The sequence below is a fragment of the Streptomyces venezuelae genome (assembly GCF_008642335.1).
Taxonomy (GTDB): Bacteria; Actinomycetota; Actinomycetes; order Streptomycetales; family Streptomycetaceae; genus Streptomyces; species Streptomyces venezuelae_F.
Window position 1 is genome coordinate 676,393 of record NZ_CP029191.1, and the last position, 457,136, is coordinate 1,133,528.

Sequence of the window (457,136 nt, forward strand, 5' to 3'; positions counted from 1 at the left end):
CACGAGGCGGGCGCGGACGTGCGCGTGGTGGCGCGCGGTCCGGGGGTCAGGTTCGACGCGCCGCCGTCGGGACCGCAGTGGCGCCCCGACACTCCTGCGGGCCGCTCCTGGACCATGTACGGCCTCACGCGTCAGCCCGCCGCGTTCCGCCGGCTGCCCGCGGCCGCCCGGCTGCGGCTCGCCGAGCGGGCGTTGCGGCCGGGCGGGGCGTGGTGGCTCAGGGAGCGGTTCGAGGGCAGAGTTCCCGTCCTGGCGGGGCGGGAGATCACGGGGGCGGAGGCGTACGGCGGCGGGATCACCCTGCGGACGACGACGCCCGACGGACGTACGCAGACCGTCGAGTCCGAGCACGTCCTGGCCGCGACGGGCTACCGCGTCCAGCTGGAGTCCCTGGAGTTCCTCTCCCCCGAGCTCCGCGCGGACCTGATACGCGTCGGCGGCTTCCCCCTACTGGACAAGGGGTTCTCCTCCAGCGTGCCCGGCCTGTACTTCACCGGGCCGTCCGCGGTGGCGACGTACGGCCCCGCGATGCGGCTGGTCAGCGGCACGCGGTTCGCGGGGCCTCGGCTCACCAAGTCCGTGGCGGCGTGCTGCGACGAGTGAACCCCGCGGACCGGCGCGGCGGCCTGCGGGCATCGCAGGCTCACCTCGGCACGAGCAGGGCGACCAGCCGCTCGGCCTGTTCGCGCGGGTCGGGCGCACCGGCCCAGCCGCCCGTCATCAGGAGGTGGTGGACGGTCCCGACGAGAGCGAGCGCCGTCGTGCCGGTGTCGGTGCCGTCCGGGACGCGGCCGAGCCTTGCTTCGGCGTCGAGGTAGGCGGTGAGCGCGTTCTGGATCGCGCAGAAACCGGGGGAACCTTCCGCCAACGCCTCGCGGATGTGCTGTGCGGTGGCGTTGCTCGTCATGGCCAGGCCGACGACCCTCGGGTCGAGGGAGTCGAGGAGCCCGAGCGCGACGCCGGTCAGGTTCGCGGCGACGGTGTCCTGACCCGCACGGCCGGGGAGCTCCTGGGCGCGGGCCGCGGTGCGCGCGAACCGGTCGAGCACGAGCTCGGCGACGAAGGCGTCCACGCCTCCGAAGTGCGTGTGCAGTATGCCTTTGGCGCAGCCCGCCTCGCTCGTGACGGCCCGGCTGGTGAGCGCCGCGGCACCCTCGCGCGCGACGATCCGCTCCGCGGCGCCGAACAGCCGCTCGCGAAGATCGGGGATCGCGACTCCGCGCGGTGACATGACGTCCTCCTCGGCATCGACGGCGCCGGTACAACTCGGCGCCCATATCGCCCCGTTGCAAGTATGGGCGATCGCCCATACCGTTTGGGCGGGCGCCCATTCTATCGGTGCGCCCCTATCGCCATGCGTCAGGGGGACGGAGTGCAGAGCATCATCAACACCGAGCAGGCACAGGCGTGGAACGGTTACGAGGGAGAGCACTGGGCCCGCAACCAGGATCGCTGGGACGGGGTGAACGCGGGCTTCAACACCCCGCTCCTGGACGCCGCTTCGGTCGGCGCACACGACCGTGTCCTGGACGTCGGCTGCGGCGCCGGGCAGACGACCCGACTGGCCGCACGCCGGGCCCACAGCGGTCACGCGCTGGGCCTCGACCTGTCGGCGCCGATGCTGGCGGGGGCGCGCCGGGCCGCACGCCAAGAGGGCCTGGACAACGTCTCCTTCACGCAGGGCGACGCCCAGGTCCACCCGTTCGCCCCGGCCTCGTACGACGTCGCGATCAGCCGCTACGGCGTCCTGTTCTTCACCGACCCCGTGGCCGGCTTCGGCAACATCGCCCGCGCGCTGCGCCCCGGCGGCCGCGCGGCGTTCGTCTGCGGCGCGTACCCCGAGGACAACGAGTGGCTCCAGGCCTTCGCCGCGCTGGCCGACCTGCTCCCTCTCGGCGGCTTCGGCGCGCCCGGCGGTCCCGGCATGTTCTCCCTCGCGGACGCCGACAGGACGTGCGACGTGCTGTCGGCCGCGGGGTTCACCGGCGTCGAGGCGAGGCGGGTCGAGACGTACGGAACGTGGGGCTGGGACGCCGCCGACGCCGCGGCCTTCCTCCTCGATTCGGGCCCCGGCCGCCACCTGACGAGCCAGGTCACCCCGGAGACCCGCACCGAGGCCCACGCCCGCCTGACGGAAACCCTGCGCCCGCACGAGACGGACGGAACACTGCGACTCCGCAGCGTGGCGCTCTTGGTGACGGCGGTGAGGGAATGGACACCGCCCCCTGGAAGCGGCGAAGCCGCCCTTCAAGGGCGCGGGGAACTGCGCGGGTAGGGACCACCGACGGTTAGCCGCCCAACAAGCCCCCGCGGCAGGGCCATAGGCGGCTTTCAGAGCCACCGGGACGATCGCTACGATGCGCAGCGATGAGACAGTCGCCCCGGACCCGCGCCACCCGGCACGCCATACGCCGCGTCGCGCCCCCCGCTGCGCTCGTCTTTCTCATCGCCACGCTGTTCATGTGCCTCGGCCCCGTCGCGCCCGACGGGGGTCACAAGGGTACGGGCCACGCCGGCGCCGTCGCCGTCACCCGAGCGCTGTCCTCCGGCTCCCTCGACCACCACGCGGTGGCCGTCGAAGGGTCCGACTGTCCGGACGGCGACCACTGCTGCGCGCCCGCCGCCCACGGCGTCCGGGCGACACCCGCACCGACCGGCCCGTCCCTCTCGGACCTCCACCGGCAAGAGCCCTGCTCCCGGGCGCCGTCAGCGCCCGGCCCTGCGCCGGAACAGCCCTCGAACCGCGGCTCTCCCGACCTCCACATGCTCCAGGTGCAGCGGACCTAGGCGGACCCCGGCAGGACGGCCCGCGGATGCGGCCTGCCCGCCGACACGGCATCCACCGACCAGACTCCGCCACCACCGCCGCGCCCCCGTGCGGCGGGGACAGGGAACCCCCATGGCCAAGGCCAAGCCCGGAAAGCCGAACAGACCCAGCAACTCCAACAGACCCGGTCATACCAACAAGCCCGGCAACGGCAACAAGCCGAGCAAGAAAGCCGTGGCCGCCGAGCGCAGAGCACGCGTGGAGGCGATGCAGCGCGCCGAGCAGGCGCGCGAGCGGCGCAACCGCATCATCACCGTCTCGGTGAGCACGGTGATCGTCGCCGCGCTCATCGGCTTCGGCGCGTACGCCGTCGACCGCGCCGACGACAAGGAGGCACAGAACGCGGCCGCCGCGAAGAAGCCCGTTCGGGGCGAGAAGACGTGGGACGCCAAGAAGCTCGGCCGCAACCACGTCGACAAGGCCGTCGACTACCCCATGACCCCGCCGGTCGGCGGCGACCACAGCCAGGCCTGGATGACCTGTGAGGCCAAGGTCTACAAGAAGCCCATACCGAACGAGAACGCCGTGCACAGCCTCGAACACGGCGCCGTCTGGGTCACGTACAACGACAAGGCCCCCGACGCCGACGTCAAGAAGCTGGGCGACAAGGTCGCCAGGACCTCGTACAGCCTGATGAGCCCGGTCAAGGAGCAGCGGAGCCCCCTCATGCTGTCGGCCTGGGGACACCAGCTGACCGTGGACAGCGCCGCCGACCCGCGGGTCGGGGAGTTCTTCAGCAAGTACGTGCAGGGCCCGCAGACCCCGGAGCCGGGCGCCGCGTGCGCCGGAGGCATCGACTCCGCGTGAACCGGCCCGGCCGGCGCGCGGCGGGAGTGCCGCGCGCCGGCCGGACCGGGGTGGTGTCGTGTCACCTCGCTCTCAGGTCAGACCTGCGCCGGCCGCTCCTCCGGCGAGGGCGCAGGGGTCAGCCGTCCCGCGCGGTGCAGCCCGTACAGAGCGGCCGAGCAGCCGAGACCGAGGAGGAGCAGCGCGAGCCACGGCAGCGCCGACATCCCGGCCTCGCGGGCCGCGTCCAGAGCGACGCCGGTCAGCAGGTTGCCGATCGTGATGCCGACACCGCAGATGGTGTTGTAGAGGCCGTAGTGCGTGGCGACCAGCCGGTCCCCCGCGAGGCGGACGATCGTGTCCATCTCGAAGGGGTACGCGACCATCGTGCCCAGTGCGAGCAGCAGTGCGGCAAGCAGGGGCGGGACGGCGGCGAACAGCCACCGCCCGGCTCCCCCGCCCGGCACCGGCAGGGCCGTCGCCGCGAGGAGCGGCACGAAGGCGACGCCCATGCACAGCAGCCCCCAGGCCAGGGCCCGCCCGGGCGCCAGCCGTTCCTTGCACCAGGCGGTCACCCGGGTCTGGCCGAGGATGGTCGCGAGCCCGGACACCGCGAAGAGCAGCGCGACGGCGACGGTGCCGAAGTCGCCGTCGCCGCCGAGACGTCGTACCTCCAGGGGCAGCGCCAGATAGACCTGGAAGGTGAGGACGTACGAGCCGATCATGGCCGTCGAGAAGAGCAGGAAGGCACGGTTGCGGAGGACACCGCGCCACTGCGCGAGAACGCCTTCGCCCGCGCCGGCCCTCCCCTTCCTCGCCGCGTCGTCGCCCCCGCGCGCGGGCAGTGCGCGGATCTGCACGACGCTCAGCACCGCGAAGATCACCGCCGAGACGAGACAGGTGACCCTGAAGTCGACGCCCGTGAGCAGCATGCCGACGAGCGGGCCCAGCAGGATGCCTGCCTGGTAGAAGACGTTGAACAGCGCGAAGGCCTCGACGCGGCGCTCGCCGGCGTCGGCGGCGAGGTAGGCCCTCACCGCGGGATTGAACAGCGCGCCGGCGAACCCGGTGGCCGCGGAGGCGACCAGCAGCGCGGGCACCGAGTCGACGAGGCCGAGGGTGGCGAATCCGACGGTGCGCAGGACACATCCCGCGACGATCAGCGGCTTGTAGCCGAACCGGTCGGCGAGCGTGCCGCCGACGAGGAACATGCCCTGCTGACTGAAGTTCCGTACACCGAGCACGAGTCCGACGAGCCACCCGGCGAGGCCGAGGGTGCCGGAGAGGTGCTGGGCGAGGTACGGCATCAGCATGTAGAAGCCGAGGTTGATGGTGAACTGATTGGCCAGGAGCAACTGGACGCTCCGGTCGTAGGACCGGACCTGGGTGAGGGTCGCCGTGGTCATCGCGCCTCGCTCTCGGCGCTCAGGGGGTCCCGGACGGTGGTGCAGCGGGTCCAGCGGCCGACCTCCTTCTCGTCGGGAGTGTGGACGACGTCGGGGTCGGCGGCAGGCGCCCCTGCAAGGAGAAGCCCGTGCCGTTCGCAGTACGTGTCGTCGTAGACGGTCTCCAGGTAGCGCTGCGGCCCGTCGGGGAAGACCGCGACGATACGGGCGTCGCGCGGCAGCGTCCGGGCGAGCCAGCCGGCCACCAGCGCGACCGCGCCGACGCTCCAGCCTCCGGTCGCGTAATGCGAGGTCGCCAACTGTCGGCACGCCCAGACGGATTCGGCGGGCGACACCCAGTGGACCTCGCTGAAGTGCTCGTAGGCGACGTTGCGCGGGTAGATGCTCGATCCCAGGCCGCGCATGAGCCTGGGCCGGGCGGGCTGGCCGAAGATGGTCGACCCGACGGTGTCCACGCCGACGAGGCGCAGCCCGGGGTAGAGCTGCCGCAGGACGCGGGAGATGCCGGCGGAGTGGCCGCCGGTGCCGACGCTGCACACCAGGACGTCGATGTGGCCCAGCTGCGCGGCGAGTTCGAGGGCGAGCGGGGTGTAGGCGGCGACGTTGTCGGGGTTGCCGTACTGGTCGGGGCACCAGGAGCCGGGGTGCTCGGCGAGGAGTTCGGCGACGCGGTCGCGGCGGGCCTGCTGCCAGCCTCCGGCCGGGTCCGGTTCGGGCACCGTGTCGACGGTCGCGCCGTGGGCGGCGAGCAACCGCGTCATGGACGGCTCCAGGCCCGGGTCGGTGACCAGGGTGACGGGGTGCCCGTGGACCGTACCGGCCAGTGCCAGACCGAGTCCGAGGGTGCCGCTGGTCGACTCGACGATGCGGCAGCCGGGCTGCAACTCGCCCCTGGCGCGGGCGCGTTCGACCATGTGCAGCCCCGGGCGGTCCTTGATGCCGCCGGGGTTGAACCCCTCCAGCTTGGCCCAGAAGCCGCGGTCGGGCGGCGTGAGGGGGTGGGAGACGCGCAGGACGGGGGTGTTGCCGACGAGACCGGGGAGGGTGGACCCGGCGGGGGCGACGGCCTGGTGGACGGGATGAGCGGAGCGGGCGGCGTGGGCGGGGTGGGCAGGGTCGCCGAAGTGGCCCGGACAGGCGAGATGGGCGGATTCGTGCGCGATCGGAGAATGCATCTCTTCGCTTCTTCTTCGCTCTCGTTGGGGGGGTGAAGGCATGCGGGGACCACGGGCCTCCTATATGCGCCACCTGCACAGCGAGTTGAGGGCGTCCCGGCCGCCGCCTCGCACGGTTCGCGGCGGACGTGACGCCGAGGCGTGCTGACCGCCGAGGGCGGGGACGGCGCTCCCCACGAGCGCGTAGAGCCGGGCGAACGACTGCGCCCCGGCCCCGGATCCGATACCGCCCGGTCCGGGCCCCGCACCGAATTCGTGGCAGTGCCCGGAGGAATCAGGCACGGACAGAGGCAGCGGAGGGGATACGTCGGCCCCCTCGCCTCCCCCGTCACCGCCGATCTCCGCGACCGCGACCACGTGAAGCCCGGACGCCACGGACGACGGCCCCTCCGGGCCTTGATGATGCCCGCCGGAACACAGGAGCAGAACGGCGAGCAGCAGGACGTACAACGAGTTCAGGACGTACAAAGAATTGCGGACGTACAGCCGAGGCAGCACAGACCCTCCGCGCGACAACTGCCCGACCGGGACGCACGCGTACGTGCACGTGCGTACGTACGCGTAGCGCTGACACCTACGGTCGGGACGAGGACAGACCGGTGGCGGAAACCGGCCGGTCTAGACGCGCAGGATCGTCGACTCTGCGGCGTGCGCTATCGGCACCGGGAGGTCGCGCCCGGCGAAGCGCTGCGCGTGCGGAGGCACGGGTGCGTCACCGCGCCACGCGGAGTCCAGCGGCGAGAGGCAGGGAAGATCGACACCGGGCCCCTGCGGGGGTTGCCCCAGGGCGCACTCCTCGACGGTGTGCGCGGGTGGATGCCTGTGCCCCTGTTCCCTGGGCACCTCGGCGACAACGGACGAGCCACGCCCCACGTCGACGGTCGGCCCCGCCGCCACCACACCATTCCCGGCCCCGAGGTGACGACTGGTCGTCTCGGGACTGGCCACATGCGTGAACACCAGTCCGAACAGAACGAGCCCCAGTCCCACGACCCGCCACAGAGCCACCGCCGAGCGGCTCCGACGCGTACCGGAAGAAGACCAGGCCGTCATCACACGGTGATCCTAGCGGGCGGCTCCTGCTTTCCGTGGTGCCTTCCGTGCTGCCTTCCGTGGCGAGCACGGAAGCCGTACCTAACGGTGGGCCGCCAAGCTGTGATCACAGCGAACGGGCCGCCGTCTGATGGCGGCGGCCGGTCAGGGATCGACAGCGCAGGGGTGGATGATGAGCACCGTAGACGTTCACAAGGGGTTCTCGGCCGAGGAGCGGGCCGCGATGAAGGACCACGCCAAGGAGTTGAAGGCGGCGGCCCGTCGCGGTACACGTGCGGACAAGGCCGCGGAGGCCGAGCGGGACGTTCTCGCGCGGATCGCCGAGATGGAGGACTCCGACCGGATCATGGCGGAGCGGGTCCACGCCATCGTCATGGCGAACGCCCCGGCCCTCGCGCCGAAGCTCTGGTACGGCATGCCCGCCTACGCCCTCGACGGGAAGGTCGTCTGCTTCTTCCAGAGCGCGGCCAAGTTCAAGGCCCGTTACGCGACCCTCGGGTTCAGCGATCTGGCCCGGCTGGACGAGGGACCGATGTGGGCGGCCGGCTTCGCGCTGAGCGAGGTGACCCCGGACGTGGAGGCGCGGATCGGTGCCCTCGTCAAGCGGGCGGTGGGGTGAGGGGGAGCCGGGGCGGGCTCAGTTCGGCGGCTGGGCTCGCTGTCCCCGGTGAGCGGTGATCGGCCCGAGGCCGAGGGAGGTGAGCGCCCTTCTCCCCCGGTCCGCGTCCGCGCCGCCCGCGAGCAGCAGCGTCCGCGCCGCCTGGTACGGGCAGCCGGCCGCCTCGAACGCGGACCTGGTCGCGAGGAGGCGCGGCACGTCCTCGTCGAGCAGTGCCTGCGCGCGTTCCACCTGGGCCGCGGCGAGCGCGTTGCCCTCCACGACGGCGCGGGCGGCGTCGATGCGGGCCTGGGCCTCCGGGAGGCCTGCGAGTACCGACGCCTCCGCCCGGAGTGCCGCGTACCAGTGCAGCCAGACCCAGCACACCCACTTCCACACCGCGTCCGGGGGCGGTGCGACGCTCGCCAGGGCGGCGTCCGGGTCCCCGTGGTGGAGCTGGACCATGGCTTCAAAGACGGCACCGTAACCCTTGCGGTGCTGTTCGGCGGTGTCGGCCTGCTCCACGAGGGCCAGCCAGTCCGCCCGCCCCGCCTCGTCGCCGCGCAGGCCGTGGACCATGGCGACCGACGCGGCCGCCGCGCCCAGCGAGAGTGACCGTTGGCGGCCGCTCCGCTCCCACGCCTCGCGGAATCCGACGGCACGGGTGAGCACGTCGTCGGCGTGGCCGGCGAACGCCTCCGTGACCAGGAGCCAGGACGTGGCCTGGTGCCCCGCCTCGGAGAGGAGGGGGTGGCCCGCCAGCTGTCCGCTCCAGCGGCGGGCCCGCGGCAGTTCGCCCACGCCCAGCGCGGTTCCGGCCGCCATGCCCAGCGCGTCCATCACCTCGTGCGTCCCCGCCAGGGTACGCGGCGCCTTCGCCAGGACGTCGATCCGGCGGCGGGCGGCCGCCGCCGCGCCGAAGGACTCGCCGGCCCAGCTCCGGGCACCCGAGAGGGCGTCGAGAGCGGCCGACTCGGCCACGGGGTCGCCGGTCAGTCCGGCCAGCGCGACGGCGCGTTCGGCGTACGCGACCGTCTCCTGCGCGGTGTTCTCGACGCCCCCTTGCAGCGCGCCGAACGCGTCCGCGGTCACGGCCGCCTCGGCCAGCGCGAGCGCCGCGTCGGCCGCGGTGTCGCCCGCGCCGGACATGTCGTGTGCCTGCGCCAGTACGTCCTTGATCTCCGCCTCGAAGGGGATCACCGGGAACGACGTGGAGAAGCGGTAGGCGACGGTGGCGGCCGCCGCCAGGTCGCGGCAGGCCCCGGCGGTGTCACCGGCCCGGCGCGCGGCGTCGGCGGCGCGCCGGTGCAGGCGGAACATGTCATCGCCGAGCCGTCGGCAGCCCGCCACCCCGGCGGCCTGACGCAGCGCCACGGCGGCTCCGGCGTCGTCCGCCGAATCCGCGGCCAGCGCCGCGACCTGCTCGAACCGCTCCTGCGACTCGGCGAGGAGATTGCGGGCGAAGGCCAGCTCGGCCAGGCGCCCGGCGAGCCGACAGGCGTCGGCGCGCAGCTCCGGCCGACCCGGGGCCCAGGCCAGGGCGGCCCGCATGTCCTGCGCCACGGCATCGAAGCGGGCCCGCCACTCGCCGCCGCCGACATCCGCGCCGTCCCGCAGGGCTTCCGCACCGATCAGACACCACGCCAGGTGCCGGGACCGCACAGTGGCCAGCTCACCGGCGCGGACGAGCTGTTCCGTGCCGTACTGACGAATGGTCTCCAACGCCTGGTACCGGGTACCGGTCGCGGAGGGGACCACGGTCAGCAAACTGTGCTCAGCAAGCCGCCCAAGCCCATCGACAACCGCAGCCATGGAGCCGATCCCGACCACGGGGTCGGCCGCGCCGACGGAGCCGGCCCCGGCCACGGGGTCGAGCCCACCCGCAGAGCCGAGCCCGCCTGCAGAGTCGGCCCCGCGTACCGAGCCGAGCCCGCCCGCAGAGCCGAGCCCACCCTCGGAGCCGGCCACGCCCACGTCGTCGACCCCAGCCACGGAACCGACCCCGCCTGCAGAGTCGGCCCCGCCCACAGAGTCGGCCCCGCCCACAGAGTCGGCCCCGCCCACAGAGTCGACCCCGCCCACAGAGTCGACCCCGCCCACAGAGCCGAGCCCGCCCTCGGAGCCGGCCACGCCCACGGAACCGACCCCGCCCGCAGATTCGCCTCCGCCCACGGACCCGACCCCGCCCGCCTCCCCGGCACCACCCCCGGCCACCACACTCACCGCCGCCTCCACCGTGAACGGCGCCACGAACACCGACAGCCGTCGCAACAGCGCCTGGTCCGGTGGGGCGAGAAGGTCATGGCTCCAGTCGAGCACCGCCCGCAACGACCGGTGCCGGTCGTCGGCGCGGGCCCCGCCCGCCAGCATCCGCAGCTGGTCGGAGAGGCCGGCCGTCAGCCCGTCGAGGCCGAGCGTCGGCCACCGCGCCGCCGCCAGCTCGATCGCGAGCGCCATGCCGTCGAGGCGTTCGCACAGGGCCACGACCCCCGCGCTCACCGCCGGTCCCGGCGGCCACCCCACGGCGGCCGCCCGCTCCATGAACAAGGTCACCGCTTCCGACTCGTCGCCGCCCGCCCGCGACAGCGGCGGAACGGAGAAGACCCGCTCGAACGGCACCAGCAACCGGGCCCGGCTCGTCGCGAGGACCCGCAGCCGAGGACAGGCCGGCAACAGCCGCTCCAGGAAAGGGGCGACGCCCTCCCGCACGTGCTCGCAGTTGTCCAGGACCAGCAAGGCCGCACGGCCCGCCAGAGCGGCCGTCAGCGCCTCGGTGATCCCGCGCCCGGGCTGCTCGCCCACGTGCACCGCCGCCGCGACCGCCGCGTCCACCCTGCCGGGGTCGGTGAGCGGGGCCAGGTCGACGAACCACACGCCGTCGGCGAAGTCGTCCGCGACCTCCGCGGCCACCGCGAGGGCGAGCCGCGTCTTGCCCACGCCGCCCGGACCGACCGCGGTCACCTGCCGGTGCGTCCGCAACGCCGCGGCCAGTTCCTCGCGTTCACGTCGACGGCCGACGAACGTCGTCAAGGGCGCGGGCAGTCCGCCGATGCCCGCCCCATCCGGCCCCCCGGCCGCGGCCGCGGCACGGCCCGCCGCCGCTCGGCGGGACAGCGCCCGCCGGTCGGGCACCTCCAACTTGCGCAAGAGAGAGGACACGTGGGACTCGACCGTCCGCACGGAGATGAAGAGCCGCGCGGCGATCTCCGCGTTGCTGAGATGCTCCCCGAGCAGAGCGAGCACGTCGGCTTCCCGAGCCGAGACCACAGAACTGGACATCCGGCCATTATCCGTGAGCGCGTACGAACCCGCCCGTCAGGCCGCGGCAGTTCGCCTCGCGTGGAAGATCCCCCAGCGGAGCAGCCCGCGCCGCGTGATGTCCGCCCACAGCGGCAGGTTGGCGAGCAGACCGTCGACGTACGCCGCGCTGATGACACCGCGCAGTTCCTCGCTGCGATGCCGCACCTCTTCGTGGAGGCGTGCGTAGTGCGTGGCGAGATCCTCCGTACGATCCTCGAAGCGGGGTTCCAGGCCGAGGGCGGAGAGACGGTCCCGGTAGAACGACGGCGTCGCCAGGTTCCGGACGCCGAGACGGGACAGCGCGGGCCGCAGATCCCGCGCCGACGCGTCCTCGGCCGCCATGATGTCCGAGAAGATGAGCGCGCCACCGGGTTTCAGGACGCGTACGGCTTCGCTCAACGCGCCCTCACGGTCCGCCACATGGCACAGGACCTCCAGGGACCAGACCACGTCGAAGCGGTGTGCCTCGTAGGGCAGGCGGTTGAGGGAACCCGAGACGACCTCGATCAGGTCGTCAAGGCCCCGCCGGGCATTCGCCTCGCGGTGGCGTCTGTTGTGCTCCTCGCTGAGGTCGACCGCCTTCACCCGGCAGCCGAAGCGCTCCGCGAGGGCGCGGGCCGAACCGCCGTACCCCGAGCCGAGGTCGAGCACGGCGGCGTCCGGCCCGAGCAGGTCGGCGACCTGCTCCCCGACGTGCCGCACCGTGCGCCGCGAGGCGTCCGCGATGGCCTCACGCTCGTGGGCGTAGAGGCCGATGTGGATGTCCTCACCGCCCCAGACGGCGTCGTAGAAGGCGTCGACGTCGCCCGTCTCGTAGTAGCGGCGGGTCGACGCCTCGAGGTCCGGTCCGCCGTCATCGTCGGGGGTCTCGGTCACGGCACGTGCATACCCCACATTCCCCCCGCCGACGCACCACGAAGTGGCGACGCGGACGTTGACAGTTCGCTTAGTTCTGCGGAGCCACCAAATCTCCGGGCACACCCGCTTTTCGTCGCGCGATCTTTATCGGAGAGCGTCCGCGGCCAGAGCTCAAGCGTCAGCAGGCGATCAAATTCGAAAGCAAACGCCCATTTGCGTCCGGCCAGGTTCCGCCAACGCTCACTGGGGTGCAATTTGAGCCCGCATGGCCATTTCTGACAGGGCTTCGAGGGTTTGAGGAAGCGCATGGGCGCATATGCCCATAACGGTCCGCGGCGGTCGCGCGATGAACGGTCGGACCAGTAAGGTCCGGTCACCGGCCACCGCCGGAAACGACAGAGACCCTGGCGGGCCGTCCAAAGCGAGCCAGGGCCTGTCGATCTTCAGCAATACCTTCGGCGACACCAGTCCTTCGAAATCCGGGAGCCCCCGTATGTCTTCAGACTGCCATCAACCCCAAGGTCAGGGGCCTACTGTGCCTTTGACCTCGGGCTGCGAAGCTATCATGCCGCCTCGCAGAGGATTTGAAACGGCCCGTACCTTCACTGTCACGGCACGCGGTGCCTTCTTCATCGCGCTCGTGGTGTTGCCTCTCATCGCCATCTACGGCGCGGAACACACCGGAATGGTCACGCTGGCGGCGGTCTGCGTGACCGCGGCACAGTCCTCGCATCTCGTCTACCGGCGAGTTCACCGTCACTGACACCTCGTGACGCGTGAAGCCGCGTCGAGCGGGCCGGTCCCGCAGGACCGGGCCGGCCCGCCCATTCCCCTCTCCCGCCCACAGCACGATTCGTTGTGAGACAGGCAGTCAATGCCCCGCTCGCTGCACGAAATCGACGCACTGTGTCCCCCGAAAGAGGCACCCTCGTCATGACAGCCACCCGACGCTGCGCGAACTGCCGGCGCCGCTTCACCCCCAAGGGCGGCCCCGGCCGACCCAAGCTGTACTGCACCGACATCTGTCGCGCGGCGGCCCGCCGCAAAGCCCCTCCCGACGACGCTTCGGCCGACGCGTCGCACCACGAGCTGATAGTCGAGATGGCCGAGACTCTGCGGAGGCAGGCGGACGCTCTGATCGCCTCCGTCCATGAGCAGCAGGGCAGCGGCGCGCTGCTGGCGCACCGCGTGGCCCTGGCACGGCAGTTGGACGACCTGGAAGCCGCGGTGATACGTCGCGGTCGTGCTGCCGACGAGTCCTGGCAAGGCCTGGCCGCCCCGCTCGGGATCAGCAACGAGACGCTGCGCAAGAAGTGGACGGCGCAGGTCCTGGAGCGGCGCCTGGAGCGACGCGTGTCCGGCTCGGCCGGGCCGTCCGCCCGACCGCCCGACGGCCCGGTCTTCCTGCCGCATCAGCGAGGCACCGCCGTCGGGCGATCGGCCGGAGCCCCTGGGGACAGCACGGCCACCCCGTCGCCCCTCACCCGCGACGCCGACCCTCGCACGGCCCGCCAGCTCCTCTCCTCGGCCCTGTCCCACCTCCAGCGCTGTCGGGGCGGATCACTGCGCGAGCTCGCCGACCACGCGGGGATCACCCCCTCCTACGTCTCGCGCGTACTCAGCGGCGAACGACGCCCCCTCTGGCCGGTCACACGCGCCCTCGTCGAGTTCTGCGGTGAGGAGCCCGCCGTGCTGTATCCACTGTGGCGCCTTGCCCACGGTCAACCCGTGGACGTTCGGGTGGTCACCGCCGAGCAGGCAGCCCTGGAGTTCCACCGCTTCATCCGCAGTCTGTACCTCGCCGCCGACCGGCCCGACCCCGGCGTGCTGGTGCACGCCGTCCGGCACACGCTCCGCCTCGCCGACGTGGACCAAGTCCTAGCCGACGTATACGTGCCGGACTGGCCGACCACCGTGCGCCTCGTCAGCGCCCTGCGGGGCCGTCCCACCGACGTCCGCCCGCTGTGGCACGCGGCCCGAACCCTGCCGCCCAGGCCCGTCGGCGACCGCTGCTCTCTCCAGGCCGCGTCCTTCGGCTGACGGCCTCGCACCGACCGCTCCACTCCCCAGGGGGAACCGTTGACCGCCCTGCGCACACCACACCCACCCCGCCCCGCCTTCCCCAACACCCGCGGCACGAACGAGACCGCCCGCCGGCCGACCGGCCTGTGCCACACCTGGCGGCAGACCGGCCACCGCACCCGCCCCCGTTACCAGTTGGCCGTCGAGGCACTCGTGCTCACCACGGCCGACGAGGCGTCCCTGGCGGAGCAGCCGGACGGCCACCGGCGGATCGCCCGCCTGTGCCGCGAGGTGACCTCCGTCGCCGAAGTGTCCGCCCTCCTGCGCCTCCCGCTGGGCACCACCCGTGTCCTCCTCGCCGACCTCACCGAGACCGGCGTCGTCGACATCCAGCCCCTGGCCGCACAGACCACCGACGGCACTCCGGACACGCCCCTGCTGGAGCGCGTGCTCGCCGGACTCCTAGCACTCTGAGCCACCACCCACCACCCATCACCCACATGACAAGCCGCAACAACCCGCGGAGATCTCCCATGGCCAACGAAACCACCAACACCGCGTTCTACCGCTGGCTGGTCGCCAGGTGCCGGAGCGCCGGCTACGACACCGGCCATCTGGAGACGCACACCGAGATCATCATGATCACCTCTGTGGCGCTCAGCGAGGGACTGACTCCCGAAGCCACCGGGCACATCGCCGACGCACTCGGCGTCACGTCCCGGGAACTGACCCGCGCCTACCTCGGCGAGATGCGGCAGAAGCCCATCCCCGAACTCCTCGCCCACCCCGACCTCGCAGCCCTCGACGCCCACCTCAATGAAATCGCCGGCACCGGCTGAGAGTCGCTCCCATCCCGCGGCACCACATCCGGTCGCCATCGTGACCTTCGCTGCCGCAAGGCCGATACTGCCGACAGCAATGCTTCAGCCGCGGTACGACCTTCCCGGGAGGCACCCATGAAGATGCTTGCCAACCGCACCGCCAAGGAAATCCGCACCTGACTCAACCAACTCCGCACCAGCACGCCATTCGCGAGGAGGAGGCCCCGCGCAACCTCGGCACAACGTCCGCGCCGGCACCCTGGTCCCCCGACGCTTCGAACCCTCAGCACCGCCGAAACGCACCAGCTCCATACCGCCGTGTGCGGTACTGACTGCACGCCCTGTTCAACTCGCCCCTTACACCAGACTCCGCAATGGCGAACTGCTCGGCCTACGACGGGAAGACCCCGACCTCGACGCGGACACCGCCGCGATCCGCCGAACCTTGCAGAGCAACGCCGCAGACAGCTCACCGCGCTGCCCACATCCACTTCCGCGACCTCCGCCACCACTTTGCACCGCGCTCGTCCGCTGACGTTGCCGTCAACTGCTGCCGTCAACCCATGCATAAGCCCCGCCAGACAGCGCCTGGCGGGGCTTATGCATTGCTGTCACACAATCTGGACCCAGGGCAAGATCCCTAGCCTTGGCTACAGTGACAGAGCTTGTCGATCACTCAGCCAGGCAGGTGCATTTTCTTCACCTGGAAAGTTTCCGTGCCCGTCAGGCCAAAACAGTTGTAGTGCAGCAAACGGCCTCTCTCCGTAGAAGATCGAAGCCTGCGCCAGGTTAGAGATAGAGACATCTTGTGGAATCGCCCGGAACTGCACATCGAATCCCTCAAGGATATCGCTTGACGTGTCACCGTCTCCATAGGCGATCCCTTCAGCGAGCATGGCTTGGACTGAGGCCAGAACGCCTTCCGAAGTCTCCTCCGGGAGTCCAGCAACGACCACGTCGGGGTGATCAAAGCTGGAACCGAACCCGATGCTGTACGCAAAGGGAGGGCGCTCTGCGGCAGGGTCAAAGACCCAGATCCAGCTCCATCCTTGGGCTGTCACATCGCTATGGATCTTTCGCTGAATCGAGCTGAGGTCCACCCCACCCAGTTCACCACTCACAGGAGCACTTCCTTCAGTTGTCCGACTTTGCCCTGTTGCAGACTCGACACAAGACCTGACCGTTGGACGGGTCACCTGACCCGCCACGGGATTTAGGCTGAATGTGATCAATCTGCCATTCGTTTTCGGGGGGCGTCACTCCACGCTGCGACTTCTTGGGGCGGATTACCTTCACGCCACATATCTCACAAGTTGGAACCCCGTACTTTTCCTCATTCTCATCGACGACCTTACCCTTGCCAGCGGGTGTGAACGGCTTACCCGGCCTACCGCCAGGAGCACCCCCGACGGCACAGTGGGGGTTGATGTTGTGGACGAGTACCGGCGTGGCCCCCGCCACCACATAGTACGTATGCAACTCACCGACAGTGAGGTTGTGAACCGTCGAGTCCTGAGTGGTCCACCGCTTCACGGACGTGATGTCGACGTACGTGCCCGCGCCGGTGAGCAGTGTCCCGCCCGCCTTGAGGTCCGTGGCGTCGATCCATTCGCCCAGCTCCGGGACCCAGAACGGATGCCCGTCCGTGGCCGTGACCGAGGCGGTCTTCGAGCCCTTCTCGCCGTCCACGTCGATCGTGACCCGGACGAGGTGCTTGCGGCCCTTGCCCTTGATCTCCGCGGTGACCGTTTCGACCTTGGTCTTGCCGGTCTTCGGGTCGGTGGCCAGGACCTTGTCGCCGATGTCGACGTCCTCGATGGCCTTGGTCTTTCCATCGGCCATCAGCACCCTGGTTTTGCCCGTGAAGCTGTTCGCGGCCTTCCCGGTCAAGCAGGATTCGGCCGCGTCCGCCGCCTTGTTGCTCTTGCGCCAGTCCTTGAACGTCCCCCACAGCTGCTTGCTCAGCCTGGCGATGCGTTTGCCGAGGGCGTAGGCCTTGTCGAGGCGGTTCCAGTACTTCGCGACCAGTTTGCCGATGGGGCCGCCGCCGACGAGCGAGGTGACGATGTTGGCCGCCGTGGCGCCGCATGCGCCGAGTGCGCCTGTGGTGAAGCAGTCCAGCGCGTCGGTGATGCCGAGTTCGTCCGCCAGGATCTTGCCGAGTTCCTTGGCGATGGCGATGGTGCGCTGTTTGGCGACGTCCGCCTTGGCCCGCTGCTGGCGGGCCTTATAGGCGGCGGGTGATTCCCTGGGGGCCTGAACGCCGTAGTACGTGTAGTAGGTCTTGGTGGGCTTGACGCTCCAGCCACCGTTGCTCTTCATGCTGCACTGCACGCCGTTGTACATGCAGTCGTCGGGCTTCAGACCGTCGGGGTCGGAGAAGCTGACCGGGTTGTTGTAGCTGTAGGCGTAGCCGTTGATCTGTTGCGGGTCGGTGTAGTCGATGATGGGGTCGGCCGAGATGAAGCGGCCCGTGGAGGCGTCGTACTCACGTGCGCCCAGGGTGACCAGGCCCGAGGTGTCGTCGTTCGTGCCGCCGACGAAACCCTTGTCGGTCACCCACTTCGACGGATCCACCGAGTCGGCGTCGCGGCCCGTTCCGAAGGGATCGAGGCGGCGGCGCTGCGTCGCACCCGTGGTCGGGTCCACGGCGAGCTGGGCCGTGCCGTGATGGTCGCCGGCCAGGAACGTGACGCCGCCGGAGTCACGCACCGCCACGGTCTGCCCGCCGAGGGCGTAGTAGCGGGTCGCCTTGACCGCCTTGGTCGACGGGTCGAGCTTCAGTTCCATGTCGGGCAGGTAGAACGTCGTCTCGGTCGGCGACTTGCGCAGCACGCGGCTGCCTGCCGCGTCGTAGACGTAGGACGAGGTGCTGCCGTCGGCATTGGTGACCTTGGTCAGCTTGTTCTGCTTGTCCCAGATAAGGCTCTGGGTGTCACCGCCGAGGACGCGGGTCTCGGTGTTGCCCGTCTTGTCGTACGTGTAGGTGTCCAGGGAGGTGACCGCCGGCTTCGTGCCGGTTGCCGCCGTGTCGGTCGTGACCGACGTCAGCTGGTGCGGGCCCTCGCCGTTTTCTCCGTACTTGTACTTCTTCGACGAGGTCGCCGCCCCGTCGATGCCGTGGTCGGTCTCCGCGGTGCGGTTCCCCGTGGCGTCGTACTCGTAGCTGTGCCAGTAGGGAGCCACTCCGCCGACCGTGCTCGCCGACGGGCCCGAGGCGCAGGCCGCGTCCGTCTTGCCCGTGCCGACCGCGCCGTCCGGCGCCTGGGATGACGTCCAGTCGTCGGTCGTCCGGCGCAGGCTGTCGTGGCGGAAGCACTGGGTGTCGCGGGTCCCGCCCGTCGGGTTGTCGACGACGGAGAGGACGTTGCCGCCCGCGTCGTACGTGTAGTCCGCGTCATAGGCCACCGAGGAGGCGCCCTCGACGACGACTCGGGCGTTGTTGATTTGCTGGGTGCCCTGTTCGTAGCTGTAGTTCAGCCACGTCTTCTTGTCGGACGCCCCGCCTGTCGACAGTTCGAGCTGCTCCAGCTGGTTCGTGGGCGAGTACTTCACCTGAGGGACGTAGGTGCCGCCGCCGAGCGAGGTGTTGAGTGCTTTGGGGCGCTGGAGCGCGTCGTACTGGTACGAGACGGCTTCGGCCGCGAGGCCGCCCGCGGCAGGGAAGTTCTGGCCCTGGACGGTGCCGTCGTCGTTGTACTGGGTCTGGAACTCGTACGTGCCGCCCAGCTCCGGCTCGGCCGTCTTGGACAGGAAGTACTTCGTCGAGGTCGGCTTGTAGTCGTTCTTCTCGTCGAGGACCGGATAGGTCACCGAGGAGTGGACCGCGCCGCTCTTGTAGGTGTAGGTGCCGTACAGAGCCCCCTTGGCGATCGTGTCGTAGGTGGAGACGGACAGCTTCGTGCCCGTGTCCGCCGCGCCCTGCCAGGTCGACTTGGTGCGGCCCAGCTGGTCGTAGACCGTCGTCGTGACGTTGTCACGGGAGTCGGTGACCGTCGTCTGGCGGTCGAGCTCGTCGTAGCCGAACGTCGACCGGCCGGTATCCGGGTCGACGGCCACGGTCTTGCGGCGGCGCTGGTCGTACTCGTACGTCCAGGTGTTGCCGTCGTTGTCCTTGACCTTGTCGAGTTTCCCGTCGGGCGTGTAGCCGTAGGTGGTGGAGACGTAGTCCGCCGACGTGCCCGCCGGCAAGGGCTTGTCGCCCTTGTACTGGCGCAGCTCGACCGTGCGGTCCTCGGAGTCGGTGAGCGTGGTGGTCGCGGTCCGGCCCGGTGGCGGGTCCGTGTGGACACGGTCTCCGCCATAGGTGTACGTGGTGCGGTTCTTCTCCACGCCGGCGACCTTGAAGATTGTCGCCGTGGGGCGGCTGTCGCCGTCGAACTCCGTCACCGTCTGCGCGTCGATGTCCTCGTTGCGCGGTGCGAAGAGCGTGGCGGAGGGCGCGTCCTTCGTCCAGTACGTCTCGTTTGTCTTCACCGTACGGCCGGAGCCGTCGTAGTAGGTGTCCGCGATGAGGCGGCCGCCGTCCTGGCCATCCGTCTGCACTTGGCGCGGGCGCAGCAATCCGTCGAACAGCGTGTACTCGCTGCCGTACGTGGTGCCACCGTTCTCGATCCGCTGGGTGCGGATGTAGTTGGGGCCGGTGGTGCGGATGCCGTACGTGTACTTGATCGACGGGGTGAAGGAGTCCGCCCTGAGGCGGTCGGGCAGCCACACCGAGGTCAGTCGGCCAAGCCCGTCATAGGCCATTTCGGTGCGCTTGCCGTTGATGTCGATCTGCGCGGACGGGGTGCCCCACTGCGGGGCGTACTCCGTCTTGGTGGTCCAGCCCAGCGCGTTCGTCTCGGTCTTGGCGGACGCGAGGCCGTTGGTGTCGGTGTAGTCGATGGTCTTCGGCGTTCCGGCCGCGTCGGTGACCTTCACCGGGCGCCCGAACTGGTCGTACTTGCTCGTGGAGACCGTCTGGTACGTGCCGACCGTGCCGTTGTGCGAGGCGAGCCGCTTGACCGTGGTCGCGTTGCCCAGGCTGGGTGCCGCGCCGAGGGTGGTGGCGTCGTCGTACAGCGTCTGGTCGTCGCTGAGTACGTGTTCGGAGCGGTCCGGCGCCGTGGCGCAGTCGACGCTCACCGTCTCCACCCGGGAGACGTAGGCGTACATGTGCTTGGCCACGTTGTCGGCGTACTCGGTACGGGTGCACCGGTTGTCCGAGACATTGAGCTCACCCAGGTCGTTGGCCCGGGTGACGCGACCGGTCTTGTCGTCGTAGCTGGTGACGGAGGCCGACTGGCGCCAGCCGCCCGCGGCGAGCGCTTCGTAGGTGTCCGTACGCTCGGGCCGCACGAAGCGGGCCTCACGGTCGCCCCACTCTGTGGAGGCACGGGTGGCGGTGACCTTGGTCCAGGGCGTGTTGATCGACTTCGTGACGACCTTGTCGCCGTTGTACGTCGTCGTCTCCAGCTCGAAGCCGGACTTCCAGTCGGAGTCGGTGTGACCCGTTCCTGTGGAGTCCTTCACCGAGGACGCCCGCGTGCCGCCGTCGGGATCCTTGTCCCCGTCGAGGCCCTGGAAGAAGACGTGTTCGGTCTTGGTGTTGGAGGCGCTCTCGGTGCCGTCGGAGGTCGTGACCCGGACCTTGCCGTAGCCCCGCCAGTCGCTCCAGGTCAGGTACTCGGCCTTGGTCAGTGCGTCGCCCTTGGCCTTCCGCCAGCCCGCGTCACCGAGGTAGGTGTAGGAGGTGATCTGGTCGGGGCTGTTGCCCACCAGGTCCTTCTCCACCACGGACGAGACGGCGTACTTGTGGAACCACTCGGTGACGGGTTCCTTGATGCCCGGGGGGTTCCACTTGACGGGGTAACAGCGGACAGTGGACTTGCCGGGAGTTGGGTGATCCGTCGGTGTGCACTGGGTGTCGGCGTAGTTGACCGACAGGACGCCCCCGGATTCACTCTCCACCGCCGACATGCGGAAGCGGATGAAGGGCTGGATGTTGTCCTTGGGGTCGTCAACGCGGTTGGCCAGCTGCTTGCCGTACAGCTTCACCGAGGGGACTGACTCGTCGGCGCCCACCAGACCGGTGTGGTCGATCGACTTCAGCCACAGCGACCTGGAGCCGTCACCGTTGTCGGTGAAGTCGTGGTCCAGCGTCCACGAGTCGACGTCCGCGAAGGTGCTGGCGCCCGTGCGGATCTGGGTGGTGATCTTGTTCAGCTGCTTGCGGGTCCAGAACGTCGGTGAGTTCTGGCCGGTGCACTTGGTGTCGGCCTTGCAGTTGCTGTCCCAGGGAACATCCGGCCAGTCGGCGGCCGTGGAATCCTTCAGCGCGTCTGCCGAGCAGTCCGTCAGGTCGCCCATGCACCGCTCGCCGGTGGTGAAGACGATGCGGGCGGCGGGCTCGGTGTCGTAGACCTTGTCGGCGCGCTGACCGTAGTCGATGCGCTTGAGGTATCCGCCGCGGGTGTAGGCCTTGCCGTTCTCCCCGGTCTTCAGGCCCTGCGTGTAGTGGTTGGTCTCCTTGCCGTAGTAGTACGACATGGCGTTGCCGTGCGGGTCGATGACGTGGTCGAGGTTCCAGCGCCAGGCCTGGAGGCAGTGCGCGTTCGCGAAGGCCGCGTCGTAGCAGGGTTCTTTGGCGTCGTCACCGTAGACCGGGACAGTCCAGGCGGAGTTGGTCGACTCGTCGCCGGCCGCGTACCCCGGGAGCCGGTTCAGACCGAAAAAGTACTGGGTGCCGTCGTTGTCGGTGACTTTCCAGTGCTCCCCGTTGTCGTCACCGTTCGCGGTGCCGGTAAGCCTCTCGACCTTGCTGAAGTCGTCGGAGCTGACGCGCCACTCGCCGGTCTTGTCGTCCTGGATCAGCTCTCCGGACGCACCGCCCGCCAGGGAGATCGTGGCGTTGTAGCCGCCCCAGCACTGGTCGCCGTACGTGTCGCTGTGCCCGTCGTCGGCGCACGGCTTGTAGCGGCGTTCTATGTAGCCCGGCTCGTAGGAGAAGCCCTGGCCGATCCACGAGCCCTGGTTGTTGGTGGTCGCGGTCTGGCCGTCGATGGACTGCGAGCTGTAACCGAGGGAGACCCCGGGTGACAGGGCACCCGGCACAGGCGGGGCGGTGATCGGATATGACCAGTTGAAGGCGCCGGAGGCGTTCGAGACGCTCCACGTCGACGAGGCCTGCAAGGACGTGGCGCCGAAGTCGCCCTGGTCGCCGGAGGCCCCGGCCGCCGCGGCGAACACGGTGACGGCCGAGGCGTTGTCGGCCGCCGCGGGGAGGGTCGCGGTCAGGGTCTGCTTCGCCGTGTCGTTGCCGCTCTCGAGCGGCTTGGGCGTGGCGCAGGCCTTCTTTCGCGGGGTCGTCAGGACGCAGGACGGGTACTGGACCAGGCGCAGCCGCGATCCGTAGCTTCCTCCGTAGGCACCGGCGAAGTCCGCGTAGTCCAGACCCACCTTGACCGGCGCGGACTGCTTGGATCCGTCGGTACGGGCCACCGTCATCAGCGGGGTCTCGGCGCCGGCGGCCGCGGACTTCTCGCGGCCGAGGACCGCCACGCGCACGGAGGCCGGGCCGGCCTCGCCGGTGGTGGCCACCCTGAGGGGCAGCCCGGCGGCCCGTGCGGGTTTCCTGTTCTTGGCCAGGTCGACGTCGTCCGCGGCCGCCTTGGGCCACCGGGGGGTGTCGGCGGACTTCACGGCCGCACGCGCGGCCGGGTTCGCCTTCCCGTACCTCTTGGCCGTGACGTTCTTGCCGTCGACGGGGTCGTCGAGGTTCTTCTGGGTGGCCGGGCGGGTCAGTCCGCCGTCCTTGGCGAGGGCATCAGGGGCGTATTGCGGCAGCAGGCCGACGGCCAGGGCGACGCCGAGCCCGAGCGCCGTACTCCTCGCGGCCGGTATTCGCCACCGTGACCGGAAGGGCGAGCGCATGGCAGCTCCGTAGGGGGAGATGGAGGGATAAAGAGATGTCGACAAAAGAAGGAAGCAAAAGAAAACGGGAAGGGCGCCGCCGCGGCCGTGGCCTCACGACCAGCGCCGCGGAGCGCCCGCCCCATTCAGGCCGTCACGTGACGGTTTCCTCGATGCTGGAACCGGCGGGCAGGATGGCGACCGTGGGCACCGCACTCGCGTCCAGCGCGCCCCGGAACACCCGCAGCTCGTCGACCGCGCCGTCGAAGAAGCCGGACGGCGTGGAACCCGTCAGGACCCGGCCGACCTGAAGGGACGTCTTGGTGAAGTCCCAGGCGTTGTCCCAGGGCACCTGCGCGGCGAGGGTGCCGTTGACGTACAGCAGCGCATCACCGAAGACCGCCGAGTAGACCAGCGTCAGATGATCTCCGTCGCCCTCGGTGCTCGGCGCCACGCCCTTGGCCGTGCCGGTCGATGTCCTCGCGTCGACCGCGTCCTTGTTGGTCACGGCGAGCTGCCAGCGGTTCTCAGCGGCCGCATACCGTACGGTCAGCGCGCTTCCCCTGGCTCCCGCCAGCGACAGGACCGTCTGGTCCTTCGTCGATCCGGCGGCCGCGAGACGTGCACGCGCCGTCAGGGTGAAGCTGTCCTCCGCGGCGAGCAGACCCGCCGTGCGCTTCGCGTGGGCGCCGGTGCCGTTCAGCGTCAGGTGCCCGTCGCCCCAGAGCGGTTCGGCGGGCGGCACGCACTCAGGATCGGCCTCCGGGTCGCAGGACTCGTCCGGCACGTAGATCGCGGCGCCACCGCCCAGTGTCAGGCCGGTGCCTCCCACCTCTTCCGGGGACACTCCGGCGTCGTCTCCATCGACCTGCCAGTAGGCGAGCTGCCTCGCGGAGATGCCGCCCAGCGCTTCGCCCTCGGCCTCCGGCACCACTCGGCTGTAGATCTTGACGTCGGCGATGCTGCCCTTGAAGTGGGAGGTGTAGCCGTCCAGGGAGAGCTTGCGGCCGATCTGCACGCCTCCGGTCGCGTTCCACTGCGTGCGGCGCTTTTGGACGTCCTCCTCGATCAGGTCGCCGTTGACGAACAGGCTGAGGGTGCCCAGTTCATCGTCGTAGACACCGATGAGGTGGGTCCAGCTGCCGGGCACGGCCCGGGCTCCGGAGACCTTCCACGATCCCATGCCCTCCATGTCGGTCATCGGCGTGCGGAACGTCCACGACTGGGTGTCCACGTCGTAGCCGAGGTCGAATCCCGGCGATGCCGTGCCGTCCTGGCTGACCACGGTCACGTCGTCCTTCGGCCGCTCGGGCAGTTTCACCCAGGCGCTCACCGAGAACGTGCCGCTGGTGTCGACCGCGGGCTTGCCCGCGTCGAGGTAGGCCTTGTCCGTCCCGTCGAGCGAGGCCGCTGTGTCCGTCGGGCCCATCGGCCCCTCCGAGCCGAAGGTCACGCCGGAGCCCGCGGTGGCCGCGGGTGCTCCGCTCATGCCGGCCGCCGCCGTGGCGCCCTTGGCGTCACCGAGCGTCCAGCCCGCGGCGGGCGCGCGCCCGTCGCTGACGAGGAAGACGTACGAAGTGGGTGTCTTCCCGGCGTTTCCCGCGCCGTCGATGGCCTTGACCTCCAGGGACATGGGCCCCTCGTCCGGCGGCATCCAGTTCAGCATGGCCGGACCACCCTCGTGGATGGCGTTGACCGTCACCCAACTACTGCCGATGAAGCGGTACTTGTACTGCTTCACATCCGGCGAAGGCGATTCGACGATGAAGAGGCCGTACTCTCCGACGCCCGTGTGCCAGGCGTCGTCGTCCGGGTACTGGAACGACTTGATCTTCGGCGCCTTGGGCGCCGTGGTGTCGTAGATGAACTCGCAGCGAGTTCCGTCGCCCGACGTGCTCCACGGCCCCCACGACTCACCGTCGTGCCCGCGTACCGCCCAACCGACGGCCACGTTCTGCGGGATGGTGTAGTTGTCGTCGTTGTCATCGGAGCTCAGGTTCGTCCCGACCGTGTACGAGAACGACGCGCCGCCCGTCTGACCGGTCTTGGAGGCGTCGACGGTGCTCTGCGCCGCCGTGGTCGAGTAATGGTCGTACGTCTTTCCGCCGACCGTCCAGAACACGTGGAACTCGGCGCGCAGGCTCTCGGAGTTGCTGCCGGTGTCGCCGTGGTCATAGTCCTTCAGGAACGCCTTCAGCTTCGGGGCGTCGGAGACGTAGTGCTCCTCGGCCTTGCCGTACTCGCACGCGCCGCCCGGGGTCATCTTCAGGTCGTCCATCGCGGGTTGCAGCGGCGGACGGTTGTAGGTGACCTCAAGGTGTGCGTTGCCGCAGAAGCGCTTCCAGTACGTGTAGCTTCCCTCGTCCTCCGCCTTCAGACGGAAGGTCGTGGTGTCCCATCCGCTGCTCGCGGCCTTCTGCACGGTGCCACGCACGTCGAAGCGGACGTTCTGGTTGGTGGACGTGCACGAACCGGCCGGATTGGTCGGCGACTTCGTGGTGATGGCGTCCTTCAGCGACGGCTGGTTGCCCCAGTTCGTCTTGGAGCTGATCGCGCTCGCGCCGCCCGAGTTGACCCGGCCGAGCTGCACGCCCTTCGCGGACTCGCTGTACGTGTGCACCATCGTCACCGCGAATTCGGCGGAGACGATGTCCTTGTCCTCGAAGGCACCCGTCGGGAGCGCGAAGAACTGCCGCTTGACGTCGCTGCTGCTGGTGCAGCGGTAGGAGACGTCGGCAGGACAGCGTCCGACCCCCTCGTCGTCCTCGAACTTCCAGAACTCCGAGGAGGAGTAATACGACGACACCATGGTCCAGCCGGTCCGGTTGGCCGTCTTGTAGACCGGGTCGATGTAGACGGGGTAGACGGTGTCCTCGCCCTTGAGCAGGCCGGCGTCGGGCTTCAGAGTCACCGAGTCCGCGTCGGTCTGCACCGCGACGTCGGAGACCTGGGCGCCCTCGGGCGGGGTAACCGCGCTGTCCGGTGCGCCGCCGTCCGCCGGGGAGGCGGGCGGTGCGGGGCTCTTGCCCTGATGGTCGCCCGCGGTGTGGCTGGAATCCCACATCATCGGCTGCGGCGCCTCGAAGACCGTGCCGCCGCTGCCGTCGGCCTCGGCTTCGAGACCGCCGTCGGCTGTCTCCTTGAGTGTGACGGAGTCGGTGTCCAGCGGTAGTTCGAGCTGTGCCAGGTCGGGGAGGGCCGCGGCCTTCGCGTTCTTGACGACCAGGACGTGGGAGAAACCCTCGGCGCCCGCGCTCACCTTGAGGTCGACGCCGTCGAACACGTCGGCGTACGTGGCGGTGGAGCCGGTGATCTTCGGCCGGGGCAGCTTGTGCGGCCAGTCGAGGGACAGCGAGCGGCCGTCCTTGTCGATCTCGGCGAAGGTGGTGTCACCGCCGCCGGAGAACGACATGGACGACAGCGCGGCCTTCGGCGCGTACGTGCCGTTGACCTGCTTGACGAGCGTGGTGTCGATGTCCGCCCACTTGCCGGCCTTACGGGTGCGGACAGGCTGGACGTACTGGGTAGTGGTGAAGGTGCCGTCCGGGTTAGCGACAGTGGTGCTGCGCTCGTCCCGAAGGGCCGCCACCTCCACCTTCCTGCCGGACTTGGCTGCCTCGGCCTGGGCGTCGGAGACGCCCCCGACCGCCAGTGACTTCTTGTCCGTCAGTGACTTCGTGTCCGCGGCGGCCGCCGACTCGGCGGCGCCTCCGAGCCCCAGGGCTCCCGCTCCTCCCGCGCCCATGCCGGAAGCCAGCAGCGCGGTCAGTGTGACGGCGATCGTGGCGGCCCGGTACTTGGGGCGGGCGTCAGTCCCACGACGGTTCATGTCGCTCTGCTTTCTGCTGCCCATGTTGCCGGTCACCCGACCACTCCGAAGGAGGTCCCCGCATCAGGGATGCCGCCCTTGCCCGGCTTGAATATCGTGGTCCCCGTGGTGGTCGAACCGGTGGTGTCCGTCCACGGGACGACGTAGAGGGCGCCCTTCGGGGTGTCCGCTGCCTTGCTGTACGGCACACCCACGTAGAGGTTGTCGGCGCCTGCAGTCAGGCTGATGCCGGTGAAGTCGCGCGCCGCGGCCGTGCCGGGTAGGACACTTCCGCTCGGCGCCCGCGAGATGACCTTGTCGTTCGCGCCGATCGAGGTGTCCATGGGCCGCAGGATGTGCACGGCGCCGGAGTCCTCGGCGTCCTTGGCGTCGCTGCCGGGAGCGCCCACCGCCATACGGATGGTGGCGTCGCTGCTCACAACCGAGGTGTCCGTGTTGGCGATGGCCACACGCTGACCGAAGAAGTCGCCCTTGGCGGGATAGCCTTCGACGCCGTCCGCAGTGGCATCGACCGCCGCCACCTCGGTGTAGGCGCCGGACGGCTTGATCCGCACGACGGTGGCGGCACCGGAGTTGGTCACCTCGCCGACGGCCTCGCCCGGCGTGCCGATCGCCAGCAGGGCGTCCGAATTGTACGTCTGGTCGGCGGGGCGGAAGTTCGTCATGTCGATGGACGTGCCGAACTGATCGTTCGCCTCAGCCGTACCGTCCAGGCCCTCCCCCATCGCACCCTGGTCGAGGCCGACCAGGGCCTTGGGCGAACCGCCCGAGAGGGTGTGGTTGAACACCGTGACCGCCCCGGCGAACATGGCGTCGGCGCCGATGGTCTCGCCCGGAGAACCCACGGCGAAGTAGCGGTTCGTGCCTGTCAACGAGTAGCCGAAGCGGTCGTGGGCCTCGACGACGCCGGGGACGCCCGGGTCGCCCTCGTTCGCGGTCGACGTGTCCTTGCCCTGCATGTAGTGGATGCAGCCCGCGTCCGCGAAGTCCTTGCCGTCTTTGGTGATGTTTTCCCCGGGCGCACCGATGACCAGGTAGGGAGCATCAGCCGACGTGGTGCCTGCCTGGAGGGCGAAGCCGAAGCGGTCGTACTCCTCCGTCACGGTGTCCGGGTCGAACTGGGCCTGGGTGTAACTCTCGATCGGCGAGCCGGTGCCGATGCCGGCGGGGGTGCCGTGGATGACGTAGACGGCACCGGCGTCGTGCAGATCGGCCCCGTCCTTCGTGACGTCCTCGAAGGGCGCGCCTACCACGAGATCGGTACATCCGTCATCATCGGCGTCGTAGGCCGCGCGCGAGGCCCCGAACTGATCCCCCCGCTCCGGGCTCGCGCTCATCCCACTGGTCGCCTGTGAGATCTCGAAGACGCCCTTGCCACCACCGAGCACCACGCGGACGAGACCGGCTCGCACCGCTCCCGCGACGGTCGCGTTCGGATCGGCCACGACGGTGTCCGTGACGCCGTCGCCGTTGAAATCTGTCGCGGTTCCCCCGGTGCACGCGGCAGCCGCTGCGGCCGCGGCCTGTTGCCCCTGAGCGCCCGACCCCCCGGTCGCCACCAAGACTGCGGCCACCATCGCTACCAGCCCGGCCCCGCTCATGCGCCTACGCATGAGTCATCCCCCCCCACCCCTCCATATGTCGTTTTCACTCTGCCGACGCCTGCCGTTGGAAATTCCGATTTCTCTGGCTGTGCGTCGACTGAGCGGGCGTAAGGTAATTGCCTAAACAGCCCTCATGTCAAGCCCATGCCCACTTTATGGCGGATGAACGTTTACAAGTTCTACAAGGGAGCAGATTGGCGTCTTGCTGTGAATTTTCGGGCAAGACAGACAAAAGACAAGGGGCGCACTTGACGGTAAGTCAATCCTGCCTCCATAGTTTCTTCACCACAAACACGCGGATCGCATGAGCAGCCTTCACACGTCTACGCGACAGGCTGGGTACCAAGTGTGCGAATCGGTGTTTTACACGCATGTCCGGCACTCAAGGCACGAGCGAGAGAAAGTCCCATGAAACGGCTCGGCGCAACTGGGCGCTTTCTGGAAAGCCGACCTCTCAACACCCCCGGAAGCGGAAAATCGGTCGGCCATTGGCTCGTTTTTGACGCCGCTCGGCCCGCGCGCAACGATGCCATTTCAGCAATCAAATGAATTAAGCCAAAGTCTCTGCGAAATCCGACATCGATTCGGAACCCGGAACGCCTAGTGGTCCCCGGTTCCTCAGCTGGCGATGAGACAGCGACCAACGAACGCGACGCCACGTCTCTCCTGCTGACCGCGCAATGCCTGCGCCCCCCGGCCGCCGCTGCGCGTAGTCGAGCTAGCCACGCTGACTACCGAACTGTCCCCCCTGCATACCGCCGCCGAAGAGGCCACCGCATCCGACAACGCCCGAAGGTCACCTCGCAGCCCTCCACGACACCCTGCTTCGTCTCGGGTAGCGGCGAACGCAGCGATCCGTTTGGCGGGTCGGCTAGATGTTGCCCCATATTGATCTTCGCTCCGAGCGCAGAACAGCCCGTAGCGATGGTGAGGTACTCAGCCATAGGTTCGTGTGGTGTTGAGCGACCTGGCGTAGTCGGCGAGGGCGCGACAGTCGTAGTCCACCAGCACCCTGGTCTTTTGGTGGCCCCCGTCAGACACCGGCCCCCAGCTGCAAGAGGCCGTTGCCGCTTCGGGGCCCTGATGCGCCTCTGAAGTCCTCGCCCGTGACCTTCGCTGCCGCAAGGCCGATACTGCCGACAGCAATGCTTCAGCCGCGACTCGACCTTTCGAGGAGACGCCCATGAGGATGCTGATCAACGTCGCGGAGACCGTCGTCGCCGATGCGCTGCGCGGGATCGCCGCCGCTCATCCCGAGTTGACCGTCGACGTCGAGAACCGGGTGATCGTACGCAGGGACGCTCCCGTCGAGGGGAAGGTCGCCCTCGTGTCGGGTGGCGGGTCCGGGCACGAGCCGTTGCACAGCGGGTTCGTGGGGCCGGGGATGTTGTCGGCCGCTCTGCCGGGAGAGGTGTTCACGTCGCCCGTGCCCGATCAGATGGTGCGGGCCGCGGCCGCCGTCGACAGTGGCGCGGGCGTGCTCTTCGTCGTGAAGAACTACACGGGTGACGTACTCAACTTCGACATGGCCGCCGAACTCGCCGAGGACGAGGGCATCCAGGTGGCGAAGGTGCTTGTCGACGACGATGTGGCCGTCACCGACAGTCTTTACACCGCGGGGCGGCGCGGCACCGGCGGCACGCTCTTCGTGGAGAAACTCGCCGGGGCCGCCGCCGACGCGGGCATGCCGTTGGAGCGGGTCGAGGCCGTGGCCCGGCGCGTCAACGAGAACACCCGCAGCTTCGGCGTCGCGCTCAGCGCGTGCAGTACGCCCGCCAAGGGCGGCCCCACCTTCGATCTGCCGTCGGGCGAGCTGGAGTTGGGAGTGGGCATCCACGGCGAGCCGGGGCGCGAACGGCGGCCGATGATGACGTCCCGCGAGGTCGCCGACTTCGCCGTGAACGCCGTGCTGGAGGACCTCGCGCCGCACAACCCGGTCCTCCTGCTCGTCAACGGAATGGGTGGCACTCCGCTGCTGGAGCTGTACGGCTTCAGCGCCGAGATCCAGCGTGTCCTCGTCGAGCGCGGCGTCGCCGTGGCGCGCACCCTCGTCGGCAACTACGTCACCTCGCTGGACATGGCGGGCGCCTCGGTGACGCTGTGTCAGGTCGATGAGGAGATGCTCCGGTTGTGGGACGCGCCCGTGCGCACCCCCGCGTTGCGGTGGGGGTGCTGACGCCGTGCTCGACGCCCTCTTCTTCCGCAACTGGCTGACAGCCACAGCCGACGCCGTCGACCGTGAGGCGGAGCGGCTCACGGAACTGGACTCGCCCATCGGCGACGCCGACCACGGCAGCAATCTGCGGCGCGGCTTCCGCGCCGTCGCCGCCGTCCTGGAGAAGGAGACGCCGGACACTCCCGGTGCCGTCCTGATGCTCGCCGGGCGGCAGTTGATCTCGACGGTGGGCGGTGCTTCGGGTCCGTTGTACGGAACGCTCCTGCGCCGTACCGGCAAAGAACTCGGCGACGCCCCCGAGGTCGGCCCGGCACGGTTCGCGGCAGCGCTGCGCACCGGCGTCGACGCGGTGGCCGCGCTCGGCGGTGCCGCGCCCGGCGACAAGACGATGCTGGACGCGCTCGCCCCGGGCATCGACGCACTCGACGACTCCCTCGGGACCTTCGCGGCGGCGCGGGAGGCCGCACTTCAAGGTGCCCTGGCGACCACTCCGTTGCAGGCGCGCAAGGGGCGCGCGAGCTATCTGGGCGAGCGGAGCATCGGGCACCAGGACCCGGGCGCCACGTCCTCGGCACTGCTCTTCGAGGCCCTGGCCGAGACCGCGGACGGTATCGGCGGGGCGTCGCGGGAGGGCAGCCGTGGCTGACGGTCCGCTGGTCGGCATCGTCCTCGTGTCGCACAGCGGGGCCGTCGCCGAGGCGGTCGCCGCCCTCGCCGTCGGGCTCGCGGGCGGCGGCGGCACGGCGCCGGTCGCCGCCGCGGGCGGTGCGGCGGACGGCGGTCTCGGCACCAGCGCGGAGCTGATCTCGGCGGCGGCCGCCCGCGTGGACGGCGGAGCCGGGGTCGCCGTCCTCACCGATCTCGGCAGCGCCGTCCTGACCGTGAAGGCACTGATCGCCGAGGGCGACGAACTCCCGGACCGCACACGCCTGGTGGACGCCCCGTTCGTCGAGGGCGCGGTGGCCGCCGTGGTGTCCGCGTCGGCGGGCGCCGACCTCGCGGCCGTCGAGGCGGCGGCAGCGGACGCGTACACCTATCGGAAGGTGTGAGGGGGGCAACTACCGGAGTTCGGGTGTTAGTTGCTTGCCACCAGTTGTCTGGCCAGTTCGTCGCCCCGTGCCACCGCGGCCCGGTGGCTCTCGATCGGCTGCGCCTTGGGGCCCTTGAAGAGGATGTACGTGACGTCGGGGCCGGCGCCGCCCGTTCGCGGGTCGGGGTCGATGCCGAGCGCGCGGGCCGTGGCGTACGACGCCTCGCCGATGAGGTCCGTGGGGCCGGTGTCGCCGACGACGGCGTAGTGGACCTTGTCCCGGTGGACGACGGCGGCGACGGTGCCGCCCGTGACGCCGTGCTCGGTGTGGTTCCAGCGGCGGCTCGGGCCGGGCACGACCACGTAGGGCAGGTTTTCCGCGTCCAGGTGGCGGCCGTCGGACTGCTGGAAGGCGGTGGCGGGCTGGAAGAGGGGGTCGGTGCGGCGGTTGCAGGCCTTGCCCGGGCGGCCGTCGCAGTCGATGTCCATGTCGGCCTTCCAGAAGACCGCGCCGCGCGTGGCGCAGACGGGGACGTCCGCGCGGGCGCCGTCGTCCGTGCGGAACTTGCCGCGTGAGACCTGCTCGCAGGACCGGGTCGCGGCGAGCAGGTCGGCGGCGCGGACCGTTCCCTCACGGACTGGCACGACCGCTGAACCCGCCGCCCCGGTGCGCGACTTGACGTCCTCTTCGGTCGGTGGCTGTGGCGCCGCGGCGGCATAACAGGCGGGGACGAGCAGGGCGGCTCCGGCGGCGACGGCCAGGGCCGTCTGTTTCTTGCGCACGGGGAAGGGCCTTTCGTTGGGGGACACCAGGCTCGAAAGCCACATATGCCAATTTGTGCACCGCCGTATGCCCCTTCCGCCGATCACGGTCCGTACGGCGGACGCCCCACCCCTTGATGTGCTCTCGTCACCTGTGTCAAATAGGTCCGTACCAATGCGGTACCCATGCCGTCGAGTGGAAGGCAGCAGCACCGTGCGACGGATCCCCCGCCCGTCCGGCCATCCGGCCCCGATGGCCCTGCTCACCGTCATGGCCGCGACCGCCGCCGCCCTCGGCGGGTGCGCGTGGGGCGGCGGCGGTGCCGAGGACACGAACCCCCCGGCGGCGCCCCGCGGCCTCACCGTGCAGGCCGGCAGCTCCACCACCGCCCACGTCATGTGGAACCAGGCCACCGACGACACCGAGGTCACCGCGTACGAGGTGTACCGCGACGCCAAGAGGGTGAAGGAGGTGTCGGGGCAGGAGTCCATGGTGGACGTCGTCGGCCTCGAACCCTCCGCCACGTACCGCTTCACCGTCCGCGCCCGCGACGCCGAGGGCAACCTCAGCGAGGACAGCAAGCAGCTGTCGGTCACGATGCCCGCGGCGGCCGCCGCCGACCGCAAGCCCCCGTCCCGGCCGGGGCGGCTGAAGGGCGAGGCCGAGGGGAGCCGGGCGGCGATGCTCTCCTGGGGCAAGTCGTCGGACGACAAGAAGGTGGCCTCGTACGAGATCTTCCAGGGCGGCTCGAAGGTCCACAGCGTGGGCGGGAACCAGACCGCGACGCTCGTCACCGGTCTGCGGCCCGGCACCGACTACACCTTCACCGTCAAGGCGCGGGACGCCGCCGACAACTTCTCGCCCGCGAGCAGCGCGGTCCGCGTCACGACCGCGGCGGGCAAGGACTCGGGGCGCGGCACCGCGCCGACCGGGTTCCGCGCGGACACGCACCGCGCCGACGGGGCGTACTACATCGACCTGGCGTGGACGCCGCCGCGCACCGGCGGCGCCGTGGCGGAGTACCAGATCCAGCTGGACGGGCGCACCGCCACCTCGCTCGTGTTCGGCGGGACGGTGCCGAGCGACAAGGCCGAGCACAGCTTCTACATCGGCAAGAAGGCCGGGGAGCGGCACCGGGTGCGCATCCGCCCGAAGCTGCCTGACGGGACCTGGGGCGGCTACTCCCCCGAACGGACCGTCACCACGGGCTGAGCACGGCGTTCGCTCAGCAGAGCCGCCGCGCGCCGGCACCAGTCGCGGGACTCGCGTTCGAAGGCGAGCCCGCGCAGGCACGTCAGGTAGGGGCCGACGCGCTCGCCCGTGCGCAGGAACTCGTCCTCGTCGGCGTCGCCCCGCAGCCGCACGAGGAGTTTCTCCAGGACCTCGATCTTCGCGTCGGCGACCGCCGCCCGCTCCGTGAGCTGCTCGATCACGGGCGCGGCGGCCACGCCGTCGACGGCCTGCACCTTGACCAGCAGGTCGTCGCGGATGAAGGACGGCTTGGCGGCCCGTGCGGCGAACCGTTCCATCTCCGCGAGCCCCTCGTCGGTGACCCGGAACAGCCGCTTGTTGGGCCGCCCTTCCTGGACCACCTCGCGCCCGGCGACCAGCCCCTCCGTCTCCAGCTTGGCCAGCTCGGCGTAGAGCTGCTGGGGAAGCGCGTGCCAGAAGTTGGCCACGCCGATGTCGAAACCCTTGGCCAACTGGTATCCGCTGTACTCGCCGTCCAGCAGTGCCGCGAGCACCGCGTGCCGCAGAGCCATCCGTCGGGACCCCTTCCCTTTCGCCGTCCAGCACCCCCATCATAGTCATCAACATGACTAGTCAGATTGATGACTATGAACTTTGGGACCATGGAGGACCTCGTGGACCGGACCACTACGCATCCCACCGCCGCGCGCTTCCGCGCGCTCGTCGAGCAAGGCGATCTCGCCGGACTCGAAGAGCTGTTCACTCCGGACGTCCGGCTCTACAGCCCGGTCAAGTTCACGCCCTTCGAAGGGCGGCCGATGGTGCTCGGTCTCTTCGGCGTGCTGCTGCGCACGTTCGAGGACTTCCGGTACGTGGGTGCGTACGCCGGTGAGGCGCAGACCGGCGTCGACGGAACCGAGGCCGAGTCGAACGTGCTGCTGTTCCGCACCACCGTGAACGGCAAGGAGATCCACGGCATCGACCTATTGCACTTCGACGAGGAGGGGCGGATCAAGGAGTTCACGGTGATGGTGCGCCCGCAGTCGGCGGTCCTTGCGCTCGGGCAGGCGGTCCACGAGGGACTCGTCGCGGCCGGCCTCGCACCCGCCCCGCGGTGAGGCGTCTGCGCCGGACGAAGGATTCCGTCACCTGCCCGGCGGCCGTCCGCATGCGGTCCCCGTCCGCGCCGCGTTGGCTCTTCGTCAGGTAGCACGGGCCGTTCCCCGACTCCGGCGGCGCATGGGTTGTACCGCCTCCCGTGCACCGGAGGGCAGACTCATGCGTACCACTCAGATATGCGTCCGTACCGGCCTGATCGCCACCGCCGCGTCGCTGCCGCTGCTCCTGGCCGCGCCGTCGGCGTCCGCCGCCGGTGACCTCACCGTCACCGCCACCGGCTCCACCGTGCGCGCCACCACCGGCGCGTGCACCGACGGCGGCACGGCCTCGCTGATGAACCCGGCCAATGCCAGCTTCGCCGGAGGCCAACAGGCGGAGCTGGTCAACGGCAGCGCGACATGGCAGAACGTCGGCGCCGGCTCGTACACCGTGCTCGTCTCCTGCAAGGACGGCACGTCGGTCGGGCCGCAGACCGTCACCGTCGGCGCCGCGCCGACGACCTCCTCGACGCACGCGCCCGCGCGCGGCGTCCGCGGCGGGCTCGGTGGCGGTACGGAGGACCGGGGCACGTTGACGCTCGTCGGCGGCGGGACCCTGGTGGCCGCGGCGGCACTCGGCGGCGGCATCTGGTACCTGCGCCGTCGCGCATCGGCCGGCCGTACCTGACGGGCGTCAGGACCACGACCGGCACGGCGCCGCCGACACCACCACCGACTGCCGCCCATCCGCCACCACGGCGGGTGGGCGGCAGCCGCGTGCAGAGGCACCCCCGCACACGCGCCCGCGGCGTCCCTGGGGAGCGGAAGCCGAGCCACCTGATGACGGCCTTCCCACGCGGTGAGACGTTGCGCATCCGGGCCGCGCGCCCGGACCCACACAGCGCTGCGTCCGCGGCACCGGGGAGGGAGAGTCGCCGTGACGAAGGAATACATGGGCGTCGTCTACGCGGAGAGCGAGAAGGAGGCGGAGGAGCTGCTGCTCGCCTTCTGCGACCGCAGATCGAGGGCGTCGACACCTTCGACGACCACGCGGTCAGCATCTTCAAGCAGGTCTGCGCGCAGTACGTCGACGGCGGCGGTCTCAACATGACCTTCGGTCCGAAGCTCTCCAAGGAGCGCTACGACGACCTGTGCGGCCACTGGCGGCGGGTCGGCGGCATCGCGGCGGGCGCCGACGACAAGGTGTTCCGCGGCTTCGACCACCTGCCCGTCGAGGACAAGGAGGAGAAGGGCAAAGGCACCACCGGGGACACGCTGGAGCGCCGCAAGAAGCAGGGCAACTTCTTCTGCACGGTGGTGAACGTCCGCTTCAACATCCACATCAACATCAGCTGAGTTCCCCGATATCAGCCGAGTTCCTCGATCGTCCGCGTCAGCCACTGCGTCCAGAACGTCTCCAGGTCGATCCCCGCGCGCAGCACCACATGGCGCAGCCGGTCCTCGACGGCGTCCTTGCCGGGCGGGAAGTCCCGCCTCTCGATCTCCTCGTACTCGGCCAACTGACGCCGGTGGAGGTCGAGATGGCGGTGCAGGTCCTCCTGGATGCCCTGCGTGCCGACGACCGCGGCGGCGCGCAGGCGCAGCAGGAGGGTGTCACGCAGCGGTTTGGGGTCCTGGCTCGCGGCCGTCCAGCGGGCCAGTTCCTCGCGGCCCGCCGGCAGCACCTCGTACTCCTTCTTCTGCCCGCGCGTCACCCCTTGTCGCGGCAGGGCGCGGATGGCGCCCTCCCGCTCCAGTTTCCCCAGCTCGCGGTAGATCTGCTGGTGCGTCGCCGACCAGAAGTAGCCGATCGACTTGTCGAACCTGCGGGTCAGTTCGAGGCCGGACGAGGGCTTCTCCAGGAGGGCGGTGAGGATCGCGTGCGGCAGTGACATGGGGCAATCCTAGGGACGGCGGCCCCTGGGGGGCCGCCTCACAGCGCGGCGGCCAGCTCCGTGCCCTGCTTGATGGCGCGCTTGGCGTCCAGTTCGGCGGCGACGTCGGCGCCGCCGATGAGGTGCGCGGCGACCCCGGCGGCGACGAGCTCCTCGTACAGGTCGCGGCGCGGCTCCTGGCCGGAGCAGAGCACGACGGTGTCGACGGGGATCACGGACGACTCGCCGTCCACGGTGATGTGCAGGCCCGCGTCGTCGATCAGGTCGTAGCTGACGCCCGCCACCATGGCGACGCCGCGGTGGCGCAGTTCGGTGCGGTGGATCCAGCCCGTGGTCTTGCCGAGGCCCTTGCCGACCTTGGACGTCTTGCGCTGCAGCAGGTGGACGGTGCGCGGCGGCGTGGGCCGCTCGGGCTTCGTCAGGCCGCCGCGCTCGCGGTAGTCCATGTCGACGCCCCACTGCCGGAAGTACGTCGCCGGGTCCAGGCTCGCCCGCTCGCCGCCGTCGGTGAGGAACTCGGCGACGTCGAAGCCGATGCCGCCCGCGCCGATGATCGCGACGCGCTCCCCGACGGGTGCCTCGTCGCGCAGCACGTCGAGGTAGCCGACGACGCTGGGGTGGTCGATGCCGGGGATGTCGGGGGTGCGCGGGGTGACGCCCGCGGCGACGACCACCTCGTCGAAGGCGTCCTGGGCGAGCTCGTCCGCGGTGACGACGGTGTTCAGCCGGACGGTGACGCCGCGCAGGTCGAGCTGGGTGCGGAAGTAGCGCAGGGTCTCGTCGAACTCCTCCTTGCCGGGGATCTTCCTGGCGACGTTGAGCTGGCCGCCGATCCGGTCGGCTGCGTCGAAGAGGGTGACGTCGTGGCCGCGTTCGGCGGCGGAGACGGCGAAGGCGAGGCCGGCGGGGCCCGCGCCGACGACGGCGAGGCGCTTCCTGGTGCGGGTGGGCGAGAGCACGAGCTCGGTCTCGTGGCAGGCGCGCGGGTTCACCAGGCAGGAGGTGATCTGCAGGTTGAAGGTGTGGTCGAGGCAGGCCTGGTTGCAGCCGATGCAGGTGTTGATGGCCTCGGGCCGCTCGTCCTTCGCCTTGTTGACGAAGTCGGGGTCGGCGAGCAGCGGGCGGGCGAGCGACACCATGTCGGCGGCGCCGTCGGCGAGCAACCGCTCGGCGATCTCGGGGGTGTTGATGCGGTTGACGGTCACGAGCGGCACGGAGACCTCGCCCATGAGCTTCTTCGTCACGAAGCTGTACGCGCCGCGCGGCACGGACGTGGCGATGGTGGGGATGCGTGCCTCGTGCCAGCCGATGCCGGTGTTGATGATGGTCGCGCCCGCCGCCTCGATCTCCTTGGCGAGGTGGACGACCTCTTCGAGGGTCGAGCCGCCGGGGACGAGGTCCAGCATGGACAGGCGGTAGATGATGATGAAGTCGGCGCCGACGCGCTCGCGGGTGCGGCGGACGATCTCGACGGGGAAGCGGATGCGGTTCTCGTACGAGCCGCCCCAGCGGTCGGTGCGCTGATTGGTGGGGGCCGCGATGAACTCGTTGATGAGGTAGCCCTCGGAGCCCATGACCTCGACGCCGTCGTAGCCCGCGGACTTGGCGAGCTCGGCGGCGCGCACGAAGTCCTCGACGGTCTGCTCGACCTCGTCGTCGGTGAGCTCGCGGGGCACGAAGGGGCTGATCGGGGCCTGGAGCGCGCTCGGGGCGACCAGCTTGTCGTGGTAGGCGTACCGTCCGAAGTGGAGGATCTGCAGGGCGATCTTCCCGCCCTCGGCGTGTACGGCGGCGGTGATCGCCTCGTGCTCCTTCGCCTCGGCGTCGGTGGTCAGCTTGGCGCCGCCGTCCCACGGCCTGCCGAGCTCGTTCGGGGCGATGCCGCCGGTGACGATGAGGCCGACGCCGCCGCGGGCGCGGGTCGCGTAGAACTCCGCCATCCGCTCGAAGCCGCCCGGCGCCTCTTCGAGGCCCACGTGCATGGAGCCCATGAGGACCCGGTTGGGCAGGGTGGTGAAGCCCAGGTCGAGCGGGTTCAGCAGGTTCGGGTAACGGCTCATGCGGCCCCTCCGTACGCGGTGTCTACGGAGACAGTTGTAGACCAGCCCGAGGCAGTTATGCAACTAGTTGCATAACCCGTTGCCTCGATGTCCGAATCCCGCCAGCCCCGCCCTCGCGCGAGACGCAGACTGAAGACAGGAACCGAACGCTTGAGGAGAGTCCGATGACGGTCTACGCGACGATCGACAGCCCGCTGGGCGAGCTGCTGCTGGTGGGCGAGGAGTCGGCCACCGCGAAGGGCGGCACCGCGCTGGTCTCGCTGTCCGTGCCGGGCCAGAAGGGCGGCGCCGTCGTCCGGGACGGCTGGGTCCGCGACGACGCGGCGTTCGACGCGGTCGCCGCGCAGCTGCGCGCCTACTTCGCCGGGAACCTCACCCACTTCGACGTCGAGTACGCCGCCGGGGCGGGCACCGAGTTCCAGCGCAAGGTCTGGGACGCCCTCGACACGGTCCCCTACGGCACCACGACCACCTACGGACGGCTCGCCGAGCGCCTCGGCCTCTCGCGCGCCGCGGTCCGCGCTCTCGGCACCGCCATCGGCCGCAACCCGCTCCTCGTCGTCCGCCCCTGCCACCGCGTCATCGGCGCCGACGGCTCCCTGACCGGGTACGCGGGCGGCCTGGAGCGCAAGCGGCTGCTGCTCGACCTTGAGGCGGCGTGACCCTCACCGGCCCGCGCCCGCGCCCTCGTCCTCGGCCCCGCCGAGTCCGCTGACTCGCAGCGTGATGTTCAGTCGCCCGGTCAGCCCCAGCTCCGGCGGCGCGGTGCCGGGCAGCACCTTCGGCACCCCGTGATAGGCGAGGCGCGAGGCCCCGCCGAACACGACCAGGTCGCCGCTGCGCAGCTCGACGTCCGTGTAGGGCTTCGTGCGCGTCTCCGTGTTGCCGAAGCGGAAGACACCCGTGTCCCCGAGGCTGAGCGACACCACGGCGGCCGACGACTTCTCGTCGCTGTCGCGGTGCATGCCCATCCGCGCGGTGGCGTCGTAGAAGTTGACGAGGGCGATGTCGTACGGCTCCTCGGTGGCGTGTCCGGCCGCTGCGGCAGCCTGCCGACCCAGCTCCGCGAGCCACGGCGGCATCGGTTTCACCGGTGCGCCGTCCCCGTCGACGACGGTGCGCGCGTACCCGTACGGATACCAGTGCCACCCCAGGCACACCTGTCGCGCCGTCATCGCGCCGCCGCCGGGCGTCCTGACCGTACGCAGCCCGGCGGGCGGCCGGGCCCACTCCCGGCACGCCTGCAGGAGCCGCGGCTGCGCCTCCGGTGCCAGCCAGTCGGGCAGGTGCACCGCCCCCGGGCCGAGGACGGTGCGGGCCCGCGGAAACAGCTCGTTCAGTACGGCCACGTCCAGTCGGCGACCTCGGGCAGGTCGACGCCGTGCTCGCGGATCCAGGCGTGGTGGCGCGTGCGGGCGTCGGCCATCGCCTGGCGCACCGCCGTGGCGCGCACCGCCAGGCCCGGGACGCGGTCGACGACGTCCATGACGAGGCGGAACCGGTCGAGGTTGTTGCGCACGACCATGTCGAAGGGGGTCGTGGTCGTGCCCGCCTCCGTGTAGCCGCGCACGTGCAGGTTGGCGTGGCCGGTGCGGCGGTAGGCCAGCCGGTGGATCAGCCACGGGTAGCCGTGGTACGCAAAGATCACCGGCTTGTCCCGGGTGAAGAGCGCGTCGAACTCGGAGTCCGCCATCCCGTGCGGGTGCTCCTCGCGCGGCATCAGACGGGCGATGTCGACGACGTTGACGACCCGCACGGTGAGCTCGGGCAGGTGCTCGCGCAACAGCGCGGCGGCTGCCAGCACCTCCTGCGTGGGCACATCGCCGGCGCAGGCCAGGACCACGTCCGGGTCGCGCGTGCCCTGCTCCGTGCCCGCCCACTCCCAGACGCCGGCGCCGCGCGCGCAGTGGGCGCGGGCGTCGTCGAGGGAGAGCCAGTCGAAGGTGGGCTGCTTGCCCGCGACGACGACGTTGACGTAGTCGCGGCTGTGCAGGACGTGCTCGGTGACGGACAGCAGGGTGTTGGCGTCCGGCGGCAGATAGACGCGTACGACGTGCGGGCTCTTGTTCAGGACGTGGTCGACGAAGCCCGGGTCCTGGTGCGAGAAGCCGTTGTGGTCCTGCCGCCACACGTGTGAGGTCAGCAGGTAGTTCAGCGACGGCACGGGCGCGCGCCACGGCAGCGCGCGCGAGGTCTTCAGCCACTTGATGTGCTGGTTGACCATCGAGTCGACGATGTGGACGAACGCTTCGTAGCAGGAGAACAGGCCGTGGCGGCCGGTGAGCGTGTACCCCTCGAGCCAGCCCTGGCAGAGGTGCTCGGACAGGACCTCCATGACGCGGCCGTCGCGCGCGAGGTGCTCGTCCGTGTCGAGGGTGCGCTCCTGCCAGATCTTGCCGGTGACGTCGTACAGCGCGCCGAGCCGGTTGGACTCGGTCTCGTCCGGGCCCACGACCCGGAAGTCCCTGCGCTGCGCGGTGTCCGCCATGACCTGCGCGAGGAGGGCGCCCGCGATGCGGGTCGGCTCGTGCAGCGTCGTGCCCGGTTTGTCGACCGTGACGGCGAAGTGTTCGAGCGGCGGGACGGGCAGCTCGCGGGTGAGCCTGCCGCCGTTGGCGTGCGGGGTGGCGCCGAGCCTGCGCTCGCCCTCGGGGACGCAGGACACGACCTGCTCGTTCGGGCGGCCCTCGGCGTCGAAGAGCTCCTCGGGCCGGTACGAGCGCAGCCACTGCTCCAGCTGCCGCAGGTGGTCCGGGTTCTCGCGGACCCCGGACAGCGGCACCTGGTGCGCACGCCACGTGTTCTCGACGGGCTCGCCGTCCACGGCGGCGGGGCCGGTCCAGCCCTTGGGGGTGCGCAGCACGATGACCGGCCAGGGTTCGCGGCCCTGGGCGCCGTCGCCGCTGCGGGCGGCCTCCTGGATGGTCCTGATGCGGTCGAGCGCCCGGTCCATCGCGGCGGCCATCGCCTGGTGCATCTCGTGCGGCTCGTCACCGGCGACGTAGATCGGCTGGTGTCCGTACCCCTTGAGGAGGGCGTCGAGCTCGGCCTCGGGGAGGCGGGCGAGGACGGTCGGGTTGGCGATCTTGTAGCCGTTGAGGTGCAGGATCGGCAGGACCGCGCCGTCGTGCGCGGGGTCGTGGAACTTGTTGCAGTGCCAGGAGGCCGCCAGCGGCCCCGTCTCGGCCTCGCCGTCGCCGATCACGCAGGCGACCAGGAGGTCCGGGTTGTCCAGGGCGGCTCCGTAGGCGTGCGCGAGCGAGTAGCCGAGCTCGCCGCCCTCGTGGATCGAGCCCGGGGTCTCGGGCGCCACGTGGCTGGGCACGCCGCCGGGGAAGGAGAACTGGCGGAACAGCTTCGCCATGCCCTCCGCGTCCCGTGTGATGTCCGGGTACGTCTGCGTGTAACTGCCCTCGAGCCAGGAGTTGGCGAGCACGGCGGGTCCGCCGTGGCCCGGGCCCCACACGCACAGCGCGTCCAGGTCCCGCTCCTGGATGACGCGGTTGAGATGGGTGTGGACGAAGTTGAGACCGGGTGAGGTGCCCCAGTGCCCGAGCAGGCGCGGCTTGATGTGCTCGGGCCGCAGGGGCTCGGTCAGCAGGGCGTTGCCCATCAGGTAGATCTGGCCGACGGCCAGGTAGTTGGCGGCGCGCCAGTGGGCGTCCAGTGCCGCCAGGCGGTCCTTCGCCACGGGTGCCACAAGGTCCTCCTCGCGAGGTTCGGTGCGTACGGCTGCGGTCAGGGGTGTCCCGCGGGTTCCACGGGAACGGCAGGTCAGTCGTGCGGGGCGCCCATGGCTTCTCCGCGTCCAGCACATCAGCCGTGCGGGACGACCGCCACCGGGACCACGACGCTGCCACCGTTCGCGCGTCCGCGGGAGGGCCGAACAGGCCCCGTACGGGGAAGGCTCAGTGCCCGCCCTTGACCGCCCGCAGCAGAACGAACTTCGGGTCGCTCGCGACGACGTCCGCGTTGCCGAAGAGCTTGCGGAGCTTCACGTGGTAGCCGAGGTGGCGGTTGCCGATGACCCACAGCTCGCCGCCCGGACGCAGCGCGGCGCGGGCGCCGGTGAACATGCGGTGGGCGGTGGCGCCGGTCGTGGCCTGGTGGCTGTGGAACGGCGGGTTGTTCAGGACGACGTCGACCGTTCCCTGCGGTACGGCCGAGAGGGCGTCGCCCGCCACGAAGTGGGCCTTGGCTCCGTCGGCGGCGTTGGCGCGGAACGTGGCCTCGGCGGAGGCGACGGCCTGGAACGACTCGTCGATGAAGGTGACCGTGGCGTCGGGGTCGGCGACGGAGGCCGCGGTGCCGAGCACGCCGTTGCCGCAGCCCAGGTCCACGATGTGGGCGCCGCCGCGGGCGCGCGGCAGGTGCTTGAGGAAGAAGCGGGTGCCGATGTCGAGCCGGTCGGCGCAGAAGATGCCCGCGTGGTTGACGACCGTGAGGCCCGCACCCGCTCCGGAGTCGGCGGGCAGGACGTAGCGGCCCGGCCAGGGGCTGGGGGCGGCCGTGCGTGCCGGGTCGGGGGCGCTGAAGACGAGCCGTGCCTTCTGGCGGGCCAGGGAAGTCCTGGTCGGGCCGATGATCCGCTCGAAGAGCTCCAGCGTCGACGTGTGGATCTCGGTGACCATGCCGGTGCCGATGACGGCCGTGCCTTCGTGCAGGGCGGGCGCGAGCCGGTGGAGCTGGTCCTCCAGGAGTGCGAGGCTCTTCGGTACGCGGACGAGAAGCACGTCGACGCGGGCGGGCGGCGCGTCCCTGGTCGTCAACAGGCGTGCCGCGTCCGGTGCGTGGCCCGCGCGCGCGAGGTTGGCGCGGGTCGCCTGCTGTGCGAGGTACGAGTCGGTGATCTGCACCGGCACGCGCGCGTGCCCGGCGAGCGCGGTGGTCAGCGCGCCCCACCGGTCGCCGAGGACGGCCACCGTCCCGGAGAGGTCGACGGTGGCGGGAAACCCGTCGGGCGCCGCGTCCTCGTCGCCCGCCAGCTGCCGCAGCAGATAGGCGTCGGCGGCCGACCAGGCGCGCAGCTGATCGCGGGGGTCCTCCGGGAAGCGGGTGAGGTCGTACGCGCCCCATGACGTGCTCAAACGGTTCATCGTGCCCTCAGGCTAGCGGAGAGCGGGCCGCGGGTTTCCCGGGTCACTGTCCCGCCGGGGCCGGTTCGAACCAGGTGGGCTCGTCCGCGAGGGCCCGCTTGATCCGGGACAGCGAGAACTCGTGCAGCGTGGGCAGCGCGTCCACGTCGAACCACGCGACGTCCAGCGACTCGTCGTCGTTGACCCGCGCCTCGCCGCCGACGGCACGGCAGCGCAGGGTGATGTCCATGTACTGGCACACGTCGCCGTTGTCGTACGTCACGGGTTGGAGGGCCTGGACCAGGACGACGCGTTCGGGGACGCAATGCACGGCCGTCTCCTCGTACACCTCGCGCACCGCGCACTGCGCGGGCTGCTCGCCCGGCTCCGGGATGCCGCCGATCGCCGACCACCTGCCGTTGTCGGAGCGCCGCCCGAGCAACACCCTTCCCTCGTCGTCGAAGACGATGGCGGTGACCCCGGGGAGCCAGAGCAACTGCTGGCCGGCGTCGGCGCGGATGGTGCGGATGAAATCAGGAGTAGCCATGCTCCGACCCTAACGGCGGTACGCCGCAGATCAGTCGGGGGCCAGGGGCGTGGATCCGGGCCCGGCGATCGGCAGTTGCTCCCCCGCTACTTCCCGGGGTTCCGCCGGGCCCGCGCCGCCGACGTGACGGCCCAGCCGAGACCGCCCGCGGCGATCAGGACCAGGATGCCCTCGGGGAGTACGCCGAGACGGGTCGCGGGGGTCCGCGACGAGCGCAGCGGGACCTTCTCGACGAGCGAGTCCGCCGTATACCACGTCGTCTTCGACTTGATCTTCCCGTCCGGCATGATGACGGCGCTGACGCCGCTGGTCACCGGGACCGTGACGGCGCGGCTGTGCTCGACCGCGCGGATCCGGGACATGGCGAGCTGCTGGTAGGTCATCTCGCTGCGGTCGAAGGTGGCGTTGTTGCTGGGCACGGAGATGATCTGCGCGCCGTGGGTGACGGTGTCGCGCACCGCCCAGTCGAAGGCCGCCTCGTAGCAGGTCGCGATGCCCACCTTCGTCCCCGCCATGGTGAAGACGCCGGGGTCGGTGCCGCGGCTGAAGTCCCTGCGCACCTTGTCGACGTCACTGCTGAAGGCGCTGACCAGGGAGCGCAGCGGGATGTACTCGCCGAACGGCTGGATCTGCCGCTTGTCGTAGGTGTCCGTGGGGCCCTTCTCCGGGTCCCAGAGGATCTGTTCGTTGTAGAGCTTGCCGTTCTTGTTCTCGACGACTCCGCCGACGGAGACCGGCGCGCCGATGGCCTTGACGGCGCCCTCGATGGCGAGGCGCGCGTCCGGGTTGGCGAAGGGGTCGATGTCGGAGGAGTTCTCCGGCCACAGGACGAGGTCCGGGCGTGCCACCTTGCCGGCCTTCACCTCGGCAGCGAGGCGTTCGGTCTCGCGCACGTGGTGGTCGAGGACGGCGCGGCGCTGCGCGTTGAAGCCGAGGCCCGCGCGCGGGACGTTGCCCTGGATGGCCGCGACGGTGGCGGTGCCGTCCTCCGCGGCGTCGCTGACGAGCGGGCGCGCCGCGAAGGCACCGAGGAGGGGGACGAGCACGGCGAGCGCCGCGACGGCCACGGGGCCGCGCTGCGGGACACGGGTGGCGCGTACGTCGACGACCCGGCGCACCACTTCGTACAGCCCGAAGCCGCACAGGACGACGGCGAATCCGAGTACGGGGGTGCCGCCGAGCGCGGCGAGCGGCAGGAACACGCCGTCCGCCTGACCGAAGGCGATCTTTCCCCAGGGGAAGCCGCTGAACGGCACGCGCGCGCGTGCCGCTTCTCCGGCGATCCACAGGGCGGCCGCCCACAGCGGATATCCGGGCAGCCGTGAGACGGCGGCGATGCCCGCGCCGACGAGGGCGACGAAGACCGCTTCGACCGCGGCGAGGGCCAGCCACGGTCCTGGCCCGACCTCGACGCCGGTCCATACGAGGAGCGGCAGGAGGAAGCCGAGACCGAAGAGGTAACCGAGGCCCAGGCCCGCCTTCCAGGTGCGGCCGCGCAGACACCAGGCGAGGGCGCCGAAGGCGGGGAGCGCCAGCCACCACAGGGTGCGGGGCGGGAAGCTGACGTAGAGCAGCACTCCGGAGAGGGCCGCCACGGCGGCGGGCACGAACCGGCGCAGGAGACGCGTGGCGCGGGAGGCCTGCGGGGGCTGTGGATCGAGCTGATCCGGCTCGTCTACGGGAGTGGTGGTGGCGGTCACTCGGGGAGTGTACGGCGCGTCACGAGGCCGCCGACAGCGCGGTCCGCGGGGTGCTGGAGGGGCAGCGGCCCGGCCGCCCCGCGACCCGTCCGACGAATCGTTCCTGCACAACTGGTCCCAAAGCGGGGCGTCAGCCGTTAGCGTGTGGCCGAGTCCCCGAGGCCCGTCCGGTCCACGTCACCGTGGAGAAGGTCCGCGCCGGTGGGGGCCCGTCACATACCGGGGGGCGACGGGGTGGGGTCAACGGGTACGGCCGCTTCGGCCTGTCCGGAAGCGGCGCACGAGCGACGGAGCGCGTCCGACGCGACCGGCGGGGCACTGCTCGGCGCGTGTGCTGCCTGGGCGCTGATCACCGCGGGTGCGCACGGGGGCAGTCCCGAAGGGGTGCTCCTCGCGGTGCTCGCCGTGGCGGCGGGGTACGCGGGCGGACGGATCTGCGGGGCGCTGCTCCCGGTCGCCGCGCCGTGCGCGGGCGCGCTCACCGGGCTCGGCCTCGCCGTGGCGGCGCCGCGCCTCACGCTCGCCCCCTCCTCTCCTCTGGGCCACGCGGGCGCTACCGCCGCCCTGCTGATCCTTTCGGCGGGTGCGGCGTGCTGCGCGGCCTGGGCGGCCCGTACCCCTTCCCTCCGCCTGGCGCTGCGGCTGCTCGCCGCGGGCATCGCGGGTGCCGCGGCGGCCCTCGGCTCACCCGTCGGCTGCGTCGGCTCAGTCGTGGTCCTGCTCTGCTCGCTGGCGGCGGCACGGCTGCGCAACCGGGCTCTGGGCATCGTCGGGCTCGCCGCCGCGTCGGTCCTGGTCACCGGCGTCTCCCTGGCCCTGGCCGACGACTCCCTGCCGGAGGGTCTGACGGCCCCGCTGGAGGGCAGCATCGGCCACCACCGTGTGGTGCTGTGGCAGGACGCCCTGAGCCTCGCGGAACGCGAGCCCGCGATGGGGGTGGGTCCGGGCCGCTTCGGCGACGTCAGTCCCGTCGCGGCCGACGCCCTCGTCACGGACGGCAAACCGCACTCGGCACCGCTGCAGCAGGCGTCGGAGCAGGGGATCGTCGGGGCGGCGCTGCTGGCAGCGGTGTTCTGCTGGCTCCTTTACGCCCTGTGGCGCTCCCCCGGCTCGACGCAGGTGGTCCTGTCGGCGGGCGCGGCCCTCACGGCGCTGACGGCCGTAGCGGCGGTGGGCAACGCGCTGAGCGTGACGACGGTGACGACGGGGGCGGGCCTGCTGGCGGGCATGGCAACAGCGCGGCCCCTGCACGCCGGGCACGAGGGGGAGCCCACACACCCCGCCTGAACGCGACACCGGGCGCCCGGCCGTCAGGTCAACCCGACGTGCCCTTGAGGCGGAGGCGGGCCCTGATCGCTCGTACCGCCGACTCCGCGTCGTCGACCGTCACCGTGAACTTGTGGCCGTCGCCCAGGCTGAGCACCAGGCCCTCGCCGCGCCGGACCACCACGGCGGTGCCCTTTTCCGGGCGCCAGCGGTAGCCCCAGCCGCCCCACTGCCGGGGCGTCACGGCGGGGGCGAAGTCCGCGCCGACGACTTGGGAGAGCGGGATGAGGCGGCGCGGCAGGCCCAGGTGGCCGCAGCGCACCTCCAGGTAGTCCTTCTCGACCTTCACGGCCACGTGGACGAAGGCGAGCGTCCCGAAGAGCATCAGGAGCCCGACCGCGATGCACCCGACGACGGACATGACCAGCGGCAGGATGCCCGAGGTCCACATGGAGTCGACCGCGAGCTCGATGCCGAGCGCCAGGCAGGCGGCACCGGCGCACGCCAGGAGCCACTGGGCGCGGTTGGTCGCGCGTCCGGTCCAGACTTCGTGCGGGCTGTCGGATGCGGCCCGCTCTTCGGGGGCTTGGTCCTTCATGCATCCGAGACTACTCAGATTCCGGCGTGAAGCCACCGCGTCACAGAGAGCGACCGCCGGGTCGGAGCACGGCGTCAGAGGGCCGGGCTGGTCTCCGCGAGCATGCGGCCCTCGGCGTACGCGAGCGCCGCGGCGGGCAGCTGCTCCTCACGCCCGCTGAGCAGGACCGTGAGGCCGGGCACCGCGTCCGTGGCGCCGATGTTGGCGCCCGCCCTGCGCAGCGCCTGCGCGGCCACCGCGCCGGCCGAACCGTGCAGGACCAGCTGCGGCTGTCCGGGCTGCTGGACGGCGGCACGAATACGCTCGGCGACCAGCTCGTAATGGGTGCACCCCAGGACAACGGCCCTTACATCCGGGGGCGTGAGGGCCGCCGCGGCGGCGATCGTCTCGTCGATGGCCGCCTCGTCCGCGTACTGCACGGCGTCGGCGAGCCCGGGACACGGCACCTCGGCGACGGCGACGCCGTTCGCGAAGTCCTCGATGAGGCCGCGCTGGTAGGGGCTGCCGGTGGTGGCGGGGGTGGCCCAGATGGCCACGGGTCCGCCGCCCGCCGCCGCGGCCGCGGGCTTGATCGCCGGCACGGTCCCGATGACGGGGAACTCCGACTCGAAGCGGGCCCGCAGGGTGGGCAGCGCGTGCACGGTGGCCGTGTTGCAGGCCACGATCAGCGCGTCGGGCCGGTGCGCGGCGGCGGCCTCGGCGACGCCGACGGCACGCGCGGTGAGGTCCTCCGGCGTGCGCGGCCCCCACGGCATGCCGTCCGGGTCGGAGGAGAGAACGAGATCGGCGTCGGGCCGAAGGCGACGCACAGCGGCCGCCGCGGCGAGCAGTCCGATGCCGGAGTCCATGAGCGCGATCTTCACCCGGTCACCATAGTCGATGGGCCCCACAGGCACCGTCCTGTGGGGCAGACTTCGGCGGATGAGCGCCGTTGCGTGGACCGCCACCGGATCGCTTGCCGCGTGGCTGTGGCTTCTGTTGGGGCAGGGCTTCTTCTGGCGTACCGACGTGCGGCTGCCACCGCGCGGGGAGCCGGACGTGTGGCCCTCGGTCGGTGTCGTCGTCCCCGCGCGGGACGAGGCGGCGGTGCTGGCACGGAGCCTGCCCTCGCTGCTCGCGCAGGACTATCCGGGGCGGGCCGAGGTCTTCCTCGTCGACGACGGGAGTACGGACGGCACGGGCGAGCTGGCACGCGCGCTGGCCGAGCGGCACGGCGGCCTGCCGCTGACCGTCGGCTCGCCCGGCGAGCCGCCCGCGGGCTGGACGGGCAAGCTCTGGGCGGTACGGCACGGCATCGGCCTCGCCCGCGCGCGGGACCCCGAATACCTTCTGCTCACCGACGCGGACATCGCCCACGAGCCGGACAGCCTGCGCCGGTTGGTGGCCGCCGCGGGCAGTGGGGGCTACGACCTCGTGTCGCAGATGGCCAGGCTGCGGGTGGAGAGCCTGTGGGAGCGCCTGGTGGTCCCGGCCTTCGTGTACTTCTTCGCGCAGCTCTATCCGTTCCGGTGGATCGGACGGAAGGGATCGCGGACGGCGGCCGCGGCGGGCGGCTGCGTCCTGCTGCGGACGGACGCCGCCGAGCGCGCCCGCATCCCCGACGCCATCCGGCAGGCGGTGATCGACGACGTGGCGCTGGCGCGCGCGGTGAAGGGCGCGGGCGGCCACATCTGGCTCGGGCTCGCCGACGGCGTGGACAGCGTGCGTCCGTATCCGCGCCTGGCCGACCTGTGGCGCATGGTCTCGCGCAGCGCGTACGCGCAGCTGCGGCACAACGTCCTGCTGCTCGTCGGCACGGTCGCGGGGCTCGCGGTGGTATATCTCGTCCCGCCGGTGGCGCTGGTCGCCGGGCTCGTCACGGGCAGCCCCGCGGCGGCGGTGGCCGGTGGGCTCGCGTGGCTGGTGATGACGGCGACGTATCTGCCGATGCTCCGCTACTACCGCCAGCCGCTCGCCCTCGCGCTTGTGCTGCCCGGCACCGCGTTCCTCTACCTCTTGATGACGGTGGATTCGGCGGTGCAGCACTACAGGGGACGTGGTGCCGCGTGGAAGGGGCGTACGTACACACGCCCCGACCCCACCGCCCCGGAGCCCTCGCCCGAACAGCCCTGAGCGGCTACTTCCTGCCGGGCGTCCAGTTCATGCCCCAGCCGTAGGCGTGGTCCATGGTGCGCTGCGGGCTCACGCCGCGGTCGGGCACCAGGTAGCGGGCCTCGCGCTGGACGACGAGGTCGCCGCCGTTGTTGGTGAGCAGGGCCAGCGCGCACACCGTCGAGGGGACCGTGCACTCGTCGAGGGAGAACTCGACGGGGGCGCCGTGCTGCGGCTGGAGGGTGACCGTGGCGTTGAGGTCGGCGAAGCTCCGCGCGCCTTCGTAGATGGTCACGAAGATGACGATGCGCCGGAAGTCCTTGATGTGGTCCAGGTTGATGGTGAGGTTCTCGCCGGTGGCGACGGCGCCGGTGCGGTCGTCGCCGTCGAGCAGGATGTACGGCGGCTGGTTGAGCGCTCCGAAGGCGTTGCCGAGGGCCTGGACGACACCCTTGCGGCCGTCGGCGAGTTCGTAGAGGGCGCACAGGTCGAGGTCGAGGTCGGCGTGCATGGCGACGGCCCTGCCGAGCTTGGCGCCCCAGCCCTTGAACTGCTTGCGCACCTCCCAGTTGAGGTTCACGCGCATGCCGCCCGAGGTGCCGCCCTGCTTGGTCAGGGAGACGGATGGCGCGTCCTTGGTCAGCGTGACCTTGGTCAGGCGCACGGGCGCGGCGGCGGCCGGCGGGGCCTGAGGGGGCGCGGGGGCGGCGGGCTGCTGGGCGACGGGGGCGGGCGGCGCCACCGGCGCGGGCGGGGGCGCGGGTGCCGGGGCGGGCGGGGCCATGGGTGCCGGGGCGGCGGCCTGCTGCGGCTCGTCCACCGAGATGCCGTAGTCCGTGGCGAGCCCTTCGAGGCCGCTGCCGTAGCCCTGGCCGACCGCGCGGAACTTCCAGGCGCCCTGGCGCCGGTAGAGCTCGCCGAGGACGAAGGCGGTCTCCACGGTGGCGTCCGCGCTGTCGTAGCGCGCGAGTTCGGCGCCGTTCGACGCGTCGAGGACGCGGATGTACAGACCGGGCACCTGGCCGAAAGTGCCACCGTCGGCCGACGCGGCGAGCACGACGGTCTCGATCCCGGGCTCCACGCGCGCGAGGTCGACGCTCAGGACATCGGTGACCCCGGCGCCGGAGGTCGTCTTTCCTTCGTGGCGCACCGCTCCGGAGGAGTGCGCGGGCTGGTTGTAAAAGACGAAGTCCGCGTCCGAGCGCACCTTTCCGGAAGACGACAACAACAGCGCGGAGGCATCGGCGTCGGGCACTCCCGCCCCGGAACCCCACCCCAATTCGATCCGTACCGCGGGTGCCGGTACGGGAACATTCGATCCTTTAGACATTGTCATGTCCGCCCCCATCGCAAGTCGCCGTCCGGCAGGGCCGCCGTTTCCGTTCATGACCAACCTATTACCCGGAGCTCCCGGAGGCCCACGACCGTGCCCCGCGGGCCCCGGGGCCAACCCCAGGTAACCCCTCAGGAGCTCGGCCTTTACACGATCCGAACATCGTTCGGCGACCGATTTTCCCAAGTTCGCTCGCATTGGGGATCCGCAGCCACAGCCGACACGTAAAACAACCCTCTTATCGGTCTCCCCAACCAGCACATCTAGGGCTTAACTTATGGAGCATGACCTCCCCCCGCTCCACCTATGGCGGCGGTTACTACTCCGCGCCGTCCTTCCCGGACACTCCGATCTATGACTCCCTCGTCGCAGAGCGGGGCACTCCTCAGATCGCCCCGATCCGGGTTCCCTCCGCGTACGACACGGGCAGTCACCTGCCCGCGCTGCCGGCCGCACTGCCCGCGTTGCCGGCCGCCCCGTCCCATCCCCAGCAGGGGTACGGCTACCCCCAGGCCCAGCAGCCCGCACCGCTGCAGCAGGCCCCGGCGCCGTACATCCCGCAGCAGACCGGGGGCCCGCGCGGCTACCCGGGCGCCCAGCCCCAGCGGCCGGCCCCCGGCACGGGGTACGAGGCGATGCGCCCCGCGCAGCCACGCCCGGCCCCGTCGTCGTACGAGGATCCGTACAACCGCCCCTACCGCGGGTACTGATCGCCGCCGGGCTCCGGGCGGCCAGGGGGCACGCTCCGCGTGAGGCCGCCGCCGGGCCCGCATGACGCCGGTCGCCGCCGGGTAACCACCCGGCGGCGGCTTTCGTGTGTCCGCGTGCGGTCTCCCCGAATGATCGATGCCCGAAGGGGAACTCGACGCCGGGCCATGGCCGTTGAGATCCTGGGCACGCAGCACGGCGGAGGGACGCGGAAGGGGGTGCGGGCAGTGCGAGCAATCGTCGGCCTCTGGCGGTGGCGGCACAACCCACTGCGCCGCGGCACCGATCTGGCCGAGGCCTGGCTGGCCCTGGCCGCCCTGGTGCTGATCCTCGTCGCCGTCCCGGTCGTCGGAGTCTTCACCACGAGCCTGTCGCGGGACGCCCTGCTCGCCTCGGTGCGCCGGCAGCACGAGGACCGCCACGCGGTCACCGGCACCGTCCTGCGCGAGGTCGGGCACTCCCCGATCGACCCCGACCCCGAGACCTCGTCGGCACGCGACGCGCACAGCCGCGTCCTGGCCCGCTGGAAGGCCCCGGACCGCACGGATCACTACGGAGTGGTGCTCTCCGACCTGAAGTCCCCCGACCCCGGCGACCACTTCCGCATATGGACCGACGAGCACGGCAGGGTCGTCGGCCGCCCGCTGGACGGCGCGACGGCGACGACGCACGCGGTCCTGGCCGGATTCGGCGTCGCCACGGCGAGCGCCGGCCTCATCGAGGGCGCCCGCAGGCTGATCCTCTGGCGCATGGTCCGCGCGCGGCACGCACGCCTCGACCGGGCCTGGGAGAAGGCGGGACCCGACTGGGGCCGGACCGGCACCGGCTCCTGAACCACCCACCACCGCCATCAGGTCAACTCGGCCTGCTCCCGCGCGCTACGGTGGACCGGCCGAACTCCTCGGCCCCTCGCGCGGTGCCACGACAGGCAGTGACACACCCAGCGCCGCGAGGTCCCGCGTACGACAAGGTGGGGGCAGAGCAACTCCATGGCACAGGGCACGGTCCAGGTGACGCACACCGGCACGTCGCGGTGGCGGCGCCGCACCGGCGAGTACGCATCGCTCGCCGCTGCCTTGGAGGCCGCGAGCGACGGGGACATACTGACCGTTGCCGCGGGCACCTACCGCGAGAACCTCGTCGTCCAGCGGGCGGTGACGCTGCGCGGCCCGGAGAGCTCCCCCGGCTCGGTGCGCATCGCGCCCTCCGACGGCGTGCCCCTGACGATCCGCTCCTCCGCGGTCGTCCAGGACCTGCACATCGAGGGCCAGGACTCGTCCGCGCCCGCGCTCCTCGTCGAGGACGGCGCCCCTGAACTCATCGGCATCCGCGTGGTGACGCGCTCGGCGGCCGGCCTCGAAGTGCGCGGCGGGGCGCGGCCGACGGTGCGCCGCTGCACCGTCGACAACCCCGGCGGCATGGGCATCGCGGTGCTCGACGGGGGCGGCGGTGTCTTCGAGGAGTGCGAGATCGTCGCGGCGGGCCAGTCCGGTGTCGCCGTGCGCGGCGGCGCCCATCCCCGTCTGGAGCGGTGCCGGGTGCATCACGCGTCGGGCGCGGGTTTCTCGGTGACCGGGGAGCACACGGGCCTGGAGGCGATCGGCTGCGAGGTGTACGAGGTCAAGGGTTCGGGCGTGCAGGTCACCGGGCGGGCCGCGGCGCATCTGACCGACTGCGACGTGCACCGCACCACCTCGGACGGCGTCACGCTCGACACGGACGCCGTGCTGACGATGGCCGACTGCCGTATCCACGACATCCCGGAGAACGCGATCGACCTGCGCTCGCGTTCCGTGCTCACGCTCACCCGGTCGACGGTGAGCCGGTTCGGGCGCAACGGCCTTTCCGTCTGGGACCCGGGCACGCGCGTGGACGCCAATCAGTGCGAGATCCACGACAGTACGGGCGACTACCCGGCCGTGTGGGTCAGCGACGGCGCGACGGCCGTCCTGGAGTCGTGCCGGGTGCACGACGTGCCGGACGCGCTGTTCGTCCTGGACCGCGGTTCGCGCACCGACGTCGTCGACAGCGACCTCTCACAGGTCCGCAACACCGCCGTGTCGGTGAGCGACGGGGCGACCGCGCAGCTCGACGACTGCCGTATCCGCGAGGCGGCGACGGGCGCCTGGTTCCGCGATCACGGCAGCGGCGGCACCCTCGCCAACTGCACGGTGGACGCTGTCCAGACGGGTGTGATCGTCACCAAGGGCGCGGATCCGACGATCGAGCGCTGCACGGTCACCTCGCCCGCCGAGGCCGGTTTCTACGTGTCGGCGGGCGGCCGCGGCAGCTTCCACGGCTGCCGGGTCAGCAACAGCGGCGGCTACGGCTTCCATGTCATAGACGGCTGCCGTACGACGCTGAAGAAGTGCCGCACGGAGCGGTGCGCCAGAGGCGGCTTCGAGTTCTCGGAGGAGGGCCCGCTCGTCGAGGACTGCGCGAGCGACGAGAGCGGCGGCCCGCGGACTCCCGGGGCACCCGCGCAGTCGGCCCCCGCCGTGCAGACGGCCACCCAGACCGTCGGGCTCCTCGGCACCCTGCCCGCCCAGCAGAGCCCTCGGCCCCCGGAGCCCGCGGCGCCCGCCGCCGAGAAGACCTCCCGCGCCTCCAAGGAAGTCCTCGGCGAACTCGACGCCCTGGTCGGCCTGGACAGCGTCAAGCGCGAGGTGCGCGCCCTCACCGACATGATCGAGGTGGGCCGGCGCAGGCAGCAGGCCGGACTCAAGGCCGCCTCCGTCCGCCGCCACCTGGTCTTCACCGGCTCCCCCGGCACCGGCAAGACGACCGTCGCCCGCCTCTACGGCGAGATCCTCGCCTCGCTCGGCGTCCTGGAGAGCGGCCACCTCGTCGAGGTGTCCCGCGTCGACCTGGTCGGCGAGCACATCGGCTCCACGGCGATCCGCACCCAGGAGGCCTTCGACCGGGCGCGCGGCGGCGTGCTGTTCATCGACGAGGCGTACGCCCTCTCCCCCGAGGACTCCGGGCGCGACTTCGGCCGCGAGGCCATCGACACGCTCGTGAAGCTGATGGAGGACCACCGCGAGGCCGTCGTGGTGATCGTCGCCGGATACACGGCGGAGATGGAGCGGTTCCTCTCCGTCAACCCCGGCGTGGCGTCCCGCTTCTCACGGACCATCACCTTCAGCGACTACGCCCCCGAGGAACTGCTGCGGATCGTGGAACAGCAGTCCGAGGAGCACGAGTACCGGCTCGGCACGGGCACGTCCGAGGCGCTCCTGAAGTACTTCACGGCGCTCCCCAAGGGCCCCGCGTTCGGCAACGGCCGTACGGCGCGTCAGACGTTCGAAGCGATGGTGGAGCGGCACGCGGGCCGGGTCGCGCAGGTCGGCGAGCCGAGCACGGACGACCTCACCCTGCTGTACCCGGAGGATCTGCCGGACCTCGTGTGAAGCCCTCCGCCTCCGGGGCGCCCTGTGCCGCCGCGGAGGGCGTCGGCTCGGGCCTCGGGGGCGGCACGTTCGCCTTGAGGCGGGCCAGGAGCCGTGCGCGTTCCTCGGCGAACGCGGGGTCCGCCTGGTAGTCGCCGTGGCCGAGGATCGGTGCGGGCAGCGGGTGTTCCTCGGTGCGGCCGTAGGCGAGGGGGTCCTTGAGGGCGGCGCGGTCGACCTGCGGGCCGCAGTCGCCGTGCAGCTGTATGGGGCCGCCGATCGGGTCGGTGGTGCGGTACAGATTGCGCCAGCAGTCGACCTCGCGGTGCAGGGAGGTCAGGGCCGCGGGGCCGAAGTGGGCGGGGAACCACCGTCCGTAGAGGCGCTCCAGAGGCGAGCCGTAGGTGAGCAGGGCGACGCGCCTGCGGACGGAGGGGCGCAGCTGCCAGGCGGCCGCCGCAGCGAGGACGCTGCCCTGGGAGTGGCCGGAGAGGACGAGGCGGCCACCCGTGGCGCTGGTGGCGCGCGTCCAACTGGCCATCCGCCAGGTCAGGTCGGGGACCGCGCGCTCGGCATAGCAGGGCGGCGCGAAGGGGTGGGCGGCGCGCGGCCAGAAGGTGCCGACATCCCACAGGATGCCGATGGTGCGGCGGGCCGAGGGGTCCTTGTAGGCGCGGCGGCCCCAGGTGACGAAGAGTATGAAGCCGAAGCCGATCAGCCAGGACCCGAGGGCCTGGGAGGTCTGGGCGGCCCCTTCCACTATGTCGGGCAGGCCGTCCGCGGCCTTCGCCGGCACTTCGTCCGTCACCCAGGCGCCGGTGAGCGCGGCCGCTCCCAGGAGCAGCGTGACGGCGGAGATGATGCCGACGAGCAGGGGCGCGCGGTCGGTGAGGGCGGCACGCGCGCGTGTGCCCGCGATGCGGCGGGTGCGGGTGGAGTCCTTGCGTTCGTCGGGGTAGTCGGCCGCCATCCGTGCCATCTCGCGGCGCTTGCGCTGGACGGTGCGGAACCCGAACCAGCCGCACAGCACCGCGACGACCACGAGGAGCGGCGGGATCACGGAGGCCTGCCAGGTGAGGACCAGCGCGGGCCCGTCGATGGAACCCTTGCTGCCGTCGAGCCAGTCGGAGACGCGCTGCGCCCCGCCGCCGGTCATGACGCCGCCGAGCGCGCAGGACAGCATGGCGACGGCGGGCCCGCCGAAGCCGCGGATCGCGGTCCGGGAGTCGGGCGACGTGCGGTACAGGAGGTGGGCGACGACCGCGAGGCCGAGGATGAGGACGCCCTGGACGAGCGCGATGCCGCCGAACGTCGCGTCGCCCGGCAGCCTGCCCTCCGAGCGCCAGCCGGGGCGCGACCAGCCCGCGTACAGGAGGACGAGAGCGAGCAGGACGAGGGCGCCGAGGGGCAGCCAGCGGACGAGGGTCCTGTCCAGCTGCCGGTCGAGCCGGTTCTCCGTGCGCCCCCTGCGGCACACCACCCACACCACTACCGCGCCGCCCAGGACGAGCGTCGCGTCCAGCGCCCAGCCGAGGGCGTCGAGCAGGCCGGGGCCGCCGGGGCGCCGGTCGTGGCGTGCGGCGGAGGAGCCGACCGCGGCGGCGACGGTGAGCAGTCCGGCCGCCGTGTGGGCGGCGCGCAGCCGGGCCACGAGGCGCCGGCCGTACCAGAACCCGGGCCTGCCGAGCGCGGTGCGGCTCGTCTCCTCCTCCGGGTCGGGCTGCTGGGGCAGAGGCTGCTGGGATTCGTACGCGCTCCACGTGCGGTGGGACAGGTACCAGAGGAGGCCGGTGAGGGCGGCGGGCAGGAGGGCGGCGAGGGCGAGGCGGCGGCCGGGCTGGGACCACCAGCCGCCGTTGCCGGAGCCGTCGGTGGCGAGGAAGCCGAGCCAGTCACGGCCGCCGGAGCACTCGGGGGTGCCCGCGCACTGCCAGGCGGTGAGGTCGAGGGCGAGCTCGCAGGCGGCGGCGACCAGCAGCACGGTGAGGGTGAGGCCGACGAGCCGCACCAGCAGGCCGTAGGTCCGCACGAGGCGTTTGCGGTGGCGGGAGGTGGGCCGCATCCAGTGGGCGAGGTTGACCACCATGAAGGGCAGCAGCAGGAGCCACAGGGCGCGGGAGCCGTTGCCGGAGGTCAGGTTGCACCAGACGTACGCCTCCGGCACCGGTTTGCCGCGGTAGTCGTCGGGGCGGCGTTCCGCGTCGGCGTCCTCGGTGCGGCGGAACACGGCCGCCGTGTCGTCGCCGGAGATCCGCACGGTGCGCGGGTCGCCCAGCATCTCTTCCGGTGTGGTTCCCCCGACTCCGTGGACCAGGAGTTCCAGGGCCGTCTCGTCCTGCGGTGCTCGCTCCACTGTTCCGCTTCCCCCGAGATGCGCGTGGTGAGAGGACAAGGATCCAGGGGCGCGGTCCTCCGCGCACCCCTCGTCACGTAATCTCCCCCTCCCGTGTTCTTCCCCGCCGCCGCCCTGCCTTACCCGGTCGGTGGCACGGGTGTCGGTGGCCCGTGCGAGGATGAGGCAGCGCGCCGGGCGGGCGCGCCGGGGATGCCGAGGCAGAAGGGCCGGACCGGGCGTGAGCGACAATCAGAACCTCCTGGCCGAGCAGCGCCGGGCTCTGATCCTGGACGAGGTGCGCCGCCGCGGCGGGGTCCGGGTCAACGAACTCACCCGCAAGCTCGGCGTGTCCGACATGACGGTCCGCCGTGACCTCGACGCGCTGGCCCGCCAGGGCGTCCTGGAGAAGGTGCACGGCGGCGCGGTCCCGGTGGTGGAGGCGAGCACGCACGAGCCGGGGTTCGAGGCCAAGTCGGGTCTCGAACTGACCGCCAAGGAGGACATCGCGCGGACCGCGGCGTCCCTGGTGGCGCCCGGCACGGCGATCGCCCTCTCCGGGGGTACGACGACGTATGCGCTGGCGCACCACCTGCTTGACGTGCCGGATCTGACGGTGGTCACGAACTCGGTGCGGGTGGCGGACGTCTTCCACTCCGCGCAGCGCACCTCGGGCCAGCGGCAGGGCGCGGCGACGGTCGTGCTGACCGGTGGTGTGCGGACCCCGTCGGACTCGCTGGTCGGTCCGGTCGCGGACCAGGCGATCGGGGCGCTCCACTTCGACGTGCTCTTCCTCGGTGTGCACGGCATATCGCTGGAGGCGGGCCTGTCGACGCCGAACCTCGCCGAGGCGGAGACCAACCGGCGACTGGTGCAGTCGGCGCGGCGCGTGGTGGTCGTCGCCGACCACACCAAGTGGGGGACGGTGGGGCTGAGTTCGTTCGCCTCGCTCTCGCAGGTCGACACGCTGGTGACGGACGCCGGGCTGCCGCCCGAGGCGCACGTGGACATCTCCGAGCACGTGAACCGGGTCGTGGTGACGGGTGAGCGCGCGCCGTCCCTCGAGATCCCGGACGAGAACTCCGAGGCCGACGCAGACATCTGACGGGCCGCCAGCTAGGGTGGCGGCGCCCGGTCAACCGTCACGTTCCGCTGGGGGCAGAGTCCGATGGCACACCGACTGAGCCCCGTGGGGCTCGACTTCGTCGCATCCGCTCCGGTGCGTCTGGTCTTCACGCGCGAGGTGAGCGCGCCTCCGGAAGCGGTGTACGCGGCGCTGGCCCACGACGTGACGGGCTGGCCGCAGTGGTTCACCGCGGTCACCCTGTGCCGGCTGACCGGGGGCGGCACGGGCCGCGAGGTCCGGCTCAAGGGCGGCACGCGCTTCCAGGAGTCGATACTGGCGGCGGACGGCCCCGAGCGTTACGTGTACCGCGTCGACCGGACGAATGCGCCCGGTCTGCGCGCCCTCGTCGAGGAGTGGCAGCTCTCCCCGGTGGACGGCGGCACCGGAACGGGCGCCGGTCCCGGCACCCGCGTGCAGTGGACCTTCGCCATGGACGGCGCGGCGCCCCTGCGCGGCGCCCTGAAGCTCGGCCGGGCGGGGCTCGGCCGGGCGTTCCGGGACGCCGTGACAGCCCTGGACGAGCGGCTCGCCGCGCGGGCGGCGTGACCCGCCCGGAGAGTCACCGTGTCCGCTACTCGGGCCACGCCCCCGTCCCGAGGAGCGTCTCGATGGCCTGTGCGTAGGGCGTGATGTCCAGTCCCTGTTCGGCCAGCCACGCGTCGGAGTAGTACCTGTCCAGATAGCGGTCGCCGGGGTCGCAGATCAGGGTGACGACACTGCCCGTGCGCCCCGCTGCCACCATCTCCGCGACGATCTTCAGCGCGCTCCACAGGCCCGTGCCGGTCGAGCCGCCCGCCTTGCGGCCGATGGCCTTCTCCAGGGCGCGAACCGCGGCGACGGACGCCGCGTCCGGCACCTTCATCATGCGGTCGATCGCGCCGGGCACGAAGCTCGGCTCCATGCGGGGCCTGCCGATGCCCTCGATGCGGGAGCCGCAGTCGCTCGTCGCGTCCGGGTCGTTCTTCGTCCAGCCGTCGAAGAAACAGGAGTTCTCCGGGTCGGCGACGCAGATGCTGGTGTCGTGCTGCATGTAGTGGACGTAGCGCGCGATGGTCGCCGAGGTGCCTCCGGTGCCCGCCGTGGCGACGATCCACGCGGGCTCGGGGTAGCGCTCAAGACGCAGCTGCTGGTAGATCGATTCGGCGATGTTGTTGTTGCCCCGCCAGTCGGTGGCCCGTTCCGCGTAGGTGAACTGGTCCATGTAGTGGCCGCCCGTCTGGACGGCGAGGGCGGCGGACTCCGCGTACATCGTGCGCGGGTCGTCCACGAAGTGGCACCGGCCGCCGTGGAATTCGATGAGACGAATCTTCTCGGCGCTGGTCGTGCGGGGCATCACCGCGATGAAGGGCACCCCGATCAGCTTCGCGAAGTACGCCTCGGAGACGGCCGTGGATCCGCTGGACGCCTCGATGACCGGGCGGTCGGGCCGGATCCAGCCGTTGCACAGGCCGTAGAGGAAGAGCGAGCGGGCGAGGCGGTGCTTGAGGCTGCCGGTGGGGTGGGTCGACTCGTCCTTGAGGTACAGGTCGATGCCCCAGTGTTCGGGCAGCGGGAAGCGCAGCAGGTGGGTGTCGGCCGAACGGTTGGCGTCCGCCTGGACCTTGCGGACGGCTTCTTTGAGCCATGCGCGGTACGTCGCGTCGCTGTGGTCGACGTCGAGCGTCGGCATGGGTTCGTCGGCTCGAAACTGCTGGGGGGTGCTCACGGCGGGGCTCCTTCGCGTCGTGCCGGACGCGATTCGACGCGGCCGTACACCTCGATCTTAAACACCTCCATCACCCTTCTCACCTGCATAAACACACCTTTGAGCACCTCAAAGGAGCAGCCGTGACAGCCTTGGGCAGAGCTTGACGGCGCGCCGTCAACGGGTGTCCCGGAAGCCACGTACGGACGTCCCCGTACGTACTGGTGCTCGACGCTTTGGACGTGCAGACTTCACGGCACGGGGCAGCAGTCCCGAGTCGGAGCGATTCACCCGAAACGCACTAGGGGGCGGAGTGCCATGGCGGAGCCGGAGTTCACGGCCACGGGCGTGCGGATCGGGCGGCGCTTGCGCTCCCTCACCCGTGCCGGTCAGGTCCGCATCGCCGACGGCAGGCTGGAGTTGCTGACCAGTTACGGCACGGAGATCGACAGCGCGCCGCTGCAGGCGGTGCGCACCGGCAAGCCCTGGTTCGCCCCGGACGACCGCGCTCTCGCCGAAGTGAACGGCACCCGCTACCGGCTCACGCTCGCCGACCACGAACCACGCCCCGGCGAAGCGGGTCCGCCGACGGTGCGCAGGTTCATCGAGGCGGTGCGCGACGCCACGGAACACCGGGTCCGACGGAGCTGACCGGACCCTTCGGCACGACGCGCGAGTTGCATGCCCGCACCCCCTGGGTCACTCTGGTCTCACATCACTCTGGGTTTACCGGCGATGACGCTGCGAACCAGCCCCGCCGGCCATACAGCAGGCGGCAGACCACGCGGCCCCTGCTGGATCCGATCGTCGTCTTCTTCCGGACCTCAATTCGGGGAGTCGCAGCCGTGATCAGCCAGCCAAGCAGGCATTGCACGGTAGAGCTCCAAGCCCTGCCGTCGCGGATCGGCCAGGTCCGCAGAATCGTATCTGCGCAGTTGCGCTACTGGCATCTCGATCCCTTGATAGACCAGGCCGCCCTCGGTGTGACGGAGCTTCTCACCAACGTCCACCGGCACGCCGAGCCGGACAAGATGTGCACCGTGGAGATCGAGCTGCTGCTCGACCGTCTCACGGTCTCCGTCCACGACCACGATCCCCGCCTTCCCGAACTCCGTGAATCCGATCCCTTCGCCACCTGTGGCAGGGGGCTCGCGATGGTCGCGGCGGTGAGCGAGAGCTGGGGTGTGCGGCCGCAGGGCGACGCGGGAAAGGTCGTGTGGTTCACGCTCCCCGCGGTGTCCCCGGCGGTGGCCCTCGCTCCGTATCCCGTGTACGGGGCGGCAGAGAAGACTCCCGCCCGGTCGGCCGTTGTCGGCTGACCGGGCGGTGATCGTCCCCACCGTGTGGCGGGGCAGCCATCGGCCGCGAGGTCTCACTCGGTGGCGATGGCGCTCAGCACGTCGAGACGCGCCGCCCGCCGAGCCGGACGCAGGCCCGCCAACGCTCCCGCCGTCAGGCCCACCAGGGCGACCACGACCAGCTGCACCGGCGGTACGGCGAACGCGAAGGCGCTCTCCGTCGTGCTGTCGGACGCCTTGACGAGCACCCACCCGAGGAAGCCGCCGAGCGCGAGCCCGCCCGCCGTGCCGAAGGCGGCGACGAGCACCGACTCCCAGCGGACCATGGCGCGCAGCTGCGCCCTGGTCTGGCCGACCGCGCGCAGCAGACCCAGCTCGCGGGTGCGTTCGTGGATGGCCAGGGTCAGCGTGTTGGCGATGCCGAGCAGCGCGATCAGCACGGCGAGGGCGAGCAGGGCGTAGACGAGGGTGAGCATCATGTCGATGCCGCTCGCGGAGGCCTCCGCGTACTCGGAGCGGGTCTGCACGTCCGGGTTTCCGAAGTCCCGCGCCGTCGCCGCGACCGCGGCCTTGCCTTCGGCGGTGCTCACGCCGTCCTTGAACGTGACGGAGACGACCGTGTCGGAGTCCTGTATGCGGTGCGGTGCCCAGGCCTCGCGGGTGATGACGTAGTCGCCCGCGAGCTCCGACCTGCCGTAGAGCGCGCGGACCGTGAAGGTCTCCTTCTCGCCGTCGGCGAAGGCGAGTTCGGTGCGCGATCCGACCTTGAGGTCCTGCTTCTCCGCCTCCGACCTGGTGATGGCGATGCCCCGGTCGCCGAGAGCGCTCAGCGAACCCTCGACGTCGCCGAGGTCGAAGGACCGGGCGAAGGGCTTCGGGTCGGTGACGGTGAGCGCGCGGCCCTCGCCGTCGACCTCCGCGGCGCCCTTGCCGAGGCCGACGGCGGTCTCGACCTCGGGCTGCTTCGCGAGGGCCGGGGCCAGCTTCGGGCTCAGGCCGCTGCCACCCGCGCCGAAGCCGGGGGTGCTCACCGCGACGTCCCCGGCGAAGGAGCGGTTCACCGTCTGGTCCATCGTGGCCTTCAGCGAGGCGCCGAAGACCGTGAAGAGCGAGACGACGGCGACGCCGATCATCAGCGCACTCGCGGTGGCGGCCGTCCGCTTCGGGCTGCGCAGGGCGTTGCGCCGGGCGAGGCCGCCGGTGACGCCGCGCAGCCGGTCGAGGGGCCCGCCGAGAACGCGTACGGCCCGCGAGGAGGCGACCGGGCCGAGCACCACGAAGGCGACGAGGGCGAGCACCGCTCCCCCGGCGGCGAGCCAGATGGAGGGGCTGACCAGGACGCCGGTGAGGGTGAGGCCCACGGCGGCGAGGGCGAGGCCCGTGCCGACGACGGCACGGCGGCGCGAGGCGCCGGAGTGGTCGACGGCCGTCTCGCGCAGCGCGGCGAGCGGTGCGGTGCGTCCGGCCCGTACGGCGGGCAGCAGCGCGGAGCCCAGGCAGACCAGGACACCGACGGCGAGCGGCAGCAGCATGGAGAGTGCGCTGATCACCAGGTCGCCCTCGGGAAAGGGGAATCCGATCGCCGGGAAGAGCGCCTGGAGTCCGGCGGCGACGCCGATGCCGCCCGCGAGACCCGCCGCCGACGCGATGACGGCGACGGCGCTCGCCTCGACGAGGGTCGACACCGTGACCTGACGGCGCGAGGCGCCGAGCGCGCGCAGGAGCGCGTTCTCGCGGGTGCGCTGGGCGACGACGATGGCGAAGGTGTTGTGGATGCTGAACGTGGCGACCAGCAGGGCCACTCCGGAGAACACCAGCAGGAGCGTGGTGAAGACCGAGAGGAACTGGCCGGAGATGTTCTCGGTGCTCTCCGTGGCCGATGCCTCACCGGTGATGGCCTCAACTCCCTTGGGCAGTACGGGCGTCAGCGCGTCGACGAGCTCCTGCTGACTGACGCCGGGGCCGGCCCGCACCCGGATGGCGGAGGCTTCGCCGGGCCTCGGGGTGAGGTACTTCTCGGCGTCGGCGCGCGTCATGCCCGTGAAGGTGGTCTGCGCCATGCCGTCCTCGCCGCCGAAGGTCGCGAGGCCCACGATGCGCACCCGCACGGGGTCCGGGGTGCGCAGGGTCGTCGTGTCGCCGATCTTCAGGTTACCCGTCTCGGCGGCGCCGCGGTTGACGATGACCTCGCCCGGCCCGGACGGGGCGCGGCCTTCGGCGAGTCGGTACGCGTTCAGCTCACTGTCGTCGATCCAGTTGCCCGCGAGGGTGGGCGGGCCCTGTCCCCCGATGGGTTCGCCGTCCTTGCCGAGGAGCTGGCCCGCGCCCTGGATGTCGGGCGCGGCGGCGGCCACTTGGCCGGTCTTCTCGATCGTCTCGACGAGGTCGGTGTCGACCGGTGCGCGGGTGCCCTGAGTGTCGTCCGGGGTGGTGATGGTGGCGGCGCTGCGGACGACGGCGTCGGTGCCGCTCGTGGCATTGCCGAACATCGTGTCGAAGCCGGCGCGCAGCGTGTCGCCCATGACGAGGGTGCCCGCGAGGAAGGCGACGCCGAGCAGGACGGCGAGGAACGTACCGGCGAAGCGCCGCCTGTGGCCGCGCAGCGAGGAGGCGCTGAGCCGTACGGCGGCGGTCAGGGAGTCCATGGCTGCGGCTCCTTCGTGCCGGGCCGCGCGCCGGGTGAGGAGGGCGGAGCGGCGGAGTGCGTGAGGGCGGGCGCGGCGGGAGCCGGCTGCCGTGCGTCGAACGCCTTCATCCGGTCCAGGACCCGGTCGGCCGTCGGGGACTCCATCCGGTCCACGAGGCGTCCGTCGGCGAGGAAGACGACCTCGTCGGCGTGGGCGGCGGCCACCGGGTCGTGCGTGACCATGACGACGGTGCGGCCCATCTGCCGTACCGCGCGGCCGAGCAGGTTCAGGACCTCCTCGCCGGAGCGCGAGTCGAGGTTGCCGGTCGGTTCGTCGGCGAAGACGACGTCGGGGCGTCCGGCGAACGCCCGTGCCACGGCGACGCGTTGCTGCTGGCCACCGGAGAGTTCGGCGGGCCGGTGGTGGAGCCGGTCGCGGAGGCCGACGACATCGATGAGGGCGTCGGCCCACTCACGGTCGCCGCGAACTCCGGCGAGGTCCAGGGGCAGGGTGATGTTCTCGGCGACGGTCAGCGTCGGCACGAGGTTGAATGCCTGGAAGACGAAGCCGACGCGGTCGCGCCGCAGCAGGGTGAGACGTCGGTCGTCCAGCTTCCCGAGCTCCGTGTCACCGATGTACGCGGCGCCCGAGGTGAGTGTGTCCAGGCCCGCCGCGCAGTGCATCAGGGTGGACTTGCCGGACCCGGACGGGCCCATGATCGCGGTGAAGTGTCCGGCACCGAACTCGACGCTCACCCCGTCCAGGGCCCGTACGGCGGTGTCCCCGCTCCCGTACACCTTCACGGCGGCGGCGACGCGGGCGGCGCCGGTGTCCACAGGCCTCGCGGCCCGTCCGGTGGCGGTGCTCATGCCGGGCCGCCCTTCGAGGTGCGGCCGAACTCCTCGTTGAGGACGGTCAGCCTGCGCCAGTACTCGTCCTCGTCGATCTCGCCGGAGGCGAAGCGGCGGCCGAGCACGGCGATGGGCGAGTTCTCGTCGACGGCGGTGTGCCCGGCGTGCCCCAGGGGCCCGGCGGGTCCGCCCATCCCCCGGAACGGGCCGCGGCGGCCGCGCCACACGGTGCGGCGGAGCAGGGTGAAGGCGCCGACGACGACGGCCGCCCAGATCAGCGGGAAGAACAGGATCCACGGGCCGGGCCCACCGTCCCAGTGCGCCAGGGTCTGCATCTGAACTCATCTCCTCCGAAGCGGTTTCTGCGATGCCTCCAACCTCGCCCCGGGGGTGCCCTCACGTCGTCGTACGGCCAGCGGCACCGCGCGTACCACCGCGGGAGTACACCGGACCGCCGCGGATACGCCCGATCCGATCGCACGGCCACTGGATCTCTGTACCTACTAGTATGTACAGTGGCTTCATGAGCACTCCGGAGCGTCTGATCGAGTCCACCCGCGAGCTGCTGTGGGAGCGGGGGTACGTCGGCACGAGCCCCAAGGCCATCCAGCAGCACGCGGGCGCGGGCCAGGGCAGCATGTACCACCACTTCGCCGGCAAGCCCGACCTCGCGCTCGCCGCGATCCGACGTACCGCCGAGGAGATGCGCGCCACGGCCGAGGCGGTCCTGGGCGGCGACGGACCGGCGTACGCGCGCATCGAGTCGTATCTGCTGCGCGAGCGCGACGTGCTGAGGGGCTGCCCGGTCGGGCGGCTCACGATGGATCCGGACGTCATCGCCAGTGACGAGCTGCGCGCACCCGTCACCGAGACCCTCGACTGGCTGCGCGACCGGATCGCCGGAATCGTCGAAGAGGGGCGCGCCCAGGGCGAGTTCACGGACGCGCTCGTTCCGCAGGACATCGCGTCGACGGTCGTCGCGACGGTGCAGGGCGGCTACGTCCTTGCGCGGTCGTCCGGTTCGCCGGCCGCGTTCGACACGGCGGTGCGGGGACTGCTCGCGCTGCTCGCGGCGGCCCGCACTTCCGCCGCCCGCTCCTGAACCCAGTCGACCTTCGCCCAATAAGGATGCGTACGTTGCACATCACCCGGAACCGGCCCGACACCCTGCGGGGACCCGCCGAGAACTTCACCGGCACCGTCTGGCTCGACGAGATAGCCGCGCCCGACGCCCCGTCCCGCCTGCGCATGTTCACCGTCCACTTCGCCCCCGGCGCCCGCACGGCCTGGCACCGCCACCCGCACGGCCAGGTCCTGCACGTGACCGAGGGCGAGGGGCTCGTGCAGCGCGAGGGCGGCCCGGTCGAGCCGATCAGGGCCGGTGACACGGTGTGGATCGAGCCCGGCGAGTCGCACTGGCACGGCGCGGGACCGCGCACGTTCATGACGCACCTGGCCGTGGTCGAGGCGGCGGCCGACGGCACGACGACCGAGTGGGGCGACCTGGTCGACACCCACGACTGCGCCGCCGCCTGAGCCCGCCGCGGAAGGGAGTACGCGATGCATGCGATGCAGTACGAGATCACCCTGCCCGCCGACTACGACATGGGGGTCATCCGCCACCGGGTCGAGTCGAAGGGCCACCTCCTGGACGACTTTCCCGGTCTCGGTTTCAAGGCGTACCTGATGCGGGAGCGCGGCAAGGACGACTCGCCGGTGAACCAGTACGCACCGTTCTACCTGTGGAACACGGCCGAGGGCATGAACGCGTTCCTCTGGGGGCCCGGATTCCGGGGGCTGAGCGAGGACTTCGGGCGGCCGGTGGTGCAGCACTGGACGACCCTCGCGTACGAGGAGGGGCCCGCGTCGGGAGCCGTGCCGAGGACCGCCGTCCGCCGTCGGCAGCGCATCCCGGAGGCGACGCCCCTGCCGGGACTCGCGGCCGAACTCGCCGCGGAGGCGGGCCGCTCGGCGCGGACCGAGGGAGCGGTGAGCGCGCTGACCGCGGTCGATCCGCGGGCCTGGGAGGCCGTGCACTTCTCGCTCTGGGAGAGTGATGCGCCGCAGGGGGTCGGTGACGTCTTCCAGGTGCTGCACGTCTCGGCGCCGGAGCGGGGCGACCTGCGCCGGGGGCGGCAGTGGTGAGCGGGTCCGAGCGGATGCGGGCGGCTGCCCCGGCGGTTCATCGGGTCCGTACGGTCCTCGGGGATGCCTCACCCGAAGCTCTCGGCGTCTGCGACGCCCATGACCACCTCTTCCTGCGCAGCCCTCGACTCCCGGGCCAGGAGCTGGATTCGCCCTCCGCAGCGGCGGCGGAACTGGCCGCGTTCCGTGAGGCGGGCGGGCAGAGCGTCATCCAGTGGACGCCCCACGGGATGGGCCGCCGCGCCGAACTGCTGCCGGAGCTGTCGAAGGCGTCGGGGGCCCGGGTCGTCGCGGCGACGGGGCTGCATCAAGCGGTCCACTACAGCGCGGAGACGCTGGACCGGCTGCGCGCGGACGGCCTCGCGGCGCTCTTCGTCCGCGAACTCACCGAAGGCATCGGGGAGTCCGGGGTGCGGGCGGGACTCATCAAGGTCGCGGGCGGGTTCCACGGCCTCGACGCGCACGCCCGCTGGACCATGACGGCGGCGGCCGAGGCGCACCACGCCACGGGCGCGCCCATCACCGTCCACCTGGAGCTGGGCACGGGCGCGCTCGACGTGCTCGACCTGCTCTGCGGCGAGTGCGGCGTACCGCCGCACCGCGTCGTCCTCGGCCACCTCAACCGCTCCCCCGACCTCACCGCCCACCTCCAGGCCGCCGAGTCGGGCGCGTATCTGGCCCTGGACGGCCCCTCCCGCGCCCACCACGCCACGGACTGGCGCATGCCGGACGCGGTGCGGGCGCTGGCCGACGCGGGGTTCGGCGACCGCCTGCTCCTGGGCGGCGACACGACGACGTCGGGGGCGCGGTCGGTGCACGGCGGCCCCGGCATGCCGTATCTGCTGCGGCGGGTGCGCCCGCGGCTCGCGACCGCCGTGGGCGATGAGCTGGTGGAGCAGATCCTGACGGTGAACCCGGGGCGGGCTTTCGGGGTGGACTGGGCTTAGGGACGTCGGCTTCAGCAAGGACGCCAGGGACGCCCGGGGACATCGCGTATTGCACTGGGCGTTCCAAAACCTGTACCGTCCTGCACATGGCCCGACCGAGGAGTTTCGACGAGGAGCGGGCCCTGGACGCGGCGATGCATGCCTTCTGGGCGAACGGCTACGAAGCCACCTCGACCCAGGACCTGTGCGAAGCCACCGGCCTGGGCCGCAGCAGCATCTACAACACGTTCACCAGCAAGCACGACCTGTTCCGGCGCGCCCTGACCCGGTACATGGACGGCATGAACGCCGGCCAGCTCCAGATCCTCGAAGACGTCGAGCGACCGGCGGCGGAGCGCGTGCGCGCACTGTTCGACCGGGTCATCGAAGGCGAGTTCCAGCAGCGCAGGGACGGCCACAGCATCGGCTGCCTCACGGTCAACACCACGGTCGAGCTCGCCGGGCGCGACCCGGAGGCCGCCGCACTGCTGGAGCGGGACCTCGCCGCGCGGCTCGCCGCTCTCGGCACCACGATCCGCGCCGGCCAGCAGGACGGCGACATCACGTCCGGACGCGACGCGGACACGCTCGCCCGTTACGTCAACGCCGTCATCGGCGGCATGCGGGTCTCCGCGCAGGGCGGCGCCGACCGGGCGACGCTCCAGGCGATCGCCGACACGGCGATGGACGCGCTCACGGGTCTCTAGCGGCACCGCACTTCCCCGCTTCTTGCACCTCGGCTCATCGCACCCTCTCGCACCCCGTCATGCCCTATTTCTGTACTGATCTATCCAAAACCTGTCCGACAGGAGTACTCCGTCATGCCTCGCGCCGTATACGTACTAGCACTCGGCATCTTCGCCATGGTGACCAGCGAATTCGTGGTCGCGGGACTGATGCAGCAGATGGCGGACGGTCTGGACGCCACGATCCCCGAGATCGGCTATCTCATCACCGCCTTCGCCGCGGCGATGGCACTCGGCGGGCCGCTCCTCACCGTCGCCGTGCTGAGGATGCGTCAGAAGTCGGCTCTGATGCTGCTGTTCGGCGTCTTCCTCGCGGGCAACGTGCTCGCCGCCCTCGCCCCCGACTACCGCACCATGCTGGTGGCCCGCGTCCTCACCGGTATCGCGTCGCAGGCGTTCTTCGGCGCCTCCATCTCGCTGGCCTCCCGGATCACCCGGCCCGAAGTGCGCGGCCGCGCCGTGGCGGTGGCCCTGAACGGGCTGATGCTGGGCACACTCCTCGGGCTGCCGTTCGCCACGGTCGTCGGTGAACACCTGGGCTGGCGCGCCGCGTTCTGGGCGATCACCGCGCTCACCGTACTCGCCGCGGCGGCCACGCTCGTCGGCGTACCGAGCGCGGACGGCGAGAGCGAGGAGCACAGCGGCCTCCGCAAGGAGCTGGGTGCCTTCCGCAGCCCCCGGCTGTGGCTCACCCTCACCACCAGCACGTTCGTGATCGGCGCGACCTTCTCCGCGTTCAGCTACCTCAACCCGATCCTCACCGAGCTCACGGGCTTCTCCACCGGGACGGTCCCGCTGCTGCTCATCGCGTACGGCGCCGCCACCGTCATCGGCAACACCGTCGTCGGCCGGCTCGCCGACCGGCGCGCCCTGCCCGTGCTCGTCGTCGGCCTGGCGCTCAACCTGGCCTTCCTCGTCGGGTTCGCGCTCTTCGCCGGACTGACCGTCCCCGCCGTCGTGTTCATGCTGGGCATCGGTCTCGTGGGCGTCACCATGAACCCGGCGCTGGTGACCCGCGTCCAGCGCGTCGGCAACGCGCGGTCCCTGGTGAACACCGTCCACTCGTCGTTCATCACGCTCGGCATCATCATCGCCACCTCCGTCGGCGGCCCCGCCATCGACACGTTCGGGCTGCGCGCGCCGCTGTGGATCGGCGCCGGGCTGGCCGTGCTCGGCCTGTTCTCCCTCGTACCCGACCTGCGGCGCCGGGCCGCCACGGCCCGCCTGGAGCCGGCCGCGCCGTCAGGGCCTGTGTCATGACCTCGGCTCTCAGACGTCTGACGGCTTCTTCGCACCGAAGAGCCAGGTGTCGAACAGCTCGGACAGGTCCTTGCCCGACTTCTCCTCGCACAGGTCGATGAACTGCCGGGTGTCGGCGTTCCCATGGCGGTAGCGCTTCGTCCAGGTGTGGAGGATGTCGTAGAAGGTGTCGTCGCCGACGGCCTTACGCACCTGGTGCACGACCATGGCGCCCCGGCCGTAGACGGGCGAGTCCGACATGCGTCCCCCGCTGGGCGGCGCGGCGGGCGGGAAGTCCCAGATCCCCTCGCTCTCCGGGTGCGTGCCGTCGTAGAACTCCTCGAAGGTCTTCTGCGCGGGCTTGCCGTCCTGGTCCTCCTGCCAGAGCCACTCCGCGTACGTGGCGAGACCCTCGCTGAGCCACAGGTCCTTCCACGCGCGCGGGGTGACCGAGTTGCCGAACCACTGGTGCGCCATCTCGTGCACCATCAGCGTCTCGTCGGGTGCCTCTTCGAAGTACGGCTTGGTCTGGGTCTCCAGGGCGTAGTCGAGCCCGGGGAGGTGGTCGACGACGGCGCCCGCGGAGGAGAAGGGGTAGGGCCCGAAGTTCTCGGTGGCCCAGTCGAGGATGTCGGGGACCAACTCCTCGACGTCCTCGGCGTCTTCGCTCTCGTCCGGGTCGACGGCGATGTAGAGGGGCACGCCGTCGGAGGTCTTGCCCTTGTGCACCTCGAAGTAGCCGACGGTGACGTTGGCGACGTACGTCGCCATGGGCTCCTTCGTCCGCCAGCGCCGGGTGACGCGGTCGCCCTTGTCCTGCTCCTTCGTCAACTCCCCGTTGCTCACGACGTCGTAGGGGTCGCCGTCCTCGTCCTTGGGGACGGTGACGGCGATGTCGTACGTCGCCTTGTCCGAGGGGTGGTGGTTGCCGGGGAACCACGTCATGGAGCCGGACGGCTGGCCGAGGGCGGTCGAGCCGTCGTCCGTCTCGATCCAGCCCTCCAGGCCGCCGTCCGCGCCCTCGATCGTCTTCGGGGTGCCGTCGTAGGTGACGGTGGTCTTGAAGGTGTCCCCGTCGCCGAGCGCCTCGGCGGGCGTCACCGTCAGTTCGTTCCCCGAGCGGCTGAAGCGGGCCTTGGTCCCGTTCACCGTGGCGGCGCGCACCTTCAGACCTGCCAGGTCGAGGTTGAAGCGGCTGAGACCCTGGGTGGCGCGGGCGGTGATGACCGCGGTGCCCTTGAGACGGTTGGTGTCGGGGACGTAGTCGAGGTCGAGGGCGTAGTGGGAGACGTCGTAACCCCCGTTGCCGAGAGCGGGAGTCAGGGCGTCCTTGACGCCGCTCGCTCCAGGACGGGCCGCCGGGGCGCCGTCGCCGCCGGTGCAGGCGGTGGCCGCGAGGAGCAGCAGCGCCGCGAGGAGCGCGGTCCGTTCCCTCGGCGTGCGTCGCGTCGTCACGAGGTTCCGCTCCCCGCCCGGCGCTTGCGGCGCGCCGTCACCGCTCCCGCGCCGATCGCCGCCACGACGGCGGTCGCACCGGCTCCGGCCGCGATGCCCGCGCCGAAGCCGGGCCCGCTCTCCGCGGCCTCCCCGGACTCGGCCGCCACCTTCACCTTCCCCTTGAGCACGATCGGGGGGTAGTCGCACACGTACTCCTGCTCCCCTTCGCCGACGCAGTCCGCGTCCTTGTGGCGCAGGGTGACCTTCACGTCGTACGTACCCGGCCGGACGTTCTCCTTGATGCGGCCCGCGCCCACCCACGCGCGGCCCGAGTCCCCCAGGACCGTGTCATCGGTCAGCGCGGGGCTGGAGACGTCCACCGCTGTCGGGTGGGGGTTGCCGGGACGTTCCTTCACCGTGATGTCCACGACATCGCCCGCTCCCGCGGGGCCTCCCACGGACACGTAGCCCCGTCCCGGGAACGGCAGGGTGTCGCCGTGGGCCGCACCCGCGGCCCCAAGAAGCAGCAGGGGTACGGCAATTACGACATATCCGCTACGTGCGGACAGAGAAGTGAAGTTGTCCATATGTCCTCCAGTCCGCCATAGTTCTACGATCATGACTCATATTGGCGCGGTCACGCCACAAAGGGTGACCCGCCTCTCGTCTTATGTGGGGGAAAACGACCATGCATGTGCGCAGAGCGCTGGGCGTCGCGGCGGGGGCCGCGGCACTGATCCTGCTGCCGGGCCTGCCGGCGTACGCGGAACCCGGCGATCCGACGCCCCCGGGGGAGACCACAGCGGCGCAGCGGCCCGCCGCCCCTCCGGCCACCGTCCCGCCGACTTCCGTCCCGCCGACTCCCGTCCCGGCCCACGGTGACGAGGACGCGCGCGGGTTCACACCGGCCGACGCCGACGACTACTGGACCCCGGAGCGTATGCGGGAGGCCCGGCCCGTGCAGGAGCAGGAGGACAAGCGGTTCTCCGTCCCGACCCGGATGCCGCGCTCCGCCAGCCGGCCCTTCGAGGGGCTGCCGATCGTCGGCACCTTCTTCTGGAACGACGGCACCAACACCGGCCGCTTCTGCGGCGGCACCGTCGTGAAGAGTCCCGGCAAGAACCTCGTGATGAGCGCCGGGCACTGCTTCGACGACCAGGACGCGCGCAAGAACCTGACGTTCGTCCCGCAGTACGACGACGGCAAGAAGCCGCACGGCGCCTTCACCGTCAAGCCCGGACGCATCTACGTCGACAAGCGGTACCTGGCCAAGGGCCCCGACGCCGCGGCCGACCTCGACTTCAACTTCCTGCAGCTCGAACCGCGCGGCGGCAAGAACGTCGAGGACGTGGTCGGCGGCGCCGAGCTGAAGATCAACGCGGGGTACGACCACTCCCCGGTCCGTCTGATCGGCTACCCGGCCAACCAGAAGCGCCCGCTGGACTGCACGGACAAGACCGTCCGCTACAACAGCACCGACCCGAAGATCCCCGGCAGCTTCCTGCGCATCCAGTGCGACAAGTACTCCGGTGGCGCCTCGGGCGGCCCGTTCCTCATCAAGCAGGGCAACGGCTGGGGGCTCATCGGCGTCATCGGGGGCTGGAAGACCGGTGGCGACAAGGACGACATCTCGTACAGCTCGTACCTCGACGGCGACGCCAAGGCGCTGTACGACGACGCGGTCAACAACCGGCCGCCGGCCGGCCGCGGTGTCCTGGGCAAGGCCGAGACCTGGAAGCACGCCGAGGCCATGGCCGGTGGCTACTTCACCGACGGCAACCCCGGCACGTGGGACTACTCCGACCTCATAGTGCGCTGGTCCGACGGCGAGGTCACCCTGTTCCGCGGCGCGGGCGAGGACGCCGACAACTTCGACAAGGAGATCCGCCTCACCGGCCCCAACGGCACCTGGAAGCACGCGGCCACCATGGCGTCCGGCGACTTCACCGGCGCCGACCGCGACGACCTCATCGTCCGCTGGTCCGACGGCGAACTGACGCTCTACCCGGACGTCGACGAGAAGGGCTTCCACGGCGAGGTCCAGCTCCAGAAGCCCAACGGGCTCTGGAAGAACGCCACTTCCATCACGGGCGGCCGCTACACGAGCGACAACAAGTGGTCCGACGACCTCCTGGTCCGCTGGAGCGACGGCGAAGTCACCCTCTACACCAACGTCAACCGCGACGGCTTCCACGGCGAGAAGAAGCTCGCCGCGCCCAACGGCACCTGGAAGCACGCCTCGACGCTCACCTCGGGCGACTTCACCGGCAACGACCAGCACGACCTGATGGTCCGCTGGACCGACGGCGAGCTGACGCTCTACAAGGACATCGACCAGAACGGTTTCCACGGCGAGACGCAGCTCAAGAAGCCCAACCGCCTCTGGGAGCACGCCACGGTCCTGGCCGCGGGCGACTACACGGAGAACCGCCACCCGGACGACTTCCTGGTGCGCTGGTCCGACGGCGAGGTGTCCATGTACCCGGACGCCGACGAGACGGGCCTGAACCGCGAGATCACCCTGGTGTATCCGCCGGCCTGATGAGCGCGGGGGCCGGCAGGCGTGAGGGCAGCCCAGCGGTCCCCACCGTCTGCTGCTCCTCCTGGACCGTCGTCGCGCCGGTCGCCACCACGCTCCCGCCGACGAGGAGCGCCACGGCCGCCGCGAGGCCGACGACCGCGAGGCGCGGTCGCTTCCACTGCCGCTGCCGCTGCCGTCCGTCTCGTACGGGCGGCAGCGGTCGTTCCGCGGCGGGTGCGGGCGGTCGCGGGGCCGCCACGAGTTCTCGGCGGGCGGCCACCCACCGGCGGGTGTCGTCGACACCGAGCCCGCACGCGGCGAGGTAGGCGACGAGGACGGCCTCGCGGGGCAAGCGGTCCCGGCGGAGCATGGTCGCCGCCGTCGAGTACGGCAGCACCTCGCCCGCCGCGGCGGCCGCCCGCTCCAGCTCCCGGTAGCTGAGGCCCGACCAGGCCTTGAGGCGGCGCAGCTCGGCCATGAAGGCGGCTTCTCCGTCGGGGCTCGCCGGGTGCGGCTGGTGCGGCGGCGCGGGCGGTGACATCGGGGACGTCATGTGGGGTTCCTCCGGTTCGGCGTACTCCGCTGACCTGCACGTACAGAAACTCGCACACTGTCGAACAGCTCATCCGTTGAGCGAGTGGCGCGGCGGCGGTCAGCCTCGGCCTCGTATCTGTCGTCGCTGTGTTGGAGTCCCGCGTGAATCGCTTCGGTTCCCTCGTGCTGTTGCTCGTGCTCACGCCCGCCTTCGCCGGGTGCTCAAATGTCCGTACCGGGGCCGGGGACGGGGACGGGGACAGTGCCGGGAAGGCGGCGAGAGGGGTGTCGGCCTCGTCGGAGCGGGTCGACCCCGCTGTGGACCGCTTCCTCGACCGCGCCCTGCCCAAGGGGCCCGGCATCACCGTGGCCGCCGCCCGCGGCGACGAGCTCGGGCACTGTGCGGGGCGCGGTCTCGCCGACCGCGCGGCGAAGACCCCCGCCACGTGCGACACCGTGTACGACGTCATGTCGATCACGAAGCAGTTCACCGCCGCCGCCGTCCTGAAGCTGGAGATGGCGGGCGAGCTGCGGGTCACCGACCGGATCGACCGGTACCTCGGCCCCGTCCCTGAGGACAAGCGGAACATCACCCTCCACCAGCTCCTCACGCACACGGCCGGCCTGCCCGAGGGCCTCGGCGACGACTACGAGCCGGTGTCGCGCGCGGAGATGCTCGCCGGAGCGATGCAGGCACGGCTGCGCTCGGCGCCCGGCAAGGAGTTCCACTACTCGAACGTCGGCTACAGCCTGCTGGCCGCGGTCGTCGAGAAGGTCTCCGGGCGGAGCTACGAGCGTTTCCTCGCGGAGCACCTGTTCCGGCCCGCCGGAATGACCCGCACCGGCTATGTGCTGCCCGACTGGGACCGCGCGCAGGTCGCCGTCGAGTACGACCGGCACGGGCGGGCGCAGGGGCGGCCGATGGATCACCCGTGGGCGCCCGACGGCCCGAACTGGAATCTGCGCGGCAACGGCGGAATGCTCTCCACCGCCCGGGACATGTTCCGCTGGCACCGCGCCCTCACCGGCGACACCGTCCTCTCCGCGGCCGCGAAGCGGAAGCTGTTCGCCCCGCGGGTGCGGGTGCCGGAGCTGGACGGTTCGTACGGCTACGGATGGGTCGTCGTCGACTCCGACGACGGCCGGGTGGCCTGGCACGACGGGGGCGACGACTGGTCGCTGGCGACGGTCGCGGAGTACCGACGTGAGCGGATCATGGTGTTCTGGGTGAGCAATCACGCGTACCAGAAGGGGAAGTGGAATCTGGAGGACGGCCAGCTGGAACTGTCCCGCGGGGTGGCCGAGCGCGTGCGGCGGTCCGGTTGAGAGTGGCGGCTGTCCGGTTGAGGGTGGCAGCGGCCCGGTTGAGGGTCGCGGCTGTCCGGTCGAGGGTCGCGGCGTCGGGATCGCGAGGGCGCCGCCCTACCCCAACGCCCCCAGCGGATCGTCGAGCACCGGCTGCCAGGCCAACTCAGCCGCGCCCACCAGGCTGTTGTGGTCCAGCGTGCACGCCAGGATCGGTACGCCGCCGCTCCGGCCCCACAGGCTCCGGTCCGCGACGACCGCGCGCAGACGTTCCGGGTCCGCCTCCAGGAGGGCGCGGTGCAGGCCGCCCAGGATGATGCGGTCGGGGTTGAGGATGTTGACGAGGCCCGCGAGTCCGAGGCCGAGCCGGTCGATGAGGGCCTCGGCGGCGGAGCGCACGGAGGGGTCGTCGTAGGCGCCGCGGAGCAGTTCGCGGGCCTGCACGAGCAGCCCCTCGGGGCCCGGCTCGCGGCCCGCCGCCGTCAGGAAGGCCAAGGGGTCCGTCTCGACGTCAAGGCAGCCCCGGCTGCCGCAGTAGCAGGGGCGTCCCTCGGAGTTCACGGTGAGGTGCCCCACCTCCAGGGCGAGGCCCGAACTCCCGGTGTGCAGGCGGCCGTCGAGGACGAGGGCACCGCCCACGCCCCGGTGCCCGGTCGCCACGCACAGCAGGTCCCGCGCGCCGCGGCCCGCGCCGTGGCGGTGCTCGGCGATCGCGGCGAGGTTCACGTCGTTGCCCGCGAAGGCGGGACCTTCGATGCCCGCGTCCCGTACGCACTCCGCGAAGATCTCGCTGACCGGCGCGCCCGCGGGCCACGCCAGGTGCAGCGGGTTGAGGGCGGTGCCCTCCGGCTCGGCGACCGCGGACGGCACGGCGAGACCCGCGCCCACGCACCGCCGCCCGGTCTCGCGCAGCAGCCGCGCGCCCGCGTCGACGACCGCACCGAGGACCTGCGCGGGGTCGGCGTCGACGGTCTCGCAGCCCGGCGCCGTGGCCACGATGCCCCCGCCGAGCCCGACCAGCGCGGCCCTGAACCCGTCGGCGTGCACCTGCGCGGCGAGCGCGACAGGGCCTTCCTCCGCGACGGCGAGCCGGTGCGAGGGCCTGCCCTGCGAGCCAGCGGCCGCGCTCGGCTTCGCGTCGATCCGGATCAGTCCGAGCGCCTCCAGCTCGGCCGCGACCGCGCCCGCCGTGGCGCGGGTGACGCCCAGCTCCGCGGTGAGCACGGCACGGGTGGGGGCGCGCCCGGTGTGGACCAGTTCGAGCGCGGGGCCCAGCGCGCCGCGCCCTCGCTCCAGGCGGGTACGCGTGGTCACTTCCCCCTCGGCACGGGGGTCAGCCTTGCCGTTCATGAGGGCGAGTCTCCCATGATCCGTACACGGGCCCGCCGTTCCCTCGTCATCCGCTCGTTCCTCCCCCGCACCGTCGCGCACTCGTCTTGTCCGCGCCCCTCGCGCACCCCTACCCTGACTTTGTGCCGCTCAGAAACAAAATCGGGACCGCGGCATCGCGGCCCTCCCCCACACCTCCCGACCTCCGCCGCCTCCGCGTCATCCTCACGATCTTCTTCGCCCTGGACGGATTCATCTTCGCCGGATGGGTCGTCCGCATCCCGGCCATCAAGGACCAGACGGGCGCGTCGGCCAGCGATCTGGGGCTCGCGCTGCTCGGGGTCTCCGTCGGCGCGGTGATCACGATGACGCTGACCGGGCGGCTCTGCCGCCGCTTCGGCACCCACCCCGTCACCGTCGCGTGCGGCGTGCTGCTCTCCCTCAGCGTCGCCCTGCCTCCCCTGACGCACTCGGCACCGGCCCTCGGCGCGGTGCTGCTGATCTTCGGAGCGGCGTACGGAGGGATCAACGTCGCCTTCAACAGCGCCGCCGTCGACCTCGTGGCCGCGCTGCGGCGCCCGATCATGCCCAGCTTCCACGCGGCGTTCAGCCTCGGCGGCATGGCCGGCGCGGGGCTCGGCGGAGTGATCGCCGGCTCCCTCTCCCCCACGCGCCACCTGCTCGGCCTCACCGTGATCGGCCTGCTCGTCACGGCCGTGGCCGGACGCGCCCTCCTGCGCATCGAGCCTCCGGCACCCGCGGAGAGCCGGAGCAGCCCGGACGCGAACCGCGACGCCGCCCCGGACAGCGGCCCCCGCCGCCTCGACACCCGCACCCGCCGTCTCGTCCTCGTCTTCGGTCTCATCGCGCTCTGCACCGCCTTCGGCGAGGGCGCGCTCGCCGACTGGGGCGCCCTCCACCTCGAACAGGGCCTGGCCGCCCACCCGGGCCTCGCGGCCGCCGGCTACTCCTGCTTCGCCCTGGCCATGACCCTCGGCCGGCTCAGCGGGACCACCCTGCTCGAACGCCTCGGACAGACCCCGATACTCGTCGCCGGCGGCGCCACGGCCGCCGCCGGCATGCTGCTCGGCGCGCTCGCCCCGACGGTCTGGCTCGCGCTCATCGGCTTCGCCGTCACCGGTCTCGGGCTAGCCAACATCTTCCCCGTCGCCATCGAGCGCGCGGGCGCGCTCGCGGGACCCAACGGTGTCGCCACCGCATCCACCCTCGGCTATGGCGGCATGCTCCTCGGCCCGCCCGCCATCGGCTTCATGGCCGACTGGTTCACCCTGCCGACCGCTCTCACCAGCGTGGCCGTGCTCGCGGGCCTCGCCGCCGTGATCGGCTACACGACGCGCCACCGATGAAGGGCCGTACGCCTGCGCGTCCTGCCACGTACTGCGGAGTCCTGAGAAGGAAGTGACCCGAGCACATCACGCCGGGCGCCACGTCAACCCCTATATCCGGCCATCCGGCCGACCCTTGCCGGAACGCGGCTTCTGTACAGCGGACGCCCGTTTCGCCAGCACGCGCGCGCCCGCCCGCCGTCACCCGACGCAAGCGGATGCCGATCGAGCTTCCAGAACTCATGAGGACCGGCCAATCTCTGAGTAATGCATCGAAAATAATGTTTTACAAGCGGTGTTCCCAGGAATTAAGGTGAGCGCTCAACTAGAGACGGCTTGCTGGTATCTGGGAATTCAAGGTCGGACCCTTTGATTGATCCGTCTGATTGATCCGTACCGTCCGATCGCAAGCCGGTCAGTCAAAACGGGGAGAGTGTAAAGGCATGTACGTGAAATTCCGTGAAGCCGCTCGGCACACCGGATCACGCTGCTGAGCCCTTCTGGGCCTTCACCGCAAGCGACCGCTCGTCCGCATGTCACACCCCGTATGCCTGACATGCTCGACACGCACTTCACGCGCGCCTCAGCGCGTCTCGGTCGCGACGAAAACCACCTGGGTCAGTACCTATGACCGCGTTTCGTCGCGCCCTTTCCATTTTTTAGCCTGTTTCGGCTGTTCTCGCGCCGTGCCGGTCTCCGACCGCCGGCCCATCTCTGCAATGACGCATCCCAAAATTCTGCAAAATTCTACGGATTCCAGGTCAGAGAATGATGACGAACCCCACGGGGCATCAAGAATTATCCCTGCCATACATGCTGCGCGCGGCCGTTTTCGCCCAGCCCGACCGGACCGCCGTCTCCTGCGGCGCGGACAGACTGACTTTCCGGCAGCTCGGCGAGCGGAGCGGCGAGCTGGCGGCACGCCTGCGACATCTCGGTGTCACGGCGGATGAACCAGTCGGCATCTTCCTGCCGCCCTCCGTCGACCTCATGGTGAGCGTCTGGGGAGTGCTGTGCGCGGGCGCCGCCTATGTGCCGCTGTCGCCCGAGTATCCGGACGAACGCGTGCGCTACATGGTCGCGGACTCGCGGACCAGGGTCGTCCTGACGGACGCGCCCCTGTCCGACCGGATGGCGGCCCTGACCCCACCGGATACCCGCATCCTCACCGTCACGGGGGACGACGGCGCCACAGGCGTACTTGATCCGGAGCTCGTCGTACGGGGTGATGACCTCGCGTATGTCATCTACACCTCCGGAAGTACCGGCCGCCCGAAGGGCATCGGGATCGAGCACCGCGGCATCGTCCATCAGATGCGCTGGCTCGCCGATGAGCAGGGGCTCGACCGGACGAGGACGGTGCTGCAGAAGACGCCGCTGAGTTTCGACGCGGCGCAGTGGGAGATCCTCGCCCCGGCCTGCGGCGCGACCGTGGTGATGAGCGAACCGGGGGTCTACGCCGACCCCGGCGGACTCGTCGACCTGATCCTGGCCAACGGCGTGACCACACTCCAAGGCGTGCCGACCCTGCTGCAGGCGCTCGCCGACACGGGCCGACTGGCCGACTGCACGTCGCTCACGCAGGTCTTCAGCGGTGGCGAGGCGCTCACCAGGAGTCTGGCGACCGAACTTCTCGACGCGCTGCCCGGCTGCGAACTGGTCAATCTGTACGGCCCGAGCGAGTGCACCATCAATGCCTCGTCCCACCGTGTGGACCGGCACGCCCTCCGGCAGAGCCCCGAGCACGTGTCCATCGGACGGCCCGTGCGCGGCATGCGCTTCCACATCCTCGACGCCGAACGGCGGCCGGTCCCGTCGGGCGAGTCCGGTGAACTCTACATAGCGGGGCCCCAGTTGGCCCGAGGGTACCTGAACAACCCCGAACTGACCGCGGACCGGTTCGTCCCCGGCAGCGGTGCGGCCGACGCCACCCGCCTCTACCGCACCGGAGACCTGGCCCGCTGGAACGCCGACGGCACGGTGCAGTTCCTCGGCCGCACCGACAGCCAGGTCAAACTGCGCGGCTTCCGGGTCGAGCTGGACGAGATCAAGGTGTCCGTCGAGAGGCACGACTGGGTGAAGTCCGCCACCGTGCTGGTCCGCGACGACGCGCGGACCGGAGCCAACCTCGTCGCCTTCGTCGAACTCGACCCCGACCGGGCCGCGTTGATGGACCAGGGCAACCACGGCGCCCACCACCAGTCCAAGCAGAGCAAACTGCAACTCAAGGCGCAGCTCGGCAACTTGGGCGTACGCGAGGACGAAGGGCTGCCCGTCGTCGGCTTACCGGGGCGGGCCGCCACGGCCGGGCAGCGCCGCACCGTGTTCGCCCGCAAGACGTACCGCTTCTACGAAGGCGGCCCGGTCACCCGCGACGACCTCCTGACCCTGCTCGCCCGCCCGGCCCAACGGGCCGCCGCACCCCGCGACCCGGCCACCCTCACCCGGGACGAACTCGGCTCCCTGCTCCGCTACTTCGGCCAGTTCCCCAGCGGCGAGCGCCTTCTGCCCAAGTACGGCTACGCCTCTCCCGGCTCCCTCTACGCCACCCAGCTGTACCTGGAGCTGTCAGGCATCGCCGGACTGGAGGCGGGTCACTACTACTACCACCCGGTCGACCACCACCTCACACTGATCGCACCGGCTCCCACGCCCGCTGCCACCCGGGCCGCGCCCAGGATGCGGGTCCACTTCGTCGGGCGCCGGTCCGCCATCGAGCCGGTCTACCGGAACAACATCCGAGAGGTCCTCGGGTTCGAAGCGGGCCACATGATCGGCCTGTTCGACCACGTGCTCCCCGAGTACGGGCTGCGCGTCACCGCCCGCGCGGACGAACCCGGCATCAAGGACGTGCTGCGCTGCCCGGACGAGGACCTCTACCTGGCCACGTACGAGATCGAGACGGCCGCGGCGCCCGCCGGGCCCCACCCGGTCGACCTGTACGTGCAGGCGCACCCCGGCCGGATCACCGACCTCGCCGAGGGCCACTACAAGTACCGGGACGGGGATCTGGAGCGGGTCTCCGACGGGCTCATCCGCAAGCAGGACGTCATCGCCATCAACCAGGAGGTCTACGCACGCTCCAGTTTCGGGGTCACGATGATCGGGCGGGCCGCGGCGCCCTGGCAGCGCTACGCCGACCTCGGCCGGGAGCTCCAGCGCCTCCAGCTGAACGGCATCGGCCTCGGTCTCATGTCGTCCGGCTACAGCTCGGAGACCGGGCATCCGCTGGCGTCGGCGCGGCGCATGACAGCGCTCCTCGGCGTGGGCACGGGCGACACGGCGTCCTATTTCGCCGTGGGCGGCCGCATCAGTGAGGAGCAGCGCCTCAGCGAGGGCATGAAGGAGGACTCCGTCCACATGCGGGGTCCCGCCGAGATCCTCAAGGAGAACCTCGCCGAGACCCTGCCGCCGTACATGGTGCCCAACCGGGTCACCGTCCTCGACTCGTTCCCGCTCACCCCCAACGGCAAGATCGACCACCAGGCCCTGCGCGAGCTGGACCGGGCCGCCGTCGACGACGCCGACGCACCGGTCGTACCACCGCGCACGCCCACCGAGGAGGCGGTCGCCGCGCTGTGGCGCGAGGTGCTGCGACAGGAGCGGGTCTCGATCCGGGACGACTTCTTCGCCGTCGGCGGCCATTCGCTGACCGCGGTCAACCTGGTCGGCCGCATCAACCGGGAGCTGGGCAGTTCCCTGCCGCTCCAGGTGCTGTTCGACGCGCCGACCGTCGCCGGTCTCGCCCGGCTCGTCGACCGTACGCCCACCACCGCGCTGTCCCGTCTGGTGCGGCTCGGCGGCGCGGACGACGGACGGCCGGTCTTCTGCTGGCCGGGACTCGGCGGCTATCCCATGAGCCTGCGGCTGCTGGCAGGACGGCTCGGCCTCGCCCGGCCGTTCCTCGGTGTCCAGGCGTACGGCATCAACCCGGGCGAGCGCGCGTACCCGACGTTCGAGGAGATGGTCGCCAAGGACATCGAGCTCATCCGGCAGGCGCAGCCGAAGGGCCCGTACACGCTGTGGGGGTACTCCTTCGGGGCCCGGGTCGCCTTCGCGGTGGCCCGGCAGCTGGAACAGGCCGGGGAGCGCGTCGACGAGGTGATCCTCATGGCGCCCGGCAAGCCACCCGTGGAGGTGCGCGACGGTGCGCCCGCCGAGGCGACGGTCGACTTCACCGACCCCGCGTTCGTGGCGATCCTCTACTCCGTCTTCGCGGGGACCATCCAGCGGTCCGCGATCGCCGAATGTCTGGCGTCGACCCACGACGAGGAGTCCTTCATCGCGTGCCTCTGCGACCGGTTCGAGCAGCTGGACCGCGAGCTGGTGCGCCGGATCGTCGGCGTGGTGCGGCTGACGTTCCTGTTCGAGTACGGCCCCGAGGACATGGCCGGGCACCGGGTCACGGCGCCGGTCACGGTGTTCCGCGCCGCCGGCGACCAGGACTCGTTCATCGACCACGGCCACGGTCACGGCCACCCGCTGACGGCCACGCCTCCCCGGATCCACCGGCTGCGGGCCGACCACTACGCACTGCTGCGCGCGCACGGAGTGGACGAACTCGTCACCGCCCTGCGCGACGCGCGCCTCACCCGAAAGGTCATCCCGGTGCCCCACGTGAACATCAAGCACTTCCCGAACAACCTCGAAGAGGCCCAGATATCGGCGCTCGTGGACGCGATCACGAGCGCGGTCAGGACCGCCTTCTCCGTCGACGAAGGGGTGGTGTCCATCGCCCTGGAGCCCGTGGCCCAGGACGTGTGGAACGAGCGGGTCTACATCCCGGAGATCGTCGAGGATCCCGGCCACCTCATCAAGAGCCCGGACTACTGAGGGGGCTGATCCCATGCGGAAGACCGTCATCAGGGCGCGGGAGGACCTCTCCATGATCGTGGAGCGGGACCCCTCGATCCACACACGCACACAGGCGCTGCTGCACCCCGCGCTGCCGGCCCTGTGGGCACACCGGGCGGCACACGTCCTCTACACCCGTCGACGACGTCAACTCGCCCGTCTCATCGCCTACTTCGCACGAGCGGCGACCGGCGGCGTCGAGATCCATCCGGGTGCGCGGCTCGGCCGCCGCGTGTTCATCGACCACGGCGCCGCCGTCGTCATCGGGGAGACCGCCGAGATCGGCGACGACGTCACGATCTTCCACCAGGTCACGCTGGGCGCGGTGGGCTGGTGGCGGGACGGGCGGCGCGCGCCGGGCGCCCGCCGCCACCCCGTCGTCGGCGACCGGGTGGTGCTCGGCACCAACGCCATCGTCCTCGGCCCCGTCACCGTCGGCGACGACGCCCTGATCGGCGCGGGAGCACTGGTCCTGGGCGATGTGCCGTCCCGGGCCCGCGTGACGGCCCCCGTGGCCGCGGTCGCCGTACCGCTGTCGGCCGCGGAGCGCGCCGAGTCGGAGCAGCTGCTCCGGACCCTGGCCACCGCCGGGTGCTGGTGACGGCCCGCGCACCTCGTACTCATCCACACAGCAACGGACTTCACCCCGGCGACGAGCCGGTACGCCAACGGAGGCACAGAATGATCCACGTCGGAGTCCTGGAGAGCAATCTCTCCGGTTCCGGCTTCGAGGGCCTGCAGATCATCAAGGAACTCGACTGCCGCGTCACCTTCTTCACCCGCGACCTGGAGCGCTACCTCGCGGTCCCGGGCGGACCCGCCTACTTCGACCGCTACGTGGACACCATCGTCCGGTGCGAGACGAACGTCTACGAAGAGCTCCTGCCGCACGTGCACGCCGCCGGGGCCGAGCAGCCCTTCGACGCGTTCCTGACCCTGGCCGAGTACGACGTGGTCGTGGCCGCCGAGGTCGCGGTCCACCTCGGGCTCCCCACCGTCAGCGTCGACGGTGTCGCCACCGCACGCAACAAGGCGCTGATGCGCCGCCGCTGCGCCGACCTCGGCGTGCCCATCCCGGAGTTCCGCACCGTGCGGACGCCCGACGAGGCAGCCGTGGCCGCCGCGGAGGTCGGCCTGCCCTGTGTGGTGAAGCCGGCCGACGAGACGAGCAGTGCGGACGTGCGTCTCGTCGACACGCCGGAGCAGGCCGCCGAACACGTCGCCCTGATCCGCTCCCGCGCACAGAACACCCGCGGCCAGGCCCGCCACGACGAGCTGATGGTCGAGGAGTACATGAGCGGCCCCGAGGTCAGCGTGGAGGTGCTCGCCGACGGCGACCGGTACGAGGTGTTCGGGGTGACCGACAAGTCGGTCGTCGGGCTCGGCCACTTCGTCGAGCTGGCCCACACCTTCCCCTCCCGGCTGCCCGATCCGCTCGTACGCGCCTGCGGCGATCTGGCCGTGGAGGCGTTGCGGGCGGTCGGCTTCGACCTGGGCATGGCCCACGTCGAGGTGAAGCTGACGGCGTCCGGGCCCAAGCTCGTCGAGATCAACCCGCGGCCCGCCGGCGGGAAGATCACCTACCTCGTCGACCGGGCCCTCGGCATCAAGTCCCTGGAGCTGGTGGCGCGGCAGTATCTGGGTCAGCCGCTGCCCGACCCCGTGCTGCCGCCGCGACCGGTCGGAGGTGCCGCGATCCGCTATCTGACCGCGCAGCCCGGCCGGGTGGTGTCGGTCGCCGGGCGGGAGCGCGCCGCCGCGCTGCCCGGTGTCGAGGAAGTCGTCGTCAAGCCGGAACCGGGTTCTGTCGTACGGGAGTTGAGGCGCAACGGCGACCGGTCCGGTCATGTGCTCGCGGTGGCGGAGACCGCCGAGCTGGCGGCGCGCACCGCGGAGGCGGCCGTCCAGGAGATCGGGATCCGCACCGTGCCGGTCTTCCGGCGTCCGGTCGCGGACTCCCTCGTCGACCTCATCGGCGGCACGCCGCTCCTGCGGCTGCCGGTGGACCGGATCGTGGACGGTGCCCCGGCGGACGCCGACGTGCTCGCGAAGCTGGAGCTGTTCAACCCCTGGTCGAGCAGCAAGGACCGGGCCGCCCTCGCGATGCTGCGGGGCGCCGAGAGGCAGGGGCTGCTCGTGCCGGGCTCCGGCACCGTGATCGAGGCGACCTCCGGCAACACCGGTATCTCGCTGGCCGCTCTGGCGGCGGACCGCGGCTACCGCTGCGTCATCGTGCTGCCGGACAACGCGACCCGGGAGCGGCTGGCCATGCTGCGGTCGCTCGGCGCCGAGGTGGTGCGGACCCCGCACTCCGGCGGCTACCGGGCCGCGGTCGAGAAGGCCGAGGAGCTCCACCGGCGGACGCCCGGCTCGTGGTTCTGCCGCCAGCACGACAACCCGGACAACACACGGGCGCACTACGAGACCACGGGCCCCGAGATCTGGAGTGACGTCGGCGGACGCATCGACGTGTTCGTCTGCGGGGTGGGAACCGGCGGTACGCTCAGTGGCGCGGGGCGATATCTCCGCGAGAGTCACCCCGCTGTGCGGATCGTGGCGGTGGAGCCTGCGGGCTCGCCGCTGCTGTCCGGCGGTGAGCCCGGTGCGCACGGCATCCCGGGCTTCAACGGCGGCTTCATCGCGCCGACCACGCAGCAGAGCCTCATCGACGAGGTGATCACGGTGTCCGACGCGGACGCCCTGGACACCACCCGGCGGCTCGCACGCCACGCCGGTCTGCTGGCCGGTGTCTCGGGCGGCGCGGTCGTCCACGCGTCCGGGGTGCTCGCAGCCCGGCCCGAGTACGGGGGCCGGCGCATCGTGACGCTGCTGCCCGACACCGGCGAGCGGTACCTCAGCGTGCTCGCCCATGAGAACACCCCGGGCGGTGCCCGATGACTGCTCCCTTACCCCTGACGAGCTGGCACACCGGCGAGCGGCCGCGCCTGCTGATGGTGATGCCCTACCGGCAGTTCGTGCGCAAGGCGCGGGCCGAAGGATTCTGGGTCGGCGCGATCTGGGACCCGCGGCTCGAGACGCCCGGCTATCTCGACGACGTGCGCGCCGCCGCGGACCTGTTCGTGACGGTGGACTTCACGGACCGCGAGCTGCTGCGGCGCACCCTGCGCGACGTGGCGACGGAACACCGTGCGTCGGTGATCCTCCACCTCGGCAGGGAGGAGACGATGGTGACGGCCCACGAGGTCGCCGAGGAGCTGCGCGCCGAGGTCAATCCGGCGTCGGCGATCCGCTTCCTCTCCGACAAGCACGCGATGCGTGAGCTGCTCGCGCGGCGTGAACTGTCCCCGGTGGTCCACGCGTCGGCGCCCACCAGGAGCGAGGTTCCGGCCGCGGTGGAACGCGTCGGTCTTCCCGCGGTCGTCAAGCCGGTCGCGTCCGCGGGCAGCAGGGGCGTGTTCCTGTGGCGGGAGCCGCGTGACCTGGCGGCCTGGACGGCGCTCGTGGACACGTACGGCTATGCCGGTCCCTTCCTCGTCGAGGAGTATCTGCGCGGTCCCGAGTACAGCGTGGAGACGCTGAGCCAGGACGGCGTGCACCGGGTCGTCGGCATCACGGAGAAGGTGCTCGGGCCGCCGCCGCTGTTCGTGGAGGTCGGGCACGTCCATCCGGCGCCGCTGCCCCCGGAGCGCGCGCAAGCCGTCGCGGAGCTGGCGGTCCGCTTCCTGACCGTGTGCGGGTACCGGTTCGGGCCCGCGCACACCGAGGTGATCTGGACGGAGCGGGGGCCGCGCATCGTCGAGTCGCAGGCCCGGCTCGGCGGCGACCGCATTCCGCGGCTCGTCGAACTGGCCGGCGGACTCGACGTCGAGCGGGCGATCTTCGCGGGTCTTGCGGGCGCACCGCCCGAGGTGCCGGAGCCGACGGCGACGGCGGCCGTGCGGTTCTTCACCTTCCCGCCGGGACGCGTCGACGCGATCCGCGGCCTGGAAGAGCTCCAACGCCGCTCGTACGTCGATGAGTTGACGCTGCGGCTGCGTCCCGGCGACACCATCGACGCGGTACGTGACTCCAAGGCACGCCAAGGGCACGTCATCGTCTCGGGCGCCACGCCCGAGCAGGCCGAGAGCCGCCTCGCGGAGGCCCTCGCCACCCTTGAGGTCGTCGTCGACGGGACGCCGGTCCGCGCGGACGGCCGGACCGCGGAGGCACCGGCCGGAGCCGACGCCCAGGTCGTGTTCGTCGGCTACAACGCGGCGTACCTGCGCGCCATCGACGGGAGTGTTCCCGACGGGTCCGTCGTGGTCCTCGAAGAGCCCGACATCATCCGCAAGCGGGACCTGCGGGACGCGGCGGCGCGCTTCGGCTGCCTCGACCGGATCGTGCCCGCGCACTACCAGCAGTCGGCCGGGGCCCTGGATCTGGCGGCCGACCTGGAGGCACGACGCCCGGTGGCGGCCGTCGTGCCGGGCCTGGAGTACGCGGTGCCCGCGGCGGCCGCGCTTGCCGAGAAGCTCGGGCTGCCGGGCGCGACCGAGCCCGCCGCGCAGGCGCTGCGGGACAAGGTGCGGCTGCGCGAGGTGTGCGACGCGGGCGGCGTCCGCGGTCCGCGCTGGCGCGAGGTGCACGGGCCCGAGGACATCCTCGCCTTCGCGGGCGGAGGGCCCGTCGTCGTCAAGCCGGCCAACCGGCAGGCCAGCGTCGGCGTGCAGCTCCTCGACTCCGTCGACGCGGCCACGGCCGCGGCGGCGTGGGAGCGCACGTCGTCCGCCGCCGAGTACGAGCAGGTGCCCGACCGGCACATGAAGTGGCGCTTCCTGGCCGAAGAGCGCCTGCGCGGGCCCGAGTACAGCGTCGAGGCCCTGGTACGGCAGGGCGAGATCATCTTCCACAACGTCACCGCCAAGACGGTGGTCCCGGGCCCGTACCCGGTGGAGCTCGGCCATCTGCTGCCCGCCCCGCTCGACCGGGACACCCGGGCCGCGTTCGAGGAGGCCATGCGGGCGCTCGTCGCCGCGACCGGCTACCGCACCGGGATCCTGCACGCCGAGTGGATCCTGACCGCGTCCGGTCCGGCGCTGGTGGAGTGCGCGGGGCGCTGCCCCGGCGACTACCTGATCGACCTCAACGACCTGGCGTACGGCACGCGGATCCGGCTGGCCCTCATCGACCTGCTGGCCGGCCGCCCGGTCGCCCTCCCCCGCACCGCGCAACGCGCCTCGGCCATCCGGTTCCTGGCCGCCGGACCCGGCACCGTCACGGCGGTCGAGGGGACGGACGCGGCACGGGCGCTGCCCGGCGTACGGACGGTGGAGATCGACGTCGAGGCCGGGCAGGAGGTCCGGACCTGGGCGTCCTCGTGGGACCGCGCCGGACACGTGATCGCGACAGGGCCCGACGCGGACAGCGCGCGCCGACGCGTCCTCGACGCGGCCGCGGCCATCCACATCACCACGGAGTGAGGAAGCAGATGTCTGTTCTCCGGCAGCGCGTCCGGGGGTGGCCGCGATCCATCCCCGGCGGACGGGTCGGCCTGCGGCTGTCCGTGATGGCGATGATCGACGCCCTCGGCACGGGCGCCTTCCTGGCCGTCTCCGTACCGTTCATCACGCGGTCCGTCGGGCTCTCCGTGGGCGAGCTGAGCCTCGGCCTGACCCTGTCCGCCGCGATCGCCCTGGCCACGGCCGTCCCCATCGGCATCCTCGCCGACCGGATCGGCCCGAAGAAGGTCCTGGTCGGCGTCAGCCTGTGGCGCTGCGGCTGCTTCGTCCTCTACCCATTCGTCCAGAACCTGTGGCAGTTCCTGACGGTGGTGTGTCTGCTCGGTCTGGTCGACAAGGCGGCGGCGCCGATGGAACAGGCCCTGGTGGGGCAGGTGACGGCGACCGACGACCGGGTCAGGGTGGTCGCGGTGCTGCGGTCGCTGCGCAACGTCGGCTTCACCGTCGGCGCTCTCCTCGGCGGGGTCGGGCTGCTGATCGACACCCGGCCCGGCTACGCCGCGATCCTCCTGCTCAACGCCGCCTCGTTCGCCGTACTCGCACTCCTCGCCCACCGGCTTCCGGTGCTCGGCACCCCGGCGAAGAGCCTGCGGCGCCGCTTCTCCGTCGACGCGCTGCGCGACGCACCGTTCCTGTCGTTCACCGGGATCAACGCGGTGCTCACGATGCACATGACGCTGCTGAGCATCGGCATCCCGCTGTGGATCGTCGAGCACACGGAGGCCCCGGCCGCGGTGATCTCACCCCTGGTGGCGGTCAACACCGTGCTCGCTGTGGCGCTGCAGGTGCGCGCGAGCCGCGGCACCGAGACCATCGCCGGTTCCGCGCGGGCGCTGGTGCGGGCGGGCATCGCCCTCGCCGTCTGCTGCCTGCTCCTGATCGCCGCGCCGAAGCCGCCCGTCCTCGTGGCGGTCGGCGTGCTGGTCCTCGCCATGGTCGCGCTGACCGCGGGCGAGCTGTTCCAGTCCGCCGGCGGCTGGGGCGGTTCGTACCTGCTCGCGGCGCCCGGCCAGGAGGGCGTCTATCTGTCGGTCTTCTGGCTCGGCGTGGCCGTCCAGCAGATCGCGGCACCGGTCGTGGTCGGCCTGGTCATCACGGCGGGCAGCGCCGGATGGGCCGTGCTGGCCGCGCTGTTCGCCGTCTGCGGCCTCGCCGCGCCGCTCATCGGCCGGTGGGCGCAGGCCCGCGCCGCCATGAACCCGCAACTCGGTCAACCCGTCAGCACGTGATTCCAGGAGGGATCCATGTCCGTTCCGCTGTACGTCCCCGCAGGTGAAGGCGAATACGTCGACATCCGGGACACGAAGAGGACGTATCTGAAACTCACCACGCCCGACTCCAACGGGGAGTTCGGCTTCTTCGAGCACCACATGGCCCCGGAGGCGAAGGGCGCGGCCCCGCACATCCACAAGCAGTCCACCGAGATGTTCTACGTGGTCAAGGGCGAGATCGAGTTCACCATCGGCGACCGCAAGGTCGTCGGCGAGCCGGGCGCGTTCGCGTACGTCCCCAAGGGCGAGCCGCACGGCTTCACCAACCGGGGCACCGAGGACGCCACCCTGCTGATCATGTTCTACCCGATCTACAACCGTGAGGACTACTTCCGCGGCCTCGGCCGGCTGACGGCCAACGGGCGCAATCCCAGCATGGAGGAGCTGCGGGAACACATGGCGAAGTACGACCAGTTCATGGTCTGAGCGGGAGGAGGGGGCCGGGGCCGGCATCAGTCGGCCCCGGCCCTCCCTTTGCGGAAGCGCCACTGCAACTCGCGTACCTCGTCGGCCAGTTCGGGGAACGGCCCGTCGACCTCTACGCCGGGTACGACGTCCTGGATGGTCAGCGGGCTCAAGGGCGAGGTGACGGGCACGCCCCACTCCGCCTTCCACTCCCGGGCCTGCCGGGACGAACTCGCGTACACGATGCGGCCGAGCCCGACCCAGCCGTGCGCCGCCGCGCACATGGGGCAGTGCTCGCCCGAGGTGTACACGGTCGCCGCGGCGCGTTCCTCCGGGGTGAGGTGGGTCGCCGCCCAGCGGGCGAGGGCGAACTCCGGGTGGGCGGTCGGGTCTCCGGTGGTGGACTCGCGGTTGCGGTCCTCGGCCCTGACCGTGCCGTCCGCGTCGACGATCACGGACCCGAACGGCCAGTCACCGGCCTCCAGCGCCTCGGCCGCCAGCTCGATGCAGCGGCGCAGGTGGGGCAGGTCGCGGTCGTGAGGTGCCACGGGTGCTTCCTCTCTCGGTGGGCGGTCGGGGGCTATGTCCGGTGGGCGGCCACGACCGCCAGCGCCTGCCAGGCCTTCTCCGGCTGGAGAGTCTCGTGCGGATCACCGTGGTACGGGTCCAGCAGCACCGTGTCGGCTCCGGCGAGGCGCAGTTCCTCCATGTCCTCCAGGAGCTGTTCGAGGGAGCCTTCGCCGGCGCGCCGGTCCGGGTCGTCGACCGGTTTTCCGGTGAGCCGCAGCCGGATCCGCGGCGCGAGACCCGGCATGGGCCGGCCGAGCTCGGCGGACATGCCCTTCAGTCGCACCAGCGCATCCCTGAACCAGGGCATCGTGAACCTCAGCGGATGCCAGGGGGCACCGAACCGCAGGGCCCGGCGCATGGCCGCGTCGCTGTTCCCGCCGATCCAGATCGGTAACTGCCCCGAGCGGTAGTCGGCTTCGTTCTCCCAGGCCTCCCGCAGTGTCCGCAGGTGTTCGTCGGTCAGCGCGCCGCGCCGCTCGAAGGGGACGCCGAGCGCCTCGAACTCCTCCCGGGCCCAGCCGACCCCGACGCCCAGGATGAGCCGCCCGCCGCTGAGCTGATGGAGGTTGGCGGCCATGCGGGCGACCAGGAGAGGGTGCCGGTAGGGGGTGATGAGCACGGTCGTGCCCAGGTCTATCCCGGTGGTGATGCCCGCCATCCAGGCGAGGGTGGTGAAGGGTTCGTAGAACGGCGCGGGATACTGCTCGGCCACGTCCGGCGTGACCACCACGTGGTCGGACATCATCAGCAGTTCGAAGCCGAGTCCTTCCACGGTCTCGGCCCAACGGGCGAGGTGTTCCGGGTGCGTCCCCGGCCCGAAGTTGGGGACGTTCACACCTATCCGCATGGGCGTCACCCTAGGAGTCCGCGGTCCCGGTGGCTACGGAGCGTACGCAATCGGTCCCAGATCGCCCGGAGGTTCCGGTTCCAGCGCACCGCATCCGACACAATCGCCCGCATGGAGATTTCCGAGCACATTCACATAGTCGCCGAAGAAGGCCAGTTGCTGGCCCGGGCCGCCGCGGAGGCGGGGACCGACGCCAAGGTGCCGACCTGTCCCGACTGGCAGGTGCGGGATCTGTTGCGGCACGTCGGGATGGTGCACCGCTGGGCCGCCGCGTTCCTCGCCGAGGGGCGCACCTCGTACCGGCTCGGCGGCGAACTCCCCGACCTGGACGGCGACCCCCTCGTGGCGTGGTTCCGCGAGGGCCACGCCGCTCTTGTCGCGACGCTCGAATCGGCCCCGCCCGACGTCGAGTGCTGGACCTTCCTGCCCGCGCCCTCGCCGCTGGCCTTCTGGGCCCGGCGGCAGGCGAACGAGACGACCGTCCACCGGGTGGACGCCGAGTCCGCGCGCGGGGGCACGCCGTCGCCGCTGGACGTCGCCTTCGCCGTGGACGGCATCGAGGAGCTGCTGTTCGGGTTCCACGCCCGCGGGAAGAGCCGGGTGCGCACTGATGTCCCGCGGGTGCTGCGGGTGCGGGCGACGGACGGGCGGACCTGGACCGTACGTCTGTCCGACGGGCCTCCGGTCGCCGAACACGGTGCGACGGCACCCGCCGACTGCGAGGTCTCGGGACCGGCGACGCGGCTCTACCTGGCGCTCTGGAACCGGCTGCCGTTCCCTGAGGTGACGGGCGACACCGCACTGGCGGAGCTGTGGCGGGAGAAGTCCGCGATCGTCATGGGGTGACGCGAGCAGCGGGCGGGGGCCGTCGGCTCGGGGGTGTCAGCTCGTGGAGGTGTCGAGCATCCGCCCGAGGACGGCCCGCTGCAGCGGCCGCACCTCCCGGTGCAGTGCGCGCCCCTTGTCGGTGAGGGATACGCGTACGCCCCGACGGTCCTCGCTGCACATGCCGCGCTCCACGAGACCGTCCTTCTCGAGGCGTCCGATGAGACGGGAGAGCGCGCTCTGGCTCAGGTGGACCTGCGCGGAGATCTCCTGCACACGGAACGTGCACCCGCCGTCGTCCGACGATCCCTCGGCCAGCACGTCGAGGACCTCGAAGTCGCTGGCGCCCAGACCGTGCGGGTGCAGCTCCCGGTCGAGCTCGCAGAGGGTGCGCGCATGCACCGCGAGGATGCCGCGCCACTGATCCACGAGCCCCTGCTCGCGCGCCTCGAGCCCCTGCTCGGCCGTTTTCGCCGCCATGGAACCGCACGTTAGCAGAGTTCCGACCGTTCATTGCACCAGCATTAAATGCATACGCATCCAACGTGGTCAGGTGCGGTCCCGGCCGGCCGAGGCCCTGAGGGCGGCGATCGTGAGCGCCACGACCAGCAGCGAGGCGAGGGCCGCGATCGCCGCGGACAGGGTCGGCAGCGGCGCCGTCACCCGCTCCGGCCGCAGGACGAAGGCGAGCGTCCGCGAGTCGAACCGGTCGTCCACCAGATGGGCGACGGTCAGCGCTCCGGCCACCAAGGTGCCCGCCACGGCCACGAGCGGCGAGCCGCTCAGGCACAGCGCCAGGCCCGCCACGGCGCAGACGACGGAGACGCCCAGCGCCCCGGCGAGGCCGACGGCGGGCGCGCCCGACCAGGTCAGCGGGAAGTGGGCCGCCGCGCAGAGCAGGAGCAGTACGCCCGCCACGCGCCGCAGCCACACCAGCGAGGTCCGGGTGCGCACCTGCGCGGCCGGAGCTTCGGGAGCGGTCGGCGCGGAAGCGGTGCGGGCCGGGGCAGTGGTGGTGTTCCTGGCGTCGGAACCGGCACCGCCCTGAGCGGAGTTGCTGCCCGGAGCGGCGTCCGTGCCGGTGGCCGCGGCACTGTCGACGGACGGCACGCCCGGGGCGCCACCGCTCTGCTCCCGCAGGCTGCCGATCAGCTGCATCAGGTCCTCGACCGACCGGGACGTACCCGCGGCGTGCACCACCTCGGCGCCGCTGTGCGGGTCGTGCGGAGGACGGGACAGGAGGTGGACGAGCCGGCTCACCTCGGGGATGGGGCGTTCCTCGGCGGCGTGCCGGATGGCCTCGTCCATGTGGTCGGCGGGGTGCTCCGGCGGGCCGAGGAGCTCCACCAGCCGGGTGACGTCGTCGACGGAACGGGCCACGGCCGCCAGACGGAGGACGGAGGCGGCGGTCGGCATGCCGTCGGGTGACTGCTCCAGGAGGGTGACCAGGTCGACCACGTCGTCCAGCGGCCTCGACACCACGGCGACGCGTATGAGCTCGTCCACCGCGTCGTCCTCGGCATCGGGCGCCGCGGGTTCCCGGGGCCCGCCCTCGGCGGCCTCGACGGGCCGGTCCCGCTCGGGCGGAGCGCCGTCGGCGACGTCCGCGACCGGTTCCCTCTCCGGGACGGCCTGGTCGGTGGTGTGGCCTGCCGGGTGCTGCCAGGGGGCGGGTTCCACGCGGGTCGGGACGCCGAGCTGCGCGGTGCCCCAATGGACCGACGTGGACACCAGCGGTTCGCCGGTCCCGGACGTTTCCCCTGCGGCGGAGAATGACTCAGCGGCCATGTCGTCTCTCCATTTCAGCGGGACACTTTCGCCCCGCACATGAGCGTGTATCCCGTTGTATGCACGCTTCATGCGGGCCGCCACTGGAGGGGGCCTGTCGGCGGCACGCACGGCATCCGCGCGTGTCCCCGTACGCGACCGGGCCATTGCCCGCGGGGAACGCGCACCGCACACTCGGAGGATGGGGCGAAGGACGCAGGCACAGCGCGACGCGGACACGGTCGAGATCGCCTACGCGCTGTTCGTGGCGGCGTCCCTCGCCGGAGGCACGGTGCTCGCGGTGGCGTCACCCGCGTTCTTCTTCGGTGTGCGGTCGCCCGGCGAGGGCACGCTGGTCCGGGCCGGCGCGATCGCCGGGGCCGTCGTCTTCTTCACGGTCCTGGCGGCCATCCTCCTGCGCCACGGTCGGGCCGCACGGCTGGACGACGAGCCGGATCAGCCCGGCCGACCGGATCAGCCCAGCCAGCCGGGGCGGACGAGGCCCGACTCGTAGGCCAACACGACGAGTTGGGCGCGGTCCCGGGCGTTCAGCTTCACCATGGTCCTGCTGACATGAGTCTTGGCCGTGAGCGGGCTGACGACCAGACGGCGCGCGATCTCCCCGTTGGACAGGCCGATGCCGACCAGGGCCATCACTTCCCGCTCCCGTTCGGTCAGGCCCCCGAGGGTGTCGGCGGCCGCGGGCTCCTTGGAACGCGCGGCGAACTCCGCGATCAGACGGCGCGTCACACCAGGTGACAGCAGAGCGTCCCCTTCGACCACCGCCCTTACGGCTCGCAGCAGTTCGTCCGGCTCCGTGTCCTTGACGAGGAAGCCCGACGCTCCGGAGCGGATCGCCTCGAAAACGTACTCGTCGAGTTCGAACGTGGTCAGCATGACCACCTTCACGTCGCCGAGACCGGGTTCGCCGGTGATCTGGCGGGTGGCGGCGAGCCCGTCGAGGACCGGCATGCGAATGTCCATCAGGACGACGTCGGGGCGCAGTTCCCGCACCATCCGCACCGCCTCGCCGCCGTCCGCGGCCTCCCCGACGACACCGATGTCCTCCTGCGCGTCGAGCAGCGCCTTGAAGCCCGCTCTGACCAACGACTGGTCGTCGGCGAGCAGTACGCGGATCACTGGTCCTCCCGAGGTGTGGTGCGGGCCCGGGCATCCTCACCCGCCGCCCGTGGCAGTACGGCGGTCACGCGGAAGCCGCCGTCCGGGCGCGGGCCCGCCTCGATCGTGCCACCGAGGGCGGCGGCGCGCTCCCGCATTCCGGCGAGTCCGTTGCCGCTGCCGCCCGCGTCGGTGCCGGTGGCGGGCCCGTCGTCGTCGATCCGCAGGGTGAGGGACGACGCTTCGTGGCGCACCAGCACGCGCGCGTGACGCGAACCGGAGTGCCGTACGACGTTGGTCAGCGCTTCCTGGATGATCCGGAACGCGGCGAGGTCCGTGCCGGGCGCGAGCCTCAACGGACCGCCCTCCGTGGCGACTTCGACGGCCAGGCCCGCGCTGCCTGCCTGCTCGACGAGTTCGGGCAGCCGGTCGAGTCCGGGCGCCGGGGCGCGCGGCGCGTCACCGGGGGCACGCAGGGTACCGAGGACCTGCCGGACCTCGCCCAGCGCCTCCTTGCTGGCGGCCTTGATGGTGGTCAGGGCGGTGCGGGCCTGTTCCGGGTCGGAGTCGAGCAGTGCGAGGCCCACGCCCGCCTGCACGTTGATGACGGAGATGCTGTGCGCGAGGACGTCGTGCAGCTCGCGTGCCATCCGCAGCCGCTCCTCGTCCGCCCGGCGCTTCGCGGCCTGCGCGCGCTCAGCCCGTTCCTTCGCCCACTGCTCACGGCGTACGCGCACGAGCTCGGAGACGGCGACGATCGCCACGACCCAGACGGCGGCGGCCAGTTCCTCGCTCCAGGGGCGGGCGCCGTCGTCGCCGGGCGGCAGCCACCGGTACAGCCAGTGGGCGATCAACAGATGTCCCGCCCACAGCCCGCCGACCGCTCCCCAGGCCGCCCGGCGGTGCCCCGCGACGATCGCGGCGAAGCAGCCCACGGCGACGGCGAGGAAGACCGGGCCGTAGGGGAACCCGGCGGCGACGTAGGCGAGGGTGATCGCCGAGGTGGCGTACACGACCGGCACGGGATGCCGGTGCCGGAACAGGAGCACCGCCGTGGCCAGGAACAGCAGAACCCGCGCGAAGGTGCCGAGGTCCTGCCGGTCGGGCTGGCCGTGCTCGGCGAACCGGGAGCCGACCTGCACGAAGACGGTGAGCGCGGCGGTGGTCAGCCAGGGCAGACGACGTGCCGTCCGGGCCCCGGATCCCGTCGGTCCGTCGGCGGTCCCGGAATTCCACCAGGGCGGTCCGTGCCGCCACAGGGGCGGCCCGCCCGGGTTGTTCTCGCGCTGCTCGTCCATGACCGTCACGCTAGACCGGGGCGGGTGGCGCGGGCGTCCGACGGGCGAGGTGATCACGCGTACTCCCCCGGGAGTAGGCGGGGCGCGCCCCGAGGCGCCGGGACCCCTCAGCCCAGGGTGAGCAGGACGATGGCCACGACGGCGCCCACCAGGCCGGTCGTCTGCGCGCGCGTGACTCGCTCGCTCTACCCCGCGACGCCGAGCACGGTCGGCACCGCGGGGTAGAGGGAGGCCAGCACGACGGCGATGGCCAGCATCTGCTGCTGGGCCGCCCACAGATAGAGGATGAGACCGAGGGCCGCTCCCGCGCCGATCAGTACCGCGAGGCCCGACAGCCTGGCGGGCTGACGGAACGCGGCCGGGCCACGCCGGCACTGGCGATGAGCCCGTCCACGGGGACGCGCGAACCGGGTGCCGGTTCGGCCGCCTGAGCGTCTGTCCGTCCGCTGCCTGCCCGTCCGCCGCGGGCTCCTCCCGCGGAGACGAGCCAGAGCGCGGGTACGGTCACGCCGATGCCGAGCCAGGCCAGAGCCGTGGGCCGGTCGCCCAGGAACAGCACGCCGCACAGCACCGACAGCGCCACGCCGGTGACGGCGCTCCCGACACCGGACGCCGCTCCCCAGGCGAAGTCCACGGCCCGGACGGAACCCACGGGCACGGTCGCCGCGAAGGCGCCCCTTCCCCCGGAGTGCCCCGCAGGCCACTCCTGACCCGCGCGACTACTTGGTGGTGTGCGTGGGGTAGACCTGTACGTCGGCGGCGATGCCCTTGATCGCTCCGGCACCCGCGGGCCACTTCAGGGTGACGGTGTGGGTCTCGTTCGGGGGCGTCACCAGGAGATGGGTCGGGGACGCCATGCTCTCGCCGCTGTCGTCGATGTCGTAGGCCAGGTTGAAGACGGCGGCGTCGCCGGGCTTCAGGGTGGTGACGCGGGGCTGGGCCTGCCCGCGCCCGGTGGAGCTGGACGTGCCGTCGGCGTCCTTGATGTCGACGCCGGGGAAGCCGGTCGCGGAGCAGGTCGTGGAGCCCCGGTTGACCATGGTGATGTCGATGCGGCCGGTCTTCTCGTCGGGCGCGGCGTCCTGCGCGTCGATGGCCAGGTCCTTCGTCTTGCAGGACGTGACCTTGGTGCCACCCGACGTGCCTCCGCCGTTCGTGGCGTCGGCGCCGCCCTTGGAGTCCTGCCCGGAGCCCGACGGCCCCTGACCGGCCTCCGAACCGCCGCCCGAGGACGAGGAGGACGAGGACGAGGACGAGTTGGAGGTCGCGGCGCCCTGGGAGGAGGCGTCCGCCCCGGAGTCGTCACCGTTGCAGGCGGTGAGCGAGAGGGCGGCGGCGAGGCCGAGGGCGGCGAAGGCGGCGATGCGGGTGTGCTTCATGCTGTTCCCCCAGAGAGGCATGGCGCAGAGCTGCGATGCGATGCGATGCATTGCGCTGCGCTGCGCTGTGCTGCGTGGCTTGCGGTCGGAACTATTTGTAACTCGCACCGAGTTACAGCCGGTCCCCCACGAAGTCTTCGTTCCGTCACAGGCGCTGCCCGCATCGACGTCCCGCTGCCCGGATGGACCACCGGCCCCTCACCTTCGGGCAGCTCCGCCTCATCCCTGCCGCAGCAGCCCCACCCCGTGCGCCAGCTGCGTCACCGCGTGCGAGAAGAAGGCGGGGCGGTCCTCGACGATGCGGTTGAACTGGCCGAACACCTCGAACCCCACGAGCCCGAAGAGCTGCGCCCACGCGGCGACCATCGCCGTGATCGTCGCGGGCGGCAGGTCGGGCGCGATGTCCGCCGCGAGCCGTTCGCCTTCCGTGCGCAGCCCGGCGGGCAGCGGTTCGTAGGCGACACCCCTGCCCTGGTGGGCGTCGCGCACGATGCCGATGAGCACCAGCCCTACGCGCGACGCGGCCCGCACGGTCGAGTCCGGCGCGCTGTACCCCGGTACGGGCGAGCCGTAGATGAGCGCGTACTCGTGCGGATGCTCCAGCGCCCAGGCGCGTACCGCCTCGCACACCTTCGTCCACCGCCGCACCGGTTCCTGACCGGCCGCCGCCGCGTGCGCGTCCTCGGCGGCGGCGCCGACCGCGTCGTACGCGTCGATGATCAGCGCGGTCAGGAGGTCGTCGCGGCTGGGGAAGTAGCGGTAGAGGGCCGAGGAGACCATGCCGAGCTCGCGGGCGACCGCGCGCAGGGAGAGCTTGGCGGCGCCGTCGGCCGCGAGCTGCTTGCGTGCCTCGTCCTTGATCGCCGCGGTCACTTCTTCGCGGGCGCGGGCGCGGGCTCCTCGGGTGGCATTGGCGTTGGCGTTCGTGCTGCTGCTGCTGCTCATAAGGGCCCAGTGTGCCACGCCTCCAGAGCAGTGCACACAAACGAGAGCAGCGCACGCTAGAAAGAGCAGTGCGCACGAGCGTGAGCACTGCTCTTGCTTCGGGGCACCGATGTCGTGCACACTGCTCTCAAGCGAGAGCAGTGCTCTCGAATTCGGCTCCCCAGGAGGGCACCATGTCCACGACCCCCACGCCGTACTACCTTGAGGGCAGCCGGCTCAACGTCCGCTTCAACAGCGTGATCGGCTGGCTCGCGCGGCACGGGGTCAGCCTGATGGGCAGCGCCGAGCTCTCCGTCCGGGGGCGCAAGAGCGGCAAGATGCAGCGGATCCCCGTCAACCCGTACACGTACGACGGAGACCGGTGCCAGTACCTCGTCTCGGCGCGCGGGCACTCGCAGTGGGTGCGCAACATGCGTGTCGCCGGCGGCGGTGAGCTGCGGGTGGGGCGCAAGGTGCGGGAGTTCACCGCCGTGGAGGTGCCCGACGCCGAGAAGCTGCCGCTGCTGCGCGGCTACCTGGAGAAGTGGGGCTGGGAGGTCAACCAGTACTTCCAGGGTGTGACCGCGAGCTCCTCCGACGAGGAGCTCCTGGCGGCCGCACCGGATCACCCCGTCTTCCGGATCACCGTGCGGAACAAGCGGTAGGTGGACGGGGTGGAAGGAAGAGGGACGACGGCCGCTAGCGGTCGTCCTTCTCGCCCCGCGCCTGCAGCACCCGCCCCACCATCGGATGCGTACGCACCAGCTCGCCCAGCGTCGTCGAGCCGCGCGTGATCCTCGCGAACGCGTTCCACGCGGGCCGGAACCCCGTGATCGCCGTGTGCAGCATGCCGGGGCGGCGCTCGAAGGCCTTGAGCATGCGGCGGCCGACGCTCATCTCCACGCCGAGGCCGGCCTTGATGGCGAAGGCGTAGTTCAGGGCCTGGCGGCGCGCGTCCACCGCGTCGTGCGCCTCGGCGATCCGCACCGCCCACTCCCCCGCGAGCCGCCCCGAGCGCAGCGCGAAGGAGATGCCCTCGCGGGTCCACGGCTCCAGGAGGCCCGCCGCGTCACCGCAGACGAGGACGCGGCCGCGGGAGAGCGGCGAGTCGTCGGCACGGCACCGCGTCAGGTGCCCGGACGAGATGCTTGGCTCGAAGCCCGCGAGGCCGAGCCGGGCGATGAAGTCCTCCAAATACCGCTTGGTGGCCGCTCCTTCGCCACGCGCGGAGATCACACCGACGGTGAGGGTGTCGCCCTTGGGAAACACCCATCCGTAACTGCCCGGCATGGGTCCCCAGTCGATGAGGACCCGGCCTGCCCAGTCCTCTGCGACGGTCTCGGGCACCGGGATCTCGGCCTCCAGACCGAGGTCGACCTGGTCCAGCTTCACGCCGACGTGCGCGCCTATGCGGCTCGCGCTGCCGTCGGCACCGACCACCGCCCGTGCCAGGACCGTCTCGCCGCCCTGCAGCACCACGGCGACGGTGCGCCGGTCGGGCACCTCGGTGCCGTGCTGCTCCACGCGCGCGACGGTGACGCCGGTGCGCAGCTCGGCACCGGCCTTCTGCGCGTGCTCCACGAGCTGCTGGTCGAACTCGGGACGGTTGATCAGCCCGAACAGCATCTGCCGTGAGCGGCGGGTGCGGCTGAACTTGCCGTCGAGGGTGAACGTCACCGCGTGCACCCGGTCGCGCAGCGGCAACTCGAAGCCGGGCGGCAGGGAGTCGCGCGAGGGGCCGATGATGCCGCCGCCACACGTCTTGTACCGAGGGATGTCGGCTTTCTCCAGGAGGAGGACCGTACGTCCCGCGACCGCCGCCGCATAGGCCGCCGAGGCCCCCGCAGGGCCGGCTCCGACCACGACGACGTCCCACACGTGCCGGGTGTCGTCCGCTGAGTTCTCGCTGCTCACGTTGGTCTACCGCTCCTGATCCCGCTGTTGGCCGCGCTTTCCCCCGGCATCCTACGGCGGACCCTCCCCGGTCCCTCCTGTGGGAGGATCACATGTACTCACCCGTACAACGTCGCACCCACGAGGAGCGTGCCCATGTCGCCGAATCCGATCGCCGAGACCGTCGCCTCACTGATGCCGAGGGCGAAGGCGGAGCTCACCGAACTGGTGGCCTTCAAGTCGGTGGCGGACTTCGACCAGTTCCCGAGGAGCGAGAGCGAGGCCGCCGCGAGCTGGGTGGCGGACGCGCTGCGCGCCGAGGGCTTCCAGGACGTGGCGCTGCTCGACACCCCGGACGGCACGCAGTCGGTGTACGGCTTCCTGCCGGGCCCCGAGGGCGCGCCGACGGTCCTGCTGTACGCGCACTACGACGTCCAGCCGCCGCTCGACGAGACCGCGTGGGCGACCCCGCCGTTCGAGCTGACGGAGCGCGACGGCCGGTGGTACGGCCGGGGCAGCGCCGACTGCAAGGGCGGCGTCATCATGCACCTGCTCGCGCTGCGCGCCCTGAAGGCGAACGGCGGCGTGCCGGTGAACGTGAAGGTGATCGCGGAGGGCTCCGAGGAGCAGGGCACGGGCGGCCTGGAGCGGTACGCGGAGGAGCACCCCGACCTGCTGGCGGCCGACACCATCGTCATCGGCGACGCGGGCAACTTCCGCGTCGGTCTGCCGACGGTGACGTCGACGCTGCGCGGCATGACGCTCGTACGTGTCAGTGTCGACACCCTCGAAGGGAACCTGCACTCCGGGCAGTTCGGCGGCGCCGCCCCGGACGCGCTGGCCGCGCTGGTGCGCACGCTCGACTCGCTGCGCGCCGAGGACGGTTCGACGACGGTCGACGGTCTGACGAGCGACGCCGTCTGGGACGGGCTGCAGTACGCGGAGAGCGACTTCCGCAGGGACGCGAAGGTCCTCGACGGTGTGGGGCTCATCGGTGAGGGCACGGTCGCCGACCGCATCTGGGCGCGCCCCGCCGTCACGGTCCTCGGCATCGACTGCCCGCCGGTGGTCGGCGCGACGCCGTCGGTGCAGGCGGCCGCGCGGGCGCTGATCAGCCTGCGGGTGCCGCCGGGCGTGGACGCGGCCGAGGCGACGAAGCTGCTCCAGGCGCACCTGGAGTCGCACACTCCGTGGGGTGCGCGGGTACGGACGGAGCAGATCGGGCAGGGCCAGCCGTTCCGCGCGGACACGACGAGCCCGGCGTACGCGGCGATGGCCGAGGCGATGGGCGAGGCCTACCCCGGCGAGGAGATGCAGTACGCGGGCCAGGGCGGCTCGATCCCGCTCTGCAACACCCTCTCGACGCTCTACCCGCGCGCGGAGATCCTGCTGATCGGCCTGAGCGAGCCGGAGGCGCAGATCCACGCGGTCAACGAGAGCGTGTCGCCGGAGGAGTTGGAGCGGCTCTCGGTGGCCGAGGCGCTGTTCCTCCAGAAGTACGCGGCCAACTGAGCGCGGCGGCCAACTGAGCGCGTCTGAGCGCACCCCGCCGAGCCGGCCTCTGCCGGCGCGGCCAAGGAGCCCCGTCTACGGACGGGGCTCCTTCTCGTGGTCGACGCAGTGCCGCGCGCCCGTGCGGGTGGCTAGCCGGGGAGCGGGATGCCCGCCTCCAGGTAGAGCGTGGCGCCGCGTTCCCGCGCACGGAGCGCCCAGCGCAGTCGTTCGTAGCGCACGGCGGGCAGCAGGTCGGCCGCTTCCTGTTCGGTGACGAAGCGCCAGTCGCGGAGTTCGGGCCCCGGCAGGAGCATGCTGACCGCGCCGCTGTCGAGCCGCCCGCCGTCGAAGAGGAAGCGCATCCCTCCGTAGCCGGGCGGATTCGGCGGTTCCCAGTCGGCGACCAGCAGGGGCGGGGTGCCGGTGAGTTCGATGCCGGTCTCCTCCGCGACTTCGCGCACGCCCGCGCGCGCGGGCGCCTCGCCGGGCTCGACGACACCTCCGGGGAACTCCCAGCCGGCCTTGTACGTGGGGTCGACCAGGAGTACCCGGTCCTGCTCGTCGAAGAGCAGCACCCCGGCGGCGAGGGTCTCGGCGGTGGGCTCCGGTGTCTGCACGATGTCGCAGACGGGCGCGGCGCCGTTGCGGACGGCCTCGGCGATACGTTCGGCGGTCTCGAAGGGCGTGAGGACGCTGGTGTCGACGACGTGGGCGTCGCCGTCGAGCCAGGCGGCGCGGGCCGCGCGGAACGGCTCTACGTGGTCGAAGGCCCACTGCCGCACCCGCAGATCGCCGTCGGGCTCCTGCGGCACGGGACGGCCGGATATCCGCTCGCGCAGGATCGTTTCGTCGGGTGCGAGCAGAACGTGGTGCACGCTGATCCTGCGCGCCGCGAGACCACCGAAGATCTCGTCGCGGTACTCCTGCCGCAGCAGTGTCATCGGCACCACGAGGACGCCGCCGACCTCGGCGTGCATCGCGGCCGCGGTGTCGATGACCAGACGGCGCCAGATCGGCAGGTCCTGATAGTCGTTCACCTCGTCGAGGCGCTTGGGCGGCAGGAGGTGGGGCAGGGTGCCGCCGATGACCTCGGGGTCGAAGAGCGTGCTGTTCGGGATCAGCTCGATCAGTTCCCGTGCGGCGCTCGTCTTCCCCGCGCCGAACGCACCATTGATCCAGACGATCACGGTTCCCCCTCTTCTGTTGGCCCCCTGTGGCTTGCCCGCAACACCCTGCCATGGAAACCCGGCCCTGATGGGAGCGGAGGCCGCCCACGGCCCCAGGTGTCGCTCCCCGCCTCGCCGTCAAGGGGATCGGCGCAACTTCACCCCAAGGTGTGGTGCTGCCCTTCCGTGAATCGTTCCCGCACTGCGGGGCGCATCCACCCCCGCTAGCGTTTTCCCCGGCAGGCCCCCCAGTCCCCGGGCGCCTCTCATAACTGGCACTCCCGTTGCGCCACGCTCCCCCGGAGCATGTCGGCGCCGGCGCTGGGGGGATGGATGCGGCAGCACGAACTGAAGACATTCACGCGCGAGGTCTCCGATCAGCCTCCGCGGGTGTACGGACTCGACCACGCGATAGTGATCGAACTCCACGGGGAGATCGACCTGGTGGCCTACCAGCGCACGGTGGCCCTGATGGACGCCGTGACCGCGGGCCCCGAGCCCGTCGTGGTCATCGACCTGAGCCGGATCACGTTCATCGACTGTTCCGGGCTCTCCCTGCTCATGCGGGCCCACCGGAGGGTGACGGCGCGAGGCGGGCGCCTGTGCATCGTCTGCTCGCACCGGCTGACCCTGCGCATGCTGCGGGTCACGAAGCTCAGCGCGGCCCTGTCACCGGCGCCGACGCTCAGCGCGGCGCTCCTCGACCCGCCCGACCACGAGGCGTCCTGAGGCTCCGCGCCGCCTCGTGGTGGAGCTGGTAGTGCTCGCGCCAACTCGGTGTCGCCGCCCCGCCCATGACGGTCATCACGACGTCATGGGCGAGGGTGTCCGTCACGGGCAGGTGACCGAAGAGGACCCGGTGGTAGGTCGGGGCGCCGAGCATGTCCAGGAGCAGGTCGATGTCGGCGTCGGGCCGGATGTCGCCGCGCTCGACGCCCCGCCGTAGGGCCGCCTCCGTGGTGGCCCTCCTGGGGTGGAAGATCGTCTCGGTGAAGACGCGGTCCAGGGCGGGGTCGTCGGCGAGTTCGGCCATGAGCGCCGGCAGCGTACGCCGCCCGAGGCTCCCTCCGAAGGCACGGCTGAGGCTGTCGATGCCCTGGATCAGGTCGCAGTGCGTGCACCCCGTGTCCGGTGTGGGCGCGGTCCCCATCGTGTCGGCCAGCGCGGCGATGACGAGATGCTGCCTGGACGGCCAGCGGCGCCGGATGGCGGGCTTGGTCGTACCGGCACGCCGGGCCACCGCCTCCATCGTCAGGCTGGGATAGCCCGCCTCCTCCAGCAGCTCCTGAGTCGCCGTCAGGATCGCCTCGTCGAGCCGGGCGTCACGAGGGCGTCCGGCGGGGCGGGACCGCGCGGGGTCGGGGGTTGCCATGGGGGCGAGTATAGGTAGCATGACGTTTCGTTCCGGTCCGGATCGAAACGTAAAGGAGGGGGTTGCCTTGCACGAGCGGGAGCCGAAGACGGCGGGGGCCACGACGGCCGCAAACACCGCGTCTGCCATGGACGCGACGACCGCTGGGGATGCCACGTCTGACGGAGGCGCCATGTCTGTGGGGAGCGCCGCATCCGCTGGGAGCGCCACGTCCGCAGGGGGCGCCGCGTCCGCCGGGGGCGTCATGGACGCCGCGGAGGTCGCCCGCGAAAGTGTCTTTCGCGCTCCCCACGCCGCCTTGACCTGGGGCATCGTGCTCTCGGTCGGCCTGGTCGCCTTCGAGTCGATGGGCGTGGCCACCGTTCTGCCCGAGATCGCGGGCAGGCTCGGCGGCCTCGGCGCGTACGGCTGGGGCCTGTCCGCGCTGATGCTCACCAACCTCATCGGCACCGTCGCCGCGGGCCGCGCCGCCGACCGGCGCGGCCCGGCCCGCCCGCTGGCCCTCGGCCTCGCCGTCTTCGCCGTCGGCTGCGCGCTGGCCGGGTCGGCGCCGAACTGGCCGCTGTTCCTCACCGGACGCTTCCTGCAAGGGCTGGGGGTCGGCGCCGTCATGGCCCTCGCGTACACCGCGATCGCCCTGGCCTATCCGCAGCGGCTGCGTGCCCGGATGTTCGCGCTCGTGTCGGGCGGTTGGACCGTTCCCTCGCTGATCGGTCCGACGATCGCCGCGCTCATCTCCGACCACGTGTCGTGGCGGGGCGTGTTCGTGCTCCTCCTGCCGCTGGTGGCCCTGGCGGCCGCGCTCGCGCTGCCCCCGCTGCGTCGTCTCGGCGGGCCCGGACAGCCGCCCGCGGCGGACGACGGACCGTGGTGGTCCACGCCGGTGGCGCGCAGCGTGCTGCTCGCCGGGGGCACGGGGATCCTGCTGGCCGGCCTGGAACTGCGCCGACCCGTTCTGCTGGCCGTGCTGGTACTGGCCGGTGGCGGCGCGGCCGTCGTGGCGCTGCGCTCGGTCACTCCGGCCGGCACGCTCAGCGCGCGGCGGGGTGTGCCGACGGGGGTCGTCCTGCGTTTCCTGCTCTGCGGCGCGTACTTCGGGAGCGAGGCGTTCCTGCCGCTCGGCCTCGTCGAGCTACGGGGGCTGAGCGCGACGGAGGCGGGGCTCGGCCTTTCGGCGGGCGCGATCACGTGGGTGCTGGGCGCGGCCTGGCAGGGCAGGGCCGACGGCCGCTGGAGCGGGCGATCGCGGGCGGTGCCGATCGGGGCGGGGTTCGCGGTGCTGCTCGTCGGCATCGTGGTGATGGCGCTGGGCGTCCTGGTCGACGCGACACCTTCGTTGACGGCTGTGGCGGGGTGGGCGATCGGCGGCGCGGGAATGGGCGTCGCCTTCAACGCGGCGACCACCGACACCATGGAACAGGCTCCGGCCGACCGGCAGGGCGAGGCGAGCGGGGCGATGCAGCTCGCGCAGACGCTGGCGGTCGCGGTGCTCAGCGGTCTCGGGGGCGCGGCGGTGGCGCTGTCGGACGCGCACGGGGCGTCGGTGTCGGTGGCGCTGACGGCGACGTTCACGCTCACGGCGGTGCTGGCGGCGGCGGGGGGTCTGATGGCGCGGAGGATCAGGGCGGGGAGGGCGTGACTCGCGGCTCTACGACGCCGCCTTCCGCTTCCGTTCGTCGGGCGTGAAACCGCGAAGTGTCCACAGTCCGTACAGGGCCAGCAGCGGTTTGGCAGGCATCCACTCGCCGGGGCGGTAGTCCTCCGCGCGGACCAGCTTCTCCGCGAGGTCGGGGCGCTGCCGCCGCAGGTACGCACGGGCCTTGAGGGCGTGGGCCGGCTGCGAGGCGATCTTGATGCGGTCCACGCCTTCGAGGAGTGGGATGACGTTGGTGATGTTCTCCCAGGTGGTCGTGGACCGGTCTTCGAGGAGCACCGTGCCGTCGAATCCGAGGACCGACTTGGCGTAGTCGGTCATTAGTTGGGCCTCCGTCGCGCCCGTACCGGTCGCACCGCCGCTGAAGATGACGCGGGTGGTCTGCGTGGTGCCGGGGCCGGGGCCGGTGGTGGAGCGGGCGGTGGAGCCGGTGGCGGTGGTCGTGGAACCAGTGGCGGTGATGGAGCGGATCCCGGCACGGACGCGCCAGCGGTTGATCAGGTTCGCCGCCGCCTGCGGGTTCCGGTACCCCAGCACCACCACGGCCTCCGAAGAACCCCCGCCGCCGCTGCCCACGCAACTGCGGGACCAGCGCCAGTTCAGCCACTCACCCCAGCCCACCACAACCCCGGCTCCCACCGCTGCCCCCACCAGTCCTGACCTACGCCGCCGCATGCGGCGACCCTAAAACACTTAAGTACCGCGGCATTCGCGGCACTGCACTGACGCGCAGATTGCCACGGCGCAGGTCGCCTCAGCTCAGCGGGGAGTGATCGTTACCGTCGCATGCTGCTCGCCCGGCCCCGTGGGTCTGGTCCGGAGTCGGGTCGGCTGGGTCGGCAGTCTGCCCTCGGTGAGGGCGAAGCGCGGCAGTGACACCTCGTACGTGTCCGCTATCGCACGCAGGGCACGGCTCTCGTCCGCGCGGTCGGCGGCCGGTCCGGCGGGGTCCGGGAACAGGTGGTCGGGGGCCAGCTCCGCGGGGAGCTCGCCCCATTGGAGGCGGTTGGCCCCGTGGACGGTGAAGCCATGGCGCTCCTCGCCGTCCTCGACGCAGGCGAAGTGGAACAGGCCGTCATGCCGCCAGACGGTGAGCGCGCGGGTGCCGCGCGACAGTTCGGCGCCCGGGTGGGCCGGACGGTCCGGGTCGGAGCCGAGCATGCGGTGCGACTCGAAGGCGAAACTCCAGCTGCCTGCGGCGCCAGGCCGTCCCACGGCACCTATGCGGGCCATGGGCCCACGCCGCTCCCCCTGCCACGCGTACTCGAGCCCGAGGAGTTCCGCCCCGCTCGCCACCGGCTCCAACGGCCCCGTCCCGAACCGCTCCGCCAACTCCTCGGGCCGCACGCCCTCGACCAGGACGAACCGGTACGCGCCGCGGCGGAGCCCGCCCATGCTCTCCTCGTCCGCCAGCCAGGCGAGCCCGTCGCGCACGCTCTCGACCGTGGCGGCGGCAGGCACAGGAACGGGAATCGCCTCCCCCTGCCCGGCCCGAGGGGTGCGCAGCAGCTCCCGGCCCCGCTCCGGTGTGATCACCGGACCGAGCACCGGATCGCCGAGCAGCCCGAACGGAGCGATGTGATCGTCCGAGTACGGTTCCCACCGCGGAACCGCTCCCGCGAGCACCCGCCAGGCGCCGTCCGTGTCGCCCCACCGCGCCAGCTCCCTGGCCTCCTTGACGGCACGTCCGAAGACACCGGGCGACTCGTACTCGTACGTACGCCGCCTGATCCGCTCCAGGACCACCTCGGCCCGCTCCCTGTCCGACGCATAGTCATCGCTCGCAGGACCGAGCACGAAACGGTCGTCCGCCCGCCCCTCGCGCAGATGGCCCCGGACCTTCAGTGGCAGTACCTCACCCGCGTACAACGGGTCGTCCATACGCGGATCGACCGGCACCCAGCCGTGCCCGTCGAGCAGCGCCCGCAGCTGGGAGGCCAGGAGCTGCGCCCGCGGTCTGCCGAGGTCCGCAGCCTCACCGAAGACGGCGAGCGCCTCGTCCAACTCGCCCGCCAGACACCGCAGTCTGGCCTCCTCCACCCGGTCGTCGAGCTCACGCGTCACCCCGTTCTCGAACCCGGGATCGCTGCCGCCCGATCGGTAGAGGTCCTTGTACATCTCCTCCATGAACGCGCGGAACGACTCGTACCGTTCGGGTCCCTCACCGCTCCACCCATGGTGTACGTAGACCGCCCACTCCCCGTCCGCGTCCACCTCTCCCGGGTCGAGCAGCACGTCGGTCATGTCGGAGTCGAGCGACAGCTGCAAGGCACGCCCCCACATGCCGGCGTGCAGCACTTCCTGCGCGGTGGGGTTCTCCCCCACCTTCTCCTCGTACGACTTCTGCAGCCGGAACGGATCCCCGTACGGCACGATGTCATCCGCTCCCGCCAGCAGATAGACGGAACCCCCCGCGTGCCGCCAACCATCCGTCACCTCGAGGAAGGAGCGCAGCGAGGGCGGCAGCGGCACCGCGATCCCCAGCCCGCGCAAGCGCTCCTCCAACGCGGCCATCCGCTCGGAACCGGCCGGACCGAACCCCAGCCAACGGCTCCGCACGACGTCCTCGTCCAGCTCCTCGAACTCCTCCGGCTCACTCGCGGCCAGCGCGTCCAGCCACTCCCCGCTCCACCGCTCGAGCCAGGGCCCCCACTCGAAGATCTCCATGCGTGCCATCGTGACAGCCACCACTGACAATTGCCGCTGGCGTCGGGGTCGATGGCCGCCCGACGCCAGCGGCCGCACCGGGTGCAGGGCCGTGCCCGGTCGGGGGTCCGGGTACGTCCCTGCGTGAAGTACTTCGTGGGCAGGGGCGGTTTTGGATGCGGCGTCAGAGGGGTTTCGCCGCCGAGGCATGGGAGCCTCCTGCGAGCCGGTCGTGGCGCCTCACCCCTTCCCCGCCCTCTTCTTGGCCGGCGCGATGAACTCGCCCCGAGTCTTGGCCTGTTCGTACCCCTGCTTGTCGAAGACGCTCTTGCGGTGGAAGACGGCCCACGGATAGTAGTAGTACGGAACGAAGTACTGCTTGCCCTCGTGCGTGGACTGGTCCTTCGGCGTCTGCGAGAAACCACTGAAGTCCTGCCACACGTCGCTGATGTCGACCCGCAGGCCCTTCTCCGCGAAAACCTCGACCGTCTTCCCGGTCTTTTTCTCGTACGCGTCGAAAGCGTCCTGGAACGCCTTCTTCGGTACCGTGTCGGAGAAGTTGGAACCGACGGTGACCTCGTTCTCGTTGCCGCCGGGAGAGCCGGGGCAGAGGCGGCCGGGACATCCGATGTCCTGTCATGTCGGGCTCACCTGACGGCCCGGCAGACCCACTGAACGATGACTGCCATGAGTATGCGAGTACGGAGGAACGTAACGATGCGTCATCTCCCAGCCCGCACCACCCGTACGAGAGTGGTCGGATCACTGACCGCCGCCCTGCTCTGCGCCGCCGGGCTCGCCACGCCCGCCGCGGGCGCCACCACCCGTGACGCCGCCACCCCACCCGCCGACGCCCCACCCGCTGCCATGCCGAACCCCGCCGCCCCCTCGGTGAAGCTCCCCGACGGTCTCGCCCGCACTCCGCCCATGGGCTTCAACAACTGGAACTCCACCCATTGCCGCGCGGAGTTCGACGAGGCGATGGTCAAGGGAATCGCGGACATCTTCGTCGAGAAGGGGCTGAAGGACGCCGGATACCAGTACGTCAATCTCGACGACTGCTGGGCGCTTCCGCAGCGTGACGCGAACGGCAAACTGGTGCCCGATCCCGTCCGTTTTCCCAACGGGATCAAAGCGGTCGCCGACTACGTCCACTCCAAAGGCCTCAAACTCGGCATCTATACGAGCGCGGGCACCAAGACCTGCAATGTCGCGGGCTTCCCCGGTGCCCTCGGGCATGAGCGCAGCGACGCCCAGCAGTTCGCGGACTGGGGCGTCGACTATCTCAAGTACGACAACTGCAACAACCAGGGTGTCGACGCCAAGCAGCGGTACATCGCCATGCGCGACGCGCTGAAGGCCGCCTCCGAAAGCACCGGAAGGCCCATCGTCTACAGCATCTGCGAATGGGGCGAGAACAAGCCCTGGGAATGGGCGGCGGACGTCGGCCACCTCTGGCGCACCACCGGTGACATCAGCGACAACTGGGGCTCCATGTTGTCGATCATGAAGAGGAACCTGCCGCTCGCGAAGTACGCCGGTCCCGGCCACTGGAACGACCCCGACATGCTCGAGGTCGGCAACGGCGGCATGACCGGCACCGAGTACCGCACCCACTTCTCGATGTGGTCGATCATGGCCGCGCCCCTGCTCATCGGCTCCGACCTGCGCAAGGCCACCCCCGAGACCTTCGAGATCCTCGGCAACAAGGAAGTCATCGCCGTCGACCAGGACCCGCTGGGCAAGCAGGGCGAGGTCGTCTCGTCGCAGGGCGGACGCTGGGTCGTCGCCAAGGAGATGAAGGACGGCAGCCGCGCCGTCGCCCTCTTCAACGAGACCGGCAGCCCGCAGTCCGTCGCCACGACGGCGAAGGCGGTCGGACTTCCCGACGCCGACGCGTACACCCTGCGCGACCTGTGGCAGCACAAGAGCTACAACACGGCCGGCCGGATCGCGGCGACCGTCCCCGCGCACGGCACCGTACTGCTGCGCGTCTCCGCCGACGGCAAGTGGGCGCACCACCCGCCGGCCATCGAACTTGGCCTGAAGGGCGGCCTGTTCGTTGAGGCCGGCAAGCCCGCCGACGTGACGTCCGAGGTCACGAACCTGGGCCGTACGCCCGCCCAGCGGGTCGCCGTGACGCTCGGCGCGCCCTCGGGGTGGACCGTGAAGGCCACATCGCCCAGCACGGCGCGCTCGCTGCGGACCGGCACGTCGCTCGCCACGTCCTGGACCGTCACCGCGCCGACGGGCACGAAGCCGGGATCGTACGACGTGCGTCTGAAGGCCACGTACCGCTCACCGCAGGGCGTCCGCGCGGAGACGGTGCTGCCGCTCTCCGCCCAGGTGGTCGTGGCGCCCCCGGCCGGCGACTCGCTCCTCGGCGACCTGCCGTGGCTGTCGGCGACCAATGGCTGGGGACCCGTGGAGCGCAACACCAGCAATGGGGAGAGCGGCCTCGGCGACGGCAGGCCGATCACGATCGGCGGCAAGGTGTACGCGAAGGGGCTCGGCGCGCACGCGGAGAGCGCCGTCGAGTACTACACCGGGGCGGCCTGCGAGAAGGTCACCGCGCGGGTCGGCGTCGACGACGAGACGATCGTGAAGGGCACGGTCGCCTTCGAGATCTGGGCGGACGGCAGGAAGGCCGCCTCGACCGGTGTCCTCACCAACGCGATGCCCGCGCAGGAAATCTCCGCGGACGTGAGCGGAGCCCAGGTCGTACGCCTCGTCGTCACGGACGGCGGCGACGGCATCGACTCCGACCACGGCGACTGGGCGGAGGCCACGTTGAGCTGTTAGGGCCTGCGTCGGAAGCCCGCCTGCCCCGCGCCCCCGAACAGGGCCTAGCGTCCGGCAGCGGGAGCGGCCAGGCGCGCCGTCGCGCTCGGCTCCAGGTCGAGCGCGGCCGCGGCCGCGCCCACCAGCCCCGCGTCCGTGCCCATCAACGCGGGCGCCACGGTCAGTTGGCGTACGAAGGACAGCGTGGCGTAGTCCCGCAGGGCGCGGCGCAGCGGGGTGAAGAGCACGTCGCCCGCCTTCCCCACTCCCCCGCCGATCACCGCGATGTCGATCTCGACGAGGGTGGCCGTGGCGGCGATCCCGGCGGCCAGCGCCTGGGCCGCCCGTTCGAAGGAGGCGAGCGCCACGGGGTCACCGGCACGGGCGGCGGTCGCCACCGCGGCCGCCGACGTGTCGCCGTCGGCGCCGGGGAGCCAGCCGCCTTCGATGGCGCGGCGCGCGATGTTCGGGCCGCTCGCCATCCGTTCGACACAGCCCCGCGCACCGCACGGGCAGGCGTCGCCGTCGAGGTCCACACTGATGTGGCCGATGTGCCCCGCGTTGCCCGTGGGGCCCGCGTGCAGCTTGCCGCCGAGGACGAGGCCGCCGCCGACGCCCGTGGACACGACCATGCACAGCGCGTTGTCGTGGCCGCGCGCCGCGCCCTGCCAGTGTTCGGCGGCCGTCATCGCCACGCCGTCGCCGACCAGGACGACGGGAAGCCCGCCTGTCGCCGCGCGGACGCGGTCGACCAGCGGGTAGCCGCGCCAGCCAGGGACGTTGACCGGGCTGACCGTGCCCGCGGAGGCGTCCACGGGGCCCGCGCTGCCGATGCCCACGGCTGTCGCGCGGCCCCACAGGTCGCCGGCGGTCAGCTCGCCGAGGACCTCCTCGACCGCCCGCATCACCGTGTCGCCGTCCTCACGCGCGGGCGTCGGACGCTGCGCCCGCAGGAGGATACGGCCGCGCCCGTCCACCAGGGCTCCGGCGATCTTGGTGCCGCCGATGTCGAGTGCGGCGACGAGGTCCATGTGCATCTGTGTCGGGTCTCCTGGTGTATCGGCAGGCCGGAGAGAGTGCGAAGGTCAGTCTCCCTTGCATCTGACAACGTTGTCCAGGCCCTATGCTCGACGCCACATGCTCATGGACCACATCATGGACCACCTCGTGGACGACAGGACAGGACAGCGCACCGTGGCCGAGACCGCCGCCCGACGACCCGAGAACCGGTACGGCAACCGGCCGACCATGAAGGACGTCGCCGCGCGCGCGGGGGTCGGCCTCAAGACCGTGTCCCGCGTCGTGAACGGCGAGCCGGGCGTCACCCCCGACACCGAGCGCCGCGTGCAGGAGGCCATCGACGCGCTGGGCTTCCGCCGCAACGACAGTGCGCGCGTCCTGCGCAAGGGGCGCACCGCCAGCATCGGCCTCGTACTGGAGGATCTGGCCGACCCCTTCTACGGCCCGCTGAGCCGTGCCGTCGAGGAGGTCGCGCGGGCGCACGGCGCGCTGCTGATCAACGGGTCGAGCGCGGAGGACCCGGACCGCGAGCAGGAGTTGGTGCTCGCGCTGTGCGCGCGGCGTGTCGACGGGCTCGTGGTGATTCCGGCCGGGGACGACCACCGTTACCTGGAGCCGGAGATCGCCGCCGGTGTCGCCACCGTCTTCGTCGACCGGCCCGCCGGGAAGATCGACGCCGACGTGGTGCTCTCCGACAGCTTCGGCGGCGCGCGGAACGGCGTCGCGCACCTCATCGCCCACGGGCACCGCCGCATCGGCTTCATCGGCGACCAGCCGCGCATCCACACCGCGATAGAGCGCCTGCGCGGGTACCGCGCGGCGATGGAGGACGCGGACATTCCCGTCGACGAGGCGTGGGTGTCGCTCGGCGTCACCGATCCGGAGCGGGTGCGCGTGGCGGCCGAGACGATGCTGAGCGGCCCGGAGCCGGTCACGGCGGTGTTCGCGGGCAACAACCGGGTGACGGTGACGGTCGTACGCGTCCTGGCCTCGCTCGACCGCCCCGTGGCCCTCGTCGGCTTCGACGACATCGAGCTGGCGGACCTGCTGAACCCCGGCGTGACCGTCGTCGCGCAGGACGCGGCACAGCTGGGCAGGACGGCGGCGGAACGGCTGTTCCGTCAGCTCGACGGCGCGTCGGAGGCCCCGGAACGGATCGAGCTGCCGACGCGGCTCATCACGCGCGGGTCGGGGGAACTGCCGCCCGCGGACCGGTAGTCCAGACATCTGCCGCCGTCACCTTGTTCAGAACTTTCGGGGCATTCAGGGCCAGAAGACCACCGCGAGGGCGATGAGCATGCCGAGGGCCAGCAGGCCGCCGATGGCACCGAAGACCAGAGCCACCTTCGCCGTAGGGGGCCGGAGCTCCTGCCAGCCCAGTTCCTGTGCGGCCGCGCGGATCAGCCTGTGGCCGTCGGCGGAGGAGAACGACGTCCGCTCGCTGCCGTCCAGGGAGCGGCTCCAGGTCCGGTATCGGGCGCGGCCGCGCTCCACCGTGCGGCCGCCGGACTCGCCCCGCGTGCGGACGATGTCCGTCATGGTGAAGGTTTTTTCGCGCGGCTGCAGTTCTACGCGGTAGGTGTGCACCTGTGTGGTGTGCCGGCCCACCTGCGGAACGTTGACCGTCATGTCGAAGCCGCGGCCAGTCCGCCGCAGGCGGTACGACGTGCCCTCCGTGGCGGCCTGGACGCGGGCGTACAGCGTTTCGCTCATCAGCAGACCGGCAGTCCGGGCAGCGGCTTGTCGTTGTCGCCGCCCTTCAAGTAGACGTCGCTGACGAAGACGTTCGTGTTGCCGCTGTCGTCGTCCGTCTTGGCCCACCAGACGTTCGTCCACTGGCCGGACGTCTCGCGGCGGCCCAGGTTCTGCTGGCAGTAGAAATAGTTGGTGCCCGCGTTCAGCGTGCCGACCCGGGCACCGCCCGCGGTGTACGAGTTCGCCGTGCGCCACACGTCGCAGTTGTACTTGCCGCCGCCCGCCGGGTGACAGACCGGATCCGGCGCGGAGCCGCCCTCGGTGGGCTTGGTGGCGTCGGGGCGGGACGGGGTCTTGCCGTCGTCCTTGCTCTTGTCGGTGTCCCGGTCGGACGCGTCCTTGTCGTCCTTGTCGTCCTTGCCGGTGGCGTCCCTCTTGTCGCCGTCCTTCGCGTCGTCGGACGGCTTCGTGCGCGGCTCGCGGGGCTTCTCGTCGCCCTGCCCCGACGGCTTGGGCCGCTCCGACTCGCCGCCGAGGGGGCCGCGGCTGCCGTCGTCGTCGTTGGACGCCGCGCCTGCGGGTGACGTGCCTTCCCGGGCCTGGTCGCTCTTGTCCTCCTTGCCGTTGAGGACGGCCACCGTGGCTCCGGTCGCCGCCAGGACGACGGCGACGGCAGCGGCGGCGAGGAGTGCGCGTCCGCGGCGCGGGCGGCGCTGCGTCGACCGCATCTCGGCACGGGTCTCCGCGCGGTTCGGCGACGCGGGGCCGGGCGCCATGGGGGGCGCCTGCGTCACCGCCGGTGGCGGGCCGAAGCCCGGGGGCGGTGCGGCCGGGATGCTGCGCTCCGTCGGCCCGTAGGGCGCCTGCCGGGCCGGGACCGCGCTGTCGGGCGCGGCGGCCGCCACGCCCGCGAGCAGCAGCCGTGCCGCGTCCGCGTCGGGGCGTGCCTGCGGGTCCTTGTCCATGAGCTGGCGCAGTACGGGGGTCAGTGGTCCCGAACGCCGCGGCTCGGGCAGCGGGTCGACGACGATCGCGGTGAGCGTCGACCACGTCGACGTACGGCGGAAGGGCGACGAGCCCTCCACGGCGGCGTACAGCGTGGCGCCGAGGGCCCAGACGTCGGAGGCGGGGCCCGGGTCGTGTCCCTGGGCGCGCTCGGGCGCCAGGTAGTCGAGCGAGCCGACCAGTTCGCCGCTGCGGGTGAGGTGGGTGGCCGAGCCGTCGTTCGGGTCCTCCATCGTGGCGATGCCGAAGTCGGTGAGGACGACGCGTCCGCCGGTCTCCAGGAGGATGTTGCCGGGCTTCACGTCGCGGTGCAGGACACCGACGCGGTGGGCGGCGGCGAGCGCGTCCATGACCTTGGCGCCGATGTCGGCGGCTTCGCGGGGGTCGAGGGCGCCGCGGTCGCGCAACACGTCGTCCAGGGAGGGGCCGTCGACGAGCTCCATGACGATGAGGGGCCGTCCGTCGACCTCCGTCACGTCGTGCACGGCGACGACTCCGGGGTGGCGCACGCGGGCGGCGGCGCGTGCCTCGCGCTGCATGCGCAGGCGCAGGTCGGCCAGTTCGGGGCCTGCCGCGTCCGTATACGTACGGAGTTCCTTGACGGCGACCTCGCGATGCAGCACCTCGTCGACGGCGCGCCACACGACGCCCATGCCGCCCCTGCCGAGCTGTGCCACGACGCGGTAGCGCCCGGCGAGGAGTCTGCCCGCCTCGCCCGTCTGTTCCTGATCCCCCGAAAACACCGCTGCCCCGTTCCTGTCAAGCCACTTTCCGTGGCGTACAGACTACGGGGCAGCAGTGACCGTCAGTGGCTGCTGTTACCGACCTGGCACGCTGCTACTTGCCGGACTTCGTGAGGTCGCCGCGGCGCGGGCCCGCGAAGCCCTGGAGGCGGGCCAGGGTGAGGCCGGTGAGGCGGGTGACCTCGCCGGCGTCGAGGGCGCCGCAGTCCAGGCCGCGCAGCAGGTATCCGGCGAGGGCCTTGGCGGTGGCGGGCTCGTCGGCGACGTCGCCGCCCTCGTGGTGGCCCGCGTAGGCGGCGAGGCGGGCGGCGGCGGCCTCGAAGCCCTCGCGGTAGAACGCGAACACGGCGGCGTAGCGCGTCGGGATGTGGCCGGGGTGCATGTCCCAGCCCTGGTAGTAGGCGCGGGCCAGGGCGCGCCGGGTGAGGCCGTAGTGGAGCCGCCAGGCGTCGTGGACCTTCGCGGTGGAGCCGACGGGCAGGACGTTGGTGGAGCCGTCGGACACGCGTACTCCGGTGCCGGCGGCGGCGACCTGCATGACGGCCTTGGCGTGGTCGGCGGCCGGGTGGTCGCTGGCCTGGTAGGCGGCGCTCACGTGGAGGCAGGCGCTGTAGTCGAAGGTGCCGTAGTGCAGGCCGGTGGCGCGGCCCTCGGCGGCCTGGATCATGCGGGCCACGGCGGCGGTGCCGTCGGTGGCGAGGATGGACTGGCTGGTCTCGATCTGGATCTCGAAGCCGATGCGGCCGCGCTCGATGCCGCGGGCCTTCTCGAACTCCTCCAGGAGCCGCACCATCGCGGTGACCTGCTCGGGGTACGTCACCTTGGGCAGGGTCAGGACGAGTCCGTCGGGGAGGCCGCCCGCCTCCATGAGGCCGGACAGGAAGATGTCGAGGGTGCGGATGCCGCGGGCGCGCACCGCCTCTTCCATGCACTTCATGCGGATGCCCATGTAGGGGGCCGCGGTGCCGTTCTTGTAGGCCTCGGCGACGAGGCGGGCCGCGCGGGCGGCGTCCTGGTCCTCGTCGGCTCCCTTGTAGCCGTCCTCGAAGTCGATGCGCAGGTCTTCAATGGGCTCGCGCTCCAGTTTGGTGCGCACGCGCGTGTAGACGGCTTCGGCGAGGTCGTCGCTCAGGCCGAGGACGGCGGCGAAGGAGGCGGCGTCCGGTGCGTGCTCGTCGAGCATCGCCAGGGCCTTGTCGCCCCAGGTGCGGATCGAGTCGGCGTCGAACTGCTCCCCGGGGACGTACACGGTGTGGACGGGCTGGCGGGTGCCTGGGTCTCCGGGATAGCGGCGCTCGAGCTCCGCGTCCACCGGGGCGAGGGAAGCGCTGATGCCGTCGCTGACCGCGCCGGCGAGGCTCGTCGCCACCTTCTCTTGCTGACCCATTCCTGCATCCTCCACACGCTCGGTGCCGCGCCCGACATTTCCGCTTCACGGAATCAACAATCCGTATAGCGAAGTTATCTGTGACCTTCGTGCTGGTCAACACCCTCCCGTGTCGTGGACCCGCCGCCGACGCGCCGCTGTCTCAGATCCTGCTTCCGCACCCGCAGGCGCGCACCCCATCCTGGCCGCGCGCCCCGAACCGAAGGAGACCGTGTGCCGACCGATCCCGTGCAGCGCCCGGGTCGCCGCCTGGAGGTCATGTCGTTCAACCTCCGCTACGCGAGCACCACGCCGCCGAACACCTGGGCCGACCGCCGCCCGGTCACCCGTGAGCTCCTGCGCCGCGCCAGGCCGCACATCATCGGCACCCAGGAAGGCCTCTACCAGCAGGTGCGGGACATCGCGGCGGATCTCGGGCCGCACTACGCCTGGATCGGCACCGGCCGCGCGGGCGGCAGCCGCAACGAGTTCATGACCGTCTTCCACGACACCCGCAGGCTCGCCCCGGTCGAGTACGACCACTACTGGCTGTCGGACACCCCGGAGGTGATCGGCTCCAACACCTGGGGCGGCGGCTCCATCCGGATGGTCACCTGGGTCCGCTTCCACGACCTGCGCACCGACGACGAGCTGTACGTGCTCAACACGCACCTCGACAACGCGTCGCAGTACGCACGCGCGCGTGCCGCGCAGCTGATCGTCGACCGCCTCTCCCGCCTGGACCGGTCCCTGCCGCTGCTCGTGACGGGCGACTTCAATGTGGCCGCGCACAAGAACCCGGTGTACGACACGCTGCTCGGCGCCGGTCTCGTCGACAGCTGGGACGCGGCCGACCGGCGGAGCAAGGCGTACGCCACGTTCCACGGGTACAAGCCCCTCACCCCCGACGGCGACCGCATCGACTGGATCCTCGCGACACCGGGGGTGCGGGTCCATGAGGCGGCGATCAACACGTTCTCGCCGGGCGGGCAGTTCCCGAGCGACCATCTGCCGGTGCAGGCGAGCCTGACGCTGTGACGCGCGAGGCCCCCGCGCCGCGTGGTGCGGTGCGAGGGCCTCGTCGGGTCGCTGAGCTCAGCCCTTGCGGGACTTGACCTCTTCGGTGAGCGCCGGGACGACGTCGAAGAGGTCGCCGACCACTCCGTAGTCGACCAGGTCGAAGATCGGGGCCTCGGCGTCCTTGTTGATGGCCACGATGGTCTTCGAGGTCTGCATGCCGGCGCGGTGCTGGATCGCGCCGGAGATGCCGGACGCGATGTACAGCTGCGGGGAGACCGACTTGCCGGTCTGGCCGACCTGGTTGGAGTGCGGGTACCAGCCGGCGTCGACCGCGGCACGCGAGGCGCCCACGGCGGCGCCGAGCGAGTCGGCGAGGGCCTCGATGATCGAGAAGTTCTCGGCGCCGTTGACGCCGCGGCCGCCGGAGACCACGATCGCGGCCTCGGTCAGGTCGGGGCGGCCCGTCGACTCGCGCGGGGTGCGCGAGACGACCTTGGTGCCGGTGGCCTTCTCGGAGAAGGAGACGGTGAGGGCCTCGACGGTGCCCGCGGCCGGGGCGGCCTCCACGGCGGCCGAGTTCGGCTTGACCGTGATGACCGGGGTGCCGTTGGAGACACGGGACTTGGTGGTGTACGAGGCGGCGAACGCGGACTGCGTGGCCACCGGGCCCTCGTCGCCGGCCTCGAGGTCGACGGCGTCCGTGATGATGCCGGACTTGATGCGGACCGCGAGGCGGGCCGCGATCTCCTTGCCCTCGGCGGAGGACGGGACGAGCACGGCGGCCGGGGAGACGGCCTCGTACGCGGCCTGGAGCGCGTCCACCTTCGGTACGACGAGGTAGTCGGCGAACTCGGGGGCGTCGGCCGTGAGGACCTTCACCGCGCCGTGCTCGGCGAGTGTGGCGGCGGTGGCCTCGGCTCCGGCGCCGAGGGCGACGGCGACGGGCTCGCCGACGCGGCGGGCCAGGGTCAGCAGCTCGAGGGTGGGCTTGCGGACGGCGCCGTCCACGTGGTCGACGTAGACGAGAACTTCAGCCATGGGACTTCAATCTCCTGCGATTACGAAGAAGTTGGGGCGGTTGAGGGGGCGACTGAAGCTCAGATGAACTTCTGGCCGGCGAGGAACTCAGCCAGCTGCTTGCCGCCCTCGCCCTCGTCCTTGACGATCGTGCCGGCCGTGCGGGCCGGACGCTCGGCGGCGGAGTCGACCTTGGTCCAGGCACCCTCGAGGCCGACCTCTTCGGCGTCGATGTCCAGGTCGTCCAGGTCGAGCGACTCCACCGGCTTCTTCTTGGCGGCCATGATGCCCTTGAAGGACGGGTAGCGGGCCTCGCCCGACTGGTCCGTCACGGACACGACGGCCGGCAGGGACGCCTCCAGCTGCTCGCTGGCGGTGTCGCCGTCACGGCGGCCCTTCACGACGCCGTCCGCGACGGAGACCTCGGAGAGCAGCGTGACCTGCGGGACGCCGAGGCGCTCCGCGAGGATCGCAGGCAGCACGCCCATGGTGCCGTCGGTCGAGGCCATGCCGGCGATGACCAGGTCGTAACCGGTCTTCTCGATGGCCTTGGCGAGCACCAGCGAGGTGCCCATCACGTCGGTGCCGTGCAGGTCGTCGTCCTCGACGTGGACGGCCTTGTCGGCGCCCATGGAGAGCGCCTTGCGCAGCGCGTCCTTGGCGTCCTCGGGGCCGACGGTCAGCACGGTGATCTCCGCGTCGTCCGCCTCGTCGGCGATCTGCAGCGCCTGCTCGACCGCGTACTCGTCGAGCTCCGACAGCAGGCCGTCGACGTCGTCGCGGTCGACGGTCAGGTCATCGGCGAAGTGCCGGTCGCCGGTGGCGTCGGGCACGTACTTCACACAGACAACGATCCTCAAGCTCACGCCGGCTCTCCTACTGCATCGTCTTTACTGGGCTGCTGCCTTGGCTTATGGCTACTGCCTTCTTGCAGGCAGCATAGGCGCCTGAAGCGGCGGATCCCGGTCGGGGCGGCCCGCGCTCCTCCCGAAATATTACTCATGAGTACACCCAGTTCATTCCCCCTGAGCAAGCGCTTTGAACTGTGACCTTCCCAACGCTCCGTAATCGGGCGGCGGGCCCTCCCGACGGGAACTTTCAGTCACGCAACGCGTTGAAGCGCCCGTGGTGGTACAGGAGCGGGCGGCCCTCTTCCGTGCCGTCGCCGACGACCGCCTGCGCGAGCACGATGCGGTGGTCGCCCGCGGGCACGCGGGCCACGATCCGGCAGACCAGCCAGGCGAGCGCGCCGTCGAGGACGGGAACGCCCTCGGGTCCCTCGCGCCAGCTCGTGGGCGGGCCGAAGCGGTCGGCTCCGCTGCGGGCGAACGTGGCGGCGAGGTCCCGCTGGTGCTCGCCGAGTATGTGGACGCCGACATGGTCGGCCTCGGAGACCGCGGGCCAGCAGGAGGAGCCGGTGCCGATGCCGAACGAGAGCATCGGGGGCTCGGCGGAGACCGAGGCGAGCGAGGTGGCGGTGAAGCCGACGGGCCGGGAGCCGTGCGCGGCGGTGATCACGGCGACCCCCGCGGCGTGCTGCCGGAAGACCGAGCGCAGCAGATCGGGGGTGGCGAGCCGGGGCGTGCTGAGGGCAGGCGATGCCGTCATGGAGTTGTCCTTCTGCCGGGGATTGCCGGAGGTGCGAGCGGAGGCGTCGTTGCTCAGCACTGCGGACAGCGGGCGCTGGCGTGGCGGCCGAGGTCCACGTGGACGCGCTCGTACAGAAGGAGGTCCCGGGGCATGCAAGCAGGCTCGCGATAGATGCCGGGTGCAGTCAAGCCTGTTTCGGAATATGAAAGATGGATCACTGCCGCGGGGGCGTCCCGCCCGCCGTGACCTGCGGGTCGGCGCGTCATACGGCCTCGCCGAGCGCGGCGATCACGTCGGCCTTGCGGGGCTGCCCGACGGCCCGGCGGACCACGTGTCCGGCCGCGTCGAGGACCAGCACGGTGGGGGTCTTGAGGACGCCGAGTTCCCGTACGAGACCGAGCCGCTCCTCGGCGTCGATCTCCACGTGCGTCACGCCGGGCACCATGGTGGCCACGTCCGCGAGCACTCTGCGCGTCGCGCGACAGGGCTGGCAGAAGGCGCTGGAGAACTGTACGAGCGTCGCCCGCTCCCCCAGCCGCTCCCCGATGTCCGCCGCGCCGAGCCGCCGCCCGGCCTCCTGTCCCCGCACGTGCGCCTCCACCCTGTCATTCCTGCACCAATGCGCTCCGCAGTACAGCGTTCATGCGCCCCAAATGATTCCGACGTGACGAGAATCTCCCGTATGGGCGGCACCAAGGCTGGTCAGCCGTCCGTTGATGGGGCACGATCTGCGCAACGCCGAAAAACCTACGGCTGCGTAACTTGATGCCGGGACCCCCCTCCCCAGGCAGAAAACGAAGGGCCCTCCCCACCCATGGCAGAGCTTGTCTACCGTCCCGTCATCGGTGCCGCGAAAACACTGTTCAAGGCATGGGACCTCAAGATCGACTGCAAGGGGTCGGAGAACATCCCACGCTCCGGCGGCGCGGTCCTGGTGAGCAATCACATCAGCTATCTCGACTTCATCTTCGACGGTCTCGCCGCGCTGCCGCAGAAGCGCCTGGTGCGGTTCATGGCCAAGGAGTCGGTGTTCCGGCACAAGATCTCCGGGCCGCTGATGCGCGGAATGAAGCACATCCCCGTCGACCGCGAGCAGGGCGAGACCGCGTACGCGCACGCGCTGGACTCGCTGCGCTCCGGGGAAATCATCGGTGTCTTCCCCGAGGCGACGATCTCGCAGTCGTTCACCCTCAAGCAGTTCAAGTCGGGCGCCGCGCGACTGGCCCAGGAAGCCGGCGTGCCGCTGATCCCGATGGCGCTGTGGGGCACGCAGCGGCTCTGGACCAAGGGGCACCCGCGCAACTTCAAGCGCAGCCACATCCCGATCACGATCCGCGTCGGCGAGCCGGTGGAGGCGCCGAAGGACCAGTACGCGGGCGCGATCACCCGGCGGCTGCGCGAGGCCTGCCAGGAGCTCCTGGAGGCCGCGCAGCGCGCCTATCCCGTACGCCCCAAGGGGCCGGACGACACGTGGTGGATGCCCGCGCACCTCGGCGGCACGGCGCCGACCCCCGCGGAGGTCAAGGCGGCCGAGGCGGGCTGACCGCCCCGTTTCTTCGCTCGCGCCCCTCAGCGGACGGTGATGTCCGCGCCCGGGCTGAACTTCTCCAGGAGCTCGGCCAGTTCCGCGCCCGCCGCGTCGAGGCCCGCGTCCGGGCCCATGCCCTCCAGCAGGAAGACCGCGTTCACCGACTCCTCGGTGAGCCGGGTGCGCGGGCCCTGGCGCCAGTTCCAGCGGCGGCACGTGACGCCCTCGTCGTCGCACCAGACGACTTCACCCGCGTCGGGGTGCTCGACGACGCCGCCCCCGGCGGCGGTCACGAAGTCCTCGTCGCCGGTGGCCCGCACCAGCCGCATGCCGCCCTTGATCCGGTCCAGGTCCTCGCCGCCGACCGGGATCAGGTGGGCCACGCTGATGGCGTTGTAGAGGTCGACGAGAAGGTTGATGCGCGGCAGGCCGCCGTCCGCGAGGGCGCGCCTGGCGAGCGCCTCGGCGGAGTTGCGGGTGCGCGAGGGCTTGGCGCCGAAGGCCGTGTACGCGGCGCGCCAGGCGGCCATGTGCGGGTCCTCGTGCGGGGCGCGCCCTTCGAGCCGCGCGGCGAGGCGACGGGCCGCGTCGTCGAGGAGGGCCTCCGTGGCGTCGGTGCCGGGTCCGTTGACCAGCCCGCGGGCCTCGATGACGACGTGGGTGAAGTCGGGCGCGAGGGCGCGGACCTCGTCGGAGACGGTCAGGTGGAGGGTCATGGTCCGTCGTGCCTCACAGTTCTGCGGGGTAGGTCTGCCAGAGGTGCAGTCGGTCCCTGGCCTCCTTGAGCGCACGGAGCGCCACGGGACTCGGTTCAGCATAGAGGACTGGATAGTCCACTTCGTTGCACTCCGGATCCACCGGCCAGGCCAGCCGCTCCTCGCCGATCGCGAACTGCGCGTCGACGCCGTCCGGAAGGTTGCCGCGCGGGTCCTGCCGGTGCCAGGCGCCGTCGAGGCGTACGGCGACCAGGCCGTGCAGGGAGTAGCCGCTGGTGTTGTCGTCCCGCAGGCGCTGATAGCAGAACCCCGTGGGGATGTCCTCGGCGCGCAGCAGGGCGGCGAGGGCGTGGGACTTGGCGGTGCAGATGCCGGTGCGTTCGCGCAGGACGTCGGAGGCGCGCCAGGGGACCTCCATGCGGCCCGTGTCCTGCGAGTGCGGGATGGCGTCGCGCACGTACTCGAAGGCGGCGCGTGCGTAGGCGTACGTATCCGCGGATGTTTTTGCGAGATCTGCCGCCACTTCCCGGACCAGGGGATGGTGGTGGTCGACGACCTCGTCCGCGGCCAAGTACGCGGACAGGTCGGGTTTTTCCTGGGTCAGCTGCATGCCACGGGAGCATAGGAATACGCCCGACCGTACGTCAATTACTTTACGGTCGAGCGCATAACTATGCAGCACCCTCGCTGGGTGGGCTCAGCGAGCCATCTCCTCCTTGAGCGCCGCGAGGAACCCGTCGACGTCCTCCTCGCGCGTGTCGAACGCGCACATCCAGCGGACGTCGCCCGCCGCCTCGTCCCAGAAGTAGAAGCGGTACCGCTTCTGCAGACGCTCGCTCACGTCGTGCGGGAGGCGGGCGAAGACCGCGTTGGCCTGCACGGGGTAGAGGATCTCCACGCCGTGCACCGAGCGGACGCCCTCCGCGAGACGCTGTGCCATCTCGTTGGCGTGACGCGCGTTGCGCAGCCACAGGTCCTTGCTGAGCAGCGCCTCCAGCTGCACCGAGACGAAACGCATCTTCGACGCGAGCTGCATCGACATCTTGCGCAGGTGCTTCATGTGCCGGACGGCGTCCTGGTTGATGACCACGACGGCCTCGCCGAACAGCGCGCCGTTCTTCGTGCCGCCGAGCGACAGGATGTCGACGCCGACGGCGTTCGTGAACGTCCGCATGGGCACGTCGAGGGCGGCCGCGGCGTTGGCTATCCGGGAGCCGTCGAGGTGCACCTTCATGCCGAGCTGGTGCGCGTGGTCGCAGATCGCGCGGATCTCGTCGGGCGTGTACAGCGTGCCCAGTTCGGTGTTCTGCGCGATCGAGACGACCTGCGGCATGGCCCGGTGCTCGTCGTCCCAGCCGAACGCCTGCTTGTCGATCAGCTCGGGGGTGAGCTTGCCGTCGGGCGTGGGCACGGTGAGCAGCTTGAGGCCCGCCATGCGCTCGGGCGCGCCGCCCTCGTCCACGTTGATGTGCGCGGACTCGGCGCAGATCACCGCGCCCCAGCGGTCGGCGACCGCCTGGAGCGCGACGACGTTGGCGCCCGTGCCGTTGAACACCGGGAACGCCTCGGCGGTGGGGCCGAAGTGGCCGCGGATCACCTGCTGGAGGTTGGCCGTGTAGTCGTCCTCGCCGTACGCGATCTGGTGGCCGCCGTTGGCGAGCGCGAGGGCCGCCATGACCTCGCGGTGGGCGCCCGCGTAGTTGTCGCTGGCGAAGCCGCGGACGTCCGGGTCGTGGTGGCGGCGGGCGTCGGTCTTCGGCGGGTTCACGGCTTCTCGGTCACGACCGGTCGTGTCGCGTGCGGTCACGGCTTCTCGGTCAGCCACAGACGGTTTCCGTTCACTTCTCCTGCGGGCTTCTCCCAGACGCCGGCGACGGCCTCGGCCAGCTCCTTGACGTCCGTGAAACCCGCGAACTTCGCGTCGGGTCGAGCCTTGCGCATCTCGTCGTGCACCAACGCCTTGACCACCAGGATCGCAGCCGCCGCACGCGGCCCGTCCTCGCCCCCCGCCTTGCGGAAGGCGTCGGCGAGGGCCAGCGTCCAGGCCTCGGCGGCCGCCTTCGACGCGGAGTACGCGGCGTTGCCCGCGGTCGGCTTGGAGGCGCCCGCGGCGCTGATGAGCAGGTAGCGCCCGCGGTCGCTGCGCCGCAGGCCGCCCTCGAAGGCGAGGGAGGTGTGCTGCACGGTGCGGATCAGGAGCTTCTCGAGGAGGTCCCAGTCGGCGAGGTCGGTCTCGGCGAAGTTCTTGCTGCCGCGCCAGCCGCCCACCAGGTGCACCAGGCCGTCGACCCGTCCGAACTCCTTCTCCGTGCGCGCCGCCCACTCCCGGGCGGCGTCCAGGTCGAGGAGGTCGACGGTGTCGCCGATGACGGTGGCCCCGCCGTGCGCGTACCGTGCGGCGTCCACCGCTTCGGCCAGGCGCGCGGCGTCGGCGTCCGACGCCACGACGGTGGCTCCGGCCTCGGCCAGCCTGAGCAGGGTGGCGCGCCCCGCCGGCCCGGCCGCTCCGGCCACGGCGACCACGGCTCCATCGAGTGCGGACATGGTCCTCGCCTCCTCCTGGCGGCCGCTCACGCGGCGACCTTCTCGGCGCCCGAAGTAGCGGTGATCCCCTTGGTGGAGGCGATCACGTGCTTCAGCTTCTTGGAGAGCGCCTCATAGAACATGCTGAGCGGAAACTCGTCGGGAAGCACCTCGTCGACCAGTTTGCGCGGCGGAAGCGAGGTGTCCAGGGCCTCGGGGCCCTTGGCCCAGCGCGATCCGGGGTGCGGGGCGAGGTAGCGGGACACCAGGTCGTACGCGGCGAACCAGTGGACCAGCTTCGGGCGGTCGATGCCCGCACGGTACAGGTCCTCGATCTCGCCGCACAGCTGGTTGGTGATCTCCGGCGCGCGCTCCCAGTCGATCCGGAGCTGGTTGTCGGTCCAGCGGAGCACGTCGTGCTTGTGGAGGTACGCGAAGAGGAGCTGGCCGCCGAGCCCGTCGTAGTTCTTGACGCGGTCACCGGTGACCGGGAAGCGGAACATCCGGTCGAAGAGGACGGCGTACTGCACGTCGCGGGCCTGCGGGACGCCCTCGGCCTCCAGCTTCACGGCCTCCTTGAAGGCGGTGAGGTCGCAGCGCAGCTCCTCCAGGCCGTACATCCAGAACGGCTGCCGCTGCTTGATCATGAAGGGGTCGAACGGCAGGTCGCCGTGGCTGTGGGTGCGGTCGTGGACCATGTCCCACAGGACGAACGCCTGCTGGCAGCGGTCCTGGTCGCCGACCATCTCGCGGATGTCGTCGGGCAGTTCGAGCCCGAGGAGGTCCACGGCGGCCTCGGTGACGCGACGGAAGCGTGCGGCCTCGCGGTCGCAGAAGATGCCGCCCCACGAGAAGCGCTCGGGGGCTTCGCGCACGGCGATGGTCTCGGGGAAGAGGACGGCCGAGTTCGTGTCGTACCCGGCGGTGAAGTCCTCGAAGGTGATGCCGCAGAAGAGCGGATTGTCGTACCGCGTGCGCTCCAGCTCGGCCAGCCAGTCGGGCCAGACCATGCGCAGCACGACCGCCTCGAAGTTGCGGTCGGGGTTGCCGTTCTGCGTGTACATCGGGAAGACGACCAGGTGCTGCAGGCCGTCCTCGCGGTGCGCGGCGGGCTGGAAGGCCAGCAGCGAGTCGAGGAAGTCGGGCACCTGGAAGCCCGTCTCGGCCCAGCGGCGCAGGTCGGCGACGAGCGCGCGGTGGTACGCGGCGTCGTGCGGGACGAGCGGGGAGAGCTCATCGACCGCGGATATCACGCGGTCGACGGTGAGTTCGGCGATGCCCTTGGCCGGGGCGCCGTCCGCCTCGAAGTCGATGGAGCCGTCCGCCGACTGCCAGGGCCGGATGGTCTCCACGGCGTCCTTGAGCACCGGCCACGCGGGGTGGTCCACCACCCGCCCAGCAGCGGAAGGAACCGCACCCTCGATACCCGACTGCACAAGAATTTCCGTCATGTCCCATCCTCCACGGGAGAACCTCGCGTCAGAACACCGTATGCGTGCGAGGTTCTCCGCGACAAGAGGGGCCTCGGGAAATTATCCTGCGCCACCCCCACTTCCGCCGCTGTTTTTCCTGCGGTCTCCTGTCGACTCGATTGCTTCTGCCGCACCGGTCATCGCCCGCACCGCTTCGGGGAGCAGGTCGGGGAAGCCGAGGAATCCGTGGAACATGTGCGGGAAGTGGGCCGCGGTGACGTGCCCGCCGGCCGCCCGCAGACGGGCCGCGTAGGCCAGCCCTTCGTCGCGCAGCGGGTCGCAGCCGGCCGTGACGACGTACGCGGGCGGCAGGCCGTGGAGGTCGGGGGCGCGCAGCGGTGAGGCGTACGGGTGTGCGTCTTGGCCGTCGGCGCCCAAGTACTGCTGCCAGAACCAGCGCAGGTGCGCGGCGGTCAGGAAGTAGCCGTGCGCGTTCTCGCGGTACGAGTCCGTGTCCTGGGCGGCGTCCAGCAGCGGGTAGAACAGCACCTGCAGCGCGACGGCGGGGCCGCCCGCGTCCCTGGCGCGCAGCGCCACGGCGGCGGCGAGCCCGCCCCCGCTGCTGTCCCCCGCGACGACGACGGCGCCCGGATCGCCTCCGAGTGCGGCGCTCTCCCCCGCCGCCCAGCGGAGCGCCGCGTACGCGTCGTCGACGGCCGCGGGGAACCGGTGCTCGGGCGCGAGCCGGTACGCGACGGAGACCACGACGGCTCCGGAACGCGCGGCGAGCGCGCGGGCGGTGGCGTCGTGGGAGTCGAGCCCGCAGAGGGCGTAGCCGCCGCCGTGGAAGAAGACGACGGTGGGGCGGGGCGCCATCGGGTGCCGGTCCGGGTCCGGCGCGTAGACGCGCACGGGAATCTCAGGCGCGCCCGGCGGCCCCGGAACGGTCCGATCCACAACGGCACCGACGGCGGGCGGTGCCTTACGGGAGGCGGGCGCGGCGGCGAGGACACGACGGGCCTCCACCGCGTCGGTGACGGCGCCGCCGAGGTCGGGAAAGGCACGGGCGAGGACGTCGACGAGGGGGCGGGCGAGGGGGTCGAGGCGGTCGGGGGTGGGCCGATGAGGGGTGGGCCGGTCGAGGGCGGGCCGGTGAGGGACGGGCCGGTCGAGGGCGGGCGGGTCAGGGGCGGGCCTATCAGGGGCAGGCCTGTCGGGTTCGGGCCGGTCACGGGCAGGCCGGTCAGGGACGGGCCTATCAGGGGCTGGCCTGTCGGGTTCGGGCCGGTCAGGGACAGGCCTATCAGGGGCAGGCCCGTCGGGTTCGGGCCGGTCACGGGCAGGCCGGTCAGGGACGGGCCTATCAGGGACAGGCCTGTCGTGGACGGGCCGGCCAGGGAAGGGCTTGTCAAGGGCGGGCCTGTCAGGGACGGGCCCGTCGGGGGCGGGCCTGTCAGGGACGGGCCGGTCGGGTTCGGGCCGGTCGGGTTCGGGCCGGTCGGGTTCGGGCCTGTCGCGGGTGGGCCTGTTGGGTTTGGCGTTGCGCATCAGTTCGGGGTCGGCTTCTGGGTGCGGAAGTGGGGGATGACCTTTTCGCCCCACTGGCGCAGCGTCTCCAGGCAGGCCTCCTGGGGGACCGTGCCCATCTGGATGAGGCACATGATCTCGTCGGCTCCCGCGTCGCGCAGGCGTTCCACGTAGGCGATGGCGTCGTCCGCGGTGCCGTAGGCGTGGTCGGCGTTGAACGTGGCGGTCGAGGTGGGGCGTACCGGGATGTTCTGTTCGTGCAGGCGCGCGACGACCTGTTCGGCGGCTCTGCGCATCTCCTCGGCCTCGTCGCCGCCCTCCACGACTGCCTCGTCGGGGAGTCCCGCCCCGCCGTACCAGTGGCCGATGGACTGCGCGAAGAACCGCTGGCCGCGGATGCCGACGCGCCGCGCGGTCTCCCGGTCGTCGAGCACGATCGTCGGGCAGAGCACGGAGAAGTGGTCGTTGACGACGCTCGACACGCAACGGGCGCCGGTGCGGGCGGCGACGGCCGCGTCGTACGCCTGCCGCATTTCGGCGATCGACTCGGGTCCCGCGAACCCCATCACCAGGGCGCCGACACCGAGTTCGGCCGCCTGCGTGAGGGTCTCGGTCCTGCTGCAGGCGAGGAAGAGCGGCGGATGCGGCGTCTGTTTCGGCCGCGGCAGGATCGGGTGCGGGCCGATGTCGAGGAGTTCGCCGTGGTGCTCGAGCTCCTCCTTCTCCCAGGCCTTCCCGATGATCCGGAGCGCTTCCTCGACCTCCTGGGTCGTACGTTCCCTGTCGACTCCGCAGAGCGACGTCTCCTGCTCCGTGCCGCCGCGCCCCGCGCCGAGGTCGAGCCGTCCTCCGGAGAGCAGGTCCAGCATGGCGGCGCGCTCGGCGACCCGGGCCGGGTGGTTGAAGTTGAACGGCATGCAGACCACGCCGTGCCCGATCCTGATGGTGCGCGTGCGGGCGGCGACCCAGGTCAGGAAGATCTCCGGTGCGCTCATGTGCGCGTACCACTTCAAGGAGTGGTGCTCGACCGCCCAGACCCGGTCGAACCCCATCCCCTCGGCGAGCACGGCCTGTTCGACGCTGTCGTGGATGACCTGGTGCTCGCGTTCGACGGTCGGATCGGCGAGCTGTGCCTCGAATATGACGGAGAACTTCACGTGCCCTCCAGAGAGCGAGTCGCGTATGACGGTTAGTCATATGACTAACCGTCAGTTCGCGAAGTCGCAAGGGTTACAGCCCACTCAGCCGCCGAAAGCTCCGCCCGCCGTGAAGACCTTCGCCGCGAAACGCTCGCCCATCAGGCGGTGCGTCTCGGCGTCCGGGTGGAGGTCGTCGGGGAGGGGGTGTTCCGCGATGTCCGCGGGGCCGTAGAGGTCGCGGCCGTCGAGGTGGTGCAGGTTCGGGTCGTCGGCCGAGCGCTGCTTCACGATCCGGGCCAGTTCGTCGCGGATGATGTTCAGGGTGAGCTTGCCGCTCGCACGCTCAGCGGGGTCACCCATGGCCATGAACCTGAGGCGGCCCTCTCCGAAGTCGCTGAAGTCCGGTGCGCTGGGGCCGGGGGTGTCCTCGTGGATGGGGCACAGGATGGGCGAGACGACCAAGAGCGGCGTCTCCGGGTGGCCCTCCCGGATGGTGTCGAGGAATCCGTGCACCGCGGGCGCGAAGGCGCGAAGCCGCATCAGGTCGGCATTGACCACATTGATGCCGAGCTTGACGCTGATCAAGTCCGCGGGGGTATCGCGCAGGGTGCGGGCGGTGAACGGGTCGAGCAGGGCGCTGCCCGCGAGGCCCAGGTTGATCAGCTCCACACCGCCGCGCGAGGCGGCGAGCGCGGGCCAGATCGTGGTGGGGCTCGCGGCGTCGGAGCCGTGGCTGATCGAGCTGCCGTGGTGCAGCCAGACCTTGCGGCCGGTGTCGCGCGCGGGTTCCACCGGGGCGTCGGTGCGCAGCGCGAGGAGTTCGGTGGTCTCGTTGTGCGGCAGCCAGATCTCGATGTCCTTCATGCCGTCGGGCAGTCCGGCGAACCGCGCGGTGCCGGGCTCGCCGGTGCTGCGCTCGGCGGTGCCCGCGGTCATGTCGATGGTCAGGACGTGGCCTGCCTCGACGGTCGTCGCGCCGGCCGGGCGGCCGTCGACGAGCAGGTCGTAGACACCGTCCGGGCGGGGCGGTGCGCCCACGTACGACCGCTTGGTGGGCAGCGTGTCGAGTTCGATCGCGGTGGCGCGGGTGCGGAACGCCAGGCGTACGCCGGACGGCTGGGACTCGGCCATGGCGAGCTGTCCGTCGGTGTTTTGGGCACGGGCCCGGGCAGGGAGCCGGTGCGGCAGTACGCCGTGCTGGGTGCGCTCCACGTCGAGGGCGCCGCGCAGCAGCTCCGCGGTGACGGGCGTGGTGGTCCAGGAGGGGTCGGCGTGATGGGTGGAGTGGATGTCGTCCGTGTGCATTGCCTCAACCTGTTTCAAGCTGTTGATCAAGTGTGTGGATCAGACGGCCGGTTCGGGCCAGTTGCGCAACAGGGCGTCAAGAGCGTCGATGACGCGCGTCCATGTCTCGTCGGAGTCGGGTGCGCTGTGGCTGAACCCGCCGCCGAGCTCCAGGCTCACGTAGCCGTGGAAGACGCTGCCGAGGAGGCGGACCGCGTGCGTCTGGTCCGGTTCCGTCAGCTCGTACCCGCGCAGGATCGCCCGCGTCATCTCCGCGTGCCGGCCGCCCGCGCTGACTGCGGCGGCTTCGGGGGTGAGCCGGAGCTGGGCGGCGGCGTACCGGCCCGGGTGCTCGCGGGCGTAGTCGCGGTAGACGTTCGCCAGCGCCGCCAGCGCGTCCTTGCCCGCCCGTCCGGCCAGCGCGTCGGCGCCGCGGTCGGCGAGTTCCGCGAGCGCGAGCAGGGCGATGCCGGTCTTGAGGTCCTGGGAGTTCTTCACGTGCGAGTACAGACTCGCGACCTTGACGTCGAAGCGCCGCGCGAGCGCGGAGACGGTCACCCGGTCGAAGCCGACCTCGTCGGCCAGTTCGGCCCCTGCCCGGACCAGACGCTCCGTGGTCAGCCCTACGCGCACCATGACGCATCCCTTCCTCGGCCTCTGCCCATCCCTCTACCGGCTTAACCGATTATGGAACTACCTAAAGGCTTTAGGCAAACCGGCCTCGAAGTTAGGCGGCGCACCCGATCCGTTTCTCGAACCAGTGATGCGCGTACGGCTCGTCGTTGAACGCGGGTACTTCCTCGAAGCCGCAGGAGTGGTAGAGGCCGATGGCCGCGTCGAGCGCCTTGTTGGTGTCGAGGCGCAGGACGGTGCGACCTTCCCCGGCCGCCAGTCCCTCCAGCTCCGCGAGGAAGCGGCGGCCGAGACCGAGGCCGCGCGCCGCGGGCGCCACCCACATGCGCTTGATCTCGGCCGGGGCGCCGGCCGGCAGCTTGAGCCCGGCGCAGCCCACGGGCTCGCCGTGCGCCCTGGCCACCAGGAACAGGCCGTGCGGCGGCCGCAGCCCACCCGCGTCCGGCAGCAGGCTCTGCGCGGGGTCGAAGCCGGTGTCGAATCGCTCCTGGAGTTCGGTGAAGTACGAGCGCAGGCAGTACTCGGCGTCCGGGTGGCCGGGGTCGACGGCGTCCAGGGTGACCGTCGAGGCGGTGAGCAGCCGGTCCACTTCCGCCATGGCGGCGACGAGCCGGGCCCGCTGCGCGGTGTTCAGCGGCTCCAGGAGGGAGCCGGCGAGCTCGTCGCTGCGCTCGTCGAGGAGGGCGCGTTCGACGCGGCCCGCTTCGGTCAGCCGTACCGTGCGGACCCTGCGGTCGCGGGGGTGCGGCTCCACGGCCACCAGGCCGTCGGACTCCAGGGCGCGCAGCAGGCGGCTCACGTAGCCGGAGTCGAGCCCGAGACGTTCGCGCAGCCTGCGCACGTCCTGTTGTTCCCGCTCCCCGATCTCCCAGAGCAGCCGGGCCTCGCCGATGGGGCGGTCGCGGCCCAGATAGCTGTCGTGCAGCACGCCCACGCGTTCGGTGACGGTGCGATTGAAGCGCCGTACTTGACTGACGTGTTCGATCCGTTCGGCGTCCATCCTCTGACCTTAGTCAGAGAATGGACGCCGACGTCAGACCTTCTGGTCAGATGACGGTGATGTGGCCGGGTGCGGGCAGGCGCGGGGCCGTCGCCGGCTCGTGGATGTCCGCGAGGGCCATGAAGAGCAGCGCGACGGCCAGGGCGCCCGGGTCCGGCACGCCGAGCGCGTGGTCGCCGACGTAGCTGGCGCGGCCGCGGCGGGGGCGCAGCGACGCGGTGGCGAGGGCGCCGCGGATCGCGGCCTGCGCGGCCTCGGTCAGCGGTGCCTCGGGGGCGTCCGCGTCCCGGGCCGCGGCCAGGGACTCGGCGGCGGGCGCGAGGGCGTCGACCAGCGTGCAGTCGCCGGGGACCGCGCCGCCCACCCGGTGGATGGCGGCGTGGCCGGCTTCGGCGGCCTCCGCGAGCGCGGCCGCCGTCGGGGCACCGCCGTCCGCCGGGGAGGCGGCGGCCAGGTGCTGGAAGAGGAGGCCGAACAGGGGGCCGCTGGTGCCTCCGACGTCGTTGAGGAAGGCGTCGGCGAGCGCAGCCGTGCCGTCCATGCCGGTCTCGTCCGCCAGCTTCACCGCGCGGCGGACGCCTCCGGCGAGGTTGTCGCCGAAGTCTCCGTCGCCGACGAGCTGGTCGAGCTTGGTGAGGTTGTCGCGGACCTGCGTGACGGTGAGGGCGTAGCGGTCGAGGAGGGCGCGGTCGCCGGTTTCGCGCGGCGCGGCCGCGGGGGTGTTCGCGGGCGTCCGCACGGGCGACTCGGGGTTCTCGCCGCCGACGGCACCCTCGATGGGGCGCGGCAGGACGAGCGGGGTGCGGGTGGGGGTGGTCCACAGCTCGGCCCAGCCGTCTTCGAGCCGGGTGAGGGTGAGGGAGAACCCGGCCATGTCCAGGGCGGCGGTGAAGGTGCCGGGGACGACGAGGACGGGGCGGAGGCCGCGGGCGGTGAGCTCGTCGTTCAGGAGCACCGCGATGGCGTTGAGCTCCAGCTCGGTGGTGGCGCCGAGACCGTTGACGAGGGCGAGCACGTCGTCGGGCCCGTCGGGCAGCGCGTCCAGGAGGTCGTCGGTCATGCGCCGGACGAGGTCGTAGGTCGCGGGCCGCGCGATGGTGCGGATGCCGCGCTCGCCGTGGATGCCGACGCCGTAGTCGAGGGTGCCCTCGTCCAGCTCGAACGCCGGGTTCACCGTGGTGGGCGAGGTCTGGGCGCGGGCGGCGACGGCGATGCTGCGGGAGCGGGCGACGACGCGCCGTCCGAGGTCGGCGAGCTCCTCCAGCGTGGCGCCCCGGTCGGCGGCGGCGCCGAGGAGCTTCTCGACGACGACCGTCGCGGCGGTGCCCCGGCGGCCTGTCGCGCTGTCGGCGCTGTCGGTGGCCAGGTCGTCGTCGACCAGGACGGTGGCGACGGGGATGCCGTCGTGCCGCAGGCGCTCGGCCGCGATCTGGAAGTTGATCACGTCACCGGTGTAGTTCTTGACGATGTGCAGGACCCCGCCGCTCTTCGCGGCCGCCGCGCTCGCCTCGTAAATCTGCCGGTTGTGCGGGGAGGCGAAGATCTCGCCGGGGCAGACGGCGTCCAGGCCGCCCCGCCCCAGGAGCCCGGTGTGCAGCGGTTCGTGGCCGGAGCCGCCGCCGGAGACGAGGGCGACCGTGCGGGCCGGGTCGGCGTCGCGGGCCCGCAGGTAGAGCGGGCTGTCGTTCACCTCGATCAAGCCGGGGTGCGCCAGGGCCAGCCCTCGGGCGGCGGTCAGCACGGCATCGATCTCCGGCAGGAAGTGGCTCATCGTTGAACTCTCCAAGGGTGTGCTCGTGGCCGAGGGTGTCCTCGAGTCCGAGGGTGTCCTCGCGGCGTACGCGCCGCACCCGGAACTCCGGAGTTCCGGACCGGACCGGGCGGCGACGCGCCCACCCTGCCTCCGCACCCCGCGCCAAGGTCGGCACGCCCCGATACCGGCACGCTCGCGTTCCGGTCCCGGCCGGCATGTGCGAGGCTGACACCGTGCACCGGCCCGGGCCGAGATCGGCGAAGGGCGCGCGGCACCCCCGTACGACAGCTTCATCTTTGCGAGGTCTTTACAGTTGGTGGACGCGCGACGCGAGGACCTCGGGCGGATGCTGCGTGCGTGGCGGATGGCGCGGGACCCGGCCCTCCTCCCCGACCCCGTACCCTTCCGCGGCCACCGCTCCTACCTCACCCAGCTCGACATGGCCCTGCTGCTCGGGGTCTCCGAACGTTGGTACCGCGCCCTGGAGCGGGGCGAGGACCGCAAGTACGCCCGCGAGATGATCGACGGTGTCGTACGGATCCTGGACCTCTCCCCCGGCCAGGCGACCGCCCTCCACCGCGGCACCGGCCACCAGCCGCCCCGCTACCGGGCCGGGAGCGCGCGGCCCGACGACGCGATGCTCGATCTGCTGCACCAGCAGCGCCGGGTGAGCTGGATCTGCGACCAGGCCTGGGACGTGCTCGCCGTCAACGCCGTGGCGGCGCGCCACTGCCCCTGGCTCGCCCGCCCGGACGCGAACGTCATGACGTGGGCGTTCTCCGCGGAGGCCCGGTACCAGCTGCACGACTGGGACGCCAGGTGGGCGGGCCCGCTGCTCGGCCGGCTGCGCCTCGCCTGGCAGCGCTGGCCGGACAACGAACGCCTGGACGACGTGGTGCGGACCGTGCGGCGCGAGCCGGGCGTCGCCGAGCTGTGGGAGCGTACGGCGGACGTCCGGGCGCCCCACGACGACGCGGCGCTCCCCATGTACTTCCCGCTGGTGGCGCCCGACCCGGTCGACGTGCGCGTCGCGGCGTACGGACGCTTCGGCGACACGGCGCTGCGCTGGCTGGTCCTCACCCCGGTCGACCCGGCGGTCACGTTTCCCTGAGGACGGACGGCCCCGGGCCCCCGGAAGCCACGACGTCAGTCGCCCAACGCGTCGAGCCAGTCCGTCAGGATCCCGTTCACCTCGTCGGGGCGTTCCTGCTGGACCCAGTGGCCGCAGCCGTCGAGGATGTGCGAGGAGCGCAGGCCCGGCAGGGTGTCGGGAAACGCCTCGATCGCGGCGGCGAGCCATGTGGTCGAGGCGTCCATGGCGCCCCCGACGAACAGGGACGGCTGCCGGACCGGGGCCCCGGCGAAGCGGGGCGTGAGGTCCTCCCAGTCCCGGTCCATGGCCCGGTAGCGGTTGAGGGCGCCGGTGAGGCCGGTCCGCTCGAACTCCGCGGCGTAGACGTCGAGGTCGCGCTCGTCGAGCCACGCGGGCAGCCGCGCGCCCGAAGCCGCCGCCACCGCGGGGAACCCGTCCCGCAGCCGTCCGCCGCGGCGCACGAAGTGCGGGTCCGGCGCGTCGGGACCCGGCATCGTGTCCGCGGAGAGGGCGGCGTAGAAACCGGCGAGCCAGCCGCGCACGTCGGGCTCGATCTCGGCCTCGGCACGGCCGGGCTCCTGGAAGTACGAGACGTAGAACTCCTCGTCCCCGCCCATCCCGGCGAACACCTCGCGGGGCCGCGGACCGCCCGGCGGCGTGTACGGGACGCTCAGCAGCCCGACCGCGCGGAAGACGTCGGGCCTGACGAGGGCGGAGTGCGCGGCGACGGTCGCGCCCCAGTCGTGCCCCACGACCACCGCGGCCTCCTCGCCGAGCGCACGCACCACGGCGACGCCGTCCTCGACGAGGTCGAGCATCCGGTACGCGGCGACGTCCGCGGGGCGCGACGACCGGCCGTAGCCGCGCATGTCGACGGCGACCGCGCGGTATCCGGCCGCGGCCAGGGCGGGCAGCTGGTGGCGCCAGGAGTACCAGGACTCGGGGAAGCCGTGGACGAGCAGGACGAGGGGTCCCTCGCCCTGCTCCACCAGGTGCACGCGGCCCGCGGGCGAGGGGACCAGACGGTGGGTCAGGCCTTCGGTGGACGACGGGAAGGTCTGCGACTGCGTGGACGACATGGGCGCTCCTCTGCTCCGGCGACGACGTGCCCCGAGCATGCGACGCGCGGCCGCGGCGGGACGATCTTCGTTGCCGTTCCGGCAAAAGAGCGCCGGCCGACTGCTACGGAACGATCGAGTCCACGTAGCCTCCGTCGACGCGCACCGCGCCGCCCGTCGTCGCCGACGCCAGCGGGGAGCTGAGGTAGACGACCATGTTGGCGATCTCCTCCGGCTCGATGAGGCGCTGGATCAGCGACTGGGGCCGGTGCTCGGTCATGAACTTCCGCTGCGCCTCGTCCCACGGCAGCGCGCGGTCGACCAGTTCGTAGACGAAGTCCTCCACGCCTCCGGTGTGCGTCGGCCCCGCGATCACGGAGTTGACGGTGACGCCGGATCCCGCCGCCTCCTTCGCGAAGCCCCGCGACACGGCGAGCAGCGCGGTCTTCGACATGCCGTAGTGGATCATCTCCGCGGGCGTGACGAGCGCCGAGTCGCTGGCGATGTTCAGGACGCGGCCCCAGGAGCGGTCCTTCATGCCCGGCAGGTAGTGGCGGATCATCCGCACGGCGGTCAGTACGTTGACCTCGAAGTAGCGGCGCCACTCGTCGTCGGTGATGCCGAGGGCGGCCTCGGCGCCGAAGATGCCGAGGTTGTTCACGAGGATGTCCGCCCGCGGCACGGCGTCGAAGACCTGCCGCGCGCCCTCGTCGGTGGAGATGTCGCCCGGCGCCGCGAGGAATCCGGCGCCGTCGCACTCCCCCTTGAGCCGGTCGACGGCGGCGTCCACGGAGTCGCGGGACCGCCCGTTGACCGCGACCTGGGCGCCCGCCCGCGCCAGGCCCACGGCGATCGCCGCGCCGATTCCCTGGGTCGAGCCGGTGACGAGAGCGGTCTTGCCGGAAAGGTCGACGAGCACGGTGTGTACCTCCTGGAGTTCCTGTCCTGCCCTGTGACGTGCCTCTGTTGCCCACTCCCCTGTGGTCGGGGCCGCTCCCAAGACTGAACCACGTACACCGTTCGGAGGAGCATCACGGGCCCCCGCCGTGTCGCCCTGTTCGAGTGAGCCCATGAAGCGAGCAAGGCCATGAAGCGAGTGAGTCGATGAAACGGCGGATCGGGAGCATCGACCGGCGGTGGTTCGAGCGGGTGGCGTCGGCGCGGCTGCCCGGCGCGGAGCAGGTGCTGCCGCCGCTGAGCAGATCAGCGAACCACGGGCGGCTCTGGTTCGGCACGGCCGCCGCCCTCGCGGTCGTCGGTGGCCCGGCGGCCAAGCGCGCCGCGCGGCGCGGGGTGGGCGCCCTCGCGCTGGCCTCGGTGACGACGAACGCGGTGGCCAAGTACGCCGTGCGCCGGCGTCGGCCCGTCCTCACCACCGTCCCCGCGATGCGACGGCTCTCCAAGGCGCCGTGGACGTCGTCGTTCCCGTCCGGGCACGCCGCGTCGGCGGCGGCGTTCGCGGTGGGGGTGGCGCTGGAGGCACCCCGGTACGGCGCGCTGATCGCGCCGGTCGCCGCGGCCGTCGCGTTCTCCCGGGTGTACGTGGGGGTGCACTACCCCGGCGACGTGCTCGCTGGCTGTGTGCTCGGCGCGGCGGCGGCCGCGGTGACCTGCTACTGGTGGCCGCCGCACCCCCAGCCCGCCCAGTTCCGCCGCACCCGGGTGGAGGCGCCCGCTCTGCCCGAGGGCGAGGGGCTCGTCGTCGTCCTCAACTCCGGTTCCGGGAAGGGCGTTCCGGGGCGTCTGCCGGCGGGTGAGCATCTGGAGCTGCTGCTGCCGAAGGCGGAGATCCTGGCGTGCGGTCCTGGCGACGACCTCGACGCGATCCTGGACGAGGCGGTGGCGCGGGCCGCCGGGGCGGCCGGGGTGCTCGGCGTGTGCGGCGGGGACGGGACGGTGAACGCCACGGCCCGGCGCGCCGCGGAGGCGGGGCTCGCGCTCGCGGTGTTCCCCGGCGGCACGTTGAACCACTTCGCGCTGGACGTGGGCACGCCCACTTTCGAGGACACCGCGCACGCCGTCGCGCGGGGCGAGGCGGTCCGCGTCGATCTGGCGCGGGTGCGGGACGGGGAGGGCCGGGAGGTCGCCGGTTTCGTCAACACGTTCAGCATCGGCATCTATCCGGAACTCGTGCGCAAGCGCGAGAAGTTGGAGGGGCGCATCGGCAAGTGGCCCGCCGCGGCCGTGTCGTTCGTCGAGGTGCTGCGGACCGCGGCGCCGCTGCGGATCCGGCTCGACGGCCACGACCGTGTGCTGTGGCTGCTCTTCGCGGGCAACGGCCAGTACGTGCCGGACGGCCTCGCGCTCACGCACCGGCCGCGCCTTGACGACGGCCTCCTCGACATCCGTACCGTCGACGCGGAGGCGCCGCTCGCCCGGTCGCGCGTCGCCCTCTCCGCGTTCGGCGGTGCGCTGCGGCGTTCGCGGGTGTTCCGCGCCGAACGCGTCGAGGAGTTGCGGATCAGCGGCCTTGAGGACGTGACGGGTCTCGCGTACGACGGCGAGACCGCGCCGACGCCGGATGCCCTGCTCCTGGACAAGCTGCGCTCCGCGCTGACGGTGTACAGCCCGGCGGCCCAGCTGGACGAGATCGCCCAGCGGGCCCGCACGCTGACGCTGGCGGCGAACCGGCAGCCGAGGCGGGGGCCTGCTGCCTGATCCCTTGCGCCCGCCGCACCCCTTTCACTTCAATGCGCCCTATGGCGGCCCGTCGAACGACCTCGCATCAGCAGTACGGCAGCACGGTGTCCGCCGAGGGCGGTGCGGGGTTGCCGCCGACCGCGTGGGCCGTGCTCGGGCTGCTCTCCTTTCCCGGGGAGCGGACCGGGTACGAGCTGAAGAAGTGGGCGGACGCCTCCCTCCGCTTCTTCTACTGGTCGCCGGCCATCAGCCAGATCTACGCCGAGCTGCGCCGCCTCGAAGCGCTCGGGTACGCCACGTCGCGCCGCTCGGGGCCGGATGCGCCCCGCACGAAGCGGGCGTACGCCATCACGGACGCGGGCCGTGCCGCGCTGTCCGCCTGGGCCGACGCCGGGCGGGACGTGGGCCCGCCCGTCCTCAAGCATCCGCTGCTGCTGCGCGTCTGGCTCGGCCACCTCACCGCCCCCGACCGGCTGCGGGACCTCGTGGCCGAGCACATCGCGCGGACCGGGGCCGAGTTGACGGAGGTCAGGGACGCGCTGGCGCGGGCGGAGGGCGCGGACGGGGCGCGGGCGTGGTCGCATCCCCAGGTGGCGCTGCGGTGGAGCGAGCGGCGCCTTGAGGCGGAGGTGGGCCTCGCGGAGGCGATGCTGGACGATCTGTCGGAGCTGGCGGCGCGGGGCGGGACCGGAGACGCCGAGGCGCCGTGCGGGTCCGCCGCGCGCCGCCCGGCCGCCGCGGAAGAGCCCGTCCCGCCCCCGCCCGGTCAACCGGTGCTGCCGCCCGGTCAACCCCCGCTGCCACCCGGTCAATGCGTGAAGGACTCGCCCACGCCAGGGTGACGCGCTCGCCGCGGTGGCGGGGGTGCCGGTAGGACGGGTGGGGTCAGCCGTCCCCCCGCCATGCGGAGCAGCGCACCCGTGAGCACCCGTGCCGTCCTTGTCGCCGCCCTGATCACCGGCCTCCTCCTGGGGATCGCGGGAACCAGATCCGAGGAGTCCACCGGCCCCCGTCCGCACGGTTCCGTCACCGAGGCGGGCCATTAGGCTGCGACATTGCGCGCGGCTCCCCGGCCGTGCGGTCGCCGAGCCTCCGTCGACGGAAGCGAGTGGATCTTGAACTTCCTCACCATCGGTCATCGTGGGGTCATGGGCGTCGAGCCCGAGAACACCCTGCGTTCCTTCGTCGCCGCGCAGGCGGCGGGCCTCGACCTCATCGAGCTGGATCTGCATCTGAGCAAGGACGGCGCGCTCGTGGTCATGCACGACGCCGACGTGGCCCGTACGACCGACGGCAAGGGGCCGATCGCCGAGAAGACCCTCGCCGAGCTCCGCGAGCTGGACGCGGGCCGCGGTGAGCGCATCCCCGTCTTCGAAGAGGTCCTGGACGCGGTGAAGGCACCGCTGCAGGCCGAGATCAAGGACGTCGCGGCCGCGCGCGCCCTCGCCGAGGTCATGCTGAGCCGCGACCTGGTCGCACGCGTGGAGGTGATCTCCTTCCACGACGAGGCGATCGCCGAGATCGCCCGCCTGGTCCCGGGCGTGCGGACCGCCCTCGTCGCGAGCCGCTACGGCACGGACGTCGTGGAGCGCGCCACCGCCGTCGGCGCGACCACGCTCGTCCTCAACATCCGGCGCCTGACGCTGGAGATCGTCGAGCGCGCCAAGAAGGCGGATCTGCGAATCATCGGCTGGGTCGTGAACACCCAGGACGACCTGCGCCTGGTGCGGGCGCTGCAGTTGGACGGGGCGACCACGGACTACCCCGAGATCAAGCGGACGGGCCGCTTCACGGCCTAGGGCCTGTGTCGGCAGTCCCTAGGCGAGGTCCTTGACCAGCAGCTCGAACTGCAGGTCGTCGCGTTGCGGGATGCCGAAGCGCTCGTCGCCGTACGGGAAGGGGGTCATCTTTCCCGTACGGCGGTAGCCGCGCCGTTCGTACCAGGCGATGAGGTCGTCCCGTGCGGAGATCACGGTCATGTGCATCTCGCGGACACCCCACGTCTCGCGTGCCGTCCGCTCCGCCTCCGCGATGATCACCTTGCCGAGCCCCGCGCCCTGCTGCGCCGGGCTGACGGCGAACATGCCGAAGTAGGCGTGGTCCCCGCGGTGTTCGAGCTGGCAGCACGCGACGATCTCGCCGTCCCGCTCGACGGCGAGCAGCCTGCTCCTCGGCGACTCGATGACGTCGACGACGCCCTGCGGGTCGGTGCGCTGCCCTTCCAGGAGGTCGGCCTCGGTGGTCCACCCGACGCGGCTCGCGTCTCCGCGGTACGCCGACTCGATGAGCGCGACGAGGGCGTCCACGTCGGTGGCCTCTGCGGCGCGGAAGGTGAGCTCTCCTGTGAAGGGGCGCGGGGCGGTGTCCATGGACCTGGCTCTCCCAATCTTGACGTGGGGCGGGGCGCCGTCGAGCCTAACCCCACGGCGTGGGGACTCGCGTGGGGACTAGGGTGCGGGCGCATGGTCCACGTACTGAGCAGCAGGACACTTCTGCGCCCCACCGACCCGGAGCGCTCGCGCGTCTTCTACGGCGAGACGCTGGGGCTCGGCGTCTACCGCGAGTTCGGCACCGGTCCCGAGCGCGGCACGGTCTACTTCCTCGGCGGCGGTTTCCTGGAGGTGTCGGGCCGCTCCGACGCACCGCCCGCGCCGGGACTCCAGCTCTGGCTCCAGGTCGCGGACGTCGCGGCGGCCCACGCGGAGCTGGTGGAGCGCGGCGCCGAGGTGGTGCGGCCGCCGGTCAAGGAGCCGTGGGGGCTCGTCGAGATGTGGATCGCGGACCCGGACGGCGTCAGGATCGTTCTCGTCGAGGTCCCGCACGACCACCCCATCCGCTACCGGCCGGGGATCTGACCGCACGAGCCTCACGACGAGAGCAGCGGCAGCACGGGGAACGTGTGGTCCTGCCAGATCAGGCGTGACTGTTCCTCCGGGTAGGCCGTGACCGATGGCGTCGCGTCGAAGAGCCGCACGAGGCGCCGGTCGCGGTCGTACGCGGGCCAGCCGGGCTCGCCGTCCGCGGCGAACGCGGTCCACGCGGCGCGCATCTCGGCCGACAGGCCCTCCGCCCGGCCCGCGTCTTCGATCAGCGCCGCGGGCTGACCGCGGTCCAGGTTGCCGAAGACCAGGGGCACGTCCAGGCCGTGGCAGGCGCCGAGCACGCCGTCCATGCCGGGGGCGGGCCAGGTCAGTTCGTACACGTGGACGCGGCCGCCCGCGGCTTCCTGCGCCTCCGCCAGGTGCAGGGTCGGCATGCGGAAGAGCCAGTCGGACAGGACGAGTTCGTACAGCTCGTCGGGGCCGGCCTTCGGGTAGGCGTCGCGGTAGGCGCGGGCGCCGTCCGGAACCGGGGCGAACGTGCGCAGCGCGTCCGCGGCGACGTCCTCGCTCACCTGGCCGAGGAGTCCGTCGAGGGCGGTGAGGAGCCGCTGCTCGTGGCGGGTGTGGCCGACGAGGAGGTCGATGTCCCGGCCCGCGCCGTCGGCGAGAGCCCGCCACGGGGTGACCGACAGAGCGGCGCCGTCGACGACCGGCGAGAACGTGACCGACCGGAGGGCGGGCTTACCCCAGCGACCGGCACGACCGCCGCCCGCCCCGCGTTCGTCCCGCCGAGCCGCCGCCGCGCCCACCGCGTCGCCCGCCGCGGCCAGCCGGTGCGGGGCCACCTCGGCGAGGTCCGCCACCGTGGCCCGCCGCCCCAGCTCGGCCGCGCACGCGCCGGTGATGTCGGCGGCGAGCTCCGGCGAGAAGAACGTGCCCTGCGCGCTCTGTGCGACGGCCCGGCCGAAGAGTCCGGCCGCGCCCGGCGCGGCGAGGAGCGCGGCGACGGATCCGCCGCCCGCCGACTGGCCGAAGACCGTGACCCGGTCCGGGTCGCCGCCGAACGCCTCGATGTGGTCGCGCACCCACTCCAGGGCGGCGATCTGGTCCAGCAGGCCGCGGTTGGCGGGCGCTCCCTCGATCTGGCCGTAACCCTCCAGACCCACGCGGTAGTTGAACGTCACCACGACGACCCCGCCGTCCCGTGCCAGGCGGCCGCCGTCGTACTCGGGAAGGCCGGACATGCCGATGGTGTAGGCGCCGCCCTGGATCCACACGAGCACCGGAAGCGCCGCGCCGGGCCCGGGATCGGGCGACCAGACGTTGACCGTCAGCCAGTCCTCGCCCGCCGCCTCCCTGGCCAGCGCGTCCATGCCGAAGTGGCCGCCCTGCGGGGGCGGCGGTCCGTAGGACACGGCCTCGCGCACCCCGCTCCAGCCGCGCACCGCACGCGGCGCCGCGAAGCGCAGCGCGCCGACCGGCGGCTCGGCGAACGGGATGCCGCGGAAGACCGCGACACCCGCCTCCCGGCTGCCGCGCAGCGCCCCGGCCCGCGTACGGACCTCGGGCCGGGACCGGGACGCGTCGTCACCGGCAACGGTCATCGCAACTCCCCCTCCGGCTTGCCTTCCGGATTCCCCTTCGGCTTCCCCTCACGGAGTATCCGAGCATCCCGCCCTCCGCCGACCCTGTGCCAGCCATTTACGCCAGGTGCGCAGGCCGGACACAGATGTGTGAAGCACGTCACACGAGCAATCCATCCAGGATGCAGGGGTACAAGGCCACGGGTACGGTCCGCAGAAGATCATTCAGAGTCCCGGCAGACCCGACAGCCCTGAAGTCGATCTCCAACAGCTCAGGAGAGACATCACATGGCAGCTCCCCGGATCCTCATCGTCGGCGGCGGTTTCGCCGGCATGGAGTGCGCACACAAGCTGGAGAAGAAGCTCTCGCCCCACGAGGCGGAGCTGCGGCTGATCAGTCCGACGGACCACCAGCTGTATCTGCCGCTGCTGCCGCACGTCGCCTCCGGAGTGCTCACTCCGCAGTCGGTGGCCGTGCCGCTGCGCAGGATGCTGCGCCGCACGTCGATCGTGCCGGGCGGCGCCGTGGGCGTCGACCCCAAGGCCAAGGCGGTGGTCGTACGGAAGATCAACGGCGAGGAGGTCGTGGAGCGCTACGACTACCTGGTCCTGACGCCCGGCAGCGTCACGCGGCAGTTCGACATCCCCGGCGTCGACCGGTACGCGGTGGGCGTCAAGACGCTCGCGGAGGCCGCGTGGATCCGCGACCACGTCATCTCCCAGCTGGACCTGGCCGCGGCGAGCTCAAGCCGTGAGGAGCGCGAGCAGCGGCTCCAGTTCGTGGTGGTCGGCGGCGGCTACGCGGGCGTGGAGACGGCCGCGTACCTCCAGCGTCTGACGTGCGCCGCGGTGAAGCGCTATCCGGGTCTCGACGTGTCGCAGATCAAGTGGCACGTCGTGGACGTCGCCCCGAAGCTGATGCCGGAGCTGGGCCCGCGGCTCGGCGACAAGGCGATGGAGATCCTCCAGCGACGCGGCGTGAACGTCTCGCTCGGGGTGTCCGTGGCCAAGGCGACCGAGGACACCGTCACGCTCACCGACGACCGTGTCCTGCCGTGCCGCACGCTGATCTGGACCGCGGGCGTCGCGCCGAGCCCGCTCATCGCGACGCTGGGCGCGGAGACGAACCGCGGCCGGCTCGTCGTGCGGCCCGACCTGACGGTCCCCGGCCTCGACGGCGTCTTCGCGCTCGGCGACGCGGCGGCCGTCCCCGACCTCGCCAAGGGCGGTGACGCGATCTGCCCGCCGACCGCGCAGCACGCCATGCGGCAGGGCTGGGCGGCCGGGAAGAACGTCGTCTCGGCGCTGCGCGGCTTCCCGCTCGCCGACTACCGGCACAAGGACATGGGTCTGGTCGTCGACCTGGGCGGCATCCAGGCGGTGTCGAAGCCGCTGGGCGTGCAGCTGACGGGGCTGCCCGCCCAGGTGGTGGCGCGCGGCTACCACCTCGGCGCGCTGCGCACGGTCACGGCACGTTTCCGCACGGCCGCGAACTGGGGCCTCAACGCGCTCGCCGGCGACGACTACGTACGCACCGGCTTCCAGGCGCGGCGGCCCGCCACCCTCAAGGACTTCGAGATGACGGACGCCTACCTGACGCAGGAGGAGATCATGAAGCGGGTGGAGGCGGCCTGAGGGGCGCCTCCCCGCGCCCGTCCGGCCCCCTCAGCCCCTCCGCACCCCGAGCCGCCCCTCCAGCTGCGCGAGCAACTCGCCGAGGAGTCCGCTGAGTTGCCCCTGCCCGGTGCCGTCGAGCACGGACAGGACGACCGTTTCGTACGCGAGCTGCTCCGGCAGGATCGCGTCGACCAGGTCGCGTCCCGCGTCCGTGAGGCCGACGTGCGCGACCCGCCGGTCCCGCGCGTCGGCGCGCCGCTCGACGAGCTCCCGCTCCTGCAGCAGCTTGAGCCGTTTGGTGACGGCGGCCCCCGAGGAGAAGGTCTCGCGGGCCAGCTCGCCGGGTGTCAGCTCGTGTCCGGTGCGGCGCAACGCGCCGAGCAGGTCGAACTCGGCGCGGGTCAGGCCCGCCCGGCGCAGCGGCGCGTCCTCGGCCTGCTGGAGGAGGGCCGCGCAGCGGTTGATGCGGCCGATCACCTCCATGGGCCCGGTGTCGATGTCGGGCCGGACCGTCTGCCACTGCCGCACCACCGCGGCCACGGTGTCCCCGCCGTGGCCGGCCACCGGACCGTTCTCCGTCGTCATGCTCGTGCGCCCTCCCAGGCGTCGGCGGCCCCTGCGCGGGCCCGCGTCCCCTGACCGTTCTCTCCGCCGTGGCCGTGCAGCCTGCGGACCGTCGCCGCGAGCGTACGGTGTCCGGCGCGTTCGGCGGCGAGCACCCGCTGTTCCGGCAGGGCGCGCTGCCACCATTCGCCGGCGGCCGCGTCCGCGGCGGTGCGCAGGTCGACGAGAGCGGCGGTGAGGCGGCGCCGGGCGGGTTCGGCCGCACCCGCGCCCGCGAGGGCCGCCTCGGCGTGCTGCCGCGCCCGGTCGGTGGCTTCGATGGCCTTTTCGATGTGGTCGGCGGCGCGCCTGTTGGTGACGAGGACGGCGGCCGCGACGCCGAGCACGGCGCCCACGAGGGTGTCCACGACGCGGTCGAGGATCAGTTCGCCGGGCTGCTGGAACCGCGCGAACTCGGTGACGAGCAGCGCCATCGGCGTCACGCAGACGCTGCCCAGCCAGTAGTTGCGGGTGATCAGCGCCTCCGCGCCGAAGGCGAGGGCGAGGCAGCACACGATGAGTTCGGCGTGACCGAGGTGCGCGAACGGTGCGATCGCGGCGAAGGCGAGCACCCCGATGAGGTTGCCGACCACGCGCTGCACGCCCCGGTTCCAGGTGAGGGTGACGTTGGCCTGGTAGAGGGAGGCGGCCGTGACCAGGGCCCAGTAGGGGCGGCCGATGCCGAGCGCGAGCGAGGCGTACCCGGCGAGGGCGCAGCCGACGGCGGTGCGCAGCGCGACGGGCAGCAGCGGCGAGCCGGGGGCGAGCCGCCGCCACAGCGGCACCTTGGAGCCCGCGAGTTCGGCGTCGACGCCGAGAAGTTCCTCCTCCTCGCCGGGGTGTACGCCGCGGGGGCGTGGGACGGCGCCGGTGCCGCGCAGCCCGGCCGCCCAGGTGCGGAGCGCGTCGGGGTCGGCGGCCTCGGGCACGGCAAGGGCCTCCTCGGCGCGGACGACGAGGCGGGCGAGGGCGCGCCGGGCCTGCACGGTCCGGGTGCCGGTGGCGAGCAGGGACTGCCAGGCGGCGTGCACGGCTCCGGCCGCGGCGGCGCGGGCCCGCTCGGTGCCGGGTGCGGTGGCGTCGGCGTGCGCGGCCTCGGCGTAGGCGGCGGTGGCGTGCAGGGCGCGTGCGGTGGCGCGGCGCTCGGGTCCGTGCGGGCGCACCAGGGCGGGCGCCATGCCGACGAGCCAGGCCACGGCGCCGCCCGCGAGGGTGAGGGCGAGGTGTCCTGGGACCTGGCCGAGGGTCTGCGGCGCGAAGAGGGTCGCCGAGCTGATGAACGTGAAGATCAGGTGGCCCGGCGGTCCTACGCGTGTGGCGTCGCAGAGCGTCTTCTGTGCCGCGGCGAGCAGGGCGCCGACCGCGACGAGGACCGCGGCGGAGCCGGTGAGCGAGGCGGTGACCAGGGCGACGGCGATGCTCGCGGTCATGCCCGCGACGACTCCGGCCAGGATCCTGGCGCGCGCGGCGTAGGGGAAGTTGTGGGTGTACAGGGCGCAGAAGGATCCGGCCATCGTGTACATCACGAGGTCGAGCCTGCCGAGGGCGAGCAGCGTCAGGTTCGGCAGGGCGGTGGCCACGACGACGCTGGTCGCGGGCTTGAACCAGATGTCGGACGGCTTGCCGGGCCGCAGCACACCGGCGAGCGGGAGCCTGCGGGCGCGAACGGGACGGGGTGCGGCTTCGGTCATGCCCAAAAGGTTAGCAAGTGTTTTACTCACGAACGATTGCGAGTGACCCAGGTGACAGGTGCCGGAGGCACGTCCGGCGTCGCGCTCGCTCCCCCGTGCTCCCCGTGCACCCCCATGCGCTCGCGTACGGGGGCCCGCGCGTGGGCATCGACCCGACGACACCGTTCGGCAGTTGACACCGTTCGACGGCTGACGCCGTCGACAGGGGAGGGTGCCGTGCACGGACCGGCACAGGCCGCCTGGCTGCTCGTCGCGCTCTGCGCGGGCACCGGGGCCTACTGTCTGCTGCGCATGCGCAGCCGGATCGAGGAACAGCGCCGCACGGCGGGCGGCGAGGCGCTCATGGGTTTCGGGATGGCGGTGATGGCCGTGCCCGCGGCCGTGCTCGCGCCACCGCGCTGGGCGTGGCTGGTCTACGCCGCGGTGTTCGGCGCTGCCGCGCTGCACGCCGTGTGGGCGGCCCGCGCCCACCCCCACCACCTGCACCACCTCGTCGGCGCGTTCGCGATGGTCTACATGTCGGTGGCGATGGCCACGGCGCCCGGCGCGCACGCGGGCCACGGGGGCGCCGGCGCTCCCGCGCTGACCGGCGTGCTCCTGCTGTACTTCGCCGGGTACGTCCTGTGGTCCGGTGCGCGCCTTGCCCCCCGCGCGGTCTCGGCACCGGCGGGCGGCGCGGCGGTGCTGGGGTGGGCGGACCGCTCGGAGCTGGCACTGGCGTGCCGGCTGTCGATGGGGATCGGGATGGTGGCGATGCTGTTGACGCTGTAGGAGACAGGAGTGGTGGGCACGCGCCCCCGTCAGCGCCCTGTCAGCGCGGCCAGTGCCGTGAGGCCGTCGATCCGCAGGTCCGCCGTGTCGGCGACGTCGGGATGGTCGGCCCAGTAGTGCCCCCAGGGGCCGCGGCGGATGTGGGCCGTCCGCAGACCTGCCCGCTGGGCGGGGAAGATGTCGTGCGCGGGATGGTCGCCGACGTGGAGCGTGGCCTGCGGGTCGGCCTGGGCCGCTTCGAGCACATGCGTGAAGAAGTCCGGATCGGGCTTGGCCACGCCCCAGTCGCCCGAGGTGGCGATGTGATCGGCGGGCAGGTCCAGGGCGCGCAGGAGTTCCGCCGTGCGCGCCGTGCCCTCCCCCGCGACGACGACGCGGATGCCCAGCTTCTGGAGGCCTCCGAGGGCGGGCCGTACGTCGGGGTACAGGTCGGCCTCGCTCAAGTGCTCGCCCCGGCCCGCCGTCTCGCGGGCGCGGCAGGCGGAGGCGATGTCCATGTCAGGGCTGACGAGCCGCAGCGCGTCGGCCCGGTCGCCGCCCTGGGCGACGACGGCTCCGACGAGCGCGGACAGGGTGTGGCGCGGCACCCGCAGCCAGTCCGCCCACGACGCCCAGTAGCGGTCGTCCTTGGTGAGGGTCTCCCCCACGTCGAACACGATGGTCTCGATCATCAACCGCACACTAACGGCCACCCGGCGCCCGGCCCGGGACGTCACCCGTACGCGAGATACACCCGTGTCGGCCGTGGCGTGCGTCACTTGAAGTGGCAGCCCATACCCTCGGGTAGCCCGACCCTCATAGGCTGGGCGTCATGATGGTCCCCGTCGCACTGCTGCTGCTGGGCGCCCTGACCGCTGTCGTCGCCCCCCGGATGCTCGCGCGGGCCGACTGGCCGGAGCGCGAACCCGTGGTCGCGCTGTGGGCGTGGCAGTGCGTGGTGGCGGGAGTCCTGCTCTGCTGCGCGCTCTCGATGGTTCTGAGCGCGGCCGCCGCCTGGCAGGCCGTGCGCGGCCATGTCTTCGCGCCCGCGCCGCACGACGTGGTCGAGGCGTACGCGCTGCAGGCACCCGGCCCCTGGGCCCCGGCGACCGCGGTGGTCCTCGCCTGCGGCGGTGTGTGGAGCGCGGTCATGCTGGCCAGGGAGATCGTGCGGGCGCGGGCCCGGCGGGCGGGCAGCAGGGCCGAACTGCTCGTGCGTTCCCCGCTGTTGCCCGGCGAGGAGCCGGGCACCAACCGTCTCGTCGTCCTGGAGGGCGAGCGCCCCGACGCCTGGTGGCTGCCGGGGCAGGCACCCCAACTGGTCATCACCACCGCCGCGTTGCGTCGCCTGAAGGGGCGTCAGCTGGATGCGGTGCTCGCCCACGAGCAGGGTCACGCGCAGGCCAGGCACGACTGGTTGCTGTACTGCTCGGGCGCGCTGGCCATCGGGTTCCCGCAGGTGCGGGTGTTCGCGGCGTTCCGCGACGAGATGCACCGACTGGTGGAGCTGGCCGCCGACGACGTGGCGTCGCGCCGCTTCGGCCGGCTGACCATCGCTCTCGCGCTGGTCGAACTGAACGAGGACCGCGGTGTCTTCGGCCCCTGCCCGGCCCATCAGGCGCACGTCCCGCAGCGCGTGCACCGTCTCCTCGCGGCCCGCCCGCGCCTCACCGCGGGCCGCAGGCTCCGGCTGACGGCGACGGCGGCGCTGGTCCCGGTGATCCCCGTCCTCGTCACGTTCGTACCGGGCCTGCGCGCACTCGGCTGAACCCTTGACGGGCCGCGCGCGCCACGCCCCGCCGCTCCCGGGATGGCATAGGCCGCGCCCTGTCGGCGAGGATCACTTCATGTACTCCGCGCCCACCGACACCCCGACCCGACCGCCCGGCGCACGGGCCGCGCTCACCGCCGCGGCTCTCGGCGTGCCGTCGCTCGTCCTGCTCCTCCTGGTCGCACTGGAGTGGCGGCCGCTGCTCTCGCTCGACGGGGACATCTCGCGCACCACCCACCGCTGGGCGGTGGACGAGTCCGGCGTGACGCGTGTCTGCCGCGTCCTCACCGACTGGGTGTGGGACCCCTGGACGATGCGCGCCCTGTGCGCCGTGGTCGTGATCCGGCTCGCGCTGCGCGGGGCGCTGTGGCTCGCGCTCTGGCTGACCGGCACCTGCGCGGTCGGCTCCGCGCTGCAGCAGGGCCTCAAGGCCGCGGTGGACCGGCCGCGGCCGGTCTGGCCGGACCCGGTGGACTCCGCGCACTACGCGGCGTTCCCGTCGGGGCACGCGATGACGGCGGTGCTCGTCTGCGGCCTGCTCCTGTGGGTGCTGCGCCTGTACGGTGCCCGGCCGGCCGTGTGGCGGGCCTGTCTGGCCCTCGCCGTGATCTCCGTCGTCGGCGTCGGCGTGACCCGTATCTGGCTCGGTGTGCACTGGCCGACGGACGTCGTGGGCGGTTGGCTGCTCGGAGCCCTGATGGTGGCGCTGGCCGTCACGACGTACGCGTACGGGCCCGCCCGGCGCACGCCCGACACGACGTGACCGCGCACGGCGGTCACCCACCACGTCACCACCCCCGACGCTTTGGAGGCTTCCGCACATGACCATCAAGGGCGTGCTCTTCGACTTCTCCGGGACGCTGTTCCGCATCGAGTCGGCCGTGTCCTGGCTGCGGTCCGCACTCGCGGAGCTCGAAGTGCCGCTGTCCGACGGCGAGTCGGCGCGGGCGGCCGAGGCGCTGGAGAGGGCGGGCGCGCTCCCCGGCGGCGCCCACCCGGCCTCCGTGCCGGACCACCTGGCCGACCTGTGGTCCACCCGCGACCGGACCGCCGAGCTGCACCGCGCCGCCTTCACCGGCCTGGCCCGCGAGGTGCCGCTCCCCGACCCGCGGCTCTACGACGCGCTGTACGCCCGGCACATGACCCCACCGGCGTGGCAGCCCTATGCCGACGCCGCGGAGGTCCTGGCCGGGCTGCGGGAGCGTGGCATCGGGGTGGCGGTGGTGAGCAACATCGGGTGGGATCTGCGGCCGGTCTTCCGCGCCCATGGTCTTGACGCGTACGTCGACGCGTACGTCCTGTCGTACGAGCACGAGATCCAGAAGCCCGACCCGCGGCTCTTCGCCGTGGCCTGCGACGCGCTGGGCGTCGATCCGCGGGAGGCCCTGATGGTCGGAGACGACCGGCGGGCGGACGGCGGCGCGGCCGGGCTCGGGTGTGCGGTGCACTTCGTCGAGCATCTGCCGGTGGAACGGCGGCCCGGAGCCCTGCGACCCGTGCTCGGACTCGTCGGATGACACAGGCTCCGAGTCCGGGGCAGGCAACACTCCCCCGCGGTGCTGCCTGCCCCGGGCCCGCACTGAGTATATTGGCTCGGAGCCAGTCAACGCAGGAGTTACAGGATGTCCCCGCGCAGTCCGTCGGTCAATGAAGAATTGCGCAGACGTTCCCGGGAGCGGCTGCTGCAGGCGACGGTGGAGCTGGTCGGCGAGCACGGGTACGAGGCGACGACGCTCGGGCACATCGCCGACCGCGCCGGCGCCGCCCGCGGCCTGGTGTCGTACTACTTCCCGGGCAAACGCCAACTGCTGCAGTCGGCCGTGCACCGGCTCATGCACCGCACGCTGGAGGAGGCGCTGGAGCGGGAGCCGCGCACCGAGGACGGGCACGAACGTCTCGCGCGGGCCGTCGACGCGATCCTGGGCCTCGCCGTCGACGAACCGCTGCTCATGCGCACGCACATGGCGGGCATCCTCCAGGCGGAGGGGTTCGTGCAATGTCCCGAGCAGCAGCGGCTCGCGGAGCTGCTGCGCGACACCGTCGTGCGGTACGGGTCGCCGGACCCCGACCGGGACTATCCGCTGCTGCGCGCCCTCCTGATGGGCGCGGTCTTCGCGCTGCTCATCCCCGGGGCGCCGATGCCTCTGGAGACGCTGCGCGCCGAGCTGTTCCAGCGGTACGACCTCGACTGGAAGCTCGGTCTCCCGCCGGGCGGTGAACCGCCCGACGGGATCTCTCCGAACGGGACTAGTCGAAGTAGTCCGGCTGCGTCTGGACGTTGAGCTCGTTCAGGCGGACCCACTGGGCGGAGTCGGTCCGCTTGTCGTTGATCTTCAGGACGTCGAGGCCCTTCTCGATGTCGTTCGAGTAGACCCGGCCGTTGTAGTAGTACGCCGACCACGAGCCCGCCGTGGTGATCTTGTCGGTGGTGTGCGGGCCACGCTCGAAGTAGCCGATCTCCTTGGGCCTGCTGGAGTCGGTGAAGTCCCAGACGGAGACGCCGCCCTGGTACCACGCCTGGACCATGAGGTCCTTGCCCCTGACCGGGATCAGCGAGCCGTTGTGCGCCACGCAGTTCTCGGTGTCGGCCTGGTGGCGCGGGATCTTGAAGTAGCTCTTGAAGACCAGCTTGCGCTTGTCGCCCTTGCCCTTGATGTCATAGATGCCGTTGGCGCCGCGGTCGGGACCGGTGGCCGCGTTGCAGGTGGCGCCGGAGCCGCCGCCGAGCTCGTCGGTGAAGACGACCTTGTTCGCCCGCTGGTTGAACGTCGCCGAGTGCCAGAACGCGAAGTTGGTGTTGTCCTGGACCTGGTCGATGACCTTCGGGTTCTCCGGGTCCTTGATGGAGAAGAGAATGCCGTCGCCCATGCAGGCGCCCGCCGCGAGGTCCTCGGAGGCCAGCACGGTGATGTCGTGGCAGCCGGTGGTCTTGGAGACGCCCGGGTTGGTGGGCCCGCCCGGGTTGCCGCCGCCGTCGGGGCCCTCACCGGGGAAGAGCACGGGGAAGTTCACGACCGCGGCCTGCTGCGGGGCCTTGCGCGGCACCTTGATGACCGAGATCCCGTCGTGCGGGGGCTGGCAGTCGGGGAACGTCGCGTTCGGGGAGTACGAGGAGACGTACACGTAGACGTTCTTGCGCTCCGGCACCAGCGTGTGGGTGTGGGATCCGCAGGCGGTCTCCACGGCGGCGACGTACTTGGGGTTCGACTTGTCGCTGATGTCGAAGATCTTCATGCCCTCCCAGGAGGACTTCTCCGTGGCGGGCTGCGTGGTGCTCTTGCAGGAGTTGTCACTGCGCGAGGAGTCCGTGGAGAGGAAGAGCAGGTTGCCGGAGACGGAGACGTCGTTCTGCGAACCCGGGCACAGCACCTGCGACACCGTCTTCGGCGCCTTGGGGTTGCTGATGTCGTAGATGCGGAAACCGTCGTAGTTTCCGGCGAAGGCGTACTTGCCCTGGAACGCGATGTCCGTGTTGAGGCCCGGCAGCGCGTCCTTGGGGATGTTGGCGAGGTGCTCGATGTTGCGGGAGTGGACGACCTCGTCCGGGCCGGGTATCTCCCCGCGTTCGATGGCCTTCTCCGTCCGCGCCTCGTCGCCCTTGGAGACGCTCTTCGGGGCGGCGGGGCTGTCACCGGGGTCGGGGACGGCTCCCGCGGGCGCGGCGGTCAGCAGCGCGGCCAGCAGTCCGGCCGCGGCGGCTCCGACTCCCAGGCGTCTGCGTCGAGTTCGGGAATTGTTCAACAGGGTCACTGCGTCCTCCCTTGTCGCCGTTCACAGTTGAACGGTTCACGGACACCCGAAGTATCGTGCTCATCATGCACAGATCAACAGAGGGGAAACGGACCCGTAACGAGAGTTTCTGATCGCGAGCTGTCATTCGCGTGCTAGTACGGACCCCAACTCGTCGCCGTGTGCCGCAGGAGGTCTCCGTGCTCAACCGTCGTACATCCGCCGTCACCGCGTTCCTGGCGGCAGCCGTTCTCACGCTCGGAGGGTGCGACTCCGACGGGGGCGGCGGGAGCGGGCGGGACACCGGTCCCAAGTCCGCCGCCGAGCCCTCGGTGATCGCGCCGGGCAAGCCGGGCGAGACCGCGGCGACGATGTCCGCGAAGGACGCCGCGCGGCAGAGATCCGAGGACGACTCCCCCAACTCGGCCGACTTCACCTACACGCAGATGATGATCGTGCACCACGGCCAGGCCCTGGAGATGACCGAACTCGCACCGAAGCGGGCGGAGTCGGAGCGCGTGAAGCGGCTCGCCTCCCGCATCGCCGCCGCGCAACGGCCGGAGATCGGCGCGATGCGGGGCTGGCTGAAGAAGCACGGCGGCCCGCGCGAGCACGCCGGGCACGACCACGCGAGCATGCCGGGCATGGCCAGTGCGGCACAGCTGAAGCAGTTGCGCGCCGCGAAGGGCAAGGCGTTCGACGAACTCTTCCTGAAGCTGATGATCACGCATCACAGCGGGGCGGTCACGATGGCCGCGGACGTGCTCTCCGAGGGGAACAACATCCAGGTCGAGGAGATGGCGAACGACGTGGTGGCGCAGCAGTCGAGCGAGATCGGGCGGATGCGGGAGATGGACTGACGCGGTCCTGGCCCACCGAATCGCACGGATGGCCCCGCACCCCTGACATCACGCTCCCCTGGTGCGATGCTGAGACCGTCCCGGGCTCGTCTCGCGGAAGGAGCACCGCCGTGCTGCAGGTCGCCGTCGTCGGTTCGGGTCCCAGCGGGGTGTACGCCGCGCAGTCCCTGGTGCAGCAGGACCGGGTGCCGGACGTGCGGGTGGACGTGCTCGACCGCCTCCCCTGCCCGTACGGCCTGGTGCGGTACGGCGTGGCGCCGGACCACGAGAAGATCAAGTCGCTGCAGAACAACCTGCGCACGGTCCTCGAGCACGAGCGCGTGCGTTTCCTCGGCGCCGTCGAGATCGGCCCCGGCGCGCTCCCTCCGGCCCGGCTCCTCGGTCTCTACCACGCGGTGGTCTACTGCGTCGGCGCGGCGGCGGACCGCAGGCTCGGGGTGCCCGGCGAGGACCTGCCGGGCAGCTTCTCGGCGACCGAGTTCGTCTCCTGGTACAGCGCGCATCCGGACGCGCCGGTGGACGTGTCCGCGCAGGACGGGTTCGTGCGGGACGTGGAGTCCGCCGTCGTCATCGGGGTCGGCAACGTCGCGGTGGACGTCGCCCGCATGCTGGTGCGCGGCGCCGCCGAACTCCTCCCCACGGACATGCCGGACGCGGCGCTCGGGGTGCTCGCGGGCAGCCGGGTGCGCGAGGTGTCGATGGTGGGCCGGCGCGGTCCTTCGCAGGCGCGGTTCACCACGAAGGAGCTGCGGGAGCTCGGCGCGCTGCCGGACACGGAGGTCCTGGTGGACCCGGCGGAACTGGCGCTTGACCCCGCGTTCGCCGACCCGTCGGGACTGCCCGCGGCGAGCCGTCGCAACGTGGAGGTGCTGCGCGGCTGGGCCGAGCGCCCCGAGCGGGGTCTGGCGCGCCGGATCAGGCTGCGCTTCTTCCTGCGCCCGGCCTCCCTGACGGCGGGGCCGACGGGGCACGTCGCCGGGACCCGGGTCGAGCGGACCCTGCCGGACGGCTCGGGCGGCGTGACGGGGTCGGGGCGGTACGAGGACATTCCGGCGCAGCTGGTGCTGCGCTCGGTGGGCTACCGCGGGGTGCCCATCGAGGGTCTGCCGTTCGACGCGGGGCGGGGCACGGTGCCCCACGCGGCGGGACGGGTGCTGCGCGACGGGGTGCCGGCGCCCGGCGAGTACGTGGCGGGCTGGATCAAGCGCGGCCCGACCGGCGTCATCGGCACGAACCGCCCGTGCTCCAAGGAGACGGTGCTCTCCTTGCTGGACGACGCCCCCGCTCTCGCACGGAGGCAGGTCCCGGAGGATCCCCTGACCGGGCTCCGGGCGGCCGGAGTGCACCCGGTCGAGTGGCCGGGCTGGCTGGCCATCGAACGCGCGGAGGCGGCACTCGGCCGCTCGCTCGGCCGCACGATCGTCAAGATCCCGGACTGGGAGGGGCTGCGGGCGGCGGCTCGGGGAGCCGCGAGCTAGTCGGAACCTTGGGCGGTCCCATTCGCCAAGCCGCCCCAGCCGATGGGCGTACGCGGCGGCCCGGGCCGGGGCGGCCAGGGTGGTGATGTCCGTTTCGAGTGGGGCCGCGCCCAGGTAGTGTGCCGTCGCCGCGACCTGTCGCAGCAGGTCACCGGCCTCGTCGCGGGCGTCGGGGCCGCCCCGGGCGAGCAGGGTTTCCGCGAGGCGGAGGCGGGCCGTCAGCAGGAGCAGCGGGGGTTCCAGAGGTTGCGTCGCGGCGACGGCCTTCCGCCACGCCACCGGACATGGCCTCGGCGAGGGCGGTCGGTTCGGCGCCGCGGTCGACGGAAACGGGGCTTAGGTGACTGCTCTGCGCGGGTGCCGCGCGTCGCACGGCGTACGAGGCGATGGACAGCGGTGTCGGTGGCGTACCCCTTCCTGCGGACCCCGTCCCGGCCCGCTGCGCGTCCGCCCGAAGGGGCAGGCTTTTGGGCGTCCCCCGTGCCTCTCCCGCACCCCTCGCACCGTCCCGCGGCTGCCCCTCACAGTCGGCCGCGTCCCAGTCACGCGTTCCAGGCACCCGACGTTCCCCCAGGTCAGGGGCGTTTTCGGCGTTCCAGCGTCCCCAACTGCCCGGCGTTCCTGGCGGTCGGGACGGGTGGCCACGCAGGGTGGGACCGTGCTCGCCGGGAGGACCCCCTCACGGCTTCTGGAGCACGGATCTCGCAGCAACCACATGGGAGTTCGTCATGCGTCACCATCGTTCACGTCTGATCGCCGCCCCGGTCGCGGCGGTCGCTCTGACCCTCACCGTCGCCGGCTATCAGGCCAGCGCGGCCGGGACGTCGGGCCCGGACGAAACGGGCCGGCCCGCCGGCGGCATCGCACGGGCCGCGGCGGCCCCCTGCCTGTCCGACGCCACGACGCTGCTCGGCGACCTGGACGGCGACGGCCGCCCGGACAAGATCGCGAACCCCGGGCTCAACGGCACCAAGATGACGGTGCAGTGGGGGGCCGCCGACGGCTCGTTCGGCACGAAGCAGAACGTCGGCAAGCTGGTCGGCGTCAAGCGGGGCGAGGTCGCCACCGCCGCGGTCGCCGACTTCCAGAACGACGGGAAGCCGGACCTCGTCGTCAACATCGTCGAGCCGTCCGGCGTCGACGACCCCGCGACGGCCCGCGTCGCCGACTACCGGCCCGGACCGCTCAAGCGCGCCGACCTGTCCTCCGCCCGCACCCGGCACCTGGACATCGGCGACGCCCGCGAGGCCAAGGAGCTCCGGATCGCCAACTACGGCGACGACGCGTACCCGGACCTCGCGATCCTCAGCAACGCCGGAGACGGCGTCTGGGAGCGCAACGTACGCCTGACGAAGGCGAACAGCGGCCCGGGCGCCCACAACCAGGACCACGAGCAGAAGTACGGCGCCTGGGGCACCCCTGCCGAGCCGCCGGCCATGCCCGGCGACGGCTGGAAGCACTTCTACAAGGCGTGCTCCTGATCTGACCGGTTCCTGAACGTCACCTGCGGGCGCCGCCGGTTCTCTCCGGAACCGGCGGCGCCCCCCTCGGCCCGGCCGGGGTGTCTCCAGCCGCTCGAAATGAGGAAGCTCTCGTGTCCAGCCCGTTCCCGTCCCTCCTGGCCGCCCCGGCGCCCATCGCGTCCGCCGCCCCCGCCACGCCCGCCGTGCTCCCGGTGCCCAAGGACCGGCGGGTCCGCGTCTCCGTCACCGCGCCCGACCCGATCAGCCGCGAGGGCGTCGTCAGCCAGCTCCGCCGCCACCCCGACGTCGAGGTGTGCGCCGACGCCGCCGCCGCCTCCGTCACCCTGCTCGTCGAGGACACCCTCGACGAGGCCGCGCTCACCCGGCTGCGGCGCGCCGTCCGCGGCGAGGGCGCCCGCGCCGTGCTCGTCGCCGGAGCGGTCCGCGAGCACGAGCTCCTGGACGTCATCGAATGCGGTGTCGGAGCCATCGTCTGGCGCCGCGAGGCCACCGCGCACCGGCTCGCGCAGGCGGTCCTGACCACCGCCCAGGGCGGCGGCGACCTGCCCACGGACCTGCTCGGCCAGCTCATCGGCCAGGTGCGGCGCCTGCACCAGGGCGGCCCCGACCAGCCGGGGTTCATCATGAGCTTCACCAAGCGCGAGGTGGACGTGGTGCGGCTGGTGGCCGAGGGGTTCGACACCTCGGAGATCGCGAGGAAGCTCTCGTACTCCGAACGCACCGTCAAGAACGTGATGCACGGCCTCACCACGCGCCTGCACCTGCGCAACCGGGCGCACGTCGTGGCGTACGCCCTGCGCGAGGGCTTCATCTGAGAGAGCCGGGCCGTACGGCCGCGTCACACGGTGAACTTGACGGCCTCGAGCGACTGGTTCAGCTCCATCGGGCTTCCGTGGTACTTCCACTGGCCGGGGTCGGTGCACACCTCGCCCATCCAGTCCCTGTCGGTCACGAAGGGGTCGCTGCAGACCGACCCGTCGTTGACCTTGTAGGTGAAGCCCTCCAGCGGCGGGTCGGCGCTCTCGGTGCTGCCGAAGAACATGTCCTCGCCGTCCGCCGCGTCCGACCACGGGATGCCCTCGCGCCAGCCCTCGCCGACGAAGGCGCCGGTGCCGGTGACGCCCTGGGTGCCGGACACCGCGATGTTGAGCGACTTGATGGGCGCGTTCCGGCCGGGCGTGCCCGCCTCGGCGCCGTCGCACACGGGCTCCTGCCAGGCGTCGCCCACGTAGGCGCGGTAGCAGATGTGGCGGCCCTCGCCGAGCTCGTTCACCGCGTCGGCGGCCGTCCTCTCGTCGGGCGCCTCCTCCTCGCCGCCGCCTCCACCGTCGCCCTCCGGCTCCTGCGCGCCGCCCTTGTCGGACTCCGCGGGAGGCTCGGTCTCCTTGTCCTCCTTGGGCGGCGGCGGCGCCTTCTCGGCCGGCGGGGACGGGCTCGCCGGTGCGATCGCGCCGGACTCCTGCGGCTTCTCCTTCGCCACGGTCTGCATCTCCGGGCGGTACGCCAGCCAGATCGTCACGAACGCGACGGTCAGCGCGAGGACCAGGCCGAGCGTGCCCGCGAGCCAGCCCGGCAGGACGCTGCGCTGCACGAAGGTGCCGTCCACGGTCAGCGGTTCGGTGCCGGAGCGGCGTACGCCCAGCGAGTAGGGCTGCTCCTGCTTGGAGCCGAACCAGATGATCTGCTGCGGCCGCAGCGTCGCCTTCACGAACGCCGCACGGCCCGGCTCGATCTGTACGTTGCCGGGCTGGATGTCGTACGACAGCTTGTCGCCGGTGTCGTTGCCGCCGAGCGACGCGGTGACGGTGGTGTTGCCGACGTTGTCCACCGCCAGCTGGGGGCGGCCCCGGAACCATCCCTTCACCGTCGGCGGCACCAGTTCGGCGCGCACCTCCGTGAACGGGTTGACGGTGACGTTCCCCTCGGTGACGACGACGGCGCCCGCGTTCTCCGTCGGGGTGATCCGCACCGCGTACGGATGCGCGCCGGCTCTCGCGTCCGGTGTGCGCGGCGGTGCGAAGGTCAGCTCCACGGTGCCGGTCGTCCCCGGATAGAGGCGCAGCACGGCCGGCTCCAAGGTGGTCCAGGAGGCGAGGTCGCCGACCGGGTCGAACCGGTACGCGTCGACGATGTCACCGGTGTTGCGCACCCGCAGCTGCACCGTGGTGGCGCTGCCGGGGTCGACGGTCACGGAGGCAGGTTCGAGGGAGGTCCAAAGGCTCACCCCACGACGCTAGGCGGGCCGATGGCGGCAGTCAGGGGTCGGCCGGGCAGACCCGGCTGCCCATAGGGGCGTGCGTGCTGACCGCCCGCACCCCGCCGTACGGGCTCGGACGAGGGTCAGGAGCCCGTCGGTGCGCTGTCCAGGCGGGTGTCCTGACGGGTCGCCGCGTCCAGGACGCTGTCGAGGAGGCCGGGGAAGAGCGCGTCGAGGTCGTCGCGGCGCAGCACGTTGAGTTTGGTCGTGCCGCGGTAGATCTGCCGGATGACGCCGCTCTCGCGCAGCACCCGGAAGTGGTGCGTGCACGTCGACTTGGTGACGGGCAGCGCGAAGTACGAACAGGAGAGGCCTGCCGCGCCCTCCTCCCTGGCCAGCTCCCGCACGACGCGCATCCGCATCGGGTCGGCGAGGGCGTGCAGCACCGCTTCGAGGCGGACGTCCCCGGGCTCGGGGTGGGCGAGCGTCCTGCTGCTCGCGCTGCCGGTCGCGGCGGCGGTCGTCATGGCGGCTCCACTTCGTCCTTGGCTTACGTCGCCCCATTGTACGAGAGTCACCGTAGTTTGACATCTGCCGTACTACGAGGTCTATCGTACGAGGAGCACATCCCCGAGGAACCCATGAGGAATGGAGCCCGCCGTGAGCGCGCTGTTCGAGCCGTACACCCTGCGATCCCTGACCATCCCGAACCGGGTCTGGATGCCTCCGATGTGCCAGTACTCCGCGGCCCCCGAGGGCGCCGAGGTCGGGGCCCCGCGTGACTGGCACTTCGCGCACTACGCCGCGCGTGCCGCCGGCGGCACCGGTCTGATCATCGTGGAGGCCACCGCGGTCAGCGCCGAGGGCCGCATCAGCCCGTACGACCTGGGCATCTGGAACGACACCCAGGTCGCCGCGTTCCGCCGCATCACGGAGTTCCTGAGGAGCCAGGGCACCGTCCCCGCGATCCAGCTCGGCCACGCGGGCCGCAAGGCATCCACCGACCGCCCCTGGAAGGGCGGCGCCCCGGTGGGCACGGACGAGCACGGCTGGCAGCCGGTCGCGCCCAGCCCCGTCGCCTTCGACGAGCGGCACCCCGTGCCGACCGAGCTCTCCGTCGAGCGGATCCACGAGATCGTGCGGCAGTTCGCCGACGCGGCCCGGCGCTCGCTGGACGCAGGCTTCGAGATCGCCGAGATCCACGGCGCCCACGGCTACCTGGTCGGCGAGTTCCTCTCCCCGCACAGCAACAAGCGCACCGACGCGTACGGCGGCTCGTACGAGAACCGCACCCGCTTCGCCCTGGAGGTCGTCGACGCCGTACGGGCCGTGTGGCCCGAGGACAAGCCGCTGTTCTTCCGCATCTCCGCCACCGACTGGCTGGAGGAGGGCGGCTGGACCGCGGACGACACGGTCCGTTTCGCGACCGATCTCAAGGAGCACGGCGTCGACCTGCTCGACGTGTCCACGGGCGGCAACGCGGCGGGCGTCCGCATCCCCGTCGAGCCCGGCTACCAAGTCCCCTTCGCCGCGCGGGTGAAGGCCGAGACGGAGCTGCCGGTCGCCGCGGTGGGTCTGATCACCGACATCGAGCAGGCCGAGAAGATCGTCGCCAACGGCGAGGCGGACGCGGTGCTGCTGGGCCGCGAACTGCTCCGCGACCCCTCGTGGGCGCGGCGCGCGGCACGTGAACTCGGCGCGGAGGTGCACGTGCCCGAGCAGTACCACCGCTCCGTCTGACGTCCGCCGCTCCCCGCGCATCTCGTTCACCATGGGTCATAGTGGGCACCCGGACCTGAGAGTGAACGACTGCGCAAGAGGGGCGACGATGTCGACAGGTCGACTTCCGGAGCGTGAGCAGCGCATCCTCGACGAGATGGAGTCGGTCCTGCGCCGGGACCGGCAGCTCACGGTCCGCCTCTGGCTGCTCCGGCTCGGGCCCCGCACGCGCACGGCCCTCGCGAACAGGCCGCATCCGCTCACCGTGGCCCTCTTCGCCGCGCTGTCCGGCACGCTCCTGTTCGTCGGTCTCACCACGTCGAGCGCCGGCATGGTCTGGGCCTTCGCGGGGCTGTGGTCGCTCACGCTGATCGGGTTCGTGCGGCTGCTGTGCCGGTGGACCGAGCCGTGACCGCCAGGCCGATTCTCGGTCTGGCGGTCATGTGGTGCCGGGCGTAGAGAGAGAGGTTCACCCAGGGCCCCCAGGGAGGCCGACGTGGACAGGATCATCGGCAAGGGAACGTTCCGGGACGCTTTCAAGAACCAGATCGTCGCGCTCTCCGCGCTGCCACCGGGCACGGCACGGCGGTTCGCCGAGCGGGCCAACGCGGCGGCGGGTCCGTCCGATGCCGCGCTGCGGACGAAAGCCGAGTTCAGCGCCTTGTACGACCTGCTGCTCGCCGAGCAGACGGACATCTCGGGCGACGGCGGCCTCGTTCTGCGCGACGCGGCCGGGTACGTCACCGCGATCGGCGGCATGGTGGACGCCTACCTCGAAACGGCCGTGGACAAAGCGGAGTTCTTCGCTCAGGACCTGTATCAGGTCAAGGTCACCGGGTGGCCGCCCGGCGTCCTGACGGCCGACGACGTCATGGAGGCGCCGCCGGGCGCCCTGCTGTCCCTGGCGCGGAGCGACGCACCGGACGAAACGCTGCTGGCCACCCCGTCGTTCTCGATGGTCAACAGCGGCAATCTGACGGCGCACGCGCCCAAGCGATCCTGGAAGATCGACTTCGAGGTCGGCGCGAGCGAGGACCGCCTCTTCGGCATGGAGCGGATCAACCTCAAGGCGATGTACAACGACCCGTCGCAGATGCGCGAGGCAGTCGCCTGGCGGCTCCTGGAGCGCGCGGGCATCCCGGCGGCGCAGCACACGTACGCCACGTTCACGCTCAACGACCGCTACATGGGCCTCTTCTCGATCATCGAGCAGGTCGACAAGAAGTTCCTGAAGGACCACTTCGGCAAGCACTCGGAGGGCAACCTCTACAAGGCGTACTGCGGCGACGTCGGCTGCGCGACCCTGGAGCACCGCTCCGGCACCGACGGCTCCGACGGCGGCCGCCACTACTTCACCGCGGGCAGCAGGGAGGACGACCGCACCTACCGCCTCAAGACGAACGAGGACGATCCGGCCGCCGCCACCTACGACGACCTCGCCGCACTCGCCCGCACGGTCAACGGCGTACAACTCCCCGGGGACGAGAGCAAGTTCGCGTCCGACGCGTTCCGTGAGTCGGTCGAGCACATCCTGAACGTGCCGGCCTTCCTGCGCTGGGCGGGCGCCAACGTCCTCCTGGGCAGCTGGGACAACTACTTCGCGACGCCGTCGAACTACTACCTGTACAACTCCGGCAGGCTCGGCGACCCCTCGGGCTTCATGTCCCGTCCGTACTTCACGTTCATCCCCTGGGACTACGACAACAGCTCGGGCATCGACTTCTTCTCGACGCAGTGGCAGTACACGGACCTGCTCGACTGGCCCGCGATGACCCGCAACTACTGCCGGATCACGCACGCGCCGCACCAGGTGTCACGGATCCCGCTCCTCACCAACCTGCTGCGCCACCACGACTTCTGCCAGTACTACCTCGACCACCTCGAGTACCTCCTGGACACGGAGTTCGAACCCGAGCGGATCGCCGCGCTGCTCGGCGCTGAGGGTTCGGGGCGGACCGACGGGCTGTGGCAGCTCATCGCCCCCGCCGCCTACGCGGAGTCCACCACCCCGCACGGACAGCCCTTCACCGGGCGGCAGTTCACCAACGACGAGGTGTACCGCGCGGCCTACCGGCAGTGGGAGCTGAGCCGGGGCGCACAGTTCACGTACGGGATCTTCCACTACACGCGCATGCGCTACGACCACGCACGTCGCCAGCTCGCCGAGCTGCGCAAGACCTACCCCAACGGCGCCAGCGGGGCGTCGTTCCCCGGCGCGATGGAGGTACTGCCCTCATGACCGCGACGAAGAAGCCCAGGAAACCCGAGAAGGCCGACGAACTCCGCCTCGTCAAGGAAGCGAAGATCCAGGACCTGATCGGGGACGGCGCGGGCACCCGTCTGGAGGCCAGCGGTGTCCTCTACCGCGACGGCGCCTTCCTGATCGTCTGCGACAACCTGCCCTCCCTCATCCGGGTCAGCAGCGAACTGTCGCCCAAGGCCCCGGAGAACGGCGTCCTCAGCCGCGCCAGGAGCAAGAAGAGCGGCCCCTCGAAGACGAACGTGGGCTACGAGGATCTCGCCCACGACGCGGCACGCGACCACTACTACACGCTGAGCGAGGCCGAACCGGTCAAGTCCAAGGGCTTCCGCGCCCGCGTCCAGGAGTACGACGCGAAGCTGCGCCCCATCGGCTCGGCCCAGCTCGAATTCGACCTGGCCGACGCCAACAAGGGCATGGAAGGCCTGGAATGGGTCGACCGCTCGGGCACGGGTCACCTCCTCGCCCTGTGCGAGGGCAACTTCTGCGCGGGCGGCAAGAAGGGCAGGACGCCGGGCGGCGGACGCATCCAGGTCTTCCGGCGCGAGGGCAAGCGGTGGACCAACACGGCCACGATCCGGCTCCCCAAGTCGCTGCCGTTCGAGGACTACAGCAGCGTGTCCGTGCGCGACGGACGCATCGCCGTCCTGTCGCAGGCGTCGTCCGCGCTGTGGGTGGGCCGCATCGACACCAAGAAGTGGGAGGTCGACGAGGGCCGCGTCCACCGCCTCCCCACCGACGGCAAGGGCCGCACGGTCTACGGCAACCCCGAAGGCGTCTCCTGGGTCTCCGCCGACCACGTGGTGATCGTGTCCGACCGGGCGAAGAAAGGCGCGACCAACGCGCGGTTCCGCGCGAAGGACCAGTCGATCCATCTGTTCCTGATCCCGGGCAACAACCACTGACCCCGGAATTCGGCCCGGGTCACTCGGGGATGGCCGCCAGCGTGAACGAGTGCCCTGCCGGGTCCGAGTAGGTCCGGGTGTCCCGGGGGCCGCTGTTGTCCTTCGTGTCGATGGGCCGCGCACCGAGACCGACCGCCTCGCGCTCCGCCTCGTCCATGTCGTGCCGGGCGACCATGATCCGCAAATGTGCCTGCTGCGAGTCCTCGGGGCGGGGCCAGCTCGGCGGGATGTAGTCCCGCTCCCGGTGCACGGCCAGGCAGACCCCGCCGTCGTTCGTGACCTCGACGTAGTCCGGGTCCTTGCTCAACCGCACCTCGGCGCCCAGCAGTCCGGCGTAGAACTCTGCGAGCCGCTCGGGCTCGGAACAGTCCAGTACGAGCACGGTGTTCTTGTGGACGGTCATGCCGTCCGGGTTTCCCGCGCCGTCGTTTCCAAACGGCGGCGCACCCCCCGCGGAGCCCGTCGCCGAACCCGACCTGGGCCTGCGGCACCTGCACGCCGAACTCGGCCTGCCCCGCCGCGGCGTGGGCGCCACCATCCGTACCCGTCCTCACAGAGAGCTGATGGACCGCCCGACCTCACGCATCACATGACCCGCGAGTGCGGCAACAGCGACATCGCTGCCCTCCTCGTCCAGCAGCTCTCTCATCAGCGCCACCGTGGTGACCCGGTCCGTGTCCGCGGGAGCGGGTAGATCGGGGAGGCGGACGGCGGACACCACAGGGGGCTCAAGGCCGGGGCGATGGGCCGCGGCCGGCGCAGCCAGCACGAAGCGCTCCACGTCGAGGGCCTCGTCCCAGCGCGTCAGGAGGTGCGGCACCGCATCGCCCACCGCGCGCCTGACAGTGCGTTCCGCTTCCGTCTCTGCGGACGTGTGGCCCAAGGCCGCGTTGCGGTCGGCCAGGGCCACGTCGTTCGGGACAGCCCCGCCTTCAGGGCTCACTTCATCCACTCCGCCTCGTACTTCGCATACGTCCCGTCGTGCTTCGCCAGGTGCACGAACTGGTCGGCGTACTCCAGGAACTCGTCGTCGCCGCGTGGTGTCGCGTACGCCTTCTCGGAGAAGGTGAAGGGCTTCTCCGGGTGGAGGGAGCACAGTTCGGGGTGGATCTTCGACTGGTAGAGCGTCTCGCTCGCGTCCGTCATCATCACGTCGGCGCGGCCGTCGATGATCTCCTGGAAGATCGTCGTGTTCTCCGGGTGCAGCTTGATCGTCGCCTGCTTGATGTGGGCGCGCGCGAACTGTTCGTTCGTGCCGCCGGGGTTGACGATCACCGTCGTGCCCGGCTTGTCGATGTCCGCGAGGGTTCCCGCCCCGAACTTGTCCTTGTCGGCGCAGCGCACGACGGGTGTCTTGCCGTCCTCGCGCGTCGGCTCGCTGAAGTAGACCTGCCGGGCGCGGGGCAGGGTGATCGAGACGCCGCCGACGCCGATGTCGCAGCGCCGCGACGCCACGTCCTTGGTCAGGTTCGCCCAGGTCGTCGCCACGAACTTCGGCTTCGCGTCGAGGCTCTTCGCCAGGTCACGGGCCATGTCGATGTCCACGCCGGTGTACGTGCCGTCGGCGGGGTCCAGTTTCGTGAACGGGGCGTAGTCGCCGGTCGTGCAGACCCTCAGTACGCCCTTCTTCGGGACGGAGTCGAGGAGGGTCCCTTTGTGCGCACTTTCACGCGCGGCGGGTGCGGAGGGCGCGGCGGGTGCGGCCGCGGTGATCGCCAGCAGGCAGACCAGGGCGGACAGAGTGGCGGCACGCTTCACTGGGAGCTCCTCCGGGGTGTGAGCGGGGTGAGCCGGACCGGCGTCAGGTCGGGCGGCCCGTCGTCGTACGCGTCCTCGTCGAACGGGTACAGCGGGCGCTCCACCCGGTGGTGGCCGAGTCTCGGCAGGTCCTGGTCGACGCCTCCCGGTGTGAGGGCGAGGAGCCAGTCCGCGGCCATGTCGTGGAGTTCGGGCTCCAGGTAGCCGATCTTCACGACGACGAGGTCGTATGTACGGGGGTCGATGCCGAGGCCGCCCTCCGCCGGGCCCGTGAAGTCGGCGAGCGTGTGGAACGGCTTGCGGCGCTCGACGAGGATCACGGTGAGGCCGCCGTGGCGCACGGCGGCCATGTCGACGCCGCGGTCGTAGGCGCCGCCCTCCGCCCGGTCCTTCTGGTCGGTGGCGCGCTGCAGCGCGATGACGGTGCCGGTCAGGGCGTAGGGGCCGCCGTGGTTCGCGTCGACCTTGCCGCCGACGCTCAGCGTGACCTCCGCGCCCACGCCCGCCTCGAAGCACCGGGCGACGGCCACCGGGTCGGTGATGCCCGGGTGGACCGCGGTGACCCGGCCGGAGCGGATGGCGTCGTTGTCGAGCAGCCTGGCCAGCATGTACGCGAGGTCGCCCGCGCCGCCCGCCGTCGGGTTGTCACCCGAGTCGCTGATCAGGAAGGGCCGCGCGTCCGACGCCACCGCCTTCTCTATGCACTCGTCGGCGGAGCCCGTCGGGCCGACGAAGACGAAGTCGCGGCGCGCGTCCCAGTAGCGGCGGGCCAGCTTCTCCGCTTCGGCGGCGGCGAGTTCGGCGTCGTCGCCGGTGACGACGATGGCGGCCCGGCAGCGCGGTTCGTCGGCCCAGGCGTAGCCGACCCACAGCGCCGCGTCGAGGATGCCGGGGAGCTTCTCGATGTCGGCGAGGGAGGCGTAGAGGGACTTCGCGGGCTCCAGGCGGGTGCTGGTCTTCTCGCCGGGCAGGAGGACGGGGACCTGGACCCAGGCGCGGTGCGGACGGACGCCCTCCCGCAGGCACCGCACGAGGTTGCGGGCCGCGCGCTCGCGGGTCTCCCAGGCGTCCTCGTGCGGGGCGAGACGGTGGGCGGTGAGCAGGTCGATCGGTTCGGCGAAGCGGCGCGAGACGTTGCCGTGCAGGTCCATGGCGGCCGAGATCATCGGGCGCCCCGTGCCGTCCGGGGTGCCCACGGAGTCGAGGGCGGCGCGCACCGCCTCGGTGAGGTCGGCCTCGGCGTCGGTGAGGCCGATGACGCTCATCGCGCCGTGGATGTCGTAGACCAGGCCGTCGAGGGGTCCTGCCTCGCGTATGCGGGTGACGAGTTCGTTCTTGAGGATCAGGTACGACTCCGCTTCCACCGGCCCGCCGGGCAGCGACGTCGCGTGCAGCAGGGGCACCCACTCGACGGTGTCGGCGAGGTCGGAGTCTGCCTGCGTCCAGGTGTAGCGGTCGAGGAGGTCCTGGCCGCGGGTCCGGTGGAAGTCGTCGGTGGTGGAGCGGTGCGGGCAGAACGTGGACGACTCGATGCCGATGCCGCCGATGCCGATGCGCAGGCGGCGGGGGTGTGCGGTGGGGGTCATGCGGGTGCGCTCTCTTCCTGCGGTGCGGGGGCGGGGCCGGGGACGGAGCTCGGGCCGGACGTGGTGGGGAGGTGGTGGCGCAGCGCCGTGAGGCCCGCGCCGAGCAGGCCCGCGTCGACGCCCGTCACGGTGGTGGTGATCTCCAGGTCCGCCGTGGCGAGCGGGAGACAGCGTTCGTAGAGGACGCCGCGCACGGCCGCGACGAGCGGTTCCGCGGTGGCGAGAACGCCGCCGAGCGCCACGGCCTGCGGGTTGAAGAAGTTGACGACGACGGACAGGACCGTGCCGATGTGCCGTCCGGCGGTGCGGACGAGGGTGGTGGCCTGGGGGTCGCCGTCCGCGACGAGCCGCAGCAGGTCGCTGGTGTCGGACACCTCGACGCCCTGCAGGGCGAGTTCGCGGATCAGGGCGGCACCGCTGGCGACGGTCTCCAGGCAGCCGATGTTGCCGCAGCTGCACGGGCGGTCACCGGCGGCGTCGACGCGGACGTGGCTGATGTCGCCCGCGCTGCCGTTGGCGCCGTCGTGCGCGCGGCCGGCGGAGATGACGCCGCTGCCGATGCCGCGGCCCGCCTTGACGACGACGAGATGGTCCAGTTCCGGCCGGGCCACGCGGTGTTCACCGACGGCCATCATCGTGGCGTCGTTGTCGACGGTGACGGGGATGCCGAGCCGCTCCGCGAGCACGTCCCGCAGGGGGTAGCGGTGCCAGCCGGGCATGCGGGACGGGCTGAGGACGCGTCCGGTGCCGGGCTGCACGGGGCCGGGGAAGGCGACGCCGAACGCGCGGACCGTGCGGCCCTCGGCGCGCTGCCGGGCGACGAGCGCGTCGGCCTGTTCGCAGAGCCAGTCGACGGCGGAGTCGGGGCCCGCGGTGATGTCGTGCGGCAGGTCGACCGCGTCGGTGACGGTGCCGCCGAGGTCGACGGCGCCGAGCCGCGCGTGGTGACTGCCGAGGTCCGCGGCGAGGGCGACGCCGCCCCGCGCGGCCACCCGGAGGAGCCGGGGCCTGCGGCCGCCGCGCGACGCGCCCTCGCCGGACTCGGTGAGCAGACCCGCGTCGACGAGTTCCTGCACGCGCAGGGAGACCGTGGAGGGGGCGAGGCCCAGTTCGCGTACGAGATCGGCGCGGGACGTGGCCGCCCCCGACGAGACCAGGTGCAGGATGTGCTGCCCCGAGCCCGGCTCGCCGAGTGGTGTTCCGGTCATGCGGCCGCCCCCAGGTGCTTGCCTGTTGCTGAGAAGTGTTTGTTCGACGCGGTTCGTTCGACAACGACACGAACATTAGGGCCCGTCGAAGCAAGTTGGCCAGAGCTTCCCGCTTTTCCACTTCTTGCCGAATGAAGCTATTGACTTGTTTTTCGCGGTCGGCCTAGCGTTCGGGCGCCGCCCCGTCGTACTCCGGCACGGGCCGGCCCCGTACCCCTTGGAGGCCCATCGCCATGCGCTCATTCAGGTCCGCGGCGGCCGCGCTGCTCGTCCTCGCGGCGGCCCTCACCGGCTGCACCCGCGAGGGCGGCCGCATCGACATGGGCCCCACCGGCGGCACCCCCGTGGAAGGCGGCACCGCGACGATGGCGCTGCCGCCGTCGGCGACGCCCAACTGGATCTTCCCGATCGGCGCGCCGGGTTACGGCGCCTCGTACAACTACGGGATCAATTCGCTGCTGTTCACGCCGGTGTACGACGCCGTGCAGGACGAGGCGGAGGGCGAGCTGACCACGCACGGGCCCGGCACGCTGGGCCTCGAGCCGAGGTACAGCGACGGCAACAAGACCGTGACGGTGCCGCTGCGCGAGGGCGTCGAGTGGTCCGACGGCACGCCGGTCACCGCCCGCGACCTGGAGTTCTGGTTCAACCTGGTCAAGGCCAACAAGGCGGACTGGGGCAGCTATTCGGTCGGCACGATGCCCGACAACGTCAAGCGGTTCGAGACGCTCGACGACCACACGGTGCGGCTGCACCTGTCCCGCGCCTACAACCCGGACTGGTTCACCGCCAACCAGCTCGTCCTGCTGCGGGCGCTCCCCCAGCACGCCTGGGACGCGAAGACCGACGGCGGGAGGATCGGCGACTGGGACCGCACCTCCGCGGGCGCCAAGGCCGTCTTCGCGCGGCTGACCAAGCATGCGAAGAGCCTCGGCTCGTACGCTTCGGACCCGCTCTGGAAGACGGTCAACGGGCCCTGGAAGCTGGCGGGCTGGCGTGACAGCGGGCAGGTCACGATCGTGCCGAACGAGAAGTTCACCGGCCCGAAGTCGGAGCGCCCGCACCTGGACAAGGTGGTGTTCAAACCGTTCACGACGGCCGACTCCGAGTACAACGTGCTGCGTTCGGGCGGCGTCGACTACGGCTACATCCCGCCCTCGGTGATGGCGCAGAAGGAGAAGTTCGAGGACAAGGGGTACCGGGTCGACCCGTGGGAGGGCTGGGCGGCGACGTACATCGTCTACAACTTCAATTCCACGCACGGCGGCCCGATGATGGACCAGCTGTACATCCGCCAGGCCATGCAGCATCTCGTCGACCAGAAGGCGATGAGCGACGTCATCTGGCAGGGCAGCGCGACCCCGACGCTCGGCCCGGTGCCGGTCACGCCGAAGAGCCAGTACCTGTCCGAGAAGATGGAGAAGAACCGGTACCCGTTCTCCATCGCCAGGGCCAAGGCACTGCTGGAGCGGCACGGTTGGCGTACGGAGGACGGGATTGCCCGCTGTGTACGTCCCGGCACGGGCGCCGACCAGTGCGGCAAGGGCATCGCCAAGGACACGCCCCTCGAGCTCACCCTGCTCTCCCAGTCGGGGTCGACCGAGACGACGAACATGATGCAGGAGCTCAAGTCGTCGCTGTCCAGGGGCGGCATCGACCTGACCGTGCGCCAGCAGCCACTCAACTCGGTGCTCGGCAACTCCGTTCCGTGCACGGCGAAGGACCCGGGCTGCGACTGGGACATGTCGTTCTTCGGGACGGCCGGCAGCTGGTACTACCCGCTCAACCCCAGCGGCGAACAGCTCTTCTCGACGGGCGCCTCCGCCAACTTCGGCAACTACAGCGACAAGAAGGCGGACCGCACCATCCGGGCCGTGCAGTACTCCCCCGACATGAAGGCCGTCCACGAGTACGGGGAGTACCTCGCCGAGCAGCTGCCGGTGATGTGGATGCCGAACCCCGCGTACCAGGTCTCGGTGATCCGCAACGACCTGCGTGGCGTCTCGCAGAACCCGACCGTCACCTTCGCGCCCCAGCACTGGTACTACGTCAAGAAGAAGGGGGCCGAGAAGTGACCGGCTTCACCGGCTTTCTGGTCAAACGCTTCCTCCAGGCGATCGTCGTCCTCTTCCTGGTGTCCGTCATCGTCTTCGTGCTCCTGCACCTGCTGCCGGGCGGCCCCGCCCGCGCCATCCTCGGCCCCAAGGGCACGCCGCAGCAGATCGAGCACTTCAACCATCAGCAGGGGTACGACCGTTCGCTGCCGACGCAGTACGCGATGTATGTGAAGCGGCTGCTCACGGGCGACCTCGGCGAGTCGTTCAAGCTCAACTCGCCCGTCTTCGACCTGCTGAAGCAGCGGCTGCCGAAGACGCTGCTCCTCACGGTCCTGTCGACCGTCCTCGCCGTGGTGATCGCGGTCCCGCTCGGCCTGCTGCAGGCCGTGCGGCGCGGCAAGGCGTCGGACTACGCGCTGACGGGCCTCGCCTTCCTCCTGTACGCAACGCCGGTGTTCTTCCTCGGCCTCATCATGATCATCCTGTTCGCGCAGGTCATGCCCGTCCTCCCGGCGGAGGCACCGCAGGGCGAGACGATCGGCGCGCTCCTCGGCGACTTCACCGGGCTCGTCCTGCCGGTGGTCACCATGGCCTTCGGCATCGTCGCGATGTTCAGCCGCTACATGCGCTCGGCGGTGCTCGACAACCTCACCGAGGAATACGTCCGCACGGCCATGGCCAAGGGCCAGTCGAGCCGCCGGATCATGGTGAGGCACGTCCTGCGCAATGCGCTGATCCCCCTCGCCACGCTCCTCGGCCTCTATCTGCCGACGCTGTTCAGCGGCGCCCTCGTCGTCGAGTCGATGTTCAACTACCCGGGCATGGGGCTGCTGTTCTGGAACGCGGCGCAGGGCTCCGACTTCCCCGTCCTGCTCGGCGTGACGCTCGTCGTCGGTGTCGCCACCGTCGTCGGCTCGCTGCTCACCGACGTCCTGTACGCCGTCCTCGACCCCCGGATACGGAGCGTGGCATGAATACCACGGTCGCCCCTGTCACCGCGCCAGGCCACGAGGACGCCGCGCGGGCCACGCCGTCGCTTGCCCGCCGCACCCTCCAGGTCTTCACCGGCAACAAACTCGCCCTGACGGGCATGGTGGTGCTGCTCCTGCTGCTCGCGTTCAGCTACCTCGGCCCGCTGGTGTACGACACCGAGCAGGTCCACACCGACCTGTCGCAGGCCAACCTGCCGCCCGGCAGCTCGGGACACCTCCTCGGCACCACCGACCTCGGCTACGACATGGTCGGGCGGCTGATGGTCGCCGGACAGACGTCCCTGGAGATCGGCCTGGCGGCGGGGCTGCTCGCCACCCTCTTCGGCACCGTGTACGGCGCGGTCTCCGGCTACTTCGGCGGCTGGGTCGACGCGGCGATGATGCGGGTCACGGACGCGGCGCTCGCCATCCCCGCGATGTTCCTGCTCGTCGTGGTGGCCGCGATCATCACGCCCGGCAAGGGCGTCCTCATCATGATCATCGCGGGTGTCGCGTGGCTGTCCCCCGCCCGTCTGGTGCGCGGCGAGGCCCTGTCGCTGCGCAACCGCGAGTACGTGCAGGCGATGCGGATGATGGGCGGCGGCGGTACGCGCGCCGTCTTCAAGCACATCGTGCCGAACGCCATCGGCACGGTCATCGTCAACTGCACGTTCCAGATCGCCGACGCCATCCTCTACGTCAGCTATCTCGCGTTCCTGGGCCTGAGCATTCCGCCGCCCTCGGCCGACTGGGGATCGATGCTGTCGGCCGGCATCACCTACACCCAGAACGGCTACTGGTGGCTGATCTTCCCGCCGGGCATCGCGATCGTGCTCGTCGTCGCCGCGTTCAACTTCATCGGTGACGGGCTGCGTGACGCGTTCGAAGTACGGCTGCGGAAGTAAGAGGGAGTACCGCGAAGATGACTGAACCCCTGCTCACCACGGTGAGCGAACCGCTCCTCTCCATCGAGGACCTGCACGTCGACATCGCCTCGCGCGAGCGCACCGTCCACGCCCTCGACGGCGTCTCCCTGTCCCTCGCCCCCGGTGAGGCCCTGGGCATCGTGGGCGAGTCCGGCTGCGGCAAGACGATGACCGCGCTCGGCGTCCTCGGACTGCTGCCGCCCGGCGGCGAGATCACCGCGGGCCGCGTCCTGTTCGACGGACAGGACCTCGCCGCCGCCCCCGCGCCCGTTCTCCAGGACGTCCGCGGGAACACCATCGGCATGGTCTTCCAGGACCCGCTGACCTCCCTCAACCCGACGATGACCATCGGCGCGCAGGTGGCGGAGCCGCTGCTCCTGCACCGCCCCGGCATCGGCAGGAAGGAGGCGTGGGCGCGTGCCCAGGAGATGCTGCGGCTCGTCGGCATGCCGCAGCCCGCCGAGCGCATGAAGGCCTACCCGCACCAGCTGTCCGGAGGCATGCGGCAGCGCGTCGCCATCGCCATGGCGCTGGTGTGCGAGCCGAAGCTCCTGATCGCGGACGAGCCGACGACCGCCCTCGACGTGACGACACAGCACCAGATCCTGGAGCTCGTCGACGATCTGCGCGCCCGGCTCGGCATGGCGATGATCCTGGTCACCCACGATCTGGGGGTCATCGCCAACCGGGTGGACCGGGTCGCGGTGATGTACGCGGGAAAGGTCGCCGAACAGGCCGACGTCCGCAGCCTGTTCGCCCGACCCCGCCACCGCTACACCGAGGCCCTGTTCGCCGCGCTCCCCGAACGCGCGGCCGACCGCGGCACGGAGCTGCACACCATCCCCGGACTGCCGCCGAACCTCTCGGCGCGCCCGACAGGCTGCCGTTTCGCACCGCGCTGCACGTTCGCCACGGACGAGTGCCGCACGACGGAACCGCCTCTCGCGGACGACGAGACGCGGGGCGCGGAACACCGGTTCGCCTGCTTCCACCCGGTGCCGTCCGCAGCCGCCTCCGAGGACGAGGTCGTGGTCCCCGCGCCCGTCCCCGCTGCGGGCGCCCCCGGTGACGTACTCCTCGAACTCGACTCACTGGTCAAGGAGTTCCCCCTCAAGGGTGGTGCCTTCTCGCGCAGCCGGGGAACCGTGAGCGCGGTCGGCGGGGTGTCGCTGACGATCCGCAAGGGCGAGACGTTCGGCATGGTCGGCGAGTCCGGCTGCGGCAAGACGACGCTCGGGCGGATCGTCGCCGGCCTGGAGGAGCCGACCGGCGGCGCGGTGCGCTTCGAGGGCGCCGACCCGACGCGGATGTCGCGGGCCGAACGGCGCGCGCACAGGCGGCGCGTCCAGCTGATGTTCCAGGACTCCACCGCCGCGATGGACCCGCGCATGCGGGTCGGCGAGACCCTGCGCGAACCGCTCGTCATCCAGGGCGTCGGCGGCCGCACCGAACAGGAGAAGCTTGTCGCCGAGCTCCTCGACGCCGTCGGCCTGCCGCGCGGCGCCGTGCACCGCTACCCGCACGAGTTCTCCGGCGGCCAGCGCCAACGTCTCGGCCTCGCCCGCGCGTTGACGCTCTCACCCGACCTCGTGGTCGCCGACGAGCCGGTCTCAGCGCTCGACGTGTCCGTGCAGGCGCAGATCCTCAACCTGATGCGGGAGCTGCAGCGGGAGCGCGGTCTCACCTATCTGTTCATCTCGCACGACCTGGCCGTCGTACGCCATCTGGCGGACACCGTCGGCGTGATGTACCTGGGCAAGCTCGTGGAGTCGGGCCCCGCCGAGCAGGTGTACGCGCATCCGCTGCACCCCTATACGCGCGGACTCCTGGACACGGTCAACCTGCCCGACCCGGAAGCCGGCGCGTCGGGCCCGGAGCGTGCGCCACTGAAGGGCGAGACACCCTCCGCCGCGCAGCCCCCGTCCGGCTGCCGCTTCCGTACCCGCTGCCCCCTCGCGCAGGACGTGTGCGCCACGACCGAACCGCCGGTCAGCACGCCGAACAGCACGGGACACCAGGTGGCCTGCCACTTCCCGCTCGCCTCGCCTCGGCTAGCGTCGGCGGTGTGAGACTCGCCGATGCCCTTGCCCAGCGCCCCCTCGTCCTCGACGGCGGCCTCTCCAACCAGCTGGAGGCCGCCGGGCACGACCTGAGCGACGCTTTGTGGTCCGCGCGGCTGCTCGCCGACGAGCCCGCCGCGATCGAGGCCGCCCACCGCGCGTACTACGAGGCGGGCGCCGAGGTCGCGATCACCGCGAGCTACCAGGCGACGTACGAGGGGTTCGCGCGCCACGGCATCGACGCCGGACACACCCGGGAACTCCTGTCCCTGAGCGTCGACCTGGCCCGGCGCGCCGGGTCGGGCACCGGGCGCGAGGTGTGGGTGGCCGCGTCCGCCGGGCCCTACGGAGCGATGCTCGCCGACGGCTCCGAGTACCGGGGGCGGTACGGGCTCTCCGTGGACGCGCTCGAACGCTTCCACCGGCCCCGCCTGGAGACCCTCGCCGAAGCCGGACCCGACGTCCTCGCCCTGGAGACCGTGCCCGACACCGACGAGGCGCGGGCCCTGCTGCGGGCGGTGCGCGGTCTCGGGGTGCCCGCCTGGCTGTCGTACAGCATCGCGGGCACGCGCACGCGCGCGGGACAGCCCCTCGACGAGGCCTTCGCGCTCGCCGCCGACGCGGACGACGTGATCGCGGTCGGCGTCAACTGCTGCGACCCCAGGGACGCGGAGGCGGCGGTGGCGCTCGCCGCGCGGGTCACCGGGAAGCCCGTGGTCGTCTATCCGAACAGCGGGGAGGCGTGGGACGCGGCGGCCCGGTCCTGGCGGGGGCCCGCCCGGTTCGCGGCCGGGCAGGTCGCGGGGTGGCGGGCGGCCGGGGCGCGGCTGATCGGAGGCTGCTGCCGGGTGGGCCCGGCGGCGATCGCGGAGGTGGCCGGGCAGCTGGCGTGGCCGGGCCACAAGAGCTGAGGACACGGCGTTGACCTGCGGGAACGCGGCACCGAAGGGTGACTGTCAGTGGTCGGGTGCAGACTGACGGATACCTGAGACAACGACGTCCCGGAGGTGGCCACGATGGCCGATGTACTTCTGACCGTAGGCACCCGCAAAGGCCTGTTCATCGGCCGCAGACGCGGGGGTGCATGGCAGTTCGACGACAGCCCGTACTTCAACGCGCAGGCCGTGTATTCCGTGGCCATCGACACCCGCGGCCCGTCCCCACGCCTCCTTGTCGGCGGTGACAGCGCGCACTGGGGCCCTTCCGTCTTCCACTCCGACGACCTCGGGCGGACGTGGACGGAGCCGTCCAAGCCCGCCGTGAAGTTCCCCAAGGAGACCGGGGCCTCTCTCGAGCGGGTGTGGCAGCTGCACCCGGCGGCCGCCGAGCCGGACGTCGTGTACGCGGGCACGGAGCCCGCAGCGCTGTACCGCTCGGAGGACCGCGGCGAGTCCTTCTCGCTCGTACGTCCCCTCTGGGAGCACCCCACCCGCTCCAAGTGGGTGCCGGGCGGCGGCGGAGAAGGCCTGCACACCGTGCTGACCGACGCCCGCGACAAGCGCGCCGTGACCGTCGCGGTGTCCACCGCCGGGGTGTTCCGCACCGAGGACGGCGGCGCCAGCTGGGCCCCTTCGAACGACGGCGTCTCGGCGGTGTTCCTGCCCGACCCGAACCCCGAGTTCGGGCAGTGCGTGCACAAGGTGGCGCGGGACGCGGCCGACCCGGACCGCCTGTATCTGCAGAACCACTGGGGTGTGTACCGCAGCGACGACGCGGGCGCGCACTGGACCGACATCGGCGGCGGACTGCCGTCCGACTTCGGTTTCTCCGTGGTCGCGCACCCCCACCGCGGCGGCACGGCGTACGTCTTCCCCATCATGGCCGACAGCGACCGGGTCCCCGCCGACCACCGCTGTCGCGTCTACCGCACGACCGACGCGGGCGGGACGTGGGAGCCGCTGAGCACGGGCCTGCCCGACGAGGACCACTACGGCACGGTGCTGCGCGACGCGATGTGCAGCGACGACTGCGACCCGGCGGGCATCTACTTCGGAAATCGCAACGGTGAGGTGTTCGCGTCGGCGGACGACGGCGACACCTGGCGGCAACTCGCCTCGCACCTGCCGGACGTGCTGTGCGTGCGGGCCGCGGCCATCGGTTGATCACCCCTGCCGTTACGGCAGTAGGGTGACGCCGTGGCACCACGACCCTTGCATGAAATCGTCGAGACCGGCTGGGCCGAAGCCCTCGAACCGGTGGCCGGACGGATCGCCTCGATGGGGGACTTCCTGCGCGCGGAGATCGCCGCGGGACGCACCTATCTCCCCTCGGGGGCGAACGTCCTGCGCGCCTTCCAGCAGCCCTTCGACGACGTCCGCGTCCTGATCGTCGGCCAGGACCCCTACCCCACCCCGGGTCACGCGGTGGGCCTGTCGTTCTCGGTCGCGCCCGATGTGCGGCCGCTGCCCGGCAGCCTCATCAACATCTACCGCGAGATGAACAGCGACCTGGGCCTGCCCGCGCCGACGAACGGCGACCTCACGCCCTGGACGCAACAGGGCGTCCTGCTCCTCAACAGGGCGCTCACCACCGCACCGCGCAAGCCCGCGGCGCACCGGGGCAAGGGCTGGGAGGAGGTCACGGAGCAGGCCATACGGGCGCTCGCGGCGCGCGGCAAGCCGCTGGTGTCCATCCTGTGGGGCCGCGACGCGCGCAATCTGCGGCCGCTGCTCGGGCAGTTGCCCTCGGTGGAGTCCGCGCACCCCTCCCCCATGTCGGCGGACCGCGGCTTCTTCGGGTCGCGCCCCTTCAGCCGGGCCAACGACCTGCTGGTCCAGCAGGGGGCACAGCCGGTGGACTGGCGGCTGCCGTGACACCGGAGGAGCCCCCGGAGTGGGTGTTGGGCGTCGATTCGGGCGGTTCCGGGCTGCGGGCCGCGCTGCACGCGCCCCAGGGCATGCGCCGCCCCGAACCCGTGCGCTCCGCGGAACCGGTGCGCACCGGCGCGCGCGGCATCGACGCCGGGCACTTCATGGAGCAACTGCTGCCCATGGCGCGGGGCCTGCTGGAGCGTGCGGGCGGCGGACGGATCACCGCCGTCGCGGTCGGCGCCGCGGGCATGGCGACCCTCGGTGACGACCTCCGCGCCGAACTCCCCGCCGCGCTCGGCCGGACGCTGGGCGTCCGGCGCACGGCGCTGGCCGCCGACGCCGTCACCGCGTACGCGGGGGCGCTCGGCGACCGTCCCGGCGCCGTCGTCGCCGCGGGCACCGGCATGATCGCGATCGGCACGGACCTGACCGCCTGGCGGCGCGCCGACGGCTGGGGGCACCTCCTCGGCGACTGCGGCGGCGGGGCGTGGATCGGCCGCGCCGGGCTCGAGGCGGCGATGCGGGCGCACGACGGCAGACGCGGCGGGTCGCGGGTGCTGCTCGCACGCGCCGAAGCGGTGTTCGGGCCCCTGGCCGGGCTCCCGGGCCGGCTCTATCCGCGTGCCGACCGGCCCGCGGTCCTCGCCTCCTTCGCTCCCGAGGTCGCGCGATGCGCGTCGGACGACCCGGTGGCGGACGGCATCCTGCGGGCGGCGGCCGGTCACATCGCCGAGGCGGCGGCCGCCGTCTGCCCCGTCACGGACACCTGCGAAGTCGCCTTCACCGGCGGCCTCTTCCACCTCGGCGACCCGCTGCTCGTACCCCTGCGCGTCGCACTCGCGGACCAACTGCCGCACGCGCGGCCGGTCCCCGCGGCCGGTGACCCGCTGGACGGCGCACTGCGCATAGCGGCGGATATCGCCGAGGGCCGGTTGCGGCTGCCGCTCGACCCTCGCATGCTCTCGGTCCACGGTGCGGGTGACCATGAAGAAGGCGACAGTTGACCTCTACGTAATTCATCAGACAAAAACGGACTTATACCGCCCACCTGCACCCTCCCCGAACAGGGATGGCCCGCAAGCCAGTAGCATGCGGGCGCATGAGCTCCCCCACTGGGCCCGCATCCGGCCTGCCTGTACGAATGCCGCGCCCCCGTCAGCCGGGCCGGCACCGCCGTCCGGAGCCCGTCGCGGCTCCTGAGGGCGCGCCCGCACTTGTCCTCGCCGTGCCGGGCGCCCCCAGCACCACCATGCGCGGCCTCGCCGAGGAGGTCGTGAGCATCGCCCGCTCCGAGCTGCCCGGCCTCGACGCCCGCATCGGATACCTCGACGGTGAGGAAGACGCCACCGTCACGTCGTTCCCCGAGTTCCCCTCGCTGCACTCCGTGCTCGCGCGCGCGGCCGCCGAGCGCACCGCCCGCGTCGAGCGCGCGCGTGCCGCTGGCGCCGAGGTGGCCGACCCCGAGGGTCCCGTCGCGGTCGTCGTGCCGCTGCTCGCGGGCCCCGACGCCGCGCTGATGCGGCGCCTGCGGCAGGCCGTCGTGGACAGCCGTGCCGCCGCCGAGCTGACGGACGTCCTCGGCCCGCACCCGCTGCTCGCCGAGGCCCTCCACGTGCGCCTCTCGGAGGCCGGGCTCGCCCGCGCCGACCGTGCCCGCCTGTTCACCGTGGCGACGGCCGCGGACGGCATCGTGCTGGCCACCGTCGGCGGCGAGGAGGCCGTGCAGGCCGCCGGGATCACCGGCATGCTGCTCGCCGCGCGCCTCGCGGTGCCGGTGATGGCCGCCGCGCTCGACGAGGAGGGTGCCATCGCGGCGACCGCCGAGCAGCTGCGCGGTTCCGGCTCGACGCAGCTGGCGCTCGCTCCGTACCTGATCGGTCCGGAGCTCGACAGCGCCCTGCTGGAGGCGGCCGCGAAGGAGGCGGGTCTCTCCGTCGCCGAGCCGATCGGCCCCTACCCCGCCATCGGCAAGCTGGCGCTCGCGAAGTACACGACGACGCTCGGCATCACGCCGCAGCCCTCGGGTGCGCCGGCACACTGAAGCGATCCCGTACGTATGACGATGGGCCCGCCCCGATGTGGGGGCGGGCCCATCGCGTCGTACGGCGCCGTGACCTCCGACGACCGGTGTCAGCCGAAGACCACGCAGGACGCGGCGGGCGCCGCGACGGAGCCCGTGCGGCTCGGGATGCCTGTCTCCTGGTCGATCGCGAACCAGGTGACATCCCCGGAGCGCTCATTGGCCGCGTACAGGTGCCGGCCCGCCGGGTCGATCGCCAGGTCGCGCGGCCACTTCCCGCCGCACGACACGGTCGCCTTCAGGCTCGGCACGTCGCCGGTCTCGTCGAGGGCGATGACGGAGATGACGTCGGGGCCGCGCGTGGCGGTCCACAGGAACCGGCCGTCGGGCGCGATCACGACCTCCGAGGGGTACGTGTCGCCCTCCGGGGCCTCCGCGAGGACGGGCAGCTCGCCGAGCGGCTTGAGCGAGCCGTCGGCGGCGTCCCAGGCGCAGACGGTGAGGGTGGGGCTGAGCTCGTTCAGGACGTACGCGCGGTCGCCGCGGGGGTGGAACACGAGGTGCCGCGGTCCCGAGCCCGGACGCAGCGCCACCTCGCGGTGCAGGGTCAGCCCGCTCTCGCCGAACGCGCAGACGCGCACGGAGTCCGTGCCGAGGTCGACACTGACCGCCCAGCGTCCGCTCGGGTCCGCGAGGACCTGGTGCGCGTGCGGGCTCTGCTGACGCTGCGGGTGCGGTCCCGATCCGGTGTGCCTGAGCTCGCTCGACGGCGTGGGGGCGAGGGTCCCGTCGGCCCGCACCTGCACGGCGGTGACGCTGCCCGACCGGTAGTTGGCGGTGAGCACGTGCCCGTCGTACAGGGCCAGGTGGGTCGGCGCGGAACCGACCGGCACCGGCGGGCCCGTGAGCTCGGCCCTCTCCCCCGCGGTACGGAACGCGGCGACACCGCCGTCCGAGGTCTCACTGACCGCGTAGAGCGTCTCCCCGTCGGGCGAGAGCGCGAGATACGACGGGTCCGCGACCGCGTCCGTGGCGCCGAGAACGGTCAGCGCACCGCTCTCCGGCGCGACGGCCGCGGTGAGGACACCCGGCCCCCCGGCCGCGGTGAAGGATCCGATGTACGCCCGCCCCGTCTGCCTGCCCACGACCACGACTTGTCCCCTCTCGACCCGGGCGCCCCGTCCGTCACGCCACTCGTGCGCCAGACGCTAGCAGTCGGTCTAGACCAGCGGGCGGTCGAGGGGACGTCATTCCACGGCGGCCACCCCCACGCCCACCGCGATGAACAGCCCGCCGGTCGCCCGTTCCCAGCGCCGGCGCCAGGCCGGGCGGTCCAGGGCCGTGCGCAGGCGGACGGCGACGCGGACGAGGGACAGCCAGAAGACGACGCCGACCAGGACGTCGACCGCGCCGAGCAGGAAGATCTGCCGCGTCAGGGAGCCGTCCTGGTGGACGAATTGCGGCAGGACGCTGAGGAAGAACAGTGCGGCCTTCGGGTTGAGCACGTTGCTGAGGAAACCCTGCGTGAAGCTGTTCCGGCGCCCGCCGGCCGGTGTCGGCCGCCGCGGGGCCGGCGCGTCGTCCTTCCGTGCGTCCCGCAGGGCGCGCACCCCCAGCCAGATGAGGTACGCCGCACCCGCCAGCTTGATGACGGTGAAGGCGAGGGCGGACCTCGCGGCGATCGCCGACAGGCCCAGGGCCGCCGCGCACGTGTGCACGCACAGGCCCGCCTGGGTGCCCAGCGCCGCCACGCGCCCCAGGGACGCGTCCCGCGCGGCCGCCCGCAGGACGACGAGGAAGTCGGGGCCCGGGACGAGGTAGGCCAGCAGCACGACCCCGAGGAATCCGGCGAGATCGATCGACATCACAGTGCTCCGTCCTGCGATCGGCGCGCCCAGGCCCGCATCGCCGGACGCCTCATGTCCCGTGGGTTCCACGAATACGGCGGCTCACCCGCATGAACCCGACTGCGGCCCGATGCTGCGCACGCACGGCCCGCGGGGGTAGGCGTACCCGGCAGCAGACCCATCCCGCACCGCAGGAAGGCAGGCCCATGAGCACACCGGCCCATCCGCACCCGGCCCCCGGGACGGGCGGCGAACCGCGCAGGTCGATGGTGGTGTGCGGGGTGATCGGCGCGGCGGTCACGGCCGCGCTCGACGAGATCGTCTTCCACCAGATCCTGCACTGGCACCACTTCTACGACCGTTCCACGCTCGGCGTGGGGCTGCTCTCGGACGGGCTGCTGCACACCGCCGAACTCCTCGCCCTGGTCGCCGGGTTCTTCCTCTACGCCGATCTGCGCAGGCGCCGCGCGCTCGCCCCGGCCCACGCCCTGGCCGGGTTCTTCCTCGGCGCGGGTGTCTTCCAGGTGTTCGACGGCATCGTGGACCACAAGCTGCTCCGTCTGCACCAGGTCCGCTACGGCGTGGACGTCACGCCGTACGACTGGGCGTGGAACCTCGCCGGTCTCGTGCTGCTGGTCGTGGGCGGGGTGCTGGCCGTCCGTGCGACGCGCCGGAGCGAAACGAGGTCCGTGGCGTGACGGTCGCGCACGGTCGGCACGGCGCCGCCATGGGGGCGGGTGCCGGGGAGCTGATCGCGGTCGTCGGCGCGGTGCTCGTGGCCGGGGGTTATCTGCTCGCCGCGCGGCGCCTGCGGCGGCGCGGCGACGCCTGGTCCCCGTGGCGTGACGTCTCGTTCGGCGCCGGTGCCGCGGGCGTCGTGTGGGCCGCGATGGGGCCGCTGCCGGGCGGGCCCTTCACCGCGCACATGGGCCGGCACCTGCTGGTCGGCATGGCCGCCCCGCTGCTGCTCGTCCTGGCCCGCCCCCTCACCCTCGCCCTGCGCGGCCCGGCGCCCGGCGCCGCGCGCCGTGGGCTGCTGGCGATGGCCCACTCCCGGCCCGTCGGATGGCTGGTCTTCCCGCCGCTGGCGGCTCTCCTCGACGTCGGCGGACTGTGGGTGCTGTACCGCACGCCGCTGTTCGCGGGCATGGGGCACGAGCCGTGGCCGCACGCCCTGGTGCACGCTCACGTCCTCGCCGCCGGGCTGCTGTTCGCCTTCGCCGTCTGCCGGCTCGACCCCGTGCGGCGCCGCTGGGGCCTCGCGGTGCGCGGCGCGACGCTGCTGGCCGCGGGCGCCGCGCACGCCGTACTCGCCAAGACCCTGTACGCGACGGCGCCGCCCGGCACCTCCTTCGCCGCCGGTGATCTGCGCACCGGCTCCCAGCTCATGTACTACGGCGGCGACCTGGTCGAGGCCGCCCTCGCCGCCGTCGTGGCCGCCTCCTGGTACCGGGCCGCCGGAAGGGCTCAGCGGCGGCAGCGGCGCCGGGCCTCCGCTGACTGGGCGTACCGCGGTTGTGCACGCCCCGCGGACAGCGGAGTCTATGAAAGATGAACGGGGCTGGTGTGGCGCCATGACGGCAGGGAACCGTGAGCAGGCCGACTTCCGTGGTCCCCTCGACGTCACCAGGGCGGCCACGGCGGTCATCGACGCCCACGACACGGTCATCGGGTGGAGCCCCGCAGCCGAGCGGCTCCTCGGCTACACGCCGGGGGACATCGTCGGACGGCCGGTCGCCACGTTCCTGGCGCCGGGCGCGACGTCGTCCGGCCCGCCGCTCCGGTTCCAGGGGAACGAGATCCGCGTCGCCCGGCACCGTGACGGGCACGACGTGGTCGTCGCCACCGGGGTGTGCACCCTGCCGGGTGCGGGACCGGCGGTGCGCGTCCTCGTCGCGGCGGAGCTCACGGCCCTGCGCCAGTGGGAGGCCCGCCTCGCCCTGCTGCACGGGCTGGCCACCCAGTCTCCCGTCGGCCTCGGCATCTACGACACCGACCTGCGCCTGACCTGGTGCAACACGGCGTACGAACGGGAGATAGGGCGTCCGTTCGACGAGTTCCGCGGGCTGCGCGCCGACGAGCTGTACTCCGACGGGAAGTTCGTGACCAAGGGCCACCCGCCCACACTCGAAGCGGTCATGCGGCACGTGCTGGACACCGGCGAGCCCTTCCTGGACCTGCACTTCCAGGGCCGGCCGCCCAGCGAACCGGACACGGAGCACCTGTGGTCCTGCGCCTACTACCGGCTGCAGGACGCCGACGGGCGCGTGATCGGCGTGTGCGAGGACGCCTTCGACATCTCCGACCGCTACAAGGCCCAGCGGCGGCTCGCCCTGCTCGTCGAGGCGGGGCGCCAGGTGGGCGGCGCCCTCGACGTGCGGGTCACCGCCGAGAAGATCACCGAGGTGGCGGTGCCCGAGTTCGCCGCCGAGGTCGCCGTCGACCTGGCGCAGGCGGTGCTCGAGGGCGAGGTGCCGGCCACCAGCGGCGCGGCGGCGGCGTCGCTGGTGCGGGTCGCCCGCTGCTGCCCGGGCGAACGGGCCGACGGGTCGGGCCTGTCCGGCGGGTCCGGGGTCGCCCCCTCCCCCGTGCATTACCCGGCCGGTTCGCCGCAGGACCGCAGCCTCGCCTCCGGCGGGCTCGTGCTCGACGAGTCGGAGCTGGTCGTGCCGTTGCGGGCCGGGAACAGCGTGCTGGGCCTCGTCACTTTCCTGCGCGATCCGGGTGCGGCCGCCTTCGACAGCGGTGAGGTGGCGCTCGCCGACGAGCTGGTCGCCCGTACGGCCGTCTCCATCGACAACGCCCGCCGCTTCACCCGGGAGCGCACCGCGGCCCTCGCCCTGCAGCGGCAGCTGCTGCCCCAGCAGCTGCCGGAGCAGTCCGCGGTCGACCTCGCCCACCGCTATCTGCCCACGGACGACGTGACGGGCGTCGGCGGCGACTGGTTCGACGTCATCCCGCTGTCCGGGACCCGGGTCGGGCTCGTGGTCGGGGACGTCGTGGGCCACGGGCTGCAGGCGGCGGCCACGATGGGGCGGCTGCGGACGACCGTGCGGGCGTTCGCACAGCTGGACATGGACCCGGTGGAGGTGCTCGCGCGGCTCGACGACATGGTGGCGCAGTCGGCGGAGGAGCAGTGGGGCGGCACGTGGGCGACCGGCGGGGCCTACGCCGATGTGACGACCGGGGCGACTTGTCTCTACGCGGTCTACGACCCGGTCTCTCGGCGCTGCGTCATGGCGAGGGCCGGGCATCTGCCGCCCGCGGTGGTCGACCCGGACGGCCGGGTCTCCTTTCCCGAGCTGCCGGCGGGGCCGCCGCTCGGCCTCGGCGGGCTGCCGTTCGAGTCCATGGAGATCGAGCTGCCGGTGGGCAGCCTCCTGGCCCTGTTCACCGACGGTCTGGTCGAGGCCCGCGACCGCGACATCGACCACGGGCTCGACACCCTGGGGCAGGTGCTCGGCGACCGTGACGCGTCACTGGAGGAGCTCTGCGACCGGGCCGTGGCGCAGCTCCTGCCGAGCGGCTCGACGGCCGACGACACCGCGCTGCTGCTCGTCCGCACCCGTGAGCTCGACGCCTCGCAGGTCAGCGAGTGGGAGCTGCCCGCGGATCCGGTGGCACCGGGGCGGGCCCGGGAGCTCGCCACGCGGCAGCTGCACGAATGGGGCCTCGAAGAGCTGTCGTTCGCGACGGAACTCGTCGTCAGCGAGCTGGTGACCAACGCGGTCCGCTACGGCGGAGGCCCCATTCACGTACGCCTCATCCGTGACCGCACCCTCCTGTGCGAAGTCGCCGACACCGGCCACACCTCGCCGCATCTGCGCCACAGCACCGAGGAGGACGAGGGCGGGCGCGGCCTGCTCATCGTCGCGCAGCTCGTCCAGAGGTGGGGCACGCGGTACACCCGCTCAGGCAAGACCATCTGGACCGAACAGGCCTTTCCCGCATCGAACTGACGGATGACGGGCGGAAGTTGGCTAGGGTGGCGGGACGAGCGGTGTCAACGGCCCTGACGGGAGGGGAAGGTGGACCGCCTTGCCACGGAAGGGCCGGTGACCGGCCGCCCGACGACTTCCGCGTCACTGCCCGCCGCGCTGCGCGCGTGGCTCGGGCTGATCGCGGTCCTCGCCGCGTCGGCGGTCGTCGTCATCGGCGTCCAGTACGCGGGACACAGCGAGGCAGGACGGGTCGACAGGTGGTTCATCGACCCGACGGCGGACAGTGTGGGCGGTCCGTGGCGGAACGTCGCCCTGGCCACGGACTTCTGGGGTGAGCCCGTGGGCGCGGCGCTGCTCGTGGTGGCCGCGGTGGCGGGCTGTCTGCTGCTGCGGCACCGGCGCGGGGCGGTGCTCGTGGTCGTCGGCGCGGCGGTGGCCGTGGTGGTGACGACGCTCGTCAAGTCCGTGGTGGACCGCACCATTCACGGCGCCGACAACCTGTCCTACCCGAGCGGGCACACCGCGTTCGCCACCGCGCTCGCGGTCGCGGTGGCGCTCGTCGCGACCGGCCGCCTGGGCCTCGGCAGGGCGGCCGGTCTGTCGCTCGTGCTCGGGGCGGCGCTGGTGGCGGGCGCCGCCATGGGGTGGGCCCAGGTGGCGCTGAGCGCGCACTACCCGACCGACGTGCTGGGCGGGTGGTGCACGGCGCTCGCGGTGGTGCCGGTGACGGCGTGGCTGGTCGACCGGGTCGCCGACGCCCGGCCGACCGACGACACCTGACGTCAGACCAGGCGGCGGAAGACCGGCTTCACCGGCCGCCCGGCCAGCCAGGGCGCGGGGTCGTCCGCGTCCAGTGCCTTGCGGTAGACGGCGCAGGCCTCGGCGACCACGTCGACGGTCCGGTCGATGTCCGCGTCGTCGAGCGCGCTGCTCACCACGAACGACGGGGCGAGCACTCCGCCCGCGAGGAGGCGGCGCAGGAACAGCGTGCGGTACTCCTGCGACGGCTGCCCGTTCGCGTCGAGCGTGCCGAAGACCAGGTTGCTGGCCCGCCCCCGGACGACGACGTGGTCACCGACGCCCATGCTCGCCGCGGCGTCCCGGACCCCGGCGGCCAGCCGCTCGCCGAGGGCGTGCAGCCGTGCGGTGATGCCCTCCTCCACGTACACGGTCTGCACGGCCATGGCGGCCGCGAGGGAGTGCGTCTCCGCGCCGTGCGTGGTGGACAGCAGGAACACCCGCTCGTCGGAGTGCCGGAGCCCGCCCCGCTCCATCAGCGCACGGCGCCCGGCGAGCGCGGAGACGGCGAACCCGTTGCCGAGCGCCTTGCCGAACGTGGACAGGTCCGGGGTGACGCCGTACAGACCCTGGGCGCCCGCCTCGGACCAGCGGAAGCCGGTGATCATCTCGTCGAAGACGAGGACGCAGCCGTGCCGGTCGGCCAGTTCGCGCAGGCCCGCGAGGTAGCCGGGCGGGGGCTCGGTGTGCGAGGCGGGTTCGAGGATCAGGCAGGCGACCTCGTCCCGGTACCGGGTGAGCAGGTCGTCGGTGGCGGCCAGATCCCCGTACGGGAACGACACCGTGAGCGCGTTGGTCGACTCCGGGATGCCGGCGGACATCGGGGTGGTGCCGATGAACCAGTCGTCGACGGAGAAGAACGGGTGGTCGCCGCAGATCGCCACCCGCTGCCGTCCGGTGACGGCGCGGGCGAGGCGGACGGCGGCGGTGGTGGCGTCGGAGCCGTTCTTCGCGAACTTCACCATCTCGGCGGTCGGCACGGTCGCCAGGAAGCGTTCGGCGGCGTCGGCCTCGACGATGGAGGGCCGGACGAAGTTGCTGCCGCGGTCGATCTCCCGCCGTACCGCCTCGGTGACGCGGGGGTGCGCGTGGCCGAGGCTGACCGAGCGCAGGCCGGAACCGTACTCGATGTAGCGGTTGCCGTCGACGTCCCACACGTGGGCGCCCTGGCCGTGGCTGATGACCGGGGCCAGGTGCTCGGGGTACTGGTCGTCGCCCTTGGCGTACGTGTGCGCGCCGCCGGGGATCATGGCGTGCAGTCGTTCGTTCGCCGCCCGCGACCGGGGCAGCGAGAACTCCTCATCCTTCACGGTGAGTTCATCCACGGCGGGTTCAGCTCTCTTTCTGCTTCAGGACCTCGGCGAGGCTCGGCGCCTCGCGGTCCCGCTGGGACAGCTTCGCGGGCGGCAGCGGCCACGGAATCGCGAGCTCGGGGTCGTCGAAGGCGATCGTGACGTCCTCGGCCGGGTCGTGCGGGCGGTCGATCCGGTACGAGGTGTCGGCGGTCTCGGTCAGCGCCTGGAAGCCGTGCGCGCACCCCGCCGGGATGTACAGGGTCAGCTGGGTCTCGCCGGACAGTTCGAAGAAGGCCCGGTTGCGGTACGTCGGTGAGTCCTTGCGCAGGTCCACGACGACGTCGAAGATCTTCCCGTACGAGCACCGCACGAGCTTGGCCTCACCGGCGCCGGAGCGCAGGTGCATGCCGCGCAGCACGCCGCGGGCCGAGCGGGACAGGCTGTCCTGGACGAAGGCGTCCGGGTCGAGGCCGACGGAGCGGACCACGTCGGCGTCGAAGGTGCGGCTGAAGAAGCCGCGTTCGTCGGCGTACGGCGTCGGCTCGAAAAGGAACGCGCCGTCGATCTCCGGGACTCGGGTGGCTTTCATGGGGTCTCCCGCAAGGCGTGGGCGTCTTGGATCTTCGGAAACAGCGCGGCGCTCAACTCGGCGAACTGGTCCCGCAGTTGCGCCGCGGCGAGCCGGTTGCGCTCGGCGAGGGTCCGGCGCAGGTCCGCCGACTGCTTCTCCAGCGCCCGGAACTGGTCCAGGAGCCGGTCGGCGTCGACCTCGCGGGCCGGGTGGCAGTAGGAGCCGAGGCCCATGCGGTCCATGAGCGCGTCGCTCTTGGCCGCGTAGCTGAGCGCGAGCGTGGGCGTGCCGGCCTTCAGCGCGCAGACCAGGTTGTGGTACCTGGTCGCCACCGCGGAGTCGGCGGCCGCCATCTCCTCCATCAGGTCGGCGAGCGAGGCCGTCTCGGCGGCGGTGACCAGCGGTGAGTCGACCGCGTCGATGATCGCCTCGACCACCGACGTGTCGCACGTGTCGCCGGTGAGGAGCCGGACCGGCCTGCCCTCCTCGACCAGCGCGCGCACGAACCGGGTCGTCCCTTCGAGGTAGCGCCGGTGGATCTCCTCGGCGCGCGCACGGTCGTCGTTGCCGCCGTGGAAGTCCATGACGCCGACGCAGACCGTGCCGTTCGCCGTGCCCGGCGGCGGTGTGGGCAGGGCGAAGGCGAGGTCCGGGTAGACCTCGTCCCGCGCCGTGTCCACGCCCATGTCCCGCATCGCGTCGCGGGACAGGTCGTCGCGGTACGAGCGGTAGGCGGCGAGCCGCGCGGACAGGCGCACCAGGGCCCGGGTCGGCCAGTCGCGGATCGGGGCGGCGCCGACGCCGACGAGCGCGACCCGGGTGCGGAAGAGGCGGCCGCTCGCGCAGAGCAGGAACAGCGAGTACGGGAAGCCCCACGGCCGCAGCGGCAGTGTGGCCTCCAGGACTCCCATGCCCGGCACGATCACCACGTCGTGCCTGCGCACCCAGGCGGCGGTGCGGGCGACGTCGACGAGTTTGCCGACGCCCTTCGCGGCGATGGCGCCCACGCGGGACGCGGTGCGGTACTCGCCGCGGTTCCAGTGCAGCCGGGTGGCGGGGATCCCGTACCGGGCCGTGACGGTCTCGGGTCCGCCGCACAGCGCGTCCACGGGCGCGTCGGGGTGCTCGGCGCGCAAGTGGCCGAGCACGGCTTCGAGTGATCCGTCGTTGCCGAGGTTGCCGGAGCCGAGCAGGCCGAACACGCCTACCCGTGGAGCGGTCCTCATGCCCCGCGCCCCTCACGTCCGGCCACGAGGGCGTCGACGGAGACGTCGAACTTGGCCGGGTCGACGGGGGCGCGGTCCTCGACGCGTTCGCCGGCGCCGGGGCGGGCCCGGCTGGTCATCCAGGCGGCCAGGTGGCCGTAGCAGGCGCGCCGGTCGGCCGCGGAGAGCGGTGCCCGCCGGATCGCCGAGACGAACCCGGCGACGTACTCGGCGAGGAGCCGGGGCGTGGGGTGCAGCAGCCCCGCGCGGCGCGGGTCCAGGTTGACGCAGCGGGAGCGCTTGGAGGGGTTGGCGCGTTCGGCGCGGGTGGGGTGGTCGCGGCGGAAGTAGAGGAGTTCGGGCACCTGGTGGAAGGGGCCGTGCAGACCGATCTCGGCGACGAAGGTGCGGTCCGCGTGGTGGTAGCTGTCGTGCGGTTTCACGCGGCGCAGCACGTCGGCGCGCATGACGCCGTAGAAGTCGTCGCCGCCGGGCTCGAACAGCATGCTGCGGAACCGCTCGGGCGCGCGCGGCGAGTCGGTGGCGAGCGTGTACTCGTAGGGAACCTTGACCTTGCCGTCGCCGTCGATGACCGCCTGGTCGGCGTGGGCGAGGATCACCTGGGGCCGCTCGTCGAGGGCCTCCACGCAGCGCCGCAGGAGGTCCCTGGCGTACAGGTCGTCGTGCGAGGCCCACTTGAAGAGTTCGCCGCGGCACTCGGTGAAGACGTAGTTGTGGTTCGGTGCGGCGCCGATGTTGCGGGTGAGGCGGATGTAGCGGATGCGGGAGTCCTGCGCGGCGTACTTGCGGCAGATGTCCTGCGTCCCGTCGGTCGACGCGTTGTCGGAGATGACCAGCTCGAAGTCCTCGTAGGTCTGGCCGAGCAGGGCGTCGAGGGATTCGGCGAGGTACTCCTCGCCGTTGTAGACGGGCAGGCCGATGCTCAGCCGGGGGGCGCTGCCCCGAGATGCAGTCATGTGGTCCTCACTTCGCGAAGAGTGTTCTGGTGGTGCTCGCGCAGGGCCCACCGGAGGTGCAGCCACCACACGGCCGAGCCGCAGACGGTCGCGGCGGCGACGCCCCAGGCCGAGCCGACCGTGCCGCCGGCCGCCGCCCCGCCGAGTCCGCCGGCGACGTAGCAGGCGGAGGCGAACAGCTGGCTGCGCAGGCTGCGCCGGGCCGCGCCGAGCGCGCGGAGTCCGGCGGCCGCGCCGGTGCCGAGTCCCGCGCCGACGACGCCGAGCGTGACCGGCACGATGAGTTCGGAGGCGGCGGCCCAGACGTCGCCGAGGACGAGCTCACCGGCCCGGTCGGGGATCAGGAGCAGCGCCCCGCCCCAGAGCAGTGCGGCGACCGCCTGCCCGCCGCCGAGGACGAGGCAGAACTGGCCGAGGCGGTGCGGGGCCCTGCGCAGGACCCGTGCCGCCTCGGCGACGGTGACGAGGGAGAGCCCCATCAGGACGGCCATGAAGGGGCCGAGCAGGAGTTCGGCGCCGCGGATGACGCCGACCGCGCCGACGCCGACGATGACGCCGAGGCCGTACGCCCGCAGTTGGCTCGCACCGCTGTTGCTGACGTTCTCGACCAGGTACCGGGTGCCGAGGTCGCGGTGCGCGCGGAGCCATGCGCGCGCGCCGGTCACCCGGGGCCGGATCCCGGACTGGAGACAGCCGTACGCCGCGGCGACAGCGGCGGAGCCGCCCCAGGCGAGGACGAACGCCCCCACGCTGCCGATGCGCGCCGCGACCAGCAGGGCGGGGACGAGCGCGGCGCACCACACGAGGTCGTTGACGAACGCCTTGCGGCCGGCGCCCGCGGCGAAGAACGCGAACCGCCACGCGTCCTGGAGGAGCAGCCCCGGCAGGACGACGCCGAGACAGGCGAACGCGGTGCCCACGCGGCCGCCCACGGCGAGGCCGACCACCGCCGACACCACGCCGAGGGCGAGGCCGGTGCCGAGCGCGGTGCCCGACGCCCGGCCCGCCGCCTGGCGCCACGACTGCTCCGGAACGCCGCTGAAGCGGACCACGAGCGGGTCGGTGGCCAGGCCGCGGGAGACGTTGAGCACCACGCCGTAGGTGACCCAGGCCAGGCTGAACACGCCGAACGCGGTCACCCCGAGCGAGCGGGCCACGTAGACGCCCACGGCGAAGTTGCTCATGCTGGACGCCGCCTGGTCGGCGAGACCCCAGGACAGCCGTCCGACGATGCCCCGCCTGGCGCTCGGCTCCGCGGGCTCCGCCGGTGTCGTCTTCTCCCCCTCGGTGGTCATCGGCGTCATGCCTTGAGCAGCCCTGCGCCGTGCAGGGCGTCGGCCGCGACGGCGACGGCGTCGAACGGCAGCCCGGACCGTTCGGCGATGTCCAGCAGGCTGTGCTCGCCGTCGGAGAGGTTGAGCACCCAGAGCATGGCCATCTGGGCGTCCTTGGTGTCGCTGCGGCCGCCGAGCGCGTCGTACAGGCCGCGGCGGCCGAGCTGCGGTTCGCCGTAGGGGCTGAGGTTCTGGTACCTCCGGTTGCGGTCGAGGACGCCGAACGCCTCGCGGCAGACGGCGAGGGTGTCCGCCATCGCCTCCGGGGAGACGAAGTCCGGGTTGTCCGCCGAGGTGTGGTACTCGGGGTAGCCCGCGTACGGGGTGCGGCTGAGGGAGCCCACGCCGAGGTCGAACCCCGGCGAGCAGTACTGGCGCTCGTCGTAGCCGTACGGCGTGAACTCGGCGATGCGGTGCGGGCGTTCGGAGACGTCGAGGACGTGCCGGAGCACCCGGTCGATCTCCGCGTCGCCGCGTCGGCTCTGCTTGTACGTGAGCCGCCCCGAGTCACCGGCGCAGGCCAGCACGAGCCCGTGCTTGACCTGGTCGATGCGCTCGGCGTTGCGTGCCAGCCAGGTGATCGCGCCGATGGTGCCGGGCGCGAAGATGAACCGGTACGTGTAGTACGGGTTCCGCTCGGCCAGCTCCCGGGCCAGGAACGTCGCCACCGCGACGCCGGCCAGATTGTCGTTGGCCAGCGACGGGTGGCAGACGTGGCAGGAGACGATGACCTCGTCGGCGACCTGCCCGGGGACGACGTGCTCGGCGTAGGTGAGGTGGCCGTCGGCGAGCGTGGAGTCGATGCGCACCTCGTACTCGCCGTCCGGCAGCGCGTCCAACGTGTCCTGGGCCAGGCAGAAGCCCCACTCCGGCTTGTAGTAGCTGGTGCGGTACGGCACCCAGGCCGGGTGGTCCGGCAGGGTGTGCAGATGGTCGCGCAGCTCGGCCAGCGGCATGGTCCTGGCGACCGGCACGCTGTAGCCGAGCACGTGCAGGCTGGACGCGGCGAAGTCGACGACCCGGCGGCCCGTGGAGTCGGCGACGTACGCGTCCCGGATGTTCCACTCCTGCGGGACCGTCCAGTCGAGCACCTGCGTCCCGGTCGGCACCTCGTGCACGGTGAGCGGGACGTACTCGTCGACGATCTGCAGGGTGGCGCGCACGCCGTCGCCCGTGATGCTCCGGCAGAGCGGGTAGAGCCGCTCCACCAGCGCGTGCATCTGCCCGCCTGCCTCGGTCATCGGCGCCACCGCAGGGTCTCGTCGACGGTGCCGGCGTCGGAGGCCGCGCGCAGCACGGCGAGGCGGGTGAAGCGCTGCTCGAAGTCCTCGCGGGTCAGGCCGTGCTTGCGGTAGGCGTCGGCGAGTTCGAGGGCGCCCCGCTTGACGGTCCACTCGCAGTCGAAGCCGGGGATCGCGGCGCGGAACCGGGAGAAGTCGACGCGGTAGGAGCGGGGGTCGGCGCCGTTCTCGCCGGTGATCCGCACCTTCGCGCCGGACACCGCCTCGGCGACCTGCTCGGCGATCTCGGCGACCGTGACGTTGTTGGTCTCGCTGCCGATGTTGAACGCCAGGTCGTGCACCGCGTCGCGGGGTGCGGTGAGCGCGGCGGTGAAGGCCCGCGCGATGTCGGCGGCGTGCACGAGCGGCCGCCAGGGCGTGCCGTCGGAGAGGACGAGGACCTCGCCGGAGAGGAGGGCGTGGCCGACCAGGTTGTTCAGGACGATGTCGGCGCGCAGCCGGGGCGAGTAGCCGAAGGCGGTGGCGTTGCGCATGTACACCGGGCTGAAGTCGTCGTCGGCGAGCGCGTGCAGGTCGTCCTCGACCCGCACCTTGGACTCGGCGTACGGCGTCACGGGCCGCAGCGGGGCGTCCTCGGCGACCAGTTCGCCGCCGCCCGCCGCGCCGTAGACGGAGCAGGTGGAGGCGTACAGGAAGCGCCGCACCCCGGCCTCGCGGGCGAGCCGGGCGAGGCGCACGGAGGCGTGGTGGTTGATGTCGTACGTGAGGTCGGGGGCCAGCGCGCCGAGCGGGTCGTTGGAGAGCGCGGCCAGGTGGATCACGGCGTCGATGCCGGTCAGGTGGTCGGGTGTGACGTCGCGCAGGTCGACGCGCGGTCCCGGCGGGTCCACGGGGCGCGGGCCGAGGACGCAGTCGGCGAACAGGCCGGAGTCCAGGCCGACGACGTCGTGTCCGGCGGCGGTGAGCACCGGGGCCATCACGGTGCCCAGGTAGCCCTGGTGTCCGGTGAGCAGTACGCGCAAGGTTCAATCCCCCAGCTTGAGTGCGAGTTTGGTGACGGCGAACGCCTCGGCGTAGCGCGCGTGGCATTCGATTCCGCGGATCCGGGCGAGGCCGAGGAAGGCCTCGCGGTCGTACCAGGGCCGGTGCCGCTGGGAGGGGTAGTGCTCCTGGAGGAGCCGTACCTTCTCCTCGGCGGTCTCCGGTGCGAGCGGCTGGTACGCGGTGGGGCGGCCGAGGTCGCCGTCCCACTTGACGATCTCGTAGCCGAGGACGAGGTGGTCGCGGAACGCGGTGGGGATCAGCTGGGCGAGGCCCCGGTGGTCCTGGTGGGCGTCGTCGGTGCGCGGGGCGATGACGAGGTCCGGTTCGGTGCGTGCGCGCAGTTCCTCGACCGCGGCCTTGGCCTCGTCCCAGTGCACGGGCATCCGTCCGTCGGGCAGTTTGAGGACGGTGACGGCGAGTTCGGCGCCGGGGCAGAAGGCGGCGAGCGCGGCCAGTTCCTCCTGCTCGCGTTCGGTGCCGCCGCCGGAGAGCACCAGCGCGTCGACGCGCAGGCCGGGCCGGGCCGCGCACATCGTGAGGAGTGTGCCGCCGGCGCCGATGGCGATGTCGTCGCAGTGCGCGCCCACGGCGACGATCCTTTCGAGGGGTCCCGCGCCGAGGCTGATCACGCGCCCACCCCTGCGCTGTCGCGTTCCCACACGGCCCACGGGCGGTCGCCGCGGGTGTAGGCGTCGTCGAGCGCGGCGCGCTCCTTGACGGTGTCGGTCGGCTTCCAGAAGCCGCGGTGCTGGTGCGCCACGAGGCGGCCGCTCTTGGCGAGCTGGGCGCAGCCGTCGGCGACGAGGTCACCGTTCTCCGGGATGTGGTCGAAGACTTCCTGGCGGAGCACGAAGTAGCCGCCGTTCTCCCACATGGGCAGCTCGCTGACGGGGGTGATGCCGCCCACGAGGCCGTCGTCGCCGAGCTCGACGCAGTGGAAGGAGGACTGGGGCGGCACGACCATCATCGAGGCGCCCGCGTCGCGCCGGGAGAACTTGTCGATCATCTCCGGGAGCGGGGCGTCGGTGAGCACGTCGGCGTAGTTGGCGAGGAACATCTCGTCGCCGCCCAGGTGATGGCGGACCCGGCGGAGGCGTTCCCCGATCGGCGACTCGATGCCGGTCTGGGCGAACGTGATCGTCCAGTCGGCTATGTCGGTGGAGAGCAGTTCGGTCTGCCCGCCGCGCAGCACGAAGTCGTTGGACGTCGTCTCCTCGTAGTTGAGGAAGAAGTTCTTGATGTGGTGGGCGCCGTACCCGAGGCAGAGGATGAACTCCTTGTGCCCGAAGTGCGCGTAGTAGCGCATGACGTGCCAGATCAGCGGGCGCGGGCCGACCATCGCCATGGGCTTGGGCACGTCGTCCGCGGCACCGCTCCGCATCCGCATGCCGTAGCCGCCGCAGAAGAGAACGACCTTCATGCTGTGACCTCCTTCGAGGACGCGGCCTCGACGATGCTCAGTTCGGGGATGGGGAAGACGAGGCGGCCGCCCCACTCGTGCACGTACGCGAGCTGCTCGGCCAGTTCGGCCCGCAGGTTCCACGGCAGGACGAGGACGTAGTCCGGCTTGTCGGCGGCGATCTGTTCGGGCGCCAGGATCGGGATGCGGGTGCCCGGGGTGAACCTGCCGTGCTTGTACGGGTTGCGGTCGACCGTGTACGCGAGCAGGTCGGGGCGGATGCCGCAGTGGTTGAGCAGGGTGTTGCCCTTGCCGGGTGCGCCGTAGCCGACGACGGTCTCGCCGCGCTCGGCCGCCTCGATGAGGAACTTGAGGAGGTCCCGGCGGACCTTCGCCACCCTGGCGGAGAACTCGGTGTATCCGGACAGCTCCTGGAGACCGGCGGCCTTCTCCCTGGCCAGTACGTCCGACACGCGCTGCGACGGCTCACCCGCCACGTCGGCAGGCCGGGCCCACAGTCGGATGGAGCCGCCGTGGGTGGGCAGCAGCTCGACGTCGACGAGGGCGAGGCCGCCGCTGGCGAGGGCGCGGATCGCGGACGCCACCGTGTAGTACTGGAAGTGCTCGTGGTAGATCGTGTCGTACTGGTTCTCCTCGATGAGGGTCAGCAGGTGCTGCACCTCGATGGAGACCCAGCCGTCGTCGGCGACCAGGGCGCGCAGTCCCTGGGTGAAGCCGACGACATCGGGGATGTGCGCGTACACGTTGTTGGCGACGACCAGGTTCGCCGGGCCGTGCTCGGCGCGGACGGCCGCACCGGTCTCCGGGGAGAGGAACTCGGTGAGCGTGGGGACGCCCGCCTCCCGTGCGGCGGCGCCGACGTTCACCGACGGCTCGACGCCGAGGCAGCGGATCCCGCGCTCCACGACGTGCTTCAGCAGGTATCCGTCGTTGCTCGCGACCTCGACGACGAAGGCGTCCGCACCGAGCGCCGCCCGTTCCACCGCGTCGGCGACGAACGTGCGGGCGTGCTCCACCCAGGAGGTCGAGAAGGAGGAGAAGTACGCGTACTCCGTGAACGTCTCCTCGGGCTTGATCAGCGGCGGGATCTGCGCGAGCCAGCAGTCGGTGCAGACCCGCAGGTGCAGCGGGTACGCGGGCTCGGCCAGGTCCAGTTGGTCCGCCGCGAGGAAGCTCTCGCACGGCGGTGTCGCCCCCAGGTCGACGACGCTCGCCAGCGTCGCCGAGCCGCAGAGTCGGCATGCTGTCATCGGGTCCCCCCATATCTGCCCGCGCGTGTCCCCCACCGCGAGCCAGTGCTTGCTTTACCTGTCGGCGACGGGCTTTCCCCGTCGCCGGACCGCTCCGCGATCGCGGAGCGGTACCCCTCCTCCAGGCGCTCCAGGCCCACGGCCGGGCTGAACCCCTGTTCGTAGCGGCGCCTGGCCGCCCGTCCCATCTCCCGGTTGGCGGCCGGGTCGGTGGCGACGCGGCGCAGGCACGACGCGAGCGACGTGGCGTCGCCCGGCCGGTGCAGCAGCCCGGTCACGCCGTCCTCGATGAGCTCGACGAAGGCGCCGTGCGCGGCGGCGACGGCCGGCACCCCGGCCGCCATCCCCTCGGCGACGACCAGGCCGAACGTCTCCATGGCCATCGAGGGGGCCACCACGGCGATCGACTTCGCGACGCCCTCCCGGCACCGCTCCGGGTCCCACAGGCCGACGTATCGCACGTCGTCCCGGCCCCTCGCCCAGGCGGTCACCTCCCGCTCCAGCGGCCCCGCCCCGGCGATCACGAGCGGCGCACCCACCCCGCCGCTCGCCGCGACCTCGTCCCACGCGGCCATGAGCAGCCGTACGCCCTTGGCCTCCGCGAGGCGTCCGAGGTAGAGCACGTGCTCGCCGTCGGCCGTCCTGCGGGCGTCCGGGTCGGGCACGAAGTTGTGCTTGACCGTGAGCCGTTCGGCCGGCATGCCGGAGCGCACCAGGGTGTCGCGCTGCGCGGCGGAGATGCAGAAGAACCGCTCCACGCCGGACCACCACCGGCGCCGGTTGACGGCGAGGCTGACCGCGAGCGGCACCGTCGCGAGGCGCGAGTCGCGGTAGCAGCCGTGCCGGACGGCGGGCAGTGACATCTTGGAGCCGACGCATTCGGTGCACGGCCTGCCGTCCCGGTGCAGGGTGCCCGGCGGGCAGACCTGGGTGTAGTTGTGCAGCGTGGCGACGGTCGGCACGCCCGCGTCGGCGCAGGCGGCGAGGACCGCGGGCGACAGGAGCGGGAAGACGTTGTGGACGTGCACGACGTCGGGCCGCTCCGCGCGGAGCCGGGCGGCGAGCTCGGTGCGGACCTTGGGGTTCCACGGTACGAGCAGCGGCACGGTGGCCTTGCTCGGCAGGGAACGTGCGGCGATGTCGTCGCTGCGCCGCTCGAAGACGTCGACGTGGTGGCCTGCCGCGCGCAGCAGCGCCACCTCCTCGTCGACGACTCTGTTCTCGCCGCTCGGCTGGGCCGAGGAGTAGCGGTTGTGCACGACGAGAACGCGCAAGTCGTGCGTGTCGTGCGGACCGTTTCCTGCGTGCATGCTTGAGGTCACCTCCTGGCCCATCGCGGGACGTGTCGTCGGGGAACTGCGGGCGTCGAGAGGGGCGAGGGCGTGACGGGGGTCGCGAGGAGCGCGGCGGCCAGGCCCAGGTGGAGCAGGTAGGGCGAGGCGTCGCCGAGTCCGGCCTCGGTGTACGAGGAGATCGCGACGTAGCTGATCAGGAAGATCGCGCAGGCCCTTGCCAGGGACGGCGGCCGCAGCAGGGCGACGCCGCCGAGGACGAGGAGCATCGACGCCACGATGGTGACGCCGGTCAGGCCCTGTTCGTTGTAGACGGCCAGCCAGCTGTTGTCGATCGGCAGCCCGCCGAACGACTTGTCGCCGAGGCCCGTGCCGAACACCTTCTCCCCGCTCGTCCGGGGCGCGGAGAGGAGGGCGTCCCAGACCTTGGCGCGGCCGGTGAGGTTGGAGAAGTTCTCCTGGCTCTGGCCGCGCAGGAACCAGGACTGGATCGCGGAGTAGAAGACGACCGCGCCGACGGTGACGCACACCACCGTCCAGGCGAAGAAGCGGCGGGCGGCGGCGCTGGTCATGACGAGCGAGCAGATCGCGAGCGTCAGCCCGACGAGCATGCCGACGGTGGCCGTACGGGTGTGGGTCAGGGCGAGCAGGACGAGCGAGGGCACGATGACGAACGCCCCGCTGCCCTTGGTGGTCCTGCGGCCGATGAGGAGCAGCACGGTGAGTCCGATGATCACCGCGGCGTACTGGCCGATCTGCGGCGGGGTGAGCGGCCACAGGGCGCCGACGAGGCGTCCGCCGTAGTACTCGGGCATGGCCGTGCCCGGCGCGATGACGAGGCCGACGGCGACCGTGCAGAGCGCCACGAAGTACATCCGGATGTGGTGGCGTACGAACGTCAGGCTGCCGTCCCACCAGCGGGTGAGCAGCCAGAGCGTGCCGACGAAGAGCGTGAGCCGGAAGCAGCGGAACAGCGCGCCGTACCCGACCTCCAGGTTGGCGCTGGAGATCACGCTCGGGATGAGGAGCAGGGTGAGCAGCAGGACGAAGGCGCTGGGCCGGATGCGGAGCCGCGGGTTGAGCGCGAGGGCCAGCGCGAACGCGGTGACGAGCGCCCCCATGGTGGCCATCTGGATGAGGGAGCGGGGAAGGGTGACGATGGTCTTCGCCCCGGCGGAGCCCAGCGTGTTGAGGCCGAGCAGCGCCCAGACGACGCCGACGGCCTTGGGCGTGCCGGCCGGGCGTATCGCGGTGTCCGTGCTCATGTCAGCCACCGCCCTGTCGGACGAAGGTGCTGCCCGCGTCCTGCCGGGGCGGGGTGTCCTGCCACTGTCCCGAGTCGAGCGTGCGCGTCTGGTCGCCCGCGACGAAGTTCCAGGGTCCGCGGTAGTCGTTGTCGTGCCAGCGGTTGCGCTGCTTCTCGGTGATCGCCTCGGAGACCCGCTTGCCCTTGTACGGCGACCACTTGGGGTAGGTGCCGTAGTTGGAGATGATCGCCATGCGGCCGCAGTCGTCCCCGCAGTCGACGACGGACGGGTCCAGGTCGAAGCGGTTGTCGTGGATGTCGACGCGCTGGGTCTTCCAGCGGCAGTCGGCGTACAGCGGCGCCTTGGCGATGCCGGGCCGCTTGCAGCTGTCGGTGTCCTTCACCAGCAGCGTGCAGTAGCCGGTCGAGGTGTTGGCGGGGCTGTTGCAGAACCGGTCGGCGTTCTCCCAGAGGGTGATGCCGTTCCAGTTGTCCTTCAGCACGTTCCGGTAGATCTCGATCTTGTCGGTGCGGGCGCGGACGCGGGGTTCGCCGCCGGACTCGGAGACGTAGATCGTCGCGTACGGGAAGTCGTCCCCGCGGTCGGCGTTCCTGCGGCCCTCGACCCAGTTGTTCTTGCGGAACGTGTTGTTGCGGATGACCGCGTTGTAGCTGGTCTCGTACATGAGCGCGGCGCCGTCGTTGGCTTCGAGGACGTTGCCCTCGATACGGAAGTCGTTGTTGTTGTTGTCGGCCCACAGTCCGGCGCCGCGGTTGTCGTGGACCCAGTTGCCGCGGACGTCGGCGCCGTCGACGGCCCAGAACTTGATGCCGCCGGTGCAGCCGCAGCCGGGGCGGCGGCGCTCCCAGTTGCCGGTGTTGTTGCCGACGACCTCGTTGCCCTCGACCACCAGGTCCTTGATCGTGTCGCCGGTCTTGTACGCGTTCATTCCGTACTGCCCGTTGTCGCGCAGGCAGTTGTCGCGGACCTGCTGCCGGGCCCCGGCCATCAGCCCCGCGCCGTCGTTGTGCTGGATCCTCGTGTGCTCGATCACCCAGCCGTCGGCCATGTCGTGGTTGACGACGCCCTCGTTGTGCGGCGCGACGAAGCGCTCCACGGTCAGGTGGCTGATGGTGACGTCGTCGGCGGTGCCGCTGAACGCGTACTGGTTCTTCTTGCGGCCGTCGAGGACCGCGCCGGGCGCGCCGATGTAGCGGTTGCCCTTCTTGGTCATGATCTGCGCGTACCGGTCCGGCTCGAGCCGGTGCTTGCCCGGCTTGAGCCAGAACGTGGTGCCTGCGGGGTTGCTCCTGGTCTTCGCGGCCAGGTCACCGACGACCTTGGGGTCGACGGTGACCGCGCCCTTTGGAGCCTTCTCGGGACCGGTGGCGGGCTTGGCGCACACCCGTGCCACGGAGGCGGTCGGCGCTGCGGTCGGCTTGGACCGCGCGTCCGACGTGCCCGGCGTGCCCGCCCCGTCCGACGAGCTGTCGCAGCCGGCCACCGCCAGGAGGACGAGTGCCAGCGGTGCCGCCGGCAGCGCCCGGTGCCGCCACTTGATCCCCACGTGTCCCCCTAGCCCTGGAACCTGAGTACGGAGGCGAACCCCCGCACGCCCTCGGCGGAACCGGTGCCGATCAGCGTGGTGGCGGGTTCCTTGCGCCCGAACCCGGCGGAGTACCAGCCGAGCGGCTGATCGCTCTCGCCGCGGTGTGCCTCCCAGCGGAGCTCCCCGGGCAGTTCGAGCACCGCGGAGCGGTCCTCGCCGTCCCGGGTCCAGGTGAGCGCGGCCCGGTGCCCGTCGAGGTCCACGGTGACCGCCGGTCCGAGGTGGAACGCCAGGCGCACGGTCCGGCGCGGGCCGAGCACCTCGTCGGTGATCCGCACCTCCTGCTCGTGCGACGCCAGTTCGACGCGGCGGCGGTGTACGGAGGGCTGGTAGCCGTCGTGTTCGGCGCACCAGCGGGCCACGTTCCGTCCCGAGGTGTCGGCGACCAGGACGCGGGTGCGGGCGTGCTTGGTCCACAGGAACGGGCCGCCGGACACGGACTGGTCGGCGCCGTCCAGCTCAAGGGTGTTGTGGCCCAGGGTGGAGCGGAAGTACTGCCGCCAGTGGGGCTGCCCGTGGTAGCAGTACGTGCCCGGGTCGGCGAGCACGTCGACCCCGTCGTGCCTGACCTCCACCGACAGCGCGTCGGCGTGGGCGTGCGCGGCGATGGAGAGGAAGCCGTGCGGGCCGCCGTCGCAGCGGCACCAGATCTTCTCCGGGCCGCGCAGGATGGTCATGCCCGCGTCGCCGAAGTGGGCGGGACGGCTCCTCGGGCGGGTCACGCGCCGCGGGTTGTCGTTCTTCGCGTACGGGCGGAGGAGCGCTGCGAGGAGCGGGGTGCGCACAGCGGACTCCGGCACCTCGGGCCACCAGTCGAGCCGGCCGAACACCGCGTCGCCGGTGGCGAGGAGCGAGGCCCAGCGGTCGGTGCCGGGGCCGTCGACGACGAGTCCGTGTCCGTCGTCCGCGTCCCCCTGGCGGGGCGGCCGCAGCCGGTTGTCGACGACGGCGGCGAGCGCGTCGGTCATGCGCAGCAGCACGAGACGTACGGTCGTGGGGACGGCGACGCCCGCGGCGTCCGCCTCGGCCACCGCGGCCAGGCCGAGTTCGAGGACGAGCCCGTGGTACTCGCTGGCCAGTTCGCGGTTGAGGCCGGACGGGAAGGTGTTGCCGCGCAGGTTCCGCTCCAGCGACCGCAGCGCGCCGTCGCGCCACCGCGCGGAGGTGGGGAACCAGGCGAACGCGCAGGAGGCGGCGAGCTGTCCGGCGGCCTCGGCGATGACGTGGTTGTTCGCCGAGGAGCCGCGGCTGGGGAAGGCGGCGAGCCAGCGCTGGTGGTGCCAGATCTGGTTGACCGCGACCGGGTTGTTCTCGAACAGGTCGGCCGCGCCCGGCCAGCCGTCGAGCAGCCTGCGGATCCACACCCACGACAGGAGGCGGATGCCCAGCTCGATGCCGCTGATCCAGTGGACCCCGCGCAGCGGCGCGTTCGCCGCCCACCAGGACCTCAGGTGCTCGGCCACCCGCTCCGCGTACCGCTCGTCGCCGGTGACCGCGTAGGCGGCGGCGAGCACGGTGAGGTACTGGTGCCGGGACGGCTCCCAGATCTGCTTGATGTCGCCGACCGCGTCCTCGTCGCGGTACGGCACGTCGAAGGCGTAGCCCCACGGTGCGCGGCGCCCGGTCTTGGGGTCGTACCACCAGTCAGGGTCCACCAGGTCGTCGCGGACCACGCCGAAGAACTCGACGTGCCCGGCCATGAGCCGGTCCGCCTCGGCGACGAGCCGTTTCGCGGCGTCCGGCGGCACGGCGTCGAGGGTCCCGGCGGGCAGGACCGCGGTGAACCGGGCGTCGGCGGAGTGCGGGCAGGCGGGTGGCGCGGACCGCCAGCGCCGCCTGCGCACGGCGTCGCCCGCCCGGCCGCCGATCTCGCGCGGCCCCATCCGGGAGAGCCGCCGCAGGTACCAGCCCGCGCTCATGCTCATTCGGCGCCCGCCAGCGTCACCGGCGCGCCACCGGCCAGGCCGGTCCGCACCGCGAGGGTGGCCGCCGTGGTGGCGGCGAGGGACGTCAGCGGCACCGGCATCGGGCCGCCGGTGCGCACGGCACGGACGAACGCGGCCAGTTCCGCTTCCTGGCCCTTGTCCCTGGCCTTGGGCAGCCGGGAGCTGACCCACCGCTTGCTTCCGTACACGGAGGCGCGGACGAAGTCGTCGAGCCGCAGCGCCTTGCCGTCGGCGACCAGGTCGAGGGTCTCCTTGGGGAGGCTGGCGGGGCCGGAGGTGACGTAGCTGATGGTGGCGGTGGAGCCGTCGGGGTAGCGCAGGACGACCTGGAGGTCGTCGTTGCCGGGGGTGGCGAGCGCGTACACCGAGATCGGGTCGGCGTCGAGCAGCCAGCTCACCGTGTCGATGAAGTGCCCGCCCTCACCGGCGAACCGGGTGCCTTCGCTGCCCTGCCGCAGGTACCAGCTGCCGTGCTGCAGTTTGCCCGCGTTGACCAGGTAGCGGACGCTCGCCGGTCCCGTCCGGGCGCCGAACCGCTTCTTGGCCTCGCGCAGCAGCGGCGAGAACCGGCGGTTGAAGCCCACCTGGAGCCGGTCGTTGCCGGACTCCTCCACGGCCTTCAGGACATCGGCGAGTTCGTCCTCGCCGAGTGCCAGGGGCTTCTCGACGAAGACCGCCTTGCCCGCGTGGAGCGCCTTCTTGGTCAGCTCGGCGTGGGAGCTGTGCCGGGTGACGACGAACACCGCGTCGATGGACTTGTCGCCGAGCACGGCGTCGAGGTCGGTGGTCGCCTCGGCGAAGCCGAACTTCCGCTTGGCGTTGGCGGCGGAGAGCGCGGTCGTGGTGACCACGGTCGCGAGCTCGACGCCGTCGCGGCCGGTCAGGTGCGGCAGCAGCATGGACGTCGCGTAGTTGCCCGCGCCGACGAACGCGAGGCGCACCGGCGACTTGTGGGCGCGGACCGGCGTCCCACTGCCGCTCGGCTTCACGGCGGGCACGGTCACCGACGGAGCGGCCGCCTCGCCCGCGTCCTCCTCCGTGTGCTCGGGGTAGCGGAACAGCACGGCGACGGCCTTGAGGTCGCCGTCCTGCAGGCTCCGGTACGTCTCCACGGCGTCGTCGAAGTCGGCGATGTGGGAGATCAGGGGCTCCACGTCGACGCTGCCGCGGGCGGCGAGGTCGAGGAAGCACGCCAGGTTGCGGCGCTCGGTCCAGCGCACGTAGCCGATGGGGTAGTCGCGGCCCTCCAGTTCGTACGACGGGTCGTAGCGACCGGGGCCGTAGCTGCGGGAGAACCGGACGTCGAGCTCTTTCTCGTAGTACGCGTTCCACGGCAGGTCCAGGCTGCACTTGCCGATGTCGACGACCCGGCCGCGGTCGCGGCTCAGGTGGGCGGCGAGCTCGACGGGCTGGTTGCTGCCGCCGCCCGCGGCCAGATACACCTGGTCGACGCCGTGACCTGCGGTGAGTTCGGCGACGGCGGCCTCGACGGCGGCGGACGCGGGGTCACCGGCGGCCGCGGCGCCGAGCCGCTCGGCGAGTGCGCAGCGCGCCGGGTCGGGGTCGGCGCCGACGACGCGGACGCCCGACGCGGTGAGGAGCTGCACGACGAGCTGCCCGATCAGGCCGAGGCCGATGACCAGCGCCACCTCGCCGAGCTGCGGCTCGCCCTGGCGTACGCCCTGCATGGCGATCGAGCCGACGGTGCCGAAGGCCGCGTGCCGGGGCGCGAGGCCGTCCGGCACCGGGGTGTAGAGGTTCTTGGGCACCCAGTTCACCTCGGCGTGCAGCGCGTGCTCGTTGCCCGCGCAGGCGACGAGGTCGCCGACGGCCACGTCGTCGATCCCGTCGCCGACCTGCTCGACGACGCCGCACAGCGAGTAGCCCAGCGGCGTGTAGGAGTCGAGCTTGCCCATGACCTTGCGGTAGGTGGCGGGCACGCCGTTGGTGGCCACGCTCTGCATGACCTTGGCCACCTGGTCCGGCCGGGAGCGGGCCTTGCCCACCATCGACATGCCGGCCTCGGACACCTTCATGAGCTCGGTTCCGGTGGAGATCAGCGAGTAGGCGCTGCGCACCAGGACACCGCCGGGCTTGCACCCCGGTGCCGGCACGTCGAGCAGCGCCAGTTCGCCGCTCTTGTAGTTCTGCACAACCTGTTTCACCCGAGCTCCTCTTGTTTTACGTGTTTCAGGCCGCCTGGCTCCGGCCGGAGCCGGAGACAGCGCCGCGGTACCAGTACTCGAGGGTCAGCACATGCCACAGATGCTTGGAGAAGTCCCGCTGACCGGCGGCGTCCTCGGCGACCATGCGGGCCAGCGCGTCGCGGCGCAGGATCCCGGAGTTGACGAGTACGCCGTCGTTGACGACCTCGCGCACCAACGGCGCCAGGTCCCGGCTCATCCAGGCCCGCAGCGGCGCGCTGAACAGGCCCTTGGGCCGGTAGACGATCTCCTTGGGCAGGATCGAGGTGGCGGCCTCCTTGAGGACGGCCTTGCCCTGCCGGCCGACGATCTTGCGGTCGCCGGGCACGGTGAACGCCGCCCTGACCACGTCCACGTCGACGTACGGCACGCGCACCTCGGTCGACGCGGCCATGCTGGAGCGGTCCGTGTAGGCGAGGTTGAGGCCCGGCAGGAACATCCGGGCGTCGGTCAGGCACATGCGGTTGACGTGGTCGTCGAGTTCGTTGTCCCGGTAGACGTCGGCGTGCTCGGTCAGCACGTCGTCGACGGTCCCCGCCAGGTCCGGGTCGACGAGGGCGAGCAGTTCGTCCTGGTCGTACATGGTGTAGCTGCGGCGGAACGCGGTCTCCTCCGGCAGTCCCGCGAAGGAGAGGAACCGCTTGGCGAAGCGCACCGAGCGGTAGCCGCGGCGCGCCGTCGCGACGGGCAGCCGGTCCACGACACCGGACACCCCGCTCCGCAGGGGCGCCGGAACGCGCTGGTAGCGCAGGGCGAGCAGGTTCGCGAGGTGCTTGCGGTACCCGGCGAACAGTTCGTCGGCGCCCATCCCGGAGAGCATCACCTTGACGCCGGCCTCGCGGGCGGCCGTGCAGATCAGGAACGTGTTGATCGCGGCGGGGTCGCCGATCGGCTCGTCCAGGGAGTACGTCATCTGCGGGAGCAGATCGAGGACGTTCGGGGCGATCTCGATCTCGTGCAGGTCGACGCCGTACCGCTCGGCGACCTGCCGGGCGTAGCGCAGGTCGTCCGGCATCGCCTCGAACTTGGCGTCGGCGGCGCGGAATCCGATGGTGTAGGCGGAGATGCCGGGCTGGTGGCGGGCCGCGAGCGCGGTCAGGTAGCTGGAGTCGAGGCCGCCGGAGAGGAAGGTCGCCACGGGCACGTCGGAGAGCAGGTGCTGCCGGGTCGACTCCTCGACGATCGCGGCGAGATCGGGCCGCTCACCGCTGCGGGCCCGCTCCCGGCCCTCGGCGGCGACGTCCTTCAGGTTCCAGTACGTGCCGCGCGCCTCCCGGCCGTCGGGCCGGATCCGCAGCCAGCTGCCCGGCGGCAGCTTCTCCGCGTCGCGGAACGCGCACCGCGAGTCGGGCACCCAGTAGTAGAGGAGCGAGGCCACCAGGGCCGCGTGGTCGACGTCGAGGGTTCCGCCGGTGACGGCGGCGAGCGCCTTGAGCTCGGAGGCGAACACCATGCCCCCGCCGCGCCGCAGCAGGAACAGCGGCTTGATGCCGAGCTGGTCGCGGGCGAGCACCAGTTCGCCGGTGCGCTCGTCGAAGACGGCGAACGCGAACATGCCGCGCAGCCGGGGCAGGCAGTCCGTGCCCCAGCGCCGCCAGGCCTCCAGGAGCACCTCGGTGTCTGAGGTGCCGCGGAAGCGCACCCCGGCGCCCGTGAGTTCGGCGCGGAGTTCGGGCGCGTTGTACAGCTCGCCGTTGTAGGTGAGGGAGAGGCCGTCCGAGACCATCGGCTGTGCGCCGGTCTCGGACAGGTCGATGATGGCCAGGCGGCGGTGTCCGAGGTGCACTTCGCCGTCGCCCGCGGGGTGGCTGTACCTGCCCGACCCGTCGGGGCCGCGGTGGGCGAGGACGTCGGTGAGCCGGTCGGTCACCGCCTTGCCGTCGGGCCATCGGTAGGTTCCTGCGATGCCACACATGTCTTACCTGGCCTCCTGGTCGCTGTACGGGACCCGTGCGGCCGGTACCGACGGCCTCTCGGTTCGCGGCTGCCCGGTCCCGTTCTGCCGGGGCGGCCGCTCATGAGGGCCTCGCAGCGCGGTGTGCAGTCCGTCCCACAGCGTGCCGTCGGTCCGGTCGCGCGGGTCGGGGTCGATCAGCACCACACCGATCACCGGGATGCGCTGGTCGGCGAGTTGGCGTGCGACGGTGTGCAGCCACGCGGCGCTGCCGTGTCCGGCCCGTACGACGAGCACGGCCTGGCTGCCCAGGTGCTGCAGGTCGGTCCACGCGGTGCCGGGCGCGACGGAGCCGACGCCGATGCGGCGCACCTGGTGCGACACGGTCGCGGCGCGCTCGCCGCCGACGACGGTCACGTCTCCGGGTATGTGGCGGCTGTCGGCGAGCTCCGAGCCGGGCAGGCCGTCGATGACGACGACGGGCCCCTCCGCCGCGAGCACCCCGGCGACCTCCAGGGCGATCGCGCTCGTGCTGCGCGCGCATCCCAGTTCCAGCAGGGACACCGGTTCCCTGGAGCCGCGCGCGGTGCGGGCCAGCGAGGCGGCGAGCCGTTCGCGGGCCACCCGGGTGCGCTTGAGCTGCCACCGGCCGGCCGGGCGGCGCGGAACGCGCGGCAGCTCGGCGATGACCGAGGCGCCCAGGTTCGCCGCCATCTCGCGGCGCAGCACGGGGCGGTCGGCCACCACGGAGGTGACGGCGGCCAGCGCGAGGCCGAGGACGAGCCCGAGGACGAGACCGATCGCGGCCTTGGTCGCCGCCGACTTGGGCAGCGACTGCTGCACGGCGCGCGGGGCGTCCACGATCTGCGTACCGGCGATGATCTTGGGCGTGCCCATCTGGGCTTCCTCGGCGCGCTGGTCGTAGTCGGCGATGCGCGAGGTGAGCTCGGCCCGGCGGGAGAAGAGGGACTCGATGCTCGCGGAGTCCTGCGGGTCGGTCTCCGGCGACCGGTCGCCGATCGACGCGTTGACCTCCTTGAGTTCGTCCCGCATGCGGTCGCGCTGGTCGCGCAGCGCCTTGGCCTCGGCCTTCGCGGCCGCCTGCATGCGCCGTATGTGGTCGGCGACGAACGCGTCGGCCAGCGCCTTGGCACGGGCGACCGCTTCGGTGTCGTCCTTGCCGGTCACGTCGATCTGCATGAGGTTGTTGGTCAGGCCGGTGCCCCGGTAGTCCTGGAGGAAGTCCTCGGGCTTCTCGGTGGACTTGAGGGTCTGCAGGGCCTTGCCCGCGATCCGGGTGGTCCCGAGGATCTCGACGTCGGTGCGGATCAGCGTTCCGGTGTCGTTGGGCTGGTCCTCCTGGTGGGCGACGAGCACCTTGGTCACCGCGCTCGGCGGGGGCGGCATGAGGACCGCGAGGGCCGCGCCGAGCAGGAAGCCGAGGAGCGCGAGCGAGCACCAGAGGCGGCGGCGCCTGCGCACCGACACCACCAGGGAGTGCAGGTCGAAGAGGGGGGTGGGCGCCGGGGCGTCCGCGGTCGCGTTCGTCGTCACGCCGGGCCTCCCGTCGTGTCGCCGCGCACGGCGAGGGCCAGGGTGGCCTTCTCCGGGGGCTGGTCGGCGGTGCGGTCCTGGCGGGCGCGGACCGCGCCCGCGACGACGACGCCGACGACCTCGTGCCGGCCGTCCGCGCACGCCTCGGCGATGCCGGTGAGCTCGGCGGCGGTCCACTGACCCGCGCTGAGCACGACGAGGGCGCCGGACTCGGCGCCACTGTCGGGCACCACCGGCCGGGTCACCGGGACCTCGACCACGCGCAGCGCGGGGTACCCCCGGTTCGCGGCGGTCGTGGAGGGGTCGCTCGCGGACTCGGCGACGAGCTGTCCGGCGGCCAGGTGGGCGACGTCGTCGCCCTCGGGCACGACGACGAGCAGCCGCCGGGCGGCGGGCACCTTGTTGCGGAGGCGGGCGCACACGCGCCGGTAGCGGATCCGCCGCCCCGCCTCGTCGGCGGAGCGCTGCGGGACCGGTGTGTCCCAGCGGGTGTCGAGGCCGAGGAACCGGCGGATCAGGGCGCGCGGGCCGCCGCCGTCCGGCCCGTGTGCGCGCCCGTCGTCGGGTACGTCGACGGTGCCGAGCAGCTCGGAGCGGAGCGCCGCGGCGATCTCGGGTTCGGTGCGCAGCCTGCGGCTCGTGCGGGCGGTGGCGAGGTGGCCGATGACGGCGGACACCAGGAAGAGGAGCGCCCCGCCCGCCATGAGCTGCGTGCGGGTCGGCGGTGCCTCGCCGGTCGGCCTGGGCGACTTGCCCATGACGACCATGCCGGCCTTGCTGGACACGGTCTCGGCCTGGTCCAGCTTCTTCATGGCCTCCTCCAGCGAGGCACGCAGCTTCTCCAAGGAGGTGCGGGCCTGTACGCCTTCCACGGTCCGCCCCGGGTCGGCCGCGTCGGCGAGGTCGCTGATGCGGCGGTTGGTCGCCTCCACCTTCTTGCGCAGGGCCTCGGGGCCCGTCTCCGTTCCGTTGTCGTCGCCGCCCGTGAGCCGTGCGGAGAAGCGGACGAACTCCTGTGCCACGCGGTCGGAGAGCTCCTGTGCGCGCTCCGGGCTCTCTGCCGTACCCGAGATCTTGATGATGTTCCCGTTCGTGGCCTTGGCGCCGACCTTGTCCTTCAGCTCGGTGGCGGCGGCGCCCTTCAGGCCGAGTTCCGCGGCCGCGCGGTCGACCACCGACGAGCTGGTGGCGACCTGTGCCTGGGTGAGCAGTTCGCGCTCCTCCCACTGCCCCGGCAGGAGTACGGACGCCGATGCCGTGTACCGGGGCGGGAACAGCGCCACCGAGGCGCCGTACCCGACGAGTGCGCCCGCCAGGGTGAGGACGGCGAGGAGCCGCCACCTCCGGCGGAGGACCTGGCCGATCGTGGCCAGTCGTATCGTTTCGTCGCTCAACGGTGCCGCCTCCTCCCCAGGCGTCCCGGGGCGGCTCTCTGCGTCGCGGTGCGTCCGCGGCAGGCGGCGTCGTAAGCGGCGAGCAGTTGCTTCTGGGAGTTCTGCCAGGAGAGCCGGCCGGTGATCCGTTCCTGGCCGGCCGTGCCCATGCGGGCGCGCTTCTCCGGGTCGTCGAGCAGCTCCGTGATGAGCTTCGCGAACTGCGCCTCGTCGTTGGCGGGCGCGTAGACGGCGGCGTCGTCGGCGGAGACGCGGGCCTCGCGCAGGTCGAACGAGACGATCGGCTTGCCCATCGCCATGTACTCGAGGACCTTGTTCATGGTCGACACGTCGTTGAGCGGGTTGTGCGGGTCGGGCGAGAGGCACACGTCCGCGGTGGACAGATAGCGCACCAGGTCGGCGTCGGGTATGCGGCCGGTGAACTCCACCTGGTCGGAGAGCCCGAGCTCCCGGGACAGCTCCACCATCGCGTCGAAGGCGTCGCCCGCGCCGACGAACACCGCGTGCCAGTCGGTCCTGCCGAGCTCGTCGCGGAGTTTCGCGAGGGCCCGCAGGGCGTAGTCGACGCCGTCCTGCGGCCCCATGACGCCGAGGTAGCAGAGCAGATGGGGTTTGCCGTTCTTCAGCTCCGGCTCGGCGGGCACCGGTCGGAACCGGTCGACCTGGGGCGCGCTGCGCACCACGAAGACGTCCTCAGGCCGCTTGCCGCCGCGGCGCACCGCGACGTCCCGGTAGCTCTCGTTGGTGGCGAGCACGACGTCGGCGGCGCGGTAGGTCATGCGTTCCAGCGCGCACACGCCCCGGTAGAGGAGGTCCTCGCCGCGGTCGAACCGGGAGAGGTACAGCTCCGGTACCAGGTCGTGCTGGTCGAAGACGAACTGCGCGCCGCGCCGGGTCAGCCACCGGACCGGCAGGAACAGCAGGTCCGGCGGGTTGCAGGCGTGGACCACGTGGACCGGGCCGACCTTGCGGATCAGCCGTGCCGTGTGCCACAGCGCCGATCCGTACTCCCGCAGATAGCCCGCGGGACCACCGGTGGCGGCGCGCAACGGGTAGCGGTGGATCCGCACCCCGTCGATCTCCGCCTCCGGTTCGGTGTCCCGTTTGGTGCCTTGGGGACAGATGACGTGCACCGTCCACCCCGCGTCGCGGAGCGTCGTGCACTCCTGCCACACCCGCCGGTCGAACGGCACCGACAGGTTCTCCACCAGGATCAGCGCGCGCCGGCGGGGCCGGTCGTCACGTATTGCATTACCAAGCAAGGCCCACGTACCCAGGTTCGGTCCGGCGCGCGTCGGCGTCGGGAAGGTGGATGAGGTCGATGAGCACCGGTCCCTCGCCGTGGGGCAGCGCCGAGAGCACGGCCGGGTCCTTGGTCCCGACCAGGCACACGTCGGCGTGCTCCAGTACGTCGTCGACGGAGTCGGCGAGCAGCTGTGCGAGGTGCGGCAACCGGGTCTCGATGTACTCGCGGTTGGCGCCGATCAGCCGGGAGAGGCTGACGTTGGCGTCGTAGATCCGCAGGTCGTACCCCTTGCCGAAGAGTCTCTCCGCGAGTTCGACGAGCGGGCTCTCGCGGAGGTCGTCGGTACCGGGCTTGAAGGAGAGCCCGAACATCCCCACCCGGCGCTTGCCGGTGCGCTCCACCAGTTCGACCGCGCGCTGCAGGTGGTCGGCGTTGGAGGGCAGGACGTGGGACAGGATGGGTACCGAGACGTCGGCGCGCTGCGCGGCGTGGACCAGGCTGCGCAGATCCTTGGGCAGGCAGGAGCCGCCGAAGGCGAATCCCGGCCGCAGGTAGGCGGGGCTGATGTTCAGTTTGCGGTCGGCCATGAACACGTCCATGACCTGGTGCGAGTCGACGCCGAGCGCCTGGCACACGGCGCCCAGTTCGTTGGCGAAGCCGATCTTGAGGCCGTGGAACGCGTTGTCCGCGTACTTGATCGCCTCGGCCGTCGGGACCGGCACCCGGAACACCTCGCCGGGCAGGCCCTTGTACAGCGCGGCGACCGCGTCGCCGCTCGCCGGGTCGAGCTCGCCGATGACGGTCTTGGGCGGGTCGAAGAAGTCCCGCACGCTCGTGCCCTCGCGCAGGAACTCGGGGTTGACCGCGACGCCGAAGTCGACCCCGGCCGTGCCGCCGATGTGCTTCTCCAGGATGGGCACGAGCAGGTTGAGGCAGGTGCCGGGGAGCATGGTGCTGCGGAAGACGACGGTGTGCCGTCCGCCCCGCTCGGCGAGCGCGCTGCCGATCTCCTCGGTGACGCGCTCCAAGTACGTCGTGCACAGGCTGCCGTTGGGCTCCGACGGCGTGCCCACGCAGATCAGCGACACCTCGCTGTCCATGATCGCTTCGCGGACGTCGGTGGTGGCGCGTAACGCCCCGGCCCGTACGACCTCGGCGGTGAGCTCGCCGATCCGCTCCTCGACCACCGGGGCCTTGCCGTCGTTGACCAGGTCGACCTTCACCTGGTTCACGTCGACGCCGATCACCTCGTGCCCCGTGCCGGCCAGGCACGCGGCCGACACGCAGCCCACGTAGCCGAGCCCGAAAACGCTGACCTTCATGACTGGTCACTCCCCCCAGGCCGGCTCTCCCGGCCTGCTGTACGCGCCCTGTGCGGGCGCCGGTCCCCGTGCATCAGTAGGCCCCCTGGCCGTGGATCACCGCGCGCAGCGTCTTCCACAAGATCACTGTGTCGAGCGCGAGCGACCAGTCCTCCACGTACCGCAGGTCGAGGCGGACGGCCTCCTCCCACGGCAGGTCGCTGCGCCCGCTGATCTGCCACAGGCCGGTCAGGCCCGGCTTGACCAGCAGCCGCCGCCTGATGTCCGGCCCGTAGGCGGCGGACTCCTCCGGCAGCGGGGGCCGCGGCCCGACGAGCGACATCGATCCGGTGAGTACGTTGAACAGCTGCGGGAGTTCGTCGATCGAGTACCGCCGCAGCACCGCACCCACCCGGGTGACCCGCGGGTCCCTGCGGAGCTTGAAGAGCAGTCCCGCGCCTTCGTTGCGTTCGGCCAGCTGGGCGCGTGCGTCGTGCGCCCCGGTGACCATGGTGCGGAACTTGAAGATGGTGAACTCGCGGCCGTCCTTGCCGACCCTTCGCTGCCGGTAGAGCGCCCCGCCCCGGCTGTCCGCGAGGACGAGCAGCCCGACGAGCACCATCAGCGGCGCGAACAGGAGCAGCAGGACCGCCGCGCCGAGCCGGTCGACGATGCCCTTGACCACGCGCCGGCCCCCGGTGAAGGCCGGCATGCTCACCCGCAGGAGCGGGATCCCGAGCACCGCGTCGACGTGCAGCCGCGGGCCCGCCACCTCCATCAGGACGGGCGCCACGACCATTTCGGCGTCGCTGCCCTCCAAATTCCAGGCGAGGCGCTGCAGCCGGTCCGGCGACCAATGCGGGTCCGGGGTGACCGCGACGACCCGGTAGCCGTCGCGGCGGACGTGGTTGGCGACGTCCGCGAGCCCGCCGACGATCGGCACTCCGTCGAGATGGTCACCGTCGGGCCCGAGGCCGTCCGCCGTGCACACCGCCTCCACGCGCCAGCCGAGGTGCGGGAACTTGCGGGCCCGGGTGATCAGGTCGCTCACGGTGTCCGGGCTGCCGGCGGCGAGCACCGGCCGCAGGCACCGCCCGTCCTGCCGCTGTCTGTGCAGCCGCAGGCGCAGCAGGTACCGCGCGGTCATGGTGACGAGCCCGATGGCGGGTATCGCCACGAAGATCCAGAGTTTGATGTTGCGCGAGGTGAGAGCGATTCCGCCGAGCGCGAGGACGACGACCGCGGTGAACAGTGAGCGTCCGAGGCGCCGGAATTCCTCGGCGCCCTGTCCGAGTACGGAAGGAGCCCACGCACGGCTGACCGCCAATGCGCCCAGCACCAGGAGTTCGGTGCCGAATGCGAGAATGCCCCACTTTTCGTGCCAGTTGGCCGCGTCCCGGGCCCCGAAGAAGATACCGATTCCCGCCACCACAAAGGCGGTGGCCACGGTATCGCTGGTGATCACGGTACGTCGGTACCGCTGCTCCCATTCGGTTGCGGGCTGGCCGATCTCCCCGTTCGCCAGACGCCCGCGCGCCGACGGAAACGGGCTGACTAATCCCCCCTGCCGCACAGAACCCCCCAGGTCCCCAGTGGTTCGACGTGTTCGCCCAGCACTGCCCCTCCCCCCGGGAGGCCCCCGCCTCCCGCACTGGTCCTCCCCCGGGAGACCCCCGCCTCCCGCGCCGCGCTGTTCCTCCCCTCGGAAAGCGCACGCCCCACGCGCACGGCATTCCGCTCAATTCAGCGCTTGTGAACAACCCACCCCAATGGCAAAGGACGCACTCGTCCTGCCGGACTCACGAACTGATGCCGAAACCCGTCGAAACCCCGGGTGCTCCCCGCACCCGAAGCCCGCACCGGGCCCCGGAAATTGACCACCCCCACGTGCGGCGCCGGGACGCGATCGCTCGCTGTCCGTGACGCCGGACTATTGATCATTTATGGCCGCCTCACGCCCGAACAGCTGAAGCACGGACAATCTAGAGCATGGGGACGGGTATGGAGAGGGGATGTGTGGAATTTGTGCTCGCCCTTTGGGACCGGATCAACCATTCGGTGAACACCCTCGGCTCTGTAACGGTCGGGACACGCACCGTGACCAGCGGCGATAGGAGTCCGCAACCACCCCGACGGTGACAATCCGGAGTCGGTGCCACCGGGCAGGGGCCCGGATGCGTGACGCAATTTCGACCCCGGAACGGCGGCCGGATGGCCAATTCCATGGCCATGCGCACGAGTTGGTACAAGTTCGAACATCGCCCGCCCGCGGGTGCCGTCCACGCCGTCCCGGTGACGGTCGGTAGGTGGGGTCGGTAGGTGGCGCCCGGGTGCATCCGGCGGGCCGTCGGCGCCCGAAGCGTTCTGTGACCCGTATCGATCAAGTGTCACGGTGGGAGGACGCGCCATGCTCTCGGGACCCGCGGAGGGGACCAGGCAGGACACCCTGGACGGTGCGAGCGCGTGCGACATCGACGCCGATGTGTCCGCCGCGGTGCACCGCACGCTGGAGGCCGTCCTCCACGGACGGCTGGAGGAGGCCAGGGCCATCGACCCGGCGTTCGCCGGGGACATCGCGGACCGCGTGGCCCGGTTCACGCTGCGCGGCGGCAAACGCATCCGTTCGCAGTTCCTGTGGTGGGCCCTGCGGGCCTGTGCGGGCGGCGCGGCGCCCGCGCATGTGGACGCGGCCCTGCGCCTCGCCGCGGGGCTCGAACTCATCCAGACGTGCGCCCTGGTCCACGACGACGTCATGGACGGCTCACCGCTGCGCCGGGGCAGGGATGCCGTGCACGTGGACCTCCAGAACCAGTACGGCTCGTACGGGAAGCAGGGCTTCGGGAAGGCCGCCGCGATCCTCGCCGGTGATCTGGCGCTCAGCTGGGCCGACGACGTGGTCGCCGCGACCGTCCTCGACACGGGGCGGGCGCACCGGGTCCGCGGCCTGTGGCGGGCCATGCGCGCGGAGATGGTCGCGGGCCAGTACCTTGACCTCCAGGGGCAGGCCACTGGGTCGCGGTCGATGACCGGGGCCGTACGGACAGCCGTACTCAAGACCGCCCTGTACTCCGTGGAGCGCCCGCTGGCCCTCGGCGCCGCGCTCGCGGGCGCCGACGACGCGACCACCGGAGCGCTCTGTTCGGCGGGTCGCTGCGCCGGAATCGCCTTCCAGCTGCGGGACGATCTCTACGGCGCGTTCGGCGATCCCGGGGAGACCGGCAAACCCTCGGGGGACGACATCCGCGACGGCAAGGGCACCTACCTCCTGGCGGTGGCGACCGCCAGGGCCGAGGCCGCCGCGGACCACGACGTGCTCGCGCTGCTCGACCGCTGTGTGGGCAGGGCCGATCTGACCGACGACGACGTGCGCGGGGTGCGGGAGGCGTTCGTGACGACCGGGGCCCGCGGGATCGTCGAGGACAAGATCCGCCGGCTGGTCGGGCAGGCGCACCGCCACCTGGCCGCGGGCGCCCTGGTCCCCCACGCGGACCGGCGGCTGCACGACCTGTTCCGCCGCGTGGCCGGTCTGCCCGTCTCCGGCACGGCCGCTGCCCCGCACCTTCCCCTGACCGAGAGCGGGAGCCGATGAGGACCATTCCTGGCCGGACCGACCACGTGGTGATCGTGGGTGCCGGGCTCGCGGGCCTGTCCGCCGCCCTGCACCTGCTGGGCGCCGGCCGCGCGGTCACGCTCGTCGAACGGGCCGGCCACCCGGGCGGCCGGGCCGGGCTCATGGAGCGCGCGGGGTACCGGATCGACACCGGCCCCACCGTCCTGACCATGCCGGACCTCGTCGAGGACGCCTTCGCCGCGGTCGGTGAGAGCCTGCGCGACCGCCTCGACCTCGTGCCGCTGCACCCCGCCTACCGGGCCCGGTTCGCCGACGGCGACTCCCTGGACGTACACACCGCGCCCGACGCCATGGAAGCCGAGATCGAACGCTTCGCCGGCGCCCGGCAGGCCCTCGGCTACCGGCGGCTGCGCACCTGGCTCACCCGGCTCTACGAACTCCAGATGCGCAGGTTCATCGACACCAACTTCGACTCCCCGCTGGAACTCCTCACCCCCGACCTGGCCCGGCTCGCCGCCCTCGGCGGCTTCGGGCGCCTCGACGCGCGCATCGCCGCGTTCATCTCCGACGAGCGGCTGCGGCGGGTCTTCTCCTTCCAGGCGCTGTACGCGGGCGTGCCGCCGGCCCGCGCCCTGGCCGCCTACGCGGTCATCGCCTACATGGACACCGTCGCCGGCGTCCACTTCCCGCGCGGCGGCATGCACGCCCTGCCGCGCGCCATGGCGGCCGCCGCCGCACACGCGGGCGCCGACGTCCGGTACGGACACACCGTCCAGCGCCTGGAGCGGTCCGGCGCCCGGATCACGGCCGTCGTCACCGACCGGGGACGGATCCCCTGCGACGCGGTGGTCCTCACCCCGGACCTCCCCGTCGCGTACGGACTCCTGGGCCGCGCCCCGCGCCGTCCGAGCCCGCTGCGGCACTCACCGTCAGCGGTGGTCCTGCACCTCGGCACCGACCGCACCTGGCCCCAGTTGGCCCACCACACGATCTCCTTCGGGTCGGCCTGGAAGCAGACCTTCGAGGAACTGACCCGCACCGGGAAGCTCATGTCCGACCCGTCCCTGCTCATCACCCGGCCGACGGCCACCGACCCCTCCCTCGCACCGGACGGCCGCCACCTGCACTACGTCCTCGCCCCCTCCCCCAACACCGACATCGGCCCCGCCGCCCGGGACTGGACCGACCTCGCGCCCCGCTACCGCGACAGCCTCCTCGCCGAACTGGAGCGGCGCGGCCTCGCCGGGATCGGGGCGGCGATCGAAGAGGAGTGCATGGTGACCCCCGCGGACTGGACCGACCAAGGACACGCGGCGGGCACCCCGTTCTCGGCCGCCCACACCTTCCCGCAGACCGGCCCCTTCCGCCCCCGCAACCTCGTGCGGGGCACGGACAACGCCGTCCTCGCGGGCTGCGGCACCACGCCCGGCGTGGGCGTGCCCACGGTCCTGATCTCCGGCAAGCTGGCCGCCGCGCGCGTCACGGGGAAGACCGGATGAGCGCCCGCGAGCTGGACGCGGCGGCGATCACCGACCCCGCGCTGCGCGCCGCCTACGCCCACTGCCGGCGCCTCAACGCCCGCCACGGCAAGACGTACTTTCTGGCCACCCGGCTGCTGCCGGTCGAACGGCGGCCCGCCGTGCACGCCCTGTACGGCTTCGCGCGGTGGGCGGACGACATCGTCGACGACCTGGAGGTCACCGCCGCGCCCGCCGAACGCTCCCTGGCGCTGCGGCGGCTCCAGGCGCAGCTCGACCGGGGGATGCGGAGCGGGGAGAGCGGCGAACCCGTCGTGACGGCGCTGGTCGACACCGCCCGCCGGTACGCCATCGACCCGCTGCACTTCAGCGACTTCATGACGTCCATGCGCCAGGACCTGGAGGTGACCGAGTACGCCACCTACGGCGACCTGGAGCGGTACATGCACGGTTCCGCCGCCGTCATCGGCCTGCAGATGCTGCCCGTGCTCGGCACCGTCGTCCCCCGCGCCGAGGCCGCCCCGCACGCCGCCGCCCTGGGGGTCGCCTTCCAGCTGACCAACTTCCTGCGGGACGTGGGCGAGGACCTGGACCGTGGCCGGATCTACCTGCCCCAGGAGCTCCTCGCCGCGCACGGCGTCGACCGCGCCCTGCTGCTCTGGAGCCGCACCACCGGACGCGGGGACCCCAGGGTCACCGCGGCACTGAAGGAGGCCGCCGCCCTCACCCGGGGCGTCTACGCCACCGCCGCCCCTGGCCTCGCCATGCTCGACCCCGTCGCTCGCCCCTGCATCCGCACCGCGTTCGTGCTGTACGGCGCGATCCTGGACGCGATCGCCGACGGCGGCTACGCCGTCCTGCACCGGCGGTCCGCGGTCTCCCGGCGCCGCCGCGCCGCGGTCGCCTGCGACGGCCTGGCCCGGGTGGCCGCCGCGCGCCTGCGGCACCGACTGGCCGGCGCCCCCGCGCTGCCACCGCCCGCGCTGCCCGAAGACGCGGCCCCGCACCACGGCACGTACACCGCGCACTCCCGGAAGGAGCCGGTATGAGCCGCTACCCCTTGCGGCTGCGCCGCAAGCCCGTCGCCTGGGAGGACCAGCGCCCGACCTGGCGCGAGGCCCGGCCCGCCGTGATCGCCGCCGCGCTGAAGCGCGCCCAGGGCCGCCCGTCCGGCAACTGGTACGTGGTGGGCGCGACCGGGCAGCTCAGGGACGACCGTCCGCTGGGCCGTACGGTGGCGGGGCGGGAGATCGTCCTGTGGCGCGACGCGGCGGGAACGCTGCGGGCCGGGCCGGGTGCCTGCCCGCACCTGGGCGCTCCGCTCAAGGACAGTCCGGTGCGGTGCGGGACGCTGATCTGCCACTGGCACGGCATGTCCCTGGACGGGCGGCCGTTCGCGGGCTGGAGCCCCTACCCGGCCTTCGACGACGGTGTCCTGGTCTGGGTCAGGCTCGACGACGTCGGCGGCGAACCGGCCCTGGAGCGGCCGGTGTTGCCCGAGCGCCCCGACCCGGCGGAGAGCGTGGCGGCCGTGATGACGGTGGCCGGCCGTTGCGAACCCGAGGACGTGGTCGCCAACCGGCTCGACCCCTGGCACGGCGCGTGGTTCCACCCGTACTCCTTCGTCGATCTCACCGTGGCCCCCGTCGCGGACGACGACGGGGACGGCGGCGACGGCGGGAGTGATCCGCGGCAGGACGCGTTCACCGTCGACGTGTCGTTCAAGGTGGCCGGGCGCGCGGTCGTTCCGGTGCGGGCGGTCTTCACGGCACCGGAGCCCCGTACCGTCGTCATGCACATCACCCGCGGCGAGGGCGAGGGATCCGTGGTGGAGACCCACGCGACGCCCCTCGGTACGGACCGGGCGGGGAATCCGCGTACGGCGGTGGTCGAAGCGGTGATCGCCACGTCCGGGCGCCCGGGTTTCCTCGCCGCGAGGACCGCCGCGCCCGCGCTGCGGCCGCTCATGAGGGCGGCGGCGGCCCGGCTGTGGCGCGACGACCTGGCGTACGCGGAACGCCGCTGGACCCTGCGCAGCACGGGCCGCTTCCCGGGCTGAACCATACGGCGCCGCGGTTCATGTGCCGAGCATCCGGTTGAGTGCCCGCAGTGCCCGCACCCGGCCCCGGTCGGGGACCGACCACAGGGTCTGGCCGCGCAGGCCCCAGCGGGCGAGCAGGGCGTTCGCGGCGAGGAACCCCGTGGTGACGGCGCGCTCCATCAGGGCGGCCGGCAGGTCGGTGCGGACGAGGTCGCCCGCCACGGTGAGGGCCGGGTCGGCGGTGTGCACGGTGGGCCGGTCCTCGTAGCCGCCCACCGCGAACAGCGGGCAGTCGGCGCGCCATTCGTGCCGCTCGTCCACGATCTTGGCGTCACGCGTCTCGGGGTAGACGCGTTGCAACTGCACCCGCAGACGTTCCTGTTCCGCCGTCCGGTCGGCGCCGGGATCCACCGCGTACGCGTGCAGTTCGACGACCGAGCCGCCGGTCCGCGCGACCCAGCGCAGCGCCTCGCCCTCCCACCGTTCGAGGACGCTCACGTTGTCCAGCGGCCCGTACCCGCTGGTGCCGAGGAACCCCGGGCGGTCGGCGGCCACGGGCCGGTCGAGCCAGAGGCGGGAGACGAGGAAGGGCGGGGCGGTGCGCAGCCGCATGATCCGCTCGCGCCATGGGCGGTCGGCGAGCCGGGGCGAGCGGGCGACGACGTGCTGCAGGCCGGTCGTGTCGAGGGCGAGCACCACGGTGTCGTACCGGTCCCCGCCGTCCTCGGTGGTGACGCGGAACCCGCCGCCCGGCGCCGGCTGGACGCTCTCGACGGCCTGCCCGGTGCGGATGTCGACGCCGTGGCCGGTGAGGTAGGCGGCCAGGGGGTCCCAGAGGGCCGTCGGGAAGGGTTCCTGCGGTACGTCGAAGAGCAGGCCCTCACTGGAGCCGAGGAAGTAGATGTGGAACATGAGGGCGAGTTCGGCGGCCGAGAGCAGGCGCGGGTCGGCGAAGAAGCTGCGGGAGAACACCTCGAAGGCCAGGTGGTGGGCTGCTTCGGGGAACCGGATGCGTTCGAGGAGTTCGTGCGCGCTGGTGCGGTCGAGCCGCCGGTAGGTCTCGGGGACGCGGACGTCCATCAGGGGCAGGGCGGCGCGCGGGTTCATCCGGGCCAGGTCGCGCCCGCCGAACGTGGGACTGAGCGCGGCGAAGCCGAGCGCGCTCCACGGCGGGGTGCGCGGCACCTTCGCGAAGCTGTCCCTGAACCCCTTGCTGTGCTGCAGCGGATAGTCGGGCAGGCCGGTCAGCGCGGTGAGTCCCGGGTCGGTCCGGCGCAGCAGGCCGCGCAGGTTGTAGTACTGGCGGAAGAACGCGTGGAAGCCGCGGGTCATGGTCGCCGTGGAGCCGTCGGCGAGCTCGATGGGCCAGCCCGCCAGGCGGCCGCCGAGCTGGTACTCGCGTTCGTACAGGGTCACGCGGACTCCGCGTTCCGCGAGGGCCGTGGCGGCGGCGAGACCGGCGAGGCCGCCTCCCACGACGGCCGTCGTGCGCGTCTCGCCGCTCGGTACGCGCGCGAGTCCGGTCGGCGCGGGCCACACCCGGGCGCGGCGGTCGCGGCCCCGGCGGGGCGTCGCGTACGGCTGTTCCGTGCCGTTCAGGTTCATCGGACGGCCCCGCCGGAGCCGTCGGCCGCGGCAAGGACGGTGTGCACGATGCCGGTCTGCCAGCCGGGCATCGGCAGGACGCGCACGCGGTCGAAGCCCGCTTTGCGGGTGCGTGCGGCGAAGGCGTCGGCGGTGTCGAAGCCGGAGACGCTGCGGAACAGGTGGCGGTAGAGGGCTCCGTCGCCGGACAGGGTGCCCGCGGGCTGCACCACGGCCTTGCACACGGCCGTCCACACCAGACGGTCCGTCAGGCGTCCGCTGAGGGTGTACTCGTGCACGGCGAGGCGGCCGTGCGGGGCGAGCAGCGCTCGGACCACCGCGAGCACGGCGTCCGGGTCGGCGAGGTTGCGGAAGAGGTACGCGGCGAAGACCGCGTCGAAGGGCCCCTCCACGCCCGCCTGTTCGAGCCGTTCGGCGGGGGCGTGCACGAACGTCACGGAGGGCGGCCAGGGTTTGGCCGCCGCGCGCTCCAGCATGCCCGCCGACGCGTCGACCGCGACGATCTCGGCCAGCGGGGCCGCGCTGCGCAGCGCGGCGGTGGAGGCGCCGGTGCCGCAGCCGAGGTCGAGCAGGCGCAGTCCGGCGCCGCCGTTCGGCAGCCGCAGCCGCCGCGCGGAGCGGCGCAGGTGTGCGTGGTAGCCGGGGTTGGCGGCGACCAGCCGGTCGTAGGTGCGGGCCGCGTGGTCGAACGCGGCGGACAGGGTGTCGTCGCGCAGCACGGTCATCTCAGTTCTCTTTCCGTTCGGCCCGGTGTCGGGGCAGGAGGGGCAGCTCGGCCGCCGTGCGCAGCATGGGGCCCACGGGGGTGTGGAACCCGATCGTCACGTCCTCGCGGACACTGGTGCGGCCGTCGAGGAAGCGGAGCAGCCGTTCCATGGGGACCTCGCGGAAGAGCCGGGTGAAGAACGACGCGCCGCTCACCCGGCCGGTGTCCAGGGCGCGCAGCAGCACGGCGTCCATCGCGCGCGACCGCGCCGAGTGGGCGGGCGGCGGCTGCGGGGAGTGGCCCCGGTGGCAGGCGGCGGCGATGGCGCGCGTCTGTCGCTGGATGGCGGCGAAGGTGTACCCGGTCGAGGGACGGGTCGCTCCGCCCGCGGTGCCGATGCGGAAGACGGAGCGACCGGCGCGGCGCGGGAAGCGGGCGTCGGTCATGGGGATGACGCCGTGCTCCACGCGGTCGATTTCGTGGGCGCCGAGGGCCAGTTCGTCCGTCAGATACCGCGTCAGGGCTTGGTCGTACGCCTGGTCGTCGAGGACCTGGCGGGAGAACTCGGTGTACTCGACCAGGGCTTGGCGCGGGCCGGTGGGCAGGACGTAGACGAAGGAGAGGCCGTGCGCCGGCTGGGGCGTGCGGAAGTCCATGAGGTCCGCCACCCGCGGGTCGAAGGCGGGCCGGTCGGTCGTGACGAACCAGCCGTGGAAGTGCTGCAGCAGGGTGGTGCGGCCCGGGGGCAGGACCCGCGGCGGGCGCGAGTCGAACACCCAGCGGGCGCGCAGCGACAGGGGGCGTCCGCCGGGTGCGCGCGTGCGGACCTCGGCTCCGTCGCCGACGTCGCGGATCTCCTCGACCACCGCCTCCAGGCGGGCCACGTTCGGCTCGTCGGCGAGGCGGTCGCCGACGAGGGACTCGAAGGCGCCGGAACGCAGCATCTTGTAGCGCAGCGGGGCGGGCGAGGCGGTGACGGCGGTGCCGTCCGGGGCGCGGACGCGCAGGGTGTCCCAGACGGCGGTGAGGGCGGCGTCGAACTCGCCGTGCGGTTCCTCCCAGAAGCACCAGGTGCGCTCCGCGGGCTTCAGCGGTCCGGCGGGGGCGTCGATGAGGACCACCGACGGCGTCGGTCCTTCGGGGCGGTCGACGGCGAGCCGGTAGGCGAGCGAGAGGCCCGCCGCGCCGGCCCCCACGATGGCGATGTCCGCGTCCCGCATCAAACCCCTCGCCGGTCGTCCGCCCATGCCCATGCCCAGCATTCCGCACGGGATCGCCCCTTGGATGCACCGGACGCGCGCGAATCGCCGGTGACCGGTGCGGCGGTGGCCCTCTACCGGGGTCGAGCCGCACTCAGGAGGGTGATGGCGTCCCGGAGGCTGCCGCAGCGCGTGAACCCGGTGAGCGCGGACCGCCCCCAGCCCGGTCCGGACGGCAGGACGAGGGCGCGGCGGCGGGCCCCCGCCGGCCCCCACTCCATCGCCGCCACGCGGTGCGCCAGGGCCTCGCCCGCCGTGGAGCGGGCCTGCGACCACAGCACGACGGCCGAGGGCCCGATGCGCCGCACGGCGGCGACGAGTGCCTCCGGCGGTACGGCGGCGCCCAGCATGCGGGTGGGGACGCCGTTCTCGCCGAGGGCCGCGTTGAGCGCTTCCAGGGGCAGGGTGTGCTGTTCGTCCGGCATGCAGGCGAGCAGGACCGGCGGGGTGTCGAGGAGCGGTGCGGTGCGCGGGCGGAGCAGGGGGACGCTGCGCAGGGTGGTGGAGATGTGCCAGGACAGCAGGTGCTCGACCTCCACGTAACGGTCGTCGGACAGCTCCCACTTGCGTCCCACGGCGCGCAGCGTGGGCACCATGACCTCTTCCCACACGGGTACGAGGCCGTGCTCGCCGACCAGCGAGTCGAGCCTGCTCTGCATCTCCTGCGCGTCGAGGCGGACCGCGGCGCGGGCGAGGCCCCGGCACTCCTGGCGTACGTCGCCGAGGGGCAGGACGGTGCTGGCGTCGCGGCGCCGCCGTCCGGTGGCCGGCGCGCCGGGCTCCCCGGTCGTCTCCTCGGAGGCCGCGCGGGATCCGTCCGCCGCCAGACGTGCCGCCTCACCGGGCGGGATCCCACTGGCCGTGAGCCTGCACATGTGTTCCAGCACGGCGATGTCCTCGGGCGTCCACCGCCGGTGGCGTCCCTGGGTGCGGGCGGCGGGGCCCAGGCCGTAGCGGCGGTCCCAGCTGCGCAGGGTGGTCGGTGAGACGCCCAGGCGCCGGGCGACGGCTCCCGAGGTCAGCGCGGCCTCTGCATCATCCATGCCCTCCAAAATACGACGCAATACGACGCAGAATCGATGCACGTTGCTCGTGCGCCCGCCCGCGCGAAGGATCGGCGCCAGGCCGCCCGCCCGTCACGGACCACCCCGGGACGGAAGAAGCGGCCGCCCCGCCAGAAGGAGCAGTCGCACATGATCGCCAGTCAACCGGCCCCGGTCACCGAGAGCGTTCCCGCCCCCTCGGCGGGCCGCGTGGCGGGCCGCGACGAAGACGACCTGGTCACCGGCTTCGTGGCGGGCGACGAGGCCTGCCTCGCCGTCGTCCACCAGCGGTGGTCGGCGCTGGTGCACTGCGTCGCCCGGCGTTCGCTCGGGGACGCGCGGGAGGCGGAGGACGTGACGCAGCAGGTGTTCATCGCCGCCTGGCGCGGCCGGGCCGGTTACTCCCCCGGCCGCGGAACCCTCGCGGGCTGGCTCATCGGCATCACCCGGCGCAAGGTCGCCGACGCGCTGTCCGCGCGCAGCCGCCGGGCCGCCCTGGTCGACGCGGCGGGCGCGGCGCTCGCGGTGCGCCCCCAGGAGTCGTGCTCCCTGGACGGCGTGCTCGACCAGGTCCTCGTGGAACACGAACTGGCCCGCCTCCCACCGCCGCAGCGCAAGGTCCTGCGCCTGGCGTTCTACGACGACCTGACGCAGCCCCAGATCGCCGTGGTCACGGGCTGGCCCCTGGGCACGGTGAAAAGCCACGCCCGCCGCGGCCTCCTCCGCCTGCGCCAGGCCTTCGACCCCGCTCCCGACCGGGACACGGCCCCGCCCCGGGCGTGACCTCGGTCCGGCGGTACGAGGTCAGGCGGTACGAGGTCAGGCGGTACGAGGTCAGGCGGTACGAGGTCAGGCGCCCAGCAGGGATGTGCCGCCCCGTCGCTGGAGGGGGTGGGCCAGGTCGATCAGGGCCCGCTCCAGACTGTGGAGGTGGGCCAGGGCGGGTTCCACGATCGCGTGGGGCAGGTCGATGGCCTCGCCGAGCTGCGCCGGGGCCCCGTGCGGTGCCGTCAGGGACTCGACCGCGGCCTCGACACGGCGGCACGCGGCGGCCAGGCGGGCGTCGTGGGAGGCCTCCGGGTCCGCGGCGACGGCGGCGAGTCCCCGTATCTCGCGTGCGCAGTTGTCGAGCAGCGCGACCACCTGGAGGGCGCGTCCCTTCCGGGTCCGCAGCGGGCTGAACGGGTGCACGAGCGGGGCGAGGGACATGCGCACCCGGCCCAGGATCGCCTCCAGCTCAGCGATGCGGCCCGCGGGATCGGCGGATTCCGTGCCCGCGAGCCGAGCCGCCGCCTCCTTCGTGCAGTCGTGCACGCAGTGCAGCGCCTGCTTGATCCACGCCTCGGTCGTGGCGTGCGTCGTGATCGGCAGGACGACCAGCACGGCGAGGACCGCGCCGAGCGCGCCGATGCCGGTCTCGGCGAGCCGGAGGCCGAGCAGCCCCGCGTCCAGCACGCCGAGCAGGCCGTACAGCGATCCGGCGAGCACGGTCACCGAGAGCATCATCCACGTGTACGACACCGCGGCCGTGTAGAAGATCCCGAAGACGCCGACGGCGACGAGCAGGGCGCTGGGGACGGGCGCGCCCTCCAGAGGTACGACGAGGACGAGGCCCGCGCCCATCCCGATCAGCGTGCCGAGCACGCGCCGGAAGCTCCGTACGACCGTCTCGCCGCGCGAGGTGGTGTTGACGAAGACCCACCACGTGGCGCCGACCGCCCAGTACCAGCGCTCACCGGAGAGCAGTTGGCCCGCGGCGAGCGCGAAGGCTCCGCCGACGGCCGCCTGGACGGCCTGCCGGGTGGTGGCCCTGGCCAGCCCCCTGGCGGCGGGCGGGGCGGGCGGCACGACGCCGGGCGGCAGCCGCCGCTCGTAGCACCACGCCCCGAACCGCACGGTCGAGGAGGCGGCGATCGAGAGGAGCACCGCCGCGTAGAGCTGGGGAAGCTGGTGCATCTCCGTGTGGAGGAACTGGCTGATGAAGAAGGTCATGAAGGCGAACACGCCGAGGGAGTGCCCCCGAGGCCCCCACCGTCGCGCGTACACGCCGAGTCCCATGACGGCGAGGAACGCGCAGTCCCGCGCGAGCGGCGTGTCGTGGAGCGACGCCGCGAGCGCGAGCACGGGGAATCCGACGACGGGCAGCAGCGCCGTCGTGATCGCCTGCCCGCGCACGGTCGTGTCCGTGACGGTGAAGAGGGCCAGGAGTGCGGCCAGTCCTCCGGTGATCGCCGCGACGAGCGAGTGTCCGGCCAGGCCGCACACGACGACCGCCAGGGAGATGCCCAGTACGGCCCGCGAAGCGAAGCGGAGCCGTATCCGTCCCGGATCCGGCGCCACGAACACCCTCTTCAGCAAAGCTTCCCCGCCCTTCCGTGCACATCTCGATCTGCTCGCATGAAAAAGGCGCCGCGGAGATCCGCAGCGCCATCGACTGGACCATCAGACCATCCGATCACCATCTGGCTCAACTCAGCCTCGCACGGGTGGGCCATTGGCTCACTTTCGCGCGCCTATACCCGCCACGTCCGACGCCAACGGCTCATGCGGTCCCCCGGTCCGGCGACGGCTGTTGCAGGACGGTGACATAGCGGGCACAACGTACGTCGGCGGCCGTCCGTCTCAACAGTCGTGAACAGCCCGAATGGGAGATAGCGCACCTTCTCCTCCCATGTATCCACGGAAGGCACCCTCATGATCACCAAGCGGAACACCCTGCGCATGGCCGCCGTAGGCGTCATCGGCGCGGTCGCCCTCGGCACGGCCGGCACCGCCGCCATGGCCGCGACCCCTGCCGCGCACCCCGTCTCCGTCACACAGAAGGTCCCCGCGGCCAAGGCCACCACCGCGAAGGCCATCAGCGCGAAGCCCTCGGCGAAGTCCGTCAAGGCGTGGCAGCTGTTCCGCGTCACCGGCACCACGACCGGCCTGAAGCCGGGCAGCAAGGTGACGCTGCAGCAGAAGCAGCGCGGCCACTGGGTCTCGCTGCCCGCCTCCGCGCCCCTCACCCGCGGCGGCAGCTACTCCCTGGGCGTCAAGCTCGGCATGAAGGGCAAGAACGAGCTGCGCGTCGTCCAGGGTTCGACGGTCTCCGGCGCGTTCACCGTGACCGTGCGCTGACCGACGTCGTGGTGCGGGCGGGGCGGGACAGCAGGAGCAGGCTGTGCGCCTCCAGGGTGACTTCGGCGTTCGCCTTGTGTTCCGTCTCGTCCGCCACTCCCGTGGGCTCCGTGGTGTCGATCCGCGTCGACCAGCGCTCCCCGTACGCCGCGTCCGGCAGGTCGAAGACGACGGGCTCCCGGTAGCTGTTCAGCAGGAGCAGGAAGGAGTCGTCGACCACCGGCCTGCCGTGGGCGTCCGGTTCCGCGATGGCGTCGCCGTTGAGGAAGACGGCGACGGCGTGCGCGTCGCCGCGCTGCCAGTCCTGGTCCGTCATCTCCAGCGCGTCGGGCCGCAGCCACACCAGGTCGGGGAGCGGCTGGCCCTGGTGCGTGACGGTGTCGCCGCGGAAGAAGCGGCGCCGGCGCAGCACGGGGTGGGCGAGCCGCAGCGCGATGGCGCGGCGGGTGAAGGCGATGAGGTCGCGCTGCTCGTCGGTGAGGTCCCAGTCGATCCAGGAGAGCTCGCTGTCCTGGCAGTAGGCGTTGTTGTTGCCCTGCTGGGTGCGGCCGAGTTCGTCGCCGTGGGCGAGCATCGGGATGCCCTGCGAGAGCATGAGGGTGGCGAGGAAGTTGCGCTGCCTGCGCGCGCGGAGTTCGAGGATCCCCTCGTCCGCGGTGGGGCCTTCGGCGCCGCTGTTCCAGGAGCGGTTGGCGTTCTCGCCGTCCTGGTTGTTCTCGCCGTTGGCCTCGTTGTGCTTGTCGTTGTACGAGACCAGGTCGCGCAGGGTGAATCCGTCGTGCGCGGTGACGAAGTTGACGCTGGCGCGCGGGCGGCGGCGGTCGTGCTGGTAGAGGTCGGAGGAGCCGGTCAGCCGGGAGGCGAACTCGGCGAGGGTGTGGTCCGCGCCGCGCCAGAAGTCCCGCACGGAGTCGCGGTACTTGCCGTTCCACTCCGACCACAGCGGCGGGAAGTTGCCGACCTGGTATCCCCCGTCGCCGACGTCCCAGGGCTCGGCGATGAGTTTGACGCGGCTGACGACGGGATCCTGCTGGACCAGGTCGAAGAAGGCCGAGAGCCGGTCGACGTCGTGGAACTGCCGGGCGAGCGTGGCCGCCAGGTCGAACCGGAACCCGTCGACGTGCATCTCGGTGACCCAGTACCGCAGCGAGTCCATCACCAGCTGCAGGACGTTGGGGTGGCGCATGAGCAGGCTGTTGCCGGTGCCTGTGGTGTCGAAGTAGTGCGCGGGGTCGTCCTCGGCGAGGCGGTAGTACGACGCGTTGTCGATGCCCCGGAAGGCGAGGGTGGGTCCGTTCTCGTTGCCCTCGGCGGTGTGGTTGTAGACCACGTCGAGGATCACTTCGAGTCCGGCCTGGTGCAGCGCCTTGACCATGGACTTGAACTCGGTGACCTGTTCGCCGCGCGAGCCGTGCGCCGCGTAGGCGTTGTGCGGGGCGAAGAAGCCGATGGAGGTGTAGCCCCAGTAGTTGGACAGGCCCCGGTCGCGCAGGAAGCCGTCCTGGACGTACTGGTGGACCGGCATCAGTTCGATCGCGGTCACGCCGAGCGACGTGAGGTGCTCGATGACGGGCTCGGTCGCGAGGCCCGCGTACGTGCCGCGCAGCGCTTCGGGCACTCCGGGGTGCGTCCGGGTGAGGCCGCGGACGTGCGCCTCGTACACCACCGTCTCGGCGTAGGGGCGGCGCGGCGGGCGGTCGCCCTCCCAGGAGAAGGCCGGGTCGGTCACCACGGAGAGCGGGGTGTGCCCGGCGCTGTCGGCCCGCCCGGGTCCGTCGGGCGCACGCTCGAAGAGTGCGGCGTCGTTGTCCATCTGGCCCTCGATGGCCCGGGCGTACGGGTCGAGGAGCAGCTTGGCCGGGTTGCACCGGTGGCCTTCGGCGGGGTTCCAGGGGCCGTGCACGCGGTAGCCGTAGCGCCGGCCGGGGCCGACCCCGGGCAGGTAGCAGTGCCAGACGAAGCCGTCGACCTCGGTGAGGGTGACGCTGCGGTGCGTGCCGTCGTCGTCGATCAGGATGAGGTCGACGCGTTCGGCGACTTCGCTGAACAGGGCGAAGTTGGTCCCTTCACCGTCGTAGGTGGCGCCGAGCGGGAAGGGGGTGCCGGTCCAGGTACGCACGCAACTGCCTCCGTACAGGGGGAGATCGGGGAACGTCAGGGAACGTAGGGGCGCTCGGAGGGGTCGAGGCCGGGAAGCGGTGCGCCGGCCGCAGCCGCCCACCAGAGGGAAGCCGCGGCCGGTGCGCCGCGCCGCCGTGCTAGGCGGCCTTTCACACCACCGCGGGTTCCGCCTCCGCGGGCTCCGCTTCCGCGGGTTGCGCCTCCCCGGGGCCCGCGAGCGCGGCGAGGGGTATGGCGCGGGGCAGGTCGAGGGCCTCGCGCAGGCTGGGTGCGGGCGCCGCGGGTGCCAGCGGGGCGCGTTCGGGGGCGCGGACCCGGCGGGAGAACCAGATGATCTTGCCGTCGGTCGCCGGGAAGCTGCCCCAGCCGTCGCTGAGCGCGGCGATCTGCGTCAGGCAGCCCTGCGGACCGTAGTGGCGCTCGGGCAGTTCGCGGTTGGCGTCGGACACGGCGGTGATGAGGTGCTGGCCGTTCCACCACATCTCCACGACGGTGTTCTTGTCGGTTCCGTGCTCCTCGATCTCGTGGAGCAGGACCCCGGTGCAACGGCAGACGGGTTCGCTGAGAACCCCCAGCCCCCAATGCCGGAGATGCGCGGTCAGGATGCGCCTGACCTGGTCGATCCTCTCCGGGCTTACCTCGACCTCGAGGTGGTAGTAGCAGGGGATCGCGGATTTCATTGCTCTTGGCTCCTCTCGGCGAAGCTAGTCCGCTCCGCCTCGGCCTGACCGGCCGAGCCCCGAACACGCAGCGTGAGCACTGATCGCTTCTGAGTCAGTCTCAGGGTGCGAGCGCTACTCCATTTGCGCAACACGAGGCACATGCGAGCGCAGGTGCACCGGCATCGGCCTCATCGACTCCCGCATCGATCCCTTTAGTTGAATGCCTAACAGGACGTTGGGTGCTCATCCGTGCACGATGAGTCAGAAGGATCGACGAGCGAAAGGGTGACCAGCGTGAAGCTGCTGCCCGCCAAATCCGAGGTCGCACGGCATCTGCGTCAGTACCGGGCGTGGGAGCGGCAATTGCTCGCGCACCCCGCCGACCGGTCCGTGCGGATGCACTTCGAGGACACCGCGTACACGCTGTGCGTCCTGATGGGCGAGTGCAAAGCACGGGAGGCCGCCGACGCGGCCGAGCAGTATCTGCGGCCACGAGAGGCACGACCGTCCCGCACGACACGAGCACCACACGCGGCAACCCGTCGGCCTCAGCTCTCCCCGAGCGCCCCGGCCCCGGTCCGATAGCGACACCCGGCTCCCGCGGGGGCCGCCTGCACGCACGCCCGGCGGAGGAGGGACCGATGACGTCAGCTTCGGAGACGCCCCCTGCGGCCGTGCCCGTGCCGGTTCCCGTACCCGTCCTCGACGTCGGGCCCGCGGTCGACCGCGGCCGCCGCCCGGCGAAGGCAGTCCCCGGTGAGACCTTCGAGGTCACGGCGACCGTCTTCGCCGAGGGGCACGGAGCGGTCGGCGCCGATGTCGTGCTCCTCGGTCCCGGCGGGCGCCGCGGGCCGTGGACCCCGATGCGCGAACTCTCCCCGGGCAGCGACCGCTGGGGCGCCGAGGTCACTCCGGACGCCGAGGGCCGGTGGACGTTCCACGTGGAGGCCTGGACGGATCCCGTGACGGAGTGGCGGCGCGCCGCCACGATCAAGGTGCCCGCCGGCATCGACGCCGGGCTCATGCTTGAAGAGGGCGCGCTGTTGTACGAGCGGGCGGCGCGCGGCGCCCCGGAGGGCACGGCACGGCGGACGCTGCTCGCGGCGGTCGCCGCGCTCCAGGACGAGGAGCGGCCGCCGGGCGCACGTCTGGCGGCCGCGCTCGCCCCGGAGGTGGACGCCGTCCTCGCGCGGTATCCGTTGCGCGAGCGGGTCTCCCGTTCGCAGGCCATGCCCCTGCTCGTGGAGCGGGAGCGCGCGCTCTTCGGGTCCTGGTACGAGTTCTTCCCGCGCTCGGAGGGTGCCGTCGTCGAGGAAGGCAGGCCACCCGTCTCCGGAACGTTCCGCACCGCGGCGGAGCGGCTGCCCGCCATCGCGGAGATGGGCTTCGACGTCGTCTACCTGCCGCCGATCCATCCCATCGGCACCACCTTCCGCAAGGGCCCGGACAACGCGCTCACCGCCGGTCCCGACGACGTCGGTGTGCCGTGGGCGATCGGCTCGCCGGAGGGCGGTCACGACGCCGTCCACCCGGATCTGGGCACGCTGGACGACTTCGACGCGTTCGTGCGCCGCGCCGAGGGTCTCGGCCTCGAAGTCGCCCTGGACTTCGCGTTGCAGTGCTCCCCCGACCACCCGTGGGTGGAGAAGCACCCCGAGTGGTTCACCCACCGGCCCGACGGTTCCATCGCGTACGCCGAGAATCCGCCGAAGAAGTACCAGGACATCTATCCGATCGCCTTCGACGCCGATCTGCCGGGTCTGGTCGCGGAGACGGTACGGCTGCTGCGGTTCTGGATGGGGCACGGCGTACGCATCTTCCGCGTCGACAACCCGCACACCAAGCCCGTGGCGTTCTGGGACCGGGTGCTCGCCAAGATCAACGCGGGCGACCCGGACGTCGTCTTCCTCGCCGAGGCCTTCACCCGGCCCCCCGTCATGCGGGCCCTGGCCCAGGCCGGATTCCAGCAGTCCTACACGTACTTCACGTGGCGGAACACCAAGCAGGAGCTCACCGAGTATCTGACCGAGCTCTCGACGGAGACCGCGGCCTATCTGCGCCCGAACCTGTTCGTGAACACGCCGGACATCCTGCCCGGGTACCTCCAGGACGGTGGCCGCGCCGCCTTCGAGGTGCGGGCCGTGCTGGCCGCGACGCTCGCGCCGAGCTGGGGCATGTACGCCGGGTTCGAGCTGTGCGAGAACACCCCGGCGCGTGCGGACTGCGAGGACTACCTGCACTCGGAGAAGTACCAACTGCGCCCGCGGGACTGGGCGTACGCGGAACGGGCGGGCTACTCCCTCGCGCCGCTGATCACCACGCTCAACCGGGTCCGGCGCGCGCATCCCGCGCTGCGGCTGCTCAGGAACCTCCGTTTCCACGAGGCCGACAACGACGCGGTCATCGTCTACAGCAAGCGCTCCGGACAGGACACGGTCCTGGTGGTCGTCAACCTCGACCCTCACCACACCCAGGAGGCCACGGTCTCGCTGGACATGCCGCAACTCGGCCTCGACTGGCACGAGTCGGTGCCGGTGCGCGACGAGCTCACCGGCGAGACCTACCACTGGGGCAGGGCCAACTACGTGCGCCTGGAACCCGGCCGCGCGCCCGCGCACCTCTTCACGGTCCTGCGACCGTCCTCACCGTTGATCGGAGGGTCACCCACACCATGATCGTCAACGAGCCCGTCCAGGACACCTTCGAGGACACACCGGCCAAGGACCGCGACCCCGAATGGTTCAAACGCGCCGTCTTCTACGAAGTCCTCGTCCGCTCCTTCCAGGACAGCAACGGCGACGGCATCGGCGACCTCAAAGGCATCACCGCCAAACTCGACTACCTCCAATGGCTCGGCGTCGACTGCCTCTGGCTGCCCCCCTTCTTCAAATCCCCCCTGCGCGACGGCGGCTACGACGTCTCCGACTACACCGCCGTCCTCCCCGAATTCGGCGACCTCGCCGACTTCGTCGAATTCGTCGACTCCGCCCACCAGCGCGGCATGCGCGTCATCATCGACTTCGTCATGAACCACACCAGCGACCAGCACCCGTGGTTCCAGGCCTCGCGCACCGACCCCGAAGGCCCCTACGGCGACTACTACGTCTGGGCCGACGACGACAAGCAGTACCAGGACGCCCGCATCATCTTCGTCGACACCGAAGCCTCCAACTGGACCTTCGACCCCGTCCGCAAGCAGTACTACTGGCACCGCTTCTTCTCCCACCAACCCGACCTCAACTACGAAAACCCCGCGGTCCAGGAAGAGATCATCTCCGCCCTGCGCTTCTGGCTCGACCTCGGCATCGACGGCTTCCGCCTCGACGCCGTCCCCTACCTCTTCGCCGAAGAGGGCACCAACTGCGAGAACCTGCCCCGCTCCCACGGAATGCTGAAGCACGTACGTGCGGTCATCGATGCCCATTACCCCGATACGGTTCTGCTTGCCGAGGCCAATCAGTGGCCCGAGGACGTCGTCGACTACTTCGGCGACTTCGAAAAGGGCGGCGACGAATGCCACATGGCGTTCCACTTCCCCGTCATGCCCCGCATCTTCATGGCCGTACGCCGTGAATCCCGCTACCCCGTCTCGGAAATCCTCGCGAAGACCCCCGCCATTCCGTCCGGCTGTCAGTGGGGCATCTTCCTGCGCAACCACGACGAGCTGACCCTGGAAATGGTCACCGACGAAGAGCGCGACTACATGTACGCGGAGTACGCCAAGGACCCGCGCATGCGCGCCAACATCGGCATCCGCCGGCGCCTGGCCCCGCTCCTGGACAACGACCGCAACCAGATCGAACTCTTCACCGCGCTCCTGCTCTCTTTGCCCGGCTCGCCGATCCTGTACTACGGCGACGAGATCGGCATGGGCGACAACATCTGGCTCGGCGACCGCGACGCCGTGCGCACCCCCATGCAGTGGACCCCGGACCGCAACGCGGGCTTCTCGTCCTCCGATCCCGGGCGGCTCTACCTCCCCACGATCATGGACCCGGTCTACGGCTACCAGGTCACCAACGTCGAAGCGTCCATGTCCTCGCCGTCCTCCCTGCTCCACTGGACGCGCCGCATGATCGAGATCCGCAAACAGAACCCCGCCATGGGCATCGGCTCGTACACCGAACTGCCCTCCTCCAACCCGGCGGTGCTCGCGTTCCTGCGGGAGTACAAGGACGACCTGGTGCTGTGCGTGCACAACTTCTCGCGCTTCGCCCAGCCCACCGAACTGGATCTCCAGACCTTCGCGGGCCGCCATCCCGTCGAACTCATCGGCGGGGTGCGCTTTCCGGCCATCGGTGAGCTCCCGTACCTCCTGACCCTCGCGGGACACGGGTTCTACTGGTTCCGGCTGTGCAACGACCTCCACCCGCGCCGTCCGGCCGAACCCGCCGTGCGCCTCTGAAGGGACGTGTCGCATGCTCAAGACCGCAACGCAGTCGCGCGAAAGCCTCAGCCCGCCACTGCTGCTCGCGTCGCTCGCCGGGGTGCTGCAGAAGTGGCTGCCCGAACAGCGGTGGTTCGCCGGCAAGGGGCTGCCCGTCACGGAACTCGCCGTGGTGTCGATGACCGAGCTGCACCCGGGCTGTCTGCACCTGCTCATCCGCTCCCGGCACGCCGGGTCGCGCGAGGACTGCTACCAGCTGCTCCTCGGCGTGCGCAGGGACCTGCCGCCGCGCCTCCACCACGCCGTGATCGGCCGTCCCGACGAAGGTCCCCTCGCGGGCCTCACCGTGTACGACGCCCTGCACGACCCCCGCTCCGCCGCGCTGCTCCTGGAACGCCTGCGTACCCCGGGCACGGCGGGCCCGCTGCGGTTCGAACGCGACGTGCAGACCGTGGTGCCCCCGAACCTCACCGCCCGTGTCCTGGACGGCGAGCAGTCCAACACCTCGCTGGTGTACGGCGATTCCTTCATCCTCAAGCTCTTCCGCCGCGTCCAGTACGGCGTCAACCCCGACCTCGAAGTGCCGTGGGCGCTCGCCGGTCAGGGGTGCGCCCGGGTGCCGTCCCCCGTCGCCTGGTTCTGGACGAGCGAGCCGCGCAAGACGACGCTCGGCGTGCTCCAGCCGTTCCTGCGCGGCGCGACCGACGGCTGGACGCTGGCCCTTCAGTCCCTGGCCGCGGGACGGGACTTCACCGACGAGTCGTACGAGCTGGGGCGCGCCACGGCCGAAGTGCATCTGGCCCTGGCGCAGGTCTTCGTCCCCGACGTCCCGGACCGGCACGGCGGCCGGCACCTCGCCGAGGGGATGATGTCGCGCCTGGACACCACCGCCCGCCAGGTGCCCGCGCTCGTCCCGTACGTGTCCCGGCTGCGGGCCGCCTACGACGCGGTCGCGGCGCACGGTCCGGTGCGGCCGCCCCAGCGGATCCACGGCGATCTGCACCTCGGCCAGGTCCTGCGGGCCGGGCAGCGGTGGTTCGTCATCGACTTCGAGGGCGAGCCGGCCCGCCCGATCGCCGAGCGGCGGCGCGCGCAGGCGACCGTGCGCGACGTGGCGGGCATGCTCCGCTCCTTCGACTACGCGGCCCACGCCAGGCGGCCCTGGCAGCCCCGGTGGGCCGGGCGCTGCCGGGAGGCGTACTGCGCGGGGTACGCCGCGGAGGCGTCCTGGGACCCGCGGACGGAGGCCGGACTCCTGCGGGCCTACGAGACGGACCGGGCCGTGTACGAGGCGCTGTACGAGGCCAGGCACCGCCCGGACTGGCTGCCCGTGCCCATGGCGGCGATCGCCCGCCTCGCGGAGGGCCGCTGACCCGTCGCGCTCGCCGCCGCCCCCCTGTGCCGACCCTGTCCTGCCCCTGTCCCGCCCTGAGGAGACCTGACACCCGTGGTCATCATCGATACGTCCACCGCCGCCCCCGCGCCCGCCCTCCGCGCCGCGTACGCGCCGCTCGACGACGAGAGCCGCGGCCGTCTGCTCGCGGGCACGCACCATGACCCGCACTCCGTGCTCGGCGCCCACGCGGTCGCGGGCGGTGTGGCCTTCACGGCGCTGCGCCCGTACGCCGAGTCGGTGCGGGTCGTCGTCGAGGGGCAGGACGTACCGCTCCACGACGTGGGGGACGGGCTGTTCTCCGGTCTGCTGCCGCTCGACTCGATCCCCGCGTACGAGCTGCGGGTGACGTACGACGGCGTGGAGAGCGGGCTCCAGGATCCGTACCGCTTCCTGCCCGCCCTCGGCGAACTCGACCTGCATCTGATCCGTGAGGGCAGGCACGAGGAGCTGTGGAAGGCGTTGGGCGCACACCCCATGACTGTCGAGGGCGTCGTCGGCACACGCTTCACGGTGTGGGCGCCCAACGCGCTGGGCGTGCGGGTGTGCGGGGAGTTCTGCCACTGGGACGGCGCCGCCCACCCGATGCGGTCCCTCGGTTCGTCCGGTGTGTGGGAGCTGTTCCTGCCCGGCATCGGCGAGGGCGACCTGTACAAGTTCGACATCACCCGGCCCGACGGCACGCACACGCTGCGCGCGGACCCGATGGCGCGCCGGGCGGAGGTGCCGCCCGCGACGGCGTCCGTGGTCACGCGGTCGACGCACGAGTGGGCGGACGCGGAGTGGATGGAGCACCGCGCGGACCGCCCCGTCCACCGCTCCCCCTTCTCCGTGTACGAGGTCCATCTCCCGTCCTGGCGCCCGGGACTGACGTACCGACAGCTGGCCGACGAGCTGACGGCCTACGTCTCCGACGCGGGCTTCACGCACGTGGAGTTCATGCCGGTGGCGGAGCACCCCTTCGGCGGGTCGTGGGGGTACCAGGTCACCGGGCTCTACGCGCCGACCGCACGCCTCGGCACGCCCGACGACTTCAAGTTCCTCGTCGACGCGCTGCACCGGGCGGGCATCGGCGTGATCGTGGACTGGGTTCCGGCGCACTTCCCGAAGGACGACTGGGCGCTGGCGGAGTTCGACGGGCGGCCGCTGTACGAGCCGGGTGACCACCGGCGTGCCGAACATCCCGACTGGGGCACGCTCACCTTCGACTACGGCCGGACGGAGGTCCGCAACTTCCTCGTCGCCAACGCCGTCTACTGGTGCGAGGAGTTCCACATCGACGGCCTGCGCGTCGACGCCGTGGCCTCCATGCTCTACCTCGACTACTCGCGCGAGGAAGGCCAGTGGGGGCCCAACGAACACGGGGGCCGGGAGAATCTCGACGCCGTCGCCTTCCTCCAGGAGATGAACGCGACGGTGTACCGCCGCTGCCCCGGGGTCGTCACCATCGCCGAGGAGTCCACGGCGTGGGACGGCGTCACGCGCGCCACCCACGACACGGGGTACGGGGAGCTCGGGGGGCTCGGGTTCGGCCTGAAGTGGAACATGGGCTGGATGCACGACTCGCTGGAGTACATCCGGCACGAGCCGGTGCACCGCCAGTACCACCACAACGAGTTGACCTTCTCGATGGTGTACGCGTACAGCGAGAACTACCTCCTGCCGATCTCGCACGACGAGGTCGTCCACGGCAAGCAGGCCCTGGTGTCGAAGATGCCGGGCGACTGGTGGCAGCAGCGCGCGAACCACCGCGCCTACCTGGCCTACATGTGGGCGCACCCCGGCAAGCAGCTCCTGTTCATGGGGCAGGAGTTCGCGCAGGGAGCGGAGTGGTCACCGGACCACGGCCCCGACTGGTCCCTCCTCGACCCGGCGTACCCCGCGGAGCCGGACCACAACGGGGTGCGGCGCCTGGTGCGCGACCTCAACCACCAGTACCGGGACGCGCCCGCCCTGTGGGAGCAGGACACGGTGCCCGCCGGGTTCGCCTGGATCGACGCCGACGCCGCGCAGGACAACGTGGTCGCGTTCCTCCGCTTCGCCGCCGACGGGACGCCGCTCCTCTCCGTGAGCAACTTCTCCCCGGTCATCCGCCACGAGTACGCCCTGGGCGTCCCGGAGTCGCCGGGGGCCTGGCGGGAAACGCTGAACACGGACGCGGGGTGCTACGGCGGCGGCGACGTCCGCAACGCCGACCCGCTGCGCGCGTACCCGGAGCCCATCGGCGCCTTCCCCGCCCGCCTCCGAGTCACCCTCCCCCCGCTGGCCACGCTGTGGCTGCGCCCCGAGTAGGACTCAGCCCCGCCAACGCTGCGCGTACCCCTCCCGCAGGGGCCCGCCGTACAGACCGAGCACGTCTTCGACGGCGACCGTCAGCGGCGCGGGGTCGGCGTGCTCGGCCACGGCCCGGTGACCGTCCAGGAGGGCTTTGCCGCGCGCCGGATCCGCGCCGATGAGCCTGCGGGGCAGCCATTTGCCGATGCCCGTCCAGGCGTTGTGGTGGGCGGTGAGGAGGTGCGCCGCCTTGCCGAGCGCGAGATCGGCGACCGCGAGCTGTTCGTACCGCTGGTCCCGTGCCACGTCGGCGAGGTCGTCCATGAAACAGGTGAGGGCGTAGCGGTCCCGTTCGCGCTCCTCGGGGGTGAGGGGAGGCGGCCCGCCGGCGAGCACGGCGCGGGCTTGCGCGCACGTGCGGGCGAGGTGGCCGTGCGGGTCGAGCAGAGGCAGGCCCTCGGCGTAGACGAACAGGACCGTGCCGCGGCGGCGCGCCCTGTCCCACGCGAAGAACTCCGGCACGTCCGCGAGCGTGGTGAGGAACAGCTCGGCGGGGCGTCCTTCGTGCCGTATCACCTCGCGGCGGGTGACGTCGGAGTCGGGCAGGAGCACGGCCACGTCGAGGTCGCTCGTCGCGGCGGCGCGCCCCTGGGCGGCCGAGCCTCCGAGGACGGCGCCGAGCGCGTCGGGGAATCGCTCCGCGACGAGGCGTGCGGCCTGGGCGGTGATGCTGTGGTGACTGTTCATGGCGGGCCATCGTGCCACCGCGGGTGCGTGCTCCCGGTAAAGGGACCGTGCTGGTCCGCTCTTGCCCGGCACTGGTCCGCACCAAGAACCGGGAAAACAACCAATAGGTACAACCAACTGGTCTGAAGGGGGTCCACGTCGCGGACCGGGCGGGAGGAGCCTGAGCTCGTTCGTCGAAGCACGCAGGCCGGAAGTGACCGCTCCGGCAGGCCGGTCCCCGAGGGGAGTCCGAGGAATGGGACGTGGCAGGGCGAGGGCGGAGCGGATCGCGGCGGATGCCGCGGAACGCCTTTTCGCCGCGGGACAGTTGCTGCGGAGGGCGCCCACCACGCCCGACAGCAGAGCGGTGTTCCGCACCGATCAAGACGTCAACGACAGCCCCTACCGCGACCGTTGGGCGCACGACAAGGTGGTGCGCTCCACCCACGGAGTGAACTGCACGGGCTCGTGCTCCTGGCAGGTGTACGTCAAGGACGGCCTCATCACCTGGGAGACACAGGCGACCGACTATCCCTCGGCGGGAGCCGACCGCCCCGACTACGAGCCCCGGGGCTGCCCGCGCGGCGCCTCCTTCTCCTGGTACACGTACTCCCCGACGCGCGTCCGCTACCCGCACGCCCGCGGCGTCCTCGTCGAGATGTTCCGGGAGGCGAAACGGCGCCTCGGCGGCGACGCCGTCGCGGCCTGGGCGGAGCTCACCGGTGATCCCGACCGGCGGCGCCGCTACCAGTCGGCGCGCGGCAAGGGCGGCCTCGTGCGGATCGACTGGGACGAGGCGCTGGAGATCGCCGCCGCCGCGCACGTCCACACCCTCGAGGAGTTCGGCCCCGACCGCATCGCCGGCTTCTCGCCGATCCCCGCGATGTCGATGGCCTCGCACGCCGCGGGCGCCCGCTTCCACTCCCTCATCGGCGCCCCGATGCTGTCCTTCTACGACTGGTACGCGGATCTGCCGATCGCCTCGCCGCAGGTCTTCGGCGACCAGACCGACGTACCGGAGTCCGGGGACTGGTGGGACGCCGCGTACCTGATGCTGTGGGGCTCCAACGTGCCGGTGACCAGGACGCCCGACGCGCACTGGATGGCCGAGGCGCGCTATCGGGGCCAGAAGGTCGTCGTGGTCTCGCCGGACTACGCGGACGCCACGAAGTTCGCCGACGAGTGGCTGCACCCCCACCCCGGCACGGACGGCGCGCTGGCCATGGCGATGGGGCACGTGATCCTGCGGGAGTGTTTCGTGGAGCGGCAGGTGCCGTACTTCACGGACTACGCCAAACGCTTCACCGACCTGCCCTTCCTCATCGCGCTCGACGAGCCGGGGAGTGGCACACACGGCTCCGGCGCCCGCGTGCCCGGCGCGTTCGTCACCGCCAGGGACCTCGACCTGGCCAAGGACGCCGAGGCCGGCTCGCGGCGCTGGATGCCCGTCCTGTACGACGCGGCCACCAACCGTCCCGCCGTCCCCAACGGCACCCTCGGCGACCGCTGGGGCAAGGACGGCGAGGGCCGCTGGAACCTCGACCTCGGGGACGTCGAGCCGCTCCTGACCCTGCTCGGGCACCCCGGCGCGGAGCCGGCCGAGGTGGTGCTGCCCCGCTTCGACGAGGAGGGCGCCACCGTCCGGCGCACGGTGCCCGCGCTGCGCGTCGACGGACATCTGGTGACCACCGTCTTCGACCTGATGCTCGCTCAGTACAGCGTTGGGCGCGCAGGGTTGGGCTCCACGGCCGATGTTGTTTCGTACGAGGACGCCTCCACACCCTGCACCCCCGCCTGGCAGGAAGCGGTCACCTCCGTGCCCGCGCAGGCCGTCGTGCGCGCGGCGCGGGAGTTCGCCCGGACCGCGGAGCAGACGCGGGGCCGCTGCATGATCGTGATGGGGGCGGGCACCAACCACTGGTTCCACTCGGACACCATCTACCGGTCGTTCCTCTCGCTGCTGCTGCTCACCGGCTGCCAGGGCGTCAACGGGGGCGGCTGGGCGCACTACGTGGGGCAGGAGAAGGTGCGCCCGTACGCGGGCTGGCAGCAGGTGGCCACCGCGTCGGACTGGGTGCGTCCTTCGCGGCAGATGGCCGGGACGCCGTACTGGTACCTCAACACCGACCAGTGGCGGTACGAGAAGTTCACCGCGGACGCCCTGGCGTCGCCCACCGCGCCCGGCGCCCTCTCGGGCCTGCACACCGCGGACCTCTTCGCCCGCTCCGTCCGGCAGGGCTGGATGCCCTCCTACCCGACGTTCGGCGCCAACCCCCTGGACCTGGGGCGGCGCCTGCACGCGTCGGGGGCCGACCCGGCGGGCTGGGTGGCGGCCGAACGCGACGCGGGGCGTCTGGCGTACGCCTGCGAGGATCCGGACGACCCGGCCAACTGGCCGCGGGTGCTGACCGTTTGGCGTGCCAACCTCATCGGGTCGTCCGCCAAGGGCAACGAGTACTTCCTGCGGCACCTGCTCGGCGCGTCCGACAACTCGAGCGCCGAGGAGGCGCCGCAGGACAAGCGGCCGCGCGAGGTGACGTGGCGGGACGACGCGCCGCGCGGGAAGGTCGACCTGCTGCTCGCCCTCGACTTCCGCATGACGTCGACCACGCTCTTCGCCGACCTCGTGCTGCCCGCGGCCACGTGGTACGAGAAGCACGACCTGTCCAGCACGGACATGCACCCGTACGTGCACGCCTTCTCCCCCGCCATCGACCCGCCGTGGCAGGCCCGCACCGACTTCGAGATCTTCCACGGCCTGGCCGCCGAGGTGAGCCGCCTCGCCGCGGGCCGTCTGGACGTGGCCCACGACCTGGTCGCCACTGCCCTGCAGCACGACACCCCCGGCGAGGCACCGCCCGACGGACCCACCGGCTCCCGCTTCACCCTCGTGGAGCGCGACTACACCGCCATCGGCGACCGGATGGCCGCGCTCGGACCGCTCACCGGCGAGGAGGGCATCACGGTCAAGGGGGTGACCGTGCGGCCGCTGCCGGAGATCACCTGGCTCGGCACCCGCTGCGGCACGGCGACGCGCGGCGCGGCACGCGGGCGGCCGCTGCTCGACACGGACGTCAAGATGTGCGAGGCGATCCTCGCACTGTCGGGCACGACCAACGGCCGGCTCGCCGCCGAGGGCTTCGACCGGCTCGCCGAGCGCTGCGGCGCCGACACCGGCCTCGGCGAGCTCGCGGCCTCCGTGGCCGAGCGGCGCGTCACGTTCTCCGACACGCAGGCACGGCCCGTGCAGGTGGGCGTGAGCTTCGAGTGGTCGGGCAAGGAGGGCCCCGAGCGGCGCTACTCCCCCTTCACGATCAACACGGAGCACTTCAAGCCCTGGCACACCCTCACCGGCCGCCAGCACTTCTACCTCGACCATCCGTGGATCGCCGAGTACGGCGAGCAACTGCCGGTGTACCGGCCACCGTTGAACCTGCCCGCGCTCGGCGAGCAGCCGACGGGCGATCCGGACGGCGGGCGTTCGGTGACGGTGCGGTACCTGACGCCGCACTCCAAGTGGTCGATCCACTCCGAGTACCAGGAGAACCTGCTCATGCAGACGCTGGCCCGCGGCGGCCCCGTCATCTGGATCGGCGTGGACGACGCCGCGTCGATCGGCGTGGCCGACAACGACTGGATCGAGGCGCGGAACGCCAACGGCGTGGTGGTGGCCCGCGCGGTCGTCTCGCACCGCATGCCGCCCGGCACGGTGTTCATGTACCACGTCCAGGAACGCACGGTGAACGTCCCCAAGTCCGAGGCGACGGGGCGGCGCGGCGGCGTCCACAACGCGCTCACCAAGCTCCTGATCAAGCCGACGCACCTGATCGGCGGCCACGCGCAGCTCAGCTTCGCGCCCAACTACTACGGCCCCACCGGCAACCAGCGCGACGCGGTCACCGTCATCCGGCGCCGCTCCCAGGAGGTGCAGTACTGATGCTCCGTGACGGAGTCACTGTCGGCCGGGTCATGGCACAGGTGGCCATGGTGATGAACCTCGACAAGTGCATCGGCTGCCACACCTGCTCGGTCACCTGCAAGCAGACCTGGACCAACCGGGCGGGCACCGAGTACGTGTGGTTCAACAACGTGGAGACGCGCCCCGGCCAGGGCTACCCGCGCGGCTACGAGGACCAGGAGAAGTGGAAGGGCGGCTGGCAGCTCAAACGCGGCCGGCTCGTCCCCCGCGGCGGCGGCCGCGCCCGGCGCCTGGCCCGGCTGTTCGCCAACCCCGAACTCCCCGCGCTCGACGACTACTACGAGCCGTGGACGTACGACTACGAGACCCTCACCACCGCACCCCTCGGCGACGACGTGCCCACCGCGCGGCCGCGCTCGCTGATCGACGGCGGGCCGACCGCGGTGACGTGGGGCCCGAACTGGGACGACGACCTCGGCGGCGGGCCCGAACACCTCGCCGGTGACCCGGTGTTGCAGAAGATGAACGAACAGGTGCGGCTGGAGTACGAGCAGGCGTTCATGTTCTACCTGCCGCGGATCTGCGAGCACTGCCTCAACCCGTCGTGCGTCGCGGTCTGCCCGTCGGGCGCCCTGTACAAGCGGGTCGAGGACGGCATCGTCCTCGTCGACCAGGACCGCTGCCGCGGCTGGCGCATGTGCGTGAGCGGCTGCCCGTACAAGAAGGTGTACTTCAACCACCGCACCGGCAAGGCCGAGAAGTGCACGATGTGCTACCCGCGCATCGAGGCGGGCCTGCCGACCGTGTGCTCCGAGACGTGCGTGGGCCGCCTGCGCTACCTCGGCGTCATCCTCTACGACGCCGACAAGGTCGGCGAGGCCGCGGCCACGGAGCACGAACAGGACCTCTACCAGGCCCAGTTGGACTGCTTCCTCGACCCCGACGACCCCGAGGTGGCGCGCGCCGCCGAGGCGTCCGGCATCCCCCACGACTGGGTGACCGCCGCCCGGCGCTCCCCCGTGCACGCGCTCATCAGCCGCCACAAGGTGGCGCTCCCACTGCATCCCGAGTACCGCACCATGCCGATGGTCTGGTACGTCCCTCCGCTGTCGCCCGTCGTCGAGTCCCTGACCGCGACCGGGCACGACGGCGAGGACCCGGCCAAGCTGTTCGCCGCCATCGACTCGCTGCGCATCCCCGTCGGCTATCTCGCGGAGCTGTTCACCGCGGGTGATCCGGCGCCGGTGGAGGCGGCGCTGTGCCGGCTCGCGGCGATGCGCTCCCACATGCGGCGCGTCAACCTCGGCGAGGAGCAGGATCCCGCCATCGCGCGCGCCGTCGGCATGGACGCCGAGGAGATCGAGGCGATGTACCGGCTGCTCGCCCTCGCCAAGTACGACGAGCGGTATGTCGTCCCCACCAGCTACACCGCGCCGCTCCCCGGCTCCGAGGGCCTCGACGCCGGATGCAGCCTGGACGGGCAGGACGGGCCCGGCATGTACGATCCGGACGCCTTCCACGTCCCCCTGGGCGCACCGGCATCGGGCCCGTCGAGGGCCGGCAACGAGCCGGAGCACGCGGGGACGTCGCTGCGCGACCGGGTCAACCTCCTGAACTGGAACGGCCGCGGTCGCCCCGAAGGTCTCTTCCCGGGCGCGGAGGGCGACGCCCGGTGAACCGGGCCGTCGTCCACCAGGCCGCGTCCCTGCTGCTCGGCTACCCGGACCGGGACTGGCCGGGGCGGCTGCACGCCGTGCGCTCGGCGCTGGAACCGGTGCCGGGCGCCGACATCCGGCTCCTGCGCCGGTTCTGCGCGCGCGTCGACGGCACGGCGCCGCTCGAACTCGCCGCCCGGTACGTCGCCACGTTCGACCGCAGCCGCCGCCGCTGTCTCTACCTGACGTACTACACCGACGGGGACACCCGCAGGCGCGGCACCACCATGGCCGGGCTCAAGGCGCTCTACCGCGGCCACGGCTGGCGGCCGCCCGCGGACGAGCTCCCCGACTTCCTGCCCCTGATGCTGGAGTTCGCCGCCCGCACCCCGGACGCCGGGGAGCGGCTGCTCGTCGAGCACCGGCCCGCCCTCGAACTGCTCCGCTTCGGCCTCACCGCCTACGACAGCCCGTACGCGGACATCGTCGAGGCCGTCTGCCACACCCTGCCAGGACCGGGACCCGCCACCCGCGAGGCGGCCCTGCGCCTGGCCCGCACGGGCCCGCCCGCCGAATCGGTCGGGCTCCTGCCCTTCCCCCGGCTCCGACCGGTGCCCGATGCCCCGCACGCCGAGGAGACCTCCCGGTGAACCATCTGCGCATCGCCCTGTGGGGCGTCCTGCCCTGTCTCGTCCTCGTCGTCATGGTCACCGGCACGGCCTGGCGCTACCGCTACGACCGGTTCGGGTTCACCACCCGCTCCAGCCAGCTGCACGAGCACCGGCTGCTGAGCATCGGCGGCCCGCTGTTCCACTACGGACTGCTGTTCGTGGTGGCCGGGCACGCCGTCGGGCTGCTGATCCCCGAGTCGCTCACCGAACGGGTCCACGTCCACGAGTGGATGTACCGCGCCAACGCGCTGGTCGTGGGCGGCACGGCGGGCCTCGCCACCCTCGTGGGCCTGGCGATCCTCGTCCACCGACGCCTGCGCGTGCCCGCCGTGCGCCAGGCGACCGGCCGCAGCGACCGCGTCGTCCTGCCGGTCCTGCTCTGCGTGATCCTGGCGGGCCTCGTCGCCACGGCCACCACGCTGCGACCCCACTCCTACGACTACCGCCTCGGCGTCTCGGTCTGGTTCCGCTCGCTGTTCGTCCTCGACCCCGACGTCTCCGCCATGGCGGACGCCCCGCTCGCCTATCAGGTCCATGCACTGCTCGGCATGGCCCTGTTCGCCCTGTGGCCGTTCAGCCGCCTGGTACACGCCTTCACGGCACCGGTCGGCTACCTGGCCCGTCCCTACGTCGTCTACCGGTCGCGCGGGGTTCCTGCGGCACGCCGGGCGAGGGCGACGCGGCACTGAACACGGCACCATGCGCCAACTCCCCTTCCTGACACGTGGTGTTCACGCCACGACACCGCCGGGGCACGAAACATGCAACTAGCATCCTTCTCGGTCGCAGAAGCAGACCATCCGGTCCGGAAAGGATGCACACGCACCCATGGAACCCTTATCGGCGCAGCGATCCCCCTTACGGGGGCACGGCGCGAGACCCCGAACACCGCTCGTTCTCCTGCTGGTCACCGCGCTCCTCACGGGGCTGCTCACCGCACTGACCACCACGGTCGGCGCCGCACCCGCCCACGCCGCGGCCATCGACCGCACCGTCCTCACCTGGAACATGCAGGGCGCGGGTGACGGCCGCAACGACCCCGTGCAGAAGTGGGAGACCCTCAAGAACCCCCTGATGTTCGACCCGCAGATGGGGAAGCCGGACATCGCCCTCGTCCAAGAGGGCGGCCCCATGGACGTACCGGGCAGTGCCGATAATGCGACCACGCCCACGCCCAACCAAGTCGTCAACGGCCAGTACGAGACCATCAACCAGGTCCAGCACAAGATCTGGAAGGTCAACAGGCAGGACTCGTACCACATCTACCGCGTCAACTGGGACGTCGCCGGGCACCGCGTGAACCCCACGATCGTCACGCGCGAGCCGGCCGACGAGACGATCATCATGGGGCGGGTCGGCTCCGATACGCGCCCGATGCTGGGCGCGCGCTACGGAAACGACGTGTACTTCACCCTGCACGCCGCCAAGAACGGAAACGACGCGGAGGCACAGGCGCAGCGGGCCTGGACCTGGGCGAAGGCGCACAATCCGCCGTACAACGTGGTGGTCGGCGGGGACTTCAACAAGGAACCGAAGGACCTCGGCAACCTCAACGGCATGACCCTGCACAAGACGGGGCTGCCGACGCACATCGGTGGCAAGGAACTCGACTACGCGCTCGCGGGCAACGTCAATCAGCCGGGCGACACCAATCCCGAGCGGATCCGCGAACCGGGCCTGTTCTCCGACCACTCCCCCGTGCTGCTGACCCCCGACCGCCGTTGCGCCTGGGGCTTCGCGGGCGCGGCGCCCGGCGGACGGGCCGCGGCCGCGGACGCCCAGGGCTGTCAGGAGGCGGTGGTGTCGATGGGCGACAGCTACATCTCCGGCGAGGCGGGCCGCTGGCAGGGCAACGGCTCCAACGGCCAGTACAGCACCAAGGCCAAGGACGGCTCGTCGTTCGGCACCGACCGGACGGCGTTCAACTGTTCCGGCAGCGGGACCGACGAGAAGTGCGAGCACGACCCGAAGCGGGTGTACGGGGACACCGGCGAGGGCAAGGAGATGTGCCACCGGTCGGATGTCGCCGAGATCAAGTCGGTCGGTGACGTGCTCGGCATCCCACAGGAGCGGCGCCTGAACATCGCCTGTTCCGGCGCCACGACCGACGACATCCTCACGCGGACCTTCAAGGGCGAGAAGCCGCAGATCGAGCAGTTGGCCTCGCTGTCCAGGAAGTACCACCTGAAGTACGTGGTGCTGTCCATCGGCGGGAACGACCTGGGCTTCTCCAAGATCGCCCAGGACTGTGTCCTCGGCTACGAGGCCAACCGCCCGTGCAGCACCAAGGGCCGCGGCGAGATGGGCCCGAAGCTGGCCGAGGTGGGGGACGCGGTGAACAAGACCGTGGAGACCATCAGGAAGACCCTGGACGAGTCCGGCCAGGGGCACGCGAAGATCATCATCCAGGGTTACCCCGATCCCGTCCCCTCCTCGCTGAACGTGCGCTATGAGAACAAGGCATGGCTGCGGGAGATGTCCGGCGGCTGCCCGCTGGCCGACCCGGACGTGGACTGGCTCCACTACGAGGTCGTGCCGGGGCTGAACAAGGAGATCGCCGCCGTCGCCGAGAGGCAGAGGGTCATCTTCCTCGACCCGCTGTCCGCGCTGGCCGGTCATCAGCTGTGCGGGCAGGGCGCGACCCAGGCGGACGAGAAGAACACCCTCGCCGGCCCGCCCGACCCGACCGTGAACGAATGGGTACGGTGGATTCCGGGTCTGTCCGACGGGCTCCCCTGGACCCAGGGCGAGACGCAGGAGGCGGCGCACCCGAACGCCTTCGGGCAGCAGGCGATGGGCGCCTGTCTGCGCAAGACCATCGAGAAGACGCAGACCTACAGCGACGGCTACTTCTCCTGCGTGGGATCGCGCGGCATGGGCCCCGGAGACGTGCGCGTCGCCGAGAAGAAGCCCGCGCAGCACGTCCTGATCGGGGAGACCCACCGCATGGTGCTGCGGAACGCCCGCAGCGGTGATCTCGTCGACGCCGACTGGGGCGGCGACGGCTCGTACCCCCGTGGCGAGGAGGAGGGCCAGACCGACAAGCAGGGGTGGGACGTCACCGCCTACGAGGCGGGCGGGCCGACCGTCCGGCAGAACTCGGACGAACCGCAGCCGATCCTCGCCGACGTCACGGTCAGGCGCGGCGATCTCCTGCTGGCCGGCAGCGAGGAGTCGTCCAACGGCGAGGACCCCGGCTCCGACCAGGCCCATTACTGGGCGCAGTTGGCCAAGAACGGCCGCCACAACCTCAACACCTGGGCCCTCTCGGCTCCGGAGAGGGACGGCTCCGTGCAGTACCTCTACCTCCGTAGGGACGCCGACGGCAAGCGGCACGTGGGCGGTTGTCTCACCCAGAATCCCGAGCTGATGACGGACAAGGACCGCAAGAGCTGGCTCACCGTGGAGCCCTGCGGGTCCAGCACCTATCAGTCCTGGTGGCTGGAGTCGCCGGGCCCGCTGCCGAACCCCCGCCCCGCGCCTGACGGGTGGGAGCAGCGCGGCGAGCGCCAGATCGCCAGCTCGGAGCACGACAAGTGCCTGCGCAGCGGCTTCTTCGGGACCGCTTCTCTGACGGAGTGCGCGGACGACGACATCGTGCAGCAGTGGCAGCCCACGGCGCAGGTCCCGCTGACCCCGCCCAGGGCGGCGGCGCGGACGAGGACGACGCCGGAGCCGACCGCCAACGGCGCCTTCTTCCTGCAGAACTCCGGCACGGACGACTGCCTGATCCCCACCGGGGACGGGGCGGGAGTCGCGGTGGGCACGTGCGAGAACTCCGCCGCCCATCAGTGGGCCTGGCAGGGCCGCACACTGCGCTCCGTGGACAGCGGCCGGTGCCTGACGACCGACGCCGACGAGGCACTGTCCCTGGCCGACTGCGTCACCGTCCCCGAGGCGCTCAAGGGAGGCATCGAACCGAAGAACGGGAGCCGCGTCGTCATGCGGTCCGCGACGGGCCTCGCGATGGAGCTGCCGGGCGGTGACACCACGGCGGGCAAGAAGATCACCGGGGCGGCCCCGGAGCCGCAGCAGGACCGTCAGAAGTGGGACCTGCACGCCGATGGTGGCCCCGACGGCATCTGGCGCCTGGCGCCGAAGCTGATCGAGTCGCGGCACCTGTCGTACAACGTCATCGACAAGGTGGCCGCGCTGATGGACGCGGTGTCCGACAACAAGGGCGAGCAGTGGCGCCTGGAGAAGGTCGGCGGCGGCTGGTACCGCGCCGTCAACAACCTCGACGGCACGGTCCTGACCGCGTCGGGCGCCGGTGAGCCGCTGGCGCTGAAGGAACCGTTGAACAACCTCGGACAGTGGTGGCGCTTCGACTGCACCTGCTAGGGGTGCGCTGCTGCTGTCGGGGAAGGGGGCGGTCCTGCGGGGCCGCCCCCCTGCCGGTGTGGTCTAGCCGCCCGGCAGGATGACCGCCCGGCCGTGGACGCGGCCCGCGTGGAGGAGTTCGTACGCCTTTGGGGCGTCGTCCAGGGCGTACGTCTCCACGTGGACGTCGAGCACGCCGGACCTGGCCAGGTCCAGGACCTCGATCAGCTCCGGCCTGCTGCCCCAGTAGGGGGCGCGGAAGGCGGCGTCGAACGGGGTCGTGCCGAAGCCGACGGACGCGGTGCCGCCGCCGATGCCGACGAGGGTGACGTCCGCCTCCACGGCGGCGCACGCGGCGGCCGTCGCGGTGGTCGGCGGCGCCCCGACGAAGTCGAACACCGCCTGGGCGCCGAGGCCGCCGGTCAGTTCGCGGACCCGGGCCGCGGCCGCCGCGTCCGACAGGACCGTCTCGTGGGCGCCGACCTCACGGGCCAGCGTCAGCTTCTCCTCGGTGACGTCGAGGGCGATCACCCGTGCCGGGGTCAGCGCGCGCAGCAGCTGGATGGCGACGTGCCCGAGGCCGCCGGTGCCGATGACCACGGCGGTGCTGCCGGGCGTCAGCTTGGGCAGCGACATCTTGACCGCGTGGTACGGGGTGAGGCCCGCGTCGGTGAGCGGCACCGCCGTCACCGGGTCGAGTCCGTCCAGCGGCACGAGGTGGCGCGGGTCGTCCACGATCATGTACTCGGCGATGGCGCCGGGCGCCCCGAGCCCCGGCGGGCGGATACCGAGGTCGGCGGCGCGGGTGCAGTGGTTCTCCTTGCCCTGCGCGCACATGAGGCAGGTGCCGCACCCCCACGGCCCGTACACGGCCACGGAGTCCCCGAGCGCGAGCCCGGTGACGCCGTCGCCGAGCGCGGCGACGGTTCCGGCGCCCTCGTGGCCGAGGGTGAGCGGGAGCGGGAAGCCCAGGGCCTCGGCGGGGCGGCTCATCACGGCGATGTCGGAGTGGCAGACGCCGGCGGCCGTGACCTTGAGGAGCACCTGGCCGGGTCCGGGCTCGGGGCGCGGGACCGTGACCACCTCGGGGGCGGCGCCGACCGTGCGGTACTGGACGGCCTTCATCGTCTCAACGTGCCGCATAGCCGCCGTCCACCAGGTGGTAGCTGCCGTTGATGAACGACGCGTGGTCCGAGAGCAGGAACAGGGTGAGGTCGGCGACCTCCTCGGCGGTGCCGAGACGGCCCTGCGGGTGGAGGGCGACGAGCCGGCCGCGCTGGTCCTCGTCGCCCTGGAGCAGCGGGGTGTCGATGAAGCCGGGCGCGACGGCGTTGACGCGGACACCGCGGGCCGCGTACTCGACGGCGGCGGTCTTGGTGAGGCCGACGACGGCGTGCTTGGCGGCGGAGTACGCGGCGGAGCCCGCGAAGCCGTTGGTGCCGAGGATCGACGACATGTTGACGACGGCGCCGCCGCCCGCGGCGACGAGGTGCGGCAGCTCGTACCGGAGCGAGTAGAAGACGCCGTTGAGGTTGGTGTCGATGACGCGCTGCCAGTCCTCGACGCCGTACTCGCCGGTCGGGGCGGAGGCACCGGCGATCCCGGCGTTGTTGACGGCGAGGTGCAGGCCGCCGAAGGTCTCGACGGTGAAGTCGACGGCGTGGCGCACCGATGCGGGGTCGGTGACGTCGACGCGTACGGCGACGGCGCGTGCGCCTTCCTCGGTGAGCGAGCGGGCGACGTCGTGGGCGCCCTGTTCGTTGAAGTCGGCGACGACGACGGCCGCTCCGGCGGCGGCGAGGCGGCGGGCGACCGCGAGGCCGATGCCGGACGCGGCGCCGGTGACGAGGGCGGTCTTTCCGGCGAACTCCGGAGCCGTGGTGCTGGTGCGTGTGGTGCTGGTGCGTGTGGTGCTGGTGCGCGCGGTGGTGTCGGCGTGCGTGGTGGTGCTCGTGCTCATGGTGGCGCCTGGTTTCACGTGGTGGTCGTGGTGGTGTTCTCGCGGGGTGCGGGCTCGTCGGCCAGGGCCGCGAACGCCGCGTCGATGAGGTGTGGAAGGGTGCCGTTCTCGCCGGGGGCGATCCAGAACCGCACGGCGGTTCCGAAGGCTCCGACCGCCAGGGAGACGGCCAGCGCCGGGCGCAGGTCGCGCTCGGCGTCGAGCCCGAGCCGGTCGGCGACGATCGCGACCGACGCGGCCTTCGCCTCGTCCTGCACCCGCAGGTAGGCCGGGAGCAGCGACGGCTCCTCGTGGAGCAGCCGGAGCAGGTCGGCGGAGCGGGGCAGGCGGTGCCAGGCGGTCGGTTCGTCGTCCAGCCAGTTCCGGAGTGCCCGGTGGTAGGCCGTGAGGGGGCTCTCCCCCGCGGGGCGGGCGGCGAGCGCCGCGTTGATGCGCGCGTAGTCGACGCGGAGTGCGTCCACCACGGCGTCCTCCTTGCCCGTGAAGTACCGGGAGAAGGTGCGGCGCGAGACGTCGGCGCGGTCGCTGATCGTCTCGACGGTGACCTGGTCGAGGCCGTGGGCGAGGACCAGGTCCACGGCGGCGTTCGCCATGGCGGCCCGGCTCTCCTGGACCTTGCGGGTCCGGCGGCCCTGTGTGCTGCTCATGCTTCGACCGTACACCCCAAAGTGTCCCGATGGGACACTTGTCTCGTCGGGACATGTGATGAGACGCGACACCACTCGAAGAACCTCGGCGCGTTCGCGCTCCTGTCGGCGGGCGCCCACGCATGCCATCGTGAGGACGGACCGGATATTGGTACGGACCAATTGACGTCGACCCGATCACCCGAGGAGTGTGCAGATGCGCGGCACAACGGTCTTACCCGGTGAGGGGAACAACGGAGAGCCGGGCGAGGACGGCATGCCCATGCACCGGCTGCAGGTGCCGATGCCCAACGCGCTGCCTTTCGCCATCGGCACGTTCGACAGCATCGGCCCCATGTCGCGCGCCTCCTTCCCGCACCGGCATACCTTCCACGAGATCGTCCACGTCACCGGGGGCACCGGACGGCACGTCGTCGACCTGGGCCGTTTCCCGCTGCGCCCGCCGAACCTGTGCTTCATCGCCCCCGGACAGGTCCACCACTGGGAGAACGTGACCGGCCTGGAGGGCCGGGTCATCCTCTTCACCGACGACTTCCTCGTGGACCACCCCGCCGACCGGCACGTCCTGCGGACCCTCTCCCGCCGTTCCTGGCTGGACCTGCCCGCGGAGGCGGCGGAGGAGACCGCACGCCTGGTCGACGAGCTCGACGGCGAGTACCGGTCGGGGGCCACCGGATTCCACAGCATCCTGCGGGCGCTGCTGCACGTCCTTGTGGTGCGGGCGGCACGGCTCCCCGCGCCCCGGTCACCCGTCGAACCGCCGGCGCCGCCGCCCCTGCCCGAAGGTCCGCCCCACTCACGTCCCGGCTCGGTGGCCGCGGACTTCCTGACCCTCATGGGCACTCCGGAGGGGGCCCTGCAGTCGGTACGGTCCTGCGCCGACCACCTGGGCGTCTCGGTGAGCTATCTCAGCGAGGTGGTGAAGGCGGAGACCGGCAGGACACCCGGCGAGCTGATCCGGCAGACCCGGGTGCACGAGGCCAAACGGCTGCTGCTGCGCACCGAGTTGACGGTGCGTCAGGTCGCGGGGCGGGTCGGCTGCAAGGACCCGGCGTACTTCTGCCGCTTCTTCCGCCGCGAGACCGGCGCGAGCCCCGGGGACTTCCGGCGCGGCGGTGGCGATATTCACCACGACCACCGGCTCGAGTCCATCGCCGGACCCTCCTCCCCCGCATAACTTCATAGCCGATCCGGAACCACCGACCCCCACAGGCTCAGGAGGAGCGATGGACCACGAGACCGGCAGCCCCGGAGACGGCATACCAGGCGCGGACGGCACCCAGGGAGCGGGCGGCGCCCCCGCCGCCGACGGCGTGAACGGCAGCAAGGGCCCCAGCCGCAAGACCGTCCTGCGGGCCGCGGCCGCGCTGGGCATGGCCGTGCCGGTGTCCCTCATGGGCGTACCCGCACTGGCCAGGACCGCCGCCGAGCGGGGCGAGGCACCCGAGCTCACCCCCACCTGCGACGACGGTGACGACCCGACCATCCCGCAGATGGAGGGTCCGTACTTCAAGCGGAACTCCCCGGAGCGCACCTCGCTCATCCAGGCCGGCACCCCCGGCGTGCGCCTCACCGTCACCGGCTACGTCTTCGGGCGTGCCTGCAAGCCGATCTCCCGGGCCCTGCTGGACTTCTGGCAGGCCGACACGTACGGGACGTACGACAACGTCGGATTCCGCTTCCGCGGGCACCAGTTCACGGACGCCAACGGCGCGTTCAAGCTCACCACGATCGTGCCCGGCCTCTACCCCGGCCGCACCCGGCACCTGCACGTCAAGGTGCAGGCCCCCGGGCGTCCGATCCTCACGACGCAGCTGTACTTCCCCGGCGAGCCCCGCAACAACACGGACACGATCTTCGACCCGCGCCTCCTCATGAACGTCCGCAGCGTCGGCAACACGAAGGAGGCGGACTTCGACTTCGTCCTGAACGTGCCGCAGTAACCCCGCATGCGGCCGCCGGGCCGCGTACAACCTCGGGCACCCGCCATCGGTCAACTGATCGGTCGTGACCGTCCGAGGAACAAGGGAAGTCGTATGTCGCTCGCACACCGCGGAGTCCTTCGCACCATGCCCCTGATCGCCGCGTCGCTGTTGGTGGGCAGCGGCCTTGCGGCCCTGACACTGGGGCAGGGCAGTGCCCGCGCGGACTCCGCGGTGCGGGCGACGGACGACTTCAACGGCGACGGGTTCGCGGACCTGGTCGTCGGCGCGCCCGGCGGCACCGTCTCGGGCCAGGCGAACGCCGGGTACGTGGTGGTGACGTACGGCTCCGAGGACGGCCTCGACCCGGCCCGCAAGAAGGTCATCAGCCGTTCCACGAGCGGCGTGCCCGGGTCGGCGACGGCGAAGCAGGAGTTCGGGCGGACGTTCACCAAGGGCGACCTGGACCACGACGGGTACACCGACCTGGTCGTCGGATCCGACGGCCGGGGTTCGGGGTCGGGCGCGGTGGTTTTGTGGGGCTCCGCGTCCGGCCTGACCGGCGGCACCGCGATCGCCACCCACGGATTCGCGCCGCAGGCCGGTGACTTCGACGGCGACGGCACCACCGACCTCGCACTGTTCGGCAGAGTGGGCTCGCACGGCGACGACCCGGTCGCCCAGGGCGCCCGCCTCTGGAAGGGCCCGATCGCACGCACCGGAACGCCGGCCGCGACCCTCGACTTCATGGACCCCTCCCAATGGTGGAGCTACGAGAGCGAGGACCGCCCCGACCCGTCCTGCCGCGAGAGGCCCGAGGTCTGCGTCGACGGTCCGCTGTCCGTCAAGGGGCCCGTGGTGCCCAGGGGCGTCGGCGACGTGAACGGCGACGGCCGCGCCGACATCGTCATGAACGACTACTCCGGCGACGGCGAGTGGGGCAACAGCGTGCTGTACGGCGGCGCGACCGGGTTCAAGCGGGGTGACGCGCCGGGCTCCGGCGACGCGATGGGCGTCGGCGACGTCAACGGCGACCACTACGACGACGTGGTCGCGGGCGTCGGCGACGAGGACGGCGAGGTGACGGTCTCCTACGGTTCGGCGGACGGCCTCAAGGGCGACGTGCAGAAGTTCGACCAGGACCTGCCGGGCGTGCCGGGCGCGGAGGAGAACGGGGACGGGTTCGGCAGCTCGATCGCGGTCGGCGACGTGACGGGTGACGGCTACGCGGACATCGCGCTCGGCGTGCCCGGCGAGGACGTCAGGGACGTCACGGACGCGGGCGCGGTCGTCCTGGTGCGCGGCAGCGCCACCGGCGTGACGGGCACGGGCGCCCAGGCCTTCCACCAGGACACGGCGGGTGTCCCCGGTGTCGCCGAGAAGAACGACCTGTTCGGCGCGGCCGTGTCGCTGCTCGACGTCACGGGCGACGGACACGGCGACCTCGCGGCGTCGTCCGTGGAGGAGAACGCCCGCGCGGGCGCCCTGTGGTCGCTGCGCGGCACCGCCGCGGGCGCGACCGCCACGGGCTCGGTGGCGTTCGGCCCGAAGGACGTGGACGCGCCGAACACGGCGGCGCTCTTCGGCAGCGCGCTGCGGTAGCGCCCGGGGGCTCGAAGACGGGCTCTCAGGCGGCCGGGCGGATCAGTTCCCACGTGTCGACGGCGTAGTCGAGGGTCATGCCGTGCCGTTCGTACAGGGCGAGTGCGCCGCTGCTGTTGTCGGTGTCGACGCCGAGGCCGATCCGGTCGCGGCCCAGCGCGGCGTAGTGCCCGAAGGCGTGGCGCAGGAGGTGGCTGCCGAGGCCGCGTCCGCGGGCCTCGGCGAGGACGCCGAGGTTGCCTATCCAGCCCATCGACGGACGGTTGTCGTGGGTGCGCAGCACGGCGGCGTCGCCGAGCCCCTCGACGTGGGCGATCCAGATCAGGGACCAGTCGGCGTTCCGGGCGTCGATGTCGCCGAGCCACTGCTCATAGGTGCGCGGCTGGTGGTCGAAGTGCTCCGTGAAGCTCTCCTGGAGCAGGGCGTGGGCGCGCCTGCGGTCCTCCTCGGCGAGGCAGGGCCGCAGGACGACGCCGGGCGGTGCCTTGGGCAGCGGGTCCGCGTCGACGCCGATCCGGCGCTCAAGGACGTTGTAGCGCCGCACGGTGCGCCAGCCTCGCGCCCGGAGGTCCCGCGGGTCCGTGGTGGGTTCGGTGTTGAGGTGCAGATGCACGACCGCCCGCGCCGCGCCGTTGGCCGCCGCACGCTCCGCGGCGCGTTGCTCCAGCAGCTCGAGAAGGTACAGGGCGCCGTGTGGGCGGCCGGGCAGGACGTAGTGGTCGACGTCGATGCGCTCGCCGCCGGATTCGTCCCACAGCAGCGCGTACCCGACGAGCAGGTCACCCTCGTGGAGCAGCCACGAGTCCCGCTCCAGGTCCACCTCGGGGTGGGACAGGTCGGCCCGCACCTCGGCCAGTTCGGTGTCGGCGCGGCCTATCTCCAGCACGTCGACCTCGTTGAGCAGCGCGCACACGGCCTCCGCGTCGTCGGGCGTCGCCGGGCGCACGGTGAGCCCCTGGGGCGGTGTGAGAGACGTCGTCATGGGTCCACTGTCCGGGGGCGGGATCCCCGCTCGCAACGGACTTTTCGCGGGGCGGGCCGCAGGTCACTCGTAGGGGCCGGACGTCCGGTGCGGGCCGGGGCGGTCCAAGCGGTCGACCAGCATCTCGTACGAGCGGCGGACCACCTGACAGGCGCGGCGCGTCGCCCCGGAGTGCGCCGGGTCGGCCGTCAGGCCCGCCCAGTGCGTGAGGCGTTCGCGGGCGCGCGCGGCGGTCTCCGTGTCGGGGGCGTCCGCGGGCAGACCGAGGAGCGCGTGCGGGGTGTGCCCGTACTCGCCGGTGATCCGCAGCAGGTCGGCCGCTTCGGGCGGCTCCAGCCGGACGGCGCCGCTGTAGTGGCCGCGCAGCACGGCGAGTTCGGCGAAGGCGTGTTCGGCGTGTTCAAGGCGGGTGACCGCGGCCGCGGCCCGCCGCAGTGTCGCGCGGGCCCGGGGCGAGCCGTCGCCGAGGTCCGGCAGTGCCGCCAGGTGCGCGACGGCACGGGCCAGTTTGACGAGTTCGGCGCGGTGCCCGAAGTGGTCGGCGAGGAGGGTGCGGAAGTCGGCCATGCCACTGCTGCGGTACAGCTCGGCCCGCAGCGTCTCGCGGGTGTCGGCGCCGTCGCGGATCAGCCGGGCCGCGAGCACGATGCCGTAGCCGCCGAACCGGGCGTGCAGCGCTCGGCGCCGGGCCGCCCGCACCGGCACGTCCGGCATGTCGCCCGTGGCGAAGTCGGCGCCGAAGTACACCCGGTCCGCCAGGTCCCGCGGCGCGAGACCGGCCAGGGTCACGAGGTCGGCGAAGTCGTCGTCCGTGCAGCTGCCCGCGGCCGCGCCGACCAGGCTCGCCAGCGGACACAGGTCGTACAGGAGCCGCCGGGCCCCGGCCGCTCCCATCAGGCGTCCGGCCACCCGGCGGCCCTCGGCGAGCGGGTCGTCGTGGGCGGGCCAGAACAGCTCCACCTTGGTGAGCGCGCCGACCGTGGTGACGGGCCCGGCGCCCGAGACGCCCGCGCCCGTGAAGTCCCGCAGCAGCTCCTCCTCCGACGCGGCGAGGCCACGCGCGAAGACGAGCACGAGGGCGTCCGCCTTGGCGGCCTGCCCGAGCGTCGCGGCCCGCACATCGCCCTCGTCCAGGGCGAGGAACCGCAGCGTGTTCGCGGAGTCCTCGCCGAAGTGGGAGTCAAGGCCCGGGGTGTCGATCAGGTCGAAGGCGCGCAGGTAGGGGTGCGGGTCGGTGATCTCCAGACAGTCGATGCGGCGCAGCAGTCGGGCCAGCTCCGGGGTGCCCTTCGCGCGTACGGTCAGCTCCTCCAGCTCGTCGTTGTCGCGGCGTTCAGGCGGCGCGCCGTCGGTGTAGTGCACGGTGAGGGTTCTGTCCGGGCCGTGGCGCAACCAGTTGACGTTGTACGTCAGCTCCTCGATGCCCGTGGGCACGCGGTCCCCGCCGAGCAGGGCGTTGACCAGGGTCGACTTGCCGGAGCTGACGCGGCCGACGAGGGCGATCCGCAGGGGTGCCGTGATGCGGGCGTGCTGCTCCGCCAGCACCGTCCGGGCATGGTCGAACTCCGGCCCCGGGCCCAGGAGTCGGCGTGCCGCCTCGAAGGCCGTCTCGGCCCGGTCACGGAGCACCGGGGTCCTCCGCCCGGCCGAGGAAGTGGGTGAAGAAGTCCGGTCCGAGCGCCCGGTAGTACGGTTCGAGGCCCGGTTCGAGCAGGGTGCGGAGCAGGGCGGTGAAGCGGGCCCCGCGTGCGAAGGGGGTTCGGGCGGCGAGGCTCTCGCAGAGGTCGTCGTAGAGGCCGAGGAGTTCCCGGCGGGCCGCGCGGTAGTCGCCGACGGTGCCGTCCAGGGCCTTGTGCGGGAAGACTCCCACCGGGCGTGTGTCGTCCGGCGGGGGCCAGGGCCGGGTCAGGCGCAGATCGACGTACTCCATGGGGCGGCCCGTGGCGCGGTCGAGGGTGACCGTCGCGAACGGCGGGAACAGCTCGGCGCCGCCGTCGCTCAGCGCGTGCATGCCGAAGAGCGGCAGCCGCAGGCAGATCCTCGGGGCGCCGGACCTGCGGCTCAGCCGCAGCGGCACCGGCCAGCCGATGCCGGCCTCCATGGGGACGAGCTGCCGGAACAGCGGCATGCGGCGCAGGCGTTCGAGGAGTTCGGCTGTGGGCACGGGGCCGGGGCCCGGGCCGTGACCGGGGCCGGAGCTGACGGGCCCGGATCCGCCGGGCTGCGGCGGTGTCTTCGCGTACGGATCAGGCATGCCGGTTCCCTCCCGCGATGACCGTGAACCTCTCCGAGTCGTCCCAGGCGGCGAGGAAGTCCGCCTCGGGCACTTCGAGCCCCGCCCCGTCCGGACGTCCGGGGTCGTTGAGGATCACCCGCGGATCGCCGGGGTCGCTGCGGTCGAAGCCGATGACCTGGACCACGTGGTCGGCGCCCTGGCCGGGTATGCCCGCCGCGTCGGCGAGCCGGAGGGTCTCCGGGTCGGCGGCGAGCAGTTCGTCGGAGTCGAGGGCGACGAGCACGCCCTCGCCCTCGGACAGCGCCGTCGACAGGCTGTCGAGCGACTCGCCCTGGCTCCGTTCGACCGGCACGTCGTAGTACTCCAGGAGATTGCCCACGTCCTCCAGGGGCGTGCCGACGCCCGGTCGGTACCAGTCGTGGGCCTCGGCGACGGCGGCCAGTTCCTCCTCCGTGTGGTCGACACCGGTGAAACGGTCGATCAGGAACTCCTGCCCGACGACGGCGCAGCTGTGGCCGGCCTGCTGCTCGTGCCAGCCGGCGGTGGCGTCCGGGTCCGGGGTGAAGTCGGCGGGGGCGCTGCTTTGGGGCGGGCCGCCCACGTCCGGGGCCGGTGCCAGGTCGCCCGTCGGGTCCGGGAGCAGGGGCTCCTCGAAGGTGCTGCCCTCGTCGGTGCCGGGCTGCGGATCACTGTCGTCGTACACGCCCTCGAAGCTCATGCGTCCGCCCACCCCCCGTCGTCGCCGAGGGCCGTCTCGCCGACGGGCACCCCCGCGTCTCCGCTCGACCCCGCGCCGCCGCCCGGCTCCTGCTCCGCGCGCCCCAGCTCGGCCGCCTCCGCGGCCAGGGACTCCGCCTTCCTGCGTACGTCGAGGAGGGGCGCCCGCCGTCCGCGCAGCCGCGTGGTGCGCTCGGCCGCCTGGGCGCGGGTCGCCGCCTTCGCGTCGTTGAGCCGGGACAAGGCGGCGGTGACGCTCTCGTGCTCCTGGCGGATCCTGCTGTCCAGCTCCGCCATGACGGCGGCGATCAGGTCATCGGTCATCGCCGCGACGGCGTCCTCGATGTGCCGCTGCTGCGTGCCACGGAGCGGCGCCAGCTCGGTCTGCAGGCTGTGCCGCTGTTGCTGACGGTCGGAGTGCCGGTTGGCGCGGACGGCGCCGGCGAGCCCGATGCCGGCACCGATCAGCGCCCCCACGGCGAGACCGATCAGGTTTCCGGCCCCGGGCGCGATGCTTCCGATGGCGAAGCCCACGCCCGCGCCCGTCGTCGTGCCGAAGGACGTCTCACGCACGGCCCGCATCCCGCCGCCCGGGGCCCGTTCGTCGCCGAGCCTGCCCGTCACCTTCAGCGGCGGCACCGGCGGGTCGGGCAAGGGGCCGACCTTCTGCTCCGCGAGGTCGAGGCCCTGTGCGGTGCTGAACTCCCGCAGGATCTGCGCCGACCGGCGCTGTGCCAGCGTGTGCACGCCCGACACGACCGCGCCGGCGTCCGAGGACAGCTGGGTGACGAGGTGTTCGGGCGCGGCGAGGAACATGTCACGGAAGAGGTAGTCGGTCTGGAAGGTGTTCCAGACCCGGTCGATGCCTGTCTGGCCCTCGCTGCGCAGTGCGCGGGCGAGCGCGGTGAACTGGCGGCGCAGTTCGGCCCGCCAGGCCGCCTCTCCCTTGCCGAGCCCCGCGAGGCGTGCCTTCTGCTGCTCCAGTTCCCCTGTCAGGCGGGCGAGTTCGTCCTCGGTGCGGCGGGCCAGCGCGTCGAGTTCGGTCTCCACGGGCCGCAGCAGCGCGAGCGCCGCTCCGTCCAGGTCGGCCAGGGCCCCGCCGAGGATGAGCTTGGCGCGACGGCGCTCCAGGGCCTGCCACAACAGGGCTTCCAGAGCGGGGAAGTTGCTCAGCTCCAGATGGCGTTCGCCGCCCGTTTCGAGGTGGCGCAGTTTGGCGAGGTTCGAGACGGCGACCAGGCGCAGCTCCGCGGCGGGGCGGCCGGTGACCTCGGCGAGCTTGGCGACGGTGTTCTCGCGGATGGCGTCGCTGTCCGTGGGCACGTCCGTCTTGGTGAGGACGAAGACGATGCCGTCCACGTCGTCGGTGACCTCGGCGGCCTCGGCCGCCCGGCGCAGGAAGACGAGCTCGCTCTCGGTCAGCGGCTGGGTGGCGTCGGCGACGAAGAGGAGGGCGTCCGCGCTCGGCAGCAGGGCGGCGGTCACGGCGGTGTGCTCGTGGTAGACACCTCCCACGCCGGGGGTGTCCAGGACGGTCACGCCGGAGGCGAGGCGCGGGTTGGGGGTCTCGATCTCCACCAGGCGGGCGCGCCGCACGTTGTGGGGGTTGCCGCCCTCGGTGGCGTAGTCCGCGATCTCGGCCCGGCTGATGGTGCGCCGTTCCGGTGTCTCCTCCTGGGTCCCGTCCTCGCCGTCCAGGAGGACGGTGATCCGCTCCGGGTCGCCGTACCGTACCGACGTCACGAGGCGTGTGGCGTACGTCGTGTCCACCGGGAACAGGCCGGGGTCCTCCAAGAGGGCGCCGAGGAGGCTGGACTTGCCGCGCTTGAACTCGCCGCAGACGACGACGGTCAGCCGGCTGTCGCGCAGGCGCTCACGGGCCGCGCCGACACGCCGTTCCGTCTCGGCCGCCCGGACTTCCTCGGCCGTCCGCGCCAGCACATCGAACAGGCCGAGGACCTCCGTCCGCAGCGTGTCGTACGTACGCATGGATTCTCCCCCTTCGTCAGTTCGTCCCGTCCGTCGCGTCCGTCGCGTCCGTCGCGTCCTCACGGGTGAGCGCCCAGACCCGCACCGTGCCGTCCTGGCACGAGGTGGCGAGGCGGCGGCCGTCGCCGCTCAGGGACACACCGGTCACCGCGTCCGGATGCTCGAGCTCGCACAGCACGTGTCGCGTGCCGACTGCCAGCACCTGGGCGGTCCGCTGCGCCGCGGCGACCGCGAGGAGACCGCCGTCCGCGCTGAGCGCGACCGAGTTCACCCCGGCGGCGTGGTCGAGCGCCAGAAGGGACTCCCCGCTCCGCAGGTCCCAGGCGTGCACGCGCCCGCTCTGCACGCCGACGGCGAGCACGTCGCCGTCCGCGCTCAGGGATACGGCGTTCACGGCGTCGCCGTACGGCATCGACCACGTCTCCAGGCCGTGCTCCACCGACCAGACCCGGCAGGTGCCGGCCCGGTCCCCCGTGGCCAGCAGGCGGCCGTCGCCGCTCAGGGCGAGGGAGAGCACCCAGCTCGGATGCCGCAGGGTCGCGACGCGGCGGCGCCCCGGCACGTCCCACACGTGTGCGCTGCCGTCGTCGGACCCGGTGGCGAACCACCGCCCGTCACCGCTCACCGCGACGGCGCGCACCCAGTCGGTGTGCGGGGACACCACTTCGGCGTGGCCGGACCGCCGGTTCAGCATGCCCTCGGGGCCCTGCGCGCCGGAGGCGAGCAGAACACCCCCGTCGTCTCCTCCCCCGGCCACGGCCACGGCCAGCACGGCTCCGGGGTGCCGGACGGTCGTCGGGGTCCGCCCGGTGGCCACCTCCAGTACGCACGCCGTGCCGTCGGAGGCCCCGGTGGCGAGCCACGCGCCGTCCGCGCTGAGCGCGGGCGGAACGACCTCGCTGTCGCCCGCGTGCCGGACCGTGCGCAGCAGGCCGCCCCCGGCGAGCCGGATGGCCGCCTCACCGACCGCCGGGGCTTGTGGGGCGCTCACCGTGACCAGCCAGTCCCCCGTCACGACGGTCCGGCCTGCCGCCGCGTGCCGGGCGACGAGCCGTCCCGGCCGCCGGTCGGCGCGCAGCTCCCACAGGCTGCCGTCGGACGACCGCACGAGGGCGAGCGCCTGGCCCGCCTCGTACGGTTCGCCGGGCGCCTTCAGCCACTGCACGAGCTCCGCCGCGTCCCCGGTGATCCGCCAGCTCAACGGCCGCTGTCCGCGCGGCGGTTCGACGGGCAGGAGGTGGCGTTCACCGGCGTACGAGGCCCAGCGTGCGGCGCCCTGCGCCACCGCCACGTCGGGGTCCTCGACACGGCGCAGCGGACGGCCGAGCTCCTTGCCGACGAGGTCGGCGACGGCGGGCATGCGCGTGGTCCCGCCGACCAGGAGCACGGCGTCCACCTGTTCCACCGTCAGTTCGGCGGCGGAGAGGAGGTTCCGGCAGCAGTCGACGGTACGGGCGAGGAGGGGCGCGACGATCTCGACGAAGCGTTCGCGGTCGAGCCGGACGAGGATGTCGGTCGAACCGAAGACGCCGTCCACGTAACCGTCCGTGCTCAGCTGGTGTTTGAGGGTGCGTGCGAGGTCTCCGAGCGCGAGAGCGTTCCTGCGCGCCACCGCGCGGGCCGTCTCCGTGTCGGCCGAGGGGCGCAGCAGGGCCGCCATCGCCTCGCCCCCGCGCTCCCTGATCTCGGCGGCCAGCAGCGCGTCGACGTCGCTGCCGCCGCAGTCGTCGAGCGCGTCGTGTCCGAGCACCTCGTGGCTGCCTCCCTCGCGCAGGCGCACCAGCGCGGCGTCGAAGGTGCCGCCGCCGAAGTCGTAGACGAGAACGGTCTGTCCGGGCTCGACGGGCCGGCCCGCCACGGGTGCGTACGCGGCGGCGGCGGGTTCGGCGAGCAGGTCGACGGCGCCGAAACCGGCGGCACGGGCGGCGTCGAGCATCACCTGGCGCCGGGAGTCGGCGGGGCCGTAGGTGGCGGGGACCGTGAGTACCGCCCGCTCGACGCCCGCGCCGAGCAGCCGGGCCGCCTCGTCGCGGAAGGCCGCGAGCACCCGGGCCACGAGGTCTCCCGGTGCGTACGACCGTTCGCCGAGCGGGATCGGCGCGTCCTGGCCGATGTCGCGCTTGAACTCCGCGCGGTAGAGCTCGGGTCGCACCTTCTTGCGATTCTCCGCGGGGGTGCCGATCAACAGGGTGTCGTCCCGCAGGCAGACCGCCGACGGCCAGGTCCACGAGCTGGTCGCACCTTCCTTGAGCAGGACGGTGCCCGTGTCGGTCAGCAGCGCCGCCGAGGACGCCGAGGTCCCGAAGTCGACGGCGAGGACGGGCTGTTCCATCAGCTCTCCGTTCGGTTCTCCGTTCGGCAGTCCGTTCGGCTCTCCGTCTCCGTGCGCGTCGCGCGGGCCACCATGCGCTCCCAGTCGGCCGGTGCGCAGGCGTCGTCCGGGACGTCCCCGATGGCCGCGGAGAGGCGGCACAGCCGCGCCGCGGGTCCGGTCCGCTCGGGGTCGACATCGGGATAGACCGACATGTCGGCCCACCGCCGCCCCTCAGCGCCGGACACGTCCGGCCTCCTGCCTCTCCCCCGCCCCCGCCCCCTCGTCCTCGTCGGGGACCGGTCCCAACAGGACGAGAAGGGCCTGTCGTGCGCGGGAGATCCGGCTCTTCACCGTGTTGAGGGGGATGCCGAGGATGGCGCCGACCTCCGCGTAACTGCACTGGAGACACTCGCGCAGCACGATCGCCGCCCGGAACTCCGGGGGCACCCGGTCCAGGGCCGCCTGCACCGACAGCGTCGTCACGACGCGTTCCGCGACGGCGGGCACGTCGTACGTCTCGTCCGGCATGTCGAGGCCGGCGGGCCGGGGCCGCGCGGCCCGCCGCTCCACCTCGGCGAGCGCCGCGTTGACCGTGATGCGGTAGAGCCAGGTGGAGAAGCGGGCGGTGCCGTGGAAGCCGACCAGACCGCGCCACGTGCGCGTCAGCGTCTCCTGCACGGCGTCGGCCGCGTCCTCCGGGTTCCCCGTGACCCGCAGGCACACGGCGTACACCTTGGCCCGGTGCCGTGCGGCGAGTGCGGCGAAGGCCTCCCGGTCCCCCGACCTGCAGCGCGTCACCAGTTCGCCGTCCGACATGCGTGGCGCCGCGTCGTATGTACGTTCCGCCGTGCCGTGCGTCAGGTCCACGACGCATCACCCGTCCCCCGAGAGCGACCGCGCGAGCCGCCCCCTGCGGAGCGCGGCCGGTTCCCACCGTAGGGCGGCTCTCCTGCGGGGCCGCCCCAAGAAGCCCGACCACCGCGCAAGTGGTCCCGTCGCAGTACGGGCGGCCCGGGACATGCGCGTAGGCCGTCCGGTCCATCGGTGGGAGACGGGAACTTTCCGGGGTCCGCGGCGGTCCGAAGTCGGCAGCGTTCCGAAGGCGTCCTGCTGCGAACCCCGGCGGAGGGAGCACGCGATGGCGTACGCCGACGACCGACTCGGCGAGCTGTTCGCCCGGCTGCGTGCCGGGGCGGCGCGCCGCCGCGAGCAGCTTTCGGTCCACGAGGCCGTGCGGGAGACCGACCTCCTGCTGGGGCGCGTGTACGAACAGTGGGAGGCCCGTGCGGAGGGGCTGCCGCGCGAGCGATGCGACGCGGTCCGTGACGCGGTCGCCGCCGTGCGCGTCGCCGTATGCCGTTCGCTGCAGAGCGTGCGCGCCGCCGCTCCCGTACCGCCGCACGCGCCGCATCCCGCCACCGGGCCGCCGAGGCCGGTGCGGCCGCCGAACCCGCTCGTACGCTTCCTGCGCGGCGGGGCCGGGGAACCGCCTCCGCCGTGGGCGCCTCCGCCGCCGCCCCCGCCCGTGGTCCTCACGGACCGGCTGTTCGACTCGATCGGCCAGGCCCTGGAAGCGGTGGACCGTTCCTTCCTGTCCTGGGCGGCCGCGCCGCCCGGCGACCCGGCGTGGCACGAGGACGACGACCTCGTCGAGGTGCTGCACGGGCTGCTTTCCGCCGCCGAGCGCGGCAGCCCGGACCTGGCGCTCGCCAAGGTCGTCTCGCTGCGCGACAAGCTGCGGCTGCAGCGCGGCATGGAGACCGTCGTCTACGACCCGTGCGACCCGTCCCACACCGCCGTGCTCTTCGCGTTCACCGCTCCGGCGGCGCCGGGCCTCCCGGGTCGCTGCCGGGTGCCCGCTCTCGTCCACGGCGCCCGGGTGCTGCGCCGCGGCACCGTGCTGCCGCTGCCGGCCCCCGAAGCAGCGCCGCCCGCCGTGGGCCCGTTCGCCGCGCACACCGACCACCCGCCCGGCACGGGCCCGTTCGCCGTGCACACCGACCATCCGCCCGCCTCCGAGCCGTCGCTGCCGCCACCGCCCGGACATCCCCGTCCCCTGCCGCCCACCGAGGAGGGCTGACCCGTGACCGAACCTGCCGACATCCGCGTCATCGGCTTCGACCTGGGCCACGGCGAGACCGCCCTCGCCTCCGTCCAGGCGGACCGCACCACCCAGCCGGAGCTGCTCGACCTGCCGGGCAGCAGGGGGCGACGGCACATCTCCGCGGTGCTCGACCACTCCTCGGAGGGCGTCCTCATCGGGGAGAGCGCGATCACCGCCCGTCAGGGCAGCCCGTACCTCGGCTTCAAGAGCCCGGAGCTGGAGCTGCCCGAAGTCGGCACGCCCCTGCGGCTGTTCGTCTCCCGGATCGTCGCGGACGTCCTCGAAACGTCGCCGCCGCGCCCGGGCCAGGAGCTGCGGTGGGTGTTCGGCACGCCGTCCGGCTGGCCGCGGGAGACCCGTGAGCGGTACGCGGAGATCCTGGGGGAGCTCTGCCCCGGCCAGGTGGAGATCGTCTCGGAGTCCCGGGCCGCGCTGCTGTACGCACGCGACTCCGGTGAGGTGGCGGGGTCGGCCCTCCAGGTGACCGGGTCGGTCCTGATCGTGGACAACGGAGCGTCGACCCAGGACTACACGTACGTCTCGGAGCACAGCGGCCGTCCGCTCGACCACGGGAACATCAGGCTCGGGGCCGCGCTGATCGACAAGGAGATCTGCCGCCGCCTCGTCCTGCGCAGCCCGCAGCGCAAGCTCCTGGAGAAGATCATCGCGGTCTCCCCCGCCGAGGCCCGCTACCTCGAATACCTCTGCCGCAGGGCCAAGGAGGAGTTCTTCCGCACGGACCAGCAGCAGCTGGCGGTGAACCCGAAGTCGCGCATCGGCGTGATGGACAGCGTGGAGGCGGACGACGGCGAGGAGGTCCTGGTCGACATCCGTCTCTCGTACACCGACATGCAGGAAGTGCTCGACTCCCCGCGCACGGAGCTGGGCGGCCTGTCCTGGCGGGAGGCCTTCCGGCAGGACCTGGCCGCGGCCCTCGGGAACCTGCCCGCACCCGCCGATCTGGTGCTGCTCACCGGTGGTCCTTCCCGCATGGACTTCGTCCGCGCGATCGCCAGGGAACTCGTCGACGACCCGGACCGGGTGGCCCTCGGCAGGGAGCCGGAGTTCGCCATCGCCCGCGGTCTGGCGCTCGCGGGCCGCACGTCCGTGCGCACCGCGGGTTTCCGCGAGGAGATCGCGGACCTGTTGCGCGGCGGGGCGGTCGAGGAGATCGCGCGGGAGCACCTGCCCGAGCTCGCACGGGCCCTCGGCGCCGCCGTGGCGGGCGGGGTGACGGAGCGTCATGTGCTCCCGGCGTTCCGGCGCTGGCGCGAACGCGAGTACGTGACGCTCCAGGACATGGCGGAGCGGGTCGCGGCCGGGGTCGACGCGGAGCTCAAGGACCCCGCGGACCCGCGGCTGAAGCAGGTGATCGCCGACTGGCAGAACGGCATCGCACCCGAACTGGAGCAGCTGACCCGCCCGTTGGCGGAGCGGTGGCGGCTCGCCGCGCACGCCCTCGAGCTGCCCGAGGTCACCGTCACGGGCTCGGGCGAGTTCACGGTCCGGGTCGACATGGGCGCGGCGACCGACATCGTGGAGAACGTGGCGCGCGTGGTGAACGTCGCCATCGCGACGGTCGTGGCGACCGTGCTGTTCGGCACGGGCACCGCGCTCATCGCGACGACAGGACCGTTCGCGGTCCTGGTCACGTTCGGGTTCATCCTGTGGGGGCTGTCCGTCGGCAAGGACGAGGTGATGCGCCGGATGCGTACCGCCGACATCCCGATGTGGGTGCGGCACGCGCGCTCGGAGGCCGCGCTCGCGTCGAAGCTGCGCGGGAAGGCGGCGTCGACGGAGGCCGAGCTGGCGCAGAAGATGGCGGAGCAGTTCCTCACGGAGACCGGCGAGACGCTGGTGCACGACGTCTCGGCGGCCATCTCGGCGCAGCTGACCGCGCTCGCGGACGAGGCGGCGCTGGAAATCTCCTGACCGGCCGACGGCGCGGGGCCTGTGCATGCCGCGCGGCCGGGTGGTCGCCGTGAGGACTGGAGCGGCCAGTGGCTGCGGGATGCGGTCATGCCCCCGGCCGGGCGGCCGCCGCCCGGTCGGGCCCTCGGCAGCAGGGCCTCAGGCCAGCACCGCCCGCACCGTCTTGCCCCCGCGGTGTGCCCCCACGACCTCGAGCCGGTGGGTCAGCAGGCCGACCATCGCCAGACCGCGCCCGCTCTCCTTCTCCGCGCTGTCCATGCCGTGTTTCTGGAACCGTGGACGCTCGGGGCAGGCGTCGGTGACCGCCACGGTCACCCGCGCGCCGGACACCTCGACGCGCAGCCTGCAGCCGCCGCGTCCGTGCCGCAGCGCGTTGGACACGAGCTCGGAGACGATCAGCGCGGCGTCGTCCATCCGCTCGGCGTCCACCTCGGTCTTGCGGCGCCGGGACCCGGCGAGGAACGCCGAGGCCAGTCGCCGCGCCCGGCCCGCCGACGCGGGCTCCTGCGGCAGGGCGTACTCCACCCGCTCCGTGGGCCGTCGGGCGCGCTGGTGCGCACGCATGGCAGCTCACTCCCCTCCCCATAGACAGACCGGCGTCCACCCGCGAACCATGTCGCCACCGGGGTCGTCGCTCATCCGGCGCGACCTGTCCTGCCTCACGGTGATGCCCCCGCGCACAGATCACCAATCCGCCCGCCGGCACTTCCTCGAACATCCACCGGACCGCATATGACCACCGTGCATTGACCCTGACATCGGCTTCGAACAACACTGAGCGGCCAGCCGATCCCCCGTACCGGAAAGGCCGCCCATGCGACCGACGCCCCGCCCCTTCAAGGACTACCAGGACGAGATCTACCTCGACGGTCTGCGCGGCGTCGTGCCCGATTACCCGATGAAGTACGCGGAGTGGGAGGCGCGCGCCCAGGCCGCGATGCCGCCCTCCGTCGTCTCGTACGTCGCGGGCGGCGCGGGTGACGAGCGCACGCAGGACGCCAACGTCACCGCGTTCGAGCGGTGGGGGCTGATCCCGCGGATGTTCGTGGGGGCCACGGAGCGCGACCTGTCCGTCGACCTGTTCGGCATGACGCTGCCCTCCCCGCTGTTCATGGCGCCCATCGGTGTCCTCGGGATCTGTACGCAGGACGGGCACGGCGATCTGGCGACCGCGCGGGCGGCCGCGCGGACCGGGGTCCCGATGATCGCCTCGACGCTGTCCGCCGACCCGATGGAGGAGGTAGCCGCCGAGCTCGGCGGGACGCCCGGCCTGTTCCAGCTGTACACGCCGACCGACCGCGCGCTCGCCGAGAGTCTCGTCCGCCGGGCGGAGAAGTCCGGGTTCAAGGGCATCGTCGTGACCATGGACACCTGGATCACCGGGTGGCGCCCGCGCGACCTGAGCACCTCCAACTTCCCGCAGCTGCGCGGCCACTGCCTGGCCAACTACACGAGCGACCCGGTGTTCCGCGCGCGGCTGCCCGCCGACCCCGAGCAGGACATGCAGTCCGCGGTGCTCACCTGGGTGCAGGTCTTCGGCAATCCGCTGACCTGGGACGACCTGCCGTGGCTGCGCTCCCTGACCTCGCTGCCCCTGATCGTGAAGGGGCTCTGCCACCCGGAGGACGTGCGCCGGGCCAGGGACGGCGGCGTGGACGGCATCTACTGCTCCAACCACGGCGGCCGCCAGGCCAACGGCGGACTGCCCGCGCTCGACGTGCTGCCCGCGGTCGTCGAGGCCGCCGAGGGACTGCCCGTCCTCTTCGACTCGGGGGTGCGCAGCGGCGCGGACATCGTCAAGGCCGTTGCGCTCGGGGCCACCGCCGTGGGTGTGGGCCGCCCGTACGCGTACGGACTGGGCATGGGCGGCGCCGACGGCGTCACGCACGTACTGCGCTCGCTCCTCGCCGAGGCGGACCTGCTGATGGCGGTCGACGGCTATCCGACGCTCGCGGACCTCACTCCGGAGGCGCTCCAGCGCGTGCGGTGACGTAGGAAGGCGCCCGGCACCCCAGGCATCCCAGGCGGCTCAGTAGACACTTGTACGTTTCCTGTGAGACATTTATGTCTCATTCGAAACTGAGGTGTTACCCCACATGACCCCGCAGCGTGATCCACGGCGCTGGGCCGTCCTCGCGATCCTCTCCGGCAGCCTCCTGCTGATCGCCATGGACACCACGATCCTGAACGTCGCCTTCCCCTCCCTCGTCGCCGATCTGCGGCCCAGCTCCGTGCAGCAGCTGTGGATCATCGACGTCTACGCCCTCGTGCTCTCCGGCCTCCTCGTGACCGCGGGTGCGCTCGGCGACCGGTGGGGCCGCAAGCGGCTGCTCCTGATCGGCTTCGGCGTCTTCGCCGCCGCCTCGCTGCTCGCCGTCTTCGCGACCGCCGCGTGGCAGGTCATCGCGGCCCGCGCGCTGCTCGGCGCCGGCGGCGCGACGATCATGCCGGCCACCCTGTCGATCCTGCGGGCGGTCTTCACCGACGCCCGCGAGCGCGCCCTCGCCTACGCGGTGTGGTCGGCCGTCTTCGGCGGCGGCATGGCGCTCGGTCCCGTCGTCGGCGGTCTCCTCGTCGAGCACAACGGCTGGCAGTCGGCGTTCCTGGTCAACATCCCGGTCGCGCTGGTGATCATCGCGCTCGGCCTGTGGATCCTGCCCGAGTCCCGGCAGCCCCGCGAGGGCCGCTGGGACTGGTGGGGCGTCGGCCAGTCCGTCGTCGGCATGCTCGCCCTCGCGGGCGGCATCAAGCAGCTCGGCAAGGGCGGCCCCGCCGACCCCGTCGCCTGGGCGCTCCTCGCCGTCGCCGCGGTGACCCTCACGGTCTTCGTACGCCGCCAGCTGCGCCTGACCCACCCGCTGCTGCGGGTACGCCTCTTCGCGTCCCGGCCCTTCGCCATCGCCGCTGCCTCGATCTTCCTCGGCATGATCGCGCTGGGCTCGGCGCTGTTCCTGATCACCCAGTGGTTCCAGTACGGCGAGGGCTACAGCCCTCTGGAAGCGGGCGTCCGCCTGCTGCCCGCGCCGCTCGGCCTGGTCCTGACCTCGCTGGTCACCCCGGCGCTGATGCACCGCCTGCCGATCCGCCACGTCATGGGCGGCGGGCTGCTCCTGATGACGGCGGGGCTCTCCCTGCCGTGGCTGCTCCAGCTGTCCGGGCCGCTCGGCTACGGCGAGGTCGCCGTGGCGCTCGGCGTGCTCGGCTGCGGCGTCGGCATCGCGACGACCGCCGCGTCCGTGACGCTGATGGCCGCCACCCCGGCCGAGGACGTCAGCGGCGCGGCGGCGGTCGAGGAGACCTGTTACGAGCTGGGCGCCGCGATGGGCGTGGCCGTGCTCGGCAGCGTCGCCACCGCGCTGTACCGCGTGAACCTGCCCGACCTGGGTCTCGCTGCGGACACCACGGCGTCCGTGCGCGACTCGATCGGCGAGGCGGCCCGGGTGGCGTCCGAGCTCACGGGCCCGGCCGGTGCCGATCTCCTTTCGCGGGCCGCCGGGGCGTTCACCTCCGGGATGACGCCGACGTTCCTGATGGCGGCCGCGCTGCCACTGGCCGCCGCGGCGCTCACCTGGGCGAAGATCCCGAAGAACCTGCGCCCGACGGAGGACGCGCACTGACCGGATGGACCGTGCGGCACAACTGGCAACAACCGCCCCCCAGTTCACCCCTATCATCTGTGGGTCTGTTCGAGAGCGACTCGGCAGTGATGCGCAGTGAGAGGACAACGGGGAATTGAGTTCCATACGCAAGCGCGGCGCACGCAAGCGCCGCATGGCGATGGCCGGCGTGGGCGCCGCGGCGGCCGTCGTGGCGGGGCTCCAGCTGTCGCCCGCCGCCTTCGGCACCGGCGGCGACGACGAGCCGGCCGCGGTGCACCCGGCCGCCGAGGCGGAGGACTTCGGCGCCACCCGCTCCGACGGCACGACGTTCGAGAACGGCGTCATGTCACTGAAGTCGACGCCCGTGGCCCGCTCCGCGGCGCCGTCGGGATCGTCCGGGCGTGCCGCGGCCGCCGCCCCGCACGGCACGGGCTGGCAGTCGGGCGGCGCGTCGAAGTACCTCACCACCGGCTACACCATCAAGTTCTACGACAAGAAGTCCGCGGACTGGCTGGCGCCGTACGTGAAGAAGTCCGCCGCCGACCTCCAGCGCGTCACGACGCTCCCGGTGAAGGTCGACACGCGGCCGGTCGGCTGGGACTACGTCCGGCCCAGGGGCGAGATCATCGTCGGTGTGCTGCACCGGCCCTGCGTCCCGCCCGCCGACGGGGGCTCGCAGGACTGGAAGGTGGTCCGTGACGGCTCCGGCAGCAAGAATTTGAGCTGCGGCTTCTACGCCTCGTCCCTCGCCGACACGGTGACCAGCGGGCACGCGTACATCGACGACGAGTTCCTGACGTCGGCCGGCAAGCCCGCCCCGTCCATGGGTGAAACGTATTTCCGCAACCACATCAGCCACGAGCTCGGGCACACGATGGGCCTGGCGCACGCCAACCGCAGCGCGACCCGCGGCGACTGCGTCAAGGGGTCGGACTCCGGCCAGTTCCCCGTGATGTGCACGCCAACCAACGCGTACCAGGACAAGCGCGCGGGCACCTACGTCCAGCAGTACGACATGCAGGGCCTGCGTCACCTCGCGCGCGGCGGCGGCGCGGTGCCGCCCCCGCAGGGCAAGGTGACCGGTCTCGGCCGCAAGTGCCTCGACGTCAAGGGCGGCAAGGCGGCCAACGGCACGCAGATCCAGCTCTACACCTGCAACAGCGGTCCCGGGCAGTCCTGGATCCCGCAGCAGGACGGCACGATCCGCGCGCTCGGCAAGTGCCTGGACAACTACCGCAACCCGAGCACCAACGGCAACAAGATCTCCCTGTACGACTGCAACGGCGGCGCGGCCCAGCGCTGGAAGGTCAACGCCAAGGGCCAGATCGTGCACGTCGCGTCAGGCAAGGTCCTCGACGTGAAGGGCGGCTCCACCGCCAACGGCACCAAGGTCCAGCTGTCCGCGGCGAACACGTACAAACGGCAGATCTGGGTCATGCCCAAGTAACCCGCCGATGGCGCATCCCGGTGGGCGGGCGCGTCCGCAGGCACGGCCCGAGCGGCTACAGTCACCTGCGATCACCCCCGCCCACCTGGGAGAACCTCGGACCATGGCCGTCGACGAACTCGACACCCGCATCCTCCGGCTGCTGCTGGAGCAGCCCCGCACCAGCCTGCGCGAGTACGCCCGCGTCCTCGGTATCGCCCGCGGCACGCTCCAGGCCAGGCTCGACCGCATGGAGCGGGACGGCGTGATCACCGGCACGGGGCCCTTCCTCTCCCCCGCCGCGCTCGGTCACCCCGTGCTCGCCTTCGTCCACATCGAGGTCACGCAGGGGCACCTGGACGAGGTGGGGGACGCGCTCGCCGCCGTGCCGGAGATCATCGAGGCGCACTCGATCACGGGCGGCGGCGACCTCCTGACCCGCGTCGCGGCCCGCGACAACGGGCACCTGGAGGACGTCGTGCAGCGGCTGATCAACCTGCCGGGGGTCGTGCGCACGCGGACGGAGATGGCGCTGCGGGAGCGGGTGCCGCACCGGCTGCTCCCGCTGGTCGAGTCGGTCGGCAGGTCCGTCGGCGGACAGGCTTGACCTGGCTGTTTGGCATGCTGGGGGCCGTGAGCACCTTCGGCAGGACCGCGGTCGTCCTCGACCTCGACGGCACCCTCGTGGACAGCGAACCCAACTACTACGAAGCGTCGCGGGCCCTGCTCGCCGACCGCACGGGCCGGGAGTACACCTGGGCCGACAACGAGCAGTACGTCGGCATCAGCTCCCACGAGACGCTCGCGCTCTGGCGGCGGGAGTACGGGATAGCGGCATCCGTGGCGGAGCTGCTCGCCGACCTCGACCGCCGCTATCTGGCGCTCGCCCGCGCCCGGACCCCCGTCTACCCGGAGATGCGCAAGCTCGTCGAGCGGCTGCACGACGCGGGAGTGCCGATGGCGGTGGCGTCCGGTTCCTCGCGCGCGGCCATCGGGGCGATCCTGGCCGGCACGGGCCTGGACGCCCTGCTGACGACGTTCGTCTCCGCCGAGGAGGTGCCGCGCGGCAAGCCCGCGCCGGACGTGTTCCTCGCGGCGGCCGCGCTGCTCGGCGCGGAGCCCGCGGACTGCGTGGTCTTCGAGGACGCGGCGCCGGGTGCCGCGGCGGCGCACGCGGCGGGTATGCGGTGCGTCGCGATCCCGTACGTCGCCGCCCACGCGGACGACCCGGCCTTCGCGGACGCGGAGCTGCTGTTCCGGGGCGGACAGCGGGAGTTCACGGCGCAGGCCGCGCTGGACGTGCTGGCGGAGGGCCGCGACCGCTGAGAACCGCTCAGAGCCTGTGTCATGGCACAGGCTCTCAGACCAGCTCGGGCTGGGGCTCCGGTTCGGCGGGCACGGGCTTCGGCTCCCACAGCTTCGTCGTCCACATGTAGCCCTGGACCACGGAGGCCATCGCGAGGATGAGCAGCGGTCCCGCCACCCACGGGTACTCGGCCATCTGCACCGGCAGATAGCGGTACGCCACCAGGAGCGCGGTGAACACGGCGGTGCCGTAGGCGACGAGCCGGACCGCCGACCGGTCCCAGCCGCGGTCGAACGAGCGCACCGCCGCGTCGATGGTGAAGGCGAACACGACGCCCGCGATGAGGTCCGCGCCGTAGTGGTAGCCGAAGCCCAGGGTGGCGCCGAGCGTCGCGACCAGCCAGAAGGTGCCCGCGTACCGGAGCCAGCGCGGCCCCTTGCGGGAGTGGATGAAGATCGCGGTGGCCCATGCCGTGTGCAGGCTGGGCATGCAGTTGCGCGGGGTGAACCCGTCGTACGGCATCGCGTGCGGGTCGGTGAGGGGCGGCGCCGTGTGCGGCCACAGCTCGGCGAGCGCCCACTGGCTGCCGCCGGTGCCGAAGGCCCCTTCCCCGTACGCGAAGATCGGCCCGACCACCGGGAAGACCATGTAGATGGCCGGCCCGACCAGGCCGATGACCAGGAAGGTGCGCACCAGGTAGTGGCCGGGGAAGCGGCCCTCGGTGGCGACGTTGCGCAGCTGGTAGAGCGAGACGCAGACCGCGGCCACCGCGAGCTGGATGTAGACCCAGTCCAGGACGGTCGAGCCGACCGGCCCCGTCGCCTCGACCGCGCGGCCCACCAGCCACGACGGGTTGCCCAGTGCGTGGTCGGCGACGGCGACGTACGGGTCGAGGACCGTCGGGCGGGTCTTCGAGGTGATGAGCAGCCAGGCGTCCCCGGTCTTGCGCCCGGCCACGAGCAGCAGCCCCAGGCCGACGCCCTTCAGGAGAAGCACGCGTTCCGGCCCGGTGCGGCGGGTGACGGCGATGACCCCGGTGCCCAGGATCACCCACAGCGCGCCGTTGCCGAACATCATGTCGGCGCCGACCGCGAGCCGCACCAGGAAGAACACGATGTCGATGCCGACGGCGACGCCGAAGGCGATGAACCGCTGCCGCCAGGTGAGCACGACCATCATCAGCGCCATGCTCGCGTACAGCAGCGGCCCCGACTTCGGCGCGAAGATCACCTCGCTCGCCTGGGCGGTGATCGGCCCCGGCAGGCCGTAGTGCCGCGAGGCGATCTCCAGCGCGACGAGGAACCCGAGGGTCACCACGCCCGCCGCGGTCCACAGCAGCACGCGGGGGCGGCGCAGGGCGGAGATCAGCTCGGTGCGGTCTTTGCGCGGAGATATCCGCGGTGCTTCAGATATCAATGGTCTGGCCGTTTGTTAGGTGCGTGGGCTGAAATAGTCCACTCTCGCCGGGGCCGGATCATGCTATCCGAGCACGGCTGCGGTCAGGCGGCTCCGGCCACCCGCTCCGGGGTGAGCAGCTCCGCGAGGCGCTCCGCGGGCAGCAGGCCCTTCTCGAGAACCAGTTCCGCGACGCCCCGGCCCGTGCTCAGGGCCTCCTGTGCGATCTCGGTGGCCGCGGTGTACCCGATGTGCGGGTTGAGCGCCGTGACCAGGCCGATGGAGGTCTCCACCGAGGCGCGCAGCACCTCCGTGTTGGCGGTGATGCCCGTCACGCACCGCTCGGCGAGCGTCAGGCAGGCGGCGCGCAGCGAGGTGATGCTCTTGGCGAGCGAGTGCAGGATGACCGGCTCGAACGCGTTGAGCTGGAGCTGACCCGCCTCGGCGGCCATCGTGATGGTGACGTCGTTGCCGATCACCTCGAAGGCGACCTGGTTGACGACCTCGGGGATGACCGGGTTGACCTTGCCGGGCATGATGCTGGATCCGGCCTGCACGGGCGGCAGATTGATCTCGTTGAGCCCCGCGCGCGGGCCGGACGAAAGAAGCCGCAGGTCGTTGCAGCTCTTGGAGAGCTTGACGGCGATCCGCTTCAGGACGCCGGACAGGTGCACGAAGGCGCCGCAGTCCTGGGTCGCCTCGACCAGGTTGGCGGCGGTCACCAGCGGCATGCCGGTGATCTCGGCGAGGTGCCGGCGGGCCGTCTCGGCGTACCCGGCGGGGGCGTTGAGTCCCGTACCGATGGCGGTGGCGCCGAGGTTGATCTCGTGGATGAGCTCGACGGCCTCGGCGAGCCGCGCGCGGTCCTCGTCGATCATCACGGCGTACGCGGAGAACTCCTGGCCGAGCGTCATCGGCACGGCGTCCTGGAGCTGGGTGCGCCCCATCTTCAGGACGTCGCGGAACTCCAGCGCCTTGGCTGCGAACGCGTCCTGCACGACCGCCATGGCGCGCAGCAGTCCGTGCACGGCGCTGACGGTCGCGACCTTCACGGCGGTCGGATACACGTCATTGGTGGACTGGCTGAGGTTGACGTCCTCGTTGGGGTGCAGGTGCTCGTACGCGCCCTTGGGGTGCCCGAGGAGCTCCAGCGCCCGGTTGGCGACGACCTCGTTGGCGTTCATGTTGGTGGAGGTACCGGCGCCGCCCTGGATGACGTCGACGACGAACTGATCGTGCAGGCGCCCCGAGCGGATCTCCCGGCACGCGGCCGCGATCGCATCGGCCTTCACCTTCGGAAGCAGACCCAGCTCCTCGTTGGCCCGGGCCGCGGCCTCCTTGACGGCGGCGAGCGCGTCGATGAGCTGCGGGTACACGGAGATGGGGATACCGGTGATGGGGAAGTTCTCCGTGGCCCTGAGGGAGTGAATGCCCCAGTAGACATCGGCGGGAACGTCCCGCTCCCCGAGCAGATCGTGCTCGCGACGGAGGGCGGGGACGGGGACGGTGCTCATGATGCGGTACGTGTTTCTCTTCCGGGCGCGGGGGCGCCGTTTGGTTCTGTACGGGGGGGTGGGCGCCCTTAACTCTCTTCGCAGGCGGGACAAGGCGCCGCCCAGGGGCGCGGGGAACTGCGCGACCAGCCACGTCCGGCCCGCAGACAAAAACACTCAGGCGGCAGCGGCCTCGCCCCGGCCCACCCCCGCGGAACCGACGACATGGCGCAGGCAAGAAACCCGCTCCGCCGGCCCGGAAGCCGAGAGGAGCGCCGCAAGCACCGCACTCCGCCCCTGCCCCGCCCGCAACGTCCCCGTGAGCACCGCCCCCGCCGCCGCGAGGTCGACCGCACCGCCGTGCGTATAGATCTCGGTGACGGGCCCACCCTGAACACGCGTCGTGAGGGCCACCAGAACACCCCGCTCGATCGCCGCCGTGACGGCACCCACGAACTCGGGCGTCGCATTGCCCGCCCCCGTGGCGACGAGCACGATGCCCTGCGCACCCGCCGCGACGGCCGTCTCCACGAACAGCGGATCCGCGTCCACGTGGTGCATGACCATGTCGATGCGCGGCAGCGTCGCGTCGGCCGGAGGCAGCGGCAGCGGCGCGGGCCGCTGCGGACGGCGCAGGATCGAGATCTTGCCGAAGCCGACCTTGCCGACGGGCGGCCCCGACGGATCGGCGAACGCGTCGGCGGCGAGGGTCTGCGTCTTCACCGTGCCGCGCGCCGCGTGCACCTTGCCGTCGAAGACGACCAGCACACCGAGGTCACGCACGGTCGCGGCGGTGAGCAGCGCGTCGTACAGGTTGCCGGGCCCGTCGCCGTCCTCGGCGCCGAGCGGCTTCTGCGCGCCGGTGAAGACGACCGGCCGGGGGTCGTCGTGGTACAGGTCGAGGAGGAAGGCGGACTCCTCCAGCGTGTCCGTGCCGTGCGTGACGACGATGCCGTCGACGCCGGGGTCGGCGAGGACCTCGTGCACGGTGCGCAGGAGGGTGAGCTGCTGGGCGGAGGTCAGACGCGGGCTGTTCACGTTGAACAGGTCGATGACCTCGGAGGTGATGTCCTGGGGTATCGCCGCCGTGGCGAGCACCTCGCGGCCGGGCGCGTCGGCGGCGAACCCGGTCCCCTGCCAACGGCTCGCGATCGTCCCGCCGGTGCTGATGACGACGATCCGTCGCGTCTGTCGCGTCTGTGCGTCCACGTCCGTATGCCTCCCAGGGAACCCGAGGACCATCAGCCCCCTGAGTGGTGGGCAGCCTCGCCGCAAGGATAGGTCGAACATTGCGCAATGTGTTTGCCAAAATCGAAGGCTTGTGCAACATGCGTGGTAGATAATTGCGCCATGGACGAGATCGACCGCAACATCTTGCGTGAGCTGCAGAACGACGGTCGGCTGACCAATCAGGAGCTGGCCGCACGGGTCGGCCTCAGCGCGTCCCCCTGCATGCGCCGGGTGCGCCAGCTGGAGCTGGACGGCGTGATCCAGGGATATCGCGCGGTCGTCGCTCCGGAAGCGGTCGGCCGGGGCTTCGAGGTGCTGGTCTCCATCGAGGTGCGCCGCGACCGCGAGACCGTCGAGGCGTTCGAGGCGGCGCTCCAGGACATTCCGGACGTCATCGAGGCGCACCGCCTGTTCGGGAGCCCCGGCTGCCTGCTGCGCATCGCGGTCGCCGACCTGGCGGCGTACGAGCGGCTGTGGATCGAGCGGCTCACCACGCTGGCCGGGGTCACCGAGGTCAACTCGCAGATCATCATGAAGCGGATCAAGGAACCACAGGGCCTGCCGGTGGACGACTGAACGCCGACCCGACGGACTCCACCGAACCCCCAACGCCCCTTTGGTACAGACCTATTGACGCCTGGTCCGTACCAGCCTAGGTTGACGCACCGCACGAGGCACGTCTCCGCACCCCCACACCGCACCCAGGGAGCACCGCGTGATCGGTCGGACGTTGAGCCTGCTGGGGTCAGCCCTGGCACTGGCCTGTGTCGCACAGCTGCCCGCCACCGCGGCAGCCCCCGCCCCCGCCGCACCGCAGGCCGACACCTGCGCGGTCAAGCCGAAGCCCGCGGGCAAGGTGCTCCAGGGGTACTGGGAGAACTGGGACGGCGCGTCCAACGGCGTACACCCGCCGTTCGGCTGGACCCCCATCACCGACAGCCGCATCAAGCAGCACGGCTACAACGTCATCAACGCGGCCTTCCCCGTGATCCGCTCCGACGGCACCGTCCTCTGGGAGGACGGCATGGACGCGACGGTGAAGGTCGCGACGCCCGCCGAGATGTGCCAGGCGAAGGCGGACGGCGCGACCATCCTGATGTCCATCGGCGGCGCGACGGCGGGCATCGACCTGAACTCCACCGCCGTCGCCGACCGCTTCGTCGAGACGATCGTGCCGATCCTCAAGAAGTACAACTTCGACGGCATCGACATCGACATCGAGACGGGCCTGGTGGGCACGGGCAACATCAACCAGCTCTCGCCCTCCCAGTCCAACCTCATCCGCATCATCGACGGCGTGCTCGCCCGCATGCCCGCGGGCTTCGGCCTCACGATGGCCCCCGAGACGGCGTACGTCACCGGCGGCAGCGTCGTCTACGGCTCGATCTGGGGCGCGTACCTGCCGATCATCAAGAAGTACGCGGACAACGGCCGCCTGTGGTGGCTGAACATGCAGTACTACAACGGCAGCATGTACGGCTGCTCCGGCGACTCCTACTCCGCGGGCACCGTGCAGGGCTTCACCGCCCAGACCGACTGTCTCAACAAGGGCCTGAACATCCAGGGCACCACCATCAAGGTCCCCTACGACAAGCAGGTCCCCGGCCTCCCCGCACAGCCGGGCGCGGGCGGCGGCTACATGTCACCGAGCCTCGTCTCCCAGGCCTGGAGCCGCTACAACGGCGCCCTCAAGGGCCTGATGACGTGGTCGATCAACTGGGACGGGTCAAAGGGCTGGACGTTCGGCGACAACTTCAAGCGAATCAGCTAGCTCCCTCCTCCCCCCTGCGGACACTTTCGCCCCTGCCCCTCGAAACCCTTCCATCCGTCCCCGCCTTCACGTCACGCGGGATCATTCGATGGCTTCGCTTGTGCGTACGGTTACGGGCGAGGCAACGGGGGCGGGGGAAGCCATATGGGGGGCCACCGGCCGTCGGACTGGCATGTGCTGGACCTGGATAAGGATCCGACTCCCGGTGATCCGCACCGCGTGCGGTCGCTGGCCAAGAACCTCCACGACTTCGCGGACGACGTCGGCAGGGTCCTGCGGGACATCAAGGGGATGGCGGGCGACGAGGCCATCCTGAAGTGGGTGGGCAAGACCGCCGACGCGTTCACGGAGAAGTTCGAGGACGCCCCGGACAAGCTGAAGAAGCTCAAGAAGAGCTACGAGATGGCGGGCGACGCGCTGTCCGCGTACTGGCCCGAGCTGGAGCGTGCCCAGTCGCTGGCCGACAAGGCGCTGGTCAAGGGCCGCGAGGCGCAGGCGGATCTGTCGTCCGCCAAGTCCCGGCTCTCCTCCGCCGACTCCTGGGTGGAGAAGGCGGGCAAGGAAGCCGACAAGTACAAGGACAAGCCGGGCGGCGGCAAGGACGTGCCCAAGCCGGACGAGGACAAGGTCAAGGCCGCCACCCGCAACGCGCACTCCGCCGAGAAGGCCCAGAAGTCCGCCCAAGGCGACGTGGACTCCGCCAAGAGTGCGCTGGAGGCGGCGAAGAAGATGGCCGCCGACGCGCGCAAGATGCGCGAGGAGGCCGCGGGCACCGCGAAGAAGAAGATCGACGAGGCCTCCGACGCGGGCATCAGGAACCGCAAGTGGTGGGAGGAGATCGGCGACTGGGTCTCCGACAACTGGGACACCATCGTCGCCGTCTGCAAGGTCGTCGTCGCCGTCGTCGGGATCATCGCGATCATCGTGGGTGGGCCGATCCTCGCCGCCATCGTCATCGTCGCGGGCGCCATCGTGCTGGCCGACACCTTGAGCAAATACGCAAAAGGACAAGCCACCCTCATGGACGTGGCGTTCGCCGCCATGGACTGCGTCCCCGGCATGAAGGGCCTCACTACCGCCGCCAAACTCGGCAAGGGGCTGAAGGGCCTCAAGGGCATGGCCAAAGGCCTCAAGAACGGCCTGCGGCGCGGCGCGGACGACGTGGCGACGAGCAAGCCCGCCAAGGCCCGCTGCAAGAACGGCGACCCCATCGACATGATCTCCGGCGAAATGATCATGGAGGATACCGATGTCGAGCTGCCTGGCCTGTTGCCGCTGATCCTGCGCCGCACCCACCTCTCCACCTACATGTCGGGGCGCTCGTTCGGGCCTTCATGGGCCTCCACATTCGACGAACGACTCGAACTCGACCATGAGGGTGTGCTCTTCGCCAGCGAGGACGGCATGATCCTCGTCTATCCAGTCCCCGTTCCCGGCACCGCCGTCATGCCTGTGACCGGACCGCAATGGCCGCTGAACTGGGACGGCACCCCAGGCGCCCCTATGCGCATCACCGACCCCACCACCGGCCGCACCCGTCACTTTGTGGCGGCCACCGAAGGCACCGTAGCCGACGAGGCATTCACCATGCCGCTCGCCGCTGTCTCGGACCGCAATGGCCATCGCATCGACTTCGACCGAAGCCAGGACGGCGCTCCCATTGCCGTGCGCCACTCCGGCGGCTACCACATCGATGTCGACGTCCAACACGGCCGCGTCACCGCGTTGCGCCTGCGTGCCGGCGAGGAAGCGCCCGACACCACCACACTGATCCGGTACCAGTACGACACAAGCGGTCGGCTTGTCGCGATCCGCAATTCTTCGGGGCTGCCCTACGAGCTGAACTACGACGAATATTCCCGTATCACGTCGTGGACCGACCGCAACGGGACCTGCTACCGCTTCACTTACGACGACGAGGACCGCTGCACGGCCGGGGACGGCACCGATGGCTTCCTCAACTGCACCATCACTTACGACCCTGACAGCCGTACCACTATGTACACCGACTCGCTCGGTCACACCACCCGATACGAGTACAACGAGCGTCTCCAACTCATCGCGGAGACCGACCCTCTGGGCAACACCACACGCAGTATGTGGAACAGCCGCGACCAGCTTCTGGCCAGAGTCGACCCCTTGGGGAACAGCACTCGCTATGCCTATGACGATGCCGGGAACCCGGTTACGGTCACCCAACCCGACGGCAGCGTCACGACCGCTGTCTTCAACGAATACCACCAGGCGGTGACCATCACCGATCAGGACGGCCTGATCTGGTCCCACGCGTATGACGAGCGCGGCAATCGCTTGAAGACCGTGGACCCGGCTGGAGCCGAGACACACTTCACGTTTGACGAGGCGGGGCGCCCCGCCTCCGTCACCGACCCGCTCGGCAGGGTTCAGCGGGCCGTGTGTGACCCGGCAGGGCTGATCTTGCGGATCACAGGCCCTCTCGGGCAGACGACCGAGGTCAGTCGGGACGCCTTCGGTCGCATTCGCACCCTCACGGAGCCATCCGGAGCCGTCACCCGCTTTGAATGGACGGTTGAGGGCCTCCTCACCCGGCGCGAACACCCGGACGGGGCTGTAGAGCACTGGGAGCGAGACGGCGAGGGCAACGTCCGCAAGCACATCGACCCTGCCGGGCGCACCACACACCACACGTACACGCACTTCGCGCTACCGACGAGCCGCCGAGACCCAGACGGCTCGGTGTACACCTTCGAGTACGACACCGAGCTGCAATTGCTCTCAGTGACCAACCCGCAACACCTGTCCTGGAGTTACGCGTTCGATCCTGCGGGACGCCTCATCACTGAGATCGATTTCAACGACCGTTGCCTCACCTACTCCTATGACGCGGCGGGTCGGCTGGCTACACGAACCAACGGCGCCGGGGAGACCATTCGCTACGAGCGGGACGTCTTCGGCCAGACTGTGCTGGCAAGCGCGGATGACAACATCACCTCGTACAGCTACGACCCCTACGGCCGTCTGACTCGGGCCGTCAATCAGCACACGAAAGTCGAGCTGGCCTACGACGCGCAGGGGCAGGTCGTACGAGAAAGCGTCAACGGGTACACCGTCTCGTCAACCTATGATCACGCTGGTCGACGGACGGTTCGCACCACCCCTTCCGGGGCGGTCTCCGAGTGGCAGTACGACGAAGCCGACCGGCCCATGTCTCTGACCATGGCCGGCACCCGCATGGAATTTCAGCACAGCGCCGCCGGATACGAGACCGGTCGGTTTTTCGGGGACGGTGTCGTCCTCGCGCAGAGCTGGGACACCGGCGGCCGACTGGCACACCAGACGATCGGCACGCGCGCCACTGCGCCCGACGGCACAGTGCGTCAGCGCACATATGTGTATGACGTCGAAGGCCAGATCACAGGGATGCGTGGAACGGCCGCTGCCAGTCGACAGTTCACTCTCGACACGATGGGCCGCGTCACCGGCGTCCACGGGTCCGGCTGGGACGAGCGCTACGCCTATGACAGGGCGGGCAACCTCAGCCGTGCCCAGGTGACCGCTGCTGGGCAGGGCGGCAAGGAGCCCGCCGGGGCGCAGGTGACGCCGCGAATCGACGCCTGGGAGACAACCGGGACTCTCCTGCACCAGGCGAAGCGCACCCGTCACGAGTACGATGCCCAGGGACGCCTGGTACGCCGCAGCCGCCAGCTGCTCAACGGGCAGCGACAGGTGTGGGAGTACAGGTGGGACGCGGAAGACCGGCTCACCCAGGTGACAACGCCGCAGGGTATGACCTGCCAGTACCGCTACGACCCGTTGGGGCGCCGCGTCGCGAAACACCTGCAAGCCTCGGATGGGACGGTCACGTCCAGCTTCACGTTCGCCTGGGACGGCAGCCTGCTCGTGGAACGGTCCACCGCCGACGGCACAGTGACGACCTGGGACTACGAGCCGGAATCGCACCGACCCTTGGCCCAGCTCGACCGCACCCAGGCGGACTACGACGTGCGGTTCCATGCCATAGTCACCGACCTGGTGGGCACACCTACGGAACTCGTCTCCACCGACGGCGCTGTCGCGTGGGAAGCTCACACCACCCTGTGGGGCACTGATCTCGCGTACACGCGCACCTCTGAAGTCGAATGCCCGCTGCGCTTCCCGGGGCAGTACTTCGATGAGGAATCCGGACTGCACTACAACTACGCCCGCTACTACGACCCGGAATCAGCCCGGTACATTTCCGCCGACCCACTCGGACTGGAGCCCGCGCCCAACCATCACGCCTATGTACCGAACCCGCTGACCTGGCAGGACCCTCTGGGTCTTGCCCGTCGAGGTCCCAAGGACCCGATTAACCTCAGCGAGGGCTACCGGGGCCGTATGGATACTTTCGACATCGGCCATGCCACAGACTTCGAAATGCACGTCTATGACAAGAACGGCCGCGAAGTCGGCTTGTACGGAAGTAACGGATGGTTCGACAAGCACCGTTTGAATTCTGATGTACAAGTGCCCCGAGGTGTGGAGAACCGACTCAAAGGTGAGGCAGTAAAGTTCATGCGCAGAACCGGTCGCATCGGCCCTCGTGGCACCGAAGACATCTCCGGGGACAAATGGAAACGGCCGCGCCTGAAGGGATCCTGCGGATGAAGTACGTGAAGGTCGACTGGAACGCCGAGCTCCACGGGTTCCGCACCGATGCGCGTGACTACCTTGCCGCGCTTCCCGACTTCCGGGACGAGCTTCCCGAAGGGGCACGTGCCTTTGCCAGCGAGGCCGGGCACTACGACTACTCCAGCGAACGGTGCATCAAGGATCTGGAACTGTCTGACATCTGTCTGCCGACGGCGACCATGGGAGGTCCCGGAACGGCTTCGATCAGCTTCCGCTCCAACCAGTGGAAGCACACCGTCGGGCTGCGGATCGAGTACACCGGCGTCACGCACTTTTCGGTCGACTATGAAGCGTCGATCGACTGGATGGAGGCGATTACGGTCCTTCTGGACGAGACGCTGCCCCACGAGGACGGCATCGTTCACGAGATCGAGCTGACCGACGCCACCATCAAGGTTCGCTGTGCCGATCTGAAGGCAGTATGGGGGGAAACCCCGTAACATCGGCGCCTGCGGGGCCCCCCTCCTGACCCCCTTCACCGGCACCGGCGGCCAGCACCGTCTCGCGGAACGACGTGACGACCGGGCGCAGGTCGACCCGGTGCCACACGGCCCACAGCCGGACGGACCGCGGGAACCACGGGAGTTCGCGGACGGTCACCCCCTCGGTGCCGCCGCGCACCATGCTCTTCTGCACGAACGCGAGCCCGAGGCCGGACGCCACCAGGCCGAGCGCGGTCAGTGGCTCCGGGGCCTCGAAGCGGATGTCGGGGGCGAACCCGGCAGCGGCGCACGCGGCGACGAAGTCGTCCCGCCAGACGTGGTCCTTGCCGTCCTCGACGGCGATCCAGGGCAGGCCGTCGAGATCCTCTGGCCGCACCTCGTCGGTATCGGCGAGCGGGTGGCCGCCTGGGACGGCCAGGAGCAGCGGGTCCGCCAGGAGCAGCGCGCCGCGCAGGTCGGGGTCGTCCGCGGGCGGCGCCTCCGGGACCAGGGCGATGTCGAGGCTGCGCTGGCGCAGGCCCTCGAACTGTTCGGGGGCGGGGAGATCGTAGAGGGCCACGTGGATGCCGGGGCGGCCCTCGTTGAGCGTGCGCAGGGCGCCGGGCAGCAGACCGGTGTGCATGGCGTCACCCACGTATCCCACGCACAGGCCGCCCTCGTCGCCGCGGCCGAGGCGCCGTCCGAGGTTCTCGAGGCGGTCCGCGTGCCGCAGCAGGGCGGTGGCCTCGGCGAGGAAGACGCGGCCGTCGGAGGTGAGCCGCAGGCGCTGCTGGCTGCGCTCGAAGAGCGTCAGGCCCAGGTTCTTCTCCAGCTGGGCGATCTGGCGGCTGAGCGGGGACTGCGAGATGTGCAGGCGCTCGGCGGCCCGGCCGACGTGCTCCTCCTCGGCCACGGTCACGAAATAGCGCAGTTGTCGCAGGTCGAGCATGTGAGACCTCGGGGGACTGAAGTATGACCAAGCAAGTCTTGGACAGTCTGACCCGTCGATCCTAACCTCGGAGGAGCAAGAGCCGCGGAAGCGGAGAAACCGCCTGCATCCGCCCACCGCGCTTTCACCCTCCCCACCACGTAAGGATCTTTCCCATGGGCATCACGTCCCTCCTCCCCGGCCGTCTCGGCTTCGGCACCGCCCCGCTCGGCAACATGTTCCGCGCCATCCCCGACGACGAGGCCCGCGCCACCGTCGAGGCCGCCTGGGACCACGGCATCCGCTACTACGACACGGCGCCCTTCTACGGCGCCGGACTCGCGGAGACCCGGCTCGGCGAGGTGCTCGCCGGCAAGCCCCGCGACTCCTACGTCCTGTCCACCAAGGTCGGCCGCGTCATCCTGGACGAGCACGAGACCGCCACGCCGGACTTCGGTGAGAAGGGCGGCCTCTTCGAGCACGGCAATCCGAACAAGATCGTGCACGAGTGGACAGCCGACGCCACCGAGCGCTCCATAGAAGACAGCCTGAAGCGCCTGGGCACCGACCGACTCGACATCGTCTGGGTCCACGACATCGCCCAGGACTTCCACGGCGACCAGTGGCTGCAGAAGTTCGAGGAGGCCCGCACGGGTGCCTTCCGCGTCCTGTCCCGGCTGCGCGACGAAGGCGTGATCAAGGCGTGGGGCCTCGGCGTCAACAAGACGGAGCCCATCGAGCTGACCCTCGGCCTCGACGAGCCGCGCCCCGACGGCTTCCTCCTCGCCGGCCGCTACACCCTCCTCGACCACGACCACGCCCTCCAGCGGCTGCTGCCCGCGGCCCAGGAGCAGGGCGTCGACATGGTGGTCGGCGGTCCCTACAGCTCCGGCATCCTCGCGGGCGGCACCCACTTCGAGTACCAGGAGGCGCCCGCCGACATCGTCGAGCGCGTCGGCCGCCTCAAGGCACTCGCCCAGAAGCACGGCGTGAGCATCAAGGCCGCCGCCCTGCAGTTCTCCCTCGCCCACCCCGCGACCGCCGCCGTCATCCCCGGCGCCACCCGCCCCAGCCGCATCGCCGAGGACACGGCCGCCCTGAACGAGGACGTCCCCGAGGCCTTCTGGACGGACCTCCGGGCCGCGAACCTCGTCAGCCCGGCGGCGCCGCTCCCCCACGACGCCTGACCCGCCGCGGACCTCGCTCAGCCGCGCTTGAAGACCGCGACCGTTCGCGCCGGGACGGAGAAGGAACCCGAACTCCTCTCGTACGTCGACGACTTGACGGTCCGGTCCGAGCCCGACCTCTGGACCGGGTGCAGGGCATAGCGGGTGCCCCGCACCTCCGCGACCCGCTGTCGCTGGGTCCGCGGGCTCGCGTTGAGGACGACCACGAGGTCGCCGACCTTCATGGTGATGACGCCGGGGATCTCCTCGACGGTCCCGGACAGCGGGAAGGACAGGGCCGACTGGACCTTCCCGGCCGTGGCCAGGGAGAAGGCCGGTTCGGTCGTCCGGATGCGCAGCAGGTCACGGTACGCCGCCGACGTGCTCTCCATGTCCTTGCAGTTGGGGGTCAGCTCGGCCGCGGACGACAACAGGGGCTTGGCATAGGGCCACTTGTCCTTGTTGTCGGCGGCCGGGGGCAGGCCCCGGCCGAAGCCGTTGCCCGCGCGGCAGTCCCAGTTGATCGTGTTGAACCAGTCGCCGCTGTCGAACGAGTTGCGGTCCAGGGACTTGGAGCGCAGCAGGTCCGTTCCCGCCTGGGAGAGCGCGGGGCCCTGGGAGAGGGCGGCGGTCGCCATGGCGAGGACCTGCATACGGGCCCGGTCGGCCGTCGTCGTGGCCTTGGGCAGCTTGAAGGCGAGCGCGTCGTACAGCGATTCGTTGTCGTGCGCGTCGGCGTAGGAGAGCGCGTCGCCGGGCTGTGCCGCGTATCCGGCGGGGGCGCCGTTGTAGTCGACGTCGGCGCCCTTGACCGTACGTCCGGCCGAGTCCTTGAAGGTGTAGTCGGCGAGGTTGCCGGTCAGGCCGACCTTGATGAGGTCCTGGTAGTGCAGGAGGCGGGCCTTCTGTTCGGCCGGAGTGCCGTTGGACCGGGATGAGTTGGGGTCCGTGTACAGGCCGCTGGCGAAGCCCTGTACGCCCGGGTCCCCGTCGAACGGGCCGCCGCCGCGCAGCGCGTCGCGCGACCGGTCCGAGAAGGTCGCTACGCCGGTGCCCGCCATGTTCTTCTGCGTGGCCTGGACGAAGCGGGCGTCGTCGGCGACCTCACCGAAGTTCCACCCCTCCCCGTAGAGGACGATGCTCTTGCCGTCGACGCCGTCCTTCGCGGGGGTCAGCGCGTCGAGCGCCTTGCGGACGGCGAGAATGTTGGCCTTCGGGTGGTGTCCCATCAGGTCGAAGCGGAAGCCGTCGACCTTGTACTCCCGCGCCCACGTCACGATCGAGTCGACGACGAGCTTGCCCATCATCGCGTTCTCGGGTGCCGTGTTGGCGCAGCACGTGGAGGTGGCGACCGCGCCGTCGGCGTCCAGACGGTGGTAGTAGCCGGGCACGATCCTGTCGAGCACGGACTTTTCGGCCTGGCCGCTCGCCACGGTGTGGTTGTAGACGACGTCCATCACCGTGCGCAGCCCCGCGCCGTTGAGACCCTGCACCATCTTGCGGAACTCCACGGTGCGGCGGGTGCCTTCGGGGTCGCTCGCGTACGAGCCCTCCGGGACGGTGTAGTGCAGCGGGTCGTAGCCCCAGTTGAACGCGTCCTTGCCCGCGCTCTTGGTGACGCACGCCTGCTGTTCCTCGGAGTCGGGGGCGTACGCGGGCAGGTCGCAGTCCGGCGTGGACTGTTCGGAGGTGCGCTCGGGGACGGTGCCGATGTCGAAGACCGGCAGCAGGTGTACGTACGACGTGCCGGCGCGGGCCAGGCGGCGCAGGTGCTTCATGCCGTCGGACTTCTCGTCCGTGAACGCCAGGTACGTGCCCGGGTGGTCCGACGTGCGGTCCGCGACGGAGAAGTCCCTGACGTGCAGCTCCTGGATCTGCGCGTCGCGCAGCGGGGTCGCCTTCGGCTTGCGCAGCCCGGCCCAGCCCTTGGGGGCGAGCGCCGGGTCGGTGAGGTCGACGGCGAGGCTGCGCCCGGAGCCGGTGGTGAGCGCGGTGGAGTAGGGGTCGGTGACCTTGTTGGTGACGACCTTGCGGACGCTCGGCGCCCACACCGTGACGACGTACCGGTAGGCCTTGCCCGACCAGTTGCCGGGCCCGGTCGCCGACCAGACCCCGGAGGCGCGGTCCCGGTGCATTGTCACCGTGCGGCCGCCGATGTCGAGCGAGACCTTCTGCGCGGTGGGGGCCCAGACGGCGAGGGTGACGCGGCCGTGCGCGAAGCGGGGGCCGAGGGTGGCCTTGGTGGCGGCCGCGCCGTACAGGTCGTCGAGGACGCCCTGGGTCTGTACGCCGGTCGCGGAGCGCAGCGTGCCGTCGGCGGACCGGGCGGTGGCGACGAGCTGGGCGGTGAGGGCGGTGCGGACGAGGTGGCGGTCGCGGGGCTCGACGGTGAAGGCGGCGTAGCCCTTGAGGTGCGGGTACTTGGCCTGCTGCGCGTCGGTGAGGCCGCCGTCCACGGGGGTGAGGCGCAGACGGTGTGTCGCCGCTCCCCCGATGTCGCCGGCCTCGACCGTGAGGCCGCCGCGGGGTGCGTACAGGAGCTCGTGGCGGCTCCCCGCGCCCGCGTCCCAGGCGATGGTGTTCCTGTCGATCCACTGGGCCCGCGACGTGGACAGGTCGAGCGGATCGGCCTGCTCGGCCGCGGCGGACGGTGCCGACGGGGCCATCGGTACGGCCGTGGCGGTCAGGGGCACGGTGGCGGCGAGCAGGGCGAGGGCCACGGTCACGGCGGCGCGGCGCGGGGAGCCGGTCACGGCGGTTTCTCCTTGAGGGGCGGGGAGGAAAAAGGGAGAGAAGGGTGCGGCCGCCCGGCAGCGGGGACAAGGATGGGCCGGGCGGCCGGTCGGTGGGGGCCGGTCAGCAGTTCTTGGCCCCGGTGTGCAGCGCGAGGGCCGCGTTCGGGGCGACGGACGCCGTGAACTGTCCCGAGCCGTTCACGCTGACGCTCCTGCCGCTCTGCACGTCGCAGTACGTGCCCGCCGCCAGGGAGGTCTGGAAGGTGCGGTTGACGGTGGACCCTTCGTGGTTGATGACGACGTACGCCTTGTCGCCGCGGCCGAAGGCGATGGTGTTGTTGCCGTTGTCCCACCAGTTGGTGACCGACGCGCCGCGCGCGTTGTTGCGGAACTTGACCATGCTGCGGATCTCCGGCCAGGCGTGCTGGCACTTCCAGCCGTCGCTGTAACAGGTCTTCACCTGGCCGCCGTTGGGCGATCCGGCGTCGGTGTCGCTGAACTCGTAGCCGGAGTGGACGTCGGGCGAGCCGTAGGGCCAGGCCAGCATGAAGACGTGCGCGAGGGTGTAGTTGGCACCGTCCTTGTAGTTGAGGGTCTGGCCGTGGCGCTCGGTGTCGTGGTTGGTGACGAACACCGAGCTGGTGCCGCCGGGCATGTAGCCCCAGCCCTCGCCGTAGTTCTTCAGGTAGGCGAGCTTCTCGTTGTTGAAGACGCGCTTGAGGTCCCAGGCGTACCGGAACTCCTGCGGGTCGCCGGTCGCGGTGTACTCGCTCGGGGAGACGGGTTCACCCGCCCCGAACAGCGTCTCCTGCTTCCAGTAGACGTGCGGGTCGCTGAGCCGCGACTTGATGTTCTTCAGGTCGTCCACGGGCATGTGTTTGGCCGCGTCGATGCGGAAGCCGTCGACGCCGAGCGAGAGGAGGTCGTTGAGGTACGTGGCGATGCGTCCGCGTACGTAATTCTCGCCGGTGTCGAGGTCGGCGAGGCCGCCGAGCTCGCAGTGCTGGACGTTCCAGCGGTCCTGGTAGTTGCTGATGGCGGCCTTGCAGTCGTCCATGTCGGCGGACGAGTACGTGCCCGGGTAGTCGTACTTGGTGAAGCGGGAGCCCGCCGAGCCGGTGCCGGACGCGTTGGTCATGTGGTTGATGACCGCGTCGGCGACGACCTTCACGCCGGCCGAGTGGCAGGTGTCGACCATGCTCTTGAACGCGGCGCGGTCGCCGAGCCGGGTGCCGATCTTGTAGCTGACCGGCTGGTACGCGGCCCACCAGGCGTCACCCTGGAGGCGCTCCTGCGGCGGCGACACCTGCACGTACCCGTAGCCGTCCGGGCCGAGCCGATCCGTACAGGCCTTGGCGACGGACTTGAAGTTCCACTCGAAGAGGACGGCGGTGACGTCCTTGCCGCCGGGCGGGGCGGCCTGGGCCGCGGGGGCCCCGGCGACGACGCTGCCCGCGAGACCCGCCACGAGGGCGAGCGCGGTCGCGACGGGTCTGCGGCTCTTCGTGGTCCGGCCGGTCATGGGGGTACCTCCTGCGCGTTGGGAGAACCTTCGACGAGTGCGGACTTCAGTGACTGCCTCAGCTCAGTGACCGTCTTCAGCAACTTCTTGCAGCAAGTCCGCACAACTTGTTGCGGGTTGGACCGTATGGCGCTCCCCGCACCGGGTCAACCCTCTGGACACACCCCGGTCGAACCGCGCACCACGAGCTCCGGCTGGAAGACGAACTCCGTGCGCTGCACCGGGTTTCCGTCGATCTCCTCAAGGAGCGCGCCCACCGCCGCGGTCGCCATGGCCTGCACCGGCTGGCGCACCGTGGTCAGCGGCGGGTCGGTGAAGGCGATGAGCTGGGAGTCGTCGAAGCCGACCACGGAGACGTCGCCGGGCACGGTGAGGCCGCGTTCGCGCACGGTCCGCACGGCGCCGAGCGCCATCAGGTCGCTGCCGCACACCATCGCCGTGCACCCGAGGTCGAGCAGCGCTCCGGCCGCGGCCTGCCCGCCCTCGACCGTGAACAGGGTGCGCCGCACGAGGCGTTCGGCCTCCGCCTGCGGCAGCCCGAGCATGCTGTGCAGGGCCGCCGTGAAACCCTCCGCCTTGCGGCGCGAGGGCACGTACCGGGTCGGGCCGATGGCCAGACCGATCCGCTCGTGGCCGAGGTCGACGAGGTGGCGTACGGCCATGCGCACCGCCGAGCGGTCGTCGGGCGAGACGAAGGAGACCGGGATGTCCTCGTTGTAGCCGTTGACGAGGACGAACGGCACCTTGCGGTGGGCCAGTTCGCGGTAGCGGGCGGTGTCGGCCGTCATGTCGGCGTGCAGGCCCGACAGGAAGATGATGCCGCTGACCCCGCGGTCCTCCAGCTGTTCGACGAGCTCGTCCTCGGTGGCACCGCCCGGCATCTGCGTACAGAGCATCGGGGTGTAGCCGTGTCCTGCCAGGACCTGCTCGATGACCTGCGCGAAGGCGGGGAAGATCGGGTTGGTCAGCTCGGGGATGACCAGGCCGACGAGTCCGGCGCTGCGCCGTTTCAGCCGGGTGGGCCGCTCGTAGCCGAGGACGTCGAGGGCGGCGAGGACCCGGCGCCTGGTGCCGTTCGCCACCCCCGCCTTGCCGTTCAGGACCCGGCTCGCGGTGGCCTCGCTGACGCCGGCCTGGGCCGCGATGTCCAGGAGCCGCGGGGCGCCCCGGTGGGCGTCCCGCGGCGTGGAGGGCAGCGTCACACCGCCCACCAGACGGTGGTGTCGGCGGGCAGGAGCACGGCTCCGTCCACGACCTCCGCCTCCTCGCTGCCGAGCAGGACGCGGCCGGGGGCCGGGAGCCTGACCGTCTCGGCGGTGGTGTTCACGGTGCACACGAAGCCCTCGCGGGCGAAGACGAGCACGCCGTCGGGTGCGTCGAGCCACTGAACGGCGCCGCCCGCGCCGAGCCCCGGCTCCGTGCGGCGCACGGCGAGCGCGCTGCGGTAGAGCTCCAGGGTCGAGCCGGGGTCGCCGGTCTGCGCCTGCACGCTCAGCTCGCCCCAGCCCTCGGGCTGCGGCAGCCAGCTGCCGCCCGTGCCGAAGCCGTACGACGAGCCCTCCGTGGTCCACGGGATGGGCACCCGGCACCCGTCCCGGAAGCCGTCCTGTCCCGCGGCGCGGAGGAACGACGGGTCCTGGCGCACCTCGTCGGGCAGGTCGGTGACGTCGGGCAGGCCGAGCTCCTCGCCCTGGTAGAGGTACGCGGAGCCGGGCAGCGCAAGCATCAGCAGGGTCGCCGCGCGGGCGCGGCGCAGGCCGAGCTTGCGGTCGCCGGGGGTGCGCAGCTGGGTGCCGAGGCCCGGCGGGTTGGCGAGACGGGTGGCGTGCCGGGTCACGTCGTGGTTCGAGAGCACCCAGGTGGCGGGGGCGCCGACGGGGCCCATCGCGGCCAGCGACACGTCGATGACCTCGCGCAGCTCGGCGGCGTCCCAGGAGGTGCCCAGGTACTGGAAGTTGAAGGCCTGGTGCATCTCGTCGGGCCTGACGTACTGGGCGGCCCGCTCGACGGTCGGCGTCCACGCCTCGGCGACGAGGATCCTCTCCCCCGCGTACTCCTCCAAGACCTGCCGCCAGCTGCGGTAGATCTCGTGCACGCCGTCCTGGTCGAAGAACGGCATGGTGTCGTTGCCGAGCAGCTTGAGCTGGTCGTGGCGGCCGATGTCGGGCAGGCCGGCCTGCTTGACCAGGCCGTGGGCGACGTCGACGCGGAAGCCGTCGACGCCCATGTCGAGCCAGAACCGCAGGATCGAGCGGAACTCGTCCTGGACGGCGGGGTGTTCCCAGTTGAAGTCGGGCTGCTCGGGTGCGAAGAGGTGGAGGTACCACTCGCCGTCGGGTACCCGGGTCCAGGCGGGGCCGCCGAAGATGGACTCCCAGTCGTTGGGCGGGAGTTCGCCGTCGGCGCCCTTGCCGGGGCGGAAGTGGTAGCGCTCGCGGAGCGGCGATCCCGGGCCCTCGCCCAGGGCGCGGCGGAACCAGTCGTGGCGGTCGGAGGAGTGGTTGGGCACCAGGTCCACGATGATGCGCAGGCCGAGCTCGTGGGCGTCGCGGATGACCGCGTCGGCGTCGAGGAGGCTGCCGAACATCGGGTCGATGGCGCGGTAGTCGGCGACGTCGTAACCGGCGTCCGCCTGCGGGGACGCGTAGAAGGGGCTGAGCCAGACGGCGTCGACACCGAGGTCCCTGAGGTACGGCAGCCGGCTGCGGATGCCCTCCAGGTCGCCCATGCCGTCGCCGTTGCCGTCGGCGAAGCTGCGCGGATACACCTGGTAGATCACCGCGTCGCGCCACCAGTCCGTGCGCGTCTCGGTGGCGGGGGCGGCAGGGGCAGCGAGATGCTGGGTCATGTCTTCCCTGGGGATCGAGTGTGGTGGGGTCGGCGGAGCGTCTCAGGACTTCGTCGCGCCCGCCGTCAGGCCGGAGACCAGGTGGCGCTGGGCGAAGCCGAAGATCACCGCGGCGGGCACCGCCACGATCACCGCGGACGCGGTCAGCGAACCCCAGTCGCTCGTGTACTGGTTGACGAAGGTCTGCAGGCCGCCGGCGAGCGTGAGGTTCTCCTCGCCGGTCATGAACGCGGACGCGTAGGCGACCTCGGCCCAGCCGGTGATGAAGCTGTAGAACCCGGTGACGGCGAGGCCGGGCTTGGCGAGCGGCACGATGAGCCGCCAGAAGGTGCCGAACGGGTTGAGTCCGTCCACCCGTCCCGCCTCGTCGATCTCGACCGGGATGGTGTCGAAGTACCCCTTCATCATCCAGGCGCAGAACGGTACGGCGATCGTCAGGTAGGTGACGACGAGGCCGACGGGCTGGTTGAGCAGCCCGAGACTGGCGAGCAGGTTGTACAGCGGCACGATGAGCACCGCGACGGGGAACATCTGGGTGATGAGGAGCAGCCACATCAGCGGCCGCATGCCGGGGAATCTGAAGCGGCTCACCGCGTACCCGGTCGTCGCCGAGATGAAGACGCCGATCACCGTGGTCAGCCCGACCACGATGAGGGAGTTGAGGAGCCAGTTCGGGAACTCGGTGTCGTTGAGGACGTGGTCGTAGTTGCCGAACGTGAAGTCCTTCACCAGGTCGGTGGAGAAGGCCTCGCTCTGCGGCTTGAACGACGTGACCAGGAGCCACAGGGGCGGCAGGACCGCGATGGCGCTCGCGAGCAGCAGCGTCACGTGCAGGGCGACCGAGGCGAGCGGGCCGCGCTCCTCGCGCCCCCTGGGCCTGCGCTTCTTCGCCGGGGTCGTCCCCTTCGTCTCCACGGTGGTCACCAGACCTCTCCTTGCTTGCGGAGTGCGCGGCGGTAGGCCACCGCGATGATCGACAGGAGGGCCAGGATGAGGACGCCCCAGGCCGCGGAGCCCGCGAAGTCGCGTGGGCTGACGACGAACGAGAGCCGGTAGGCGTACGTCACCAGGATCTCGGTGGCGTCTCCCGGTCCTCCCCTGGTGAGCAGGAAGATCACCGGGAACATGTTGAAGGTCCAGATGCCGCTGATCAGGATCACCGTGCTGGCGACGGTCCGCAGCCCCGGCAGGGTGATGTGGCGGAAGCGCTGCCAGGCGTTGGCGCCGTCCATCTCGGCCGCCTCGTACAGCTCACCCGGGATGGACTGCAGCCCGCCGAGCATGGCGACGAGCATGAACGGCACGCCGAGCCAGACGTTGACGGTGATCACGGAGATCTTTGCCCAGGTCGGGTCGTTGAGCCACGGGATCGCGTCGATGCCGCCGCCCTCGAGGATCTTGTTGAGGAGGCCCTTCTTCTCGTTGAAGAGCAGGCGCCAGGTGAAGACGGAGACGAAGGCGGGGACCGCCCACGGCAGGATCAGCGCCATCCGGTAGAAGGAGCGCCCCGCCAGCTTGCGGTTGAGCATCGTGGCGAGCGCGAGACCGAGCGTGAAGGACAGCGCGACGCAGGAGACGGTCCACACCACGGTCCAGCTGAGACGGTCCCAGAAGACGCCGTCGGAGAGGATCGCCTGGTAGTTGTCGAGCCCGACGGACTCGTACGTGGCGGGGATGTCGTTGACGCCGATGTGCCGCTCGACGTTCGCCTCGTTGGCGTTGGTCGTCGACAGATACAGGCCGCGCACCAGCGGGTAGCCGACGATCACGCCGATCACGGTCACCACGGGGGCGACCATGGCCCACGCGTACCAGTGAGTGGTGAGCGTCCTGCGCAGCCGCCCCGGTTTCTTGCCGGGCCGGTGGCCGCGGCCGCGGATGCTCTGGACATCCGCGGCCTTCACCACCGACTGGCCGGTCTCGACAGCCATGGGTCGGTCAGCCCTCCCTCTTCTTACTTGTAGTCCTTGAGGAGCTTGCGGTAGGCGTCACCGATGCCCTCGGCGCCCTTCTCGGGCGACGACTTGCCGCTGAGCACCTTCTCCAGCTGCAGGCGGATCGGCTCGAAGAGCGCGTTGGCCTCCGGGATCCACGGCCGCTGCACGGACTTGGCGACGGCGGGCTTGAAGAACTGCACCATCTGGTTGTCCTTGACGGACTTCACGTCGTAGACGGAGGTGCGGGTCGGCAGCAGGCTGAGCTCCTCGGTGGTCTGCTGCTGCACCTTGGCGGAGCTCATGTACTTGATGAACTCGTAGGCGGCGTCGAGGTTGCCGGAGCCGGCGTAGGCGGCGAGGTTCCAGCCGCCCTGCGGGGCGCCCTGGCGCTTGCTGCCGGCCGGGGCGGGGGCGACGCCGAGGTTGTCCTTGTCGGACTTGAACTGCTTGCCCTGCAGGGCACCTTCGATGGACCACGGGCCGTCGAGCGCCATGGCGACGTCGCCGTCCTTGAAGGCGTTGAGCTGGTTGTTGTAGCCGTCGCTCGCGTCGGTGACCGCCGCCTTGGAGTCGACCAGGTCCTTCATCACCGAGAAGGCCTTCGCACCCTCGGGCTCGTCGACCGTGACCTTCTTGGCCTTGGTGTCCAGGAGGTCGCCGCCCTCGCCGTAGAGGTACGGGAGGTAGTAGTACGGGTCGTCGCCGCGCAGGTACAGGCCGGTCTTGCCGGACTTCGACTTGATCTTCTTCGCGGCGGACTTCACCTCGTCGAAGGAGGTCGGCACCTCGACGCCCGCGGCCTTGAGCATCTTCTTGTTGTAGAAGAGCGCCAGGGTGTCGATGGTCTGCGGGGCGGCGTACGTCTTGCCCTTGAACTTCGTGCTCGCCGCGGCCTGCGGAAGGTAGTCGTCGGCCTTGTCGAGCGCGACGGTGTCGTCGAGCGGGGCGAGGTAGCCGAGCGAGGCGAAGTCCTGCGTCCAGGCGACCTCGGTGCGCATCACGTCGGGGGCACCGGAGTTGCCGCCCGCGGCGTTCTTGAACTTGGCGTTGGCCTCGCCGAACGGGACGTTCACATAGTTGACCTTGACGTCCGGGTGCAGCTTCTCGAAGCCCTTGGCGATCTTCTGGTACGCGCCCTTCTCGGCGTCGTTCGAGGTGTCCCAGAAGGTGACGGTGCCGGAGAGCTTCCCGCCCTTGCTCCCGCCGCTGCCTTCGTCGTCGCCCCCGCACGCTGCCGCTGTCATGGCCAGGGCCGCGATCAGCCCGGTGGCCGCAATGCCACGCCGCATGTGAACTCCTTCAACTGATCCCGGAATCACGGGGAGACGAAGAGGTGCCTCCTGCTGGCCGCTCTGGACGGCGGCGCCGGGTTGCCAGGAACGTAACAGCGTTGGAATGTCGCCGAAAGACCTTGCGGTAAATTTCTGCAAGGACCGGTGGTTCGTTACATCTGCGTGTCCTTACCGTGCCCGGGCCTGCGCTTGACAGGGCTTGCACGAAGATTCACGGGCAGTGTGCAATCACCCCGACGACAGGTACAGTCCAGTGCCATGACCGCACGGCTTGTCGACATCGCAGCCCACGCGGGGGTCAGTGAAGCCACCGTGAGCCGCGTCCTCAACGGCAAGCCCGGGGTGGCCGTCGGCACCCGCGAGGCAGTGCTCGCCGCCCTCGACGTGCTCGGGTACGAACGCCCGGTGCGCCTGCGACGGCGCAGCGCCGGGCTCATCGGCCTCATCACACCGGAGCTGGACAACCCGATCTTCCCCGCGTTCGCGCAGGTCATCGCCCAGGCCCTGACCCGTCAGGGGTACACGCCGGTCCTCGCGACGCAGACGCCGGGCGGCTCCACCGAGGACGAGCTCACCGAGATGCTCGTGGACCGCGGTGTCAGCGGCATCATCTTCGTCTCCGGGCTGCACGCCGACACCACCGCGGACATGGAGCGGTACGAGGTGCTGCGCGCCCAGGGCGTCCCCTATGTCCTCGTCAACGGCTTCTCGCCGGACGTGGCGGCGCCCTTCGTCTCCACCGACGACCGCGCCGCCGTGCGCCTCGCCGTCACACATCTGACCTCGCTCGGCCACACCCGCATCGGGCTCGCGGTCGGTCCGAAGCGGTTCGTGCCCGTGGTGCGCAAGATCGAGGGTTTCCGGCTCGGTCTCCTTGAGCGCCTCGGCCTCGACGACGAGGCGTCGGAGGAGCTGATCCAGCACTCCCTCTACACCCTGGAGGGCGGCCAGGCCGCGGCCACCACCCTCATCAACCGCGGCTGCACGGCCGTCGTCTGCGCCAGCGACATGATGGCGCTCGGCGCGATCCGGGCCGCCCGCGACCTCGGTCTGAGCGTGCCGCGGGACATCTCGGTCGTCGGCTTCGACGACTCGCCGCTCATCGCCTTCACCGATCCGCCGCTGACCACGATCCGCCAGCCCGTGCAGGCCATGGGCCAGGCGGCGGTCCGCGCGCTCCTGGAGGAGATCGGCGGGACGCCGGCGCCGCACGGCGAGTTCGTCTTCATGCCGGAGCTGGTGGTGCGGGGCTCGACGGGGTCCGGGCGCAAGGCCTGAGCCGCGGGGGGGTCACGCCGCCGCGACGAGCGGTTGCCACCACGAGCGGTTGTGCCGGTACCAGCGGGCCGTCTCGGCGAGCGCCGCGTCGAAGTCGGTGCCGGGCCGGTAGCCGAGCTCGCGGCTGATCTTCGTGTGGTCCACGGCGTACCTGCGGTCGTGGCCCTTGCGGTCCGTGACGTGCGTGATGCGCCCGGCGTCGGCGCCGCACAGGGCGAGCAGCCGCTCGGTCAGCTCCAGGTTGGTGAGCGAGGTGCCGCCGCCGATGTTGTAGATCTCCCCCGCCCGCCCCCGGGTGCGGACCAGTTCGAGGCCGCGGACGTGGTCGTCCAGGTGCAGCCAGTCCCGTACCTGCAGCCCGTCGCCGTACACCGGGACGTTCTCCCCGTTCAGGAGGGCCGTCAGGAAGCGCGGGACCAGTTTCTCCGGGTGCTGGTGCGGGCCGAAGTTGTTGGAGCAGCGGGTGACACGGACATCCAGGCCGTGGGTGCGGTGCTGGGCCAGGGCGACGAGGTCCGAGGCCGCCTTCGACGCGGCGTACGGGGAGTTGGGCCGCAGCGGGTCCTCCTCCGTGGCCGCGCCGTGCGGGATCGATCCGTACACCTCGTCGGTGGAGACGTGGACGAACGTCGCGACGCCGTGCCGGAGCGCGGCGTCGAGCAGGGTCTGGGTGCCGAGCACGTTGGTACGCGTGAACGCGGAGCCGTCCGCGATCGAGCGGTCGACGTGCGACTCGGCGGCGAAGTGCACCACCTGCCCGTGGTCCGCGGCCAGTTCGCCGACGAGCCGGGCGTCACACACGTCGCCGCGCACGAAGGCGAACCCGGGGTGGGCGCGGACCGCGTCGAGGCGGCCGATGCTGCCCGCGTAGGTCAGCTTGTCGAGCACGGTCACCTCGATGCCGCGCGGGCCCGCGGGGCCGAGGAGCGACCGGACGTACGCGGAGCCGATGAAGCCGGCCCCGCCGGTGACGAGGATGCGGTTGCCGTGGGGGCTGTGGCGGCCCGTGGGGTCGACGTGGTTCATGAGGTCAATTGCACCTTGCTGTGGTCGCCGATGACGAGTCGGTGGGCCTGGGGCAGCCGCGGGGCGGGGGCCACGACGGCGCCGCGGCCGATGAGGGAGGACTCGATGCGCGACGCGCCCTCCACGTCCGCGCCGCGCAGCAGCACGGAGTGGGCGATGGCGCTGTCCTCGACGCGGCAGTCCTCGGCGATGGCGGTGTACGGGCCGATGCTGGAGTTGCTGATGACGGTGCCCGCGCCGATCACCGCCGGGCCCACGATGCGCGAGCCGCGCACCACGGCGCCCTCGGCGAGGCGGACCCGGCCGAGCACGGTGCTGTCCGGGTCGACCTTGCCGTCGACGCGGCCCTCGATGCCGTCGAGGACCTGACGGTTGACCTCCAGGAGGTCGTCGACGCTGCCGGTGTCGCGCCAGGGCCGGGTGGTGGTCTCGGCGCGCACCCGCAGGCCCCGGTCGAGCAGCCACTGCACGGCGTCGGTGATCTCCAGCTCGCCGCGCACGGAGGGCGTGATCGCCCGTACCGCCTCGTGGATGTCCGTGCCGAAGGCGTACACGCCGATCAGGGCGAGGTCGCTGCGCGGCCGGTCGGGCTTCTCCTCCAGGCCCACCACGTCGCCGCGGGCGTCGAGTTCGGCGACGCCGAACGCCGTCGGGTCGGGGACGGGTGTGAGGAGGAGGCGGGCGGCTCCTGGCTGGGCGGCGGCGCGTTCGGCGAAGCCGGTGAGTCCTTCCTGGAGGTAGTTGTCGCCGAGGTAGAGCAGGAAGTCGTCGTCGCCGAGGAATTCCCGGGCGATGAGCACCGCGTGGGCGAGCCCGAGCGGCCGCTCCTGGTGGAGGTAGCTGACGCGCAGGCCGAAGGCACCGCCGTCGCCGACGGCCTCGCGGACCTCCGCGCCGCGTCGGCCGACGACGATCCCGGCCTCCCGGATGCCGGCCGCGGCGATGGCTTCGAGGCCGTAGAAGAGCACGGGTTTGTTGGCGATGGGCAGCAGTTGCTTGGCGCCTGTGTCGGTGAAGGGGCGCAGCCTGCTGCCCGTTCCGCCGGCCAGCACCAGGGCTTTCAAGGAAGCCGTCCGCGGGGCGGGTCAGCCTGGGGATGCGTTCTCACGGGTCCCTCCTCGCTTGCGAGGTCTCGACTCAACTTGCGAGATCTCGACTCAAGCAGAGCCGGACGTACGGCCGCAAGTGCTGTCTGAAACTTTCAGCAACCTCTTGCCAATTGTGGGGCGGCTTTGTTTGACTCGGTGCGCCTCGCCGGTCCCACCGCTCAACTTCGGTGCCGATCCGGAGAGTTCACCGGCACCACGCACACCGCACATCGCACGACGAACGGAGTGGGGCAGCAGTGACAGGTCACCGGCAGCGCGCACGGCTCGACCGGGAGGCGCGGCACCTCGCGCCCGGCGCCTCCGAGGAGACCGCCGCCGGGGAGCGTGTCTTCGCCGAGGGTTCGGGCGCCTACCTCACCGACCTCGACGGCAACCGGTACCTGGACTTCGCGGCCGGCACGCTCACGCAGTCGCTCGGCCACTGCCACCCGGAGGTCGTCGAGGCGCTCACCGCGCAGGCCGGGCGGCTGTGGAACGTGCACGACGCCGCGACCCCCGAACGCGCCGCGCTGCTCGAACAGCTCGCCCGGCTGCTCCCCGACCACCTCGACACCTACGCGCTCTTCTCCACCGGCGCCGAGGCCGTCGAGGCGGCCCTGCGGGTGGTGCAGGCCACCGCGCCCGCGGGCCGCAACCGGATCGGGGCGCTGCGCCACGGCTTCCACGGCAAGACGATGGGCGCCCGGATGCTGGTCCACTGGGACATCGGGCATCAGGCGTTCGCCGGGAACAGCGTCCTCGGCTACGCCCCCGACTGCTACCGCTGCCCGCTGGAGCTGACCCATCCGAATTGCGAGGTGCGATGCGCCTCGCTCGTGCGCAGGCACATCGCCGAGAAGCCGAACGTCGCCGCGCTGGTCTTCGAACCGGTGCAGGGCGCGGCGGGCGTCGTCGTGCCGCCGCCGGGCTACTGGGAGCGGATCGCGGAGGCCTGCCGGGTCAACGGTGTGCTGCTCGTCGCCGACGAGGTCCTGACGGGCGGCGGCCGCACCGGCGCCTTCCTCGCCTCCGAGCTGGTCGGAGTCGAACCGGACCTGGTCGTCCTCTCCAAGGGCATGGCGAACGGCTTCCCCTTCGCGGTGCTCGCCGGGCGCGCGGAGCTGCTGCGCTCCCCCGAGGCGGCGACGGCCGGTTCGTACGCGTCGACGTACGCGAGCAATCCGCTCGGCATCGCGGCCGCGCACGCCACGCTCGGTGTCATCGAGCGCGACGGTCTGGCCGAACGCGCCCGCGTCCTGGGCGAGTTGCTCGGCGCCCGGCTCGCGGCCCTGCGGTCCCGGTACGAGCAGCTCGGCGATGTACGCGGGCTCGGCCTCCTGTACGGCCTGGAGTTCGTCACGGACCGGGAGAGCCGCACCCCCGCGCCGGAGCTGGCCCGCGCGGTCCACTCCGCCGCGCTCGACCTGGGTCTGCGGACGGCGTTCGGCGGCCACATCATCCGCCTCGCGCCACCGTTCACACTCGACGAGGCACAACTCGACGCAGGTGTCGCCCTGTTGGAGCTGGCCGTCGAGCGAGCCGTCGCGCAGGTGGTGGCGGCGTGATCGTCGCGGAGAACCTCACCAAGGAGTTCCGCGTCGCGGAGCGCGGACCCGGCCTGCTGGGCAGCCTCGCGACGCTCCTCACCCGCGAGTACCGCACCGTGCGCGCCGTGGACGGCGTCTCCTTCGAGATCCCCGCCGGGTCGAGGACCGCCTACATCGGCGCCAACGGAGCCGGCAAGTCCACCACCATCAAGATGCTCACCGGCATCATGACGCCGACGTCGGGCCGCTGCCTCGTCGCGGGCATCGAGCCGTACCGCGAGCGGCGGCGCAACGCCCGCTCCATCGGTGTCGTCTTCGGGCAGCGCAGCCAGCTGTGGTGGGACCTGTCGGTGCCCGACTCGTTCCGCATCCTGCGCCGCGTCTACGACATCCCCGACCCGGTCTACCACCGCAACCTCGCGCTCTACCGCGAACTCCTCGACATCGACGCCCTCGGCACCACGCCCGTGCGCCGGCTCAGCCTGGGCCAGCGGATGCGCGCGGAGATCGCCGCGAGCCTGCTGCACGACCCGGCCGTCGTCTTCTGGGACGAGCCGACCATCGGCCTCGACATGGTCCTCAAGACGGCGGTGCGCGACCTGGTCAACCGCGCGCACCGGGAGCTCGGCACGACCGTCGTGCTCACCAGCCACGACATCGCCGACATCGCCGCGATCTGCGACAGCGCGCTGGTCGTCGACCACGGCCGGGTCGTCCACCAGGGCTCCATCCAGGATCTGCTGCGCACGGCGGAGGACCGCTCGGTGAGCTTCGACCACCGGGGCGGCCCGGCGCCGCATGACGCCCTCGATCTGATCGAGCGGGGCCTGCCCGGCGTACGGGCGGGTGTCGAGGACGGCGGGCGGATCCGCGTCGACTATCCGGCGAACCTCTTCGCCTCGCGCCAGGTGCTCACCTTCCTCCTGGACCACTTCGACCTCGTGGACTGCTATGCCCCGGAGCCGGACCTGGAGGAGGTGCTGCGGCGGATCTACGGCCGGGCGCCCACGCCCGTCGGCGGTCACTCATGAGCGTACGAGTGTCGCGCTACTTCCCCTTCGCCACCGGCGGCCTCCAGTCCCTGCTCCAGTACCGCTCGATGTTCGTCGTCACGGGCGTCACCGCCGCCGCGGGCGCCGCGGTCACCGTGTTCCTGTGGCGTGCCGTGTACGCGGACGCGCCGGGCGGCGGCACGGGCCCGGGAGGCTTCACCCCCGCGAGCATCACCACCTACCTGCTGGTGGCGCAGGTGCTGCAGGTCCTGCACGCCAACCGGGTCGACGACGAGGTGGCCGCGGAGGTCTACCGCGGGGACGTCGCCGTGATGCTGGTGCGGCCGGTCAGCTATCCGCTGGTGCGGCTCTTCGCGTGCCTGCCGGTGGTCGCGGCCAACGCCGCCCTCGTCGGCGTGCCGGCCCTGCTCCTCTTCTCGTTCCTCGTCCCGCTCACGACGCCCCGTCCCGTCGACGCCGCGCTGTTCGCCGTGTCCACCACGCTGTCGGTGCTCATCGCGTTCTGCGTGAACCTGCTGACCGGCATGACGGGTTTCGTCACCACGAACACGTGGGGCGTGCGGATGGTGAAGCAGAGCGTCGTGGCCTTCTTCGCCGGGCAGCTGGTCCCGATCGCGCTGATGCCGGGCCCGCTGGCGGCGGTCGCAGGGGCGCTGCCCTTCAAAGGGATGGTCGACAGCCCGTTGACGCTGCTCCTCGGCAGGTACGACGGGATGGGCGGGGCCGTCGCCGTGCTGGCCCAGCAGGCGGGCTGGGCGGCCGGTCTCACGGTGCTGTGCGCGGTGCTGTGGCGGGCGGCGCTCGGGCGTCTCGAGGTGCTCGGCGGATGACGCGCACACGTCTCGGCACGGCGCTCTGGTACGTCAGGCTCTCCTGGTTCCTCGGCGGGGTGGGCCTGCACCGCCTCGCCGCGTACCGGCTCGACTTCGCGCTCGGCGCCGGGGCCTTCCTGGTGCGGGTCGGCATCCAGACGGCGGTCGTCGGCCTGGTCTTCCGGCAGGTGCCCGCCGTGGGCGGCTGGTCGTACCACGAGGTCCTGTTCCTGCTCGGCTTCTCTCTTCTGCCGCGCGGCCTCGACCACCTCTTCACCGACCAGCTGTGGGAGCTGGGCCGCAAGCTGGTACAGCGCGGCGAGTTCTACCGCTATCTCATCCGCCCGGTGAATCCGCTCTTCTCGCTGCTCTCCGAGCGCTTCTTCCACCCCGACGCGCTCGGCGAACTCGTCGTCGGCGCGGCCCTCGTGACGTACGCGGGCACCTCGCTCGACCTGGACCTCACGGCCGTCCAGTGGGCGCTGGCCCCGCTGCTCGTGCTGTGCGGCGCGCTGATCCACACGGCGGTGAAGCTGTGCTTCGCTTCCCTGTCGTTCTGGACGGTGACGAGCCTGCCCGCGATGTACGCGGCGAGCCAGGTGTCGGAGTTCGCGGCGTACCCCCTCGACATCTACCACGCGTCGCTGCGCGCGCTGCTGACCTGGGTGCTGCCGTTCGCCTTCACGTCGTACGTCCCCGCCGTCTATCTCCTCTCCGGCGACACGGCGCTCCTGGGATGGCTGCCCGTGGTGACGGCCCTGGCGCTGCTGCTCGCTCTCGCCGTGTGGCGGCGCGGCATCAACACGTACGAGATGACAGGGAGTTGAGGTCCGTGATCCGGGACGAGGAGCTGGCCGCGCTGTTGCGCGCGGCGCCGTGGATGTCCGAGGACGGGCGCAAGGCCGACCGTTACGAGCGCGTCGACCACGCCGTGCTCGGCTCCGCGGTGGTGCTGCTGGTCGTGGCGGCGGTCGGCGGGCCCGCGGCGGGCCGGCGGTTCTTCGTGCCGGTGGAGATCGGGGGCGGGCGGTACGAGGGAGGCGGGCCGCGGGAGGCCCACGCCGTCGAGGAGTTCCATACGGAGGCGGTACGCAGGACGCTTGCGGGCGGGACGCTGCGCACGGAGCGCGGCGGCGCCGTGGAGTTCCGCGGCGCGGGCGGCGCCCCGGCCGGCTCCCTGCCCGAAGTGCGGCCACTCCCCTTCGAGCAGGGCTGGTCGTCCAACGCCCTGTCCCTCGTGGAGATCGGGGGCGTGCCGCACATCCACAAGACGTACCGCGGCCTCGACGACGACGTCCGCGAGCCCGACCTGCTGCGGCTCATGAACGGCACCGGGCGCACCCCGGAGTGGGCGGGCGACTACGCGTACACCGACCCCGCCTCCGGGACGCGCCACCCGCTGGGCGTCGTCTATCGCTACGCGCCGGGCGAGGGCATCGACGTACCGCTGCGGCAGAACCTGCGCTCCCTGTGGCCCGCCCTTTCGCGCCTCCTCGCCCACGGTGCGCCGGAGGCGGTGGCGCGGCACCATCTGCGGCCCCTGGAAGGGCAGTTGCGGGACGCGGGACGTTTCCTGCGCGGCTTCCACGCCGACCTCGCCGACCGTCTCGGCGACGGGTCGCCGCAGCCCGCCTATCCGGCCGGCGAACGCCTCGCGCAGGCCGAGCGGCGCCTCGCGGACCTGCACGACCGCACCACCGCCGATCCGGCACTGCCCGCCCGGACCGTGCGGGACGCCTTCACGTCGCTGGCCGCGGAAGTGGCGCAGCTGCACGCCGAGCTGGACCGGTCCGGGCCCTCCTGGTCCGGCGGCGGCCCCTGCCACGGCGACCTGCACCTCTCCCACCTGCTGTGGAACCCGCCCGCCCTGATCGACCTCTCCACCCCGAGCACCGCCCCCACCGCGCCGGGCTGGGCCGCGCAGTCGCCACTTGAGGACATCGTGGCGCTGCAGCGCGGTCTGGAGTACTTCGCCGCGGACGAGGCGGCGTTCGAGGCCGCGAACCGGCTGGGCGTCGAGTCCCTGGAGACCATGCTCGGTTCACTCGACGCCGCTCCACACCTCTCACCCGCCCAACAGGCCGAGATACGCCGGGTGTTCGAGGTCGCGGACCGCTGGCGGGACCGCGTACGCGAGCTGCTCCTCGGGCCCGGACCCGCGTCCGACGAACCGCTCCGGCGGCTGCTCTACCTGCGTCGGCTCCTCCACGAACTGGCCTACAACCACGCGCACACGCGCCCCTACCACGCCGCGATCGACCTCCGCCACGCCCTGCGGCTCGGCGGAGGCGGCAGCGGCGCCCACCGCGACTCCGAGGACGTGAGGCCGTGCTGACCCCCGAGCCCCCCGAGAACGTCGTACCGACGGTCGAGCCCCGCATGCACATCATCGAGACCTACTTCGAGTGCTGCGGCTTCGACCACACCTTCTTGCAGGGCGGCACCTCGGTGTACCTGTGGAACCTCTCCCGGGCGTTCGCCGCGCGCGGCCACCGGGTCTCCATCGTCACGCCCGCCCACGGCCGCCTCGACGACCTGCGGGCGCGCTACGACGTGGAGGACCTGCCGTACGAGGACACGTACACCCTCCCGCTCGCCCTGGACCCCGAGGTCTGGCGGGGCTTCCCGGCCGAGACCGGGATCGAGCTGCGCACGACGGCGCACCGGATCCGGCTGGACGGCGTCGACCTGTACTTCCTCTCCAACGACTGGCTCGACCGGCTGCCGACGACGTTCTATCCGCCGTACTCCGCGAAGGGCCGCGACCTGGTCTTCTTCAAGCCACTCGTCTTCCAGGCCGACAGCGTGCGGTTCCTGCGCGGCTGGTTCGGCGAGGAGCGGGCCGTCGTGCACGCGCACGAGCCGTACTACCACCACCTGCTGCCCGCAGCGCTGCGCGACGACCCCACGAAACTGGTCGTCAGCACCGTGCAGAGCAACATGCCGATCGCGAAGAAGGTGTACGGACCCGAGGTCCGGCGGCTGTTCGAACTCCTCGACGTGAAGGCGGAGTTCGAGGTGGCCACGGAGGGCTCGTACCCGGCTGCCGTGCTCCAGTACCAGCAGCTCACCCACCTCCACTACGCCTATCCGCCGGACCACGTCGCGCTCTACGAGCTCACCGCCGAGCACGCCGACCTGATCGACTTCCTCTCGCCCGGCCAGCTCGACTTCTACGCCTCGTTCCGCGACACCCCCTTCGCCGAGCTCTTCGAGCGGCTGCCGATGGCGGATGTCGTGCGGCGCAACGCGCACAAGATGTTCGTGGGCGGCTGCGCGATCTCCGACGAGTGGCTCGCCATGGACCCCGCCGAGGTCGACCGGGCGGACGTGCTCGGCGGTCTCGGGCTCGACCCCGGCCTGCCCACCTTCTTCCACAACGCGCGCTACGCCGTCCACCACAAGGGCCAGGTGGAGCTGGTGCGGGCGGTCGACCGGGTCCTGTCGGCCGGGCTCGCCGCCAACTTCGTGCTGCGCTGCATCGCCGGAGAGGGCATCGACGACCCGTACTTCCACGAGGTCGCGCGGCGGCACGCCGGGCGGCTGCACCTGGAGTGGGAGCGGGTCGACGAACGGCGGGTGTTCGCCTACGCGGCGAGCTCCGACTTCTGCGTCTTCCCCTCCAAGTTCGAGATGGACACCTTCCTCATCGCGCAGGGCGAGGCGATGGCGTGCGGCGCCGTGCCCATCGCCACCGCCCAGGAGGGCATGGCGCACTTCCGGCACGCCGACGGCCCGTCGACGGGTACCGGTTTCGCCGTGAACCGGTCGTTCGCCGAGGACGACGAGCTGCTCGTCTCGGCACTGGCCGACCGGTTCCGGGAGGCGGTCACGCTGTGGTCGGAGGATCCGGACCGCTACCGCGAGCTGTCGGAGCGGGCGTCCGCCGTCGCGCGGGAGTTCACCTGGGAGCGCTGCGCGGACCTGCATCTGGCCGCGTTCGGACGCCTCTGGCGAGGCGACCCCACGGGGCCTTCCACCCAACTGGCGCTGCGACACGGGTGGTTCGAGCAGCTGCGGGACGCGGACAGCGCCGCGATCGCGGAAGCGGCGGTCGCGCACGGCGCCGTGGACGTCTACGAACGCCATGCTCCCCTGGACGCCGACGCCGCGCGCCGCATCTTCGCGGCCGCCTGGCAGCGGGCCGACTTCGCCGCCTGCGAGCGGGTCCTCGCACGGGGGCCGGGCGGGGCGGTGGAGCGGCAGGACGTGGACCGGCTGCGCGGCCGCTGCCGCGTGGGCGACGACGGCCGGATCGTCTACCGGCTGCCGCACGCGGAACGCGTCGAGCTGGTCGTCCCTTCCGAGACCGGCGCGGACGGCCGCGCGCTCCCCCGCGTGGAACTGCTCGAACGCACCGCGCCCGGCGAGTTCGGCGGTCCGGCGCCCGACCGCGCCGCCGACGCCCGGCTGCTCCTCACCCTCTCCTCCGGCCGCGTCACCTGGGACGAGGTGTGCCATGGCTGAACGGGACGCGATCGCGCGCACGGTCAGGACCGTGCTGCTCGCGGGCGGCGAGGGGCGGCGCATGGGTCCGCTCGGGACGGGGCGGCTCAAGCCGCTGGTGCCGTACGGCGGGGCGTGCCGGCTCATCGACTTCAGCCTCGCCAACGCGCGGGCGTCGGGCCTCGGCGAGGTGCTGCTGCTCTCGCAGTACGAGGAGCGGCAGCTGATGGACGACCTGCACCGGGTGTGGAATCAGCGGCCCGGCTTCCGGGTGCACTTCGGCCCGTACGACACCGCGTACGCGGCGGCGGTCTCCCGTCCACCGGCGGAACTGCCCGCCCGTACCTGGCCGTTGGAGCGGGGCACGGCCGACGCGCTGATCCGCAAGAGCACGTACGTCTTCGAAGGGAGCGGCACCCGGCCCGGCCCCGAGCACGTCCTCGTACTGCACGCCGATCACGTCTACCGCTTCGACTACCGGCCGCTGATCGACGCCCACCGCGCCTCCGGAGCCGCGCTCACCCTGGCGTACCAGCGCATCGACCCGCGCTGGGTACACCTGTTCGGCATGGTCGAGTTCGACGCGCGGGGGACGCTCACCGCGTTCGTGGAGAAGCCGGACGTCCCCACGAGCGACCTGGTCTTCGCGGCGTTCTGCGTCTTCGACGCCGCCGTCCTGCGCCGGTATCTGGAGCGGCTCGACGGCACCGACTGGCAGCACGACATCAGCCGGGACGTCATCCCGGCGATGCTCGCGGCCGGTGAGCACATCCGGGGCCACGAGGTGGCGGGCCACTGGGAGGACATCGGCACCGTCGAGCGCTACCACCGCGCGCACCTCGCGCTCGCCGCGTCGCCCGCGGCCGGGCTGCCCGTCGGACGCATGCCGTGGACGGTGGCGCCGGACGTGCGGCGCTCCTGGGTGGCCGACCACTTCGGGGTGCGCGCGTCGGTGGTGCCGTCCGACCTGGTCAACGACGGCCGTGTGGAGGACAGCGTGCTCTTCCCCGGCGTGCGGATCGGCGCGGGCGCCCGGGTGCGGCGCAGTGTGGTGCTGCCCGGCGCCAGGATCCCCGCGGGCGCCGACATCGACGCGGCGGTCGTCCTGGAGGACGGCCGCATCCAGCAGACAGAAGGAGTACGCGCATGAGTGAGCCGCAGTACGACGTCCTGGTGGTCGGCGGCGCCGGCGTCGACACGATCGTGCGTGTCGAGGCGCTGCGACTGCCGCCCGGCGACTCGGTGTTCGTGCCGCCCGTGTACGACTACGTGGCGCACACCGGCAACGGCGTCGCCCTCGGCTGGCACGCACTCGGCCTGACCACCAAGTTCATCGACTTCCTCGGGGACGACGCGCAGGGCCGCTCCGTCCTCGACGCGTACGCCGAGCGCGGCCTGGACTTCAGCCACGTCGTCTCGCCGCACGGCACCCCGCGCGGCGTCAACCTCGTCGACCCCGAGGGCCGCCGCTTCTCCTTCTACGACGGCAGGCACCCCGCGGACCTGCGGCTGCCGCGCGACTTCTACCTGCCATACCTGGAGCGCGCCCGGCACGTCCACCTCTCCATCACCGGCGTCAACCGCGACATGTACGACGACATCCGCGGGCTCGGCGTGACCTGTTCGACGGACCTGCACGACTGGGACGGGCACAACCCGCACCACCGTGCGTACGCGCTCGCCTCCGATCACGTCTTCCTCAGCGCCGCCGCGATCCACGACCGGCTCGACGAGGTGCTGCACTCCGTGCTGGACGAGGGCAGGGCACGCCTCGTCGTCGCGACCGACGGCGCGGACGGCTGCCACGTCCTGGTGCGCGGCGACACGAAGGTGCGGCACTTCCCCGCGGTCCGGCCGGAGCGTCCCGTGATCGACAGCAACGGAGCCGGGGACGCCTTCGTCACCGCGTTCCTGCACTCCCTCTTCGAGGGACGCCCGGTGGAGGAGTGTGTCCTCGCCGGGTCCGTCTCGGGGGCCTTCGCCTGCGGCAGCGCGGGCACCCACACCGAGTTCATCGACCTGCCGGGGCTGCGCGGCGCGTGCGCGCGCGCGAGCGCCGCGGCCGCCGGCTGAGGGGACTGCGCGCACGTGCACATCATCAACTTCTCGTACGAGTGCGGCGGCTTCGACCACCGTCTGATGCGGGGCGGCCTGTCGCCGCTGGTCTGGAACCTGTCGCGCGAGTACGCCGCGCGCGGTCACCGCGTCTCCGTCGTCACCCCGGCCCACGGCCACCTCGACCGGCTCCGGGAGACGTTCCCGATCGAGGAACTCGACCACTGCGCCGACCACGTGGTGCCGCTCGTCCTCGACCCGGAGGTGTGGCCGGACCACCCCCCGGAGGTCGCCGTCGAGCTGAGCACGCGCGCGTACCGGCTCCGCCTGGACGGTGTGGACGTCTACTTCCTGTCCAACGCCTGCCTCGACCTGCTGCCCGACCGCCTCTATCCGCCGCCGGGACTGGAGGGCCGGGACCTGGCGCACTTCAAGCCGCTGGTGTTCCAGGTGGAGGGGCTGCGCTTCATCAGGTCCGGCCTGCCGCCGCTCGCCCCGCCCTCCGACGCATGCGACCCCGAACCCGCGATCGTCCACGGCTTCGAGCCGTACTACCACTACCTGCTGCCGCCGGTCCTTGCCGCCGACCCGCGCTTCCGCACCGTGAGCACGGTCGCGGCCAACGCGCCCGTCGGTCAGCAGGTCCACCGGCCGCAGGTGGAGCGCCTCCTCGCGCTCCTCGGCGCCGGTGAGGGCATCGACCTGGACGCGCTCGACGGCCCGCCGCCGGCAGAGGACTCCACTGCGGCGACGATCGCGCGGGCCCTCGCCGGGACGCGCATGCACCAGGAGCGCAGACCCGATCACGTCGGCGTGTTCCCCCTGGTCGCCGCCCACGCGGACCTCGTCGACTTCGTCTCGCCCGGCCAGCGCGCCTACTACAGCACCTTCGAGGGCACCCCCTTCGAAGCGCTCTTCGCCACGCTCCCGGTGGCCAGGGAGCTCCGCGCCCATCCGCACAAGCTCCTGATGGGCGGCTGCGGGGTGGCCGACAGCTGGCTCGCCCGTGACCCGGGCGCGGTGGACCGCGCCGCCGTCCTGAGCGGGCTCGGCCTCGACCCGGCGCGCCCCGTCTTCTTCCACGCGGCGCGCTACGCCGTCCACCACAAGGGCCAGCTGGAGCTGATGCGGGCGGTGGAGGAGGTTCTCGCCACCGACCCGGACATCAGCTTCGTCATCCGCTGCGCGACGGGGGGAGGCGGCGAGCCCGGTGCTGCCGGGCCGGCCGCCGCGAACGCCTGGTTCCAGAGCGTCGCCGACCGTCACCCGGGCCAGATCCACCTGGACTGGCGCCTCGCCGACGAGGACACGCTCTTCGAACAGGCCGCCTGCGCCGACTTCTGCGTCAACCCCTCCAAGTACGAACTGGACGGCTTCCTCATCGCGCAGGCGGAGGCGATGGCGTGCGGGGCGGTACCGATCGCCACGGACCAGCGGGTCACGGCCCACTTCGGGCACGCGCGCCCGCTCGCCGACCCGGAGGCGACAGGGTTCTCCGTGCGCGGCTCGTTCCGCGACGACGACCCCGTGCTGGCACGCGAACTGGCCGACCGAATACGGCAGGCCGCGGCGGTCTTCCGGGACGACCCGGAGACGTATGACCGCCTGTCGGCCAACTCACGCCGCGTCGCCCGGCAGTTCACCTGGCAGCGGAGCGCGGAGCTGCGCCTCGCCGCGTTCGACACGCTGCTGCGCGGCGAACGGCCGCCCTTCCCCGCCGGGGACGCCATCGCGTGGGGCTGGTTCGACGCGCTGGACGACGCGGACTTCGCACGACACGGGGAACGGATCGCGGAGGCGGCCGCCGAACGGGGGGACGCGGCGACGTACGCGCGGTGCGCCCCGTCGGACGGGCCCGCCCTGGAACGGCTCTTCGAGGCGGCGTACGCACGCGCGGACTTCGCCCGCTGCGCGGAGCTCGCGGAGACGGCGGGGCGCGACGACTGGACGACGCGACTCGCGACGCGGTGCCGGACGACGCCGATCGTTGGGGGAGACGGTCGCGGGTGGCGGGTCGAGTACGTCCACGCCGGGGCGGAGCGCGTGGAGGTGGTCGTCGAGTCGGCGGGGGCGACGGGGGCGGCTCGGCCGGGGGCGACGCTGGAGTCCGCCGCCGAAGCGGTCGCTTCGGACGAGGCCGTGCCCGTCGGGAGCGGGGCCGGATTCCAGGCTCTGCGGGCGGCGGGCGACGGCACGTTCCACGGAGCCGTCGACGGGCTGCCCGCGGGGCGGGAACTCGTCGTCATGGTGACCCTGCGATCCGGCCGGGTCACCTGGGACACCGTCCCGGCCCCCGAGGTCCCTCCCCCGCCCTACCGGATCGTCGCCACCGACCTCGACGGCACGCTGCTGCGCGGCGACCTGACCGTGTCCGACCGCACCCGGCGCGCCCTCGCCCTGGCCACCCGGGCGGGCGCGCACCACCTCGTCGTCACCGGCCGGCCCGCCGCCGCCTGCCGGGAGTTCCTCACCGCGCTCGGCTACCGGGGCATCGCGGTGTGCGGGCAGGGCGCCCAGCTGTACGACGCGGGCGCGGACCGGCTCCTCGACTCCGCCCGGCTCGACCTCGACCTGGCCAGATCGGTGGTCGCCCGCGTCGAGGAGGCGCTCGGCACGCTGGAGCTCGGGGTCGTCACGGCGCCGCCCGAGAGCCGGTTCAAGGTGACGCCGCGCTTCGGGGAGCGGGTCCGGCACGGCTGGGACGTGACGGCCGACCGCGCCGAGCTGTGGTCCGACCCCATCGACAAGCTGGTCCTGCACCACCCGGAGGTACCGGAGGACGAACTGGCGGGCGTCACCGAGAAGTTGTGCGGCGACGACGTGAGCGTCGTGCACTCCGTGAAGGGGATGGTGGAGGTGCTGCCGCTCGGCACGACCAAGGGCGCGGGGGTCGCACGGGCGGCCCGGCTCCTCGGGTTCACGGGCGCGGACACGATCGCGTTCGGCGACATGCCCAACGACATCCCGCTCCTCGCCTGGGCGTCCCACGGAGTGGCCGTCGCCAACGCCCACCCGGAACTCCGCGCCATGGCCGACGAAATCGCCCCGAGCAACGAGGAAGACGGCGTCGCAACGGTCCTGGAACGCGTCTTCACCCCACCACAGAACCCCACACCACCGCCCCCCGAAGGCCCCGACACCAGGGCCACGCCCATGACCAACACACTCCCCACCCACCCGAAACCCGACACCACGGCCGCCGCCGAAATCGCGCCGAACGATGCGCAGGACGGCGTCGCACCCGCCGTGGGCCACCTCTTCACCCCACCACAGAACCCGACCCCGCCACCCAAGGCCCCGACACCACGGCCACGCCCATGACCAACACACTCACCACCCACCCGAAACCCGACACCACGGCCGCCGAAATCGCGCCGAACGACGAGCAGGTCGGCGACCCGACGCCGGGACCGGGGACCCCCACATGACCGACGCACTCACCGCCCTCGCCCGCGCCCACGGCGTCACCACCGCCTACACCACCGACCTCGGTCACCGCGTCGGCGTCGCCCCGGACACTCTGGTCGCCGTCCTCGCCGCGTGCGGCGTGGACGCGTCGACGGAGGCGGCGGCGCGTGCCGCCCTGGAGGTCCACCGGCGTGAGCAGGCAGAGCGACCGCTGCCCCCGTGCGTGGTGCTGCGCGTGCCCGTGGACGGTCTCCGGGCCGACACCTCGCCCCTGTCCGGCCGGCCCGTCGACCTCCCCCAACACGCCATCCCTCACGTGCGGTTGGAGTCCGGCGGCACCACCTCCCTATCCCCCACACTTCCGCCCGGCCACCACACCCTCCACGTCCGCACCCCCGACGGACGGCACGCGCACGCACCCCTGCTCGCCGTGCCCGACCGCCTGCCCGCCCCCGCGGGCCGCACCTGGGGCTTTCTCGTCCAGCTCTACTCCGTCCTCTCGCGCCGCTCCTGGGGCATGGGCGACCTCGGCGACCTGGCTGAGCTCGCCTCCTGGTCGGCGCAGGCACTGGGCGCGGGGTTCGTGCAGCTGGGGCCGTTGCACGCCGTGGAGCCGGGGCCGCTGCCCGACCCGTCCCCGTACCGGCCGAGTTCACGGCGCTTCGCCGACCCCATGCACGTACGCGTGGAGGCCGTGCCCGAGTACGCGTACCTCGACCCGGCGGCGCGGCCCGCCGTGGACGACCTCGTCGTCCGGGCGCGGCAACTCAACGACGCGGTGCTCAAGGGGAGTTCACTCATCGACCGCGAAGCCGTGCGCGCGCTCAAGCAGCGCGCGCTGCGAGCCGTGCGCGACGTGCCGCTGTCGCCGGGGCGGGCCGCCGCCTTCACCGCGTACGTCGAGCGCGAGGGGCAGGGCCTCACCGACTACGCCACCTGGTGCGCGCTCGCCGAGGTGCACGGCGGGGCGTGGCGGTCCTGGCCCGCCGAGCTGCGCGACCCCCGCTCCCCCGCCGTGGCGCGCGCCCGCAAGGAGCTCGCCGAGGCCGTCGACCACCACCGGTGGCTCGCCTGGATCACCGACGAGCAGCTGGCGGCGGCGCAGGCCGCGGCGGTCGGCGCGGGGATGCGGGTCGGGCTCGTCCACGACCTGGCGGTCGGCGTCGCGCCGGAGGGCGCCGACGCCTGGGCCCTGCAGCGCTGTCTCGCCGCCGGCATGAGCGTGGGCGCGCCGCCGGACGACTTCAACCGGCGGGGCCAGGACTGGGGTCAGCCCCCGTGGCGGCCGGACGCGCTCGCCGCCGAGGGCTACCGGCCCTTCGCCGAGCTGCTCAGGTCCGGGCTGCGGCACGCGGGCGCCCTGCGCGTCGACCATGTCATGGGGCTTTCGCGCCTGTGGTGGGTGCCGGAGGGGCGGCCGCCCACGGAGGGGACGTACGTCCGGTACGACCGGGACGCGATGCTCGGCGTCCTCGCCCTTGAGGCGTACCGCGCGGGCGCCGCGGTGATCGGCGAGGATCTGGGCACCGTGGAGGACGGCATGCGCGAGGACCTCGCGGAGCGCGGCATGCTCGGCACGTCCGTGCAGCGCTTCGAGTATGTGGGCGGCTCCGCGGGCCGGCAGGGTCCGTTGCCGCCCGACCAGTGGCGGGCGAACTGTCTGGCCACGCTCACGACCCACGACCTGCCGACGACGGCGGCCTGGCTCTCCGGCGAACACGTGGACCTGCGGGCCCGGCTCGGGCTCCTGACGCGGCCGGAGGCCGAGGAGAAGGCGGCGGCCGCGGCCGAGCGCGACGGCTGGCTCGCCGAGCTGACCCGGCTCGGGCTGCTGCCCGACCCGGACGGCGAGGTCGCCGCCCTGCACCGGTTCCTGCGGCTCACACCGGCCCGGATGCTCGGCGTCTGGCTGCCGGACGCGACGGGCGACCGCCGCCCGCAGAACCTGCCGGGCACGGCCGCGGTGCACCCCAACTGGCGGCTGCCGGTGGCGGACGCACGGGGCCGCCCGGTCCCGCTGGAGGAGCTGCCCGAGTCCACGCTGCTCCGGATCCTGGCGGACGTCTTCGCCCACGACACCGCGGACGCCTTCGCACACGACACCACTGAGAACGACACCAAGGAGAGTCATGGCAGCCCAGGTTCTCGCTGAGGCCGGCACCGCGGGGGTCCATGAGGACGCCGGCGGCTTCGACCTGCTCGCACCGGACGGCACCGGCTACCGCGTCGACGTCACGGGCGGCGTCTTCCACCCGGACAACCCGCTCCTCGCGGAGTACGTGGCGGGCCGCCGCGTGGTCGCCTACATCGGCCCCACCGTGGACCGCATCCACGGAAAGCAGCTCCGCGACTACCTCACCGCCCGCCTGGAGCCCGGCGGTTGGAGCGTGCACACGATCGCGACCGGCGAGCACAACAAGTCGCTGACCTCGGTGGAGGAGGTCTGCGCCACCGCCAAGGCGGCGGGGCTCGACCGGCACGGGGTGATGCTCGCGGTGGGTGGCGGCATCGTCGCGGACATCGTCGGGTTCGCCGCGTCCATGTACGCGCGCGGCATCCGCTACATCAAGGTCAACACCAGCCTGGTGGGACAGGTCGACGTCGGCGTCGGCATCAAGACCGGCGTCAACGCCCTGCACACGAAGAACATGTTCGGCGCCTACCACCCCGCCCACGCCTCCCTCAACGACCCGGCCCTCCTGGACACGCTGCCGGCCCGCGAGATCCGCTGCGGTCTCGCCGAGATCGTGAAGATGGCGGTGATCCTCGACGGCGACCTGTTCAGGACGCTGGAGCGGCACCCGGACGCGTTCCGCCGCGGACCGTCCGGCGCGGGTGGCGACGATGTGGAGACGTACATCATCCGCACCGCGATGCGGCTCATGATGGAGGAACTCTGCCCGAATCTGCGGGAGCACGAGCTGGCCAGGCTCGTCGACTTCGGCCACACGTTCAGCCCGGTCATCGAGACGGCGGGCGGCCACCGCCTTGCCCACGGCGAGGCGGTCGCCGTCGACATGGCGCTGTCCGCGCATCTGGCCCGGCTGCTCGGCCTCGCCGACGAGGACACCTGCGAGCGGATCGTGAGCCTGTTGGAACGGATCGGGTTGCCGGTGTACGACCCGGCCACCTGCACGCCCGAGCTGATGACGCAGGCGCTGCGCGCGTCGTGGCAGCGCCGTGGCCGCAAGCTGCACCTGGTCGTGCCGACCGCGCTCGGCAAGGCCGCCTTCGTCGACGAGCTGGAGCACCTGCCGACGGCGACGCTGCGGGCGGCTCTGGACGCGCTGGCGGACCGGGCGGTGCGGCGCGATGGCTGAGTACGACGTACGGGATCTGCTGACCGCCAAGAAGCACGACCACGGCGGCCTCGGCACGATCCTCGCGCACCGGATCTTCGCCCGCGAAGAAGGCGGTGCCGGCGCGGACTTCATCGACCTGGCCGTCCTGCCGCCTGGTACGTCCATCGGCAGGCACCGGCACGGGGCGGACCGCGAGACGTACGTGGTGCTCGCGGGGAGCGGGCTGATGTTCCGCGACGGGGAGGAGTTCCGGGTGGGGGCGGGCGACGTCGTCGTCAATCGCCCTTACGGCGAGCACGGACTGCTCAACGACGCCGAGGACGCCACGGATCTGCACCTGCTGGTCTTCGAGGTCCCGGAGGAGGCAGTGCGTGACGACGAGGGAAGCTGACCGGCGGACCGGGCCGTTCACCGTGCTCGACGTGGGCGGGACCACGCTGCGGGTGGGGAGTTACGCCCCGGCCACCGGCGTCCTCTCCCGGGTGCGCCGCGTTCCGGTCGAGGGCAAGGCGCTCCACCCGGACGCGTCCGTGCCGGAGGTGCAGGAGCGGGTGGTGGAGCAGATCGTGCGCGAGGTCGAACGGCACGGTGCCGGGGCGGGCGAGGCGCCGCGCGCGGTCGGGATCGCCTTCGCGGGACCGGTCACGGCGGACGGCCTCGTCGTCGCGGCGCCCACGGTGTGGGGGCTGCGCGGCGAACCGCTGCCTCTCGGCGACCGGTTGGGCGAGCGGCTCGGGGTGCCGGTCGTCGTCGTGAACGACCTCACGGCGGCGGCCTGGCGGTACGCCGCCACGGAACCGGAGCCGTTCTGTCTCCTCACCGTCAGCTCGGGCATCGGCAACAAGGTCTTCCGCGACGGCGACGTGCTCGTCGACCCCGCGGGGCACGGCGGCGAGCTGGGCCACTGGGTCTGCGACCCCTCGCCCGACGCGCCGCTCTGCGACTGCGGCGGCCGCGGTCACCTGGGCGCTGTCGCCTCGGGGCGCGGCGTGCTCGCGGCGGCCCGGCGCGCGGCGGCCGCCGACCCCGCCGGGTTCTCGTCGTCCCGGCTCGCCGCGCTCTGCGGGGGCGGTCACCCGGACGCGATCGGCAATCCGGCGCTGGCCAAGGCGATCGCGGAGGGCGACGCGTTCGCGACGGGGGTGCTCCGGGGCACGCTCGTACCGCTCGCCCAGGCGGTCTCGGCGGTCTTCACGTCGATCGGCGTGTGCCGCTTCATCCTGATGGGCGGTTTCGCCCTGGCGGTCGGGGAGCGGTACCGGACGCTGCTGGTCGAGGAGTTGGTCCGGCAGGGCTGCTTCGGTCTCGCCGCGGACCGCGTGGACGCCCTGGTGTCCCTCGGCGCCCCCGACGACGACCACGGCCTGCTCGGCGCGGGCCGCCTCCTGACCGCGCGGTGCCACCCGTCCCCGCCTCTCACAGACAGGCCCCCCGCATGACCACGCCCCACACCTCTCCCACCACTCGCACCCTCATCGTCGGCAGCGGCTTCGTCGGCACCGGTATCGCCCGGCGTCTCGCACATGCCGGGGACGACGTCCTCCTCGTCTCGCGCGGGCGCCCCGCCACGCCGCCCGAGGAGCACAGCGCACGGTGGTCCGCGCTCGACGCCACCGACGCCGAGGCCTGCGGCCGCCTCGTTGCGCGGTCGCGGCCGGAGCGGATCGTGCTGGTGCACGGCCCCTCCGACGTCACCTGGTGCGAGGAGCACCCGGAGGAGGCGGCCGCGGCCCATGCCGCCGTCACCGCCAACTTCGCCGCGTACGCCGATGCCTCGCGCATCGTCATGATCTCCACGGACAACGTCTTCGACGGCCGCGCGTGGCGCAACACGGAGCGCACCCCCGTCTCCCCCGCCAACGCCTACGGCCGCGCCAAGCGGCACGCCGAGCGCCTGCTCCTCGACAGCGCCCCGCAGGCGGTCTGTCTGCGGGTCAGCCTCGTCTACGGCCATGAGCCCGCCGACGCGGGCAAGTGGCTCAACTTCTTCGCCGCCTGCGCCCACCGGCTGGCCGAGGGCGCGCCCGTCGAGGCGCCCGACGACCACTGGACCACGCCGGTCCACGTGGACGACGTGGCCGGCGTCGTGGCCGCGCTTCTCGCCGCCCCGGGCCCTCTTCCGCCGGTCCTGCACCTGGGCGGCCCGGACCGGGTCACCCGCGCCGAGTGGGCCGGGGTGATCGCCGAGGCGCTGGGCGTCCCGGGCGGCCTGGTCGTTCCGGTCCCGAAGGCCCGCAGCCGCTACGCGTCGCGGCCCGAGAACGCCTGCCTGGCCGGTGAGTTGCTGGCGCGGCTTCCGGCCACGCGCGCCACTCCCGTACGCGGGGTGCGTGCGGGCGCACGCGATCTGGCCCCCGCATTCCCGCTACGCGCCGAGTTCCTCCTCGAGCCGTAGCGTCTCGATGCGGTCCCAGCCGCGCGCCGCGATCCGGTCGTGCAGGTCCAGGTCAGGGGCGGAGCGCACCACGAGGCACTGCGGGGGCTGCAGGTGGACGGCGAAGGCGACGAGGGTCTCCAGGCCGCTGTTGGCCAGGTAGCGGACGCCGGTGAGGTCGATGAGGATCTCGTCGGTCTGCGCGCGGTCCCGGTCGTCGGTCTGGGTCTGGGTCTGGTCGGTCAGTGCGAGGGCCAGCGGCCCGCGGTGTGTGCTCACGACCTCGCCGGACAGCCGCACGCCGGGGCTGTGGGTGGTGGGCATGATGAGCAGGAGGTCGTCCGCGAAATAGTCGCGCATGGCAGGTCCCAATGGCTTGGTGCGCCGTGAAAAGGGACGAGCGGCGGTGGATGCGGGGTTTCGGATCCACCGCACGGTCCTTCACGCGGTGCCATGAGGCGGAAGCAGAGTTCCGCAGAGCAGCCGCTGGCGTAGGGGCCCACTCCGGGCCCGAGAGGTCGCCGGAAGGTCATCGCAGCGCTAACAACAACAACAGACCACGGGCTGTTACTCAGCGTACCCTCTCGACTCCGCCACGAATAGGCTTGTTCCAGGGCTATGCGCGGCAGCTCTTCGCGCCCACGTGCACGGCGACCGCGCTCTTCGCGGCCACGGTCGCGGCCAGTCGGCCGTCGCCGTCGACGGTCACGGGCGGGTCGCCCCTGATGGCTTGCTGAAAGCTCATGCCAGCTTGCAGTAACGTGTTGCAACAGGACCATATGAGCCCCCAGTTGAAGGGTCACCCCTCAGGACCGCCCGCCTCGCCGCGTCGGCCAGCACGCGTCGGTCGGTGCCCCACAGCGGAGGGCGCGCCGTAACCCGTACGCGCAGGCCGCGGGCGCCCGCCACCCGGCGCAGCGAGGCGGTGAAATCCTCCTCGCCGAGGAAGGCGGCGGCCGTGCTCGGCCCGCCGCCCTGCCGGTACTCGACCCTCACCGGCCGCACGGGAGCGCCCGCGTCGACCGCCGCCTGGAAAGCGGCCCGCCGGAACCGGCCGCCCGAAGCCGAGCACCAGGTCGTCGCCTGGGGAAACACGAGCACCGACGCGCCGCCGCGCAGGGAGTCGGCCAACCCGTCGACGAGGTAGGGCAGTTCGCGTGGGCTGCCGTCGCGGTCGATGAACCGCGTGCCCGCGCGCCGGGCCAGCGCGCCGACCACCGGCCACCGGCCGACCTCGCGCTTGGCGAGGACGCTCACCGGCTCGACGGCGAGCAGGGCGACGACGTCGAGCCACGAGATGTGATTGGCGACGACCAGTGTGCCCACTCCCCCGCCCTCCGTCCGCACACTGAACGGCGCGCCCTCGATGCCCTCGCCGTACTCCACGCCCTCGACGCCCACCCCGAGCGCGCCGAGCACCGCGCGCGCCTCGGCCCGCAGGATCGAGGGGTCGGCCAGCCGGTCGCCACGGGCCACGGCCCTGGTCAGGGCGTACGTCAACGTCGCGTACCTGCGGGCGAGTTCACCGAGCGGCACGCGCGGATCCGGGTCGGCGGCGCAGGAGGCGGGACAGCCGCGGTCGACCGTCCACGCGTTCATCGCGCGTCCACCCCGAGGAAGTAGCGGCGGTGGCGCGCGCTCAGCCGCTCCGTGTCGAGGAGGACGAAGAAGTCCGCGACGTCGAACTCCGGGTCGTGGGCGGGGGCTCCGCACACCCACGCGCCGAGGCGGAGGTAGCCGCGCAGCAGGGGCGGCAGGTCGGCGTAGGCGGGGCGTTCCGGCGCCGGGCCCGCGGGGGTCCAGGGGCGTCGGGGGTGCACGCGCAGCTCGGGCGGCGCCGCGTGCCTGGCCGTGCCGAGCAGCCAGGCGGCGGTCGCGGCGCGTCCGCCGTCCGCCAGCGGCACGGAGGCGCAGCCCGCCAGGTACCGGTGGCCGGAGAGCAGGACGTAGCGGGCGAGCGCGGACCACATCAGGGTGATCACGGCGCCGGAACGGTGGTCTGGGTGGACACAGGAACGGCCGGCCTCGACGGTGGAGGCCCGCAGGGCGTTGAGGGCGACGAGCTCGAACTCGCCGTCGGAGTAGGAGTGCTCGGCCCGGCCTGGCGGGATTATTCGGTACGTCCCGACGACGTCGCCGGACGAGGTGTCGGTGACGATCAGGTGGTCGGCGAGGTCGTCGAAGGCGTCGATGTCGTGGCCGGGCAGGGGCGTGTCGAGGACGGCGCCGAGCTCTTCGGCGAAGACACGGTGGCGCAGCCGCTGGGCGGCCCTGATCTGTTCGGTGGTGTCCGCGATGGAGGTGACGTACGAGCTGGCGGCGGTCGCGACGAGCGGCGTCGAGGGCATGATGGTTCCGTTTCTCGGTTCGAGGGGGACGACGGAGACGGGGAACGGAGACGGGAGACGGGGAACGAAGACGGGGAGTCGGCGGTCGGCGCCGCCGCGGCTTCGCACCGGCGCCCACGCAGCACGGTGACGGCGCCGCCTGAACTGCGCGCTGCAAGCGTGCGTCGGCCCGTCGTCGGGCTCGCGTCCGAATCGGACCGCCCGCGAAAGCCCGATGTCGTCGTGCGTCCGCTCAGGCCGCCGTGGCGGGTCCCGTCCCGCCCGCCCCCATGACCTGCGTGCTGTCCAGGTCCAGGCGGCGCGTGCGGTAGCTGTCCGCGTCGAGGGTGACGACCTCCGCGTGGTGGGCGAGGCGGTCCACCGTCGCGGACGCCGTCGCGCTGTCGCCGAACACCTCGTCCCAGCGGCCCAGCGGGCGGTTGCCGGTGACGATGAGCGAGCCCCGTTCGTAGCGGTGCGAGACGAGCTGGAAGAGGAGGTGGGCGACGTCGGCCTCGAAGGGCACGTAGCCGACCTCGTCCACGACGAGCACCGGGTACGCGTCGAGGCGGGCCAGTTCCTTGCGGAGCCGTCCCGCGGCCTTCGCCTCGGCGAGCCGGGTGCCCCACTCGGCGGCGGTCGCGAACAGCACCCGGTGTCCTGCCTGGCAGGCGCGCACGCCGAGGGCGACCGCGAGGTGCGTCTTGCCGGTGCCCGGCCCGCCGAGCAGCACCACGTTCGCCTTGCGGGTGACGAAGTCGACCTTCCCGAGGCGGGTGATCACCTGCGGCTCGGGCGCCCGCAGATGCCCCTCGTCGAACATCTCCAGGACCTTCCTCGCCGGGAACCCGGCGGCCTCGATGCGCTCCTCGGCGCCGCTGGCGAGCTCGGCCGCCGCCCCACCGACGCCGCCTCCGCCGTCGGCCCCGCCGTCCCGCTGCGCGGGGATGACGACGGCCGGCCCCGCGTCCTTGACAGCGTCCTTCGCGGCCCGCGCCTTCGCCTCGTGCGCCGCCATGGGCCCGGACATGTAGGCGAGGATCGCCGCGGAGGCGATGAACGCCATGTGGATGACCGTCCCCCACAGCAGGTCGTGGCGGGGCGTGTGGTGCACGTCGACGAACATCTGGAGCAGGTGCACCGACGAGATCCCCACGATCGCGGTGGCCAGCTTGACCTTCAGGACGTTGGAGTTGACGTGCGAGAGCCACTCGGGCTGGTCCCGGTGGCCCTGCAGTCCGATCCGTGAGACGAACGTCTCGTACCCCCCGACGATCACCATGATCAGCAGATTGGCGATCATCACCACGTCGACGAGTTTGAGGACGGCGAGCATGACGTGCGTCTCGTCCGCGTGCCCGCTGATGACGTGATGGATGAGGTGCCACAACTCGTTGAAGAACTTGTAGACGTACACGCCCTGGGCGGCCACCAGGCCGAAGTACAGGGGGGCTTGGAGCCACCGGGTCGCGAAGAGGGCACAGCCCAGCGTGGTCATCTTCTGCGGGGACGAGGTGGAGCGGGACACGAGACCTCCAACGGCCGTGAGGCTCGTCATTCTTGTGGCCCGCCGCCGACAATCTGAATTCGAGCCACCCGTTGGGATTAATAGAAATCCAGTCGGACAGGAAACGTCGCATGCCTCCTTCCCCTCCCCTGCCCCTCGCCGGTGTCACCGTCGTCAGTCTGGAACAGGCCGTCGCCGCGCCCTTCGCCACCCGGCAGCTCGCCGATCTGGGCGCCAGGGTCATCAAGGTCGAGCGGCCCGGGGGCGGCGACTTCGCGCGGCGGTACGACACGACCGTGCGGGGGCCAGGCCAGCTACTTCGTCTGGCTCAACCGGTCCAAGGAGTCGATCACCCTCGACCTCAAGACGGAGCGGGGCCTCGCGATCCTGGAGGCGCTGGTCGCGGGCGCCGACGTGTTCGTGCAGAACCTCGCCCCGGGCGCCGCCGCACGGCTCGGGTTCGGGGCCGAGGAGCTGCGGGAGCGCCACCCCTCCCTGATCACGTGCACCGTCAGCGGCTACGGCACGGACGGGCCGTGGGCGGACCGCAAGGCGTACGACCTGCTCCTGCAGTGCCAGACCGGGCTGCTCCAGCTCACCGGCACACCGGACGAGGCGGCGCGCGCGGGGATCTCCGTGGCGGACATCGCCGGGGGGATGTACGCGTACAGCGGCATCCTGTCGGCGCTGTACACGCGGGCGACGACGGGGCGGGCCCCGGCCGTCGAGGTGTCCCTCTTCGACGCGCTCGCCGAGTGGATGGGCCAGCCCGCCTATTACACGCGGTACGGCGGCACCCAGCCGCCCCGCGTCGGCGCGCGGCACGCGACGGTCGCGCCGTACGGCCCGTTCACGGCGTCCGACGGCAAGGACGTCCTCCTGTCGGTGCAGAACGAGCGCGAATGGGTCGCTCTGTGCCGTGAGTTCCTGGGCCGCCCCGAGCTGGCCGACGATCCGCGCTTCGCCACCGGGTCCGACCGTGTGGCCCACCGCGACGCGCTCGACGCGATCATCTCCGGGCGGTTCGCGGAGCTCGGCAGCGACGCGGCGATGGAGCTCCTCGACCGTACGGGCATCGCCAACGCCGGGGTCAACTCGGTCCACGAGTTCCTGACCCACCCGGTGCTCACCGAGCGCGGACGCTGGCAGGACATCCGCGTGCCGGGCACAGCCGAGCCCGTACAGGCCCTGCTGCCCCCGGCCATCCTCTCCGGCGTGACCCCGCGCATGGACCCGGTGCCGGAGGCGGGTGAACACACCGACGCGATCCTCGCGGAGCTGGGTCTGAGCGCTCAGTAGGAGCCCGCGTGGGCCGGCGGCACCGAGACCGACATCGTCATCTCGACGGGGTCGGCGCCCTTGTTGTGGTAGCCGTGCGCCACGTTGGCCTCGAAGGTGGCGCCCGTCCCCGCGGGGACGGCGTGCTCGATGCCGTCGACGACGAGCGTCAGTTCGCCGCGCGTGACGTGCAGCAGCTCGATGGTGCCGGGCGGGTGCGCGTCGGAGTCGCTGCCCTCGCCCGGCATCAGACGCCATGACCACAGCTCGAAGGGCCCGCGTGCCTCGGCCCCCACGACGAGCGTCGTGCTGCTGCCTGCCTCCGTGGACCACATGCGGACCGCCTGCTCCGGCGGCACGAGCCGGACGTGGGAGCCCTGTTCGTAGTCGAGGAGGGTGGTGATGCTGACGCCCAGGGCGTCCGCGAGCTTCACCGTGATGCCCACGCTGGGGTTGGTCCTGGCCTGCTCGATCTGGATGATCATGCCGCGGCTCACGCCCGCGCGGGCGGCGAGCGCGTCGAGCGTGAAGCCCCGCTCGTTGCGCCAGCGCTTGAGGTTGCGGGCGAGCGACTGGGTCAGCTGGTCGAGGTCCGACACATTCCGTCCAATATGTGGATGACAGGGTTCACGCTACTGACTACGGCGTGGTGCATCCGACGATCCCGGATGGTTCAACACACTGTACTGCGGGGCGCTCCCGTGCACGGTCCTGCCGACGACCTGACGCGGCCACCCCGTCTCAGGTATCGCCCAACTCGCCCAGGGCGATGAGCTGTTCCGGCGTGATCCCGTCCGGGATCGGCACCGGCGCCGGCGTCCGCAGCGGCGGCTGCCACCCCTGGTCGGCATCCCAGGTGCGGACGACCCTCGCGGGCGCCCCGGCCACCACGGCGTGGTCGGGCACCTCGCCCCGGACCACGGCCCCCGCGGCGACCACCACGTTCCGCCCGATCCGCGCCCCCGGCAGGATCACCGCGCCCGTGCCCACCCAGCACCCCGGCCCGATCTCCACCGGGTCCATCCGCGGCCACTGCTTGCCGATGGGTGTGTGCGGGTCGTCGTAGGAGTGGTTGGTGGAGGTCACGTACACGTAGGGACCGAAGTAGCAGTCGTCGCCGATGGAGACCGTCGTGTCCGCGATGACGTGACTGCCCCGGCCGAGCACGACGCCGTTGCCGATGCGCAGGATCGGGTCGGGGCCGAGGTCGAGGTCGGGCATCATGCCCGCGGTGAGCGTGACGTGCTGGCCCACGATGCAGTGGTCGCCGATCCGGATCCACGGCTCCCCGAAGACCGTGCCCTGCGGGAACGCGAGCTTCGTGCCCTCGCCGAGCGCGCCGAACCGCAGCCGCCCCGGATGCGCGGCGGTCACCGCTCCCGTGCGCTGCACCCAGTCCCAGCCCGCGTGGACGGCGCGCTGCGCCAGCCTGCGGGGCCCGGCGGCGAGGGATGAGAACGTGTTCCTGTTCTTCGGCACGGGCTCACGTTACTCAGTGGTCCCGCCCCCCGCAGGCCCCTGGCCTGTGATCTTCACCCCACGCGACGGCGCCGGCCACCGGGTCCCGTACGGTGCCGTCAGGCGTGACGACGTACGGAAGAGGGAGACATCCGATGGGCCACGAGGCACTCATCACCGGCATCGGCGGCAAGCACCCCAAGATCGATCAGGACGCCTTCACCGCGCCGACGTCCGTCGTGCTCGGTGAGGTGACCCTGCAGGCCGGGGCGAGCGCCTGGTACGGCGCGGTGCTGCGCGCCGACTGCGGGCCCATCGTCGTGGGCGCCGACAGCAACATCCAGGACAACTGCAGCCTCCACGTCGACCCCGGCTTCCCCCTCACGATCGGCGAGCGCGTCTCGGTCGGCCACAACGCGGTCCTGCACGGCTGCACCGTCGAGGACGACGCGCTGATCGGCATGGGCGCCACCGTCCTGAACGGCGCGGTGATCGGCACCGGTTCGCTGGTGGCCGCGCAGGCCCTGGTGCCGCAGGGCATGCAGGTGCCCCCGGGCTCGCTCGTCGCGGGCGTGCCCGCCAAGGTGCGCAGGCAGCTCACGGACGAGGAGCGCGAGGGCATCTCCCTGAACGGCACGCTGTACGTCGAGCTCGCCAGGACGCACCGCGACGCGCACGCCGCGGAATGAGTCAGTCGGCGGCGGGCACGGGCTGCGGCTCGACCACCGCGCCCCTGGCGGCCTCGGCCGCCTCGGCCTCCGCCGCCGCCTTCTTCGCCCGGCGCTTGACGAACAGCATCGAGCCGACGCCGATGAGCACGGCGATGCCGAGTCCCACGTACGAGAACCGCTTGAGCCAGTCCTCGGCGACCACGCCGATGTAGTAGATGACGGCGGTGGTGCCGCCCGCCCAGACGATGCCGCCGAGGACGTTGGCGATCAGGAACTTCCAGTACGGCATGCGCAGGACACCCGCGAGCGGGCCCGCGAAGATGCGCAGGAGGGCGATGAAGCGGCCGAAGAAGACGGCCCACATGCCCCACTTCTGGAAGGAACGCTCGGCGGTCGCCACGTTCGCTGCGCCGAAGTGCTTGGGGAACTTGCGTTCCAGCCAGGCGAGGAGCGGCCGTCCGCCCTTGCGTCCGATCGCGTACCCGATGGAGTCGCCGATGATGGCGCCCGCGGTCGCGCACGCCCCGAGGATCACCGGGTTGATGTCACCGTGCTGGGAGGAGAGGAGCGCCGCCGAGACGAGGACGATCTCGCCGGGCAGCGGGATGCCCAGACTTTCGAGGCCGATGACGAGCCCCACCAGCGCGTAGATGCTGACGGCCGGTACCTGCTCCAGCCACTCCTGGACGTGCAACGCCGGTTCCTCCCGTGTCAAGTGTGTGTGCCCGGCGTGCGCGCCTGCTCGGCCGCGCACGCACGCCGGGCAGCCTACCCGGACGGGGTCACCCCGCCGGAACGGCGTCCCAGAGGCCGCACCGGTGCGCATCGTGCACCGCGGTGCTGATCCCGGTGCCGCCCTCGGAGGCGGTGCGCAGGGACAGCACCTGCCCCGGACGGGTGCGCTGGTCGGGGGCGGCCGGGCCGCCGTCGGCGCGCGGCACACCGGTGCGGATGAACGACCCCCAGTACCGCACCATCTGCCGGGCGAGCGCCCGCTGTTCCCCGTCGAGCGGCGAGTCGAGACCGAAGTGCTTGAAGAGGTACTGGACTTCGTTGACGTGGGTCGCGCCGAAGTCGAAGTCGGTGTCCAGTTCGCGCAGCGACGCGAAGGGCGGTGAGGTGCGGTCGGCGAACTCGTAGGCGTAGACGGGTCCGCGGTGCGCCAGGGCCGTGTTCATGCGCAGGGCCGTGCAGGCGAACATCCGGTCCCCGGTGGCGGCGCCGAACGCGTGCGTGGGAGAGGTGTGCTCCGCGAGCGGGTACGCCTTCAGGACGCGTCCGCCCAGGTCGGGGCCGTACGCGTCGATGACCGCGCCGGGGTACTGCTCGGCGGTGAGCGGGGCGCCCGCGCCGTCGAACCGCGCGAAGGCGAAGAGGGTGCCTTCGTCGCTGTTGGCGCCGTTGAGTACGGGCACGCGGGCGGCGCCCCCGTTCTCGTACGCCTCCTTCGGCTGCACGGGCAGGAAGGCGCCGCCCGCGACCGGGCCCCAGTCGAAGCCGGCCTGTGCGGCGAGGATGTCCTTCGCGGGCTTCCTCCGCAGGCAGGCGAGGGCGGTCGCGGAGTCGGGGCAGCCCGCCTTCGCCGCGAAGGCGGCGCCGTCGCGGACGGCCCGCTCGCGCTCGCGGGCCGCGCAGTCGCCGTACGCCCCGCTCTCCACGATGCCCGCGCTGTACAGGCCGCGGGCGGTGGGCGAGGCGAGCAGGGTGCAGACGGAGCGGCCGCCCGCGGACTCGCCCGCGATGGTGACGCGGTCCGCGTCGCCCCCGAACCGGCCGATGTTGGCGCGCACCCAGCGCAGGGCGGCCTGCTGGTCGAGCAGTCCGTAGTTGCCGGAGACGCCGTCGGAGGCCTCGTCGTCGAGTCCCGCGGCGGCGAGGAAACCCATGGCGCCGAGGCGGTAGTTGACGGTCACGACGACGGTGCCGGTGCTGCGGGCGAAGGTGTCGGGCACGATGTCCTCGCCCGCGCCCGCCGTGAGTCCGCCGCCGTGCAGCCACACCATCACGGGCCGCGGTCCCTCCTTGTGACCTCGCGGCGCATACACGTTCAGGGCGAGGCAGTCCTCCGTGTGGCTCGGGTTCTCGTACCCCGGGTCCCAACTGGCGCTCTGCACGCACCGGTTGCCGAAGGCGGTCGCCCGGCGCACCCCGTCCCAGGGCTTCGCGGGACGGGGCTCCTTCCAGCGCAGGCCTCCGACGGGCTGCCGCGCATAGGGGATGCCGAGGAACTGCCGCCCCTCTTGGGTGGTCTCACCCCGCACCCAGCCGGCGTCGGTACGCACCAGCGTGTTATCCGCGGCCTGCGCGGGGACCGGGGCGAGCGTGGCCACCGCGGCGGCCGCCAGGACGGCGACGACCGAGGCAGCGCGACGTATCCGGATTCTCATGAACCGGCTCCCTTGACGACGGTGTGCGCGGAAAGAAGCAATTCAGCCGCCGACGTGCCCACGTGAACGGCGCGCCGACCGGTTCCAAGGACCCAGTCGTGCCGTTCGACGTCCCACGCCGACAGGGTCCTGCGGTCGACGTGCACGGTCACGCGTCGCCGCTGCCCGGCGCGCAGCACGACCCGTTCGTAGCCGCCGAGCACCCGCCGGGCCTGGTCCAGCGCCAGGTCGGGCGAAGGGCCGACGTACACCTGGGCGACGGTGACGCCGTCCCGCCGCCCGGTGTTGCGCACGTCGAAGGTCACGTCGAGCCCCCGGCCCACGGCACGGACCGACACATCCCGGTACTCGAAGGTGGTGTACGAGAGTCCGTGTCCGAAGGGGAAGAGCGGCCGCACCCCCTCGGCGTCGTACCAGCGGTGGCCGACGAGGATGCCCTCCGAGTACTCCTCGACGCCGTCCACCCCGGGGTAGCGCAGCGGATCGCCCGCCATCGGGTGGTGGTCGTCGTCCACCGGGAAGGTCTGGGTGAGCCGGCCGCCGGGGTCGCAGTCGCCGAAGAGGACGGCGGCGGTGGCGGCCGCGCCCTCCTGCCCGGGGTAGTACATCTGGAGCACGGCGGCGGTCCGCTCCAGCCACGGCATGGAGGTGGCCGACGAGGTGTTGAGGACGACGGTGGTACGGGGGTTGGCGGCGGTCACCGCCCGGATCAGGTCCTCCTGATGGCCGGGGAGCGCGACGGTGGTGCGGTCCTGGCCTTCGGTGGCGTCCTCGTACGCGAAGAGGACGACGCTGTGCGCGCCGCGTGCCGCCCGGACCGCCTCGGCGACGTCCGCCCTGCGCGTGGCGCCGGTGACCCGGCGCAGCCGGAACGTCTGGCCCCGGTCGCCGCCCTTGGCCTTGATCCGCAGCCGGTGCCCGGCGGGGGTGAGGGGCAGTGTCACGCGCCGCACGTTCAGCCCGTCCGGGGCGGAGGAGACGAGCCCGCCGGAGAAGAACTCTCCGACGCCCGGCTGCTTCGGATACAGCTCGACGCCGTCCAGCTCCACCTCGGGCCGCTCGCCCGAGTAGTGGATGACGAGCGTCCACTCGTCCGACTCGGCCGGGGTCAGCGTCCCGTCGTACGTCCACTCCTTGCCCGCGGCGACCCGCTGCCCCTCGGTGTCGAGGCCGGGGCTGAGTGCGTGCCGCGGGATCGCCTTGCCATAGAGATCCTCGCCCAGGGCGTACGTGACGTCGGCGCCGTGTCCGGCCCGTGCCCTGATGGCGTGGAGGGGGCTGTCGGCCCGGTCGGGGATGACGTGGGCGCTGCCCCCGCCACTGACGAAGGGGTGGCGGCCGGTGGGCCCGATGACGGCGATGTCGCGGGCGGCCCGCCCCTTGAGCGGCAGCGCCCCGTGAGCATTGCGAAGGAGCGTGGCACCCGCCTTGGCGACCTCGAGAGCGACGGCCGCCCCGGCCTCCGGATCACGCGCCGGACGGGGCGGCGCGCTCTCGTCGAGCAGACCGAACCGTTCCATGACGGCGAGGATGCGGCGGACGGAGCGGTCGACGTGCGGCTCGGGAACGGTGCCGTTCCTGACGGCCCTCTTCAGGGCGGCGCCGAAATGGGCGCCGTCGGGCATCTCCATGTCGAGCCCCGCGGCAAGGGCGGCGGCGGTGCTGTGCTGGGCGGACCAGTCGGTCATCACCCATCCGTCGAAGCCCCATCGCTCGCGCAGGATGTCGCTGAGCAGCGTCCTGTTCTCGCAGGCGAAGGTGCCGTTGACCTTGTTGTACGCGCCCATGACGGCGCCGGTGCGCGCGGCGACCGCGGCCTCGAACCCGCGCAGCTCCGTCTCGTGCATGGTCCGCTCGTCGACCCGCACGTCGATGGACATGCGGTCCTTCTCCTGGTTGTTCAGGGCGAAGTGCTTGACGGTGGCGATGAGCCCCTCGCCCTGGATTCCCTTGATCTCCGCGGACACCATGTCGGCGGCGAGCAGCGGATCCTCGCCGAAGGTCTCGAAGTTGCGTCCCGCGTACGGGGTGCGGATGAGGTTGACCATCGGGGACAGCAGGACGTCCTGCTTCAGGGCGCGCCCTTCGCGACCGATGACCTGGCCGTACCGCCGGGCGAGGGCCGGATCGAAGGCCGCGGCGAGCATGACGGGGGCGGGGAGGGCGGTGGCGCGGGCGGCGACGCGGACGCCCGCGGGCCCGTCGGCGAGCCGCAGCGGCGGGATGCCGAGCCGCGGCACGCCGGGAACGTAACCCGCCTGGCCGAGGGCGCCGGGGTCGGTGGCGCCGTGCAGCAGGGAGATCTTCTCGCCGAGGGTGAGCCTGCCGACGAGGGACTCGACACGGGGGCCCGCGCCGGGACCCTGTCTTCCCCGGGCGGCCGCGTGCGAGGGCACCGCCACACCGGCGGTTGCCGCGGCGGCCACGGCGATCGCACCGCCGGCCAGCCCGAGAGCCGACCGCCGGGACACGGAACGGGACATGAGCCGTCACTTCCTTCTGTGCCTGGAGCGCGAACACGACTGTGCGAACACGACTGTGCGAAGCGAAGCGTGTACACGTGCCAATGGCGGGTCGTCGTTCGCCCTTTGAACGCACTATGCGACAGACGGACTTGACGCGCCGTTAGACACCACGAGGGGCGGCGGGAAAACTATGACTGGCGATGACTCGTGTCAATAAGTTGAACAGGCACACCTTTGACGGTTGGTTTGGTATGCCTGAGACCATGGGCGTGGACATCAGCCGAGTCGTGTTGGTCGAGTCCGAAAAGGGAGAACCACGCGGCACCGGTTATCTGATCGGCGGTGGACTGGTTCTCGCCTCCGCGCACGCGGTGGGCGGCGAGCCGGTTCACACGGTCCGCTTGCCCGACACGAACGACCGGCATCACTGCGGAGTGGTCTGGCGCGGAACGGGCCCGGTCGACGCGGCCCTGCTCGACCTCCGGGAACCCGGGGCGGAACGACCATCGGCGGCGGCACCGCCTCGGTGGGGCACGCTGTCGGGGAGCCTGCCCGTGGAGTGCGTCGTGACCGGCTATCCCGGGGGCGCCCGCACACCCAGACATTTCAAGGGCAAGATCTACCCTGGGGCCGATGTGCCGGAGACCAGCTGGGGCATCCGTATCGACTCCGCACGCGTCCCTGACGCTTCGAACGTCGTGACAAGCTGGTCAGGGCTGTCCGGGGCACCGGTTTTCGCCGGAGATCTATTGGTCGGCGTGGCGTCGCTCAGCACCACAGATGGTCTGCTGATCGCGGTCAGGGTGAGCCTGCTGGCCCGTTCCGAGGACTTTCTGCGCCTGGTCGCGGACCGCACCGGGGTGCCGTTCGTGATCGAGTCCGCGGAGTTGGTGGACATCGTGGACCCGCCTCGGCCTCGGCGCCGGATCGGCTCACCCTCGACGCTCCTGTTCGCGGACGTCGCCGCTGTGCCGTTCCACGGTCGCGAAGCCGAGCTCTCCGAGTTGGAACAGTGGTCACAAGAACGAAGGAGTGCCTCCGCCGCCGCGGACATCGGCATCTTCGTCTGCGTCGCCCCCGCCGGCCAGGGGAAGACGCGGCTGGCGTTCGAGTTCGCCTCCCGGTTGGCGGCGCGCGGCTGGGCCGCGGGGTCGCTGCGCGCCGGAGTGGACGCGGACGGGTTGCGGGTTCTCGCCGGCCTCCGGTCGCCCGTGCTGCTCGTCATCGACTACGGAGAGACGCGGCCGGAGCAGATCGATGCCGTGATCGAGCAGGCGGTACGAGACCCCACCCCACATCCGGTACGTGTCCTGATCCTCGCCCGGTCCCTGGGCGAGTGGTGGCCGGCTCTTCGCCACCGCACCAGTCGGGGCGACGTCCGGAGCGTGTACGAAAGCGCCACCGTGTCCCCGCTCCAGGCGCTGGACGGGACCCGCACAGCTCAGGAGGCCTCCTACAGCGCGGCGATACGGTCCTTCGCAGAGCTGCTGCGGCAGCTCCCTGGGTCCGCGGACAAGGACTGGGACGCCGTCACCGTTCCCACGAGCCTCCCCGACGGCATCGACGACATCGACGGTGCGGGCTCGGGTTCCGTACTCCAGCTGCACGCGGCGGCCCTGACCACGCTCCTGAACGCATTCCCGGACACCACTGAAGCCGCCCAAGGCGTACGCGATCTCCTGGCCGCGCGCAGGAACGAACCGGGGGCCGATCCCGGCCCCGACACCGAAGGCTCCATCCGCATCCGAGGTTTCGGGGACCGTGCCGCCGAAGCCGACCTGCTGGACAGAGCGGCCGTCGTCGCCGCCGTCACCGACCTCCTTGCGACGCCCGATGATCCGCAGGATCCGTCCGTGGCGGGCAGTGACACGAGCGGGCCGACCGTCGTCGCGCTGGAGGGCCCGTGGGGCTCGGGCAAGACGACCATGATGCGGCTCATCGAGCTGGAGTTGGGCCGTCGGCAGGAGCAGCTCCCACGCCCTGAGACCTCCCGCGCCTCGCGGAAATGGCCCGCACCGGCCCACCTGTCCGCCTGGGCCGCGCACCGCAGGCTCTCCCCCCGCTTCGGTGCGGTGCCGGGCAGCTCAGGGGGTGGCCAAGAGGCGAAGGCTGCCACACCCGTGATCGCCCACTTCAACCCCTGGGCCCACCAGTCGAGCGAGCAGATCTGGGCGGGCCTCACCCGGTCGATCGTCGAGGCCGCGCAGCCCTGCCTGGGCAGCGACGACAAGTCCCGCGAGGAATACTGGCTGCTCCGCAACGGCCTGCGGCTCGACCGACGGCGCCTGAAGCGGACACTGTGGCGCAACCTGGCGTCACCCCTGCTGCGCGTCGCCGTCTTCGCGCTCCTGGTCCCCTTGCTGGCCCAACTGGTCAAGGCGGACCAGATCTACCGGATCCGGGGCGCCGAGCTCACTGCTCCGAGCCTCGCTCTGCTGCTCCCGGGGGCGCTCCTCCTGATAGGCGTGCTGCACACGCTGGGCCGCCTGGTCATGGGCCGTGCCCGGGCGTTCCTGCCCGGCGAGCTCTTCGACGGACCGGTCCTCAGCGGTCCGCTGGCCCCCAGTACCGGAAGCGTCGACACCGCGCTACGGGACCCGTACTACAACGCACGGTCCGGCTACCTCTACCTCGTACAGCACGACATCCGCGAGCTGTTGGCGGACCTGCGGGACCGTGGCCACGAACTCATCATGTTCATCGACGACCTCGACCGTTGCTCGCCCCGCGCGACCGCCGACGTGTTCGAGGCAATCAACCTCTTCCTGTCCGGGGCCATCCACGGCTCCAAGCCGCCCGAGAAGCCCCGGGATCACCCCCGGTGCCGGTTCGTGATCGGACTCGACACGACCGTCGTCGCCGCCCATCTCGACCGCGCCTACCAGGACCTCACACCCGACAAGGCCAAGCCGGGCAACGGGGACCCCAGCTGGGGCTGGACGTTCCTGCGCAAGCTCATCCAGCTTCCGGTACCGCTGCCGCCCATCACGGACACCGGCATCACCACGGTCCTGACCGGCTTGCTGGGCGCCGTCACCACCCGGCAGCCCCCGGCGGCCGCCCCCGAGAGCGGCACCACCAACCCGCGTCCCGCACCATCCACGGTTGTCACCCCGGAGATGGCCATGGGCATGGGAGAGGCCGGGACTCCGCGCATCCAATACGACCCGGAGGCCGAGGCCAGGGCCCGCGCACTGGAGACGAACCCGGAGATCCGTACGCTCATCGAGCAACGCCTGAACGACCACCCGGACATCTCGATCCGGGAGGCCAAGCGGCTCCTGACGATCTGGCAGTTCTATCTGCGGGTCAGCGGCCACAAGGCCCGCGGAACCGATCAGCTCTCCGTGGAACAGGCCCTCCACCTCGTCGTCCTCGCCGAGATCGCGGCGCGTTGGCCCGCGATGCAGACACAGCTGCGTCGCCCGGTCGAGGGGAGGCCGGGGCTGTACTGGCTGGCCCGGAGCGCGCACGACGACGAGCAGTGGGCGGCGTCACGCGCCCGGACCGGGCTCCGGGCCAAGCACCACACCCCGGCGTGCGACGCGCTGCGCGTGCTGTTGCGGGATCACGACGGGGAGCGGGTGGCGGCGGTGGCCGAGACTATGTGACCGGTCAGCTGGGGTTGTTGGGGCGCAGTGTCCACACCACCGTCATCTCGCCGGTGACCGCGCCGTCCTCGCGGCGGATCTCGATCGTGACCGGGAACTCGGGGCGCTCGCCCGCGTCGAGTTCGGCGATCACGTCGGCGGCCGGGCGGCCGAGGGTGGCCGTCGCCGTGACGGGGCCCATGGCCAGCTTCTTGTACGCGATCTCGGCGCTCACGGCGAGCGGGACCGCCCGCGAGAGCTCCGCGCCGAACGCGGCGAGGACGATCGCGCCGCTCGCGGACTCGCCCAGCGTGAACATGGCGCCGGCGTGCGGTCCGCCGACGTGGTTGTGGTAGTCGCTCTGGTCGGGCAGGGCCACCACGGCCCTGTCCGGGGAGGTCTCCCGGAACTCGAGGTTCAGGGTCCGGGCCATCGGAACCGTGGCGGCGAGCATCTCGCCGATCGACATCTGGTCTGCGCTCATGGCCGCGATGTTACCCATGGGTAGGTAGCCTTGACCAGGACCTGTCCGCGCGTGGATCACCGTCACCTATGGTTGACGCCCATGTGGCATGGAGAGCAGCCGCCCGGGGGCGAGCAGAACCAGCAGGGGCAGTGGCCGCAAGGTCAGAACCCGCAGAGTCCGAATCCGTACCAGCAGCCGGGGTACCAGCAGCCCAACCCCTACGGGCAGCAAGCCACGTGGAACGCGCCGACGGTGACCGCCGGCCCGCAGGGAGCCGCGCCCGAGCCCCCAGGAGACGGCAGGGGCGGCGGCGGTCGTACGAAGCTGATCGCCCTCGTCGCGGCCGGGGCCGTCGTCGTCGGCGCGGGCGTCACCGGCGCCCTGCTCCTCGGCGGCGACAAAGACGACTCCGCTCAGCCCGGGCCCGCGAAATCCAGCGCCTCGCCGAAAGCGACCGCAACCGCCACCGCGACCGCGACCGCCAACCCGCGTAACGGCGACGGCATGCCCGAGCCGACCGTTCCCGGCTGGAAAGTCGTCGTCAACCCCAAGCTCGGCATCGCGTTCGACGTGCCCGCCGACTGGTCCCTGGAATCGCGGGACTGGGCCGGCGGCGTCGTGGAGGACAAGGACGCCGATGACGACTCGGCGCCGTTCCTCGCCGCCTACGCCGCCCCCGCCTACTTCAAGGAGAAGTGGTGCGTGAGCGACGACGACAAGGACGGCATCAAGGACGACACGGCACTGGCGGCCGCGGGCACACGCGGCGGGCGCGGCGTGAAGAGCACCGAGGAGGCCGCCCGGCACGACGCGGTCAACTGGGTCTACGGCGTCTATACGCAGCCGGACAGGAAGAAGGTCACGATGGGGCCGACCGAGGTGTACACCACCGAGTCCGGCCTCAAGGGCACCCTGGTGACCGCGAGTTCGGCCGGTGCCGAGAAGCGGGGCAAGTGCGGCTCGGACGGCAAGGCCGCGGTGTTCGCCTTCAAGAACTCCGACGGCAGGTTCGCCTCCTGGTCCTTCCACGGGGCCAAGGGCGTCAAGGACGAACTGCCGGACGAGACGGTCCGGGAGATCACCGCGACGGTGCGTCTGTACGAGCCTGTCCAGGACTGACTGACCGCTGGAGAGTTCGGCGCGCACCCGGGGCCGTTGTGATCTTGTATGACGGGTCCCCGTATCGTGTCCGGCCATGTGGCCAGGACAGCAGCCGCCCGGGGGCGAGCAGAACCCGCAGGACCCGAGCCGGAACCCGTACCAGCAGCCGGGGTACCAGCAGCCGAATCCCTATCAGCAGCCGGGATATCAGGCTCCGAACCCCTACCAGCAGCCCACCGCGGGCCAGCCGGGGCAGCCGGGCCAGCCGGGGCAGTGGAGCGCCCCGACCGCGCCCACCGGGGTGCCCCAGGCGACCGGCAGCGGCGATGGCGGCGGTACCGGCGGCCGTGGCGACCGCGGACGCGACAAGGTCAAGATCGTCTCGATCGTGACGGCGGCCGCCGTCGTCGTGGCCGCGGGCGTCACCGGCTATCTGGTGCTCGGCGGCGGGGACGACAAGGACAGCAAGGCCGACTCCCCCGCACCCGCCTCCCGGCAGCCGGACCCCACGACGGGCGAGGGCTCCGACAGCGGGCGCGGCAAGGACAACGGTCTGAAGCCGACCATCAAGGGCTGGCACGTCGTGGTGAACCCGAAGTGGGGCACCGCCTTCGACGTGCCGCCCGAGTGGGAGGTGCAGAACCCGGGCTCGGCGATCGCCTTCGAGGACAACGAGACCGGCAAGCCGCTGATGACCATGTCGGCGCCCGCGTACCTCAAGTCCAAGTGGTGCGTCACCGACGACGACAAGGACGGCAGGACCGAGGACCACGAGCTCGCCGCCGTCGGCACGAAGGGCGCCAACGGCGCGAAGAACACCGACGAGGTCGCGGTGAACCAGGTCGGCTGGTGGATCTACGCCGGTTACACCCAGCCGGACAAGAAGAGCTTCACGTCCGACGAGAAGGCACAGCCGTACACGACGAAGTCCGGCATCAAGGGCAGCATCGCCCGCGCCCGGTCGACGAACACCCCGATGAAGGGCAAGTGCGCGACGGACGGCAAAGCGATCACCTTCGGCTTCAAGAACGCGGCGGGTGAGTACGTCGCCTGGAGCCTCTACGGCGCCAAGGGCGTGAAGGACGAGATACCCGAGGAGACGGTGATGAAGATCCTCAGCACGGTGCGCACCCACGGGGACCCGACGGAATCCTGACGCATTCTCCCCTTGCGCTCCGCTTCCTCCACGTTCTCCACGGCTTCTCCCCGTGTGGCCCGGTAGGTGCCCGTCCCGCCGGGACCGCGCATGGCACCAGGTCCCCCGCACCTCTATGGTTACTGGCCATGTGGCCAGAAAATCAGCCGCCCGGGGGCGAGCAGAACCCGCAGGACCAGAGTCCGAACCCGTACCAGCAGCCGGGGTACCAGCAGCCGAACCCGTATCAGCAGCCGGGATACCAGCAGTCCGCGGGTGGCTACCAGCAGCCGGCGGGGGGCTACCAGCAGCCTGCGGGCGGCCAGCAGCCGCACCCGGGTGCGTACTCGCAGCCCGAGCAGTCGCACTGGGCGGCCCCGACGCCGCCGCCCGTGCCGCAGCAGCAGACCGGCGGCGGGCCGGGCGGTGGCGGCGGGAACAAGACGAAGGTCACCGCCATCGTGGCGGCGCTCGCCGTCGTGGCCGCGGCGGGCGTCACCGGTTTCCTGGTCTTCGGCGGCGATGACGACAAGAACGACGAGGCGGGCCCGGCGAAGCCCTCGAAGTCCGCGAAGAAGGACCCCAGCCCGTCGCCGAGCGACGACGGGAACGCGCGCGACGCCGACGACGAGAAGCCCATGATCGACGGCTGGCAGGTCGTCGTGAACCCCAAGTGGGGCACCGCGTTCGACGTCCCGCCGGACTGGAAGGTCCAGACGCCGGACACCTTCATCGCCTTCGACGACCGCAAGGAGGAGGGCGCGAAGACCATCATCGGCATGTCCGCCCCCGCGATCCTCAAGGACAAGTGGTGCACGTCCGACGACGACAAGGACGGCAGGCCCGACGACACCTCGCTCGCCGCGGTCGGCACCAAGGGCCAGAACGGCGCCAAGAACACCAAGGACATCGCGCGCAACGACTCGGCGTGGTGGGTCTTCGGCGGCTACACCGAGCAGACCAAGGCCGACAAGAAGAAGATCAAGATCGGCGAGATCAAGGACTTCACCACCAAGGCCGGGATCAAGGGCAGCGTCGCCACGTCGACGACGTCCGGTGCCGCCACGTCGGCCAAGTGCGACTCCGAGGGCAAGGCCACGACGTTCGCCTTCAAGAACGGTGCCGGTGAGTTCGTCGCCTGGACCCTCTACGGCGCGAAGGGCGTCAAGGAGGAGGTCTCCGACGATCTCGTGCAGCAGATCCTCGGGACGGTGCGGCTGAGCAAGGAGACGGCCGAGGAGTCCGGCCGCTAGAGGACGCCCGACGCCGGCGGCCTCCCCGCGCGGAGCGGGCAAGAAACGGTTTGGCAAGTCGGCCGTCCGCCGGGGATAGTCCCGGGGTGACGACTCCCGCCCCCGCGCCGCGCCGCAGGCCCTCCTGGGCCGGCCGCAACTACAGCCTGCTGACCGCCGCCGCGATCGTGACGAACCTCGGAAGCCACGGGGCGTTGATCGCGGCGGCGTTCGCGGTTCTCGACGCGGGAGGCGACGGCGGGGACGTCGGCCTCGTCGCCGCCGCGCGGACGCTGCCGCTCGTGCTGTTCCTGCTCATCGGCGGGGCGATCGCCGACCGGCTGCCGCGCCACCACGTGATGGTCGCCGCCAACGCCCTCAACTGCGTGTCGCAGGCGGCCTTCGCCGTGCTCGTCCTCGCGGGCGAGCCGCAGCTGTGGCAGATGATGCTGCTCGGCGGGCTCGGCGGCGTCGGCCAGGCCTTCTTCGGTCCCGCCGCCGAGGGCATGCTGATGTCGTCGGTCAGCGGCGAACAGGTGGGCCGCGCGTTCGCGCTGTACCGCATGGCGATGCAGGGGGCCGGGCTCGGCGGGGCCGCGCTCGGCGGCCTGCTGGTCGCCGCGATCGGTCCTGGCTGGGTGCTCGCGGTGGACGCCGCGGCGTTCGCGCTCGCGGGGGCGCTGCGGTCCTTCCTCGACGTGAGTCACATCCCGGAGCGCGCGCCGGGCGAGGGGCTCATCGCCGACCTGCGGGACGGCTGGCGCGAGTTCACGGGGCGGCCCTGGCTGTGGTCGATCGTGGCGCAGTTCTCGGTGGTGGTGGCGGTGGTCGGCGCCGCCGAGTCGGTGTTCGGGCCGCTGGTGGCGCGGGACGAGTTGGGCGGCGCGGGGCCGTGGGGTCTGGCGCTCGGCGCGTTCGGCGCGGGCACGGTCTGCGGGGCGTTCCTGATGATGCGGTGGAAGCCGCGGCGCCTGCTGTTCGCGGGCACCCTCTGTGTCTTCCCGCTGGCCGCTCCCTCGGCGGCGCTCGCCGTGCCGTTGCCGGTCGCGGGTCTCGCCGCGGTGATGTTCGTCAGCGGCGTCGCGATCGAGGTGTTCGGCGTCTCGTGGATGACCGCGATGCACCAGGAGATCCCTGAGGAGAAGCTGTCGCGCGTCGCCGCCTACGACTGGTTCGGCTCCATCGCGATGGTCCCGCTGGCCACGGCGCTCGCGGGTCCCGCGGAGTCCGCGTTTGGCAGAGCCCCGTCGCTGTGGGGCTGTGCGGCGCTGGTGGTCCTGGTGACGGCGGCCGTCCTGTTCGTACCGGACGTACGCAACCTGACGCGGCGCACGACGCACGTCACGTCGGCCGGAACGCCGACGGGCCCGAAGCCGGACCCGGTCGCGGCAGCGGCCGAGGCGTCACCCGATGGAGAAGGCGCCGTCGGGCGGCTCGGGTGAGGGAACCGCTTCGCCGTCCCGCACCGGGCGCGCGTCCCCGATGAAGCGGCGCAGCGCGTCGCCATGCTCGACCCGGGCGGGGAAGACGTCCGAGGCCGTGCGGCGGGCCAGTGTCCCGATGTCGATGGGGTGGTGCGCGGCGATCAGCACGGCGTTCCCGAAGCGGCGTCCGCGCAGCACCGACGGCTCGGCGATGAGCGCGAGCTCCTCGAAGGCCTCGGCGAACGTGGCGAGTTGGGAGCGGAGGAAGGCGAACGGGGCGCCGTCGGCGAGGTTCGCGGTGTAGTGCCCGCCCGGTCGCAGCACCCGGTCCGCGGTGCGCGCGTACGTCACCGTGGTGAGGTGTGCGGGCACGCGTGAGCCGCCGAAGACATCGGCTATGACGATGTCGGCGCTGTCGTCCGGCGCCGCGTCGAGCCACTCCCTGGCGTCGGCGCCGTGCACGTCGACCCCGCTCGCCGCCGCCAACGGCAACCGCTCGGCGACCAGCCGGAGCAGCCCCCGGTCGGCCTCGACCACCTGTTGCCGGGAGCCGGGGCGGGTGGCGGCGAGGTAGCGGGGCAGGGTGAGGGCGCCGCCGCCGAGGTGCGTGACGTCGAGCGGGGCGCCCGGTTCGGCCGCGGCGTCGAGGACGTGGGCGAGGCGGCGCGCGTACTCGAACTCCAGGTGCGTGGGGTCGTCCAGGTCGACATACGACTGGGGGGCGCCGTCGACCGTGAGCAGCCAGGCGCGCGCCCTGTCGATGTCGGGCATGAGCTTGGCCGTGCCGTGGTCGACCTCCCGGGTCACCGGAACGGCCTCGTCCGGCTCCGCGCCCGCATCCCCGCCCGGGGCGTGCGCCCCGGCCCCGCCCTCGAACTCGTGCTCGTCCACGCCGTCCATTGTGCCCGCCCGCCCCGGGAGTCCTGTCCCCCCGGGGCGGGTGTGACGGACCGCGGCCCGTCAGGCGACGCCGGTCACGGTGCCCGCGCCGACGGTGCGGCCGCCCTCGCGGATCGCGAAGCCGAGGCCGGTCTCCAGCGGTACGTCACGGCCCAGCTCGACCGTCATCGTGACGGTGTCGCCGGGGCGGGCCACCGCCGCCTCGCCGAGGTCGACGTCGCCGACCACGTCCGCGGTCCTGATGTAGAACTGCGGCCGGTACCCGGTGGCGATCGGTGTCGTACGGCCTCCCTCGCGGGTGGACAGGACGTACACCTGCGCGGTGAAGCGCCGCCGCGGGGTGACGCTGCCGGGCGCCGCGACGACGTGCCCGCGTCGTACGGCATCGCGTGGCAGACCGCGCAGCAGCAGCGCCACGTTGTCGCCGGCCTGCGCCTCCTCCATCGGCTTGCCGAAGGTCTCCAGGCCGGTGACCACCGTCTCCGTGTCGGCGCCGAGGACGTCCACGCGGTCCCCGAGGCGGATGGTGCCGCGCTCCACGGCGCCGGTGACGACGGTGCCGCGCCCGGTGATGGTGAGCACGTTCTCGACGGGCAGCAGGAACGGCGCGTCGAGATAGCGCTCGGGCATCGGCACGTACGTGTCCACCGCGTCGAGGAGCGCCTCGATCGCGGACGTCCACCGCGGGTCGCCCTCCAGGGCCTTCAGCCCCGAGACCCGTACGACGGGGACGGAGTCGCCTCCGTACCCGTGCGCGGTGAGCAGGTCACGGACCTCCAGCTCGACGAGGTCCGTGAGCACTGCGTCCTCGCCGTCGTCGACGGCGTCGGCCTTGTTGAGCGCGACGACGATGTGGTCGACGCCGACCTGCCGGGCGAGCAGCACGTGCTCGGCGGTCTGCGGCATGATCCCGTCGAGCGCCGAGACGACGAGAATCGCCCCGTCGAGCTGCGCCGCCCCGGTGACCATGTTCTTCACGTAGTCCGCGTGGCCGGGCATGTCCACGTGCGCGTAGTGCCGGGTGTCCGTCTCGTACTCGACGTGCGCGATGTTGATGGTGATGCCGCGCTGCGCCTCCTCGGGGGCGCGGTCGATGCGGTCGAAGGACACGTACTGGGTACCGCCGCCGGTGCCGCGCTCGCTGAGGACCTTGGTGATGGCGGCGGTCAGGGTGGTCTTGCCGTGGTCGACGTGGCCCATCGTGCCGATGTTCAGGTGCGGCTTCGTACGGACGTATGCGGTCTTGGACATGGCGGTTCCTTCTCCGGAACTCGAAGCTGTTGTCCCGGACCCGCGGACGCGCGCGGTCGGGACGGGGACCCCGGGGGCCTGACCGACCCTCCCCCTCGGGGGTCCGCCGGAATGTCCGGGGAGGGTCAGCTTCGGGTGCCGCCGAAGGCGTCGGGTGCGAGGACGGCAGCCTTCGCAGCGCCCGCGACTGCGGGCGTGGCTGCGAGGAAGGCGTACCGGAACATGGGACTGATCCTCACCGAAGAAAACGCCCACGTCGAATGATTTATGCGCGAACGACACGCTCCGGGGGCCGAGTTGCCGCCGCCGGGACGTCAGCGCGCCCGAGGACCGCCCGCCCAGACGCCGGGCGTACGTCCCGCCCACGGACTCGCCTGTTCGAGCTGCCCGGCGAGACGGAAGAGCAGCCCCTCCTCGCCGTACCCGGCGGCGAACTGCATGCCGATGGGCAGCCCGGTCTCCGCGTCGGACATCACCGGCACGGACATGGCGGGCGTGCCCGCGACATTGAACGCCATGGTGAACGGCGAGCGGTCGTTGAGCCGCTCGATCCAGCCGAACCCGTCCAGCGCCTCCGCGCCCTCCCCGTACTCGCCCAGAAGCATGGGCAGTTCCGGCAGGGTCGGGGTGAGCAGCAGGTCGTACGTCGCGAAGTACCGCGCCAGAGCGCGGGCGACGCGGTTGCGGAGCGCGAGGGCGGCGACGAACTGCGGGCCGGTGACCCGCTGTCCGTAGCCGTGTGCGGCCAGGGTCACCGGTTCGAGGGTGGAGGCGTCGATGGTCCTGCCGGACGCGGCGGCCAGCGCGTCGACGGAGGCGGCGAGGTTCGCCGTCATGAGGCGGGCGTTGGCGAGCACGAACTCGTCCCAGCCGACGCCGAGGTCGACCCGCGCCTCGGTCACCCGGTGGCCGAGGGATTCGAGCAGCCGCACGGTGCGGGAGACGGCGTCGGCCACGGGCGCCGTGGTGCGGCGTCCGCCCCACGCCGGGGTGAGGACGCCGATGCGCAGCTGACCCGGCGGGAGGGTGACCTCGTCCGCGTAGGGCCTGGGCGGACGGGGCGCGGAGTAGGGGTCGCCCGGCTCGTGGCCGCGCATCCGGTCGAGCAGGACCGCGCTGTCGCGCACCGTACGGCTGACGCTGCCCTGCACGCCGAGACCGTTGAAGATCTCGTCGAAGTCGGGCCCCACGGAGACGCGGCCCCGGGTGGGCTTCAGCCCGAAGAGGCCGTTGTGGGCGGCGGGTATCCGGAGCGAGCCCGCGGCGTCCGTGGCGTGCGCGACGGGGACGATTCCGGCGGCGACGGCCGCACCGGCGCCGCCGCTGGATCCGCCGGCGCTCCGCCGCGGGTCCCACGGGTTGCGCGTCGGGCCGTGGAACGCGGGCTCCGTGGTGATGCTGTAGGCCATCTCCGGTGTCGTGGTACGCCCGAACGTCACCAGGCCGGACCGCCGCAGACGCACCATCAGCGCGGAGTCGGCGTGCGCGACGTGTCCGGCCGCGAGCCGGCTGCCCAGCTCCGTCCGCCGGCCGGCCATGGCGACACCGAGGTCCTTGATCAGGAACGGGACGCCGGCCAGCGGCGCGCTGCCGGGACCGTCGGGGTCGGGGGTGTTGAGGCCGGGGACGGGCTCGTCGTCGGTGGCCCACGTCTCGACGACGGCGTTGATCTCCGGGTTCACGACCCGCACCGCCTCGCGCGCGGCCGCCATGAGTTCGCCGGGCGTCACCTCGCCCGCGGCCACCAGCCCCGCGAGTCCGACCGCGTCGTACTTCACGTACTCCGAAACCCTCACTGCACACTCCTGCTCGCCGACCGAACCATCAATACCGAGTAGTCCCATGCGATACCGATCGGTATCGCGTGGGACGGACTGGTACCGTAGCAGCCATGTCAGCGACCACCGGCGAAGCGACCACTGGCGGAGCAACCGGCGGCGGAGCAACCGCCCGCAGGCCGAGCAGGGTGGCCAAACTCCCGCCCCGCGAGCGCATCCTCGACGCGGCGGAGGAGCTCTTCCAGAGCGAGGGCATCCGGCGGGTGGGCGTCCAGGCGATCGCCGACCGGGCCGAGACGACGAAGGCGGCGATCTACCGGCACTTCGAGACGAAGGACGCGCTGGTCGCGGAGTGGCTGCGGATCGTCGCGGCCGACTACCAAGCCGCCTTCGACCGGGTCGAGGCCACACACCCCGACGCGCCCAGGGAGCAGATCCTGGGCCTGGCCCGCTTCATCGCCGAGGGGCTGCCCACGCTCTCGTACCGGGGCTGCCCGTTCATCAACTCCCTCGCCGAACTGCCCGACCGCTCGCACCCCGCGCGGCAGGTGATCGAGGAGCACAAGGCGCGCCAGACCCGGCGGCTGGTCGCCCTGTGCGAGGAGGCAGGCCTGACCGACCCCGCGCAGACCGCGGCCGAGATCACGTTTCTGCTGGAGGGCGCGCAGGTCAGCACGCAGAACGGCAGCATCGACCGGATCGGGGACCGCTTGCTGGGCATCGTGGAAGCACTGTTGGACCGATGTGCGCCCCCACCTGCGCGGACCGCTCCGGATTCGCCGCCTCCGGGTAGGTCGTGACGAGCCGTTCGAGCACCGTGTCGGCGAGGTCGCTCCTCGGCACGGCTGTCGGGACTGTGACGCCGATGAGACGCACCATACGGCGATCAGTCACATGAGCCGGTTACTCTTCCCGGATGTTCGAGACCGCAACCGCCCGCCCGCAGGGCGTCGCCGCGCGCTGCGCCAGGACCCTGCTCTCGCCGTGGTCGCGGCTGTCGCTGCTCGTGGTGCTGCTCGCCGCGGCGGCGACATGCGTCCTCCTCTTCGAACCGCAACGCGTCCTCTCCGACGGATGGCCCGCGCAGTTGGGCGGCGCCACCGCGGTGGCGCTGTTCGCGGTGGCGTACGGGGCGTGCACCGCCGCCTTCGTGCCGCGGCCGCTGCTCAATCTGGCGGCGGGTGCGCTCTTCGGCTCGCAGGCGGGCCTGGCCGCGGCGATCGCCGGCACCGTGTTCGGCGCCGGGATCGCCTTCGGACTCGGCCGGATGCTGGGCCAGGACGCGCTGCGGCCACTCCTGCGCGGGCGCTGGCTGAAGGCCGCGGACGGCCAGCTCAGCCGGCACGGGTTCCGCTCGATGCTGGCGGTACGGCTGTTCCCCGGCGTCCCGTTCGCCGCGGCCAACTACTGCGCGGCGGTGTCCCGCATGGGCTGGCTGCCGTTCCTGCTCGCGACGGGCCTCGGCTCGATCCCGAACACGGCGGCGTACGTGATCGCGGGGGCCCGCGCGTCGACGCCGACGTCGCCCGTCTTCCTGGTCGCGATGGGGTTCATCGCGGTGACGGGTCTGGGCGGGGCGGCGGTGGCGTGGTTCAAGCGCCACCACTTCCGCGCCCCCTGAGCAGCCCGGCCCCGCGCCCACTGAGCAGCCCGACCCTCCCCCGGGTTGCCGCTACAGCGCCTCAAGGACAGTCGCGTTGGCGAGTCCTCCCGCCTCGCACATCGTCTGCAGGGCGTACCGCGACCCGCGAACGCGCATCGCGTGGACCAGGGTGGTCATCAGCCGGGCGCCGCTGGCGCCGAGCGGATGCCCGAGAGCGAGGGCGCCGCCGTGCACGTTGACCTTCTCCGGGTCGGCGCCGGTCTCCTGCAGCCAGGCGAGGACGACGGCCGCGAAGGCCTCGTTGACTTCGAAGAGGTCGATGTCGTCCAGGCTCAGAGACGCCTTGCGCAGCACCTTCTCCGTCGCGGGCATGACGCCGGTGAGCATGAGGAGCGGGTCGGATCCGGTGACGGCGAAGCTGTGCAGCCTGGCGAGCGGACGCAGGCCGAGGCGGGCGGCGTTCTCGCTGGTGGTGATGAGGAGGGCGGCCGCTCCGTCGTTGACCGGGCTCGCGTTGCCGGCCGTGACGGACCACTCGATCTGCGGGAACCGCTCGCCGAAGTGCGGGTCGTAGTAGGCGGGCTTGAGCCCCGCGATGACGTCGGGGGTGGTGCCCGGTCGCACGGACTCGTCGCGCGTGAGACCGGCGAGGGGCGCGGTCTCGGCGTCGAACAGGCCGGCGTCCCAGGCACGCGCGGCACGCCGGTGCGAGGCCGTCGCGAACGCGTCCATCCGCTCGCGTCCGATGGACCACTTGGCGGCGATGAGTTCGGCGCTGATGCCCTGCGGGACCAGCCCTTCCGGGTACCGCCCGGCGACACCCGGCCCGAACGGATCCGCCCCCTCGGGCACGTTCGACCACATCGGTACGCGGCTCATCGACTCCACGCCGCAGGCGACCGCCATGTCGTACGCACCCGATATGACGCCCTGCGCCGCGAAGTGCACGGCCTGCTGCGAGGAGCCGCACTGCCGGTCGACGGTGGTCGCGGGCACGGACTCGGGGAAGCCGGCCGAGAGGACGGCGTAGCGGGTGGTGTTCATGGCCTGCTCGGCGACCTGGTCGACGGTGCCGCCGATCACGTCGTCGATCAGCGCGGGGTCGATTCCGGTGCGTTCGACGAGGGTGCGCAGGGTGTGGGCGAGGAGTTCGACGGGGTGGACGTCGGCGAGGGCGCCCTGCGGCTTGCCCTTGCCGACGGGGGTGCGTACGGCTTCGACGATGACGGCATCACGCATGGTGCGGACCTCTTTCGAACACCAGGGAACGGCCGGGGAACGCCCGGAATACGACAGGGCGAACTTTCGCGGCCGCGCAGCGGTCAGAAACGCGAACAGACGGGTCAGGAACGGCCAGGAGCACGAACAGATAAGCGAGTAGGAATTCCAAACTCACTCTAACCAGCTGAGTTGGAAATTCAAACCCTCACCGGCTTCCCGCCTACACTGCCCGCATGAAGGATCCGCGCCCCTGCTCGATCGCCGACGCCCTCGCGCTCGTCGGCGAGAAGTACTCCCTGCTCGTCCTGCGGGAGGTGTGTCTCGGCAACGAGCGCTTCGACCAGCTGGTACGCAACATCGGCGCGCCCCGCGACGTCCTCGCGACACGCCTGCGCCGACTGGTGGAGGCGGGCATCCTGGAGAAGCAGGTGTACAGCGAGCGCCCACAGCGCTTCCGCTACAGCCCGACCCCGGCCGGCCTCGAACTGGAGCCCGTGCTCATGACCTTGATGGCGTGGGGCGACCGCCACCTGCGCGGAGACGAGAACCGCCCCATGGTCCTCGAACACGCCTGCGGCCACGAACTGGTCCCGGTGGTCACCTGTTCGGCCTGCGGCGACGCGGTCCGGCACGACGATCTCACCGCGCACCCCCAGGCACCGGGATGGACGACGGCGGGCCCGGCGCCACAGCCGCCGGTCGGCCCTGCCGCCGTCCCGTAACCCTGGCCCGCTACGCTGCCCCCACGACGGGGGACGTGATCGCCCCGCGCTCCGACGTTCCGCGAGCTCTCCCACCCACCTCCGGCCTTGCCGCAGCAGCCACGCCCCTGAACGACGACCGCTACGACCGCACCCGCGGCCCGATGATCAGTACTTGGACGGCGCAGTTTTCATGTCTTGGCTTGAATCCTTCATCCTCGGGCTCGTCCAGGGGCTGACCGAGTTCCTCCCGATCTCCTCCAGCGCGCATCTGCGCCTGACCGCGGCGTTCGCGGGCTGGCACGATCCGGGGGCGGCGTTCACCGCGATCACCCAGATCGGCACGGAGGCGGCGGTGCTGATCTACTTCCGCAAGGACATCGCCCGCATCCTGTCGGCATGGTTCGGCTCGCTCTTCGGGAAGGTGCCGCGCTCGGACCACGACGCGCAGATGGGCTGGCTGGTCATCGTCGGCTCGATCCCGATCGGCGTCCTCGGCGTGACGTTCAAGGACCAGATCGAGGGCCCGTTCCGCGATCTGCGCCTCATCGCCACGACGCTGATCGTGATGGGCATCGTCCTCGGCATCGCCGACCGCCTGGCGGCCCGCGACGAGACGGGCGGCAAACACCGGGCGGTCCGTGAGCGCAAGAGCCTCAAGGAACTCGGCGTCAGGGACGGCCTGATCTACGGCATCTGCCAGGCGATGGCCCTGATCCCCGGCGTGTCGCGCTCGGGCGCGACGATCAGCGGCGGCCTCCTGATGGGCTACACCCGCGAGGCCGCGGCCCGCTACTCCTTCCTCCTCGCCATCCCCGCGGTCCTCGCCTCCGGCGTCTTCGAACTGAAGGACGCGGGCGAGGGTCACGTCTCCTGGGGTCCGACGATCTTCGCCACGCTCATCGCGTTCGTGGTCGGCTACGCGGTGATCGCCTGGTTCATGAAGTTCATCACCACGAAGAGCTTCATGCCGTTCGTCTACTACCGGGTCCTGCTGGGCATCGTGCTGTTCGTCCTGGTGGGCGTCGGAGAACTCAGCCCGCACGCGGGTGAGTCGGCGGGCTAGGCCGCCGGCGCGAGCCGGGCGGGCGGCACGATCAGAGCAGGGTGGTCATCACGGGCGGGACGAGCACATGCCGCGCCCGGTGTTCGGCCGCCGCGGTGTGCGCCCAGTCCGAAGCCCCCTCCGACATGGCCGGGCGCTCCAGATCCTCCCGGCACGTCGTGCAGCGCGGGCATGCGGGCTCGAAGTCCGGGAGGAGCTCCGCGTGCTCGCGCGCCAGGTGCTGGCCGAGAGCCAGCTGCGTGGACAACCCCGAGTCGAACGGGTCGGCGTCCACGGTGCTCGCCGTGGTCAGCTCGGCCTCCGCGACCGCCTCCCGGGCCTCGACCATCCGCTGGTAGAGGCGCGTGCACTGGCCGCATGCCATGAGCCACGCGGGCGGGACCGGCCAGAGCTCGCTGTCGTCCAAGTCGTCCTCAGCCATGGCCGGTGAGCCTAGCCCCGACGACCGCCACGGCAGCGCGCATCCGGCCAACAAGAACCCATGTTGGGTAGGGAGTCACGAGTGACTGACCGCCCCACTCCATCCCAGGCAGGCCACAGACAGCCCACACGATCCAGAAGGAGCACCACCATGACGCTTCAGCGGATGGACAACGTCGCCGTCATCGTCGAGGACCTGGACGCCGCCATCGCCTTCTTCGGCGAGATCGGCATGGAACTGGAGGGCAGGACGCAGATCGAGGGCCTCTACGCGGACCGTATCGTCGGACTGGACGGCGTACGCACCGACATCGCGATGATGCACGTCCCCGACGGCCACGGCAGGCTGGAGCTGACGAAGTACCACGCCCCCGCGGCAGTCGCCACCGCACCGCCCCACCCGTCGCCCAACACGCTGGGCCTGCACCGCGTCATGTTCGCCGTCGACGACATCGACGACACCGTCGCCCGCCTGCGCCCCCACGGCGCCGAGCTTCTCGGTGAGGTGGTCCGGTTCGAGAACAGCTACCGCCTCTGCTACCTCCGCGGCCCCGCGGGCATCATCGTCGCCCTGGCCGAACAGATCGGTTAGCCCCGGCCAGCACGAGCGCCCCCGCCCGCGCGGGGTGCGTTCGGTCACGTGCCGCAGGTGTGCGGTAGCTGACAGTTCCGATTGTCGTAGGCATCCCCTAGGCTTGGCGCCATGCCCTTAACCCCTCCACCCCATGGTTCCGTGCGCTCTTCCGACGAGCTGAACGAGCGGATCCGCGGCCTGTGGCTGCGCGCCGGCGGTCGGCTCTCCGCCGAACAGCGCAGAGAGTACGAGCAGTTGGTGACGGAGTGGGCCGCCGCTGTCCGCGCGGAGATCGTGAAGGCCGCATAGCCGCTTCTTCCCGACGTGCATATCCCTGCACGCATCTTGGCTCCCCACCTCCCGTGCCCAACACTGAGCCGATGACGCAGCGCGTGGAACTCGCCGCCGTGATCGACCGGTTGGCCGTCGATGCCCTCATCACCGAGTACGCGGTGGCCGTCGACGACGGCGACTGGACCGCCTACCGACAGCTCTTCGCCCCCGACGGACGCGCCGACTACCGCTCCGCGGGCGGCATCGAAGGAGGAGCCGACGAGATCACCGCGTGGCTTTCCGAGACCATGCGGATGTTCCCCATGCGCCAGCACCTGATCACCAACCGCAGGCTGGAGTTCGGGACGCTGGAACAGGACATCGACGACGTCGCCCGCGTCCAGGCCGACTACGTGAACCCGATGCGGTTCGCGCAGCCCCCGGGCCCGTCCCCCGCCGTCGAGCCCACGACCGCGCCGGACTTCATCTGCGGCGGCCGCTACGCCTTCACCCTGACCCGTACGCACAACGGCTGGCGGCTGCGCCACGTGGTCGTCACGGAGAAGTGGCGCCAGCTGGCCGGCCGACGGCGGGAAGCCGCCACGGAGGCCTGAGCCGCGTCAGGCGTCCGCCACCTGCCCGACCCACTGTCCTAGATCGTCCACGTCGCGCACACTGGTCGTACGACGGGGCGTCGGGGACCGAGGGAGGCGCTGCATGGAGCTGTCCGACGACGACCGACGGGAGCGGTACCGGCAGCGTGCCGGGCGGCTGCTCGCGTCCCGCTGGTGGCGCGGCGCCCTCGCTGTCACCGCGGGAGCGCTGCCCGCTCTCGCCTTCCCCGCCCCGTCACTGTGGTGGTTCGCGTACGTCGCCCTGGTGCCGTGGCTGCTCCTGGCGCGGTCGGCTCCGACCGCCCGGCGCGCCGCGCTCGACGGCTGGCTGGGCGGCCTCGGCTTCATGGTGGCCGTGCACCACTGGCTGCTGCCGAGCCTGCACGTGTTCACCGTCGTCATAGCCGCGCTGCTCGGTCTGCTGTGGGCGCCCTGGGGGTGGCTGGTGCGGCGGGTGCTCGGCGGCGTGCCGGGGCCGGCGCGGGCCGCGGGCGCGCTCGTGGTGCTGCCCTCGGGGTGGCTGCTGGTCGAACTGGTCAGGTCCTGGGAGGGCCTTGGCGGCCCGTGGGGTCTGCTCGGCTCCAGCCAGTGGCAGGTGCCGCCCGCGCTGCGACTCGCGTCGGTGGGCGGGGTATGGCTGGTCAGCGCGTTCGTCGTGGTCGTGAACACGGGGGTCGCGCTGCTGGCCGTCGCGGGGGCGGCGGGTGCGGCGCGGACCTCGACAGGGCGTACGGGCGCTCCGGCCACGGGATACTCGACGCGGCAAACGGGCGCTCCGGCCACGGGATACTCGACGCGGCAAACGGGCGCTCCGGGCACAGAATCCTCGACGCGGCAAACGGGCGCTCCGGGCACGGACAGGGCAGCGAAGACGCAGAGGCCCACCTCCCTCACCGCCCCCATCCTCCCCGCCCTCGCCGGCATCCTCACCGTCGCCACCGCCACCGCGGCCGCCTGGGCGTGGGCCCCCCGGCCCGAATCCGCGGGGCACACCCGCGTCGCCGTCGTCCAGCCCGGCATCATCGCGGACGGCATCGCGAGCGCCGACAAGCGGCTGGCCCGCGAGGAGGCGCTGACCCGCACCCTGGCGGGCCGGCACCCGGACCTCGTCGTCTGGGGCGAGAGCAGCGTCGGGTTCGACCTGGCAGACCGGCCGGACGTGGCCCGCCGCATAGCCGCCCTCTCCCGCGAGGTGGGCGCGGACATCCTGGTGAACGTCGACGCGCGCCGCTCCGACCGGCCCGGGATATTCAAGAGTTCCGTCCTGGTGGGTCCGGACGGGCCGACCGGCGACCGCTACGACAAGATGCGGCTCGTACCCTTCGGCGAGTACATTCCGGCGCGCTCCCTGCTCGGCTGGGCGACGTCCGTCGGAAAGGCCGCGGGCGAGGACCGCAGGCGCGGCGACCGCCAAGTGGTGATGCGCACCGGCCACGACCTCCGTGTCGGCCCCCTCGTCTGCTTCGAGTCCGCGTTCCCCGACATGAGCCGCAGGCTCACCCGGGACGGGGCCCAGCTGCTGCTCGCCCAGTCCGCGACGTCGTCGTTCCAGAACAGCTGGGCGCCCCGGCAGCACGCGTCGCTCGCGGCGGTGCGGGCCGCGGAGACCGGCCGCCCCATGGTGCACGCCACGCTCACCGGCGTCTCCGCGGTGTACGGCCCTGAGGGTTCGCGCGTCGGCAGCACGATCGGCACCTCCGCGAGCGCCGCGGCCCTGTACGACGTGCCGCTGGCCACGGGCGAGACGGCGTACGTCGAGTGGGGCGACTGGCCCGTGCACGCCGCCCTGCTCGTGCTCCTCGCACTGGGCCTGACCGAGGGCCTGCGCTCCCTGCGATCACGTCGATCCCCCGGACAGGCCGCGGGCAGTGCCGCTCCCGCAACTAGCCCCGACCCTGCTCCTGAGCCGCGCGAACCACACGCTCGCACAGCTCATGGGTCGCCAGCGCGTCCCGGGCGCTGAGCAGCTTGCCCGCGCGTACGGCGTCCAGGAAGGACAGCACGACCTGCTCGATGCCGCGCTGACGGGCCACCGGCACCCAGTCGCCGCGCCGCCGCACACTGGGCTGGCCCTTGTGGTCGACGATCTCGGCGAGGTTGATCACCTGCCGCTTGGTGTCCTGGCCGGAGATCTCGAGGATCTCCTCGGTGGAGCCGCTCAGCCGGTTCATCATGCCGATCGCGACGAACCCGTCGCCCGCGAGCTGCACCACCACGTGGTGCATGAGCCCGTCCTCGACACGGGAACGCACCGTGACGTCGTCGATCGGGCCCGGCGCCAGGAACCGCAGCGTGTCCACGACGTGGATGAAGTCGTCGAGCACGAGCGTGCGCGGGTCCTCGGGCAGCCCCACGCGGTTCTTCTGCATGAGGATCATCTCGCGGGGGTGCTCGACGCACTGCGCGTAGCCGGGCGCGAAGCGGCGGTTGAAGCCGACGGCGAGGCTGACGCCACGCTCCTCGGCGAGGCGCACGAGACGCTCGGAGTCGGCGAATTCGTACGCGATGGGCTTGTCGACGTACGTCGGCACGCCCGCCTCGACGAGCCGGGTGACGATCTCCGGGTGCACGGCGGTCGGCGCGTGCACGAACGCGGCGTCGAGGTCCTGGGCGAGGAGGGCGTCCAGGTCGGTGTGGCAGCGGGAGTCCGGGATGTGGTGGACGCCTGCGACCTCGGCGAGGGTCGCGGGCGTGCGCGTCTGCAGGTGCAGTTCGACCCCGGGCAGGGTGGTGAGGACGGGCAGGTACGCCTTCCGCGCGATGTCGCCGAGTCCGATGCAGCCGATCTTCACCACTGTTCTCCTGTCTGCTGTCCGTCTACCGACGACGGTCGCCCGTCTGCTGCCGCTCGGCGGCGCCGGTCGTCGTTCCCGCAGCATACGGGGGTTGCGGAGGACGCCAGTCGGCGATGGAGGAGAAGCTCCGCATGACGAAGTCGGGGCCGAGGCGCGTCGCCGTCGCGACGAGGGCGTCGCGTACGCCGATGAGCGGGCCGCTGGTGGGGTGCGTGAGACGGGCGGCCCGCGCGGCACGCCGGACGATCCCGGTGGTGCGGGGGACGCGGGCCGCGCTGTAGGCCGCGAGACCCGCGGCGAGGTCGGCGCCCGACGTCATGGGGTCGGCGACCGGTGCCACGTGGTGGGCCAGGACCACGGCGTCCTCGATGGCCTGGTTGCCGCCCTGGCCGAGGCTCGGCGCCATGGCGTGCGCGGCGTCGCCGAGGAGGGCGACGCGACCGCGGTGGTACGCGGGGAGCGGCGTCGTCAGGTGGCGGACGTCGTTGCGCAGGATGTCCTCCGCCCTGACGGCGTCGATCAGGCCGGGGATCGGGGCGTGCCAGTCGGCGAAGCGGCGCCGGAGCTCCGCCTTCTCGCTGTCGGGCGCCCTGCCTCCCTCGGGCAGCCGGGCGGTGGCGTACGCGTACACCCTGCCGTCCTTCAGCGGGTGCGTGCCCCAGACACCGCCGCGGCCCCACGTCTCGTGCGGCGTGAACGGCTGGTCCGGCGCCGGGATGACGAAACGCCACGCGGTGAACCCCGCGTAGTCCGGGCCGGGGTGGGCCGGGAACAGTGCCGCGCGCACGGCGGAGTTGATGCCGTCGGCGCCGACGACGAGGTCCGCCTCGATGTCGCCGTCGTCCGTGGAGACGACGGCGGGGCGGCCCGCGGTGCCGGGGTCCTTGAGGCGGGCATGCGCGCCGGTGCGCAGCGACTTCTCGGGCAGCTCGGAGACGAGCAGGTCGACGAGGGTCGCCCGGTGCAGCATGACGAGCGATCCGCCGTACGTCCCCTCGGCCGCGGCGGCGCTCGTACGCACCAGCCACCGGCCGTTCTGCGCGCGCATCCCGCCGTCGCCCTCCCAGGCGGCGAGCGCGCGGACCCGGTCGCCGAGGCCCAGGACGTCCAGGGCGCGCTGGGCGTTGGGGGCGAGGCCGATGCCCGAGCCGACGGGTTCCAGGGAGGCGGCCCGCTCCAGGACGGTCACGCGCCAGCCCGACGCGTGCAGCCCGATGGCCGCGGCGAGCCCGCCGATGCCGCCGCCCACGACGACGGCGTGGGGCTGCGGCTTCAGGGCCTGGTTCATGTTTCCTCCCGCGGGAACTACAGGTGTAGTGAACGGCCGGTTCGACCGTACTACACCTGTAGTGTGCCGGGTAAGGTTTCCGCCATGTCCGTACGCAGCGCGGGTGCCCCCCGCACCGATCGCACCGAACTCATCGCCGACGCCGCCCTCGCCCTGCTCGCGGAACGCGGCATGCGCGGCCTCACCCACCGCGCCGTCGACGAGGCAGCCGGACTCCCCCAGGGCTCGACGTCCAACCACGCGCGAACCCGGCTCGCCCTCCTGGAAGTGGCGGTACGACGTCAGGCCGAGCGCGAGGCGGAGATCCTGGACCCCGCCGAGATGCCGCACCCCTCGGCGGGACGCGGGCAGCTGGCCGCCGGACTGGCCCAGGCCCTGCACCGGTACCTGACCGGCGACCATCGCCAACTCCTCGTATCCCGTTACGAGCTGGCGATGGAAGCGACCCGCAGGCCGGAACTGCGCGCCTACTACGACGCGGCCGGCGCCCAGTTCAGAGAGCCCCTGGTGTCCCTGCTCCGTGCCGCGGGCTCCACCGCGCCGGAGCGCCACACGCTGTCCCTGGTGGCCTGGTGCGACGGGCTGATGTTCTCGTGCGTGGCGGGTTCGTTCCACGCCGCGACGCCGACGGTGGAAGAGCTGCGGAGCAGTGTGGGGGAACTGCTGCGGGGGATGCTGGACGCGTGAGGCGGCGCGTCGGGTCCGTCACCCGTGCGGGGCAACCTCCAGGGGTTCCGGAGCCAACTTCGGCCCGACCCAGCAGAGTTGCGCAGATGCATCGACCGACGACCACCGCCGCCGCGCTCCTCGTCACCGTGGCCGTCTCGGCAGCCGCCTCGGCCGCCGTCACCGGCTGCACGAGCGTCGAGCGGCCCTCGGGCCCCGGCCCGTCGGTGGCCACCGCACCCCAGCCCGCTCCCCGCACCGACGGCGAGCAGCGCCCGAAGATCGTGCAGGCCCCGGCCCGGGAGGCCCTGCAACGCATGGACCCGCCCCGCACCCCGTCCCCCCAAAAGCCCGACGGAAGCCCGGACGCCCCTGCCGGAGCCGACCCCTCCGCCCCGCCCCCGTCCCGCACGCACCGCCAAGCCCCACCCCCCGTGGCCGCCCCCGCACGCAGACCCGCCGCCGCACGTCCCGACGCGGGAGCCACCCGCCCCGCCCCCGTCAGAGTCCCCGCCACCCCGGTGACCGACGTCTGCGCCCTCGGCGAGGCCTACGGCAAGTGGCGGCCGAACAGCCCCGAAGCGGTCATCTGCCGCGACACGTACGGCCGCTGACACCGCGACGGCCCGCCCCCCCCGTTCCCCCGCACGTCCTGACCGGCTTCCTCGCCGGGCTCACTCCTCCTCGCTCCCCTCCCCCACCTCCCCCTCCAGGCGGGCGATGGCGTCCCTGATGCCCCTGCCGTAGCCGTCGTCCTCCAGTGCGCCGACGGCGCCGCGCGCCCGGCGCAGATGGCTGCGGGCCGCTCCCGGGCGGCCCAGCTTCACGTAGTCCGCGGCGAGGTTCAGGTGCAGCGAGGGGTAGAAGCCGCGCACCGCGAGCGACTGGTGGTGTTCGTTCAGGCGCTCGTCCGTGAGCTCGTCCGCCGCCGACAACGCCCGCAGGTCCCAGGCCAGTTCGTCGGAGGGGTCGGCCTGCGTGTCCGCCATGTAGTGCGCGAGCGTGCAGCGGTGCAGCGGGTCGCCGTCCTCGCCGATCTCTCCCCACAGACCGAGGAAACGGCCCTGGGCCTCCTCGCGGTCGCCGCCGTGATGCAGCATGACCGCCTGCCCGATCCGCGTCATCATCGCGTCCTCCGCCGTCTGCTCCTGCTGCTCCGTCACCGGGTCCTCCGTGGTTGTACGGCCGTCGCCCCCATCTCTCACGACGCTAGCCGCCACCACTGACAATCACGGTCAGGCACGATCGCGGGCGGGGCGCTCACCCATACCGCTGGGCCAGCCCGGTGACGGTCCCGGCCACCTCGGCGCGGAGCTCGGGCGGCCCGAGCACCTCCGCCTCCAGGCCGAGCCGCAGGATGTCGCCCACCGCCACCGGCAGCTCCTCCACCTCGAGGTCCACCTCCGTCCAGCCGTCCGCGTCCGGCGCGCCCGCCCCGTCCGCGGCCCGCACCCCCGCCGCCCCGAACATCGCGGGCAGCAGCCGGCGCCCCGCCGGGGACACCCTGAGCCGCGCCGTGCCCGGCAGCACCCGCGTCTCCAGGCCGCGCGAGGCCTCCGCCCAGTACGCCGCGAGATCGAAGCCGTCGGGGCGGTCGCCGGGCTCGTCGGTCACGGTCGCCGCAAGGAACCGCGACACCCGGTACGTCCGCACGGCGCCGTCGACGGACGCCGCCAGGTACCAGTTGCCCGCCTTGAGGACCAGACCCAACGGATGCAGGTCGCGGTGGACTTCGCCGCCCCAGCGGCGGTAGTGCGCCCGCAGGACGCACTGGCGCCAGACGGCGTCGGCGACCACGTCGAGCAGCGGCGCCGGGTCCGCGGTGCGGAACCAGGCGGCCGCGTCGAGGTGGAAGCGCTCCTGGACGCGCCGCGACCGCTCACCGAGTGCCGCGGGCAGCGCGGCGGCCAACTTGAGCTGCGCGGTGGCCAGTTCCGCGCCGAGGCCCAGGTCGGCGGCGGCCGTCGGCATGCCGGCGAGGGCGAGGGAGTCGGCCTCGCCCTCGGTGAGCCCCGTCAGCCGGGTGCGGTAGCCGTCGAGGAGCCGGAAGCCGCCCGTGGGGCCGCGCTCGGCGTAGACCGGCACTCCGGAGGCGGCGAGCGCCTCCGCGTCCCGGTACACGGTCCTGACCGAGACCTCCAGCTCCTCGGCGAGCTCGGGTGCGGACATGCGTCCGCGGTTCTGGAGCAGCAGGAGGAGGGCCAGGAGCCGGTCGGCGCGCATGCGGCCAAGTCTGCCCCGATACCTGACAGAGGGTGTCAGGTACCCCTGACAACATCCTCGTCAGAGCGGCCCGACCGGGGCCCGTCGCCGAGAGGACCCCATGACCCACCAGACCAGCGGCACCTTCACCTTCGCCCACTGGGACGAGAAGCCCGTCGCGGGCGCCGACGGCGGTGCCCGCATCGCCCACGCCGCCGTCACCAACGACTACGCCGGTGCCGTCGAGGCGGCGGGCACCTCCTGCGAGTACACCATCGCGTACACGAACGACACGGTCGGCGCCTTCGTCGGATACGAGTACATCGAGGGCACGCTCGACGGCCGCAAGGGCTCGTTCGTCGTGGAGCAGCGCGGTTCCTTCGGGGCGGACGGCGTCATCGAATGCTCCTTCTCGGTGCTGCCCGGCTCGGCGACCGGTGAGCTGGCGGGGCTCACCGGTACCGGTGCGTTCACCGCGCGGGGCGGGCAGTCCACCACCCCGTACACCCTCGCCTACGCCCTGCCCGGCTGACGTCAGCCGATGTCGGGGATCCGCCAGTCGATCGGCTCGTGCCCCTGCGCCGCGACCGCTTCGTTTATCTGCGTGAACGGGCGCGAGCCGAAGAACTTCTTCGCGGACAGCGGCGAGGGGTGGGCGCCCTGCACGACGATGTGCCGCTCCTCGTCGATGAGCGGCAGCTTCTTCTTCGCGTAGTTGCCCCACAGGACGAAGACGGCCGGGTCGGGGCGGTCGGCCACGGCCCGGATCACCGCGTCCGTGAACTTCTCCCAGCCCTTGCCCTTGTGGGAGTTGGCCTCTCCGGAACGGACGGTGAGGACCGCGTTCAGCAGGAGGACGCCCTGCTGGGCCCACGGCATCAGATAGCCGTTGTCGGGCACGGGGAGGCCGAGCTCCTCCTTCATCTCCTTGTAGATGTTCCGCAGCGAGGGCGGCGTCTTCACGCCGGGCCGCACGGAGAAGCAGAGGCCGTGGCCCTGGCCCTCGCCGTGGTAGGGGTCCTGGCCGAGGACGAGGACCTTCACCTGGTCGTACGGCGTCGCGTCGAGGGCGGCGAAGACCTCCTCGCGCGGAGGATAGACGGGGCCCTTCGCCCGCTCCTCCTCGACGAACTCGGTGAGCTCCTTGAAGTAGGGCTTCTGGAGCTCCTCGCCGAGGACTCCGCGCCAGGACGCGGGCAGCATGGCGATGTCGGTCACGTCAACAACCTCCGGTGTGCGGTCATTTCTCACCACAGAACCTACCGGCGCCCACTGACAACCGGCCCGCGTCCCCCCATTTGCCGGCGGCTCACCAGCTGGTCTTGCGCTGCAGCTCCCACATCATCATGATCGCCGACGGGTCGAGGGCCCGCTCGCCGCCCGCGATCTCCTCGCTGGACATGATGTACTGCTTGCCCTGCCAGAGCGGCAGGAGCCTGACGTCGTCGACGAGGATCTCCTGGGCCCGCTCGAACTGGTCGATCACGGCACCCCGGTCCGCCTCCCTGCGCTCGCGCGGCAGCACCTCGTCCGTGATCTCCTTGGACGGGTAGGGCGTATTGAGCACGTTCTTCGGGCCGACGAACGGCGCGATGAAGTTGTCCGCGTCCGGGAAGTCGGGGAACCAGCCGCGGCCGAAGACGGGGTACTCACCGTTGCTGTAGCCCTCCTGGAACTCGGTCCAGGGGCGGCTCTTGAGGGTGATCTCGAACAGTCCGGAGCCCTCCAGCTGGCGCTTGAGCTCGGCGAACTCCGGCTCGGTCGCCGAGCCGTAGCGGTCGGTGGTGTACCAGAGGGTGAGCGGCACCGGCTGGTTGATGCCGGCGTCGGTGAGGATCTTCCTGGCCTTGGCGACGCTGGGGTTGCCGTACTTGTCGAAGAACCCGGTGGCGTGGCCCGTGAGCCCCCTCGGAACCATCGAGTACAGCGGCTCGACGGTGTCCTTGTAGATCTTGTGGGCGATGGCGCCGCGGTCGACGAGCTGTGCGACGGCCCGCCTGACCGGCAGTTTCCGCGCCCACGGGTCCTTGGTGTTGAAGACCAGGTAGCGGATCTCGGTGCCCGAGCCCTCGACGAGCTCGATGTCCTGCTCGCGCCTGCCCCGGCCCTGCATGGCGACGATGTCCTCGGAGGCCAGGCCTCGGAAGGTCACGTCGATCTGCTTGTTCTTGAGGGCGTCGACCATGGCCGACGACTTCTTGAAGTAGCGGATGGTCACGGCGTCGTTCTTGACGTCGGCCGCACCTTCGTAGTGGTCGTTCTTGACCAGATCGGCCTTGTCGTTCGGCGTGTACGCGTCCAGGGTGTACGGGCCCGAGCCGGTCAGCTCGTCGCCCTCGCGGAGCTTGTCCGCCGGGTACTCCTTGGGGTCGACGATCGACATGGCGGGGGTCGCGAGCACGAAGGGGAAGGTCGCGTCGGCCTTCTTCAGGTGGAAGACGACCGTCAGGTCGCCCTTGGTCTCGACCTTGTCGAGCGAGCCGAGCAGTCCGGTGGGGCCGCCCTTGGCGTTGATGGTCCGTATGCGGTCGAAGGAATACTTCACGGCGGCCGCGTCCAGTGTGTCGCCGTCGGAGAACTTCAGGCCCTCGCGCAGCTCGCAGGTGTAGACCGTGCTGGAGGCGTCGCTGAACTTGCAGGACTCGGCGGCGTCCGGCTCCGGCTCGGTGGCCCCCGAGGGGAAGCTGAGCAGCGTTTGAAAAACGTTTCTGTAGAGCTCCCAGGAGCTGTCCCAGGCCTTCGCCGGGTCCAGGGTGCTGGGCGCGCTCATCGTGCCGACGGTGATCGTCTCCTCGTCGTCCGACCCTTCGGACGACAGCATCCCGCAGCCGGCCAGCAGCGACATGGACGCGATCGCCGCCACCGGACGCAGACCCCTGATCCGCTTAGCAGGGGGAACTTCACTGAACACGCGCACGCTCCTCGATCGGCCATGCCATGGGGTCGGGAGACAATATCGCAGTGCCCTGCCGGGCCAAGTCCTGGCGCCGACAGGGCACTTGATGCGCGGAAACGTCACCGAAAGGGCTTCTCCGCCGGGTGTGCGGCCTTCGTCAGCCGACGCCCGCATTGAGGAAGATGCCGCCATCGACCACGAGTGTCTGGCCCGTGATCCAGTCGGACTGGGCGGACGTGAGGAACGCGGCCGCGCCCCCGATGTCCTCCGGCACGCCGAGGCGGCCGAGCGGGTAGGAGGCCGCGGCCTCCGCCTCGCGGCCCTCGTACAGCGCCTGGGCGAACTTCGTCTTGACGACCGCGGGCGCGATCGAGTTCACGCGCACCTTCGGGGCGAACTCGTGCGCGAGCTGCAGGGTGAGGTTGACCATGGCGGCCTTGCTCATGCCGTACGCGCCGATGAACGGGGACGCGGAGACGCCGGCGATGGACGCGATGTTCACGATCGCCCCGCCGTGCTCGCTCTGCCAGGCCTTCCAGGTCCGCTGGGCGAAGCCGAGCGCCGAGATGACGTTGGTCTCGAACACCTTGCGGGCCACGTTGAGGTCGAGGTCGGCCATCGGGCCGAAGACCGGGTTCGTACCGGCGTTGTTGACGAGGAAGTCGACGCGGCCGAAGGCCTCCATCGCGCGCTCGACGGCGACGGCCTGGTGGGCCTCGTCGTGCGCCTTGCCGGCGACTCCGATGACGCGGTCGGCGCCGAGCTTCTCGACGGCCTCCTTGAGGGCGTCCTCGTTGCGTCCCGTGATGCAGACCCGGTCGCCGCGGGCGACGAGCGCCTCGGCGATGCCGTATCCGATGCCGCGGCTCGCTCCCGTGACGAGCGCGGCCTTTCCGCTGTCCTGCACAGCCATGATCTCTGCCTCCGCCTTTCAGGTCAGTTGAGCGGGCCGCCGGCCACGTACATGACCTGGCCGGAGACGAACCCTGCCGCGTCGCCCGTGAAGAAGGCGATGGCGTTGGCGATGTCGTCGGGGCGGCCGACGCGCTGGACCGGGATCTGGGTGGCGGCCGCGGCCTGGAAGTCCTCGAAGCCCATGCCGACGCGCTCCGCGGTGGCCTTGGTCATCTCGGTGACGATGAAGCCCGGGGCGACGGAGTTGGCGGTGACGCCGAACTTGCCGAGCTCCTTGGCGAGGGTCTTGGTGAAGCCCTGCAGGCCGGCCTTGGCGGCGGCGTAGTTGACCTGGCCGCGGTTGCCGAGCGCCGAGGACGAGGAGAGGTTGACGATGCGGCCGAACTTGGCGTCCACCATGTGCTTCTGGCAGGCCTTCGACATCAGGAAGGCGCCGCGCAGGTGCACGTTCATGACCGTGTCCCAGTCGCTCGCGCTCATCTTGAAGAGGAGGTTGTCGCGGAGCACACCGGCGTTGTTGACGAGGATCGTCGGCGCGCCGAGCTCCTCGGCGATACGGGCCACGGCGGCCTCGACCTGGGCCTCGTCGGACACGTCGCAGCCGACCGCGATCGCCTTGCCACCGGCCGCGGTGATCTGCGCGACGGTGTCCTTGCAGGCGGCCTCGTCGAGGTCGATGACGGCCACGGCGCGGCCCTCGGCGGCGAGCCGTACGGCGGTCGCCGCGCCGATGCCTCGCGCCGCGCCGGTCACGACAGCGACACGCTGCTCTGTGGTGGACATGCTGGTTCTCCTCGCCCTTGGGATGCGGCTCTACGGGATGGAGCTCTGCGGAGGCCAACGGTACGCCCCAGTGGTGAGCGACCGCTTAGTACCTTCGGCTGGACGAGACGCTAGAAGCCCTGGCACCGGGTGTCAACGGCCCACAGGAGAGGTGTGACTCTTTACCGCACCGGCAGGTCACTTCACCAACAGGTCGAGGAGCCGGTCCACCTCGGCCTCGGGGTCCGCCGTGAGACCGGTGTGCACGGGGCCGGGCTGCAGCACCGTGGAGCGCGGCGCGATCAGCCAGCGGAAGCGCCGCCCCGCGTCGTCGCGCTCGGCCTGGCCGGCCGCTTCCCCGCCCTCGCAGATCCGCTCGACGGCGCCCAGCGCCGCCCGGATCCCGGCCGTGTCCGCCGCCGGGTCGAGGGCGAGGAGCTTCGCCTCGTCCAGGTGCGTGCGGGCGGCGACGTAGGACTTGGCGCGGCAGTACAGCACGACGCCCGCGTTGAACTGCTCGCCGCGCTCCACGCGCGGCACGACGCGCACGAGCGCGTACTCGAAGACGTCCCGTCGGGGCGCGGTCTGCTCGGTCACGGGGTGACGCCCTTCGGTCCGGCACCCGGCAGGGTGATCCGCTCGTGGATGGTCTTTGCGCGTGGCAGGAGGGCCGCCACATAGGCGCGGCGCACGTCGTCCGGGCCGTCGAAGCCCGGCTCGTCCGTCAGCCACTCCTCGGGCACCTCGGCCGCGACCTCGGTCAGCAGCTCCTCGGTGACGAGGGGGGCGAGCTCGGCGGCGGCCGCCGCGATGTCGGGCCCGTAGGGGGCGAGGACGTGGTCCGACGCGTCGTAGGGCTTGGCGGCCGCGGTGTCGGCGGTGCGCCAGTTGTGGTGCCAGATCATGCTCGCCCCGTGGTCGATCAGCCACAGGTCGCGGTGCCATACGAGCAGGTTCGGATTGCGCCAGGAGCGGTCCACGTTGTTGATCAGCGCGTCGAACCAGATGACGCGGCCCGCCTCGGCCGGGTCCACCGTGTGGGCGAGGGGGTCGAAGCCGAGGGCGCCGGACAGGAACTCCATGCCGAGGTTGAGGCCGCCGCTGGCCTTGAGCAGCGCCTGCACCCGTTCGTCGGGCTCGCCGAGGCCGAGGACCGGGTCGAGCACGATGCCCGTGAGCCGCGGCACGCGCAGGCCGAGCCTGCGGGCCAGCTCACCGCAGATCACCTCGGCGACGAGCGTCTTGCGGCCCTGTCCCGCGCCGGTGAACTTGAGGACGTACGTTCCGTACGTCCCGTGGTCGTCGGTCTCGACGAGCCCGGGCAGTGATCCGCCTTCCCGCAAGGGTGTGACGTAACGGACCGCGGTGACGTGGCTGAGCATTGGCCCAGATTACAGAGTTGAACGGAGTGTCCCGCCGCCCCGTACCACTGGACATGACGACTTACGAAGAGACGCCGTCCGGACCCAGCCGCCGCACGGTCGTGGCGACGATCGGCGCCGCGGGCCTTGCCGCCGCCCTCACCGCCTGCGGGGGCGGCGAGAGCGGCGGCGACGGCACCGCCGAGGGTGACGGAGGCGGCGTGCTCGCCAGGACGTCCGACATCCCCGTGGGCGGCGGCAAGATCTTCAAGGACGCGGAGGTGGTGGTCACCCAGCCCACGAAGGGCGAGTTCAAGGCGTTCTCCAGCCTCTGCACCCACAAGGGGTGCCCGGTGACGAGCGTCGAGAACGGCACCGTGAACTGTCCCTGCCACGGCAGCAAGTTCGACATCGCCGACGGTAGCGTGCGGGGCGGGCCCGCGCCGAAGCCGCTGCCCGCCGTATCGATCACCGTGACGGGAGGCTCGATCAAGCAGGCCTGACCGCCGGGCCGGGCAGCTTCCAGGCGGCCAGCACGTCCTGTGTGGCCGTGATGGTGGCGACCAGTGCGAGGGTGTTGCGGATCATGGCCGGCGTGTAGTCGGCGGGGACGCCCGCGATGGCGTCGGCGGGCACGACGGCGGTGTAGCCGAGGTTCACCGCGTCGAACACGGCGTTCGGGATCGCGACGTTGGAGGAGACCCCGGTGACCAGCAGGGTGCGGCAGCCGAGGTTGCGGAGGAGCGGGTCGACGTCGGTGCCCGCGACGGGTGACAGGCCGTGCAGGCGGCGTACGACGAAGTCCTCGTCGGCCACCTCGATCGGCGGCGCGATCCGTACGGCCGCGGTGCCCGAGAGCTGCTGCACGGGCAGACGCTCGGCGGCCCGGAACAACCGGGCGTTGTGGCTGGCCCCGCGCCCGTCGGGCCGCCGCTCGGCCACGGCGTGCAGCACCTGGACGCCGTACTGGTGCGCCGCGGCCACCAGCCGGGCGACGTTGGCGAGGGCCCCGGACGACCTCGCCTCGGCGGCGAGTTCGGGCAGGGCGCTCTCGGTGCCGACGACGCCCTGCTGGCACTCGACGGTCAGCAGGGCGGTGGTGGCGGGGTCGAGGATCTCCCTGAGCTTTTCGTACTTCTCGTACGACGGCATGGCTTCCTCTCGTCGCGGACGTCCCGGACACCGGCCGGCGAGAGGCTAACGGCCATTGCGCCACCAAGGAAGAGCGTCCATGCTTTTCCGACAACGTTCCTGACACTCAGTCAGGTCGGTCGGAACGGGAGGGCACATGGCCGTCACGCAGCGCCGGGGTCGCCGGATCATGATGACGCCGGAGGAGCTCGACGCGTTCCTCGCCGCGGAGCGCACCTGCCGGGTGGCGACCGTGTCACCCGACGGCGCGCCGCACGCCGGCACGCTCTGGTTCGCGTGGGACGGCACATCGCTCTGGCTGTACTCGACCACCCGCAGCAAACGCTGGGCCCACCTGCGCAAGGACCCGCGGATCGCCGTGGTCGTCGACACCGGCGAGGAGTACGGCGAGCTGCGCGGCGTGGAGCTGTCCGGCACGGTGGAATTCGTGGGCGAGATCCCCCGCACGGGCGACCCCTGCCCGGAACTCGACGCCCCGGAGCGCCTGTTCGCGCAGAAGGTCTTCGGGCTCGACGAGATGCCGCACGACGGCCGTCACGCATGGCTGCGCCTGACGCCGGACGCCATCGCGTCCTGGGACTTCCGGAAGCTGGCCGGCCTCGGCCGGTCGTCGTAGCCCTGCCGGAATCACCGACAGGCCCCCCCCGGGGGGGCTCACCGGCCCAACGCGGACCGCTCGTTCGAAGGTGAAGATACGTTTTTTCAGGTAGACGGCGTGTGCCGGCTGGAAGGACAGGACCTCGGCGCCCCGGCCTTCGGGGCGCGACCGACCCCCCGCCCGGAGGTGGCCGTTCGTGGTCCTGATCATCGTCGTAGCCGTCCTGGCCCTGCTCGCGGGCCTCGCCGCCAACCGCTACCTGCGGCCCCGCCTCATGAGCGAGGACGACGACACCGGCATGGCCGTCAAAGATCTGGTCGGCCCGCTGCTGACCCTGACCGTGCTGCTGCTCGCCTTCGTCCTGGTGACCGCCAACGGCTCCTACGGCAAGGCAGAAGTCGCGTCACGCGGCGAGGCACGGGCCGTCGACCAGCTCGTGGAATCCGCCGAGTACGCGCCCGACGCGCAGCGCGGCAAGATCCAGGCGGACGCCGTCTGCTACGCCCGCGCCGTACGCGAGCGGGAGTGGTCCGCCATGGCCGACGGCAAGGGCTCGTCGGCGCCCAGCGTCTGGTCGACGGATCTGCGCCGCGTCTTCCGCGAGGTCGAGGGCAAGCCGGTCTTCGGCATGCTGGTCTCCGCCGACCACAAGCGCTCCGACGAGCGCGAGGAACGTCTGACCCAGGCCACCGCGAGCATCCCCGGCGTCATCCTCTGGTTCCTGCTCGCCACCCTGGTCATCACCGTGGCGGCCTTGGGGGTCTGTCTGCCCCGCCGCAACAACCGCGGGCAGATCATCACCCTGACCGTCATCACCGCCCTTCTGACCTCCACCTTGTGCATCATCCGGGACGTCGACCGCCCCTTCGGCGGCATCATCGACGTCGAACCCACCGCCATGACCGAGGTGCAGCGCCAGGCCACCCGCGACTTCCTCGCCCACCACAAGGCCGCCGAACTGCCGTGCGACGACAAGGGCGACCGCCGGTCCAGCTGACCCCCTTCCTCCGTACAGGGCCCGACACCACAGCGCTCCGAGCCCCACCGGTCCGGAACTACCGCAGCCCGGCCCCCGCCCCCCTCAGCGCCTCCGCCGCCGCCCTGATCGACGGGCGGCGGTCCGCGTCCGCCCGCCACACCACGTACACGTGCCGCCGTACCCGGTGCCGCACCGGAACCGTCCGCACGCCCGCCGGCATCGGATCGCGGCCCAGTTGCGGCGCCACACACACGCCGAGGCCGGCGGCGACCAGGGCGAGCTGGGTGTGATGCTCCTCCGCGCGGTGCGCGATGCGGGGCTCGATGCCCTTGCCGCGCAGCGTGAACATCAGCCATTCGTGGCAGAACTCGCCCTCCGCCCAGGTGATCCACTCGTCGTCCGCGAACTCCTCCAGGTCCACTTCGGCGCGGTCGGCGAGGGGGTGCGCGGCAGGCAGGGCAACGTCGGCGGGGTCGTCGAGGAGGGGGGCCTTGACCAGGCCTTCCGGTATCGGCAGGGGCTTGTTGTACCAGTCGAGGACGACCGCCATGTCGAGGTCGCCGCGCACGACGGCCGCGACGGCCGGCGTCGGCTCCAGCTCCTGGCAGCCCACCCGCAGCCCGGGGTGGTCGACGCGCAGCGCGGACAGCGTGGCGGGCATGAGGCCGCGCATGGCCGTGGGGAACGCGGCGATCCGCAGCTCGCCCACCGCCTTGCCGCGCTGTTCCTCCAGGTCGGCCTGGGCGAGCTCGACCTGCGAAAGGATCCGCGCCGCGTGCTGCGCGAGCAGCCGCCCCGCGTCGGTCAACCGCACACCTCTGCCGTTCTTGGCGAGCAGCTGCTGGCCCACCTCGCGCTCCAGCTTCGTCATCTGCTGCGAGACGGCGGAGGTCGTCACGTGCAGGCCGGCGGCCGCGCCGCTGACGGATCCGTGCCGGGCGAGGGCGTCGAGCGTACGCAGGCGCTCCAGGTTCAACATGTAAGCAATGCTACGCGATACCGCGCACAAAATCTCGCTTGTGCTACGAGATACCCGAGTTCATCGTGAGACACATGACCACCGCGCCCGCGCCACCGCGATCAGCGACAGAGCCGCCGACATCCACGCCGTCATCCGTCCTCGACTGGCGCGTCCGCTTCGGCGTGCTCTCGCTGATCTGGGGCTTCAGCTTCCTCCTGATCAAGGTGGGCACGGAGGGGTACGCGCCGTTCCAGGTCACGCTCGGACGGCTGGTGTTCGGCACCCTCGTCGTCGCCGCCGTGCTCGTGGTGAAGCGGGAGCGGCTGCCGCGCTCCCCGCGGATCTGGCTGCACCTGACGGTGTCGGCGCTGCTGCTCAACGCCCTGCCGTTCTCGCTCTTCGCGTACGCGGAACTGTCGATCCCCTCGACGCTCGCCGGGATCTGCAACGCGACGTCGCCCCTGTGGGGCATGGCGCTGTCCCTCGTCGCGCTCTCCGAGGACCGCCCGTCGCGACGCCGCGTCGCGGGTCTGGGCATCGGGTTCTTCGGCGTACTGACCGTGCTCGGCGCCTGGCAGGGCTTCAGCGGGCTCGACCTCGGCGGCACGGCGATGGCGCTGCTCGCCTCGCTGAGCTATCCGATCGGCTGGATCTACGTACGTCGCACGCTGGCCGGGTCGGGGCACTCCAACCTGTCACTCTCGGGTGCGCAGTTGCTCGTCGCGACCGTCGAGCTGGCCGTGGTGACGCCGCTGTTCACCACGTTTCCGTCGCACTTCCCCGTGGTGCCGCTGCTGGCGATCGTGGCGCTGGGCGCCCTCGGCACCGGGCTCGCCTTCCAACTGCAGTACGCGCTGGTCGCCGAGGTGGGCCCGACCACCGCCCAGATGGTCACGTACTTCATCCCGGTCATCGCGACCGGCGCGGGCGTCGCGGTCCTCGGCGAGTCCCTGAGCTGGTCGACGCCGGTCGGCGCGGTGATCGTCCTGGCGGGAGCGGCGCTGACGCAGCCCCGGCGCGTCAGTCGTACGTCCCGTAAGTCTCAAGGACACCCGTCAGGGCGTACGGCCCGTCAGTCGTAACGCCGCGCGGGAGCGGGCCCTGTGGCGGAGGCGACGGCGTCCGCCACCGCGACGATCTCCTCGTCCTCCAGCGCCGCCACGGTGATCCGCACCGCGGGCGGCGCGTTCAGCCGGAACCTCGCCCCCGGCGCCACCGCCCACCCCGCGTGCAGCAGCCGCGCGACCGCCCCCGTCTCGTCCGGCACCGGCACCCACGCGTTCATGCCGCTGCGGCCGTACGCGGCGACGCCCCGCTCGGCGAGCGCCGCGATCAGCGCCTCGCGCCGCCGTCCATAGGACGCCGCCACCACCCGGGGGTCGACCGCGTCCTCGGCCCACAGCAGCGCGACGGCGCGCTGCAGCAGCCGGCTGACCCAGCCGGGGCCGAGCCGCTGGCGTCCGCGCAGCCGGTCGATGGTGACGGGGTCGCCGGTGACCACGGCGAGCCGCAGGTCGGGACCGTACGCCTTGGCGGTCGAGCGAGTGAGGGCCCAGGCACGGGTCGATCCCGCCAGCGGGTGCAGCGGCAGATCGACGATGCCGTGGCCGTGGTCGTCCTCGATGAGGAGCACGTCCTCGTGCGCGGCGAACACCGCGCGCAGGGCACGCGCGCGTGGAGCGGTGACAGCGGCCCCCGTGGGGTTCTGCGCGCGGTCCGTCACGACAGCGGCGCGCGCGCCGGCGGCCAGCGCCCGTTCCATGTCGGCGGGCAGCGGGCCCTCGTCGTCCACGCCCACCGGGATCGCGCGCAGGCCCAGAGCGGAGACGAGATCGAGCAGGCTCCCCCAGCCCGGGTCCTCCACGGCGACCCCGTCGCCGGGCTTGAGGTGGACGGCCAGCACGCGTTCGATGGCGTCGAGCGATCCGGAGGTGACGGCGAGCGGGGCGAGCGGGACGCCGTCGGCCTCGAACGCCGCTCGTGCGTACCGCTCGAGCTCCGGGTCCACCGCGCTCTCTCCGTAGAGGACGGGTTGCGCGTCGCCCTGCGCCGCGGCCGCGACGAAGGCGCCGGAGAGTGCTGGCAGCAGCTTCGGGTCCGGATTGCCCAGGGAGACGTCGCGTACGCCGGGCGGCGCGTCGACCCGGATGAGTTCGCGCGTCGTCGTGGCGGGCTTGGGACGGACTCGGCTGCCGCGCCGCCCCGCCGTCTCGATGACGCCTCGTTCGCGCAGCGTGCGGTAGGCGGCCGCCACGGTGTTCGGATTCACCCCGAGGCGCGTCGCCAACTCCCGCATGGGCGGCAGCAGTTGCCCCGGTTCGAGGCCGCCGTCACCCACGGCCCGCTCCACGCTGGCCGCAATCTCAGCTGCACGCCGCCCACTGATCGGATACTCTCCTAGCACAAAGCAAAGTATGCACTAGTGCAATAACGCCCGCAAGTCGGCAGTCCGGGACAGCGCCGCCCGGAACTCGTCGCCCGCGGGCGACTCAGTACAGGTTCAGCACAGGGAGAGCCATGCAGACGACGCCGGACACCACCGACACCACCTCGCCGGACAGCGCCGCCTACGCACCGACCGACCGCACGATTCCCACGCGTTCCGCGGACCGTGCCTCGTACGATCGCGAGACGGTGCACGCGATACTCGACGAGGCCTACGTCTGCCATCTCGGGTTCGTGCGCGACGGCGCCCCCGTCGTGCTGCCGACGCTCTACGGACGGGTGGGCGAGCGCCTGTACGTGCACGGTTCGACCGGTTCGCGGCCGCTGCGCATGGCGCGCGGCACGTCCGAGGAGCGGGACCCGGGTCTGGCGGTCTGCCTGACCGTCACGCACGTCGACGGCCTGGTCCTGGCCCGCTCGGCCTTCCACCACTCCATCAACTACCGCTCCGTGGTGATCCACGGCACCGCCCACCAGGTCACGGACCCCGAGGAGAAGCGGCTCGCGCTGGACGCGCTGGTCGACCACGTGGTGCCGGGGCGGTCGGCCGACTCCCGTCCGGCCAACACGAAGGAGCTGGCGGCGACCGCGGTACTCAGCCTCGACCTGAACGAGGTGTCGGCGAAGGCCCGCACCGGCGGCCCCAACGACGAGCCCGAGGACATGGATCTCCCCCACTGGGCGGGGGTCGTCCCGCTCCGCAAGGGACACGACCCCCTCATCCCCTCGGAGGACCTGGCACCCGACATCAAGGTGCCCGATTACCTGGTCGAGCTCTGATCCTGATCCACCCCTGGGCCGCCGCCCGCGTCGTCAACGGCCCCGAGGAGAAGGCCGACATCTCCTGAACCGTCTCCACCTCGAAGTGCACAACGTACAGGCGAAGTTCAAGTACGTGAGCCACAAGCCGGCTGAGGTGCAGGACCGCATCGCCGCGGGCCTCGCCGAGAGGCAGGGGCCGGGGAACGCGGCGGCCCGCGCGCACCAGGTGCGACGCCGGAACGTCTGACCCGGCCGAGCCCTCCCCGCTCCGGGGCGACGTCCGCCCCGGGTACCCGGCAGGCAGCTGGGCTATGGCGGGCGGCGGGGCTGTGGCGGGCTCAGCTGTGGGCTGAGTCCGCCACCCGCCCCTCCTGGTTCGGCCCCACCCCTCCTGGTTCGGCCCCGCCCCTCCTGGTTCGGCCCCGCCCCTCCTGGTTCGGCCCCGCCCTTCCGGGCTACGGCACCGCGTCACCCGTCACCCGTCACCCGCACCCCGCACCTCTCCCCCGCCCGCAAGGCCCACCACGCCCCTACGCGCTCCGTCGCGCCGCCACCGCCCCCCGCGTCTCCGCGGCCGCGAGGGCCGTGACCGCGGCCAGCATCAGGGCCGTGCCCGTCACCGTCGCCGCCGTCAGGTCCTCGCCGAGCAGGGCGACCGCGATGACAGCGGCGCCCACCGGCTCCAAGAGCATGATCACGGAGACGGTGGCAGACCGTACGACCGCGGCCCCCGCGAAATAGAGGGCGTACGCGACCGCCGTCGGCACGGCGGCGATGTACAGCAAGTACATCGCCACGCGCGCGGGGTCGCCGGTGTGCGGGACGAGCCCCTCCACCGCGGCGAGCGGCAGGAGGCAGAGCGACACGACGGCGAACGCCCAGACGGTGGTGTCCGACGAGTCCGCCGTACCGCTCCGCCCCCACCAGCGCGTCAACAGCGTCATGGCGGCGTACGCGGCCGCCGAGACGAGCCCCCAGACCACACCGGCCGGCCGCACGGTCGCCGCCCCGCCGCCCTCATCCCCAAGAACGAGAACGACGAGCCCTGTAAGGGCGCCCACCACGGCGATGACGCCGCCGCGTCCGAGGCGCTCGCCGAGGGCAAGGCGTGCGCCGAGTGCGATGAGGACGGGGCCCGAGCCCATGGTGACGACGGTGCCGACCGCGAGTCCCGTCGCCTCGACCGAGGCGAAGTAGGCGGTCTGGAAGACCGCGAGGGCCACACCGGTCGCGAGGATCCGGCGCACCCGGCGGCGGACCGGCTCGGCGGCCGCGACACGAGCCGTCGCCCCACGGGTCGCCGCCGCGCGCGGCCGGATCAGACGCGCCGCGAGCAACAGCACGAAGCCGCCCGCGCACCGCCAGAAGGAGAGGCTGACGGGCCCCATGTCACTGGCCCGGAAGACCAGCGCGGCGGCGGCACCAGCGGTGCCCCAGGCGATTCCGGCGACGATCAGATAGAAGAGCCCGCGCCCGACACCGAGGCCACCGGCGCTGTCGGACCCGACCGGGTCCGGTCCAGCGGGCATGGGCGTGGGCATGGGCATAGGCACGTCGGACGTGCGCAAAGAGTTCGACACGTGTTTTCTCCGCAGCAGAGAGGGATGACTGGCTCCGTCTGCGGGCAGCACCGTTCCGCCCGGCCACCGGGCCGGGCGAGATCCGTGGGCGCCCCGCGCTTAAGCGGCGGGAGGCGGAAGAACGAGTGCGCGTGCGTGCATGACGGGCACCCTAGGACCGGCTTCCGCTGCGCGACAACTCCGTTTCGCGTGCTGGGACGGCGCCCGGCGCGGCGGGGTCGGCCGGCGCCGATGACTGGGCGATGAACGCGCCCACCAGCACGACCGCACCGCCGACGACCTGCGGCGCCGAGAGGTGCTCGCCCAGGACGACCCAGGCCAGGGCGGTCGCGATGACCGCTTCGAGGCAGGCCACCACGCCGGCCACCGGTGGCGAGAGGCGACGCACGGACAGCACCCCGGTGACGTAGGCGACGACCGTCGCGATGAGCACGATCCAGGCGAGGAGGACCCAGGCGGGTACCGCGGAGCCGTCGAGGTCCGCCTTGCCGGCGAGCACCGACCAGTCCATGCCCCACGGTCGCGCGACGACGGTGAGCACGAGGGTGCCGACGAGCAGCCCGTACGCGATGACGCCGAGCGGGTCGGGCGCGTCGGCGCCCGCGTCGCTGCCCTGGTCGGAGAGGACGAAGTAGCCGACCTGGCAGCAGGCGGCACCGAGCGCGAGCAGGAGTCCGACGGCGTCGAAGCTCAGCCCCGCCCACACCTCGACGACGCAGGCGAGGCCGCCGACGGCGAGGACGACGCCGAGCGCGGCGGCCCGCGTGACCGGGCGCCGCTGCACGAAGCGCACCCAGCCGAGGACGAGCGCGGGCGCGAGGTACTCGATCAGCAGGGCGACGCCGACGGGGATGCGGGAGAGCGCCGCGAAGTAGCAGGCCTGGACGCCCGCGACGGCGAGGAGGCCGAAGCCGGCGAGCAGCGCGGGCCTGCTCCGGAGCAGTCCGCGGTGGCGCCACGCCACGGGCAGCATCACCAGGGCGGCGCCCGCCACCCGCAGCCACACCACGTGCAGGGGGTCGAGCCCCGCCTCGATCAGCGGTTTCGCCGCGACTCCGGAGCCGCCGAAGGCGACCGCCGACAGCAGGGCGAGCCCAAGACCCACGCCTCTGCCCGGCTTTACCGGTACTCCCTGTATCCCCTCAGACGCTTGCACCGGCACATCATGACAGCCGCCGTCATGAGCGTCACGCCACTAGACCCCTGTCTCAATCGGCGGACACCACCACCCAGAGGCTGGGCCACTACTGCGCGCTCTGCCTGCACCCCGCCTCTATGCGGGACAGCAGCGCCGGTACGTCGACACGCGCTCGCGCGAGGACTTCGACGGCCCGGCACTCCGGGTCGGCCACGAGCCCCGCGAGCAGGTCCATGCCGAGGGCGCGGGGTTCGCCGCGCCGCTCGGCGCGTTCCAGGGCCACGTCCATCGCGGTGGTGGCCGACGGGGACCACCCGGTCTCGCGCACGGGCGTCACCACGGGGACGGCACCGGAGTCCTCGACGGTGCCCTGCCACTGGAGTCCGTAGCCGATGCTGCGCTGCACGAGGTAGCCGAGGACCCGTACGGCCTGCGCACCGCTCTCGAAGACGGCACGCACCTCGGGGTCGGTCTCCAGGAGGGAGTGCAGCAGGTGCGCGGTGTCGATCTGCCGGTCCCCGTCGCGGACGGCGCGACGACGCGCACCGGCCACCACGGACGCCAGCTCCGCGGTGAGTCCGGAGTCGAGTTCTTCTCGGGTCGGGCCGGGATCGGCGCCCGACGGGGTACGGCTATGCACATCTCCCACCACATCAACCCCCAGGGGCATATGCATCGGCGGCGGGAAGCATCTTCGCGTCCCACACAGGGTGGGCAAGCGGGCATGGGTTGTCCTCCTTACGGATGAGATCCAACGATCCGCGCGGACGCTCGCGCGCCGCCTTGCCCGCACCACCTAGCGCGCGCCGGGCGCCCCGCCCCCGGCGCGCAACCATCGCGCCGCCCCGCTCGTCCCACAAGCATGGAGAGCAGGTGCTGGATGGTCGCCCTGCCTGCGGTCGACGGCAGGCAGTACGTCTACCGCGTGTACGCACCCGACGACGCGCTGCCCGCCGACCTGTTCTGGGACGCCTGGCACTGCCACGACGAGAGCGCGTTCCCGAGGGCGTCGGACCTGTTCGACGCGGCGGTCATACGACGGGTCGGCTAGGTCAGGGCAGGTCAGGTTCAGAGCCTGCACTGTCGGTCAGGCCAGAGTCTGCACTGTCGGTCAGGCCAGAGACTGCACTGTCGGCCACCGTCCCGATGAGCATCGTCCCGACGACCACCGTCGCGTACCTCTCCTCGTCGCTCACCACGCGCGCGACCAGGCCGGCCCGCTCGACGGCGTCGACGGCCGCGGCCACCTGGCCCTCGCTCGTCTCGAACAGAAGGTGACCCCCGGGCGCCAGCCACGCGGGCGCCTCCGCCGTCACCCGGCGCAGCACGTCGAGTCCGTCCGCGCCGCCGTCGAGCGCCACGCGCGCCTCATGGACGCGGGCTTCGGCGGGCAGCAGACCGACCTCTTCGGAGGGGACGTACGGGACGTTCGCGAGGAGGATGTCGACGCGGCCCCGGAGGGTGTCGGGCAGCGGGTCGTAGAGGTCCCCTTCGTAGACCTCGCCTCCGGCGTCGGCGACGTTGCGGCGGGCGCAGCGGACCGCCGCGGGGTCGATGTCGGCCGCGTACAGCTCGACTTGGTCGAGAGCCGCGGCGAGTGCGGCACCGAGCGCCCCCGACCCGCAGCACAGGTCGACGACGACGGCCGCGCGTCCGGCGAGTCCGGCGGCCCGGCCGACGAGGAATTCGGTGCGGCGGCGCGGAACGAACACTCCCGGGTCCACGGATATCCGCAGCCCCCGGAACTCGGCCCACCCCAGGACGTGTTCGAGCGGCAGACCGGCCGCGCGACGCTCGACCATGGCGGTCATTTCGGCGGGGGTGCGCGCGGTGGAGAGGATCAGATCCGCCTCGTCCTCGGCGAAGACGCAGCCGGCGGCACGCAGGGTGCTGATGACGGAGGAGCGGTGTGACGTGGGGAAAGCAGAGACCGACATGTGAGGAATACCTTTCGGGAACCCGATGGGGCTCCCTCGGTCACCTACGCCGGAACGCCGGATGAACCGTGCGGTCGCGAGAGGGGAGCACCCGACCTGCTACTGCGGTAATGGGTCTCACCTCCAGAGCGCGCCGCCTGTGTCCGTCACAGGGCAGAGGGAACAGTACCGCACCCCCGGCGGGCCAGAACATACGAGGCCACGGCCACAGCTCCGCCCGCCGCCAAATCTGACGGTTCATCAGCATTGAATGTTGAGGGGCCTGCGGCTACGTTCCGCGACACCGTAGCTGCGGCCGTCGCAGCGCCCGACGGGAAGGGGTGGCCGCATGGCCGAAGTCAGCGCGGAGGCACGGATCGAGGCGCCCGCCGAGAAGGTCTGGGCGCAGCTCACCGACTTCTCCTCCTACGGCGAGTGGAACGCCACGCACACGAGCTTCCCCCAGGGCGGGCCCACGACGCTGGAAGTGGGCGGCACCTTCGTGGAGAACATGAAGCTGATGGGCTTCCCCGCCGAGGTCGACTGGACCATCGGCGAACTGGAGACCGCCCGCACCCTGGCCATCGCGGGCAAGGGCCCGATGGGCGTCAACGTCGGCACGCGCTACTCCCTCTCCCCCGACGGGTCGGCGACAGTGGTCCGCATCGAGGGCGAGTTCACCGGGGCCGCGGTCTCCCTGATGGCGGGCAAGCTGAAGGACTCGGCGACCGCCGCCCTCAACGAGTCGCTGCGCAAGCTGAACGGCCTGGTGACCTGACGTCCGCCACGCAGGACACCACACGCACGTACGACACCACACGCACGTACCCGGAGCACAACGCATACGCGGAACACCACACCTCCAGCGCAAAGAGGCGCCCCACACGATGCGTGCGGGGCGCCTCATCCGTGGTGGGGGCCGTCGGCCCCGACCGCGTCAGTCCTCATCGGCGAGGATCAGGTACAGCTTCTTGCGGGCGTCGTTGATGACGGTCAGCGCCTTCTCGCGCTGCTCCTTGCTGCCGGTCTTCCAGACCTGCCCGAACGCCTCCATCAGGCCGAAGCCGGCCTGCCGGATCTCGTTCAGCGTGTCCCAGTCGACCCCGCGCCCGGCCTCTTCCCAGGGCGCTTCGGGGCCTTCCTCGGCCGCCTCGCGCCCTGCGTCGGTGAGCGAGAAGAGCTTCTTGCCGCCTTCGCTCGCGCTGCTGATCAGGCCCTCGTCCTCCAGCAGCTGGAGGGTCGGGTAGACCGAACCCGGGCTGGGCTTCCACGCCCCGCCGCTGCGCTCGGCGATCTCCTGGATCATTTCGTAGCCGTGCATGGGCCGGTCCTTCAGGAGGGCCAGGATCGACGCGCGTACGTCGCCACGCCTCGCCCTTCCGCGCGGACCGCCACCGCGCCCGCCGCGGCCGCCCCAGGGGCCACCGGGCCCGCCGAAGCCGGGGCCGAACGGACCGAACGCACCGCGACGCCCTTGCCCGTGACCGTGTCCATGACCGTGCTCGTGTTCAAAACCATGGGAACGCATGGTGATCACTCCTGTCGTTGATCGTTCGTATCAGTCGCGAATCTATCGCGATGCTTCAACGATATATCGGAACAGTTCGTCTGGCAACCCTGCCCTCCGATCCGCGTCAGCGGAATATCTGCCGCACCGCTCCCCGCAACCACTGATGCGCACCGTCAGCCGTGTGGCGCGGATGCCAGGCCATGCCGATGGTCAGCGGCGGCAGGGGCAGCGGGATATCGAGCACGTGCAGCCCCAGGACGGACGCGGGCTCGGTGATGGGGGACGGAGGCTCACCGACAGGCGCCGCGGGGACGAGGCAGACGACGTCGCTGACGGCCGCGAAGGTCATCGCGGCCAAGTGGCTGGGCAGGACCGCGATCACGCGCCGCCGCAGACCGTGTTCGGCCAGGGCCGCGTCCATCGCTCCCGAGAACCGGCCACGGCGGCTGACCACCACGTGTTCGGCCGCGGCGAGCCGGGCCGGGGTCAGCGGCTTGCGGGTGAGGGGATGGCCGGGGCGGACGGCAGCCGCCATCCGCAGCGTCACCAGTTCCTCCACCCGCGTCTCGGGGTCGACATGATCAATGGATCCGATCTCCAGGTCGACGCGGCCGTCACGGAGCGCCGGACCCGCCTCCAGTTCCTCGGCCCGCATCCGCAGGGAGACCCCCGGCGCCTCCTGACGCGACAGCCGCAGCAGGGCGGGCGCCAGCGCGGCCCCGATCAGGTCGGCGGCCTGGACGGTGAACGTGCTGCTCAAGGTGGCCGGGTCGACGGGAGTCTCGGGGGTGAGCAGCGCCGTGAGGCGCCGCACGACTCCGGCGGCCTCCTCGCGCAGGGCGATGGCGCGGGGCGTGGGGACCATGACCTGCCCCGCGCGGACCAGGAGCGGGTCACGGAGGATGCGCCGGAGGCGGCCGAGCGTACGGCTCATGGCGGCCGGTGACGTGTGCAGCCGCGCGGCGGCTTTCGTGACGCTCTCCTCCGTCAGGAGGGCGTCCAACGCGATGGCGAGATTGGCGTCGAGAACTGAACTTGCGCCGCTGACCTGCATAATTCCACCTCAGGCAATAATTGCTTGCTGAAGTGCCCATTGTGGCAATGCCTGGTGCGTTCGCAGGATGAGGCTGTCCCGATCAGGAACTGACCCAGGAAGCCCTCATGATCGTCATCACCGCACCCACCGGGAACATAGGCAGCGCTCTGCTCACCCGGCTCCTCGACTCCGACTCCACCCCGACCTCGACCCCGCCCCCGGAAGACCTCCGCGTGGTCGTGCGCGATCCGGCACGGCTCCCCGACGACGTACGCGAACGTGTCGAGGTGATCACCGGCTCGCACGGCGACCCCGAGACCGTCGACCGTGCCTTCGCGGGCGCGGACGCCGTCTTCTGGCTCGTCCCGCCGGACTCCTCCCTGACCCCGGAGGCGACTTTCAGCGGTTTCACCCGTCCCGCCGCGAAGGCGCTGGCCACGCACGGCGTCGGGCACGTCGTGGGCGTCTCCGCGCTCGGCCGCGGCACCCCGGTCGCCGACCGCGCGGGACTCGTGACCGCCTCCCTCGCCATGGACGACCTCATCGCGTCCTCCGGTGTCGCCTACCGAGCCCTCGCCAACCCGTCGTTCTTCGAGAACTTCCTGGAGGAGGCCGACTCGATCCGGGACGGCGTCTTCGTCGACTGTCTCGACCCGGACCGCAAGGCACCCCTGGTGGCCGTCGCCGACATCGCCGCCGCGGCCGCGTCCCTGCTCCTGGACCGCTCGTGGACCGGCGTCGGCAGCGTCCCCGTCCTCGGCCCTCGGGACCTGTCCCCCAACGACCTCGCCCGCATCATGTCGCAGCAGCTCGGCCGGCCCGTCCGCTACGAACGTCAGGCTTACGACGACCTGCTGGCCGACCTCGTCGGCTACGGCCTCGACAAGGAGTTCGCCCGGGGCGTCGTGGACATGAAGCGGGCCAAGGACGAAGGGCTGGACGCGGGCGCCTCGCGCACCGACGCGTACGCCTACCCCGCGAGCACCACCTTCGAGGAGTGGTGCGCCCAGGTGCTCAAGCCCGCCGTACGCGCCTGACTCCAGCCCGATCCATCGGAACCCGCCCGCAGGAAAGGCACCCCATGTCCGTCGCCACAACCGAGACGCCGGTCACGGCGTTCATGCTCGTCAAGACCAACCCCGAATGGCTGGCCATGACCGTCGAACAGCGGATCGAGGCCTTCAACACCGAGATCGCCCCTTTGGTCAAGGAGAAGACGTCCGGGGTCCGGTCCCGCTTCTACGACACGGAGTTCTACTCCGCGCGCGTCACCGACGTCTGGGTCTGGGAGGCGGACAGTCACGGCGCCTACCAGCTCCTGATCGACGCGCTCCGCGAAACCCCGTTCTGGGACCGTTACTTCGAGGTGGTCGACCTCCTCGTCGGCACGGAGAACGGCTACGCACGCAACTACGGCGTCGAACCCGTGGCGACCATCACCACCTGATCCACCGCCGCTGAGGCAGGCGCGTGCCGCGAGCGAGCCTCGCAGCACGCGCCGCCCGCCCCGCCCACCCCGCCCGCTCCGCCATGAGGGCCCATCACCCATGGGGGCCCATCACCCACGGGGGCCAATCACCCTCCCCGACCAGTCCAGCCATCCCGAATTGGCCTTACCCGGCGCGCTCCGCAGCCCTCTACCGTGAAGCACATGCCGACTTCCCACCGCATCCGCGTCGTCGACGCCTTCACGGACCGTCCCTTCGCCGGCAACCCGGCCGGAGTCCTGCTCCTCGACGCCTTCCCCGACGACACCTGGCTGCAGAACGTGGCCAAGGAGGTCAACCACGCCGAGACCGCCTTCGCCCACCCGCTGCCCCCGGGCGGGGACGCGGACTGGGCGCTGCGCTGGTTCACCCCCGCCACCGAGGTCGACCTCTGCGGCCATGCCACTTTGGCCACGGCGCACGTCCTGCACACCACGGGCGCCGCCTCGGGGACCGTCCGCTTCACCACCCGCAGCGGCGTCCTCACCGCCACCGCGCACGAGGACGGGACCCTCACCCTCGACTTTCCGACCGCCCCGCTCACCGCGGCCGAGCTGCCCGACGGCATCGCGAAGGCCCTGGGCGCCGAGCCCCTCCTCGCGTACGACACGGGCCCGCACACCGGTGACCTGCTGGTCGAGCTCGCCGACGAGAAGACGGTCAGGTCGCTCACGCCCGACCACAAGGCCCTCGTCCGCCACTCCGAGCGCGGCATCATCGCCACGGCCAGGGCCGAGGACCCCGCCCGCGGCTACGACTTCGTGTCCCGCTGCTTCTTCCCGCGCGTCGGCATCGACGAGGACCCGGTGACTGGCAGCGCCCACACCGCCCTCGCCCCCTTCTGGTCCGAACGCCTCGGCCGCACCGAGCTGACCGGTCTGCAGGCCTCGGCCCGCACCGGACTGGTCCGCACCCGGCTGCGGGGCGACCGCACCCTCCTGACCGGCCGCGCGGTCACGGTCATCGAAGGCGAACTGTTCGCCTGACCCGCAGCCGAAGCCGAAGACCGGCAACGGGTGAGCTGCCCACCACCGCGCTACGCAGGCGTGGGCAGCCACCCCACCTTCCCCGCGAGCAGCGCGTACCCGACGAACGCGCCGATGTCGAGCAGGGAGTGGGCGACGACCAGCGGGCCGACCCGCCCCCACCTGCGGTAGAGCAGGACGAACACCACGCCCATCGCGAGGTTCCCGACGAACCCGCCGATGCCCTGGTAGAGGTGGTACGAGCCCCGCAGCACCGAGCTCCCCACCAGCGCCGCCATCGGCGTCCACCCCAACTGCCCGAGCCTGCGCAGCAGATATCCGACGACGATGACTTCCTCGAGCACCGCGTTCTGCACCGCGGACAGCACGAGGACCGGGTACTTCCACCACACGTCGGGCAGCGCCTCGGGCACCACGGTGAGATTGAAGCCGAGCCCGCGGGCCGCCAGATAGAAGGCGATCCCGGTGCTGCCGATCACTGCCGCGATCGCGGCGCCGCGCCCCACGTCCGGCCAGGGCCGCGTCCGGTCGAAACCGATCGTCCCGAGCCCCGCCCGCTCGCGCAGCAGGAAGTGCGCCACGAGCGCCACCGGCACCAACGCGGTCGTGATGCCGAACAGTTGCCACGCGAGATCAAGCCACGGCCGACCCGGCGCGGCCGACGCGTTCAGCGTGGCCGCCTGATCCTTGAGACCCCCCGGTTTGGTGACCGACCCCACAAAGCTGATCAGCGCGGACACCCCGCTCGCGCCGAGCGAGAGGGCCAGGACGAGCAGCGTCTCGTCCCTCAGGGTCCGCCGTGACGGACCGTCCGCCGGAAAAGAACCGGCCATCGGCCCCGGCTCCGCTTGCACTTACGCCTCCAGTTGAGTAATCCCGCCTCATCCCCATCCTCGCCCCGCTAGGGTCTCGAAAGAAGTTACGAAGATCGTGCGCGACAGGCCGAGGGGGACGGACGCCGATTCCGGGCGCGCGGGCCCCTTCTTTCCTTGCTTCATCATTCAAGGAGGGGCTCCACCGCCATGGGACGTCACAGCTTGCCCGATGAGCGCGGGACGGCAACGCCCGACCCCCGGCCGCGGTCGCGCGGCCGCTCGGTCGCCATGGCCACGGCGTTCGTCCTGGTGGTGGCGGGCGGCGCGGCGGCCGCGGTCCGCGGTGGACTGCTCTCGTTCGGCGGCTCGTGCGGCGACGACGCGGTACGCCTCGACGTCGTCGCCGCTCCTGCCGTGTCCCCGGCCCTGCGCGAGGCGGCCGACGAGGCCCGCGAGCGGGAGATCACCTCGGACGGGCACTGCATCGACGTGCAGGTGACCGCGCGCGACTCGTACGAGGTGGCGGCCGAACTCCGCTCGGGCAAGGGCGATCCGGAGTACGACGTGTGGGTGCCGGACTCCGACGTGTGGGTGCAGCGCGTCGGACTCGGCGCCAAGCAGAGCAAGATCTCCCCCGCGGGCAACATAGCCTCCTCGCCCGTCGGCGTCGGCATGGTGCCGTCCGCCGCCGAGTCGCTGGGCTGGCCGAAGAGGACGTACAGCTGGCCGGAGTTGGCCACGGCCGGCACGAAGGGCGACAAGCTGCGCCTCGGCATCGCCGATCCCGCCCGCAGCGCGAGCGGTCTGCTCGCCCTCGCCACGATGGGTGCGTCCGCGAAGAAGCAGGGCGGCAAGGAAGGCGACACGCAGGCGGCCGCCCTGGCCAAGGCACTGGCGTCTCGCACCACCGGCAGCGACGGCCGGCTCCTGGGCACGCTGGCGCGCGACGGCTCCGGCGCCGAGCGGGGCGGCCGGCGCCGCAACCAGGCTCTGGTCCTCTCCGAGCAGGCCGCGTTCGCGCACAACGCGTCGGCGGGCGAGGAGAACAAGCTCGACCTCTTCTACCCGAAGGACGGTTCGCCGCGGCTCGACTACCCGTACACGCTCGTCGAGGACGGCCGGATGTCCACCGACACGAGCCGCGCGGCGCTCCGCTTCATGACGATGTTCAGCGACGACGACGGCCGGCGGATCCTGGCCGAGCACGGTTTCAGGACGGACCCCGACCGGCCGTCCGACACGCTGATCGCCGCCGCGGGCGGCCGCCCTCCGCAGCCGTACGCGGACGAGGCCACGGACCCGCCGTCGGACAAGGAGCTCCAGGAGACCCTGGGCATGTGGACGATCACCGTCCAGAGCGCGCGGCTGAGCACCGTCGTCGACGCCTCGGAGTCCATGCGGCAGCTCGTGCCCGGCCGCGACCAGTCCCGTATGGAGGTCACCAAGGCGTCGCTGCTACGGGCCCTCGCGGGCTTCACCGACGAGGACGCGATCGGCCTGTGGGAGTTCGCCACCCGCCTCGACGGCGCCCGCGACTACCGCGAACTGGAGCCGACCCGGCGCCTGGGTGACCGCAAGGGCGGCGCGACCCACCGCGACGCGCTGTCCGACGCCTTCAGCGACCTGCAGCCCGTGCCGGGCGGCGCCACGGGCCTGTACGACACGACGCTCGCCGCCTACAAGGAGGCCCGGTCGACGTACGCGCGCGGCAAGTTCAACGCCCTGGTGATCCTGACGGACGGCGCCAACCAGGACCCGGGCAGCATCTCGCGCAGCTCCCTGATCGCACAGTTGGAGGAGCTCTCCGACCGCGAGCACCCGGTGCCGATCATCGCCATCGCGGTCGGCCCCGAGGCGGACAAGGACGAGGTGCAGCAGATCGCGGAGGCGACCGGCGGCTCCGGGCACCAGGTCGACGACCCGGCCCAGATCCACGCGGTGATCCTCAAGGCGATCATGGAGGCGGGCAGCAACCAGGGCTGACCGTCCCGACCAACCCGTCTGTCAAGGCTCAGCGCAGCGGTACCGCAGGTTCCCGCAGCCCCACCGGCCACGTGTGCACCGGCTCCCCCGTGTGCATCAGCTCGCTGTACCGCTTCGTGGTCGCGGCCAGCGCCTCCTCCCTGGACATGCCGCCGTCCCGGGCCCGGTGGTACGTCGTCGCCTGCCAGGACGCGCCGTTGATCCGCCGCCGGCACCGCTCCTCGATCACCCCGAGATACAGGTCGCGGTCGGCGGGCTCCACACCCCACGCGTCCAGGCCCGCGGCGGCGAGCGGCAGCAGCTCTTCGCGTACGAGGTGGACGGCCGCCACCTCGGACGTGCCGCCGAGCCTGCCGCGTCGCGGCCACTGCAGGGTGGCGTCGATCCCGTGGCGGCACGCGACGTCGAAGTTGCGGGCCGCGGTCTCGAAGGGCAGCCGGGACCACACGGGCCGCGCCTCCTCGGCGAGCGCCCGCACGAGCCCGTAGTAGAAGGCGGCGTTGGCGATGACATCGGTGATGGAGGGGCCCGCGGGCAGGACGCGGTTCTCCACGCGCAGGTGCGGGACGCCGTCGGCGATGCCGTACACCGGGCGGTTCCAGCGGTACACGGTGCCGTTGTGCAGGACGAGTTCGCCGAGGCGCGGCACACCGCCCGCGTCGAGGACGCCCAGCGGGTCCTCCTCCTCCATCAGCGGCAGCAGCGCGGGGAAGTACCGCAGGTTCTCCTCGAAGAGCTCGAGCGGCTCGGTGATCCACCGCTCCCCGAACCAGGTGCGCGGCCGCACGCCCTGGGCCTGCAGCTCGGGCGGCCGCGTGTCCGTGGACTGCAGGAACAGCGGCGGCCGGGACTCGCGCCACAGCTCATGGCCGAACAGGAAGGGCGCGTTGGCGCCGACGGCGATCTGTGCGGCGGCGATGGCCTGCGCCGCGTTCCACACGTCGGCGAACCGGGCGGGCGTGACCTGGAGGTGCAACTGCACGGAGGTGCAGGCCGCTTCGGGCGCTATCGACGTCGAGGTGCAGGTCAGGCGTTCCACGCCCTGGATGTCCAGCGCGAAGTGCTCGCCGCGTGCCGCCACGATCTGGTCGTTCAGGAGGGCGTAGCGGTCGACGTCGGAGAGGTTGGCGGAGACCAGGTCGGCGCGGTTCAGGGTCGGCAGAATTCCGATCATGACAATGCCAGCGGAGAGCTCGGTCGCTTTCCTGTGTGCATAGTTGAGCCCCGTGCGCAGTTCCTCGGCGAGGCGGTCGAGAACGCGTCCGCCGAGTCGGTGCGGGGCGATGTTGACTTCGAGATTGAACATTCCGAGTTCGGTCTGGAAATCCCGGCTCGCGATGCGCTCTAGTACCTGCGCATTCAACATTCTCGGCAGTCCGTCGGGCCCGGCGAGATTCAGCTCGATCTCCATGCCCATGAGATTCTTGGGCCGGTCGAATCGCTCCTCCGCCAGCATCCGCTCCAGCCCCGCGAGACACTCTCGGAGCTTGCCTCGGTAGTGGTGCCTGTCGGCCAGGTCGAACGTGCCCGCCACGACCTTCTCCCCCATCGAAGCGTCCCTCCTCGAACGGGCAGCCAAGGGTCCGGCCGCTGTGTACGGGCAATGATGCCCAGGCAATGTGATCGATAACGCCCCGCGGGGGGCCGCCGACCAGTACGCTCGACGCGTCGCGTGCCGGGCACATTCACCGGGCATGCGGCACGGTGAAGATTCCGCTCCGAAGCGCCTGGTCAAAAGCACCGGCAAAATTCGGCCGACCGCGCGGATCAGGGAATACGAGGTCGCGGGGCCGAGGCCCGTACGAAATCGGCGTAAAGGCCCGCACAAGTCCCGCACAAGGACGGCGCGATAAGTCCTTGCTCGCAATATGCGGTTCGCCTAGATGAAACACCGCTCGAACACAGCTCGTATAAACTCCGCAATCTAGGCAGAGAGTTGGCGCTCGCGGCCCCAGCCCCCGCCCCTCTGACCCAGAGCTGACAGCGCCGTCACGCACCTGCCCCCGCTCCACTGTGCCTGTCGAATGAGAGAGGCGACCCACCATGCCGCTGCATGTCCCCCCGGCTCCCGCGCCCGCCCTGCGCTGCGTCCTCACCGCACTCGGTTCCCCCACCGCCGTCCGTGAGGCCCGCACGCCGTCCCTGCGTACCGCCCAGGGACCGGCAAGTCCCGAACTCCCTTTGCCCGTGCACGTGTTGGACCACATCACCCCGCAGGCCACATCGCCCACCCGGCTGGCCGGCTGGCGCTTCCTGATCCGCTGCGCCGAGCGGTCCGTCGCCGCGGCCGACACGATCCTCACGCCGGACGGGTGGGCGTTCTCCCACTTCTTCGAGGGTCCCTACATCACCTCGACGGAGCGGGCGCTGCGGCACGCGGAGGCCATGCCGATGCCGTGCCAGCCTCGGCTGCTGTCCGTACCCGAGCTCTACATGCTCACGCTCTGGCTCCACCGCGACTGCACGGACGACGGCGCCGAGGGCTCGCTCGCCGCCTCCGATCTGCTCGTGCCGCTCGCGCCCGCCCCGCCCGGCATCGCGGCCCACCGCCCGCACCGCGTCGCCGAGCTCCTGCCGATGCTGAACCACCGCCTGACACCGGCACCGCTGCTGAGCTCACCCGCCTGACAGCGCCCGTCACGCTTCCCGTGCCCCGCCGCCCACCGGCCGCGGGGCACAGCGCTGCCCACCCAAGTGGACTAGCCCGGTCAGGCCACCCCGAACCACCCGAAGAGACAGGGAAGTTGGGCTGAACCGTCCGGGTGGGTGATACGTCATTAAGCAGTAGGAGCCGCTGCGGCAAAATCCCTGCGGATTGACGCCCGTAGGGCAACACTGGGATCGGACCGACTACAACGGGGGGCGGTTATGAATACCGCATCGAGCCACAGGACCGACGTCACAGCCATCACATCGCAGCGAAAGAACCCTTCCATGTGCCAGCACCAACCACCGTGCCCGACAGCCGACTCCGCCGACCGGGAAGCCGCGCTCCTCACGGCAAGCCACCCGGAGCAGGGCTGGAGCCTGCTGTGCAACGGCGTCCTGCTCTTCGAGGACACCGGTGAGCTGCTGCCGGACGGTCAGATCATCGCCCCGCACCGACCGCTGGGCACCGACCAGGTCATGACGGCCGCCTGACCGCCACGGCACATCCGCACGACGGCACAACGGCACGACATGCCGCACAGCACCTGAGCATCACGGAACGACGAGGGGCCGGCCCGGAGAGAACTCTCCGAACCGGCCCCGACGCATGCCCACGCGCAGCGGGCGCGTGCATCAGTCCTCGTACGCATCCAGCGGCGGGCAGGAGCAGACCAGGTTCCGGTCGCCGTACGCCTGGTCGATACGGCGCACCGGCGGCCAGTACTTGTCCGCCGCGACGACCCCGGCCGGGAAGACGGCCTCCTCGCGGCTGTAGCCGTGCTCCCACTCACCGCTCAGCGCGGCGGCGGTGTGCGGGGCGTTCCGCAGCGGGTTGTCGTCGGCGTCCCACTCGCCCGAGCCGACCTTCTCGATCTCCCGGCGGATGGCGATCATCGCCTCGCAGAACCGGTCGATCTCGTTCAGGTCCTCGCTCTCCGTCGGCTCGATCATCAGCGTGCCGGCGACGGGGAACGACATGGTCGGCGCGTGGAAGCCGTAGTCGATGAGGCGCTTGGCGATGTCGTCGACGCTGACGCCGGTCGCCTTGCTGAGCGGCCGCAGGTCCACGATGCACTCGTGCGCGACGAGGCCCGCGGGACCGGTGTAGAGCACCGGGTAGTGCGGCTCCAGGCGCTTGGCGATGTAGTTGGCGGAGAGCACCGCGACCTGGGTGGCGCGCTTGAGGCCCTCGCCGCCCATGAGCCGCACGTACGACCAGGAGATCGGGAGGATTCCGGCGGAGCCCCACGGCGCCGCCGAGATCGGACCGACGCCGGTCTCGGGGCCCGCGGCCGGCTGCAGCGGGTGGTTGGGCAGGTACGGCGCGAGGTGCTCGCGGACGCCGACCGGGCCGACGCCGGGGCCGCCGCCGCCGTGCGGGATGCAGAACGTCTTGTGCAGGTTGAGGTGCGAGACGTCGCCGCCGAAGTGGCCCGGCTTGGCGAGGCCCACCAACGCGTTGAGGTTGGCGCCGTCGACGTACACCTGGCCGCCGGCCTCGTGCACCGACGCGCAGATGTCGGCGACGTGCTCCTCGAAGACGCCGTGCGTCGAGGGGTAGGTGATCATCAGCACGGACAGCTCGTCGCGGTGCTTCTCGATCTTGGCGCGCAGGTCCTCGACGTCGATCTCGCCGTCGTCGGCGGTCTTCACGACGACGACCTTCATGCCCGCCATGACGGCGCTCGCGGCGTTGGTGCCGTGCGCGGAGGACGGGATGAGGCAGACGGTGCGCTGGTCGTCGCCGTTGGCCCGGTGGTACCCGCGTACGGCGAGCAGTCCGGCCAGCTCGCCCTGCGAGCCCGCGTTGGGCTGGAGGGAGACCTTGTCGTACCCCGTGACCTCGGCGAGGCGCTCCTCCAGCTCGCGGATGAGCGTGAGGTAGCCCTGGGCCTGCTGGGCGGGGGCGAAGGGGTGCAGCTGGCCGAATTCGGGCCAGGTGACCGGCTCCATCTCGGTGGTCGCGTTGAGCTTCATGGTGCAGGAGCCCAGCGGGATCATGCCGCGGTCGAGCGCGTAGTCGCGGTCGGCGAGCTTGCGCAGGTAGCGCAGCATCGCGGTCTCGGAGCGGTGCTGGTGGAAGACGGGGTGCGTCAGGTAGTCGTCGCCGCGCAGCAGGCCTTCGGGCAGCGTCTCCGCGGTGACGGCGTCCAGCGCCTCGATGTCCGCGTCGACCCCGAACGCGCCCCAGACGGCGGCCAGTTGGGCGCGCGTCGTGGTCTCGTCGCAGGAGAGCGAGACGTGGTCGGCGTCGACCTTGTGGATGTTCACGCCGGCTTCGCGGGCGGCGGCGACGAGCTCCTCGGCCCTGCCCTCGGCGCGCACCGTCAGCGTGTCGAAGTACGCGCCGTGGACGACTTCGACGCCACCGGCGGTGAGCCCGGCGGCGAGGAGCGTCGCGTAGCGGTGGGTGCGGCGCGCGATGGACTTCAGGCCCTCGGGCCCGTGGTACACGGCGTACATTCCGGCCATGACGGCGAGCAGCACCTGGGCGGTGCAGATGTTGCTGGTGGCCTTCTCGCGGCGGATGTGCTGCTCGCGGGTCTGCAGGGCGAGGCGGTAGGCCTTGTTGCCGTCGGCGTCGACGGAGACGCCGACGAGGCGGCCGGGGAGGCTGCGGGCGAACTTCTCGCGGACCGCCATGTAGCCGGCGTGCGGGCCGCCGAAGCCCATCGGCACGCCGAAGCGCTGCGTCGTGCCGACGGCGATGTCGGCGCCGAGCTCGCCGGGCGAGGTGAGCAGGGTCAGCGCGAGCAGGTCGGCGGCGACGGTGACGACCGCGCCGAGCTCGTGGGCCTCGTCGATGAGCGGCTTGATGTCCCGTACGACACCGGAGGCGCCCGGGTACTGGACGAGCACGCCCACGACACCGCGCTCGGCGACCTCGGCCGGGATGCCCTGGCTCAGGTCGGCGACGACGATCTCGACACCGGTCGGTTCGGCGCGCGTCCGGATCACGGCAATGGTCTGCGGCAGCGCGTCGGCGTCGACGACGAACACGCCGTTCTTGACCTTGCCCATGCGCCGCGACAGCGCCATGGCCTCGGCGGCGGCGGTGCCCTCGTCGAGGAGCGAGGCCCCGGAGGTGGGCAGGCCGGTCAGCTCGGCGACCATCGTCTGGAAGTTGAGGAGCGCTTCGAGGCGGCCCTGCGAGATCTCGGGCTGGTAGGGCGTGTACGCCGTGTACCAGGCCGGGTTCTCCATCACGTTCCGCAGGATGACCGGCGGGGTGAACGTGCCGTAGTACCCGAGTCCGATCATGGAGTCGAGGACCTGGTTGCGGTCGGCGAGGGAGCGCAGCTCGGCCAGCACCTCGGCCTCGGTGCGCGCACCGGGCAGGTCAAGGGCATCGGCGTTCTTGATCACATCCGGTACCGCGGCGGCCGTCAGCTCGTCGAGCGAGCCGTACCCGACCTGGGCGAGCATCTTGGCGCGCGCTTCCGCATCGGGCCCTATGTGCCGCTGCTCGAAGGGGATGCCCTGCTCGAGCTCGGCGAGCGGGATGCGATGGGTGGCAGTCATTGCGGAGGCCTCCTGGTCTGCACGACCTGCGAGGGGTACCACGGCGCGGGTACCCGGACGGCCTCCCCCTCTGTCATGTCAACCTGAGAGCTTCACAGGCCCGTCTCGCGACAGATCTGCTTTCACCGTCGGTGAGGAAGGGTTCCGAACGTGCCCGCCCGACGCCCGCCCTGCTTTCCAGAGTGACCTCGTCCGTGCGGTACGGGTGCCTGAGAGATTCCGGGGAGGATTTGCTCCTTCGGCGCCTCCGGACGTGTGATCCGGAGAGCTCTCCCGCACGGGGTCAGCGGCCAGGCGCCAGCCTACCAGCGAGGACCGTGACCGATCCCTCGAGTGGCCACCTGCCCCGAAGTGCTCTTTCGTAGTGACTACGAATGATTAAGGATGAGTTACGCCCGTTTTCGACGAGCCGCGACCAGCTGGAGGGCCCGTGCAGACCGATATCGATCCGCGCAACCTGATCGGCCGCAAGGCGTTCGACCGGAACGGGGCGAAGATCGGCACGGTCGACGAGGTCTACCTCGACGACGCCACCGGCGCCCCGGAGTGGGCGGCCATACGCACCGGTCTCTTCAGCCGGGACGCCTTCGTCCCGCTGGAACCCAGCGAACTCGTCGAGGACGGCACCCTGCACATCCCCTTCGACCGGGACCTGATCAAGGACGCCCCGGACTTCGGAGTGGGCCGCCACCTCTCCCCCGAGCAGGAACTCCAGCTCTACCAGCACTACGGCCTGGACACGACGCCCCCGCAGCCCCCGTCCTCCTCCATGCCTCCCCCGGACCAGAACTTCGGCCACATCGCCGGCACCGAAAGCCCCTCCTGACACCCCTCAGCCGACGACAGGTCTTGCGGGCGGCTCCGACACGGGCGCGGCGACCAGCGGCAGCGGTTCCGCGGGCTCGAGATCCGGATCGTCCGTACGGAACGTCTTCACCCGCCCCGGCGCCGACAGCGGCGTCTCGAAGCGCACCGTCACCCGCCCCAGACCGCTCCCCTGCACCCACCCGTGCCCGTACTCGGCATGCCGCACGTCGTGCCCGGCGGTCCACCGTCTCTCCGCCGGAACCACCGGCTCCGCAACACGCTCCGTCTCCGGCTCCGGCCCTACGGGACCCGCCACCTCCCCCTTCACCAGGGACACCCCCTCCACCCCCGCGGTCTGCGCCTGCGCCTCCGCCTGGGCCTGGGCGAACAGATCCTCCTGCGTGTAGTCCGTGAGGCCCGTGACGCCCACTCCAAGGAGCCGGACGCCCCCCGTGGTGTCCACGGCCTCCAGAAGCCGCGCCGCGGCCTCCTGGACCACCCCGGGGTCGTCCGTGGGCCCGCGCAGCGTCTCGGAGCGCGTCAGCGTGGAGAAGTCGAACCGCCGCACCTTGAGCACGATGGTCCGCCCCGAGTGTCCCGCCGCCCGCAGCCGCTGCACGCACCGCTCGGCGAGCCGCGCGACCTCCGCCCTGACCCGCACCCGGTCATGGATGTCCACGTCGTACGTGTCCTCGACACTGACCGACTTCGACTCCCGCTCCGCCACCACCGGCCGCTCGTCCCGCGCGAGCGCCATCGCGTACAGCGAGCCCCCGTGGGCCTTGCCGAGGAGCCGTACAAGCTCGTCCTCACCGGCCTCCGCGATCTCGGCGACCGTGAGGATCCCGGCCCGCCGCAGATGGTCGCCCGTGGCGGGCCCCACCCCGGGCAGCGTCCGCACCGACATCGGGCCGAGGAGCGCACGCTCCGTGCCCGGCGCTATGAGCCTGAGCCCGTCGGGCTTGGCCTCCTCGGAGGCGATCTTCGCCAGCATCTTGGACGCGGCGAGCCCCACCGACCCGGAGAGCCCCGTCACCGCCCTGATGTCCGCTCGCAACCGCTCCCCCACGGCTCTGGCCGACTCGGCGGAGTCGGCGACGCCGCCCGCCTCAAGGTCCACGAAGGCCTCGTCCAGGCTGAGCGGCTCCACCAGCGGCGACAACTCCCGCAGCAGCCCCATGACCTGCTCGCTGATCTCGCGGTACAACCCGAAGCGCGGCACGAGATAGGCGGCGTTGGGCGCCAGCCTGCGCGCCTGCCCCATGGGCATCGCCGAGTGCACACCGAACTTCCGCGCCTCGTACGAAGCGGTGGCCACCACACCGCGCGGCCCGAGCCCGCCCACGACCACGGCTTTTCCCCGCAGACTGGGCTTCGCGGCCTGCTCTGCGGACGCGTAGAAGGCATCCATGTCCAGATGCAGGATCGTCGGCGCGCTTCTCACATCTCCGATGCTGCCCTACGCCACTGACAACGCGGCCTCAGACAGCCCTGTTGCGCCTTCTGGCCAGTTCGTCGGCGGGGTTGTGACCGATGAGCGTCTCCCCCGTGTCGACGCGCTCGCCGTGCAGCTGGGAGAGGGCGGCCTCGACATCGCGCCAGACGACTCCCACGGCGATCCCGAAGACCCCCTGCCCGCCCTGGAGCAGGTCGTGGACCTCACTGGACGTCGTGCACTCGTACACCGTCGCGCCGTCGCTCATCAGCGTCATCCGCTCGAGGTCGCGGAATCCGCGCTCCCGCAGGTGCTGGACCGTGGTGCGGATGTTCTGCAGGGACACGCCCGTGTCGAGGAACCGCTTCACGATCTTGAGGACGACGACGTCGCGGAAGCTGTAGAGCCGCTGTGTCCCGGAGCCACCGGCTGCCCGCACACTGGGTTCGACCAGGCCGGTACGGGCCCAGTAGTCCAGCTGCCGGTAGGTGATGCCCGCGGCCGCGCACGCGGTGGGGCCGCGGTAGCCGACGTGCCCGGACTGTTCCGCTTCCTCGGACGTGGCGTCCCCGCTTCCCTGGACCGCCATCGGTCGGTTCGGGGAGTGATCGACCGCACCGCCGTGGAACGGGTACGGACCGCCCATCGCCGTACCGTCGCCGCTGCTTCTCACGCCGACCTCCCTCCTTGACCTGCCTTCTCGACGGTAGGCAGTCGCCAGGGGCTCGTCAACGATCGCCACACTCGGCACGCCGAGTGATAATCACCCTGAGAGTGGTTTCCCGTGACTCACGCCGGGGAAAGGCTGACCGAATGGTCTCAAACCGGACCTCCGGAAGCGGCTCACTGGCTGTTGGTGCCGAAGTCCTCGGGCGAGATCTGGTCGAGGAACTCGCGGAACTTCTCCACCTCGTCCTCCTGCTCGTCCGGGATGGCGATGCCGGCGTCGTCCAGCACGCCGTCGCTCCCGAAGATCGGCGTCCCCGTGCGCAGCGCCAGCGCTATGGCGTCGGACGGCCGCGCACTCACCTCGACACCGCTGGCGAAGACCAGCTCCGCGTAGAAGACGCCTTCCCGCAGGTCGGTGATGCGCACTTCGGAGAGCTCTTGGCCGACCGCCTCCAGCACGTCCTTGAAAAGGTCGTGGGTCAGCGGCCGTGCGGGTGCCATGCCCTGCTGCGCGAAGGCAATGGCGGTTGCCTCACCTGGTCCGATCCAGATGGGGAGGTACCGGTCGCCTCCCACTTCACGCAGGAGCACGATCGGCTGGTTGGAGGGCATTTCGACCCGGACACCTACGACGTCGAGCTCGTTCACACAGCAACCCTAGGACGTGGCTGGCAGGTTTGGGTAGTCGGGCACCCGTCGAGTACCGGACGGGCACGGTCGAGTCAGGGCGATCTGACGCCGAGCGCGGTCTGCACGAGCGCCGAGTGCAGCCTTCCCGTGAGGCCCGCCAGCTCTCTGGTACGGGCCTCGGCATGGGCCCTGGTCTGCGGATTGCGGTGCCTGCGCAGCGGCGCGACCACGGCGTCCACCAGAGCGGCCTCGCGCTCGGCGGCGGCCTTCATGGCGCGCAGGTGGCGCGGCTCGATGCCGAACCGGCCGAGCTCGACCACGAGTGAGGCGACCGTGACGGCCTCCGCGTCGTACCCGCCGTCCGGCAATGGCGCGACCAGGCCGTACGACTCCCACTCGTGGAGCTGTCCTTCGTCGATCTCGGCGGCGGCCAGCAGCTCTTCACGGCCCACACGGGCCGCCGTGGGCCCCTCGGCCTCGTCCTGGCCCGGACCGTCGCCGTCCTCCCGCTGGCGCCCCAGGGACGGCAGTGGGGGCCTCTCACCGCGCTCCAGCGCCTCGAGGTGCTCACGGATGACCTTGAGCGGCAGATAGTGGTCCCGCTGCATCCGCAGGACGTGCCCGAGCCGTTCCACATCCTCCGGGCTGAACTTCCGGTAGCCGGAAGGCGTGCGCTGCGGCTCGATGAGCCCCTCGGCCTCGAGGAACCGAATCTTCGAGATCGTGACCTCGGGGAATTCGTCACGCAGTTCGTTCAGCACGGTACCGATGCTCATCAGCCGACGGTCCGCGGCGGCGGTGCCGTTCCCGGCACCGCCCCTCGGTGTTTGAAGCATGGGCCTTCCCTGGGGGTCGTGCCCCCAGGCGGCGCCTGGGGGTGGGTCAGAGGCCGACGGCCCGCTGGCTCGCGTAGAAGACCAGTCGGTACTTGCCGATCTGCACCTCGTCGCCGTTCGAGAGCGAGACCGAGTCGATCCGCTCCCGGTTGACGTACGTGCCGTTGAGGCTGCCCACGTCCGCGACGGTGAAGGAACCGTCCTGGACCCGACGGAACTCCACGTGGCGACGCGACACGGTCACGTCGTCGAGGAAGATGTCGCTCTGCGGGTGACGGCCGGCCGTGGTCAGCTCGCCGTCCAGCAGGAAGCGGCTGCCCGAGTTCGGACCGCGGCGCACCACGAGGAGCGCCGAGCCGAGCGGCAGGGCGTCGACGGCCGCCTGCGCCTCCGGGGAGAGCGCGGGAGACGGATTCTGGCCCGTCGCCTCGGCGTCGTAGGCCTCCAGGCCCGAGATGGAGATCGTCGAGGTGGTCTCGGACGCACGCTCCGGAGTGGCTCCGGCCCGCAGCGGCGCACCGCAGTTGGAGCAGAACCGGCTCGCCTCGGCGTTGCGGTTCCCGCACCTCGTACACACCAGGGCCATGGACGGGTCCTCCTGCCGTGGCTGCCCCGCGGGGGCATTCGATCCGTACGGGCCGGGGGCGAACCCTCCACCCGTACTTGAGGTTGAAGGTTCCCCGAAACCTATGCGGCCGGGACCGGCAGGGTCAACAGATGACGCGCCCTGTCCGCCCGAATTGTCACCACCTGGACCAGCGACCTGATCGCGGAACATCGGGCGACCGGCGCCCTGCTCCTCACCATCTCCATGGCGCGGGGCACGGTGCCGGGCAGTGGCCGGATTGCCGCTGTCCTCACGTGCGCTCTTACCGAACAACTTCGCAAACAACTTCACGGGCGATTCCCCTTGACCGAAACAGACCCGCCCGTGGGGCAGGACGAACCCTGATTGCACACACCGGCATTCGTCGGTGAGCCAGACATCCTCACAACGTCCGTGACCACCAAACAGTTTCCACCACGCACCGTAGTTCTGGTGCGCCGACCCCCCGCAACCTCATGCCCCCGCCCGACGACGCTCATGCGTCCGCCCGTCACTGGGAGGACGACCGAGCGTAGTCAGGCCGCTTCGCAGGTCGCAAGGCGTCCACAACGATCTTCTCCGAGCGTTCCACGGTGACCGTGGCCTGCTCCTTCTCCAGAGTCTGCACCACGCCTCCCGGGATGTTCAGCGCAGGTTCCAGATCCTGCGGCTTGCCGATCACCTTGAAGAGGTACGGCTCACCGACCTTGCGGCCGTCCACACGGACACCACCGCCTCCGGCGTCCGACAGATACGTGTCGGCGACGACGCGCACGTCGTTGATCTGGATGGCCTCCGCACCCGCGGCGCGCAGCTGCTGAATGGCGTCGAGCAGCATGTCCGCCTCGATCGCCCCCTTCGTGTCCTCGATGGTCAGCTGGATACCGGGCCCCTGGGCCGCCACCGTGCCTGCCAGGATGCCCAGTTGCCGTTCCCGCTCGACCGTCTGCTTGCGGGCCTCTTCTGCCTGGTCCGAGCTGTTCTCCAACCCGGTCCGCTGCTCTTCGAGGCGCCGCTTCTCCTCTTCCAGACGCTCAGTTCGGTCATCCAGTTCATCGAGGATGCGTACGAGATCTTCTTGCCGTGCGCCGCGGAGCGCACTGCTGTCGTTGTTGGACCGCACCTGGATCGCCAGGCCGAGGCCGAGCACGAACAGCAGCAGGGCGACGATGAGTTGGGGCCGGGTCACGCGGGGCGGCCACAGGCCCTGTGCCAGCCTCTGACGGCCGGTGAGCTGCGGTGGTTCCTGCGGCTCGGGCGCGGCCGTCTCGGGCGCGGGTGTGCCCGGCGCATGGGGGACCTCCGCGGGGAGTTCCTTGCGCCTGTTGTAGTCGGGGCTCTCGTCGGCACTCATCGGCGTCACGCCCTGAAGACGTGCCGGCGGATCGCCGCGGCGTTGGAGAAGATCCGGATGCCGAGGACGACCACCACACCGGTGGAGAGCTGGGCGCCTACGCCCAGCTTGTCGCCCAGGAACACGATGAGCGCGGCCACCACCACGTTCGACAGGAACGACACCACGAACACCTTGTCGTCGAAGATGCCGTCGAGCATGGCCCGCAGCCCTCCGAACACGGCGTCGAGAGCCGCGACCACGGCGATCGGCAGGTACGGCTCGACCACCGCCGGAACCTCGGGCCGAACCAACAATCCGGCCACGACTCCCACGACGAGGCCCAGTACGGCGATCACGATGTGCCCTTTCCTGCCTTCGGCTCTGCTGTTCGTACGGTCACGCTCGGCGCTGCCGGGAGCCGGAGCTCGTCCGACACGGAGATGCTGGTCCGGATGCCGAAGTTCTCCTGCAGAGCATGCAGGTACTGACCGTCGGGGCTGTTCTGGAACCGGGTGCTCAAGCGTTTCCCGTCCCCCACCGCGAGCACCGTATACGGCGGCACCAGCGGCCGGTTGTCGACCAGTATCGCGTCACCCGCGGCCCTGATCGCCGACAGCGCGGTCAGACGCTGGTCGTTGATGGAAATCGCTTCGGCGCCGGACTGCCACAGGCCGTTGACGACACGCTGCATGTCCCGGTCACGTACACGTCCCGTGTCGGAGAACCCGTTGCTCTCGCGCGGGCCGCCGCCGCCCTGTTCGGCCTGCTTCTTGTCGTCCACGACGAGCTTCACGCCGGGTCCGTGGACTTCCGTGGCGCCGGAGAGGAGCCCCACCAACTCGCCCTGGCTGCCGCCGTGCTTCTTCAGCGCGGCTTCCTGCCGCTCTCCGACGTCGTCACGGAGTTTGTCCACGTCGTCCTCGAGTGCGTCGGCGCCCGCCGTCGCCTCTTCGACGCGGTCGATGAGCTCCTCGCGCTCCTTGGCCACTACAGGTGCCTCTATGCGCGCCTGCGCGGCGCCCACGGTGACCACGAGCGCGGCCAGCACCAGACCGGCCGCGAGCCCGAGTTTGGCCCGCAGCGGGCGCGGGACACCACTGTCCCCTCTGGCCTTCTTCCGGGCCGCCGCCTCCGCGTAACCCTCGTCCAGACTGTGGTCCATGACGGTGGTGAGCAGCGACATGGAGGCGTCCGGGCGCCGGGGGCGCGAGGAGGTGCTCCGAACGGGGGGCTGCTGCGGCATGCCGCACATCGTCGCACGTCGCGGGCGTTACCTCCGAATGGCCCCACCGGCGCGCCGGGCAGCACCTGTTGCGGCTGCCGCCCGGCGCCCGGGAAGGTCAGCGACCTGCGCTGTCCACCACCGTGGACCACTCGTCGAGCAGCGCCTGCGCGGACGCGTCGTCGGGCCCCTCGGCCCACAGATGCGTGACCGCCTCGGCCGGGTCGGGCAGCACGAGCACCCAACGCCCGTCGGCCTCCACGACCCGCACACCGTCGGTGGTGTCCACGGACCGGTCGCCGGCGGCCTCGACCACACGCCGCATCACGAGCCCCTTGACCGCCCACGGCGTCGCGAGATCACGCTTCAGCACATGCGCCCGCGGGATCCGCGCGTCGATCTGACTCAGTGTGAGCTGCGTCCGCGCGACGAGACCGACAAGCCGTACGAATGCGGCGGTTCCGTCGAAGACACCGCTGAACTCGGGCACGATGAACCCGCCGCGCCCGTCACCGCCGAAGATGGTCGAGTCACCCCGCCCGACCCTCGTCAGGTCGTCGGGCGACGTCGTCGTCCAGTCCACCTGCGTGCCGTGGTACGCGGCGACCTGCTCGGCGATACGCGTCGTGGTCACCGGCAGCGCCACCCGCCCGCTGCGCCGCTCGGCGGCCACCAGGTCGAGCATGACCAGGAGCGCCCGGTCGTCCTCGACGATCCGTCCCTTCTCGTCCACGAGCGAGAGACGCTCGCCCACGGGGTCGAACCGCACGCCGAAGGCGGCCCGCGCGGACGCCACGATCTCCCCGAGCCGTACGAGCCCGGACCTGCGGGCGTCCGCCGTCTCGGTGGGCCGCGACTCGTCGAGCCCCGGGTTGATCGTCAGCGCGTCCACCCCGAGCTTTCCGAGCAGGCTCGGCAGTACGAGTCCGGCGCTTCCGTTGGACGCGTCGACGACGACCTTCAGCCCCGAATCGGCGACGCCGGTCGTGTCCACGTTCCGCAGCAGCGACCCTGTGTACGAGTCGAAGACGCTGGACGGGAAGTGCAGGTCACCGATCTCACCCGGGAAGGCCCGCCGGTACTCCTGGCGCGCGTAGACCCGGTCGAGCTTGCGCTGGCTCCCCTGCGAGAGGTCGGCGCCGTTCCCGTCGAAGAACATGATGTCGACGGAGTCCGGCACACCGGGCGTCGTCCGGATCATGATTCCGCCGGCGCTGCCCCGGGCCGTCTGCTGCCGCGCGACCGGCAGCGGCACGTTCTCCAGGTCCCGTACGTCGATGGCGCTGGCCTGCAGCGCCGAGATCACCGCACGCTTCAGCGCACGCGCACCACGCGAGTGGTCACGCGCGGTGGTGACGGTGGAGCCCTTCTTCAGGGTCGTCGCGTACGCCCCCGCGAGCCGCACGGCGAGCTCGGGCGTGATCTCCACGTTCAGGATTCCGGAGACGCCACGCGCCCCGAACAGATGGGCCTGACCGCGGGACTCCCAGATGACCGAGGTGTTGACGAACGCGCCGGCCTCGATCGTCTTGAACGGGTACACCCTGACGTTGCCCTGGACGATCGATTCTTCACCGACCAGGCACTCGTCACCGATGACCGCGCCGTCCTCGATTCTGGCGGCGCGCATGATGTCGGTGTTCTTGCCGACGACACAGCCGCGGAGGTTGCTGTGCGGGCCGATGTAGACGTTGTCGTGCACGACGGCCTTGTGCAGGAACGCGCCGCTCTTCACGACGACGTTCGAGCCGACGACGGTGTGCTCACGGATCTCGGCGTCCGCTTCGATCTTGGCGTAGTCACCGACGTACAGCGGACCACGCAGCACGGCGTCGGGGTGCACCTCGGCTCCCTCGGCCACCCATACGCCGGGTGAGATCTCGAAGCCGTCGAGTTCGACGTCGACCTTGCCCTCGAGCACGTCGGCCTGTGCCTTGACGTAGCTCTCGTGCGTGCCGACGTCCTCCCAGTAGCCCTCGGCGACGTAGCCGTAGACCGGCTTGCCCTCCTTCATGAGCTGCGGGAAGACGTCCCCGGACCAGTCGACCGGCACGTCGGGGTCGACGTAGTCGAATACCTCGGGTTCCATCACGTAGATGCCCGTGTTCACCGTGTCGGAGAAGACCTGCCCCCAGGTCGGCTTCTCCAGGAAGCGCTCTACCTTGCCTTCTTCGTCGACGATGGTGATGCCGAATTCCAGCGGGTTGGGTACGCGCGTGAGACAGACGGTGACAAGCGCGCCCTTTTCCTTGTGGAAGGAAATGAGCTCGCTGAGGTCGAAGTCGGTGAGCGCGTCACCCGAGATCACGAGGAAGGCGTCGTCCTTCAGCGCTTCCTCGGCGTTCTTCACACTGCCCGCGGTGCCGAGCGGTTTTTCCTCGTTGGCATAGGTGAGCTCCATTCCCAGCTCTTCGCCGTCGCCGAAGTAGTTCTTGACGAGCGACGCCAAGAACTGCACTGTCACTACGGTCTCGGTGAGCCCATGCCTCTTCAGCAGGCGCAGCACGTGCTCCATGATCGGCCGGTTGGCCACGGGAAGGAGCGGCTTGGGCATGCTCGAGGTCATGGGGCGAAGGCGGGTGCCCTCACCGCCGGCCATCACGACGGCCTTCATGTCGGAAACGTCCTCCTCATTAGAGACGAACCAGCCGACAGAGCTCACCGGGATGGGCTTGCCATCATTGCTCGGATGAGAGCCTTCGAGCCTCTACGACCGCCCATAACGGCGAGCTCAATCGGCTGGCTTGTCCACCTTGACAAGTCGGCGGACCTGGACCACATACAGGATCCCTGCCCACCAGTACAGACTTGTACCCCAACCTGCGAACGCCCATCCGAAAATAGCAGCGAGTGTGGCAAGCGGACCGCTTCCATCACTGAGGAGCAGTAGTGGAAAGGCGTACATCAGGTTGAAGGTGGCGGCCTTGCCCAGGAAGTTCACCTGCGGCGGCGGATAGCCGTGGCGCCTGAGGATCCCGACCATCACCAGCAGGACCAGCTCGCGCAGCAGCAGTGCCGCGGTCAGCCAGAGCGGGAGAATCTCCCGCCAGGTGAGTCCGACCAGGGTGGAGAGGATATAGAGCCGGTCGGCGGCGGGGTCGAGGAGGCGGCCCAGGTTGCTGATCTGGTTCCAGCGACGTGCGAGCTTGCCGTCGAGGTAGTCACTGACTCCGCTCAGCGCCAGGACCAGCAGCGCCCATCCGTCGCTGTTGGGTCCCCCGAACTCAGGCCTGAGGATCAGCCACAGGAAGAGGGGTACGCCGGCGAGGCGCGCCATGCTGAGGATGTTCGGGATGGTGAGGACACGGTCCGTCTGGACACGCGTCTCCTGGACCTCCACCCGGGGGCCTCCTGTGGTGAAAAGAGCCAATGATGCCTCCTGACCTTACCCTCAGCGGCACTGCGGGGGTGCAGAGGGGTGCGAGGGGCGTCCGGAAAACAAAAAAGCCGTGGCCCCTGGAATCGAAAGAATCGATTCCAGGGGCCACAGCTATAAGAAAAGTTCGGCGGCGTCCTACTCTCCCACAGGGTCCCCCCTGCAGTACCATCGGCGCTGTGAGGCTTAGCTTCCGGGTTCGGAATGTAACCGGGCGTTTCCCTCACGCTATGACCACCGAAACACTATGAAACTGTCAACCGCACCATGCGTGACCTTGCATGGGGTTGTTCGTGGTTTCAGAACCAACACAGTGGACGCGAGCAACTGAGGACAAGCCCTCGGCCTATTAGTACCAGTCACCTCCACCCGTTACCGGGCTTCCAGATCTGGCCTATCAACCCAGTCGTCTACTGGGAGCCTTAACCCCTCAAAGGGGGTGGGAATACTCATCTCGAAGCAGGCTTCCCGCTTAGATGCTTTCAGCGGTTATCCTTTCCGAACGTAGCCAACCAGCCATGCCCTTGGCAGGACAACTGGCACACCAGAGGTTCGTCCGTCCCGGTCCTCTCGTACTAGGGACAGCCCTTCTCAATATTCCTACGCGCACAGAGGATAGGGACCGAACTGTCTCACGACGTTCTAAACCCAGCTCGCGTACCGCTTTAATGGGCGAACAGCCCAACCCTTGGGACCGACTCCAGCCCCAGGATGCGACGAGCCGACATCGAGGTGCCAAACCATCCCGTCGATATGGACTCTTGGGGAAGATCAGCCTGTTATCCCCGGGGTACCTTTTATCCGTTGAGCGACGGCGCTTCCACAAGCCACCGCCGGATCACTAGTCCCGACTTTCGTCCCTGCTCGACCCGTCGGTCTCACAGTCAAGCTCCCTTGTGCACTTACACTCAACACCTGATTACCAACCAGGCTGAGGGAACCTTTGGGCGCCTCCGTTACCCTTTGGGAGGCAACCGCCCCAGTTAAACTACCCATCAGACACTGTCCCTGATCCGGATCACGGACCGAGGTTAGACATCCAGCACGACCAGAGTGGTATTTCAACGTCGACTCCACGAACACTGGCGTGCCCGCTTCACAGTCTCCCACCTATCCTACACAAGCCGAACCGAACACCAATATCAAACTGTAGTAAAGGTCCCGGGGTCTTTCCGTCCTTCTGCGCGAAACGAGCATCTTTACTCGTAGTGCAATTTCACCGGGCCTATGGTTGAGACAGTCGAGAAGTCGTTACGCCATTCGTGCAGGTCGGAACTTACCCGACAAGGAATTTCGCTACCTTAGGATGGTTATAGTTACCACCGCCGTTTACTGGCGCTTAAGTTCTCAGCTTCGCACGCCCGAAAGCGCACTAACCGGTCCCCTTAACGTTCCAGCACCGGGCAGGCGTCAGTCCGTATACATCGCCTTACGGCTTCGCACGGACCTGTGTTTTTAGTAAACAGTCGCTTCTCGCTGGTCTCTGCGGCCACCCCCAGCTCAGAGTGCAAGACTCATCACCAGGAATGGCCCCCCTTCTCCCGAAGTTACGGGGGCATTTTGCCGAGTTCCTTAACCATAGTTCACCCGAACGCCTCGGTATTCTCTACCTGACCACCTGAGTCGGTTTAGGGTACGGGCCGCCATGAAACTCGCTAGAGGCTTTTCTCGACAGCATAGGATCATCCACTTCACCACAATCGGCTCGGCATCAGGTCTCAGGCACAAGCTGTCCGGATTTACCTAGACAGCGCCCTACACCCTTACCCCGGGACAACCACCGCCCGGGCTGGACTACCTTCCTGCGTCACCCCATCACTCACCTACTACAAGTCTGGTCCGTCGGCTCCACCACTCCCCTTTGCCCGAAGGCTCCGGGGCGGCTTCACGGACTTAGCATCGCCTGATTCGATGTTTGACGCTTCACAGCGGGTACCGGAATATCAACCGGTTATCCATCGACTACGCCTGTCGGCCTCGCCTTAGGTCCCGACTTACCCTGGGCAGATCAGCTTGACCCAGGAACCCTTAGTCAATCGGCGCACACGTTTCTCACGTATGTATCGCTACTCATGCCTGCATTCTCACTCGTGAACCGTCCACCACTGCCTTCCGGCGCAGCTTCACCCGGCACACGACGCTCCCCTACCCATCCCAGCACCCGTTGGGGCTTATTGCTGGAATGACACGACTTCGGCGGTACGCTTGAGCCCCGCTACATTGTCGGCGCGGAATCACTAGACCAGTGAGCTATTACGCACTCTTTCAAGGGTGGCTGCTTCTAAGCCAACCTCCTGGTTGTCTCTGCGACTCCACATCCTTTCCCACTTAGCGTACGCTTAGGGGCCTTAGTCGATGCTCTGGGCTGTTTCCCTCTCGACCATGGAGCTTATCCCCCACAGTCTCACTGCCGCGCTCTCACTTACCGGCATTCGGAGTTTGGCTAAGGTCAGTAACCCGGTAGGGCCCATCGCCTATCCAGTGCTCTACCTCCGGCAAGAAACACACGACGCTGCACCTAAATGCATTTCGGGGAGAACCAGCTATCACGGAGTTTGATTGGCCTTTCACCCCTAACCACAGGTCATCCCCCAGGTTTTCAACCCTGGTGGGTTCGGTCCTCCACGACCTCTTACAGCCGCTTCAACCTGCCCATGGCTAGATCACTCCGCTTCGGGTCTTGAGCGCGCTACTGAATCGCCCTGTTCGGACTCGCTTTCGCTACGGCTTCCCCACACGGGTTAACCTCGCAACACACCGCAAACTCGCAGGCTCATTCTTCAAAAGGCACGCAGTCACGAGGATGGAGCAAGCTCCATCCCGACGCTCCCACGGCTTGTAGGCACACGGTTTCAGGTACTATTTCACTCCGCTCCCGCGGTACTTTTCACCATTCCCTCACGGTACTATCCGCTATCGGTCACCAGGGAATATTTAGGCTTAACGGGTGGTCCCGCCAGATTCACACGGGATTTCTCGGGCCCCGTGCTACTTGGGTGTCTCTCAAACGAGCCGCTGACGTTTCGACTACGGGGGTCTTACCCTCTACGCCGGACCTTTCGCATGTCCTTCGTCTACATCAACGGTTTCTGACTCGTCTCACAGCCGGCAGACTGTGAAAGAGAGATCCCACAACCCCGTATGCGCAACCCCTGCCGGGTCTCACACGCATACGGTTTGGCCTCATCCGGTTTCGCTCGCCACTACTCCCGGAATCACGGTTGTTTTCTCTTCCTGCGGGTACTGAGATGTTTCACTTCCCCGCGTTCCCTCCACACTGCCTATGTGTTCAGCAGCGGGTGACAGCCCATGACGACTGCCGGGTTTCCCCATTCGGAAACCCCCGGATCAAAGCCTGGTTGACGACTCCCCGGGGACTATCGTGGCCTCCCACGTCCTTCATCGGTTCCTGGTGCCAAGGCATCCACCGTGCGCCCTTAAAAACTTGGCCACAGATGCTCGCGTCCACTGTGCAGTTCTCAAACAACGACCAACCACCCATCACCCCGGACCAGTAGCCCGAGTGCACTGGGGTCGGCATTGAGGTCGGGAACAAGCCCGTACCCTCAGATACCCAACAGCGTGCCCGGCCGGACCCTGTCCGGAGATCGTGCTTTCCACACTCTTGCGAGCAGTACTTGCAGCCTCCGGCCCAGATTCAGGCCGAGTAGTCAACGTTCCACCCATGAGCAACCACCGTCGAACGTGTGCCGACGTAGTGGCCTCTGGACTGCCGTAGCAGCCTAGAAGTGCTCCTTAGAAAGGAGGTGATCCAGCCGCACCTTCCGGTACGGCTACCTTGTTACGACTTCGTCCCAATCGCCAGTCCCACCTTCGACAGCTCCCTCCCACAAGGGGTTGGGCCACCGGCTTCGGGTGTTACCGACTTTCGTGACGTGACGGGCGGTGTGTACAAGGCCCGGGAACGTATTCACCGCAGCAATGCTGATCTGCGATTACTAGCAACTCCAACTTCATGGGGTCGAGTTGCAGACCCCAATCCGAACTGAGACCGACTTTTTGAGATTCGCTCCACCTCACGGTATCGCAGCTCATTGTATCGGCCATTGTAGCACGTGTGCAGCCCAAGACATAAGGGGCATGATGACTTGACGTCGTCCCCACCTTCCTCCGAGTTGACCCCGGCGGTCTCCTGTGAGTCCCCATCACCCCGAAGGGCATGCTGGCAACACAGAACAAGGGTTGCGCTCGTTGCGGGACTTAACCCAACATCTCACGACACGAGCTGACGACAGCCATGCACCACCTGTACACCGACCACAAGGGGGCGACCATCTCTGGCCGTTTCCGGTGTATGTCAAGCCTTGGTAAGGTTCTTCGCGTTGCGTCGAATTAAGCCACATGCTCCGCTGCTTGTGCGGGCCCCCGTCAATTCCTTTGAGTTTTAGCCTTGCGGCCGTACTCCCCAGGCGGGGAACTTAATGCGTTAGCTGCGGCACCGACGACGTGGAATGTCGCCAACACCTAGTTCCCACCGTTTACGGCGTGGACTACCAGGGTATCTAATCCTGTTCGCTCCCCACGCTTTCGCTCCTCAGCGTCAGTAATGGCCCAGAGATCCGCCTTCGCCACCGGTGTTCCTCCTGATATCTGCGCATTTCACCGCTACACCAGGAATTCCGATCTCCCCTACCACACTCTAGCTAGCCCGTATCGACTGCAGACTCGGGGTTAAGCCCCGAGCTTTCACAATCGACGTGACAAGCCGCCTACGAGCTCTTTACGCCCAATAATTCCGGACAACGCTTGCGCCCTACGTATTACCGCGGCTGCTGGCACGTAGTTAGCCGGCGCTTCTTCTGCAGGTACCGTCACTTTCGCTTCTTCCCTGCTGAAAGAGGTTTACAACCCGAAGGCCGTCATCCCTCACGCGGCGTCGCTGCATCAGGCTTTCGCCCATTGTGCAATATTCCCCACTGCTGCCTCCCGTAGGAGTCTGGGCCGTGTCTCAGTCCCAGTGTGGCCGGTCGCCCTCTCAGGCCGGCTACCCGTCGTCGCCTTGGTGAGCTTCTACCTCACCAACAAGCTGATAGGCCGCGGGCTCATCCTTCACCGCCGGAGCTTTCAACCCTCTCCCATGCGAGAGACGGTGTTATCCGGTATTAGACCCCGTTTCCAGGGCTTGTCCCAGAGTGAAGGGCAGATTGCCCACGTGTTACTCACCCGTTCGCCACTAATCCCCACCGAAGTGGTTCATCGTTCGACTTGCATGTGTTAAGCACGCCGCCAGCGTTCGTCCTGAGCCAGGATCAAACTCTCCGTGAATGTGTACCGGTAATCCGGTGACACAGCACGAGAGCGGAACGGTCGGGAGGAATAATCCCGTCCGTTCACAGCGTCCTCGCTGTGTTTTTTCAAAGGAACCTCCAACTCACCGAAGTGAGCCGGGGTTATCAACATATCTGGCGTTGACTTTTGGCACGCTGTTGAGTTCTCAAGGAACGGACGCTTCCTTTGTACTCACCCTCTCGGGCTTTCCTCCGGGCGCTTCCCTTCGGTGTTTCTTTTGTTCTTGCGTTTCCGACTCTATCAGACTCTTTCGTGTCCGATTTCCTCGGTGCCTTTCCGGTTCTCGCTCCGGCCTTTCGGCTTTCGCGTTTCCCTTTCCGGCGGCTCCGACTTTATCAGGTCTCATTCGACTCTCTGACCACGGTCACCGCAGACATGCGGAACCGGACCCAGGGATAGGATCTGATGTGAAGGATGCCGCCGGGACCGGACGCTTGCTTGCGTCCCACAGCCCCAGGCAGGAGTACGACTGTACATCGGGCTCCGGGCGGGCGCAAATCGCTTGTGCACTGCCTCTACTCCCGCCAACCGGGACCACTCGTGCGGAACCGGGACTTCTTATGACTTACGCTTCTGAACAGTGCGTCGTCCAGGACAGGTAGTGACGGCGGCTATGAATCTCCACCCCCTGGGAGGCTTGCCATGACCAGTGTTTCGTCCCCGCTCGCAGGACGTGCCATTGGGCTCTCTGCTGTACCGGATCCCGTGTTCTCAGGCGCCATGGTCGGGCCCGGCACGGCTATCGATCCCGCGCGTGAGCCCTCCGAGGCCGTCTCTCCCGTGGACGGCATCGTCGTCTCGCTTCACCCCCACGCCTTCGTGGTGGTCGACGACCAGGGTCACGGCGTGCTGACGCACCTCGGTATCGACACCGTCCAGCTCAACGGCGAGGGCTTCGAGCTTCTCGTCAACAAGGGCGACACCGTGCAGCGCGGCCAGGCCGTGGTGCGCTGGGACCCGTCGGCCGTCGAGGCCGCCGGCAAGTCCCCGGTGTGCCCGATCGTGGCCCTCGAGGCCACCGCCGAGTCCCTCTCCGACCTCGTCGAGGACGGCGAAGTGAAGGCCGGCGACGCTCTCTTCAGCTGGAAGTGACGTCAACGCCGTCGCTGACGGCACGCAGGACAACCACCGCGGCGGCTGGGCCCGTCGCACTACCGGAGACGGGTGAAATGGAGACAACGCTGCGAGGCGTCGGTGTCAGCCACGGAGTGGCGATCGGCGAGGTCCGGCACATGGGCACGGCGGTTCTCGAGCCGCCTGCCAAGCAGATTCCCGCGGAGGAGGCCGAGCGCGAACAGGGGCGTGCTCGCCAGGCCGTGGAAGCTGTGGCGGCCGACCTGAATGCGCGCGGCAATCTGGCCGGTGGCGAGGCCCAGGCGGTGCTCGAGGCGCAGGCCATGATCGCTCAGGACCCGGAGCTCATGTCCGACGTCGACCGGCGCATCACCGTCGGCAGCACGGCCGAGCGCGCTGTCTACGACGCGTTCTCCCACTACCGCGAACTGCTGGCCGGTGCCGGTGAGTACATGGCCGGTCGAGTGGCGGACCTCGATGACGTGCGCAACCGCATCGTCGCGCGCCTGCTGGGCGTCCCGATGCCGGGTGTGCCGGACAGCGACCAGCCGTACGTGCTGATCGCGCGTGACCTCGCGCCCGCGGACACCGCGCTGCTCGACCCCGCTCTGGTGCTCGGTTTCGTCACCGAGGAGGGCGGGCCGACCAGCCACAGCGCGATTCTCGCGCGTGCGCTCGGTGTACCGGCCGTGGTCGCGCTGCCGGGCGCCGGTGAGCTCGTCGAGGGCACGGTCGTGGCCGTGGACGGCAGCACCGGTGAGATCTTCGTGGACCCGAGTGCCGAGAAGCGGGAGCAGCTCGAGGCTGCCGCTGCCGAGCGCAAGGCCGCGCTGGCCGCGTCGACCGGTCCGGGTGCGACGTCCGACGGGCACAAGGTGCCGCTCCTCGCCAACGTCGGCGGTCCCGCCGACGTTCCGGCCGCCGTCGAGGCGGGGGCCGAGGGTGTCGGCCTCTTCCGTACCGAGTTCCTGTTCCTCGACGACAGCACGAAGGCGCCGTCGGAGGAGAAGCAGGTCGAGGCGTACCGCAAGGTGTTGGAGGCCTTCCCCGAGGGCCGTGTCGTCGTGCGTGTGCTGGACGCGGGTGCCGACAAGCCGCTGGACTTCCTGACGCCCGCCGACGAGCCGAACCCGGCGCTCGGTGTGCGCGGGCTGCGCTCGCTGCTCGACCACCCCGAGGTGCTGCGGACGCAGCTGACCGCGCTGGCCAAGGCCGCCGAGGGTCTGCCCGTCTACCTCGAGGTCATGGCGCCGATGGTCGCCGACCGTGCCGACGCCAAGGCGTTCGCGGACGCGTGCCGTGAGGCGGGGCTGCAGGCGAAGTTCGGTGCGATGGTCGAGATCCCCTCGGCCGCGCTGCGGGCGCGCTCGATCCTGCAGGAGGTCGAGTTCCTCTCGCTGGGCACCAACGACCTCGCTCAGTACGCGTTCGCGGCCGACCGGCAGGTGGGCGCGGTGTCCCGGCTGCAGGACCCGTGGCAGCCCGCGCTGCTCGACCTGGTCGCGCTGTCCGCGGAGGCGGCGAGCGCCGAGGGCAAGAGCTGTGGCGTGTGTGGCGAGGCGGCCTCCGACCCGCTGCTCGCGTGTGTGCTGACCGGTCTGGGTGTCACCTCCCTGTCGATGGGTGCGGCGTCCATTCCTTACGTGCGTGCGACGCTCGGCAAGTACACGCTGGCTCAGTGCGAGCGTGCCGCGTCGGCGGCGCGTGCCGCCGACAGTGCGGAAGAGGCCCGCAAGGCCGCGCAGGCGGTGCTGTCCGGCGAGTAGCCGGCAGACGCTTGTTTCGAGGGCCGCCCCGCCGTTCGGTGGGGCGGCCCTCGTGTGTGTTCAGTGGGTGTGGCCCCCTTCGGGTTCGTCGGTTTCGAGGCTCGGTGCGGCGCAGTAGTCGACGTCGGATTCGGGGGCCACGAGTTCGCCTGTGAGGGCGTCGGTGCAGTAGGCGTCGAAGACCTCGGCCTCGGTGAGGGGCTGGAGTCGGCCGCCGTTCATGCGCCAGCCCTGGACGCGGTCGCGGGTGCCGTGGGCACTGGAGCGGAGCACCATGCCTGCTGCGCGGCGGGTGGCGATGCCGACAGCGAGGACCGTCGCGAATTCGAGGGCCTCGGTGTGGTCGAGCAGGGCGCGGCCTTCGGTGTCCACCTCGACGTGGAGTGCGGCGAGGAGGGTCTCCGGGTCGGAGGGCACGCTGCACACGAGGTGGCGGGTGCCGGGCCGGGTGGTGTCGAGGGCCTGGGTGATGAGGGCGGAGGCCCGGTTGAAGGCGGCTTGTCCGATGTCCTCGCCGCAGGTCGCGCAGGTGCCTGCGCGGGCGAGGACGACGGTCGCGTACTCCCAGGTGGCTCGGCGGACCGCTTCGTCGACGAGGTCGGGGACGAGGTCGGCCAGGGGCTGTCCCTCGTACGGGATGGTGGGGCCGCCCGATGCCAGTGTCGCGGTGAAGCGGCTGCGGCTGTCGGAGGTGTCCGGGTTCAGGCCGGTCTCCGCGCAGTACTCCTGGTACTCCTCGGGGTCGAAGAGCGCAATGGTGGTGTGCCGGCCCTGCGAGGCGAGGGTCCTGAGGAGGCCTTCGACCTGCTGGAGGTAGGTCTCGTGGTCGTCGAAGGTGAAGGTGCGGTAGCGGCGCATGGCCGCGAAGTCCTCCTCGTCGGCCAGCAGGCCGATGGTTCCGGCGACTTCGCGGCGCAGTGCGCGTCGCATCGTGTCGTTGCGGGTGTCCGCCATGATTCCCCCTGCACTCGGTCGATCAATGCTCACTCACAGTAACGAGAGGCACTGACAATCGCCGCTGAGCTGGGGGAAAGTGGGGTCCTCAGGCTCGCTTGCGGGCCAGGTCCGCGTAGAAGTCGAGGAGTTCGAGGCGGTCGACGGAGCCCGGATTGACCGCCTTGTCCAGAGGGGTCCCTTGCAGGAGGCGCTTGACCGGCACTTCGATGCGCTTGCCGGTGAGGGTGTGCGGGATGCCGGGGACCTCGATGACCTCGTCGGGGACGTGGCGCGGGGAGAGCTGCTCGCGGATCGTCCGCTTGATCCGGTCACGGAGGGTGTCGTCGAGGGCGGCGCCCTCGGCGAGGTGGACGAAGAGCGGCATCCAGTAGCCGCCGTCGGGCTGTTCGACGCCGATGACGAGGGATTCGCGGATCTCTGGGAGGCGTTCGACGGCTTCGTAGATGTCAGCGGATCCCATGCGGACGCCCTGGCGGTTGAGCGTGGAGTCCGAGCGGCCGTGGATGACCACCGAGCCGCGTGAGGTGAGGGTGATCCAGTCGCCGTGCCGCCAGACGCCGGGGTAGGTGTCGAAGTAGCTGTCGTGGTAGCGGGCGCCGTCCGGGTCGTTCCAGAAGTGGATGGGCATGGACGGCATGGGGTTGGTGACGACCAGTTCGCCGACCTCGTCGGTGAGCGGCTTGCCGTGGGGGTCCCAGGACTGCAGGTCCGTGCCGAGGCAGGGTGCCTGGAGTTCCCCGATGTGCACGGGAAGCGTGGGGACGGCTCCGGCGAAGCAGGAGCAGACGTCGGTGCCGCCGCTGACCGAGGCGGTCCACAGTCCGCCCGGGGTGTCGGCGAACTCGTCGTGCAGCCAGCGGAAGCCGTCCGGTGGCAGCGGGGAGCCGGTCGTGGCGACGCAGGTGACGCGGGAGAGGTCGAAGTCGCGGGCGGGGTGGACATCGGCCTTGCGGCAGGCCATGACGTATGCGGCCGATGTGCCGAAGAGGGTGGCTCCGGTGCGTTCGGCGATGCGCCACTGGGCCGCGGTGTCGGGGTGGCCCGGGCTGCCGTCGTAGAGAACGATCGTGGTGCCCGTGAGGAGGCCGGAGACGAGGAAGTTCCACATCATCCAGCCGGTGGAGGTGTACCAGAAGAAGCGGTCGTCGGGGCCGAGGTCGCAGTGCAGACCGAGCTGCTTGAGGTGTTCGACGAGGATGCCGCCCTGGGACTGGACGATCGCCTTGGGCAGGCCGGTGGTGCCGGACGAGTAGAGCACCCACAGGGGGTGGTCGAACGGCACGGCTTCATAGCTGGGGGCGGTGTCCCCCGAGGTGAGGGCCGACCATTCCAGGGCGCCTTCGGGGGCCTCGGTGCCGAGCAGCGGGATGTGGACGACCGCGCGGAGGCTGGGCAGTTCGGAGCGGAGTTCGGCGACGGTGTCGCGGCGGTCGTGCTCCTTGCCTCCGTAGCGGTAGCCGTCGACGGTGAACAGGACGACGGGTTCGACCTGCTGGAAGCGGTCGAGGACGCTGCGGGCGCCGAAGTCGGGGGCGCAGGAGGTCCAGACGGCGCCGACGGCCGCGGTGGCCAGGAGGGCGACGACGGCCTGCGGGATGTTCGGCAGGTAGCCGCTGACGCGCTCTCCGGGGCGTACGCCGAGGGTGCGCAGTTCCGCCGTGAGGGAGCCGACTTGGCGGCGCAGCTCGGCCCAGGTGACGGACTGCGGGTCGTGGCTCTCGTCCACGTGGAGGAGGGCGGGGGTGTCCGCGCGCGTGGGGTCGTCGGCGGCGCGCAGTGCGTGTTCGGCGTAGTTGAGGGTCGCGCCGGGGAACCACTCGGCTCCGGGCATGGTGCGGTCGCCCAGTACGCGCGCGTAGGGGGTGGTGAAGCGGACGTCGAACCAGTCGGTGACGGCCTTCCAGAACGTCTCGAGCTCGGTCACCGACCAGCGGTGCAGCGCTTCGTAGCCTCCGTCGGCCGGGGCTCCGTAGCGCTCGGCGGCCCAGGCCTGGAACCGGGTGACCTGCGCTTCGGCGATCCTCTCCGGGCTCGGCTGCCAGAGCGGCGCAGGGTTCGCTGAGGACGTCATGGGGCGGCTCCCGGACTGTACGCGTCGTATGCGTGGAGTGCGCACGTGCTGGGTGTGCGCGTGAACACGGCTGCAAGGACGATGCCACGTGATCGACTTCCGCACCAGGGTGTGCCTCACACAGTCGGCTGCGTGACTGTGTGGTGTCACCCCAGGTGAACGGCCAATGAACGGGGCACACATATGGCTTCTTCGGTGGCAGGGTGAGCAGCATGAACGGTCGTGACCTGGTGCGTTCGGTGAAGGTGGTCGGCATGGTCGGCACGGCGCAGGGGTTGCGCACGGTGCGCTCCTCGTGGCGCAGATGGCGGGCGGACGCGGCGGCGGTCGTGCCGCCGGGCACGGAGCGCGCGCGGGTGCCGGGGCCCGTGACGGGGATGGAGCAGGAGCCGGGTGGTGGGGTGGTGCGGTTCGCCCGTGCCGAGCTGCGGGTGCGGGTGACCGCGGGCGGGGCGGTCTTCCTGGGGTGGGACGGGGCGGAGCCCGAGCCGTCGTACGCGGTGGCGGGCCGGAGCCCCGAGCCGGATCCTCGGGCCGTCCTGGAGCCCGACACGGAGGGCGGCTGGCGGGTGGTCTCGGAGCGCGTGACGGTGGTCGTGTCGCGGTACGGGGCGGTGGAGCTGCGCACGCCCGGCGGTGTGACGTTGCGGCGGGATCTGCCGCCGCGCTGGTGGGAGCGGGCCGACGGTGGCGCGGGGCGCTGGGTGCAGCGGTCGGAGGTGCCGGCGGAGGCGCGGTTCTTCGGTCTCGGCGGCCGGTCCTCCGGGCCCCGGCTGCGGAACGGGACGTACCGGCTGTGGAACACGGATCCTGGTGGGTCCTTCGGGCCGGGCGACGATCCGCTGTACATCACCATGCCGGTGCAGATGGTGGTGGCCGACGCCGCCACGCATCTGGTGTTCCACGACAACACGTGGGAGGGCGCCGTCGCGGTCCACGAGGGCGTGGAGGGTGCCGGTTCCGGTCACGACAGGCCCGGTTCGTGCGAGGTGCGGATGAGTGGCGGCCCGCTGCGGTACTGGGCGATGGTCGGCACTCCCGCGCGCGTGCTGCACACATGGGCGTCGCTCACCGGTCCGCCGGCGCTGCCGCCCGCGTGGGCGCTCGGGCATCATCACGCGCGGTGGGGCTTCGGCAGCGAGCAGGAGGTGCGGCGGATCGTCGCCGGCTATCAGGAGCGCGGGCTGCCGCTGGACGCGGTGCACCTGGACATCGATCACTACGAAGCGCATCAGGTGTTCACCGTCGACAGGGAGCGGTTTCCGGAGCTGCCGCAGCTCGCGGACGAGTTGCGCAAGGGCGGGATCCGGCTCGTGTCGATCGTCGACCCGGCGGTGAAGTCCGAGCGGGGAGTGGAGGCGTACGACAGCGGGATGGCAGCCGATGTCTTCGTGCGGGATGCGTCGGGGCGTCCGGTGCGCGGTGTCGTGTGGCCCGGGGAGGCGGTGTTTCCCGATTTCACCGATCCACGCGCGCGTGAGTGGTGGGGCACGCTCTACAAGGAGCGTCTCGATCAGGGCTTCTCGGGTTTCTGGCACGACATGAACGAGCCGGTGTCGTTCGCGGCCTTCGGTGAGGCGACGCTGCCGCGGTCGGCGCGGCACTCCCTGGAGGGGCGTGGCGGTGACCATCGCGAGGCGCACAACGTGTACGGCCTCGCGATGGCCCGCGCCGGGTACGAGGCGGTGCGTGCGCTGCATCCCGAGGAGCGGCCCTTCTTGTTCTCGCGTTCCGGATGGGCGGGGATGCAGCGCTACGGAGGGACGTGGTCCGGGGACGTGTCGACGGGCTGGCCGGGGCTGCGGGCGTCGCTGTCGCTGGTGCTGGGGCTCGGGTTGTGCGGTGTGCCGTACTCGGGTCCTGATGTGGGGGGCTTCGACGGGAGCCCGTCGCCGGAGCTGTATCTGCGGTGGTTCCAGCTGGGTGCGTATCTGCCGCTGTTTCGTACGCATGCGGCGATCGGGGCGGGGCGGCGTGAGCCGTGGGAGTTCGGCGACGAGGTGCTGGGGCACGCGCGTGAGGTGCTTGTCGAGCGCAGGCGGCTGTTGCCGTACTTCGTGACGCTGGCCCATCTCGCGCGGCGTACCGGCGCTCCTTATGTGCGGCCCTTGTGGTGGGGGAACCCGGAGGACAGGGCGTTGCGGGACTGTGAGGACGCGTTCCTGCTCGGTGATTCCTTGTTGGTGGCGCCGGTGCTGGAGGGCGGTGCGATACGGCGGACGGTGCGGTTGCCGCGGGGGCGCTGGTACGACACGGTGACCGGCCGGGCGTACGAGGGGCCCGCGAAGGTGCTGGTGGACGCTCCGTTGTCACGCGTTCCGGTGTTCGCGCGTGCGGGCACGGTGCTGCCGGTGCGCGGAAGTGACGGCGGCATCGAGTTGGAGGCGTGGGCGCCTGCCCGGGGGCGTTCCGGGGGCGGCCTCGTGGTGGCCGACGCGGGCGACGGGTGGGCGGAGGCGGAGCTCGAGCGGTTCACGACGCGGTGGAGCGAGGGGCAGGTCGTCGTCGAGCGGGAGGGGGGCGAGGACGGGCCCGCACCGGGGCGTCCGGTGCGGGTGCGGGGTGTGGACGGGTGAGGTTCAGCCGCGGTGCCGGGGTCGGCTGCGGCTGAGAGGTGTGGTGCGGCCCGCTGGGGGCCGGTGGCGGTTGCCGGTCAGTAGCGGCCCTCGAACCAGGCGCGTGCCGCCAGTGTGTGCAGGGGGAAGGCGAGTTCTTCGGGGCGGCGCAGCAGGTGCCGGCCTTCGGTCTCGTCCGTCGGGGCGGACGGCGGCAGGTCCGCGGCGGGCCGTGCGGGGAGGAGGCCGAAGAGCAGGAGGTGGCCGTCGGTCGCGCTCATGGCGTCGGCCAGGCGGACGTCGCGGCTCTCCGCTCCGATGCCGGTCTCTTCCTTCAGCTCGCGCACGACCGCGTCGCGCCAGTCCTCCCGGTCGTCGATGAAGCCGCCGGGGAGCGCGATGCCTCCCCGCGCGGGAGGGATGGTGCGGGTGATGACGACCAGGCCGGTGCCCTGGGTGTCGTACACGGGCTGGAGCGCGACCGCGACGGGCAGCGGGTTGCGATAGGCCACCGCGCCGCAGTCGGCGCAGGTGCGGGGCCAGCCCTCGGGCTGGCCCTCGTAGGACGTTCCGCAGCTCGAACAGTGGGAGCCCGGAACGGAGTTGGTGGAGTGTGGGGATGCGGACACGCCGCGGACTGTATCCGATCCCTGTCGCGCCGGTCTTTCGCGGGTGGTGGTGGTCCTGATAGACGCTGGGACATGACAGGACTTGTCCCCGCCCTGCGGAATCTCGCCCTCTGTGCCGCCGCTCTGCTCTCCGTGGCCGCCTCTCCCTCCCCCGCGTCCCCCACGCACGCGCGTGCCGAGCCGAAGGCTCCAAGGGAGTTCGTCGCGCTGCGCGACGTCGACCCGACGATCATCCAGGAGATGCGTTACTTCACGCCGCACAACTTCGTCGGCGAGCCCGTCGACGGATACAGGAAGCCGATGTGCATCCTCACCGAGCCCGCGGCGAAGGCCCTGCACAAGGCGCAGCGCAAGCTGCTTCGCAAGGGCTACTCCCTGAAGGTGTACGACTGCTACCGGCCGCAGCGGGCCGTGGACCACTTCGTGCGCTGGGCCGAGGATCTCGCCGATGAGCGCATGAAGGCGGAGTTCTACCCCCATGTCGACAAGTCGCGGCTCTTCGCGGACGGGTACATCGCGGAGAAGTCCGGGCACAGCCGGGGCTCCACGGTGGATCTGACGGTGGTGCGGCTGCCGGCTCCGCCGACCCGGCCGTACATCCCCGGAGAGCCGCTCAAGCCCTGCTTCGGCCCGCGCGCCGAGCGCTTCCTCGACAACTCCGTGGACATGGGGACGGGGTTCGACTGCTTCGACACGCTCTCGCACACGGACGATCCCCGGATCAGGGGGAAGCAGCGCGTCAACCGTGACCTCCTGCGTGACGCGCTGGGCAGGGAGGGGTTCGTCAACCTCCCCGAGGAGTGGTGGCACTACACGTACAAGCCCGAGGCGTTCCCCGACACCTATTTCGACTTCCCGGTCTCCCGGAAGTCGCTGCGGGGGAAGTGAGGCCATCGGCACCACAGGTGACGCAAGGGGTGTCCGGGACCACCCCCGTCGGCCCCGGACACCCCCTACCGATACTCGGACGCGAAAGAAGGCCATCCGGTTCACCGCGGCTGCCTGATTTCACTCCTTCGGCGAAAGCCCGCCGTCTCATGACGGATTTCGGCACCCCCTGACGAAAGTCGGTTGCCCGTGGCACACTTCTGACGTTCCGTCAGATCCAGTGCTCTGGAGGAGACTTGTCGCGAACACGCACGCCCGTGGTGGCCAACTGGTTCGCCGGGGAAGGTGACGACTTCCGCCTGCTGGGCACGCGCTGCACCGCGTGCGCCTGTGTCTTCTTCCCGCGCGAGGACGGGTTCTGCCGCAATCCGGGCTGTGCGGGCGGCGAGCTGGCCGAGGTGCCGCTGTCGCGGCGCGGACGAGTCTGGTCGTACACCGACGGCCGCTACCGGCCCCCCGCTCCCTACGTCTCGGACCCGGAACTTCCCTGGGAGCCCTACACGTTGATCGCTGTGGAGCTGGAGGCGGAGCGCATGGTGGTGCTCGGGCAGTCCGTGCCCGGGGTCTCCGTGGCCGATCTGGAGGTGGGCATGGAGGTGGAGGTCGTCCCGGGCGTCCTGGACGAGGACAGCGGGACGACATGGACGACCTGGCACTGGCGGCCCGTGGAGGTGGGCGCATGACCACGGAGGTGGCGGTGCTCGGCGCGGGCATGCACCCCTGGGGCAAGTGGGGGCGCGGTTTCGTCGAGTACGGAGTGGCGGCCGCGCGCGCGGCGCTCGCGGACGCCGGCGTCGCGTGGCGGGACGTGGGTTCGATCGTCGGGGCCGACACGGTCCGCGGCGGCTATCCGGGGTACGTGGCGGGGGCCACGTTCGCCAGGGCGCTCGGCTGGCAGGGCGCACGCGTGGCGAGTGTGTACGCGGCCTGCGCGTCCGGCGCCCAGGCGATCGGCGCGGCACGGACGCAGATCCTCGCGGGCATGGCAGACGTGGTCCTGGTGGTGGGCGCCGACGCGGCACCGAAGGGGTTCTTCCGTCCGGCGGGCGGGGACCGGCCCGACGACCCCGACTGGCTGCGGTTCCGCGTCCTCGGAGCGACCAACCCGGCCTACTTCGGCCTGTACGCGCGTCGCCGGATGGCCGTGCACGGCGACACCCTGGAGGACTTCGCCCAGGTCAAGGTGAAGAACGCCGCGGCGGGCGCGCTCAACGCGAACGCGCGCTACCGCAAGGCGGTCACCGCGGAGGAGGTCGCCGCGTCGGCCGTGGTGGCCGATCCGCTGCGGCTGCTCGACATCTGTGCCACCTCGGACGGCGCCGCGGCCCTGGTGCTCTCCAGCATGGAGTTCGCCCGTCGTCACGGAGCGGCGGATCCGGTGCGCATCCGCGCGGTGTCCACCGTCACCCCGACGTACCCGACGACGGTGCTCGACCTGCCGGACATCGCGACGGACTCGGCGGCCGTCGTGGCCCCCGCCGACGGGACGTTCCGGTCGTCCATCGCGCGAGCGGCGTACGAAGAAGCGGGCATAGGCCCGGAGGACATATCGCTGGCGGAGGTCTACGACCTGTCGACCGCCCTGGAACTGCAGTGGTACGAGGACCTGGGCCTGTGCGGCGAGGGCGAGGGCGCCAAGCTGCTGCGCGACGGAGTGACGGCGCCCGGCGGACGCGTGCCGGTGAACACCAGTGGGGGTCTCGCCTCCTTCGGGGAGGCGGTGCCGGCGCAGGCCATCGCGCAAGTCTGCGAAGTGACGTGGCAGTTGAGAGGGACGGCAGGGGCGCGTCAGATCGAAGGGGCGCGTGTGGGGGTCACCGCGAACCAGGGCCTCTTCGGACACGGGTCGTCGGTCGTGGCGGTGCGCTGAAGCCCTCCACGGGGCCGCGGAGCGGCTCGGTGCGAGCCATCGGGCACCCCGGGCGGCGGGCGGCCCCAGGGAGCCCGTGACGGGCGCCCTGGGGGAAGCCCACGCGGCGGTTAACCGTTGCCGTCCGCGACCTTGACGCTCCATCACCATCGGTGAACACTTCCGGGTGTCAGTCGGCGTCGCCGCACCTCGGCTCCCCGCGCACAGAGCCTCTGCGCGCGTGCAGGGTCGGCACAAAGGGCCTGTTCAGCCTCTTCGACAGGTCATCCCCCATCGGCGATCCGGCTGTGACGGCACGCTCGCCATGGGCGCCGGGCGGGGCTCGGGAGACCTCTGCCTCCGGCTGCGTCAGCCGGGCGTATCCAGGCGGTAGTCGTGGGAACGCACCCTGCACGGAGGACCGGGGCGCACCGCCCCGGGCGAGGGCCTAGGAGCCGCCCATGTACTCGAACGGGGACATCTTCGTCGGTGAGGTCATCGGCACCGCGATTCTGATTCTGCTCGGCGCCGGCGTGTGCGCCGCCGTCACACTCAGCCATTCGAAGGCGAAGGCCTCCGGGTGGGTCGTCATCGCCTTCGGATGGGGCTTCGGCGTGCTCGCCGGCGCGTACACCGCGGGCCCGCTCTCCGGTGGTCACCTCAACCCCGCCGTCACGCTCGGCATCGCGATCGACACCGGGGAGTGGGACAAGACCTGGATCTACGTCCTCGGGCAGATGGTCGGCGCGATGCTGGGTGCCGTCCTCGCCTACCTCGTGTACCTGGCCCAGTTCAACGCCAATGTCACGCGCGGCGCGAAGGGCGACTCGGAGGGCGTGCACGTGCCGACGCCGACGCTCGGGATCTTCTCCACCATCCCCGAGATCCGGAACCCGGTCGCCAACATCATCACCGAGGTCATCGCGACGGTCGCCCTGGTACTGCCCATCCTGGCCTTCGGGCTCACCAAGGGCCTCGGCGAATCCGGCACACAGACGCTGATCGTGGCCTTCCTCGTCGTCGGCATCGGCCTCTCCCTCGGTGGTCCCACGGGGTACGCCATCAACCCCGCGCGCGACCTCGGTCCGCGCATCGTGCACACGTTCCTGCCGATCCCCAACAAGGGCACGTCCGACTGGAGCTACGCCTGGATCCCGGTGGCAGGGCCCCTGATCGGCGGCGCTCTCGCGGGCCTCATCTACAACGCAGCCTTCTGAGTCTGCGCAGCCTTCTGAGTCTTCTCACCAAGGTCATCAAGGGGTAGCCATGCCGGACAGCTCCGAGAAGTTCGTCGCCGCCATCGATCAGGGCACCACCTCGAGCCGTTGCATCATCTTCAACCAGGACGGCGCGATCGTCGCCGTGGACCAGCGTGAACACCGCCAGATCTTCCCCAAGCCCGGCTGGGTGGAGCACGACGCCACCGAGATCTGGTCCAAGGTGCAGGCGGTGGTCGCCGGGGCGATCGCCAAGGCCGGGCTCCGCGCCGACCAGCTGAGCGCGCTGGGCATCACCAACCAGCGCGAGACCACCGTCCTGTGGGACCGCGCGACCGGCAAGCCCGTGCACAACGCGATCGTCTGGCAGGACACCCGTACCTCGGCGCTCTGCAACGAACTGGGCGGCGCGGACGGCCAGGACCGCTTCCGCGAACAGACGGGCCTGCCCCTGGCGAGCTACTTCTCCGGGCCCAAGGCCGCCTGGCTGCTCGACAACGTGCCGGGGCTCAGGGCCCGCGCCGAACGCGGCGAGATAGCCTTCGGCACCATCGACTCCTGGCTGATCTGGAACCTCACGGGCGGCACCGACGGCGGCAAGCACGTCACCGACGTCACCAACGCGGGCCGCACCATGCTGATGAACCTGGAGACGCTCCAGTGGGACCAGTCGATCCTTTCGGCGATGAACGTCCCCGAAGCGGTGCTGCCGGAGATCAGGTCGTCGGCGGAGGTGTACGGAACGGCGGTGGGCCAGCTTGCCGGAGTGCCCGTCGCCTCCGCCCTGGGCGACCAGCAGGCGGCCGTTTTCGGGCAGGCCTGCTACGACACAGGGACGGCCAAGAACACGTACGGCACGGGCAGTTTCCTGCTGCTCAACACCGGCAACAGGCCGGTCCCCTCCAAGAGCGGTCTGCTCACGACGATGGGATACAAGATCGGCTCCGAGGCACCGGTGTACTGCCTGGAGGGGTCGATCGCGATCACCGGCGCCCTGGTGCAGTGGTTCCGGGACCAGCTCGGCATCATCCGCAACGCGGATGAGATCGAGACTCTCGCGGCGAGCGTCGACGACAACGGCGGGGCGTACATCGTGCCCGCGTTCTCCGGCCTGTACGCGCCCTACTGGCGCTCCGACGCGCGCGGCGTCGTCACCGGACTCACCCGGTACGTCACCAAGGCGCACCTCGCGCGTGCCGTCCTGGAGGCGACGAGCTGGCAGACGCGCGAGGTCGTGGACGCCATGTACCAGGACTCCGGGGTGCGGATCACCACCCTCAAGGTGGACGGCGGCATGACCAAGAACAACCTCCTGATGCAGCACCAGGCCGACGTTCTGGGTGTGCCGGTGATCCGTCCCAAGGTCTCCGAGACGACCTGTCTGGGCGCGGCGTACGCGGCCGGGCTCGCGACCGGCGTGTGGAGCGACCTGGACGAGCTGAAGGCGCACTGGCAGCAGGACGTCGAGTGGAGCCCTCGCATGGACGCCACGTCGCGGGACCGCGAGTTCCACAACTGGCACAAGGCGGTGGAGCGGAGCTTCGGCTGGCTGGAGGAGGACGAGGGCTGACGGCCGGCCGGACAGAGCCGCGGCCCGTACCCCAGTCGGCGGGGGTACGGGCCGCAGCGGTGGGCGGAAGCTGATCGCGTCCTACGTAGTGGCGGGTTCCCGGGCCGCCGCTGCCGCTGTCATCGCGTGTTCGACGACGTCGATGAGGACTTCCTTGACGGTCTCGCGGTCCCGCGCGTCGCACAGCACCACGGGTACGTCGGGGTCGAGATCGAGGGCCTGGCGCACGACGTCGGCCGGGTAACGGTTGGCACCGTCGAAACAGTTGACGCCCACGACGAAGGGGATGGAGCGTCGCTCGAAGTAGTCCACGGCCGCGAAACAGTCCTCCAGGCGCCGCGTGTCGGCGAGGACGACGGCGCCCAGCGCGCCGGTCGCCAGCTCGTCCCAGAGGAACCAGAAGCGGTCCTGTCCGGGCGTGCCGAAGAGGTACAGGACCAGGTCCTCGCGGAGCGTGATGCGGCCGAAGTCCATGGCCACGGTGGTGGTGTGCTTGCCCGCGACGCCGCTGGTGTCGTCGACGGGCCGGCCCGCCTCGCTGAGGGTCTCCTCGGTGCGCAGCGGCTTGATCTCACTGACCGCGCCGACCAGCGTCGTCTTGCCGACGCCGAAGCCGCCGGCCACGAGGATCTTCAGCGTGACCGGCTCGACGGGGGCCTTGCCGCGCTCAGTGCGCTTGAAGATCATCGCTCACTTCTCCTGCATCGGTGGTGTCGCGCGGGGGTCGGTCCGTATCCGCCGCCGCCAGGGGTTCGATCACGCGTACGTCTCCGGGCACCGCCGCGCCCCTCAGAGCGCCCGGAGGCCGCTGATCACATCGCGCAGAATGCTCTCGTCCGGCAGCTCGGCGGGGGGCACGGGACGGGTCACGTGCACCAGTTCGTCGTCGACGAGGTCCCCTATGAGGACGCGGACCACGCCGATGGGCAGGTCGAGTTCGGCCGCCAGCTCGGCGACCGACTGAGGCGTGTCACGGCACAGCCCGACGATGTCCACGTGCTCCGGAGACAGCGTCCGGTCGGTCTCCGGGACGTCGTACGCGTGGGCCTCGGTGACGACGACCGCGATCAGGTCGAGCCGGTGCTGTCCGTTGCTCGTCGTGCGGCCGCGCGTCATGGCGTACGGCCGCACCACGGGGCCTGCGTCGTCGTCGAACCAGCGGGGCGACTCCTGCGCCCGCGGTAAATTCCGCGTTCTTGTGGTTCTCTGCGTCCCTCGACCGTCTTCGCTCATGGCCTCCCACTACCCCCCGGCGGGCAGATCCGTGCGCGGCGCCGTACCCAGATGCACGCCCACCCGCTTGACCAGCAGCGTCATTTCGTACGCGACCAGGCCGACGTCGGAATCCGCGTCCGCGAGGACGGCGAGGCAGCTGCCGTCGCCCGCGGCCGTGACGAAGAGGAAGGCGTCGTCGAGCTCGACCACGGTCTGCCGGACCCGGCCCGCCTCGAAGTGCCGCCCCACGCCCTTGGCGAGGCTGTGGAACCCGGAGGCGACGGCGGCGAGGTGCTCGCTGTCCTCCCTGGTCAGGTTCTTCGACACGCCGGTCGGCAGGCCGTCTCCGGAGAGCACGAGTGCCTTGCGGATGCTGGCGACGCGCTGCACCAGGTCGTCGAGGAGCCAGTTCAGCTCACCCCGTCCCCCGGTCGTGGTGGTGCGTGCGTCGGCATTCGGTGCGGTCATCGACCGTCCCCCTCGGGTGTCGTTCCTGGTGCTGTGCCGTTCGTGGCGTCGTCGCCCGCGGCGTTTTCGTCGCGGCCGCGCTGCCAGCCCCGCTGGAGCGATGCCATGCGGCTGCGTACCTCTTCGGCGTCCCGCTCCTCGGGCCGGGTCTCGGCGCGCGGGGAACGGCGGTCGGGTCCGTCCTTCAACTGCGGGGCCAGGTTGGCCTGTCGTACGCGGCGGGGCAGTCCGCCCACCGTGGTCGTGGCGGGGCGGCCGCGTGACGGGAGGTCGGCCGGCACGTCGTCGACGGCGGTGACGTCGCGGTGCGGCGGGGCCAGGTCGGGCCAGGAGGGCTGCCGGCGCGGGCCCTGCGGGGACGGCATCTCGTCCTCGGCGGCCGGGTCCAGCGGCCTGCTGTCCGTGGACCTGTCCTCCTGGAAGCGGCGGTCCGCCGGGAAACGGCCGTCGGTCGGAAAACGGCCGTCGGTCGGAAAGCGGCTGTCCGTCTGCGGGGGGTCGTCCGTCCGGAACCGGTTGTCCGCGGGAAAACGGCTGTCTTCGGAGGAGCGGCTTTCCTGGGCTCTGCCTCCGGAGAGGCGGTTTTCCTGCGACCTGTCGTCGGGGAAGCGGCTGTCCTGGGGCTTGGCGTGCGTCACCGGGCGGCCGTTGGAGCGGACCAGTTTGGGGGTCCTGCGGCGCGGCAGCGGAACGGGACCTCCGGAGTGGGCGTCCTCGGCGGAGTCGTCGTCGGCGGGCGCGGTGTCCCGGCGGGTCGGCTCGGCGCGGCCCGCCTCGCGGTCGTCCCGGGCCTGCTGGTGCTGTTCTCCGGGCGTGCCCGCCACCCGGCGGCGGGGCCGGAAGAGGCCGCCGCGCTCGCTGTCCTCGTCGTCGAGGGAGCCGGGGAAGCCGTCGAGGTCCGCCATGCCGACGGGTGCCTCGAGCTCGACGGGGCCGTCGAGGACCGACGCGGGCAGGCCCGGCAGCTGCACGGGCACCTGGGCGAGGGCCGCGGCACGGTCGACGCCTTGGTCGGCGCCCGCGACGGCGTCCTTGGTCCGTGCCCGGTCGATCCGGAAGCCGGCGCCGTCGGTGTCCGGCACGTCATCGGTGAGGAGGGACTCGGGGATGAACACGACGGCCGTCGTGCCGCCGTACGGCGAGGGCTGCAGCGAGACACGGACACGCTGGCGCTGCGCGAGCCTGCTGACCACGAACAGGCCGAGCCGGTCGGTGTCGGAGAGCTCGAACTCGGGGGTCTCCGCGAGGCGCAGGTTGGCGTCCAGGAGGGCGTCGGGGGTCATGCCGAGGCCCCGGTCGTGGATCTCCAGGGTGAAGCCGTTGGCGACGTGCTCACCGAGCACCTGGACGGCGGTGTGCGGAGGCGAGAACACCGTGGCGTTCTCCAGGAGTTCCGCCATGAGGTGCGTGAGGTCGGCGACCGCGGGTCCGGTGACCGCGATGCGGGGCAGGCGGCGCACCTCGATGCGTTCGTAGTCCTCGACCTCGGCGACGGCCGCGCGGACGACGTCCATGAGCTGGACAGGCTTGCGCCACTGACGCGAGGGGGCGGCGCCGGACAGGATGACGAGGCCCTCCGCGTGCCGCCGCATGCGGGTGGTCAGGTGGTCGAGCCGGAACAGGTCGGCGAGCTCGTCGGTGTCCTCGGTCCTGCGCTCCATGGTGTCGAGGAGCGTGAGCTGCTTGTGCAGCAGGACCTGGCTGCGGCGGGCGAGGTTGACGAAGACCTCGGAGACGCCGCGGCGCAGGTCGGCCTGTTTGACGGTGGCCTCGACGGCGGCGCGCTGCAGGGTGTTGAGGGCCTGGCCGACCTGGCCGATCTCGTCCTTGCCGTACGTCAGGCGGGGCGCCTCGGTCTCCACGTCGACCTGTTCGCCGGCGGCCAGGCGGCGCAGCACGCCGGGCAGCCGGACGCCGGACGCCTCGTGGGCCTCGAGGCGCAGGCGGCGCAGGTCCCTGATGAGGCTGCGGCCGATGCGCACGGACAGGAAGAGGGAGACCAGGAGGGCCAGCAGGCCGAGCACACCGGCCGCGATGACGCGGACGATCACTCCGACGGCCGCGGGCTCGACGCGGTCCTGGAAGCGGTCGGTCGCCTCCATGTTGCTCTCGGAGAGCTGCTTGAGGACGCGGCCCGCGGCCTCGTCCCAGTGGGACGCGGTGACCACGCGCGGGGTGCCTGGCCCGCCCTCGATGATGGCCTGCTCGGCCTTGCGCAGCTGGGTGGTCTCGGTGCCGTTCCAGTAGCGCTCGTAGCGGGCGCGGTCGTCCTCGGGGAGCTGGGCGAAGTTCACTTCGAAGAGGAGCCCGCGCTGCGCCCGCAACTCGGTGGCCTGACGGATCTCGGACTTGGTGATCCGCCCGGCGACGAGCGCCGAGCCGATGAGCGCGTCCTCGCGGGACAGCAGCTCACGCGCGCGGGTGGCGCCGACGAGCGCACGGCCCTGCTGGTCGTACTTCATGTCGTCGAGGCCGGAGAAGCCGTTGAGCGTGCTCAGCAGGTCGAAGTAGGGGTCGATCAGCTCCGTGTACATCTTCAGGGCGCCGGCCCGGGTGATCGTGCCCTCTTCGACGCCGCGGCGCAGCGGGTCGATGCTGTCGAAGGCCTCGACCAGCTCGTTGAGCCGCTTGCGCGATTCCCCGCTGACGCCGTCGCGGACGTCCGGGTCCTGGGCGTTGGCCCGGATCTTGTCGATCATCCGGTCGGTCGCCGTGCGGCTGCGGCGCAGCGCGGACATGGCGTCCGAGGCCCGCGGGTCGGCGAGGTAGACGAGGGTCTGGCGGCGCTCCTGCTGGATCACGCGCGCCGTGTCCTCGACCGGGTAGGCGAGCTTGTCGACCACGTTGACCGAGTCGACGAGGCTCAGCGCCTGGCGGCCCGTGATCACGGTGGCGAAGGCCCAGATCGCCGTGAGGGAGAGCAGCGGCACGAGCAGCAGCGCCACGATCTTCCTGCGGATGGACTTCCCGCGAAAGCGCATGGCCTCCCCCAGATCGGCCCCCTGCGGCCGTTGCACGGGCCAGGGGCACACATGTGCGTCAACAAACGGCGCGAGCCTACTACTGACTCACGGGCAACTCGAAGGCGCATCCGAACGCTTTTCGGCCGTGACGCGAAAGGGACGTCCGCAGTTGTCCCTCCATTACGGGAGATTGCGTCCCAGCATGTGGCACCTCTTCCCGGGCCTCATCCGCCGTTGTACGCACGCCAGTTGGCCGGAATTCTTCGCTGCACGGAAGCGGAACGGGAATCTTTCGGATCTCTCGTTCGTCCTTGATGAAGAGAGCCGCGGGCCGCGTTCAGGTCACCGGCGCACCCCGGGCACCTGACGGGGCGGGGGACATGAAGCGCGGCAGAACGGGCAGTCCGGAGGGGGACCCGTGAACGGCCGCGAGCATCGGGGGGAGAGACGCGATGATGGGTACGGCAGAGCGCCCCAGGGAATCCTGGGGCGGGCAGCAGCGGGAGAGGGAGCGGCACGAAACGGCGGAGCAACGGCCGCCGTTGTGGGTCGAGGAGCCCGCGCGCAGACGGCGGCTGCCCGATCCGGTGCGGACGGCCGCGGTGCGAGCGGTGATCATAGTCGCGCTCACGCTCGTGCAGGCGATGGTGGCGTTCCTCGCCGCTCTCGCGGGGTCGTGGCTCTCCTTCCCCATGGTGCTGAGCAGTGTGGCGAGCACGGTCGTCGCCACCTGGGGCGTGCTGGACGTATGGGTGACCCGGCAGGTGTGGAACCAGCGCAACGGCGTGGTGTCGATGCCGAGCAGCACGGCGCGGCGGCTGCGGCGCGAGCGGCGCCGGGCCCGGCGTGAGGCGCGTGCCGTGGCGCGTGGGAAGGGACGCATACACGGGCGCAGCGGGCCGGGCCAGTTGTCGCACTCCTGAGCGGCGCGAGTCATGCCTGACGGCGGCTCGCGGTCGGCTCAGACCGCGGCGAGTTCCGCCGCCCGGTCGGCGGCCAGGCCCCTGCGCACCTTCATGAAGGGACGGGCGCGGTCGATCGCGAGGACCGCCGTGGTGCGTCCCGCGCGTTCGTAGACGGCAAGGAGCCCTTCTCCGCGTGGGCCCGTCGGCGGGCCGCCGCCCAGGTCGTCCGGCGAGCCCTCGACGATGCGTACGGTGTCTCCGTCGCTCCTGCGGCCGGCGAACTGGATGCGGGAGCCGTACTGGTCCGACCAGAAGTAGGGCAGGGAGTGCGCCGTCTCGACCGTGTGTCCGGCGAGCAAGTTGCGCACGGCTGTGCGCGGTTGTTCCGTGGCACTCGTCCAGTGCTCGGCGCGGACCCCGCCCGCTCTGGCGACATCACCCACCGCGACGACCTGGGGCAGCGCCGTCACACAGCCGTCGTCACAGAGGACCCCGTCGTCCACCGCGAGAGGAGAGCCCGCGAGCCAGTCCGTGCGAGGTGTCGCCCCGATGCCGACCACGACCACGTCGGCGGGCAGCAGCCGCCCGTCGGCCAGTTCGACGCCGGTGACAAAGCGACCGGCCGCACCGCGAAGCCCCGCCACGCCTACCCCTGTGAGCAGTTCGGCCCCGCCGCGCGCATGCAGTCCCGCGCACACTGAGGCCATCTCGGGGCCGAGTTGGGCCGTGAGCGGCAGAGGGGCCGCCTCGACCACGGTGACGTCATGGCCCAGGGCCACGCACGAGGACGCGGTCTCGGCGCCGATGAAGCCGCCGCCGATCACCACGACGCGCTGCGGGCCGCGCGCCAGCTCTGCCCGCAGCGCGCGGGCGTCGTCCAGCGTGCGCAGGGTGTGGACGCCCGCGAGCGGTGGCCCGGGGAGGCGCCGGGCCGCAGCGCCGGTGGCGATGACGACGCCGTCGCCCGCCACGGTGCGGCCGTCGTCGAGGACGATCGTGCGGCCGCGCGCGTCGAGCGCCCCGGCTCGCGCGCCGAGCAGCCACTCGGCGGCGAGTTCGGCCGTCTCCTCCTCGTCGGCGAGGGCGAGTTGCTCCTCGTCCGCGGTGCCGGTGAGGAAGCCCTTGGACAAGGGGGGACGGTCGTACGGGGCGTGCGGTTCGGCGCCGATGACGACCAGGCGGCCGTCGAATCCCTGGGCGCGCAGTTCCCTGGCCGCGTACAGGCCGGCGAGCGAGGCGCCCACCACGACGACGGTCCTCATGCCGCGGACCCCTTCTCGGCGGCGCCCGCGCCGCCGTCACCCGGGGCGCCCGCGTCGGAGGCGACGAGTACATGGATGACGCCGTCCTCCACGTACACCTGGTGGGTGCGCAGGGGGCGGCGGGCCGGGAGGCACGTGGGCCTGCCGGTGCGAAGATCGAAGGAGGCGGCGTGCAAGGGGCACTCGATCAGGCAGCCCTCCAGCCAGCCCTCCGAGAGGGAAGCATCCTGGTGGCTGCACGTGTCGTCGATGGCGTAGAGCTCGCCGTCGGCGTTGAACACCGCGACGGGCGGTGTGGTGTCGAGACGGACGGAGTCGCCTGCGGGGAGGTCTTCAAGGCGGCATACGGGGATCATGGGCCCCCCTCTGGGTGTGATTCGGCCCGGCTCCTGGCCTCTGGCGGGCCAAGACCCTTCGGTAACATGATGTTTCGCATGGCGCACGAGGGAGCGCTATGCGCAACAGAATCCGGGTGGGGCGCCCATCGCGTCAAGGGCTTCCCGAAGACGCGGCTTCAACAGGCCGCCAGGTGGTGAGAGTTCAGATATGACGGGCGACCGGAAACAGGCTGATCAGGACAGGGCACCCCGCGGTGAGCCGCGGGAGAAACAGCCGAAGGGGGCGGCCGGATCCGTCCAGTCCGTGGACCGCGCGGTGAGCGTGCTGGAGATCCTCGCGCGGCACGGCGAGGCCGGGGTCACCGAGATCGCCGATGAGCTGGGCGTCCACAAGTCGACGGCGTTCCGGTTGCTCGGGGTCCTGGAGAACCGGGGTCTCGTCGGTCAGGCGAAGGACCGCGGGAAGTACTTCCTGGGCTCGGGGATACTCCGGCTCGCGGGGGCGGCGGCGGTGCGCATGGACATCTCCCAGGAAGGCGGACCGGTCTGCCGTGAACTCGCGGACGAGCTGGGCGAGACGGTCAACATCGCGGTCCTGGACGACGATGCCGCCGTCAACATCATGCAGGCTCGCGGCCCCGCCTCGGTGACGGCGCAGAACTGGCTCGGCCGGCGCACCCCGCTGCACGCCACCTCCAGCGGAAAGGTGCTCCTCGCCCATCTGCCGACCACGCTGCGCGAAGGCCTGATGGCCCGCACCCTGCCGCGCCTGACCGAACACACGGTGACGGGCACGGCGGCGCTGCGCGGGGAGCTGGAGACCGTGGTCGAGCAGGGCTTCGCCATGGCCGTCGAGGAGTTGGAGGTGGGCCTCGCCGCCGTCGCCGCGCCGGTGCGCGCACACGACGGAAAGGTGATCGGCGCCCTCAGCGCCTCCGGCCCCGTCTACCGGCTGACCGAGGACCGTCTCACCGAGCTCGGCAAGCGCACCGTCGCCGCCGCCGTCGAGCTGTCCCGGCGGATGGGGTACGGCTTCTGAGATTTGCCGCGCCCCGCTCCCGCCCGTGACGCAACTGGTGCGCGGGCGGGGCGCGATGGCAGGGGGCGCAGCGTCGCAGCGTACGAACTCATGAGGGCGGAGCCGGAAGTTCACGGCTCCGCCCTCACGCGTGCGTACGCGCCCCCGTGCGCCCCCGATAGCGGCGAACGGCTTGGCTCCACCCTCTTGACGGCCTCTTGATGGCGTTCTCACTATGTCTCCCATAGCGCAACCGAACGTGCAGGACGCAACAACACCGCCACGCCGTGCGCAACAGCAGAGGAGTCTGGCCGTGCCCCACGAGGTCCGTGCCGTCGTCGCCCCGAAGAAGGGCGCGCCCGTCGAGGTGCAGACGATCGTCGTGCCAGATCCCGGCCCCGGAGAGGTTCTCGTCTCCGTACAGGCCTGCGGGGTCTGCCACACGGATCTGCACTACCGGGAAGGCGCGATCAACGACGACTTCCCGTTCCTGCTCGGCCATGAAGCGGCCGGCACCGTCGAGGCGGTGGGCGCCGACATCGACGGACTCGTCCCCGGCGACTGCGTCGTCATCGCCTGGCGTGCCCCCTGCGGGGCCTGCCGCTCCTGTCTCCGCGGCCGCCCCTGGTACTGCTTCGACTCGCGCAACGCGACCCAGCCCATGACGCTGCTCGACGGCACGCCGCTGAGCCCCGCCCTCGGGATCGGCGCCTTCGCCGAGAAGACGCTGGTCGCCGCGGGGCAGGCCGTGAAGGTCGACCCGGCGGCCCGCCCCGAGGCCGTCGCCCTGATCGGCTGCGGCGTGATGGCGGGGTACGGGGCCGCGGTGAACACCGGCGGGGTGGGCCGCGGCGACACGGTCGCCGTCATCGGCTGCGGCGGCGTCGGGAACGCCGCGGTGGCCGGGGCGGCCCTGGCGGGGGCCCGCCGCGTCATCGCCGTCGACATCGACGACGCCAAACTGGACGGGGCGACCCGGTTCGGCGCGACGCACACCGTCAACTCGCGCGGCACGGACGCGGTCGCGGCGGTCCGTGAGCTGACCGGAGGGCACGGGGTCGACGTCGCCATCGACGCCGTCGGCACCCCGTCGACGTACAAGCAGGCTTTCTACATGCGTGATCACGCGGGCGTGCTCGTCCAGGTCGGCGTGCCCGATTCGGAGATGTCGGTCGACCTGCCGCTGATCGATCTCTTCTCGCGCGGCGGCGCCCTCAAGTCATCCTGGTACGGGGACTGCCTGCCCACCAGGGACTTCCCGATCCTCGTCGATCAGTACCTCACGCGCCGTCTCGACCTCGGCGGTTTCGTCTCCGAGACCATCACGCTGGACGAGGTGGAGGAGGCGTTCGCGAGGATGCAGCGGGGCGAAGTGCTGCGGTCGGTGGTGGTCCTGTGAGCCCCGGCCGGGCCTCGGGGGCCCGCGTAGCGATCGTCGGAGCCGGCATCGTCGGCTGTTCGCTCGCCGACGAGCTGACGGCCCGCGGCTGGACCGACGTCACCGTCCTCGACCAGGGGCCGCTGCCGGCACCCGGCGGTTCCACCTCGCACGCGCCCGGCCTCGTCTTCCGGACGAGCCCTTCGAAGACCCTCACCGCGTTCGCCGCGTACACCGTCGAGAAGTTCAGCTCCCTGGAGGCGGACGGCCTCTCCTGCTTCAACGCCGTCGGCGGTCTGGAGCTCGCCACCACGCCCGAGCGCTGGGCCGACCTGCACCGCAAGGCCGGTCTCGCCGCGTCCTGGGGCGTGCGTGCCGAGCTCGTCGGCCCCGCGCGCTGCAAGGAGCTGTGGCCACTCATCGACGAGACCCTCGTCCACGGAGGGCTGTACACGCCCGAGGACGGCCTGGCCCGTGCCGTGCCCGCCTGTCGCGCGCAGATGGAACGGGCACGCGCGCGTGGAGCACGTTTCCTCGAACGGCACACCGTGACGGGCATCGAAAAGGACGGCGGCCGCGTCACCGCCGTCGTCACCGACCGCGGCACCTTCCCCGCGGACCACGTCGTCTCGGCCGCCGGATTCTGGGGACCGGTCATCGGCCGGATGGCGGGAATCGACATCCCCCTGCTGCCGCTCGCCCACCAGTACGTGAAGACCGCGCCCCTGCCCGAGCTCGCGGGCCGCAACGACCCGCGCGCCGAGGCGTCCCGGCCGATCCTCCGCCACCAGGACCGCGACCTGTACTTCCGGGAACACACCGACCGCATCGGCATCGGTTCGTACGCCCACCGCCCGATGCCCGTCGACCCGTTCACCGTCCCCGCCTATGACGACGCCGAGGACATGCCGTCCTCGTACCCCTTCACCGAGGAGGACTTCGCGCCCAGCTGGGAGGACTGCCGGCAGCTCCTGCCCGCGCTGAAGGGGGCGGAGATCGCGGAGGGCTTCAACGGCGTCTTCTCGTTCACGCCCGACGGCATGCCCGTGCTCGGCGAGTCCCGCGCGTTGCGCGGCTTCTGGCTGGCCGAGGCCGTGTGGGTGACGCATTCGGCGGGCGTCGCCAAGGCGGTCGCCGAGTGGATGGTCGACGGGCGGCCCTCGCTCGACCTGCACGAGTGCGAGCTGACGCGCTTCGAGGACGCCCAGCGCTCCCCCGCGTACGTGGCGGAGCGCGGCGCGCGGCAGTTCGTCGAGGTGTACGACGTCATCCACCCGCTCCAGCCGGTGGACCGGCCTCGGCCCCTACGGGTCAGCCCCTTCCACGTCCGCCAGCAGGAGCTGGGGGCGGTCTTCCTGGAGGGAGGCGGCTGGGAGCGCCCGCACTGGTACGAGGCCAACGCCCCGCTGGCCGAAGGCTTTCAGGGGCACGTACGCGACGCCTGGTCGGCCCGTCACTGGTCACCCGTCGCCGCGGCCGAGGCGCGCGCCACCCGCGAGCGCGTCGCCCTCTACGACATGACGCCGCTGCGCCGCCTGGAGGTCACCGGCCCGGGATCCCCCGCCTTCCTGCAGCGCATGACCTCCAACAACCTCGCCAAGAAGCCCGGTGCGGTCACCTACACCCTCCTCCTCGACGAGGCGGGCGGCATCCGTTCCGACCTGACCGTCGCGCGGCTCGCCCTCGACCGGTTCCAGGTCGGCGCCAACTCCCCCGCCGACCTCGACTGGCTGCTCCGCCACGCCCCCGACGACGTCCACCTCAGGGACATCACCTCGGGGACCTGCTGCATCGGTGTGTGGGGGCCGCTGGCCCGCGCGCTCGTCCAGCCGCTCACCCGCGACGACTTCTCACACGAGGCATTCGGCTACTTCAAGGCCAGGGAGACGTACATCGGCCACGTCCCGGTGACCGCGATGCGCCTGTCGTACGTCGGTGAACTGGGCTGGGAGCTGTACACCACCGCCGATCTGGGGCTCCGGCTCTGGGACACGCTGTGGGAGGCGGGGCGGGCGCACGGCGTGATCGCGGCCGGCCGATCCGCCTTCAACAGCCTGCGCCTGGAGAAGGGCTACCGCGCGTGGGGCCACGACATGACCACCGAACACAACCCCTACGAGGCGGGCGTCGGCTTCGCGGTCCGCATGAACAAGGGCGACTTCGTGGGGCGTTCGGCGCTCGAAAAGCTGTCCCAACCGACGCAGCAGGAGCTCGGGCGGTCCGCGCGGAAGCTCACCGCCCTGCTGCTCGACGACCCCGCCGCGGTCGTCCTCGGCAAGGAACCCGTGTACGTCGACGGCGTCCCCTCCGGGTACGTCACCAGCGCCTCGTACGGGTACACCCTGGGCCGCTGCGTCGCCTATGCCTGGCTGCCGCCCCTGGAGACGGGCACCGGCGTCCACATCGAGTACTTCGGCGAGAAGGTTCCCGCGACGGTCGCCGAAGAGCCCCTGTTCGACCCGGAGATGTCCCGCATCCGCCGCTAGCCGCCAGGAGGCACCGGTGTCCCCCACCTACGACGTGATCGTGATCGGCCTCGGCGGCATGGGCAGCGCCGCCGCGCACCACCTCTCCGCGCGCGGGTCCCGCGTCCTCGGCCTGGAGAAGTTCGGCCCGGTGCACGCCCGCGGCTCCAGCCACGGCGGTTCGCGCATCACCCGGCAGTCCTACTTCGAGGACCCCGCGTACGTACCGCTGCTGCTGCGCGCCTACGAGCTGTACGACCGCCTCGAACGCGACACGGGCCGCGACATCGCCACTCTGTGCGGCGGCGTGATGCTCGGGCACCCCGACAGCCGCACGGTCTCCGGTTCACGGCTCTCCGCCGAGCGATGGGGCCTGCCCCACGAGATGCTCGACGCCAAGGAGATCCGCCGCCGCTTCCCGACGCTCACCCCGCGGGACGAGGAGGTGGCCCTGTACGAGGCACGGGCTGGCCTCGTACGCCCCGAGAACACGGTCGCCGCACACCTCCAGCTGGCCACCCGCGACGGCGCCGACCTGCATTTCGAGGAACCCATGACCCGGTGGGAGCCCTGCCGGGACGGGGTGCGCGTCCACACCGCGGAGGACACCTACACCGCCGGACAGCTCGTGATCTGTCCGGGCGCGTGGGCACCCGCGCTGCTGACCGACCTGGGTGTGCCGTTCACCATCGAACGGCAAGTCATGTACTGGTTCCAGCCCTCCGGCGGGGTCGGCCCCTTCCTCCCCGAGAACCATCCGATCTACATCTGGGAGGACACGGAGGGCGTCCAGGTCTACGGCTTCCCCGCCATCGACGGGCCCGCCCTGGGGGCGAAAGCGGCCTTCTTCCGCAAGGGCACGCCCTGCACTCCGGAGACCATCGACCGGTCGGTCCGCGACGACGAGATCGTCGCGATGGCCGAGCAGGTGGGGCGGCTGATCCCGGACCTCCCCGGCGGCTTCGTCAAGGCCGCCACCTGCATGTACTCCAACACTCCCGACGAGCACTTCGTGATCGCCCGCCATCCGGAGCACCCCGGCTCGGTGACCGTCGCGGCCGGTTTCTCCGGACACGGCTTCAAGTTCGTGCCCGTGGTCGGCGAGATCCTCGCCGACCTGGCCCTCGACGGCACCACCGGGCATCCCATCGAGCTCTTCGACCCGAGCCGCCTCGCCGCCACGCCTGCCTGAGAACCGCCGAGAAGCCCCGTTGAGGAGTACGAGAACCGTGACGACGACCCCGTTGCCGCCGAGCCTCACCGCGACCCTCCCCGGCCGCTACTACACCGACCCGGAGATCTTCCGGCAGGAGCAGGACCGCGTCTTCGAAACGCTCTGGTTCTGCGCCGTGCGCGCCGCCGACCTCGACCGTCCCGGCGCCTTCCGCACCGTGCAGGTGGGGCGCGAGAGCGTCCTGGTCACGCGCTCCCGCACCGGCGAGCTGCGCGCCTTCCTGAACGTCTGCCGCCACCGCGGCGCCCGCCTGTGCACCGAGGAGTCGGGGCAGGTGCGGCGCGCCCTCCAATGCCCGTACCACGCCTGGACGTACGACCTGGAGGGCCGCCTCGTCGCCGCGCCCAACCTGGTGAAGATGCCGGACGTGGACCGCGCCGCCTACGGCCTGATCAAGGTGGCCCTGCGGGAGTGGCTCGGTTACGCGTGGGTGTGCCTGGCCGACGAACCGCCCTCCTTCGAAGAGACCGTCATGGGCGCGGCGGTCGAACGGCTCGGCGAAGCGGCGGCCATCGACCGCTACGGAACCGAGCGTCTCGCGCTGGGAAAGCGCATCTCCTACGACGTGCGCGCCAACTGGAAGCTGATCGTCGAGAACTTCATGGAGTGCTATCACTGCGCGACGATCCACCCCGAACTGACGGATGTCCTGCCGGAGTTCGCCGACGGGTTCGCCGCGCAGTACTACGTGGGGCACGGCGCCGCGTTCGGCGACGAGGTCGGCGGGTTCACGGTCGACGGCAGCGCGGGCTTCGACCGGCTCCCCGAGGTGTCGCAGGACCAGGACCGCCGCTACTACGCGATCACCGTGAAGCCGACCGTCTTCATCAACCTCGTCCCCGACCACGTGATCCTGCACCGGATGTTCCCGCTGGCCGAGGACCGCACGGTGGTCGAGTGCGACTGGCTGTACGCACCCGACGTCGTCGCCTCCGGCGCGGACCTCACGCACTCCGTGGAGCTCTTCCACCGCGTCAACACGCAGGACTTCGCGGCCTGCGAGCGCACCCAGCCCGCGATGGCGTCACGCGCCTACCGCGCGGGCGGGGTGCTGGTGCCGACCGAGCACCACATCGGGCTCTTCCATGACTGGCTGACGAAACAGCTCGCTACGTAGTGGACGCCTGAACCGGGACAGGCTGCTCTTGGGCGGCGGGCCGCTTGTACATGCGCGTCGCGGTGATCTCCCCGTGCACCGTCTCGGCGTCGGGGTCCTGCTGCGGCAGACCCGGCCGCAGGTGCTCCTCGACGCTGATGTACTTCAGGCCCGCGCGCAGGTCCGCGTCGTTGCGCAACCGGATGACCAACGGGAACTCGGCGAGCGCGGTCGTGTCGAACAGGCCGGTCGTGTAGAGCAGCTGCACGCCGAGCGCGTCGGAGACGGCCCGCTGGAGCTCCAGGAGGTACGTCGCGTTGGCGCGGCCGATGGGGTTGTCCAGGAAGAGCGTGCCGGCGTGCCGGTGCTTGTCGCGGCCCCGGTCGTTGCTGCGCAGCGCGGCCATCGTGCAGTACAGGGCGATGGCCGCGGTGAGCAGCTGGCCACCGGAGAAGACGTCGCCCATCTGCCCGACGGGGACGCGCTCGGCGCGCAGCACGGCGTCCGGCTTGAGGATCTCGACGGCGACACCGCGCGGTTCGAGGGCCGCCTGGACGCCGCGCAGCAGCAGGGTCATGCCGTCGCGCCGCAGGTCCGAGTTCTTCTTCACCGCGGCGCGGGTCGCCTCGTCGATGACCTCGCCGAGCCGCTCGACGAGCGTGGCCTGGTCGGGCTCCTCGAAGCGGACCCGCAGGAACTCCTGCCCCGACCACTCCCCCAGGCCCTCGGGCAGCCGGGAGAGGCGCTGTGCGGACCGGAGGGTGGCGAGCGCGGACTCGACGAGGCCGCGCAGCCGGTCGACGATGCTGTCGCGGTTGCGCTCCAGCTGTGCCAGCTCGTCGGTGAGGACGCGGAGCCTGGGCGCGAAGGCGTCGGCCCACTTCTTGGCGTGCTCGGGCAGCGCCGACGCGGGCAGTTCGCGGATCTGCTGACGGGCGGGGGTGCGCACCTGTTCGTACCGCGTGGCGTTCGCGTGGCGTACGAGGATGTCGCTGGCCTCCCGGACGGCGGACTCGGCCGTCGACAGGTCTGCGGCGCAGCCGCGCAGGGAGCGGCGGGCCTCCGCGGCGGCCTGCCGGGCCTCCTCCAGGGTGCCCGGGTAGGCCTCGGGAGCGTCCTCGGTGTCGTCTTCGTGGTGTTCGCGCAGGAGGTCGCGGAGCAGGGCCGCGGTCTCGTCGAAGCCGCCGGCCGCGTCCTCGGTGACGCGGTGGGTGTGCAGCAGAGCGGCGTGCGCCTCCTTGGCGCGGCTCAGCGCCTCGGTGTGCGCCGCCAGTTCGCCGGTGGCGGTGCGCAGGAGCGCCTGGGCCTGCTCGGCGTCGGCGGGGACGAGCTCGTCGGGGAGCTCGGTGTGGGCGTCGCCGTCCTCGGGTGCGTGCCGTTCGGCCTCGCCGCGCAGCCGGCCGAGCTGCTCGCTCGCGGTGGACGCGCGGGCCTCGATCAGCTGGACCTGGGCCTCCGCGCGGGCGGCGGCGGCTTGCCGGGAGGGGCCGTCGGAGCCGTCGGTGCCTTCGAGGAGCAGGGCGGCGCGGGTGCGGACCTTGTTGCTGAGCCGGTCGAGCTCGGCGAGGGCGGCGCTCTCGTCGCTCTCGGCGCGGGCCTGTTCGGCGCGCAGGTCGGCGCCGACGCCCACCTTCTCGTAGAGCTGGGACGCCGCGCGGTAGGCCTCGCGCAGGGCGGGCAGCGAGGACTTGGGGGCCTCGCTCTCCTCCGGTACGTCCTCGGGGGCGCCGGCGATCTCGGCGCGCTCGGCGCGCAGGGCACGGGCGGTGCGGCGGGCGTCGTCGGCGGCGCGCTGGGCGGCGCGGCGGTCCTCGTCGGCGGCGCGGGCCCGGTCGAGGCAGGTCTGGGCACGGGCCTCGGACTCCACGGCGTCGTCGGCCAGTTCGCGGAGCTTGGCCTGCCAGCCGGCCCGCTCGCGGAGCCGGTACGCGAGGCCGGCGAGGGCGTCGGCGACGCGCCGGGCGCGCTGGGCGGCCTCCTGGCGTTCGTCACGCACGCGTGCCGCCTCGCTCGCGGCCTCGTCGGCCTCGGCGCGTGCGGTGCGGGCCTCGGCGAGCTCGGCCTCGGCCTCCGTGGCGAAGGCTCGTGCCTCCTCCGCGGCGGTGGCGAGTTCGGCGAGGCGGCCGCTTGGGCAGCCGGTGCGCCAGGAGGCGAGGCGGGCGGCGAGCTCGCGGTCCTTGGCGAGGCGAACGGCGAGCGCGCGGATCTCCTCGTCGCGCCGGGCGGCCCGTGCGCGCAGCGCCTGCCGTTCCTCGTCGGCGGCGTGCTCGTCGTGCATGGCCGGGTTCGGCGGTACGAGGAAGACGCCGCTGTCCGCGGACTGCTCGCCCGGCGTGGGTGCGAGGAGGGCGGCCGCGGTACCGACGGCGACGGCGGAGCGGGGCAGCAGGGCGGCGTCGGCGAGGGCGTCGCGGGCGCGGGCGTGCGTGTCGGGGTCGGTGATGACGACGCCGTCGACGAGCTCGGGGCGGGCGGCGAGCACGCGCGCGTGGTCGGCGGGGTCGACGGCCTGCGCGAGGTAGCGCCAGCCGGGCAGGGCGGGGATGCCGTGCTCGCCGAGGAACTCGACGGTGGCGAGGACGTCGGGGCCCGGCGGGAGCAGCCCGCCGTCGCCGAGGGCGCCGAGGATCCGGGAGTCGTCGGCGGCCGCGGTGCGCAGGTCGAAGAGCTGCCGCTCGGCGGAGGCGACGCCGTCGTCGAGCAGGGTGCGCAGGTCGTCCGCGGAGCGGTCCAGCTCCTCCACGGAGAGGGCACTTCCGGAGAGGGCCTCTTCGGACAGGGCACTTTCGGCGGGGTCGCCGGCCTGGCGGGGCAGCGGCACCCCGGCGGCGCCGCCCGGCAGGCTCAGGAGCTCGGCGAGCCGCTGGTTGCCCGCGATGGACTCGGCGGCGCGGCGCTCCGCGTCGTGGGCCGCCTCGGCGGCGGTCGCGGCGTCCGAGGCGCGGGCGGCGGTGAGCTCGGCGCGGGCCTCGGCCGCGGCCGTCTCCTTGGCGTGGTCGGCGGCGCGTCCCGCGGCCTCGCGGGCGGCGTCCCACGCGGCGACGGTGGTCTTCTCGGCGTCGCTCGCGGCGAGGGCGGCACGGGCCGGGTCGGCGTCGGGGGCGGTGTCATCGAGCCAGCCCGCGCGGACGGCCTCGGCGGTCTCCTGCTCGACCTCGGCGAGGCGCTGCTTGAGGTGGCCGGCCTCGCTGCGGGCGCGCTGTGCCTCGGTGGCGGCGACCGTGGCGTCCCGGTGGGCGGCCTCGCCGGTCTCCTGGAGGGCGGCGGAACGCTCCTCCTCTTCGTTGGCGAGGTTCTCCGCGCCTTCCGCCGCGGTGTGCAGAGCGCGGACGAGGTCGGACGCGGCCTTGGCGCGGGCGGCGAGCGCGGGTGCCGCGTCGCGCTCGGCCTCGCGGATGGCGACGGCCACGCGCGCGGAGCGGTCGGCGGCGGCACGGTGCCGCAGGACGGCTTCCGCGGCCTGCCAGGCGGAGTGCAGGGTGCGGGCGTCGGCGAGTTCGCGGCGCTGGGCGGCGGCCGCCTTCTCGGCGACGGTGAGCGCCAGGGAGGCGTGCCGGTAGGCCAGCTCGGCGGAGATGAGGGCGCTCTTGCCGCGGGCCCGTTCGGCCTCGGTCACGGTGTGGGCGGCGGCGGTGACCTGCTCGGCCAGGTCGGCGACGCGCCCCCGCTCCTCGACGGCGCGCGCGGAGAGCCTGCGCGCCAGGGTCCGCGTGCGGCGCTCGGCGCCCGCGTGCACGTCACGCGCGCGTGCCCGGGTGTCGGCGGCGTCGACGATGCGGTTGAGCAGGTCCACGGAGCCCGCGGTGAAGTCGCGTTCGGCGATCAGCTCGGCGCGGCGGCCGAGCTTGTTGCCGAAACCGTGGACGAGGTCGGCGAGGCCGTCCGTGTCGCGCGTGTCGGTGACGGCGCGCAGCAGCAGGTCGGTGAAGTCGGAGTCCTTCTTGACGGCGAAGAGCCCCGCGGCCTCGCCCTCGTCGGCGTTCATCTCCCGCTGATAGCGGAAGAGTTCGGGGTCGAGTCCGAGGTCGCCGAGGTGTTCGTTCCAGCGGTCGTGGATCTCTTCCCAGTGCACTTCGAGGTGCGGGTACGCCTTGACCGCCTCGGTCATGGCGTCACGGAAACCCTTCATGGTGCGCCGCCGCCCCTGAGCACCGGACGCGCCCTCCGCCGAAGGGCGCACGGCGGTGGACTCGGCGACGGGCAGCGAGTCCAGGCTCAGGCCGGGGCCCGGCCGGAAGGAGTACCAGGCCTCGGCGAACTTCCGCGGGTCGTTGGAGACCTGGCGGCCCCGCCACTCGCTGACCTTGCCGACGACCACGCACTCGCCGGTCAGCGTGTGCTGCCACTCCAGGGCGACGTGCCCGCAGTCGTCGGCGAGCAGGAACTTGCGCAGCACACCGGAGCTGGCGCCGCCGAGTGTGTTCCGGTGGCCGGGCAGCATCACCGAGAAGATCAGTTTGAGCAGGACGGACTTGCCGCCGCCGTTCTCCAGGAAGAGCACGCCGGCGGGCGCGGGGCGGCGCGGCGGGCCGACCGGCTCGTCCTCGAAGAACTCCGCCTGGGTGGGCGCGGGGTCGGGCACTTCCGCGCCGACGCCGCGCAGGTCGAGCACGGTGTCGGCGTAGCGCGCACCGGCCGGCCCGATGGAGTAGAGGCGGATCCGGGACAGCTCGTACATGGCGGCGGACTCTCGTCGTAAGTCGTGGGGGCGGCAAGCAGGATGGGGGGCGGTGTCAGGAGTGGAACGGCAGCCCGGCGTCGGCGGCCAGCTCCAGGTCGTCGGTCTCTTCGGGCGGCAGCAGCGTCGCCGAGCCGTCCGTGACCGGGACGACGCCGAGTTCGAGGAGCTCCGCCATGGCCGCGGTGCCCGCCATGTCGCGGACCTGGAGCTGGTAGCGGGCCGTGGTGCGGTACGTCCCTCCGGAGTCGTCGCCCGTGCGCTGCAGGAACCCGGAGTCGGTGAGGAAGGCGGCCGCCTTGCCGACGATGCCGGTGGTGGAACCCGCGAGCCGGCGGGCGTCCTTGGTGGCACCGGTCGAGCTGCGCCGGGCCCAGATCCGCCAGGCGGCTTCGAGGCCGGGCGCGTCGGTCGCGGGGTCGGTGTTCTCGCCGTGTTCCTCGGCGCGCTCCTCCAGGCGGTGGCAGGCCTGGCGCACGAACGCGTCCACTCCGTTGACGGTGACCCGGCCGATGTAGCCGTCGTCGGCGAGGTCCTCGGGGCGCGGGAACGCCATGGCGGCGATGGCGAGGTGGGCGAGACCGTGCAGGAAGCGGTCGGTGGAGTCGGTGGCCGCGCGGCGGGCGTAGTCGCCCATGCGGACGGCGAAGACGGAGTCCTCCGCCGCGGTCACGGCCATGCCCGCGCGCGGGGACACCTCCAGGACGACGAGCCCGAGTCCGGTGGCGACGGCGTCGGCGAGCCGGGCGAAGGGCGGGTCCTCGCGGTAGCGGCGGAGCAGGTCCGCGTACTCCTGGTCGCGGGCGGGCTGGAGCTTGGGCTGCAGTCCGAAGGCGACGAGCCGCGCGGCGTCGGCGGCGTCGGCCGGGGTGACGGGCGCGGGGGCCGCGGGCGCCGCCGTGGGGTCCGGCTCGCCCCACGCGGCGTGCTCTGCGGGGTGGTCGGTCACGGCGTGTACTCCTCGGGGATGGGGTGGGGATCAGGGTCGGTCGTGGTCACGCCGCCTCCGTCCGGTCGGCGGCCATGCCGACGGCGTCCAGGAGTGCCGTGCCGACGATGAGGTCCGCGCCGCCGAACTCCGCGTCGTCGAGTTCGGTGCCGTCGTCCACGGCGAAGAGCAGCTTCTCCTCGCCCTGGCGGTAGGCGGTGCCGACCGGCGGGCTGGCCGCGTGCACGGCCAGCAGGGCGACCAGGTAGGGCAGTTCGGGGTCGCGGCGCCGGGCGTCGGCGAGGAGACCGGAGAGCCTGCGCGGCGCGTCGGCGGGCAGGTCGAGCAGCTCCATGGCGCTCGCGAGCTGCTCCTCGCTGAAGCGGCTGTCGTCCGGGGTGGCGATCAGGTCGGGCTCGGGCATCTCCGCGCCGAGGTGCTCGCGCTCCACGGGCGGCGTGAGGAGTATGTCGACGAGGTCGCCGACGCGGACGGAGACGGGCGTGCGCAGTCCGGTGCCGCGCGCGAAATAGGCGTCCGTCACGCGGATCGCCTGCTCGGCGGGGAGCGGCAGGAGGGGGGCCACCAGCTGGCCGTACAGGTCGAGGCCCGTGCGTGCGGTGGGGGTGGCGAAGGCCTGCCGGTCCTGTTCGGCGCGGAAGAGCGGGCCGGCCTCCAGGAGGCGGGACTGCAGCTGGGTGTGGCGGCGGATGCAGTCCTTGACGATGTCGACGAGCTCGGCGGCGCGGCGCTTCTGCTCGGGGTCCTCGGATTCGTCGCGGGCCTTGCGGATGTTGGTCAGGATGGCGTTCTCGTGGCGGTACCGGTCCGCCACGTGGTCGAGCGCTTCGGCGATCATGTCGGGGACGGCCTTGAGCCAGTCCACCGCGCGGACGTTGCGCCGGGTCGCGTCGAGGGCCTTGCGCAGCGTTTCCGAGTACTGGACGGTGCGGTAGCGGGCCTGCTCCGCGGCGAGCTGGGCGTCGGCGAGCCTGCCGCGGCTGATCAGCACCTCCAGCTTCACCTCGGCGGCGATCTGCGCGCTGGTGACGTCGGTGTCGAGGGCGCCCACCAGGACGTTGACCGCTTCGTCGGTCGTCCGCAGGTAGACGCTGCCGCCGTGGCCGGGGACCTCTTCGAGGAGCTTGAAGTCGTAGTCCCTGCGGACATACGTCCCGTCCGGGGCGAACGTGCCGTACACGGCGCGGAAGCCGCGGTCGACGCTGCCGACGTTGATCAGGTTCTCCAGGACCCAGCGGGCCACGCGCTCGTGCTCGGCGGCCGGGCGCGCGGGCGCCTGGGCGGCGACGCGCGGGAGGAGCCGGACGACGATCTGCTCGTGGTCGGCGCCGGTGTCGAAGTCCATGTTCAGGGTGACGAGGTCGATGGCCGACAGGGCCACCTCCGCCATCGCGTACACCGAGTACTCACCCGCGAGGTTGGCCTTGCGCACGTCGAGGTCGTGCAGCGGAGCCGTGCAGGCGAGGGCGCGCAGGCGGCGCGCCAGGCCCTCGTCGGCGGCCGGGCCCAGAGCGGGCCGCGGCCCCGCGCTGAGCTGGGGCGGAGCGGTGTCCGTAACGGCAGGCGAAGTCACGGTGCACAGACTAGATCCTCGGTCTGACAACGGTCGAAACGGCGCAGATCTGACAGCGTCCGCTCAGCCGTGGTCGCCCGCCGCCCGCTGTCCGTACGCGTCGACCACCCGCCGCCGCGAGTCGTCGAGGTACTCGACGAGCAGCGCCTCCGCGTCGTCGCGTCGGCCCTCCTGGAGCGCCTCCAGGATCTGTCCGTTGCGGGCGATGTAGGGCTCGTGGAGCCGCCGGGGGTCGTCCACCACGTGGAAGGCGAGGCGCAGTTCGGCGAAGACGCTGCGCATCAGCTCGTCCGTGCGCTCGCTCCCGGCGAGGGCGACGAGCTCCCGGTGGAAGTCGATGTTGGCGGTGGACACGCCTTTCCAGTCGCCCTCCCGTGCGGCCCGCCGCCCGTCGGAGACGGCGTCGGCCAGCCCGTCCACGGCGTACGGCGGTGCGCCGAGCCCGCGGACGACCGCGCATTCGACGAGGGCACGGGTGCGGTAGATGTCCCCCACATCCTCGTCGGTCAGCATCCGTACGAAGACCCCGCGGTTGAGTTGGTGCTCCAGGAGCCGCTCGTGCGTGAGCAGCCGGAACGCCTCCCGCAGCGTGTTGCGGGAGACGCCGAGCGCGCCGCCGATGCTGTCCTCGGAGAGCCGCGTGCCGGGCGGGAAGAACCCTGCGGCGATGCGGCTCCGCAGGATGTCGGAGACCCGCTCCGCCGTACTCGTGCGCCCCAGGAGTGCGCGGTCGTCGACCAGTCCGTTCACGTCACCCGTCCCCTCCGCCATGCCCGGATTCAATCGCAGATGCAAGAACGAGACAACAGGGGTATTGAGGGATCGTTCAACGATCCTCTACGTTGTCGGGCACGGCTCACCGCACTACCCCTCCCCGCCCCCGTTCGGTGCCTCCTCCCCGTCCCCCACCGCACGACCGCACCCCGCCCGCTCCAGCACCCTCCGTCCCTCACCTGTGAGGTGCCCATGAGCACGACCCCACCGCCCGAGACGGCCGCTCCGGCCGGACCACACCCCGACCAGGGCGAACTCCCCGACGACAGCGGCGCGTTCGGCTGGCTGCGCGCCCTCGGGCCGCGCGGGCGCCGCGCCTTCGCCGGCGCCTTCGGGGGCTATGCCCTCGACTCCTACGACTACTTCACGCTGCCGCTGAGCATGGTGGCGCTCGCCGCGTACTTCGGCCTCGACAGCGGCCAGACCGGCCTCTTCACCACCGTCACCCTCGTCGTCTCCGCCGTCGGCGGCGCCATCGCGGGGGTGGTCGCCGACCGGATCGGCCGCGTCAAGGCCCTGATGATCACGGTCGTCACGTACGCCGTCTTCACCGTCGCCTGCGGCTTCGCGCCCAACTACGAGACGCTGCTCGTCTTCCGTGCCCTCCAAGGGCTAGGGTTCGGCGGCGAGTGGGCGGTCGGCGCGATCCTCGTCGCCGAGTACGCCACCGCCAAGAACCGCGGCCGCACCCTGGGCGCGATCCAGAGCTCCTGGGCCGTGGGCTGGGGCCTCGCGGTGATCGTCTACACCGTGGTGTTCCAGTTCCTGGACGACGACGTCGCCTGGCGCGTGATGTTCTGGACCGGTGCGCTGCCCGCACTGCTCGTGATCTACGTACGGCGCAATGTGCACGACGCGCCCGAAGCCGCCGAGGAGCGGCGCAAGAGCGCCGACAAAGGCTCCTTCACGGCCATCTTCAAACCGGGGCTGCTGCGCACCACGTTCTTCGCGGTGCTCCTGTCCACCGGTGTACAGGGCGGCTACTACACACTGGCCACCTGGGTGCCCACGTACCTCAAGAGCGATCGCGGCCTCACCGTCGTCGGCACCGGCGGCTATCTGACCTTCCTGATCTCCGGCGCCTTCATCGGCTACCTCACCGGTGGCTATCTCACCGACAAGCTCGGCAGGAAGCGGAACATCACGCTCTTCGCGTTCCTCTCCGCGGCCAGCATCCTCGCGTACACGAACATCCCGGACGGCGCCAACGGCCTTCTTCTTGTGCTCGGTTTTCCGCTGGGCTTCTGTATGTCGGCGATTTTCAGCGGCTTCGGCTCGTTCCTCAGCGAGCTCTACCCGGCCGCCGTCCGCGGCACGGGGCAGGGCTTCACGTACAACACGGGGCGCGCGATCGGCGCCGTCTTCCCCACCATGGTCGGCTTCCTCGCCGACAGCTGGGGCGTCGGCGGAGCGCTGGTCTTCGGAGCCATCGGTTACGGACTCGCCGTCCTGGCGCTGCTCGGGCTGCCGGAGACGCGCGGAAGGGAGCTTCCGTGAACCACGAGACGCGCGCCACGCCGTCGATCCGCAGCGCCAAGAAGGCCCGCGCCGCCTTCCGCGCGGGCGACACGAGCCCCACCGCGGGATGGGCCGCGGGCTTCACCCAGGCCAACCTCATCTCCGTGCCCGCCGACTGGGCGTACGAGATGCTCCTGTTCTGCCAGCGCAACCCGAAGCCCTGCCCGGTCCTCGACGTCACGGACGCCGGTTCCTGGTCCACCCCGCTGGCTCCCGGCGCCGATCTCCGCACCGATCTGCCGCTGTACCGGGTGTGGGAGCACGGCGAGCTGACCGCCGAGCCCACGGACGTGGTGGGCCACTGGCGCGACGACCTGGTGACCTTCCTCATCGGCTGCAGCTTCACCTTCGAGTGGGCGCTCGCCGACGCCGGCGTCCCGCTGCGCCACATCGAGCAGGGCCGCAACGTCCCGATGTACGTCACCGACCGCCCCTGCCGCCCCGCGGGGCGGCTGCACGGCCCGATGGTGGTGTCGATGCGTCCCGTGCCGCCCAGCCGCCTCGCGGACGCCATCAGGGAGAGCTCGCTGATGCCCGCGGTGCACGGCAGCCCGGTGCACTGCGGCGACCCCGGCGGGCTCGGCATCGCGCATTTGGACCGCCCCGACTTCGGCGACGCCGTGGCCCTCGAACCCGACGACATTCCGGTGTTCTGGGCGTGCGGGGTCACCCCTCAGGCAGCGGTGATGGCATCGCGGCCGCCCTTCGCGATCACGCACGCGCCGGGCCGGATGTTCGTCACCGACGCCCGGGACGAGCAGTACCGCGTGGTGTGACGGCCGAAAACACCGGAGGCTTACGTCAAGCACTGGAGGCATACGTTGATGAGCGCGCCCCTGATCGATCTCAACGCCGACCTCGGCGAGGGCTTCGGCCGCTGGCACCTGACCGACGACGAGGAGCTGCTGTCCGTCGTCACCAGCGCCAACGTGGCCTGCGGGTTCCACGCCGGCGACCCGGTGACCATGCGTCGGGTCTGCGACCGCGCCGCCGAGCGCGGAGTGCGGATCGGCGCGCAGGTGTCCTACCGGGACCTGGCGGGCTTCGGGCGGCGCGCCATGGACGTGCCGCCAGCGGAGCTGGCGGCCGAAGTGGCTTACCAGATCGGCGCCTTGGAGGTGTTCGCCCGCGCGGCGGGCACGCGCGTGGCGTACGTGAAGCCGCACGGCGCGCTCTACAACCGCGTCGTCCACGACGAGGAGCAGGCCCGCGCGGTCGTCGAGGGCGTACTGCTCGCCGACGCCGCGCTGCCCGTCCTCGGGCTTCCGGGATCGTCCCTTCTGAAGACGGCGGACAAGGCCGGGCTCCCCGTCGTCACCGAGGCCTTCGCGGACCGCGCCTACACCGACGAGGGCACTCTGGTCCCCCGCTCCCGTGAAGGAGCGGTCGTCACGGAGGCGGACGCCGTCGTCACACGGTCCGTCGGAATGGCCCGGTCCGGTGTCGTCACCTCGCTCGGGGGCCGCGAGATCGAGGTCCGCGCGCGGTCGCTGTGCCTGCACGGCGACACCCCGGGGGCGGTGGAGCTTGCCCGGCGGGTGCGGGCCGAGCTGGAGGCGGCCGGCGTGCGCGTGGCGGCGTTCGCGTGAGGGCCCTGCCGGTCGGCGAGCGGGCCCTGCTCGTCGAACTCTCCGACGGCACCGAGGCCCAGGCCCTCCACGCGGAGCTGCTGCGCCGTCGCGCGTCGGGCGACCTGCGGGTCCGGGAGATCGTTCCCGCGGCGCGTACGGTGCTCCTCGACGGTCTCGACGACCCCGGCCGCGTCGGCGCCGAGCTGCCCGGCTGGGACATCCCGTCGCTGCCCCCGCGCGCGGGAGCGGTTCTGGAGATACCGGTGAGGTACGACGGGCCGGACCTCGCGGACGTGGCGGCGCACTGGGGCGTGCCCGTGGGCGACGTGGCGCGGATCCACTCCGCCGCCGAATTCCGCGTCGCGTTCTGTGGGTTCGCACCCGGCTTCGGCTATCTGACCGGGCTGCCCGAGCGCTACGAAGTACCGCGCAGGGCCACGCCACGCACCAGTGTGCCCCGGGGCAGCGTCGCCCTGGCGGGCCCGTACACGGGCGTCTACCCGCGCGCGTCGCCCGGCGGCTGGCAGCTCATCGGTTCCACGGACCTCGTGCTGTGGGACCACGCGCGCGTGCCCGCCGCGCTGCTCTCCCCCGGCGTCCGCGTCCGCTTCGTGCCGCGTACGGCCCCGACGGCCCCGGCAGCGGGGACGTGATGACCGACCACGCCCTCTCCGTCGTACGCGCCGGGGCCCTGACCACCGTGCAGGACCTCGGGCGCCCCGGGCACGCGCATCTCGGGGTGCCCCGCTCCGGAGCCCTCGACCTGCCCGCGGCCCGCCTGGTCAACCGCCTGGTCGGCAACCCGCCCGAAGCGGCCGTCCTGGAGACCACCCTCGACGGCTGTGCCGTGCGTCCGCGCAGGACCGTGACGGTCGCCGTGGGCGGTGCGCCCTGCCCCGTGACCGTGGACGGCAGGCCCGCGCCCTGGGGAGCCCCCGTGCGGGTGCCCGCGGGAGCGCTCCTGGACGTCGGAACGGCCGTCTCCGGAGTACGGTGCTACGTCGCGTTCGACGGCGGCGTGAGCGTCGAGCCGGTGCTCGGCAGCCGCTCGACGGATCTGCTCTCCGGCCTCGGCCCGCCCCCGCTCGCGACCGGCGCCGTCCTCCCCCTGGGACACCCCGGCCGCGACCACGCACGCGTGGACGTCGTTCCGCAGCCCGCGCCGCCCCAGGAGCTGGTGCTCCGGGTGACGCTCGGGCCGCGCGCGGACTGGTTCACGGCGGCGGCGCTGGACACCCTCACCACGCGCGCGTACACGGTGTCCTCGGCGAGCAACCGCATCGGGCTGCGCACCGAGGGCCCGGCCCTGGAGCGGGCGTTCGAAGGCGAGCTGCCCAGTGAGGGCATGGTGCTCGGCGCCGTGCAGGTCCCGCCGGACGGCAGGCCCGTCGTCTTCCTGGCCGACCACCCCACCACCGGGGGCTACCCGGTGGTCGCCGTGGTCCGCGAGAGCGACCTGGCCGCGGCGGCGCAGGCCTGGCCCGGCACGCCCGTGCGTTTCGTCGCCGCCGGCCTGCGGCGACCCTCACAGGTCCCCTAGGCCGCCCGTCACACGGCCGCGTCCGGGCCGATCCTGCTGCGCACCGCTGTCTGTACGTCGTCCTCCTCGGCGGGGTCCGCGGCGAGCCTCCTGAGCCGGTTGACGACACGGGCGTCACCGGTCTCGGCGTGCCGTGCGGCGACTTCGCGGGTGGACTCCTCGCAGTCCCAGAGGCACTCGACGGCGAAGCCGGAGGCGAAGGAGGGATCGGTGGCGGCCAGCGCGCGTGCGGCGCGGCCGCGGAGGTGGGAGGAGGCGGTCTCTCGGTAGACGTGCCGCAGCACGGGGGCGGCGCAGGCGATGCCGAGGCGTCCCGCGCCGTCGACGAGGGTCCACAGCGTCGGCGCGTCGGGGCCCTCGCCGCGGACGGCCTCGCGGAGCGCGGCGAGGACCGGCTTGCTGTCCTGTGCGCCGCCCCGGCAGGCGAGCATGCGTCCGGCGGCCGCGCCCAAGTCGTCGGGCCGGTAGGCCCAGCGTCGGGCACGCTCGACGGCGGCGACGCTGCGCATCCGTTCGAAGGCGTCGGTGGCGGCGTCCACCACGACCTGCGAGGGGCCTTCCGCGGCGTACTCGATGAGGTCGAGGACGGCGGGGTCGTGGGTGTCCGCGAGGTAGCGCAGGGCGGTGCCGCGCGCCCCGTCGGAGCCGTTGCGTGCGGCCTCGATGATCTCGGCGCGGTCCTCGGGTCCTGCGACCGCGGTCAGGCAGCGTGCGGCGGGCACGTACAGGACGGTGCCCCGCTCCAGGCCCTCCTGCGCCCAGTCGAAGACGGCCTGGACGCTCCAGCCCGGGCGCGGTCCCGAGGGACGCATCTGGCGCTGCCACCGGTCGAAGGAGCCCTGTTCCCGCGCGGCGCGCACGCGGGCGCCGATATCGGCGCGGGGGTCCTCTTCCCAGAGGCGCCAGGGCCTCGGTTCGTAGGCGTCGCGGACGGCGGCGGCGAGGTCGGCCTCGCCCTCGGCGTCGGGGGCGAACCGGGCGAGCACGGGGGCCGCGAGGGCCCGCAGCCCCGCGTCGTCGTCGCGCAGCGCCAGCTCGTCGAGGGCCCAGGCCCAGTTGGAGCCGAACGCCGCGTACCTCCGCAGGAGCTCGAGGGCGTCCTGCCTGCCGTACGAGGCGAGGTGGCCGAGGACGGCGAGGGCGAGTCCGGTGCGCGAGTCGTCCGTGTTCAGGACGTCCTCGGCATCGAAGAGGTGCCGCTCGATCTCGCCGAGTCCGCCGTGCAGGTCGAGGTAGAGCCGGGCGTAGTACAGCGAGCGGTTCTCCACCTGCCAGTCGTGGCGGGGATCGTTGAGCACGCAGTGGTCGAGGGCGGTGAGCGCCTCGGAGCGTGGGGCGGTGAGCGCGTGCAGGGTGCCGTCGCCGCGGCCCCTCTGCAGCAGGCCGAGCAGCGTACCGCTGGGCGCTATGACCGGATCGAACATGGGAAACAGCCTCACATCAAGCGTCGACGCAACCGGGAATCACGCATTACCTGGCCGTGCGCCAACACGTCGGGCCGCCCGCCGTCTTTTGCTTGTCGAAGACCATCTTCCTCTGCCTCTCGTCGGTGGCCCAGGGGTTCCCGGACGGGAGGTCCGGGGGCGGGCCGCTCACGGTCCACGCGGTGCGGCAACATCTGCCCCACCGTCGCGTCCGTGAATCACGTCGTCATGATGACCCGGCGGTCAGGTCCGCCGCGACCACATTTCCAGCGCCCCCGTTGTTGCTGGTCAGGTACCCGGTTCAGGCGGCCCCGAACAGCTGCAGCAGCTCCGCCTTTCCGAACATCCTGGCCGTGTCGACGGCCGACGGAGTGCCGGCGGCGGGATCCGCGCCACCGTCCAGGAGGGCCCGGATCACCGCGTCCTCGCCCTTGAAGACGGCTCCGGCGAGCGGGGTCTGGCCCCGGTCGTTGGCGCGGTTGGTGTCGGCGCCGCGCTCCACGAGGGCGCGGACCGCGTCGGCGTGCCCGTGGTAGGCCGCCAGCATCACGAGCGAGTCGCCGCTGTCGTTCGTGAGGTTCGCGGGGGCGCCCGCGTCCACGTAGGCGGCGAGGGCCGCTGCGTCGCCCTGACGTGCCAGATCGAAGATCTTGGTCGCCAGCTCCACGACCTCGGGGTCGGGGGCTTCGCTCATGGGGGCGTTCCGCCTTTCCGGCTTTTCGGGTGCGTCTGCCTGTGCAGCCGTACGAGTGAATCGACAGGGTACTGCCCCGCCGGGCACATGACCCGGGCCACCCGAGGCAAAGATCACGCCGAGGCGCGAAGGCCACTCGGAACCCCGACCATGACCCGATCGGGCTACACCATTAGAGGGAAATCCCAAGAAATTGACCCATTTGCACCTTTTATCGTATGGATACATGCTGTGAACCTGGAAGAACTCATGGTGACTGTCCCCACCAAACCAGGAGAACCGTCATGGTCCTTTCCATCTCGGGCGTCGTACTGCTCGGAATCATCGTCTTCCTCTTCTTCCGCAAAGACGGACTCAAGGCGTCGCACGCGGTGGTCTGCGCCCTCTTCGGCTTCTTCATGGCAGGCACGGCGATCGCCCCGAGCATCAAGGCCGGCAGCGCGAGCCTGGCGAGCCTCCTCGGCGGGATCAAGTTCTGACCGTCCCGCTTTCGTACGCACCTCCAGGAGACAGACGTGGCCAGGCGACCACTCCCCCGCATTCTGAGCAACGGCACCGCATCCATCGCCCGGAGCAGGGAGCTGGCACGGTCGGCGGCCGACAGCGCCACGGACGTCCTCCATCCGCTGATCACGATCACCCGCGGACTGCGCCGGCTGGCTGCCGCCGGGCGGCGCAGATGGGCCGACACCCCGAAGGACAAGCGCGGGCCGCTGCTGTTCCTCGTGGCCTCCGTCGTCCTGGTCGTGGCGCTCGTGCCCTACGGACCGCTGCTCGCCCTCATCTCCCTGATGGGGGCGGCGGCCTGGACGGGCCGCGAGCGCACCGCTCCGGAGCCGGAGGGGCCTGACGAGGCGCAGGTGCAGCGGCTGCAGTCCCTCTACGAAGCGCTCGTCCCGTACTTCTCCGTCCCCGAGGACCCCGCCCCGCTCTTCGCGCACGGCGGTGAATGGGACAAGGCGTTCGTCGAGCACGACTTCGACGACACCGGGCGGATCTCCCGGCTCGTGGTGCGCTACCCCGCGTACTTCACGGACGGCGAGGCCGAGTCCCGCGCCCGGATCGAACAGCTGCTGCACGCCAAGGCGGGGCGCGGCCGCGAGTACCACTTCCTGTGGGACGAGGAGGGCAATCAGCTCACCGTCACGGTGCTCTCCCCGCTGCCCACCGACATCGCCGCCCAGCGATTCGTCACCGCCCCGGGAGAGACCGTCCTCGGCTTCACCGACGAGACCGGCGTCCAGCGCACCCTGCCGCTGTCCGACGGCGCGGAACAGCGCGACGTACCCCCCGTCGTGTGGCGCACGGGCATCCGCTCCACCGAGCCCCACCTGCTGATCGCCGGCCAGCCCGGCAGCGGCACGACGTCATTGCTGCGCTCCATCGCCCTCCAGGCGCTGCAGTACGGCGATGTGCTCGTCGTCGAGGGCAGCGGCACCGGCGACTACGCCTGTCTGACCGGCCGTGACGGGGTCCTCGCCATCGAGTGCGGGCTCACCGGGGCGCTCGCGAGCCTCGAATGGGCGGCGCACGAGACCGAGCGCAGGCTCATCGCGGCGAACCGCGCGCGGCAGGCGGGCCACCCGCCGCCGGAGGACACCAAGCGCCCCCTGTGGCTCCTCCTCGACCGCCCGAGCGCGCTCGGGCACCTCGCCGCGGCCGACGGGCGCACGGACCCCCAGTCACTGCTGCAGGTCCCGTTGCGGCACGGCAGGGCGGCGAACGTGACGGTCGTGGTCGCCGACCAGTTGGACGCCCTCGACGCGCTGAGCGAGGCGGTGCATCAGCACACCCGCGCGCGCGTGGTGCTGGGTTACGCCACGGTCGACCAGCTGGAGGACGTCCTCGGGACGCCGCCCCACACGACGCCGACGATGGACGTACCGCCCGGCCGCGGCTACGCCCGGCTCGGCGCGGGCCCGGTGCACCGTCTCCAGGTCCCCGCGACCCCCGACCCGTACGACGACGCGACCAGCGAGGCCCACCGCAGGGCCGTCATGGAGCTGCTGCCGGAGCGGAGCACCCCGCCGGACGAGACGGAGCCCGCCGCCCCGGAGGCCACGGAGGCGGAACCGGTCCCCGCCGAGAGCTAGGGCCCTGCTACGGAGACGTGCATCAGGCGACAAACGGGTGGGCTGCCTGCGCGCCCGCGCCGACGCCCGTCTCGACCAGCCGGGCCGCCGCCGCCAACCGCGCCGCCGCCTCGTCGGCGACCGCGCCCCCCACGGTGAACGGCAGCCGCACGTATCCCTCAAAGGCTCCGTCCACTCCGAAGCGGGGCCCCGAAGGCACTCGTACGCCCACCCGCTCGCCCACCTCGGCGAGCCGCGACCCGGACACGCCGCCGGTGCGCACCCAGAGGGTGAGACCGCCGCGCGGCACCTCGAACTCCCAGTCGGGCAGCTCGCGGCGGACGGCTGCGACCAGCGCGTCGCGATTCTCCCTGGCCTGTTCCCTGCGCACGTCCACGGCGGCCTGCCAGCCGCCGGTGTTCAGGAGCCAGTTCACGGCGAGCTGTTCGAGGACGGGGGTGCCGAGATCGGCGTACGCGCGCGCGGCGACCAGGCTGCGGATCACGTCGGGCGCGGCCCGCACCCAGCCGATGCGCATGCCGGCCCAGAAGGCCTTGCTGGCCGAGCCGACGGTGATGACGGTGGAGCCCGCGGGGTCGAAACCGCAGACCGGGCGCGGCATGGCGAGGTCCTCGTCGAGGCCGAGCTCGCTCATCGTCTCGTCGACGACGAGGACCGTGCCCGCGGACCTGGCCGCCTCGACGAGCTGCCTGCGCTGGTCCTCGTCCGCGAGCGCGCCGGTGGGGTTGTGGAAGTCCGCGACGACGTACGCGAGCCGGGGCGCGGCGTCGCGCAGGACCTGCCGCCAGCGGTCCATGTCCCAGCCCTGGAGGCCCTCGGCCATGGCGACGGGGACGAGGCGGGCGCCCGCTTCACGCATCAGCTGGAGGATGTTGGCGTACGACGGCGACTCCACGGCGATGCGTTCGCCGCGGCCCGCGAAGAGGTGACAGATGGCGTCGATGGCGCCCATCGCACCGGTGGTCACCATGATCTGTTCGGGCATGGTGGGGATCCCGCGCGCGCTGTAGCGCTCGGCGAGCATCTCGCGCAGGGCGGGCAGGCCGGCGGGGTAGTCGCCGTGCGTGTGGGCGTACGGCGGGAGGGCTTCGAGGGCACCCTGGACGGCGCGGGTGAGCCAGGGTTCGGGCGCGGGCAGCGCCGCACAGCCGAGGTCGATCATGGAACCGAGCGCCTCGGGGGGCAGCGGTTCGAGACCGCGCGCGGGGAGAGGATTTCCGGCGGGGACGGCGGTCCAGCTGCCCGCTCCCCTGCGGGACTCCAGGAACCCCTCGGTGCGCAGCGCTTCGTAGGCGGCGGCGACGGTGGTACGGCTGACGGCGAGGGCGACCGCGAGTTCACGCTCGGCGGGCAGGCGCGCGGCGACCGGTACACGCCCTTCGAGCACGAGGAGCCGGATGCCGTCGGCGAGGGCACGGTAGGCGGGCGGGCGGCGCGAGCCCGTGCCCACGGGGCGGTCCTGCTGGGAGGCGAGGAGACGGGCGAGCTGCGTCGACCCCATCGCCGAAGTCCACTGAGCCATGATTCCCAGTCCACCTTCCCCGGATTGGCCATGGTTGGCTGCTTTGTACAAGCCACAGAGTGTCATGCGTCAGGCCACTACCACCACCAACGGGGGCACCTCTTGTCCGGCACGACACCCGGCACGACACCTGGCGAGACACCTGGGGCGACGCGGCGGCAGCTCCCGCGGCGACTCACGCAGCTCTACGCGGGCCTCACCCTGTACGGCGTGAGCTCCGCGCTCCTCGTCGTGTCCGGCCTCGGCCTGGAGCCGTGGAACGTGCTGCATCAGGGGCTCGCCGAGCTCACCGGCCTCTCGATCGGCGCCGTGTCCATCGTGGTGGGCGCCGCGGTCCTGCTCCTGTGGATCCCGCTGAGGCAGCGTCCCGGGCTCGGCACGGTCTCCAACGTCTTCGTCGTCGGGCTGGCGATGGACGCCGCGCTGGCGCTGCTGCCGGAGGCCGAGGGCTGGGCCGTGCGCGTACCGCTGATGGTGGCCGGGATCGTCCTGAACGGCGCGGCGACCGGCCTGTACATCGCGGCGGCGTTCGGCCCCGGCCCCCGGGACGGCCTGATGACGGGCCTGCACCAGCGGACCGGACGCTCCATCCGGCTGATGCGGACACTCATCGAGGTGGCGGTGGTCGTGACCGGCTTCGCGCTCGGCGGCACCGTCGGGGTCGGCACGGTCCTCTACGCGCTCGCCATCGGCCCGCTCGCCCAGTTCTTCCTGCGCCGCTTTGCCCTCCCCACGACCGTCACGGGCGTCGTCGTGGCCTCCGGCGGCCCGCCGGAGCAGGCGATACTGCAGCCGTGACCACGCGCGTACGCCACCCCTACCTCGATCACCCGGGACCGCTCGCCCTCGCCCACCGCGGCGGTGCGGCGGACGGCCTGGAGAACACCGCCGCGGCCTTCCGGCGCGCCGTCGACCTCGGCTACCGCTACATCGAGACCGATGTGCACGCCACCGCCGACGGCCGCCTCGTCGCCTTCCACGACGCGACGCTGGACCGGGTGACCGACGCGGCGGGACGCATCATCGACCTGCCGTGGAGCGAGGTGCGCCACGCGCGCGTGGCGGGCAGCGAACCGGTGCCCCTCTTCGAGGAGTGCCTCGAAGCCTTTCCCGACGTGCGCTGGAACGTGGACGTGAAGGCGGAGCCCGCGCTGCTGCCGCTGCTCGACCTGATCCGCCGCACCGACTCCTGGGACCGCGTCTGCGTCGGCTCGTTCTCGGAGGCCCGGGTAGCCAGGGCCCAGCGCTTCGGGGGCCCGCGCCTGGCCACTTCCCTGGGCACCCGGGGCGTGGCGGCGCTGCGGATGCTGTCCTACGGAGTGCCCGCCGCCCTGCGCCGTTCCGCGGTCTGCGCCCAGGTACCGGAGACGCACGGCGGGATCCAGGTGGTGGACCACCGCTTCGTGCGCGCCGCCCACGCGCGCGGGATGCAGGTCCACGTGTGGACGGTCAATGACGCGGACCGGATGAGCGCCCTGCTCGACCTCGGGGTGGATGGCATAGTTTCCGATCACATCGAGACGCTGCGCGAGGTGCTGAAGGACCGGGGGACCTGGGTCTGACGCTGCCGCGGCGGCGTCGCATCACGGGGAACAGCGAGGTCACGGGTGAGCACCGACACCGTGAAGAGAACGCCCGCCGACGACTCGGAGGCCGCGGAGCGGCGGCGCGAGCAGCGGGGCTGGTACGTCTACGACTGGGCGTGCTCGGTCTACTCGACGAGCGTCCTGACCGTGTTCCTGGGGCCCTATCTCACGGAGATCGCCAAGGCCGCCGCGGACCCCGAGGGATATGTGCATCCGCTGGGCATCCCGGTCCGCGCGGGATCGTTCTTCGCGTACACGGTCTCCGTGTCGGTGATCGTGTCGGTCTTCGTCATGCCGCTGGCGGCAGCGGCCGCCGACCGCACCGGCCGCAAGAAGCCCCTGCTCGGCGTCGCCGCGTACGTGGGGGCGGCCGCCACGGCGGGCATGTTCTTCCTGGCGGGAGAGCGCTATCTGCTCGGCGGCCTCCTGCTGATCGTCGCCAACGCCTCGCTCGCCGTGTCGATGGTGCTCTACAACTCCTATCTGCCGCAGATCGCACCTCCGGAGGAGCGGGACGCGGTCTCCTCACGCGGCTGGGCCTTCGGGTACGCGTCGGGCGCCCTCGTCCTGGTGGCGAACCTCGTCCTGTTCCTGGCCCACGACAGCTTCGGCGTCTCCGAGTCGACGGCGGTCCGCATCTGTCTGGCGTCGGCGGGCCTGTGGTGGGGCGCCTTCACCCTCGTACCCCTGAAACGGCTGCGGGACCGCCGGACGCCCGCGCACGACGCCGGGTCGGCGGCCGGGGGCGGGTGGCGGCAGCTGCGGTCGACCGTGCGGGACATGCGGCGCCATCCCCACACGCTCGCGTTCCTGTTCGCCTACCTGGTCTACAACGACGGTGTTCAGACGGTGATCTCGCAGGCGTCCGTCTACGGCTCCGAGGAGCTCGGACTCGGTCAGTCCACGCTGATCGTGGCGGTCCTGCTGGTCCAGGTGCTCGCGGTCGCGGGGGCTCTCGCCATGGGGCGACTCGCCCGGACCTACGGCGCCAAGCGGACCATTCTCGGGTCGCTCGTGGCCTGGACGGTGACGATCGGGGCCGGGTACTTCCTGCCCGCCGGCGCGCCCGCGTGGTTCTTCGTCCTTGCCGCGGGGATCGGCCTGGTCCTCGGCGGCACGCAGGCCCTGTCCCGCTCGCTCTTCTCGCACCTGGTGCCGCGCGGGAAGGAGGCCGAGTACTTCTCCGCGTACGAGATCAGCGACCGCGGGATGGCGTGGCTGGGGCCGTTGATCTTCGGCCTCACGTATCAGCTCACGGGAAGTTACCGGGATGCCATCGTCTCGCTGGTGGCGTTCTTTTTGCTCGGTTTCGTCCTGCTC

Annotated in this window: 383 protein-coding genes, 3 rRNA genes, 6 pseudogenes and 1 riboswitch (2 of these 393 only partly in view); of the genes and pseudogenes, 189 read left to right on the plus strand and 203 right to left on the minus strand. The window is 71.6% G+C overall.

Features of this window, described 5'->3' with window-relative positions:
* Positions 1 to 603, plus strand: partial view of an NAD(P)-binding domain-containing protein gene (locus tag DEJ49_RS02995; RefSeq protein ID WP_150182246.1) — the 3' portion only. It extends 591 nt beyond the left edge of the window; only the last 603 of its 1,194 coding nucleotides appear in the window; its start codon lies off the left edge, out of view; it ends in the stop codon at positions 601 to 603.
* Between the two features lie 40 nt (positions 604 to 643).
* On the opposite strand, the gene DEJ49_RS03000 is transcribed toward DEJ49_RS02995, so the two are convergent.
* A complete protein-coding gene (locus tag DEJ49_RS03000; RefSeq protein WP_150182247.1) occupies positions 644 to 1,231 on the minus strand; it encodes a TetR/AcrR family transcriptional regulator in 588 nt (195 codons plus the stop codon).
* A gap of 141 nt (positions 1,232 to 1,372) precedes the next feature.
* On the opposite strand from DEJ49_RS03000, the gene DEJ49_RS03005 reads away from it, so the two are divergent.
* From DEJ49_RS03005 to DEJ49_RS03015, 3 genes are all read left to right on the plus strand, one after another.
* Complete coding sequence (locus tag DEJ49_RS03005) at positions 1,373 to 2,275, plus strand: class I SAM-dependent methyltransferase (protein WP_150182248.1); 903 nt, start codon at positions 1,373 to 1,375, stop codon at positions 2,273 to 2,275.
* Between the two features lie 92 nt (positions 2,276 to 2,367).
* Positions 2,368 to 2,787, plus strand: coding sequence for a hypothetical protein (locus tag DEJ49_RS03010; RefSeq protein ID WP_150182249.1), 420 nt, complete (start codon positions 2,368 to 2,370; stop codon positions 2,785 to 2,787).
* A 247-nt stretch (positions 2,788 to 3,034) separates the two neighbouring features.
* Complete coding sequence (locus DEJ49_RS03015) at positions 3,035 to 3,634, plus strand: DUF3105 domain-containing protein (protein ID WP_223833152.1); 600 nt, start codon at positions 3,035 to 3,037, stop codon at positions 3,632 to 3,634.
* Between the two features lie 77 nt (positions 3,635 to 3,711).
* Here the strand turns inward: DEJ49_RS03015 and DEJ49_RS03020 are convergent, their stop codons facing one another.
* The 3 genes from DEJ49_RS03020 to DEJ49_RS03030 form a co-directional block, all read right to left on the minus strand.
* Positions 3,712 to 5,019 carry an MDR family MFS transporter gene (locus DEJ49_RS03020; RefSeq protein ID WP_150182251.1) on the minus strand — a complete coding sequence of 436 codons (1,308 nt, stop codon included), beginning with the start codon at positions 5,017 to 5,019 and terminating at the stop codon, positions 3,712 to 3,714.
* On the minus strand, positions 5,016 to 6,194 hold the full coding sequence (locus DEJ49_RS03025; RefSeq protein ID WP_150182252.1) for a PLP-dependent cysteine synthase family protein: 1,179 nt from the start codon (positions 6,192 to 6,194) through the stop codon (positions 5,016 to 5,018). The genes DEJ49_RS03020 and DEJ49_RS03025 overlap by 4 nt, the downstream gene beginning before the upstream one ends.
* A 618-nt stretch (positions 6,195 to 6,812) precedes the next feature.
* Positions 6,813 to 7,142 (minus strand): hypothetical protein, encoded by a 330-nt coding sequence (locus DEJ49_RS03030; protein ID WP_150182253.1) that lies wholly within the window; start codon positions 7,140 to 7,142, stop codon positions 6,813 to 6,815.
* A 277-nt stretch (positions 7,143 to 7,419) separates the two neighbouring features.
* Between DEJ49_RS03030 and DEJ49_RS03035 the strand changes: the two genes are divergently transcribed.
* Positions 7,420 to 7,866 carry an iron chaperone gene (locus tag DEJ49_RS03035; RefSeq protein ID WP_223832699.1) on the plus strand — a complete coding sequence of 149 codons (447 nt, stop codon included), beginning with the start codon at positions 7,420 to 7,422 and terminating at the stop codon, positions 7,864 to 7,866.
* A gap of 18 nt (positions 7,867 to 7,884) precedes the next feature.
* Here DEJ49_RS03035 and DEJ49_RS36265 read toward each other — a convergent pair whose 3' ends face one another.
* Both DEJ49_RS36265 and DEJ49_RS03050 read right to left on the minus strand, forming a co-directional pair.
* Positions 7,885 to 11,124 (minus strand): ATP-binding protein, encoded by a 3,240-nt coding sequence (locus DEJ49_RS36265; RefSeq protein ID WP_223832700.1) that lies wholly within the window; start codon positions 11,122 to 11,124, stop codon positions 7,885 to 7,887.
* Between the two features lie 36 nt (positions 11,125 to 11,160).
* Positions 11,161 to 12,021 (minus strand): SAM-dependent methyltransferase, encoded by an 861-nt coding sequence (locus DEJ49_RS03050; RefSeq protein ID WP_150182255.1) that lies wholly within the window; start codon positions 12,019 to 12,021, stop codon positions 11,161 to 11,163.
* Positions 12,022 to 12,936: 915 nt separating this feature from the next.
* Between DEJ49_RS03050 and DEJ49_RS03055 the strand changes: the two genes are divergently transcribed.
* From DEJ49_RS03055 to DEJ49_RS03065, 3 genes are read left to right on the plus strand one after another with little or no spacing between them, the layout of a single operon-like run.
* Entirely contained in the window at positions 12,937 to 14,043 is a 1,107-nt protein-coding gene (locus DEJ49_RS03055; RefSeq protein ID WP_150182256.1) for an XRE family transcriptional regulator, read from the plus strand.
* 39 nt (positions 14,044 to 14,082) lie between these two features.
* A complete protein-coding gene (locus DEJ49_RS03060) occupies positions 14,083 to 14,499 on the plus strand; it encodes a DUF742 domain-containing protein (protein WP_150182257.1) in 417 nt (138 codons plus the stop codon).
* 59 nt (positions 14,500 to 14,558) lie between these two features.
* Positions 14,559 to 14,864: a hypothetical protein gene (locus tag DEJ49_RS03065; RefSeq protein ID WP_150182258.1), complete on the plus strand. Its 306-nt coding sequence runs from the start codon at positions 14,559 to 14,561 to the stop codon at positions 14,862 to 14,864.
* A gap of 632 nt (positions 14,865 to 15,496) precedes the next feature.
* Here DEJ49_RS03065 and DEJ49_RS03070 read toward each other — a convergent pair.
* The 4 genes from DEJ49_RS03070 to DEJ49_RS03085 form a co-directional block, all read right to left on the minus strand.
* A complete protein-coding gene (locus tag DEJ49_RS03070; protein ID WP_190329251.1) occupies positions 15,497 to 15,967 on the minus strand; it encodes a DUF4262 domain-containing protein in 471 nt (156 codons plus the stop codon).
* A gap of 13 nt (positions 15,968 to 15,980) precedes the next feature.
* Positions 15,981 to 22,760, minus strand: coding sequence for a polymorphic toxin-type HINT domain-containing protein (locus tag DEJ49_RS03075; RefSeq protein ID WP_150182260.1), 6,780 nt, complete (start codon positions 22,758 to 22,760; stop codon positions 15,981 to 15,983).
* 133 nt (positions 22,761 to 22,893) lie between these two features.
* Positions 22,894 to 26,568, minus strand: a complete 3,675-nt coding sequence (locus DEJ49_RS03080) for a LamG-like jellyroll fold domain-containing protein (RefSeq protein ID WP_223832701.1) — start codon at positions 26,566 to 26,568, stop codon at positions 22,894 to 22,896.
* Positions 26,569 to 26,600: 32 nt separating this feature from the next.
* Positions 26,601 to 28,013 (minus strand): integrin alpha, encoded by a 1,413-nt coding sequence (locus DEJ49_RS03085; RefSeq protein ID WP_411757133.1) that lies wholly within the window; start codon positions 28,011 to 28,013, stop codon positions 26,601 to 26,603.
* A gap of 1,342 nt (positions 28,014 to 29,355) precedes the next feature.
* Here DEJ49_RS03085 and dhaK point away from each other — a divergent pair.
* From dhaK to DEJ49_RS03100, 3 genes are read left to right on the plus strand one after another with little or no spacing between them, the layout of a single operon-like run.
* The gene (gene dhaK, locus DEJ49_RS03090) at positions 29,356 to 30,348 is read left to right on the plus strand and encodes a dihydroxyacetone kinase subunit DhaK (RefSeq protein ID WP_150182262.1); all 993 of its coding nucleotides are present in this window, start codon (positions 29,356 to 29,358) and stop codon (positions 30,346 to 30,348) included.
* 4 nt (positions 30,349 to 30,352) lie between these two features.
* Positions 30,353 to 30,994, plus strand: a complete 642-nt coding sequence (gene dhaL, locus DEJ49_RS03095) for a dihydroxyacetone kinase subunit DhaL (protein WP_150182263.1) — start codon at positions 30,353 to 30,355, stop codon at positions 30,992 to 30,994.
* Entirely contained in the window at positions 30,987 to 31,397 is a 411-nt protein-coding gene (locus tag DEJ49_RS03100) for a PTS fructose transporter subunit IIA (protein ID WP_150182264.1), read from the plus strand. Before dhaL ends, DEJ49_RS03100 begins: the two co-directional genes overlap by 8 nt.
* A 26-nt stretch (positions 31,398 to 31,423) precedes the next feature.
* On the opposite strand, the gene DEJ49_RS03105 is transcribed toward DEJ49_RS03100, so the two are convergent.
* Positions 31,424 to 32,161: a glycoside hydrolase family 75 protein gene (locus tag DEJ49_RS03105; RefSeq protein ID WP_223832702.1), complete on the minus strand. Its 738-nt coding sequence runs from the start codon at positions 32,159 to 32,161 to the stop codon at positions 31,424 to 31,426.
* 232 nt (positions 32,162 to 32,393) lie between these two features.
* Here DEJ49_RS03105 and DEJ49_RS03110 point away from each other — a divergent pair, with 232 nt between their 5' ends.
* On the plus strand, positions 32,394 to 33,353 hold the full coding sequence (locus DEJ49_RS03110; RefSeq protein WP_150188013.1) for a fibronectin type III domain-containing protein: 960 nt from the start codon (positions 32,394 to 32,396) through the stop codon (positions 33,351 to 33,353).
* Here the strand turns inward: DEJ49_RS03110 and DEJ49_RS03115 are convergent.
* Complete coding sequence (locus tag DEJ49_RS03115) at positions 33,320 to 33,904, minus strand: PadR family transcriptional regulator (protein WP_150182266.1); 585 nt, start codon at positions 33,902 to 33,904, stop codon at positions 33,320 to 33,322. The two genes, DEJ49_RS03110 and DEJ49_RS03115, sit on opposite strands and share 34 nt — an antisense overlap.
* Before the next feature lie 75 nt (positions 33,905 to 33,979).
* Between DEJ49_RS03115 and DEJ49_RS03120 the strand changes: the two genes are divergently transcribed.
* The 4 genes from DEJ49_RS03120 (at position 33,980) to DEJ49_RS03130 (ending at position 35,785) form a co-directional block, all read left to right on the plus strand.
* Positions 33,980 to 34,450 carry a nuclear transport factor 2 family protein gene (locus DEJ49_RS03120; RefSeq protein WP_223832704.1) on the plus strand — a complete coding sequence of 157 codons (471 nt, stop codon included), beginning with the start codon at positions 33,980 to 33,982 and terminating at the stop codon, positions 34,448 to 34,450.
* Between the two features lie 160 nt (positions 34,451 to 34,610).
* Positions 34,611 to 35,117, plus strand: a complete 507-nt coding sequence (locus DEJ49_RS03125; RefSeq protein WP_150182267.1) for a hypothetical protein — start codon at positions 34,611 to 34,613, stop codon at positions 35,115 to 35,117.
* A 249-nt stretch (positions 35,118 to 35,366) separates the two neighbouring features.
* The gene (locus DEJ49_RS35865) at positions 35,367 to 35,540 is read left to right on the plus strand and encodes a hypothetical protein (protein ID WP_190329252.1); all 174 of its coding nucleotides are present in this window, start codon (positions 35,367 to 35,369) and stop codon (positions 35,538 to 35,540) included.
* A complete protein-coding gene (locus DEJ49_RS03130; protein ID WP_150182268.1) occupies positions 35,537 to 35,785 on the plus strand; it encodes a hypothetical protein in 249 nt (82 codons plus the stop codon). The genes DEJ49_RS35865 and DEJ49_RS03130 overlap by 4 nt, the downstream gene beginning before the upstream one ends.
* Positions 35,786 to 35,796: 11 nt before the next feature.
* Here DEJ49_RS03130 and DEJ49_RS03135 read toward each other — a convergent pair whose 3' ends face one another.
* Together DEJ49_RS03135 and DEJ49_RS03140 are read right to left on the minus strand one after the other, a co-directional pair.
* Complete coding sequence (locus tag DEJ49_RS03135; RefSeq protein ID WP_150182269.1) at positions 35,797 to 36,324, minus strand: PadR family transcriptional regulator; 528 nt, start codon at positions 36,322 to 36,324, stop codon at positions 35,797 to 35,799.
* Positions 36,325 to 36,362: 38 nt separating this feature from the next.
* Entirely contained in the window at positions 36,363 to 38,384 is a 2,022-nt protein-coding gene (locus DEJ49_RS03140) for an NADPH-dependent 2,4-dienoyl-CoA reductase (RefSeq protein ID WP_150182270.1), read from the minus strand.
* Positions 38,385 to 38,548: 164 nt separating this feature from the next.
* Here DEJ49_RS03140 and DEJ49_RS03145 point away from each other — a divergent pair, with 164 nt between their 5' ends.
* Positions 38,549 to 39,046 (plus strand): methylated-DNA--[protein]-cysteine S-methyltransferase, encoded by a 498-nt coding sequence (locus DEJ49_RS03145; protein WP_150182271.1) that lies wholly within the window; start codon positions 38,549 to 38,551, stop codon positions 39,044 to 39,046.
* A gap of 3 nt (positions 39,047 to 39,049) precedes the next feature.
* Here DEJ49_RS03145 and DEJ49_RS03150 read toward each other — a convergent pair whose 3' ends face one another.
* The 5 genes from DEJ49_RS03150 to lnt (DEJ49_RS03170) form a co-directional block, all read right to left on the minus strand.
* Positions 39,050 to 39,733 carry an alpha-ketoglutarate-dependent dioxygenase AlkB family protein gene (locus tag DEJ49_RS03150; protein ID WP_150182272.1) on the minus strand — a complete coding sequence of 228 codons (684 nt, stop codon included), beginning with the start codon at positions 39,731 to 39,733 and terminating at the stop codon, positions 39,050 to 39,052.
* Positions 39,721 to 42,201, minus strand: a complete 2,481-nt coding sequence (locus tag DEJ49_RS03155; protein ID WP_150182273.1) for a phosphoketolase — start codon at positions 42,199 to 42,201, stop codon at positions 39,721 to 39,723. The genes DEJ49_RS03150 and DEJ49_RS03155 overlap by 13 nt, the downstream gene beginning before the upstream one ends.
* A 91-nt stretch (positions 42,202 to 42,292) precedes the next feature.
* Positions 42,293 to 43,480, minus strand: coding sequence for a methyltransferase (locus DEJ49_RS03160; RefSeq protein ID WP_150182274.1), 1,188 nt, complete (start codon positions 43,478 to 43,480; stop codon positions 42,293 to 42,295).
* Positions 43,481 to 43,523: 43 nt separating this feature from the next.
* Positions 43,524 to 44,006, minus strand: a complete 483-nt coding sequence (locus DEJ49_RS03165; protein WP_150182275.1) for an NUDIX hydrolase — start codon at positions 44,004 to 44,006, stop codon at positions 43,524 to 43,526.
* Positions 44,007 to 44,092: 86 nt separating this feature from the next.
* Positions 44,093 to 45,706 carry an apolipoprotein N-acyltransferase gene (gene lnt / locus DEJ49_RS03170; RefSeq protein ID WP_150182276.1) on the minus strand — a complete coding sequence of 538 codons (1,614 nt, stop codon included), beginning with the start codon at positions 45,704 to 45,706 and terminating at the stop codon, positions 44,093 to 44,095.
* 234 nt (positions 45,707 to 45,940) lie between these two features.
* On the opposite strand from lnt (DEJ49_RS03170), the gene DEJ49_RS03175 reads away from it, so the two are divergent.
* Entirely contained in the window at positions 45,941 to 46,993 is a 1,053-nt protein-coding gene (locus DEJ49_RS03175; RefSeq protein ID WP_150182277.1) for an O-antigen ligase family protein, read from the plus strand.
* 28 nt (positions 46,994 to 47,021) lie between these two features.
* Here DEJ49_RS03175 and DEJ49_RS03180 read toward each other — a convergent pair whose 3' ends face one another.
* Together DEJ49_RS03180 and DEJ49_RS03185 are read right to left on the minus strand one after the other, a co-directional pair.
* Positions 47,022 to 47,570 carry a hypothetical protein gene (locus DEJ49_RS03180; protein WP_150182278.1) on the minus strand — a complete coding sequence of 183 codons (549 nt, stop codon included), beginning with the start codon at positions 47,568 to 47,570 and terminating at the stop codon, positions 47,022 to 47,024.
* A gap of 74 nt (positions 47,571 to 47,644) precedes the next feature.
* Positions 47,645 to 48,433 (minus strand): glutamate racemase, encoded by a 789-nt coding sequence (locus tag DEJ49_RS03185; RefSeq protein WP_190329253.1) that lies wholly within the window; start codon positions 48,431 to 48,433, stop codon positions 47,645 to 47,647.
* Between the two features lie 58 nt (positions 48,434 to 48,491).
* On the opposite strand from DEJ49_RS03185, the gene DEJ49_RS03190 reads away from it, so the two are divergent.
* Complete coding sequence (locus DEJ49_RS03190; RefSeq protein WP_150182279.1) at positions 48,492 to 49,682, plus strand: glycosyltransferase; 1,191 nt, start codon at positions 48,492 to 48,494, stop codon at positions 49,680 to 49,682.
* 4 nt (positions 49,683 to 49,686) lie between these two features.
* Here DEJ49_RS03190 and DEJ49_RS03195 read toward each other — a convergent pair whose 3' ends face one another.
* Positions 49,687 to 51,009, minus strand: a complete 1,323-nt coding sequence (locus DEJ49_RS03195; protein ID WP_150188016.1) for a TerD family protein — start codon at positions 51,007 to 51,009, stop codon at positions 49,687 to 49,689.
* A 269-nt stretch (positions 51,010 to 51,278) separates the two neighbouring features.
* On the opposite strand from DEJ49_RS03195, the gene DEJ49_RS03200 reads away from it, so the two are divergent.
* The 3 genes from DEJ49_RS03200 (at position 51,279) to DEJ49_RS03210 (ending at position 55,112) form a co-directional block, all read left to right on the plus strand.
* The gene (locus DEJ49_RS03200) at positions 51,279 to 51,704 is read left to right on the plus strand and encodes a DUF6643 family protein (protein WP_150182280.1); all 426 of its coding nucleotides are present in this window, start codon (positions 51,279 to 51,281) and stop codon (positions 51,702 to 51,704) included.
* A 225-nt stretch (positions 51,705 to 51,929) separates the two neighbouring features.
* On the plus strand, positions 51,930 to 52,535 hold the full coding sequence (locus DEJ49_RS03205) for a hypothetical protein (protein WP_190329254.1): 606 nt from the start codon (positions 51,930 to 51,932) through the stop codon (positions 52,533 to 52,535).
* A gap of 156 nt (positions 52,536 to 52,691) precedes the next feature.
* On the plus strand, positions 52,692 to 55,112 hold the full coding sequence (locus DEJ49_RS03210) for a right-handed parallel beta-helix repeat-containing protein (protein ID WP_150182282.1): 2,421 nt from the start codon (positions 52,692 to 52,694) through the stop codon (positions 55,110 to 55,112).
* On the opposite strand, the gene DEJ49_RS03215 is transcribed toward DEJ49_RS03210, so the two are convergent.
* Entirely contained in the window at positions 55,072 to 57,369 is a 2,298-nt protein-coding gene (locus DEJ49_RS03215) for a hypothetical protein (protein WP_223833153.1), read from the minus strand. The genes DEJ49_RS03210 and DEJ49_RS03215 overlap by 41 nt on opposite strands.
* Before the next feature lie 295 nt (positions 57,370 to 57,664).
* Here DEJ49_RS03215 and DEJ49_RS03220 point away from each other — a divergent pair, with 295 nt between their 5' ends.
* On the plus strand, positions 57,665 to 58,528 hold the full coding sequence (locus DEJ49_RS03220; RefSeq protein ID WP_150182284.1) for a DeoR/GlpR family DNA-binding transcription regulator: 864 nt from the start codon (positions 57,665 to 57,667) through the stop codon (positions 58,526 to 58,528).
* Between the two features lie 63 nt (positions 58,529 to 58,591).
* The gene (locus tag DEJ49_RS03225) at positions 58,592 to 59,095 is read left to right on the plus strand and encodes an SRPBCC family protein (RefSeq protein WP_150182285.1); all 504 of its coding nucleotides are present in this window, start codon (positions 58,592 to 58,594) and stop codon (positions 59,093 to 59,095) included.
* Between the two features lie 25 nt (positions 59,096 to 59,120).
* Here the strand turns inward: DEJ49_RS03225 and DEJ49_RS03230 are convergent, their stop codons facing one another.
* Positions 59,121 to 60,218, minus strand: a complete 1,098-nt coding sequence (locus DEJ49_RS03230) for a PLP-dependent cysteine synthase family protein (RefSeq protein ID WP_150188017.1) — start codon at positions 60,216 to 60,218, stop codon at positions 59,121 to 59,123.
* 333 nt (positions 60,219 to 60,551) lie between these two features.
* Between DEJ49_RS03230 and DEJ49_RS03235 the strand changes: the two genes are divergently transcribed.
* Together DEJ49_RS03235 and DEJ49_RS03240 are read left to right on the plus strand one after the other, a co-directional pair.
* Complete coding sequence (locus tag DEJ49_RS03235) at positions 60,552 to 60,884, plus strand: hypothetical protein (protein WP_150182286.1); 333 nt, start codon at positions 60,552 to 60,554, stop codon at positions 60,882 to 60,884.
* A 194-nt stretch (positions 60,885 to 61,078) separates the two neighbouring features.
* On the plus strand, positions 61,079 to 61,552 hold the full coding sequence (locus tag DEJ49_RS03240; protein WP_150182287.1) for an ATP-binding protein: 474 nt from the start codon (positions 61,079 to 61,081) through the stop codon (positions 61,550 to 61,552).
* Between the two features lie 53 nt (positions 61,553 to 61,605).
* On the opposite strand, the gene DEJ49_RS03245 is transcribed toward DEJ49_RS03240, so the two are convergent.
* From DEJ49_RS03245 to DEJ49_RS03255, 3 genes are read right to left on the minus strand one after another with little or no spacing between them, the layout of a single operon-like run.
* Positions 61,606 to 64,167, minus strand: coding sequence for an ABC transporter permease (locus tag DEJ49_RS03245; protein ID WP_150188018.1), 2,562 nt, complete (start codon positions 64,165 to 64,167; stop codon positions 61,606 to 61,608).
* Positions 64,164 to 65,027, minus strand: a complete 864-nt coding sequence (locus tag DEJ49_RS03250; protein ID WP_223832706.1) for an ABC transporter ATP-binding protein — start codon at positions 65,025 to 65,027, stop codon at positions 64,164 to 64,166. The genes DEJ49_RS03245 and DEJ49_RS03250 overlap by 4 nt, the downstream gene beginning before the upstream one ends.
* A complete protein-coding gene (locus DEJ49_RS03255) occupies positions 65,024 to 65,344 on the minus strand; it encodes an SHOCT domain-containing protein (protein WP_150182288.1) in 321 nt (106 codons plus the stop codon). The genes DEJ49_RS03250 and DEJ49_RS03255 overlap by 4 nt, the downstream gene beginning before the upstream one ends.
* Before the next feature lie 173 nt (positions 65,345 to 65,517).
* Between DEJ49_RS03255 and DEJ49_RS03260 the strand changes: the two genes are divergently transcribed.
* The 6 genes from DEJ49_RS03260 (at position 65,518) to DEJ49_RS03285 (ending at position 70,086) form a co-directional block, all read left to right on the plus strand.
* Positions 65,518 to 66,111: a TetR/AcrR family transcriptional regulator gene (locus DEJ49_RS03260; RefSeq protein WP_150182289.1), complete on the plus strand. Its 594-nt coding sequence runs from the start codon at positions 65,518 to 65,520 to the stop codon at positions 66,109 to 66,111.
* Between the two features lie 35 nt (positions 66,112 to 66,146).
* The gene (locus DEJ49_RS03265; RefSeq protein ID WP_150182290.1) at positions 66,147 to 66,545 is read left to right on the plus strand and encodes a cupin domain-containing protein; all 399 of its coding nucleotides are present in this window, start codon (positions 66,147 to 66,149) and stop codon (positions 66,543 to 66,545) included.
* A gap of 24 nt (positions 66,546 to 66,569) precedes the next feature.
* A complete protein-coding gene (locus DEJ49_RS03270) occupies positions 66,570 to 67,154 on the plus strand; it encodes a DUF4865 family protein (protein WP_150182291.1) in 585 nt (194 codons plus the stop codon).
* A 14-nt stretch (positions 67,155 to 67,168) separates the two neighbouring features.
* Complete coding sequence (locus DEJ49_RS03275) at positions 67,169 to 68,101, plus strand: phosphotriesterase (protein WP_150188019.1); 933 nt, start codon at positions 67,169 to 67,171, stop codon at positions 68,099 to 68,101.
* Between the two features lie 86 nt (positions 68,102 to 68,187).
* Positions 68,188 to 68,787, plus strand: a complete 600-nt coding sequence (locus DEJ49_RS03280) for a TetR/AcrR family transcriptional regulator (protein WP_150182292.1) — start codon at positions 68,188 to 68,190, stop codon at positions 68,785 to 68,787.
* Between the two features lie 114 nt (positions 68,788 to 68,901).
* A complete protein-coding gene (locus DEJ49_RS03285) occupies positions 68,902 to 70,086 on the plus strand; it encodes an MFS transporter (protein ID WP_150182293.1) in 1,185 nt (394 codons plus the stop codon).
* Positions 70,087 to 70,095: 9 nt separating this feature from the next.
* On the opposite strand, the gene DEJ49_RS03290 is transcribed toward DEJ49_RS03285, so the two are convergent.
* Both DEJ49_RS03290 and DEJ49_RS03295 read right to left on the minus strand, forming a co-directional pair.
* Entirely contained in the window at positions 70,096 to 71,520 is a 1,425-nt protein-coding gene (locus DEJ49_RS03290; RefSeq protein WP_150182294.1) for a M1 family metallopeptidase, read from the minus strand.
* Positions 71,517 to 71,930: a hypothetical protein gene (locus DEJ49_RS03295; protein ID WP_150182295.1), complete on the minus strand. Its 414-nt coding sequence runs from the start codon at positions 71,928 to 71,930 to the stop codon at positions 71,517 to 71,519. The genes DEJ49_RS03290 and DEJ49_RS03295 overlap by 4 nt, the downstream gene beginning before the upstream one ends.
* Positions 71,931 to 72,190: 260 nt before the next feature.
* Between DEJ49_RS03295 and DEJ49_RS03300 the strand changes: the two genes are divergently transcribed.
* On the plus strand, positions 72,191 to 74,044 hold the full coding sequence (locus tag DEJ49_RS03300) for a trypsin-like serine peptidase (protein WP_190329255.1): 1,854 nt from the start codon (positions 72,191 to 72,193) through the stop codon (positions 74,042 to 74,044).
* On the opposite strand, the gene DEJ49_RS03305 is transcribed toward DEJ49_RS03300, so the two are convergent.
* Complete coding sequence (locus tag DEJ49_RS03305; protein WP_150182297.1) at positions 74,019 to 74,576, minus strand: hypothetical protein; 558 nt, start codon at positions 74,574 to 74,576, stop codon at positions 74,019 to 74,021. The two genes, DEJ49_RS03300 and DEJ49_RS03305, sit on opposite strands and share 26 nt — an antisense overlap.
* A 143-nt stretch (positions 74,577 to 74,719) precedes the next feature.
* Here DEJ49_RS03305 and DEJ49_RS03310 point away from each other — a divergent pair, with 143 nt between their 5' ends.
* A complete protein-coding gene (locus DEJ49_RS03310; protein WP_223832707.1) occupies positions 74,720 to 75,883 on the plus strand; it encodes a serine hydrolase domain-containing protein in 1,164 nt (387 codons plus the stop codon).
* A gap of 96 nt (positions 75,884 to 75,979) precedes the next feature.
* Here DEJ49_RS03310 and DEJ49_RS03315 read toward each other — a convergent pair whose 3' ends face one another.
* On the minus strand, positions 75,980 to 77,212 hold the full coding sequence (locus tag DEJ49_RS03315; protein ID WP_150182298.1) for an ROK family protein: 1,233 nt from the start codon (positions 77,210 to 77,212) through the stop codon (positions 75,980 to 75,982).
* A 122-nt stretch (positions 77,213 to 77,334) separates the two neighbouring features.
* Between DEJ49_RS03315 and DEJ49_RS03320 the strand changes: the two genes are divergently transcribed.
* From DEJ49_RS03320 to DEJ49_RS03350, 8 genes and pseudogenes are all read left to right on the plus strand, one after another.
* A complete protein-coding gene (locus tag DEJ49_RS03320; RefSeq protein WP_190329256.1) occupies positions 77,335 to 78,558 on the plus strand; it encodes an MFS transporter in 1,224 nt (407 codons plus the stop codon).
* Positions 78,559 to 79,350: 792 nt separating this feature from the next.
* Positions 79,351 to 83,370, plus strand: coding sequence for an amino acid adenylation domain-containing protein (locus tag DEJ49_RS03325; RefSeq protein WP_223832708.1), 4,020 nt, complete (start codon positions 79,351 to 79,353; stop codon positions 83,368 to 83,370).
* Positions 83,371 to 83,383: 13 nt separating this feature from the next.
* Entirely contained in the window at positions 83,384 to 83,992 is a 609-nt protein-coding gene (gene epsC, locus DEJ49_RS03330; protein ID WP_150182300.1) for a serine O-acetyltransferase EpsC, read from the plus strand.
* Between the two features lie 80 nt (positions 83,993 to 84,072).
* A pseudogene (locus DEJ49_RS36270) lies at positions 84,073 to 84,957 on the plus strand (ATP-grasp domain-containing protein); the annotation flags it as partial.
* Between the two features lie 96 nt (positions 84,958 to 85,053).
* Positions 85,054 to 86,289 (plus strand): pyridoxal-phosphate dependent enzyme, encoded by a 1,236-nt coding sequence (locus DEJ49_RS36275; RefSeq protein WP_411757225.1) that lies wholly within the window; start codon positions 85,054 to 85,056, stop codon positions 86,287 to 86,289.
* Positions 86,286 to 88,811 carry an ATP-grasp domain-containing protein gene (locus tag DEJ49_RS03340; protein ID WP_150182302.1) on the plus strand — a complete coding sequence of 842 codons (2,526 nt, stop codon included), beginning with the start codon at positions 86,286 to 86,288 and terminating at the stop codon, positions 88,809 to 88,811. The genes DEJ49_RS36275 and DEJ49_RS03340 overlap by 4 nt, the downstream gene beginning before the upstream one ends.
* Positions 88,812 to 88,819: 8 nt before the next feature.
* Complete coding sequence (locus DEJ49_RS03345) at positions 88,820 to 90,079, plus strand: MFS transporter (protein ID WP_150182303.1); 1,260 nt, start codon at positions 88,820 to 88,822, stop codon at positions 90,077 to 90,079.
* 15 nt (positions 90,080 to 90,094) lie between these two features.
* On the plus strand, positions 90,095 to 90,547 hold the full coding sequence (locus tag DEJ49_RS03350) for a cupin domain-containing protein (protein WP_150182304.1): 453 nt from the start codon (positions 90,095 to 90,097) through the stop codon (positions 90,545 to 90,547).
* Between the two features lie 26 nt (positions 90,548 to 90,573).
* On the opposite strand, the gene DEJ49_RS03355 is transcribed toward DEJ49_RS03350, so the two are convergent.
* Both DEJ49_RS03355 and DEJ49_RS03360 read right to left on the minus strand, forming a co-directional pair.
* Positions 90,574 to 91,074 carry a nucleoside deaminase gene (locus tag DEJ49_RS03355; protein ID WP_150182305.1) on the minus strand — a complete coding sequence of 167 codons (501 nt, stop codon included), beginning with the start codon at positions 91,072 to 91,074 and terminating at the stop codon, positions 90,574 to 90,576.
* A 32-nt stretch (positions 91,075 to 91,106) separates the two neighbouring features.
* Positions 91,107 to 91,943: an LLM class flavin-dependent oxidoreductase gene (locus DEJ49_RS03360; protein WP_150182306.1), complete on the minus strand. Its 837-nt coding sequence runs from the start codon at positions 91,941 to 91,943 to the stop codon at positions 91,107 to 91,109.
* Positions 91,944 to 92,054: 111 nt separating this feature from the next.
* On the opposite strand from DEJ49_RS03360, the gene DEJ49_RS03365 reads away from it, so the two are divergent.
* Entirely contained in the window at positions 92,055 to 92,789 is a 735-nt protein-coding gene (locus DEJ49_RS03365; RefSeq protein ID WP_150182307.1) for a maleylpyruvate isomerase family mycothiol-dependent enzyme, read from the plus strand.
* A 36-nt stretch (positions 92,790 to 92,825) separates the two neighbouring features.
* Here the strand turns inward: DEJ49_RS03365 and DEJ49_RS03370 are convergent, their stop codons facing one another.
* Entirely contained in the window at positions 92,826 to 93,248 is a 423-nt protein-coding gene (locus DEJ49_RS03370) for a MarR family winged helix-turn-helix transcriptional regulator (RefSeq protein ID WP_150182308.1), read from the minus strand.
* Between the two features lie 69 nt (positions 93,249 to 93,317).
* On the minus strand, positions 93,318 to 94,556 hold the full coding sequence (locus DEJ49_RS03375; protein WP_150182309.1) for a hypothetical protein: 1,239 nt from the start codon (positions 94,554 to 94,556) through the stop codon (positions 93,318 to 93,320).
* 181 nt (positions 94,557 to 94,737) lie between these two features.
* Between DEJ49_RS03375 and DEJ49_RS03380 the strand changes: the two genes are divergently transcribed.
* Positions 94,738 to 95,049, plus strand: a complete 312-nt coding sequence (locus DEJ49_RS03380) for a DUF6332 family protein (RefSeq protein WP_150182310.1) — start codon at positions 94,738 to 94,740, stop codon at positions 95,047 to 95,049.
* On the opposite strand, the gene DEJ49_RS03385 is transcribed toward DEJ49_RS03380, so the two are convergent.
* The 5 genes from DEJ49_RS03385 to DEJ49_RS03405 form a co-directional block, all read right to left on the minus strand.
* Positions 95,010 to 95,675, minus strand: a complete 666-nt coding sequence (locus tag DEJ49_RS03385; RefSeq protein WP_150182311.1) for a response regulator transcription factor — start codon at positions 95,673 to 95,675, stop codon at positions 95,010 to 95,012. The genes DEJ49_RS03380 and DEJ49_RS03385 overlap by 40 nt on opposite strands.
* A complete protein-coding gene (locus DEJ49_RS03390) occupies positions 95,672 to 96,952 on the minus strand; it encodes a sensor histidine kinase (RefSeq protein WP_150182312.1) in 1,281 nt (426 codons plus the stop codon). The genes DEJ49_RS03385 and DEJ49_RS03390 overlap by 4 nt, the downstream gene beginning before the upstream one ends.
* Positions 96,953 to 97,265: 313 nt before the next feature.
* Positions 97,266 to 97,586 carry a hypothetical protein gene (locus DEJ49_RS03395; RefSeq protein WP_150182313.1) on the minus strand — a complete coding sequence of 107 codons (321 nt, stop codon included), beginning with the start codon at positions 97,584 to 97,586 and terminating at the stop codon, positions 97,266 to 97,268.
* Positions 97,587 to 97,671: 85 nt separating this feature from the next.
* Positions 97,672 to 98,331 carry a DUF4232 domain-containing protein gene (locus tag DEJ49_RS03400; protein WP_150182314.1) on the minus strand — a complete coding sequence of 220 codons (660 nt, stop codon included), beginning with the start codon at positions 98,329 to 98,331 and terminating at the stop codon, positions 97,672 to 97,674.
* 219 nt (positions 98,332 to 98,550) lie between these two features.
* Complete coding sequence (locus tag DEJ49_RS03405) at positions 98,551 to 99,276, minus strand: TetR/AcrR family transcriptional regulator (protein ID WP_150182315.1); 726 nt, start codon at positions 99,274 to 99,276, stop codon at positions 98,551 to 98,553.
* A 173-nt stretch (positions 99,277 to 99,449) separates the two neighbouring features.
* Here DEJ49_RS03405 and DEJ49_RS03410 point away from each other — a divergent pair, with 173 nt between their 5' ends.
* Positions 99,450 to 99,920: a nitroreductase family deazaflavin-dependent oxidoreductase gene (locus DEJ49_RS03410; RefSeq protein ID WP_150182316.1), complete on the plus strand. Its 471-nt coding sequence runs from the start codon at positions 99,450 to 99,452 to the stop codon at positions 99,918 to 99,920.
* 34 nt (positions 99,921 to 99,954) lie between these two features.
* On the opposite strand, the gene DEJ49_RS03415 is transcribed toward DEJ49_RS03410, so the two are convergent.
* Entirely contained in the window at positions 99,955 to 101,169 is a 1,215-nt protein-coding gene (locus tag DEJ49_RS03415) for a geranylgeranyl reductase family protein (protein WP_150182317.1), read from the minus strand.
* A 135-nt stretch (positions 101,170 to 101,304) separates the two neighbouring features.
* On the opposite strand from DEJ49_RS03415, the gene DEJ49_RS03420 reads away from it, so the two are divergent.
* A complete protein-coding gene (locus DEJ49_RS03420; protein WP_150182318.1) occupies positions 101,305 to 102,660 on the plus strand; it encodes a dipeptidase in 1,356 nt (451 codons plus the stop codon).
* A 131-nt stretch (positions 102,661 to 102,791) separates the two neighbouring features.
* Here DEJ49_RS03420 and DEJ49_RS03425 read toward each other — a convergent pair whose 3' ends face one another.
* Positions 102,792 to 103,829, minus strand: coding sequence for an NUDIX hydrolase (locus DEJ49_RS03425; RefSeq protein ID WP_150182319.1), 1,038 nt, complete (start codon positions 103,827 to 103,829; stop codon positions 102,792 to 102,794).
* Positions 103,830 to 104,141: 312 nt separating this feature from the next.
* Between DEJ49_RS03425 and DEJ49_RS03430 the strand changes: the two genes are divergently transcribed.
* Complete coding sequence (locus tag DEJ49_RS03430; RefSeq protein WP_150182320.1) at positions 104,142 to 104,537, plus strand: STAS domain-containing protein; 396 nt, start codon at positions 104,142 to 104,144, stop codon at positions 104,535 to 104,537.
* Here the strand turns inward: DEJ49_RS03430 and DEJ49_RS03435 are convergent.
* The gene (locus tag DEJ49_RS03435) at positions 104,494 to 105,180 is read right to left on the minus strand and encodes a TetR/AcrR family transcriptional regulator (protein ID WP_223832709.1); all 687 of its coding nucleotides are present in this window, start codon (positions 105,178 to 105,180) and stop codon (positions 104,494 to 104,496) included. The two genes, DEJ49_RS03430 and DEJ49_RS03435, sit on opposite strands and share 44 nt — an antisense overlap.
* A 298-nt stretch (positions 105,181 to 105,478) precedes the next feature.
* On the opposite strand from DEJ49_RS03435, the gene DEJ49_RS03440 reads away from it, so the two are divergent.
* A complete protein-coding gene (locus DEJ49_RS03440; protein ID WP_223832710.1) occupies positions 105,479 to 106,819 on the plus strand; it encodes an MFS transporter in 1,341 nt (446 codons plus the stop codon).
* Between the two features lie 9 nt (positions 106,820 to 106,828).
* Here DEJ49_RS03440 and DEJ49_RS03445 read toward each other — a convergent pair whose 3' ends face one another.
* The 3 genes from DEJ49_RS03445 to DEJ49_RS36835 form a co-directional block, all read right to left on the minus strand.
* Positions 106,829 to 107,509 carry a YdcF family protein gene (locus tag DEJ49_RS03445; protein ID WP_150182322.1) on the minus strand — a complete coding sequence of 227 codons (681 nt, stop codon included), beginning with the start codon at positions 107,507 to 107,509 and terminating at the stop codon, positions 106,829 to 106,831.
* Positions 107,510 to 107,593: 84 nt separating this feature from the next.
* A complete protein-coding gene (locus DEJ49_RS03450) occupies positions 107,594 to 109,501 on the minus strand; it encodes an SMI1/KNR4 family protein (protein WP_150182323.1) in 1,908 nt (635 codons plus the stop codon).
* A 219-nt stretch (positions 109,502 to 109,720) separates the two neighbouring features.
* Positions 109,721 to 109,921, minus strand: coding sequence for an extracellular solute-binding protein (locus DEJ49_RS36835; RefSeq protein WP_190329257.1), 201 nt, complete (start codon positions 109,919 to 109,921; stop codon positions 109,721 to 109,723).
* Between the two features lie 276 nt (positions 109,922 to 110,197).
* Here DEJ49_RS36835 and DEJ49_RS03460 point away from each other — a divergent pair, with 276 nt between their 5' ends.
* A complete protein-coding gene (locus tag DEJ49_RS03460; protein ID WP_190329258.1) occupies positions 110,198 to 112,282 on the plus strand; it encodes an NPCBM/NEW2 domain-containing protein in 2,085 nt (694 codons plus the stop codon).
* 44 nt (positions 112,283 to 112,326) lie between these two features.
* Here the strand turns inward: DEJ49_RS03460 and DEJ49_RS03465 are convergent, their stop codons facing one another.
* Positions 112,327 to 113,298: an ROK family protein gene (locus DEJ49_RS03465; protein WP_150182325.1), complete on the minus strand. Its 972-nt coding sequence runs from the start codon at positions 113,296 to 113,298 to the stop codon at positions 112,327 to 112,329.
* Between the two features lie 106 nt (positions 113,299 to 113,404).
* Between DEJ49_RS03465 and DEJ49_RS03470 the strand changes: the two genes are divergently transcribed.
* Positions 113,405 to 114,499, plus strand: coding sequence for a LacI family DNA-binding transcriptional regulator (locus DEJ49_RS03470; protein WP_409235446.1), 1,095 nt, complete (start codon positions 113,405 to 113,407; stop codon positions 114,497 to 114,499).
* Between the two features lie 45 nt (positions 114,500 to 114,544).
* On the opposite strand, the gene DEJ49_RS03475 is transcribed toward DEJ49_RS03470, so the two are convergent.
* From DEJ49_RS03475 to DEJ49_RS03485, 3 genes are all read right to left on the minus strand, one after another.
* Positions 114,545 to 114,994 (minus strand): hypothetical protein, encoded by a 450-nt coding sequence (locus DEJ49_RS03475; RefSeq protein WP_150182326.1) that lies wholly within the window; start codon positions 114,992 to 114,994, stop codon positions 114,545 to 114,547.
* Complete coding sequence (locus tag DEJ49_RS03480) at positions 114,994 to 116,724, minus strand: serine/threonine-protein kinase (protein WP_150182327.1); 1,731 nt, start codon at positions 116,722 to 116,724, stop codon at positions 114,994 to 114,996. Before DEJ49_RS03480 ends, DEJ49_RS03475 begins: the two co-directional genes overlap by 1 nt.
* A gap of 94 nt (positions 116,725 to 116,818) precedes the next feature.
* Positions 116,819 to 118,111: a DUF6986 family protein gene (locus DEJ49_RS03485; protein WP_150182328.1), complete on the minus strand. Its 1,293-nt coding sequence runs from the start codon at positions 118,109 to 118,111 to the stop codon at positions 116,819 to 116,821.
* A 258-nt stretch (positions 118,112 to 118,369) separates the two neighbouring features.
* Here DEJ49_RS03485 and DEJ49_RS03490 point away from each other — a divergent pair, with 258 nt between their 5' ends.
* Positions 118,370 to 119,128 carry an endonuclease/exonuclease/phosphatase family protein gene (locus tag DEJ49_RS03490; RefSeq protein WP_150188025.1) on the plus strand — a complete coding sequence of 253 codons (759 nt, stop codon included), beginning with the start codon at positions 118,370 to 118,372 and terminating at the stop codon, positions 119,126 to 119,128.
* Between the two features lie 57 nt (positions 119,129 to 119,185).
* Here the strand turns inward: DEJ49_RS03490 and DEJ49_RS03495 are convergent, their stop codons facing one another.
* The 4 genes from DEJ49_RS03495 to DEJ49_RS03510 form a co-directional block, all read right to left on the minus strand.
* Positions 119,186 to 120,148 (minus strand): electron transfer flavoprotein subunit alpha/FixB family protein, encoded by a 963-nt coding sequence (locus DEJ49_RS03495; protein WP_150182329.1) that lies wholly within the window; start codon positions 120,146 to 120,148, stop codon positions 119,186 to 119,188.
* Positions 120,149 to 120,207: 59 nt separating this feature from the next.
* Complete coding sequence (locus tag DEJ49_RS03500) at positions 120,208 to 120,993, minus strand: electron transfer flavoprotein subunit beta/FixA family protein (protein WP_150182330.1); 786 nt, start codon at positions 120,991 to 120,993, stop codon at positions 120,208 to 120,210.
* 232 nt (positions 120,994 to 121,225) lie between these two features.
* Positions 121,226 to 121,735, minus strand: a complete 510-nt coding sequence (locus tag DEJ49_RS03505; RefSeq protein WP_150182331.1) for a flavin reductase family protein — start codon at positions 121,733 to 121,735, stop codon at positions 121,226 to 121,228.
* A 244-nt stretch (positions 121,736 to 121,979) separates the two neighbouring features.
* Complete coding sequence (locus tag DEJ49_RS03510; protein ID WP_150182332.1) at positions 121,980 to 122,354, minus strand: thioredoxin family protein; 375 nt, start codon at positions 122,352 to 122,354, stop codon at positions 121,980 to 121,982.
* Between the two features lie 177 nt (positions 122,355 to 122,531).
* On the opposite strand from DEJ49_RS03510, the gene DEJ49_RS03515 reads away from it, so the two are divergent.
* Positions 122,532 to 123,260, plus strand: coding sequence for a lysophospholipid acyltransferase family protein (locus tag DEJ49_RS03515; RefSeq protein ID WP_150182333.1), 729 nt, complete (start codon positions 122,532 to 122,534; stop codon positions 123,258 to 123,260).
* 26 nt (positions 123,261 to 123,286) lie between these two features.
* Here DEJ49_RS03515 and DEJ49_RS03520 read toward each other — a convergent pair whose 3' ends face one another.
* The 11 genes from DEJ49_RS03520 to DEJ49_RS03570 form a co-directional block, all read right to left on the minus strand.
* On the minus strand, positions 123,287 to 123,961 hold the full coding sequence (locus DEJ49_RS03520) for a B3/4 domain-containing protein (RefSeq protein ID WP_150182334.1): 675 nt from the start codon (positions 123,959 to 123,961) through the stop codon (positions 123,287 to 123,289).
* 13 nt (positions 123,962 to 123,974) lie between these two features.
* Complete coding sequence (locus DEJ49_RS03525; RefSeq protein WP_150182335.1) at positions 123,975 to 124,571, minus strand: transglutaminase-like domain-containing protein; 597 nt, start codon at positions 124,569 to 124,571, stop codon at positions 123,975 to 123,977.
* Between the two features lie 87 nt (positions 124,572 to 124,658).
* Complete coding sequence (locus DEJ49_RS03530; RefSeq protein WP_150188026.1) at positions 124,659 to 125,729, minus strand: threonine aldolase family protein; 1,071 nt, start codon at positions 125,727 to 125,729, stop codon at positions 124,659 to 124,661.
* 35 nt (positions 125,730 to 125,764) lie between these two features.
* Entirely contained in the window at positions 125,765 to 126,505 is a 741-nt protein-coding gene (locus tag DEJ49_RS03535) for an SDR family NAD(P)-dependent oxidoreductase (protein WP_150182336.1), read from the minus strand.
* Positions 126,506 to 126,531: 26 nt separating this feature from the next.
* Positions 126,532 to 127,935 (minus strand): DUF6421 family protein, encoded by a 1,404-nt coding sequence (locus tag DEJ49_RS03540; RefSeq protein WP_150182337.1) that lies wholly within the window; start codon positions 127,933 to 127,935, stop codon positions 126,532 to 126,534.
* Between the two features lie 81 nt (positions 127,936 to 128,016).
* Positions 128,017 to 128,808: an alpha/beta hydrolase gene (locus DEJ49_RS36285; RefSeq protein ID WP_223832711.1), complete on the minus strand. Its 792-nt coding sequence runs from the start codon at positions 128,806 to 128,808 to the stop codon at positions 128,017 to 128,019.
* A 635-nt stretch (positions 128,809 to 129,443) separates the two neighbouring features.
* Positions 129,444 to 130,580 carry an LLM class flavin-dependent oxidoreductase gene (locus tag DEJ49_RS03550; protein WP_150182339.1) on the minus strand — a complete coding sequence of 379 codons (1,137 nt, stop codon included), beginning with the start codon at positions 130,578 to 130,580 and terminating at the stop codon, positions 129,444 to 129,446.
* Between the two features lie 84 nt (positions 130,581 to 130,664).
* A complete protein-coding gene (locus DEJ49_RS03555; RefSeq protein WP_150182340.1) occupies positions 130,665 to 131,867 on the minus strand; it encodes a GDSL-type esterase/lipase family protein in 1,203 nt (400 codons plus the stop codon).
* Positions 131,868 to 131,906: 39 nt separating this feature from the next.
* Complete coding sequence (locus DEJ49_RS03560) at positions 131,907 to 132,482, minus strand: TetR/AcrR family transcriptional regulator (RefSeq protein ID WP_150182341.1); 576 nt, start codon at positions 132,480 to 132,482, stop codon at positions 131,907 to 131,909.
* 91 nt (positions 132,483 to 132,573) lie between these two features.
* Positions 132,574 to 133,479, minus strand: coding sequence for a helix-turn-helix domain-containing GNAT family N-acetyltransferase (locus DEJ49_RS03565; RefSeq protein ID WP_150182342.1), 906 nt, complete (start codon positions 133,477 to 133,479; stop codon positions 132,574 to 132,576).
* A gap of 46 nt (positions 133,480 to 133,525) precedes the next feature.
* Positions 133,526 to 135,250: a dihydroxyacetone kinase family protein gene (locus tag DEJ49_RS03570; protein WP_150182343.1), complete on the minus strand. Its 1,725-nt coding sequence runs from the start codon at positions 135,248 to 135,250 to the stop codon at positions 133,526 to 133,528.
* Between the two features lie 298 nt (positions 135,251 to 135,548).
* On the opposite strand from DEJ49_RS03570, the gene DEJ49_RS03575 reads away from it, so the two are divergent.
* Positions 135,549 to 136,343, plus strand: coding sequence for a helix-turn-helix domain-containing protein (locus DEJ49_RS03575; protein WP_150182344.1), 795 nt, complete (start codon positions 135,549 to 135,551; stop codon positions 136,341 to 136,343).
* Between the two features lie 35 nt (positions 136,344 to 136,378).
* Here the strand turns inward: DEJ49_RS03575 and DEJ49_RS03580 are convergent, their stop codons facing one another.
* Together DEJ49_RS03580 and DEJ49_RS03585 are read right to left on the minus strand one after the other, a co-directional pair.
* A complete protein-coding gene (locus tag DEJ49_RS03580; protein ID WP_150182345.1) occupies positions 136,379 to 137,404 on the minus strand; it encodes an alpha/beta fold hydrolase in 1,026 nt (341 codons plus the stop codon).
* Between the two features lie 103 nt (positions 137,405 to 137,507).
* Positions 137,508 to 138,302, minus strand: coding sequence for an SDR family NAD(P)-dependent oxidoreductase (locus DEJ49_RS03585; protein ID WP_150182346.1), 795 nt, complete (start codon positions 138,300 to 138,302; stop codon positions 137,508 to 137,510).
* Between the two features lie 185 nt (positions 138,303 to 138,487).
* Here DEJ49_RS03585 and DEJ49_RS03590 point away from each other — a divergent pair, with 185 nt between their 5' ends.
* The 4 genes from DEJ49_RS03590 (at position 138,488) to DEJ49_RS03600 (ending at position 141,822) form a co-directional block, all read left to right on the plus strand.
* Positions 138,488 to 140,041: a bifunctional phosphatase PAP2/diacylglycerol kinase family protein gene (locus DEJ49_RS03590; protein ID WP_150182347.1), complete on the plus strand. Its 1,554-nt coding sequence runs from the start codon at positions 138,488 to 138,490 to the stop codon at positions 140,039 to 140,041.
* 41 nt (positions 140,042 to 140,082) lie between these two features.
* On the plus strand, positions 140,083 to 140,865 hold the full coding sequence (locus tag DEJ49_RS03595) for a PadR family transcriptional regulator (RefSeq protein WP_190329259.1): 783 nt from the start codon (positions 140,083 to 140,085) through the stop codon (positions 140,863 to 140,865).
* 78 nt (positions 140,866 to 140,943) lie between these two features.
* The gene (locus DEJ49_RS36705) at positions 140,944 to 141,069 is read left to right on the plus strand and encodes a hypothetical protein (RefSeq protein ID WP_263398775.1); all 126 of its coding nucleotides are present in this window, start codon (positions 140,944 to 140,946) and stop codon (positions 141,067 to 141,069) included.
* Between the two features lie 69 nt (positions 141,070 to 141,138).
* A complete protein-coding gene (locus tag DEJ49_RS03600) occupies positions 141,139 to 141,822 on the plus strand; it encodes a glycerophosphodiester phosphodiesterase (protein ID WP_150182348.1) in 684 nt (227 codons plus the stop codon).
* An 18-nt stretch (positions 141,823 to 141,840) separates the two neighbouring features.
* Here the strand turns inward: DEJ49_RS03600 and DEJ49_RS03605 are convergent, their stop codons facing one another.
* Positions 141,841 to 142,392: a GNAT family N-acetyltransferase gene (locus tag DEJ49_RS03605; protein WP_150182349.1), complete on the minus strand. Its 552-nt coding sequence runs from the start codon at positions 142,390 to 142,392 to the stop codon at positions 141,841 to 141,843.
* Between the two features lie 93 nt (positions 142,393 to 142,485).
* Here DEJ49_RS03605 and DEJ49_RS03610 point away from each other — a divergent pair, with 93 nt between their 5' ends.
* Positions 142,486 to 142,878 carry a VOC family protein gene (locus DEJ49_RS03610; protein WP_150182350.1) on the plus strand — a complete coding sequence of 131 codons (393 nt, stop codon included), beginning with the start codon at positions 142,486 to 142,488 and terminating at the stop codon, positions 142,876 to 142,878.
* A gap of 11 nt (positions 142,879 to 142,889) precedes the next feature.
* On the opposite strand, the gene DEJ49_RS03615 is transcribed toward DEJ49_RS03610, so the two are convergent.
* Positions 142,890 to 144,449, minus strand: coding sequence for a carboxylesterase/lipase family protein (locus DEJ49_RS03615; RefSeq protein WP_150182351.1), 1,560 nt, complete (start codon positions 144,447 to 144,449; stop codon positions 142,890 to 142,892).
* 267 nt (positions 144,450 to 144,716) lie between these two features.
* Between DEJ49_RS03615 and DEJ49_RS03620 the strand changes: the two genes are divergently transcribed.
* Positions 144,717 to 146,063 carry an NAD(P)/FAD-dependent oxidoreductase gene (locus tag DEJ49_RS03620; RefSeq protein ID WP_150182352.1) on the plus strand — a complete coding sequence of 449 codons (1,347 nt, stop codon included), beginning with the start codon at positions 144,717 to 144,719 and terminating at the stop codon, positions 146,061 to 146,063.
* A 30-nt stretch (positions 146,064 to 146,093) separates the two neighbouring features.
* Here the strand turns inward: DEJ49_RS03620 and DEJ49_RS03625 are convergent, their stop codons facing one another.
* Both DEJ49_RS03625 and DEJ49_RS03630 read right to left on the minus strand, forming a co-directional pair.
* Positions 146,094 to 146,630: a MarR family winged helix-turn-helix transcriptional regulator gene (locus DEJ49_RS03625; RefSeq protein ID WP_150182353.1), complete on the minus strand. Its 537-nt coding sequence runs from the start codon at positions 146,628 to 146,630 to the stop codon at positions 146,094 to 146,096.
* Positions 146,627 to 148,339, minus strand: coding sequence for an FUSC family protein (locus DEJ49_RS03630; RefSeq protein WP_150182354.1), 1,713 nt, complete (start codon positions 148,337 to 148,339; stop codon positions 146,627 to 146,629). Before DEJ49_RS03630 ends, DEJ49_RS03625 begins: the two co-directional genes overlap by 4 nt.
* A gap of 216 nt (positions 148,340 to 148,555) precedes the next feature.
* Here DEJ49_RS03630 and DEJ49_RS03635 point away from each other — a divergent pair, with 216 nt between their 5' ends.
* Positions 148,556 to 149,110, plus strand: coding sequence for a DUF5134 domain-containing protein (locus DEJ49_RS03635; protein WP_150182355.1), 555 nt, complete (start codon positions 148,556 to 148,558; stop codon positions 149,108 to 149,110).
* 29 nt (positions 149,111 to 149,139) lie between these two features.
* Here DEJ49_RS03635 and DEJ49_RS03640 read toward each other — a convergent pair whose 3' ends face one another.
* Positions 149,140 to 149,781 carry an HAD family hydrolase gene (locus DEJ49_RS03640; RefSeq protein WP_190329260.1) on the minus strand — a complete coding sequence of 214 codons (642 nt, stop codon included), beginning with the start codon at positions 149,779 to 149,781 and terminating at the stop codon, positions 149,140 to 149,142.
* A gap of 140 nt (positions 149,782 to 149,921) precedes the next feature.
* Here DEJ49_RS03640 and DEJ49_RS03645 point away from each other — a divergent pair, with 140 nt between their 5' ends.
* The 4 genes from DEJ49_RS03645 (at position 149,922) to DEJ49_RS03660 (ending at position 153,142) form a co-directional block, all read left to right on the plus strand.
* Positions 149,922 to 150,857 (plus strand): M56 family metallopeptidase, encoded by a 936-nt coding sequence (locus DEJ49_RS03645; RefSeq protein WP_150182356.1) that lies wholly within the window; start codon positions 149,922 to 149,924, stop codon positions 150,855 to 150,857.
* A 79-nt stretch (positions 150,858 to 150,936) separates the two neighbouring features.
* Positions 150,937 to 151,623: a phosphatase PAP2 family protein gene (locus tag DEJ49_RS03650; RefSeq protein WP_150182357.1), complete on the plus strand. Its 687-nt coding sequence runs from the start codon at positions 150,937 to 150,939 to the stop codon at positions 151,621 to 151,623.
* A 58-nt stretch (positions 151,624 to 151,681) separates the two neighbouring features.
* Positions 151,682 to 152,377, plus strand: a complete 696-nt coding sequence (locus DEJ49_RS03655) for an HAD family hydrolase (RefSeq protein WP_150182358.1) — start codon at positions 151,682 to 151,684, stop codon at positions 152,375 to 152,377.
* A 105-nt stretch (positions 152,378 to 152,482) separates the two neighbouring features.
* The gene (locus tag DEJ49_RS03660; RefSeq protein WP_150182359.1) at positions 152,483 to 153,142 is read left to right on the plus strand and encodes a TetR/AcrR family transcriptional regulator; all 660 of its coding nucleotides are present in this window, start codon (positions 152,483 to 152,485) and stop codon (positions 153,140 to 153,142) included.
* Here the strand turns inward: DEJ49_RS03660 and DEJ49_RS03665 are convergent.
* Positions 153,108 to 154,610 (minus strand): LVIVD repeat-containing protein, encoded by a 1,503-nt coding sequence (locus tag DEJ49_RS03665; RefSeq protein WP_150182360.1) that lies wholly within the window; start codon positions 154,608 to 154,610, stop codon positions 153,108 to 153,110. The two genes, DEJ49_RS03660 and DEJ49_RS03665, sit on opposite strands and share 35 nt — an antisense overlap.
* A 179-nt stretch (positions 154,611 to 154,789) precedes the next feature.
* Between DEJ49_RS03665 and DEJ49_RS03670 the strand changes: the two genes are divergently transcribed.
* The 4 genes from DEJ49_RS03670 (at position 154,790) to DEJ49_RS03685 (ending at position 159,226) form a co-directional block, all read left to right on the plus strand.
* On the plus strand, positions 154,790 to 155,449 hold the full coding sequence (locus DEJ49_RS03670) for a DUF305 domain-containing protein (RefSeq protein WP_150182361.1): 660 nt from the start codon (positions 154,790 to 154,792) through the stop codon (positions 155,447 to 155,449).
* Between the two features lie 110 nt (positions 155,450 to 155,559).
* Positions 155,560 to 156,927, plus strand: coding sequence for an FAD-dependent oxidoreductase (locus DEJ49_RS03675; protein ID WP_150182362.1), 1,368 nt, complete (start codon positions 155,560 to 155,562; stop codon positions 156,925 to 156,927).
* Positions 156,928 to 157,655: 728 nt separating this feature from the next.
* Positions 157,656 to 158,408: an FG-GAP repeat domain-containing protein gene (locus DEJ49_RS03680; protein WP_150182363.1), complete on the plus strand. Its 753-nt coding sequence runs from the start codon at positions 157,656 to 157,658 to the stop codon at positions 158,406 to 158,408.
* A gap of 155 nt (positions 158,409 to 158,563) precedes the next feature.
* Complete coding sequence (locus DEJ49_RS03685; protein ID WP_190329564.1) at positions 158,564 to 159,226, plus strand: response regulator transcription factor; 663 nt, start codon at positions 158,564 to 158,566, stop codon at positions 159,224 to 159,226.
* 23 nt (positions 159,227 to 159,249) lie between these two features.
* On the opposite strand, the gene DEJ49_RS03690 is transcribed toward DEJ49_RS03685, so the two are convergent.
* Together DEJ49_RS03690 and DEJ49_RS03695 are read right to left on the minus strand one after the other, a co-directional pair.
* On the minus strand, positions 159,250 to 160,635 hold the full coding sequence (locus tag DEJ49_RS03690) for a hydrolase (protein WP_150182364.1): 1,386 nt from the start codon (positions 160,633 to 160,635) through the stop codon (positions 159,250 to 159,252).
* Positions 160,636 to 160,751: 116 nt separating this feature from the next.
* Positions 160,752 to 161,135 (minus strand): ArsR/SmtB family transcription factor, encoded by a 384-nt coding sequence (locus DEJ49_RS03695; RefSeq protein ID WP_150182365.1) that lies wholly within the window; start codon positions 161,133 to 161,135, stop codon positions 160,752 to 160,754.
* Between the two features lie 133 nt (positions 161,136 to 161,268).
* Between DEJ49_RS03695 and DEJ49_RS03700 the strand changes: the two genes are divergently transcribed.
* From DEJ49_RS03700 to DEJ49_RS03715, 4 genes are all read left to right on the plus strand, one after another.
* Complete coding sequence (locus DEJ49_RS03700; protein WP_150182366.1) at positions 161,269 to 162,348, plus strand: NADH:flavin oxidoreductase/NADH oxidase; 1,080 nt, start codon at positions 161,269 to 161,271, stop codon at positions 162,346 to 162,348.
* Positions 162,349 to 162,436: 88 nt separating this feature from the next.
* Positions 162,437 to 162,739, plus strand: coding sequence for a DUF3040 domain-containing protein (locus DEJ49_RS03705; RefSeq protein ID WP_150182367.1), 303 nt, complete (start codon positions 162,437 to 162,439; stop codon positions 162,737 to 162,739).
* A gap of 84 nt (positions 162,740 to 162,823) precedes the next feature.
* A complete protein-coding gene (locus DEJ49_RS03710; protein WP_150182368.1) occupies positions 162,824 to 164,566 on the plus strand; it encodes a CotH kinase family protein in 1,743 nt (580 codons plus the stop codon).
* Positions 164,563 to 165,492 carry a hypothetical protein gene (locus DEJ49_RS03715; protein ID WP_150182369.1) on the plus strand — a complete coding sequence of 310 codons (930 nt, stop codon included), beginning with the start codon at positions 164,563 to 164,565 and terminating at the stop codon, positions 165,490 to 165,492. The genes DEJ49_RS03710 and DEJ49_RS03715 overlap by 4 nt, the downstream gene beginning before the upstream one ends.
* A gap of 19 nt (positions 165,493 to 165,511) precedes the next feature.
* Here DEJ49_RS03715 and DEJ49_RS03720 read toward each other — a convergent pair whose 3' ends face one another.
* The 5 genes from DEJ49_RS03720 to DEJ49_RS03740 all read right to left on the minus strand — a co-directional run bounded on the left by DEJ49_RS03720 (position 165,512) and on the right by DEJ49_RS03740 (position 170,044).
* Positions 165,512 to 165,895 carry a VOC family protein gene (locus DEJ49_RS03720; protein WP_150182370.1) on the minus strand — a complete coding sequence of 128 codons (384 nt, stop codon included), beginning with the start codon at positions 165,893 to 165,895 and terminating at the stop codon, positions 165,512 to 165,514.
* Positions 165,896 to 166,042: 147 nt separating this feature from the next.
* Entirely contained in the window at positions 166,043 to 166,435 is a 393-nt protein-coding gene (locus tag DEJ49_RS03725; protein ID WP_223832712.1) for a hypothetical protein, read from the minus strand.
* Positions 166,432 to 167,250 (minus strand): transporter substrate-binding domain-containing protein, encoded by an 819-nt coding sequence (locus DEJ49_RS03730; protein ID WP_150182372.1) that lies wholly within the window; start codon positions 167,248 to 167,250, stop codon positions 166,432 to 166,434. The genes DEJ49_RS03725 and DEJ49_RS03730 overlap by 4 nt, the downstream gene beginning before the upstream one ends.
* Positions 167,247 to 168,836, minus strand: coding sequence for a M81 family metallopeptidase (locus tag DEJ49_RS03735; RefSeq protein ID WP_150182373.1), 1,590 nt, complete (start codon positions 168,834 to 168,836; stop codon positions 167,247 to 167,249). Before DEJ49_RS03735 ends, DEJ49_RS03730 begins: the two co-directional genes overlap by 4 nt.
* Positions 168,833 to 170,044 (minus strand): ROK family transcriptional regulator, encoded by a 1,212-nt coding sequence (locus DEJ49_RS03740; protein ID WP_150182374.1) that lies wholly within the window; start codon positions 170,042 to 170,044, stop codon positions 168,833 to 168,835. Before DEJ49_RS03740 ends, DEJ49_RS03735 begins: the two co-directional genes overlap by 4 nt.
* A gap of 233 nt (positions 170,045 to 170,277) precedes the next feature.
* Here DEJ49_RS03740 and DEJ49_RS03745 point away from each other — a divergent pair, with 233 nt between their 5' ends.
* The 9 genes from DEJ49_RS03745 to DEJ49_RS03785 all read left to right on the plus strand — a co-directional run bounded on the left by DEJ49_RS03745 (position 170,278) and on the right by DEJ49_RS03785 (position 180,909).
* Entirely contained in the window at positions 170,278 to 172,119 is a 1,842-nt protein-coding gene (locus tag DEJ49_RS03745; RefSeq protein ID WP_150182375.1) for a peptide ABC transporter substrate-binding protein, read from the plus strand.
* The gene (locus tag DEJ49_RS03750; RefSeq protein WP_150182376.1) at positions 172,116 to 173,075 is read left to right on the plus strand and encodes an ABC transporter permease; all 960 of its coding nucleotides are present in this window, start codon (positions 172,116 to 172,118) and stop codon (positions 173,073 to 173,075) included. The genes DEJ49_RS03745 and DEJ49_RS03750 overlap by 4 nt, the downstream gene beginning before the upstream one ends.
* Positions 173,072 to 173,977 (plus strand): ABC transporter permease, encoded by a 906-nt coding sequence (locus tag DEJ49_RS03755; protein ID WP_150182377.1) that lies wholly within the window; start codon positions 173,072 to 173,074, stop codon positions 173,975 to 173,977. The genes DEJ49_RS03750 and DEJ49_RS03755 overlap by 4 nt, the downstream gene beginning before the upstream one ends.
* A gap of 17 nt (positions 173,978 to 173,994) precedes the next feature.
* Positions 173,995 to 176,067: an ABC transporter ATP-binding protein gene (locus DEJ49_RS03760; protein ID WP_150182378.1), complete on the plus strand. Its 2,073-nt coding sequence runs from the start codon at positions 173,995 to 173,997 to the stop codon at positions 176,065 to 176,067.
* Complete coding sequence (gene mmuM, locus DEJ49_RS03765) at positions 176,064 to 176,969, plus strand: homocysteine S-methyltransferase (RefSeq protein ID WP_150182379.1); 906 nt, start codon at positions 176,064 to 176,066, stop codon at positions 176,967 to 176,969. The genes DEJ49_RS03760 and mmuM overlap by 4 nt, the downstream gene beginning before the upstream one ends.
* Positions 176,970 to 177,074: 105 nt before the next feature.
* Positions 177,075 to 178,160: a WD40/YVTN/BNR-like repeat-containing protein gene (locus DEJ49_RS03770; RefSeq protein ID WP_150182380.1), complete on the plus strand. Its 1,086-nt coding sequence runs from the start codon at positions 177,075 to 177,077 to the stop codon at positions 178,158 to 178,160.
* A gap of 33 nt (positions 178,161 to 178,193) precedes the next feature.
* Positions 178,194 to 178,871 (plus strand): uracil-DNA glycosylase, encoded by a 678-nt coding sequence (locus DEJ49_RS03775; RefSeq protein ID WP_150182381.1) that lies wholly within the window; start codon positions 178,194 to 178,196, stop codon positions 178,869 to 178,871.
* The gene (locus DEJ49_RS03780) at positions 178,868 to 179,872 is read left to right on the plus strand and encodes an N-acetylglucosamine kinase (RefSeq protein WP_150182382.1); all 1,005 of its coding nucleotides are present in this window, start codon (positions 178,868 to 178,870) and stop codon (positions 179,870 to 179,872) included. Before DEJ49_RS03775 ends, DEJ49_RS03780 begins: the two co-directional genes overlap by 4 nt.
* A gap of 95 nt (positions 179,873 to 179,967) precedes the next feature.
* On the plus strand, positions 179,968 to 180,909 hold the full coding sequence (locus DEJ49_RS03785; RefSeq protein WP_150182383.1) for a sirohydrochlorin chelatase: 942 nt from the start codon (positions 179,968 to 179,970) through the stop codon (positions 180,907 to 180,909).
* An 89-nt stretch (positions 180,910 to 180,998) separates the two neighbouring features.
* Here the strand turns inward: DEJ49_RS03785 and DEJ49_RS03790 are convergent, their stop codons facing one another.
* Together DEJ49_RS03790 and DEJ49_RS03795 are read right to left on the minus strand one after the other, a co-directional pair.
* Positions 180,999 to 182,039: a lactonase family protein gene (locus DEJ49_RS03790; RefSeq protein WP_190329261.1), complete on the minus strand. Its 1,041-nt coding sequence runs from the start codon at positions 182,037 to 182,039 to the stop codon at positions 180,999 to 181,001.
* A 96-nt stretch (positions 182,040 to 182,135) separates the two neighbouring features.
* Complete coding sequence (locus tag DEJ49_RS03795) at positions 182,136 to 182,753, minus strand: LysE family translocator (protein ID WP_150182385.1); 618 nt, start codon at positions 182,751 to 182,753, stop codon at positions 182,136 to 182,138.
* A gap of 188 nt (positions 182,754 to 182,941) precedes the next feature.
* On the opposite strand from DEJ49_RS03795, the gene DEJ49_RS03800 reads away from it, so the two are divergent.
* The 4 genes from DEJ49_RS03800 (at position 182,942) to DEJ49_RS03815 (ending at position 187,456) form a co-directional block, all read left to right on the plus strand.
* The gene (locus DEJ49_RS03800; protein WP_223832713.1) at positions 182,942 to 183,433 is read left to right on the plus strand and encodes a DUF2243 domain-containing protein; all 492 of its coding nucleotides are present in this window, start codon (positions 182,942 to 182,944) and stop codon (positions 183,431 to 183,433) included.
* Positions 183,430 to 184,290: a cytochrome c oxidase assembly protein gene (locus tag DEJ49_RS03805; RefSeq protein ID WP_223832714.1), complete on the plus strand. Its 861-nt coding sequence runs from the start codon at positions 183,430 to 183,432 to the stop codon at positions 184,288 to 184,290. Before DEJ49_RS03800 ends, DEJ49_RS03805 begins: the two co-directional genes overlap by 4 nt.
* Positions 184,291 to 184,309: 19 nt before the next feature.
* On the plus strand, positions 184,310 to 186,694 hold the full coding sequence (locus DEJ49_RS03810; RefSeq protein WP_150182386.1) for a SpoIIE family protein phosphatase: 2,385 nt from the start codon (positions 184,310 to 184,312) through the stop codon (positions 186,692 to 186,694).
* Between the two features lie 69 nt (positions 186,695 to 186,763).
* Positions 186,764 to 187,456, plus strand: coding sequence for a phosphatase PAP2 family protein (locus DEJ49_RS03815; RefSeq protein ID WP_411757134.1), 693 nt, complete (start codon positions 186,764 to 186,766; stop codon positions 187,454 to 187,456).
* A 2-nt stretch (positions 187,457 to 187,458) separates the two neighbouring features.
* On the opposite strand, the gene DEJ49_RS03820 is transcribed toward DEJ49_RS03815, so the two are convergent.
* The 21 genes from DEJ49_RS03820 to DEJ49_RS03920 form a co-directional block, all read right to left on the minus strand.
* Positions 187,459 to 188,784: a glutamate-1-semialdehyde 2,1-aminomutase gene (locus tag DEJ49_RS03820; protein ID WP_150188033.1), complete on the minus strand. Its 1,326-nt coding sequence runs from the start codon at positions 188,782 to 188,784 to the stop codon at positions 187,459 to 187,461.
* Positions 188,785 to 188,806: 22 nt separating this feature from the next.
* Entirely contained in the window at positions 188,807 to 189,358 is a 552-nt protein-coding gene (gene rfbC, locus DEJ49_RS03825) for a dTDP-4-dehydrorhamnose 3,5-epimerase (protein ID WP_150182387.1), read from the minus strand.
* Positions 189,355 to 190,566: a polysaccharide pyruvyl transferase family protein gene (locus DEJ49_RS03830; RefSeq protein ID WP_150182388.1), complete on the minus strand. Its 1,212-nt coding sequence runs from the start codon at positions 190,564 to 190,566 to the stop codon at positions 189,355 to 189,357. Before DEJ49_RS03830 ends, rfbC begins: the two co-directional genes overlap by 4 nt.
* Positions 190,563 to 191,522, minus strand: coding sequence for a glycosyltransferase family 2 protein (locus DEJ49_RS03835; protein ID WP_150182389.1), 960 nt, complete (start codon positions 191,520 to 191,522; stop codon positions 190,563 to 190,565). Before DEJ49_RS03835 ends, DEJ49_RS03830 begins: the two co-directional genes overlap by 4 nt.
* The gene (locus DEJ49_RS03840; protein WP_150182390.1) at positions 191,519 to 192,826 is read right to left on the minus strand and encodes a hypothetical protein; all 1,308 of its coding nucleotides are present in this window, start codon (positions 192,824 to 192,826) and stop codon (positions 191,519 to 191,521) included. The genes DEJ49_RS03835 and DEJ49_RS03840 overlap by 4 nt, the downstream gene beginning before the upstream one ends.
* A complete protein-coding gene (locus DEJ49_RS03845; protein WP_150182391.1) occupies positions 192,823 to 194,097 on the minus strand; it encodes a DUF4910 domain-containing protein in 1,275 nt (424 codons plus the stop codon). The genes DEJ49_RS03840 and DEJ49_RS03845 overlap by 4 nt, the downstream gene beginning before the upstream one ends.
* Positions 194,094 to 195,119 (minus strand): NAD-dependent epimerase/dehydratase family protein, encoded by a 1,026-nt coding sequence (locus tag DEJ49_RS03850; RefSeq protein WP_150182392.1) that lies wholly within the window; start codon positions 195,117 to 195,119, stop codon positions 194,094 to 194,096. The genes DEJ49_RS03845 and DEJ49_RS03850 overlap by 4 nt, the downstream gene beginning before the upstream one ends.
* A gap of 3 nt (positions 195,120 to 195,122) precedes the next feature.
* The gene (locus DEJ49_RS03855; protein WP_150182394.1) at positions 195,123 to 195,770 is read right to left on the minus strand and encodes a PIG-L deacetylase family protein; all 648 of its coding nucleotides are present in this window, start codon (positions 195,768 to 195,770) and stop codon (positions 195,123 to 195,125) included.
* A complete protein-coding gene (locus DEJ49_RS03860; protein WP_150182396.1) occupies positions 195,767 to 196,561 on the minus strand; it encodes a glucose-1-phosphate cytidylyltransferase in 795 nt (264 codons plus the stop codon). The genes DEJ49_RS03855 and DEJ49_RS03860 overlap by 4 nt, the downstream gene beginning before the upstream one ends.
* Entirely contained in the window at positions 196,558 to 197,811 is a 1,254-nt protein-coding gene (locus DEJ49_RS03865) for a class I SAM-dependent methyltransferase (protein ID WP_150182398.1), read from the minus strand. Before DEJ49_RS03865 ends, DEJ49_RS03860 begins: the two co-directional genes overlap by 4 nt.
* Positions 197,808 to 199,085 (minus strand): glycosyltransferase, encoded by a 1,278-nt coding sequence (locus tag DEJ49_RS03870; protein WP_150188034.1) that lies wholly within the window; start codon positions 199,083 to 199,085, stop codon positions 197,808 to 197,810. Before DEJ49_RS03870 ends, DEJ49_RS03865 begins: the two co-directional genes overlap by 4 nt.
* 44 nt (positions 199,086 to 199,129) lie before the next feature.
* On the minus strand, positions 199,130 to 200,368 hold the full coding sequence (locus DEJ49_RS03875) for an O-antigen ligase domain-containing protein (protein ID WP_150182400.1): 1,239 nt from the start codon (positions 200,366 to 200,368) through the stop codon (positions 199,130 to 199,132).
* Between the two features lies 1 nt (position 200,369).
* Positions 200,370 to 201,917, minus strand: coding sequence for a right-handed parallel beta-helix repeat-containing protein (locus DEJ49_RS03880; protein ID WP_150182402.1), 1,548 nt, complete (start codon positions 201,915 to 201,917; stop codon positions 200,370 to 200,372).
* Between the two features lie 8 nt (positions 201,918 to 201,925).
* A complete protein-coding gene (locus DEJ49_RS03885; RefSeq protein ID WP_150182404.1) occupies positions 201,926 to 203,884 on the minus strand; it encodes a heparinase II/III family protein in 1,959 nt (652 codons plus the stop codon).
* Positions 203,881 to 206,070 (minus strand): bi-domain-containing oxidoreductase, encoded by a 2,190-nt coding sequence (locus tag DEJ49_RS03890; RefSeq protein ID WP_150182405.1) that lies wholly within the window; start codon positions 206,068 to 206,070, stop codon positions 203,881 to 203,883. The genes DEJ49_RS03885 and DEJ49_RS03890 overlap by 4 nt, the downstream gene beginning before the upstream one ends.
* Before the next feature lie 25 nt (positions 206,071 to 206,095).
* Entirely contained in the window at positions 206,096 to 208,024 is a 1,929-nt protein-coding gene (asnB, locus tag DEJ49_RS03895; RefSeq protein ID WP_150182408.1) for an asparagine synthase (glutamine-hydrolyzing), read from the minus strand.
* Between the two features lie 3 nt (positions 208,025 to 208,027).
* A complete protein-coding gene (locus DEJ49_RS03900; RefSeq protein WP_150182410.1) occupies positions 208,028 to 209,557 on the minus strand; it encodes a Wzz/FepE/Etk N-terminal domain-containing protein in 1,530 nt (509 codons plus the stop codon).
* Positions 209,554 to 210,951, minus strand: a complete 1,398-nt coding sequence (locus DEJ49_RS03905) for a Wzz/FepE/Etk N-terminal domain-containing protein (RefSeq protein ID WP_150182412.1) — start codon at positions 210,949 to 210,951, stop codon at positions 209,554 to 209,556. The genes DEJ49_RS03900 and DEJ49_RS03905 overlap by 4 nt, the downstream gene beginning before the upstream one ends.
* Positions 210,948 to 212,213, minus strand: coding sequence for a glycosyltransferase family 4 protein (locus tag DEJ49_RS03910; protein WP_150182414.1), 1,266 nt, complete (start codon positions 212,211 to 212,213; stop codon positions 210,948 to 210,950). The genes DEJ49_RS03905 and DEJ49_RS03910 overlap by 4 nt, the downstream gene beginning before the upstream one ends.
* Positions 212,203 to 213,519, minus strand: a complete 1,317-nt coding sequence (locus DEJ49_RS03915) for a nucleotide sugar dehydrogenase (RefSeq protein WP_150182415.1) — start codon at positions 213,517 to 213,519, stop codon at positions 212,203 to 212,205. Before DEJ49_RS03915 ends, DEJ49_RS03910 begins: the two co-directional genes overlap by 11 nt.
* A 73-nt stretch (positions 213,520 to 213,592) precedes the next feature.
* Positions 213,593 to 215,071 (minus strand): sugar transferase, encoded by a 1,479-nt coding sequence (locus tag DEJ49_RS03920; protein ID WP_150182416.1) that lies wholly within the window; start codon positions 215,069 to 215,071, stop codon positions 213,593 to 213,595.
* A gap of 834 nt (positions 215,072 to 215,905) precedes the next feature.
* Between DEJ49_RS03920 and DEJ49_RS03925 the strand changes: the two genes are divergently transcribed.
* Genes DEJ49_RS03925 through DEJ49_RS03940 form a run of 4 tightly spaced genes read left to right on the plus strand, consistent with a single transcriptional unit; the run spans position 215,906 to position 220,606 of the window.
* Positions 215,906 to 217,087 carry a polyprenyl synthetase family protein gene (locus DEJ49_RS03925; RefSeq protein ID WP_150182418.1) on the plus strand — a complete coding sequence of 394 codons (1,182 nt, stop codon included), beginning with the start codon at positions 215,906 to 215,908 and terminating at the stop codon, positions 217,085 to 217,087.
* Positions 217,084 to 218,568, plus strand: coding sequence for a phytoene desaturase (locus DEJ49_RS03930; protein WP_150182419.1), 1,485 nt, complete (start codon positions 217,084 to 217,086; stop codon positions 218,566 to 218,568). Before DEJ49_RS03925 ends, DEJ49_RS03930 begins: the two co-directional genes overlap by 4 nt.
* Positions 218,565 to 219,596, plus strand: coding sequence for a phytoene/squalene synthase family protein (locus tag DEJ49_RS03935; protein WP_150182421.1), 1,032 nt, complete (start codon positions 218,565 to 218,567; stop codon positions 219,594 to 219,596). The genes DEJ49_RS03930 and DEJ49_RS03935 overlap by 4 nt, the downstream gene beginning before the upstream one ends.
* The gene (locus DEJ49_RS03940) at positions 219,593 to 220,606 is read left to right on the plus strand and encodes a DUF5914 domain-containing protein (RefSeq protein ID WP_150182423.1); all 1,014 of its coding nucleotides are present in this window, start codon (positions 219,593 to 219,595) and stop codon (positions 220,604 to 220,606) included. The genes DEJ49_RS03935 and DEJ49_RS03940 overlap by 4 nt, the downstream gene beginning before the upstream one ends.
* A gap of 18 nt (positions 220,607 to 220,624) precedes the next feature.
* Here the strand turns inward: DEJ49_RS03940 and DEJ49_RS03945 are convergent, their stop codons facing one another.
* The 4 genes from DEJ49_RS03945 to DEJ49_RS03960 all read right to left on the minus strand — a co-directional run bounded on the left by DEJ49_RS03945 (position 220,625) and on the right by DEJ49_RS03960 (position 225,201).
* On the minus strand, positions 220,625 to 222,193 hold the full coding sequence (locus DEJ49_RS03945; RefSeq protein WP_150182425.1) for an FAD-dependent oxidoreductase: 1,569 nt from the start codon (positions 222,191 to 222,193) through the stop codon (positions 220,625 to 220,627).
* Positions 222,190 to 222,918, minus strand: a complete 729-nt coding sequence (locus tag DEJ49_RS03950) for a class I SAM-dependent methyltransferase (protein WP_150182427.1) — start codon at positions 222,916 to 222,918, stop codon at positions 222,190 to 222,192. The genes DEJ49_RS03945 and DEJ49_RS03950 overlap by 4 nt, the downstream gene beginning before the upstream one ends.
* A 1-nt stretch (position 222,919) precedes the next feature.
* The gene (locus tag DEJ49_RS03955) at positions 222,920 to 224,119 is read right to left on the minus strand and encodes a lycopene cyclase family protein (RefSeq protein WP_150182429.1); all 1,200 of its coding nucleotides are present in this window, start codon (positions 224,117 to 224,119) and stop codon (positions 222,920 to 222,922) included.
* A gap of 113 nt (positions 224,120 to 224,232) precedes the next feature.
* Complete coding sequence (locus tag DEJ49_RS03960; RefSeq protein ID WP_150182430.1) at positions 224,233 to 225,201, minus strand: MerR family transcriptional regulator; 969 nt, start codon at positions 225,199 to 225,201, stop codon at positions 224,233 to 224,235.
* A gap of 150 nt (positions 225,202 to 225,351) precedes the next feature.
* Between DEJ49_RS03960 and DEJ49_RS03965 the strand changes: the two genes are divergently transcribed.
* Positions 225,352 to 225,984 carry a sigma-70 family RNA polymerase sigma factor gene (locus DEJ49_RS03965; protein ID WP_150182433.1) on the plus strand — a complete coding sequence of 211 codons (633 nt, stop codon included), beginning with the start codon at positions 225,352 to 225,354 and terminating at the stop codon, positions 225,982 to 225,984.
* Between the two features lie 66 nt (positions 225,985 to 226,050).
* Here the strand turns inward: DEJ49_RS03965 and DEJ49_RS03970 are convergent, their stop codons facing one another.
* Positions 226,051 to 227,559: an FUSC family protein gene (locus DEJ49_RS03970; RefSeq protein WP_150182435.1), complete on the minus strand. Its 1,509-nt coding sequence runs from the start codon at positions 227,557 to 227,559 to the stop codon at positions 226,051 to 226,053.
* 336 nt (positions 227,560 to 227,895) lie between these two features.
* Between DEJ49_RS03970 and DEJ49_RS03975 the strand changes: the two genes are divergently transcribed.
* Entirely contained in the window at positions 227,896 to 228,321 is a 426-nt protein-coding gene (locus tag DEJ49_RS03975; RefSeq protein WP_150182437.1) for a hypothetical protein, read from the plus strand.
* Here DEJ49_RS03975 and glgX read toward each other — a convergent pair.
* Together glgX and DEJ49_RS03985 are read right to left on the minus strand one after the other, a co-directional pair.
* Positions 228,302 to 230,440 carry a glycogen debranching protein GlgX gene (gene glgX / locus DEJ49_RS03980; protein WP_150182438.1) on the minus strand — a complete coding sequence of 713 codons (2,139 nt, stop codon included), beginning with the start codon at positions 230,438 to 230,440 and terminating at the stop codon, positions 228,302 to 228,304. The two genes, DEJ49_RS03975 and glgX, sit on opposite strands and share 20 nt — an antisense overlap.
* A gap of 151 nt (positions 230,441 to 230,591) precedes the next feature.
* Positions 230,592 to 231,122, minus strand: coding sequence for a pep a2 (locus tag DEJ49_RS03985; protein ID WP_150182440.1), 531 nt, complete (start codon positions 231,120 to 231,122; stop codon positions 230,592 to 230,594).
* 267 nt (positions 231,123 to 231,389) lie between these two features.
* Between DEJ49_RS03985 and DEJ49_RS03990 the strand changes: the two genes are divergently transcribed.
* The 5 genes from DEJ49_RS03990 to glgB all read left to right on the plus strand — a co-directional run bounded on the left by DEJ49_RS03990 (position 231,390) and on the right by glgB (position 239,176).
* On the plus strand, positions 231,390 to 231,689 hold the full coding sequence (locus DEJ49_RS03990; protein ID WP_223832715.1) for a DUF5133 domain-containing protein: 300 nt from the start codon (positions 231,390 to 231,392) through the stop codon (positions 231,687 to 231,689).
* 56 nt (positions 231,690 to 231,745) lie between these two features.
* Positions 231,746 to 233,779 (plus strand): alpha-1,4-glucan--maltose-1-phosphate maltosyltransferase, encoded by a 2,034-nt coding sequence (locus DEJ49_RS03995; RefSeq protein WP_150182442.1) that lies wholly within the window; start codon positions 231,746 to 231,748, stop codon positions 233,777 to 233,779.
* On the plus strand, positions 233,776 to 235,509 hold the full coding sequence (gene treS, locus DEJ49_RS04000) for a maltose alpha-D-glucosyltransferase (RefSeq protein WP_150182450.1): 1,734 nt from the start codon (positions 233,776 to 233,778) through the stop codon (positions 235,507 to 235,509). The genes DEJ49_RS03995 and treS overlap by 4 nt, the downstream gene beginning before the upstream one ends.
* 13 nt (positions 235,510 to 235,522) lie before the next feature.
* Positions 235,523 to 236,863, plus strand: a complete 1,341-nt coding sequence (locus DEJ49_RS04005) for a maltokinase N-terminal cap-like domain-containing protein (protein ID WP_150182452.1) — start codon at positions 235,523 to 235,525, stop codon at positions 236,861 to 236,863.
* 75 nt (positions 236,864 to 236,938) lie between these two features.
* Entirely contained in the window at positions 236,939 to 239,176 is a 2,238-nt protein-coding gene (gene glgB / locus DEJ49_RS04010) for a 1,4-alpha-glucan branching enzyme (protein WP_223832716.1), read from the plus strand.
* Between the two features lie 3 nt (positions 239,177 to 239,179).
* On the opposite strand, the gene DEJ49_RS04015 is transcribed toward glgB, so the two are convergent.
* Positions 239,180 to 239,905 carry a nucleotidyltransferase domain-containing protein gene (locus DEJ49_RS04015; RefSeq protein WP_150182453.1) on the minus strand — a complete coding sequence of 242 codons (726 nt, stop codon included), beginning with the start codon at positions 239,903 to 239,905 and terminating at the stop codon, positions 239,180 to 239,182.
* Between the two features lie 235 nt (positions 239,906 to 240,140).
* Here DEJ49_RS04015 and DEJ49_RS04020 point away from each other — a divergent pair, with 235 nt between their 5' ends.
* The 5 genes from DEJ49_RS04020 (at position 240,141) to DEJ49_RS04040 (ending at position 250,470) form a co-directional block, all read left to right on the plus strand.
* Positions 240,141 to 243,821 carry a nitrate reductase subunit alpha gene (locus DEJ49_RS04020; RefSeq protein ID WP_150182454.1) on the plus strand — a complete coding sequence of 1,227 codons (3,681 nt, stop codon included), beginning with the start codon at positions 240,141 to 240,143 and terminating at the stop codon, positions 243,819 to 243,821.
* On the plus strand, positions 243,821 to 245,479 hold the full coding sequence (gene narH, locus DEJ49_RS04025; RefSeq protein ID WP_223832717.1) for a nitrate reductase subunit beta: 1,659 nt from the start codon (positions 243,821 to 243,823) through the stop codon (positions 245,477 to 245,479). Before DEJ49_RS04020 ends, narH begins: the two co-directional genes overlap by 1 nt.
* Positions 245,476 to 246,108 (plus strand): nitrate reductase molybdenum cofactor assembly chaperone, encoded by a 633-nt coding sequence (gene narJ / locus DEJ49_RS04030; protein WP_150182456.1) that lies wholly within the window; start codon positions 245,476 to 245,478, stop codon positions 246,106 to 246,108. The genes narH and narJ overlap by 4 nt, the downstream gene beginning before the upstream one ends.
* Entirely contained in the window at positions 246,105 to 246,818 is a 714-nt protein-coding gene (gene narI, locus DEJ49_RS04035; protein WP_150182458.1) for a respiratory nitrate reductase subunit gamma, read from the plus strand. Before narJ ends, narI begins: the two co-directional genes overlap by 4 nt.
* 139 nt (positions 246,819 to 246,957) lie before the next feature.
* A complete protein-coding gene (locus tag DEJ49_RS04040; protein WP_150182460.1) occupies positions 246,958 to 250,470 on the plus strand; it encodes a GDSL-type esterase/lipase family protein in 3,513 nt (1,170 codons plus the stop codon).
* Between the two features lie 63 nt (positions 250,471 to 250,533).
* On the opposite strand, the gene DEJ49_RS04045 is transcribed toward DEJ49_RS04040, so the two are convergent.
* From DEJ49_RS04045 to DEJ49_RS04055, 3 genes are read right to left on the minus strand one after another with little or no spacing between them, the layout of a single operon-like run.
* Positions 250,534 to 251,574, minus strand: a complete 1,041-nt coding sequence (locus DEJ49_RS04045) for an NAD(P)-dependent alcohol dehydrogenase (RefSeq protein WP_150188038.1) — start codon at positions 251,572 to 251,574, stop codon at positions 250,534 to 250,536.
* A gap of 4 nt (positions 251,575 to 251,578) precedes the next feature.
* Positions 251,579 to 252,409: an SDR family NAD(P)-dependent oxidoreductase gene (locus tag DEJ49_RS04050; protein WP_150182461.1), complete on the minus strand. Its 831-nt coding sequence runs from the start codon at positions 252,407 to 252,409 to the stop codon at positions 251,579 to 251,581.
* 14 nt (positions 252,410 to 252,423) lie between these two features.
* Positions 252,424 to 253,056 (minus strand): TetR family transcriptional regulator, encoded by a 633-nt coding sequence (locus tag DEJ49_RS04055; RefSeq protein WP_150182463.1) that lies wholly within the window; start codon positions 253,054 to 253,056, stop codon positions 252,424 to 252,426.
* A 196-nt stretch (positions 253,057 to 253,252) separates the two neighbouring features.
* Between DEJ49_RS04055 and DEJ49_RS04060 the strand changes: the two genes are divergently transcribed.
* The 3 genes and pseudogenes from DEJ49_RS04060 to DEJ49_RS04070 all read left to right on the plus strand — a co-directional run bounded on the left by DEJ49_RS04060 (position 253,253) and on the right by DEJ49_RS04070 (position 256,580).
* The gene (locus DEJ49_RS04060) at positions 253,253 to 254,233 is read left to right on the plus strand and encodes a helix-turn-helix transcriptional regulator (protein WP_190329263.1); all 981 of its coding nucleotides are present in this window, start codon (positions 253,253 to 253,255) and stop codon (positions 254,231 to 254,233) included.
* A 49-nt stretch (positions 254,234 to 254,282) separates the two neighbouring features.
* A pseudogene (locus DEJ49_RS04065) lies at positions 254,283 to 254,996 on the plus strand (dioxygenase); the annotation flags it as partial.
* A gap of 96 nt (positions 254,997 to 255,092) precedes the next feature.
* Entirely contained in the window at positions 255,093 to 256,580 is a 1,488-nt protein-coding gene (locus tag DEJ49_RS04070) for an FG-GAP-like repeat-containing protein (protein WP_150182467.1), read from the plus strand.
* A 25-nt stretch (positions 256,581 to 256,605) separates the two neighbouring features.
* Here the strand turns inward: DEJ49_RS04070 and DEJ49_RS04075 are convergent, their stop codons facing one another.
* The 8 genes from DEJ49_RS04075 to DEJ49_RS04110 all read right to left on the minus strand — a co-directional run bounded on the left by DEJ49_RS04075 (position 256,606) and on the right by DEJ49_RS04110 (position 265,685).
* Positions 256,606 to 257,562: a GNAT family N-acetyltransferase gene (locus tag DEJ49_RS04075; RefSeq protein ID WP_150182468.1), complete on the minus strand. Its 957-nt coding sequence runs from the start codon at positions 257,560 to 257,562 to the stop codon at positions 256,606 to 256,608.
* A 63-nt stretch (positions 257,563 to 257,625) separates the two neighbouring features.
* On the minus strand, positions 257,626 to 259,191 hold the full coding sequence (locus tag DEJ49_RS04080) for a dynamin family protein (RefSeq protein WP_150182470.1): 1,566 nt from the start codon (positions 259,189 to 259,191) through the stop codon (positions 257,626 to 257,628).
* On the minus strand, positions 259,181 to 259,816 hold the full coding sequence (locus DEJ49_RS04085; RefSeq protein WP_150182472.1) for a hypothetical protein: 636 nt from the start codon (positions 259,814 to 259,816) through the stop codon (positions 259,181 to 259,183). Before DEJ49_RS04085 ends, DEJ49_RS04080 begins: the two co-directional genes overlap by 11 nt.
* Positions 259,809 to 260,516: a hypothetical protein gene (locus DEJ49_RS04090; RefSeq protein ID WP_150182474.1), complete on the minus strand. Its 708-nt coding sequence runs from the start codon at positions 260,514 to 260,516 to the stop codon at positions 259,809 to 259,811. Before DEJ49_RS04090 ends, DEJ49_RS04085 begins: the two co-directional genes overlap by 8 nt.
* Positions 260,513 to 262,504, minus strand: coding sequence for a dynamin family protein (locus tag DEJ49_RS04095; protein WP_150182476.1), 1,992 nt, complete (start codon positions 262,502 to 262,504; stop codon positions 260,513 to 260,515). Before DEJ49_RS04095 ends, DEJ49_RS04090 begins: the two co-directional genes overlap by 4 nt.
* A gap of 16 nt (positions 262,505 to 262,520) precedes the next feature.
* Positions 262,521 to 264,836, minus strand: a complete 2,316-nt coding sequence (locus tag DEJ49_RS04100; protein ID WP_150182478.1) for an Hsp70 family protein — start codon at positions 264,834 to 264,836, stop codon at positions 262,521 to 262,523.
* Positions 264,836 to 265,063: a hypothetical protein gene (locus DEJ49_RS04105; protein WP_150182480.1), complete on the minus strand. Its 228-nt coding sequence runs from the start codon at positions 265,061 to 265,063 to the stop codon at positions 264,836 to 264,838. Before DEJ49_RS04105 ends, DEJ49_RS04100 begins: the two co-directional genes overlap by 1 nt.
* The gene (locus tag DEJ49_RS04110) at positions 265,050 to 265,685 is read right to left on the minus strand and encodes an RNA polymerase sigma factor (RefSeq protein ID WP_223832718.1); all 636 of its coding nucleotides are present in this window, start codon (positions 265,683 to 265,685) and stop codon (positions 265,050 to 265,052) included. Before DEJ49_RS04110 ends, DEJ49_RS04105 begins: the two co-directional genes overlap by 14 nt.
* Before the next feature lie 271 nt (positions 265,686 to 265,956).
* On the opposite strand from DEJ49_RS04110, the gene DEJ49_RS04115 reads away from it, so the two are divergent.
* Complete coding sequence (locus DEJ49_RS04115) at positions 265,957 to 266,898, plus strand: hypothetical protein (RefSeq protein ID WP_150182482.1); 942 nt, start codon at positions 265,957 to 265,959, stop codon at positions 266,896 to 266,898.
* A gap of 3 nt (positions 266,899 to 266,901) precedes the next feature.
* Positions 266,902 to 268,854, plus strand: coding sequence for an Hsp70 family protein (locus tag DEJ49_RS04120; protein ID WP_150182484.1), 1,953 nt, complete (start codon positions 266,902 to 266,904; stop codon positions 268,852 to 268,854).
* Between the two features lie 138 nt (positions 268,855 to 268,992).
* Here the strand turns inward: DEJ49_RS04120 and DEJ49_RS04125 are convergent, their stop codons facing one another.
* Positions 268,993 to 269,418 (minus strand): ATP-binding protein, encoded by a 426-nt coding sequence (locus DEJ49_RS04125; RefSeq protein ID WP_223832719.1) that lies wholly within the window; start codon positions 269,416 to 269,418, stop codon positions 268,993 to 268,995.
* Positions 269,419 to 269,668: 250 nt separating this feature from the next.
* Between DEJ49_RS04125 and DEJ49_RS04130 the strand changes: the two genes are divergently transcribed.
* The 5 genes from DEJ49_RS04130 (at position 269,669) to DEJ49_RS04150 (ending at position 275,205) form a co-directional block, all read left to right on the plus strand.
* Positions 269,669 to 270,844: an alpha-hydroxy-acid oxidizing protein gene (locus tag DEJ49_RS04130; RefSeq protein ID WP_150182486.1), complete on the plus strand. Its 1,176-nt coding sequence runs from the start codon at positions 269,669 to 269,671 to the stop codon at positions 270,842 to 270,844.
* A gap of 106 nt (positions 270,845 to 270,950) precedes the next feature.
* Positions 270,951 to 272,471 carry an MFS transporter gene (locus tag DEJ49_RS04135; RefSeq protein WP_150182488.1) on the plus strand — a complete coding sequence of 507 codons (1,521 nt, stop codon included), beginning with the start codon at positions 270,951 to 270,953 and terminating at the stop codon, positions 272,469 to 272,471.
* Positions 272,472 to 272,586: 115 nt separating this feature from the next.
* Complete coding sequence (locus DEJ49_RS04140) at positions 272,587 to 273,900, plus strand: ricin-type beta-trefoil lectin domain protein (RefSeq protein WP_223832720.1); 1,314 nt, start codon at positions 272,587 to 272,589, stop codon at positions 273,898 to 273,900.
* Between the two features lie 103 nt (positions 273,901 to 274,003).
* Positions 274,004 to 274,486: an Lrp/AsnC family transcriptional regulator gene (locus tag DEJ49_RS04145; RefSeq protein ID WP_150182490.1), complete on the plus strand. Its 483-nt coding sequence runs from the start codon at positions 274,004 to 274,006 to the stop codon at positions 274,484 to 274,486.
* Between the two features lie 26 nt (positions 274,487 to 274,512).
* Positions 274,513 to 275,205: an HAD family hydrolase gene (locus tag DEJ49_RS04150; RefSeq protein WP_411757135.1), complete on the plus strand. Its 693-nt coding sequence runs from the start codon at positions 274,513 to 274,515 to the stop codon at positions 275,203 to 275,205.
* Positions 275,206 to 275,239: 34 nt separating this feature from the next.
* Here DEJ49_RS04150 and DEJ49_RS04155 read toward each other — a convergent pair whose 3' ends face one another.
* The 3 genes from DEJ49_RS04155 to DEJ49_RS04165 form a co-directional block, all read right to left on the minus strand.
* The gene (locus tag DEJ49_RS04155; protein WP_150188043.1) at positions 275,240 to 276,523 is read right to left on the minus strand and encodes a phosphatase PAP2 family protein; all 1,284 of its coding nucleotides are present in this window, start codon (positions 276,521 to 276,523) and stop codon (positions 275,240 to 275,242) included.
* Positions 276,524 to 276,684: 161 nt separating this feature from the next.
* Positions 276,685 to 278,094 carry an aspartate ammonia-lyase gene (gene aspA, locus DEJ49_RS04160; RefSeq protein ID WP_150182492.1) on the minus strand — a complete coding sequence of 470 codons (1,410 nt, stop codon included), beginning with the start codon at positions 278,092 to 278,094 and terminating at the stop codon, positions 276,685 to 276,687.
* A 156-nt stretch (positions 278,095 to 278,250) separates the two neighbouring features.
* Positions 278,251 to 279,282 carry an asparaginase gene (locus tag DEJ49_RS04165; RefSeq protein WP_223832721.1) on the minus strand — a complete coding sequence of 344 codons (1,032 nt, stop codon included), beginning with the start codon at positions 279,280 to 279,282 and terminating at the stop codon, positions 278,251 to 278,253.
* 141 nt (positions 279,283 to 279,423) lie between these two features.
* Here DEJ49_RS04165 and DEJ49_RS04170 point away from each other — a divergent pair, with 141 nt between their 5' ends.
* From DEJ49_RS04170 to DEJ49_RS04185, 4 genes are all read left to right on the plus strand, one after another.
* Entirely contained in the window at positions 279,424 to 279,879 is a 456-nt protein-coding gene (locus DEJ49_RS04170; RefSeq protein WP_150182495.1) for an Lrp/AsnC family transcriptional regulator, read from the plus strand.
* A gap of 142 nt (positions 279,880 to 280,021) precedes the next feature.
* Positions 280,022 to 281,074 carry a chitinase gene (locus tag DEJ49_RS04175; protein ID WP_409239141.1) on the plus strand — a complete coding sequence of 351 codons (1,053 nt, stop codon included), beginning with the start codon at positions 280,022 to 280,024 and terminating at the stop codon, positions 281,072 to 281,074.
* 174 nt (positions 281,075 to 281,248) lie between these two features.
* Positions 281,249 to 285,700, plus strand: a complete 4,452-nt coding sequence (locus tag DEJ49_RS04180; protein ID WP_150182499.1) for an RHS repeat-associated core domain-containing protein — start codon at positions 281,249 to 281,251, stop codon at positions 285,698 to 285,700.
* Positions 285,697 to 286,164 carry a hypothetical protein gene (locus DEJ49_RS04185; protein ID WP_150182501.1) on the plus strand — a complete coding sequence of 156 codons (468 nt, stop codon included), beginning with the start codon at positions 285,697 to 285,699 and terminating at the stop codon, positions 286,162 to 286,164. Before DEJ49_RS04180 ends, DEJ49_RS04185 begins: the two co-directional genes overlap by 4 nt.
* On the opposite strand, the gene DEJ49_RS04190 is transcribed toward DEJ49_RS04185, so the two are convergent.
* Positions 286,115 to 287,095, minus strand: a complete 981-nt coding sequence (locus DEJ49_RS04190; RefSeq protein WP_150182503.1) for a LysR family transcriptional regulator — start codon at positions 287,093 to 287,095, stop codon at positions 286,115 to 286,117. The genes DEJ49_RS04185 and DEJ49_RS04190 overlap by 50 nt on opposite strands.
* A gap of 155 nt (positions 287,096 to 287,250) precedes the next feature.
* Here DEJ49_RS04190 and DEJ49_RS04195 point away from each other — a divergent pair, with 155 nt between their 5' ends.
* Entirely contained in the window at positions 287,251 to 288,261 is a 1,011-nt protein-coding gene (locus DEJ49_RS04195) for an aldo/keto reductase (protein ID WP_150182505.1), read from the plus strand.
* A gap of 17 nt (positions 288,262 to 288,278) precedes the next feature.
* Here the strand turns inward: DEJ49_RS04195 and pulA are convergent, their stop codons facing one another.
* The 7 genes and pseudogenes from pulA to DEJ49_RS04230 form a co-directional block, all read right to left on the minus strand.
* Entirely contained in the window at positions 288,279 to 290,993 is a 2,715-nt protein-coding gene (gene pulA / locus DEJ49_RS04200; RefSeq protein WP_317850439.1) for a pullulanase-type alpha-1,6-glucosidase, read from the minus strand.
* 106 nt (positions 290,994 to 291,099) lie between these two features.
* Positions 291,100 to 292,497, minus strand: a pseudogene (locus DEJ49_RS04205) (alpha-amylase); the annotation flags it as partial.
* 146 nt (positions 292,498 to 292,643) lie between these two features.
* Positions 292,644 to 293,699, minus strand: coding sequence for a LacI family DNA-binding transcriptional regulator (locus tag DEJ49_RS04210; protein WP_150182508.1), 1,056 nt, complete (start codon positions 293,697 to 293,699; stop codon positions 292,644 to 292,646).
* The gene (locus tag DEJ49_RS04215; RefSeq protein WP_150182510.1) at positions 293,696 to 295,345 is read right to left on the minus strand and encodes a glycoside hydrolase family 13 protein; all 1,650 of its coding nucleotides are present in this window, start codon (positions 295,343 to 295,345) and stop codon (positions 293,696 to 293,698) included. Before DEJ49_RS04215 ends, DEJ49_RS04210 begins: the two co-directional genes overlap by 4 nt.
* A 42-nt stretch (positions 295,346 to 295,387) precedes the next feature.
* Positions 295,388 to 296,272, minus strand: a complete 885-nt coding sequence (locus DEJ49_RS04220) for a sugar ABC transporter permease (protein ID WP_409239140.1) — start codon at positions 296,270 to 296,272, stop codon at positions 295,388 to 295,390.
* Positions 296,266 to 297,276: a carbohydrate ABC transporter permease gene (locus DEJ49_RS04225; RefSeq protein ID WP_150182514.1), complete on the minus strand. Its 1,011-nt coding sequence runs from the start codon at positions 297,274 to 297,276 to the stop codon at positions 296,266 to 296,268. The genes DEJ49_RS04220 and DEJ49_RS04225 overlap by 7 nt, the downstream gene beginning before the upstream one ends.
* Positions 297,277 to 297,299: 23 nt before the next feature.
* On the minus strand, positions 297,300 to 298,571 hold the full coding sequence (locus tag DEJ49_RS04230; protein ID WP_150182516.1) for an extracellular solute-binding protein: 1,272 nt from the start codon (positions 298,569 to 298,571) through the stop codon (positions 297,300 to 297,302).
* Between the two features lie 261 nt (positions 298,572 to 298,832).
* Here DEJ49_RS04230 and DEJ49_RS04235 point away from each other — a divergent pair, with 261 nt between their 5' ends.
* Complete coding sequence (locus DEJ49_RS04235; RefSeq protein ID WP_150182517.1) at positions 298,833 to 299,852, plus strand: LacI family DNA-binding transcriptional regulator; 1,020 nt, start codon at positions 298,833 to 298,835, stop codon at positions 299,850 to 299,852.
* Positions 299,853 to 299,864: 12 nt separating this feature from the next.
* On the opposite strand, the gene rfbB is transcribed toward DEJ49_RS04235, so the two are convergent.
* Positions 299,865 to 300,878 (minus strand): dTDP-glucose 4,6-dehydratase, encoded by a 1,014-nt coding sequence (rfbB, locus tag DEJ49_RS04240; RefSeq protein ID WP_150182519.1) that lies wholly within the window; start codon positions 300,876 to 300,878, stop codon positions 299,865 to 299,867.
* Positions 300,875 to 301,942: a glucose-1-phosphate thymidylyltransferase gene (locus DEJ49_RS04245; protein ID WP_150182521.1), complete on the minus strand. Its 1,068-nt coding sequence runs from the start codon at positions 301,940 to 301,942 to the stop codon at positions 300,875 to 300,877. The genes rfbB and DEJ49_RS04245 overlap by 4 nt, the downstream gene beginning before the upstream one ends.
* 281 nt (positions 301,943 to 302,223) lie before the next feature.
* Here DEJ49_RS04245 and DEJ49_RS04250 point away from each other — a divergent pair, with 281 nt between their 5' ends.
* The 15 genes and pseudogenes from DEJ49_RS04250 (at position 302,224) to DEJ49_RS04315 (ending at position 320,944) form a co-directional block, all read left to right on the plus strand.
* Positions 302,224 to 303,531 (plus strand): aspartate aminotransferase family protein, encoded by a 1,308-nt coding sequence (locus DEJ49_RS04250; protein ID WP_150182523.1) that lies wholly within the window; start codon positions 302,224 to 302,226, stop codon positions 303,529 to 303,531.
* Positions 303,528 to 304,544, plus strand: a complete 1,017-nt coding sequence (locus tag DEJ49_RS04255) for an ATP-binding cassette domain-containing protein (protein WP_150182525.1) — start codon at positions 303,528 to 303,530, stop codon at positions 304,542 to 304,544. Before DEJ49_RS04250 ends, DEJ49_RS04255 begins: the two co-directional genes overlap by 4 nt.
* Positions 304,541 to 305,356 (plus strand): ABC transporter permease, encoded by an 816-nt coding sequence (locus DEJ49_RS04260; RefSeq protein ID WP_150182526.1) that lies wholly within the window; start codon positions 304,541 to 304,543, stop codon positions 305,354 to 305,356. The genes DEJ49_RS04255 and DEJ49_RS04260 overlap by 4 nt, the downstream gene beginning before the upstream one ends.
* Positions 305,353 to 306,165, plus strand: coding sequence for an ABC transporter permease (locus DEJ49_RS04265; RefSeq protein ID WP_150182528.1), 813 nt, complete (start codon positions 305,353 to 305,355; stop codon positions 306,163 to 306,165). Before DEJ49_RS04260 ends, DEJ49_RS04265 begins: the two co-directional genes overlap by 4 nt.
* Positions 306,166 to 306,170: 5 nt before the next feature.
* The gene (locus tag DEJ49_RS04270; protein ID WP_150182530.1) at positions 306,171 to 307,673 is read left to right on the plus strand and encodes a phosphotransferase; all 1,503 of its coding nucleotides are present in this window, start codon (positions 306,171 to 306,173) and stop codon (positions 307,671 to 307,673) included.
* Positions 307,667 to 309,805, plus strand: coding sequence for a glycosyltransferase (locus tag DEJ49_RS04275; protein ID WP_223832722.1), 2,139 nt, complete (start codon positions 307,667 to 307,669; stop codon positions 309,803 to 309,805). Before DEJ49_RS04270 ends, DEJ49_RS04275 begins: the two co-directional genes overlap by 7 nt.
* Entirely contained in the window at positions 309,798 to 310,934 is a 1,137-nt protein-coding gene (locus DEJ49_RS04280; RefSeq protein ID WP_150182532.1) for a sugar phosphate nucleotidyltransferase, read from the plus strand. Before DEJ49_RS04275 ends, DEJ49_RS04280 begins: the two co-directional genes overlap by 8 nt.
* On the plus strand, positions 310,931 to 311,857 hold the full coding sequence (locus DEJ49_RS04285; RefSeq protein WP_150182533.1) for a carbohydrate kinase family protein: 927 nt from the start codon (positions 310,931 to 310,933) through the stop codon (positions 311,855 to 311,857). Before DEJ49_RS04280 ends, DEJ49_RS04285 begins: the two co-directional genes overlap by 4 nt.
* 15 nt (positions 311,858 to 311,872) lie before the next feature.
* Positions 311,873 to 313,264 (plus strand): annotated as a pseudogene (locus DEJ49_RS36935) (glycosyltransferase); the annotation flags it as partial.
* Between the two features lie 819 nt (positions 313,265 to 314,083).
* Positions 314,084 to 314,935, plus strand: a pseudogene (locus DEJ49_RS36940) (HAD family hydrolase); the annotation flags it as partial.
* A 328-nt stretch (positions 314,936 to 315,263) separates the two neighbouring features.
* Complete coding sequence (gene malQ / locus DEJ49_RS04295; RefSeq protein WP_150182536.1) at positions 315,264 to 317,399, plus strand: 4-alpha-glucanotransferase; 2,136 nt, start codon at positions 315,264 to 315,266, stop codon at positions 317,397 to 317,399.
* The gene (locus tag DEJ49_RS04300; protein ID WP_150182537.1) at positions 317,377 to 318,567 is read left to right on the plus strand and encodes a sedoheptulose 7-phosphate cyclase; all 1,191 of its coding nucleotides are present in this window, start codon (positions 317,377 to 317,379) and stop codon (positions 318,565 to 318,567) included. Before malQ ends, DEJ49_RS04300 begins: the two co-directional genes overlap by 23 nt.
* Complete coding sequence (locus tag DEJ49_RS04305) at positions 318,560 to 318,940, plus strand: cupin domain-containing protein (protein ID WP_150182539.1); 381 nt, start codon at positions 318,560 to 318,562, stop codon at positions 318,938 to 318,940. The genes DEJ49_RS04300 and DEJ49_RS04305 overlap by 8 nt, the downstream gene beginning before the upstream one ends.
* A complete protein-coding gene (locus DEJ49_RS04310) occupies positions 318,921 to 319,988 on the plus strand; it encodes an ROK family protein (RefSeq protein ID WP_150182541.1) in 1,068 nt (355 codons plus the stop codon). The genes DEJ49_RS04305 and DEJ49_RS04310 overlap by 20 nt, the downstream gene beginning before the upstream one ends.
* Positions 319,985 to 320,944, plus strand: a complete 960-nt coding sequence (locus DEJ49_RS04315; RefSeq protein WP_150182543.1) for a sugar nucleotide-binding protein — start codon at positions 319,985 to 319,987, stop codon at positions 320,942 to 320,944. Before DEJ49_RS04310 ends, DEJ49_RS04315 begins: the two co-directional genes overlap by 4 nt.
* Here the strand turns inward: DEJ49_RS04315 and DEJ49_RS04320 are convergent.
* The 5 genes from DEJ49_RS04320 to istB all read right to left on the minus strand — a co-directional run bounded on the left by DEJ49_RS04320 (position 320,915) and on the right by istB (position 324,748).
* Positions 320,915 to 321,283: a hypothetical protein gene (locus DEJ49_RS04320; RefSeq protein ID WP_150182545.1), complete on the minus strand. Its 369-nt coding sequence runs from the start codon at positions 321,281 to 321,283 to the stop codon at positions 320,915 to 320,917. The two genes, DEJ49_RS04315 and DEJ49_RS04320, sit on opposite strands and share 30 nt — an antisense overlap.
* A 256-nt stretch (positions 321,284 to 321,539) precedes the next feature.
* Positions 321,540 to 321,668: a hypothetical protein gene (locus tag DEJ49_RS36710; RefSeq protein WP_263398776.1), complete on the minus strand. Its 129-nt coding sequence runs from the start codon at positions 321,666 to 321,668 to the stop codon at positions 321,540 to 321,542.
* The gene (locus DEJ49_RS04325; RefSeq protein WP_150182547.1) at positions 321,665 to 322,522 is read right to left on the minus strand and encodes a lysophospholipid acyltransferase family protein; all 858 of its coding nucleotides are present in this window, start codon (positions 322,520 to 322,522) and stop codon (positions 321,665 to 321,667) included. The genes DEJ49_RS36710 and DEJ49_RS04325 overlap by 4 nt, the downstream gene beginning before the upstream one ends.
* On the minus strand, positions 322,519 to 323,271 hold the full coding sequence (locus tag DEJ49_RS04330) for a GNAT family N-acetyltransferase (RefSeq protein ID WP_150182549.1): 753 nt from the start codon (positions 323,269 to 323,271) through the stop codon (positions 322,519 to 322,521). Before DEJ49_RS04330 ends, DEJ49_RS04325 begins: the two co-directional genes overlap by 4 nt.
* Before the next feature lie 232 nt (positions 323,272 to 323,503).
* Positions 323,504 to 324,748, minus strand: a complete 1,245-nt coding sequence (istB, locus tag DEJ49_RS04335) for an IS21-like element helper ATPase IstB (RefSeq protein ID WP_223833156.1) — start codon at positions 324,746 to 324,748, stop codon at positions 323,504 to 323,506.
* Between the two features lie 140 nt (positions 324,749 to 324,888).
* On the opposite strand from istB, the pseudogene DEJ49_RS04340 reads away from it, so the two are divergent.
* Positions 324,889 to 326,056, plus strand: a pseudogene (locus DEJ49_RS04340) (CaiB/BaiF CoA transferase family protein).
* Here the strand turns inward: DEJ49_RS04340 and DEJ49_RS04345 are convergent.
* Both DEJ49_RS04345 and DEJ49_RS04350 read right to left on the minus strand, forming a co-directional pair.
* Positions 326,050 to 326,634: a helix-turn-helix domain-containing protein gene (locus tag DEJ49_RS04345; protein ID WP_150182553.1), complete on the minus strand. Its 585-nt coding sequence runs from the start codon at positions 326,632 to 326,634 to the stop codon at positions 326,050 to 326,052. The pseudogene DEJ49_RS04340 and the gene DEJ49_RS04345 sit on opposite strands and share 7 nt — an antisense overlap.
* A gap of 142 nt (positions 326,635 to 326,776) precedes the next feature.
* Positions 326,777 to 327,514, minus strand: a complete 738-nt coding sequence (locus tag DEJ49_RS04350; protein WP_150182555.1) for an acyltransferase — start codon at positions 327,512 to 327,514, stop codon at positions 326,777 to 326,779.
* A gap of 134 nt (positions 327,515 to 327,648) precedes the next feature.
* Between DEJ49_RS04350 and DEJ49_RS04355 the strand changes: the two genes are divergently transcribed.
* Positions 327,649 to 328,182 (plus strand): gamma carbonic anhydrase family protein, encoded by a 534-nt coding sequence (locus DEJ49_RS04355; RefSeq protein WP_150182557.1) that lies wholly within the window; start codon positions 327,649 to 327,651, stop codon positions 328,180 to 328,182.
* 1 nt (position 328,183) lies between these two features.
* Here the strand turns inward: DEJ49_RS04355 and DEJ49_RS04360 are convergent, their stop codons facing one another.
* From DEJ49_RS04360 to DEJ49_RS04370, 3 genes are all read right to left on the minus strand, one after another.
* A complete protein-coding gene (locus DEJ49_RS04360; protein WP_150182558.1) occupies positions 328,184 to 328,858 on the minus strand; it encodes a DedA family protein in 675 nt (224 codons plus the stop codon).
* Between the two features lie 88 nt (positions 328,859 to 328,946).
* Complete coding sequence (locus DEJ49_RS04365) at positions 328,947 to 330,551, minus strand: carboxylesterase/lipase family protein (protein WP_150182560.1); 1,605 nt, start codon at positions 330,549 to 330,551, stop codon at positions 328,947 to 328,949.
* Positions 330,548 to 333,034 carry a beta-glucosidase family protein gene (locus tag DEJ49_RS04370; RefSeq protein WP_150182562.1) on the minus strand — a complete coding sequence of 829 codons (2,487 nt, stop codon included), beginning with the start codon at positions 333,032 to 333,034 and terminating at the stop codon, positions 330,548 to 330,550. The genes DEJ49_RS04365 and DEJ49_RS04370 overlap by 4 nt, the downstream gene beginning before the upstream one ends.
* A 740-nt stretch (positions 333,035 to 333,774) precedes the next feature.
* Between DEJ49_RS04370 and DEJ49_RS04375 the strand changes: the two genes are divergently transcribed.
* Positions 333,775 to 336,627: a P-loop NTPase fold protein gene (locus DEJ49_RS04375; protein WP_190329264.1), complete on the plus strand. Its 2,853-nt coding sequence runs from the start codon at positions 333,775 to 333,777 to the stop codon at positions 336,625 to 336,627.
* Between the two features lie 4 nt (positions 336,628 to 336,631).
* Here the strand turns inward: DEJ49_RS04375 and DEJ49_RS04380 are convergent, their stop codons facing one another.
* On the minus strand, positions 336,632 to 337,090 hold the full coding sequence (locus tag DEJ49_RS04380) for a DUF4442 domain-containing protein (RefSeq protein WP_223832723.1): 459 nt from the start codon (positions 337,088 to 337,090) through the stop codon (positions 336,632 to 336,634).
* Positions 337,091 to 337,171: 81 nt separating this feature from the next.
* Between DEJ49_RS04380 and DEJ49_RS04385 the strand changes: the two genes are divergently transcribed.
* The 4 genes from DEJ49_RS04385 to DEJ49_RS04400 all read left to right on the plus strand — a co-directional run bounded on the left by DEJ49_RS04385 (position 337,172) and on the right by DEJ49_RS04400 (position 341,982).
* Positions 337,172 to 338,191: a hypothetical protein gene (locus DEJ49_RS04385; protein ID WP_150182566.1), complete on the plus strand. Its 1,020-nt coding sequence runs from the start codon at positions 337,172 to 337,174 to the stop codon at positions 338,189 to 338,191.
* Between the two features lie 76 nt (positions 338,192 to 338,267).
* Complete coding sequence (locus DEJ49_RS04390) at positions 338,268 to 339,329, plus strand: hypothetical protein (protein WP_150182568.1); 1,062 nt, start codon at positions 338,268 to 338,270, stop codon at positions 339,327 to 339,329.
* A 128-nt stretch (positions 339,330 to 339,457) separates the two neighbouring features.
* Positions 339,458 to 340,561 (plus strand): hypothetical protein, encoded by a 1,104-nt coding sequence (locus tag DEJ49_RS04395; protein ID WP_150182570.1) that lies wholly within the window; start codon positions 339,458 to 339,460, stop codon positions 340,559 to 340,561.
* An 86-nt stretch (positions 340,562 to 340,647) separates the two neighbouring features.
* A complete protein-coding gene (locus tag DEJ49_RS04400) occupies positions 340,648 to 341,982 on the plus strand; it encodes an MFS transporter (RefSeq protein WP_150182572.1) in 1,335 nt (444 codons plus the stop codon).
* On the opposite strand, the gene DEJ49_RS04405 is transcribed toward DEJ49_RS04400, so the two are convergent.
* The 3 genes from DEJ49_RS04405 to DEJ49_RS04415 all read right to left on the minus strand — a co-directional run bounded on the left by DEJ49_RS04405 (position 341,944) and on the right by DEJ49_RS04415 (position 345,911).
* The gene (locus tag DEJ49_RS04405; protein WP_150188047.1) at positions 341,944 to 342,735 is read right to left on the minus strand and encodes a spermidine synthase; all 792 of its coding nucleotides are present in this window, start codon (positions 342,733 to 342,735) and stop codon (positions 341,944 to 341,946) included. The genes DEJ49_RS04400 and DEJ49_RS04405 overlap by 39 nt on opposite strands.
* Before the next feature lie 189 nt (positions 342,736 to 342,924).
* Entirely contained in the window at positions 342,925 to 344,115 is a 1,191-nt protein-coding gene (gene tuf / locus DEJ49_RS04410) for an elongation factor Tu (RefSeq protein ID WP_150182574.1), read from the minus strand.
* A 314-nt stretch (positions 344,116 to 344,429) separates the two neighbouring features.
* Positions 344,430 to 345,911, minus strand: a complete 1,482-nt coding sequence (locus DEJ49_RS04415; RefSeq protein ID WP_150182576.1) for an amidase — start codon at positions 345,909 to 345,911, stop codon at positions 344,430 to 344,432.
* Positions 345,912 to 346,006: 95 nt separating this feature from the next.
* Between DEJ49_RS04415 and DEJ49_RS04420 the strand changes: the two genes are divergently transcribed.
* A complete protein-coding gene (locus DEJ49_RS04420; protein WP_150182578.1) occupies positions 346,007 to 346,693 on the plus strand; it encodes a TetR/AcrR family transcriptional regulator in 687 nt (228 codons plus the stop codon).
* 116 nt (positions 346,694 to 346,809) lie between these two features.
* Positions 346,810 to 347,514: a TVP38/TMEM64 family protein gene (locus DEJ49_RS04425; RefSeq protein ID WP_150182580.1), complete on the plus strand. Its 705-nt coding sequence runs from the start codon at positions 346,810 to 346,812 to the stop codon at positions 347,512 to 347,514.
* A 51-nt stretch (positions 347,515 to 347,565) separates the two neighbouring features.
* On the opposite strand, the gene DEJ49_RS04430 is transcribed toward DEJ49_RS04425, so the two are convergent.
* The gene (locus tag DEJ49_RS04430; RefSeq protein WP_150182582.1) at positions 347,566 to 348,735 is read right to left on the minus strand and encodes a thiolase family protein; all 1,170 of its coding nucleotides are present in this window, start codon (positions 348,733 to 348,735) and stop codon (positions 347,566 to 347,568) included.
* A 215-nt stretch (positions 348,736 to 348,950) separates the two neighbouring features.
* Here DEJ49_RS04430 and DEJ49_RS04435 point away from each other — a divergent pair, with 215 nt between their 5' ends.
* Together DEJ49_RS04435 and DEJ49_RS04440 are read left to right on the plus strand one after the other, a co-directional pair.
* The gene (locus DEJ49_RS04435; protein WP_150182584.1) at positions 348,951 to 349,439 is read left to right on the plus strand and encodes a winged helix-turn-helix transcriptional regulator; all 489 of its coding nucleotides are present in this window, start codon (positions 348,951 to 348,953) and stop codon (positions 349,437 to 349,439) included.
* A gap of 172 nt (positions 349,440 to 349,611) precedes the next feature.
* The gene (locus DEJ49_RS04440; RefSeq protein ID WP_150182585.1) at positions 349,612 to 350,484 is read left to right on the plus strand and encodes an undecaprenyl-diphosphate phosphatase; all 873 of its coding nucleotides are present in this window, start codon (positions 349,612 to 349,614) and stop codon (positions 350,482 to 350,484) included.
* A gap of 31 nt (positions 350,485 to 350,515) precedes the next feature.
* On the opposite strand, the gene DEJ49_RS04445 is transcribed toward DEJ49_RS04440, so the two are convergent.
* Positions 350,516 to 350,905, minus strand: a complete 390-nt coding sequence (locus DEJ49_RS04445) for a hypothetical protein (RefSeq protein ID WP_150182587.1) — start codon at positions 350,903 to 350,905, stop codon at positions 350,516 to 350,518.
* Between the two features lie 150 nt (positions 350,906 to 351,055).
* Between DEJ49_RS04445 and DEJ49_RS04450 the strand changes: the two genes are divergently transcribed.
* From DEJ49_RS04450 to lnt (DEJ49_RS04465), 4 genes are all read left to right on the plus strand, one after another.
* The gene (locus DEJ49_RS04450) at positions 351,056 to 351,496 is read left to right on the plus strand and encodes a VOC family protein (protein WP_150182589.1); all 441 of its coding nucleotides are present in this window, start codon (positions 351,056 to 351,058) and stop codon (positions 351,494 to 351,496) included.
* Between the two features lie 141 nt (positions 351,497 to 351,637).
* Positions 351,638 to 351,787: a hypothetical protein gene (locus tag DEJ49_RS04455; protein ID WP_399534295.1), complete on the plus strand. Its 150-nt coding sequence runs from the start codon at positions 351,638 to 351,640 to the stop codon at positions 351,785 to 351,787.
* Positions 351,788 to 351,858: 71 nt separating this feature from the next.
* Positions 351,859 to 352,365 carry a nuclear transport factor 2 family protein gene (locus DEJ49_RS04460; RefSeq protein ID WP_150182593.1) on the plus strand — a complete coding sequence of 169 codons (507 nt, stop codon included), beginning with the start codon at positions 351,859 to 351,861 and terminating at the stop codon, positions 352,363 to 352,365.
* 103 nt (positions 352,366 to 352,468) lie between these two features.
* Positions 352,469 to 354,328: an apolipoprotein N-acyltransferase gene (gene lnt / locus DEJ49_RS04465; RefSeq protein ID WP_150182595.1), complete on the plus strand. Its 1,860-nt coding sequence runs from the start codon at positions 352,469 to 352,471 to the stop codon at positions 354,326 to 354,328.
* Here the strand turns inward: lnt (DEJ49_RS04465) and DEJ49_RS04470 are convergent.
* A complete protein-coding gene (locus DEJ49_RS04470; protein WP_150182597.1) occupies positions 354,249 to 355,157 on the minus strand; it encodes a Gfo/Idh/MocA family protein in 909 nt (302 codons plus the stop codon). The genes lnt (DEJ49_RS04465) and DEJ49_RS04470 overlap by 80 nt on opposite strands.
* A 25-nt stretch (positions 355,158 to 355,182) precedes the next feature.
* Positions 355,183 to 356,448 carry an FAD-dependent monooxygenase gene (locus DEJ49_RS04475; RefSeq protein WP_150182599.1) on the minus strand — a complete coding sequence of 422 codons (1,266 nt, stop codon included), beginning with the start codon at positions 356,446 to 356,448 and terminating at the stop codon, positions 355,183 to 355,185.
* 84 nt (positions 356,449 to 356,532) lie between these two features.
* Here DEJ49_RS04475 and DEJ49_RS04480 point away from each other — a divergent pair, with 84 nt between their 5' ends.
* Together DEJ49_RS04480 and DEJ49_RS04485 are read left to right on the plus strand one after the other, a co-directional pair.
* Positions 356,533 to 357,135 (plus strand): TetR/AcrR family transcriptional regulator, encoded by a 603-nt coding sequence (locus DEJ49_RS04480; protein WP_150182601.1) that lies wholly within the window; start codon positions 356,533 to 356,535, stop codon positions 357,133 to 357,135.
* A gap of 86 nt (positions 357,136 to 357,221) precedes the next feature.
* Positions 357,222 to 357,728 carry a hypothetical protein gene (locus DEJ49_RS04485; protein ID WP_150182603.1) on the plus strand — a complete coding sequence of 169 codons (507 nt, stop codon included), beginning with the start codon at positions 357,222 to 357,224 and terminating at the stop codon, positions 357,726 to 357,728.
* A 60-nt stretch (positions 357,729 to 357,788) separates the two neighbouring features.
* Here the strand turns inward: DEJ49_RS04485 and DEJ49_RS04490 are convergent, their stop codons facing one another.
* Together DEJ49_RS04490 and DEJ49_RS04495 are read right to left on the minus strand one after the other, a co-directional pair.
* A complete protein-coding gene (locus DEJ49_RS04490; protein ID WP_150182604.1) occupies positions 357,789 to 358,277 on the minus strand; it encodes a tetratricopeptide repeat protein in 489 nt (162 codons plus the stop codon).
* A gap of 97 nt (positions 358,278 to 358,374) precedes the next feature.
* Positions 358,375 to 359,337, minus strand: coding sequence for a helix-turn-helix transcriptional regulator (locus DEJ49_RS04495; protein WP_150182606.1), 963 nt, complete (start codon positions 359,335 to 359,337; stop codon positions 358,375 to 358,377).
* A 100-nt stretch (positions 359,338 to 359,437) separates the two neighbouring features.
* On the opposite strand from DEJ49_RS04495, the gene DEJ49_RS04500 reads away from it, so the two are divergent.
* Positions 359,438 to 359,848: a DUF3224 domain-containing protein gene (locus tag DEJ49_RS04500; protein ID WP_150182608.1), complete on the plus strand. Its 411-nt coding sequence runs from the start codon at positions 359,438 to 359,440 to the stop codon at positions 359,846 to 359,848.
* Positions 359,849 to 359,850: 2 nt separating this feature from the next.
* On the opposite strand, the gene DEJ49_RS04505 is transcribed toward DEJ49_RS04500, so the two are convergent.
* The 6 genes from DEJ49_RS04505 to DEJ49_RS04530 all read right to left on the minus strand — a co-directional run bounded on the left by DEJ49_RS04505 (position 359,851) and on the right by DEJ49_RS04530 (position 365,271).
* Positions 359,851 to 360,534 carry a uracil-DNA glycosylase gene (locus DEJ49_RS04505; protein ID WP_150182610.1) on the minus strand — a complete coding sequence of 228 codons (684 nt, stop codon included), beginning with the start codon at positions 360,532 to 360,534 and terminating at the stop codon, positions 359,851 to 359,853.
* Positions 360,535 to 360,625: 91 nt separating this feature from the next.
* A complete protein-coding gene (locus DEJ49_RS04510) occupies positions 360,626 to 362,161 on the minus strand; it encodes an ABC transporter substrate-binding protein (protein ID WP_223833157.1) in 1,536 nt (511 codons plus the stop codon).
* A 208-nt stretch (positions 362,162 to 362,369) separates the two neighbouring features.
* The gene (locus DEJ49_RS04515; RefSeq protein WP_150182612.1) at positions 362,370 to 363,125 is read right to left on the minus strand and encodes an SDR family oxidoreductase; all 756 of its coding nucleotides are present in this window, start codon (positions 363,123 to 363,125) and stop codon (positions 362,370 to 362,372) included.
* A 23-nt stretch (positions 363,126 to 363,148) separates the two neighbouring features.
* Positions 363,149 to 363,910 (minus strand): 3-oxoacyl-ACP reductase FabG, encoded by a 762-nt coding sequence (gene fabG / locus DEJ49_RS04520; RefSeq protein WP_150182613.1) that lies wholly within the window; start codon positions 363,908 to 363,910, stop codon positions 363,149 to 363,151.
* Between the two features lie 177 nt (positions 363,911 to 364,087).
* On the minus strand, positions 364,088 to 364,486 hold the full coding sequence (locus DEJ49_RS04525) for a DUF3037 domain-containing protein (RefSeq protein ID WP_150182614.1): 399 nt from the start codon (positions 364,484 to 364,486) through the stop codon (positions 364,088 to 364,090).
* Complete coding sequence (locus DEJ49_RS04530; protein ID WP_150182616.1) at positions 364,483 to 365,271, minus strand: HipA family kinase; 789 nt, start codon at positions 365,269 to 365,271, stop codon at positions 364,483 to 364,485. Before DEJ49_RS04530 ends, DEJ49_RS04525 begins: the two co-directional genes overlap by 4 nt.
* Before the next feature lie 53 nt (positions 365,272 to 365,324).
* Between DEJ49_RS04530 and DEJ49_RS04535 the strand changes: the two genes are divergently transcribed.
* A complete protein-coding gene (locus DEJ49_RS04535) occupies positions 365,325 to 365,753 on the plus strand; it encodes a Rieske (2Fe-2S) protein (RefSeq protein ID WP_150182617.1) in 429 nt (142 codons plus the stop codon).
* Here the strand turns inward: DEJ49_RS04535 and DEJ49_RS04540 are convergent.
* Positions 365,740 to 366,402, minus strand: coding sequence for a cysteine hydrolase (locus tag DEJ49_RS04540; protein ID WP_150182619.1), 663 nt, complete (start codon positions 366,400 to 366,402; stop codon positions 365,740 to 365,742). The genes DEJ49_RS04535 and DEJ49_RS04540 overlap by 14 nt on opposite strands.
* Positions 366,403 to 366,538: 136 nt before the next feature.
* Between DEJ49_RS04540 and DEJ49_RS04545 the strand changes: the two genes are divergently transcribed.
* Both DEJ49_RS04545 and DEJ49_RS04550 read left to right on the plus strand, forming a co-directional pair.
* Entirely contained in the window at positions 366,539 to 367,018 is a 480-nt protein-coding gene (locus DEJ49_RS04545) for a pyridoxamine 5'-phosphate oxidase family protein (RefSeq protein ID WP_150182620.1), read from the plus strand.
* A 178-nt stretch (positions 367,019 to 367,196) separates the two neighbouring features.
* On the plus strand, positions 367,197 to 367,997 hold the full coding sequence (locus DEJ49_RS04550; protein WP_150182622.1) for a DUF4239 domain-containing protein: 801 nt from the start codon (positions 367,197 to 367,199) through the stop codon (positions 367,995 to 367,997).
* 58 nt (positions 367,998 to 368,055) lie between these two features.
* Here the strand turns inward: DEJ49_RS04550 and DEJ49_RS04555 are convergent, their stop codons facing one another.
* A complete protein-coding gene (locus DEJ49_RS04555) occupies positions 368,056 to 368,958 on the minus strand; it encodes a LysR family transcriptional regulator (RefSeq protein WP_150182624.1) in 903 nt (300 codons plus the stop codon).
* Between the two features lie 38 nt (positions 368,959 to 368,996).
* On the opposite strand from DEJ49_RS04555, the gene DEJ49_RS04560 reads away from it, so the two are divergent.
* Entirely contained in the window at positions 368,997 to 370,022 is a 1,026-nt protein-coding gene (locus DEJ49_RS04560) for a DMT family transporter (protein WP_150182626.1), read from the plus strand.
* Here the strand turns inward: DEJ49_RS04560 and DEJ49_RS04565 are convergent.
* On the minus strand, positions 370,013 to 371,344 hold the full coding sequence (locus DEJ49_RS04565) for an aminotransferase class I/II-fold pyridoxal phosphate-dependent enzyme (protein WP_150182627.1): 1,332 nt from the start codon (positions 371,342 to 371,344) through the stop codon (positions 370,013 to 370,015). The genes DEJ49_RS04560 and DEJ49_RS04565 overlap by 10 nt on opposite strands.
* A gap of 113 nt (positions 371,345 to 371,457) precedes the next feature.
* On the opposite strand from DEJ49_RS04565, the gene DEJ49_RS04570 reads away from it, so the two are divergent.
* Both DEJ49_RS04570 and DEJ49_RS04575 read left to right on the plus strand, forming a co-directional pair.
* Entirely contained in the window at positions 371,458 to 372,165 is a 708-nt protein-coding gene (locus DEJ49_RS04570) for a pyridoxamine 5'-phosphate oxidase family protein (RefSeq protein ID WP_150182629.1), read from the plus strand.
* Positions 372,166 to 372,250: 85 nt separating this feature from the next.
* Positions 372,251 to 372,394, plus strand: coding sequence for a hypothetical protein (locus DEJ49_RS04575; RefSeq protein ID WP_190329267.1), 144 nt, complete (start codon positions 372,251 to 372,253; stop codon positions 372,392 to 372,394).
* A gap of 283 nt (positions 372,395 to 372,677) precedes the next feature.
* On the opposite strand, the gene DEJ49_RS04580 is transcribed toward DEJ49_RS04575, so the two are convergent.
* From DEJ49_RS04580 to DEJ49_RS04590, 3 genes are all read right to left on the minus strand, one after another.
* Positions 372,678 to 373,676: a DMT family transporter gene (locus DEJ49_RS04580; protein ID WP_150182631.1), complete on the minus strand. Its 999-nt coding sequence runs from the start codon at positions 373,674 to 373,676 to the stop codon at positions 372,678 to 372,680.
* A 202-nt stretch (positions 373,677 to 373,878) separates the two neighbouring features.
* The gene (locus DEJ49_RS04585) at positions 373,879 to 374,889 is read right to left on the minus strand and encodes an EamA family transporter (protein WP_411757136.1); all 1,011 of its coding nucleotides are present in this window, start codon (positions 374,887 to 374,889) and stop codon (positions 373,879 to 373,881) included.
* A gap of 82 nt (positions 374,890 to 374,971) precedes the next feature.
* Positions 374,972 to 375,505: a Clp protease N-terminal domain-containing protein gene (locus DEJ49_RS04590; protein WP_411757137.1), complete on the minus strand. Its 534-nt coding sequence runs from the start codon at positions 375,503 to 375,505 to the stop codon at positions 374,972 to 374,974.
* A gap of 222 nt (positions 375,506 to 375,727) precedes the next feature.
* Between DEJ49_RS04590 and DEJ49_RS35875 the strand changes: the two genes are divergently transcribed.
* Positions 375,728 to 375,916: a hypothetical protein gene (locus DEJ49_RS35875; protein ID WP_190329268.1), complete on the plus strand. Its 189-nt coding sequence runs from the start codon at positions 375,728 to 375,730 to the stop codon at positions 375,914 to 375,916.
* A gap of 1 nt (position 375,917) precedes the next feature.
* Here the strand turns inward: DEJ49_RS35875 and DEJ49_RS04595 are convergent, their stop codons facing one another.
* Complete coding sequence (locus tag DEJ49_RS04595) at positions 375,918 to 376,802, minus strand: putative protein N(5)-glutamine methyltransferase (protein ID WP_150182632.1); 885 nt, start codon at positions 376,800 to 376,802, stop codon at positions 375,918 to 375,920.
* Between the two features lie 328 nt (positions 376,803 to 377,130).
* On the opposite strand from DEJ49_RS04595, the gene DEJ49_RS04600 reads away from it, so the two are divergent.
* Positions 377,131 to 377,559, plus strand: a complete 429-nt coding sequence (locus DEJ49_RS04600) for an SRPBCC family protein (RefSeq protein WP_150182634.1) — start codon at positions 377,131 to 377,133, stop codon at positions 377,557 to 377,559.
* Positions 377,560 to 377,718: 159 nt separating this feature from the next.
* Here DEJ49_RS04600 and DEJ49_RS04605 read toward each other — a convergent pair whose 3' ends face one another.
* Both DEJ49_RS04605 and DEJ49_RS04610 read right to left on the minus strand, forming a co-directional pair.
* Entirely contained in the window at positions 377,719 to 378,309 is a 591-nt protein-coding gene (locus DEJ49_RS04605) for a PadR family transcriptional regulator (protein ID WP_150182636.1), read from the minus strand.
* A 106-nt stretch (positions 378,310 to 378,415) separates the two neighbouring features.
* Positions 378,416 to 379,345 carry a LysR family transcriptional regulator gene (locus DEJ49_RS04610; RefSeq protein ID WP_150182637.1) on the minus strand — a complete coding sequence of 310 codons (930 nt, stop codon included), beginning with the start codon at positions 379,343 to 379,345 and terminating at the stop codon, positions 378,416 to 378,418.
* Positions 379,346 to 379,452: 107 nt separating this feature from the next.
* Here DEJ49_RS04610 and DEJ49_RS04615 point away from each other — a divergent pair, with 107 nt between their 5' ends.
* The 3 genes from DEJ49_RS04615 to DEJ49_RS04625 all read left to right on the plus strand — a co-directional run bounded on the left by DEJ49_RS04615 (position 379,453) and on the right by DEJ49_RS04625 (position 381,800).
* Positions 379,453 to 380,364 carry an NAD(P)H-binding protein gene (locus DEJ49_RS04615; protein WP_150182639.1) on the plus strand — a complete coding sequence of 304 codons (912 nt, stop codon included), beginning with the start codon at positions 379,453 to 379,455 and terminating at the stop codon, positions 380,362 to 380,364.
* A 44-nt stretch (positions 380,365 to 380,408) separates the two neighbouring features.
* Positions 380,409 to 380,774: a darcynin family protein gene (locus DEJ49_RS04620; protein ID WP_150182640.1), complete on the plus strand. Its 366-nt coding sequence runs from the start codon at positions 380,409 to 380,411 to the stop codon at positions 380,772 to 380,774.
* 204 nt (positions 380,775 to 380,978) lie between these two features.
* Complete coding sequence (locus DEJ49_RS04625; protein WP_150182642.1) at positions 380,979 to 381,800, plus strand: PhzF family phenazine biosynthesis protein; 822 nt, start codon at positions 380,979 to 380,981, stop codon at positions 381,798 to 381,800.
* 50 nt (positions 381,801 to 381,850) lie between these two features.
* Here the strand turns inward: DEJ49_RS04625 and DEJ49_RS04630 are convergent, their stop codons facing one another.
* Positions 381,851 to 382,654, minus strand: coding sequence for a CPBP family intramembrane glutamic endopeptidase (locus DEJ49_RS04630; RefSeq protein ID WP_150182644.1), 804 nt, complete (start codon positions 382,652 to 382,654; stop codon positions 381,851 to 381,853).
* A 168-nt stretch (positions 382,655 to 382,822) separates the two neighbouring features.
* On the opposite strand from DEJ49_RS04630, the gene DEJ49_RS04635 reads away from it, so the two are divergent.
* Positions 382,823 to 384,598: a substrate-binding and VWA domain-containing protein gene (locus DEJ49_RS04635; RefSeq protein WP_150182646.1), complete on the plus strand. Its 1,776-nt coding sequence runs from the start codon at positions 382,823 to 382,825 to the stop codon at positions 384,596 to 384,598.
* A gap of 28 nt (positions 384,599 to 384,626) precedes the next feature.
* Here the strand turns inward: DEJ49_RS04635 and DEJ49_RS04640 are convergent, their stop codons facing one another.
* Complete coding sequence (locus DEJ49_RS04640) at positions 384,627 to 386,147, minus strand: glutamate--cysteine ligase (RefSeq protein WP_150182647.1); 1,521 nt, start codon at positions 386,145 to 386,147, stop codon at positions 384,627 to 384,629.
* 494 nt (positions 386,148 to 386,641) lie between these two features.
* Here DEJ49_RS04640 and DEJ49_RS04645 point away from each other — a divergent pair, with 494 nt between their 5' ends.
* The gene (locus DEJ49_RS04645) at positions 386,642 to 387,226 is read left to right on the plus strand and encodes a hypothetical protein (protein ID WP_150182649.1); all 585 of its coding nucleotides are present in this window, start codon (positions 386,642 to 386,644) and stop codon (positions 387,224 to 387,226) included.
* Between the two features lie 306 nt (positions 387,227 to 387,532).
* The gene (locus DEJ49_RS04650; RefSeq protein ID WP_275941829.1) at positions 387,533 to 387,739 is read left to right on the plus strand and encodes a DUF5999 family protein; all 207 of its coding nucleotides are present in this window, start codon (positions 387,533 to 387,535) and stop codon (positions 387,737 to 387,739) included.
* A gap of 141 nt (positions 387,740 to 387,880) precedes the next feature.
* Here the strand turns inward: DEJ49_RS04650 and gcvP are convergent, their stop codons facing one another.
* The gene (gcvP, locus tag DEJ49_RS04655; RefSeq protein WP_150182651.1) at positions 387,881 to 390,769 is read right to left on the minus strand and encodes an aminomethyl-transferring glycine dehydrogenase; all 2,889 of its coding nucleotides are present in this window, start codon (positions 390,767 to 390,769) and stop codon (positions 387,881 to 387,883) included.
* A gap of 187 nt (positions 390,770 to 390,956) precedes the next feature.
* Positions 390,957 to 391,055: riboswitch (glycine riboswitch) on the minus strand.
* Positions 391,056 to 391,199: 144 nt separating this feature from the next.
* Here gcvP and DEJ49_RS04660 point away from each other — a divergent pair.
* Entirely contained in the window at positions 391,200 to 391,595 is a 396-nt protein-coding gene (locus DEJ49_RS04660) for a PRC-barrel domain-containing protein (protein ID WP_150182652.1), read from the plus strand.
* A 6-nt stretch (positions 391,596 to 391,601) separates the two neighbouring features.
* On the opposite strand, the gene DEJ49_RS04665 is transcribed toward DEJ49_RS04660, so the two are convergent.
* From DEJ49_RS04665 to DEJ49_RS04725, 13 genes are all read right to left on the minus strand, one after another.
* On the minus strand, positions 391,602 to 393,020 hold the full coding sequence (locus DEJ49_RS04665; RefSeq protein WP_150182654.1) for a DNA polymerase IV: 1,419 nt from the start codon (positions 393,018 to 393,020) through the stop codon (positions 391,602 to 391,604).
* Between the two features lie 37 nt (positions 393,021 to 393,057).
* Positions 393,058 to 393,684 carry a MerR family transcriptional regulator gene (locus DEJ49_RS04670; RefSeq protein WP_150182655.1) on the minus strand — a complete coding sequence of 209 codons (627 nt, stop codon included), beginning with the start codon at positions 393,682 to 393,684 and terminating at the stop codon, positions 393,058 to 393,060.
* Positions 393,685 to 393,854: 170 nt separating this feature from the next.
* Positions 393,855 to 394,328 carry a bifunctional nuclease family protein gene (locus DEJ49_RS04675; protein ID WP_063795355.1) on the minus strand — a complete coding sequence of 158 codons (474 nt, stop codon included), beginning with the start codon at positions 394,326 to 394,328 and terminating at the stop codon, positions 393,855 to 393,857.
* Positions 394,329 to 394,402: 74 nt separating this feature from the next.
* On the minus strand, positions 394,403 to 395,146 hold the full coding sequence (locus tag DEJ49_RS04680; RefSeq protein ID WP_150182657.1) for a MerR family transcriptional regulator: 744 nt from the start codon (positions 395,144 to 395,146) through the stop codon (positions 394,403 to 394,405).
* Between the two features lie 46 nt (positions 395,147 to 395,192).
* The gene (locus tag DEJ49_RS04685) at positions 395,193 to 396,161 is read right to left on the minus strand and encodes an FHA domain-containing protein (protein ID WP_150182659.1); all 969 of its coding nucleotides are present in this window, start codon (positions 396,159 to 396,161) and stop codon (positions 395,193 to 395,195) included.
* 82 nt (positions 396,162 to 396,243) lie between these two features.
* Positions 396,244 to 397,086 (minus strand): DUF881 domain-containing protein, encoded by an 843-nt coding sequence (locus DEJ49_RS04690; protein ID WP_150182661.1) that lies wholly within the window; start codon positions 397,084 to 397,086, stop codon positions 396,244 to 396,246.
* Between the two features lie 5 nt (positions 397,087 to 397,091).
* Positions 397,092 to 397,424: a small basic family protein gene (locus DEJ49_RS04695; protein WP_003988855.1), complete on the minus strand. Its 333-nt coding sequence runs from the start codon at positions 397,422 to 397,424 to the stop codon at positions 397,092 to 397,094.
* Positions 397,421 to 398,320, minus strand: coding sequence for a DUF881 domain-containing protein (locus DEJ49_RS04700; RefSeq protein ID WP_150182662.1), 900 nt, complete (start codon positions 398,318 to 398,320; stop codon positions 397,421 to 397,423). Before DEJ49_RS04700 ends, DEJ49_RS04695 begins: the two co-directional genes overlap by 4 nt.
* Positions 398,321 to 398,408: 88 nt before the next feature.
* Entirely contained in the window at positions 398,409 to 400,904 is a 2,496-nt protein-coding gene (locus DEJ49_RS04705; protein ID WP_150182664.1) for a mannose-1-phosphate guanyltransferase, read from the minus strand.
* Between the two features lie 117 nt (positions 400,905 to 401,021).
* Complete coding sequence (locus DEJ49_RS04710) at positions 401,022 to 401,630, minus strand: CDP-alcohol phosphatidyltransferase family protein (RefSeq protein ID WP_150182665.1); 609 nt, start codon at positions 401,628 to 401,630, stop codon at positions 401,022 to 401,024.
* 161 nt (positions 401,631 to 401,791) lie between these two features.
* Positions 401,792 to 401,908, minus strand: a 5S ribosomal RNA gene (gene rrf / locus DEJ49_RS04715).
* A gap of 87 nt (positions 401,909 to 401,995) precedes the next feature.
* Positions 401,996 to 405,117, minus strand: a 23S ribosomal RNA gene (locus tag DEJ49_RS04720).
* 309 nt (positions 405,118 to 405,426) lie between these two features.
* Positions 405,427 to 406,952: ribosomal RNA gene (locus tag DEJ49_RS04725) — 16S ribosomal RNA — on the minus strand.
* Together the 16S, 23S and 5S rRNA genes form the textbook arrangement of a ribosomal RNA operon.
* A gap of 666 nt (positions 406,953 to 407,618) precedes the next feature.
* Between DEJ49_RS04725 and DEJ49_RS04735 the strand changes: the two genes are divergently transcribed.
* Together DEJ49_RS04735 and ptsP are read left to right on the plus strand one after the other, a co-directional pair.
* On the plus strand, positions 407,619 to 408,068 hold the full coding sequence (locus tag DEJ49_RS04735; protein ID WP_150182667.1) for a PTS glucose transporter subunit IIA: 450 nt from the start codon (positions 407,619 to 407,621) through the stop codon (positions 408,066 to 408,068).
* Positions 408,069 to 408,145: 77 nt separating this feature from the next.
* Positions 408,146 to 409,816, plus strand: a complete 1,671-nt coding sequence (gene ptsP / locus DEJ49_RS04740) for a phosphoenolpyruvate--protein phosphotransferase (protein WP_150182669.1) — start codon at positions 408,146 to 408,148, stop codon at positions 409,814 to 409,816.
* Between the two features lie 60 nt (positions 409,817 to 409,876).
* On the opposite strand, the gene DEJ49_RS04745 is transcribed toward ptsP, so the two are convergent.
* Complete coding sequence (locus tag DEJ49_RS04745) at positions 409,877 to 410,770, minus strand: hypothetical protein (protein WP_150182671.1); 894 nt, start codon at positions 410,768 to 410,770, stop codon at positions 409,877 to 409,879.
* A gap of 88 nt (positions 410,771 to 410,858) precedes the next feature.
* Positions 410,859 to 412,844, minus strand: coding sequence for an acetoacetate--CoA ligase (locus DEJ49_RS04750; protein ID WP_150182673.1), 1,986 nt, complete (start codon positions 412,842 to 412,844; stop codon positions 410,859 to 410,861).
* A 212-nt stretch (positions 412,845 to 413,056) separates the two neighbouring features.
* On the opposite strand from DEJ49_RS04750, the gene DEJ49_RS04755 reads away from it, so the two are divergent.
* Positions 413,057 to 415,420, plus strand: coding sequence for a glycoside hydrolase family 31 protein (locus DEJ49_RS04755; protein ID WP_150182675.1), 2,364 nt, complete (start codon positions 413,057 to 413,059; stop codon positions 415,418 to 415,420).
* Positions 415,421 to 415,497: 77 nt separating this feature from the next.
* Here the strand turns inward: DEJ49_RS04755 and DEJ49_RS04760 are convergent, their stop codons facing one another.
* A complete protein-coding gene (locus tag DEJ49_RS04760; protein ID WP_150182677.1) occupies positions 415,498 to 416,028 on the minus strand; it encodes an NUDIX domain-containing protein in 531 nt (176 codons plus the stop codon).
* 72 nt (positions 416,029 to 416,100) lie between these two features.
* Here DEJ49_RS04760 and DEJ49_RS04765 point away from each other — a divergent pair, with 72 nt between their 5' ends.
* From DEJ49_RS04765 to glpK, 5 genes are all read left to right on the plus strand, one after another.
* Entirely contained in the window at positions 416,101 to 416,916 is an 816-nt protein-coding gene (locus DEJ49_RS04765; RefSeq protein ID WP_150182679.1) for a M15 family metallopeptidase, read from the plus strand.
* 257 nt (positions 416,917 to 417,173) lie between these two features.
* Positions 417,174 to 417,599, plus strand: a complete 426-nt coding sequence (locus tag DEJ49_RS04770) for a Zn-ribbon domain-containing OB-fold protein (protein WP_150188051.1) — start codon at positions 417,174 to 417,176, stop codon at positions 417,597 to 417,599.
* Positions 417,596 to 418,786: a lipid-transfer protein gene (locus DEJ49_RS04775; protein ID WP_150182681.1), complete on the plus strand. Its 1,191-nt coding sequence runs from the start codon at positions 417,596 to 417,598 to the stop codon at positions 418,784 to 418,786. The genes DEJ49_RS04770 and DEJ49_RS04775 overlap by 4 nt, the downstream gene beginning before the upstream one ends.
* A 440-nt stretch (positions 418,787 to 419,226) precedes the next feature.
* On the plus strand, positions 419,227 to 419,982 hold the full coding sequence (locus tag DEJ49_RS04780; RefSeq protein ID WP_150182683.1) for an MIP/aquaporin family protein: 756 nt from the start codon (positions 419,227 to 419,229) through the stop codon (positions 419,980 to 419,982).
* Between the two features lie 49 nt (positions 419,983 to 420,031).
* On the plus strand, positions 420,032 to 421,552 hold the full coding sequence (gene glpK, locus DEJ49_RS04785) for a glycerol kinase GlpK (RefSeq protein WP_150182685.1): 1,521 nt from the start codon (positions 420,032 to 420,034) through the stop codon (positions 421,550 to 421,552).
* Positions 421,553 to 421,633: 81 nt separating this feature from the next.
* Here the strand turns inward: glpK and DEJ49_RS04790 are convergent, their stop codons facing one another.
* From DEJ49_RS04790 to DEJ49_RS04805, 4 genes are all read right to left on the minus strand, one after another.
* Positions 421,634 to 422,239, minus strand: a complete 606-nt coding sequence (locus tag DEJ49_RS04790) for a GTP-binding protein (RefSeq protein ID WP_150182687.1) — start codon at positions 422,237 to 422,239, stop codon at positions 421,634 to 421,636.
* A 102-nt stretch (positions 422,240 to 422,341) separates the two neighbouring features.
* Entirely contained in the window at positions 422,342 to 422,785 is a 444-nt protein-coding gene (locus tag DEJ49_RS04795) for a DUF742 domain-containing protein (RefSeq protein WP_150165447.1), read from the minus strand.
* 9 nt (positions 422,786 to 422,794) lie between these two features.
* Complete coding sequence (locus DEJ49_RS04800; protein ID WP_150165449.1) at positions 422,795 to 423,235, minus strand: roadblock/LC7 domain-containing protein; 441 nt, start codon at positions 423,233 to 423,235, stop codon at positions 422,795 to 422,797.
* The gene (locus DEJ49_RS04805) at positions 423,232 to 426,216 is read right to left on the minus strand and encodes a nitrate- and nitrite sensing domain-containing protein (RefSeq protein WP_150182688.1); all 2,985 of its coding nucleotides are present in this window, start codon (positions 426,214 to 426,216) and stop codon (positions 423,232 to 423,234) included. Before DEJ49_RS04805 ends, DEJ49_RS04800 begins: the two co-directional genes overlap by 4 nt.
* Positions 426,217 to 426,650: 434 nt before the next feature.
* Between DEJ49_RS04805 and DEJ49_RS04810 the strand changes: the two genes are divergently transcribed.
* Positions 426,651 to 427,121: a hypothetical protein gene (locus DEJ49_RS04810; protein ID WP_223832725.1), complete on the plus strand. Its 471-nt coding sequence runs from the start codon at positions 426,651 to 426,653 to the stop codon at positions 427,119 to 427,121.
* Between the two features lie 38 nt (positions 427,122 to 427,159).
* Here DEJ49_RS04810 and DEJ49_RS04815 read toward each other — a convergent pair whose 3' ends face one another.
* Positions 427,160 to 428,365, minus strand: coding sequence for an NAD(P)/FAD-dependent oxidoreductase (locus tag DEJ49_RS04815; RefSeq protein WP_150182690.1), 1,206 nt, complete (start codon positions 428,363 to 428,365; stop codon positions 427,160 to 427,162).
* Entirely contained in the window at positions 428,362 to 428,721 is a 360-nt protein-coding gene (locus tag DEJ49_RS04820; RefSeq protein ID WP_150182692.1) for a bifunctional 3-phenylpropionate/cinnamic acid dioxygenase ferredoxin subunit, read from the minus strand. Before DEJ49_RS04820 ends, DEJ49_RS04815 begins: the two co-directional genes overlap by 4 nt.
* A gap of 190 nt (positions 428,722 to 428,911) precedes the next feature.
* Between DEJ49_RS04820 and DEJ49_RS04825 the strand changes: the two genes are divergently transcribed.
* From DEJ49_RS04825 to DEJ49_RS04845, 5 genes are all read left to right on the plus strand, one after another.
* Positions 428,912 to 429,742, plus strand: a complete 831-nt coding sequence (locus tag DEJ49_RS04825; protein WP_223832726.1) for an IclR family transcriptional regulator — start codon at positions 428,912 to 428,914, stop codon at positions 429,740 to 429,742.
* Between the two features lie 292 nt (positions 429,743 to 430,034).
* Complete coding sequence (locus tag DEJ49_RS04830) at positions 430,035 to 431,120, plus strand: S-(hydroxymethyl)mycothiol dehydrogenase (RefSeq protein WP_150182694.1); 1,086 nt, start codon at positions 430,035 to 430,037, stop codon at positions 431,118 to 431,120.
* Positions 431,117 to 433,585: an FAD-dependent oxidoreductase gene (locus DEJ49_RS04835; RefSeq protein WP_150182696.1), complete on the plus strand. Its 2,469-nt coding sequence runs from the start codon at positions 431,117 to 431,119 to the stop codon at positions 433,583 to 433,585. Before DEJ49_RS04830 ends, DEJ49_RS04835 begins: the two co-directional genes overlap by 4 nt.
* A gap of 16 nt (positions 433,586 to 433,601) precedes the next feature.
* Positions 433,602 to 434,756, plus strand: coding sequence for an N-methyl-L-tryptophan oxidase (gene solA, locus DEJ49_RS04840; protein ID WP_150182697.1), 1,155 nt, complete (start codon positions 433,602 to 433,604; stop codon positions 434,754 to 434,756).
* A gap of 37 nt (positions 434,757 to 434,793) precedes the next feature.
* Positions 434,794 to 435,915: an aromatic ring-hydroxylating oxygenase subunit alpha gene (locus tag DEJ49_RS04845; protein ID WP_150182699.1), complete on the plus strand. Its 1,122-nt coding sequence runs from the start codon at positions 434,794 to 434,796 to the stop codon at positions 435,913 to 435,915.
* Here the strand turns inward: DEJ49_RS04845 and DEJ49_RS04850 are convergent.
* From DEJ49_RS04850 to DEJ49_RS04865, 4 genes are all read right to left on the minus strand, one after another.
* The gene (locus tag DEJ49_RS04850) at positions 435,908 to 440,572 is read right to left on the minus strand and encodes a hypothetical protein (protein WP_150182701.1); all 4,665 of its coding nucleotides are present in this window, start codon (positions 440,570 to 440,572) and stop codon (positions 435,908 to 435,910) included. The two genes, DEJ49_RS04845 and DEJ49_RS04850, sit on opposite strands and share 8 nt — an antisense overlap.
* 55 nt (positions 440,573 to 440,627) lie before the next feature.
* Positions 440,628 to 441,521, minus strand: coding sequence for a hypothetical protein (locus DEJ49_RS04855; protein WP_150182703.1), 894 nt, complete (start codon positions 441,519 to 441,521; stop codon positions 440,628 to 440,630).
* A 46-nt stretch (positions 441,522 to 441,567) separates the two neighbouring features.
* Positions 441,568 to 443,094 (minus strand): hypothetical protein, encoded by a 1,527-nt coding sequence (locus tag DEJ49_RS04860; protein ID WP_150182704.1) that lies wholly within the window; start codon positions 443,092 to 443,094, stop codon positions 441,568 to 441,570.
* A gap of 63 nt (positions 443,095 to 443,157) precedes the next feature.
* The gene (locus tag DEJ49_RS04865; RefSeq protein ID WP_150182706.1) at positions 443,158 to 443,865 is read right to left on the minus strand and encodes a GntR family transcriptional regulator; all 708 of its coding nucleotides are present in this window, start codon (positions 443,863 to 443,865) and stop codon (positions 443,158 to 443,160) included.
* A gap of 195 nt (positions 443,866 to 444,060) precedes the next feature.
* Between DEJ49_RS04865 and DEJ49_RS04870 the strand changes: the two genes are divergently transcribed.
* Genes DEJ49_RS04870 through DEJ49_RS04890 form a run of 5 tightly spaced genes read left to right on the plus strand, consistent with a single transcriptional unit; the run spans position 444,061 to position 448,497 of the window.
* A complete protein-coding gene (locus DEJ49_RS04870; RefSeq protein ID WP_150182708.1) occupies positions 444,061 to 445,365 on the plus strand; it encodes an MFS transporter in 1,305 nt (434 codons plus the stop codon).
* Positions 445,362 to 446,162 carry a putative hydro-lyase gene (locus DEJ49_RS04875; RefSeq protein WP_223832727.1) on the plus strand — a complete coding sequence of 267 codons (801 nt, stop codon included), beginning with the start codon at positions 445,362 to 445,364 and terminating at the stop codon, positions 446,160 to 446,162. The genes DEJ49_RS04870 and DEJ49_RS04875 overlap by 4 nt, the downstream gene beginning before the upstream one ends.
* Before the next feature lie 48 nt (positions 446,163 to 446,210).
* A complete protein-coding gene (locus DEJ49_RS04880) occupies positions 446,211 to 446,975 on the plus strand; it encodes a LamB/YcsF family protein (protein WP_150182709.1) in 765 nt (254 codons plus the stop codon).
* Entirely contained in the window at positions 446,972 to 447,610 is a 639-nt protein-coding gene (locus DEJ49_RS04885) for a 5-oxoprolinase subunit B family protein (protein WP_150182711.1), read from the plus strand. The genes DEJ49_RS04880 and DEJ49_RS04885 overlap by 4 nt, the downstream gene beginning before the upstream one ends.
* On the plus strand, positions 447,610 to 448,497 hold the full coding sequence (locus DEJ49_RS04890) for a biotin-dependent carboxyltransferase family protein (RefSeq protein ID WP_150182713.1): 888 nt from the start codon (positions 447,610 to 447,612) through the stop codon (positions 448,495 to 448,497). Before DEJ49_RS04885 ends, DEJ49_RS04890 begins: the two co-directional genes overlap by 1 nt.
* 8 nt (positions 448,498 to 448,505) lie before the next feature.
* On the opposite strand, the gene DEJ49_RS04895 is transcribed toward DEJ49_RS04890, so the two are convergent.
* Together DEJ49_RS04895 and DEJ49_RS04905 are read right to left on the minus strand one after the other, a co-directional pair.
* Entirely contained in the window at positions 448,506 to 449,921 is a 1,416-nt protein-coding gene (locus tag DEJ49_RS04895) for a HEAT repeat domain-containing protein (protein ID WP_150182714.1), read from the minus strand.
* Positions 449,922 to 450,222: 301 nt separating this feature from the next.
* Positions 450,223 to 450,615 carry an ankyrin repeat domain-containing protein gene (locus DEJ49_RS04905; protein ID WP_150182717.1) on the minus strand — a complete coding sequence of 131 codons (393 nt, stop codon included), beginning with the start codon at positions 450,613 to 450,615 and terminating at the stop codon, positions 450,223 to 450,225.
* A gap of 284 nt (positions 450,616 to 450,899) precedes the next feature.
* Between DEJ49_RS04905 and DEJ49_RS04910 the strand changes: the two genes are divergently transcribed.
* Positions 450,900 to 451,094, plus strand: a complete 195-nt coding sequence (locus tag DEJ49_RS04910) for a hypothetical protein (protein WP_030789254.1) — start codon at positions 450,900 to 450,902, stop codon at positions 451,092 to 451,094.
* Between the two features lie 36 nt (positions 451,095 to 451,130).
* Positions 451,131 to 452,708, plus strand: a complete 1,578-nt coding sequence (locus tag DEJ49_RS04915; RefSeq protein ID WP_150182719.1) for a hypothetical protein — start codon at positions 451,131 to 451,133, stop codon at positions 452,706 to 452,708.
* Positions 452,709 to 452,730: 22 nt separating this feature from the next.
* Here the strand turns inward: DEJ49_RS04915 and DEJ49_RS04920 are convergent, their stop codons facing one another.
* Positions 452,731 to 454,230: a PLP-dependent aminotransferase family protein gene (locus DEJ49_RS04920; RefSeq protein ID WP_150182720.1), complete on the minus strand. Its 1,500-nt coding sequence runs from the start codon at positions 454,228 to 454,230 to the stop codon at positions 452,731 to 452,733.
* A 24-nt stretch (positions 454,231 to 454,254) separates the two neighbouring features.
* On the opposite strand from DEJ49_RS04920, the gene DEJ49_RS04925 reads away from it, so the two are divergent.
* The 3 genes in view from DEJ49_RS04925 to DEJ49_RS04935 are tightly spaced (at most 45 nt apart) and all read left to right on the plus strand, a layout consistent with a single transcriptional unit that may run on beyond the window.
* On the plus strand, positions 454,255 to 455,028 hold the full coding sequence (locus DEJ49_RS04925; protein WP_223832728.1) for a YczE/YyaS/YitT family protein: 774 nt from the start codon (positions 454,255 to 454,257) through the stop codon (positions 455,026 to 455,028).
* Positions 455,025 to 455,792, plus strand: a complete 768-nt coding sequence (locus DEJ49_RS04930; RefSeq protein WP_150182723.1) for a glycerophosphodiester phosphodiesterase — start codon at positions 455,025 to 455,027, stop codon at positions 455,790 to 455,792. The genes DEJ49_RS04925 and DEJ49_RS04930 overlap by 4 nt, the downstream gene beginning before the upstream one ends.
* Positions 455,793 to 455,837: 45 nt before the next feature.
* On the plus strand, positions 455,838 to 457,136 hold the 5' portion of the coding sequence (locus DEJ49_RS04935) for an MFS transporter (protein ID WP_150182725.1). It continues 63 nt past the right edge of the window; 1,299 of the gene's 1,362 nt are visible here — the first part of the coding sequence; it begins with the start codon at positions 455,838 to 455,840; its stop codon lies off the right edge, out of view.

What these genes read in the sequence shown, in the direction of transcription:
- DEJ49_RS03000 (WP_150182247.1), bottom strand. Translation starts at nt 1,231, where the DNA reads ATGTCACCGCGCGGAGTCGCGATCCCCGATCTTCGCGAGCGGCTGTTC.
- DEJ49_RS03010 (WP_150182249.1), top strand. Translation starts at nt 2,368, where the DNA reads ATGAGACAGTCGCCCCGGACCCGCGCCACCCGGCACGCCATACGCCGC.
- DEJ49_RS03015 (WP_223833152.1), top strand. Translation starts at nt 3,035, where the DNA reads ATGCAGCGCGCCGAGCAGGCGCGCGAGCGGCGCAACCGCATCATCACC.
- DEJ49_RS03020 (WP_150182251.1), bottom strand. Translation starts at nt 5,019, where the DNA reads ATGACCACGGCGACCCTCACCCAGGTCCGGTCCTACGACCGGAGCGTC.
- DEJ49_RS03025 (WP_150182252.1), bottom strand. Translation starts at nt 6,194, where the DNA reads ATGCATTCTCCGATCGCGCACGAATCCGCCCATCTCGCCTGTCCGGGC.
- DEJ49_RS03035 (WP_223832699.1), top strand. Translation starts at nt 7,420, where the DNA reads ATGAGCACCGTAGACGTTCACAAGGGGTTCTCGGCCGAGGAGCGGGCC.
- DEJ49_RS36265 (WP_223832700.1), bottom strand. Translation starts at nt 11,124, where the DNA reads ATGTCCAGTTCTGTGGTCTCGGCTCGGGAAGCCGACGTGCTCGCTCTG.
- DEJ49_RS03055 (WP_150182256.1), top strand. Translation starts at nt 12,937, where the DNA reads ATGACAGCCACCCGACGCTGCGCGAACTGCCGGCGCCGCTTCACCCCC.
- DEJ49_RS03065 (WP_150182258.1), top strand. Translation starts at nt 14,559, where the DNA reads ATGGCCAACGAAACCACCAACACCGCGTTCTACCGCTGGCTGGTCGCC.
- DEJ49_RS03075 (WP_150182260.1), bottom strand. Translation starts at nt 22,760, where the DNA reads ATGCGCTCGCCCTTCCGGTCACGGTGGCGAATACCGGCCGCGAGGAGT.
- DEJ49_RS03080 (WP_223832701.1), bottom strand. Translation starts at nt 26,568, where the DNA reads ATGAACCGTCGTGGGACTGACGCCCGCCCCAAGTACCGGGCCGCCACG.
- dhaK (WP_150182262.1), top strand. Translation starts at nt 29,356, where the DNA reads ATGAGGATGCTGATCAACGTCGCGGAGACCGTCGTCGCCGATGCGCTG.
- DEJ49_RS03110 (WP_150188013.1), top strand. Translation starts at nt 32,394, where the DNA reads ATGGCCCTGCTCACCGTCATGGCCGCGACCGCCGCCGCCCTCGGCGGG.
- DEJ49_RS03115 (WP_150182266.1), bottom strand. Translation starts at nt 33,904, where the DNA reads ATGGCTCTGCGGCACGCGGTGCTCGCGGCACTGCTGGACGGCGAGTAC.
- DEJ49_RS03120 (WP_223832704.1), top strand. Translation starts at nt 33,980, where the DNA reads ATGAACTTTGGGACCATGGAGGACCTCGTGGACCGGACCACTACGCAT.
- DEJ49_RS03125 (WP_150182267.1), top strand. Translation starts at nt 34,611, where the DNA reads ATGCGTACCACTCAGATATGCGTCCGTACCGGCCTGATCGCCACCGCC.
- DEJ49_RS03130 (WP_150182268.1), top strand. Translation starts at nt 35,537, where the DNA reads ATGACCTTCGGTCCGAAGCTCTCCAAGGAGCGCTACGACGACCTGTGC.
- DEJ49_RS03135 (WP_150182269.1), bottom strand. Translation starts at nt 36,324, where the DNA reads ATGTCACTGCCGCACGCGATCCTCACCGCCCTCCTGGAGAAGCCCTCG.
- DEJ49_RS03140 (WP_150182270.1), bottom strand. Translation starts at nt 38,384, where the DNA reads ATGAGCCGTTACCCGAACCTGCTGAACCCGCTCGACCTGGGCTTCACC.
- DEJ49_RS03145 (WP_150182271.1), top strand. Translation starts at nt 38,549, where the DNA reads ATGACGGTCTACGCGACGATCGACAGCCCGCTGGGCGAGCTGCTGCTG.
- DEJ49_RS03155 (WP_150182273.1), bottom strand. Translation starts at nt 42,201, where the DNA reads ATGTGCTGGACGCGGAGAAGCCATGGGCGCCCCGCACGACTGACCTGC.
- DEJ49_RS03160 (WP_150182274.1), bottom strand. Translation starts at nt 43,480, where the DNA reads ATGAACCGTTTGAGCACGTCATGGGGCGCGTACGACCTCACCCGCTTC.
- DEJ49_RS03165 (WP_150182275.1), bottom strand. Translation starts at nt 44,006, where the DNA reads ATGGCTACTCCTGATTTCATCCGCACCATCCGCGCCGACGCCGGCCAG.
- DEJ49_RS03180 (WP_150182278.1), bottom strand. Translation starts at nt 47,570, where the DNA reads ATGAAGGACCAAGCCCCCGAAGAGCGGGCCGCATCCGACAGCCCGCAC.
- DEJ49_RS03190 (WP_150182279.1), top strand. Translation starts at nt 48,492, where the DNA reads ATGAGCGCCGTTGCGTGGACCGCCACCGGATCGCTTGCCGCGTGGCTG.
- DEJ49_RS03195 (WP_150188016.1), bottom strand. Translation starts at nt 51,009, where the DNA reads ATGGGGGCGGACATGACAATGTCTAAAGGATCGAATGTTCCCGTACCG.
- DEJ49_RS03200 (WP_150182280.1), top strand. Translation starts at nt 51,279, where the DNA reads ATGACCTCCCCCCGCTCCACCTATGGCGGCGGTTACTACTCCGCGCCG.
- DEJ49_RS03210 (WP_150182282.1), top strand. Translation starts at nt 52,692, where the DNA reads ATGGCACAGGGCACGGTCCAGGTGACGCACACCGGCACGTCGCGGTGG.
- DEJ49_RS03215 (WP_223833153.1), bottom strand. Translation starts at nt 57,369, where the DNA reads ATGCTGGGCGACCCGCGCACCGTGCGGATCTCCGGCGACGACACGGCG.
- DEJ49_RS03225 (WP_150182285.1), top strand. Translation starts at nt 58,592, where the DNA reads ATGGCACACCGACTGAGCCCCGTGGGGCTCGACTTCGTCGCATCCGCT.
- DEJ49_RS03230 (WP_150188017.1), bottom strand. Translation starts at nt 60,218, where the DNA reads ATGCCGACGCTCGACGTCGACCACAGCGACGCGACGTACCGCGCATGG.
- DEJ49_RS03235 (WP_150182286.1), top strand. Translation starts at nt 60,552, where the DNA reads ATGGCGGAGCCGGAGTTCACGGCCACGGGCGTGCGGATCGGGCGGCGC.
- DEJ49_RS03250 (WP_223832706.1), bottom strand. Translation starts at nt 65,027, where the DNA reads ATGAGCACCGCCACCGGACGGGCCGCGAGGCCTGTGGACACCGGCGCC.
- DEJ49_RS03255 (WP_150182288.1), bottom strand. Translation starts at nt 65,344, where the DNA reads ATGCAGACCCTGGCGCACTGGGACGGTGGGCCCGGCCCGTGGATCCTG.
- DEJ49_RS03260 (WP_150182289.1), top strand. Translation starts at nt 65,518, where the DNA reads ATGTACAGTGGCTTCATGAGCACTCCGGAGCGTCTGATCGAGTCCACC.
- DEJ49_RS03270 (WP_150182291.1), top strand. Translation starts at nt 66,570, where the DNA reads ATGCATGCGATGCAGTACGAGATCACCCTGCCCGCCGACTACGACATG.
- DEJ49_RS03275 (WP_150188019.1), top strand. Translation starts at nt 67,169, where the DNA reads ATGCGGGCGGCTGCCCCGGCGGTTCATCGGGTCCGTACGGTCCTCGGG.
- DEJ49_RS03280 (WP_150182292.1), top strand. Translation starts at nt 68,188, where the DNA reads ATGGCCCGACCGAGGAGTTTCGACGAGGAGCGGGCCCTGGACGCGGCG.
- DEJ49_RS03285 (WP_150182293.1), top strand. Translation starts at nt 68,902, where the DNA reads ATGCCTCGCGCCGTATACGTACTAGCACTCGGCATCTTCGCCATGGTG.
- DEJ49_RS03300 (WP_190329255.1), top strand. Translation starts at nt 72,191, where the DNA reads ATGCATGTGCGCAGAGCGCTGGGCGTCGCGGCGGGGGCCGCGGCACTG.
- DEJ49_RS03305 (WP_150182297.1), bottom strand. Translation starts at nt 74,576, where the DNA reads ATGACGTCCCCGATGTCACCGCCCGCGCCGCCGCACCAGCCGCACCCG.
- DEJ49_RS03315 (WP_150182298.1), bottom strand. Translation starts at nt 77,212, where the DNA reads ATGAACGGCAAGGCTGACCCCCGTGCCGAGGGGGAAGTGACCACGCGT.
- DEJ49_RS03325 (WP_223832708.1), top strand. Translation starts at nt 79,351, where the DNA reads ATGCTGCGCGCGGCCGTTTTCGCCCAGCCCGACCGGACCGCCGTCTCC.
- epsC (WP_150182300.1), top strand. Translation starts at nt 83,384, where the DNA reads ATGCGGAAGACCGTCATCAGGGCGCGGGAGGACCTCTCCATGATCGTG.
- DEJ49_RS03340 (WP_150182302.1), top strand. Translation starts at nt 86,286, where the DNA reads ATGACTGCTCCCTTACCCCTGACGAGCTGGCACACCGGCGAGCGGCCG.
- DEJ49_RS03345 (WP_150182303.1), top strand. Translation starts at nt 88,820, where the DNA reads ATGTCTGTTCTCCGGCAGCGCGTCCGGGGGTGGCCGCGATCCATCCCC.
- DEJ49_RS03350 (WP_150182304.1), top strand. Translation starts at nt 90,095, where the DNA reads ATGTCCGTTCCGCTGTACGTCCCCGCAGGTGAAGGCGAATACGTCGAC.
- DEJ49_RS03360 (WP_150182306.1), bottom strand. Translation starts at nt 91,943, where the DNA reads ATGCGGATAGGTGTGAACGTCCCCAACTTCGGGCCGGGGACGCACCCG.
- DEJ49_RS03365 (WP_150182307.1), top strand. Translation starts at nt 92,055, where the DNA reads ATGGAGATTTCCGAGCACATTCACATAGTCGCCGAAGAAGGCCAGTTG.
- DEJ49_RS03370 (WP_150182308.1), bottom strand. Translation starts at nt 93,248, where the DNA reads ATGGCGGCGAAAACGGCCGAGCAGGGGCTCGAGGCGCGCGAGCAGGGG.
- DEJ49_RS03375 (WP_150182309.1), bottom strand. Translation starts at nt 94,556, where the DNA reads ATGGCCGCTGAGTCATTCTCCGCCGCAGGGGAAACGTCCGGGACCGGC.
- DEJ49_RS03380 (WP_150182310.1), top strand. Translation starts at nt 94,738, where the DNA reads ATGGGGCGAAGGACGCAGGCACAGCGCGACGCGGACACGGTCGAGATC.
- DEJ49_RS03390 (WP_150182312.1), bottom strand. Translation starts at nt 96,952, where the DNA reads ATGGACGAGCAGCGCGAGAACAACCCGGGCGGGCCGCCCCTGTGGCGG.
- DEJ49_RS03400 (WP_150182314.1), bottom strand. Translation starts at nt 98,331, where the DNA reads ATGAAGCACACCCGCATCGCCGCCTTCGCCGCCCTCGGCCTCGCCGCC.
- DEJ49_RS03405 (WP_150182315.1), bottom strand. Translation starts at nt 99,276, where the DNA reads ATGAGCAGCAGCAGCAGCACGAACGCCAACGCCAATGCCACCCGAGGA.
- DEJ49_RS03410 (WP_150182316.1), top strand. Translation starts at nt 99,450, where the DNA reads ATGTCCACGACCCCCACGCCGTACTACCTTGAGGGCAGCCGGCTCAAC.
- DEJ49_RS03420 (WP_150182318.1), top strand. Translation starts at nt 101,305, where the DNA reads ATGTCGCCGAATCCGATCGCCGAGACCGTCGCCTCACTGATGCCGAGG.
- DEJ49_RS03430 (WP_150182320.1), top strand. Translation starts at nt 104,142, where the DNA reads ATGCGGCAGCACGAACTGAAGACATTCACGCGCGAGGTCTCCGATCAG.
- DEJ49_RS03435 (WP_223832709.1), bottom strand. Translation starts at nt 105,180, where the DNA reads ATGGCAACCCCCGACCCCGCGCGGTCCCGCCCCGCCGGACGCCCTCGT.
- DEJ49_RS03445 (WP_150182322.1), bottom strand. Translation starts at nt 107,509, where the DNA reads ATGCGGCGGCGTAGGTCAGGACTGGTGGGGGCAGCGGTGGGAGCCGGG.
- DEJ49_RS03450 (WP_150182323.1), bottom strand. Translation starts at nt 109,501, where the DNA reads ATGGAGATCTTCGAGTGGGGGCCCTGGCTCGAGCGGTGGAGCGGGGAG.
- DEJ49_RS03460 (WP_190329258.1), top strand. Translation starts at nt 110,198, where the DNA reads ATGCGTCATCTCCCAGCCCGCACCACCCGTACGAGAGTGGTCGGATCA.
- DEJ49_RS03465 (WP_150182325.1), bottom strand. Translation starts at nt 113,298, where the DNA reads ATGCACATGGACCTCGTCGCCGCACTCGACATCGGCGGCACCAAGATC.
- DEJ49_RS03470 (WP_409235446.1), top strand. Translation starts at nt 113,405, where the DNA reads ATGGACCACATCATGGACCACCTCGTGGACGACAGGACAGGACAGCGC.
- DEJ49_RS03475 (WP_150182326.1), bottom strand. Translation starts at nt 114,994, where the DNA reads ATGAGCGAAACGCTGTACGCCCGCGTCCAGGCCGCCACGGAGGGCACG.
- DEJ49_RS03485 (WP_150182328.1), bottom strand. Translation starts at nt 118,111, where the DNA reads ATGGGTCAGCAAGAGAAGGTGGCGACGAGCCTCGCCGGCGCGGTCAGC.
- DEJ49_RS03490 (WP_150188025.1), top strand. Translation starts at nt 118,370, where the DNA reads ATGTCGTTCAACCTCCGCTACGCGAGCACCACGCCGCCGAACACCTGG.
- DEJ49_RS03495 (WP_150182329.1), bottom strand. Translation starts at nt 120,148, where the DNA reads ATGGCTGAAGTTCTCGTCTACGTCGACCACGTGGACGGCGCCGTCCGC.
- DEJ49_RS03505 (WP_150182331.1), bottom strand. Translation starts at nt 121,735, where the DNA reads ATGACGGCATCGCCTGCCCTCAGCACGCCCCGGCTCGCCACCCCCGAT.
- DEJ49_RS03515 (WP_150182333.1), top strand. Translation starts at nt 122,532, where the DNA reads ATGGCAGAGCTTGTCTACCGTCCCGTCATCGGTGCCGCGAAAACACTG.
- DEJ49_RS03520 (WP_150182334.1), bottom strand. Translation starts at nt 123,961, where the DNA reads ATGACCCTCCACCTGACCGTCTCCGACGAGGTCCGCGCCCTCGCGCCC.
- DEJ49_RS03525 (WP_150182335.1), bottom strand. Translation starts at nt 124,571, where the DNA reads ATGCAGCTGACCCAGGAAAAACCCGACCTGTCCGCGTACTTGGCCGCG.
- DEJ49_RS03535 (WP_150182336.1), bottom strand. Translation starts at nt 126,505, where the DNA reads ATGTCCGCACTCGATGGAGCCGTGGTCGCCGTGGCCGGAGCGGCCGGG.
- DEJ49_RS03540 (WP_150182337.1), bottom strand. Translation starts at nt 127,935, where the DNA reads ATGACGGAAATTCTTGTGCAGTCGGGTATCGAGGGTGCGGTTCCTTCC.
- DEJ49_RS03555 (WP_150182340.1), bottom strand. Translation starts at nt 131,867, where the DNA reads ATGCACACGGACGACATCCACTCCACCCATCACGCCGACCCCTCCTGG.
- DEJ49_RS03560 (WP_150182341.1), bottom strand. Translation starts at nt 132,482, where the DNA reads ATGGTGCGCGTAGGGCTGACCACGGAGCGTCTGGTCCGGGCAGGGGCC.
- DEJ49_RS03565 (WP_150182342.1), bottom strand. Translation starts at nt 133,479, where the DNA reads ATGGACGCCGAACGGATCGAACACGTCAGTCAAGTACGGCGCTTCAAT.
- DEJ49_RS03570 (WP_150182343.1), bottom strand. Translation starts at nt 135,250, where the DNA reads ATGAGCCACTTCCTGCCGGAGATCGATGCCGTGCTGACCGCCGCCCGA.
- DEJ49_RS03580 (WP_150182345.1), bottom strand. Translation starts at nt 137,404, where the DNA reads ATGTCGTCCACGCAGTCGCAGACCTTCCCGTCGTCCACCGAAGGCCTG.
- DEJ49_RS03590 (WP_150182347.1), top strand. Translation starts at nt 138,488, where the DNA reads ATGAAACGGCGGATCGGGAGCATCGACCGGCGGTGGTTCGAGCGGGTG.
- DEJ49_RS03595 (WP_190329259.1), top strand. Translation starts at nt 140,083, where the DNA reads ATGGCGGCCCGTCGAACGACCTCGCATCAGCAGTACGGCAGCACGGTG.
- DEJ49_RS03605 (WP_150182349.1), bottom strand. Translation starts at nt 142,392, where the DNA reads ATGGACACCGCCCCGCGCCCCTTCACAGGAGAGCTCACCTTCCGCGCC.
- DEJ49_RS03610 (WP_150182350.1), top strand. Translation starts at nt 142,486, where the DNA reads ATGGTCCACGTACTGAGCAGCAGGACACTTCTGCGCCCCACCGACCCG.
- DEJ49_RS03615 (WP_150182351.1), bottom strand. Translation starts at nt 144,449, where the DNA reads ATGACCGTTGCCGGTGACGACGCGTCCCGGTCCCGGCCCGAGGTCCGT.
- DEJ49_RS03620 (WP_150182352.1), top strand. Translation starts at nt 144,717, where the DNA reads ATGGCAGCTCCCCGGATCCTCATCGTCGGCGGCGGTTTCGCCGGCATG.
- DEJ49_RS03625 (WP_150182353.1), bottom strand. Translation starts at nt 146,630, where the DNA reads ATGACGACGGAGAACGGTCCGGTGGCCGGCCACGGCGGGGACACCGTG.
- DEJ49_RS03630 (WP_150182354.1), bottom strand. Translation starts at nt 148,339, where the DNA reads ATGACCGAAGCCGCACCCCGTCCCGTTCGCGCCCGCAGGCTCCCGCTC.
- DEJ49_RS03640 (WP_190329260.1), bottom strand. Translation starts at nt 149,781, where the DNA reads ATGATCGAGACCATCGTGTTCGACGTGGGGGAGACCCTCACCAAGGAC.
- DEJ49_RS03645 (WP_150182356.1), top strand. Translation starts at nt 149,922, where the DNA reads ATGATGGTCCCCGTCGCACTGCTGCTGCTGGGCGCCCTGACCGCTGTC.
- DEJ49_RS03650 (WP_150182357.1), top strand. Translation starts at nt 150,937, where the DNA reads ATGTACTCCGCGCCCACCGACACCCCGACCCGACCGCCCGGCGCACGG.
- DEJ49_RS03655 (WP_150182358.1), top strand. Translation starts at nt 151,682, where the DNA reads ATGACCATCAAGGGCGTGCTCTTCGACTTCTCCGGGACGCTGTTCCGC.
- DEJ49_RS03660 (WP_150182359.1), top strand. Translation starts at nt 152,483, where the DNA reads ATGTCCCCGCGCAGTCCGTCGGTCAATGAAGAATTGCGCAGACGTTCC.
- DEJ49_RS03680 (WP_150182363.1), top strand. Translation starts at nt 157,656, where the DNA reads ATGCGTCACCATCGTTCACGTCTGATCGCCGCCCCGGTCGCGGCGGTC.
- DEJ49_RS03695 (WP_150182365.1), bottom strand. Translation starts at nt 161,135, where the DNA reads ATGACGACCGCCGCCGCGACCGGCAGCGCGAGCAGCAGGACGCTCGCC.
- DEJ49_RS03705 (WP_150182367.1), top strand. Translation starts at nt 162,437, where the DNA reads ATGTCGACAGGTCGACTTCCGGAGCGTGAGCAGCGCATCCTCGACGAG.
- DEJ49_RS03715 (WP_150182369.1), top strand. Translation starts at nt 164,563, where the DNA reads ATGACCGCGACGAAGAAGCCCAGGAAACCCGAGAAGGCCGACGAACTC.
- DEJ49_RS03720 (WP_150182370.1), bottom strand. Translation starts at nt 165,895, where the DNA reads ATGACCGTCCACAAGAACACCGTGCTCGTACTGGACTGTTCCGAGCCC.
- DEJ49_RS03735 (WP_150182373.1), bottom strand. Translation starts at nt 168,836, where the DNA reads ATGACCCCCACCGCACACCCCCGCCGCCTGCGCATCGGCATCGGCGGC.
- DEJ49_RS03740 (WP_150182374.1), bottom strand. Translation starts at nt 170,044, where the DNA reads ATGACCGGAACACCACTCGGCGAGCCGGGCTCGGGGCAGCACATCCTG.
- DEJ49_RS03745 (WP_150182375.1), top strand. Translation starts at nt 170,278, where the DNA reads ATGCGCTCATTCAGGTCCGCGGCGGCCGCGCTGCTCGTCCTCGCGGCG.
- DEJ49_RS03755 (WP_150182377.1), top strand. Translation starts at nt 173,072, where the DNA reads ATGAATACCACGGTCGCCCCTGTCACCGCGCCAGGCCACGAGGACGCC.
- DEJ49_RS03760 (WP_150182378.1), top strand. Translation starts at nt 173,995, where the DNA reads ATGACTGAACCCCTGCTCACCACGGTGAGCGAACCGCTCCTCTCCATC.
- DEJ49_RS03770 (WP_150182380.1), top strand. Translation starts at nt 177,075, where the DNA reads ATGGCCGATGTACTTCTGACCGTAGGCACCCGCAAAGGCCTGTTCATC.
- DEJ49_RS03785 (WP_150182383.1), top strand. Translation starts at nt 179,968, where the DNA reads ATGAGCTCCCCCACTGGGCCCGCATCCGGCCTGCCTGTACGAATGCCG.
- DEJ49_RS03795 (WP_150182385.1), bottom strand. Translation starts at nt 182,753, where the DNA reads ATGTCGATCGATCTCGCCGGATTCCTCGGGGTCGTGCTGCTGGCCTAC.
- DEJ49_RS03800 (WP_223832713.1), top strand. Translation starts at nt 182,942, where the DNA reads ATGAGCACACCGGCCCATCCGCACCCGGCCCCCGGGACGGGCGGCGAA.
- DEJ49_RS03810 (WP_150182386.1), top strand. Translation starts at nt 184,310, where the DNA reads ATGACGGCAGGGAACCGTGAGCAGGCCGACTTCCGTGGTCCCCTCGAC.
- rfbC (WP_150182387.1), bottom strand. Translation starts at nt 189,358, where the DNA reads ATGAAAGCCACCCGAGTCCCGGAGATCGACGGCGCGTTCCTTTTCGAG.
- DEJ49_RS03830 (WP_150182388.1), bottom strand. Translation starts at nt 190,566, where the DNA reads ATGAGGACCGCTCCACGGGTAGGCGTGTTCGGCCTGCTCGGCTCCGGC.
- DEJ49_RS03835 (WP_150182389.1), bottom strand. Translation starts at nt 191,522, where the DNA reads ATGACTGCATCTCGGGGCAGCGCCCCCCGGCTGAGCATCGGCCTGCCC.
- DEJ49_RS03840 (WP_150182390.1), bottom strand. Translation starts at nt 192,826, where the DNA reads ATGACGCCGATGACCACCGAGGGGGAGAAGACGACACCGGCGGAGCCC.
- DEJ49_RS03845 (WP_150182391.1), bottom strand. Translation starts at nt 194,097, where the DNA reads ATGACCGAGGCAGGCGGGCAGATGCACGCGCTGGTGGAGCGGCTCTAC.
- DEJ49_RS03860 (WP_150182396.1), bottom strand. Translation starts at nt 196,561, where the DNA reads ATGAAGGTCGTTCTCTTCTGCGGCGGCTACGGCATGCGGATGCGGAGC.
- DEJ49_RS03865 (WP_150182398.1), bottom strand. Translation starts at nt 197,811, where the DNA reads ATGACAGCATGCCGACTCTGCGGCTCGGCGACGCTGGCGAGCGTCGTC.
- DEJ49_RS03875 (WP_150182400.1), bottom strand. Translation starts at nt 200,368, where the DNA reads ATGAGCACGGACACCGCGATACGCCCGGCCGGCACGCCCAAGGCCGTC.
- DEJ49_RS03885 (WP_150182404.1), bottom strand. Translation starts at nt 203,884, where the DNA reads ATGAGCATGAGCGCGGGCTGGTACCTGCGGCGGCTCTCCCGGATGGGG.
- asnB (WP_150182408.1), bottom strand. Translation starts at nt 208,024, where the DNA reads ATGTGTGGCATCGCAGGAACCTACCGATGGCCCGACGGCAAGGCGGTG.
- DEJ49_RS03915 (WP_150182415.1), bottom strand. Translation starts at nt 213,519, where the DNA reads ATGAAGGTCAGCGTTTTCGGGCTCGGCTACGTGGGCTGCGTGTCGGCC.
- DEJ49_RS03925 (WP_150182418.1), top strand. Translation starts at nt 215,906, where the DNA reads ATGCTCTCGGGACCCGCGGAGGGGACCAGGCAGGACACCCTGGACGGT.
- DEJ49_RS03930 (WP_150182419.1), top strand. Translation starts at nt 217,084, where the DNA reads ATGAGGACCATTCCTGGCCGGACCGACCACGTGGTGATCGTGGGTGCC.
- DEJ49_RS03935 (WP_150182421.1), top strand. Translation starts at nt 218,565, where the DNA reads ATGAGCGCCCGCGAGCTGGACGCGGCGGCGATCACCGACCCCGCGCTG.
- DEJ49_RS03940 (WP_150182423.1), top strand. Translation starts at nt 219,593, where the DNA reads ATGAGCCGCTACCCCTTGCGGCTGCGCCGCAAGCCCGTCGCCTGGGAG.
- DEJ49_RS03945 (WP_150182425.1), bottom strand. Translation starts at nt 222,193, where the DNA reads ATGAACCTGAACGGCACGGAACAGCCGTACGCGACGCCCCGCCGGGGC.
- DEJ49_RS03950 (WP_150182427.1), bottom strand. Translation starts at nt 222,918, where the DNA reads ATGACCGTGCTGCGCGACGACACCCTGTCCGCCGCGTTCGACCACGCG.
- DEJ49_RS03955 (WP_150182429.1), bottom strand. Translation starts at nt 224,119, where the DNA reads ATGCGGGACGCGGACATCGCCATCGTGGGGGCCGGCGCGGCGGGCCTC.
- DEJ49_RS03960 (WP_150182430.1), bottom strand. Translation starts at nt 225,201, where the DNA reads ATGGATGATGCAGAGGCCGCGCTGACCTCGGGAGCCGTCGCCCGGCGC.
- DEJ49_RS03965 (WP_150182433.1), top strand. Translation starts at nt 225,352, where the DNA reads ATGATCGCCAGTCAACCGGCCCCGGTCACCGAGAGCGTTCCCGCCCCC.
- DEJ49_RS03975 (WP_150182437.1), top strand. Translation starts at nt 227,896, where the DNA reads ATGATCACCAAGCGGAACACCCTGCGCATGGCCGCCGTAGGCGTCATC.
- DEJ49_RS03985 (WP_150182440.1), bottom strand. Translation starts at nt 231,122, where the DNA reads ATGAAATCCGCGATCCCCTGCTACTACCACCTCGAGGTCGAGGTAAGC.
- DEJ49_RS03995 (WP_150182442.1), top strand. Translation starts at nt 231,746, where the DNA reads ATGACGTCAGCTTCGGAGACGCCCCCTGCGGCCGTGCCCGTGCCGGTT.
- treS (WP_150182450.1), top strand. Translation starts at nt 233,776, where the DNA reads ATGATCGTCAACGAGCCCGTCCAGGACACCTTCGAGGACACACCGGCC.
- DEJ49_RS04005 (WP_150182452.1), top strand. Translation starts at nt 235,523, where the DNA reads ATGCTCAAGACCGCAACGCAGTCGCGCGAAAGCCTCAGCCCGCCACTG.
- DEJ49_RS04015 (WP_150182453.1), bottom strand. Translation starts at nt 239,905, where the DNA reads ATGAACAGTCACCACAGCATCACCGCCCAGGCCGCACGCCTCGTCGCG.
- DEJ49_RS04020 (WP_150182454.1), top strand. Translation starts at nt 240,141, where the DNA reads ATGGGACGTGGCAGGGCGAGGGCGGAGCGGATCGCGGCGGATGCCGCG.
- narH (WP_223832717.1), top strand. Translation starts at nt 243,821, where the DNA reads ATGCTCCGTGACGGAGTCACTGTCGGCCGGGTCATGGCACAGGTGGCC.
- DEJ49_RS04040 (WP_150182460.1), top strand. Translation starts at nt 246,958, where the DNA reads ATGGAACCCTTATCGGCGCAGCGATCCCCCTTACGGGGGCACGGCGCG.
- DEJ49_RS04045 (WP_150188038.1), bottom strand. Translation starts at nt 251,574, where the DNA reads ATGAAGGCCGTCCAGTACCGCACGGTCGGCGCCGCCCCCGAGGTGGTC.
- DEJ49_RS04050 (WP_150182461.1), bottom strand. Translation starts at nt 252,409, where the DNA reads ATGAGCACGAGCACCACCACGCACGCCGACACCACCGCGCGCACCAGC.
- DEJ49_RS04055 (WP_150182463.1), bottom strand. Translation starts at nt 253,056, where the DNA reads ATGAGCAGCACACAGGGCCGCCGGACCCGCAAGGTCCAGGAGAGCCGG.
- DEJ49_RS04060 (WP_190329263.1), top strand. Translation starts at nt 253,253, where the DNA reads ATGCGCGGCACAACGGTCTTACCCGGTGAGGGGAACAACGGAGAGCCG.
- DEJ49_RS04070 (WP_150182467.1), top strand. Translation starts at nt 255,093, where the DNA reads ATGTCGCTCGCACACCGCGGAGTCCTTCGCACCATGCCCCTGATCGCC.
- DEJ49_RS04075 (WP_150182468.1), bottom strand. Translation starts at nt 257,562, where the DNA reads ATGACGACGTCTCTCACACCGCCCCAGGGGCTCACCGTGCGCCCGGCG.
- DEJ49_RS04085 (WP_150182472.1), bottom strand. Translation starts at nt 259,816, where the DNA reads ATGCCTGATCCGTACGCGAAGACACCGCCGCAGCCCGGCGGATCCGGG.
- DEJ49_RS04090 (WP_150182474.1), bottom strand. Translation starts at nt 260,516, where the DNA reads ATGAGCTTCGAGGGCGTGTACGACGACAGTGATCCGCAGCCCGGCACC.
- DEJ49_RS04095 (WP_150182476.1), bottom strand. Translation starts at nt 262,504, where the DNA reads ATGCGTACGTACGACACGCTGCGGACGGAGGTCCTCGGCCTGTTCGAT.
- DEJ49_RS04100 (WP_150182478.1), bottom strand. Translation starts at nt 264,836, where the DNA reads ATGGAACAGCCCGTCCTCGCCGTCGACTTCGGGACCTCGGCGTCCTCG.
- DEJ49_RS04115 (WP_150182482.1), top strand. Translation starts at nt 265,957, where the DNA reads ATGGCGTACGCCGACGACCGACTCGGCGAGCTGTTCGCCCGGCTGCGT.
- DEJ49_RS04125 (WP_223832719.1), bottom strand. Translation starts at nt 269,418, where the DNA reads ATGCGTGCGCACCAGCGCGCCCGACGGCCCACGGAGCGGGTGGAGTAC.
- DEJ49_RS04130 (WP_150182486.1), top strand. Translation starts at nt 269,669, where the DNA reads ATGCGACCGACGCCCCGCCCCTTCAAGGACTACCAGGACGAGATCTAC.
- DEJ49_RS04135 (WP_150182488.1), top strand. Translation starts at nt 270,951, where the DNA reads ATGACCCCGCAGCGTGATCCACGGCGCTGGGCCGTCCTCGCGATCCTC.
- DEJ49_RS04145 (WP_150182490.1), top strand. Translation starts at nt 274,004, where the DNA reads ATGGCCGTCGACGAACTCGACACCCGCATCCTCCGGCTGCTGCTGGAG.
- aspA (WP_150182492.1), bottom strand. Translation starts at nt 278,094, where the DNA reads ATGAGCACCGTCCCCGTCCCCGCCCTCCGTCGCGAGCACGATCTGCTC.
- DEJ49_RS04170 (WP_150182495.1), top strand. Translation starts at nt 279,424, where the DNA reads ATGGACGAGATCGACCGCAACATCTTGCGTGAGCTGCAGAACGACGGT.
- DEJ49_RS04185 (WP_150182501.1), top strand. Translation starts at nt 285,697, where the DNA reads ATGAAGTACGTGAAGGTCGACTGGAACGCCGAGCTCCACGGGTTCCGC.
- DEJ49_RS04190 (WP_150182503.1), bottom strand. Translation starts at nt 287,095, where the DNA reads ATGCTCGACCTGCGACAACTGCGCTATTTCGTGACCGTGGCCGAGGAG.
- DEJ49_RS04195 (WP_150182505.1), top strand. Translation starts at nt 287,251, where the DNA reads ATGGGCATCACGTCCCTCCTCCCCGGCCGTCTCGGCTTCGGCACCGCC.
- DEJ49_RS04215 (WP_150182510.1), bottom strand. Translation starts at nt 295,345, where the DNA reads ATGACCCAGCATCTCGCTGCCCCTGCCGCCCCCGCCACCGAGACGCGC.
- DEJ49_RS04225 (WP_150182514.1), bottom strand. Translation starts at nt 297,276, where the DNA reads ATGGCTGTCGAGACCGGCCAGTCGGTGGTGAAGGCCGCGGATGTCCAG.
- DEJ49_RS04230 (WP_150182516.1), bottom strand. Translation starts at nt 298,571, where the DNA reads ATGCGGCGTGGCATTGCGGCCACCGGGCTGATCGCGGCCCTGGCCATG.
- DEJ49_RS04235 (WP_150182517.1), top strand. Translation starts at nt 298,833, where the DNA reads ATGACCGCACGGCTTGTCGACATCGCAGCCCACGCGGGGGTCAGTGAA.
- rfbB (WP_150182519.1), bottom strand. Translation starts at nt 300,878, where the DNA reads ATGAACCACGTCGACCCCACGGGCCGCCACAGCCCCCACGGCAACCGC.
- DEJ49_RS04260 (WP_150182526.1), top strand. Translation starts at nt 304,541, where the DNA reads ATGAGCGTACGAGTGTCGCGCTACTTCCCCTTCGCCACCGGCGGCCTC.
- DEJ49_RS04265 (WP_150182528.1), top strand. Translation starts at nt 305,353, where the DNA reads ATGACGCGCACACGTCTCGGCACGGCGCTCTGGTACGTCAGGCTCTCC.
- DEJ49_RS04280 (WP_150182532.1), top strand. Translation starts at nt 309,798, where the DNA reads ATGGCTGAACGGGACGCGATCGCGCGCACGGTCAGGACCGTGCTGCTC.
- DEJ49_RS04285 (WP_150182533.1), top strand. Translation starts at nt 310,931, where the DNA reads ATGAGTGAGCCGCAGTACGACGTCCTGGTGGTCGGCGGCGCCGGCGTC.
- malQ (WP_150182536.1), top strand. Translation starts at nt 315,264, where the DNA reads ATGACCGACGCACTCACCGCCCTCGCCCGCGCCCACGGCGTCACCACC.
- DEJ49_RS04300 (WP_150182537.1), top strand. Translation starts at nt 317,377, where the DNA reads ATGGCAGCCCAGGTTCTCGCTGAGGCCGGCACCGCGGGGGTCCATGAG.
- DEJ49_RS04305 (WP_150182539.1), top strand. Translation starts at nt 318,560, where the DNA reads ATGGCTGAGTACGACGTACGGGATCTGCTGACCGCCAAGAAGCACGAC.
- DEJ49_RS04315 (WP_150182543.1), top strand. Translation starts at nt 319,985, where the DNA reads ATGACCACGCCCCACACCTCTCCCACCACTCGCACCCTCATCGTCGGC.
- DEJ49_RS04320 (WP_150182545.1), bottom strand. Translation starts at nt 321,283, where the DNA reads ATGCGCGACTATTTCGCGGACGACCTCCTGCTCATCATGCCCACCACC.
- DEJ49_RS36710 (WP_263398776.1), bottom strand. Translation starts at nt 321,668, where the DNA reads ATGAGCTTTCAGCAAGCCATCAGGGGCGACCCGCCCGTGACCGTCGAC.
- DEJ49_RS04325 (WP_150182547.1), bottom strand. Translation starts at nt 322,522, where the DNA reads ATGAACGCGTGGACGGTCGACCGCGGCTGTCCCGCCTCCTGCGCCGCC.
- DEJ49_RS04330 (WP_150182549.1), bottom strand. Translation starts at nt 323,271, where the DNA reads ATGCCCTCGACGCCGCTCGTCGCGACCGCCGCCAGCTCGTACGTCACC.
- istB (WP_223833156.1), bottom strand. Translation starts at nt 324,748, where the DNA reads ATGACCACGCTGGGCTGTGCCCTCTTCGCGACCCGGTGGCTCCAAGCC.
- DEJ49_RS04355 (WP_150182557.1), top strand. Translation starts at nt 327,649, where the DNA reads ATGGGCCACGAGGCACTCATCACCGGCATCGGCGGCAAGCACCCCAAG.
- DEJ49_RS04365 (WP_150182560.1), bottom strand. Translation starts at nt 330,551, where the DNA reads ATGAGAATCCGGATACGTCGCGCTGCCTCGGTCGTCGCCGTCCTGGCG.
- DEJ49_RS04370 (WP_150182562.1), bottom strand. Translation starts at nt 333,034, where the DNA reads ATGTCCCGTTCCGTGTCCCGGCGGTCGGCTCTCGGGCTGGCCGGCGGT.
- DEJ49_RS04380 (WP_223832723.1), bottom strand. Translation starts at nt 337,090, where the DNA reads ATGAGCGCAGACCAGATGTCGATCGGCGAGATGCTCGCCGCCACGGTT.
- DEJ49_RS04385 (WP_150182566.1), top strand. Translation starts at nt 337,172, where the DNA reads ATGTGGCATGGAGAGCAGCCGCCCGGGGGCGAGCAGAACCAGCAGGGG.
- DEJ49_RS04390 (WP_150182568.1), top strand. Translation starts at nt 338,268, where the DNA reads ATGTGGCCAGGACAGCAGCCGCCCGGGGGCGAGCAGAACCCGCAGGAC.
- DEJ49_RS04395 (WP_150182570.1), top strand. Translation starts at nt 339,458, where the DNA reads ATGTGGCCAGAAAATCAGCCGCCCGGGGGCGAGCAGAACCCGCAGGAC.
- DEJ49_RS04405 (WP_150188047.1), bottom strand. Translation starts at nt 342,735, where the DNA reads ATGCCCGACATCGACAGGGCGCGCGCCTGGCTGCTCACGGTCGACGGC.
- tuf (WP_150182574.1), bottom strand. Translation starts at nt 344,115, where the DNA reads ATGTCCAAGACCGCATACGTCCGTACGAAGCCGCACCTGAACATCGGC.
- DEJ49_RS04420 (WP_150182578.1), top strand. Translation starts at nt 346,007, where the DNA reads ATGTCAGCGACCACCGGCGAAGCGACCACTGGCGGAGCAACCGGCGGC.
- DEJ49_RS04425 (WP_150182580.1), top strand. Translation starts at nt 346,810, where the DNA reads ATGTTCGAGACCGCAACCGCCCGCCCGCAGGGCGTCGCCGCGCGCTGC.
- DEJ49_RS04430 (WP_150182582.1), bottom strand. Translation starts at nt 348,735, where the DNA reads ATGCGTGATGCCGTCATCGTCGAAGCCGTACGCACCCCCGTCGGCAAG.
- DEJ49_RS04435 (WP_150182584.1), top strand. Translation starts at nt 348,951, where the DNA reads ATGAAGGATCCGCGCCCCTGCTCGATCGCCGACGCCCTCGCGCTCGTC.
- DEJ49_RS04440 (WP_150182585.1), top strand. Translation starts at nt 349,612, where the DNA reads ATGTCTTGGCTTGAATCCTTCATCCTCGGGCTCGTCCAGGGGCTGACC.
- DEJ49_RS04445 (WP_150182587.1), bottom strand. Translation starts at nt 350,905, where the DNA reads ATGGCTGAGGACGACTTGGACGACAGCGAGCTCTGGCCGGTCCCGCCC.
- DEJ49_RS04450 (WP_150182589.1), top strand. Translation starts at nt 351,056, where the DNA reads ATGACGCTTCAGCGGATGGACAACGTCGCCGTCATCGTCGAGGACCTG.
- DEJ49_RS04460 (WP_150182593.1), top strand. Translation starts at nt 351,859, where the DNA reads ATGACGCAGCGCGTGGAACTCGCCGCCGTGATCGACCGGTTGGCCGTC.
- lnt (WP_150182595.1), top strand. Translation starts at nt 352,469, where the DNA reads ATGGAGCTGTCCGACGACGACCGACGGGAGCGGTACCGGCAGCGTGCC.
- DEJ49_RS04475 (WP_150182599.1), bottom strand. Translation starts at nt 356,448, where the DNA reads ATGAACCAGGCCCTGAAGCCGCAGCCCCACGCCGTCGTCGTGGGCGGC.
- DEJ49_RS04480 (WP_150182601.1), top strand. Translation starts at nt 356,533, where the DNA reads ATGTCCGTACGCAGCGCGGGTGCCCCCCGCACCGATCGCACCGAACTC.
- DEJ49_RS04485 (WP_150182603.1), top strand. Translation starts at nt 357,222, where the DNA reads ATGCATCGACCGACGACCACCGCCGCCGCGCTCCTCGTCACCGTGGCC.
- DEJ49_RS04495 (WP_150182606.1), bottom strand. Translation starts at nt 359,337, where the DNA reads ATGCGCGCCGACCGGCTCCTGGCCCTCCTCCTGCTGCTCCAGAACCGC.
- DEJ49_RS04500 (WP_150182608.1), top strand. Translation starts at nt 359,438, where the DNA reads ATGACCCACCAGACCAGCGGCACCTTCACCTTCGCCCACTGGGACGAG.
- DEJ49_RS04510 (WP_223833157.1), bottom strand. Translation starts at nt 362,161, where the DNA reads ATGTCGCTGCTGGCCGGCTGCGGGATGCTGTCGTCCGAAGGGTCGGAC.
- DEJ49_RS04515 (WP_150182612.1), bottom strand. Translation starts at nt 363,125, where the DNA reads ATGGCTGTGCAGGACAGCGGAAAGGCCGCGCTCGTCACGGGAGCGAGC.
- fabG (WP_150182613.1), bottom strand. Translation starts at nt 363,910, where the DNA reads ATGTCCACCACAGAGCAGCGTGTCGCTGTCGTGACCGGCGCGGCGCGA.
- DEJ49_RS04530 (WP_150182616.1), bottom strand. Translation starts at nt 365,271, where the DNA reads ATGCTCAGCCACGTCACCGCGGTCCGTTACGTCACACCCTTGCGGGAA.
- DEJ49_RS04535 (WP_150182617.1), top strand. Translation starts at nt 365,325, where the DNA reads ATGACGACTTACGAAGAGACGCCGTCCGGACCCAGCCGCCGCACGGTC.
- DEJ49_RS04540 (WP_150182619.1), bottom strand. Translation starts at nt 366,402, where the DNA reads ATGCCGTCGTACGAGAAGTACGAAAAGCTCAGGGAGATCCTCGACCCC.
- DEJ49_RS04545 (WP_150182620.1), top strand. Translation starts at nt 366,539, where the DNA reads ATGGCCGTCACGCAGCGCCGGGGTCGCCGGATCATGATGACGCCGGAG.
- DEJ49_RS04555 (WP_150182624.1), bottom strand. Translation starts at nt 368,958, where the DNA reads ATGTTGAACCTGGAGCGCCTGCGTACGCTCGACGCCCTCGCCCGGCAC.
- DEJ49_RS04570 (WP_150182629.1), top strand. Translation starts at nt 371,458, where the DNA reads ATGCAGACGACGCCGGACACCACCGACACCACCTCGCCGGACAGCGCC.
- DEJ49_RS04580 (WP_150182631.1), bottom strand. Translation starts at nt 373,676, where the DNA reads ATGCCCGCTGGACCGGACCCGGTCGGGTCCGACAGCGCCGGTGGCCTC.
- DEJ49_RS35875 (WP_190329268.1), top strand. Translation starts at nt 375,728, where the DNA reads ATGGAGAGCAGGTGCTGGATGGTCGCCCTGCCTGCGGTCGACGGCAGG.
- DEJ49_RS04595 (WP_150182632.1), bottom strand. Translation starts at nt 376,802, where the DNA reads ATGTCGGTCTCTGCTTTCCCCACGTCACACCGCTCCTCCGTCATCAGC.
- DEJ49_RS04600 (WP_150182634.1), top strand. Translation starts at nt 377,131, where the DNA reads ATGGCCGAAGTCAGCGCGGAGGCACGGATCGAGGCGCCCGCCGAGAAG.
- DEJ49_RS04605 (WP_150182636.1), bottom strand. Translation starts at nt 378,309, where the DNA reads ATGCGTTCCCATGGTTTTGAACACGAGCACGGTCATGGACACGGTCAC.
- DEJ49_RS04610 (WP_150182637.1), bottom strand. Translation starts at nt 379,345, where the DNA reads ATGCAGGTCAGCGGCGCAAGTTCAGTTCTCGACGCCAATCTCGCCATC.
- DEJ49_RS04615 (WP_150182639.1), top strand. Translation starts at nt 379,453, where the DNA reads ATGATCGTCATCACCGCACCCACCGGGAACATAGGCAGCGCTCTGCTC.
- DEJ49_RS04620 (WP_150182640.1), top strand. Translation starts at nt 380,409, where the DNA reads ATGTCCGTCGCCACAACCGAGACGCCGGTCACGGCGTTCATGCTCGTC.
- DEJ49_RS04625 (WP_150182642.1), top strand. Translation starts at nt 380,979, where the DNA reads ATGCCGACTTCCCACCGCATCCGCGTCGTCGACGCCTTCACGGACCGT.
- DEJ49_RS04635 (WP_150182646.1), top strand. Translation starts at nt 382,823, where the DNA reads ATGGGACGTCACAGCTTGCCCGATGAGCGCGGGACGGCAACGCCCGAC.
- DEJ49_RS04640 (WP_150182647.1), bottom strand. Translation starts at nt 386,147, where the DNA reads ATGGGGGAGAAGGTCGTGGCGGGCACGTTCGACCTGGCCGACAGGCAC.
- DEJ49_RS04645 (WP_150182649.1), top strand. Translation starts at nt 386,642, where the DNA reads ATGCCGCTGCATGTCCCCCCGGCTCCCGCGCCCGCCCTGCGCTGCGTC.
- DEJ49_RS04650 (WP_275941829.1), top strand. Translation starts at nt 387,533, where the DNA reads ATGTGCCAGCACCAACCACCGTGCCCGACAGCCGACTCCGCCGACCGG.
- gcvP (WP_150182651.1), bottom strand. Translation starts at nt 390,769, where the DNA reads ATGACTGCCACCCATCGCATCCCGCTCGCCGAGCTCGAGCAGGGCATC.
- DEJ49_RS04680 (WP_150182657.1), bottom strand. Translation starts at nt 395,146, where the DNA reads ATGCTTCAAACACCGAGGGGCGGTGCCGGGAACGGCACCGCCGCCGCG.
- DEJ49_RS04690 (WP_150182661.1), bottom strand. Translation starts at nt 397,086, where the DNA reads ATGAGTGCCGACGAGAGCCCCGACTACAACAGGCGCAAGGAACTCCCC.
- DEJ49_RS04700 (WP_150182662.1), bottom strand. Translation starts at nt 398,320, where the DNA reads ATGTGCGGCATGCCGCAGCAGCCCCCCGTTCGGAGCACCTCCTCGCGC.
- DEJ49_RS04705 (WP_150182664.1), bottom strand. Translation starts at nt 400,904, where the DNA reads ATGAAGGCCGTCGTGATGGCCGGCGGTGAGGGCACCCGCCTTCGCCCC.
- DEJ49_RS04735 (WP_150182667.1), top strand. Translation starts at nt 407,619, where the DNA reads ATGACCAGTGTTTCGTCCCCGCTCGCAGGACGTGCCATTGGGCTCTCT.
- ptsP (WP_150182669.1), top strand. Translation starts at nt 408,146, where the DNA reads ATGGAGACAACGCTGCGAGGCGTCGGTGTCAGCCACGGAGTGGCGATC.
- DEJ49_RS04745 (WP_150182671.1), bottom strand. Translation starts at nt 410,770, where the DNA reads ATGGCGGACACCCGCAACGACACGATGCGACGCGCACTGCGCCGCGAA.
- DEJ49_RS04750 (WP_150182673.1), bottom strand. Translation starts at nt 412,844, where the DNA reads ATGACGTCCTCAGCGAACCCTGCGCCGCTCTGGCAGCCGAGCCCGGAG.
- DEJ49_RS04755 (WP_150182675.1), top strand. Translation starts at nt 413,057, where the DNA reads ATGAACGGTCGTGACCTGGTGCGTTCGGTGAAGGTGGTCGGCATGGTC.
- DEJ49_RS04765 (WP_150182679.1), top strand. Translation starts at nt 416,101, where the DNA reads ATGACAGGACTTGTCCCCGCCCTGCGGAATCTCGCCCTCTGTGCCGCC.
- DEJ49_RS04775 (WP_150182681.1), top strand. Translation starts at nt 417,596, where the DNA reads ATGACCACGGAGGTGGCGGTGCTCGGCGCGGGCATGCACCCCTGGGGC.
- DEJ49_RS04780 (WP_150182683.1), top strand. Translation starts at nt 419,227, where the DNA reads ATGTACTCGAACGGGGACATCTTCGTCGGTGAGGTCATCGGCACCGCG.
- glpK (WP_150182685.1), top strand. Translation starts at nt 420,032, where the DNA reads ATGCCGGACAGCTCCGAGAAGTTCGTCGCCGCCATCGATCAGGGCACC.
- DEJ49_RS04790 (WP_150182687.1), bottom strand. Translation starts at nt 422,239, where the DNA reads ATGATCTTCAAGCGCACTGAGCGCGGCAAGGCCCCCGTCGAGCCGGTC.
- DEJ49_RS04795 (WP_150165447.1), bottom strand. Translation starts at nt 422,785, where the DNA reads ATGAGCGAAGACGGTCGAGGGACGCAGAGAACCACAAGAACGCGGAAT.
- DEJ49_RS04800 (WP_150165449.1), bottom strand. Translation starts at nt 423,235, where the DNA reads ATGACCGCACCGAATGCCGACGCACGCACCACCACGACCGGGGGACGG.
- DEJ49_RS04805 (WP_150182688.1), bottom strand. Translation starts at nt 426,216, where the DNA reads ATGCGCTTTCGCGGGAAGTCCATCCGCAGGAAGATCGTGGCGCTGCTG.
- DEJ49_RS04810 (WP_223832725.1), top strand. Translation starts at nt 426,651, where the DNA reads ATGATGGGTACGGCAGAGCGCCCCAGGGAATCCTGGGGCGGGCAGCAG.
- DEJ49_RS04815 (WP_150182690.1), bottom strand. Translation starts at nt 428,365, where the DNA reads ATGAGGACCGTCGTCGTGGTGGGCGCCTCGCTCGCCGGCCTGTACGCG.
- DEJ49_RS04820 (WP_150182692.1), bottom strand. Translation starts at nt 428,721, where the DNA reads ATGATCCCCGTATGCCGCCTTGAAGACCTCCCCGCAGGCGACTCCGTC.
- DEJ49_RS04825 (WP_223832726.1), top strand. Translation starts at nt 428,912, where the DNA reads ATGACGGGCGACCGGAAACAGGCTGATCAGGACAGGGCACCCCGCGGT.
- DEJ49_RS04850 (WP_150182701.1), bottom strand. Translation starts at nt 440,572, where the DNA reads ATGTACGAGCTGTCCCGGATCCGCCTCTACTCCATCGGGCCGGCCGGT.
- DEJ49_RS04865 (WP_150182706.1), bottom strand. Translation starts at nt 443,865, where the DNA reads ATGGCGGAGGGGACGGGTGACGTGAACGGACTGGTCGACGACCGCGCA.
- DEJ49_RS04870 (WP_150182708.1), top strand. Translation starts at nt 444,061, where the DNA reads ATGAGCACGACCCCACCGCCCGAGACGGCCGCTCCGGCCGGACCACAC.
- DEJ49_RS04880 (WP_150182709.1), top strand. Translation starts at nt 446,211, where the DNA reads ATGAGCGCGCCCCTGATCGATCTCAACGCCGACCTCGGCGAGGGCTTC.
- DEJ49_RS04890 (WP_150182713.1), top strand. Translation starts at nt 447,610, where the DNA reads ATGACCGACCACGCCCTCTCCGTCGTACGCGCCGGGGCCCTGACCACC.
- DEJ49_RS04895 (WP_150182714.1), bottom strand. Translation starts at nt 449,921, where the DNA reads ATGTTCGATCCGGTCATAGCGCCCAGCGGTACGCTGCTCGGCCTGCTG.
- DEJ49_RS04905 (WP_150182717.1), bottom strand. Translation starts at nt 450,615, where the DNA reads ATGAGCGAAGCCCCCGACCCCGAGGTCGTGGAGCTGGCGACCAAGATC.
- DEJ49_RS04910 (WP_030789254.1), top strand. Translation starts at nt 450,900, where the DNA reads ATGGTCCTTTCCATCTCGGGCGTCGTACTGCTCGGAATCATCGTCTTC.
- DEJ49_RS04920 (WP_150182720.1), bottom strand. Translation starts at nt 454,230, where the DNA reads ATGGCTCAGTGGACTTCGGCGATGGGGTCGACGCAGCTCGCCCGTCTC.